Here is a 423,791-nt window from a genome sequence, read left to right on the forward strand (position 1 = left end):
CAGGACCTTGCAAAACTTCGTTTTTCATAATCCGACCAAGTTGATTTTCGGTAAAGATACACTCCCAGCCTTGAAAGAACAGGTGCCCCAATATGGAACCAAGGTGTTGTTGGTTTACGGCGGAGGTAGCATCAAGCGAAATGGCATTTATGACAAGACGATCAGCCTTTTGAAGGAAATCAATGCGGAAGTGTTTGAGCTACCAGGTGTCGAGCCAAATCCTCGATTGTCCACGGTGCACAAAGGGGTAGAAATCTGCAAAAAAGAACAGATTGATTTCTTGTTGGCAGTCGGGGGTGGAAGTGTCATTGATGCCACCAAGGCCATCGCCGTTGGAGCGAAATATGACGGGGACGTTTGGGAAATCATCACCAAACAAGCAGTGCCGTCGGCGGCGTTGCCATTTGGAACGGTGCTCACGTTGGCGGCGACTGGTTCGGAAATGAACAGTGGATCGGTGATCACCAATTGGGAAACGAAAGAAAAGTTGGGTTGGGGTTCTCCGCTGGTGTTCCCGCGTTTCTCTATCTTGGACCCCACCCACACATTTTCGGTACCGCGCGACCAAACGGTCTATGGGATTGTGGATATGATGTCACACGCGTTGGAGCATTATTTCAGCCTGGCGCCCAACGTTCCATATAATGAACGCATGGTTGAGTCGCTGTTAATCACCGTAATGGAAGAAGGAAGCAAGCTGGTAGAGGACTTGGAGAATTACGAGCTACGCGAAACCATCCTCTTTTGCGGCACCATGGCCTTAAATGGCGTATTGTCGCAAGGAATGCCCGGCGACTGGGGTACGCATGGAATTGAGCATGCGGTGTCGGCGGTTTATGACATCCCGCATGGTGGCGGGTTGGCCATTATTTTCCCCAACTGGATTCGTTATAACTTAGATAAGGCATTGCCCAAAATGAAACAGTTGGCGATCCGCGTTTTCCAAGTGAACCCAACGGGCAAAACGGATCGCGAGATTGCGGAGGAGGGTATCAACCGCCTGCGGTCTTACTGGAACAGCATCGGGGCTCCCAGCCGATTGGCGGATTATAACATCGATGACAGCCAATTGGAATTGATGGCTGAAAAAGCGGCTGGGGACGGCACCGTCGGTCTCACCTACCCAGTGGGGAAAACGGACGTGTTGGAAATTTTGAAAATGAGCCTCTGACCGCACAAGGGGATCATCCTCCGGCCATGCCGGGGGGTGATCTTTTTGCTTGCTTAGGGTAAATGGGATGATGAAGGTGAGTTTAGTTCATACCTTTCCAAAGAAAAACCTCCCTGAATCAATCAGAGGAGGTCGATTGTCAATAATCAATTTCTTAATACCATTTTAATCCCAGGTGGTTTATCGCTTCGCCAATATATCGGAAGCACTCTGGATCACCGCAAGTTTGAGTGGCCATCTCTGGATTTTGATATTGTTTTTGAAGCGATTGGAAAATTTTTTTATTCCCACCTGTGAACATTTGGACTAACTCATGCCAACGTTTCGCCAGCGCCAGAACAGTTGGATCAGTTGGAGGAGTTCCTTTGTCCATCTCTGCGCGCACTTTGGCAATCAACTCTGGCCATTCCTTCTCAACGGACTGGATTGTTTCTTCGCCAAACATTTCTCTTCTTTTTTTCAGATATTCCATTTGCTCCTCATTAAAGTGCTTTTCCGTCATCTTCATCGCCTCCAATAATTGGATAAGTTGTTCTACACTTAGCTCTTGTCGACTCGTAAGGGCACGTTCCAAATTGGCCAGTTGTTGATAAAGCTCCTGTTGCCTCCGAATTTGCTCTTCCACTCGTTCTCGATGCATACGAACCAGCTTTAGTGGAATAAGCTTTCCGCTTTCAAGGATTTGTTTGATTTCCTCCAATGAAAAGCCTAGTTGCCGTAGCGATAAAATTTGTTGCAACCGGAGTAAATCTTGATAAGTGTAAAGACGGTGTCCTGTTTCGGTGTATTCAGTGGGCTTCAACAATCCTAACTGATCATAGTACCGCAACGTGCGCACGGTGATGCCTGTTTGTTTGGCCAACTCTCCCACTTTCCAAACTTGTTTTGCCACTTGGGTACGCTCCTTTCGAGTGACTGATTTGAATGTACAACATGACGTAACGTAAGGTTCAAGAGGATTTTGTAAAATGGGCTAAGAAGAGGCAGTAGCTTGTAGAAGAAACTTAGTTGATGTATAGTGCATGTTTTAAATTGTATAATGACACTTTTTTATGGCGTTTATATAAAATTCTTTGGTATAATGCAGTAATAACGCATTTTATCTGCACATTAGATATTGTGGGAAAATTGATTAAAGCATATGAAAAAGGAATATTTGAGTAGAATTAGTTGGTGAAAAATATGCCTATACACGACAAGGTATCACGTATCGTAAAACAAATCCCGCCGTCAGGCATCAGGCGTTTTTTTGACATCGCCAGCCAAAATTCCTCCGTGATCTCGCTGGGGGTGGGAGAGCCTGATTTCAGTACGCCGCCGTCCATAAACAAAGCGGGGATTGAAGCGTTGGAGCAGGGGATGACCCATTATACATCTAACCGGGGATTGCCCGAGTTGATTGCAGAAATTGCTTCTTATTTGTCCAAACGGTTTGCTTTGGATTATCGGCATGATGAGATACTGGTGACCAACGGCTCTAGTGAAGGCATTGACTTGGCGTTGCGGATGCTAATCAATCCAGGGGATGAAGTGCTGGTTGTCGAACCGAGCTATGTGCCTTACGGTCCGATTGTGCGACTGTGCGGAGGGGTGCCCGTGCAAGTGCCAACATCGCTTGAGCATGAATTTAAGCTGACGGTGGAAGATCTGGAGCGAGTAATTACACCTCAGACCAAAGCCTTGATTTTTTGCTACCCCAATAACCCGACGGGCGCCATCATGGATAGGGAAGATTGGGAGCCCATTGCTCGTTTCATTGAAGAGCGTGATCTCATTGTGATTTCCGATGAGATCTATGCCGAATTAACCTATGAGAAAGAACATGTGTCTATCGCTTCTTTTGCCTGCGTCAAAGACCGGGTTATCTTGGTTAGCGGCCTGTCTAAAGCATTTGCGATGACCGGTTGGCGGGTTGGATACGTGGCAGCTTCTGAACCGCTGTTGTCAGAAATGTTGAAGATCCACCAATATACAGCCTTGTGCGCTCCGACGATCAGTCAGATTGCAGCTGTCGAAGCGTTGCAAAACGGCGGGGGGCCATGCCAAGCGATGGTACGGCAATATGACGAGCGAAGGCGGCTAGCGGTGTCCGCGTTTGCGGAAATGGGCCTACCTTGCAATGTGCCTGCCGGAGCCTTTTATGTTTTTCCACGCGTCACTGATTTGGGAATGGATGGACAAGCATTTGCCGAGGCATTGTTGACCGAAGAAGAAGTGGCCGTTGTACCCGGTTGCGCTTTTGGGGAGACGGGGAAGGGGCATATTCGTTGTTCTTATGCCACATCGATTGAGGAGTTAAGGGAAGCTTTTCGACGGATGGCGCGATTTGTGGAGCGGAAGAAACAGGCGTTGCAACCGATGCGCTGAAGCGACGCTCACTGCTTATGACATCGATTGCGGCCAAGCAAGGGGGACGGCTCCCTTGCTTAAACCGCTTGCGATCAGAAGAGGTGGAATGTTTCCGATGATTGAAATTCCACCATTTCCCGCAGCTCTTTTGTGATCGATTCGGTGCCAAGTTCTTTCCGGAACTCATCCATCAGCGGTTCGTAATAGTATAGCAGGAACTGCTCGTATTTCTCATCGATTTCCTCTTCCGTCTCTTCGTCGCGGTTGGGCATGGTATGCGCCATATCATTTAGATAATCCAACACGTCGTTGGAGATGAACAACAAGTATTGGGGAACCACTTCCCCGATCACTTGTGCAAACAGGGAGCGAATTCTTTCCGCGTATTTCGCTTCGCCTGAAAAATCATATGCGAAATACGCCATGTTGAGATTGTGTAGCAGTTGGGCAATTTTTGTGTAGGCCTCCATCTTTTTGTCATAGACACGGCTGTGCACAAAAGAGCGTTGCCCTTGCATATGGGACCGGCGATTGGAGTAGACTGTGATCGCCACGGTGACAAGCGCCACAATGCCGGTGATGATAGCGGCGTTTTCCTCGGCCTGCAAGCCTTTGGTGTTCATCCATACTTTGACTCCAACATAGGCGAGGCAGACCAAAGCGGCGATGCTGAGCAAGACGGCGACGATTTTCCATCCGTCTTTGCGAAGGCGAGTCAAAAATCGGTTCCACAGGTTGCCCATCCGCTTATGGCGTTTCAGCTGCTTGACCAATTTCGCCTTGATGCGTTGCTGTTTGGCGGGGTCCAGCTCATTGTATTTTTCACTTAGCTGTTTATAGCGGATATGTAATAGGCTCACAATTTCACCCCCAGACAAAACCTTATTTTAATCCATGAAAGATAACCTTTCATCTATGTTTTTTGAATTTATACTTATATCATTATGGCGAAAATGTGAAAAACAAATCAATCGTTGCGCTGAATAAATATTCATTTACAGATATAATAATGTTAATATGAATAATAATTATTAGATTCAATTTGATAAATTTTCTTCTGGTCGCTTTGTCCAGGCGATAGGTGGCGTGTTTCATCCTTAAGTTTTTTGAAGTGATCCGCCTAACGGATCACCGCTGAGTGTAGAATAAAAGAAAGGGGGCGTCGGGGAGCGGTTTGGTTCCGATGCCTGCCAGAAGTGTTTCACATCCTATAAAGGAGGCGTTTGTTCATGAGCGTGGTAAAACCTTTCAAAAAAGTGTTGGTGGCCAATCGGGGAGAGATAGCCATCCGCATTTTTCGCGCGTGTACGGAGTTGGGGATTCGCACGGTCGCTGTCTACACTGAACAGGACAAAGTGTCGCTCCACCGTTTCAAAGCGGATGAGGCCTACCTGATTGGGGAAGGCAAGGGGCCGATCGAGGCTTATCTCGATATTGAAGGGATCTTAGAAGTGGCCAAACGCCATCATGTGGATGCGATTCATCCTGGATACGGATTTTTAGCCGAAAATGCTGACTTTTCAAAGAGGTGTGCCGAGGAAGGCATTGTGTTTATCGGGCCGTCGCCTGAACACATCCAAATGTTCGGGGATAAGGTGGATGCCCGGGCGATGGCTATTCAAGCAGGCATCCCCGTCATTCCGGGTACGCCCGAACCCATTCAATCATTGGATGAAGCACGCGAGTTTGCGGAACAGCACGGATTTCCAATCATCCTGAAGGCCGCGGCGGGTGGCGGCGGGCGCGGTATGCGCGTCGTTCGCACCGGTGAAGAACTGGAAGAAGCTTTTGCGCGAGCGCGGTCTGAAGCGAAGTCTGCTTTTGGCAACATGGATGTCTACATTGAAAAATACTTGGAGCAGCCTAAACATGTTGAAGTGCAAATCCTGGCTGACCGATACGGAAACGCCGTTCATCTGTTTGAGCGGGATTGCTCGATTCAACGTCGCCATCAAAAGGTGGTGGAAGTCGCCCCTAGTGTTTCCCTGCCGCCAGAGCTAAGAAACGAGATTTGTGAAGTGGCTTTGCGGCTCATGCGAACGGCTGGTTACTGCAATGCAGGAACGGTTGAATTCCTTGTCACCCCCGATCACCGTTTTTATTTCATCGAAGTGAATCCCCGCGTGCAGGTGGAGCATACGATCACTGAGATGATCACAGGTGTCGACATTGTGCAATCGCAAATTCGGATTGCCGAAGGGTATGCATTGAGCGATCCTGAGATCGGTATACAGGGGCAAGATTCCATCACCACCCGCGGCTTTGCCATCCAATGCCGTGTCACAACGGAAGACCCGTCGAGAAACTTTCTTCCGGAAGCAGGACGGTTGCTTGCCTATCGGTCAGGTGGGGGATTCGGAATTCGATTGGATTCGGGCAACGCTTATCCCGGCGCGGTAATCACTCCGCATTACGATTCGTTGTTGGTGAAGGTGTCCTCTTGGGCGATGACTTATGAGCAAGCGGCGAAGAAAATGCTGAGAACCCTGAAGGAGTTTAGAATCCGGGGTGTGAAAACGAATATTCCGTTTTTGGAAAATGTGGTTCAGCATCCGAACTTCTTAAGCGGCGAATACAATACGTCTTTTATTGATAACACACCAGAATTGTTCGTATTTCCCAAACGGAAAGACCGTGGCACCAAGTTGTTGACTTATATCGGCCAGACGATCGTCAATGGTCATCCTGGGTTGCCGAACGGGAAAAAGCCGACCTTTGCCGCACCACGCATTCCGGCGACATCTGTCGATCAGCCATACCCTGCGGGAACGAAGCAGATTTTGCAGGAAAAAGGCGTGGACGGGCTGCTGGAATGGGTGAAGTCCAGCAAACGGTTGTTGGTGACGGATACGACTTTCCGGGACGCGCATCAATCTTTGTTTGCCACACGCGTGCGAACCCATGATTTGTTGGCCATCGCCGAAGCCACCGGGAAGTTGGGGGCAGATTTGTTTTCGCTGGAAATGTGGGGCGGAGCCACCTTTGACACCAGCATGAGGTTTCTAAATGAAGATCCTTGGGAAAGATTGCACATGTTGCGTGAGCGGATTCCCAACATCCTGTTCCAAATGCTGTTCCGTGGAGCCAACGCGGTGGGTTATACGAATTACCCCGACAATGTCATCCAAGAATTTGTCAAAGTAGCCGCCAAGTCTGGGATCGATGTGTTCCGTATCTTTGACAGCCTCAACTGGTTGGAAGGGATGCGGGTGGCTATTGATGCTGTGCGTGACGCTGGCAAAATCGCCGAGGCGACGATCTGTTACACAGGGGATATCTTAGATCCGAACCGCGACAAATATTCGCTGACGTATTATGTGAATTTGGCTAAGGAGCTGGAGAAAGCTGGTGCCCACATGATCGCCATCAAGGACATGGCCGGGTTGCTGAAGCCTTTCGCGGCGTACAAATTGATTACGGCATTGAAAGAAGAAGTGGGTCTGCCCATTCATCTTCATACCCATGATACGAGCGGCAACCAAATGGCCACCTTGATTAAAGCATATGAAGCGGGTGTCGATATTGTTGACGCTGCACTTAGCTCCATGGCGGGGCTTACTTCCCAGCCCAGTCTGAACGGATTGGTGGCTTCGCTTACGGGGCAGGAGCGGGAAACTGGTTTGGACCTGGCCAGCTTGCAGAAGCTGTCTGATTACTGGGAAGATGTGCGCCCGTATTATGCTGGCTTTGAAAGTGGGATCAAGGCTCCCAGCTCAGAGGTGTACGAGCATGAAATGCCTGGCGGGCAATACTCCAATTTGCATCAGCAGGCGATTGCCGTCGGGTTGGGCGACCGCTGGGAGGAAGTAAAACAAACCTATGCGACGGTCAACCGGATGTTCGGCGATATCGTGAAGGTGACTCCTTCCTCCAAAGTTGTGGGAGATATGGCTTTGTTCATGGTGCAAAACCACTTGACGGAACAAGATGTGTATGAAAAAGGGGAGCGGTTGGACTTTCCAGAGTCGGTGGTCCAATTTTTCCAAGGGTATCTCGGACAGCCGCCGGGGGGATTCCCAAAGACTTTGCAAAAGCTGATCTTGAAAGGTCGGGAACATTTCACTTGCCGTGCGGGGGAACGACTGGAACCAGTGGACTTCGCCAAGGTGCGTACGGAACTTGAAGAAAAGATCGGACGGCCGGTTACAGAATATGATCTGCTGAGCTACATCATGTATCCGAAAGTATTCCTCGATCGGGAGAAGAAAGTGAGTGAATTTGGCGACCTCTCGGTTTTGGACACGCCCACTTTCTTCTACGGCCTGCGTTTGGGTGAGGAAATCAAGGTGGACATTGAACAGGGCAAAACCTTGATTGTAAAACTGATCAATGTAGGTTCGTTGCATTCCGATGGAACGCGAACCATCTACTACGAATTGAACGGCCAACCGCGGGAAGTGACTGTGCGTGACTTGTCAGTACAAGAAGACGCCCAGGCCCACCGCAAAGCTGATCCTGATGTGCCAGGGGAAATCGGCGCGACCATGCCTGGCAAAGTGTTGAAAGTGTTGGTGGAGCCGGGAGATAAAGTGAAAAAAGGAGAATATCTCGTCGTCACGGAAGCGATGAAGATGGAGACGACGGTGCAAGCTCCGTTTGACGGTGAAGTGAAAGCCATTCATGTGAAGGATGGACAAACCATTGAAGCGGGAGATCTGTTGTTAGAATTGGGTTGAGAGATCAAGCGATAAGAACGACTGACGAGACGGTTTTGCCTCAGGTGAGCTGGGGTGAAATCGTCTCGTCTTTTTTGTGGTGCCTAATGGTTACGGATGGGCAAGATTGGACAGGAACAAGTCGTATTCGATCGCCCGTTTTATTCTGCCTTGGTTGCCGATCGTGGTGGTCGCTTTGCACAGTGAATTCCAAATCGCTTCTTCCACCGCTTCCACGGTCATTTCAAACAAACGGGAAATGGCTTCCCCATCCTCAACAAGGTAAGCACACGGCCGGGTCAACCGGTCTGGATAATGGGGGATGCGATGGGCGGTAGAGAAAGCGATGACAATGTCTCCGCTTCCATGAGCGGCGTAAGATCCGGTGCGTGCCAAGCCGAAGGTGGCTCTTTTGGCCATGCGGTACAGTTGCCGCTCATTGACGGGCGCATCGGTGGCGATAACGATCATGATGGACCCGTCGGGTGTTTGGGTGGGAGGGGGTGTGTGATCTGCCACTGCCGTCCGGCCACGCCCGGGCAGTAGCAGATCGCGTTCTTCGCCGAAATTGCTGACAATCAAAGCACCGACCGTATAGATATGTTCAGCGAATGGGGCCACCCTAGAGCTGGTGCCGATCCCGCCTTTGTAGCCCATACAGGACATGCCTGTTCCGGCGCCCACGCAACCCTCCGCCACTGCTCCTGCCGTAGCTGATTGAATCGCTCGATAAGCGTGCTCTGGTCTGACGTGCAATCCTCGAATATCGTTTAGGTACCCGTCATTGCATTCACCCACTAGCACATTGACGGTTCCGGTCGATTCACCGATGTCGCTGTTTTGGTCGAGTAGGTAGCGGAGGGTTCCTTCGGCTACGGCGGGAACGGACAAGGTGTTAGTCAACATGATGGGACTTTCGATGGTACCTAGTTCTTGGAGTTGGATGGAACCAACTGTTTTTCCGAAGCCGTTGATCACGTGCACACTTCCCAGCACTTTTTCTTGAAACAGATTGCCGCCATGCGGCAAGATCGCCGTCACTCCCGTTCTTACTGTTTTTCCCGCTTCCAAATCATATGACAAGGTGTGGTGGCCGACTTTTACCCCGGGCACGTCGGTCAAGCCGTTTAATTCACCAGTGTCAAATCGGCCGATCTTCATGCCCAATTCGCGCAATCTGAGGCGATTTTCCATGAGTTGTACTCCCCCTGTTTCAAAAGATCCCTTGTTTATACCATAACTCATTTTCAATGGAAATTAATTTTCCATCTTGTCTGTTTCGGAAAGACTCGTTCGCGGGAAAGAAGGAGGTGGTGCCGGACGATCTCGCCTACTGGGACAGAATAGTCATTTTGCTTGCATGCGTGAAGCAGGTAAGCGTTGAAGTACGAAGAAAGGGATTATGACATGAAAAAAGCTTGGTCCAAGAGCTGTCCAAGTTGGCGCAGAAAATCGAGGGTTTGCAACAGTGAACAAAAGCTCTTTCACCCACCTCTGGGAGGGGAAAGGGCATTTTGCTTTGTCAAAAGCAGGGATGTTCTTTTCTTTATCAATCTCTGGGTTGCTGTGAGCATCAATTGGCCGGACGATGCATGGTTGACGTAAGGTTGTCCCCAGGGAACACAGTGTGAGGAACGGAGAGAAACTGGGCACGTTGCCGACAGCATGATGCAAGTGAATGGGACTAATGAAGGGGGGCTACATGAGCGGGAGGGATATCCCGCTCATGTATTGCCAGGAAAGCATTGAGGATAAAGGGGGAATGAGATACCCCAAGCCATGGGGTATCTCTTCAAGAATTGGGAAAAGATAGGTCGATGTTGCCGAATGGGCTGTAGCGCATGACCGTAGAGGCATGTTCCCCAGCCCATTCGGTGAACTTAATTATTGTACATAAAAAAGTTGTAGAAAGTATGACGTATAAATGCGAAATTGTTACAAAAGTTATAAATTCGCTTCAAAATGGGCAATGATGGTGGAAACATATAATTCCAACGCGGTTCGAATGATTTCCAATGTGTGCTTATAAACGGCTATGTGTAGTGTGTTTTTGGTTGGCACCCCTTTTGCATGTTTGATGGTAAAGACAGCAGAAAGGGGATAGGGAAATGAGCCATTCACAACCAAAAAGAGATTTCGGGTTTGCTACCAAGGCGATTCATGATACCGCCCATCAAAGATTCACCGGAGGGCCTCTCGTTCCACCGATCTATCAAACATCGACCTTTGTGTTTCCTACGGCGGAGGAGGGGGCGGAACGATTTGCTGGTGAAGCGTCGGGATACATTTACTCCCGGTTGGGGAATCCGACGGTTTCCGCTTTGGAAGAGAAGATCGCATCCTTGGAAAAGGCGGAGATGGCCTTGGCGTTTTCATCGGGCATGGCGGCGGTGTCAGCGGTGTTGATGGCTTTGGTGAAAACAGGTGATCATATATTGTGCTCCAAAGGGATGTATGGATGTACATTTAGTTTGTTGAATTGGTTGCAAAACCGGTTTGGCGTCGAGCATTCCCTTTCCACCATGAGCGATGAAGAAATGTTGCGTCAAGCGATTAAGCCTAACACCAAGCTGATTTATGTAGAAACGCCAGTCAATCCTACAATGGAGTTGATTGATCTGGAGATGGTCGGGCGAGTGGGCAAGGAGTTAGGTATTATCACCATTGTGGACAACACCTTCATGTCCCCTTATTTGCAAAGGCCGATCGAATGGGGTTGTGATCTGGTTATCCATAGTGCGACCAAATATATCGGCGGCCATGGGGATGTGATCGCTGGATTGGTCGCGGGTCCGCGTTCGTTGCTGGAGGAGGTGCTAAAGACCACGCAAAAGGATTTTGGCGGAGTTCTCGGGCCGATGGATGCGTTTTTGCTCCTTCGCGGATTGAAGACGCTGGCGGTGAGAATGGAAGCACACACGAAAAACGCACAGGCGGTGGCAAAGTTTTTAACGTCGCACCCCCAGGTGGAGCGCGTTCGCTATCCCGGATTGCCTGAATTTCCTCAGCATGCGTTGGCCCAAAAGCAGATGGACGGCTTCGGCGGAGTGGTCAGTTTTGAATTAAAGGGCGGGCATGAAGCTGCGACGCGAATGCTTAATCATGTGTCGCTGTGCCGATTGGCGGTTAGTTTAGGGGATGTCGACTCACTGATCCAACATCCGGCTTCCATGACGCACGCCATTGTCCCACGGGAAGAGCGTCTTAACATGGGGATTACGGATGGCCTCATTCGGTTGTCAGTCGGTATTGAGGAGGTGCAGGATATCATCTGCGATCTTGAGAATGCGCTTTCATTTGTGTGATATGGACGCGGAGACTCTGTTAAGATAAAAGAAAACACCGAAAAAGGGTGGCTGACATGGAAACGACGACGTTTGAGATCGAGACGGAAAACCGGGTCGGAATCACTCATGATGTAATCGGGTGTTTTCTTTGTTCTAACATCAATATCATGCGAATGGAAGTGAAGCCGCATTACATCTATATCAAAATCAAATCGTTAGAGCAAAGGTTGCACAGTCGGCTCATCTCTTCTATTGGGGAGATCTCCGGTGTGCGGCGCATCGACGTGATTCCTTTCTTGCCTTCAGAAGGCAGGGAAGATCAGATGAACACGATCCTGGGAACAGTTTCTGAAGGGATGATCCTGTTGGATCAAGCGTTGCGCGTTCAAGCTGTCAATCGGGCGGCGCGCGGCATGTTGCCGATTCCATGGGATCAGTTGAAAGGCAGGCCACTCGCAGATCTGTGGGGGAGGCATATTGCCGATTGTAGCCAGTGCTTGGAAAGCGGGATCGAGGTATTGAACAAGGCAGTGACGATTCGAAGGAAGACTGGGGAAACGGCGCACATGGTGGCCAGCTACTACCCGATCCGCTCGGAAACGGCTAATCGCAACCAGGGGATCGTGATTGTGATCAGGGACATGAAACAGATCAGCGATTTGATTCAATCAGTCAAAAGTACTGGCATGGTTCAATTTGCAGACATTGTACATCGTAGTGAAGAAATGGCCCGTTGCATTGCCCTCGCTAAACGCGTCGCCCGGTGCGACGCAACCATTTTCTTGTACGGGGAGAGCGGGACGGGCAAAGAGTTGTTTGCGCGGGCCATTCATTACGAGAGTTTGCATGCCGACGGGCCATTCGTTCCTGTCAATTGCGCGGCTATTCCCGAGGCGCTGTTGGAAAGCGAATTATTCGGTTATGAAGCGGGTGCTTTCACTGGTGCGGCCAAAGGCGGAAAAAAGGGCTTGTTTGAAATGGCCCAAGGGGGAACCCTGTTTTTGGATGAAGTGGCCGAATTGCCCCTCCATTTGCAGGCGAAATTGTTGCATGCGGTGGAAGAGAGGGCAGTGCGGCGGGTAGGCGGCGATAAGCGCATCCCGATTGATCTCCGCATCATTGCAGCAACCAACCGGGATTTGTCAGCGATGGTCGCGCAAGGCCGGTTTCGGGGTGATTTGTATTACCGCTTGCATGTGATACCGATCCAGCTTCCCCCCTTGCGGGAACGAAAAAGCGACATTCCGTTGCTGGCGTCCCATTTTGTGGGAAAATTCCGTCGATTAGCTGGCCGCCCGCCGTTGTCTTTGTCTTCCCAAGCCATGCATATGTTGCTGACCCATGATTGGCCCGGCAATGTCCGCGAATTGCGCAATGTGATCGAGCGAAGTGTCTATCTCTGCCTTGAAGAGGAAAAGGAGCTAAAAAAGGTTCATATTGAAAATAAAGCAACCAGCAAAGGGACGACAAATGCCGTTGGTCTAAAGGAACGGATGGAAGCATATGAGAGGGAAATCGTGGCCGAGGCGCTCAAACGATGCCAGAGCGTCCGTCAAGCCGCTCGTGAATTGGGGATCAGCCACACCGCGCTGTTGAGAAAGGTGAGGAAGTATGGTCAAAGCTGAACTGGATCAAGGGTGCAATCATTGTTTCTGCCACAAGAAAAATTTGCGTCTTTGGGATGATTGAGCGTACAATGCACCTGATGTCTATTCAGTGGAGGGGTCGCCATGGATGTTTCAAAACAGGACTTATATGATCTCATTGACCGACTTGATCCGCGGGAATGGAAAGCGGCGCATGCTTTCCTTTTGAATTTGGTGCAAACAGCGAGTCAGGATGCGTCTCAATCACAGAAAAGGCGATTTTATGCCGAGATTGAAAAGAAAGAAGCGGTGGTTCGTCCCATTTCTGAAAGGGAAATGGAACAAATGAGCGGTTTGTTGGAACAGTTGACGCTAAGCGAGTTGCAAGCCGAATTGGCTGTTCCCGTAACTTGGAATGGGCCGATCGACTGCCACGTGATGATCAGCGCCGCGATCGTACCTTTTTTGCGGGAGCAATCCCCTTCGGAACAGCGCACCATCATGGAAACGATGGCAGAGCTCCAGTGCTTCCCACCGCGGTTGGAGATGCGGCGCTTATTTGAGTTGGAAGGGAATCTTCAGTTAAACATGGGCTTGTATCGATCGATTTGTTACATTGATCATGAAAATGATGCCATTGTGGTGTTCACACTTGATTATGATGGATAGACTGATCGCTGTCACCAAGTTATTCGCAGTGGCTGTGATTAGCCGCTACGAACGGATGGGGGTAGCCCCGCACCTTCTGCCTGAATTGAAATAAATAGGACGGTATTGTAGTATTTGATTGGAGGTGGATCGCATGAGAAGGATTTTATCCGTTGTGATGGCCGGTTCTGTGGCGATGTTTGTAGCTGCCTGTTCGAATGGCAAGACGGTGGCTGATCAACAAGCTCAGAAAGAAGAAAAATCCTTGTCCAACCAGTCAGAAGCACCGTATGTGGCACCTGATCCGGATGATTTATATAAGGTGGCGCCTGCCGAAGATTTGTACCAGCCACCGAAAATGTACATACCGGCACCACCCTATACGCCACCTAAGATGGCACCAGCCAATTTCAAATATGTTCCGCCGGAAATGATCCATCCTGACATGGAGATCAAAACGACCGACAAGCATGTGGTGATTGAACTGCCAGAACACATTTTGTTTGATACCGACTCTGCCGTCTTGCGCAAAGAGGCTTATCCGGCGCTGGCTCAAATCGCCAAATCCCTTTCCAAAACGGAAAATGCTCACTTCCAGATTCATGGGCATACCGATCACCGGGGCTCCCATGAGCATAATCTGCAATTGTCGCAAGAGCGGGCCGACGCGGTGAAAAAGGCGTTGGTGGAAAAGTTCAGCGTAAACGAAGCGCTGCTGTCAACGAAAGGGTGGGGAGAAACCAAACCACTTGTGGCTAACGATTCTCCCGAAAACATGCAGAAAAATCGCCGGGTAGAAGTAATCGTGGTTCCCAGTGGCTGATATCGCATGCACGGTCTGAAACAGATCGTGCATTTATACTGACAAGATATTGTATGACAAAGGGATATCATCGAGGGTTTTAACATGCTTTGCTGGAATGCCGGCTATATCTATACCATTGCCGATAGGTTTATCAAATTGCAGGGATGCCCGTCAAAACGCCTTAAAGCGTCGTACAGAAGGGCATAGTGAAAAAGAAGATTTCTGCCGGCCATCCGTTAGCAAACGGTTGGCTTTTCTTGTAGTTCAATCATTTCAAGCCGGCTAAGGGGACGTCAGCGCCTGGGTTTTGCTCAGGCCATGCAAGCTTGTCCAATGTGTGTTAAATTGGTTAAGTAAGCCGGATTCGGCATACAGATTATTCCAATTAGAAAGGGAGAATCATGAAGAAAAAAATTGCCAATGTGTTTTTCATTTCCATCGTATTGTCTGTTCTGTTTATTGCGTGGGGTGTTATAGCACCCAAAAGTCTTGCCAGTGTTACCTCTATGATCCAAACGTTTCTCCAAGACCGTTTTGGATGGTTTTACCTCTTTTCCGCCACCGGATTCCTCATTTTTTCCCTCTATTTGATTTTTAGCCCGTATGGCAAAATCAAGCTGGGCAAAGACGATGATAAGCCTGAGTACAGTCGAATCAGCTGGTTTGCCATGCTGTTTAGCGCCGGTATGGGAATTGGGCTTGTGTTTTGGGGAGTGGCTGAACCGCTTTCCCATTACCACGTACCGCTTGTAGGTGAAGGACAAACGCCAGATGCCGCACGTATGGCCATGCGTTACTCTTTCTTCCATTGGGGCCTTCACCCTTGGGGAACTTATAGTGTGTTGGCCTTGGCGTTGGCTTACTTTAATTTCCGAAAAAAAACCCCCGGACTTATCAGTCACATTTTTTATCCTTTGTTGAAAGAAAAAGTGAACGGCCCGATCGGCAAAATGATCGATGTGATTGCCGTTTTTGCCACCGTGTTTGGCGTCGCGACGTCATTGGGCTTTGGCGCCGCCCAAATCGGTGGGGGGATTTCATATATCACTTCCATTGACAACAATTTCACCACCCAACTGATTATCATCGTCGTGGTGACGTGTTTGTTTTTGTTGTCCGCGGTTTCAGGTTTGAGCAAAGGCATTCAATATTTGAGCAATCTCAATATCTTGTTGGCATTGTTGCTGCTTTTGTTCCTTTTATTCGCAGGGCCTACAAAGTTTCTTATGAATTTGTTGATCAGCACCATTGGCGGGTATCTGCAGAACCTTCCCACGATGAGCTTCTACATGGCTCCGTTCCAACCCGAAGCGAATGATTGGGTTCAGAATTGGACCGTTTTTTATTGGGCGTGGTGGATCGCTTGGGCTCCGTTTGTCGGCACGTTTATCGCCCGTGTTTCCAAAGGGAGAACGGTGAGGGAGTTCATTATCGGCGTTCTTCTGGTACCGACCACTTTTTGCGCTATTTGGTTCGCCGTATTTGGCGGAGCGGGCTTACATCTGGACATTAACCAAGGGCTTCCCTTATTTGAGACGATGAATGACAAAGGCACGGAAGTGGTGTTGTTTAACGTGTTACAACAATATCCGCTTGGACAAGTGATGACAGTGTTGGCCGTCTTGTTGATCGCCACCTTTTTCATCACTTCGGCGGATTCAGCCACGTTTGTGTTAGGAATGCAGACAACAAACGGGTCTTTAAATCCACCGAATCGCGTTAAGTATATCTGGGGCTTTATCATTTCCGCGTCGGCCGCGGTGTTGCTTTATTCAGGTGGATTGGAGGCGTTGCAGACAACTTCCATCATTGCCTCCTTCCCTTTCATCTTCATTTTGTTCGGAGTGATTGTTTCACTGATGAAGTCATTCCAGCAAGAACGTTCTGCCGTTGTGAAAGTTAAATATACGGATCAACTGGAGGCGTCCGCCAAAAACGCCCAATCGTGAACGGCGGATGTATGAAGCGGATGTTTTCGGTGCATAGTAATACTGAAAAGATCAAATCTGGATTTTTAGGAGGAGCCTGTCACCGATGGGCTCCTTTTGTCTTTTCCAGTCCCACGGTCATAAGCCAAAGGCAAGAAAGGGGTAGGGAAGATGCAAACAAGTAATCAGCCGGCGATCCAGAAAATGATTTGTGATGCGTACAGTGAAGGACAACGTCGGTTATTTGGAGCCGTGCGCACGGATGTGGAAGCTGTATTGCACCAAGATAAGATTTTCATTCTTGCTGGGAATGCTGCAACCATGAAGGATGCTTACCCGCGCATGTCCATTCGTGGGAGACGGATCGATTCGGTCTTGCAGGAAATGAAACAGAGGGAATATCATAACGATATGCGTTCCATGCTTGCCGAGATCACCGGCCATGCCGTCTTATCTGGACAGTCGAATATTTTTATCGACAATGGACTGACATTGGATATTTATTGCATGGATAAAACGGTGCATGATATTCCATAAAATTGGGGTGTACCACGGGCGTTATCGCTATTTTTCATTGCGCTCGTCAATTTCTTTACAATTCTTGAGTGTTTTTATATAATGGTATACAAATGAATATGCGGAACATGATTTAGGAGGAGACTGCCACTTGGCGGTCTCCTTTTGTCATGTTCGCTTTTTTGCTATAAAGTGATAAAGTACCGCGAATTGCAGTTGTTTATATACACATTTCATGTGGATATAAATAAATAAAAATTGAGGAGGTACGATATGGAACAACAAGCTATTTTAGCCATAGGCATTTTTTTGGTGATTTATGCCTTAATTATTTCTGAAAAAATTCATCGCACCATTGTCGCCATGATTGGCGGAGGACTGATGGTGGCGTTAGGGATCATCGATCAAGAAACTGCCATCCATCACATCGATTTTAATACGCTAGGGTTGCTCATCGGCATGATGATCATTGTCAGCGTCACCGCTGAGACGGGATTGTTCAAGTATATTTCAGTGGTGGCGGCTAAGCGGGCTAAAGGAGAACCCGTTCGGATATTAATTTCGTTGGCACTGATCACGGCCCTGGGGTCGGCCTTTTTGGATAATGTTACGACCGTTCTCCTCATGGTGCCTGTCACGTTTAGTATCACCCGTCAATTACGGGTTTCCCCTGTGCCGTTTTTGATCACCCAGATCATCTCTTCCAATGTGGGGGGAACGGCGACGCTGATCGGTGATCCGCCCAACATTATGATCGGTAGCGCGGTGAAAGAGTTGACGTTTATGGCCTTTATCGAGAACTTAACTCCGATCACCATTATCATCATGGCCGTTTATGTACCGATTTTTGTGTTAATATATCGGAAGCAGATTCAAACCACGCCCGAACTGAAAGAAAGCATTATGAAACTGGATGAAAAAGAAGTTATTACCGATCATAAGCTACTCCGCAAATGTTTGATTGTTTTGGGGCTGACGATCCTGGGCTTTTTCATGCACCAGTTGTTACATCTGGAGTCAGCCACCGTCGCTCTCGGCGGCGCGTTCCTGTTGCTGTTGTTGACGGGTGAGCACACAATGGAAGAAGCGTTCACAAAAGTGGAATGGATGACGATTTTCTTTTTCATCGGTTTGTTTGTCCTCGTGTCGGGCTTGATTGAAACAGGAGTCATCGCCCAATTGGCGGAGTACGCGATTGAACTGACGAAGGGCGATGTGGTGGTGACATCGATGTTGATCCTGTGGCTCAGCGCGTTCGCGTCCGCTTTTCTTGACAACATTCCGTTTGTGGCCACGATGATTCCTATGATTCAAGAGATGGGGCAAATGGGGGTTAGTAATTTGGAGCCGTTGTGGTGGAGTTTGGCGCTGGGTGCCTGCCTCGGCGGCAATGGTACTTTGATTGGGGCGAGTGCGAATCTGATTGTTGCCGGCATGTCAGGCAAAGAAGGATATCCGATCACTTTCATCAAGTACTTGAAGGTTGGCTTTCCCCTGATGTTGTTGTCCATGGTCTTGGCCAGCGTCTATGTCTATTTCCGTTATTTGGTGTAAAGGAGAGAGATCATGCTGCGATACGAATATGACAACCAGAAATTGAACATGCAGGAGAAAGCGAATGGTAACGATGTTGAATTTGACATCCGTTGCTTGGATGGGGCGCTCGTAGAAGCGATCAAGCGGGTGCAAGAGCTGTTTGAGGATAATGATGTGCATACGGATGTGCTGTTTTACGCATACCCCAACCATGAATATCGGGTAATTGTGCGCCAAGATTATTATGTGGACTTTATCTTGGCCCTGATGAAACACCGGGTGTTGCAACGCGTGGAATGGACGACATAGGCTAAAGGCTAACCACCTGCAGCCGGAATAAAACAAGAAGCCTCCTTTTGTAAGCTGAAAGGAGGCTTCTTTCTATATATGGTTATGCTACTTGCTCTTCTTTGTCTTTTTCTCCTTTGGCGACAACGATTGCTACGCACACATCTCCAGTGATGTTGGTTGCCGTCCTGCTCATATCGAGCAAGCGGTCTACCCCCAACACAATCGCGATACCCTCCACCGGCAGGCCAACCGATTGCAATACCATGGTCAGCATGATCAAACCGGCTCCGGGGACGGCGGCTGTGCCGATGGAAGCCAATGTGGCCGTCAGGATGATGACCAATTGCTCTTCCAATCCCAGCGGGATGCCATACAGTTGCGCGATGAACAGCGCAGCCACCCCTTGCATGATGGCGGTGCCGTCCATATTGATGGTGGCCCCCAGAGGCAAGACGAAACTGCTGATTGATTTGGGGATGTGAAAGTCTTTTTCAGCTACGTCCATGGTGACTGGCAAAGTGGCCGCACTGCTGCTGGTGGTGAAAGCTACCTCTATTGCCCGCCCCATTTTCTTGAAAAACTGTATCGGGTTGTATTTGGCGAACAAGCTTAGCAACGCACTGTAAGTGATTCCCATGTGAACGATCAATGCCAGGATCAAGGTGATCATGTACCACGCCATCGAGCCGATCAAGTCAATGCCAGCTTGCCCAATCGCCCGCGCCATTAACGCGAAAGCGGCATACGGCGCACAAGCCATGATGATGGTCACCAATCTCAGCATGATCTCATTGCCTTGATCGATAAACTGCCGCACTTGATCCACTTTGTTTCCCAACAAAGCCATGCCGATACCAAACAGCAACGCGAAGAAAATAATTTGCAACATGTCTGCATTGGCCATCGCCGACACCGGATTTTCGGGAATGATGTTCAACAGGGTGTCTTTCATGCTTGGAGCCGTTTCAATCTTCGGCTTTTCAGCCGGTTTCTCAATACTCGTACCCACACCGGGCTCGATGAGGTTAGCCAATATCAAGGCGAAGGTAATCGCAATCGCGGTAGTGAGAATATAAAGGACGATGGTCTTTATGCCGATCCGTCCCAATTTCTTGGGATCGGCAATGCCCGCGGCCCCTGCTACCAAGGAGAAGAAAACCAAGGGGACTACAACCATTTTGATCGCTTTAATAAACAAGACACTGATTGGGTCAAATAAATAATTGTTCAATAGTTTGAATAGTTCAGGTAAAAATAAGTTTAGGATGACACCGACGATAAGGCCAAGAATGATGCCGATTAATATTTTGGTTGTCAGTGAGAGTTTTTTCATAAATCCACACCTTTCATCTTTGCTTTACGTTTTGTGTTGGGAAAATGGCATAATTCATTATATTGTAAATATCAAGTTTATTATAACATTTCAATATGGCGATGTGCATAATGGTATTTGACGGGTGATGGGCGGCATATGCAAAATTTCAGTGCGTATGATACGATTGTTGTGAAACTTTGGCGGGGCGTAATCGATAGAGTGGAAGGGTGGTATTTCTAGCAGAAATGCCACCTTCTTTTTTGAAAATGTATGCTGAAGTGGCAGAGGGGGGAGCCCATTGGAGAACATACGCGTGCTGATCGCCGATGATGATAAAGAGATCAGGGACTTGTTGAAAAAATATTTGCAGCGGGAGTTGTATGAAGTCGACACCGCTATCAATGGAGAGGAGGTGCTTCGCTTGTTTTCGCACAAGAAGTACAACCTCATCATTTTGGATCTGATGATGCCGAAGGTGGATGGGATGGAAGTGTGTAGAAAATTGAGGGACAAAAGTAATGTGCCGATTCTGATGCTGACGGCCAAAGATGATGAAGTAGATAAGATCGTCGGCTTGAGCATTGGGGCAGACGATTATATCACCAAACCATTCAGCATTAATGAAGTCGTCGCTAGGGTCAAGGCGCTCTTAAGAAGATTTTTGGTGCTTGGCAGTGAGGATCGTTCTTGTGTAAACGAAGTGCTTAAATACAGAGGGCTCACAGTGGACTTAAAAACGTACACCGTCACCCGTGATGGGTGTGAAGTAGCGTTGACCGCAAAAGAGTTTCAATTGCTCAAGTTTTTCGTTACCCATCCGGGCCAGGTGTTCACCAAAACGCAATTGTTTCGCAATGTTTGGGACAACAACTACATGGAAGATGATAATACGGTGATGGTGCATATCAGAAAGCTGAGAAAGAAAATTGAAGCAGATCCTTCCAATCCGCAGTTCATTCAGACGGTATGGGGCATTGGCTATAAGTTTGTGGGTGAAAAAGATGAATCATAATAAGGGCGTTTGGTTGGTCGCCTTGCAATTTATGGCTATTACTGGGCTTGTATTTGCAGATGTGTCCGCCTATGCCCCAGATCAGGTTAGGTGGATCTCATATCTCGTTTTATTCTTCGTCGCGGTGCTTCTGCTACGCGAACGATTCCGTTATGCCGCCCGATTGCAAGCAATGGTCGCGACGCTTAGGATGGCTCTTGATGGCAACTTAAAAAGCAGGTTGTTCACGAATGGGGATCGCCTGATGGATGAATTCGTTTTCACGGCGAATGAAATGATTGAGCGATTAGAGCAAGTGCACATCCAGGCGATCCGGTCACAGATGGCTCGAAAAAGCCTTTTGTCCAGCATTTCCCACGATATCCGTACTCCCCTCACATCCATTATCGGCTATGTGGACGCGCTAAAGGACGGAATCGCGGTCTCGGAGGAAGAAAAACAAGCATATACACAGATTGTTTCCGACAAGGCGAAGAAACTGAAAGACATGATCGACGAAATATTCACGATGGCCAAGTTGGACGCCGATGAGATGCCGATGAAGCCAGAGCGGTTTGATTTGGCCGAACTGATCAGAGAAACGTTGATTGGTTTTTTGCCCATTTTCAAACAGCAGGACATAACGATTCAAGTGGATATCCCGGATCGGCAATGCATGATTTTGGCGGATCGGCTCAGTGTGGTGCGGATCATAACTAATATCATAAAGAATACTGTCAATTACGGAGCAGAAGGAAAAGTGTTGGGAGTGGAATTGTCAGAAACGGATGGTGAGTTTCAGGCGCTCATTTGGGACAGAGGCCCAGGCATCGCCGAAGAAGAGATGCAGAATGTGTTTGAACGGATGTACCGTGGTGACCAGTCCCGAAATCCTCTGCGCGGAGGAAGCGGGCTGGGGTTGGCCATCGCCAAATCGTTAGTTGAAAAAAACCACGGGAACATTTGGGTACAAAGCGTTCCGTGGGAACGGACCGTATTTGGCATTTCGTTTCCTAAACACATAGTTAAGAATGATTTAAGAAACAGATAAGACACAATTAAATCCTTGATTCCATAATAGGGACGGTACGTTGATGGAAAGAAGGTGTCAAATTGAGTGCAGTGATTAGAACGAGGAATCTTACGAAAATGTATGGCAACCAAAAATCCGTCGTCAACTTGAACATGACCGTCAATCAAGGAGAGATTTATGGATTTCTGGGGCGAAACGGCGCGGGTAAAACAACGACGATTCGCATGTTGTTGGGATTGATCAAACCGACCTATGGCGAGGTTGAAATATTCGGCGAAAATCTGTGGGATAATCAGGTGGCCATTTTGCGTAGAATCGGGTCGATTGTGGAAGTGCCGGGCTTTTATGAGAACCTCACGGCAAGAGAGAATTTGCTCATTAACGCCAAAATCATCGGCATACACAAGAAGCAAGCCATTGATGAGGTGTTGGAGCTTGTGGGGTTGCATAAAGAAGCGAAAAAGTTGGTGGGAAAATATTCGCTGGGTATGAAGCAACGCCTGGGAATCGCCAGAGCTTTGCTCCATTATCCGGAACTTTTGATTTTGGATGAGCCGACTAATGGGCTAGATCCGATCGGTATCAAGGAGATGCGCAGGCTCATCAACAGTTTGGCGAGAGAACGAAATATCACCATTCTCATCTCCAGCCACATTTTATCGGAGATCGAGCAGTTGGTGGACCGCATGGGCTTTATTCATGAAGGAAAGTTGTTGGAAGAAGTGACGATTGCCCAGCTTCGGAAAAGAAACCGCAAATACATGGAATTTCAGGTGTCTAATGATAATAAAGCGGCCATGTTGTTGGAGAAGCACTTTGAAGGAATCGATTATGAGGTTTATGAGGATGGGATCATCCGCGTTTATTCCCATCTTGGGCAACAGAGTCGAATGAATCGTTTGTTTGTGCTCAACGACATGGATGTGATCAAGATGGTGGAGAGTGAAGACCGATTGGAAGATTACTTCACGAAGTTGGTAGGGGGTGGGGCAATTGGCTAATCTTTTGTACACCGAGTTTTTGAAGCTCAAGCGCTCCAAGATGTTCATACTTAGCGTGATCGGCTCGGCCGTTGCTCCGCTCATGGTGGCGGCGGCGATGTACATTCAGATGAAAACGGAGTTGCCCACGATCATTGCGGAGTTTGATGTGCTGTTCCTCAATACGAGCATCTACGCGATCTTGTTGATCAGTCCTCCGTTGAATGGAGTGATCACCGCCTATCTTTACAGTCGGGAATACACCGAAGATACCTTGAAAAATCTGTTGACTATTCCGGTTTCGCGTGTAGGTTTGCTGCTTAGCAAATGGGTGCTTCTGTTTTTCTGGATCATGCTGTTGACCCTGGAAACTTGGGTTCTTGCCTTGTTGTTCGGCTCATTGGGGCAGTTTACGGGGTTGAGTGAAGCGATGGTCAGTCAAACTTTCAGCCAATTTGCAGTGGCAGGGATGCTATCGTTCTTGCTGACCACCCCGATTGTGTTGATCACGCTGGTGTTCAAGAATTTCGTGCCCTCCATCATTGTTACCATCGCCATCACCTTGGTCAATGTCATGCTGGCAACTTCCGAGCATCGGGGATTGTTCCCATGGGTAGCCGCACTAGATATCGCTAATGGAACGCTCGACCCCAAATATCCGCCAGAGGTTTCCTATATCGGCATCGCAGTCACTTGCTTGTTGGGTTGGATCGCCTCCATCGCTTACTTCAATAAAGCAGACGTTCATTAAAACGCCCAGACCAATCATGGTCTGGGCGTTGTTTACTACCCCGATCAATGTGAGGCCAAAAATTGTTTTCCATATTCGCCATGATCATGGATGGCGGGATGTTCCGCTTGAATCGTCAAATGTTCGATGCCGTACGTCTCCTTGAGGAGATGGTTGATGGTCCGGATGGTACGCAGGGGATCTGCATCTTCACGAACAAACACATGCGCCGACAGCGAGTAGTGGTCAGTGGATATCGCCCATAAGTGCATTTCATGGACATCGACCACTCCCGGCGCCGACTGGATGTCGTTGCGGATCGCCTCAAGGTCGAATGTGGTGGGAACCGACTCCATCAGGATCAGATAAGATTCTCGAATAATCTTTGCTCCGCCATAGAAGATGATGCCACCGATCATCATGCTAACCAACGGATCAAACAGGGTGTATCCAGTTATGAAGATAAGCAGAGAGGAAACAATGATGCCGACTGAGCTGAGCAAGTCGCCGAAAAAATGCCATAAGGCGCTTTTAATATTCAAATTTTCTTCTTTCTTGGATTGGCGCATCAAAACAACGGTCAACACCAAATTCACCAGTAAGCCCACGATAGCGACCCCCAACATCAGTCGCAGGTTGATTGCTTGCGGCCGGATCAAGCGAAGGATGCCTTCGATGAAAATGCCGACCGATATGGCGGCGAGTGCTAATCCATTCAAGAAAGAAGCGATGATTTCAAAGCGAAGGAAGCCAAAAGTGTATTTGTGATCTGGTTTGCGTGCAGCCAGGTAGACAGCGGTCAAACTTAATCCCAAAGCGATCACATCCGAAACCATATGCGCTGAATCCGACAAGAGAGCGAGAGAGTTTGACAGCAATCCGCCGAGGATTTCTACAATGGTGAAAAACAATGTCAAACACAGGGTGATCCATAAGGCGGTTTTAGAAGTCGGCTGCTGTTTGACGTGATTGAGATGATGATAATCATGGGATTTAATGATGTTCGCCCTCCTTTTTTTATAATGATTATCATTAGATAATTATTATAATTATATGCCAGCTGGTTATGAATAGCAATCTCCCTCAAGAATTTCTTCTGGGGCTTAGAGAAAGCAGAGTATTTGGAAGCTTCACCTGCGGCCATTGTTTAAGGTGTCGTTCCCTTTTTTTATTTTTAGTTTTTTGATCAGTTATTGCCCTTGAATACTGGGAAGCATTTCACTCCCTCGTAGAGTGTGAATAATAAAATATATTATAAAAATTCTATAAAAATGAGCCGGATTGGTTTATAATGACTGTTGTAATTCCAGTGAGAGAGGTTATTGTATTGGTTAAGAAATGCCAAACACCCTACATTTAGTAGGGTGTTTGGCTTACAGCTCTATTTAATAGTCTTAGCGACGTCTTTTTTTTCTTTTCTTTTTCTTGGCACCAATTTTGATATTAATGGTGTTCTTGTTAATATTTTTGTTCCAGTTTGAATTCCAGTTTGTGTTTTTCCAAACCCACTTTTTAACGCGTCTAGTCATCAAAATCCCCTCCTTTACAGGCGGATTTGAAAGTGATTTTTTCTATCAACTTTCCATATATTCATATGCATGTTGATAGAGAAGAGCTTGGACGAATAATAGGGTATGAATTCACTATTTTAGAGTGATTGTAATAAGGAGGTGTGGGAACAGACGCAACGAAATGTTTAGCGTCTGTTCTTCCGGCATGCACATCGAGATGAAGAAGTTAACGAACGAAGATCTGCACCGGCCTGTAGCTATTGACGGCCGATTTTTAGTTGACTCGGTATTGCGCTTGCACACAACGGACAGTTCAATCAACTACTCAGTAATCAAGATTCCGGCATATGAAAAACAATATGGAGAGATGGATGATCTGATGGATTGGGCCGATTATGTCAGCCATCCGGATCGCACCATGTATGTGGCCCTTGCAGGCAACCACATTGTTGGCTTTGTTGCTGCCAAGCGAAATTGGAATCAGATGGCCTATGTGGAAGATATACAAGTTGACAAAAGATACAGGGGGTACGGGCTCGGCCAGCAACTGATGAATAAGATCAAGGAGTGGGCAGTTGATCAAGGAATGATGGGGATGATGCTGGAAACTCAAAATAAAAATGTACGCGCTTGTAAATTCTATGAACGCTATGGATTTGTCTTGGGTGGTTTTGATCAATATGTTTATCGGGGGATAAAGGAAGTTGCTAACGAAATTGCGCTCTACTGGTATTTTATTTTTGATAACCAGAAAGGGAATTAGGCTACACTACCTTCAAGACGTTTGTGATTTGAAAAAGAGCGGAGATCATCCGCTCTTTTTTTCAGGAATCAATGATATTTCGTTGATGGTTAGGGTTAAATTGACATTGATAATCGTTATCAATAATGGTATAATGATGGCAACGATAACCAGTCGCGGTGAGGAAGTAAAGATGTCTCCAGTTTAGTCAACTTCCTGCGGCTGCCCGGCAAATAATGAGGTGAAAGAAATGGGTATGAGAGATGGGAACGTGTTGTCTGATGAGGATATGATGTATGGTTGGCTCTGTTGTGACAGATGCGGCAATGTGATGCCTCCCGAATGGATGCGGGCTGTTCAAAACACAGTAAACCAAGTGATTCAGGCCTATTACCGCTTGCCCGTTGAAAGGCGTTCGGGCATCCGCATTCTTGAATTGATTGGCCGATATTGGAGAGTTGACGCCAAATTGTTTGAATCGGAGTATCATTACCATGAAGTGTTGTTGAAAACGACTGATCATTTGATGCAATATTTGCTCAACGATCATCGTGCGGACCCGCCTGTGTTTTTATTTGAAGAGTTGCATGCGTTCATCAAAGAGTTGGATCTGAGTTTGCAATTGAACTTGCATGTGGTTCATTGGTCCCCTGATTCGCTGAACATAAAAAAATATGTTGTTTCAGACAATCCGTATGTTTTGGACGCATTTAAGCATATCATTTCTGTCTTTTGCCATCGGGGAATGTTATCTTTCCCTGAAAAAATTGCGGTGATCAATCTTTTAAATGGAAGTCAAAAGACAGTGGAAATCGAACAAGACCTGCAAAAATCCCTAGATTATCTGCGATTGACCAAAACATCATTGCAGGAGAATGGATTTTTTTTGCCGGGTTAAAGGACGATCTCTGGCGCACTGGAACGGAACACAAGCTTTCAGCCCTGCGAGCAACTTAAATGTTCGGAGGGTTTACTGTTCGTCAGCATTTCGTTGACACCGCCTTGACCATCTAATTCTTCTGTATATGAACCACTCCCGCAAGGAGTAGAGAATGTAGAAGACGCCTGGCGTCTTTTTTTATTGCTCTGCGATGGATGAATTTTGTAATGTGGCTTGATTTGATCTTTTTATCCAAAAATATTCATCTTATTTCATACATATTGTATCAAGTTTTACGAAGATAATACCTTTATGATCAAAGGATGAAATAGTTAAGGTTTTTTGTGAAATTGACTTACAATTGTGATGTTTTCGCTGGTGTAGGAGGTTGGTTTATGGATTTGTTTAGAAAGAAAAGTATTTCTGCCATGATGCAACAAGCCCAGACAGGCACAGCATTAAAAAGAACCTTGGGTACATGGGATCTGACATTGCTGGGGTTGGGAGCCATCATCGGCACGGGGATTTTTGTGCTTACGGGCACAGGGGCGGTGACGGCCGGTCCTGGAATCATGATTTCATTCCTCATTTCGGGTTTAGCATGTGCTTTAACAGCCCTGTGCTATGCTGAGTTTGCCACCTTGGTGCCCGTCTCGGGGTCTGTGTATACATTTGCTTATGCGACATTGGGAGAATTGATCGCTTGGATTATCGGATGGGATTTGATTCTGGAATATCTTCTTGCAGTCAGTCTCGTTTCTGCGGGATGGTCGGGATATTTGCAGAGTTTATTGCAAGGCTTAGGCATCTCCTTGCCAACGGCATTGACTGCGGCTCACGGAGCCGTGCCTGGGGTGGAGACATGGTTTAACTTGCCCGCTTTCGCCGTTGTCATCGTGATCACTTTTTTTGTAGCCAGAGGAGTAAAAGAGTCAGCGCGTGTGAATAATATCATGGTGCTGATCAAAACTGCTGTCGTGATCTTATTTGTGATTGTGGGCATCGGTTATGTCAAACCTGACAATTGGCATAATTTTATGCCTTTTGGTTTGGAGGGAGTTTTCTCTGCTGCCGCAATCACGTTTACCGCATTTTTGGGGTTTGACGCTGTTGTTGCCGCTGCGGAGGAAACCAAAAATCCGGCGAAAGATTTGCCGCGGGGGATTATGTATTCGCTCTTCATCTGCATTCTTTTGTATATCGTTGTTTCCGCGATCATGACGGGGATTGTTCCTTTTGCTGAGTTCGAAGGGGTTGCTCATCCGGTTTCACTCGCGTTGCAGTATGCGGGGCAGGACTGGGTTGCTGGTTTTATCGATTTGGGAGCCATTGTGGGAATGCTTACCGTTATGTTGGTCATGCTGTTTGGACAAACCCGGATCGCTTTTGCTATGTCAAGGGACGGCCTATTGCCCTCCGTTTTCTCCAAGGTTCATCCAAAATTTCAAACGCCGTATCGGGCTACGTGGATCATTGGTAGTGTTGCCGCTTTACTAGGGGGCATCGTGCCACTGGATCGTTTGGCGGAGATGATTAATATTGGGACATTGACTGCTTTTGTCCTGATCTCGCTTGGGGTGATTGTTCTTCGCAAAACGCAACCTGAATTGCCGCGCAAGTTTCGCACACCTGCTGTCCCTTTTGTTCCGCTGATGTCGATGGCAGTTTGTATTTTTTTGATGACGAATCTATCTGCAAGCACTTGGTACGCGTTTCTCATCTGGTTGACCATTGGATTGTCGATTTATTTCTTGTATTCCAGAAAAAGATCTCATTTGAATGGGTGATAACGAAAAACAGCCGGGAAGACAAAGTTTCCCGGCTGTTTTTTTGTTTTTTTAGTTGGTGGGAATGCCTCGTGCGGCCCAGATCGCATCGATTTGGGCGGCGTGCGCACCATTGTAGAGCATGACGTCTGCTTGCTTAATTGCCTTGGCGCCATCGGCAAAGGTTGCGTTCGGTGTCAGGGACCAATGGGATTGAAGGATTAGTTTTGTAGCCACATCCCGTCCGAATGCTTTCGCCATTTCATACTCGCCTTGGGACCAGATTTCGCCGTCATCATGCACTTCACCAGCCCAATCGCGCGGATACACTTTGTTTGTGTCTAAGCGGCGCAAGCAAGGCGGGTTGGTGGAGGAATATGAGACAGCATCCCATTCACCAATGCAAGCTTTCCCGTATGAGTCATTGCCAGTCATGGCGTCTTCATAAGTGGCTCCCAGGAAATCGCCGAACCCTTCGCCCATCGCTCCACCTTCAGCCGATTGGCCCCAGTCAGGCACTTGATTGTCTTGGATTGAATGACCATACTCATGCGCGATGATTCCGGCATCTTCTGCATCATCCACACCGCCGGTGCCAAAAGTTAATGATTTGGTGGCCGGAGAATAGTAAGAGTTATCTGCCGTTGTGCCGTTTACATTGACTTTGATCGCACGGTTGTTGATGTTATTGAAGCCGAGACTTTGAATGTAGCGTTGCAAACTGTCGATATGATAATAGGCCATGACATCCTCAAAGCTGTCATTCGCGCGAGTATAGTTGAACGTATTTGTTGCGGAGTATGTTTTCGCTTTTGACGAAATGGTGACATACTGTCCTCTGAGATAACCCGAGCCGTCCAGCCCCTGTAGGATGACCGATTTCAGCTGGCTTGTCAGTGCTGCAGAGTCCTTGTCCTGATTGTCGCTCAAACCAGAGGTCGTTCCTTTGGATTCGACCGGATTGGGGTTAAAGACGGTACCGGTACCAGTGACGTGTTGCACTCGGTTTTTCTTCTTGAGCAATTTCCCGCTACCGGCGTGAATGTACGTATCCCATTCGTCCTTAGGCGTTTTTGTTCTCACGACAACATGGTAAGACGGGATGGCTTTGCCGTTTTCAATCACATAGCCAAATTGGCGCGATGCCGGTGTCCATTTGCTAGTGTCGTTTCCACCGATATAGCTGAGCGCTTTTGCTTCTGCTTCAGAATGGGAGATTTTCTTTTTCATTTGTTCAATAGAACTGTACGGGACATAGTCCGAGACAGCGAGCAGGGGAGTGCCTGTGCGGTCGATAGTGACTGTCACCTGTTTGGTGAAGACGGGTGCACCTTGGATCTCTTGTTGATAGCGAACATAGGAGCCTGCAGGGGTATCAATGGTCGTCACGTATTTAAGGCCAGAAAGATCTGATGGCAATTGGTATTTATCGGCGTTCTGCTTCAGGTACTGATCCGCTATGGATTTGGCATCAAGCGTCTTCACTTGTGATTGGTCAGAGCTAGTTCCCGGTTCGGCAAATGCGATCGGGATGGACAGCGTCAAGGCGATCGCTGTCGTTGTTGCGATAAAGAAGTTCCGTTTGGCCATGGGCAGCACGCTCCTTCAGTGAATGGATCTTTTATAAACACATTATATTATTTACTTTTAAAAAAGAATAACAATTTTAACTAAATAAATATAAAAAAATATCTGATTGAACCTTGACAGTGGCATATTTGAAAAATGTGGCTACACAGGAAGATGGGCAAAAGAAAAAAACACCCCTCTAGGGGGATGCCTAGGCCACTTGGCATATGGCGGTGCTGGCGCGTTGTGAGGTGATTTCATTCGGCAGAGGTGTCTTGATATCCAAACGAGCCGATAGTTCCCTGTCGTAGAAACCATCGGCTCGTTTACACTAAGGCCATTATTCAGTTTCGTTTCTCTTCGAGGGTGTCCCTGGGAGCGAGTTCGCCAAATTTGGTGGGTTCATCTTGAGTAAGGGCGTTTTCTCGGGCGGAAGAGGACAGTTGGGTGTCGATTGAGCCAGATTGTGTCCTTTTTCCGTCGGAGACGATTTCAGGATCTATATCAGGTTTCATCAATGGTGATCTCCTAGAGGAAATATTCACGACAATCGGCCTGTTGTGTTATCTGCCGGTATATTGATGAGCTTCGTGATCAGGTTGTGTTGTGCGCGATATGATTTGTTGAGACATTTGCTCTTGCACTGATGCGGGCTGATGGAATGACTGGGTTTGGCTTAGGCGATCCATAGATTGTTGCAGTTGGGCCAGTTGCTCTTTCAATGCGTTCACTTCATTGGAAAATTGGTTTCGCAGTTGGTTTAATTCGTTTTGCACATCTTTGATGTTCATGAAAATCACTCCTTGTCGTTAAGAGGAATCATCTGAAGTAGTTTGATCAAATAAGCGGAAGTTCATACTTCCAACGTGCTTGGACAGAGATGTGCAGAGGAGGGAGTGATAGAGGGGTGTTCCTACGTCTGCCGCAGGGCGCGAGGCGCGGGTAGCGGGTATCATTTGCTAAGTCACAAAGTTTCACATAAAAAAGAGCCCTTTGATCTGCATCATCAGGGCTCTTTCGATATGTACTAGATGAATGTAATATTTCTTTTCTCCTTGAACAAGAACAAGGGAGTGAAATGGAGTATGTCTCTCCCCTTTCAATTATAAAGGATAAATGGGATAAGATATAGGCTGTTTATTCTTAGAGCTAAGTTCTAGAATTTATACATAAATATTGTAATCAGCGCTATAGAGCATTGCCAAAAGAGATAAGATGAGATGGTTATTTTTTTAATGTGGCGATAAGCAGTGTTTAAAAAAGGGGGAGAGTTGAAATGAGTGCTTATGTTGTCAGATTGCAGGAGATTGATCATACGCAGCTTTTGCGCGTCGGGGGCAAAGGATTGAATTTAGGGGAATTATCGAAGATTAATGGAATACACGTGCCAGAAGGATTTTGTGTTACGACAGAAGCTTATCATAAGGCTCTCAAACACAATGAAGCCTTCCGTGCATTGTTGAATCAACTAACAAGGCTAAACGTAGATGACCGAGATCAAATCGGTGATATCTGCAAGAAGATTCGAAAAGTGATAATGGAAGTGGAGATTCCTTCCGATGTTGTGAAAGATGTTGATCATGTTCTCACTCAGCTTGGCGATGAACATGCCTATGCAGTGCGTTCCAGTGCAACTGCTGAAGATTTACCACATGCCTCTTTTGCCGGTCAGCAAGACACCTATTTAAATATCATTGGCAAAGATGCAATATTGCAACACATTAGTAAATGTTGGGCTTCCCTCTTTACTGATCGCGCCGTGATTTACCGCATGCAAAACGGATTTGATCACAAGCACGTTCATCTATCTGTAATTATTCAACGGATGGTGTTCCCACAGGCTTCAGGCGTTTTATTCACTGCCGATCCCATTCATTCAAACCGAAAGGTGGTATCTATTGATGCCAGTTTTGGCTTGGGCGAGGCTATCGTCTCGGGCTTGGTCACAGCGGATTGCTATAAAGTGCAAGAAGATAACATTGTCGATAAGATGATAGCAACCAAAAAATGGGCTATTTATGGACGAAAAGAAGGTGGAACCGAGACGCAGCCCATCGATCCTGATCAGCAAAAATCGCAAACCCTTATGGACCAACAAATCTTACAACTGGCACGCATAGGAAAACAGATTGAGACGTACTTTGGTTGCCCACAAGATATCGAGTGGTGTTTGGTTGATGACACATTTTATATTGTCCAGAGCCGGCCAATCACGACTTTATACCCCATCCCTGAAGCGGATGATCAAGAAAATCGCGTCTATGTATCGGTCGGCCATCAACAGATGATGACGGACCCCATGAAACCATTGGGCCTGTCGATATTTCAGTTAACATCGTTTCAGCCCATGAAAAAAGCGGGAGGAAGGTTGTTTGTCGATGTTACGCATTTGCTAGCTTCACCTGACAGCAGAGAGATGTTATTAAATGCCATCGAACAATCTGATCCGCTCATCAAAAATGCGCTCATCACCATCGTGGAGCGAGAAGGCTTTATTAAATCGCGACCCAATGGTGAAGGAGTACAACATATCAGTAAAATCAATGAAGGGATGTCTTGGGAATTTTTAGAGAAAAACCTCCATAAAGACCCGACAATTGTTCGTGATTTGATTAAGCAGAGTGAGGTATCGTTAGCAGAGTTAAAACAAAACATCCAAACAAAATCAGGGTTGGATTTGTTTGATTTTATTCTGGAAGATTGCGAACGATTAAAGAAGATGTTATCTGATTCACAAAGCTTAGATGTGATTATGGTTGCTATGAACGCTTCCTTTTGGATCAATAAAAAAATGCAGGAATGGTTGGGTGAGAAAAACGCGGCAGATACGCTGACTTTATCGGTACCCAATAACATTACTTCGGAGATGGGGTTGGCGCTACTGGATGTCGCCGATGTGATTCGCCCTTATCCGGAAGTGATTCATTATTTGCAACATACAAAAGATGAAAATTTTTTGGATGAACTGACGAAGTTTGACGGCGGTCAGGAAGCGAAGGAGGCGATCCTTGCTTATCTTGACAAATACGGCATGCGCTGTACAGGGGAAATCGATATTACCAAACCTCGTTGGAGTGAAAAACCAACGGCACTCATCCCGATGATTCTCAGTAACATCAAAAATTTTGCGCCCAATGCCAGTGCGCGAAAATTTGAGCAAGGGCGGCAGGAAGCGTTGAATAAGGAACGAGAGTTATTAGAGCGGTTGAAGCAACTGCCAGATGGTGAGCATAAAGCTAAACAAACAAAACAAGTGATCAGACTGATTCGGGATTTCATCGGTTATCGAGAATATCCAAAATACAGTATGATCAATCGCTTTTTCGTTTACAAGCAAGCGTTGATGAAGGAAGCCGAACAGCTTGTACAAGTCAACGTCATTCGAGAAAAAGAAGATATCTTCTATCTCACGTTTGAAGAACTTCGCGAAGTTGTCGCGACAAACACACTAGATGATCAGATCATCAACAAGCGAAAAGAAGAGCACAAACGATTTGAAAAACTTACTCCCCCGCGCGTTATTACGTCTGACGGTGAGATCGTTGCAGGTAAATACCAACGAGAAAACCTTCCTGCGCATGCGATTGTCGGCTTGCCGGTTTCTTCCGGAGTGATAGAGGGCAGGGCACGGGTCATTTTAAAGATGGAAGAGGCAGATCTGGAAGATGGAGATATCTTGATCACAGCATACACCGACCCTAGCTGGACACCATTGTTTGTAAACATCAAAGGATTAGTTACTGAAGTGGGGGGATTGATGACTCATGGAGCTGTCATCGCGCGCGAATATGGCTTGCCAGCCGTTGTGGGTGTTGAAAATGCCACCAAACGGATAAAAGATGGGCAACGTATTCGAGTGCATGGAACGGAAGGGTATATTGAAATATTGTGATTAAATTCTTTAATGAAAAGCACCGCTCTAGTGATTACCAGAGCGGTGCTTTTTCATCGTTATCTGGTGAACGGGTGACTCATCATTTCCGGTTAATTGTAAACTAGTTTGCTACACATACCCATCTTGCCTGATTCCCATTATTCACAAAGTGCTTAGCAGGCGTTCTGCCTAGCGTGCATTTTTGGCTTTTTTCAATTTGTTATATCCTTGGTCTCCATACGGTTGCAACTTTTGCAACCATTTTTCTTCCATCTCTTTCAATTCAGTTTGATATTTGTCCAATTCATCGGGATGGGTGATGATTTCTTCACGGGGTTTGATTCGTTCCAGTATGTCAAAAGTGAAAGCATCCTTTCCGTATTGGTTCCAATCCTCTTGCAATTCATGGTTTATATGGCTGTTCATCGACAACATAAACGTTTCCCGATTGAAGGTTGCGTCCAGATTCATGCTGCTGCCGATCAACATTTTTCCGTTGATTTGGTTTTTGAGTTGATAAATCCCCATGGGACGATGAGTTTGCTTATAGTTTTGAATGAGTTGTTTGCGCTGTTGCTTATCCATCCCTATCACTCCTTTTCTTCAAAGAATCCAATATTGACTACCATCTGGCGTTCTGTCCATAAAACCATACTCAATCAGATAGCGCCGCAATGTGACGTAATCTGGATAGATGCGTTCCAAAATGCGGTTCACTTCCAGTTCGCTGTATTTGCGGTTTGCTTGAAACTTGGTGATGAGATGTTTGAGGATGGCCACTTTGCGCTTTTCTTTCTTGGGAAATTCGGCCAACGGCCCCTCTAGGCCCTCAGGGAAATATTTCTCCAAGATTTGGCGCTGTTCCGCTTCGGTGATATCAAAACGCTGATCAAGCATTTTGGCTTGGCGCGGGGGATTGATCCACTTGGTTGGTTTGGCGGCATGTTCTTCCGTCAGTTCCATCAGAGCGAGGAATACCTTGGCCTGCTTCATTTTTTCGCGTAAGGTGAAGCGGTGGTGCCGGATGGTGGAGGTGCTACCGCCGCCAAGTTCTTGAACGATGTCTTTGTCGGTCAAGCCCTGGAAAAAATAGTCCAGCATTTTTTTTTGCAGGTCGGTCAGTCCCGTCAATTTCTTGTCTAAGCCCAACAAATAATTAAACATGGAGCCGTGTTGTTTATGGATGTGATGCTGGGTGTACCGTTCGGCTTCAAAGAAAGTATCGCCGTCAAAATAAATGATGCCTTTTTCAAAAGATTGGCCGCAGATTAAGCAGCGATAGATGCCAGCGTCCTGATCGTGCACATAGCCTTGTTTTAATTCGGCGACGGACGCGTCCCAGAACAAGTCGGATATATCTTTCATTTATAAACAAAACCCCTTGTTGTTTGTTTTATACATAAACATAATATAATAACGTCCGTTATTTTGCAACGGCGGGCCGAATCTGATTAATGGGGGATGTTTTACAGATATAACAAAAAATTCGGGTCCGTTTCGCTATCACTTATTTTTCACTAGTGAGTGTAGTAGAATGAGCATGTAAGCAAGCTCGGTATCAAGACATGCAACCGAAGAGAAACAAAAAAGGAGGCTGCTGATATGGAGCGTCAAGGAGTTATATCAATTGACGGGTTTGGACTGGCATACCAAATCGAGGGAGAAGGGATGCCGGTGTTGGTTGTCGGTAGCAAGATTTATTATCCGCGGCTGTTTTCAAAAAAGATAAAGCAAGCGTTGAAATTCATATTTATTGACCACAGGGGATTTGCAAAGTCGACTTCACAATCTCTCCAACCGGAGGATTATAGATTGGAGCGCATTTTGGATGATATAGAGAAGATGAGAGAAACACTTCAGATTGAAGACGTTGTCATCCTTGGCCATTCAGGGCATGCCTTTCTCGCTTTGGAATACGCCAAAAAATATCCTGCCAATGTGCAGAAGGTGGTTTTGCTCAACTCAGCTCCTACCAATAGCCCTAAACGGCAAGCGCAAAGCATGGCTTTCTTTGATGAAACGGCAAGTCCGGATAGAAAAAGAAAGTTTGAAAAAGATTTCGCATTATTAGCGGGCGATATTGAAAAAGAGCCGGAGAGACGGTTCGCTCACATGTGCATTCGCATGGGCGCCCACAGTTTTTTTGATTACACCATTGACGCAGCTCCCATGTGGGAAGGGGTGCGCACAAACATGCCGATCATCGACTATTTATGGGGGGAAGCTTTTGCGCGGCTGAATATGATTGATATGTTGGCCGCATTTGACAAGCCTGTGTTTGTCGGTCTGGGTAGATTTGATTATCTAGTGGGTCCTGTCTCGTTGTGGGATCCTGTTGACGAAGGGTTTGCGAATGTGAAGAAAGTCGTTTTCGAACAAAGCGGGCACTACCCCATGTTTGAAGAGCCCACTACTTTTGACGCTACATTAGTTAACTGGATTTATAATGGGGCTTGAACCAAATTCATCGATAAAGGAATGATGTGTGTTGAAGCCACGTATCACAGTAATTACCTTAGGCGTGGATGATTTGGAAAAGTCATTGGCATTTTATCGTGATGGGTTGGGATTTTCCACAGAAGGCATCATCGGGTCAGAATATGAGCACGGCGCAGTGGCTTTTTTTGACTTGCAATCAGGGTTGAAGCTTGCCATTTGGCAACGCAAAGATATTGCTCATGATGCAAACGTTCCACTGACCGCGTCCAGCCCTGTTGAATTTACCCTTGGACATAATGTGGGAAGCAAAGAAGAAGTGGATCAAATAATTGATCAGGCAAAACAAGCGGGTGCGACCATTACAACCCCAGCGCATGACACCTTTTGGGGCGGGTACGCAGGTTATTTTCAAGACCCCGATGGGCATCTGTGGGAAGTGGTCTGGAATCCGCAGTGGGAGATTTGAGACTAAGGACGTATTTACTACTTGAAGGAGAGTGTAGATGGTGCGCAAAACCTGTGTTCCGACTGGAGTGGAGCCGACAGATACGGGCTTTGGATATACATTGTCCTTAATCGGCGGCAAATACAAAATGATTATTTTATATTGGCTGTCTGAGAATAAGGTTATGCGTCACAATGAGCTGAAGCGGAGTATTGGCAACATTTCCTTTAAGACGTTAAGTGTGATGTTAAAAGAGTTGGAGGCAGACGGCCTGATCATTCGCAAAGAATTTCCCCAAATCCCCCCAAGAGTTGAATATTCCTTGTCTGAACGAGGCCGTTCGCTGATTCCCTTGTTAAATATGATGTGTGAGTGGGGAGAAAAAAACAGATTGCCAAAGGTCGAAACCAGAGAACGGTAGGTATAGCGAGTTGTTTAAATGAAAAGAAGTATCCCCATAACCAGGTGATACTTCCTTTTTGCGTGTTAGATCTGGTCGATAAAATTCACATATTCCTGGGCGCTTTTTGATACTTCGCTTGCAGATGGCTTGTGTTCTTCGCCATAAAACGCAAAAAACGAGCGGTAATCTGCATTGCAATACTTAAAAGTCATTTCAAATGGAACCAACACTTCATCAAGTGTATACTGATATCGTCCATTTTTGCTGTAATCCTCTTTTTTAATTCCTGCCGTCACGCCTAAAGCAACTTTACGATTCTTGAATTTATCTCCATGTGAACCATAGGCCCATCCATAAGTTAAAACATCGTCTAACCACTTTTTCAGGAGAGGAGGGCAATTAAACCAATAGATTGGGAATTGTAAAATAAGATTGCCATGTGACTCAACCAACTTTTGTTCTTTTTGCACGTCGATGTTCCCATCAGGGTAAACCTTGGCCAAGTCGTGAATTGTATATTTTTCTGGATATTTACTTAGCTCTTCTACCCACCGCTTATTAATGACCGATGTTTCTATGTTTGGGTGAGAGACAATAACCAGTGTTTTCATCAGCGGTTCCTCCTTCAAGGATATTTTAATTTGAGTATAAGATGATGACTATAGATATGTAAGTATGCACTTTTATTACAGGTACTTACCAAAAGGTGAGTGTTGTATCTTAAGTTGACTCTTCAATTGAAAGAGAAAGATGAGAACTAACCATGAATAATAATCAAACAAGTTTGTAGCACAAACATATGCCAACCAGTAAATGTTTATGGTAGGATATCAAAATAGTATTTCTTATTGGATAAGTCAGATCTATTTATTTGTCCTGTGCCATGCAAACGGACAGAAGGGAGAGAGGGAAATGATAAATTTGTCAATGTTAGAGAAGAAGCTTGATGAACTGTTTCAACTAGACCGCTTTGGTAGTGATCCTGCGTTTAGTCGATTTATTCCCATGGTTTATGATCCGATTGGATTTGATTGGAGAAATGTATTTCATTATAAATTCACACAACAATTTAATGGCTTGATGCTAAAAGGTGCTGAAGAAGTTAGCAATGTATTTTTGGCCGTGTTTCCAACCGATGATGTTTTAACCAAGTTCCTGGATCAATCTCAAGAAGGGGATTTGCTGTTTATGCATCATCCACTGTTTATGGAATGTGGAGATCCAAGGGGGGCATGGGGAAAAGGATTTGTTCCTATTAAGGAGCATTTTATCGACGCTGTTCGTGAAAAGAAATTATCCATTTATACTTGTCATATGCCCATGGATGTTAATAAAAAGGTAGGAACAAGTATATCAATCGCAGAAGCCTTCCATGCAACGGTGGTTGATTCATTTTTCGAAGAATGTGGCTTGATTTGTGAAATACCCGAGACAAACACAGAGGCACTCATTCGCAAGTCATTACAGATCTTCGATATTCCTTATGTGGATTTTGAGGGAAGGCACTTGAGTAAAATCAATCGGATTGCTATTGTGGCTGGATGTGGAGATAAAGTCAGTGCTATGAAAGAAGCAGAGGAAAAAGGAGCCCAAGCATATATCACCGGAGAAGTTCATTGTCATATCGATAATGATTATGGTCGGCAGAGATATCAACAGATGATGGAGTACGTTAATCAAACTTCGATGTCGTTGATCGGTGTCTCCCACGCGGCATCTGAGTTTTTAGTCAAGAAAACACAGATGAAAAACTGGTTAGAGAAGCACTTTGATATACATTGTATTCTGTTACCACAGGATAAATGGTGGAGATAAGCAATTATGACACTCAGCAGGGAAACAATGAAAAAGACTATCTCCTTTTGCGAGATAGTCTTTTTTTATTCTTTAATTATCTAATCCTTGTTGTTCCTTGTTTTTTCTTATGACGACCAACAGTTGTCCCAGTAAGGTGACTAGTACAAGGTAACCGGCGGCATATGGAAGGTGAGAAGGTGCCAATCCGGCTAGCATCATCATTCCCCCAAGTGCGGAACCAATCGCACTGCCTAAATAATTAGCGGAACTGTTTGAAGCAACAGTAGCTGCACTATGATCAGGTTGCAAGTGAAGTAATACATGTTGTTGCGGGGCTTGTGAGGCCCAGCCCATTCCTCCCCAAAGAACAAAGGGCAGGAAGCCGAGAATAGGAAATTTGAGTCCCAAGGGCAAGCTGAACATGGCAAAAGCCATGATGGCTAGAATACCGACCATGAGCCAGCCTGGTCGGCCCGTTCGATCGATCAGGCTACCAATGGAAAAGCTCCCGATTACCCCACCAATCCCCCATGCCCATAGGTATGGCGTAATGTGATGAATGTCTGCCAGGCTATGCAAGATGGATGCGATATACGTATAGAGACCTAAGCTCGCAATGCTAGTCAGAAGAGTAACTCCAATGGTTGCTGCAACCCGTTTATTGGTCAGCATTGCAATACGTTGACTTAGAGACGGTGGCGCCGAAGCCGGAAAGTTGGGAAACCAGATCGCAATACCCATCATGGCGATTAGACCAAGCACAGTGATGAACCAGAGAGTCCCGTGCCAACCTAGATATTCAGCAACGATCATTCCTAGAGGAACACCTACGACTCCATGCTCATGCCACCTAGCACCATACCAAGAGCACGGCCTCGTTTTTCTTTGGAAACGAGGGATGCGGCAGCTGTAGCAGCCAGTGGAGAAAAAAGCCCAGCTCCCATCCCTGCAACAGCACGAGACATAAGTAGCCAGAAGAAACTCGGGGCTAAAGCACTAGCTCCATTACCTACTGAAAATACGGCGAGTGCCAATAATAAAATCCGGCGCATGGGTTTTCCAGCCAACAATGTAGCAAAAACTGGAGCAGCCAGTGCATAACAAAGAGTGAACACGCTAACGACTTGTCCCGATTCAGAAGCACTGATTTTGAATGTTTCTCCGATATCGGGGAGTAGACCAGCCACCACATAAGCATCAAATCCAAGAGCGAACATGCCGATCGTGAGGAGAAGAACTTTTCGCATCATAGCCCCCCTTATTTTTTGCACCATATGTATCATGGTTGGATACATAACTAAATTTGAGGCCAACCCTGATAAGGATTTCTACATAAAACGATATGTTATAATGAAACGAGCCTTTACACCCGAAAGAATACCAAACTATTAAGGCGAGCAGAACAATTGATATTTTCGAGGGCTATAACGATTGGTTATATCAATTGGAGTGAAACAGATGAATATAGAGTGGTTCCAAAGTTTTGTTGAAGCAGCTAAGCAACAAAGTTTGTCTAAAGCCGCCAAAGCACTTAATCTTTCTCAACCGGCATTAAGTAAACATATCCGTAATCTAGAACATGAGCTTGATATTGTATTATTTCATAGAACATCTACCGGTATTGAACTGACAGAAGCCGGCGAACGTTTTTACAATCGAATTGTGCCTGTCCTCGCTGAATTAACCGCGATTCGTCAAGAGTTAAGACAATTTCGCCGAACTACCCCTATTGCCATCGGGAGTCTACCTAGTCTGGCAACTTATTATTTACCTCCAAGGATCAAGGAACCTCGCCTCTTGGATCGACCAATGACATTAATGATTCAAAACACTTCGTGGGAACTGATACAATCATTACAGGAAGGTAGGCTTGATGCAGTCTTTGTTGATACATCAGATGTTGGGGATTCTTTGTGGAGTTGCGAATTGTTTACAGAGTCTTACTATGTGGTGTTTCCTTTACATCATCGTTTCCGTTCGCGAAAAACGGTTGAGTTTGCCGAGCTCTGCGATGAACCACTAATCGTACACCAAGCCCCTTGTGATACAAGAAAGCATATCATCGAACAAATGGCGTTGCTGGGCCATAAGCCTAATATCATTAGCGAGGTAGCGTTTGGAGACTTTATTCTTGGGGTTGTAGCAGCAGGGATGGGTATCACCATTCTCCCCGAATTGATGGCTAAAAATATCGGCCATCTTCAGCTGTTCGCTCTGCCTATTACTAATTTCGGAAGAAAAAGATCGATTTCTATAGCTACTCGTAGTCGGAAGCTTGGATTGCAATTATATAAAGTCATCTCAACAACAGTTGAATCTCCATCTACTTAGTAGTGATGCAGGTAGCATTCTGCGTCACTTTTGGTTTTGACGATAAAGTGGCTATCGTACATGTGTTTACGGTAAACATTTGAAAATCAAGCTTGTAAAAGGGGGAGAGTGAACATGATCTCCTTACCCTTTTAGGTATCAGCACAAAGAATCATGAAACGACAATCTCGATTAATATATAAACAAGTTTGTAATACAAACAAAAAGCGCACTTAGACACAACTAAAATGTATAACAGGCCCAATACCGCGTTCGTGCAACCAGTGGTAAAGGAGATAAAATAAAGATACATTAAGAAAACCAGCTTACTTTACTTTGGTTTAATTTATTAGGCATTTGTTTCCAACTCCTGTTTTGTCAAATTTCTGTATTTAGGGGGAGGCTAATAAAACATGAAGAAAATCGTGGGGCAATTGGAAGAATATTCGAATGCCTTAGATCAAAATGGATATTTTAGTGGATCGATTTTAGTCGGTTATAAGGGTGAAGTTTTAATATGTCAGGGATATGGCTTAGCAAATGTGGAAAATAATGTCCCTAATACTCCGCAAACAAAATATCGAATCGGCTCAATCACTAAAGGGTTTACAGCAACTGCCATTTTGCAATTGCAAGAACAGTGCGCTGGTGCATGGGTAGGAAATCAATGAGAACCGTATCTAGACGGAACGCGTGTAAAGTTTATCATTCAATAATATAAGGTAGAATAAGACCGCGCTATGCGGTCTGCCGTGACCCGTGTTTCAGGAGTTTAACCTTAAGGAACCCTCAAGATAAGAACAAAGGGGAAGAGAAGAAATGTTCTCCTCATCCCCTTTATTTTATTTAATCAATCCCAGAAATCTACTGTTGCGGTTCCACCGACGTCCTTTTCGACATAAAATTCAGCCTTTTTGTTGTCTCCATCCACATAACCGCCAATACCTCGGAAAACCCCACATTGACCGGCACTTAAGTATACATATCCCACATATTCATCTGCGTTGTCTGGATCGTATTCATATAAATAATATGTGGTGGATGGGCCAGATACGAGGCAAACCATAAAGTCCCCTCCACCAGAAGACGCGTATGCGCTGGAATAGGTGAAGGTGGAAGAACCTACATAATCCCATTCCCCAGGCCCATAAATGGATGCCCCGTTTCCACTCGACACAGTTGATTTGGGAACGACCCAACCCTTTTGGCCCACTTCGCTGGCAGAGGCGGTTGTGAATGGAATGATTAAAGCGCAAGCCAATGCCAAAAGACAAAGACTAACTCGTTTTAAATTCATCCTCAGGTCTCCTTTTTCATAAATTTAATTATATTATGAATATATCATAAATAATAATGAAATAAAATAGAAATTATATAAATAATTACTATTTTTATGTCATTTTTAACTCTTTCACTTCCCTTCTAAACCTTAATCTAAGTGGTATCATGAATTTAGGGTGATGAAAATGTTGTATGACGACGACCACCTTGATTTTGAAGTCAAGCAAAAGCGATATATCCACTTAGAGGTGTCTCAAGATAGCGGAGGCATACTAAGACCAACTCGACCACATCATCGATCCAATATTGAATGATATGGCCGAGCTCTGACACTACTTCCGCCGAGCACAAGGCCAGATCATTCAAACGGTGCAATTGGTGGGTGAGCGAATGGTGCAGTATGTCTGGAAAGGAGAATGAGGGTGGAGTGCGGGGAGATTCTCAAAGAATAGTTGATGTGGTTCTTTTGCCAATTTGATTTATTTAGGGGGAGGCTAATAAAACATGAAGAAAATTGTGGGCAAATTGGAAGAATATTTGAATGCCTTAGATCAAAATGGATATTTTAGTGGATCGATTTTAGTCGGTTATAAGGGTGAAGTTTTAATATGCAAAGGATATAGCTTAGCAAATGTGGAAAATAATGTCCCTAATACTCCGCGAACAAAATATCGAATCGGCTCAATCACTAAAGGGTTTACAGCAACTGCTATTTTGCAATTGCAAGAACAGGGAGTTCTTTCCGTACAGGATACTATAGATCGCTACCTTCCTGACTTCCTCAATGGTAAACAAATTACCATTCATCATTTATTAACTCATACTTCTGGTATTCCTGATTTCACTAGTTTTCCAGATTATTGGACACGTATTATGCGATTACCATCTACATTGGATCAAACCATAGCGTTGTTTAAGGAGCTTTCACTAGAATTTACACCAGGAGAGCGTTTTTCGTATTGTTCTTCATCCTATCTACTTTTGACAAAGATTATTGAACAACTATCAGGTCAATCCTATGAAGAGTATCTGAGACAATTTATTTTTCAACCCCTTCATATGAATAATTCAGGTGTAGACAATGGTCGTACCATTTTGAAACATATGGCTTCTGGATATACCATATGGAAGGAGAAGATTCATTCTGAATTTATAGACATGTCCATACCGCTTGGAGGCTACGGACTATATTCTACAGTAGAGGATTTATACCTATGGGACCAAGCTTTATATACCAATCAACTTATTTCAGACGAGTCTCTTTGCTCTATGTTTTATCCTTATCAGCAAAATTATGGTTACGGATGGGCCATTCAACAGATTGAGATCGGTGGTAAAAAGCGGACTTGTATAAGTCATTATGGAGATATTAATGGCTTCTGCGGTGACATTCTTCGATTTGTAGATGATAACTTAACAGTAATTGTACTAAGTAATCTTAGTTTTACTCCAGTGACTTGGATAGGTAAAAATATAGCCAAAGTGTTTTTCGGCGTTCCTATCAAGATTCCAGAGGCAATTCGATCCGTAGATTTAAATGAAGCAACGATTCATCATTTGCTTGGAACCTATCAAACAGAGAACTCAAATCGAGAGTTACAGATTACCTACGAAAAAGGGCAGCTATATCTTACGACAACCAAAGTACATGGCGCTCCTTGTCAATATCCTATTCATCCTATATTTATAACTGAGAAACAAATAGAATTTGTTACAGAGTACATGGATGAAAGCTTAATTTTTGAACTAATAACAACTACTCCACGATTATGGTATAGAGAAATGGATAATCTAACCCTCTATCTGATCAAATAGGGGTAAATCCGAGATACGTGTAAAATATACAGTTACAAATGGAGAAAAATAGAAAAAGCCGATTCCTAGTAAAGGAACGGCTATTTATAGATATCACATGCTCTCGTACTCTTTGACCACCTTATAAAATGAGTTCTTTTTCAACCCAAGTAACCGCATGAATTCAACGCCTGTAATCTCTCTGTCTTTCCATCTCGGATAGTGAGAGACTAATAACTGGCGTTGCTCATGGGACAGCGTCTGTAAATTGATCTTGGGTCTTCCTAAATGTTTACCTTGGGCTTTTGCAAGCGCTATGCCTTCGGCTTGGCGCTGTTTGATTTTCTTCCGTTCTTGTTCGGCAACATAGGAGAGGAGACTCAAAAACTGGTCCTCCATGAGTTTGCCGATATCCCCCATCTCTCGATATTTGCGGCTATCAAACAATGTTTCGTTTTCCAGTACCACAATATCTGCTTGAATTTCCCTCGTGATCTGTTTCCATTCTTGGATGATTCCATCATAATTCCTGCCAAGACGGTCGAGAGCGTCCAGATAAAGAAGATCCCCTTTGCGAAGGATACGCTTCATTATCTGGTAACTGGGCCGCTCAAAATCCTTCCCACTTTGCTTATCAATGAAGATCATCCGTTCCTCGATTCCTAACTCCAACATTTTTTTGATTTGGCGTTCCTCATTTTGATCTGCAGATGAAACACGAACATAACCGATTTTCACCATGAATCCACTCCATAAAATGGATTTTATCCCTTTTATTGTATCTAATTACGTTTCCAAAGGTATATGTATTTTCATAAACGTTTAAAAAGTGATTTTCATACATTTTTAAACGCATGAAACTGCATGGATTTCATAGTTTTTAAAGGTCTACTTTTAGGGGTAGAGGTAGCATCCGTCGATTTTGGGGTCATTTGCCCAACAAATGGAAAATGACTTGAAAAGCCGTTTGGCCTCAAGGGGTACCGCCAGCAATTTAAAAAAATCCTACGCTAAGCAACCGGAATAAGACAAACAACCTCGTTATTCCACTCTAAGGAAAAGCCCTATTACTTCCAAAACCGGCGTGGTATAATTCTACCCGTTCTATTCATGTAAGATTGATACTCTTCTCCAAACTGATTGAGCATCATTTGTTCTTCGCGCGGCACACGTAAGAAATAAAGCAGGCTGAACGACAACAAATGGGACCACCCTGCTATCCAGTTATGCAATAACAAAACTTGAGCAACTCCCCACATCCAAATGGCTGCATACATGGGATGCCTGATATATTCGTATACTCCACTGGTAATAAGTTGATGTCCTTTCCTCAATTCAAGGGTATAAGACCAGTTTCGTCCCAGATCAGCGTGAGAGCACCAGAATAGCCAGAAGGCTACAACGAGGACCATAACTCCAGCCCATCCCATCCAAGATGGCAGCTGATAATCGGCAATTACTCCGCCACCTATAAAAAAGGCGAAAAATGAACATTATTATCAAGCCCGTAAAATAGATGATTTTGAACATACGTTGTCCTCCCTCAGCATTTTATGATGGGAGGAACCCGACCTTGTGAAAAGAAAGTCGGGTTCCTAAAGAGCGGGTGGACTTATTCTTTTACCTTTAGCAGTCGAAGTCCATTCAAGGTTACAATCAACGTCGCTCCCATATCTGCAAAGATGGCCATCCAGAGAGTAAGCCATCCCGGAACAATCAACAGTAAAGCAATGGCTTTAATCGCCAAGGAAAAGGTAATGTTTTGCTTGATAATTCTCAGGGCTTGACGACTTAGCCGGATGGTAAACGGCAATTTTTTCAAATCGTCTGCCATGAGTGCAATATCCGCCGTTTCAAGTGCTGTATCCGTTCCAGCTCCGCCCATGGCAATCCCAACGGTCGAGGTCGCCAGAGCAGGCGCATCGTTAACCCCGTCACCGACCATTGCTACTTTGGAACCGTCTGACCGGAGTTGTTTGATAAACTCCAATTTATCTTGAGGCAACAATTCGGCTTGAACTTCTCCAATCCCTAACTTTTTGCCGATGGCTTCAGCAGTGGCCGGGTTATCCCCTGTCAACATAACTGTCTTCTTAATACCAAGCTCGTGTAAGCGTTGAATTACTTCTCGGCTGTTTTCCCGTACTTCATCCGCTACGGCGATGAGAGCCAGCATTTCGATTTTTGTTCCAAGTACCATCACGGTTTTACCTTGTTTTTGAAGGTCGACGATGGTCTTCTTCGTTTCTTCCGGTATACCAGCTGGTAAAAGTTCTTCAAACAATCCCGGACTACCAATGTAGTAAAGGACTCCGTTTACCTTCGCTTGTACGCCTTTACCTGTCAGAGAGGAGAAATCTTCTACCTCTTGGATCGGAATGGATTCTTCCTCTGCTTTCCGCAGGATCGCCGAAGCTAATGGATGTTGGGAGTTTTTCTCAATAGATACCGCAATACCCAAGAGTTCTCTTTCTTTGTTTGGTATGAGCGAGATAAAGTCTGTCACTACAGGAACTCCGCGTGTTAAAGTCCCTGTTTTGTCAAAGGCAATGATCGAAAGGGCTCCGGCTTCTTCCAAATGAATTCCGCCTTTGATGAGAACCCCGTTTCGTGCGGCATTTCCGATGGCCGTCACAATGGATACTGGTGTTGAAACAACCAATGCGCACGGACAACCAACGACCAAGAGAGCCAATCCGCGATAGATCCAATCGCTCCAATCCGCTTGGAACAAGAGAGGCGGAACCAAAGCAACCAGGAACCCAGCAATCAAAATTGCGGGGGTATAAATCTTAGCAAAACGATCGACAAAGGCTTGAGAAGGTGCTCGTTCCGCTTGAGCTTCTTCGACCAAATGGATGATCTTTGCAATGGTCGTATCTTCCACCCGTTTGGTTACTTTAACTTCAAGCAATCCTTCTTCGTTTAAAGTACCTGCATACACTTCATCGCCGACGTTTTTTGCCGCAGGGATGGATTCCCCGGTAATCGGAGCTTGGTTAATCGAGGAACTTCCTTTGACTACCACTCCATCCATGGCCAGTTTTTGCCCTGGCTTAACGATCATAATGTCCCCGATCTGGATCTCATCGACTGGAACCATGATCTCTTTATCTCCACGGCGAATCAGGGCCTGTTTGGGTGCAATATCCATGAGAGTACGAATCGATTGACGGGCTTTATCCATAGAGTAAGTCTCCAATGCCTCACTTATGGCAAAGAGAATGACTACGGTTGCACCTTCTCCCCATTCACCTATGGCCGCTGCACCCAAGATCGCAATCGTCATCAGGGTGTACATATCAAATTGTAGTCGTGTTAGATTAAGTAATCCTTTCCGGAATAATGCGTATCCGCCAATCAGCATGGAGAGCAGGTAAGAAACGACAGAAGGGATACTTTTCTCTCCATAAGACTCACCCATCAACCAACCAACTATGAGAAATACCAGAGAAACACCAACTTGAATGGTTTCTCTCCGCTTCCAAAACGGTTCTCTCTCCATGCGTACTTCCTGGTTTTCGGGATAGATCTTTAGGTTTTCAAATGCACCAGCCTTCTCTAGATCTTGTATGGAAGGATTCCCATAAACGGTGATTTTAGAGGCTCCAAAGTTCACCTTGGCATCCTTTACACCTGGGAGTTTTTTTACATTCTCTTCAAACTGCGCTGCACAACTGGCACAGGTAAAACCTTGGACGCGATACACTTTTTTATCTTGCACTTGTTCCATTTGTGGTCAACTCCTTACTATGATCAAACGCCAATTGCACAAGTTGTTTCACATGATCATCGTCTAGAGAATAAAAAACGAGCTTCCCTTCTTTCCGGTACTTTGCCAAGCCCATGTTACGAAGTAAACGCAAATGATGAGAAGCCGTAGCCAAGGTAGAATCAATAATATTAGCTACGTCACAGACACAAAGTTCATCCTCTTGCACTAAGGCATAAGCAATTTTTAAACGAGTTGGATCTGCAAGTGCTTTAAACAGTTGGGCTGTATCCATCGGTTTCACTTTTTCTAATGAAGTTTGAACTCGCTTGACCTTTTCTTCGTCGTAACAATATATTTCACAGCGATCTTCACTCAATGATTTGCACCTCACTTTAATAATCAAATTATTATTTGATTGAAGTATAAAACGGAATCACTACACAGTCAAATGGTCATTTGATTATGACATTATTATGGGAGAATCACCGTGAAAATATACATATCTGTTTCATCGTAGAAACTCCATTCTGCGATATAATCGAGGGAGGTTCCGTCAGAGAACGCCGATCAGTGGATTTTCAGCGCTGCCAAATCAGAGTGAACGAAGGCAAAGGCAAGAAAGACCGGATCGTGCCGTTCCCAACTACCTTCAAAGAGCTGTTGGCCATGCATGCCGATAGCGCGGAGAAAAAGGGTGCCGTCTACCTGTTTGAATCGTCTTGGAAGAAAAAATACACGGACCGCGGCATTCGGAAAATCCTCAAGAAGTATTCCGATCAGGCCGGCATGGTCCAATCCATTTCGCCGCATAAATTGCGTCACTTCCTGTTAACGTGGCTCAAGAAACAAGGCATTGACGATGCACTCATTCAGCCTTATTCTGGACATGCAAGCCGCAAGTCGCTTGAAGTGTATTCTAAGTTGGCCATTACTGATGCTCAGGATGAATATGAACGTGTCATCCCTGAGTTTCCTATATAAACACGAAATGACTTGAGTTCCCATGTGGTTCTCAAGTCATTTTCCATTTGTTGGGTAATGACCCCAAAATCGACGGATGCTACCTCTACCCCTTTTAAGGACGTTGCGATAAATAAAACATCAACTTTTTTTGATTTATGCATTGACGAATCAAAATAAATTGATGTATATTCAAATCAAGAAAAGTTGATATGAAGTTACAGGAGAGTGAAAACGATGATATTAAAACCCCATGTAGCGATTAACGTGAAGGACTTGAACAAATCTGTTGTTTTCTATACGCAATTGTTTGGAGTTGAGCCGGTGAAAGTTCGTCCTGGGTATGCTAAGTTTGATCTGGAACAACCAGCTTTGAACTTCACTTTGAATGAAGGCGGAGAAGTAAGTGGCGGTCTGAATCATTTGGGGATTCAAGTGAAATCCACGGAAGATGTGTTGGCTACCAAAGAACGTCTTCAAAAAGAAGGCCTTGCTACTTTTGACGAGATGAATACGACTTGCTGCTATGCGCGCCAGGATAAAATTTGGGTCACCAGCCCGGATGGGCACCGTTGGGAAGTGTTTACCGTATTAGCCGATGCCGAAGAAAAATCCAATAAATCGGCCGCTGAACCGAAACAATCAGAAACCGATTGTTGCTCTTAATCAATAAGAAGTAAGGAGGGGAGCGCGATGTCCCTATCGACAGAAAAATTTGCTCAAATCGCCAAGGCTCTTGGCGATCCGATTCGCATCAAAATCCTTGATCTCATTCAAGCAGGATATGATCAACTTGGCACTTCACCTCCTGTTGCATGTTGTTCCGGTGGTGTCTGTGTTTGTGATATTCAGAAGCAAATGAATATGGGACAATCCAAAGTCTCTTATCATCTGCGAGAATTAAAAGACGCAGGCCTCCTTCATGAAACGAAAGTAGGTAAATGGAATTTCTATGCAATCAACCATAAAATATTGGAGTTGTTTCGAGAAGAATTTCAATATCGATATCGGGAGGCAGAAACTATTGGAACCAAACTGGATCATTCGAAAAGCGTCCGAGCAGGATCTCACTAGTGAACGAAAAAGAACATTTGTTGATGTTATGCCGATGGAAAAATATTATAATCTTAATCAATTTTGATTAATATAATAATAGCCACATCCCACAAAGAGACGTGGCTATTATTTATTTTCCTTCTTTAGCAAATTGTTGAATCCTTGCTTCGATTTGATCTCGAACGCGGCGGAAGACTTCCCATACTTCTTCTTCCGTCCCTTTTGCTTTAGCTGGATCATCAAATCCCCAATGGTCACGATGTACATGGGAGGGAGTAAGCGGGCACTTATCATTGGCATCTCCGCAAAGAGTGATGACATAATCCGCACGGTTTAATAGTTCAGGATCAATCACATCAGAAGTCTGATTGGAGATATCAATTCCTTTTTCAGCCATTACTTTCACTGCTTTCGGATTCAATCCATGTGCTTCAATCCCTGCACTGTACACATCGAAGCGATCGCCTAAGTATTTCTTTCCAAACCCTTCTGCCATTTGGCTTCGACAAGAGTTGCCTGTGCATAAGAAGTAAATGATTTTTTTATTAGACATCGTTGTTCCCTCCTTTTTAAAATAAAGATTTTAGTTTGATTCGGACAGTTTTTGTGCAAAGTATTTACGCCGGAACCAATATGCGACGTTTACGAGTCCAATCAATACCGGTACTTCTACAAGCGGACCAATTACAGCGGCAAAGGCTGCCCCTGAGTTGATGCCGAAGACACCAATTGCAACTGCGATGGCCAACTCAAAGTTATTGCTGGCGGCAGTAAAGGAGAGGGAAACTGCTTTTGAATAATCTGCTCCAACCTTTTTGCCCATATAAAATGAAATGAGAAACATCACAACAAAGTAAATTAAAAGAGGAATGGCGATTCGAACTACATCCAGCGGGAGTTGAAGAACCAAGTCACCTTTTAATGAAAACATGACAATAATCGTAAACAGCAATGAAATTAATGTAATTGGGCTGATTACTGGTATGAATTTTGTCTCGTACCATTCACGCCCTTTAGCTTTCACCAATGCAAAGCGAGTGATCATGCCGGCAAAGAAAGGAATTCCCAAGTAGATCAAAACACTTTCGGCGATCTGACCCATGGTAATATTGACGACAGTTCCTTCTAACCCCAACCATTTCGGTGCAACCGTGATGAAAATGTACGCGTAAACGGAATAGAAGAGAATTTGAAAAATCGAGTTGAAGGCAACTAACCCAGCGGCATATTCTCTATTCCCATTCGCCAGGTCGTTCCACACGATTACCATCGCAATACATCGAGCAAGACCGATCAGAATAAGACCAACCATGTATTGCGGTTGATCTCTTAAGAAAAGGATGGCTAATACGAACATCAATATAGGGCCAATCACCCAGTTTTGTATCAGGGATAAACTAAGAATCCGGAGGTTCCGAAATACTTGCCCCAGTTCCTCATAACGAACTTTGGCCAGTGGAGGATGCATCATCAAAATCAATCCAATGGCAATCGGAATGGATGTAGTCCCTACCTGCAATTCTGTTAAGACGTTCACCATGCTTGGAAAAAGATAACCAGATCCGATACCTATGACCATGGCAAGAAAAATCCATAACGTCAGATACCGATCCAGAAAGGAGAGTCTTCTCATGACTCCACTCATTGCATCACGCCCTTTCATATTAAGTTTTTTGGATGAGGCCGGAGCTTTAGTCGCAGACGACTTTTCGCCCACTTTTCTTTAACTCCTCGATTTCACTTCTCATCTTTGGAAGTGTCTCTAATACAGATTGAAAGAAAGGATAGATGGAACCATCCAATGAATAGAAAACCCATTGACCATTCCGACGTTCTTTCACCAACTTCGCGTTCTTCAGTTTCCGCATATGTTGAGAAACGGCCGGCTGCGTCATATTCAAAATTTCTACCAGCTCACATACGCATAATTCCTCCACTTTTAGTAAAGCGAGAATACGCAAGCGAGTTTTATCTGCCAAGGCTTTATGACACTCCGCGATCTGCTCCCAATCCATCATATTCATCACCTCATTATTATATAAGCATGTACTTATATTTTTGTCAAAGATGAAAATAAATATACTACTGGTCAGGTCCATCAGTCTCGACACACCATGATTTATGTGAAAATAAACTTGACCACAGCATGAGGGGAAATTGACTTTGGCATCCATTGAGCGTACTGCATATCCCCGGCTCAAGCGTTCATACACTGAAAAAGAGTTGGAACGGGTAAACCTTCGAACGAAGAAGTTCGGTTTGTATACGAATTAGCACGGGGCCCAAAATCTTTGCTAAGTGCCATGATTTTGTTGAAGACTTCGCAGCGGTTGGGCTATTTTCCTAAACTCGAAGAAGTGCCTGCTCAGATTGTCAATTATATTCGCGATCGAATGAAACTACCTGTAGAAACGGTTCCAGGATACGATAAACCGCGAACTAGGTATCAACACCAGACAGCTATCCGGAAATTCCGAGGCATCCAATCCTATGGGAAAGAAGCCCAACGGATTGCCCTAGAGACAGTGCAAAAGGCCGCCCAAGTCATGGATCATCCGGCAGACTTGATCAATGTGGCCATTGCCGAACTGGTTCGGCAAAACTATGAACTTCCCGCTTTCAGTACGCTGGATCGTTTGGCGCGCCATATCCGGAAATCCGTCAATGACGGATTTTTTGAAATGGTGTTTCAACGTCTGGGCATTCAGGAAATTAAACGGTTGGATGAATTACTGGAACGGGGAGAATCGCACTATAGCGAATATAATCGTTTGAAAAACCTACCTAAAAAGTCCAGGTTGTCGGAGATCCGGGAGCGGTTGGATCATTTGGCCTGGTTAACCACTTTCGGAGATGCAAAACCGTACTTGGAGGGAATCCCGCCAGCCAAAGTAAGCCATTTTGCGGCTCAAGCCAAAGCACTGGACGCACGGGAGATGAAAGATTTTTCACAGGACAAACGAGCCACACTTCTTCTCTGTCTGATCTATCGCGCCCAAACGAAAACCCGTGATCATTTTGGAACCTTGTTTATTAAGCGGATGGCCAGTCTCCATAAAGCAGCCAAAGAAGAATTGGAGCGAATCAGGGAGCAACACCGGGAGAAAACAGGGTCCTTGGTTTTGGCTTTCACAGAAGTGTTACAAGCCTTACAGGATCATCCTGAAGATGCGGAAGCGGGACGATTGGTCAAAGAGGTTTTAGCTTCCCGAGGGAGCATTCCGGATCTTCTGGTTGATTGTGAAGCCGTCGCTTCCTGCCAGGGAAACAACTACCTCCCCTTGATTCTGAAGTTTTTTCGGCACAATCATCGCCCTGTCCTGTTCCGGCTGATTAATGCCCTTCGACTTGATTCCACTTCAGAGGACGGCCGTCTGATTCGGGCCCTCGAATTTGTGAAAGAACACCAAAATAGCCGGCGGGAGTGGCTCCCCGATGAGGTCGATTTGTCGTTTGCTTCCGACGCCTGGCGGCGGACCATCCGGGTCAAACAGCGTGTTGGGGGCTATCAAATTGCTCGCCGCCATTTAGAGGTGTGTGTCTTTTCCTATATGGCAACGGAACTGAAAACAGGAGATATCTGTATTCAAGATTCTGACGACTTTGCCGATTATCGCGAGCAACTGCTATCTTGGGAAGAATGCCAGCCTCTTTTATCTGAATACCTTGATGAAATGGATTTTCCTAAACAAGGGAAAGAGTTTGTCCAACAGTTACAGGAATGGATGAACCACACTTGCCGAACTGTCGATCACAAATATCCTGACTCTGATGCTGTTGTCATCAACGAAAAAGGGGAGCCGGAATTAAAGAAAATCCGGACAAAAGAACGGACAGTGGATCAAAAGCATTTGGAGAAATTAGTCCTCGAAAGGATGCCGGAACGGAGCATCCTTGATATCTTATGTAACGTAGAACATTGGATTGGATGGACACGTCATTTTGGGCCGCTATCCGGCTCCGACCCGAAACTGGAAATGCCAACGGAACGATATATCCTCAATACCTTTACGTACGGCTGCAATCTTGGACCCGCCCAAGCTGCTCGCCATATGCGGGGACAGGTTACTCCGAAGATGCTCTCATTCGTGAACCAACGCCACGTGACGGCACAAAAACTGGATCAGGCAATTAAAGATACTATCAACGAGTATTACCGGTTCGATCTTCCACAACTTTGGGGCAGTGGTAAAACGGCCGCTGCGGACGGAACCAAATACGATATCTATGAGGAGAATCTGTTAGCCGAATACCATATCCGGTACGGAGGATACGGTGGTATCGCTTACCACCATGTATCGGATAACTACATAGCGTTATTCAGTCATTTCATTCCCTGCGGAGTGTGGGAAGCTGTTTACATTCTTGATGGGTTACTGAAAAACAAATCCGACATTCAGCCTGATACCGTGCATGCGGATACCCAAGGGCAATCCACACCCGTGTTTGCTTTGGCCCACCTATTGGGAATTAAGCTGATGCCCCGGATTCGGAACCTGAAAGACCTGATGTTTTTCCGTCCCTTTGAAAGCGTTCGATATAAGCACATTGACATCCTATTTACTGAAACGATCAATTGGAAACTCATTGAAACTCATTGGAAAGATTTGCTCCAGGTCGTTCTTTCGATCAAGGCCGGAAAAATCTCCTCGGCTACATTGCTTCGCAAATTGGGGAATGACAGCCGTAAGAACCGGCTATACAAAGCGTTTCGAGAGTTGGGACGGGTAGTGCGAACAGTATTTTTACTGGAATACATTTCAAACTTGGAGTTTCGCCAGCAAATCACAGCTACAACAAACAAGGCTGAAGCCTATAATGGCTTTTCTAAATGGCTCTTTTTCGGCGGCGAAAGCATTATTGCTGATAACGATCCGGAAGAGCAAGAAAAGGTGATTAAGTACAATGACCTTGTTGCAAACGCCGTTATTCTTCAGAATGTAGTAGACTTAACAGCTGTGTTACGGGAGTTGACCAGAGAAGGATACGGGATTGAAAGTGAAGCCGTGGCTGCTTTGAGTCCTTACATGACCAGTCACATTAAGCGTTTTGGTGACTATGTAATTGACATGGACAATGCACCTGAGCCCCCAGAACCACAATTAATTCTGCCACTGGGATTGTGACATAGCGAGCCATAAACTAACCGGCTCCCTTAACGTGAAACACACAAGGGAGCCGGTGTTATTTCGATTTGGAACAAATTTCTATTTATAACTGTATATTTTACACGTATCTCGGACTTAACCCAAATAGGACAATGTTTTATTAAGTCCTAAAGTATTCAACACCCATGATGCTTCATGTTTAGCAAATGGGTGTTTTTAAAAAAGATGACAGCTTTGTCTGAGGGGAAATCTTGTTAAGGTTTGCGATAACGATCTGTATACACAACCCAATTCTTAAGGGGGTATGCAGGTAAGGAGAGACTTCCACCGCGGGGGAGGGAGCGTAACATCCAACTGCTAGGCAATGCGTGTTTGAGTTGAATCAGGGTATTAGACAGCCGAGGGGTGTTTAGACCTTCGATACAGGTTCGTTATCAGGGGCTTTAACGGAATAAAAAAGCGCTCATTCTTCATCAATGTAAACAAGTTTGCTACACAAACAAAACAAACCCAAAAATAAAGCCTAATCAGCATCAAGTAATCCATTCCCTATATAACAATCAACTTTTTACTTTTTAGACTTGACCCTCACGCATGCGTGATACCCCATAATCTTGTTGTGTTCAGCACAGGTGAATTGGCGACAAGCAAACATTAGCAAACGTACGCTTCATTATTACGATAGATTGGATTATTGAAGCCAACGCGGGTGGATGACAAGAATTACCGCTATTATGATCAAAGTGCGTTATTGAAGTTGCAAGAGATACGGCTGTTAAAGTCGATATCGGCTTCGCATTGCGACAAATCAAACAAATGATGGACCTATCGACATTGCTACGGACAAAGAGTTGTGGATTCAATCATTGCAGAAACAAATTAGGCTGGTTCAAAAAGAAAAACTTATGCGGAAGCAATATTATTTGCAATCAACTGATACCGCGGTACATGAATACACAGATGGGATGGTTGGTATCTTAACTCAAATATATTCTTGAATCTTTTGGTTTTGGTCACATCACCTTCACATTTTACAAAAGGGCGAAACCGGTCAATATATGGTATGATGGCATTGAATATGATTGGGACGGAGGTTTTGTTCCATGTCAAGTCAAGAGTTCTTTCAGGTGTATGGGTATTGGAGTAACTGGGATTACAAATTGAACCTTGTATTCCTGGCGATCGGAATGCTGTACGTTTGGTTAACGGGCCCGTTTAGAAAGCGTTTCAAAGATGCGGAGCCGGTGCCCGGATGGAAGAAGTTCTGTTTTCTCAGCGGATTGATTATTTATTTCTTTGCGTTGGGAAGTCCGCTTAATCTGATGGCGCATGAACTGTTCAGCATGCACATGATGCAAATGTCGTTTTTATATTTTGCTGTGCCGCCTTTGTTGCTGTTGGGCATGCCTGCTTACTTATTGCGGCCTGTCGTTAATCTGAAAGTCGTGCGCGGCATCATCCGTTTCTTCACCAAACCATTATTCTCTGTGTTTTTCTTTAACGGGTTGATATCTTTTTATCACGTGCCTGTGGTTTTTGACAAGATCATGAAAGAACACCTATTGCACGACCTATCGCACGGTATCTTGTTGTTTGCAGCATTATGCATGTGGTGGCCGATCATCGGACCAATTCCGGAATGGGATCGCATCAAACCGATCCCCAAATTGGGGTTAATCTTCGCTAACGGCATTTTGCTCACCCCGGCTTGTGCGATGATTACTTTCACTGATGTTGTCTTGTTCCAATCTTACATGGATATGTCACAAGTATTTCCGGTGATGAGTCCTATTCACGATCAACAGCTGGGTGGCGTCATCATGAAGATCATGCAGGAGATCGTTTATATCACAGCAATCGGCTTGGTGTTCCTGAAATGGCTTAGACAAGAAAGAGCCAAAGATGAAGCCGAATTGCGTGAGTGGCAACAACAGAATCAGATGAAGCTTAGAGAATCTTGATAGTGGTGGTGTAACGCATGCACAAGGTTGGAAGCGCCTCTCTGGCGTGCTTGTTTTTGCTTCTCGCCACTACGGCTTGCCAAAACGCAGAGGCCCCAGGCCAAGGGACGTCGTCGACGACTGAAACGGCAGGTCCGCAAGACATTTATCAGCGGCACTGCGCCAACTGCCATGGCGGGAACTTGCAAGGCGGATTTGGCCCAGCATTGAAAAAAGTGGGGGCCAAATACGACAAAGATGAGATTCTCCAGATCATTCAAAAGGGAAAAGGCAATATGCCGTCACAAGACTATGTGAGCAAACAAGATCAAGCGACCCTGGCCCAATGGCTATCCGAACAGAAGTAAAAGCAAGGCATCCATTTTGCGGATGCCTTGCTTTTTTGCTTCGTGACCGATTCATGCCATAGAGAATATAGTAAAGTTAAAAATGAATATGGAGTTCGCTTATGACACATCAACAACAACTTGTTTGCCAACACAGTTTGTCTTCATTGTTGCCTGAACCGTGTTGTGCGCGATTTCCGGAACTGCCCGAACAAAGGGGGGGACGCACGTTTCTGCTCAATCCGTCTGTTGAAGAGTTGCGTTCCTTGCCTGAACACCATAAACCGATCATTGCTTATGACATATTGCCATCCCCAGACGCATATCCGTTCTTGCGTGAACGCACCGTGTGGGTTCCTTCCCATGCTTTTCGGCATCATTTCCAATTACGACAAATCTCGGCCGATGTGAGGTATCCTGTTCCCCGCGCCGTTCCATTTTTGATTCAACGTAAAAAAAAGATGAAACAGCATTTGGGTGCATTAGGACAAAAGTTGTTATGGATAGATGATCGCTTAATACCGCATGCAGAGAAAACAGCTCTTTTGGATACATTGCGGCTGATATGCCGTTTGTCCCCCCAGTTGAAGGTCATGTGGGTCACTGATCGGAAAGAAACCAAACACCAGCACATCCGGTTTGTTCCTCCTAGCAAAGCGGATCATCTTGCGTTGTGGCAGGGAGCAGATCTCACATTGACAATGGGTTCAGCCGAGTGTTCATTTGCAGCCTTTCATGTGCAATGTCTCCATGCAGGTATTGTCGTGTTAACGGATAACCAGGGAGACCATGGGGAGTGGATTCGCCACCAATATACCGGTTTGGTGCTCAATCCCAAATTCCTCAACAAAGAACTGCGTCATTATTTGCCGATGTTGGTGAACAATCCCGATTGGCTGTTCGGTCTTAAAAAAAACGGGCAATCTTTGGTGCATAAGACCTTGAAAACAAGCGAGGCGACCGACAATGAGTGAGCCTTGTGTAGTTAGCGTGATTATGCCCACCAGGAACCGTTGGGAAAGTGCATGGCGGTGCATTCATAACCTAAGCCGCTATACCGAAGAGCGTTATGAGATCATATTGGTTGATAATGCCTCTGATTTCATCCCGGATTATATCTTAAAACGAGATGACCTTTATTTTATTCGCAATGGATGGGACAGGGGAGAAGTGGCAGCCATCAACCAAGGGATGAAAAAAGCATCGGGTGAATACATCGTCTGGTTGAAGCAGAGGGCAGTGCCTTCACATCGTTGGTTGACCCAGATGATCAGAGTGCTTAAAGAGACACCCGCGGCCGGCATGGTCGGACCGATGACCAATCGGGGATTGGAAGAGCAACGTTTGCCTGTTCCATTTCAAGCGTTAAGCAAAATCCATCGCTTTAGCAACCAGTACAACCACAGTGACCCGCGTCACTGGAAAGAAGTGTCCCGTCTCCAATCTTTTTGTTGTGTCCTGCCGCGGGCTGTCGTGGAAGAAGTGGGTGAATTGGATGAGTGGTTTGGCATGGGAAGCCATGAAGTGGACGATTATGGCGTTCGGCTCAAACAAGCTGGGTATCGGTTGGTGGTAGCCGGGGATACGTATGTTCATCAGTTCCGCGATACAGAAAGAAACAAAGTGGACTTGCGTGAAAGAAAAAAGAGGGAATCGCAAAACCGACGGTACTTCATACACAAGTGGGGAAGTGATGTGTTTGAAGCGGCTGACGCGAGAAGGTGAAGAGGAAACATCCGTCGGATAAAAGTAGTAGTGTGCGGCAAAGAAACGATCTCAATTCAAATGCGGACGCTGGATTCTTCCAGCATTTTTTTTATGGTGTGATACGCAGAGGATAAAGCGGGGAGATCGCCGTAACGGATGATCAGATGGCATGGTTTTTGTTGCCCACGTATTTTATAGCAGACATTGGTGTTGAACTTATGCGCCTTTGTCGGGACATGTTGCCAAAGCCATAGGATGTCTTCCTGCATATAGTCAAGCGAAGTGACAAAACCAATTCCGCAGTATTCCAAATACACTTTGCACTCATCCACTCCCTCATGATGCATGACCGACACGTAATATTCTACCGCTCGGGGCGGAAACCCCAGCGCCAATCCCACTTCCCGATGGTAAGCAGGGGAGTCGGGAAGGAGGAGGTGTGTTTGTTCCAAAAAACGGTGTTTGTTGGCCTCCGTTTGAAAATATAAGAGCTGGTCCATCTGATGCAGGCGGACGCCGACACTTGGATAAGAAGCCAACTTCAATGATTCAACTGCATGATACGATTGGTAGTGCGGATTGGTGAGCAAGGCTGGTTTGAAACCGCGCAAAAAAGATTCAATATCTTTCATGCCACGTTCTCCTTTCGCTGTGTGAAAAGATTCAACCTCAAATATTTATACCCTCATCCCGAAATTCCTTTTCATCATTTTCAATTTTTGTAATTAACAGGAGTTGAATATCAGTGTTGTAAAAAGCCTTAGCCGCAAGGGGACTAAGGCTTTTCGACTTAAGCTGCATGATCGTCTGTAGCTTTTTTTCGCTTGGACAGGGGTAAGTTGGAGAAGAAGAGGACACTGACCAAGATGAGGAGCATCCCAATGACGGTACCTGTTGTCATCGGCTCATCCAGAAACATCATGCCCCAGATCACACCAAAGGCTGGCACCAGCATAGTCACATAATTGGTTTGTGTTGGCCCGACATCCCGGAGCAACCTGAAATACAGCAAGTAGGCGAACGCAGTGGACAAGATCGCCAATGCCAAGATAGAGAGAGTGACTGGAAGGGATGGGAGTTTAGCAGGGACATCCATGGTTGCAAAAGGCAGGATGCATGCTGTGGCTCCCAATAACTGCCCGATTGACAGGGATAAGGGCGATACGTCAAACGTTTTTTTGGCGTAGGTTGAGCCCAAGCCGTAAAAAAGCGCTGCGAGAAGTGAAGCGGAAATAGCCAAGACAGTGGCCAAGTTTAATTCCATGGGTGACCAACCGACAAGAACACAGACACCGATGAAGCCAATCAGAAGTCCCAAAACCTTCTGAACCGTGAACATTTCCTTTAACCACACCCGCGCGACCACCGCAGTGAACAGGGGAGTCGTTGCGTTTAATATCGCGGCGAAAGAGGATGTGATATGGACTTCAGCGTAAGAAATCAAGACAAAGGGAAGGACTGTGTTTATGAGACCAAGCAAATAATACTTCGCATGATCTTTTTTTATGGAAAAGGGAATCTTCAACAAAAAAGCATAAGCAAGTAGGGTCAATAAGGCGATCCCCACACGCAACCAAACCAAAAAGACAGGTCCCACCTCCGAGACCGCCACACGGATGTAAAGAAAAGAAGCCCCCCACAATGCGGCTAGCGCCAATAGGATCCCTAAGTTTTTTAAGCTCATCTCAGTCTAACCTTTCTGTACACGAAATGTCTTTCTTTTATAGTTTAATCAAAACCGTCGCCTCTTTACAGGGGGAAAATAAAAAAACCGGGACCAAGCCCGGTAGGTCAAAACTCATATTAAAAAGCGCCCCAAAGGATGGGCGTCATGGTGAAAATCGGAACCGCCCGTGACGAAGAGATGATGCTTCTCAGCGAGACGAATCAGTTTGTTGACATCCCGCAGACGGTGTTCACGGTGCCAGACTTCCAGTCCATCCAACCCCAATGCGATCATCTCCTCAATATGGGTCGGGTTTTTAAAGCAATAAGGATGGGCGAGAACGGCGACTCCACCGGCGTCATGAATCATCTGGATGCCCTCTTCTAACGAAAGTCCTGTCAAATCAACGCAAGCGGGTCGGCCGTCACCTAAGTAATGCCGAAAAACATCACGCACACTGTAGAGATAGCCTTTGGCAACGATTGCTTTTGCAATATGGGGGCGGGTGATAACACTGTTGCCGCTGTATTGGCGAACATCTTCCATGGTGATCGGCATGTTGAACTGGCGGAATTTATCGATAATGCGTCTGGCCCGCTCGTTCCGTTCTTCATGGAGAATGCGCAACTGCTGTTGCATTTGGTGTAAATCCCGCAAGTTATAACCCAATACATCCACATTATATTTTCGCCAACGCGTACGGATCTCCACACCAGGAATCACTGTCAGCGAGGTGGATTGGCTGGCGGCCATCGCTTCAGCAACACCGGCCACTGTATCGTGATCGGTGATGGCGATGGTTTGCAAGCCGATCGCGGATGCTTTTTCCACCACTTCAGCGGGCGTAAACACGCCATCTGAAGCACAAGTGTGAATATGCAGATCAAATGTTCCAGGTTCGAGATCGTTGATGATGTTCATTATGGCCTCCTTTGGCATCTCATCAATCAGTGACTTTCGCCCTGAATCTCTTCTTGTTTTCATGTCACATTCCTTCTGGGATGTTGCTACGAAGAAGATTGGATTTTTTTACAAAAATAGCAGGAATGGATAAGAGGGTGATTGTATATTACTCTCAATAAAACAATGATCGGTGTGATGTTGCCATATGAAAACAAGAGAGATGCTCCCAGGACATTTACTTTACGATATTTTCGACTCTGACCTGTCCGTCGACTATCTGATTGAATCGTATGAGGAGTGGCGGAAAAATTGGCGCCAGGTGCCGCATTTTGTGTCCGATTCTTTGGAATGGATCGCCGCCAAACACGGGTTTGATCAACACAGGATGAAAGATGAGAGAGAAACGGTACTTGAGTTGATCAAGGAGGAATATCCCGAAGCGTGGGCATATCTCCATCCCGATGGCTCATTTAGCAAGTATCATTATGACTATGCCTGTTCAGCTTACTGGTGTCGCTACCGATTTCGTCAACTGGGCTTGTCAGAGGAGATACCTGACGAAACCGGCGTAGACGAATCCGAAAAGTGAGAGCACCGGCAATGTTGGTACCACCCGCCCATTTCTTTGAAAAATGACTTGAGAAACCTTTTTGGGTGACTCAAGTCATTTCATATTGTCTTTATTTGCTTTGAAGAATCTTTTCTGTTTCGGCGACTAGATCCCGGAGCATGTCGGCAGCTTGTCTCGTCTGATTTTCATCTTTGGAGAGCAGTGTAAAAATCTGATCCACTCTTTTTTTATAGTCAACAGGCTTGATTGCAAACTGATCAACCATCATGACCGCTTTCTTCTCATTGATGCAATATTGTTTGTTCTTGGCAAATAAAACTTGATTCAAACTAGAAATCGCGCGAAAGCAATGTCCGGCAACATAAGAAAGGTCATCCTGATGTACAGCTTTATCCACAAACATCAGGGAAAAAGATGCTTCAAAAAGAAACCATTTCATGATGGCTTCTTGCAGAGTTTCTGGGTAAGGCTGGGTTTTCGCCTTTAATGCAGCAAGTTGATTTGTCGGGTCGGCAAGAATTTTACAAATGGACACTTCCCCCATATACATGACATTAAGATACGCGTGAGGATGGCCTGTTTGATAATGAGCTGTAACGGAACCCTTCAGACAATCATCAATGACTTGAGAGACTCTGTTTGTATCACGCAAAATAAAGTCAACATGATACCCTTGGATGATGAGCCACCCTCCTGCATTGACCCATGGCCCCCAGCCTCCTAAAGGCGTAACGCAATTTCGTTCAACCGAGCCACGTCAAATCCTGCTGATTCATCATAATAAATGCCGATGTCTATATCAGAATCCGGCCGATGAGTGCCGCGCGCTCTTGATCCTCCCAACACCACTCCGACGATCCCAGGAACCCCTTCTAATTTTCTCGTCACATTATCAATAATTTTTTGAGCAGTCATCTTTGTTTCAACTTCCTTTCTAAACCTAATGGCGGATGCTGGTCTAACATCGGAGATCAGCACAGGCGATCGAGCCACCCGCCACGAAAAACTTTGTTTTGACATCTTTTTGTCAGATTTTGCCGGCAGGATTCTGTCACGTAAATGTTAAAAAATAACAAAAACAGGCGAGTAGAAAGGGAAGGGTTATGAGTATAGATATTAGTCTCCAAACATTTAAGCGGGTCGAAGAAAACGCCCTGGCGGCACTCAGGCAAGGGATGACGCCCAAAGATGGCTTGCGCCGAGCCCATGCGGCCATCATGGCGGAGGGATTGAGCCAGCGGGAAGTGGACTTCTTGTTCAACTGGATCGTCAATTGCATTCTTACTGCGGATGCACGTAGATTGATTATGAATGAAGGGCATCGTCCGGAAATTAAAGAGAAATTTCGTCGCGAGTTGGGAATCGCTTGGCAAGATATGCCGATCGGGCAGGATTTATCCATCAACAAACAGTCATTGCCCCGTCTCAAACGCTATTATTTGGCGGATGAATTTCCTTATTCTTTCTGATGCCATTCGCGCACCGTTTCGCGAATGCGGTCCAATTGCTCCCAATATCTAGCAATAGCCGTTTTGCCATCATGGGTGATACGGATGGTCGTGTGGGGGATCTTTTTGCGGACGAATTGTTTGCTGATATCCACGTAACCGGCCCGTTCCAATTTGGACAAATGGGATGAAAGATTGCCTTTGGTTAGTCCGGTCAGCTCTTGCAAAAACAGAAATTCCGCCATGGTGCAAGCCTCCAGTGCACTCATGATCGCCAACCGGGCGGGCTCGTGAATCAATTTATCCAATCGGGTCATTTCTTTAAACGGCATCATCGGAACCAACTCCAATTTCACAAATTGATTTATATATGTAACTAGTTTGTATTATAAACACAAATGCGTCCAATGCAAAGCCCCGCCCGCAAAAGTACGGCAGAACACATTCTTTTGGACAATCCCTTTGCTTTTTTTATGTACTCTATCTGCTTGGCAAGAGTGTGGATTCATTTCCTTTTGAACAACGGAAACACAAAAAGGACTCGCTGTCTATGTGGCCATTGAGTCCTTTTTTATTATTGCAGGTTCTGACATTTTTCATGGAAGGGTACACAGAGCTGCTTGGCCTCAATTCATCTGTATGGGTTCACCGTTGTTTCCAAATACTAATACGCCTAAAAATCCAACCAAAACATATAAAAAAGCTGTCAAAAGAACATCGCTTTGAAAGCTTGCTTTTCTCCAAGTAGTAATCAAAAGAACACCAAAGACAGGAACAAACACTCCATACGCATACAACAATTTAAATGGAAGCATTTCACCCTCACAGATCGACGAAGGGGTCGGTAAGACTTCCTTTCTTCATTTACAATTGGAACCTGAAATACAAACATCCGTCGAAACATGATCTTCCCGTTTAAAATTCGACCCAAAAGCGAACAGTAAGAGATGGGTGAAGAAAGTGAAAACATGGCTAAACTCGCCAATGGTAGCGGCTGCGATCGGTTTGGTAAGCAATGTTGTGCTGACGGTTTTGAAGTTTGGGGTCGGTTTTGTGTTTCGAAGTCCATCGTTGATCGCCGACGGTGCTCATAATGCGGCCGATGTGATTGCGTCGGCAGCGACATTAGGTTCGATGCGGGTGTCCAAGCAACCGGCAGATGAAGAACACCCCTATGGGCATGGGAAGGCGGAGGTTATCGCATCTGGCGTTGTTGCGGTTATTTTGTTTATTATCGGGCTTTATATGATTTATCACTCCATCGTATCGTTGTTTGAGCCCGCTGTGGAAGCGCATTGGTTATCCTTTGCGGCTGCGGTGCTGTCATTGGTTTGGAAACAGGTACTTTACATTTACACCATTCGCATCGGACGCAGGGAGAACAGCAAAGCTTTGATCGCCACGGCCTATGACCATTTGTCCGATGTGTACGCTTCCCTCGCCGCGGTGATCGGGATTGGCGCGGCCATCGCTGGCCAACTATATAGCCTCCCTTTTGCGCAATACGGGGATCCGCTAGCCAGCATTGTTGTCTCTTTGTTGATCATCAAAATCGCAATTGATATGGGTCGGGAGTCCATGGGGATTTTGATGGAGAGAAATCTGCCGGAAGAAAAAATCAAAGAATACTCTCAGATTATTTTAAACGTCCCCCATGTCAAACGGATTGACCGCATCCGGGCTAGAGAACACGGGCACTATACGATTGTCGATGTGCGGGTGGGTCTTCCTGGTGAGTTGTCGATCCAGGAAGGGCATGATACCGCACGGAAAATCAAACAGGCGTTGATGGCGCATGATGAGGAAATACAAGAAGTTCTCATCCACCTGAACCCCTGGTATGACACGGATGCATAGAGTCTGGAAACCCCAGGCTCTTTTTGCGTTGAAGGCAAAAAAAGCAGAGGGTTCCAGTCACTCTGCTTTCCTCTGCCGCGCTGACTTAACCATTTGTTCGTCAACGTGACATGAGATATAATTGAATCGTTTACCAAATTATTGTTGATCTTCGACAAAACGAATGTTGGATAATTGTTGTTTTACTTGTCCGCGGATGGCTCCCAAGTAGATTTTATATAACTTCTGTTGTTCTTTTCGCTCTAATTCCGTAAGCCCGACGGTTTTCTTTTTACGAGCCAATTCATTGATTCTATTAATTAATTGTTGATCGATCATTCATATCACTCCTTCTAACCCACTTTACCTAAATCGATGTGGATTTGCAAGATTGAGAGAGGATGGTAGCGAGAAGTAAAGATGAAAGCGATCATTTATGCGCGTGTCAGTACGAAGAAGGAAGAGCAGGAAACGAGTTTGGAGCGGCAAGTCCTCGATCTGAAGCAATGGGCTGAAGAGTTGTCTGTTGAAGTCGTGCGGGTCATTTCTGAACAATACAGTGGGTTTGATCTTAACCGGCCCGGTTTGCACGAGCTATTTGACACGTTGAAACAAGAAAAAGTCGAGGCCGTCCTTATTCAAGACGATACGCGACTAGGACGGGGAGAAGCAAAATTGGCCATTATCCATCAGCTCCATCGGTCTGGTTGCACGATTTACTCCCTGCAACAGCGTGGGGAGTTGGAGTTGGACGCCGGTGAATCGACAGTATTGTCGATCATAGCCAAAGTGGAAGAATTGCAACGGAAAATGATGAATCAGAAGATCAGTTGGGGCATGCGGCGCGCAGTGAGAGAAAAGGGATTCAATCCTGCAAAGAATCTGAAGAACCAAGGATTGGGCGGACGCGAAAAGAAAGAAGTCCCATTGGAGCAAATCGTGGCATTAAAGGAGAAAAAGCTCACCTATGAGGAGATCGCGGCCACGTTAAAAGGGTTTGGATATGATGTTTCACGGGCGACCGTACATCGGAGATATCGGGAATGGAAACAATCTCAAGAAGAAAAATTGCAAAATTCACTTGAAATGGAGGAGTCCCGATGAGCACCATCAACTGGGAACGATACGAGGTTTTGACACAAACGCCGGGTGCTCCCGGTTTTGAACAAGCTATGCGGAAAGTGATGCGCACATACATATCCGAAGTGACCGAAGAGATTGTGCAGGATCGGCTAGGGGGCATCTATGGCGTGAAACGCGGTACGGAAGAAGGGCCCAAAATCCTGTTTGCTGGACACATGGATGAAGTCGCTTTCATGATCACCCGCATCACTGCCGATGGCTTTTTGAAGTTCCAACCCTTAGGAGGCTGGTGGTCCCAAGTGCTGCTTGCGCAACGAGTCGATGTGATCACTCGGGATGGCAAGCGGATTCCAGGGGTGATCGGTTCTGTGCCTCCACACTTGCTGAGTGACGAGCGGCGCAATAAAGTCGTGGACGTCAATCAAATGTTTATCGATATCGGCGCAACCAGTGAAGAGGACGTGAAAGAGTGGGGGATCCGCCTAGGGGATGTCGTCGTGCCCCACTGTCCGTTTGTAGAAATGGAAGGCGGCAAAAGGGTAATGAGCAAGGCGTGGGATAACCGCTTTGGTTGTGGTTTGGTATTGGAAGTACTAGAAGAGTTGGCTCGGACGGATCATCCCAACACGGTGTACGCCGGGGCGACGGTTCAGGAAGAAGTCGGTTTGCGCGGGGCAGGAGTAGCTGCGGAAATGATCCAGCCTGATGTGTTCTTAGCTGTTGATTCCGGACCGGCGGGTGATACCCCGGGAGTGAGCGACGGATTTGGCAAGATTGGGGGCGGAGTGGTCATCCGCATTTACGACCGGTCCATGATCACTTCACCGGGTATGCGGGACTTTTTGTTGGACACCGCAGAGTCTGAGCAAATCCCTTATCAATTCTTTGTGTCCCAAGGAGGCACCGATGCCGGACGGGTGCATCAATCAGGGATTGGCATTCCCTCCGCGGCGATTGGCATTTGTGCGCGCTACATTCATTCCCATGCGTCGATTGTTGATAAAGAAGATGTTGAAGCGGCTAAAGCGTTTGCCTTGGCATTGATCAAACGGCTCGATCAGACGACATTTAAAACGATTTTGGATCGGTGAAAAGCAAAAAAGCAGATGGGTTATGCCCATCTGCTTTTTTAGTTCGGGACAAGCGGGATTGGTTTGGTCTTGGTTCCGTCCGGCATGATGCTCGGTACTTCGCCCACCACCAACTCTCGAATAATAGGGTAATCGAACTTGACAGTGAAGTGTTCTTTGGCAAATGGCAATAAGGTGGAGATTTCGATTTCTGCATGAATCAAGATGTTTACCAACGTCGTATTAATCCCCGATTGCTCCACTTTGGTCGTCAGCGTGACATGGGGAGACCCTTCAATCCAGATATCCAAAGGGATATTCGGCCCGAAATCGGATAAAATGCTACTTTCGGCGATTTTCCCCAACGAGATGTGAACCTCGCGGTCTTGGGATTCTTTCAATTCATGCAAGATGCGGTCGGTCAGGATTTGGTAGATCTTGCCTTCCGCGTGGCTGTCAAAACTGATGCCGGCGATCCGGCCTTGCTGGTCTTTATGCATGAAAGCGACTTGTTTTTTTTCTTTGCTTAGTGCATCCTGAACATCTGCGACACCTTTTAAGAACGCTTCCTCAACTATCTTCTTTGCTTCCGTCTTGGCAATCGTCGATAATGTCGTATCATATTGAACTTCAATGAACCATAATGGAAAGATGATGATGGCCGCACAAATCAGAAGAAGGAAAATCAGCTTCATCTTCGGACCACGCCGAATCATGCGGTAGGGAAGGCCTGCGTTCGACGGTGGGGAAGGAACCCGGTGAGAGGCGAACCCCGATGCCCGACGCAAGCGGATCGGTTGTGTGAAGCGCTTGATCCATTGTGCCATAGACAACGGCCAGGGTCGTTTATTGACCAACCGACGCCGTTTTAACATAGCAGTCCCCCCCTCGGCATTGAAGATGAATACTTTATATGTATTATGAACCTTCCAGAAAAAGAAGACGTGAAGCTGGCGATTTCATCCAAGAATCGGCCGCTTCGCCGACATTATCGGGAACAATGGCTTCCTTGGGAAGACTGCGTGCTTCTAATTCTTGAATACTGCCGGGAGTTGGGTTTCCCTGGAAATGAAGTAGACTTCGTAAAAGGGTTGAAATCATGGATGATCGAAGTCTCAAGAAACGTCGTAGATTCGACCGCTGTCGGCAGTTAAGACGAGAAGGATATTACGTAGATCCCAATGATCTAAGTGCGCTTAGTCCATATCTTACGGAACATATCAAGCGATTTGGCGATTACATCATTGATTTAGAGGATTAGATGTTAAGTTAGAATAAGATGGATATTTCCGATTATTTTTTATGGTATAAATTGATGAAATAATGATGTTTACTCCTGCATAAACTCAATTTAAAATGAAAGTATTAACGAACAAGGAGGCAATTCACATGAAAACCATGACAAATCAAACCGTACAAACATATAAGGGTGGAACATCTTCTTATTTGTAAATGGTGTACCCCTTATATGTGTTTATTTAAATAACACAAAAAAGGGGTAAATCATGCGTTTTCCAGTAAAAAAATTTTTCTCATATTACAAACCGTATTTAATGTTGTTTCTTTCGGCATTGGCCTGCGCCTTTATCGTATCTGCTGTGACTTTGGTGTTTCCATTACTCGTTCGGTATATTACGAAAGATGTTCTGGAAGGAGACTTATCCACTGCGCTAGGCGAAGTGTACTGGATTGGTGGGCTAATGCTTGTTTTAGTCGTGATCCAGAATATTGGGAACTACTTTGTAGACTACAAAGGTCATGAGGTCGGTGCTCGTATGGAAAGGGATATGCGTAGCGAGTTGTTCGCGCATATGCAGAAGCTTTCCTTAAGCTTTTACGATAAGGAAAAGACAGGTCAGCTCATGTCTCGAATAACGAACGACCTGCTACTGCTTTCCGAGCTCTACCATCACGGTCCAGAAGACTACGTCAAATATCTCGCCCGTTTTATTGGAGCATTTGTCATTCTGTTCTTTATTAACGCCCCCTTAACAATCGCTGTGTTCTGTTTTTTACCATTCTTAGGTGCCTTTACATTATATTTTAATAAGAAGTTGAACAAGGCATTAAGAAGAAACAAAGAGCGAATCGGGGACGTAAACGCACAGGTAGAAGATAGTCTATCGGGAATCCGCGTGGTAAAATCGTTTGCCAACGAGCACGTAGAGATTGAAAAGTTTAACCGAGAAAACAATCGTTTCCTCGATAGCCGAAAGAAAACGTACAAGGCGGAAGCGTATTTTTTCAATGGTGTTGAAGCGTTTATCCAACTGATTACGATTACGGTGATTATCTTAGGTAGTGCTAGCATTGTGAATAACACTTTAGAGTTAGCTGATTTGATTACTTTCTTACTGTATATCAACTTTATGATTGAGCCAATTCAACGACTGACTCATATGAGCACGCAGTTTCAAGAAGGAATCACTGGCTTCCAGCGCTTTATGGAAATCATGAATCTGAAGCCAGCAGTCGAAAACAAACCGAATGCCATAACCTTGCCAGAGGTACATGGCGAGATTGAGTTCAAGCAAGTTTCCTTCCGTTATGAAGACCATTTGGACAATGTCTTAGTAAACCTGTCACTTCGTATACAACCGGGAGAGTACGTTGCGTTAGTTGGTCCGTCTGGTGTGGGAAAAACTACATTATGCTCGCTCATCCCTCGCTTTTATGATGTGACAGATGGGGAGGTGTTACTAGACGGGATCAACGTTCGCGATATCGACCTGCAGTCATTAAGAAATAACATCGGTATTGTACAGCAAGATGTTTACCTTTTTGCGGGAACGGTGATGGAAAATATCCGCTACGGAAATCCAGCGGCGAGCGATGAAGAAATTATCACGGCAGCCAAGCACGCCAATGCCCATGACTTTATTATGAGCTTGCCAAACGGCTACCACTCCGAGATCGGACAAAGAGGTGTCAAATTGTCTGGTGGTCAAAAGCAGCGACTAAGTATCGCTCGCGTATTCTTAAAAAATCCACCCGTTCTTTAGATGAGGCAACGAGCGCGCTAGATAACGAGAGTGAAAGCATCGTCAAGAAATCACTAGAATCGTTAGCTAAAGGACGTACGACCCTCGTTATTGCCCATCGCCTTTCCACTATCCGCAATGCCCAACGAATTATTGTACTAACGGAGGACGGTATTGTGGAACAAGGTACGCACGATGCGTTACTTGCACGCGATGGGGTGTATACACACCTGTATTCCAAGCAGTTTGATTAGAGTTGGAAACCACTTAAGAAAAGGGGTTTTGCGCCTTTTTTACATTTTTTTCTATCTATCATGCTGCTTTTGGACTTATCTCGAATTAACCTCACGAACGCCTTTATTTGATGACTGACTTGGAAGGATATTGCGAAAAATGCGGTTGCACGCACATAACAACAGCGTCAGGAGTGGGGCAGAGAGAGATCAAAGCGTAAAAAGCTGACCACGCAACATAAGCCCACCCATTCTCCGGGTGGGCTTATGTTGCGCAATTTTATCAGACGCTCATATTTTTGAGTGCTTGGTTGAGATGGGCCACTTCCTGTAAAGCGACTTTGTCATTTAACACTTCACCAGGCTTGGTACCCCGCCCGATGACAAAGCCGGCAAATTTCATATTCATAAATTCAAATATGTACTGGAATTGCTGAACCAGAGGCAGCCCTTTGATCCTGGCCGACTCCCCGCCGGAGATAATCACATAAGCGGGCTTGTCCTTCATCGCTCCTTTAAAATCGTATGCCGGATTGCGTAGGCTTTGCGACCAGCGATCCACAAAATTTTTCATGTGGCCAGACATGCCATACCAGTATAGCGGCGTGCTGAAGACGAGGATATCGCTGTTCATCACTTGTCGAATCACTTCTTCATAATCATCACCGACCGGCTCAAATCCATGTTCTGTATGGCGTTGGTCACGGATCGGACGTATGTCTTTGTCTCGCAAGGTGATCCATTCCACATCAAGCCCCTCACACAAACGCCGCGCAAGCGTCTCTGCATTCCCATTGTCACGAGAGCTGCCTAAGATGACGGATATTTTCATCACAATCCCCCTTTTCCCAGATTCGACGAATGTTCTCGGTTAGTATATCATATATGAAGTTGGAGCAGAAACTGGCCAGTGGCACCGAACCACATTTCCATTTGTATCCGATTTCGATGTTCCACACCCCTTTAAGGTTGAAATGAAACTGTGTGTTTGGTACGATTTCTTTACAGGATACCTATTTATCAAAATCAATATATAATAGCATTTATTCACTCAATTTGAATACAATTGGAGGCTCGCATGAAATATTCCACAGGGAAAGAAACGAAAAGAAAAATTATTGAAACCGCATTCCAGCTGATGTCCGATAAAGGATTTGATGCACTAAGCATTGATGAGATCATGAAACATATCGGCAGAACCAAAGGCTCTTTCTATGTTCATTTCAAAAGCAAGGAAGAAATGTTGTATGAATTGATGCGAACCCGTTTGGACCGCGGGTATGGGCATATGGCGGCTGAGATTAAAGAGGAATTGTCCCTCGACAATTGTGATGTGCGGGCCATCTTGGAAAAAGTGACCGCCAAAATATACGCCAGCCTTGGTGACGATCCATTGACATGGACGGCCACCTTTTATCAGTTGGTCATATATTCCCGCAAAGACGAAACTGTTCGGGAATGGCTAGAACTGAACTTCAACCAATGGTCGGAATTCCTCCATATGATCGTTGAAAGAGGCCAGGAGCTGGGGCAAATCCGTTCTGACATGGATACCCAAACCATCACCAACCTGTTGATGGGAATCGTGTTGGGGTACGAAATCCTTTACATGCTTAAACCCCAGGTCGATATGACCGAGGTTATCAAGATTCACGACTGGTTGTTTATCAGCAAGCCATCCGCTGAATAAAACGGCAACTTAGTTGTGCAAAGAAAACCTAGCAAAAATCGGTTGCTAGGTTTTCTTTATCTCAACCGTTGTTAGACCGAGCAGTCAATAAACAGTACTTCTTTAAATAAATAAAGCAACTTTCTTCATGCTTACTCTTTTTTCTGTTGTTTCGCTAATTGATATTCTTTTTTTCGTTTTTTAGATTTTTCCTCTTCTTCTTTAAGGCGTTTTGCTATTTCTTCTCTATGTTTTTGAATTTCTTCTTCACTCTCTTCAAAAGTATACAACTCATCGGTGGAAACACCCAAAATTTTTGCCATTCTGTACAGTGTATCCATTCTGGGATAAGCAGTATTGCTTGTCCACATGGTTACTTGTTGTTTCACTACGCCCAAGGCGATGGCTAAATTCGTTTTGGTGGGCTTCACCTTGTTTCCATTTAAATCAAGCATAAATCCTTCGTATTTCTTTTTAGCTAAGATTAAATCTAGATTACATTTTAACACGCTTTTTCACCTCTATTATATTGTGTCTTCGTTTCATATTATAAACTTACGGTCATTATTTGTAAAATATTAAATTAACATAATGTGCCTAATTCGATACACGATTGCGCACATTGTCGCTACAATAATTGATAAATATAAAAATCATATATATATTTTACGATTAGAGATAAGATACAATGGGAACTCTCATTTTGAATCTTCTTGATATTTTCAATGCTATGGTAGTCCGACGGCGACGTAAAAATTTCCCCCTGGCACCATTGTTTCCATTGATGGTATGATCTATAAGTTGCTTGGATTCATTCGTTATGATAATAACTGATATAAGCAAGACAACCCGATATGGGCAAGTTAGCTTAGAGGTGAACAAGATGGTGGGGAGTGACGAACTAGTGATCGTAGTCGGCGGAATGATTGGGCTGGGGAAAACCAGTGTCGCGACATTGTTGGGCGAGGCCTTGAACAGTAAAGTGTTTTATGAATCGGTTGATGACAATCCGTTGCTTCCTTTGTTGTATACCGCATCAGAGGAAGAAAGCGAGCGCATGCGCTATCCGTTTTTGTTACAATTGCATTTTTTGGATACGCGTTTTAAGGCCATCAAGCGGGCCTTGACCGACAAGAAAAACGTTTTGGATCGTAGCATTTATGAGGATTGGTACTTTGCGAAAACCCTGAACGAGTTGGGCCGTATCAATGATTTGGAATTCCATGCGTATGAGCGTTTGCTGGACAATATGTTGGAGGAGATCGAAGGGATGCCCAAAAAGGCACCCGACCTGATGGTCTACCTGAGCGCATCTTTTGAAACGGTACTGACTCGGATTGGCATGCGCGGACGTGAATTTGAACAGGATCCCAGCTTGGTGGACTATTACCACACACTGTGGTCCGGTTATGATGACTGGGTTCATCACCATTACAAAGCTTCAGAGGTGTTGGTGGTGAACATGGACGAAATCGATGTGGTGAACAACGAACAGGATGCTGAATTTGTCGTTACTGAAGTAAAGAAGAGATTGAACAAAATGGGTATCATCGTTTAATTTAGTTAGTCATGCAAACGGCCAAGGCTCCTGCAATCGCTATCCCTTGCAGGAGCCCTGGCCGTTGTATGATTTGTTGATTAACCCTTTACCGCGGAAGGTTGTAGTTGTAATCGCCTCGGATGGTCTAGATTTGTTTGAAAAAAACAGATTTGCCCACTGTTACGAAAGTCGTCCTTTCTTATATAATGATAAGTACCAAAAAAAACGGAGGAGAGAAGAATGGGCATCGACGAGAGGATTTCACAATATTTGAACAAAACTAGCCGCAAACATGCTGTCCCTTATGAAGAAGGTGAAATGGTACCCGTCCGCGTCACGAAGTTGGTTGATTATGGGGCATTTGTGGTGACCAAGGATCAACATCTTTTGCCAGGCCTGATCCATATATCGCAAATCCCCCCCGGTTTTAATCTGGAAGTGAACGACTTGTTAGAGGCCCAAGTGAAACAGATCAAGGAAGACAACAAACTGGAATTGTCATTGATCCATTTGGCGGAAAGAGAGGAGACTCCCTTCGCCGTGCTTAAAGAGATGAAAGACAAATTGCCCGAAAAAGAGCTGCCTAAAGAGGAGATCGATGACATCATCGAATTTTTCTCCAAAGAATTCGGATTAGTGTCAGATAATTCTAAGAAGAAAATTCAGGAATTGGTTAAACGAATGGGCGTTTTCCACTTTACCATAACCATGATGAAAGCGCTTCCAGATTTTAAACGAGACTTGGTGTACCATTTTTTAAAAGAAGTAGAGCAGGCAGGTGATTGCCTTTAACCAACGTTTCTTTCATTTTTCGCGCCATCTGCGTGAACGCTTGGAAGAGAGGTTGGGGAAAAATTTAACAGGCCAGGAGATCGAACGATTGATACACGAAAGCATTGTGTTATTGCAGACGGATCGGCACTTGTACCTTTATCACCCTGATGAGGACATTCGTTTTCCATGCGTCAAAGATGGAGAGCGTTGGGTTATCAAATCGGTCTTGGTGAAAGGCATGTGGATGGAAGCAAAAGATTAGGTCGGGAGGTATGTAATAGATGGTCTGAATCACTAGATCATCCATAATGAGCTATAAATTGATGTGAATACTTTCAATCAAGCTGTAGTCAAGAGGTGATGATACCTTACTTACCATTGGTGCTGATGCAGGACTCGATGCGCCGTTTATTGCATGAGCGGCGCATCGTTTTGTGTTGGAGGGGTTAATCGGATTCAAGACATGCCTCATATACCAAACGGGCCAATTGTTTCATTTGTTGTTGCGCTTGCTCGTATTCACACTCCTCACTCAGCGCAACCATCACCACCGCCCGCGACTTGGTAAACAAAATGCCAGCATCATGCAGCGTCCGGGTGACCATCCCTGTCTTGTGGGCCAACTCCCATTCCGGTAACCAGCCGATAATATCCCCGTGCTGGCTTGGTAGTCCCGTCGGCAAACAGTCTCGAAGCTGCTGTTTTTTTAAGATTTCGACCATTTGTCTGCTTGCGTGTTGCGATACAACCTTACCCTGCGCGATGTGGCGGAAGCATCGGGCAACATCTGCTGCGGTAATCATGTTCAGGCCTGCTGGCGCCGCTGGTACGATCATCAACTTGTTGTGAAAGGTACTTTGTCGCATACCAAGTTCATCCATGGTTTCACGGATCGTTTCCGTCCCCAACAGATCAATAAGGATATTGGTGGCGGTGTTGTCGCTTTGGATTATCATCAGTGTGGTCAAGTCTTGCACCGAGAAGCGCAGCCCTGGTGATAGATGTTGCAGAACGCCCGTTCCTCCCACTTGGTCTTCGGCCGTCAAGATGATCTCATCGGCCAATGCCAAACGGCCTAGAAACGCCTGCTTATAAACGGCGACCATGATGGGAACTTTTATGATGCTTGCCGCGTAAAATGATTTGGTTTCATTCCATGCCCAAGTGGTCGCGCTGGTTAAATCTTCGATCCAAACTCCCCAATTTCCAACGGCTCTGCTTTTCCAATGCTCCAAATTCTGGATTAAACGATTTACAGTCATTCCATTTTCACCTCTGCCACCTATTATCCCATAAATAAAGGAAAATTTTTATTGTTGAAAAAATAAAATATTCGATATAATTGTTATAGGTCATCATTTGGATTGTAGTTTGATGCCATATGTTAAGGGGAGATAATATGGCGGAAGATTTAATCAAATTATTGGAGATATTGAATGACAGTTCGGGATGGTTTCTCAGTTTCCTCACATATATTGTTGCTGCTGGATTGGTCGTCATGATTATCATCCATCTTTATCGCTATGCCACCGGAAAAAATGATTGGATGGGACGCAACTTGGAAGAAACAGATCAAGGGGGGCAAGTGACGTTAATCCAATTGGAACGGTGCCAGGAGGAAAATGATGAGCTTGAAAAGAAAGTTATTTTACTGGAGCAAGAACGGAAAGAATTGCTTGAGCTGATCAAAGAAAAAGAGCTGGAGATAACCAAAGGAAAAAAACAGGTGAACAAACTGACCCAAGAAATCAATACGCTACGGCAACTGTATGAAGAATTGGATAACCGGTACGACGATGAGACTTACACGATGTCACAAATCATGTACACTGCGGATGAAATCGCTACTGCAATCGTGGAAGAAGAACATTTCCGCCAAAACCGCGACGACATTTTCATGAATCTTCTGGATTATCTTGTCAATACGTTTAAGGGTTTCCGCGAGAAAAATCCGCGTTGTATCATCCATGTCAAACATCCCGAAGAAGACTGCTTGATCCATTATGCCCATTCCAGTGGACATTCGCACCGGGTCAAATTTTACCGCCCGCCGATTATCGGAAGTTCGGCAGGGAAGGCGTATCGCACGAATGAACTGTATTATGTCCCAGATGTGGAGAATTTGGAGTATGAATACGACCGCAAAGAGTTATCTCGCAAGGTGTATCGCACTATTTTGTGCGTCCCCATCAAGGCTGGTTCGCTGGATGGAAAAACGATTGGGGTATTATCAGTCACGGGAACGCCCGTTGACGCGTATGAGAAAATAGAAATCGAAAGAGCGATTCTTTTTGCGAGCCTGATTTATCCGCTGATCCACATTGATTTGAACAAACGGAAGGAGACAGGTGATGAACCAGATTCAGAAGCTTCCGGTTGAAGAGCGCAGACGGTTAAACCGCCTTTATCGAAAAGGTTCCATTACAAGAAAACAATTTATGCAATTGATGAAAAATGGATTGTTTGATCATGAACGGCTCGAGATGAAGCGAAAATATCTGGAGTTCATCAAGCTGCATCGGGATGAATGGAATTAATCATGACAGATAAAAAGATGGGTAGCTAACCACCCATCTTTTTATCCTTCACGAGAGTGGCTTTCCTTTAAGCGCTTGTCCAACACAAATGTGCCAAATGGAATGACCGAAGCGATCAGCGCGCCGATGATTTGTTTCACAGACCAGCGGTTCACAATGGCAACATGGCCTACAGCAACTATGAAGAGGACGAACAGCAATCCGTGCAATCCGCCGGTGATTGTGACGGCCATGGCATAGTCAGCCAAATATTTCATGGGCATGGCGATAAATAATAAAATGAGATATGACATTCCTTCAAGAAAGCCAATGACACGCAATCGACCCAAAGGTTGTTTGAGCATACTATCACCCCAGCATTAAGTTAACCATAAAAGGTGCCTGCCTTGAATGTGAAAATCTTAACAATCTGTGTCCCTTTTAGCAAATCTAACTGAGTGGTCAAAATTCGATTGACACACAATCTGAATTTTATTTATGATGGTAATACGTATATTATTCAAAAAAATTAAAAATCGATTCGATCCCGTTTAAACCGAACGCGGATGGGTCAATCCGTTTCTCATCTTACCAAACAAGGAGCATCTGTCTATATTTTGGTGGAGATATTTTAAAAAGAAAGGATGCGCGATATGGAAGCAAATCATGTGCTTGATTGCAAAGGCTTGCAATGTCCCATCCCCTTGATCCAAACCAAGCGAACGGTCGAGCGACTGTCCGTGAATGAAATTTTGGAGTTGCACACGACCGATCCCGGGGCGTTACAAGACATACCGGTCTGGGCCCGAGCAAATGGGCATACGATCGTTAAGCAACAAACCGATGGCTCAACGTATCGCTTTTGGATCAAAAAAGGACGAAGAGAGGATTGACCCATGAACGGCCAAAAAACGACGATGGTTGTGTTTAGCGGTGATTTGGACAAGGCTTTGGCTGCCTTTATCATAGCCACCGGGTCGGCGGCTATGGGAAATCAAGTGTCAATGTTTTTTACGTTTTGGGGTCTTAATATCATGCGAAAAGACCAAGTGGTCAATGTGAAAAAATCCTGGATGGACAAGACATTTGGCTGGCTTTTGCCTCGCGGCCCCGAGAAGTTGGGATTGTCCAAGCTTCACTTCGCTGGCTTGGGGCCGATGATGATGCGAAGGGTTATGCAAAAGAAAAATGTTGCTACGTTGAACGAGTTGATTCAGATAACATTGGAATTGGATATAAAGCTGATTGCTTGCACCATGTCGATGGAAGTGCTCGGTATACAAAAGGAAGAGTTGATAGACGGTATGGAATTTGCCGGGGTGGCTACCTATATATCTGAGGCCAATGATGGGAACATCAATCTTTTCATCTGAGATGCAAGGTGTTGTCGGTAGGCAGATCAATTGATGCAGTCAAGGCAAAAATCCCATTCCTCAGCAGAACACCGTATATGCACTAAAGAACGGTCGGGGACGGAGATGGTATTGCTTTCCGACTGTTCCGAAATCCGCTCCAGCCGTGCGCCATTCACATGCCGGAGAATGCGGATCGTTTCGTGCGGGCGGATGAGAATATCGATTCGAAACAAAAAGGGTGAAGTGCCACAAGAGAGCGTCGCTTGTTCACCAGGTAGCAAACTGAATGAATGGTTCATCGTGCCGCCTCCTCAATCTAAAATTAAAACCCCATTTAGCTTATCCTTACGCTGAATGGGGGTTGTTTATGTTCTGCGGCAGAAATTATCCGGTTTTGATCGCCCCAGTTATTCTGGTACTGGAAACAAACGAAAGAAGCCATGAAAAAAGCATTACAAGGGTTGCTCAGCTTGTCGACCTGCAATAACAGACTTTGTCGACAAGCTGAATACCAGTAACTTACTGGTATATTAACTATCTACATTGCAGTCTTGGCGTACGGTAGTAGTAATATTATGAGCCATTTTACGCATAAGGCGTAATAACAGAGTTCTTTCCTCATCTGACATGCCACGAAATAATTCCTCTTGAACTTCTGCTACAATTTTTTTTAATTGAGGCATAACAGACCAGCCTTTGGATGTTAGATAAACATGATAGTAACGTTTATCCTCCTGATTGACTCGACGTTCAACAAAACCTAACTCCTCTAGTTTATTTATTGCTTTGACTGTTGCTGATTTATTAACCAATAGCAATTCGCTGAGCTTTTGCTGGCTTTGACCATCATTTTCATATAGAGCAAACAAGTAGTTATATTGTCCTGAACCGATTCCAAATGATTCCAAACGCTGAGCCAAGTATAACTGAACATGGCGCCAAATGATCGATGTATATTTACCTACATTATTTTCAAATAGATTATCCATATGATTTTACTCTCCTTCACTTTCCAATAATGATACTAAAGTTTAGTTCATGATGCCAAGCGACTATTTTTATAAATGAATCCCTCTAAAACAAGATTGTTTACCATTAAATAGAAAAAAGATAGTGGTTTACTAGTGAACTATTGAATGGTAAACTATTATAGGTGAAAGGGATGGATACCCAAATAATTTTACACCGTTTAGGAAATACAAACATGAAAACAAGTGAGGAATGATGAGTAAATGGCAAGAGTGTTATATATCACAGCAAATCCTAAAACAGAAATGGAGTCTTTTAGTTTGTCTATCGCTAAAGAATTTTTAGGCGCGTATCAACAAGTAAAACCAAATGATGAAATCATGCATCTTGATCTGTATAAAATGGATATCCCTTATATTGATGCAGATGTGTTAAATAGCTGGAGTAAACTTCGCCAAGGAATACCATTTGAGGAGTTATCTAATAATGAGCAAACAAAAGTAAGTCGCATTAATGAGTTAACCGATCAGTTTGCTAACACGGACAAGTATGTGTTTGTGACTCCTATGTGGAACCTTAGTGTTCCTCCCAAAATGAAAGCATATATTGATGTCATTTGTATTGCAGGAAAAACCTTTAAATATACAGAACAAGGGTCTGTTGGATTGTTAACAAATAAAAAAGCTGTTCATATTCAAGCACGAGGTGGGATTTACTCAGAAAGTCCTATGAAAGAACTTGAATTTGGAGATCGTTTTGTGAAAGCTATTTGCAACTTTATGGGGATTACCGATATTGAATCAATTATTGCCGAAGGAATGGCACAAATGCCACAAGAAGCAGGAAATATTAAAACCAAGGCAATTGATTATGCAAAAGAAGTTGCTATCCGATTTGCTCAATAGTTCATTGTTGTGAATTACCTAATATAGAATTAGAAACGGAGGTTTCTCGTGGCTAACATCGTTAAAATTAGAGGGAGTGTATTTGCGCCGTATGCTTGGTTGGAACCTATTAAAGATCCTGCAACAGGAAGGATATTCGAATATACTGGTGATGCACGTGAATTTACACCAAACGCTGTAAACACTATGCGGTCAAGATTAGAGCAAGAAGTGATTATTGATTTTTATAAAAAAGAAATTTTCACATATGCAAATGCTTGCATCGTAACTGTAAAAATTACAAATCCAGATGGCTCTATTGATTATAAAAAAGGAAAAGCAGGTACAGAAAACATTGTATGTACTAATGTTGTGTGGGGCTCTGATGAAGTTTCTTTTGAAATGAGGGCAAGTGCCAGTAATCCTTTAAATACAGTAGCACCTGCAGCTGACTATTTATTAACTATACGTGTTAACGAAAGTGGTGTTGCACATATTGAAGGTTCCCATGATGGATTCCCCTGCTTTGAATTTTATAAACAAATTGATTTTGGTCCATTTGAACAAATTTATACTCATGATTTCAGAGAAACTGGTGATACACCTGAAGCTCTAGCTGGAGAAATGGAATATAGTTTTAAAATGACAATCTAGAAGTTAAATTACGCCCAAGAGAGGCTCATTGAAATAGATGACCCTGATCGAAAGCTTGCATGATGTGAAGCAGAGTGACTGGGCGCTTTTAATCAAGCGAAGGAACCAGACTCAGAAAGAGCGGGAACCCCCTAGCACTTTTGAAAATAGATATAAATTAGAAGAGTACCTTGATTATGAGAAAGAAATTGCCTGTTTTGCTCAATGGGTTAATATTATGTATTACCCAAAATAAAATTTGAATTACAGAGGTGTTTTTCATGACTAATATCATTAAAATTAGAGCGAGTGTATTTATTCCAATGGCTTGGACTGAACCTAAGAAAGATATTAAAACAGGAAATGTAATCCAATTCGGAGGTGACGCACGTGAATTTACACCTTATGCTGTAAACACTATGCGTTCCAGAATTGAACAAGAAGTAGTTATAGATTTTTATAAAAAAGAAATTTTCACATATGCGAATACTGGCATAACAACAGAAAGAGTCACAGCACCAGATGGCTCCGTTTATAAAAGAACAGGAAAAGCTAGTACAAAAGGTATTTTGTGTACGAATATTGTATGGAGTTCTGATGACGTCAAGTTTCAAATGAGTGCTAGTGCTAGCAATCCATTAAATTTATATGCACCTCCCGTCGACTATCTATTAAATGTACATGCCAAAAAAGACGGTATTGTCAAGATTCAAGGTGCACATGATGGATTCCCATGTTTTGAATTTTATAAGCAAGTAAATTTTGGTCCGTTTGAACAAATTTATACTCATGATTTCAGGAAAACTGGTGACACTCCAGAAGCGCTAGCTGGAGAGATGGAATACAGTTTTGAAAAAATATTATAAGGAGTAAACCCGTTGTAGAAAAAACAGTCACTGATTGCTCTATGTTACAAGCTCCTTGGAGTTTATATCAAGATAAAAACCGGTTCTACATAGGACCGGTTTCTTAGCGTGCTGTTTATATAGTGTTTTGTGCTTCTGGTACTCTTCTATCAATCTACGCCCTCTTCCCATTCTCTCCATCTATCATGTCGCTTTTGTACGTATCTCGTTGCGCCTAAAGATGCCTTATCATCTCCGCTCCATAAATGGAACCTCACTGAAGTGACGTGAGTAACAGCGCCTAACCTTCATCTGAAAGGACTGGGTGGGACGATAGCATGGTGTGAAAAGGCACAAGGGCAAGAAGTGTCAATCGACTGGCGATTTCGGGTAGAAGGCGAAGAGATTCTGGAGCAAGCATTGGAAAGAGGCAGAGGAGCGATTCTGCTCACTCCACACTTGGGTAATTTTTTCTATTATTACTGGTACTTGTCGATGAAGTATCCATGCTTGACAGTCGTAACTGCCCAAAGCGAAGACATTCGTCCTTTCTATCTGTTATTTCAACGGTTGGGGTGCGATGGGCTAGATTACGAAAACGCTTAAGGCGCATCTGAAGAAAAACGGCGTAGTATTCTTGCTTGGCGATTTTTACCGTCCGCAATTTCTTGAATCTATCTTTTTCGGGAGATAAACACGGACTCCCGGAGGGGCGGCGGTCTTGTCGCTGGAACAAAACATACCGGTCATTCCCTTTATGGGGTTTCGAGAACAAGGGTTTTGCCACCAGCTTACGTTTCGAGAGCCCATTCATCGTACGAAATGTTTGATCGCAAAGAGCGGGGGGGAGCGATCAATTTTTTGAACCGAGAGATGGAGGAGATGGTGAAAGACGCTCCAGGGCAGTGGTTTTATTGGTTTAATGCAGAGGAACGATGGGAAAAAGAAGAAGCCGCATCTGAAGCGAGTTGACATAAAGGGGCGATACGGTTTGACGGAAGCGTTAATTCTGGGTTGGGTGGCTTGCTACGGCTATCCGATATTGTTCATTATCTTGCTGCTCGGGATCATCGGGTTTCCAATTCCGGACGAAGTCGTGCTATTTTATGCCGGGACACTGATCGCTAAAGGTGTTTTCTCTTTGTTGCCTACCTTTCTTTTATCAGTTGTTGCCGTGTTGTTCGGTTCACTGATCAACTATTTCCTGGCAGCTTTCGGCAAGCAGAAATTGTTTGCGGCCTTTCCCAAATGGCGCTTTTTGATCGGGAAATCAGAACGTTCGCTTGAATTTGTGCGCAAATATGGATTTTGGGGGATTCCTGTGTCATACTTCATTCCCGGTGTCCGGATAGGGGTCTCGTACGGTGCGGGTGTGTTAAAATTGAACCGTTCTCAATATTTGATCGGGGCCTTGTGTGGCTCCGTCGCATGGGTCGGCGTGTACTTGTTAACTGGATATGGTATCAGCTAATGTTAGTCAGGAGCCGCAAGGCTCCTTTTTTTATGAACGGGGAGAGAGTGGTTGATACAACAATGATCTGCTTAATTAGTTGTCTTGCAAACATTCGATACAAAGCAGGCGGATAGACGACAAATATACAGCGTACGGGCGACTGGACCTGCCACGGAAGATCAGTGAGAGTGCACAATATGCTCTGAAAGACTTTTTTCATTTCATTTCTCAATACTATAGTTAACTTTTTCTAGTGAGATCGAAAGGGTTAATTGAGAAATATGCAGGATAAAACCATCGAATTTAAATAAATCATTACACAACGTTACAAAATATTTGTTTTGTAACGTTTTGTAGGGGTGTTTTTGACGAAAACAGGCCATATATTCGGTGTCTAGCCCCCTTTTATTTGGTAAATTTACTCTGTTTACCAGCGATTTTCTGTATGCTGAGTCGTACACTCTTCGTAATCCAAATCAACGATGCCATAAAAAATGACAAAGCGGGAAAATTTCTGCCCACTTTGTCATTTGCATTCATCTTTATATAGCTTTCTCAGCGCCATTTGCGGTTGCCATCAAATATTGATCGCATGCGCGGGCCGCTTCCCGTCCTTCGTGGATGGCCCATACGATCAGGCTTTGCCCCCGCCGCATATCACCGGCGACAAAAACCCCTTCTAGATTGGTGCGGTAATCGCCATAAGCGGAGTTGACTTTGAAATTGGTGTGCGCAAGCCCTGCGTGAGAGAGAAGTTTTTCTTCCGTTCCAGCGAAACCGATGGCGATCAATACGAGCTGGGCCGGCCAGATCCGCTCACTGCCAGGTATCTCTCTAAATGTATAGCTGCCATCCGGTGCATAAATTTTCTCCATATCTACGGTGTGCAATGCTTTCACACGGCCTTGTGCATCGCTGACAATTTTACGTGTTGCAATCGAGTATCGGCGCGGGTCGCGGCCAAATTTTGCTTCCGCTTCCTTATAAGCATAATCCAGTGTGAAAACATGAGGATACTCTGGCCAGGGATTATCCGGACGGCGTTTATCAGGCAGTCGGGGATGCTTGCCGAATTGTACAACGCTCCGGCATCGTTGGCGCAAGGCGGTCGCCACGCAGTCGGCACCTGTGTCCCCACCGCCGATGACGATCACATCTTTGCCTTCCGCTGATAAGTTTGATTCACCGGTTTGCGGATTGAGCAATTGCTTGGTGGCCGCAGTCAAATAATCCATCGCATACTCTACTCCTGCGGACTCTCTCCCCTCTATCACCAGGTCACGCTGTTGTTGCGCTCCAGCGCATAGGATCACCGCATCATACTCTGATCGCAATTGATCCATCGTTATATCTTTGCCGACTTCGGTGTTGGTGACAAAGGTGATCCCTTCCTGCTCCATGAGCCGCACCCGGCGCTCAACTACCCGCTTCTCCAACTTCATGTTGGGAATGCCGTACATCAACAAGCCGCCAATGCGGTCGGCCCGTTCAAACACGGTGACCGAATGACCCGCTTTATTCAATTGATCGGCGCTGGCCAATCCCGCGGGGCCAGACCCGACCACGGCCACTTTTTTTCCCGTTCGCAATCGGGGGGGCCGAGGAACGATCCACCCCTCGGCAAACCCTTTTTCAATAATGGCCAGTTCGATGTTTTTGATGGTCACGGCAGGGTCATGAATGGCCACCGTACAAGCCCCTTCGCAGGGAGCCGGGCACACGCGTCCAGTGAATTCGGGGAAGTTATTGGTTTTTAACAGGCGGTCTAGCGCTTCTTTCCAACGCCCGCGGTAGACGAGATCGTTCCATTCTGGAATGAGGTTGTGCACAGGACAACCCGATGCTGAACCGTTTAACTCAAATCCGGCGTGGCAGAACGGCGTGCCGCAATCCATGCAACGAGCGCCTTGGACTTGCAATTTTTCTTCAGGAAAAGGAAGTTGATATTCCTCCCAGTCGTTCAAACGCGCAAGCGGATTCCGCTCTTGTGGCTCTTCCCTTTTGTATTCAATGAATCCCGTTGGTTTGCCCATAATCTCCCTCCTATCCTGTCGTGACCAGCACATGGTTTTTCGCTTGTTGATCGCGCTGTTTCTTCAGCTGGTTAAACGCTGTCACCTTCGCTTCGGACAAAGATAAACCGGTTTGTTTCAATGTTTCGATGGCTTCCTTCATCGCCTTGTAATCGCGGGGGATCACTTTGATAAACTTCGGCACATGCTTTTCCCACTCCGCCAGTACAGATTGACCGCGGCGGCTATGAGTGTAACGCACATGCTTGGCGATCATTTCCCGCACTTGCTCGATTTCTTCCTTGTCAACCAAACGTTCCAACAAGACCATTTCTTGGTTGCAATGGGCGTAGAACCGTTCCATCTCTTCGGCGAGGACATAAGCGATTCCGCCAGACATGCCCGCGGCGAAGTTTTTCCCGACTGATCCCAAAACAACGACCCGGCCTCCGGTCATGTATTCGCAACCATGATCTCCGATGCCTTCGACAACAGCATGCACCCCACTGTTGCGTACGCAGAAACGTTCGCCCGCCATCCCATTGATATATGCTTCACCAGAGGAGGCGCCGTAGAAAGCGACGTTACCAATGATGATGTTCTCATGCGCGTTGAATGGAGATGAGGATGGTGTTTTCACGATGATTTTGCCACCAGACAACCCTTTGCCGACATAATCGTTGGCATCGCCTTGAATATTTAGAGTGATCCCTTTGGGGATAAACGCGCCAAAGCTCTGTCCTGCCGACCCCTTGAATGACAGGTGGATCGTGTCTTCAGGCAACCCTTGTTCACCATAACGCTTAGTCACTTCACTGCCCAAAATGGTTCCTATTACCCGGTGATTGTTGTTAACCGTAAATTCTCCCTTCACTGGCGTCCTATGTTCCAAAGCCGGTTGACACAAGGGAAGCAGTTGTTGGCAATCAAGTGTTTTTTCCAAATGATGATCTTGTACGGCTGGGGTCGATCCTTCCGCGCTGCTCTCCATTACGGGTTGTGGTTGATAGAAGATTGGCGACAAATCCAAGTGTTTGGCTTTCCAATGTGATTTGGCCCGGTCGCTCACCGTCAACACATCTGTGCGCCCAACCATTTCTTCCACTGTGCGGAAACCCAACTCCGCCATGATCTCTCTCACTTCTTGCGCGACAAAGCGCAGGTAGTTTACCACATGCTCAGGATCACCCATGAATTTCCGGCGCAGCTCCGGATTCTGTGTCGCAACCCCCACCGGACAGGTATCTAAGTGGCATACCCTCATCATCACGCAACCGAGTACCACGAGAGGAGCTGTAGCAAAACCGTATTCTTCGGCTCCCAAAAGGGCAGCCATCACCACATCTCGGCCTGTCAGCATCTTTCCGTCCGTTTCCAGCACAACACGATCACGCAGTTGGTTCAATTGCAACGTTTGGTGTGCTTCCGCCAAGCCCAACTCCCATGGCATCCCCGCGTGTTTGATGCTGGTGCGGGGAGAAGCTCCGGTTCCTCCGTCATGCCCACTGATCACAATCACGTCTGCCAGTCCTTTGGCCACCCCTGCGGCGATGGTACCTACCCCTGCTTTGGAAACCAATTTGACGCTGATCCGCGCTTGGGGGTTGGCGTTTTTGAGATCATGGATCAATTGCGCCAGGTCCTCGATAGAGTAAATGTCATGATGTGGTGGGGGTGAAATCAGCCCTACTCCTACAGTGGAACCGCGCACTTCCGCGATCCATGGGTACACCTTGTTGCCTGGCAATTGTCCGCCTTCGCCTGGTTTGGCCCCTTGCGCCATCTTGATTTGTATCTCATCTGCGTTGACCAAATAATGGCTATTCACTCCAAAACGCCCTGAGGCCACTTGTTTGATCGCGCTGCGCCGTGAATCGCCATTGGCATCCACTTGATACCGGCGAGGGTCTTCGCCTCCCTCTCCGCTGTTGCTTTTGCCTCCGAGACGATTCATCGCGATAGCCAACGCCTCATGCGCCTCTTGGCTCAAGGCACCGTATGACATGGCTCCGGTCTTGAAGCGACGCACAATCGATTCGACTGGTTCTACTTCTTCAATCGGAATAGATGGCCGGTTTGGTTTGAATGCAAATAAACTCCGTAGGAAGAGTAAATGTTCATCGTTGGCCATTTTCGTGAATTTCTTAAACAAAGCATAGTCATTGCGGCGGCACGCTTGTTGTAGGGTGTGGATCGTCAGCGGATTGTAGGCATGGGGTTCCCCATTGCGGCGCCATTGTAATTCGCTTCCCGCTTCCAACGATGTTTCACCATGCGGATCGAATGCTTGAGCGTGGCGCATGACGGTTTCTTGCGCGATCACATCTAGTTGAATCCCGCCGATTTGTGAAGAAGTACGGGTGAAGTAAGTGTCAATCACCTCTTTGCCAATGCCGATCGCCTCAAAAATCTGTGCCCCGCGATAACTTTGGATGGTGGAAATACCCATTTTGGACATCACTTTCACGATGCCTTCCGTCGCTGTCGTAATATAGCGACGCACTGCTTCCGCATGGGTGATTCCAGGCAACGCGCCATCCTGGATCATCTGATTGTAAGTGGCAATGGCGAGGTACGGGTTGATCGCGTCCGCTCCATATCCGAGCAGCATAGCCAACTGATGCACATCGCGCGGTTCTGCCGATTCAACAAGCAAGCTTACTTTGGTTCTCGTTCCTCTGCGCACCAAATGATGATGCAAACCGCTGACGGCCAGCAATGCCGGAATGGCCGCATATTCTTCATTCACTCCACGATCTGTCAGGATTAGCAAGGTAGCCCCTTCATCGATCGCTGCATCCGCATGGTTAAATAATTCATCCAATACATCCGCCAACTCATGCTGTCTGGATACGGGAAACAACATCGACAGGGAGGCTGTTTTAAATGCCGGATGAGTGTTGCCGGCCACCCTACCCAATTCTTCATCGGCAAGGATGGGGGTAGACAGTCGGATACGGCGACAATGAGTCGGTGCAGGTTTCAGCAGGTTACCTTCCGCCCCAAGTAGCGTTGTCGTGGATGTAACGCATTGTTCACGAATGGCGTCAATGGGCGGATTGGTGACCTGGGCGAAAGATTGTTTAAAATAGTTGTACAATAGTTGCGGCCGATCAGACAGGACCGCAAGCGGAGTATCGCTCCCCATCGCGCCAACGGGGTCTTTTCCTTCCGTCACCATGGGCGCCAAATTTTTAGTTATCTCCTCATAGGTATAACCAAAAGCTTTTTGCAACCGCACAAGTTCTTCTGTAGCAAGCTCTTTGACTTCCGATTGCCCCGGCAGGTCGTTCAACTCGATCATATGCTGACGCAACCACTCACCATATGGTGCTTCCGCAGCGATTTGCTCTTTCAATTCTTCATCATCAATGATGCGCCCCTCATCTAAACTCACCAACAACATGCGCCCTGGTTGCAAACGGGCTTTGCGCACCACTTTCTCTTCAGGCACGTCCACTACGCCGACTTCAGAAGAGAAGATCACCAGATCATCCGAAGTGACGTAATATCTCGCCGGACGGAGTCCGTTGCGATCCAATAGGGCGCCGATGTGGGTACCATCCGTGAAAGCGATGGCGGTGGGTCCGTCCCACGGCTCCATCAGGCAACTGTGGTAAGCGTAAAATGAACGCCGCGCTTCGCTCATTTGCCCATCATGTTCCCAAGGTTCGGGGATCATCATCATTGCGGTGTGGGCCAAAGACCGCCCGGATAAGGTCATGAATTCAAAGCAATTGTCCAAAATCGACGAATCAGTACCCTCCATGTCCAATACGGGGAAAATCTTGTCCAAATCCTGCCCGAAGACATCCGATTGAAACATCTTTTCCCTGGCGAGCATCCAATTCACATTCCCGCGCAAGGTATTGATTTCACCATTGTGCAACAAGTAGCGGTTGGGGTGTGCCCGTTTCCAACTCGGAAATGTGTTGGTGCTAAAGCGGTTGTGCACCATCGAAAAGGCGGATGCAAATAGAGGGTCCTGCAAATCGGGGTAAAATTCACCCAACTGCGAAGGGGTCAACAACCCTTTATATACGAGGGTGCGGCTGGACAGCGTAGCTGCATAAAAATCTTCTCCCGCTTCCCGCTCCATTCGCTTGCGAATCACATAAAGTTTCCGTTCAAAAGCCAATGGGTCCAATCCTTGGCTGTTTGCGATAAAGACTTGACGTATCACCGGTTGTGTTTTTCGAGCCGTTTCTCCAATGTTCTGATGATTTACCGGTACCGTTCTCCATCCTAGCAAGGTTTGCCCTTCCGCCATCGCGATTCGCTCTAATTTCTCTTCATACGCGGCGCGAAGTGACGGATCATGGGGCAAAAACAACATGCCGACTCCATATTGCCCTGCCTCTGGTAACGAGATGCCGATCTTAGCGCATTGGTTCTTTAAGAATTGGTGCGGGATTTGCACCATGATTCCCGATCCGTCTCCCGTTGCGTGATTTTCCCCGCCGCGGTGGGTCAGCTGGCATAGGATGTGCAATCCTTTTTTAACAATATCATGGGAGGCTTTCGCTTTCAGATTGGCCACAAATCCGATGCCGCAAGCGTCATGTTCGAATGCGGGGTCATAAAGCCCTTGTTTTCTTGGCAACACTGTATGATTATGACTCATCATTCTTCACTCCCTTGTGAAGATTTGTTTTTGACGCGCTTGTTAGGAAATATCACGTTAAGATGTATTGTCATTTTATATTTGTATAATTATATTAACAATATATATTTCCGATTAAATTGATCGCATATTGAGATGGATAAAAAAGGGGAGGGGCTGGGATGGAATTAAGACAAATTCAATATTTCATTGAAGTCGCCAAACGCGAGCATGTGACTGAGGCCGCACATGCCCTTCATGTGGCGCAGTCAGCGGTCAGCCGGCAAATCGCCAATCTGGAGTCGGAATTGGGGGTTGCCCTTTTCACTCGGGAAGGGCGAAACGTGAGATTGACGCCTTTGGGTAAGATTTTCCTCACCCACGCGCAAAAGGCTTTGCGAGAGATAGATAAAGCCAAACAAGAAATCGAAGAATATCTAGATCCGGCCAAAGGTTCTATCCGCCTGGGGTTTCCGAGTAGTTTGGCTGCCTATATCCTGCCTACGGTCATCTCCGCGTTTCGGGCTAAATATCCCAACATCGGGTTTCAACTCAAGCAAGGCGCGTATCATCATCTCATCGACTCCGTTATCAACGGTGAAGTAGATATCGCCTTTATCGCCCCAGTGCCCACGGATGTAAAAGAAGTAGAAGGCCATATATTTTTTTCTGACAAGATTGTTGCGTTGTTGCCATCCCGCCATCCGCTTGCCGACAATCCTGCTCTGCGACTGAGCCAGCTCAAAGATGAGTCGTTCGTCTTGTTTCCCAAAGGTTTTGTGTTGTACCAATTGGTGGCCAACGCTTGCCATCAAATGGGGTTTCAGCCCAAAGTGGCCTTCGAGGGGGAAGACATTGATGCCATCAAAGGATTGGTCGCAACCGGTCTCGGAGTGACGCTGTTGCCGGAAGTAACTTTGATCGACAGCACTCCGCGCGACACTGTCAAAATCCCTATCAGCGAACCGGAATTAGCCCGGACTGTGGGCGTAATCATTCCCAAAAAGCGCAAATTGCCTCCTTCCGAACAATTGTTTTATGACTTTATCGGTGAGTTCTTCAGCATGTTAAACCAGTTTAGTCTCTAGCTGGACCCGCATTCTCCGCTCAGCTTTTCGGCAAGCGGAGAATGCGGGTGTTTCATTTTTGGATACGGAATGTTCAGTAGATATTCATTGAATCCACCAACCGGGTCATATAATCTAATCGTGTAGGGCAACGGTATTTATTGGCTTTTTGGTGTCAAATCCCACTGATAAGAAGGTGTGTCGGATGAAAGTTCTTTTTTTAATCCAACCTGCCCATGGGCATATGAATCCCAGTCTGGCCATAGCCAAAGAGTTGGTGCGTCGCGGTGAGCGCACGATTTTTTTTACAACGCCCGATTTCCGGAATGCCGTGGAAGCCATTGGCGCGGGATATCAACCGATTCCTGAAAAATTTAGTCTGGCGCATATTGTCAAGGAACATGGCATTTTCATGATTAAAGACCCGGACAAGTTTATGAAGCTGTCCTTGCAAATTCTTCAATCACAAAAAGAGCAGGCACATGAACTGCTTGAGCCTCTCGTCAGAGAAGAAGCAGACCTGATCGTGTATGATCATATGTGCGTTTGGGCCAAAGAACTGCTGAAAAACCTCCAAACTCCCTCGGTCGCCTATTTCAGTAGCTTTGCGATGACAGAAGAGTCGGTGATCATGAAGCAGAGAGCCCGCATCATAAACGATGAGGTGGTCATGGCAAAATTGCACGAGATTTTTTGTGCCAATGATGGTCTCAATCTTGTCATGATTCCTAAAGTGTTCCAACCAGATCACGAAACGCTCGGTAGTAACTTCGCATTTGTTGGTCCACAGATCACCGAGCGACCAAACCAACCCGGCTTAGACACCACTTTGGATCCTGATCGCCCCATCATGTACATCTCTTTAGGCTCCATTCTTTCCAATACCTCATTTTATCTCACATGCATGGAAGCATTTGCTGATACCGAATGGCAAGTGATCATGAACGTCGGTCCGGGAACGAACATTGATTCATTGGAACCAACGCCAGATAACTTCATCATCCGTAACTTTGTCCCGCAATTGGAGGTACTAAAACAGTCCCAAGTGTTTATCACGCACGGTGGCATGAACTCCACCATGGAGTCATTATGGTATGAGGTACCTCCTATTGTGATTCCGCAAAGCTCCGATCAACCTTTGGTAGCCGAACGCATCAAAAAACTGGGACTGGGTACAACACTCTCACCTTCTGACGTGTCAGTGGAAACATTGCGGGAAGCTGTTGCTTTCGCGCACACTGAACCTTCTATCAAACAAAACCTAGCCCAAATGAAAAAAGAATTATTGGCGGCGGGAGGGACAGCCCGGGCGGCCACTCTCCTGCAAGAGTACGTCAAATCCTATAAATAAACACAACCCCCATGGCCCTAAAGTCATGGGGGTTGTGTTTAGGAAAGTTATGGTATATTGATACATAGGCTCTTTTCAAATACTATGCATAGGAGGTGTTTTCCCGTGGACAAACGTTATCATTTGGATCTGTCCATTCAGGACTTGAAGCAAGCCAATCAGATCCTCCACCGCGCAGCTGATCGGTTGGATGCCATGAATCATGATAAATCATACACCTTGAGCAACCTCATCGCCGATTTTGAAGAGCTGATTGAAGAACTGGAGAATCCGGATGAATAATCCGGATTCTTTGCTGAGTGACGATGGCTCCCCGAGATAACCATAAGGCTCAATCATTTCCACTAAAACGATTTCCACATGTCAGGCGGATTCAATTCGTAAATGCCATTTTCCCGATACATGAAATGATTGATGATCAATTCACCCCGAATCGTCGCATAATCGTCGTGAAACTTTTTAATGTATTCATTCAGTTCGTTTTCTGGATATTTCACACCGACTTTCAAGTCTTTGATGAGATATTCCAATACGATCAGTTTCTTCTTATGTTTTGCTGGAAGCTGTGTCAGCTTTCCATCGGCAGTGAAGAAATTCCGAATGACTTCCCATCGGTTTTGCTCCAATTCCCCTCTCTCCTTTTTGTCGAATGTGTTCACCCACTTGGTAATCGCCTGCGACTTTTGCTGCAATGCTTTGGCATCCAAATGTAAATACAGTGTGTTTTTGTTCCTTCTTTCAAATACCAATCCAACTTCGCGCAATTTTTGTACATGATGGGTAATCGTCGACGGGGTTAACCCCAATTTCCCAGCCAGCGCTTGCCCATGAAGAGGGCCTTGGGCCAATAAAGATAGAATGCGAATCCGGGTGGGATCAGCTAATGTCTTGTGAAATTGAACCAAGCGGTCAAGTTGCAAATGTTTTCATCTCCATCTAATTTAATAAATATCTAATTAGATGTTAATCGAATTAGATTACTCTTGCAAGTCGCCGTTTGCAAATAAAAACAGGCCAGCGAATCCGCAGGCCTGTTTTTATTCGGTTCAGGTCTCATCCGAACGGGACATATAATCGCGAGCGTAAGGGTCACCCGGTTGTGTATGATTTTTAAACTGGCTCAACCGGCCATTGCGCCCTTCGCCACCGCTCACTTTTACTTTCCGTTGCCCATTATTGTCTTTCGCTTGCTTTTTGGACATGGTTGCCTTCCCTCCTTTTTGGAGGTAGGATGCCCGGTGTGTTTTCGCTATATCCGCGGGTACTGCTTCTTCACTTCACCACAGGCAGAATGAGTTGGCTTTTTGCAGGGTCAATCGTGATCTTCGTCCCGCCCGTGGGCCGAATGGTAAAGTCATAATCGCTTGACACTAACACGATGCCGATGCGGTGGCCTTTTTTGAACACATAGTCGTCAGCTTGCAAATCCCACTCAAAGGTGTATTCTTTTCCGGGGATTACCGGTTTTGCTTTGCTGTCAGAGATGCGGTTCTGCGGATCTAACCAGCCGCGGGTTACAATTTCAAATGAAGAGACATGGGTCTGATGTTGATATAGGTAGGCGCATCCATCATCTCCCGGAACTCCTTGACCGTAGCAGATGCGCTGATCTGTCCGCACTAATCCTTTTTGGTAGTCTACCCGGGTGTCCGTCCCATAATCCACCAACAATGCGGTAAGATTGGCGACAGGCCGATCGATGCTGGCGCGAATTCGGATTTTGGGTGTTCCGCTGATACGGATGTCTTTTTGTAATGGAGCTCCCAAATAAGCTAAGCGGTTGGGGGATGGCGATTCCGGATTGGAGACCAGTTGTTCGGCTGTACGTTTGGGATCGTCGATCAGGGTTTCCAAGCGCTTGGGTTGGCCGTGGCTTTGCTTCCCTAATTTTCCGCCCGCCCCAAGCGGCATCCGCACCTTTTCGGCTTTTTTGTCAGGCCAAGTGGCATGTTGTTCCCAACTGCCCGGAGCGCGTTCGATCCTGGCCATCGGCTCCTTCATGATCCCATTGGGAATCTCATACAACCAATAATCAAACCAACGGTGCAAGGTAGATAACCACGCTTGTTGTTGAAAACTGAACGGATTGAGATGCCCGCCTTGATGCAACCAAATTTTTCGCGGAACCTTGTGCTGGGCCAAAGCGTCCCACCATCTGGCAAATTGTTTGGTTTTTACGTTCCAGTCGTTCAAGCCATGCACCACAAATACACTGGCCTTCACTCTACTGGCATGTTTAACATAATCCCGTTCATGCCAAAAAGTATTCATATCACCGGTCACCCGATCTTGCAATCGCTCCAAAGATGAAATGATTTCCTGGCAGACGGCGGGGTTTTTCCTGGTCAAGACGGCTTTTGCCAACACATCGGCGTCTTCACCTTGATAACCGCCTGGTGCTACCACGGCGCCGTTGGCCCGATAATAATCATACCAACTGCTGATGGCAGCGATGGGAACGATCGTTTTTAGCCCTTTCACATCGGTGGTGGCAACGGCATTGGGCAAGGTTCCATTATATGAAACGCCAATCATTCCGACATTGCCGGTGGTCCAGTCAGCGACCATCGGTTTTCCACTTTCGTCAAACGCTTTGGCTCGCCCATTTAGCCAATCGATCACCGCTTTGGCGCCGATGGTCTCGTTGCGAGCACCCGATGTCGGACAGCCTCCCGACAGACCCGTTCCGGCACTTTCCGCTAAAATGACAGCATAACCGCGCGGAACGAAATAGTTATCATAATAACCAGAAAACGGCTGCGTTTGGTTCAGCTCAGCCATGGGCTTGCCTTTTGCAGGGCGCAATTCAACATCTACATTGTGGTTGGGAACATCATTAAGTCCCGACCGATAGGGACTGATTTCATAAATGACGGGTACTTTTTTGTCCGTGTTAGGCCGCATGATTTGGATTGCTATGCGGTCAGGCTCGCTGTCGTGATCGCTGTCCATCGGAGCCTCCACATACCCTTTTTCGCGGATGGCGTTCTCATAGGAATAAATGGGCTGGGTCGCTCCATCGCGAACCAGCATTTCAGATTCTGACGCGTGAGTGGGAACAGAGCTGGAAAAGACAGTGCAGACTACGATGCAACTTGCGAGTGCAATGATTCGACCTGTTTTTAATGACATAACAATCTCCCTTTACAAATAAACTTATTTCATCATAAATAGTTCTGCATAGACAAACACCCATCCTTGTCATTATAGGCAATCAACATTGCGCAAATGGTTGGGGTGTTGAATATCATGAACTAGGTTCACGGATAAAAGGAGTGAGTCCCAACGATGTACTATGATGATTATGATCCGTATTACTCGGAAGCCGATGATGAATTCGTCTATGCTGACGATGATGGGTATGTGAAACAATTCCCACCCCGCTCCCCCTTTCGAGTCGCCCCGGAAACATTGCGCATGTATGTTGGTCAAATTGTGAATGTTGTTATTCGTGGAGTGTCGGTCACTCCCCTCCGCGTCTATGTTGCTGATGTGAATCCTTATGGGGATGCTACGTTGATTTCCTGTCGCGGCAATGCGCCCCAGCGCATGGTCGTCTCCGCGCGCGATGTGACGATTGTGGGTTGATGGTTCACTAACTGGAAAGCGAGCGCAAACATTTGTTGTGCGCTCGCTTTTTATTTTTTATTCTTAATATTTGAAAATATATAACGAAAAGAGGGTTTTATAAATATTGATAGAATACAGTTAATAAAAAATAAAAGGTGATATTGAATGAAAATAAAAACATTCAAAGTAGGGATGTCCCTCTTGCTTTCCTCTGTGGTTGTATTTGGGACTGCTTTCACCCTTCCACAAGCTTCTGTTCCTGCCAAGGCTAAACAACAAAACATATCTGGAGATCGCATATATCGCGACATCGCGTGGATGTCCAACCGTGACAATGCCCGCGTCGCCGGAACGGAAGGGGAACATCGAACTGCGGCAGCAATTGCCAAACGTTTTCGCGAATTGGGATTAGATGTAAAAATACAAAAATTCCCGTTCAAAACGTTTATTAGCCATGGGCAAGAATTGACCTTGCTTTCCCCTGAAAATAAAACCATCGAAGCCAAAACTTTCACTTACTCCCCGAGTACGCCTGAACAAGGTCTTAGCGCTGAAGTAGCTTACGCTGGTTTAGGCAAGCCGGAAGATTTTGCCGGAGTTGATGTCAAAGGGAAAATCGCTTTGATTCAACGCGGAGACTTAACCTTCTACGAGAAAGTACAAAATGCTGCAAAAGCCGGAGCGATTGGCGCAATCTTGTATAACAATGTATCTGGTGCTTTAAACGGTACACTCGGTCAAGAAACAGATATTCCCGCTATCGGACTGTCAGATGTGGACGGAAAACAATTGCAAGAGTTGATCGCTGCCGGGAAGCGTGTGTCTGTCACCATGAAAGTGAAAACAGAAATCTTGGATACCTACTCACAAAATGTGATCGGCACGCTGAAAGCCTCCAAAAAGGCTTCCACCAAAAAAACATTGATTCTGGGCGCCCATTATGACGGGGTAGACACTCCAGCCGCAAACGATAACGCCTCCGGCACCAGCACCATGTTGGAAGTGGCCCGTGCTCTTTCTCATAAAAAGCTTAACATGAATGTGAAATTCATTGCGTTTGGTGCGGAAGAAGCCGGGTTGGTTGGTTCGGAGTATTATGTTCAATCTCTGCAAGACAAAGACAAAGCAAACATTGTCGGCATGGTCAACATGGATATGGTTGGCGTTGGAGACACCTTTAACATTCTCACGGCTTCCCCTGATGCCAAGTCCTTTGTAGCTGATCACGCTGCAAAACTGGCGGATGAACTCAACTTGCCGTATGAACGCGGATATTCAACCAGAAGTGACCATGCTCCTTTTGAAGATGCCGGCATTCCCGTCGCTTTCGTTCATGTATCTGAAGATCCCTATTATCACAGCGATGAGGATACATTGGACAAAATCCAAAAAGATATGCTGAAGAAATCTGGCACGCTCGTGGTCAATCTCATCAAAGAGATCGCTGGCAAACCAAAACAACCGGTAGGCAAGCCGGCCCATGGTATGAAGGAAATTCGTGGATTGAAACATGAATTTCCCGCAACGAAGTGATGAAAAGGCTTCTGTCCTCCAATTGGACAGAAGCCTTTTTTGCGTTCTTCAATGAGCATGAATACGATCATTGATCCCCTTTCTTCATGATAGGAACCCAAAGCTCATTGCGATGTGCCTCTCTTGGAAGATAGCATTCGATTGCCGGCAAATGAGCCAGTTCATATGCTGAAGTCGGAACCCATTCGGTGTACAAACGCTTCCAGATTTCTTGCAATCTTTCCGGTGGCCCGTCCATGTCAAAGACAGCCCACATGGTTGGCGGATAATTCAAGGAGGTCATCCCTTTCGGCGGAGTTTGATCGGAGACGACAGCCATAATATAGTCAAACTCTTCATTCTCGCCAAAGTCACCATCAGCGCAAACGCCCAATATCCCTTGCAATGCATGATCGTTCATACGCATTTCCCACAGTTTTGTCAAAAGACCTTGCTCTGTTGCACCAGCCCATATCTGAGGCACAGTGTGAAAAGCGTCTTGGGTACGGATGCGTTCGCGAATTCCTACGATTGAAAATCCGCTTAGCGTTTCGATCCTGTAATTCAACTCAGTCACTCCTTTGATGGTCAGTTGGAAGGAAATACGGGGGTATGCTTTCAATTTCGTTCCGGCTTTTCTCGCCTCAGTTGGAGTTAGGCCATGTAGGGCATGAAATGCGCGGGTAAACGCTTCCGGCGAATCATAGTTGTATTTAAGCGCCAAATCGATCACTTTGATGCGACTGTTCTGCAATTCAAATGCTGCCAAGGTCAAGCGTCGGCGACGTATGTACTCTGACAGGGGCACATCCGTGATGTATGAAAACATGCGTTGGAAGTGATAAGTGGAACAACAGGCAACTCTGGCTACTTCTGAGTAAGAAATATCTTCTGTGATGTGATCTTCAATATAAGTAATCGCATCGTTCATCTTATTAACCCAATCCATTTTTATCCCCCTTTGAAAGCAAGTATAAGCGTACAACAAATCAAAAGCCGTGCATTCATTGCACGAGAATGCACGGCTTTTGATTGCTTTGATCATTTATTTTGCTTCCATCCACATTCCATGGATCATGACGGATTTGATTACCCACTGGTCGCCGTCTTTGATGCACGGAAAACGGATGTTCTCGCCCGGATGATAAAGGTACAGATGGTCTGCTGTCTGCAATATGACCTGGCTCTCTCGAATCAATTGGTGGATGTCATGGCCAGAAAGCTTTTTCCTCAATCTTTCCTCTACCCGTTCCCGCAGATGGCGGGTGAAGTGAAAACGAACCGGGTCAAAGATGATTCCCCCTTTGTTCCATCTCCTTAAGAAAATGATGCACCAGGTCCCGCTTAAATGTGGGCAAGGCCTTCATCATGGCCATGGTAAAATGAAACACGCCCATCTTCCGCACCATCGCTTCCACTTTTTGTTTGGACTCTTCCGACACTAAACCGAATTCTTTGGAAAGATACTGGATGATTTCCTGAATCTCATCCGCAGGTGGTTGTTGCTTGGGTAAGGGAGCTTTGATGCTGTCCAATACTTGAAAGGGGTTTTCCTTTTTGTCATGATGCGCCAGACTGAGCTCCAGCTTATTATCTTCTTTGACTTGGCGAATTTCGGCTTCAATTATTTGCTGGGTATGTAATTCTAAGTGTTCAGGAATTTGTGAGATGTGAATCAAGCCAGAGGCCAGGTGCTCGTCTTTTGTCACTGCGAACGCGCCGTAATCAACCAACTTAGTGATGCGGACCTGCACTCTGTCCCCGGGTTGATACGGGAGTTCTTTTTTTTGAGACTTATACAGATGATTCAAGATGTTCTGATCAATACTCATGAATATTGTTCACTCCGATAGTAGTTATTTAATCGATTATATCATGTTGTTTAATCTGTATCAGTCTAATAGAAAATATTACATATGACATTTTCTGTTTGAATATGAATAAAAGAGTGATGTTTCGGAAATTGGCAGTTCCGAGACTTTTCTACCATTCGATTGTTTTAAAAAAGATCAAGGCGTGCCTTGATCTTTTGTGTTTGCATTTTATCCTGCATAGCTTCATTTGTCAACGGTGAAAAGGCGTTTAAGCAAATCGGCCTCTTCCTTACTGTAAGACCGTTCAATCCGCTTGATCACCTTCTCATTGAGCGGAGTTCGTACAACGACTGGGATCTCAGATTGGAGGACTTTTTCGTGAATCATGTTGATTTTCGCGGCATCGAACTCCTCGCTCAACAGATCGATAGACGATCCATCTTTGAAGGTGAGGGTGTATTCAAAATACAGGTTTCTCGCGGAGGCTTTGCCGGTCCAATCCACAGTCACCAACTTGATGTCGGACCATGCGTAATCTTGGTCGTTCACAGTGATTTTTTGGTGGTCCACCCGTGTGCCATAATCGAAATTTTGATAATACTTGAAGCCCGCAAACAACAATATGGGGATGCCGACGATCAGCCAAAACATCCGTGTACGCCGGTTCCAATAGAGGGAAAATAACAGTGCCACGCTGGCTAGCGCAAATAAAAAGATATAGCCGATTACGTCTCCAGAGAAATACAAAGCCCCCTTTTTATATTGCCTTATTTCCTGCCATTGGTGCATCCCAAAAAACAATCCTGCAAAGAGAAGTATGTGCAGCGGAATGTGCCAAACCCTGAATTTTAATATCAACTGTCCAACCTCCTGATCAAGAGAACTGCCTCTCTATCGTAAGCGATGATTGCGATTTCGACAATCTGTGTCATAATCATGCTGAAAGGAGAATGAGTGTATGTATCATAGACGTTTACAACCGAAAGAGCTGGATGAATTATTGACGAAGATCGATAAAGAAAGTAATCTGCTATACTTCACTTATCTCACGGTCAGACGGCAACAAACAGTCCATTACGGCCAATTCTCATCAGATGGCCGCTTACTGGGCGTGCTGGCCTATCTGTATGGATTGCCGTTTCATGCTTTTTCGTATGTGTTATTTTCGGAAGAGGTTTGTATCCGCTCCCTGCTGACTTATCTCAAGGAAGAACTAAATCTTCCCGATGGAGACGTCGGGAGTACCTTCGTTCCAGAAAAAGATGCGCCCATCTTCTCATCGCAGCTTGGTTCCGACTCGCCCCTGTGGATCACAGGGGCGTGCGTATAGAACCCCACCATTTTGGTTTGGTTAAATCAAGGATGAAAGAAATTGACGCCATGGCATTTACTGAAGATGAGTTAAACAACCTTCCTTTTTATGGCGTGTTTGATGACAATGTCCCCGCCATTCGCCTGTATGAATCTTTGGGGTACCGATTGGTTTCCAAATTGCAACGGATGGAATTCTCTCTCTGATCTACAAAATATTGACAAACGATTCGTTTTATATATTTATTGTGAATTCAACAAGAAAACCAATGATCTTCTGCTTCGATTTTACTATAATAGTAGTTGGTTAACGAAAGAATCGTTTCGTTAACCTATATGACGGAAAAATGGCTTCTTTAACCATCTGCCAGGGTTACTAACCCTGTTGTGGCATCGTCATTGCAAGTCGTTTTCCCTTGCACAGTGAAAAATCGGATTACATCCACCTTGCCTTTGTCGCTATCGCAAGGTCGATCACTTGACAAGAAGAATAAAGGAGTGATGTTTTTCATGAGGTTTTTTTCGCTTCCCTTCGTCACGCCCCAAAACCACACGAAAAATTAATCAGAGGGAAGCAGAAAACCCAAGAATGCCAAGGCTTTCAGTGGTTCGTTCAATTTTGTAAACCAACAGCGATCAAAAAGGCCTTTTATTTTTCGTCTGAATCCCATGGGTCTCCCTGATTTTTCATTTTTGACTTCTTTTCCAAATATACTAACCTATTTTTTATCATAATTCATACCGGAGTGAAGCAACGATGAAATACTTATCACGCAAATTACCAGAAAATATCAATCGCTTAGCCATGGAACTTCCTGAAGACGTCCAAGAGTACATATTGGAAATGATCAGCGCCGACCGCTCCATCGAAACAGTCGCGGCGTATGTATATGACTTTAAACTGTTTTTTGATTATTTGGAAGAACATGGGCACGAGCTTGAAGATGTGACCGGTCGTACGATCAAGCGCTTCTTTCGTTATATCGAACATGGGTATGAGCGCAAAGTAACCAGGAAGATCAATGGGAGACTTGTAGAAACGGTACAGGTGCGGGAGAATTCGCATGCGGGCAAAAATCGCAAACGGGCTTCGCTCCAATCCCTGTTTCGGTATTTGGTTAAATGCGGAGCACTAGATCGCAACCCCATGACTGAGTTTGAGGATGTGACATTACGCGCCCGCAACAAACAGCGCGTTCCTGTTTTTTTAACGCATGATGAAGCCATGCGTTTGGTTCACAGCGTCCATGACTTCTTCGATATGAGAAACTACAAGCGCTTGAGCTGGTTACGGTATCGGGATCTGGCCATCCTCCTCATTTTTCTTAATACTGGGTTGCGCGTATCTGAATTAGTGCGCCTCGATACAACCAGCATTCAAGAACAGAAAGGGACCGTTCGCATCGTTGTTTTGGGTAAGGGGAACAAAGAGCGAATGCTAAAACTGAACAACACCGCCACCACCGCCCTCAAGGATTACATGGCAGTACGGCCTACCCCGGCACCAGGATATGAATCGGCATTGTTTTTAAATCGGAACGGCGGTCGAATCAGTCGCGTCTCTATCAATAAAATCATCAACAAATATGTGAAAGAAGCGGATTTGCCTCCCAAAGCGAAAAACATTTCGCCACATAAATTGCGTCACACACTGGCTACCCTCTTGCTCTCCAACGGCGCCAATATCCGCGTGGTGCAAGAAATTTTGGGCCATTCCTCCATCAACACAACGCAGATTTACACACACGTTGTCAATGATCAAAAGGATGAAGAATTGGATCGCCTGGATGAATTGATGTAAATAAGGATGTCTCTTTACAGAGACATCTCATTCCAATTTATTCCTGTTTATATCGCAAACCGATCTGAGGTAGATTGCAGTTTGTTATTTTTGTTTATTTAATTTGTTTATTCCTTGTAGTTTTAACATTTTAATTATACTGTCTGTTTCCTGGGTTAATCGTTTTACCAGTTCCTGGGCACTCTGTTGTCTTGCCAATCGGATGCCTTGCCCCGCCCACATCGACATCCACTCTGGCCGTAATTGCTCTGCTGCTGCTTTGCGGATGTGTTGTGTCAAAACATGCTGTAATGGATACGGCAACGTCTCAGGCAACTGTTCGGTTAAATCCATTAGCTTGTTACGCAAGCCGCGCACTGCTTTCCCAGTAATTGATGTAGTCACAGCAACGCGATCTTCCGACGACGCGATAAGCGCTTGTTTATATAATGGATGGGCCCCGCTCTCTTCGCATGGGATAAACGCCGTTCCCATCTGTACGGCAGAAGCCCCCAAAGCAAAGCTGGCAGCGATTCCTCTGGCATCCATAATCCCACCAGCGGCAATAACTGGCACCCTGACGTGATCGGCCACCTGTGGAACCAATGCCATGGTGCCAATCATGGCCTCGTGATAAGCGTGGGCAAATGTACCTCGGTGCCCACCGGCTTCACTCCCCTGTGCCACAACGGCGTTGACGCCGAGCCGTTCCAATTGCATAGCTTCATGTACCGTAGTAGCAGTGCCCATGACAAAGATGCCTGCTTTTTTGCATTGTTCCATCTTTTCGGAAGGCAATAGGCCAAAAGTGAAACTGAAGACAGGAACCCGCTCTTCCACGACGACGGCAAATTGCTCGTCAAATTGGTCCTGATAATCGATCGTCAGTTGTTCCGCATCTATCCCCAATTCATCACAAATCGGCTTGAGCTGGCCGACGAGTTCCGTTAAGCTTTTTTCATCTACACGCGTTGGCTGTTCGGGGATAAAGAGGTTGACGGCGAAGGGTTTCGATGTCAGCCTGCGGATCTGCTTAATCTCCGCGCGCAGTTTCGATGGGGACAAATATCCGACGCCTAATGACCCGAGCCCACCGGCATTTGACACGGCTGCCACCAATTCGGGGGTCGTCACTCCTCCGGCCATTGGTGCTTGGATAATCGGATGCTGAATGGAGATAGCAGACAACAGCGTTGTGCATTGATGCATGATCATGCCCCTTTCTTTGCCTCATTCTAACCATATTGTAACAGACCATCGCTATGTTGATTTTTCTATTCCACCCAGCCATGCTCTGCTGTTACAGTGAATATGCATTAAAAGGATTGTAAAGAATCAGTTTTCCCCTTCACACCGTCGCCATAGCATGCTATACTAAGACACATTAAATGACAACAGCATAAAACAAAACCTCATCATGGCTTTGATGAGGTAGAGGTTGCGACTTTTATTAGTACATGACCTGAGATCCAGAGAAGATCAGTGACGGCCATGGAAAGGAAAAGTCGCCGAAGTTTCCCTGCATTCTCTGGGCAGGGATGCTGGGTCTGTACCCGAACAGGGGCAGAACTGTCACGCATATTCATTTAATATGCGTGGTGTGCTATCTTCAGGAGATATGGTTATGGTGCGGTTTTGATAAGGGATGCCGTCTATAGTCAGATGGTATTTTTTAATTGCCCGACTATACTCTCCTAATATCAATTGCTGATTAGGAGGTTTTTTTATGCGCTTAACCGGCACGAGTCACATTGGCAGTCAAGGCCATCTCACCATTGGCGGATGCGATACGGTGGAATTGGCTAAAACCTTTGGAACGCCACTCTATGTTTATGACGAAGCATTGATCAGGGAAAACAGCCGCCGTTTTGTCAAATCATTCGAACAAAGCGGATTTGCTTTTCAAGTCGCTTACGCCAGCAAAGCGTTCAGTTGCATCGCGATGGCTCAACTGGCAGCCGAAGAGAATCTCTCTTTGGATGTTGTTTCAAGCGGAGAATTGTACACCGCTCTCCAAGCTGGATTTCCCGCCGAGCGCATACATTTTCACGGCAACAACAAATCGGAAGAAGAATTGCGGATGGCGCTTGAAGCAGGCGTAGGCTGTTATGTTGTGGACAACTTTTATGAGATGGCTTTACTCCATGATTTGGCTTCCGCATCCGGCATACAAGTCAATGTGATGCTTCGCCTCACGCCAGGGATTGAAGTGCACACCCATGAATACATCTCCACCGGCCAAGAAGATTCGAAATTCGGGTTTGGTGTCGCTGACGGGCAGGCGATGCTTGCGATCCGGCAGGCATTAGCGAAAACGCATTTCAATCTATTGGGTATTCATGTCCACATCGGATCGCAAATTTTTGATACCACTGGATTTGTTGAAGCGATCAAGGTCATCCGGGAATTTTTGGACAGCGTGCGGAAAGAAACCGGTTATGAAGTGAAGGTGCTTAATTTGGGTGGGGGTTTTGGCATTCGGTATACCGATGAAGATGATCCGGTGGAAATCGAAACCTTCGTGGAAACGATCACGCAAGAGGTGGCAGCTGCTTGGTCCAAACGCAACTTGCCAAACCCCGAAATTTGGATTGAACCGGGGCGCGGTATTGTGGGGAATGCTGGCACAACCCTTTACTCCGTAGGCTCAATCAAGCAGATTCCGGGGATTCGCACATATGTGGCGGTGGACGGAGGCATGACCGATAACATCCGGCCCGCCCTTTACCAAGCGAAGTACGAAGCGCTACTAGCCAATAAAGCGTCGATGGTGGCAACTGAAACCGTCTCGATTGCGGGCAAATGTTGCGAAAGCGGAGATATGCTTATTTGGGATATCGATCTGCCGCAAGTAACAAGCGGAGATATCCTTGCGGTTCTCTCCACCGGAGCCTATGGCTATTCCATGGCCAGCAACTATAATCGCCTCCGCCGCCCTGCCGTCGTCTTTGTTCGGGATGGTATCGCCGACTTGGTGGTGGAACGGGAAACATATGAAGACCTGGTCCGCCATGATCGCAAAAGATCGGTCTTGTCCAACATCGTCTAACGTCTTTGTTCCCATAAAGCATCTCTTCCATAAAGAAAGAACCCGTTCATCATCGGGTTCTATTTTTTTGGGTAACTCCACGCAATGATTAATAAATTTTTTTATATATTAAGTTTGATAAATGTTATGAAGGGGAATGGATTTACTAAGCAAGATCCTTCAATCCTTCAAGGAGGGTGTTACGCATGATACTCGAAGCGTTGAGACGTGAATTGCTCAGCTGGGAAGGTGTAACCGAACATGACCACCGGTTTGGAGGCGTAGAATTTCGTTATCAGAACAAAGAGTTGGGTCATCTGCACGGTGAAAAACACGCTGATTTCCTGTTTCCCAAATCGATTCGCAACGAGCTCGTTGCTTCCGGGGTGGCTGAACCGCATCCTGTCGTTCCTGATTCGGGTGTGAGTTTTTGGATTAAAGGAGAACAAGATCTCCCTCAACTTATCAAACTGTTCAGAATGCAATATGACCGATTGGCCCAGAAGAACAACAAAAACTGAATCATCCGAGGGAAGGCAACCATTCATCACAGGTTGCCTTCTCTTTCATCTGTTTTTCTTAAAATGAACTTAATGCATTGCCTAAGTATTTTCCAGTGATCGACTGTTCCGCATGAATTATCTGCGAAGGGGTGCCCTCAAACACCACCTGTCCCCCCTTGCTGCCTCCGTCTGGTCCCATATCGATAATCCAGTCCGCTTGGCTGATTACATCGAGGTTGTGTTCGATAACAATCACCGTATTACCGGCATCCACGAGACGGTTCATAATCCCCAACAGATGACCGATATCTGACATGTGCAGGCCGGTTGTCGGTTCGTCCATCACGTAGATGTTGCCCTTTTTATGCAATTCGCTTGCCAGCTTGATGCGCTGGCATTCCCCACCCGAGAGCGTGCTGAGTGGTTGTCCAAGTGTAATATAGTTCAGCCCTACATCGCTTAGCGTCTGAAGTTTACGCACTACCTCTTTGAGTTGAAAGAATTCCAATGCCTGCTCTACAGTCATCTCTAGCACTTCAGCGATGGATTTGCCGTTGAACTTGTATGCGAGTACCTCATCCTTAAAGCGTTTGCCTCCGCATTTTTCGCATGGCAACTTCACGCTATCGAGGAATGCAAGGTCGGTATACACAACTCCCAACCCTTTGCAGTTCTCACAAGCTCCCTTAGAGTTAAAGCTGAACAAGCCTGGACTGACCTTGTTCACAGAAGCAAACGCCTTGCGCACATCATCCATAATGCCTGTGTAGGTCGCAGGGTTTGAGCGTGTCGATACGCCTACCGCCGATTGGTCGATGACGATCGCATCCGGATGCTTGCTGAGAAATACCTTGTTAATCAGTGTACTCTTGCCTGATCCGGCGACTCCTGTAACTACTGTCAGCACTCCGGCCGGAATATCTACGCTCACCTTCCGCAGGTTGTGCAGTGTGGCATCCTTGATGGTCAGCTTACCGGATGGCTGCCTGCAATCATGCTTCAGCTGGAATGGCCGCTTCATATAGGTTCCTGTCAGTGTACCGGACTCCAGCAGACCTTGGAAACTCCCTTCATACACGATGGTGCCACCGCGACTACCGGCATGAGGCCCGACGTCGACGATATGATCCGCTACCTTAATCACATCGGGATCGTGCTCAACGACAATCACCGTATTGCCCTTGTCGCGCAACTTCTGAAGTAACCCATTTAATCGGTGCACATCACGGGGGTGCAAACCGACGCTGGGTTCATCGAAGATGTAAGTGACATCCACCAGACTGCCGCTTAAGTGCTTCACCATCTTCACGCGTTGCGACTCACCGCCGGACAATGTATCCGTCTCACGGTCCAGCGTCAAGTAGTCAAGGCCGATATCCACCAGATGTTGCAACCGTTCCATCAGCGACTTGATAATTGGCGCGGCAACAGGATCGTCGATTTCTCGGATGGTATGGATGAGCTGTCCGACTTCCATGGAGGACAAATCCGCAATGTTGAGTCCATTGATCTTGCAACTGAGTGCGGCTTGACTGAGTCTCGCGCCATGGCAACTCGGACAGGTGCCCTCAGAAATAAAAGGCGCCACAGCTTTTTGTGTGCGCTCGGACTTGGTTTTCACATCCTGCTTAATGTATTTGTTGGTGAACTTTTCAATGACGCCTTCCACTGTAATATTGGTTGCCTTGCCTGCGAAATCCATCTTTACTTTTCTTGCTTTGGCGTATAGCAAGCGCTCCAATTCTTCATCCGAATAATCGCTCAGCTTCTTGTCGAGATCAAATTCCCCCGTCTGTGCGATGATATTCCACTCCCAGCCGTTCACCGAATAGTCCGGTAGCAAAATCGCCCCTTCATTCAATGATTTTGACATGTCCAGCGCTTTACTCAAATCAACGCTCAGTTTGCGACCGATCCCATTGCACTCGGGACACATACCTTGTGGATCGTTAAACGAGAACATGTGCGGTTGCCCAATATAAGGCTGACCCACTCGGGAGAAAAGCAGACGGAGAATGGGAGAAATATCCGTAATCGTACCAACGGTGGAATGAGAACCGCCACCCAGCCGCTTCTGATCCACAATCACAGCCATACTCAGATTTTCGATTGCGTCCGCATCCGGTTGCGGAACACGTGGCAGAAAGGTGCGGACGAACATGCTGAAGTTTTCGTTCAGCAGGCGCTGGGATTCAGCGGCGATGGTATCAAAAACAATGGACGATTTGCCAGAACCGGACACACCGGTAAAAATGGTGATTTTTCGCTTAGGAATGCGCAAGGATACGTTTTTGAGATTGTTTTCCCTGGCACCTGAGATCACGATATACTCCTGATGAGATTCGCTCATGCTTAACATCCTTTCGATCATGTTAAAAGCGAGACCGGGTTCGATAAATTTTGTTGCTTCTGATCTTATAGTGCAAGTAAGATTTTATCAAAAAACACAATGCGCCGTTTAGGATTTCTCTATCCTCTATACTTCCTCAATTCCCGCATGAAAATGAGGCGATGCTTGACAGACAGCGCTTTATTTTTATCGTTGATTTTCTTGCTTTTTATCCTTGCCGCTTGTTCAAAGGAAGCGCCTCCTAAGAAGCCTAGCGCGAATTTTCCTATGTGGTCGCTTAGAACTCATCTATCACAATACCTACTCTTCCATTTACAACAAAAACATTTGCAATAATGATTCTGTATAGTAAATATCGATAAAGGAGGAAGATCCCCATGCACATACCCATCCGTTTTCTAGAAGGAAAGCAAGTCTATCTGCGTCCGGTCAGTGTTGAAGATGCCGAGTTGTACCATCGCTTTTTGTTTGATCCAGAAACAAGGCGGCTCACCGGTACGCAAAAAAGCTTCACCTTGGAACAGATACGACAATATATCGAAGCCAAGAATCAAGACTCATCCGGGGTGCTTCTATTGATTGCTCTGACTGAAAATGATGAAGTGATTGGAGACATCCAGTTGTTGGAGATCTGTCCGATTAACCGTAGCTGTTATATCCGCATTGCCATCCAAAACCAAACACATCAAGGAAAAGGGTATGGCACGGAAGCAATGAAACTTATGCTGGATTATGCTTTCGGCGTCTTGAATTTGCATCGGATCGAATTAAATGTTTTTGCGTTTAATGCACGAGCCATTCACTTGTATGAGAAATTGGGATTCAAAAAAGAAGGAGTGCAGCGCGAGGCGTTATTTTACAATCATCAGTATCACGATTCTATCATCATGAGCATACTGGAACATGAATACCGTGAACGCTATATCAACCAATAAAGCGGGCCAAAAATTCGGCTCGCTTTATTGGTTATCTTCGTCTCTTTCGGTTGAGGTGTTGCTACCCTACACCACGACCCAAGTCGAACATAGCAAGAATGATCAAACACGTATTAGCGCCGTCTAGTATAGTGAAATCAGCGGGAAGGAGGATGGACTTGGATCAAGACAAATCCTTGGCAGACACGATCGAGAATACCTTGCGCTACATTGATCAACATCTCGATTCCAATTTGAATCTGTCTACATTGGCCGAACAATCGGCTTATTCCCCTTACCACTTTCACCGCGTTTTTCATCGCATGGTGGGCAAAACGGCTACCAATTACATTCGCGAACGGCGGCTGTCCAAAGCGGCGGAAGAACTTGTCAGCAGTGATAAGCGCATATTGGAAATTGCGGTGGCGTTTGGCTTTTCCAGCCAAGAATCTTTTACGCGGATTTTTAAAAAGCACTATTATCTCACTCCACAAAGATACCGGAGATCAGTACGAAACATCATTCAAAAGCGAGGGAACAAACACATGAACACCAATGCAACGCATTTACCGACGGGATGGATGAAGGCGGGACACTCTGTAAGTAGTTATGAGATAGGAATTGATCAAAACACGCGTTTCAAAGACAAACCATCTGGGTGTATCAAGACTACCAAATCGACACCAGGCAGTTTCGGTACCATGATGCAAATGTTCTCATCTAGCAAATACAATGGGAAACGATTGAAACTGTCCGCTTATGTTAAATCACATGAGGTGAGCGGTTGGGCTGGAATATGGATGAGAGTGGATGGCAAAGATAACGAGATTCTTTCTTTTGACAACATGGAACAACGTCCGATTGTCGGAACCACCGACTGGCAACAGGTTGAAGTTGTCTTGGATGTGCCTTATGACAGTGAAGCAATCGCTTTTGGCATCTTGCTCACAGGAAACGGAACCGTGTGGGGGAACCAGTTCCACTTCGAAGTCGTTGATCGGACAGTTCCCACCACCAACATGACTGAAGATGTTCAGCTCCCGCCTGATCCAGTCAATCTCGATTTCGCTGTAGTTTGATGCGGTTTAATGCATCTCGTTAAGAATGTTCATACACCGTGTTAAGATAACATAGACAAGGTTCCTAGGGTCTATCATCTTCGGAGGTAGTTATGAACATGTATGCAATCCATTCTTTCGATTTGTCACTGGATGAGATGAAGGCCATTCAGCAATCGCTCCGGCAGCAGATTCGGCTCACTCCCTATCCGGGGCAACCCAAAGATGTGGCTGGCGTCGACTTAGCTTACTTTCCAGATGACCGCCGAGCTGTCGCCGTCATTGTTATCATGGATTATGCCACTCAGCACATAAAAGAAGCCGTCTACCATATTGATGAAGTGGTCCAAGAGTATGTGCCCGGATTCTTGGCGTTCCGTGAACTCCCCCTCTTTCTCAAGGCTTGGGAAAAGCTTCATTACGAGCCGGATCTGGTTTTCTTTGATGGGAATGGCATGTTGCATCCCGAACGCGTTGGCTTGGCAACCCATGCTTCTTTCTTCATTGACAAACCGACCATCGGCATTGCCAAAACGCACTTCATTGGAGAATATCCCGAACCTCAAAAATCTCAAGGAAGTGTGGAGTGGATCAAGGATCAGGGAGATGTAGTGGGAGCAGTGCTCCGAACCCAAGATGGCGTCAAACCCATCTATGTGTCTGTGGGCAATTACATTGATTTGCCTTCAGCGCTCAGACTGACTCAGCACTTTGTCGGTAAGGAAAGCCGCATTCCCGAAATCGTGAGGCAAGCCGATTTGTTATCGAAACAACTTCGTAAACAAGCTTTGGCTGAAGAAGCTTGAAGAAACTATATAGCTGCCCAACTAGGGCGGCTTTATTGCATTATGATTAATCGGGACCAAAGTGCAAATCCCTTGCAAGTAAAATCGTGATCACGCCGGATATGAATATGGCGATGCTCTAAAAGGGCGCTAAGCTAAATAGCGTCTTTTTTTCGAAAAAAGAAACCCGGGAAGAAGAATAAACCGATTGATAACGTTAGCGAATTCCCCATAGATCATGCAACCCATGTGAATATTGCCCATGATAAAAAAATCCTCTGATCAGTCAGAGGATTTTTTCTTAATTCCAAAATGGATTCAATATCAGGGCGTTCACCAAAACCATTGAATACCAAGGCGATTTCACTATTTTGCGAACACCTCGCAAAATAGTGTCCACAATCTCCAATTCAACTTATTTAACAACTATACCACAAATCAGCAAATCCTTATATGGCAAGAGATTTCGTCTTTCTTACAAATAGATGCCATCTCTATAAATCTTGTCAACTAAAGTACCTAAGCCTATTATTGCCTCCCACTCTCCAATTGTTTCAACCGCCGTTTAAGCGCTGCAACAAGTCTTTTCTCTTCCGTTGTCAACGCACCGTTTTGGTAGCGCATCAAATCACTTTTGATGATCGCAATTTTTCGTTCCGTATCATTTTGTTGCGACATGCACAGCGCCTCCTGTTGAACACGCCCTTGTTATTACTAAATTCTCTATAAATTGGAAACCTCCTCTGTCTTTATGTCATCTTTTTCGATAACTTTATAGATTGGAAGGGCCTAAGACGAAAGCCAATCTGCCAAATCCAATTGGGTTACAGGAAAATCTTGTTCAATGTCCCAGCGAGTGCGATGGATCACATCAACCCGCTCCTCTGACAACTGCGCAAAGTCCAGCGCTTGATGATAAAAAACATAGATAGCGACTCGACGCAGTTTCATGAAAACAGGTAACTGCAACCACCAAAAGGCATCTAGCTGATGTTCGGTCTCATATCCGCGTTTAAAGTGCGTCAAGAAATGGGTGGCAAATGCCTTTTCTCCATCCCACCGGCCCGGCGGTTTGCCGAACCTTGCCAACGCATGATAGAGAATGACTGCAATATCATTGATGAACCAATGATAACAACAATCGTCAAAATCAAATACCATGATACGGTTATCATCAATGAAAAAATTGCGCATATGCAGATCATTATGAATCAAACCGTAACTATTGGAGTCTTTGGTGAACGAATGCAATTGATCCATCAGCTCTCTCGCTCTTTGCAACACCTGCGTTTCAGATCGTGGTATGCTTTCTTCAATCTTTAGCAAGTCATCCTCCCACCACTGGCGCCTGCGAGCTGGAACCGCCGGAGTATATGCGCACGATTGCGCGTGCAACCAGCCTGTCAACTTCCCCCACATATAATAGAACTGTTCATTCCAATCTTCTTGCCTTGGTAAACGCCCTTGGGCTTTCGCAAACAAAACGGCGTGCCAGCCCTGTTCTGTGCCCACTACCAGATTGCCGTCACTGGTTGGAATGACATCGGCGACATGCCCTCCCTTCTGGGCGAGATAATGTACAAAATCAGCTTCGGCCAGAATTTCTTCCAATGTTCGGCGCTGCACAGGAGTTAACCGAAGAATGGTGGGATGTTCCGGGTTCACGTGTTCATATACCTTATTCACATTGCCAGCGAGCATTGTCAATCGGGCGGGGTTAAGCTTGTATTTCTTGGCGATATGAGATAAGGTTTGATCTGATACATCAGGAATCTGTTGATTCATGTTGTATTCTCCTTATCATGTGTTATACTTTCTGGTTGTTTTTGGAAGTTTTGTTGTTTGCTTTACAAACTTGTTTGGATTTAAATTGGGTTTGTAATACCAGTATTCTCGATTCTTCACAAGCATACCGTTTAACCGCATCTTAATACGGCCTGGATACATTCCTTTGGCGAGAATCTTCAGTGCCAGCTGTGCGCGTACCCCCTCAGCGGCTGCGGAAAGAGGCATTACGATAAACCGTTTGTTCTTGAGGGCGGGCAGATCTTCTAGCTCTTTCTCGGATAGTAGTAGCTCTTGTTTTTGCGCGGCTGACTTCTCGCCATAATCAATAATAACGATCACATCCGAGTTCCGATGCACAACCTCTTCTCTTCCCAACTTACTTCAGCCCATCCTTTTTTACATCATCGAATATGTTTTTGCCTACGGCCAGTGATCGATATCTTCTTTCACAATCTCTCCGCTTTTTCTTCCACACGGAAGATGCGGCCAATATTTTGAGTATCCCTGTAAACATTCCCATTAAAAGAGTTAAAATTCAATTCCCATAAGCTCCAATATGCTGATAATTAGCCTCCAATTTATATCTGCATTCCATTTTTTCGTTGCGGCAATTCACTTTCTGCCCGATTCTTATATCACACACTTTATGCGCCCTTCAAACGCCAAGTACGCTTCCATAAACTTAGGAACCAAGCCAGTGGCAGAATCCTCACTTGAAAAAGGGGTGAATTCATACAGATCCCCGTCGGAGTGATAAAGGTCATAAGTAAGGGAATCTTGCACTCGACGATCTGAATCATATGAATACAATGTTGCCCTATCTCTTTCCTCAATAAAAATAAGTGATCGGTACGGCTCTTTACTTATCACAATCTCCTGTGGACATCCTGATTTGAAAGTTTCCAATGACCATCTGCCATAAAAACCTGGTACCCTGCATGTTGTTAATAGCACGCCCATCAAAAAAAGCATAGCATGATGCATATTTTTTTCTTCATAAGCGATGGCGGACAGCTGACTATTCTAGTTGGTTGACCCGCTATGGATAGCCTGTCCGGCATTTATCACTTCCATTTTTACCAGATTTCATTGCTAGTTGAAGAATTGGATGGCAACAAAAGCCCCGTGTTTCACTGCTGCGAATTCCAGCCAAACTTATTCTAGCAATGCGACTTATTGAACGCGCGGTGCTACTTGCTCATCTGACTGATGCCCTTTCCTTGATCCCATCACTGATAAAGAATGCGCTGATCAAAGCGATGATGCTTCCAGTTAAGCCATACAGAAACATGTGGTGAATGCCGCTCATAAAATCTTTTGCTTCTGTCAAAAACATCCCCATGATGGCCACGCCCACCGCAGTGCCGATATTGCGGGTAAACATTAGAAAAGATGTAGAAGCCCCTTTTGATGCGCTTAAACCAGCTGTTGAGCTCCAATCACACCGGTTGTAGACAACAATCCGAAAGCAAATCCTTGTATGACCATCACAAAGAATGCATACCAAAATCCATTATCCGCTTGCAACAATACCAGAAGCACGCCCGACACTGTAAACGACAAACTCCCAACAATAAATAAGGGTCTGTAGCCGTATTTCAATATCCACTTCCCTGCCGGAACCGCTGCGCTCATCCAACCAACCGCAGACCCAATCAACGCGACTCCGCTCATCAATATAGATAGATGTGCCATTTTCTGCAGGAATAATGGAATTAAGCTGGCTGTTCCAAAGAATGCGGCCCAGCCGGAAAAGCCATGGATATTCATCCAGCGAATATTTTTATCGTCAAACATGGAAAAGGGAACGAGCGGCGATGCTTGTTTTGTCTCGAACAAATAAAAGCCCAAGATAAATAATGCGCCGAATCGATATTCATCCACCACCGTGACCATGAGCAATAATGTCACCCCTCGCTAAATAACAACGCGCCACATAATCCACACGCGCTGGCTTTGCGGTGTACTTCTCCTGATAAGGTAACAAAGTCAACAATGCAAGATACAAATGGGGATATTAATAAAGAAAATCCATCGCCAGGTCAAATACTCAACTAAAAATGAACCCAACATGAGAGGCATGGTTGTATTCATAATGGTCGAATCCATGGCAACAACCAACAAAGACAACACCATGCTCACCAATACTCCCAACCTGCTGTTTCAAAAAACCGCCTCCTCTTTGAAAATTCCTCTATCATTTTAAACTTTGTCAAATACGCTGTCATAAAGAATGACCCGGAAGGGGAGATGGTTTATCACCTTTGCATGATGAATTGCCAGAATTAACCGACGATTAAACCCGCAGAAGTTCCTAGCCCTGTTGGACTGGAACTTCTGGTGAACTTCATTACAACTGGCAGTTCAAATCCCAATTCACCCTATAACGATCTATTAGCTTCCCGTACTTGGCTCCCCAGAATGTGTCCTGGAGAGGCATTAATACTTCCCCACCCTCAGATAATGCCTGAAACACCCTTTCAATCTCTTCCACTTGCGTAAACTTCAAAGCAAGGCTCACCTGATTCCCATAGATATGATGTTCAATCATATCTGAGAAAAAGATCTCTTGTTCCCCAAACGTAAGGTGGGCATGCAAGATTTTATTCTTGTGCTCCTCACTGACGGAAATGTCAGGCACATCGCTAAAGCGTTGCAACCGCTCGATTTTCCCATTGAACACGTTTTTGTAAAAATTCAGCGCCTCTTCACTATTTCCAGGTAGATATAAGTAAGGGCTTATTTTCACATTGCTCATTTCTCCTGCATCCTTTCTGGGTCATCCATTTCTATTGTTTTTCCGCCTCCCTATGTTGCTCACTTTCACGCAGATTCATCCCGAAGCCTTTCATCCTTCACATCTGGGAAGGACTCAGTTACACTATCTTCGAACAAAGCGTGAACAAAAGAGAAAACAGCATTCCCCCAGAAAAGGAGCATCAATCCATGGTTCCAGTTACAACCAATGAACAATGGGCACAGTTGATTAAGCACATCGACCCTCATGGCAAATGGGTACGTGCATGGGAACTGAAAGGAGGCGTTTCAGCACAGGTGACGGCGCTTGAGATGGTTGGTGCTGATGGTCAAAAGCGGAAAATCGTCGTCCGCCGTCACGGCGAGGCCGATCTAGCCCAAAATCCCCATGCGGCGCGAGATGAATTTCATCTCTTACAAGTACTCCACGCCCTGGGACTGCCCGTGCCGACCCCCTTGCACATCGAGGAATCCAGCGGGATTTTCCCCACCCCCTGCATTGCGATTGAATACATTGAAGGGCGAACCGAGCTTTCCCCCGCTGATTTAACGGATTACCTCAATCAATTTACGGCCGCTCTCGCTCAAATCCATCGCGTTGATTACGTTCGGCAAGACATCACATTTCTTCCTGATCAATCAGCGATATATCGGCAAACACTTCGCCGCCAACCATCCTGTCTCGATGAATCTAAAGTTGAACGGTGTATCTGGGATACACTGACATCTATTTGGCCTTTACCCCAGCATAATGAGCCTGTCCTATTGCATGGAGATTTCTGGCCGGGCAATATATTGTGGCACGAACAACGCCTAGTGGCCATCATCGACTGGGAAGATGCGGCGGTGGGAGATCCTTTGGCCGATGTTGCCAACAGCCGGCTTGAATTGCTTTGGGCATTCGGGCACGATGCGATGAACCACTTCACACACCAATACCGAGCAATGATGCCTGCTGTCGACTTTACCAATCTTCCTTACTGGGATCTTTGCGCGGCATTGCGTCCGGCACACAGCATGGCCCATTGGGGATTGGATGCAAGGACGGAAAAATCCATGCGGTCCAAACTAAACGAATTCGTCAAACTTGCTTTTGACCAACTAGATGAAACCATAGGCGGAAGTAAATGATTTATCGCATCCAGCGAACCCAACGGGCATGCCCATCCGTTTCAGCAATCATCACCGTGCGCCACTCACCATCGATGAAGCGATCCAAGTGCAGATAGCGATCCTGCAAATTGTTGTATAAGTGAAACACCTCCCTTGACTCGGCCAATGCAGTGACGTGATGAATCAATTTCTGTTTGTCGCTTTCCGACAATTGATTCGCCACATGTGTGTGAAAAATACAGATCACCGTTTCTTCTGGAACCTTTGACGCTATTTCTGGCAACAGGGCAACCCCATCCCCTTCGATCAGCTCAACTGACTCATTGAGGAAATATTCAGCTGCTTTCTCAAAGAGTTGAACCCGATCCGTGTGTTCCGGCCAGATTAATGCTCTCATCCACAGTACATTTTCGCTGTCAGTCAACTCACTCACATGCAAGTCGACTCCGCACCGGGTGGCGACGGGAGGGCTGGTCGGCAACAAAAACGGCCGGTTCTCTCCCCTTATCTCTGTGTTGATAAGAACCGATGATGAGGCTTCCCCATAAATTTGTCCATCACCGTATGAATACGCGTACTTATCCCATAACAGCTGTAAACCCGCACTGGCTCCTATTTCAATCAAGGACAAAGGTTTTTCGGTCAAGCGATGGATCATACAGAAACTAGGATACAAATAGGCACATCGCCTCACTTCATTCGTCTGAACCCGTTTTTCTTTGAGTATTGCGATGATTTCATCCTTGAACGTGAAGCAAAAGTCCCGAAAATGAGCAAATGCCTGTCTGGGGTCTTTGGGCTCTGCCACCACACTGGGATAATATCGCGCCAATGGATGTTTCTTTCCTTGCAATAACAGAAAATGCACCGCTCCCAGAAACAGATTGGGCACAGGCTGTCCTGGCCGTGCATGTGATGCGAGATCGAGCAGTTCGCCATCTTCCGCTGTCCCTAAGGCCAAATGCTCGTATAAATAGCTCGACCCTCTGCATTCCCGATTTGCGAAATTTGCAAAAATCGCGGATAGGTTTTCCCTTCCCATTCCGTTGCCACCTCTTGCTTCATTTTTAGATATCCCCACTCCCCCTGTACCCTAAATGAATCTGACTGAAACACACAAGAAGGTCAAAGCATAACCGCTCAATCCCTGCAAACAATAATGAAAAATGTTGATATGGAAGCGTTCACTCCCTATCAACACAGACTGGAGTGCATGTTGATGAAAGAGAATTCTTCAAATCAATTGCCAGATATCCGGCACAATTTGGTGTTGAAGGCACCGATTCTGAAAGTGTGGGAAGCAGTCGCTACTTCGGAAGGCCTCGCCGCTTGGTTTATGCCCAACGATTTTCAACCGAAGCAAGGACATGCCTTCCACTTGAACGCCGGCGGCTTTGGCTTGTCTCCCTGCACAGTGACTGAAATCAACCCTCCTCATCACCTTTCTTTCCGATGGGGCAAAGATTGGACTATCACATTTGAATTACAAGAGTTAGATGGCGCCACTGCGTTTACTTTGATCCATTCCGGCTGGAAAACCGATGAAACCACCGAGTTCGGTGAAAGCCATGAAGTGGTGCGCAATCGCATGGATCGAGGTTGGGCGGGGTTGCTTCAATCACTCGCATCGCATGTTGAAAAATAAAACATGCCGCTCGGCGGTCTCCGCATTTCATGCTACAATCAATACAGACTTTTGTTAAAACCAGACACCAAAGGAGACTGAGTTCACAATGGCATATTACGCCGCAATCCTGCATATGGCAGACGCGGAAAAAAATCTGACTTTCCGCCCGCATCAACTAGCTTATTTAGAAGAATTGGAACAACAAGGGAAAATTTTCGCCAAAGGCCCCTTCGCTGACGGCTCCGGCGGTATGGTGATATACATGGCCGATTCGTTGGAGGAAGCGGGAGAATTGGCCGAACAAGACCCTTATGTCAAAGAAGGGGTTCGCCTCTTAGAATTGCATGAGTGGAAAATGGCGCGCGTGTAAAAGATGAAAAAAGACCTTGGCCCAATCAGCCAAGGTCTTTTCCTTTATGTCATTATTGATGCGCTTCCGTAGAGGATGACCCTTCAAGCGTTTGATTTCCCGGCATCCGATACATGGGAAGGATGATCAGTGCTCCCAAGAACATCACAAACGCCGAGATTTCAAACATCCACACAACTGATAGCAGGTTTTTAAACGAACCGGCAACACTCATGGTTACCACCATGGCTCCCGTGAATAGTGGGCTTAAAATTCCGTTCACCCGGCCCACAAACTCCGTTTCCGTATGTTGCAAAATCAGCGTATTAATCCCGATATGGATCATTGGCAATACCAGACCCGCCAGGAACTCGATCAAAAGTGTCAGCCATAAGACAGTAGACAAGCCGCAAAGGGCAATCCCAACCGCATTGAAGAAAACACCCATCATCAGCAGCCTTTGCGGTGGAACGTTCTTGGAGAAGGCCATGGCGATGCCGCCACCCAAAATCATCCCCAACCCGTTGGCCATCATCAGCCATTGCAATTGTTCTTTCGCCAGACCCAGGTGTTCCGTCACCAGAAAAATCCCCAACGGCTGAATCAACCCCAGTGCCAATCCTACTGTCAAAAAACATCCACCCAACAGGGTCAGCACTCGCTTGGACATGACATAGCGAATGCCGTCCTTCATTTCCTGCCACACGGACGACGGCGCCTTATCTTCTTCCAACACCCGATCTTCGGGCAAAAACAACAGCACCAAGGCCGACAGCAAAAAGGCGATACCCATTATACCAATAGCCATTTCGATCCCGAAATGCTGATAGACGAACGTCCCGAGCACAGGCCCCAAAATCATGAACACGGCGAATATCGTTTGGTAAATCGACATCCCCATCTGAATTAACGCTTCCGGCACGTGCAACTTAAACAGCTTCATGCCCGAAGGCTGGGAAAACTGGGACAAGATTGCCGAAACCAATGTGGCCAAAAAGACAGCTTTCCAGGAGCCGAACATGAGTGTCAACAGAACAGCGAAAATGGATAAAGCGCTCAAAAAATCACACCAGATCATCGTCCGTTTGGGACGCCATCGGTCGGCAAAGGTTCCACCGATAAATGAAAAAATGAAAATCGGAGCGAATTCGGCGACTGAAATCATGGATATGGCGAACGCATCTCCATTCGTTTTCTCCATGACAAACAACAATATTGCAAAATTGCGTACCCAAATACCGATCTGCAAAAATAATTCCGATAGGAGGATGATTTGAACAAACCGATTTTTAAGCAAAGCGGATATCGTGGGGGTAGCATTCTTCTTCTCTTGCACTTGCATTTCTTTCCCCTGCCTTTCTATCAAAATGAATCATACCTCCTGCCAACACACTGAAATTCCTGCAATGTCTCTAAATGCAAAAAGCCGTGAATGCAGTCTGCACCCACGGTCATAATCAGATCTATTACCGAATTGAGAAAGGCAGATCTGACTTGTTGATTAACCTCTAATATGGGCACACTTTAACAAAGTATGGGAAAATGAACGATCCTTCGTCACCTTCCATACTTCGCCTGCTTGATGCACGGCAAGCAGGGTCTGCATTCAATTCATCTCTTTGCATTAAGAGAACTTAGAATACAAACAAAGTGCCCATGTTTGAGATTAATACCACCTTTCTCCAATTGATTACTCTTGGATCATAACATGGGGATGATCCTGCTGTCAAACCATAATTTTATTGTTTTTTTCATTTTGCAAAATATGATCATGGGGGCAGGTATCAATTTATTCATCTGATGGATAATTTATCTATATTCATTGGTTTTCAATTCGAAGCTGGGGTAACAATTCGTCAAAGTCAAGGGAGGTTGTAGTATCAAAATGTATTATAAAAAGTGAAAAATAAATGAGTAGTTTTATTGGAGTCTAATTGAGTGTTATCATACTACCAATATTTATTCTGAAGGCAAAAGTATTGTTAACTATTGAAAGGCGCTTGCTGAAAAGTGATGTCACCGTAGAGAAAAAATGCTCTCCCCTCTTAAACCTATGGGATCGGGTTCAAGGGAGAGCATGATATTGACTTCAGTTGACAGTATATCTTTTAATAAAGCTTATCCTGTTCTTCGTTTGCTTTGTTCAATACCTCTTTTTGTATCTTATTGGCTTCCTCCAGAACCACTTTCTGAAGTTTATTCGCTATATATAAGTTGTAGTCATGGATGTGGTTAGCGCGCTCTCGAAACTTTTGGTCAACATGATCATAGAGAAGTCGGAATTCAAACCCGCGTTCTTTCTCTAAATACTCTTCCATATGATAGAAACGAATTGTTTCTCTCTCTGTTATTTTATACATCTCGACAGACTTCTTTTCTAGCTCTTTGTATTTTTTGTTTGATACATCTGACGCCTTGTCATAATGCTCTCCAGCCCAGCGAGACCATGCATCATAAAGTCGACCCCGCTCTTTTGCAAAATAGTCTTCCAGATCCACTTTAGAATTTACCGAGCTATACTTGCCACCACCAGCCTGAGCTGCCGCTTCAAGCGCTTTTTGTCCAGCATCATCAATATCAAAGCCGATGATATTTACTACAGCTTTAATATTGGATGTGTGGAGATCCTTTGCCACTCGAACAGGATCACCGCCGCAGGTTTCTACTCCATCGCTCACTACATAAATAATATTTTCGGCTTTGCTCTGGTTGGCCAGCTGTTGCTTGGCTAGTTTCATAGCGCCTGCCAACGGAGTATAACCAGTTGGTTGAAATTTGTTTAAGGCATAATTGAATTTACTTTCATCGTAGGCTCCAAGCGGGTAAACCTCTTCAATACTATTGCAGGAAACTGCCTTATCTTTCTCGTTATTGCTACCTTTGTGGCCGTAGACAGTCAGTGAAACATTGGCTCCGTCGGGCATTTGTTTGGCGAATGATTTAACTGCTTGTTTCGCTAAATCCATCTTTTGACCACCGGATACTTTTGCCGCCATGGAGCCGCTTGAATCAACCAAAATCACAATGTTCACTGGTTTTTCTTCTGGTAGTTTCAAGCTTTTCATCCCGCCGGGGCCTTTGTCAACTTTGATGATAGATGTATCAAATTCTTGGAAATACTTAAAGTAAGGTGTGTAATCCTCCGCTGCCAACTCATAAAACTTGTTAAGAATCGTTTTTCCGTCAGCGTTCTTCGGGATTTTATCTAGTTCTTGTTTAACTTTGGCCCAATTGTATTTCTCACCTGAATATTTACCGGCCGGAGGTAATGGAACTCCCTTTAATTCTTCGGGAACCTTCACATTTTCTTTGTCTTTGGATTCATTGTTCACTTGTTTTTTTTCAGTAGGTTGTGTGCTACTTGAATGGGAACAACCGCTTATAAGAAGGCCCACAATTAGCAAGCAGAGAAGTAGCTTATTTCTCATAGTTCCCTCCAATTTTAAAGACTTCTCCTAGGGTTCTTATTTAATATCCACTTTTTGACCATCCATGTCTTCAACAATGAACTTCTTTCCATCTAGTGCGCCAGTTTCAACCGTGACATAATCCCGTGGTGGCAATTCTCTACCAATATCCTTCTCCCAAGCAACAATAATTTTAACGACATCATTCTCAATAACCTGAAGCTTTTTAATTGTAATCTGTTGATGTTTGTATTTTTTGCTTGCTTGGACATAAAGCATATCTTCATGATCCCAATCTTGGTTGTCCAAACTGGAGGGATGCTTATCTTTGTTGTAGACCCAAATTCCTGCAGTGGGTTCAGGATCCGGAGCACCCATGATCCAGTTGATACCTTTGAACTCAATTTCTTTATGAGCTTGATTGGGTTCTACAGCATCTACTGTACTTGCTGTCCCTTCCGATTTTTGCTCTTCCTTTACTTTACTAGTTTCCGAATTGTTCTCATTCTCTTTACTTCCGCATCCAGCCAATAATGAAACAGTAAGTACAAGTATTAGTGTGAGAAAACGTTTCAAAAACAAAACCTCCTATTCAATGAATATGTAATTTTATAAACATATTCAATTTTAATCAATATTCATCAGTACGTCCACAAATTCCCTATTAAACTCACAATTTCTTCATTATTCCTATAATACGTAGCCAAATCAGGCCCCTTTAATTACATTCAATAAACCTTCTATATTGATATCAGAGTAAAGAACAGATGCTTTTGACAATCATCCACACGCTTGTTCTCTTAAAGTGTTAAGTAAAAATAACGCATTTTAGTATTCACGGCTTACTTCCCGTTATACTGTCAAACGAAACAAAAACATCCCATAGTATTTTGGATGTCGTAGTACCTAAGTAGCTTCATCCCAAAAGACAACTCTGTGTGAGAAACATAAATACTAAAATAATGAAACCAACATTATTTTTACGTTATATTTAGTATAATTAAAATAAAAAATAAATTTATCACTATAGAACAATGGAATCAATAGTCTACTTAAAAAATAAAGTTAAGGCGATATTTTGCTCAACTAAACTGCCTTGGGAGGAATGACCGTGAATCACTCCAACATGCGCATCAGCTTTGCTTATCTTTATATTGCGGTCGTTTTACTGGTTTCATGGGCGATCGGGGGCGTGTCTTATTACACTGGTGGGTACCAAAGCACCGTGGAAAATATGATTTACGTGATGATCACCCCTGCGGTTATCGCCCTCTGCTTTCAAATGTGGGCGTATAAAAAATCACTGTGGGGCGAGATGTTGTCCATCGTTAAAAATTGCAATGCCAAAGCGGTCTTCTTCGCGATTTATTATCCCTTACTCTTTATTGGCGCTTTGTCCGTTTTTTCCTTATTTTGCGGAAATGGATCGGCGAATCCGACCTCACTTTCATCATTTATCCAATCCCTTCATATGTTCCCACTTTATTTTTTGTTGGATTTCCCTATTTTCTGGGGAGAGGAATATGGTTGGAGAGGCTTCTTGTTAATGCATTTCACCTCATCTTGGGGAAAATTTAAAGCGACGATTCTTGCAGGGCTTGTATGGGCGCTTTATCACATTCCCCTGGTGTTCCTGCTCGCCAAATCCACCGGGATCGGCAATCCGGTGGCGGTGAGCCTAGTGCAAGCTCTCACCGCGTTCTTCTTTTCATTCGCATTTTCACATGCTTATTACCTATCTGGGGCCTTGCTCCCGGTCGTGTTACTACATTGGGTTTGGAATATGTTTAATCCAGCGTTCCTCGGCAACATTTATACCAATAAGCAAGGCATTATTACTGGGGATATCTTTTTCCAAAATGGAGAAGGAATCATGGGACTGGTCTTGTCATTGCTCATGGCTTTTGCCATTGGCTGGCGCTTCATAAAGTCCGATAAAAACTGCAGGGCATACCGCGACGCTTAATTTTTCCCTATCTTCGCCGAACAAAAACCCGGCGCATTGAGACGCCAGGTTTTTGTTCATATATTTCAATATGTCAGGTACAAGCGAACATCCCGATCACACCCCTTATGTACCGGACATCCCTCCAGCGATTGTTCGTCTGCCCAATCACCCAATCTTTCCAATATTTATTTCCTATCCACAAAAACTGAACGATATGCTATTATATAGACTATATTATTCGGAAATAGTCAATGGAGGTTCCTCATGGGTAAATTAAATGGATGGAAGATTTCCTTTCTTGGATTTCAACACGTCTTAGCTATGTATGCTGGGGCGGTGGTTGTGCCCTTGATTGTCGGCGGGGCGCTGAAGATGAATCCCGAACAATTGGCTTATTTGATTTCGATTGATTTATTCACCTGCGGCATCGCCTCACTCTTGCAAGTGATCGGCGGCCGTTATTTCGGCGTCAAACTTCCCGTCATCTTGGGCTGCACCTTTACCGCCGTGCCACCAATGATCACCATCGGGCAATTGGAAGGCTTGCCCGCCATTTATGGATCCATCATCGCTTCTGGCTTGATCGTTACCCTGATCGCGCAATTTTTTAATCATATTATGCGTTTGTTTCCTCCTGTGGTGATCGGATCGGTCATTACCACGATCGGTGTGTCCCTGATTCCTGTCGCCATGAACAATATGGCCGGAGGGCAAGGCTCCCCCACTTTCGGGCAGTGGGAAAACCTGTTCCTGGGACTGCTAACGCTTCTCACCGTCATCTTGCTCAATCGGTTTGGCAAAGGATTCATTCAATCCATTTCCGTTCTGCTCGCCATGGTCATCGGTACGATTACCGCTTGGTTCATGGGTTTGGTGGACTTGAGCCATGTTGCGGACGCGAGCTGGTTCCGAATCGTGCAACCTTTTTATTTCGGTGTGCCCGAATTCCATGTGTCTTCTATTATCACCATGTCTTTGGTCGCGATCGTCAGCATGATTGAATCGACTGGGGTTTTCATGGCGCTGGCCGACATATGCGACGAAAAATTGGAAGGAGAACGCGTTAAAAAAGGACTGCGCGCTGAAGGCATGGCCATCATGATCGGCGGACTATTCAACTCGTTCCCTTATACCAGTTTCTCGCAAAACGTGGGGCTGGTAGCACTGAGCAAAGTGAAATCGCGCGCCGTGGTCATCGCGGCCGGCATCATCCTCATCGTATTGGGGTTATTGCCGAAAGTGGCAGCGGTAACCACCATCATCCCTAACGCTGTTCTCGGCGGAGCTATGATCCCCATGTTTGGTATGGTCATCGTTTCCGGCATTCGGGCCCTGGCTACCATCGACTTTAAACAAACCCAAAATTTGCTGATCGTGGCGTGTTCGGTGGGAATGGGATTGGGAACTTCCGTCGTTCCAGCCATCTTCAAAGAACTACCTGACATGATCCGCGTTGTCGTCGAAAATGGCATTGTCTTGGGTAGCTTAACCGCCATCGTGTTGAACATCATCTTCAACAAACAGGCGAAACCCTCAGCCGCCGAAGCGGTGTAAAATGCCAACTCGCTAATAAAACGAAGCCTCTGTCTTGTGTCACGAAACCACAGGGCAGAGGCTTTTTTTCCACGCGCCAAATGCGAACAGCTCACCACGATAGGCGTCTTCATCAGGAAGAAATGAGCACGCTCGTTGCGATGGTATAAATGAACACCTCACTTATTGGCAAGATTCTCTTCGTAGAAAGATGAGGCGTAATTTTTCTTCTGTTAAAGATATGCATTGCAAACCAGTTTATAATGAAAGGTGACCAGATCATTTAATCTTGATCGGGGCTGTTGGGATGTTTCCATTCAAAATCGGCTCTAGCAATTCCCCCAGCCGTTTTGGAAACACCAATTCCTCTGTCTGCTTCAATTCGTCAACACTCCACCAATGATGAGTCAAGTAACCCAATTGCTCCTCCGCAGTCAAGTGATCCAGTCGAATATTCACTCCTTTTGCGTAAGCGAGACGATAATGCTCAACAAATCGAGTGGGCACGCCTTTGAACTCTAAGTCCACTTCCCTGATCCAGATAAACGGCCCCCAGTCCACATTTACCAACCCAGTTTCTTCCCACAATTCCCGTTTTGCGGCGGCGGCAAATGTCTCACCTTCCTCCAATCCACCACCTGCGGTAAACCAAACCGGTCTGCCATCCGGATTCTCTTCACTTTTGATAAGTCGGTCTTCCATTTTGAAAAGCAACAAGCGATTCTGCTCATTCAACAACACAATTCTGGCCGCCTCGCGTATGATCATGCGATTTTCACCTCTCCTACCAAATCTCTCCATAACAAACTTGTATATGCCTCCACTAGAATCAAGGTGGCATCGTTAAAAATACAGCACAAACAACCCTCCGCCCCATGGATACTCCCACATGACGAAACAAAAAAGCGGAACTGCAATCCGTCTTTCCTATGGGCGAGGTATTCCACACATCATCGAAATCCCATCTTTTATAACAATTACATTTAAAAATATGTAAATATTTAAAACCAAATCATAGACTTTAACTACCAATCTTCTATATTATTAATAATATACGCTTTCTCAAGACTACATGGAAGGGAGTAACGACCATGAATAAATTTTGGGGCATTCTCCTTGCGATTTGTACAGGCTTAACCACTGCCGCGCTATATAGTTCAAACGTATTCGCATTTTCGGTGACCGGCAAAAAGCAATGCACCAACCCCGTCTATTTCCGGTGGGGCGGCTCCATCTCTTACAATCATCAAACGGGTGCCACCCAAGCGATGAAAAACTGGGCCGCCGCCCAATCTTACCGGAACTTTGTCGGCAACAACACCGCTAGCGGCGTGATCGATTCTTACCGGGAGGCTGATGGCTGGAATGGCTACACCGGCTATTCAGCAGGTGAAGACAGCTGCATCGATTATTGGGTAACTAAGTTGAACCATGAATATACAACTACATACGAAAAGTCAGTCAAGATCGCTGGCCATGAGTTGGGACATGTATTGGGTCTGGACGACAACAACTATACCACCACACTGATGTACAAATACACGCCCAACGTTTCCGTCCCGCAAGCAGACGATATCAAAGGCATCAACTATATCTACTGATGGAGGGGAGACCATGCATAAAACCTGGCTGAATATAGCCGCATTCATATCCATCGCTGTTGCCGCTTTCTTCATCGGCATCCAATTCTTTGACACCGATCCCCAAGTGATCCGCGTCCATGGCTCACTACATGCAGCCTATAACCTTGAAGAAATGAAGAACCAATCCGAGGTCATCGTGGTGGGGAAATTTGTGAAAATGGAGCGCAAGATCAATTCTGCTCGCGATCTCAACAATCCCGGCTTAGCATCCAACACGGTCTATCATGAAGGGGAATTATATCAATTCAAAGCCGATCAAATCATCAAAGGAGCCATTAGCCAAGAGTCCATCATCCGTGTCAACATTCCCAAAACCAAGGAACTGGCCAATCTGGACTCCCAAGATAAGTTGTCAGTGACCGACCCTAACTATATCAAGCCAGAATTCGGGAAATCATACATGTTATTTTTGACACCGATTAAAAACACTGACTACTATGGGATCCCATTTTTCCCATACATCCTGGAGATCCACAACAACCAAACGGTCTCCCTCGTCAAGCCGCATCCCTCTCTGCTGAGCCAACGTAGCATGATTCAGGACGCAGTGGAAGGAAAACGCGAAGAAGTCTTGGTTCATTTCGAAAACTTCGCCACATCCTATCCCGATCAAATCAGCGGCCGGAAGCTATCCGAGGTGCTCAGTGCACTGGGTGGATCACCAACAGAATAAATAAAAAAGCAAAGGGCTTCCATGAGCCCTTTGCTTTTTTTGTCCATTTCACTTTGAAACACCAATCCCGAACCCCGCCGGGATTTCTTCATTTGGTGAATATCTTTACTTCTTTGGGGCCAAGTGTGGCAGTGATCGAACCGTTGTTCACTGTCACTTTGTCCGTCCCCATCCGATTGTACAGGGTTTCGCCATTGGCGACTCGGTCGATATTGGGCACCGTGCGCGTCTGGCTGTTCCAAGAATTGTTGATCATTACCACAACTTCATCGCCGTTATGCGAACGCTGAAAAGCGTAAAAAGTGTCATCCACCCACTTTTCAGCCTGTGTTCCTTTGCGCAAAGCGACATGGGTGTTACGGATGTAATTTAGCTTGGCGATATATCCGTAGAGTTCATGCTTGTCGTTAAACACCATATCTTCCCGGTTGTAAGGATCAGCGCCCCCGCTGAACCCCTGCTCTGTACCTTGATACAGAATCGGGATCCCACGGGTAGTAAACATGAAGCCCAATGCCGCTTTTAATTGCGGCCACTTGTCCCAGGAAGCGCCAGGCTTGCCTGAAGCTTCATTCAAAAAGCGCGGCACGTCATGGTTGTCTATAAACAAGCCGTTAGTCATCGGATTTTTATATCGATAGTCTTGGGCGTAACGATCCGCAATCTGTCTCATCGACTGGTCTTGACCAAACACATTTTTGATGGTGTAGTACATCGGGAAATCGAGCACCGCATCCAAATAGTTGGTGTAATCGCCCACATATGCGGGGTCCCCATGAAACACTTCGCCAAGGGTAAAGGTATTGGCTGCCCCGTCAAATTCGCGCCAGAACCACTTTGGAACGTGTTTCACCGTATCAACGCGCAACCCGTCCACTCCGGTCGTTTGCACAAGCCATGCGATCCAATTCTTCAATTCCGCTGCCACTGCTGGATTATCTTGGTTTAAATCATCCAAGCCGGCAATATCTCCATTCTCCACCCACCATTGATCGTTCCAATCTTGGGTGTCGCCATAATGATGGTACCAATCTGCCTTGTCAAATGGAGCTTTGGCGAAGCTCGAGGGTTGGAAATCTCCCGTATGATTGGCGACCACATCCAGCATCACCGATATCCCTTTTGCATGCGCCGCCCGCACCAATTCTTGTAACTTAGCCATGGAACCCAGATGCCCATCTACACTATAAAAATCATAGGTCCAATAACCATGATACGCATTGGCGCTCTTTTGCATCGTGACTGGAGTGATCCAAATGGCCGTGAATCCCATATTCTTGATGTAGTCCAAGCGATTGATAATCCCTTGAAAATCCCCACCGTGATACTTGCGCGGATCGCTTTTGTCAGCGTTAAAACCGCCATAATTGTCATTGCTGGGGTCGCCATTATCAAACCGGTCGGTCATAATGAAATAGATGCTTTTCTCTTGCCAATCCGCAGGAGAAAGCGCCACGGCCGTGGGTACGGTAGAAGCAAACATCAGCACAGTCGCCAATAAACACACCAACCCACTGAGCAAAGCTCCCTTTTTCATGCATCCTCTCCCCTTCATTTCTAATTGCGCAAACGCTTTCAAAAAAATACATAAAAATAGCCGCTTATCCCTCTATATACCTTGTGAAATCGTTTGCACTATTTACTATCAGTTTACCCCTCACCACAATCTAATTCAACAGTCGGTTAGATTTATTAAATTAATGAATAATCGCAGGGAAGAACTCCCTGCGACTTTACCCATCACACAACACCCTCATCCCTGTTGGAGACCCCATATAAAAGAGATACTAAGCCCATCTGCCTCTTTGGCGCTCAATGTTGCGCACCGGCCGGAGAAAGGATCAGCAAATCCATGCTCTCCCGGAAATAGTCTAACTTGCACACCGTCCATTGCACTCAGTTCATCCCGTAGCCGGGTCACATCAAATGAAGCTTCTTTTTCAGGAAAAAACAGCATGGCCGGGCAACGGGGAGGCACATCGACATAATCCCGAATGCGCGATCCATAGTATCCGACCAAACCATCCATTCCCCCCTGCTTAGCAACAATCCACCCGATAGTCGCCCCGATACTGTAACCGACGACAAACACTTGGGTGTGGGTTGTCCGTAATTCATCCAGCAACACTCGCACATCCCCTGCCGCCTTGGCAAATCCCACTCCTTCCATGAAGGCTCGATATGCTTCGCTTTCTTGTTCATATGCATACACGCGGCCCGCCAACAAATCGGGAGCCACTACATCGTACCCCAACCGCGACCAATTGAGACAAACTTCTTCCACATGTCGGTTTAACCCATAAATTTCATGCAACACGACAACTGCAACAGCGGAACCATTGTTATGACGTATCATTCATCTATCCCCCGATCAGCCATGCACGACGCAAACGAAAAAGCCCGGAAGGGTTCAAACCCTCCCGGGCGATTAAGCTCATGCTTCTGTCAATGCCAAAAACTCATCCACGTCAGCCATCAACAAATCCATCGCATCCTGCCAAAAGTCCGGCTGCGTCAAGTCAACCCCGAGATGCCGTTTGCCCAGCTCCTCCACCGTCATGCTGGCCGTGTCACGAAGCAAATCGACATATTTGGTCGCAAACCCAGCCCCTTCCTGCAACGCGCGGGCGTAAATACCGGCACTGAACAAATACCCAAAGGTGTATGGGAAATTGTAGAAAGGCATATCCGTTGCATAAAAGTGAAGTTTTGAAGCCCAGAAATGTGGGTGGTATTCAGCCAACATGTCGGCGAAACCCTCTTTCTGCGCTTCCACCATCAATCCACACAACTCGTCGCGCGTGAGCGGGCCTTGTTTGCGCGCTTCATAAAAACGCGTTTCAAAGAGGAAGCGTGAATGGATATCCATCAAAAACGCAATCGTGGATTGGATTTTATCAGCTAAAAGTGCCATCTTCTCCTCTTTGGAAGTCGCTTGTTTGATCGCGGCATCAATCACGATCACTTCGGCAAACGTGGAGGCGGTTTCCGCGACATTCATGGCGTATTGTTGCGCCAAGAAAGGCAGGTCTTTCATCACATACGTGTGGTAAGCGTGTCCCAACTCATGGGCCAATGTGGACACGCAACTCGGCGTTCCGCTAAATGTCATGAAAATGCGAGATTCGCCGCTTATGGGGAAATCCGTCATAAACCCGCCGGGTCGTTTTCCTGGGCGATCCTCGGCTTCAATCCATCTTTTTTCGAACGCCATTTGCGCAAACGAGGCCATATCGGGGCTGAATCGCTTAAATTGCTCAATGATGAACTTCGCCGCTTCATCATATGAAAGCGTTTGCTTATTTCCTGGCAACGGCGCTTGCACATCGTGCCAACTGAGCTGATCCACTCCCAGCATTTCCGCCTTGCGCTTCATGTATGGAAGCAAACGATGTTTGTTTTTGGCAACCACATCCCACATCGTTTGGAGAGTCTGCCCCTCCATCCGGTTGAGGTCAAGTGGCTCTTTCAGCACATTCTCCCATTGACGGCGTTTATACAGTTGCAAACGATAACCGGCCAGATGGTTGATGGTGACGGCACAAAGGTCCGCTTCGTTCCGCCAAGCCTCTTCCCACTTCTCAAACACCCGCTGGCGCACCTCCCGGTCGGGACTGGCCATTTTGTTTGCCAGCTGTCCAACGGATAATAGCTTGGTCTCGCCGCCTTCTTCAAATGGCACTTGCATGCGACCCACAATGGTGCTATACATTTCTGACCAAGCATGATACCCGTCCACGCTCAAATCACCGGCCAACTCTTCCTGTGCTGGCGGCAGTTTTTCCAACGAGCGTTTGCGCATTTCGTTCAGCGAGAAAGACACTTGATTTAGCTCAGGAGATTTCATCAGTTGTTGCCAATCGGATTCCGGCACTTGAGCGACTTTGCTTTCCAGGGCGGTGATCACCGCTTCGTAGGTTGCGCCGATTTGCGTCAATTTGCCCGACAAAACCTTGGCTTTTTCATCTTTGACATTTTGCGACTCGAGACAGTCAAGAAACGACCGTGCTTCCACAAGGCCACTGCCCAACTTCTGCAACGGTTGAATAGCATCAACCCACGAAGCCAAAGAGGCTGTTGGCTCCAGCGTCTCTATGTATTTCTTTAACAAAGGGAGTTCATGCTCAAGCTTTTCTAGATGTTGTACCAAAGTGGATGACTCGCTTCCGCCGCTGAAAATGTTTTCCAAATCCCATGTCTGCGAATAGGTTGCTGACAATTGCATTCACCCTTGTTTTCAATATTTCCCCTTTGGGGATGACTTCAAATAAATTGTATGCTGGAATGTTCAAGCACTTCAAGCAAAATCACCTGGAATGCGTCCATAATTTTTCATCATTTTGTTTGTGTGGCAAACTTGTTTAATAATTCATATTTGTTTATAATCCATTAGTAAGAATAGAATAATATTCACTCTATTTTGATTTGTTTGTATTACTATGGATTTGCCATTCACTCTTTCTTCCGGCTTTAGGGCGTGTCTGATGAATAGGCCAGCGGCCCCAAAACCATTTTCTCATTTTCTTCACTTGTGCCTCGGCGCTCCTCGAGAATAGGTTTTTCGGCCACTTCTTCCCCACCAACTTGATTTGCCAGACACACCCTAGTCGGGCGGTGATGTGCGAATCAACCTACCGGTATTGCTTCCATCAACTTATTTTTACAAATCCAACCAATTTTGCGGTTAAACACAGCTTTATACCGTTACAAAAGTTTTCTTTTGTAACGTTGAATGAATTCACCCTCGTTTCCGGCCTGAAATACCCAATAACTAGAAATGATCCAGCGGCTATAGACTACTTGTTAGCACCTATTTCTTTCATCATCCACACCTGTTCAATAGCCGTCCTCATTCCCAAGCGGTTGAAGATCTCCACCCCCATGCACTTAGCTGACGGCCAGTTTGCAACGATGCGTTCACATATATCCGTCGCGGGACCCCATGCCGCTTCCAACAGAGACAGGAAAAATGCCTGCTCATCGATCCGACCGGGAGCGATCTCTACTTGATAAAGCACAGCTCTGCGTAACCGCCCTCGCTCATCAAATTCCCGCCGGCCCAGCGCGTACCCCAAGACATCTCCCCGGCTGTCAGCAACCACCCATGCTTCTCCGTCCCGCAAACAAAACCACTGTTCCTGCCATGGCACCTCAGCAGAATAAAATGGTAACGATGCCACCTGCGCTGGCACAACTCGATCAATGCGATACACAGATGGTTCTGCCTCAATCAATCGCAATGGCTCGGTCGACTGGTAATAAGACAGGCGATCGACAATCCGATAGCCCAACCGTTCATAAAGGCGAATGGCCGCCTGATTTGCAGCGATCGCTTCAAGGGTGGCAAGCTCAACTCCTTCGCGCTCATACAAAGCAAGGGTTTCTTCCATCAGCTTCCGCCCCACCCCTTTGCCACGCCAAGCGGGGACGACCGCCGTTCCCCCGTTCCAGGCCATTTTCTTGCCATTCACTGTACGGATACCAGAACATACCAATCCGACCAATTTCCCATCAGCAACCGCCACCAGAGAATGGTCGGGTGAGAGCGATTCACGCGACCATTTTCCCACAAACGCCTCCATCGTCATCGACACATCCACAAAATAACCAGAAAACGCTTCGTTCCACAAAGCTAGCGACTCTTCCCATGTACACCGGCTGAGTGGTTGAATTTGTATCATCTGTTTTCTCTCCTTTTCTTTGCGCTTATCTCTATCATACGACAACCAAGCCTTTTACGCGGGATGGTATGGTTCGGCCATGTAAAAAAAAGCCGACGGTTGCGAAGAGGCTAACGCCGCCTCCTTTACAACCATCGGCTTTCCTGTACGCCCGCACAAAGCGAGCCGTCAATCAACAATTAATCCAATTTTTTTACCCAGATATTCATATCTTCAAAACGGCCGGCAATGTGGCTGTTTTGAATAAGGCGCCCCTTATACTCAAACCCATGACGCGATATCACAATATTCATCCCCACGGACACCGCACGTGTAAGAGAAAACAGGTTGGGCACGCCCCGCGCCCGCATTTGCTTTTCCAAATCAAAAATGATTGCGCTGAGTAACCCTTGCCCCCGATAGGCGGGATCGGTTGCGCAATCAGTGATTTCCGCGCAATTGTAACGGGTGAACACATCAGCCGAAGCAGCACTTACAATCTTGCCATGATCGGTAACGACGGAGAAATAGACATCGTTGCGCATGCATTTTCTAATGAAGTTGGGATCATGCACAGGCGTCGGATAGGTTTCAAACACTTTGGCGTATAGCGCCGCCAGCTCCTCCGCATCCGCTTCTGTCGCCCGGCGCAGTCTGAAGGATGGCCCCAATTCCGGGGGTTCTGTGATCGTTTCTGTCTTCTCGGCCAGCTCGACGATCTCATCCTTCTTTTCTGCATCTTTTTCCACCGAGCGCCGGTCATCAATAAACCGCGATAAAATCACAGCCGGCTCCCCGTTGAAAAAGACACTAATTTCGCCTTCCTTCTCAAAACCCATCTCTTCAAACGCCTTAGTATCGTCGGGATCAGCATAAATCAACACTTTTCCGATATCTTTCTCCTTCGCCAAGGCTTCGATATCTTCGGATCTGTAGTGCAATAATTTCATCCGGCTGTTGCGTTCATCCATTTCAAGTACCGTACTCTTGCGCGAATAATCAACCATTGTCAAAAGAAAAAACCTCCCCTTGGATACTCATCAATTAACGTACCCTAAACGAAAAAAAAATAACATGTTTTTGTTCGCATATGAAAATAGGGACCTATCAGCCTCCCTAATCCGATAGCTCAGCATGGTCAAATGCGATCAATTCCTCCCCGCGCCAGTGCAGTTGAAACAAATGTTGCTTCTCATCCGCCAACAAAAATGGCAAACACTTCACCACATTCACAGACATCCCCTTATTCTCAGGGTGCAAAATCCATGTGATCGGTTTCCAATCCAAGATCCCTTCATCCGTCTTCGCTGGGGTAGGGCATGTCCGGTCAGCGGGAAGTTCCGCCCAGTACAAATGCATCCCACCTCGCTTACCATCTTCCAATATCCAGATCAGCCGTCCGCGGCAGTCCATCTTTTCCAGGTGCAAGCCTGCTTCTTCCTTCACTTCTCGCAACGCGCTTTCAAGCGGCGTTTCGCCGGGTTCAATTTTCCCACCCAACCCATTCCACCGGCCCATCCATGCCGATTTTTCACGATTCAATAATAAAATTTCATCATTTTTCTTAATGAAGCACATCGTATATCGGCATTCCACGTCCAACACTCCACATCCCTCCATAAATAAATGATTTTAACCATCACAGAAACTTCTACACTTCAAAGCATTTCCCTCTTACCGCAATCATTTGTTTCATAATTAAAAATATAAAAAGAACCTTTATTTCATATTTATAATTATCTATATGACTATAAATATGATAATATAAAAATTGAAAACTTTCATGAAAGGAGGGTGGATGATGAGGTTGATCCCCCGAATTAATAGTATATTAAGTAAACGACGTGAGGAAGGCTACAAAATCTATGGGCAAGTTCCCAATCAAACCTCTCTCGCGCGGGCGCTGGGCGCCAGAAAACAACAGGTCTCCTTGTGGGCCAGAGGCGCGGCGATCCCACGGCCCGAAGCCATTTTCCACATGGCTCACCTCCTGAATGTGCGCCCTGAAGAATTGTATGAATTCGTCCCTCCCACGGAAGAAGAGCAACTCGCTCTCATTGACGAATTTGAAACCAAAGAGCGCGAAGACACGATTCGCCGCAAAGAGAAGAAGATCAACGAGTTGCGCGAAAAAGGCTTGAGTGAAGACGCCATCCAAGTCAAAATCAAAATGCTGGGCTTGACCAAATACGACGATGCAGAGTAGGCAGATACATAAATTGCACCGCTATATGTATGGTATAATGATGCACAAGTTCACAGTGACAGGAAGGAGGATTCACTTTGGCATTAACTGAATCCAATATGTTTCCGCTGGGGGCGACAGCGCCATCATTCACTTTGCCCGATGTCGTTTCTAATCAAGAGGTGTCTCTCGAAGCGCTGAAATCCGATGTGGCCACCGTGATCATGTTCATCTGCAACCATTGTCCATATGTTAAGCATGTTCAAAAACAATTGGTGCAATTGGCCAACGATTATTTGCCCAAAGGAGTCGCCTTTATCGCGATCAGCTCGAATGACGCCGTACAATATCCTGAAGACGGGCCAGACAACATGAAGAAGGTGGCAGAGGAGTTTCAATACCCCTTCCCCTATCTTTACGACGAATCACAAAAAGTGGCCAAAGATTATCAAGCCGCTTGCACACCAGACTTCTACATTTTCGACGGGAAACTATCATGTGTATATCGCGGGCAACTGGATGATTCCCGGCCGGGAAATGGTTTGCCGGTTACCGGTTCCTATATCCGCGCTGCGTTGGACAGCATCTTGAACAACGAACCGATCCAGGTGCAACAAAAACCCAGCATTGGTTGCAACATCAAATGGAAATGATCTTCACAACAAAAGAGGTCACCTCGGTGGGGTGACTTCTTTTACATTACTCAAACTATATAAATCAAACACCGCGCAACCCTTTTTCAGTCAGCTTATCTTGCCAGCGAACCAACACTTCCCTTCCATCATACAACCGCACGCCATCCACTTGGCCGATCACAGCCACACACCCTTCTGTATGTTCATCCAGTGCAAGCGGATAGCAAGTGATTTTCCCCACCATTTCCGGTCGATCCTGCCAAGACAACAACTTGGGCGCTTGATCGGCCGGACTCACTTGCACCTGTTTCAAAGAGACAGTCAAGCCATCGCCGGTCGCTTTGACAATGGCCTCTTTTCGCGTCCAATAGCGGTAAAACCCACGTATCCGCTGGTCGGGGGACAATGTGGCCCACGCGGCCTGTTCGCCTTCGGACAGAGACATTCTCGCCATGCCGTCAAGATCCGAGTCCCGATCTATCCTTTCAATATCTACACCAAAGGGGTGCAGAAGCGAGATACCAAGTACCACCCATTTCCCTGAATGGGAGACACTCAGCTCAATCGGCTGCTCGTCTGGACGTACCACCCTGGGCTTGCCGTGTTCCTCCCCGCAACTTGGACAGGCCCGCGTCACCGGTACATCTGAGGGGTTGGTGCCCAACAGCTCCGCCAACAACAACCGCAGCAACCCATAGGAAAAAAGCGCGCGAGTCCGATCCTCCTGCTTGCGAAACGACCGATATCTATTTACTTCCCGTTCGCTCATGACCTTTTCCAGGAACAACGGAGCTTCTGTGATTGGCACTTTCCACAGGTGAATAAAACGGGAATCTAGTTCGAAATAGCTCATTTGCGATATTTTGCCACCTTTGCTAATTTTACTTCATATTGTAAAGCATTCTTATTAAAAAGTAGCCCTCCGATTTTGCATTTCAACCAATTTCATTTTGAATTATAATATAAAAATATGAACATTTCACCATTCTGTCCTGCTCTATCAGGGGCAATGATTGACATATCTTCTCCATATGGCGATAAGCCGAGGTGACAACAATATGAAAACACGCAACCGTTATCAACGGGTCAAAGGTTACGGCTTGGTTTTGATCGCCGCCAGCTTGTGGGGTATCTCAGGTGCCGTGGCGCAAGATTTGTTCGAGTCGGCCCGCGTCTCTCCTGAGTGGTTGGTAGTGATCCGCCTACTGATCTCGGGTGTTTTACTTCTTTCTTTGCTGGCGATCAATAAGCCAGAGGTTCGCATTTGGTCAATCTGGAAACAGCGCCATGATCGCCTGCGGTTGCTTTTGTTTGGCCTTGCCGGCTTATTGGGCGTACAATACACCTATTTTGCGGCTATTCATGCCTCCAACGCCGCTACCGCCACTGTGCTTCAATACTTGGCTCCCACCCTTGTGGTTCTTTTTCTTGCGGTGCGAAGCAAAAAACGGCCCGGCTTCGCGGAATTTATTGCGGTGATCCTCTCTTTCACAGGCACGCTACTTTTGATCACGGGCGGCGATCTCGGACAACTTTCCATTTCGCAAGCCGCACTGTTTTGGGGAGTTGGTTCTGCCATCGCGTTGGCCTTTTACACGATCCAACCGGCATCTTTGCTCGCCCAGTGGGGAACTCCCCTCATCATTGGCTGGGGTATGGTGATCGGCGGCGTGGGCTTTTCCTTCGTCCACGCACCGTGGGACATCGAGGGGCAGATCACTGTTCCGGCTCTTCTCTCCATCGCGTTCATCATCATTTTCGGTACATTGATCGCTTTCACTTGTTATTTGGAAAGCTTAAAATACATTCGGCCAGCTGAAACGAGCATTCTCGCCAGTGCGGAACCGCTGACGGCCGTCGTGTTGGCAGTCATTTGGCTTCATGTCCCGTTTGGCTGGGTTGAATGGCTGGGAACCTGTTGCATCGTGGCAACGGTATTTATCCTCTCATTTGAAAAAAGAAACATCGGGGAACATCCCTGATGTTTCTTTTTGTGAAATAGTCTACAAAGCAAACTAGTCTATGTTTTTAATGTGACTTGCAACCTTTTTATTCTTCACTTCCGTTCTACTCCATCCCATACTCCCGCTCCACTTTGGCCACGCGAACAGTGTAGTTCGCATACCACTCGGCCTTGCCTCGCTCTTGTGCAATCTGATGCGCTGCATGACCTTTCCATGATTCGATTCCCAATAAGACACCGTAATTCCAAATCCGTTAGCATCCCGGACGCTTTCAACCCCTAGAAATCCTGGTTGTTGTTTGGCGAGTTCCACCATTTGTTCGGCCATTTTCCCATAACCCTGATCTTCTCCTTCCGTGCGGACTGAGGTGAAGATCACAGCATAATATGGCGGGGTTGGTCGATTTGACGAGTGAGTCATCCTGCTAATTCCTTTCTCCATGGTGTATGATGAACCATGAATATTCTTATTCAAGCTTTACACATGCTCAGCCACCAGTACTACGATTTGAGCGTTTTCAACTCTTTTCTAAACTGAGGGTCTGTCATCACCCTCAAATCAAATTCATTCAAATGAGCTTGCAATTGGCTGTTCTCCTCTGGAGTCAAGTTGTTGAAAAAGATCGCTAGCGCTGTTTTGTTTCCTTGTTTATCAGTGGCGTAAAAAGCCTGTGTCAAGATGTACAAAGTGGACCCGCCTTTTAATCCAGCGTGTGAGAGCCATTCATTGTTTCCTGGGATTTCCATTATCTGCTCCATCACCGGAATCAAATACTTGTATGTTTTCTTCGAATAATATGAGCGGTTGTTAAGCTTTTTCATCACCGAAACATATTCACTTGTAGTAGATGAAATAAATCGGTCTGAAAACATACGGTCCAACTCGATATCATACCAAGAAGCGATATCCGCTTCTTTTATATACCTTTGATCCCGATCATGCATAAGTTGGGCAAAGACCTTCTCAGCCCAACGACGATGCTCTTGCAATGACATGCTACGCATCTTCTTTTTGATTTTAGGCATTGCTTCTTGGATGGACTGATCTGAAAAATACGTTTTCCAAATTTCATACGGAATCAAAAGAGATAGATAGAACGGATAGATGGGTTGATGCTTGTTTAATCCCAACTCTCTAAACGTTTGGTTAATTTGATCAATCGACAGCCGCTCCATCAGATATTCGGTATTGGCATTCGAGCTGAAACCAATCATGCCTTTGGCCACTTCTTCCAGCGAAACCGTTCCGTTGATGATTAAGTTGTTATCTTTCAAATGTTGCAACCATTGTGCTTGAGCGCCGCCATCCAAATCCGGGATCGCGTATTTGTCCAATTCAGTTAAAGGAATCCGCTCATTGGGATTGATTTTGCCTTTTGCAGCTTGTTTAGCATAAGTAACAGCAACAATGATTTTGACGGTGCTGGCCAAAGGCATCAGCTTGGATGAACGGTGCTTGACCACATTCTTCCCATTATATGACACTACCAACGAAGATTTGTGAGGATTTTTTTTGATGAATTGCAAAATTTGACGAGCGCCGTCGTCCTCTTCCTTGATCGCGGGGCTCGCCGCTTCAGCTATGTTTGCAAACGCCACGGTGACAAGCAAAGAAGCGGTTAAACACAGATGCCAAACCTTTCTCAACATTGTTTCACTCCATTCGCAATATATCGTAATTTTATCTCGCAGAGAAAAGGGGGAAAAGCTCCCCCTCTGGTGACTAGGCAACCTCAGATGCCGCTACTGCTACCGCCACAGCTGCTGCTACTGCAACTACTGCTGCTACTGCAACTACTGCTGCTACTACTGCAACTACTGCTACTACAACTGTTGCTACTGCAATTACTCCCACCATCGCTGTAATCACTGCCGGAATGGCCATCATGGTGGTGATCGTTTTTGTCATCCTGATCATCAGTATCAAACAGGAAAAAAGGCGTCGGACTAGATGAAGAAGAGTAATAGGCGCGGCCACCATGCTGTCTTTTCCGCTTTTTCTTTTTGTTCTTCTTCACATTCATCCAAATAATCAATCCGATGATACCAAACCATATCCAAAAAAAGGAGTTAAACATAATTTCTATGAGTTCCATTGCACTATGCCCCCCCCTTTTAAGGTATCCCTTCCCGCAAGCCTACCACGCTGCAATAGACTCTAACAAACTGAGCATAGTACTATTTTCCTTTTTAACGACAAGCACAAACCTATATGTGCGCTTGCCTGGCAAGTTTGGCGATCTTGACATTCTGTTGTATACTATTAGGCAGGTTGTTTTCTCAGGAATCATGGAAAGGAAGCAGGTGGATCAAACATGACCACACCACAAAACGATTATCGCATTCTCTTATATTATAAATATGTTGAAATCAAGGATCCCATCGCTTTCGCAGATGAACATCGGGCCTTTTGCCAAGAGTTAGGAGTAAAAGGACGCATCCTTATCGCATCAGAAGGGATCAACGGCACACTGTCCGGCACCGTCGAGCAAACGAAACGGTACATGGAGTATATGCACGCCCATCCACTGTTCCATGACATGCCGTTTAAAGTGGACGAATATCATAAACATGCCTTTAAAAAGCTGTTTGTGCGCCCGAAGAAAGAATTGGTGACCTGGCGGCTGAAAAAAGACGTGAAACCTTACCAAAAAACAGGCAAACGCTTGACACCGAAAGAATTTTACAACATGTTGCAGCGTGACGATGTGATTGTCATAGATGGGCGCAATAATTATGAATACGACTTGGGCCACTTCCGCGGCGCCATCCGCCCTGACGTGAACACCACCCGTGAATTCCCAGAATGGATTCGCAACAACTTAAAAGATTACAAAGACAAAACCATCCTCACTTACTGCACGGGCGGCATTCGCTGTGAAAAATTGACAGCCTTCATGCTGGAAGAAGGCTTCAAAGATGTCTACCAATTGGATGGGGGCATTGTCACCTACGGCAAAGACCCCGAAGTCAAAGGGCAACTGTGGGATGGCAAGTGCTATGTCTTTGACGAACGGATTTCGGTGCCGATCAACCAAGTGGAGGAAACCGTCGTCGGGAAATGCTATCACTGCGGCAATCCGACAGACCGTTACATCAACTGCGAATACGACATGTGCCACAAACAACACCTTTGTTGTGATGCATGTGAAGAAATTCATCAAGGATACTGCTCCAAAGAATGCGTGGAACAAGACATGGTCAAATACGAAGCGTAAACTAGTACACCAAAACTGCCTCTTCTCAATATGGGAAGAGGCCGTTTATATATGCGCGCTCATCCTTCGCTCAGCGCTCGCATAAATTGGTTACCGGCTTGATCTAAGTCGCCATCTAGCGGGAAATTCAACACGCGAACCTGAATGCCGCTCACTCCCACCGCCAGCTTGGCCGTCCGCGCCCTGCCCGGATAGACGAGCACCGCTTCTTTGCATCCTTTGGCAGCGGCATAGGCCGTCAATTGAAACAAGTCGGCATTCTTTGGTTCACGATCCCGCTTGTACTTAAGATCAACCAACCAATGGGCAGTCCACGGTTCGCGTCGATAAATAAGCGCATCCATCACCCATGTCCGCTTGGAAGAAATGGATGCCGCCTCTTGCGCGACCAATTGAAACTGCTCAGGTAGATTCCGTTTCAACCACTCCGTCACAAACCGTTCGTATAAACGGGGCATGTTAAGGGCAAACGGAGTAAAAATGCGATCACCACGCACATGCGAAGGGCCTGATGTATCCAACAAAAACTGGCATAATGTATGCATCGGCGCGTAATCACGATTCAGCCGGTGATAATTTCGATTCGCGCAATCCGCTGCCGTATACCGCCTCAAAGAAACGCCTGCCTCCATAGCTTGATACGCTTTGCGCACAGCGGATAATACCTCAGGCCGTTGACAATAGCCACTCTTCATCACGTGATGCAACGTCCACAGAATGATTTGATTCTCCTCGTTGTCTACAACCATTTCTTCAAACGCACATGCGAACCCCGGCCTAGCTGGATGGCGCGGTAAATCCCCCGCTCGCCAACGTCCCCTGATGTATGGCAAAACTTCTTCTCTAGCCACATATGCCTGATAAAATCCCTGTCGCGCCCGCCGCAACACTCGGACAGCCAGCGACTCCACCACCCGCTCATAAAAGCCTGGCAAAGAAGCTACCTCGGCTCGTCCTTCAAAGAGGCGCAAGCTTTTCAGATCATAGGCCACCTCCAGCATCTGAAACAAATTGGTTACCGGAACCTTGGGCCGCACATATATGCCCCGTCCCCCCGCAAGCGGCATATAACCGACCCATCCTTTCGCTCGGATTCGCCAGCGATCGTTTGTTTTAGGCGACGGAAATTCGACATCCAACCACCGGGAGTACCGTCGGCAAATCTCCTCCCCCACTTCCGGCGGCAACTCCTCATGTCCAAATTCACAAACGGTTTCCTCCTCCAGCTCCAGCCACTGCACGACGCTCATGGAAGAAGGCGCCCTTTCACCCGTTCCCAGCAGTACGAGGCGGCTGTGTCCGGTTGATCAAACAACACGTCCTCCAAGTAAGGTTCAACTTCCCATTTCCATATCTCTTCCAATTCTTCGGCTAAATTCTCCACCATAAAATAAGAAATGCCAAGCGCGAAAGAAGGATCGCTCACACGCTCATTGATTTCCTGTAACAATTGGATCAGCCCTTCAACGTCATTATCCCGGAGGCGGTGGAATCGGCGCAGCTGTTCATACTGTGGCGACAATCGAATAAAAGCGAACCGCCGGCGCAAGGCCACATCCAACAGCGCGATGGAACGGTCAGCCGTATTCATCGTGCCGATCAGCCGCACACCTTCCGGGATGGAAAATCGGTTTCCACCAGCCAACGGGATTTCGGTTTCCCTATATTCCAAAGTGAGCATAAGCTCCCCTAGCACGCGGGCCAGATGAGCACGATTAATTTCATCAATGACCATCACACATGTACCACCACAACGCCGGGCCCGCTCACAAAATTCCAAGAAGCGCCCCGGAACCAGCTCAACCTTTTGCTTGCCCTCCTCCGTCACCACCGGGCGAATCCCTTGGATGAAATCTTCATATGCATAGTTGGGATGAAACTGCACCATCTCATAAAAGCCATTCCCCTCGCTCGTAAGCAAACGGGCCAAGCGCTCAGCGACATATGTTTTGCCTGTGCCCGGAGGCCCTCCAAAAATTACTTGGCCTTTGCGCTGGATAGCACGAAGCCAACGATTTACTTCTTGTTCAGCATAGCCAGTGTCCGCACAAAAATCGGCCAAGCTGTAACGAGGGGCGGCCTTTGCCATCATCCCTCTCCGCTCAGACAAGGCCAGCCGCAAGAGTTGTTGGTATTGTGCAGGGGTCGCCTGAAAGTTAGTCCCTTGCATGCCCACGTTCAACCCCGCCAATTCCGGATCTGCTTCCGTCGTCTTCCGCAAAATGGGCGTTGCGGTCAAATCTAAGTCAATCTCTATTTCACATCGGTCCCACGCTTCCGGCAAGTCATCCGCATGAAAATAGTCCGCTTCCACCATCTCCCCCCATCCTTTGAACACCTCTGTCCGCACCGTTGCCAGGGCGTAACATCCCGCTTCACTCCCCGTCATCCACATGATCACCTTGTCGCCCTTTTTGATGCGTTGCTTATGCGCCGTCACTTTCCACGTCTTCAAATGATTTCGCCGTACCGCTTGTTTCAAATCATACAAGCGGGGATTGCATTGAAACACCCAATGGCGGGGGCGCGCAAATAGCATGCTCACTTCCGGTTGCAGGGTGCGAATTCTGTACAAAACATCAGCGGGGATGAAATACGTGCGGCCAGGCGGCGGATTGGTGCATTCCGCACAAGCGGCGATCAATGCATCCAACAACACGGGTGGATGCTCTTCAAACTGTTTTATGTACACTGTCACCGGATGGCCGCTTTGGGGGGCCTCGTCTACCACCAACAACACTTCCTTGATTTGATGCTTTGTGCCGCGGGTGTGGCACAAGAGCAAGTCACCAGATTGTATCTGTTGGATTATCGGGTCGAAGCCAGGCTTCGCAATTGACAAGCGGCTGATTTTTCTTTCAACGGGCTCCTCTACAAAAGTGGACGACTCCACCAACCACACCTGCCTCCACTCTTCTGGCGGAGACGGATAGATTCGCAACTCGCACTCCGCTTCCACGTTCCGTCCACGATGCTGTGCGCTCATCCTGCCTCAACTCTCCCATCCGTTTCTCAATGATCTCATATGAGTTAGCAAGAACATTTTAAATTAAAACAACTCCTTGCTCAAATAAAGAACCACCCGTCTTTGAAACATATGGCGGGGTATACCATGTCAACGGATACAATGATCCTTGCCATAACAAATTAAAGCTGATACGATCAAACTGAACGGTCAGTGGAATATAAACCATTTGACAACCAGGCATGAAACATCTTGTCACAGGAGGCTTGTCATGTCGTTCATTCATCTTTCCCTCGATCTGACCACTATTGATGCTACCACAATCTCTCCAAAACCGCTTGAACCGCCATACCATCTCTTCACGCTCGCGCAGGCGGGAGACAACGAAATGACCAGACGCGCCCTCTATCCCTTAGTGCGTGAAGGGGTGTTGGATGACCCCGGATGTCGTAGCGGAGAGTTTGAGAGTTATGAAGACTTTGTCACACGCATTTATCCAACCTCTTACTGGCCACACAGGGAAACGACTTTGCTCATCTCACATGGCCAAAAGTGGATCGCGCTAAGCACGCTGGCCATTGATGGAACGTGCGCCCGCACTGGGCTGACGGTCGTGTCCAAAGCATACCGGGGCACCGGAATGGCTACGATCTTAAAACAACATTTGCTTCACATCTGCTTGGCCAAAGGCGTGCAACGGGTGGAAACCCGAGTCGCCCATATAAACAAGCCCATGCTCGCAATCAACACCAAATTGGGCTTTGTGGCTATCCAAGATCATTCCGACTCCAGTTAAGGCTGTTTGTCTGCTGGTTTTTGACAAAGGCTCTTACCTAAAAGTAAGAGCCTTGCTCATCTATCCTATTTGATTCGTTTGGCCTCGCTCTTGACGTTGTCCGGCACGTCTACTTGGTTCGAACTCGCTTTTTTCCATGACATCTTCATGGCGATTTTATTCTCGGGATAATAAGTTTCCATCCAAATTTCTTTCACTTGATATGTCTTCTTGTCTATTGTCAACTTTTGGCGCATCTCCATCAATTCGATATCGGTTGGAGCCGGATTTTCCTCATTGGGAAATAGACTGTACGCCTCCAGTTTCCGCAAGCGCTCTTGCAAGGCTAGCCGTTCAGGTTCCGGTGCCTTCCACTCCAAGCGGAAGACGTTCCCATCATCCGTCAATTCAATATCGCCTGAATATTTTTTGGTATAAGCCAAGTATCGGGGCAGATGCGGAAGATAACCGGGAAGTGGATAGATTTGCACGATGTAAGGCAAGTCCATGGCCGCATAAGAATACCATTTCGCTTCCGATGTCACCATCAATTTCTCAAAGACATCATTCCCGCTGACATACCCTTCCAAGGGAATTTGCATGCCTTCATCTAAACCGGAAATATGCATCTTGTTTTGAGAGAAATCAGCCGCCACTGTCGCATAAAACCCTTTTCCCTCCAAGCGGTATGTATTCTGCGGATTTTCTTGCAAAGCCCGCTCCGCTTTTTCCACAATCCCGACAATCTGTTTCGTCGCTTGTCCCGGAGCAGTTGTCGTTCCGTCCCCAAACGAAAACGAACTGCAACCGGTCAATCCCACTACCGCCAATGACAATAACAACGCCCATCGTTTTATGAGCAAGAAAGGCACCCCTTTCACAAGGATTGCTGACATCTTGCATCATAACATGAACAGGGAGAAAAACCCACCCTTTGTCCCTCCCACTGATGAAAAACATGGTAAAATGGGAATGGTTGATCGCCCTTTCACGCCATATTCGGCTTGCGGACTTGTTGTTTCCGTCATGCTGGCCTGATCGCCAACATATGTACTTGCCAGGGGGTGAACCACCATGATTGTGTCGCGCAAACTACCAGAAAGCATTAATCGAATCGTAGGCCAGTTTCCAGAAGAGGTGCAAGATTTCTTCCTGGAAATGATCAGCGCCGACCGATCTAAACAAACGATAGCCAATTATGCTTATGACTTTGCTCTTTTTTTTGATTTTTTAACCACGCGCGGCAAAACCATTCACCAAGTCGACGCCATGACCCTTAAACGTTTTTTCCGTCATATTGAAAACGGGTATGAGCGCACCGTACATATTAAAATGAAGAAAAAAGATCCCATTACGGGAGAAATGAAAGAAGTCTGGGTAGAACGCACGCATTTCCGCGAAAACTCGCGTAGCGGCAAACAGCGCAAACGCGCATCCCTCCGCTCGCTGTTCCGGTTTCTGGTGAAATCCCATGTTCTCGACCGCGACCCGATGGAAGAATATGAAGATGCGACGCTCAAATCACGCGCCCGCTCCAAAGTGCCAGTATTTCTGACCAAGGAGGAAGCACTCAGGCTCATCCAAGCAGTCCATCACTACCACCAAAAGAAAAACACCAAAAGCCCCAATTGGATTGAAACGCGGGATCTCGCCATCATCCTGATGTTTTTAAACACAGGCATGCGCGTTTCCGAGTTGATTAACCTGAATCTGAATAGTATTCAAACGGATGGGCAGGTGTACCGCATCATCATCATCGGCAAAGGCGGCAAAGAGCGCATGTTGAAATTAAACGGCAACGCTATGGACGCCCTCAAAGCCTACTTGGAACGGCGGCCCAAAGACCCGGTACCGCCAGAACATCAATACGCCTTGTTCCTCAATAAAAATTACCAACGGATCAGCCGCAAAGGCATTTCTGAAATCATCAAGAAATACGTACGCGAAGCCAATCTTCCACCCAAAGCCGCCAATATCTCTCCTCACAAATTGCGCCATACGCTAGCTACTTTGCTCCTCTCCAACGGCGAAAATTTGCGTGTGGTGCAGGAGATTTTGGGCCATTCCAGCATCCAGACCACCCAAATCTATACCCACGTCATCAACACCGAAAAAGATGACGCGCTGGATCGATTGGACCGAATGCTGTGATCAGTGGTTTCGTGCGTTTTTACACCAATTCAAGAACAAACATTCTACCAAATGTTTGTTCTTTTTTCTTTCTTCATGTATACTAAGAATAAGATAAAAAGGCTCGTGAACGCTTACAATCAGGGGAGATGAAAAACATGAGCAAACTTTCTCCACGCCAGCAGGCCATTCTTAACTACATACAAAAAAACGTTCTCGAAAAAGGATATCCGCCTTCAGTGCGAGAAATTGGCGAAGCAGTTGGCCTCGCTTCCAGCTCCACCGTCCATGGTCATCTGGCGCGGTTAGAAAAAAAAGGCTATATCCGGCGCGATCCGACAAAACCACGCGCTATCGAATTGCTTAAACGGGCTGAGCTGCCTACTAAAGCCCAAGTGGACACCGTTTTTGTCCCTATCGTCGGCAAAGTAACCGCGGGTGAACCGATCACCGCGATTGAAAATATTGAAGACTATTATCCCTTGCCACGCCGCCTCGTCGGTGATGAACAGACCGTTTTCCTGTTATCTGTGCGGGGCGAAAGCATGATTAACGCCGGCATCCTTGATGGAGACCACGTGGTCGTGCGCCAGCAACCGACGGCCAACAACGGCGACATCGTTGTCGCCATGACCCCAGACGGGGAAGCGACCGTCAAGCGCTTCTTCCGGGAACCAGATCACATTCGCCTGCAACCGGAAAACGACCAGCTTGAACCTATTCGCTTGCCAGAAGTCACCATCTTGGGCAAAGTCATCAGCTTGATCCGCGAAGTGATGTAAACCCGGACTATAAGAAAAGCACTGGTGATCGATTCATCACCAGTGCTTTTTTTGCTTTACGCCTGATCTTTTACAAACTTTTCGATGCGGTCAAGCGCTTGCTCCAACTGCTCCATGGAAGTCGCATAGGAGATCCGGATATGATCGTTAGAGCCGAAACCAGAGCCTGGAACCACGGCAACCAATGCTTTTTCCAACAATGCAGCAGACCATTCGTCAGGGTTTGCATACTTGCCGGAATGGTTTAATGCCTCGCGGATGTTGATAAAAGCGTAAAACGCCCCCGCCGGCATTTGGCAATGGAATCCGGAGATCGCATTCACGCGACGCACCACATAATCGCGGCGCTCTTTGAATGCCCGCTTCATTTCCGCCACCGGTTCATGCGTACCTTGGAGTGCGGCAATAGCTGCATATTGCGCGATGGATGTCGGGTTGGAGGTGCTATGATCAGACAGGCCCGACATCGCTTTGATCAGCTCTGCCGGTCCCGCCGCATAGCCAATCCGCCAGCCGGTCATCGAATACGTTTTTGACACCCCGTTGATGATCACGGTTCGTCGATACAGCTCATCGCTCAAACTAGCTATGCTCACATGCTTTTCATCGCCGTAAATCAAATGCTCATAAATTTCGTCCGACACCACGAGGATATCATGTTTTACGCACACTTCCCCGATCGCGCGCAATTCCTCTGCGGTGTACAACATGCCGGTTGGATTGGACGGGCTGTTAAGCAACAATGCCTTGGTTCGGTCAGTGACAGCCGCTTCCAATTGAGCCGGAGTGATTTTGAACTGATTTTCTTCTTTGCCTTCTACAACCACCGGCACCCCTCCGGCCAGCTTCACCTGTTCAAGGTAGCTCACCCAGTATGGGGCAGGAACGATCACTTCATCCCCTTCATCCAACAAAGCTTGGAACAAGTTGTACAAGGCATGCTTCGCACCGACCGTCACAATGATTTGATTCGGCTCATAGGTCAGACCATTATCTCGTTTAAATTTCTCGATAATCGCCTGCTTCAGCTCAACCACACCACTGGAAGGCGTGTATTTCGTCAAACCTTTGTGCATCGCTTCCTCGGCCGCTTGCAGGATATGTACGGGTGTGTTGAAGTCAGGCTCACCCGCACCCAAGCCGATCACATCATGGCCAGCTTGTTTCAATGCTTTGGCTTTGGCAGTGATAGCGAGTGTTGGGGATGGGGCCAATTGTTGGACGCGTTTGGATAATTTCAACGTGAGAACCTCCCTCTTCAAAAACAAGATCCCATCCACATCATCTTATCATGGTTAAACAGGCTTAGACCAGTTCTTTTGTCTCGCGGGCGATCATCAGTTCTTCGTTGGTCGGGATCACCAACACTTCCACTTTGGAAGCCGGAGTGCTGATGCGGCGTTCCTCTTTTTTGCGGATCGCGTTTTCTTCTTTGTCGATCTCAATGCCGAAGAAGCTCAGCCCTTCACATACCCGTTCGCGAATCAATGAGGCGTTTTCTCCTACACCTGCGGTGAAAAGCAACACATCCAGCCCATCCATCGCAGCCACATAAGAGCCGATCACTTTTTTGATCTTGTAGATGTACATATCAATCGCCAGCTTGGCTTGGCTGTTGCCATCAAACATCGCTTCCGTCACTTCGCGCATGTCCGAAGAGATGCCTGACACGCCCAACAGGCCGCTGTGCTTGTTCATCATCGAGCTCACTTCACCGATGGTCAATTCTTCTTTAGCGATCACAAACGGTACAATGGCTGGGTCGATATCCCCCGAGCGCGTGCCCATCATCAAGCCTTCAAGCGGGGTCATGCCCATGCTGGTATCCACTGATTTCCCGCCCTGAACGGCAGTGATGCTCGCACCGTTACCGATGTGGCAAGAAATGATTTTAAGATCGGCCAGCGGCTTGCCAAGGAATTCCGCCGCCCGTTGCGACACGTATTTGTGCGAAGTGCCATGGAAACCGTACCGACGCACTTTGTATTTTTGATATAGAATCCGAGGCAAAGCATACATATAGGCATAATCAGGCATCGTCTGATGGAATGCCGTATCAAATACCGCCACATGGGTAGCGTGAGGCAGTTGCGCTTGAGCCGCGTCGATTCCCAATAAGTTGGGGGGATTGTGGAGTGGAGCCAGATCAATCGTCTGGCGGATCGCTTGCCGCACTTGGCTGTCGATTACGACGGAACGGGAAAAGAACTCCCCACCGTGCACGACGCGATGGCCCACGGCTGCCACTTCATCCGCACTTTGAATGACGCCTTCTTCTTTGTCCATCAACAAGTCCAACACTTTTTTCATGCCCACGCGATGGTCGAGGATCTCGCTGATTAGCACCTTTTCTTCCGCACCAGGAACTTCATGTTTGATCATCGCTGATTCAGTACCAATCTTCTCAACCAATCCCGTCGCCAATACGGACTCATCAGTCATATCAAACAATTGGTATTTAATCGAGGAACTTCCGCAGTTGATCACCAATATCTTCATGCCTGGCCCTCCTTCATGATCCGTTCGCCGTCTTCGCTGTATTGGAAGAATCCTTCACCTGTTTTCACGCCCAAATGGCCAGCGCGTACCATTTTTTTCAACAGCGGAGCCGGGCGATATTTGGTGTCGCCAAATTCACGGTATAGGCGTTCCAGCGCCGCCAGCACAGAATCCAATCCGAAGCGATCCACCATCTCCAACGGGCCGTACTGGAATTGGTACGCTTTCATCGCCCGGTCGATATCGTAGGCGCTAGCCACCCCTTCCATCAATGTGTACACTGCCTCATTGATCAACAGACAGATCAAGCGGGTCGTCACAAAACCGGGTGATTCATACACCTCGATCCCGGTCATTTCCATTTGCGCCAACAAGTCGACCACCGTTTGTACCGTCTCTTGCGAAGTTTTCAATCCCCGCACAACTTCCACCAACGGGGTCTTTGGCACGGGATGCACAAAATGCAGACCGATCACTTTATCTGGCCGTTCCGTCGCAGCAGCGATCTCGGTCAAACTAAGAGTCGACGTGTTGCTGGCCAGGATCACTTCTGGTCGACACAACCGGTCGCACAGAGCAAACAATTCCAATTTGGCGTCGAGGTCTTCCACCACCGATTCAATTACGAAATCAACTTGTTTGAGGGCCTCCGTATCTGCCGTTACGTGAATCCGGGACAGCGTCATCTTTTTCTCGGCTGGTGTAATGCCCCATTTTGCCAATTTTTTATCCAAACTCATTTCAATATGATGATAAGCGTCTTTCGCCAGTTCATCATTTCTCTCAATCACCGTTGTTTCAATTCCCTTGGATGCCAAGAGCTCGGCGATGCCTTGTCCCATGGTTCCGCCGCCGATCACGGCGATGTGCTGAATATTTGCCACGAGTTCTTGCTCCTTTCGCTTAAATAACCTTGTCTATTGTAGCAGGTTCTCGCCGTCATAACGTTAACAATTTCCGAAAAACTATCTTAAAAGAGTACTTTTTCCTGTTATATGTATATAATTACATCCCTTCTCTCTATCTCTCCCTCTAGGTTGCTCCATCCTTATCCAAAATATATGCCCCTGCGGAAAGGATTCATGGACAATGCAAAAAAGCCTTGATAACGATTTATCAAGACACCTCGTAAACAAAGGTATGCGCCGGCCGCCTGTGATCGCTCCGCTGGGGGTGTGTTTGATCAGCCCTGAATTTTTCAGGCACACTAAAATGTGATAGGATACTGCAATGGACATGATTATAGCAGAAACGGGGTAAGGAAGCAAAGATGAATCCATACAAACAAACAATCGACGGGATCGGCACCACTTACTGGGCCGGAGTTGTTCTCCTGTCCATCCTGTATGTCGTGCTCTCCATGTTATCCAATCTCAGTTCACTTCGAATCATCAAGGTGTTCACGTTATCGATGGATGCTGGCTCACTATTCTATCCTTTGACTTTTGTACTGCGGGACATGCTCCATCAAAAAACAAATCTCACGCTGACCAACCGCGTGGTAGTGTATGCCGGATTAAGCAACTTTCTGATGTTCAGCATCATCTATGTCGTGTCAGTGTTGCCCGCTGATCCTGCTGTGGGTCCGCAAACGGCATTTGGCCAAGTATTGCTCCCCTCCATCCGGATCATCTTGGGGTCGGTCATCGCCGGGGTCACCGCCGAATTGTTGGATGGATTGATCTATCAAGCGGTGCAACGGCGGTTTGGAGAAAAACGGCGGTACTTGCGCGTCGTGCTCTCCAATGCCGTCTCTATTCCATTTGACACGGCCATCATGAGCACCATCGCATTTTATGGACTCATCGACAACGCGACACTCATCAGCGTCACATGGTCCAACATTTTGCTCAAATATGCCTTTTCGTTCATCCTATTGCCTCTCTTTTACCTGCGCATCGCGAAACGCCAGCTGGACGGATCGCACTAAAAAAGCGTCCGCTTGACTCATGCGGACGCTTTTTCACGTAACAACTGTCTAAATTCATCCCCGTTCAACACTTCTTCGCGCATCAGAATCGCGGTGCACTCCTCAATCAACGGCAGGTATGAAGCCAATTGTTGTTCCGTACGGGTTTGCAATTCATTCAAAATCTTGGTGGTCGTCTCATGCAACTCACTTTTTGCAATCAATTCAGCATCGATAATGCCGCGCTCAGATAGGCCACTTTGCACCAATCCCCGAGCATACCGATTCGCCTGCTCATAATCGTTTTGCGCTCCGGTACTCTTCGAGCCGAGCACCAATTGTTCTGCGGCGGCACCCGCCAGACAAACCCTAATCCGGCCTTCCAGCTCTTCTTTGGTATAAAGATAGCGATCCTGCCCCGGATGCTGCCGCACATAGCCGAGCGCCTGCCCGCGCGGAGACAGGGCAACAGAGGAGACAGAGCCCGGTTGCACTAGCTCTGCCATGATCGCATGGCCCAACTCGTGAATCGCCACCCGCAATTTTTCGTCGTGGGCGGCTTCTCGATCCGTCTTCTCCCCCATCATCACTTTATCGATAGCCGCCTGAAAATGCGCCGGCTCCAGCTGCTCACTTCCTTGGCGTAGCGCGTAAATGGCCGCTTCATTGGTCAAGCTTTCCAACTGCGCGCCGGAAAAACCAAAGGTGTCCTGTGCCACTTTGTCCAACGAGACATCCGGTGACAATGGTTTGTTTCGCGCATGTAGGGTAAGGATTTGCAAGCGAGCTTGTTTGTCCGGCAAATCCACGAGAATATGGCGGTCAAACCGGCCCGGGCGGAGCAAAGCGGGATCAAGCATTTCCTTGCGGTTGGTCGCGGCCATGACGAGCATGCGCACATCCCCATCCACATGAATGCCGTCCATCTCTGTCAACAATTGGTTCAAAGTCTGGTCATATTCACGTTGTTGGCCACCTTCCCGCTTACCGCCGATCACATCGATTTCGTCAATGAAGACAATGGCGCTTTTCTTGCGATTTTTTTTAGCCGCTTTACGGGCATCCTGAAACAAGCGGCGAATCCGCTGCGCCCCGACGCCAACATACTTCTCCACGAACTCACTGCCTGACGCGCTGACGAACACCGAATCCGTGTAATGCGCTGCTGCTTTGGCCATCAGCGTTTTCCCCGTTCCGGGCGGCCCAGCCAACAAAATTCCCTTGATCGGCCTGATGCCGTATGCCTCCATCCGCTCATGATACAACAAGAAATCAAGGGCTTCTTTCAGTTCCGTTTTGGCGTGTTCCTGACCGCCGATTTCCTCAAAGCGGGTAGTGGGAATCGTGGAACTTCCCTTGTTGTTAGCCGCTTTCTTTGCACCAAACGAGCCCTGCGATATCCGCCCGCCCTGCAAGGACGTCACCAGCCAAACCATGGCTAACAACACCACAAGTGGAAACGGATTTACCCCTAGAAAAATGAGAAAAAGGGCCACTGCCAAGCCAACACCTGTCATCAGATACAGGAACATCCCGATTCACCTCCCCTTTCTTTACGATGGCAACACTTCCGCCCGATCGGTTTGCAACGGCACCACTTGCCTCCAAGCTCGATTAGACTGTTGCAACTCCACATAGACAAAGCGTTCATCGATCCGCACTTCATAAGTCAACCTATGCTGCTGCGCCACCTGCTTGACGGCGTCCGGAATTAAGGTGTAGCGCTTGGTCGCCACTGCTTCGAGTAAGGCGAATTGCAAGTCGGACCACGCTTGTTCCAATTCCGGATGGCGTGGATTGTCCAACACCACGGTCAGCTTACGATGACCTGCTGTCTGTTCCAATTTGTCCAACAAACGTGGATAACGTTGAATAAAGTCATACGTAGAATCTATATGCAAATGAAGCCGGACTTCCGTCGGCATCACGTTGATCTTTGCCGGATGCAGGCCTGATTGCTGGTCGAAAGTCTGGTGAATGGGTTTTGTTACAAACCACCATTGACTGGCGAGAAAACCACCTATCAAGACCACCAGCGTGACCAACAAGCTGCCTACCAGCACTTTGGCTTGTCTCATCGGCCCGCCCCCTATACTATTTGTATAATAATTCTTCCCTGAAAAGTATATCATGATCTGATATATCGAACCGAGCGCCAAAGGTTGGAAATAAAAAAACAGCGCTTCCCAGCACTGCTTACATCAATTGATATGTTAGCTGTTGCACTTGTCCTCGGTCGGGTTCACGAATAATCAAGGTGACCCTCGTCAATTGTCGGGCGTCTTGAACAGCTAGTTTGTAGGTAACAGCCATATTTACCGGCAACCGGACTGTCTCATTGCTAAATAAGGCCTGCTTCAATTTGTCCAACAGCTTCCCATTGTCAATATCCACCTCGATTACGTCAACACGTCGGCCATTCACCCATTCGGCAGGGCCTTGCCGAAATTTCCCGGCCACGCTCAAGACGAAGGATAGATGGTCGCGGGGTGACACCAGACCTGCTTGTTTGACAGTCATCATTTCCGTCCCGCTGTCATGGTAAGCGTAAATATGCTCACCGTTGCGTCGCATCACTAATTTCTGTGATGCTGCATCCTTCAAGCTCCAGTTATCCGCCACTTGCTTCCCAGTAAAGCAACGTTTACCAGACATGAGTTCCAGCTGAAACGAATATTCTTTTTTCTTCAACCACCCTTGAATCACCTGTCTCGCCGTCTGCGCCAGCTTCTCCTGCGCCAACACCTTCTTTTCGTTAACTGTGGGCTGATCGGCGACGAAGTCCGTTTGACAACCCATCAGCATCAAGGCGCAAACCAGACATCCGGCCATTTTTCTCATTTTGCCCTCCCCCTTCTCTTCTAATACCTACGAAAAAACCTGTGCATTTAGACTACGCGCGTTGGCCAAACCTTGGATGTGAACACGCATGAGAAAAGCGCTTCATCAGCTTAACGCTGACAAAGCGCTTTTCGTGCCTGGTTCGCTTATACGTTGGAAGCAGAGCCAACATCTTGGTCGAAGGGGCAAAATGTGTTAGTCATATTGCCTTCCGCTACGGTGATACTAACATCAACAAGGGAGGTGATTCCTTTGCCGCATCCTTCCCTTTATCCCGAGTGGATGCCCGAGTTGTTACAAACCCACTTGTCCCAAGAAGAACTGGAGAAAATCTCATCTTTTCTCCACACTGAAACCTGGATATCCCCTTCAGCGCACCGACGCTTATGGAATGACCCCGTTCCTGATATCCCTCTTCGTTTTCATCTAGATATTGACATTAAAGAATAGCCTGTTGTTAGTATGACATAGACCTTCCTGCCTATACCTTCCGCCTCATTCTATTCACTGCCAATTAATGGCAGTTCTTTTTTTATTGCAACAATGCTTGGAATGCACGTGTTGCTTCATGACGGATTTTCTCTTCATCCAGTGTCAGCAATTCGCGGTTGACCATCAGCGGCTGACCATTTACATACATGTCCACCACATCACCGCGAGATGCAGAATATACGACGTGGGACACCACATCATGCAACGGTTGCATATGGGCTCCGGTCAAGTCCAAAGTGATGAAGTCGGCTTTTTTGCCTACTTCCAACGTGCCGATTTCGTGATCGAGGAATAAGCATTCCGCCCCATAGATGGTCCCCATTTTTAACGCCGTTAACGCCGGCACCGCTTCTGGATCAAGTTGGGCACCCTTGTGGATTAGCGCGGCAAGCTGGATTTCCTCGATGAGATCCAAATTGTTGTTGCTGGCAGCCCCGTCAGTAGCCAATCCTGGGCGCATGCCTTTTCGCAACATGCTCGTCACCGGGGCAATTCCGCTACCCAATTTGAGATTGCTGCCCGGGTTGTGTGCCACCTTCACGTCATGTTCCGCCAATATGTCGATTTCTTCCTCTGTCACATGCACCGCATGGGCAACCAGCGCAGGCAGATCAAAGAAGCCGAGCTGACGCAAATGCTCAACGGGCCGAACCCCATAATCCCGCACATTTTGCTCCACTTCTTTCACCGTTTCAGACATATGCGTATGAAGGGGCAACTTCAATTCCCCCGCTTTTTCCACAAACCGCTTGATATACTCCGGTGGGCACGTGTAGGGCGCATGAGGTGCCAACATGGTAGTAATCCGGCCATCGGCTTGACCATGCCATTCAGTGGCGAAACGAACCGCCTCTTCAAACTTTTTATTTTGCATTTCCTCACTGCACAATCCAATCACGCCGCGAGTCAAGCGGGCGCGCATGCCGGATTCTTCCACCACGTGGGCGACAGCGTCCATATGATCGTACATATCCATGAAACAGGTGGTTCCGGATCGGATCATTTCCACCGCCGCCAACGCTGTTCCAGCCTGCACTTGGACATGGGTAAATTTCGCTTCCAATGGCCACATGTGCTCTTCCAACCACGTTTGCAACGGCAAATCATCGGCATACCCACGCAACAAAGTCATGGCCGCATGACCGTGTGTGTTGACCAAGCCAGGCAGGATGGCCTTGCCGCTACAATCGATGATCTCATCAAACTGTTCTTGTACTTGCGGCTCCGGGACTTCCCCTACATATGTAATCTTGTCATCCTCCACGCCCAAAGCGCCCTGCTTCAGCACTTCGGCACCATCTTTCATGGTCGCGACGGTCGCGTTGATAAATAACCGCTTCACTAACATCCCCTCGCTTTGCATAGATTTGTCTTTCTTACTGTACACGAAGAGAAAAGAATTTCATAGCCTGTGCCGATCAATAAATTGCAGGATGTCATCCAACCGTACCTTTTTCCGCAAAGCCTCCGCAAACAGATCCCCTTTCTGTTCCAGCCGGTCAAATATGTTGGCGCAAGTGAATTGCTTAGGGGATAACGCGGGTGTCAATTCATCCCATGACAGTGGCGTGGAGACGGTCGCTTCCGGCACTGCCCGGATTGAATATGGTGCGATTAAGGTTTTATTGCGCCAATGCTGGAGATAGTCAAAGTAGATTTTATTCCCGCGCTTGTTGACCGAGCGCTCCACGGTGATCAAAGCGGGTTGCCGCTCGGCGAAATAATGGGCGATGAATTTTCCGACTTTGCGTGTCTCATCATATGTGTATCGCGTCTCTAACGGCAGGTAGATCTGCAATCCGCTGGCCCCTGATGTCTTTACAATTCCGTCCAATCCCAATTGCAGAAGCAACTCCCGGATCAACAGCGCCGCTTCCACCACGCGTGGAAAACCGGGGACGCTAGGGTCCAAATCAAACACCAGCTCCGTCGGTCTCATTGGGTCAAGAACCGTATTAAACGACACATGTAATTCCACGCACGCCAAATTGGCCAACCAAACCAAGGTGGGTGCATTATTGAGCATAACATATTCGATATCCCCGTCGCTGACCGTTTCGATCCAATCCGGCCGATGGAGAGGGGCGTTTTTCTGATAAAATGACTTCCCCTCCACCCCATCTGGAAAACGGATCGTGGTTAACGCCCTGTTCCGGCAATAAGGGAGTAAATACGGAGCCAGCCGATAATACGCCAGAATGAATTCCCACTTGCTCAACTGAGGAAATAATCGTTTATCGGGATTAGATATCTTCAATTCCTTTCCGTCCACATGAACCAACCGATGCTCCACCCTTCTCCCTCCTCTGTGCCGGACCGGGGCGTGTCTGGCAAATCAAGCATCACCTACCAGATAACGGAAAACCGCGGCATGAAAGCGGATCAGCATCGACGACCCCCTGAATGCTCGGCTGTCGCAAAGAATGCCCATTCACCCATTCCAGATAATGGACTTTAACCGTGAGCAATGGGGTGACCCAAATCGCGTCGCCGATTCGCTCCGGCCGATTGTAAAAAGGCATCTCAGTTTGAACCAACGGGGTGACACATTCAGTGATATCTCGCCAATCCGCCTGAGTCAATTTCCCCGTGCCGGCATGTCCGATGTAGTGAAGACGATCCCAATCATCGTACAACCCCAGTAAAAGCGAGTTGACCATCTTCCCTCTGAACGTCACCCCTCCTACTACGGCGATCAGGTCATGTGTCACTTTTCGTTTGCGCCAGCGCCCATCTTTTCCACCAATAACATAAGCACTGGTCAAATCTTTCACGACAATGCCTTCCAACCCTTGCTGGCGCACAGCCTCATACAGGCCATCAACATCGGTGAAGTTGGGCACCAACCGCACATGGTCCACCGGCTGGATGATTTGGTTTAACTGCGCTTGTCGTTCTGCCAATGGACGCTCGGTCATCCATTCGCCATCCAGATAAAGCAAATCAAAAACCATGTAGGTGATCGGCACCCGCTTCATCGCTTGCGGCACTTTGTTCATTTGGCGTAAGCCATCCCGTTTCATCACCTCGTAAAACGAGGGCTTCCCTTCCCGCCAAGCGATGACCTCCCCATCCAAAATGACAGACGAAGCCGTGCAATAGTCGCTGACCTTCGCCAATTCAGGATAGTGATGGGTTCGCTCATTCTTTTTCCGATTGAACAATTTCACCTGACCGTTTTCAACATACGTCAACACCCGCACCCCGTCCCATTTGACTTGAGCAATCCAGCGCTCTCCTGAAGGTGGCGCATCTGTCACGACGGGTTCAAAAGGGATGATTGGTTTCAATTCCACGAAACTCGTTCCTTTTCTCGCAATATATCTCTTAGGATGAAGAAGAAACGATGCGGCTATACATAGAAGATCTCCCGTTCATTATGACGAATCAGACTTGACATGGCAAAGCCATCGTAGTAGTATTTAACCATACTAGTGTTATTTAAAAACACTACTATTATCCACCGACATCACTGAAGAAAGGAGGAATTCATCTGATTCAGCGATTGAAAGAGCTTGGCCTGTCTGAACTTGAAGCGCGTTGTTACCTCACACTCCATGAGGAGCCTCATTTATCCGGGTATGAAGTGGCCAAACGCGTTTCCACCTCGCGCACCAATGTTTATGCTGCTTTACGTTCACTCACTGACAAAGGCATTTGCCGAATCATCGAGGGCGATCCGGTTCATTATGACGTTGTACCCATCGATCAGTTGATTCGCTATATGCGGGTCAAGTTTGAACAAACTGCAAAAGGACTGGTGAATGAACTGAAATCCCCTCCTCGTTCCAAACCCTCTTTTTATAATTGGCAAGGAAACAAACATTTAGACACCGCGATACGCAGAATGATCGCCAATGCTAAAAAGAACATCCTTGTCGACATTTGGGCAGAAGATGTGCATTGGGTGGAAGAAGCATTGCTTGACGCTGAAGAGAGGGGCATTACCATTGTCCTGATTGTTCTGGGAGAATGCCAAATTTCCCTTAAAAATGTGTTCATCCATAAAGCCGATGACTTGGAACAGGCTTGGCCAAAAATGGGAACAAGGAAATTTTCTATCCTAATCGACGGACAAGCCGCCTTGTTGGGTGGATTTGGCGGAGATGTAAAGTTGACCGCATTGGAAACGGACCATCCGGCTATCACGGAATTACTTAAAAACGCATTCTACCACGATGTCGTCATGATGCGAATCGAGGAAGATTTCGGCGCCGAGCTGGCAAGCCGATATGGCGAAAATTACGAGAAAATCATTAACTATTACATTCGGGAAAAGGGATGGGATTTTTAGGGTCGTCGAAGTTGGGAGTTCAGTCATATATTTAAATCCAAAGGGATTAGGAGGCTTTCAACATGCGTGATTTAACATACATCCGAGAGCTGTTTGCCAAGGAAGATGAAGTACTTAAGTCGATTCCGAACGGATTGGCGGAACGGGGAATGCCACAGATATCCATCCCTCCCGAAGTGGGCCGGACATTGTATCTTCTGGCTAAAATCAGCGGGGCCACTAGAATTTTAGAACTGGGAACCCTAGGCGGATACAGTACCATTTATTTAGCACGGGCGTTGCCATCCACCGGGAAGTGCTTCACCATTGAATTAAACGCTGATCACGCCCGCTTTGCCAAGGAAAATATCTCCCGCGCCAACTTGAACGAGCAAGTGACGGTCATCGTGGGCGATGCTTCAGAACAGTTGGAAATTCTAGCTCAGTCGGGGGAACGCTTTGATTTCTTCTTTATCGATGCAGACAAGCCCAACTTCGACCATTATCTGGAGAAAGCCATTTCCTTGGCTGCGCCAAATGCGGTAATTGCCATGGATAACTTGCTTTATTTCGGCGACAGCGTCTTGGATGAAACCAATGATAACCCCATATTGGCCAAGCTTCGTCAAGTTAATCAAACCTTGGCACAAGATCCTCGCATCGAGTCCATGCTGTTGCCGATCGGCGACGGATTGGGGATTGCCAAAGTGAAAAGTGCCTGACGTAAGTTAAGAATCACTCTTTTTGTGCGCCAAAAGAGCCTTCTCTCAATGAGTAGGCTCTTTTTAGCATGACAACACTCTCGCCCCCACCCCCTAAATCTTGGGATATTAAAAATATAATTAAATTTATTAAAAAACCACAAATAAATCCCACGCCAATCACACCAATGAATTCCAACAATAAACCAGAAACAATGATAACAAGATAACAAAAAAAATGATAAAAAATTATAAATCTAAACATATAATTGAAGGATTTATTTTCATGTTATATAATTCAAAACGAATCAAATGAGATTCTTTTCTTACCATTCCAAACCATTTCACAGGGGGTGGTCTTTTGACCAAAAAGCTTCGCATATTGCCTATCATCATGCTCGTTGTCCTGTTATTCGGTAGTATGGGCACCGTTTAGGCCGACGGAACCAGCCCTGCCAAGGAAACGTCATGGATTGACCATATCTTAGGTTGGTTTGATTCAAAACCTGTATCGCAACCAGAAAAAGTGGTATCCCTTGGTAGTAAGGTAAAGATCGTATCTGACCCACTACCAAAAAACACTTCCAAAGCAACCAATGAACCGACTGTCATCGAACAGGACACCACTGCCAAAGTGATTAACGAGAAAGGAAAAGTGGTGGGGCAAAAATACATTGCTAAAACACCAAAAGCAACTGTAAAATCCAAAAACCGGGTGGTCACCGCGGTCATCGCGGCGGATGAAGAATACCGCAGAGCTTACCCTGATTGGCAAAACAGAACGAAAGAGATTGTCGAAAAAGCGGACAATGCGTTTATCCGCGATCACCAAGTCGATTTTAAGATTTCAGGATATCTCGAGTGGAAATCAGATGGGTACAACGGGGAGCAAATTCTGCAAGATTTGGACCGAGACAAAAACAGAGGGGTTTATGATTTTGTCATCGGATTTACCAAAGACGCTTACTTCAATTATGGTGGAATCGCTTATATGCAACCCACGGGGGGCCCAGGTGGAAGTGCCGTCAGTGTAACGGCAGACATGCATCCCAATGCCATTTGGCATGTTGTTCAACACGAACTGTCCCATAACTTCGGTGTGCCACATGACTTACACGGCCCACAATATGAAAGATGCATCATGAACTATTATTACACGACACAGGTGGACATTTGGGACCAAAAACATAACCAAATCATCGAGCGAAACAAATACTGGTACGGCAATAGACAAAACAACCAAAATGATAAAAATGATCAAAATAATAACAATAAACCAAATAAACCAGACGTACCAACCTCAAATCCTTCCTCCTTTGAAACACAAGTCGTTCAATTAGTAAACCAAGAACGGACACGGAGAGGATATAAACCTTTGCAGATGGATGCCAAATTGTCTCAAGTTGCCAGATTGAAATCAGAAGATATGAGAGACAACAACTATTTCTCTCACCAATCGCCCACTTATGGCTCTCCATTTGACATGATGAGAAAGTTTGGTATCCAATACACCTATGCGGGTGAAAACATCGCCGCTGGACAACAAACCCCGCAAGATGTGATGAATTCTTGGATGAACAGCCCCGGACACCGTAGCAACATCTTGAATCCCAATTACACGACCATCGGTGTTGGTTTTGCCAAAGGCGGTTCTTATGGAACTTACTGGACACAACAATTCATCAGAAGATAGACTAAACACATCTTGTTAAATCAGGCCCATTCTGTTTAGAATGGGCCTGGTTTTATAGCTGAGAGCTATTTCACCGGCTTAAACGCTTATCTTGTTCATCAAAATCTGTCTGATGATTGCAGTGTTTTTTTCCAGATGCGGTGACACCAACATATCCATATGACTTCCCGCCGGGGTATGAACCTTCCTGCTGTGCACGGATGAACTGATCCATATAGATTTGCACCGGGTTGACATTATGAATAAAGTCCAGACCATAAACCGTATGCGTCTCTAAATGCTAGGTCATAGTTGAAAAGATCGCCCCATACCCTGCGATTGGCGGAAAACTCAAAAAACAGCCAGCACTCAGTCTGGCTGTTTTCATTGCGATTTACTCTTCCAACAGCGAAACGATGTGATCAGTCAATTCGCTCGGTTTGGTGTTGGGCGCGTACCGTCCAACCACCTCGCCCCGGCGATTGACGAGAAACTTGGTGAAATTCCATTTGACCGCTTTACTACCCATGAGACCCGGCGCTTCTTTGCAAAGATACTTGAACAGTGGATGTGCCTGTTCCCCGTTCACATCCACTTTGGAAAACACGGGAAACGTCACTCCATAATTAAGGGAACAAAACTCGGCAATTTCTTCATCCGTCCCTGGCTCTTGTTCCATGAACTGATTGCAGGGGAAGGCCAAAATCTCCAGACCCGCGTCTTTGTATCGCTCGTACAGTTCTTGCAATTCTTTGTACTGTGGTGTAAAGCCGCATTTGCTCGCAGTGTTGACGATCAATAATACTTTCCCTTTGTATGCGTCCAACTGTTTCACTTCGCCGTTGGCTAACTTCGCTTCAAATTGATATACCGTCACAAGTCTGCCTCCTTTAATATACCCACAGATAGATTCACCCCATTCATCATACCACCTTTGACGACATTTACCCACTCACTTTGCTACTTTGTGCTTGGGAGTTGATCAGGCGGTGCAATTTGGGAATAAGCATCAAGCACAAGATATAAAAGACGGTTGTGATCCAATATACATAACGCACCCCCAACACATCTGTGACATACCCCATCAGCAAGACCGAAACGGCATATAAAATGTTCAACATCGTATAGTGGGCAGACGCAATTTCAGGATATGTTTCGTTGGTTGTGTTGCGTTGCAAGATGGTTTGCTGGGCGACACGCCGAATTTGAAACATTGGCCCTAATAGCGTAATAAGTGTAAGCGCTAACCATGGCAAAGTTGTAAACGAAAAACTAAAGGTGAACAAAACCATTCCCGTCAAGCCAATGGCCATGCTGGCGACAATATGCTTCGACACCCACTTCGATATGGAGAGAATCACAAAGCCAGCGACCATCGTTCCAGCAAAGTATCCACTGTTGATGATCCCCCACCAGAATGCCCCTTTGTGAAGAACTTGGTTGACAAAGACCAAGATGACCGCACCCGTCCAGATACCCGCCCCCAACACGATCAGCAAGTCAATCGCGGTAACAATTCTAACAGCAGGACTATTCCAAATATTTACCCACCCGCATTTGATCTGATTCCAGCGTCCGCTTGAACGTTTGGACTCAACTTTGGAGCGATCCTTGATGAACAACGTGGAGATAGTAGAGACTGCAAACAAAATCCAAGTTAATGACAACAACTCCGCCTCGCTCATCACCGATAGAATCCCACCACCTACCGACCACCCTGTCAAAAGGGCGATCTGATCCATCGTGCTGAGCAAACTGTTTGCTTCCACCAACTCCCCGTCCTCCACCAATCTGGGCACCAGCGCATTTCGCGTCGGGGTCGTCCAGCCATCCAAAAAAGAGATGACAAACGTTAGCACCAACAAAAGAGGAATCATGCCTTCAATCTTGCCGTGCAAAAAAACAAGGATGACTACCACCGCCAACAACACCGTCTGGGAGGCTTGAGACATGAACAAGATGCGCTGCAAATGAAACCGTCCAAACAATAGCGGCGCGACCGTGCCGCTCATCGAAACAGCGATCACCCTGAAAAGCGGGAATAAAGCGGCGACCAACGTCAAACCTGTCATTTGATAAATCAACGTTACCATCGCTAAAATAAAAAATGAGTCCCCCAAGTTGGCCATGGTCTGACCAACCCAAAGGCAATGAAAAGAGCGATTTCGTTTCATGATTTTTCACCACTTTCTGCATTCCGAATCAAGATACAAACATACACTTTCATTATGTAAAAGGTTTAAAATTACAAATGTTCACTCATATTTTAACATAAACATTCAACCTAATGAAATAAATACTTTGACATCATCCCATAAAAAAAGAAGAGTGATCAGTTCGATCACCCTTCTTTCCCATCATTATGGTTGCAGGAAAATCTCATACTTATAACGGTCAGTCCGATAAATACACCGCGTGTACTCCATCACTTGGTCTTGCCCCATGTACGTTGTGCGCTGAAACAAAATCGCCAACGAGTGGTTTGGTAGCCCCAGTAGCTGGCTCTCATATTCATCTGTTAGCACAGGTTCAATCGTCTGCCTAGCGTACATAGGTTGATACTGATAATGATCCCTCAACACCGTATACAATGATTGCCCTTCTAACATCTCTTGGCTCAATCCAGGCACTTTTTGTTCATCAAGCCACACCGTTTCCAACGCCAAAGGCTCTCCGTCAACGATTCTCAATCGCTTCACTTCCACGACCTGCTCATGATGCGGAGGCATCCGCAAATTCCGTTTCAAATTGAGCGTCGCATCCATGACGGAAAAGTTAAGCATCCGCGTTTCTACCGACAAGCCCTGTTCTTCCATCTCTTCGGTAAAACCTTTCAGACGCGTGATCAAATGTTTCGGCTTTGGCTCGGCCACAAAGGTACCTTTTCCCTGCTCCCTGTACAACACCCCTTCGTTGACCAAGGCGATAATGGCTTTGCGAGCCGTCATGCGGCTGATTTGATGGATTTCGCACAATTCCCGTTCAGGGGGAATTGCGTCGCCCGGCTTCAGCTGATCATTATCTATCATTTCCTGAATGATTTCCTTCAGCTGGTAATACAAAGGCACCGGACTGTTTTTCAACACCTTGCGCATCCTCTGATTCTTCACCATTCTTCCTTCCTTCTTTATCATGGTCGGGCCAACCGCACCGGCACGCCCCCCATGCATGCAACTTCCCCCAAGAGCTGACGAACCAATGTGGCCAGCTGTTGCTTGGTTGCGGCGTAAGTGGCCAAGGTCGTCACATCATGCGGTATCAACTCACTATCATAAGGGTCACGCAACATGATTGCAATAAGGGGACGCATCTTCGCAAGTTCTTTCATCACTGCGATTTGCTCGGGGAAGCGGTAAGCATTGACCGTCCCTTGCAAGATGACATCAGCCTCGGCCGCTTGGAGCCTAAATTCAGCCAACGCCTGTTCCGCTTCATCCGGCGCCAATTCTACACAGACGGTGTGTGGAAAAGCCTGCTTGACATAAGCGGCCAACTTCAATTCCTGCTGGCTAGATGTATCCGCTTCCGACAAATCGCTTAACCGGGGGGAGATTACCAACAGCTTCGTGTCAGGAGACAGGGGCAGGAGGCGGCGCGGGTCGCGCACAAGCGTGATAGACCGCTCCGCGATCTGGCGAACCAGCTCCTCGCCGCTGATCGACGGCAGCTTTCTGCTCTGTTGGTAGGCGGCAATTTTTTGCTTGAATCGCAAAATCCGTTTCAAGGAGGTATCAATGCGCTCTTCCGTCAATTCGCCTTGCTCAACCGCTTGCACCAACCGGTAAAAAGCTTCCTCGACCGAGTCGCGGCTGTCATGAATGAAAGCGATATCTCCGCCCGCCAAAATAAAACGCAAAACAGCCTCACCCGCAGAATACAGATTGCGCACCGCACCCATGGACAAGTCGTCGGAGATAACCAATCCGTCATAGCCCATCTCTTGGCGTAGCAATCCACTAATCACTTCTTCAGACAGGCTGGCCGGCAAGGAGCTACAAGCAGAACAAACCACATGCGACACCATCACGGAATCGATTCCACCGTCAACCAACTTCTTAAATGGCACGTATTCTGTTTGTCTCAACACCTCTTCAGTGGCGTGGTTGACCGCCAATCCAACGTGCGTATCGGCCGCCGTGTTGCCATGTCCCGGAAAATGCTTAGCGCAAACCGCCACTCCACCGCGGTTGGCACCGAGGCTAAAATGAAAGCAATGGCTGGCAACCTGTGCGGGATCATCCCCAAACGCCCGCACCCCTATGACTGGATTGGTTTTCTCCAGATTGAGGTCGGCAACTGGCGCCAACAAGTGATTTATTCCCATTTCCGCCAACTCCCAACCGACTTGTTGGGCCTGAAGTTCAGTCAGTTCTATCGAGCCAGTCGCGCCCAAAGCCATGCTCCCGGGAAATTCGGTGACACAATCGCCAAACACACTCAAAACGCCACCTTCTTGGTCGCATGCAAAGATCACAGGCAAATCCAATCCAGAGGCTGTATAAGCTTGCTGAATGTCACTCGTCAACTTCTTCACCTGAGCCGGATGTTCAATATTCGGCCCGTTGATGCGATAACCCGCGAGTGGAACCCTCTCAATGAAACGGCGGAAGGACTCGCTCAAGGCGGTCCCCTCCGCTTGCCCGACCAGCAACTGGCCGATTTTTTGTTCCAAACTCAGCGATGTCAATCGCTCTTCCATTTGGCTGAGCATGCAAACTCCCCCTTATCCTTTCACAGCGCCCGAGGTCAAACCTTTAATTACATATTTCTGGGCTACGCTGTACAGGACGATGACCGGAATCAATGTCAACGTCACCGCCGCTGCCAACAAACCGTAATCGGTCCCATATTGTGAGCTGACTGTCGTCAAGAGCACGTTGATGGGACGCACATCTTCCTGCGGGACGAAAATCAGAGCCGAAAACAAATCATTATACGACCACAGGAACACAAAAATGCTCGCCGTGATGAACGCCGGTCGTGACACAGGTAGCATGATGCGCCAAAAAATAGCAAAACGGCTGCATCCATCCATGATAGCCGCTTCTTCCAAATCCTTCGGGATCGTTGCCATATATGAAGACAAAACCAAAATAGTAAATGGCAAAAATCCGGCAGTATGCGGGATGATCAAGGCCCAATACGTATTGAGCAACTGCAAGTCTTTCAACATCCCAAACACCGGCACCACAGTGGCGAACGCTGGAATCAGCAAACTAGCCACCAACACGGTTTGCAGCAGTCCCCGCAAACGGAAGCGGAAGCGAGCCAAAACATAGGCCGCCAATCCGCCGACCAACAGCGTCAAAAGCACCGTCCCCCCGGACATAATAAAACTGTTCAGATAACTTCGACCAATATCCACCTGTTCAAATGCATTTAAGTAATTGGCAAGGGTAGGATTCGTAGCGACGGAAAACGAGTCATTGATCACTTGGTGCGAGGGTTTCAAAGAGTTGTTGACTACCCAGAACAGCGGATAAATCGTGGTCAATGACCAAAGCCCCAAACAAATGAACGTTACCATCCTGGCGATTTTTCCCCGGAACAAAGCCAGCGTCATTTTTTCATATATGGTAAGTTGTTTCAACTTTCCCACCTCATTTCCTTCCCGTACTCAATAAGTGATCTCCTCTTTCTTGAGCAGGCGATTAGCGATAACGGAGAACAAAAGACCCAAAATCACAATCCAGACAGCAATCGTCGCTCCATAACCAAAAGCTTGGCCCGTGAATGTTTTTTGGTACATATAGGTGCCTAACACCTCAGAGGAATTCGCGGGACCGCCGGAACTGATGACATACACCAGTTCAAACACTTTCAACGCTCCCGTGATTGCGAGCAAGATGGATGTTTTTACATCACCCCAGATCAGGGGGAGAGTGATGTAAATCGTCTTTTGGAACCCGTTGATCCCCTCCAACTGCGCAGCCTCATAAAAGTCATCAGGAATCTTGGAGATCGCCGTCAGTATAATGACAAAATAAAACCCGACATACTGCCAGATGACGGGCACAGCTACCGCCAACAAAGAAGTTTCTTCGGTCATCCAGACCACCTTTTCAAAACCGAAGCGAACAAGCAATTGATTCAACATACCATTGTCATAATTATAGAAAAGGGTGAACATCAATCCGATCGCTGTTGCCGAGATGGCGACAGGAAAAAAGAAGACCGACCGAAAAAAATTCTTGCCAAATCGAATGGAGTCTACCAAAAGGGCCAGCACAATCCCTAGCCCCACCTGGAAAATCACCGCGTACAACATAATTTCCAATGTGTTGAGGGTGGCGATCTTCACGACTTCATCCTGTGTCAAGCGGATATAGTTTTCAATGCCCACAAAACGGTTGATAAACATGCCATCAGAATAATAAAAACTCTTAATGATGCTGTGAATGAACGGATAGTACAAAAACACGCCCGTCAACAAGACAGCGGGAAGAAGGAAGAAAAAGATGACGCCACGATCACCCTTTTGCATGGGACAACTCCTTTCTTTGGCAAAAGCGGCAGCCTTGCGTCATGCAAAACAGCCGCTTTCGCTCCGTGGATATTACTTTGCCATTTTTTCTTGCTCGATTTTTTGAGCGGCCTGCAACACTTCCTGAGCCGTTTTCTTTCCTTGCACGATGTGGGGAATGCCTTTTCTTATTTCGTTAAACGCTTCAGCTGAGATTTGCGCGTCGATGGGAAGTGAGAGGGAATTGGCTTCCTGCACCATCTGGTGGCCTTGTTGGTAAACAGTCGGCAAGCCCTCCACTTTGGTGTCTACCGCCGGCACACCCCCATTAGCCTCAGCGAATTTCTTCACCATCTCTTTGGAAGTGAGATACTTGATCAATTCCAACGCCAATCCTTTTTTGTCTTTGTCTTCATAGGACTTCTTGCTCAGATAAAAGCCTGACGTGTATCCTGCCACCAAGTCTTGCGGATTCGCTTTGCCCCCCGGCATCACTGGGAACGGGATCACCTCAACATCTTCCTTATCCGTCAATCCCCCCAAAATCCAAGACCCATTGACGATCATGGCCGCTTGCTTGTTCTTGAACAGCTCTTGCGCTTGCGCATCTTTGATAGTCAGCGCATCTTTGGGGAAACCGCCCATCTCATACACTTCTTTAATTTTTTCCAACCCTTGTGCCCAAGAGGGATGGATGCCGTTGTCAAATTTGCTGTTGTGACCCGCCGGACCACCTGCGGAGAGAATGAAATGTTCAATCAAGTAATAAGACTCTTCCAATGAACCAGCGATTGGAATAATTCCGTTTTTAGAGAATGTTTCGATGGATTTGGTAAATTTCTCCCAATCCGTCGGCAACTCCAGTCCGTATCGCTTAAATAAGCTTTTATTGACAAATAACCCTTCATAAAAACCAGTAATCGGAACAGCGTAGATTTTGCCGTCTTTCGCTTTCACTTGTTGTTTAACATTGTCGGACAAGGCATCGCTCCACGCCTTATCTTTGGCGAAAATCTCCTCGTACGGCACCACCGCGCCGGATTGGATGATCGGCTCGGCTTCCGCTCCGGTGAAGAAGAACGTCACATCAGGTTCATTGCCTGAAGCGAAATCGGTTTTCACTTTCGTTCGAAAATCATCTCCTGTGGCCGTCATCGATTCATCGACAATTTCGACATCTGGATGCGCTTTCATAAAATCTTTTAATGCTTGCTCATATGCTTTCTTAGCCGGATCTGTGCCGCCGAACATCGTCACGACCCGCAGTTTAATCTTGCCGTTGTCAGCACTTTGCGAACAACCAGTCAACGCAGCCACCAAAATCAGGACAACAGCCAACAAGCTTGGCCACCATTTGCGCATGCCATTCACCAACCTCATGATGATTTGTAATATTGACTATACCAATTTTATTTAATTCACAAAAATATGTCAATAAAAAATATATTTATTCTTATTGCTCCAAGTACGTATCAATACTATAGACAAGCTCCCGTGCCAATCTTAAAACGTATGGGGAAGCGGCATTGCGCTACAACCGCTGCCACTCCCCCATCCGGTGGACATCATGATTCATTTTAGCGTGGGTATTTTGGAAGCGTATTTCTCCACGAGCGCTTTGTTGTAATCATCAGCTCCCGGAATATTGCCACTGCGGAACACAGGCACTTCCACACCTGCATCCGCCATCAGCCCGACCGCCTCCACCAGCACCGATTGCAAAATGAGAGAGCCCAAGATGGTCGAACTCGGGCCGAACTTGGCCGGCACCCGCTCATGCGAAAGCAGAGCGTCTCCCTTGTCAACATGATTGTTCAACACCAAATCAACCACTTCTGACAAATGCCTGCCCGAATGGTGCCGCGACGGAACCCCACCGGCATAAGCGAGCGACGTCAAACCGATCACCTTCGCCCCTTTTTCCTTAGCCAACAGCGCCACTTCGATCGGCACCGGATTGATGCCGGAAGTAGAGATCACAATCACCACATCCCCTGACTGAATCGCTTGCTCCTCCATGAACGTCTCAGCCAGCCCATGTTGCCGCTCCAATTCCGAAGAGCGCGCCGCCCCTTCGTGCAACATCAACTTTTCAATCAAAATCGGATGAATGGGAGCCAAGCCCCCCGCACGATAAAACACATCTTCTGCCAACAAGTGGGAATGCCCACATCCAAACAGATGGACCACCCCATCCTGTGCAACAGCCTCTGCGATCCAACGGCCCGCTTTTTGCATATGGGCCAATTCTTCCCGCTTGATCTCTCCCAATTTTCGCTCGATCGACTCCATGAACGCTAAAATCATCAGGATGTCCCCTCTCTACTGATCCCAAGCGTCCGCATCCGCAATCACGGTGACATGGGAATGTTGTTTCAAGATGGATGCTGGCAAATCCTCCGATACGGGTTCATTTAACAAACGGTGTAAAATGGGCGCCTTATGTTTGCCGGACACCAACAAAACAATGCGTTTGCTTCGCATGATCGTCGCCAAACCCATGGTGATCGCGTGTGAAGGCATGGTCTCCCCTTCATCGAAATACCGGCGATTCGCCTGTTTCGTCGACTCTGTCAACGTCACCACATGCGTAACCGAATGAAAAGGGGTGCCGGGTTCATTAAACCCGATATGCCCATTCATACCAATCCCTAGAATCTGCATATCAATGCCTCCGGCTGCCAGAATGGCCTCTTCATATTGGCGACATTCCTGTTCTAAATCAGTCGCTACGCCAGAGGGAATATGCGTCTGTGCCAATGGGAGATCGATCCGGTCAAACAACTGCTTCCGCATATAATAGGCAAAACTGCTGGGATGTTCCGGCGGTAAGCCTACATACTCATCCAAGTTAAATGTGCGCACGCCAGCGTACGATGTTCCCCGCTCTTGGTGGTCGGCGACCATTTTCTGATAAATCCCGGTCGGTGTCGCCCCCGTCGCCAAACCCAACACCGCATTCGGCTTCTGCTGGACTTGGGAGATGAGCAATGCCGCCGCTTTTTCGCATAGGTCGTCATAATTTGTTGCTCTGATGATCTCCATTACTACTACTCCTTTGCTTGATAAGCGATTGCCCCACGGCAAATCGTCATGAATACATCCATTTTTTCATCCAGGATCACAAGATCTGCGTCTTTTCCCACCGCAATGCTTCCTTTGCGATCATATAAGTTCAATTCTTTGGCAGCGTTAGTCGCCGTCATTTGAATCAATTGTTCCATAGTGCAGTCAACAAATTGATGCATGTTCTTCAGCGCATCTTTCATTTTCAAAATACTGCCCGCCAGGGTCCCATCAGCCAACCGGGCATCACGATCCGATACCGTGACCTCTTGCCCGCCGAGATCATATGTCCCGCTCTTGAGGCATTTGGCCCGCATAGAATCGGTAATAAGGATGATCCGTTCTGGAGTGATGGCCTTATACGCTACATTGACACTATTTGGTTCGATGTGAATACCGTCAACAATCATTTCCACCATCAATTCGTCGCGCACCATCGCCGCACCAGCGACACCCGGTTCACGATGGTGAAACCCTCTCATGCCGTTAAACAGATGGGTAACGTGGCTTAAGCCTGCGTCGATAGCCTCGCTAATCTGGTGGTAACAGGCGTCTGAATGACCCACGGACGCAATGACCCCTGTTTCCTTGAGATAACGGGTCAATTCCAGCCCGCCCGGTTCTTCCGGAGCCAAAGTGACCAATCGAATGTGCCCTCGAGCCATGGACTGCCATTTGGCGAATTGTTCCCGGTCGGGATGGACAATATACTCTAGGGGTTGCGCGCCGGCGCGCTTCTTGTTTATGAACGGCCCTTCCAAGTGAATCCCTGCGCATTCCGCTTTCCCCGGCACCTGATGCCGTTCAATGAAGTCAGCCGCATTGATCAGAGCGGCCTCGATATTCTCGTGCGTTTGTGTAATCGTCGTCGCCAGAAAACAGGTTGTGCCCTCTTTCGGCAAGTGCGAGGCCATCGTGTCAAGCGCTTCCACTGTCGCATCCATGGTATCGGCACCAGCGGCTCCGTGGATGTGGACATCAATCATGCCAGGAAGAACTTGGTGTTCCGTCGATAATTGGATCACTTGCGCGTCTGTGAAATCTGGCATGTGATCCATCAGTCCGAAATTTTTGATTTTGCCATTGACTAGTTCAATATATCCAGGTGTGATTTTTCCATTCTCCGTAAAAATCGTTACATTGCATATGATAAGTGGGGAAACCGGATTCATATGATTATCTCCTTTTTCCTTTCGTTACAATTTAAGTGTATCACCATCATGTATAGTTGTCTATACCACTTGTCCCCTTTCGCCAGAACACCTGTCCGCGACACCGAGAACAAATGGTTATGACTAGGGCGTGTCTGATGAATAGGCCAGCGGCTCCAATACCATTTTCTCATTCGCTTCACTTGTGCATCGGCGCTCACCAACTTGATTTGCCAGACACACCCTAGACCCATCCGTATCAAATTTTCCACCATACTATCCCCTACCTGTAAATTCCCTATGCAAAAACGGCCGAGGTGTTCCCGGCCGCTTAAGATCATTTGCTCTTCTATTGTTCCTGCTTATCATCGCATCCTGATTGTTGTCGCGCGATCTCCATGCTTAGCAATGGTTCGGGACCTTGCCATGTCGGAGGCTTGATCACTTTCCCATCTGACTCCCGGTAGCGTGGCTTGCCATCCTCCCACAATTTAGACATGTTGGCTTCGTGCACGATGCGGAAGAGTTCCTCCGGCCGCACACCCATTTCGACGAGCGTCCCCAGCGCCAGATAAATGACATCAATCATAGCATCCGCTTGCTCAGTTAGCGTTTTTGCCTCCAGAAACTCTCGGATCTCCTCCATCATCCAATCAGCCCGCTTGCGCACGCGCTCCTGCTCCAATTTACACGGCTTTTCTTGTACAGGGACATTAAACGCTTCATGAAACGCCTTCACATCTTTCCATGCTTTATTCATAAAAATGGCCTCCATTCATTTGCATAGTCCTAGCCCACATTGAATAATTTCGTTACCAGGAGGTGAGGATTTGATGTGGTTGCTCTTATTTCAAATCGCTCTAGTATTTATCACCATTCATTCCATCTTGAACGCCTATCAGCTGTTCCGAGTGCAGAATTGGTTCGATTTCGTTTATCGGCTCTCCTTGTGTGCTGCCGCGCTTACCTTGTTGTTCAATCCGATCCCCATATGAAAGCACCTCCCCGGCGGGGAGGTGCTTTCATGTTCACAAATCGCCGAAATCAAGTGAACTTGCCTTAGAATAGTTGGTCACTTTCTGTTCGAAGAAGTCCGTTTTGGTCGCATTCAAGTTGGAGAAGCTTTCCACCCATTTCATAGGATGAGAGGTGATTTCCGGATACAGGATATCAAAGCCCAACCGGCTTAACCGCTCATTCGCCAAGTACTTAATGTACCGTTCCAACACGTCATTGGTGAGCCCCTGAATTTCATTGTTGGTGATGTATTGGCCCCAAGCGATCTCATGCTCCACCGCCGTCCGTGTCATCTCACGCAACTCTTCAACAAACTCCGGAGTGATCAAGTCCGGATTTTCGCTACGCAACTCTTTGATCATGTTTTGGAACAAAACGACATGGGTGAGTTCGTCCCGTTGGATATACTTGATGATCGTCGCCGTAGCGGTCATCTTCCCTTGCCGCGCTAACGCATAGAAAAAGGAAAATCCGCTGTAGAAGTACAAAGACTCCAACAAGAAGTTAGCCATACATGTGCGAACAAAATTTTTGTCGTTTGTGTCGTCGACGAACTGCTGGTACAAATCGGCGATAAACCGATTCCGGCGCAAAAGGTGTTCGTCGTTACGCCACTCGTCATAAATGTTTTCGCGCGTCTCCGGCGAACAGACGCTATCCAAGATATAGCTGTAAGATTGGGCGTGAATCTCCTCTTGAAACGCTTGAATGTTCAACAGGGAGCTTACTTCTGGCGCCGTCACATACTCATTGATGTTGGGCAAATTCTCCCCTTGAATCGAATCCAGGAAGTTCAAAAAGGAGATCGTCTTATCAAATGCGCGTCTTTCCGCCGGCGACAATTCCATGAATTGTTTCGCGTCACTCGCCAGCGGGATCTCTTCGGGAATCCAGAAATTGTTCAGCATCGCCCGATACAGCTTGTGTGCCCAATCGTATTTGATCCGGTTCCACTCGCGCAGATTGGTGGTGTTGCCGTTGATCATGCGTTGGGTTCCCCGTTGCCCATGTTCGTTGAATATCTTTTTGCGTTCTAATTTCATGCCCTATCACCTTTCTACTGCTTCTGTTATGAAGAACAGCTCACACAATCTTCCACTTCCAATGATTGGTTACGTACATAATAGATCGTTTTCAAGCCGTTGCTCCACGCATCCATGTACAGATCCAAGAATTCACGCGCGGTGGTGTTCGGCGTGATATACAGGTTGAAGGATTGCGATTGATCTATATGACGTTGCCGTCTTCCAGCCGCCCGAATGCTCCAATGCTGGTCGATCGCATGCGCTTCTTTGTAATACCATGTCGTTTCAGGGCTCAGGTTGGGAGCCGTTTGCGGAATGACCGCACCGCGTTTTTCTTCAACGAAATACTTGGCGTACACTGGATCAATGCCCGCAGTTGAGCCTGCGATCAGCGATGTGGACCCGGTTGGAGCTACGGCGAAAACCCACGCATTGCGCATGCCATGCTTGGCCACTTCTGCTTGTAGTTTCTGCCAACGCTCATCGGTATAACCGCGCTGTTTAAAATACTCTCCGGTCTGCCACTCGCTTCCCTCGAACAACGGATAATGCCCTTTCTCTTTAGCGATTTCCATTGAGCTGCGAATCGCATGGTACGCCAACTCTTCAAACAGCTCATCCGCCTCGTTCACATGCTCTTCCGATTCCCACATGATTTTCCGTTGCGCCAAGTATTGATGGTAGCCGCTGGTGCCCAATCCCACTGCCCGGTACTTCTTATTGGTCAATTCCGCTTGCTTTACGGGATAGATGTTGAGATCGATCACATTGTCCAACATCCGCATCTGCACGGATACGATACGAGCAATGTCATCTTTGCTTTTCACCCGGCCCAAGTTGATCGAAGACAGGTTGCACACGACGAAGTCACCTGGCTTTTGTTTGGTGACGATCACGCCGTCTTCCAGTTCTTCAGAGATAAATTCAGTCGGCGACATGTTTTGGCAGATTTCGGTGCAGAGGTTGGAAGAATAAATAACTCCTTTGTGCTTGTTGGGATTGGCTCGGTTCACCGTATCACGGAAGAAGATAAACGGCGTTCCGGTCTCAAATGCGCTCACCATAATCCGCTTCATGATCTCGATGGCCGGAATCTCGGTCTTGTGCAGGTTCGGGTTGGCTATGCATTCTTCATAGCGGCGAGTGAATTCCTCTCCCCAATAATCCTCGATGGAATAGCCCATCACTTCGCGCACTTCATGAGGATCAAACAAGTACCAGTTCTCCCGCGCTTTCACCCGCTCCATAAACACATCGGGAATGCATACGCCAGGGAAAATGTCATGGGCTTTGAGGCGATCATCCCCGTTGTTGGTCTTCAAATTGAGGAAGTCGAGGATGTCAGCATGCCACACATCCAAGTAAATGGCGAAAGCCCCTCGGCGCACACCGAGCTGATCCACAGCTACGGCCGTGTTATTGTAGTTGCGGATCCATGGGATCACACCGCCGGAAGCCCCTTTGTGGCCGCGGATTTTTGATCCTTTGGAACGCACTTTGCCCAAGTAAATCCCCACTCCACCGCCGTGTTTGGACACTTGCGCCGTCGCGGAGTTGGTGTTGTAAATCGACCACAGGGAATCATCCACGGTGTCGATAAAGCATGAAGACAGCTGGTGTAGTGGTTTACCTGCATTGCTGAGCGTCGGGGTGGCCACTGTCATCTCCAGCTTGGACAGCACATCATAAAACTGCTTGGCCCAACCGACACGGTCGACTTCGTTTTGCGCCAGATGCATGGCGATGACCATGAAGCGCTCTTGAGGCAGTTCCATCACTTTCCCATCATAGTCACGCACGATATACCGGTCCGCCAGCACTTTCAATCCGATATAATTGAATAGATAGTCCCGCTCAGGCTTAATGTACTTCTCCAGCTCATCCAGCTCTGCTTTCGTGTAACGCTCCAGCAAATATTTTCCGTACAAGCCCTTTTCCGTCAAGGTATGTACCAGAGCATGCAGATTGCCGTATTTATCCTGCGCTTTATACCCCCGGTTTTGGGCCGCTTCCTCATACAAGCCATGGGCGAGCAGATGGGCAGCGACAAATTGCCAGTCAGGCTCTTCGACGCTTGTTTTTTCAACAGCGGCTTGGATGACGATTTGCAACACCTCTTTGTCGCTCATGTTGTCTCGCAACTGCATCGCCGCATCTTCAATCAATTGTTCTTTGTTTAAATGAGTAAAACGCGCACACGCATCATCGATTAAGCCACGATAGCGCGTCAGCTTATCAACAGAAATATCGATCATGGATCATCACGTCCGTTCTACTATATATAGTCGCTTTAGTAGTATAGCTAATACAAGATATTGTGCCAAATCGAAAAAAAGGAGGAAAAAAGAAATACGAGGAACCATTAAGACATTACCATCTGTTTTTGTCTTTTTTCTCTTTTAAGCTCCTCTCTCTCAGGTTTGACTAACACTTGAAATATATTAATAAAACCATATCAACACGTTTCATTATCAAAAGATAGTAAGACTCAACAAAGCAACATAATAACATACTTTGGCGTAGTTTAATCTCCAAAAAATTTTTTGACTTTTAGGAGGCGATTCACTTGCTTCACAGTCAACGCTCCTTCATGTTAGCCACCATTATGGCATTGTGCTTGACCGCATGTGCACCATTGGAGCTCTCCTCTCCATCCTCGTCCAATCGAGCGTCAACCATCTCTTTACGGGCAACCGCGCCGCAACCCATGCTCAAACGGAAACTCACCCCTTTTGAACAAACCCTCATGCGCAAACCCGGCGACCTGCATGGCTCGCAGTTTACAGAAAATAAACTCCAGGCGCGGTTGGCCACCATGAAGCGAACCCAATCGGCAGACGCCACTTTCCGCCAATTGCTACAATGGCTCCATGAAGACTATCGGCGCTTGGTCATGGAAACCGCCAATTTTTCTACGGACATCAACCCCACAACACAACAACCAGCAAACACCATCATCCTTGAGAAGCCAACACACTTCGCAATCCTGCTTGATGCCAGTGGAAGCATGGCTGAAAAAGTAAATGCTAGCACAAAAATGCAAAGCGCCAAAAAAGCGATTTCTACGTTTGTCAGCAATTTGCCCCCAGCGGCCACCATTTCCCTTCGGGTGTACGGCCACAAGGGCACAAGCCAAGCTACGGACAAAGCGCTCTCATGCCGAAGCACGGAAGCCATCGTTCCCGCATCCACATACAACGCTACCCGATTTTCCCAAGCACTCGACGCCATAAAACCTAGCGGCTGGACGCCCATCGCCGCTAGCCTGGCCGCGGTAGAAAAAGATGTTCCACCTCAAGCTGAAGAAGTCCATCTATACCTGATCAGCGACGGGGAGGAAACGTGCGGCGGAAATCCGGTTCAACTCATGTCTCAACTTCGCCAAAGCACGATGCGCCCTCACGTCCATGTGATCGGATTTCGCATCGACGATGCAGGGCAAAAAGCTTTAAAACAGATGGCCGAAGCCGGTATGGGCACCTTCACTTATGTAGACAGCGGTGAAGAGTTGGATCGTTTTTTGCGTGCTGAACACCAGCGGCTCATGCGTGAATGGTTGCATTGGGGCCAGAAAAACGGAAGCGAGGCGCTCCGGATGCGCCAGCAAAAAATGAGCGAGTTGGATCGTTTGTTGATGCGTTGGAAATCTACCGCGGACCGAGAAATGAACCGGATGAAATTGGCATTGCGCTATTTAGAACAAACCGGCTATCCCCCCACACAGCGGGAAAAATTGAAACAGCTCATCCAGGAGCGAAGCGACCAATTCGACGCCTATCTCACGGAAACCCGGCGCTCTTTGCAAGCCGCTATCCAAAAGAGCGGTTGGGAGGCATGGAGCGACATTTGGGATGAAGGCGCGCACCAAATGAGAAAGGCAATGGAAAACTGACGTCACGACGCTGAATGTTTATGTTCTATTCTAAAATTCCCATTTGCTTTAAATGTAATTTATTGTATAATTAGAATATATATCCAAGTTTTTTTGCTCGTTCGTCTCCATTCGTATGCATCTCCAATTTGGGGTGGGATAATGAAATCCGTGTTATTGCTCTTGATCGCAATCATCAGCGAAGTTATCGCAACCTGTGCGCTCAAAGAGTCTGCCGGCTTCACCCGATTGCTCCCCAGCTTGATCCTGATCATCGGCTACGGAATCGCTTTTTATCTATTCACCATCAGTTTAGAACAAATTCCCTTGGGGATCGCCTATGCCGTCTGGTCCGGATTGGGAACGGTCGGTACCATTCTTGTTGCCAATTTACTGTGGGACGAGAAATAGCAACTGGCCCAGATGGCCGGCATCGTACTGATCATTGTCGGCAGTGTGATGGTGAATCTCTTTAACCAACCTTCCGCTTGAAATCAAATGAGCAGGCCAACCATAAGTATTGGCCTGCTCATTTGATTGATTATTCACGGTAAGGTATTTCGCCGTTTTGAGACGATATAGAAGCCTCTATCCCCCATCCAGTGTCGCTGGCTGGCATAATCATGCATTTGGTTTGCTATGCAAACTTGTCTATCATATAGATGAGAAGAAAACAGGGCGATGGTCGGATGCATCGCCCTGTTCATGACCGCCGACGACAGATTATAAGGACTTGCTCCAGTCATGCACAGCATCACCTTCAAGGAAGCGTTCGCAATCCAACGCCGCCATACACCCTGAGCCAGCAGCAGTGATCGCTTGCCGGTACACATGATCCTGCACGTCACCGCAGGCAAATACGCCTGGCACGTTGGTTTTGGTTGTTCCCGGCTCCACTTTGAGGTAACCCGCCTCATCCATCTCTAATTGGCCTTCCAAGAAATCGGTGTTGGGTTTGTGTCCGATGGCCACAAAAATGCCGTCGGTGTGAATGATCTCCTCTTCACCGGTTTCGTTGTTTTTCACTTTCAATCCAGTCACGCCTTGCTCGCCGCGGATAACTTCCACTGGCGTGCGGTTCAGGCTCCACTTGATCTTTTCGTTTTTACGAGCCCGATCTTGCATGATTTTAGACGCGCGAAGCTCATTGCGGCGATGTACCAACGTCACTTCTGTGGCGAAACGGGTGAGGAAATTAGCTTCTTCCATCGCGGAATCACCGCCGCCGACCACGATGATTTTCTTGCCTCTGAAGAAGAACCCATCACATGTGGCGCACGTGCTTACCCCTTGCCCGATGTTTTCCTTCTCACCCGGAATGCCGAGCAATTTTGCCGATGCCCCGGTGGAAATGATCAAGGCTTCCGTCTCAATGCGTTCTTCCCCCATGTACAACGTGAACGGGCGTTTCGACAAATCGACTTTTTGCACCCATCCCCGCTTAAACCGGGCACCGAAACGTTCGGCTTGTTTACGCATGTTATCCATCAGCTCCGGCCCCATGATGCCGTCAGGAAAGCCTGGGAAATTCTCCACTTCGGTTGTCGTTGTCAATTGCCCACCCGGTTCTGGCCCCTCAATCACCAACGGCTCCATGTTGGCGCGTGCCAAATAAATGGCCGCCGTCAAACCAGCTGGCCCCGTGCCTAGAACAATCACTTTATTCATATTTTCCGCCTCCTACTGCCTGGTTGATGCGATATGTATCTCGTAAATGAATCAACCAACATTTATTTTAACCCAGCCCCGGCATCCAGCAAGATGTTTTTCATCCAAGGCTGAGCCATATGACATCCGAGATTCATATCCCTGTGGGCATGCCTTATATTTCCCTACATCCGCAGGTACCAAACTGCTTTTTTTAGAATCATTCTAATCTACTTTTTTCGCTTCAGCAAATGCTTTCAAAAAGTTGGCTGGCGAATGGGCTCCGGACAAAGCCAGCTTCTCGCCAATGATAACAAAAGGAACCCCTTGAATCCCGATTTGCCGCGCCAGTGCCAAATCCACTTCAATCTCCGCTCGTTTCGCATCCTCCGTCAACGCCGTCCGCACCTCATCCAAATCCAATCCCACACGGGCAGCCAGCTCCAGCAAGACCTCCAACGACCCCACATCTTTGCCTTCCTCAAACTCAGCCACATGCAAGGCATCCAGCATCCCATCCACTAGCGCTGGCGGGGTACACTTAAGCAAAGTGTGTGCCAACCATGTATTGGGCATCCGCTCGACTTTCGTGAAATCAAAGTGGAGACCGACGTCTGCTCCAGCCCGGGTCACTTGCGCAAATACTTGCATCATCCGCTCCCGGCCGCCCATTTTCTCCGCCATATGCTCTTGGAATGGGCGTCCTACTTTAGGCATATTCGGTTCCAGCAAATAGGATCGGTAACGGATAGTCACTTCTTCATCATGCTCGCGCTTCCACTCAGCCAATGCCGTGAATAGGTTTTTCTTGCCGATCCGGCACCACGGACAGACAATGTCATGAAAAATGTCGATAATCATTCCTATGCTCCTTACTTTTTTAAAGTTGATATTTTTCTATTATACTCATCCTGAGGGCTGACTGACTATCCTTAATTTGCGATCACATGGATAAAACCCCTATCATTTCTTCCACAATATGCTATGATGGCAATTGATCCGCGTTTTTTTCACCATACTTACATTTTTACACACACATCTTAATTGCAGGAGGGGGCGCATGGTGGCCACAAGAAAAAGTCAACGTTTAGATAAAGTGTTAGTGCACATGGGCGTTGGCACGCGCAAAGAAATTAGAAAACTAACCAAAGCAGGCCGAATCAAAGTGAACGGCTCCGCGGTGAATGACCCGAGTGTGCACGTCATGCCCGAAACGGACGATATCACCGTCGACGGCATTACCATCGAATACCGCGAGCATATCTATTTGATGATGAACAAACCGCAAGGCGTCATATCAGCAACCGAAGACCGTAATGAAGAAGTCGTCACTGACCTGTTGGAACAAGAACACCGCGTATTTGAACCGTTTCCCGTCGGACGGTTAGACAAGGATACCGAAGGGCTGCTGTTGCTCACTAGCGACGGAAAATTGTCGCACCAGTTGCTTTCTCCCAAAAAACACGTGCCCAAAACCTATTACGCTGAGGTGGATGGCGTGGTTACGGAAGAAGATGCGCTCGCCTTTAAAAACGGGGTGACCTTGGATGACGGCTACGTAACTATGCCTGGCGAACTTACCATTCTCTCGTCCGGCCCTCGATCCGAAGTCGAGTTAACCATCTACGAAGGCAAATACCATCAGGTCAAACGCATGTTTGAAGCCGTCGGCAAAAAAGTGGTGTTTCTCAAGCGGATCGCTATGGGGCCGCTTACATTGGACCCCGACTTGGAACCAGGCGAATACAGGGAATTGACACCGGAAGAACTCGCCTTGCTCAAAGGGGAAAACAACGGCAACTAGTATCCCCCCTCATCTTAGAACCATTCGCAGGGGGGCCCCTGCAACAAACCTGGCTTGAACGGATTTTTATTCTAAGTTAAAATCATGATGCAATTTCTTCCCCAATGGTAAAAATAACAATGCACCAAAAAAAATGAAATCAAGGGGGCAGTCTATGAACAAGCAAACGCAGAATGAGTCATTGGCAAGAGGATTAAGCGACCGGCATATCCAGCTGATCGCGATTGGGGGCGCAATCGGCGTCGGATTATTTTTAGGTTCAGCTTCCGCCATCCAAGCAGCGGGGCCCGCACTGGTGCTCTCTTACGCCATCGGCGGGATCATCATCTTTTTTATCATGCGTGCATTAGGAGAGCTGATCCTCTACAAACCTGTCTCCGGTTCCTTCAGTACATACGCGACTGAAATGATCGGGCCATGGGCGGGATTCATCACCGGCTGGACGTATTGGTTTATGTGGGTCGTCACAGGGATGGCCGAAATCACGGCTGTGGGCATCTATGTGAACACATGGTTTCCGAACATACCACAGTGGATTCCCGCACTTATCGCCCTCGTTGCGGTGTATTTGGTCAACCTCATCGCCGTAAAGGCATTTGGTGAGGTGGAGTTCTGGTTTGCCCTGATCAAAGTGGCCACCATCTTGGTATTGATCGTAGTCGGTCTCGTCATGATCACAACCGGCTGGGGCAACAACGGAGAAGCTGTCGGATTCTCCAACCTGTGGGAGCATGGCGGCTTCATGCCCAAAGGAATTACGGGCGTATTGTTTGCTTTGCAGATGGTCATGTTCGCTTTCTTGGGCGTTGAGATGGTGGGGATTGCCGCCGGGGAAGCCCAAAATCCGGAGAAAACAATCCCTTCGGCAGTGAATAAAATCATCTGGCGCATTCTCATTTTTTACATCGGAGCGTTGATTGTAATCCTCTCGCTCTATCCATGGAACCAACTGGACGGCAAAACGAGTCCATTTGTATTGACCTTTGCCAAGATCGGCATTCCCGCCGCGGCCAGCATCATTAATTTCGTCATCCTGACTGCCGCCTTGTCTTCCTGTAACAGCGGCATCTTCAGCACCGGTCGCATGCTGTACACACTGGCGGGACAAAATCATGCACCACAAGCACTTCACTATGTGAGCAGACGCCAAGTTCCATCCCGAGGAATCACGGTGTCCGCCATTGTCTTGTTGTTTGGCGTGGTGCTTAATTATTTCATTCCTGAGAAAGCGTTTACTTACATCACCAGCGTAGCAACTTTTGGTGCATTGTGGGTCTGGGGCATTATCTTGTACGCCCATATCAAGTTCAGAAAAAAACACCAGCCCACTTCGTTTAAAATGCCGGGCACACCTTGGACCAACTGGATTGGCATCATCTTTTTGATCGGCGTGGGGGCGCTGCTGTCTTTGGAAGAAAGCACCCGCATCGCCCTGTATGTGGCGCCCATTTGGTTCGGCATTCTCGCCTTGAGCTACCAATTGGTACGCAGATACAATAAAAACGACGCATAATATCATATCCGTCTCCCCGATTCTTGGGGAGACCTTTTCTTATCTAATACAAACACATCATCGTTCAAAGGGAGGCGCTCACCAAGTGTATGTCGGCACCCTGCAAATGGATATCATTCCGAAACAGAAAGAAGCCAACCTGAACTTTATTGATTCAACCCTTGCACAAACAGCCCAACGCGTCGATCTTTTAGTATTGCCTAAATTTTTCACCACCGACATTTTCTTCACCACCAAGGAAGAGTTCGTAGCGTTGGCCGAACCGATTCCTCACAGTCCCACCTGCCACCGATTGGCGCCCCGGCTTGCACGTAATTTCCTTTGATGCAACCCGTTTTCTTCACAAAGCAAATGAAGATTGTAGCAACCTGATGGATGAGATGCGAAAATACAAATCCTTCTATGAAACACTCTAAGCATGGAGATGGGAAGGAGGCTTCTCGCAACCCTTCCCATCTTACTTGACACGATGGCAAGAACACGATATCATTTGTATGTACAAACAAAGAAATGGGTGCTATTTACAATGATCGAAGAACAAATGAGCCGTTGTCTTTTCGTTGCCGTTAACCGCTTTTCACGAACTATCACCAAAATGGCCGAAGAAGAGTTTGCCTCTATCCATTTGTCTCCCACTTACGCTTTCCTGCTGATGATCATAGCGGAAAAGCCGGGCCTTTCACTCAAGGAGTGTTGCGAAAAATTACATATCGCCCCCTCGACTGGCACCCGGTTTATTGACAAATTGATCGCCAAAGGATTGGTGGAGAGAAAAGCAGTGGGCAAACTTGCTTTGATGTACCCCACCGAGAAGGGATTCGCTTTGGTCGAACCCATCCGCGAATGCTGGAAGAACTTGTACACACGCTATTCAACCTTGCTCGGGGTAGATGAAGGTTGCCAATTGGCGGAACGGCTAATGATCGCCAATGCTAAACTGGAACAAGAACACAACTAAACTTTTGATCCATCATTTGTTTTGTACACACATTTTACGAGCTCACCATGCAGGAGGTCGACACACATGAAAACACTGGTGATTGTGGCCCACCCTAATCTGGATCAATCCCGCATCAACAAACGTTGGGTGGCCAAATTACGCGAATATCCTGAACAAGTGACTGTTCATGACTTATATGCAACTTATCCCGACGGAAACATCGACGTGGCGAAAGAACAAGCGCTGGTGATGGAACATGACAGAATCGTCTTCCAGTTCCCCTTTTATTGGTACAGCACCCCGGCGCTGTTGAAACAATGGCAGGATGACGTGTTGACTTATGGCTGGGCCTACGGCAAAGAAGGAACCAAACTCCATGGCAAAGAGTTTGTGGCAGCCGTATCCATCGGAGGTCCCCAGGAAAACTACAAAGCGATGGGCTATTCAGTCGACCTGCTCACGCTCCCTCTCAAAGCCATGAACCATTTCACCGGTATGACTTATCTCGAACCCTTCCACTTCTATGGAACCAACACCGCCACCGACGAACAAATCGAAGCCGGCGCCGAACAATACGTTGCCCATATTCTCAATCCTGCACTGACAATCGCGAAGGGCTAAGAGGGGGAATTTCCCCCTCTGTTTTATATAGAATCAGACAAACCATGGATAAAGCAGGGTGGTTTATTTGATTAGAGCGGCATGCATCACCATATTCGCTTCGATTATGCTCTTCCTGGTGTCTTGTCAGAATGACCAACCGGCGAAAGAACCGCTAACCAACGAAAAGGTTAAACAGGTTCTCCACACCATCCCCGATCATTTCAAAAAAAAGATGCGCCTGCCCACGCACCTTCCGTTTAAACCCACCAACATGGAGGCCCATTATTCATCATTGCACAAACATAGCTACCAACAAGATTATGTGCAAAATACAGACCATGTGGTTTATTTCACTATCACGGTGGGAACGTCCACTTTCAACAACTTGGAAAAAATAAAGCTATCCAGTGAAATCGACGCATTTTATGAGAAAAAAGGCATCTTATACTGGAATGATAAGAAAAACGGTGTTCATTTCCTTCTGTCAACGGTAGACCACTCCAAGCAAAAACAATACAAACTTACCAAAGAACAGCTAGTAAAAATCGCGGCCAGTGCCGTTTCCCTCGAGTGATTCGGCTGGCCGCGAGGGAGAACCCTCTTTGAGGAAGAACAAGCCTTTGATTTTGTGCGTATGCGTCAAATCAAAGGCTTGACCAATTTTTACGCGGTCACGTACATTCAAGACTTTATCATCTGTCCACGTGTATACCCATGATCCTTTCGATTCGCTCCACATCCACATGCTGGCGCAACCACTCTGCCAAATCGGCATACACTTGTTGGCGGTCGACGGCGGGGCCTGAGGCGAGCGTCAACCCCTTCGCCTCTCCAATAAACTGCAACCACTTTTGCACAAACCGTTCATTGTCAAATAACCCGTGCAGATACGTCCCCATGACCCGCCCATCGGCAGATATCGCTCCATCCTCTCTCCCATCGACCCAACGCAACAGCGGCATGACGCCGTTTCCTCTGGTGGTGCGACCCAGATGTATCTCATAACCGGACACTTCCACTTGATTAGCCCACCCCGCTAGCAGGCGGCCTGTTTGTTGCCTTGTTTCTTTGACTGGCACAAAATCGGTCTCCACCGCAAGCAAACCTAATCCAGACTCCACCCCGCCAGCACCCTCGACCTGCCCTTCATCCCTTAGCACGCTACCCAATATCTGATATCCACCGCAAATGCCAACGACAAACGCCCCGTGTTCATAAGCTTGTTGGATCGCTTCCATCCAGCCATTCGCTTTCAGCCACTGCAAATCATGTATGGTGTTTTTGGTGCCAGGAAGGATGACCACATCCGGCGCACCCAACTGATCCACAAACTGCACATAACGGACGGTGCATGCCGACTGGTGCGACAACGGCGAAAAATCGGTGAAGTTGGAAATATAGGGTAGCCAAACAATTGCCACATCCAGCTTATCCCCTTCCACTTGTTGATCGCCAGTCATGTTTTGCAAAGCGAGGGAATCTTCTGGATCTACTTCCATCCGGATGGTCGGCAGAACACCCAGAACCGGGACACCGGTCCTCTCTTCCAGCCAAGCTAGGCCGGATTCCAGCAATTCTTTGCTTCCACGAAACTTATTGACGATCCATCCCTTAACCCGTTTCCGCTCCTCTTCAGTCAATAGTTCATATGTTCCCACACAAGACGCGAACATCCCACCCCGCTCGATATCCGCCACCAACAAGACGGGAGCATCCACCAGCTCGGCGACTCGCATATTGGCAATATCGCGATCTTTCAAATTAATTTCAGCCGGGCTTCCCGCCCCTTCAATCACCAATACCTCCACTTGTTCTGCCAAACGCGCAAGCGATGCCCGCACCGGTTCCAACATCTCCTCCAACGTCCGAGCGCGGTATGCCATTGCCGGCATATCCGCCCATCGCTTCCCGTGCACGATCACTTCCGACACCATCTCCCCTTTCGGTTTGAGGAGAATGGGATTCATGTCGTATGTCGCTTCAATCCCTGCCGCCTCCGCCTGTACTCCTTGCGCCCGACCAATTTCATGACCCGAGCGCGTCACATAAGAGTTTAAAGACATATTTTGCGATTTAAAAGGCGCCACACGATAGCCCCGTTCATAAAAATGCCGACACAGAGCCGTACAAATCACACTTTTTCCCACATCGGATGCCGTGCCTTGGATCATGATCGTCTTCAATATATCCTCCCCTTTGGATATCAAGTGGAATCATCAGCAAGACCTTCGCTACATCTCGCTTATCTTAGCCCAGAAGACTATCATACGCAAGCGCTGGCTAGCCTTTTGTTCGGACTCGAGAAACCGAGTTGCCTCACTGAACAATTCAATAATAAAGGATTTTATTTATAAATGTAGAAATATTAGACTATTCAACACACAAGGAGGAAAGCATCATGTGGACAACTTGGAAAAGCATCTTCGCCAGCACCCTAGCATTGGGAACCATGCTCGCACCTGGTGTCAGCTTCGCGCAAACGCCTGTCGACGCACCCGCGGGAGCCTATATTCCCCCACAAGCCGAGCATGCAATCACAGAGGTAAAAGTGCCTAAGCTGCTCAACAAACAAATGAAAAACCAGCGTGTCACACGCGGCCCGATTCATCCAAATTATAAAATGCATGTCACCTATGATAGCCAAAACCATATCATTAACGGCAAACTATCTGTCACCTTCACCAACAACACCGGGGTTCGCTTGAACGACGTATACTTCAACCTCTGGGGCAACGCCGCCAATTTCCGTACAAACGGGGGTGGCATGGATGTGAAAAACGTGAAAGTGAATGGGAAAGCAGCCAACCATCACCTTCAAGAAACCGCCTTGCACATTGACGCCACCTTGCCCAAAAACCGCAAGTCCACCGTTTCCATGGATTTCACCGTCCATGTCCCAAAAGGGCAAGACCGATTCGGCTGGGATGGTGACACTGTTTCCTTGGGCAATTGGTTCCCCATTTTGGCCGTCTATGATGACGAAGGCTGGAACGTCGACCCTTATTTCCCATACGGTGAAAGCTTCTACTCCCTGACCAGCAACTTCGACGTCACCGTCACCACCGACAAAAAGCAAGTCATCGCTGCCACCGGAACCGAAATCGGGAAGCCCAAGCTTAAAGGAAACCTCGCCACCCATCGTTATATCGCCAAACAGGTACGTGACTTCGCCATGGAGATGAACCCCAACTACAAAATCATCTCCACCACCGTCAACAAGGTGAAAGTAAATGTCTACTACGCGGAAGAGCACGCCAAGTTCTCCCAAGACCTCCTGCAAAGCGGTGTGGATAGCATTAAGCTCTTTAGTGAGAAATTCGGCGCTTATCCCTGGCCAGAACTGGACGTAGTCAGCATGAAAGGCTGGTTTGGTGGCATGGAATACCCGCAGCTGGTCATGATCTCCCTCCGCGACAACGCTACCCCGGCCTGGGTGCGCAGCGTCAATGCCCATGAAATCGGACACCAATGGTTCTACGGCATCATCGGCAACAACGAATATGACGAGGCTTGGTTAGATGAATCCTTCGCCACTTTCGCCGCCGCTCTCTATGACAACGAACTCGACCAACTCACCGCCGAACCGGTTCCCGGATTCCATCTCTCCCATCCGATCTCCTATTTCACCGCCTACGGTCAAGAAGGCATCAGCGCCTACTACGACACAGTCTACGATTACGGCGCCCGCACCTTGAACGACCTGCGCAAGCTATTGGGTGACAAGCAATTTTACGCCTCGATGCAGGCCTACTACAAACAAAAGAAATTCGGTATCACTACCACCAAAGACTTTATCCGCATCATGGAACAAACCAGCGGGCGAGATTTGGACAAGTTCTTTGCCGAGCACTATGTGTTTGTATCTGATCAGGAATAAAGAAATAAAACCGGCTGGAGGAAGATCTCTCCAGCCGGTTTTTATATATGCTTATGGATTCCCTGCCGTTTGCATTCTCTTGATGAGATGGGTTTCATTGATAAAGTTCAAGATCATGAAAGATGGCGTCTGGTATGGAACCCTGTTTCAATTCTCTTCATGAGATGTAATCCATTGATACGGTTTAAACTGGTCTTTGGAGTAGAAGACCCCGCAGTTTCAATTCTCTTATTGAGATGTATTCCATTGATACAAATCAGTTGCTTCTTGTTCCGTTTTTTCATCAATCAGTTTCAATTCTCTTATCGAGATGTATTCCATTGATACACGCCATTTGCCCCGCCGTGTCGTCCTTGTCGTATAAGTTTCAATTCTCTTATCGAGATGTATTCCATTGATACTTGGGAGTAATCCGCGCCATCCCGTTTGAACCAATAATGGTTTCAATTCTCTTATCGAGATGTATTCCATTGATACTCCCCCTTGTTTGAATTCGATAAATCTTCTATCACCGTTTCAATTCTCTTATCGAGATGTATTCCATTGATACGGTACGTGCGGGAAGCGATCGCGCGGGGTGAACAGTAGTTTCAATTCTCTTATCGAGATGTATTCCATTGATACTATGTCATCGGGTTGATTGAAAAAAGCGAAGAGTATTCGGTGTTTCAATTCTCTTATCGAGATGTATTCCATTGATACCGACATCTCAGCATGGAAGCCGATTGTCCGCTTTAGCGGGTTTCAATTCTCTTATCGAGATGTATTCCATTGATACGGGGGATTTTCGCCACCGGGTGTCAACCGGTCTGCGGTTTCAATTCTCTTATCGAGATGTATTCCATTGATACTAAAACGTATTGAGTTCACGACGATGGGATCAAAGTTTCAATTCTCTTATCGAGATGTATTCCATTGATACTTTGAAGGAAAGAAAGTGAAGAAAGTCGAGGATGTCTCGGTTTCAATTCTCTTATCGAGATGTATTCCATTGATACCTCAAAGGAGAACCGGTCCATTCAATCAAAAAACAATGAAGTTTCAATTCTCTTATCGAGATGTATTCCATTGATACGGCGTTCGCGGAAACCTGTAAAAACCAACGTCTAGCTATCCCTTTTCCGAACACCCCTCCAAAAATTAAGTTTCATCACCAGAAAACGGTTCTATCATACTAGCACCAAATGGCAAACCCCTTGATTCATAAGGCATTGAGCATTTCCGACGACCCCCTGGCTTTTTCCCGAAGCAATGGGTGTTCGCATTTCAAGCTACGCCATTAAGTTTACTACCTACACCCTCCACTCATTATATCTAAATAATTTAGAAAATAAAACCATCAAGCCCATCACACTTTCAGGGTACCATGTTTCAACCTCAGTCATCCCATTTACTTATCAAACCACATACCCAGTTTAATGCATGAATACGTTCATACGTAATCAGCATATCATACTCAAGCGTTTCATCATGATTAAAAGCTTCCACCAGTTGATTATAAATTTCCAAATGTTTGCCTAGCATATGTACAATCTCTTTAATCGGACGACATTCCGCTTTAGCGATAAATGATTCAAGTGACTCACCCAGCCCTGGCAACACTTCACGAATAATACCGCCATCGCACCGTTCAATTGGTAAATCAAGCTCTTCAACTAAATTCAAGCTCCATAATAAAGCAAGCAAGCCTTCGATTCGCCAAGTGAGTAGGTTCGATTGCATCGCTCGCTGATTCCAACTTTTCTCTGCCGGGCTGAGATCAGAGATCGGTACAGAAAATACATTTTGCTCTTGCGGGCTCAGCGAATCCCATAGTCCTTCTTCCCTTGCCCACTCTACCACTTTCTCCGGCTCATGATAAAATATAACCCCTAATAGTAAATGAAGAGCCAAAGCACGCTTTGCTATATCTTCTGCTGAACGTAAGTGGACTTCATTTGTTTCGGGGTACACTGGGAAGTTATACAGCATAAGAACTCGTCCAGTATCCGGATCTAATGTGATTTGTTTACTCGTATCGGAATGAGTCATGATACATACACTTTCCTTTCTATTTGGATTAATGATTTTATCAAATCTACTTACAAGCATTTTGTTTCGATGGATTGAGCGGAGGAACATCATCAGGATAATATTCACGCTCATTCCTATACAAGGATTCTTCATACTGTTGAACCGTACCAACAAAGAACTGTTGCATAGTCGGATATTCTCCTTTTTCATCCATAAGAGGTAACAGGAAAACACGATCTTCTTATCAGATGAAGATAGTGTTTACTATTTTATACACTTTCGCAGCTCCCATCTATTTTGCACTTGGGTACGCAACGTACGGACATGATTGGTTCTACAGCATCTATATCATTTAATCTCAAAATACCACCGAGATCAAGGTTTATAGGGGTTATCTGGTCTTAAAGGGCCAATTTCCATATATTTTAGCACGATCTTTTCTTCTTGCTTCTCTGCCTGGTTTAACTCTTTACTATCTTTAACCACTTGGACAGGCGGTTCTTTATCGTCTTTATATATAGGGATCAATTCAAATTCGGGTTTAAAGGTTTTCTTTTTGATGTTAACTGGTGCAGTGATATAGTAGTCTTTGTATGTATCAAGAACGACCTTTATTTCCTTGTGATCATCAATAATATAAAATCGTTCTTGATTTCTTGCTACAATTAAGCCGTTTGACATAGAAGATACACAGGCGAATACAAGGACAATGATGATAAATAAAGCAATACTAACAGGGCTCTCCTGAAGCTCTTCGGCTTTTTTATCATACCTTCCCAACCTATTTGCACGACGGATCAATATAGTAGCAAGACAAAGAAGGACGATAAATAAAAACAACGTACTTTTTCCAGTTATATCAAAATTAGTTATTACCGCAAAAAAAGGAAATGCAATCCAAAAGACATACTTCATCAAGCGATCTTTAGTGAAAAACCATACAAACAATATAATCAGATAAAACAATACAATTAACAAATTCAAACCTGGTTTTAATAGCGTAAGCAACGAAAAATCCATATAATACAGCGGAATAACCAAATAATTCTTGAAACCTACTTGATAACAAAAAGTAATCACATACCAAGAGATAATAAACCCACCAATTAATAACTCCACCCCGATCAACTGCTGCCACCATGTCCAACCTAGAAACCCGTTTCCATTCTCTTGCTGATTCATTTGCTGGCTCCCGAATCTCCCTGCATTCCTTGCAGCTTGTGCCATTTGTCGTTGCCTCATTCTTCTTTTTCTCGCCGCTGGATAAAACATACCCTTCTCCCTTTCATTTTTATATCAGAATACTATGAAATTAATAATAAGAAAGCAACCCACACCCTCGCCCTCAACCCTCTTTTCTGGTCAGCTGGTATCTAGGGTGTGTCTGGCAAATCAAGTTGGTGGGGAAAAGCGACGGAAAAACCTTTTCTTGAGGAGCGCCTCGCCACGCGTGAAGCGAATGAGAAAATGGTTTTGCAGTCGCTGGCCTATTCATCAGACACACCCAAATCAGGATACCTTGCTTCTCGTGAGAACTCCAAATAGGATGAACAATCACCTCTCTCCTACTGTTTCCCCTTCCTCATTGTGCAATATTGACATCAAAAAAATTGAATGTTATAAAAATAGATGCTTAGCACTCGTCACCCTCAAGTGCTAACAAATCTTTCTCACCTGCTAATTTTCTAGATTCAAAGGAGAGAATGGGCATGGAAAAGAAGCAGTTTCAAGCAGAATCAAAAAGACTGCTGGAAATGATGATCAGTTCGATTTATTCGCAGAAAGAAATCTTCTTAAGGGAGTTAATCTCCAATGCCAGCGATGCCATCGATAAGATTTATTACAAAGCGTTAACCGACCCTAAGTTGGTCTTTAATAAAGAGGATTATTATATTAAGGTGATTGCCGATAAAGAGAACCGTACACTGACCATTCGCGACACTGGGATTGGCATGACCGAGGACGAGCTGGAGAACAACCTTGGTACCATCGCGAAGAGTGGTTCTTTGGCATTTAAGAAAGAGCACAAATCCCAAGATGGACATGAATTAATCGGCCAGTTTGGCGTTGGATTCTATTCTGCTTTTATGGTGGCAGACAAGGTGACTGTGATCAGCCGGGCTCTTGGCAGCGATCATGCCTTTAAGTGGGAATCTACGGGGACAGATGGATACACAATTACGCCCTGTGAAAAAACTGAGGTCGGCACAGATATTATTCTCAAGATAAAGGAAAATACCGAAGAAGAGAACTATGATGCATTCTTAGAGACGTACCGATTACAAGAAATCATCAAAAAGTACTCTGATTTCATCCGTTACCCCATCAAAATGGACGTTACTGTCAAAAAACTCAAGGAAGGCAGCGAAAACGAATTAGTAGATGTTCAGGAAGAACAGACCATCAATAGTATGGTACCGATTTGGCGTAAGAATAAAAACGAGCTGACTCCTAAGGATTATGAGCAGTTTTATAAGGAGAAGCATTACGGTTTTGATAAACCCATCAAGTATGTACATCTCAACGTCGAGGGTACGGTGACATATCAGGCAATCTTGTTTATCCCTGAAACCATCCCCTTTAACTATTATACAAAGGAATACGAAAAAGGGCTGGAACTGTATTCCAACGGTGTATTAATCATGAATAAATGCGCTGACCTGCTTCCTGACCACTTCAGCTTTGTCAAAGGGATGGTCGATTCCGACAGCTTATCGCTGAACATTTCTCGTGAGATGCTACAGCATGACAGGCAATTAAAGCTGATCGCCAAAAATATTGCGCGTAAAATCAAGAGTCAATTGCAAAGCATGCTAAAGGATGAAAGGGAAAAGTATGAGCAGTTTTATAAATCCTTTGGCAGACAATTGAAATACGGCGTTTATAGCGATTTTGGTGCCAACAAAGAAACGCTGCAGGATTTGTTGCTGTTCTACTCCTCTAAAGAAAAGAAACTCGTCACGCTGGACGAATATGTATCGAGAATGCCAGAAGATCAGAAATACATTTATTACGCCACCGGTGAATCCATCGAACGAATTGAAAAGCTTCCGCAAACCGAAATCGTCGCTGACAAAGGCTACGAAATCCTATACTTTACCGATGATATCGACGAGTTTGCTATTAAAATGATGATGAGTTACAAGGACAAGCCCTTCAAGAATGTATCGAGTGGCGATCTGGGAATCGAAGCTGAAGAACAAGAGACTGATCAAGAAAAGCAGGAAAACCAGGAGCTATTTGATTACATGAAAAACCAATTATCGGGTAAAGTGACGAATGTAAAAGCTTCTAAGCGCCTTAAAAACCACCCCGTCTGTCTGTCTTCAGAAGGTGAAATTACCATCGAGATGGAGAAAATATTAAACGCCCAGCCTAACAACCCGAATGTAAAAGCAAATAAGGTCTTGGAGATTAACATCCACCACGAGGTTTTCCAAACGCTAAAGCATGCGTTTGAAAAGGATAAGGATAAGCTAAACCTGTATACCAACCTGCTTTACAATCAAGCGCTCCTAATCGAAGGATTGCCGATTGAAGACCCTGTCCAATTTACAAACGACATATGCAAAATCATGGTTTAATAAACTGATTTTGTAGCACATAAAGCTCCCCATCTGATAACGGGGAGCTTCCTTCATCATGCTCTCACAGGTTTCTACCCATTCTTACTTTCCGCATTGCTTAAATCTCCATCCGTGAAGTCAGCCGGAATGCATTCACGCCGTCACCTTTTTTCTCCCCAAACGATTCGCCCCGATCACTCCGGCGATGATCAGTGCCGAACCGATGAGATGGTGCACCGTGATTTCTTCTCCCAGAAATATGGCTCCAGCGATAATGGAGACGACGGTCCCTAGATTGGCGAAAACACTCATTCTTGAAGCTTCTATTTTTGACAAGGCGTAGTTTGCAGTCAGCGCTGTGACAAGTGAGGACAATACACCCAAGTAGAGAATGGAAACAACAAAGGAACCACTGGTAAGCGGGGCTAAAAGGAGGTCAAGCGTGCCGGCGGCCACATGAGTGGTGATTGAAACCGCCGAAAAAGAGACGAATCCGATTCCCAGCATCACATAACTGATTTCTGTCGGGCTGTAAACCCGCAAAAGCGACCGGACTAATACGCTGTAACCGGCAAAAGCCAAGCTCGACATGACCAATAAGAAAATCCCGGTGAAATTCGAGAAATCGAAGTCTGTTCCCTTCATAACGAAGATTAACACAACGCCAGATACCGACAGGAAGATCGATACCTTCTGAAAGAGTGTTGTCACTTCCTTCAAAAAAACGGAGGCCAGTACCATGGTCACGATCGGTGTAAAGGCGTACAAAATACCTCCTTCGGCTGACGAAGCGTGTTGCAATCCAAACGCTTGAAAGAGAAAGAATCCAACTGGGTACATGGTTGCCAGCAACAACAATGCTAAAAGCTTGCCGCGGAACTTAAATTTCACCCAGCCGAAAGCAACAGGAATTGACATCACCACAAACGAAACAGCAAACCGGTGCGTCAACGTGTCAACCGGGTTGGCGTGTTCAAGCGCCACTTTGGTGAACAAAAACGAAAAACCGATAATCACCGCATTCAACACGGCACATAAGTAAGCGAGTTTCAATCCGCTTTCGCTTTTCATCGTAGCTTCTCCCTTCTATAGGTCGGCGGAATCATTTAGTAAATGAATCATCCGTTATATAAAAAGTATGGTAAATGGCCATTCCAAACAATGTCATATTGGCAAAACTGTATCGATACAGTTGATTCGGTCAAGATATAATAATCAGTGAAAAGCAGGATCTGCCAACTCCGGAGGGAGCATCGTGAAAAAATATTTGTCTATTCTTTCCGATATAGAACAAAAAATCATGGAAGGAGAATACCGTCCGGGCCAAAAGCTACCTTCCGTCCGCAAGGCGGCGAAGTCGTACGGATGTAGCATCAGTACAGTCACCCGGGCATACGCAGAACTAGAAAAACGGCACGCGATTTATTCCATCGCGCAAAGCGGTTACTATGTAGTCGGACAGTCAGATGTTTCAAGCGACACCGCGAGCGACCTGATCGATTTCGCTTCGGCGTCACCTGATTTCACTGTGTTTCCGTATCTCGATTTCCAGCATTGTTTAAATAAAGCGATCGATATTTACAAATACCACCTGTTTACATACGGCAATTCAAAAGGGCTGGAAAAGCTACGCCATACGCTTGTCTCCCATTTGGCAGACAGCCAAGTGTTCACTCATGTAGAAAATATCTCCGTCACTACGGGCATCCAGCAGGCGTTGGAAATTTTGGCGAAGATGCCGTTTCCTAACGGGAATTCGGTCATCTTGGTCGAACAGCCAAGTTACAATCTGTATCTGCATTTCCTAGAGGCAGAGGGCATACCCGTTTGCGGAATACGACGCACTGCGACAGGGATAGATTTGCGGGAATTAGAGGAGAAATTCAAAAGCGGCAACATCAAATTTTTCTACACCATGTCGAGATTTCATAATCCACTAGGTACCTCATTTAGCACGGAGGAAAGAAAAACCATCGCCAGTTTGGCTGACAAATACAACGTATTCGTTGTCGAGGACGATTACATGGCTGACTTGGGCCAAGAACGGAGCTTCGACCCAATCTACGCGTACAGCCGAACGTCGCGCGTCATTTATTTGAAAAGCTTTTCAAAAATCATTTTCCCAGGTTTACGACTGGGAGCGGCTGTGATCCCAGAGCAATTGTTAGATATGTTCTACACTTACAAAAATTACACCGATACCTCGCTTTTGTCCCAGGCGGCGCTAGAAGTATACATCAAAAGCGGCATGTACGAGCGACATAAGCACAAAATTTCCAAGCAATATGCGACGCGAATACAGTTGCTGAATGAAGCGGTACGGCGGCACAATGATGCGGGATTGATTGAAGTGTCGGACGTCAGATATGGGGTCTATGTGCAATTTAAACTACCGATCACGGTTAATCTCGAACGTCTGACACAACGGCTTGCGGCACGGAAGATCAAAGTGGTATCCAGCAAAGGATTTTATTTGTCGGATTACTTGGAGCGAGAAAAGTTTTTGCGGATCAGCATTTCTCGGGTACAACCGGAGAAAATCGATGAGGGGGTCAAAGCGATCATTGAGGCAGTAAAGCGGGAAAGCTGGTAAAACCTCTGCACCACTCAGGACGCTTAAGTAGATTAAAGAGCAAGGAGTCATTGCCCCTTGCTCTTGTGATTTTTACTTCATGTATTTACTTCGATCTGCCCTTAATGCATTTAACATCTTTACTTTTTCCATGATTAATGAAAACAATGGAGAGTCCGATCCAATGCCTGTATAAAGAGCAATGGTTTCAGCCAGCCCTTTTTCTTTGATGTCTTTCTGAATTTGGACGGCTTCCTCATCGTATTCGTAATTAAACTGGAATGCCGCAGCAATGCCAATGCACAAATGCTCAGGAGTTACACCCAAGTTTAACAATTGAACAGCAGGGCCGACTAAACGGTCGTTGGGTCCCAGCTTTCTTATCGGTGACCGGCCGATTCTCGTCACCACATCAGAAAGATAGGGATTAGAAAAGCGGTTCATAATCTTTTCAATATATCTTTCTTGTTGTTCTGAGCTAAAGTGATATTTGGTTGTTAGCAGGTGGCTGGTTTCCATAAGCGCTTGCTTGGTTGTGTTTTGGATAAATTCATCTCGCAGGGCCGCAGCAATCGCCTTATACCCAAAATAATATCCAAGATAAGCAGCCGTTGCATGACCGGTGTTTACCGTGTATAGTTTGCGCTCGATATATGGCTCTAGGTTTGGGACATAGTCAACTCCCTCAATCGGAGGGACTTCTCCTACCATGTTGGCCCGTTCAACCACCCATTCAAAGAAAGGCTCAACAGCAACACGAAGTTTGTCTTCATGCTTTTGCAATGGAACGATTCGGTCTACGGCCGCATTCGGAAAACCAACAAGTTCATCCACTTTTCTTTGATCTGCTTCGCTTAAATGCTGATAGACGTATTCTTTTAGCATAGAACTTCCGCCTATCGCATTTTCGCAAGCGATGATGTTAAGCGGTTGTACATTTTTATTGACTCGTTCTGCCAGTCCTTTTGCGATGGTTGGCGCAATCAATTTTAACACATTGGGACCGACCGCCGTTGTCACCAGATTTGCGTCCAGCATTTCTGCTACTACGGCGTTTGCATCTTGCCCGTTGATGGCTCTAACTCCACTCACATGAATTTGTTCATTCCCGGCATCAGCAATTTCTACTGTATATTCTTGTCTCCGATTGATTTCATCCACCAACTCCGAAACCACATCAACAAAGCAAACTTCATATCCGGCACGGCTCAATAAGGCGCCGATAAATCCTCTGCCGATATTTCCTGCCCCGAAATGTAATGCCTTCACCTTACATTCCTCCTTCCAAAAGGGCAATCAATTCTTCGGCAGATTTGGCTTGAATTAATTTCTTCACGTTTTCTTCGTCAGCGCAGATGATAGCGAGATTGGATAGTATCTCCAGATGCTCATCACCCACCGCAGCGATGCCGATCACCAGATAAGCTGTATTGCCATTTCCGAAATCGACTCCGTCGGGAATTTGCACAATCGAGATGCCAGTGGAGCGAATCCATTGTTTGGCATCGTTTGTCCCATGAGGAATGGCTACCCCATTTCCAATATAGGTTGTCAGGTCTTCTTCCCGCTCAATCATTTTGCCGATATATTCTTCAGAGACATGATTTTCTTTAACCAACAGTTTTCCAGCTAACTCAATCGCTTCTCGTTTCGTCTCCACTTTTTGGTTTAAAATGATTTTATCTTTAGATAAGATCCCCATTAAACTCACTCCTTGATGTTCATTTTTTCTGAGCAAAATCGATACAGGTGTTGCACAAAATATTGCCTGATTTGAGACTCATCATGGGATTCAAGAACCCGGTTGGTTTCCGCTTCAATTAACAATGCGCTGATTTCACTTAAAACGGCTATCACCTCATTCGGGATCGACACCGGACTCAACAATAGAAGAATCTTATCGATCTCAATCGTTCCTTCATCCATCGATTTGATTGGAATCGGCTCACTCAGGACATGCATGGTAAAAGAGGGTTGGGTCACCTGATCACTTCGACAGTGAAACAGCCCCAGTTTGGCGTCAGGGACCCCAAGACCCCCTTGTTTCTCTCTTTCAAGCAGCTGGTGAACAACTGGTTCACTTTGAATAATGACACCTTTGCTCACCAGTGTTTCACATGCTTTAGAAAGAATTTCTTTTTTGCTCAGGCTTTGATTCTCTATTTGTAATAAACAAAAGTTCTTCATCAAATCAATGGCATGGCCAAGTAAAGAGTGTAATGATTCAAGTTGTTGCAAGCTATTTGGCTGGGATGTTTGCTGGGTTTTCCCGCTCGTTACAGGTTCATACTCCCTTAAAAACGAATAGATCTTTTCAATCTCTTTATCTGTCAGCATCGGGCTCACTCTGATATATTCCTCAGGTTTTTTGGATGGAATGGGAATCGTGGATACGATAAAGTCGTATTCACTCTCATCGATGTTGTTCAGCTCAAACACCGATACATTCCGTCGCACTTGAATCTCGGGAATGGAGTTTGCCAGACGGCTGGCCAACATTTTCGAAGAACCAATCCCACTTGCACATACGATCAGTACACGAAAACGCTTTTTGACCCGCGATGCTCTTTCCAAAGAGGAGCCGATATGCATAACCAAATATCCGATTTCTTCATCTGGCACCTGCAATCGAGGGAAAATTTCTTTCGCTGCTTGCTTAACGATTTGGAATAAATCAGGGTAATCCTTTTTGATGATATCGAGCATCGGATTACGAATCTTCATATTTCTCTTCATTCTGTGAATTGCCGGTTCCAGGTGGGTGATGAGATCATGAAGCAATGAACGATCTTCACTTAGATTTACTCCCACCTTTTCTTCACAAAAATGAATGAGATTCTTGGCAATCGCAATTAATTCGGCGTTGGCATCTTCCGGCGATCCGATTTGCGAAAGCCTTAGTTTGGCCCCTCTTAAATGCATGGTGACAAAGCCGATTTCATCCACTGGAATGGGAAGGCCAAAAGAAGATTCTAGTTGCGCCACAATCTGTTTAGCAACTTGATATTCAGGTGTGCCTTCAAGTTCTTTCAAATAATCGGGATCGATTTTGATTTTCTCTCCTTTGGTTATCCGTTCAATCACCAAAGAAAGATGGATGACAAGTCCAATAAAGGCGCTGTCTGCCAAGGGATACGAAAGAAGTTCGCTTATGTTGCGCAATGTGTTTTCGATAGCGATCAGCTTTTCTTTGGGAATCAGGTTGAGCAATCTTTCTGATGCAGTATCCGTTGTTGTAACGGGCTTATTTTGAATGTTTTCTTTCAATAGCTCCATGAGTTGCGACTCGTTTAGATTCTCAAAGATCAACGCGCTGATCGCTTTTCTTTTCGATGCTTCAGCACCAGTGATTTCAATCCCATATCCCCGCCTTCTGACCAATTCAAGATTGAACTGCTTGATCCAATCGTTGAGATGATCGAGATCATGGCTGATTGTGGCGGGCGTCACTTTTAAATCATAAGCCAACGATATGATTTTCACCGGCTCTTTGGCTTCTAATAGGGTGCATAAAATGACGGTTTTTCTTTCTGCTGGCGTGTATTCAATGGGAGTGATCTCGGACAATGCTTGCTTCAGTTCATTCAACTTCTCTTTATTCCCTTGAATGATCAGCCCTGTTCCGGCCTTTTTCTTCAGTTTTAATCCATGACTTGTTATCAGCTTCTCCAGCTCATCCAGTTCCCGGTGAACCGTACGGGAACTGACTTGCACTTCTTCCGCGATTTTCCCGATCGTCACACCATCAAGCTCTCTTAGCAAGATTTCAAGAATATGGCGCTGTCTAGAGGAAATATTCATAATCCCTTACCCCGATTTATACAAAGAGATAAATTACTGGCATGATGCAAGTGTTTTATCCTTTATTTTGCTCACTAAGCCGTTTGGTCAATTCATCATACTTCGGGTTATTTAAGAAATTATCGACCGAGATGTGCTCAGCATGTGGAGCTTTGGCTTTGGCGCGATCGGTTAACGTCATTTGCGTTACCACAATATCTGCATCTTCCGGAATATCATTAATAGCAGTATTCGTCACTTCCACAGAGACATTGGCGTCCTTGAATTTTTTTCGCAGAATAGAAGCTCCCATCGCACTCGAGCCCATTCCCGCATCACAAGCAAACACAACTTTTTTAACTGAAGCACTTTCTTTCTGTTGCACAGCATTCTGTTCCACAACTTCACTTTTCTTGCCTTTCAGTTCTTGCATCTTTTCAGCGGCTTTAGCAAAATCCTCTTCATCGGCGCCCGACTTGGATTTCAGGAACACAGCGGCAACAAGGAAGGAAACAACCGTGCTCACAGCAATACCAGCCAATACCGCAAGGAGACCACCTTTAGGAGCCAGCGCGATCAAGGCAAAGATACTTCCGGGAGATGGTACAGCAACCAGGCCCGCATCCAACAGTTGGAAAATGAACACACCACTCATACCACCGGCGATTACCGACAGGATTAAGCGAGGGTTCATCAGGATATACGGAAAATAAATCTCGTGAATACCACCCAAGAAGTGAATGATGGCAGCTCCTGGAGCTGATTGTTTCACAGAGCCTTTACCGAATAACCAGTAGGCCAGCAAAATCCCCAAACCAGGTCCTGGATTCGGTTCAAGCAAGAAAAAGATGGACTTGCCAATTTCTGATGCCTCTTTTAGCCCCAAAGGACTCAGTACGCCATGGTTAATCGCGTTATTGAGGAACAATACTTTTGCTGGTTCGATAAAAATACTGGCCAAAGGCAGCAACCCAGCATGGACGATCCATTCCACACCAGCCCCCAGCAATTGGGTTGAAGTAGCCACTACAGGCCCGATAGCAACATAACCCAGAATGGTTAATATCGCACCGATAATTCCCGCCACGAAGTTATTAACCAGCATTTCAAAACCTGCGGGAATTTTCCCTTTGAACAACCCATCAACCAGCTTGATCACGACGCCACCCAGCGGGCCCATGATCATTGCGCCCAAAAACATCGGAATATCCGTACCGATGATAATCCCCATCGTAGCTAGGGCCCCCATTACACCGCCACGAACGTCGTAAACCATTTTTCCGCCCGTGTAACCGATGAGCAGCGGCAACAAATATTTGATGGTCGGCCCAACCAGCTCGGCCAATTTTTCATTGGGAATCCATCCCGTTGGAATAAATAACGCAGTAATCAGTCCCCATGCGATAAATGCCCCAATGTTAGGCATTACCATTCCGCTTAAAAACCTACCAAATTTTTGTATGCTGACACGAATGTTTGTGTTGTTTTCAGCCTGTTTTACAGATTCACCCATAACCTATCTCCTTTCTAACTTTAAATAATGTAATCATTATTCCCTTGTCCATATAGTAAAGCGGTTCCATGCCTACTTCAACAAAATGAAAACATAACTTCGTCATCCTCATTGTTGACAAAAATAAAATGACGCTCATTTTTAATCCATTTCTTCCAATGTCGAATGCTTGAATCAAGAGTTAGGAAGTGCGATGAAATACTCCACTGACCACTTGTATCAACAGGCATATGTTACCCAAAAGTGCCAATTACATTTCCAAAAGCAACACCCTCGGCTCTTGAATTACCGAGGGTGCTAATTTGCGTTATGTAATTATTTAGGCCTATTGTTGTGTGAAAAGGGATGTCGGACGGTGTTGCAAAGGAGCGAGATTGTTAAAAGCTGGTAACCGTATAAGTGCAGAACTTTGCATCACCCAAAACCAAAATCTCTTTATCAAAATAATATATGATTTACCTTATAAGCCGTTAAATATAAACTTTCAATCTAGATTACGATGCAATAAATTCAAATCTACCATAAGTATAACCTTTAATTTCCACATACTCATCCATTGAGTTCAAAACTTCATCAATGATCATATGTCCCTTCTACCCGAATTGATTGCCCGGGATACAATATTTTACATGCGCCGCTCCTTTATCATAAAAAATTACTTCAACTAAATGGCCTAAGAAATTAGGCCAACACCCTACATGATTAACTTCAACGAGGATTAACTATAATTTATTAATATTAAAACTAATTTCCACGAATCTCTTTCTATAGACAATTGAAAATCCGGTTTACCTCGTTCTATTACAATCATTTACCTACAGCACTTTGTATAGCCCTAAGCCATTCTTGTTCCCACCATGGCCCTGTGGCATCCATTACATAAATAGTTTTCTCTACAATTAATGAAAACAGCCATCGCATTCTAGACGATGACCGCCTATTTTCATCCATTTGGGAGCCTGTACCCAGATCAGGCCCTTCCTTTCTTTTAGATGCGCATTCTGCACACTCTTGTCATCTGTGTAAAAATGAGTAAATAACGTATTATATTTATCTCGTTTTTCCGCTTCCCACTCAAATATGACATCCTTTTCCTCAGATAACAATTTATTGTTAAACCCCTTTGTTTCTGAGCCAAGAAGTTGCTTGACTAATTGGTAAATAGATGCTTGTGAAGTAAAAAGCTATCCCACATCGGGCAGTTTTGTATTACATATATGTAAGATAGAGGTATCAATAAAACATTTGATGTCATCTGCATTATCTAACATAATATGCACACGTGGCTGTGTCCCACTCTGGAATCATAACTACCAAATAACCGTTTTTCAGGCGAGATGCGATTAATTATGTGGTTTTTGAATCCAGTGCGCGATACCAATATCGGAGAAGCCCTTTTAAAGTTGTCGCCCGCATCTCTACCTTCGTTTGATCCGTTCCAGTCAAAAACGTTGGCGTAATTATACGAAATGTACTTTCACATGCGGAATTTCCAACAAGGGAATAACGCTCTCCTTTTGTAATTCATGTTATTAAAAGTAATTATCTTATTTATTCTTCAACTGTTTCAATACCCGTCTTTCATTATGCGCTTTTGTACAAACTATTCTGCTTACCTTAAAAAAGAATCTCTCGAAAAAAGAGGTTCTCCTCGTTTCGGCCAAGGGTCTAATCACAAAATGAATTCAATGTAATATCAAAACAATCTCTACGATGACAACATATCATCTATCACTCTTTTAGTTACGACATCTAATCAATTGCTCTATGGTTTCGACTAAACCCACTCAGTTAATAGCATTTTCATTCTTCTTCGGCTTAATATTGAAATTATTTTTCTTTTGTGATATTAGCTGAGCCTTAGTATGAAGACAAGACTTCTCAATGAATATAAAATACTAATTGAATATTAATCAGGAGGTTGATTTGATTTTGAAACAACTATTAAAAACACTTGTTGTTGTTCTAGTCTTGGGCTTAGTGTTAACGCCAAGTACTACATTTGGAAGTTCTAGTGAATTAAATGAAAAAATCGAGTTGGCTACATTTATAAAAAACAACGAAAAAAAAATTAGAGAGCGAATGGATCATCTTAAAATTAAAAAAAATATCCAAAACAAATTAATTGATAAGATGAAGAGCGGTGAATTGCCAGACTCAGAAAAGCCTCATGACATAGAAATAGATATAAAACCTAATGAAATAAAATCAATTACCTATCCAGATGGTTCAGTAGAAACATTTTCTTTTATCGATGTTAATGAGGGCGCTTTAGAAAAATGCGGATCAGGATATTGCACCTATGATAGAACAGTTGCAAGAGAGGGTCTACTGACTAGTGGAAAATTTAAATGTAGATATACAAATGTTCAAAAGGCTTATGATAAAATAGATAGTGTGTGGGACCCTTATGTAAGCGGAAAAGGCGGCGTTGCCACGCGGACAGATTTTGGCATTAAGAAAAAAAGAGAGGATAGCTCTAGTTGGGCAAGAGCTATACTTGAATGGAAGTTTGATGCAGTCGGTGGTACAGGTAGCATTACACATCTTTTAAGGATATTTGTAGGTGGAGATACCTATAAGATTTCTTACCAAAATGGTTAATGAGTCTTTTGAAGTGAGTTGAACTTAATGACACTAAATGAATTGACTTTAATGTTGTTTGTAATCGGTTTTTTTACAGTTATCTATTTGGTTTATAGAAAAACAAAGAATAAATAATGACTGTTTGAGGAATCCTATTAAGATTCCTCTTTTTTCATTATAATCGTCGCAACAAGTCTATCTCTTTAACCATTATATATTCAACATTCCATCCATCCTAACCCAGCCTTTATCTGGTGAATTAGGTGAACCAAATGAGCAACTCGAAAATTGAAGAGACCGTAATAATCATCCATAGACTGATCATAGAAGGGAAATATGTAACCAGGCTGCGATTGCTAGCTTAACGCGTATTTTCCGAAGAATTCGGAATAAGGCCCTACAATTCAAACAGCGCTCATTCACCTTCAATTAGACAATCTCATTGATTATTGTGCATCGCAGCGAAATTTTTGTCCGCACCCTTGCACCCAAGAGGTAGCAGAACCGTAAAAACAATGGACTTGATTTGCATCAAGTCGGTTCTTTCATCCATTCCATGCGTGCGTCTGGTCGAGATGTCCTCATTCACTATCTGGAACCTTCCTCTATCTGCCCTGCTGACGAAGAAATTGGGGCAAAGCTCAACATACCGAAAAAGCAGCGATCACGACAAAATAAATCATGTTTGAATACTACCACATTATCGCCAGCGCTTTATTACATGGCAATAATCGTATGAAAGTGATAATCAACGTAATGACCCAGAAGGTAAGAAAGGGAAATTGAGTTTTAGCTGTTTGTGATACATTTCAGTGAACCGTTTGCGCTCTGGTACATCATCTCTTCCTTACACTCGGTAAAGTTATTTGGAATCCTATCCATCGCCATATCGGTAACATTCCTTGCCATTCATAGTTTCCTACAGCAAAACGCGATAAGCAAATGATTTCTTAGCCAAAGTAGACAAAAAACATGAGAAAGTGAGCATGTCTACTTGAGCCATTTGTGACGCATTGAAGTAAATACACATTTGTCTTCTTATTACTTCCCTCTTAGGAAGTTTCTTTAATGCCATCAAATCGAATGAACACCTTTTTAAAACACACAAAATAGAAATCATATCCCTTTGGTAATCTAAATGTGAAATAAGGTATGATGAATGCAAGTTTGTTAAAGCAGTAATGGAAATACATGGTTGTTAGGTCTCGTTTTGATTGTCTGGTTGATGGTTAGAATGACCCTCATTCTTAAATGGCTAATCAATGGACCTTGGAGTGAATTCTAGCGAAATCAGAAAACGAGTCCCTAAGTCGATGCTTTGTTTGCGAATGCAATCATTGGGTTCATGACGGTAAAGCATTAGCAACCTACATGATCAACCGGCAGAAGATCATGGTGATGGCCAAAATGATAATGATGAGACGCAGAAGCTAATGATGAAGCAGTTGGAAATTCAGGAGCAGCAAGCGAGGAGTACACTGAGAGATCATGTGTATTAGTAGAGGGTAAAGTTTTACATGTATAGGTTAGATAATATGGACAAAGTTTTATATGATTTTGCATATTGTATGGAATTATAAAAAATATGTTACTTATGATGAACAAACATAAGAACTAAGAAAACACCTCATATCATTTATAAAACCATGATAAAGAAATATCCTATTGCTTCAAAGCGAGTACAAGACATATTATTTTTTTCATATACGACTGTAAAAATGCCAGTATAGCTTTATCTCAATATCTGGATAAAGATACTCAATACATCGATCATATTGAACAGATCCATGATTACAAATTAACATTGAAAGAAGACGAAGAAATCATCCGAGATATGAATTAAATCTACAACAATAAAAAATTATTACTTGACGAAAACATTAACAGGGAGGCTAGAAAGCCCATCAAATTTTCTCATCTTTGCCAGTGATCAACACTCTCTCCTCCAATGCTTTGGGGTACTTTATTATGGTTTCTTTCGTTCAGGGATAACCAATAAACAGAACAATGCCCTATCTGGTGAGAAAAAGATAATTTTATTGTTATTTATTCCCACTCCTGATCTTCAGTAAGTTTTCCTGTTTCAAAAAAGTGTTTCACTGCTTTAATCATATCCTTATACTCAACAAGATATCGTTTGGGTATATCCGTGCCTACCTTTTGCACAGTAATGTTTATGTACTCTTCATCCATCTCTGGAAGAATTAACCAGTTCTTCACTGTAACCATCATCATAATAGGATAAATAATATAGTCTCACTCCGTTGTATTCGTCTCCCCCTGCAACCATCAAATCTCCAGCCTGATCGGATAATAAAGAAGTATTATCAAGGTTGTATCCATCCAATTGATCCAAGATGGAATGAACCTGATCCCAACTTGGATTTGACATAACTTCTTTTTCTCCTGGCTTTAAAATGCAAAGCTTCCATTGATTCATATTTACACCCCTTTATTACTGAAGATTACGATCATTTTACATACTGATCCCCTCTACCTTTTAAATAATGAGCAACCATGTTTTAACTGACTTCCAGTCATCATCGTCATCATCCAGATGCTGTATGGGAATATGCATTCTTCTTCGTTCCAATGGTATTAGCTACCATCGATTCATTGACTTTACGGTAAAAGAAACAAATGGAGGTGGCTCGTTTCCCTCCGTAAAAAAGAACCATTTGGCAAATTGCATAAATATGGTCTTTAACACTAAACCGTGCATACAAATCAATCATTTACAACATTATGAGAGTTAGATGATCGCTATCCTACCTAAATAAATTTTAAAAGGGCTTATGGTCTGATACCAAGAGCCCTTTTTTGTGTTGATGCCCTATTTTCGAATCCTTTCTCAGCTAATTGATCATGTTGACCACTTAACTCTTTCCTCTCCCTTTGTATGGTTTGCTTCAAAACATCAATTATTTACCCTTCAGCCGTCGCCACAGATAGCGCCATTGCACTTGTGGAAGATGAGATGTATTTCTTTGATTCGAGCTGGAACGAATCAAGCTAGAAATGAAACGCAAGGGTTTCAATTCTCTCGATGAGATGTATTTCTTTGATTCCAAGGCTTTTATATCCAGGGATGGCCATGTTTTATCCCTCCCGTTTCAATTCTCTCGATGAGATGTATTTCTTTGATTCGCAATGGGTGATCATTAGCGAGGAAGGGAGCTGGGTTTCAATTCTCTCGATGAGATGTATTTCTTTGATTCCGAAATTGCCGCCCTCAATGTAGAAGATATTGAATTCGTTTCAATTCTCTCGATGAGATGTATTTCTTTGATTCTTGTTGGGTGAAGACTACCTCATCAACCGCAAGACCGTTTCAATTCTCTCGATGAGATGTATTTCTTTGATTCTGAAACGCTATCAAGTGAAAGCGGAGTTTTACCACCGTTTCAATTCTCTCGATGAGATGTATTTCTTTGATTCGAAGGTTAAAAGCGTAAAGGTGCCGGTATAAAGCGAAGTTTCAATTCTCTCGATGAGATGTATTTCTTTGATTCTACGCGGGCCACGCTCCGTCATTGATGAGATTGCTGTTTCAATTCTCTCGATGAGATGTATTTCTTTGATTCGGCGTACGTCGAAATGCTTGTCTTCAAACATTTATCACCCCCTTTTGCGAACACCTCCCTAAAAAAGGATAGAATTGCCCAATCACCTGTCGTATAAATACGACTCTAAATCCCCAAAGCCCTTTATTCATAAGGCATTAAGGATTTCCGACGACCCCCTGGCTTTTTTCCGAAGCATTGGGTGTTCGCAAAATGGCTTTATCATGCGGAATTAATTTGACTTGCCCCATCCCCCAGGCTGTTTTATAGCCAAACCCCATTATCGAACCATAGAATGCTAACTTCCAAAGCCACTTCTGATCCTCAAGAGGCAATTTATTTGTATTTAAAGTCATTTTCCCCAAAAACCCGATAGCTTGAAATTTTTCAAAGTCGACGACCACGGTTTTGAAAGAAGCATAATTAATTTTGATGGTCCGAATCATGGAGTATGGAAAGTCAATGTTGCCTGTATGCGTAATTTTTAAAGCGCTCAAAAACAAAAGGGTAGGATCTGGCAAAGGGTAGTAATTGCCGGATTGATAAAAAGTGGTTGGAGAAATAAAATGCAACGTAAATTTCGTCGCAAACCTTTGCATGATTTCTTCATCCGAATAACTGATCAACTGAACCTCCTGAACCACGCCTTTCCAATCGATCAAATCAATCTGTTCTTGAACCAAAAAATGCTGTTGCATACATTGAATAAATGCTTTACTTGGGCTTTGAATATGCAATTCATCATTCTCAATCAATAGATGAGCAGAAAATATTTGACGTTCCTTCCGATCATGAATCATCTGGGAAAGCACCGGATCGGTGTTTTGAATCGCTTTTAAAATATAGCCATGCAATCTTCGACCCAAAACACCTCGGTCCAATTTCTTCCCATATGGCTTCAAAAAGATGCGCAACCGATACATGCCCTATCTCCTTACAAAATATGATCACTTTCCTTGACACCTTCTCCAGAGGATTCACCTTTGTAACATGTTTTCCCCTGGCAAGAATGACACAAATGATATATACATAGAGAATCTTCTTCTTTGTCCAACAAAGCAAACAATCGATGCTCGAGTTCAATCCAACGCTTTTCATCGCACTCTATCTCAAACAACGAATACTGAACCCATCTGCCATAATCTTTCAATATCTTAAATATCTTATTACGTCGTCTATCATTCATGATATCATAACTAATTACTCGTTTCATGATATTCCCCCTATTTAGCCAAGAACGGGTAGTATTCCTCCAGCTCTCCCTTTACACACTTAGCCAGTAGAACGGCTTGTTTATGTAATATTTCACGATAGGTATATTTTTTCTCTAAAAACGAATGATACACGCTATCTTTTCTTCGTTTATCAAACTCTTGTAAAAATCTTTTACGGGCGGCTTTTTTCAAGCGCGGTTCACCTTGATCAAGTTGAAAATCATTCACCTGAATGATTCCTTGGTTTATCAGTTTCACAACCAAATTATCTACAAGCATGCACCGAAATTCCTCCATCATGTCTAATGCCAACGACTCTCGGCCATACCGCTCCCGATGCAAAAAACCAATATAAGGATCTAATCCCGCCGCGCGGAGGGCTCCACTTATTTCGGCTCTTAAAAGCGCATAACCATAATTAAGCATCGCATTGATAGGATCCTTGGCCGGTCGACGGCTTCTACCGTGAAACGGAAAGTCCTCTTTCTGAATAAGAAGAGGAAAAGCCTCAAAATACTGCCGAGCAGCCATGCCTTCAATTCCACGGAGATGATTTAAATCGCTTGCTGTTAAGCATTGTTTCATAGCTATTTTTAGGCTTTGGATCGGTTGGTCCAAATGAAGCTTTCGTCGTCTGGCATAGCGTTGCAAGCTTGTCCGCGTATTTTTTAGCTTAGCCATCACCATATTTCTTGCGATGTGCAAGCTTCTTTCTTCTGAAAGATGCATTTCTACCTGTGCAACTCGCAAGCGAACATTTTTATTGTCTGGGCCAATAAATCTCCCCGCCACGTCATATCCATCAAAATAAACAACATCAATCCCCTTCTCAGCCAACATCATTAACGCATCTGTAGTCAATGTGGACGAAGAATGGATGAAAAACCGTGTAAAATCTTGCACCCTTAATTCTTTTAGAAGCACCTGATTTTTAAAGACTTTCAGACGCTCGGATTCTTTTCGTACAAAGCAATATGGCTCTGTTAAATAAAACGTTCCCACCGAATTTTCCCCCTTAATTGCCTCCGTTCACGAGGTAAGCAATAATCGACTAAGCTACATTTGCAACATTTTTTCCAATCGTCTATACCAGCAGGAGGATTGTCAGATAAGTATAATTCTCGGATGATTCCAATAACCTCTATGGTACGTCTTCTGATCTCCTCATCGAAAATCACTTTCTTGCGTTGATTTGACCCATAAAAGAAGAGATAACCAACATCAACCGGCTTTCGCAAATACTCCTCTAAGGCTAATGCTTGAGCACAAACTTGAAGCACATTGTTCTCCCAGCCGGCAGCTTTTCCCCTTTTATACTCCACCGGATAAATTTGCCCCTGTTCTTCTTCTATGAGATCGCACCGAATAGACAATCCATATTTCTCAGAATAGAGGAAAACGGACCGATAACATTCCCGTTCTCCCCTTGTTTCCCTGCCGACTTGATCCACATATTCATGCAACAACTTTCCATGCATTGTATAAACATTATGGTAAAAGGTCTTCTCAACATATTCGTAATAACACCGCCGTGGACAAAATACATATGCGTTGATCGCATGCCCTTCTACCGTCGGATTTTCCATCACAGCACCTCACTTCGCACACGTTCCATGATACTCCATAGCTGAAACGCCTCCGAATTAAAAGCGATACTCCAATCTGCACTTTGTTTCTTTGCAGGATATATACGAAACATCGGTGGTAAACGAAGTAGATCACTTAATTCCCATATAGAAAGATTCACCATATATGCAACCCAAGACTTTTTTTCTGCGAAATGGAACAATTGCTTTAAATCTTGATTTAACCAAGGATCTTCTGGTGCTTCCAAACTCAATCGATCAATCCGAACCACCTGGCCTTTATGCTTGGATACAGATGATCGCAATTTCCAATGTAATCTTGCAGGTTTTTCCCGGATGCCCATCGCGACCGCATATCCTAAAACGTAATCATTTTGAAGAGTTGCCAGATGATCCTCTCTCTCGACTCCCCTAAATCGCTCTTTTACTTTCGCAATCATTTCCTCTTTGGTAATAAAGCGAACCACTCGTCTTCGGAGTACAAACCAAAAATCATATTTCTTTAATGGGGCTTCAGGTATTGATTCATCCCAAAACCATACGTCTGGATAAAATGTTTCAAGATGCTCTGGATCTATACGCCGGCTTTTCAACCTGAACAAATGACTCTCCAATGTATTTTGCCCACGGAAACTTATGACCGGTTCCAAAATTTTTTCTTGTTTCAACTGTTCATAACGATTGCATTGGCTTTCAAATCCTTCTCCATAAAGTAGTTCAATGGTTTGCTTTATATTAGCCAATATTGGATTCTCATTCTTTTCAAGCTGGTGCTTAGCTATTAGATGATAGTGGTGCACTAAGTTCATGCCGCCCACTTTATGGATATAAGGTAGAAAATCTTGATAATATTGATACGATTGCATGATTAAATCTTTTAACTCACTATGGGTTACCTGTGCGGAAATTTGGTTGTTTATCCTTTCAGCGACATATGGGGGAACATAAGCCCAAACATGCAATGGCGGATTGGGTTTAGAACAACTACCGCGACCAATTCTTCCTAACCGTTGCATAAAGCTCCCCGCACTCCTCGATTCAAAAATAAGAAAATCCTTATGCATGTCTCCTTGGAAATCAACCCCTACCTCTACCGTGGCTGTAGCCACTGTGATTTGTTTACCTAATTCAATCTCGCTCTTTTGGCGGTCAGACAATCCGTGAACCTCTCCTACCTCATATCCTTTCTCCCTCAATTGACTTGCCAGCATTTGTGCTTCATGAATTGAATCAAGAATCACAAGGCCCTTGGCCTTTGGGTATTGGAATAAATATTCTTCTACTTCGCCCCAATTCTCCAATATCTTCTCAGCCGTTTGCCATTGGCGAAGATTACTTGACTTCACTTGCAATTGCAACGGCTCCAAATACGTTCTTTTAGAGAAAAGAGGGGGCTTGGTTGCGTCCAACCATTCCTTTACTTTATCCTGTACCCTCCAAATCTCGATTCCCAAATTTCTCGCTAAAGCAAAAAACTCATTTCGCGGTGTCGCCGAGGAGAGCAAAAAGGCAAAGGGTTTATATGGAGCAACAGAAACTAGCAGAGCCATCCATTGCAACAAAAAATTCATCTGAGCCACATGATACAGATGAAACTCATCAAAAATTTGCAATTGAAACTCAAGTAATTGATAAAAAAGAGCTGGTTGCTCCCCTTTTTAACCTCTTTTGCCTTTACCTTGTTTGCTATTGGAGAACGGATCAATACCTTTTTCACCTCTAATAATCGATCCAAACGATAATGTTTGATTCTCTGCTTTTTAATCTCCTCTCCAGAAGGTGTCGTTGCTTTTCCAATAATATAAAAATTATTTTTGCAATAATATACCATATACGGATCAAAGTATCTTATCGCTTTTTTATAACGAAATCGTATAATTTGATTGTACAAAATCGCATCAAAAACCTCATTTAATGCTTGATAAAAATGAATTCGCTCCTTTGGGTAACCAAATTGTTTAATTCGATAAAACTTAGACCAACTTTTCATCCTCTCAATATCCTGCTTAGGCAACACAGAACAGGCATGTTGAAACAGCAACTTATACGCTTCTTGTCCTTCATTCAACAACAATGGTTCAACCTGCTTGAGTGCTAAGAAAAGATATAACCTAACCTTCGGACTCAGGTTCACAATGCCTCTTGAAAAGTTACCCTCGTATTTCCCGTGATATCTGGAGATATACTCCCTTTGATTTGGTGTATTTAGCTTTTCTCTCAAATAATCGATATCGTTGCGGACTTGTTTATCACTGACTCCATAACGCAATGCCGTCTCCTTAATTTTATATGGTCCAGGATCAAGTAATAATTCTGCAAGCATAGCAAATAGCCGCTCTCGATATTTAACATGCTTTTTCAATTGATCATTCACCTCAACTAAAACAAAAAATCTCTCTTATGAGAGATCAAGTTACGTTTCCATTCTCTCGATGAGATGTATTTCATTGATTCGGAAGACACTAGCGGTTCTGCAATGTCTCTCCGGGTTTCAATTCTCTTGATGAGATGTATTTCTTTGATTCCGGATCGTCAGAGTCGAGGGGCCGGACTACAGATTGTTTCAATTCTCTTGATGAGATGTATTTCTTTGATTCGTTTGGATATTGCGATACCGAGAGGCTGGAAGTGGTTTCAATTCTCTTGATGAGATGTATTTCTTTGATTCCACTGTTCCGTCGTAACGAGTCACCAGCTCTTTGATCTGTTTCAATTCTCTTGATGAGATGTATTTCTTTGATTCTATGCGATATTGCTTAGTGCATTGTAAGCGCAACTGTTTCAATTCTCTTGATGAGATGATTCGGCCCTGATCCGTCCGGGGTAAATGGGCTTAAATTCGTTTCAATTCTCTTGATGAGATGTATTTCTTTGATTCCCTGAGTGAGTGGGAGGAGCAGGAACGAACGAAGGCTGTTTCAATTCTCTTGATGAGATGTATTTCTTTGATTCACCTCCCAAGTTTCTTGGAACATATCACATACAAAGTTTCAATTCTCTTGATGAGATGTATTTCTTTGATTCAGGCGAGGGGCTACCCCTTAGATGTATGTGTAGATGGTTTCAATTCTCTTGATGAGATGTATTTCTTTGATTCCGGTGCGCTTCATAACCGGTGATCCGTTCCAATGTGATGTTTCAATTCTCTTGATGAGATGTATTTCTTTGATTCTCGAAGGGGCGGATTGTCCGGGTTGAAGGGCCTGATGTTTCAATTCTCTTGATGAGATGTATTTCTTTGATTCCCTGTCAGGAACAAGAACGGCTGATGAAGCGATTCGTTTCAATTCTCTTGATGAGATGTATTTCTTTGATTCATCCTAAAGCAGATCCTCGGAAAGCTGAATGACATGGGTTTCAATTCTCTTGATGAGATGTATTTCTTTGATTCAATTCAAATCCGACCGCGCTCGGGAATTTCGCTAAAGTTTCAATTCTCTTGATGAGATGTATTTCTTTGATTCACTGTGATGTCTGTGTTCGCGGGTTTTGTTTCTATCGTTTCAATTCTCTTGATGAGATGTATTTCTTTGATTCGGTCTTTGACTTCGCTGATCCGCAGGCCCGCTTTTGTTTCAATTCTCTTGATGAGATGTATTTCTTTGATTCGGCGTTTGCCGAAGCGCTTGTCCTTCAGCCATGATTATTCCCTTTTGCGAACACCTCCCTAAAAAAGAATATAAATGCTCCTAACATGTCCGATAAAATACGTCTCAAAATCCCCAAACCCCTTTATTCATAAAGTATTAAGGATTTCCGACGACCCCCTGGCTTTTTTCCGAAGCATGGGGTGTTCGCAAAATTTGGTCGCGCCATCTATTATTTATAATAGCATAATTAATCGCTTGTTTCATGATATTGACCTTATTCGGTGAAATTACATTCTAAAATAATAAAACGCTAGATTTGTACTAGGGCTTGTCTGATGAATAAGCCAGCGACACACCCTAATCAAAATGAACAAGGTTGGAGCTTAAATGTATGAAGACAACATTACAATAAATCCCCTTATCTGGTTAATTTGTAGAATAACTTAGCTTATGCGCTAGATGTCTAAGTTCTCAATATAATGGAGGAAAATATAAGTGATAAGGTGTTGAAGAGGGCAAAAAACGCCCTCTTTCAAATATCTGACAACAACTCTTCCATTTCGGACGCCCCCCTAATACCGCTCTTCTTAAAATGAGGAATAGCACTAGAAAGATCACGTGGTAAGCACACCTCTTTTATTTCAGGAGGGCATGATATAGCAAAAAAGCATTATTATTGCGCGAATGGGAAATTAGTTATGAAGTAGACAGGTATCTTGCCTTTGCTACTACGCTACGGGGCGTAATGGGAGGCTTGAGGGGCGCAGATCAATACGAGCTGGGGGCACGTTCACCATTTGACGTTTTGAATGGTTTCTGAAGTTTCTCACGGATGAAGAATGCATGGAGCTTAAAGTAACACATTTACTATCACATCTATTAATTAACTAATACGTATCGATATCAATGTATATTACACTCTGTCAGATTCTTCACGATGGGTATCACTCCGGACAACATGCTTTGGTAGAATACATGATCTATCTCACACCAAAAATATCAAAACTTCTTCCAGCAATGATCTTTTTCCCATCGTCAAGCTCCAGTTCAAGCACATCCCACATAGGAATGACGATTTCCTTACCATTGGTTGCCAACAAGGATACCCTTTGTATATTGGTCTCTGGAAAAAGACGCACATAGCATGTCACTTCAACATCTTTCCTCCCGTACATCCCCTTCCACTGTTTTTCATGGCAATCGACTTCTATTTCGGGACGTTGTTGTAATTTATTAATAAACGACGTAACTTGATTTGCCTGCCCTTTAATTTGAACTTTTAGCAAAATCTCCACCACCCTTTATCTAAATTACTTGACTATTTGGACAAGAAGATTTAATATGCACGATGAACCTAGTAATAGTATGATTTAGATTTCGGAATATTAGAACAAACTGAATAGTTGTATTTTATCGTGGTACTCACACTAACTGGTTTGAATGAGAGGGTTGTAAGATGATGAAATACCATTACGGATTAACGATTCGTGAAGGTAGAGAGAAATTAAAAATGACACAGACACAGCTGGCTGAAAAATGGCCGCAAGCTGGTGGGGGAACTGGTGTGAGTGTAAATTATGTATCTGATGTGGAGCGAGGTATAAAGCATATCTCCGATCCCCAAACACTTCGCCGATTATGTCGTATATTGCAAATCCCACTTTGGAAAATGGGGCTTTCTGATTACGATCCATTCAATCCGAGTACAAAACATCCTAATAGTAATCAGGAGAACGCTAATCATAATGAAAACAACGGCATAGTTAAACTTACGGACTCGCCGTTTGACCGTATATTGGACTATAAAAATTGTCTTGTTGAAGCAAAAGGAGATTGCTTTATCTCAGGAACTTCGATGATCCACTTAACCGATGATTCAAGTGATATCTTGCAAGCGAAACTGGCGACCGGCAATATATACTTGCTAATCCTGAATCCCGATTGGATCGAAAGAAATGCTTCTATCCTCACTTTCATAGAAGATGATGAATACAGACAAGAATTCCACCACGAAATCCGCAATTCCATTCGCAAACTCAATCAACTTCGCAAATCTTTACCCCTGGATCTCATTTCTCGCTTAAAGATTAAAACCTATAGTACCGTTTTCCCATACATTGTCACAGGATTCGACGATGGCGAAACCGGAAAACTGGTATTTGAGATAACCGATTATATTCCTGAAAAAAAACGACCCCGTTTTACACTGCACAAACTTAAAGGCAAGCACACATTATTCGAACAGGTAAAGAATAAATTTTTTTCCATTTGGAATAACCAATCTATTAGCAAGGAGATTTAAGCAATGAACAAAGAGCTTTACTTTAAGTATCAGTGGAGATATAAAAAAGAGGACTTAAAATTTTGTCCTCGATGTGGCAACCGCTTTTCCTTGGAAGACCTACACATTCCCAACCAACCTCAACTCCTTTGCCATCATTGTCAATTCGTCTTTTATTTAGATCCAAAGCTAGTTGTGGTGGCAGTGGTTTTAAACAAAGAAAGAAATAAAGTATTGCTTCTTCAAAGAAATGAAGAACCGGGTAAAGGCTTATGGGCATTTCCTGGAGGGCATGTTGAGCGAGGACAAGATCTGTTTGAAGCAATAGGAAATGAGGTAAAAGAAGAAACGGGCCTTACTGTAAAAATTGATGGAATCATCAACACCTGTTCTTCTGCCGAAGAAGGTCTTGTCCAATTAACCTACGAAGCGATTGCCTATCATGAAGAAGTGATTGTGAACATCGAAAGCAAAAAAGGTTATTTTTTCCGCTTTGATGAAATTCCTTGGAATCAGCTCGCTTTTCCCTCTACCGAAAAGCTTTTGCGCTTGTATACAGAAAAGTACGGGTAATTCGACTAGAAGCTTATTATCTCACCTTCAAAAATGTTAAAAGGGCCTTCAGTTTGATACCGAAAGCCCTTTTCGATGAATCTACAATGCGGTAATTCGTTCCGGGAGAACCACTATACCTACACCCATGAATCAAGCACCTTTTTGTGTAATTGATTGACTTTCACTCTGGAAACGCTTCCTGCCTTTGATGCTCCCCCTATTAAAACACACTACGTACTAATCCTCCATCTATTCGCAATGCAGACCCATTAATAGCTGAGGAAAGAGGACTGCTTAAAAAGGTGACGAAATGTGCAATTTCTTCTGGTCGAATAAGCCTTTGAATCAGGGAAGTTGGTCGATTCTCTTTCATAAATCGCTTTTCCGCTTCCTCCATCGTCAAGTTCTCATCAGGATAAAGGGTATTTAACATCGTTTCTACCCCTTCTGTTAACGTGGAACCCGGCATCACCGTATTAACCGTCACATTTGTTCCTTTCGTCAGCTCAGCCAAGCTGCGGGAGAGCGAGAGCTGCATCGTTTTGGTCGCACTATAGTGAGCCATTTCTTGAGAAGGCATGATCGCTGCTTCGCTAGCGATAAAAATGACTCTGCCTTCTTTTTTTTGAATCATTTGTTTTAGGTACCAGCGAGAGAGTCGAACCCCGCTCATGATGTTGACTTCAAACAGCTTAAACCAATCTTCATCTGGGATATCAAAATATTCTACAGGCTCAAAGATTCCCAGGTTGTTAATTAGAATATCTACTTCTGAGTACTTTTCAATCACCTGTTGGCATCCTTGTTCGGTTCCAAGATCCGCGACTACAGACCGAAGGGTGGCGTCAGGATACTTTGCTTGAATTTCTTTAATTGTTTGGTCCACTTTTTCTTCACGTCGTCCATTAATTAACACAGTGGCGCCTTCTGCTGCCAACGACATGGCGATTGCCTTTCCAATGCCTGCAGTAGACCCAGTAACCAGTGCCGTTTTTCCTTCCAAATACAGATGCATGCAGAGCCCCCTCCCGATTTCAAGTTTTAGGCCATTAACTTATGTAGTGACGTTGATATTGTTATGAACATGAACCACTCTTCTTTAAACAGAAGGTAAGAGGAGTGATTCACATCGCAAAAGGATATAGACGAAACAGACGCCTATATCCTTTTGCAACTTATTAAAAGTCGAAGTTATCCGGATCTGGACCCACTCGTTTATTCTGATTCAAGCCATCAATTCGCTCCATCTCTTCTTTCGTTAACGCAAAATCAAACACCTGGGCGTTTTCAGCAATTCGATGTGCTTTCGTCGATTTGGGAATGGTCACGACGCCGTTTTGCAAGTCCCAACGCAAAATGACTTGCGCAGGTGACTTACCATATTTATTTCCGATTTCTTTTAAAACCTGATGATCTAGCAATTGGCCTTGCATCAATGGAGACCAAGCTTCCAGCTGAATCCCGTATTCACGACAAAACGCCTTCAGGTCTTTTTGAGTCAAGCGCGGATGATATTCCACTTGGTTCACCATCGGTTTGATTTCTGCATCTTCCATCAAGTCTTCGAGGTGATGGATGTGAAAATTGCTTACCCCAATCGCTTTGACTCGCCCTTCTTTGTAAAGCGTCTCCAACGCTCTCCATGCCTCTTTATATTTGCCTTCTACAGGCCAATGAATGAGGTATAAATCTAGATACTCTAAGCCAAGTTTATTTAAGCTCGCTCCATAAGCTTTTATGGTGGATTCATACCCTAAATCGGAATTCCAAACTTTTGATGTCACAAACAACTCTTCTCTAGAAATGCCAGTTTCTTTGATCCCTTCACGAATTCCTTGTCCGACTCCGGCTTCGTTTTCGTAAATGGCTGCTGTATCAATACTGCGATAACCATATTGAATCGCTGTTTTTACGGCATGAACCAATTCAGGGCCTTCTTCCACTTTAAATACCCCGATGCCAAACCAGGGCATTTTCACACCGTTATGCAAAGTGGTGGTATCTTGTAAGTTTTTCGCTGTCATATATTTTCCTCCCGTTGGTAAATTGATTGGTTCTATCTTAAATGTCAACGCAGTGTCCATCACCTCCTTTCATATCACTCGTGGATACAGGGTAGCAATTCTCCTTTTTTATTCGGAAAAAACCTGTCTACCTACCCTGGCTTGATCTTTTTGCTCCAACGCGCGACTCCACCCTGTCAGGATCACAGCACCTAGAACCATCAATGCCCCGATCCAGGCCGTATGAATCAGTCCAACAGAATCTGTGATGATGCCACCCAAGTATGAGCCTATGGCAATTCCGGCGTTAAATGCGGCAATATTGATAGCAGAAGCCACATCTACCGCACTTGGTACAAAGCGCTCAGCTAGCATCACGACATACACTTGCAGTCCTGGCACATTCATAAAAGCAAAAATCCCCATCAAGATGATCGTGATCAATCCAGCAACCTTATATGGCGCAGTAAAGGTTAAGATGAAAAGCACAATTGCTTGCATAGTAAACATATAGAATAACGCGGTAATTGGCTTGCGATTGGCCACTTTCCCGCCAATGATGTTGCCGATGGCAATGGCAACGCCATACATAAGCAGAATGGCGGCAACGGTTCCCTCTTCGAATCCTGTAATATCTTGGAGCAATGGAGATAAATAGGTAAATACTACAAACGTCCCTCCATACCCTAAAGCAGTAATGACAAATGAGAGTAATAAGCGACCATTTGTAACCAGTTTGAACTGATCACGGAATGTTGTGCGCGCGCCTTTTGGCAAGTCAGATGGAACAAGGGTACTGTTGGCTATAAAGGCAATCACACCAACTGCCACAATCGCTATAAAGGCAAACCTCCAGCCAAATTGCTGTCCAATAAATGTACCAAAAGGTACGCCGGTAACGGTTGCCACAGTAAGTCCAGTAAACATAATGGAAATCGCACTAGCTCTACGATCTTCTGGCACTAAATTAGCTGCGATCGTCGAGCCGATGGACATAAATACACCATGTGAAAACGCAGATAGGACACGCGCAACAAGTAATATGCCAATACTTGTCGCACTAGCAGCAATTGTATTACCAACAATAAAAACAGCCATAATAGAAAGCAATAACGATTTGCGCGACATGCTCGATGTCACCGATGTTAGAATGGGCGCTCCAAATGTGACCCCTAATGCATATAAAGAAACGGTTAACCCGGCAGTTGTTACAGAAATTTGCAAATCTTGAGCGATAAGCGGTAATAATCCCACACTGATGAATTCTGTGGTCCCAATCGCAAATGCACTGACTGCCAATGCCAGCAGTGCCAATGTACTTCGTTTTTTATCTAAAGTCATTTTTTCTCCTCCTGACAATGGACTGATTGCATGGTTCATCTGCTAGCAGACGATATAAATGAAAAGCATGGTTAATATCAGCCGGCGAATGTTATTATGAGATATATGAATCATAATGAGAAGTACGCACTTATAAGTTCGATAGATACCTAGAAGTTTCGTAGGCACTTTTTTGTTCCTATGAATGAGGAGGAAGCATATGCAGAAAAAGAAATACAATATCTCGGTTGAAGCAACATTGGAAGTAATAGGGGGAAAATGGAAATGCGTTATCCTTTGCCATCTGACTCGCGGCAAAAAACGTACAAGTGAATTAAAACGTCTGATCCCCAACATCACTCAAAAAATGTTAACCCAACAGTTACGCGAATTAGAGAAAGATGGGGTTATTAATCGCATTGTTCATAATCAAGTACCACCCAAAGTGGAATATGAGCTGAGCGAATATGGATGGAGTTTGAAAGGAATTTTAGACGCTTTGTGTGAGTGGGGGGAAAAACATATCACCAGAGTATACGGTGATAAATTTGCTGTATTAGAGGAGAACGTATTAAATGAAAAATTGAAGTAACATACAATAAACAGATTGAAGTATTTCATAAAACCCCTGTGTCCCCAGACAAAGGATAAAAACATTTATTTTTGTTTTTTTTACAGCAACTTTTGAAACGATGCTTAATTACGCCCAATCACTCCCAGCCAGGGGCAAAAGAAATAAACAGAAAATTGGGCGCCGGCAATATGGGCCGCTTTACACAAAAAAGCATGTGTTACACCGGTACACACATGCTTTTTTTGCACTTATCATCTATCTCTAATCCGATAAGCCTTATTCCATTTTTTTGTTTACTTTTCTACAAGCCCAATGAACAAAAAACTTTTTTCACTCCGCTAGTAAGCAATCGAGTATTAGATTACATCGTATTATCGGTTTTCATTATCTAGTTTTTATCAGGAGATTCATGGCTTCCTTCAGCAATTTTGTCGTATCTGCATTTTGACCTTTTTCCAATTCCTTGCGAAGGCACTGTTCCAAGTTATTAGTGAGAATATACGCAATCGATCGATCCACAGCTGAACGAATCGCGGATAATTGCGATACAACATCCTTACAATCTTTATCCTCATCCATCATGCGCAATACTCCTCGCACCTGTCCTTCAATCCGGCGTAAACGTACTTTCACATCGTCATCATATGTCATTAGTCTATCCCCCTTCTTTTCAGAACATGATTTCACCTTGGAGATGAATCACTTGCTAGCCCCTGAGTTTGCACAATTGTTTAATCCCGCGCATATGCCCTCATTGCATTTGTCTTTAACATCATACCCCGATTCATGAGGAAAAATAAAGAATCCTCTCCAATAATACGATATTGCCAATGAAAAACCTATTCATGATCATTCCCCCACATAGAAAAATCCCCCGAACGCTTGGGGGAATTAAAAGAGATCCAACCAAATTTTAATAGATGTCGTTACAATTAACACAGCCAAAATCACTTGTAACATTTTGGTGTTTACTTTTTTCCCAACCATTGCCCCGATTGGAGAAGCGATCACGCTAGCAACTACCATAATGATAGACGGCAAGAAAAGAACCTGACCTGTCAAGATTTTGCCCACAGTTGAACCAATGGAAGAAATGAATGTAATGGCGAGCGAGGTAGCTATGGTCATCCGAGTTGGGATTTTCAAAACGACAAGCATAATCGGAACCAAAATAAAGGCACCTGCTGCCCCTACGATCCCAGAAGCACCCCCTACGATAAAAGCTGCGACGGCAGCTAGTGCGGGATTAAAGGTTACTTGATTGAGTGGAATATCATCCAGTCCTTTATTGGGCACAAACATCAGGAGCGCGGCAATCGTAGCCAGTATCGCATAAACAAGGTTGATTATCTCTTCACTGAGCAACTTGGAACCATATCCACCGATAAAACTACCAATCAAAATACTAATTCCCATATATATAATGAGAGACCTGTTTAGATAGCCGCCTTTACGATAAGCGAAAACGCCACTAATCGTTGCGAAAAATACCTGTATGGCGCTAATCCCAGACACTTCATGGGTAGTAAAAGCAACAAACCCCCACAAAGGAGGGATGTATAGGAGCAACGGATATTTAATGATAGAGCCCCCAATCCCTACCATCCCCGATATGAAAGAACCAATAAAACCAATCATAAAAAGGAGCAAGATAAACTCTATATTCATATCTGAACACTACTTTCTTAGATAAACAAGTTAATGTTCGCCTCATTTGCCTCCGCAAGATATGACGCTACTCCGGCATACTCGAGTCCGTCAATCAACTCTTCTTTCTTAATTCCCAATACGTCCATGGACATGGTGCATGCGACCATTTTTATATCCAACTCTTTTGCCATTTCAATGAGCTCTTTTAAAGTCGTGATATTTTTCTTCTTCATGGTGTATTTCATCATTTTCGCGCCCAAGCCACCGAAGTTCATTTTAGAAATCCCAAGCTTTTCTGGACCTCGGGGAAGCATTTTAGCAAACATTTTGTCCATGAATGATTTTTGTAAAGGGACATACTGCTCTTTACGAAGAATGTTTAATCCCCAAAAGGTAAAAAACATGGTTACTTGGTTTCCCATCGCAGCAGATCCCGTTGCAATGATAAAACTGGCAATTGCCTTATCCAAATCGCCACTAAACACAACCAACGTCGATTTATTATTTTCCATATTCATCTCTCTCCCATTTCGATGATATGAATCGTGATGATCTCCTCCAATCTTTTCTTCATGAATATAATGAAGGAGATCATCTTTGAATCACTTATCCTTTTTGAATCCAGAATTTATAAACACCGTTCTCCTCGCTTTGTTCCTTTACTAGATGCCCAGCTGTTTTAGCCCATGCAGGAATATCATTTGTAGCTCCTGAATCGGTCGTATGAAGTTCCAGAACTTGTCCTGATTTTAATTCATCCATCGCCTTTTTGGCACGAACAACGGGCATCGGGCAAGAAAGCCCTTTTGCATCTAATACTTTATCTCCATTCATTGATAAATCACCTCCTTGGTAATCAACCGTGATGAACAGCACAACGGTTTGGACCAATTTCTAATTCTGTTGCTTTATCTGAAGTTACCTTAATCACACCTCGATTAATATCTACAATCTCCTCATAATTCGGTGGTGTTGCACCTACAGTCCCTGCCACTTTTTCAGTAAATTGTTCGCGATTTTCCGTACGCATGATTTCGTTACTTCTTCTGATCTCTCCTAAAGTAGCCCCCACAAAACCCTTCTCATTGATCTCTTGAATGTCGGCATAATGAGCGGGTAATACAATGATATCTTCTGGAAGGAGAGCAATTTTCTTAAAGACGGTCTCGTACAGGGATTGCGCCCACTCTTTCGCTTTTCCTCCAAGATCTGGTCTTCCCAACCCCCCCACAAAAAGGGTATCCCCCGAAAGCAAATACTTATCGTTAATCAGAAAAGACACGCTTCCTGGCGTATGGCCAGGGGTTGGGATAGTTAAAATTTTGACCCGTACAGCCCCAAAGCGAATTTCAGTATGCTCTTCCAAGGGCTCAAACGACATATCCGCACCTTGCATTTCACTCGAAGAAATGTAGTAACGGGCACCTGTTTGATTTGCCAATGCTTGACCGCCTGATATATGGTCTGCATGTAAATGGGTATCCATGATATGCACAATATTGGCGTTTTCCTTTTCCGCAAGACTTGTGTATTCTTCAATATGCCGGTTCGGATCTACAATCATTGCTTCACCTTCGGAAACAACCATATAAGATAGGCAACCTTTTGCCAAACGGTTGATTTGAAACAATTTCATATCTCCATCATCAGCGACCGTAACTGGATGATAAAATTGGCTCCACTCCAACATCCCTTTTTCCAAATAGCTCGCTTTGTACCCTTTCTCATCCAGAAGCTCAGCGACTATCAAAGCAGAGCCACCTTTCGCACATATGACGATGATCTCAGCATCCTTCGGAAGATCTTTGTAGGTGGTCTCATTTTCATCAAGAAATTCAAAGTAAGGGATATTGACAGATTGAATATTTTTCCCTTCGATTTTCCAATCGTTGTAATCGTCCTGGTTTCGAACATCAAGAAGCAATACGGGTTGTCCACTGTCAATTTTGTCATGTAACTGTTTGGCGTTCATTTTAGTAACAGCCATCGTTCAAAATCCCCTTTCTTTTTTATTAGAATCTGAGAGTAACATCAGCGTCTTGGGCAAAGTGCAGGTTCTACTCATCAGACAGTCTCACTCATTTTTCATGATCAACTGGCCCTGACCATTTAGACATGCCAGGAACGACATTGACCACATTTGTAAATCCATGTTTGGTCAATTGTTGGGCAGCCATGTCGCTTCGTGTGCCAGAGCGACAAATCACATAAATTAATTGATCTTTTGGAATTTCATTCATACGCTCTTCTAACTGGCCAAATGGAATCGAATAAGCGCCTGGAATATGTCCGAATGCGTATTCTGCTGGTTCACGAACATCTAGTAAAAAAAATCCTTCGTTGCAATCCAGCTTTTTTAAAAACTCCTCGTTTTGAATTACATGCGGAAACTTCCGCTCTTCTTGCAATTCGGATTCACTTGCTTTTCGCAAATAATGCTTTAATACCTCTCCTTCTTGTTTCGTACCCAAGTACTGATGCCCTGTGCTTTTGGCCCAACCTTGAATATCTGCCAAAGATCCTGGGTCAGTAGCTTGTACCTCTATGACCTGACCCGGTTCCAGTTGATCCATCATTTTTTTGGTACGAACAATGGGCATCGGGCAGGAAAGTCGTTTACAATCAAGTTGAACGTCGACTTTGATGGACATCTTACATTCCTCCTTCGAAATGGATGTTTTAAAGCGTTATATACATATACCACTATGGGTATATAATAAGGGTAAAAAAGCATACCTGAGCATTAAAGATCTACTCCTACATACCAATACCCCTATGGGTATGATGATAATTGATGCTGCACTTTTTGTCAACATCAATGGGTTCTTCTTTTTTCAGCGAAGAATCGGTTTAAACAAAATGAAAGCTCACTTCTTATCTCCGCTTTCTCATGAACTGAGGCAACGATTTTCTTGCCATAAGGGTTCAAATACAAAAAGGCTGGGTGTTTTCCCCAGCCTTTTTGCTTTATTAATTTCGAATGAGGTAATCAAAGGCACCCAAGCCAGCTGTAGCGCCTGATCCCATCGAAATAATAATCTGCTTATAAGCACTGTCGGTGCAATCCCCAGCTGCAAATACGCCAGGGACGCTCGTGGCACCATGCTTATCCACGATGATCTCTCCGAAGCGATTGCATTCGACTGTATCCCGCAACCAGTCGGTATTTGGCACCAGGCCGATCTGAACAAATACGCCCTGCAATTCAATGTGGTGCTCTTCCTCAGTCGCCCGATCGATGTAAGTAATCCCGTTTACTTTGTCAGTGCCGGTGATTTCTTTCGTTTGCACGTTCTTTAGAACGGTTACGTTAGGGAGACTGTAAAGACGCTCCTGCAAAACGGCATCAGCTTTCAACTCAGGCATAAATTCAAGCACCGTGACGTGCTTCACAATGCCTGCCAGATCGATCGCCGCCTCAACCCCTGAATTGCCGCCGCCGATCACCGCTACATGCTTCCCTTCAAACAAAGGGCCGTCACAATGGGGGCAGTAGGCTACGCCTTTGTTTTTAAACTCAGCTTCACCTGGCACACCCAGGTTGCGCCAGCGCGCCCCTGTTGAAATGATCACGGCTTTGCTCTTTAATACGGCGCCATTTTCAAGTTCAACCTCGATCAGGTCTTTCTTTTCTAGGCGCTTAGCGCGCTGCGGGGTCATCACATCAATGCCGTACTCTTTGACATGTTCTTCAAGGCTAGCCACGAGTTTGGGACCTTCCGTGTATTTCACACTGATAAAGTTCTCAATCCCCAACGTGTCCATCACTTGACCGCCAAAGCGTTCAGCAACGATGCCTGTGCGGATGCCTTTGCGCGCCGCATAGATTGCCGCACTCGCTCCAGACGGACCGCCACCGACAACAAGCACATCAAATGGGTCTTTATTAGAAAGCTCCGATGCATCTGGGCCGCTCCCCAGCTTGGCGAGGATTTCCTCAAGAGTCATGCGGCCGCTACCAAAAAACTCACCGTTTAGGAAAACGGTTGGCACGGCCATGATTTCTTTGCTTTCAACCTCATCCTTAAAAGCCGCGCCGTCAATCATGGTGTGAGAGATACCAGGATTGAGAACACTCATCACATTCAGAGCTTGCACGACATCCGGACAGTTGTGGCAACTCAAGCTAATGTAGGATTCAAAGTGGTATTCGCCCTTGATGTTTTTAATTTGATCGATGACCTGCTGATCAACCTTCGGAGCTCTTCCGCTTACTTGCAACAAAGCCAATACCAATGAGGTAAATTCGTGCCCCAGAGGAATGCCGGCAAAAGTAACTCCAGTGTCTTCGCCAATTCGGTTCACACTAAAGCTCGGCGTTCTCTCTAATGATGTCTTCTCCACTTTAATATGGGATGACATGGCAGCCAATTCATCCACTAAAGCAAGCATGTCGCGGGATACGTCATCCGATCCCGCGCTTACTTTCAGAAGCACATCGCCTTCCATCAATTGAAGATATTGGGCAAGTTGTGCTTTAATATCTGCATCCAGCATCATTGGTCATACCTCTTAAATTTTGCCTACAAGATCAAGGCTTGGTTTGAGTGTTTTGGCACCTTCTTGCCATTTAGCTGGGCACACTTCACCTGGGTTGTTGCGAACATATTGAGCCGCTTTGATCTTGTTAACAACGGTGTTTGCATCACGGCCGATGCCGCCTGCATTGATTTCAACCGCTTGCACGACGCCATCTGGATCGATGATGAACGTACCGCGATCAGCCAAGCCTTCTTCTTCGTTCAGCACGTCGAAGTTACGCGAGAGCTGTTGAGAAGGATCGCCGATCATAATGTATTCAATCTTGCTGATTGCTTCAGAGTGGTCATGCCATGCCTTATGTGTAAAATGCGTATCGGTCGAAACCGAGTACACTTCAACACCCAGCTCTTTCAGAGTGGCGTATTGGTTTTGCAGGTCTTCCAATTCCGTTGGGCAGACGAAGGTGAAGTCTGCTGGATAGAAGCAAACCACGCTCCACTTGCCTTTCAGGTCAGCCTCGGTCACCTCGATAAACTTGTTGTTTTTTGGGTCGTAAGCTTGTGCTTTGAATGGTTTTACTTCTTTACCGATTAAAGACATGTCAAAATCCTCCTTGTTAGTAGTTAGCAGTTTATAACCTTTATCTAACTACAATAATTATAATCTAGGTATAATTATTACTTAGGAAACATTCCTTTGTCAATAGTAAATGGCAAATTCGCAGAGATTAATTATCATTTTCAATGTATGCATTGCTAGCATAGCAGACATCTATGGCCACCAGCACACCCTTGAAACACAGGCGTCATCAAATCCCGCATTTCTCCAGTATGGTTCACCCACACCTTTAATAAACCAATCGATACACTCTCGCTTCATATGGTCTTAACACCATGTTTTCGAGGTCACCCGACCCATCGCCTTCATAATTGGCTACAATCAACTCACATTTTTCATATGACCGCAGGTGGGTAGGCAACTCAAAACAAGGGGTACCATTAAAAAAGTTGCAAATGACCACCAACTTCTCATCGCCTAACGTTCGCGTATATGCATAAATTTGCTCATGATTTTCCAATATCAAATCATACGTTCCATAAACGATGATCTCATGCTGTCTCCGTAATTGGATCAACTTCTTGTAATAATGGTAGACGGAGTTTGGATTTAATAAGGCCTGCTTGACATTCACTTCTTTGTAATTTGGATTGACGGAGATCCAGGGTGTTCCCGTAGTAAACCCTGCATGCTTGGTATCATCCCATTGAACAGGCGTGCGTGCGTTATCCCTGCCTTTCATATGGATGGCGCGCATCACTTTTTGCATGTCCTCTCCGTTTTCCACCGCTTTCTCTCGCACCATGTTTAAGGTTTCGATGTCTTTGTAATCTTCGATGGAAGCGAAGCGGACATTGGTCATGCCGATCTCTTCCCCCTGATAAATGAAGGGGGTTCCCTGCATCAGATGGAGAAAGGTGGCCAACATTTTCGCCGACTCTTCCCGATATTTAGTATCGTCACCAAAGCGAGAAACCATTCGGGGCTGATCGTGATTGTTCAAATATAAGCTGTTCCAACCCTTGTTCTCCAATGCCTTTTGCCATTTTGTCATGACAGCTTTCAGATCTTTGAGTTGCCAAGGCTTCACATCCCATTTTCCGCCAGGGCCGGAGTCCAGCTCCATATGCTCAAACTGGAACACCATATTTAACTCACCGCGGTCTTCAGCAGTGTACAAGATGGCTTCTTCGGGTGTGACACCCGGCATCTCGCCAACGGTCATGACATCGTACTTTGAGAGAACCTCTTTGTGCATCTCTTGCAGAAATTCATGAATGCGGGGTCCGTTCATGAAATATTGACCGCCAAAAACATATCTTTTCCCTTCTGGATTAGGCACGTCCGGCAAATCGGGGTCCTTGGAAATAAAATTGATAACATCCATTCGAAACCCGTCAATCCCCTTGTCCAACCACCAAGTCATCATGTCATACACTGCCCGGCGGAGTTTCGGGTTTTCCCAGTTCAAATCGGGTTGTTTTTTTGAAAATAAGTGAAGATAATATTCACCCGTCGCCTCATCGTACTCCCATGCTGATCCGCTGAAACACGATTCCCAGTTATTCGGTTCTGCGCCGTCCTTCCCTGGGCGCCAAAAATAAAAATCGCGATAAGGGTTATCCTTCGACCGGCGCGCTTCCACAAACCACGGATGTTCATCAGAGCTGTGGTTAACAACCAAGTCCATGATTAATTTCATTCCTCGCTGATGAACTTCTGCGAGCAATTCTTCCCAATCTTGCATCGTGCCGAATTCATCCATGATCGCTTGATAATCACTGATGTCATACCCATTGTCGTCATTGGGCGACCGATAAACGGGAGAAAGCCAAATCACATCAACCCCCAGCTCTTTTAAGTAATCCAATTTTGAGATAATCCCGCGCAAGTCGCCGATCCCATCTCCATTGCTGTCCATGAAACTGCGGGGATAGATTTGGTACACAACGCTTTCCTTCCACCATTTTCTCGCCATCATATCCGACTCCTTCGAAATCTCATCACTGTTGCAGTAGGGTGTGTCTGGCGCCTCAAATCCTACATGACTAAATTTTTCGTATACTTATTACTATATCACAAGATGCATACATCTTCCGCTTTTACCCAAGTGGGAAGCCCGTTTTTTGTTTTTTCAAGCTGGAAAAGAGGTCATGATTACAAAGAACGTTTGGACACAGGACAAAAGCCATTTATAATGCGAAGAAAAAGAAGCTGAAACATACATATGCCATGTATATCTCAGCTTGCATCGATCAAGATTTTTTGTCACTTTTTATGCTTGCCAGTTTGTATGAAAGACGCCTTCTAAGTCATTCCGTTCATAGGTATGCGCGCCAAAATAATCACGTTGTGCTTGTAGCAAGTTGGCATTGGATGTTCCAGTCCGATAACTGTCGTAGTATGTAAGCGATGCACTTAAACATGGGAAAGAGATCCCTGATTGAATTCCCTCGCAAACGACTTTTCGCAATCCAGTTTGATAGACTTTCACCTTTTCCGCAAAATATGGAGAGATTAATAAGTTTGCCAGATTGGGTTGCTCTTGATAAGCTTCGCTGATGACATTTAAAAAGTTTGCGCGAATGATGCAACCACCCCGGAAGATCAGTGCAATATCTTTTAACGGCAACTTCCAGTCATACAGCTCGGACGTCATTTTATATTGTGTAAACCCTTGGGCGTAGGCACAAACTTTGCCCATGTACAATGCTTGTCTGACATACTCAACCCATGCTTGTTTATCTAAGCTCTGCTGAGCTTCATCAGGCCCTGCCAAGATGGTTTCTGCCGCCATCCGCTCTTCTTTTAATGAAGAAATATACCGAGCGAACAAAGCCTCTGTGATGATGGATGTCGGGATTCCATTATCGATGGCTTGTATACTTGTCCATTTGCCTGTTCCTTTTTGTCCTGCTTTGTCCAGAATCACGTCGATCAGCGGCAATCCGGTGATGTCATCTCGTTTCCTTAAAATCTCTGCCGTGATTTCAATTAAATAACTTTTCAACTCTCCTTGATTCCACTCGTCAAAGATGTCCGCAATTTCATCGACCGACAATCCCAGCTTTATTCTTAAAAACGTATAGGCTTCTGCAATTAATTGCATATCTGCATATTCAATCCCGTTATGCACCATCTTCACAAAGTGACCAGCGCCTTTGGGGCCAATGTAAACACAGCAGGGGTCGCCTTCAACTTGCGCCGCAATTTTGGTAAGAATGGGAGCAACGCGTTCATAGACATCCGGGTCCCCGCCAGGCATGATAGAAGGCCCTGTTAAAGCACCGATTTCACCGCCTGAGATACCAATCCCCAAGTAACCGATTCCTTTCGCTTTCAGTTCATCGTATCTGCGTTCCGTATCTTTATAATGGGAATTGCCGCCATCCATGAGCAGATCCCCTTCCTCAAGCAAAGGAAGCAAAGAGTGAATGACGGAATCAATGGCTTTGCCTGCTGTAACCATAATAAAGATTTTTCTCGGCTTGGCTAAGGATTGAACAAAAGCTTCCAGATCGTAGTACGGTGTAATTGTTTGCCCTTCCAGTCTTTGTACCAGTTTATCTGTCAAATCTCGTGTGTAATTATATACAGCAACTCGCTCGCCTTTGCTGGCCATGTTTAACGCGATATTGCTACCCATCACTCCCAAACCATAAACACCGATTGTATTTAACATATTGTCTGCCCCTTTCTTGACTAAATGGCAGTAAGCCCTCACCGAAGCGGGGCTTTACTGCTTGGAATGGATTATACAAATAAGCTGAGCAATAAAATGAATCCTAACCCAAACACAGAAATCAATGTTTCGAGTAAGGTCCATGTGGCAAAGGTTTCTTTCATGCTTAATCCAAAGTATTCTTTGAACATCCAGAAACCCGCATCGTTCACATGGGAGGCAATTAAGCTACCTGCACCTGTTGCCAGTACCACTAATGCCAGATTCACGTCGGTTTGCCCTAACATCGGCATAACTAACCCCGTCGTTGTCAAAGCGGCCACCGTTGCTGACCCCAATGAGATGCGCAAGATGGCGGCAATGATCCAGGCTAGCAAGATAGGCGATAAGGTGGTTCCTTTGAACATGGCGGCTACATAGTCGCCAACACCGCCATCAATCAACACTTGTTTGAAGGCACCGCCTCCACCAATAATCAACAGCATCATGCCAATATGTGAAATAGCTGTGGAGCAAGATTCCATTACGTCCTTGATTGGAATTTTTCTAGCCAATCCCATTGTATAGACGGCAACCAACAAGGAGATCAACATCGAAGTGCCGGCATCGCCGATAAAACGGATTGCGGCTAGCAAATGGTTGTCTGCAACTCCCATGGTTTTTTGTAGCAAAGAAATGATGGTAGCAATAGACATTAAAATGACAGGTAATAATGCCGTAAACACGCTAATTCCAAAACTGGGAGTCTCTTCGAGTTTAAACGTTTTTTGTTCGCCTAAAGAGGCAATGCTGCCGGTTTTTGTAAATGATTCAGGCACGATCTTTTTAGCGATTTTCGCAAATACTGGCCCAGCCAAAATAACGGTTGGAATCGCGATGATGAAACCGTAAAGCAATACTTCGCCAATGTTTGCGCCCAACTCACCTGCGATCACTGTAGGCCCTGGATGAGGTGGCAGGAAGCCGTGCGTTACAGACAGCGCAGCGGTCATCGGAATGCCGAGATGCAGAATCGACACCTTTAATTCTCTGGAAATAGCAAATACGATGGGAATGAGCAACACCAGGCCTACTTCAAAAAATAATGCCACACCAATAATAAATGATGCCACAACAACAGCCCATTGAATATTCTTTTCACCAAATTTATTGACCAACGTCATCGCAATGCGCTGGGCGCCGCCAGCATCAGCGATTAACTTACCTAGCATGGCACCCAGCCCAAATATTAACGCCAAGTGTCCAAGTGTACCGCCCAACCCGGTCTCAATGGTTTTGACAATATCACCGACTGGGATGCCAAGCAAGAGAGCAACGCAGAATGAAACAATGATCAATGAAACAAATGTGTTTAATTTAAAGCCCATGATTAAAATCAATAAGGCTATGATCCCAATTCCAACAATAACCAATGGCACCCTCGTTTCCCCCTCATTTACGGTTGATTAAGCTTTGTTGGTATTTTGCTATCGATACATATTCTTCTTCTAATTTTCGGGATATATCAATGAAGATCGGTAATAATTTTCTATATTCTTGGACAGCCTCTGCTTTTGGTGTGTGCTTATAGGTATCGCCCACCATTTCAGACACGACCTCAAACGTATCGATCTTTCCAGTAGCATACAATCCTAAAATACACGCACCGAGGCATGAGCTCTCATGATTTTCCGGTACCACCACTTCCGATTCAAAGATGTCGGCCATCATTTGCCGCCAAATCTCAGACCTTGCGAAACCTCCTGTGGCTTGAATGCGGGTCACCGGGCCTTCCATACATTCGATTAAGGCCAAGAACACGGTGTACAAATTATAAATAACCCCTTCCAATGCAGCGCGAATCATATGTTCCTTTTTATGTGACATCGTTAAGCCAAAAAATGAACCACGCACATCTGGATTCCAGAGTGGAGCGCGTTCACCCGCCAAGTAGGGATGAAACAGCAAACCATCAGCCCCAGGTCTTACACGCTCTGCAATTTTTGTCAAAACATCATAAGGGTCGATTCCCAATCTTTTGGCTGTCTCGATCTCCGACGAGGCAAACTCATCCCGAATCCATCGCAAGACCATCCCGCCATTATTTACCGGACCACCAATCACCCAATGTTTATCCGTCAAGGCATAACAAAAGATTCTTCCTTTGCTATCTGTGTGCGGCTTATCGATAATGGTGCGAATGGCACCGCTTGTCCCAATAGTAACGGCAATCTCGCCTTGCCTGATCGCATTTACGCCTAGATTTGACAGCACGCCATCACTGGCACCGATGATAAAAGGCGTCTGTGGATCAATTCCAATTTGTTTTGCCAATTGAGGATGGCAATCGCGAAAAATCTTGGTTGTGGGCACGATCTCTGATAGTTGCGAGCGGGTGATGCCAGCAATGGCTAATGCTTCCTCGTCCCAGTCCAAAGCGTGAAGATTCATCATCCCCATACATGAAGCCAGTGAATAGTCGACGACATAGCAGTCAAAGAATTTTTTAAAGACATATTCTTTGATTCCAATATATTTTTTTGTTTTGGTAGCGATTTCAGGATGTTCATGCACAAGCCACGCGATTTTGCTCAATGGCGACATAGGGTGAATCGGTGTTCCCGTTCGCTTATACACTTCATGCCCGTTCAGCTCATTTTTGATTTTTTGCGCCCATGCTTCACTGCGATTGTCTGCCCATGTGATTAAAGGCGTAAGCGTTTGGTCATGTTCATCCATAGCAATCACGCTGTGCATGGCGCTACTGAATGATACAAACGACAGTTTCTTGTCAGAATGCGGTTTCAAAACATTCGTCATGGCTTGCACCACAGCCTGAAAAATCTGGTCTGGATCTTGTTCAGCCGTAAAAATATCAGGCGTGTACAGCGGATACCCGATATTTTCCTGCATGATCACTTCGCCTTGTTCACTGAATAACACGGCTTTTGTACTGGTGGTGCCAATGTCAACCCCTAACATATAGCTACTCATTCTGTTGCCCTACTCCTTTAGCTAACATTTGTTGCGACCTCCATAAGTCTTCTACGCCTCCTTGAACATCATCAAAATTTAGGTGCAAAGACTTAAGCATGAGGTTTCTATCTTTTGTTTTTATAGCCTCAACATACAGCTCATGATTGTTAATAATCCGTGCAAAGTCTTCGTATTTTTCCTGGAAGCGCAACCGCATCGACAGCAGAATAAAACTCTCCATCACGGGCTTTAAATTGTTCCAGATCATCAAGACGTAAGAATGTCCGATGGACCGAATAATGGTCTCGTGGAACAAGACATCTTGATAAGAGAATTCATCCGCATCGCGATATTTAACCGCAACTTTCATCATTTCTAGTATTTTGCTAAGTTCCATCACTAATGCATCTGTGTCCATTTTCACGAGACGCTCAAACACAAATGATTCAATCAATAGACGGACATCATAGATCTCTTCTATTTCTTTTTCTGTTAAACCAACGACAACAGCTCCCATCCGTTCTAAGCGAATGATATTTTCAGCTGATAGCGTTCTGAGCGCTTCGCGAATGGGTGATCGGCTCACAGCAAAATCTGCGGCCAATTTATTTTCCGACAGAACCGTGCCCCTTTTGATCATGCCCGAGATAATGCGCATTCTAAGTTCGCAGGCTACACGGTCTCCAGTTGAAGCCTTGGAAAGCCATTTTTCTGGATAGAGAAGCCCATTAGGCATGTGCATGAAATCACCCTCTCAAAGGATACAAGTGTACTTGTATACAAGTATTATAAACGAAATGACTGTCTATGCAAGCGCTTTAATTTGAATTAGACAGAAATTAATTCGTATATTTTCCATTATTTGTTTGATCGAACAAGAAGACGCCGCCAAAAATCAGGCGAAACGTGATCGATCCATGCCCATGAAAACAGCGGTGAGATCCTATCACCGCTGTAGGTCAAAAGATATATTTTGGTATAATATGGAAAATCTCAGAAATCCTCACCGGGTTCTTTTTTAGCCTCTTGGTGGATCACCAGCTCCATGACGTTTTACTAAGAAATGACCCGAATAACATGATCAAGCCAAAATAAAGCATCTATTTCTCGATTCACACCATTTGTTTTTCTGCTATACTTGATCGCTTGCTGTAGCTCTCGTTCAGCCCTGTTCCTTCACTTTCTTATATCGTATAATTTTCTGATTTACGTGTAAGCTTATGCTCATCATAAAAAACCCCTTGGTTGCCTTTTCTGGACCAAAGGGGAAAACGACTTTCGGGATGTTTGTGTAGCAAACAAGTTTACCTAATTGGCTTTTCTTACATGATATGGTGTTAGTCTAAATCCACCAATGCCGCAAGATCAAGGAATTTCTCCATTTCAGCCTGGCAGAGCTGGCGTCTTCTATTTGCTGGAGGGGATAATGATTCTTTATGAATGGTCTTAACAAAAGTATAAATGTCCATGAAACTTCGCGAATGACATACGACTCACACGTCTCAATAAAAATGAGACCGCGTGCCTGATGCTTCCCTCCTTCCCCATGGCATTCGGGGAAAGAGGGAAAGGATAAGCTGATACGGCCATTCTATTTTTCATTGGATATTGATGAACGGTTGCGGCGGATGAGGAAGAAATAGCAGAGAACGGAACCGATGTCCGCGACCGCGATAACCACCCCCATCGGGATAGCAGAATCGCCCCCGCCGAGGCCGACCAGAGGAGCCACGAGACCGCCAGAGATGAACGACAACACCCCAAGCAATGCTGAGGCACTTCCCGCTGCTTGCCCTTGGTTTTGCATGGCGAGGGCAAATCCGGTGGTAGTGACAATCCCTACGCTGGATACGACGATAAACAAGGGCGGCAAAATGGCGTACAGTCCGGCTTTCATCAAAATCATGAGCAACAGGGTGATCCCGCCCATCGCGGCGAGGATGAGACCACTGACAAATAGTTTGACTTCAGCAATCCGCCCCGCCAATCTGCCGGTAACCTGGCTAGCGATAATGATCCCCAGACCATTGATGGCGAAAAATAAACTAAACATTTGCGGAGAAACGCCGTAAATGCCTTGTAGAACAAAAGGCGAACCGGAAATATAAGCGAACATGGCCGCAACCACCAGCCCTTGGGCCAACGCATATCCAAAAAACGACCGGTCTTTGATGAGATGGTGAAAAGTGGACAGGGTGTTTCGGATACCTCCTTTGGAACGACGCTCGGTTGGTAGCGTTTCAGGTAGCCCGGCCAAGACGGCGACAAACATGATCGCCCCGATCAAACTGAGGGCGATGAACACTCCCGGCCACGAGGTCACCCGCATCAGCTGACCACCAAAAATGGGAGCCATGATCGGGGCCACCCCATTGACCAGCATCAAAAGGGAGTAAAACTTAGTCAATGCTGATCCCGAGTACAGATCCTTGACGATAGCTCGGGAGATAACAATACCGAAAGAGCCCGCCAATCCTTGAACAAAGCGCAATAGGATGAGTGCTTCTATGGTGGGGGCTACTGCACACAACAACGATGAGATCGCATAGGTAATTAATCCGGCAAGGAGGGGCAATCGGCGGCCTCGTATATCACTGAGCGGCCCTGCCAACAACTGGCCTAACGAAAGCCCAAGGAGGCAAGCTGTCAGACTAAGTTGGCCCATCGACGCACTGGTGTGCAAGTCAGTAGACAATGCAGGCAATGCCGGCAGATACATGTCTAACGACAAGGGACCAAACGCGGACAGCGAGCCCAATATGAGGGCCATCCATAATATGCGCGACCGTTCTTGTCGCTGTGGCGTAGAATCTAATCTATGGCTGAGATTGTTCATTACCGCTTCCATCCTTTCTTCAAAGTGAATCGACCTTCGGATGAGCATGGATGTGGACAATCACCCGCCCATTCGATAAGTCGGCTAAGTATTTTCGCGCTTGAACGCTTGCAAGTTCTCATGCATTTGCCACAACAATCGCCGGAACAACAATTTCTCTTCCAAACTGAAATTCTCCAAGCATTTGCACTCGATTTGTTGGAGCGCCTCTTTCACCGCATCGACCGCCTGGCGTCCCTTAGCGGTGAGAAAAACCCGGGACACCCTTTGATCGACAGGATCAGGCTTTCGTATCACCAACCCCGTTCGTTGCATTCGGTTAACCATCACCGTCAGCGTCGCCGGCGTCACTTGCAATTTGTGCGCTAGCTCCTTTTGCGACTGCCCATCCTGTTCCGCTAGCCTCAACAAAAGTGGAGGTTGGCCAGGATACACATCATGTTCTTGGATCAGCAGATCGACGCTTTGTCGGTGAAGCTTTATCACATGCCCCATCAAATGGGTCAAAGTGTCGGAGTAATTGAAGTCCATTGTGTAGCCTCCTATTAGTTAGACGACTAATTATTAGCGATTCTATGATATGTGCCAATCGGTGTCAATCATCCATTCCTTTGATAAATACAACTCCCAATACACAGTGCATGTTGGCTACCTTCGCGCATAACCATTTGGTATACTAATATTAATTTTCTAACAAGAGAGGAGACAAGCCATGAAACGAATTGGAATATTAGGAGGACTTACTGCTGAATCGACTACATTATTTTACAATTCGTTAACTAGGCTATACATTGAGCAACACGGCGATAACGGGTATCCCGAGATTGTCATATTTAGCGTAAGATTTCAGCATTTCTTCAACGCCTTCAAACAAGGGGATTGGGAATATTGCGCTCAATATCTCGCCTCCGGAATCAACCAATTGGAAAAAGCCGGGGCGGATTTTGCCGTGATTTCGGCAAACATGCCGCATGTCTTATTTGATGATATCGTCAAAAGAGTCTCCTTGCCTCTAATTCACATCGCGGATACGGTTGCGGAAGTAGCGCAAGCAAAAGGATATAAGAAAGTTTCTTTGCTTGGAACAATGGCAACGATGAACGCAAGCTTTTACCCGGACCGTCTGTCTAAATATCAGATTGAATGTATTGTTCCTGATGAGCCTCAAAAAGAAATGGTTCATCAGGTGTTGGAGAATGAACTGTTTAATGGAGTCATAAAGGAAGAATCCAAAACAGCCTATCTGAAACTAATCCATGAACTTAAAGAAAGTGGCGCCGAAGCCGTCATTTTGGGTTGCACAGAAATTCCCATGCTCATCAACTCAGAAAACAGCCCCCTCCCCTTGTTGGATTCCTCTCTCATTCTTGCGCAAACAGCTTTAGATAAAGCGTTAAATTAGAATCACAACCAACTTTTGCCAAGAGAGTTGGTTGTTCACGTTGTTTCATATGCACTCATGTACAAACAGGGCGCCTGTCATTTAGCGACAGCCGCCCTTGTAACCTCATTCTCAACCTTGTTCTTCCAGCTTTTTGTGGATACTAAAAATGTGAAAGAAGGAATAATGGTGATTTCATTTACTCCGCTTGACTCGTCTCGATCCATTGCAGCACTCAAACAACAATACCTTAACTCTCTTGTAGCTCCCATGGATGGGATGTGGGAAAGCGCAATTATCGGCAATGCCAACAACTGGGCAATCCACTATGAAGGAAAGGTTGTTGGTTATTTTTGCACAGATGAAGAATCACGTCTCTTGCAATTTTATATCATGCCTCCCTATCAATCCCACTATCGAACGATCTTTGTTCAATTAATTGAACAAATAGGCATTTCTTCTGCGTTTGCAAGCACGATTGAACCCCTGTATCTTTCCCTTTGCCTTGACTTTCATAATAAAGTTCATGTCAAAAGCTATTTATTCACTGACCTGCACGCTGTGCAACTCCCGCCGTTTGCCCTGCAACCTGTCATTTTTCGACTCGCCTCTCATGATGAGTTAACCCACTTGGAACGTTTTTATAAGGAATATATAGAAGGAGATGGGAGCTGGATTCACGATTTTCTACAAGAGAGAATTTCCCAAATGCAATTGTACGCCCTTTATCATGATGATACCTTGCTTGGAACTGGAGAATGCATTGAAAGCAAGACACAGCCCCCCTACGCCGACATAGGCATAGTCGTCAATAAGCAATTTCGAAACAGGGGCATCGGCACCTACATTCTAAACCGTTTAAAACATCAGTGTTATAAGTCCTCGCTGAAACCGATCTGCTCTTGTACCGCAGAAAACATCGCATCCAGAAAAGCCATTGAAAAAGCCGGATTCGTTAGTTACCACCGCATCTTGGAAATCTTCTTTTAATCCCTTTAATGGAATAGAAGCGCCTTCGTGCCGCTTCTATTCCACTTTTTTTGTATTTCATCCCTTGGAAGACAAATGGATCTGTTGAAAAGCAAGTGAAGTAATCAAAGCACTCATCTGATGATCAAAATCAAGGCAAATGGTAGCATGTATATCCCTTTTCCGATGCCTTTAAAGATGGATAGACAATCTTCGCGATATAAGCCACAAGAAAACCGGAAGCTACGTAGCTCCCGGTTGTTGTGTCAATCTTCTTGTTCTGTCGCCGGCAATGACAACGGTTCCTTCTTCTTCACGAGAATGCGCGAAATTCTCAACTCATCCATTTCAAGCACGGTGAACTCCCAGTCTCCAAATGTCACTTGATCGCCGATCTGTGGCACTTTTTGCAATTGGGAAAAAAGCCAGCCACCGATGGTATCGTTATCTTCGTCATCGATGTCCAAAGCGAAATGATCATTGACATCTTCAATCAACAATCCCGAGTCAATCGATGTCCCCTCGGCCTCTTCTTGGATCGCTGGTTTCTCGTCGTCAAACTCATCTTGAATTTCCCCGAAAATCTCTTCAATGATGTCTTCGGTGGTCACCAAACCAGACGTTCCGCCGAATTCATCGACGACAATCGCCATCTCCATTTTTCCTTTTTGCAGGTTTTTCAGGATATCTTTCACTTCCATCGATTCCGGCACGACAATGAAGGGTCTGACCATGCTCGCCAAATCAGGCGTGCCCCCTTCAGTCATCACTTGGTAGACGTCCCGGATGTGGATGATCCCTTTGATGTCATCCTTATCACGTCCACACAGCGGGAACCGGGTGTGATTGGTGTTTTTGATGATGTGGAAATTCTCTTCAAACGGCCGATCTTCATACAGACAAGTCATTTTTACCCGGGGCACCATCACTTCCCGCGCTACCCGCTCGGTAAAATCAAACACATTGTCGAACAGAGTCAATTCCACTTGATCGATCATGCCGCTCTTATGGCTTTGGGCGATGAGCATACGGATCTCTTCCTCTGTGTGGGCCTGATGCGATTCATTCAATTCCACCCCGAAAAGCTTCAAAGTGAGATTAGCCGCACCATTTAGCACATAAATAAACGGCCGAAACAAGACATAAAACCAGTTGAGGGGCGCGGCGGTCCATAGAGTCGTTTCTTCCGCCTTCCGAATGGCCAACGATTTAGGAGCCATCTCCCCCATGACGATGTGCAAAAAGGTGATCACTGAAAAGCCAATGGCAAATGCGATGGTATGGATCGCCCACTGGGGCAAACCGAAATAAGCGAGCGCCGGTTCAATCATTTTGGCAATAGCCGGCTCCCCTACCCAACCCAGTCCAAGTGATGCCAAGGTGATTCCCAATTGTGTCGCTGACAAGTAAGCATCCAGCTCCCCCAGCACCTTGCGGGCGGCTTTCCCTCTGCGCCCTTCAATCTGTGCGATCCGTGTCGCCCTTACTTTCACAATTGCAAATTCCGCGGCGACAAAAAAACCGTTCAATAAGACCAAAAAGATCACAAGCAAAATGTTAAAGGCATGACCTATGACGCCTTCCAACACAGATTCCCCCTGTTAACTCAAATTAGGTTATTTCAATATATCAAAAAACGGAAAAACCTTTCATCTCACAGGAAACGCCTCTCTCCTAGCAAAGATGACTTTCTTTACTTTATCAAATAAAAGTCGGCGTCTCAAAGAGCAAAAATCATAAATAATCATTCAAAATAGGGATATAACCATGTGTTTACTTACGCTAGAACTTCATATCATTCATTTTTGTTTACCGAATATGGTTGCTTCACCTACCCGTTTTCAAAAAGAAATGATGCCACTTTTACAATTTGGACATATTTGCCATCCGTTTTAAATTTATAATAGAAAGGAGCAGTACATGATGTTTAAGGAGGCTTTTTTAGTCACATGGTATTTAAAAAGTTTATGGCTAAGTTGGGCAAAGGTTCAGCCCAAGTCGATCTAATCCTTGATCAACACCAGTACAAACTGGGAGAGCAAATCAATGGACAATTAGTCATTACAGGCGGCACCATCGAACAGGAAATCAACAAAATCGATATTGATTTCATGATGAGTGTGCGCTTGGGAGAACACATACAAACCGTGTTAATCAACCGGTTTCCGTTCCCTGAATCGTTTAAAATCCAGCCATCAGAGAAAAAATCCTACTCTTTCTCTTATAAATTGCCGCAAAATCTACTGCTGTCCTGCAATTCGGTATCTTATTATTTCATCACGCATTTAGACATCGCGGCCGGGGTGGATTCGACTGATCGCGATCCGATTGACATCTTGCCTCCTGACCGCTTCCAAAACATCCTGTATGCGTTCGATCGCCTTGGTTTCCGCGAAAAACACGATTCCCGTTCGTTTGATGGGCACTTGCAGGAGTTTGAGCTGGCTCCCACCTCGATGCTCCGAAACGAAGTAGAAGAAGTGGAATTTGTGGCAGCGATGGAAGAGACGGGCATTCATCTGTTCTTAGAGGTGGACTTGCGCACGTTCGCTGGAGAAAAAGAAGTTAAACGAGAACTCTGGTTGGACAATCAACTGCTCGATGATCAAAACGCCCTGATTGACTATCTGCAACAAGTTCTGTTTGAAATGGTGAACAATCCGAATCTATACCACGCTGATAAAGCCCAATTCCACCACAAGATCGCGGGCTTGCCGGGTGCGATCGGCGCCTTCGCGATTGGGCTTATCGCCATGGAATTATTGGAAGATGTCGTAGAGGATATCGTTGAGGAAATCTTTGAAGATGATGATGATGACGATGATGACGACGATGATGAAGAGGACAGCTTATTTGATTTCTTTGACGATGAAGAAGAGGATTGAGCGAACAAGAAGGCTTGAGCGTCGCATCGGCACCCAAGCCTTTATTCATAAACCGAGCCTTGCCGGATGACCCCATCGCTTGAAAGCGGAAAAGTTATCCATCCTTCTCGTCAAGATAATCTGGGATATGCACTTTATCAATGAACAAAATGCCATCATACTGGGAACGGGGAATGAGTCGTTCTTCCCAAGTCCCCCAATCCAATGCTTGACGTTCCGTGAACATCCAAGAAGTTGCTCTCTCGCACTTTTGGCCAGACAGATCAACAAATATGTTCGCCGCTCCCACTTTGCCCAAGATCCATTCCATACTGCCTTCTGGGTGCGGATAGCGCACCGGAGCAGGTTGATGATCAACAAACGCGGATACACCGCGATTCATATATAGGCCGATAACATAACTTTCTTGCTTTAAGGAGCTAGGCAATAACCCGCCCATTGTCGGCAATGGCGAACGCGCATTTTTAACGGCCTCATTCTCTTTCCGTATATGATAATTATGCGACCAAACGATGATTTTTTTATTGGGATACAATGTTTCAGCAACCCATACAAGATCTACTGCCATTCTCTGATCGCGCATGGCGGTAATTTCATCATAGTATTTTTTGGCCAGATCATGGTTGTTTTCCGCAGCGTATTTATTGCCGAGCACTGCTTTTTCCAAAAAATGCTCAACGGTTTGCATGCGTCCATTTAACACATACAGCGTAACAGAAATCAGATTTGGATCTTCTGGATATATGCAAGCTAGTGCCGACCGATTCGCTTCTACAAACTGAATCAAGGCTTCATATCCGGTACGCATTTGGACTTTCTCTTTCTGGTATGCTTCGATATCCTTTAGGTAGAAGCTTGCGGCAAATTGCTGTTCCAACTGCTCCGCTTGTTCCGCTACGCTTGGGTTCACCTGCTCAAACCAACGCCGTATGAAATGGTGATAACTCCCCGTAGGTTGCATGTCCATGCCAGACAATCTTAGCGGAGCCTTGTTCTGTTTTGAATGCCGTACAAATTCAAACAAGGGAATCATTTCTTGCGTATGCCACACACTGATCACAGCACTTCTCATGGTATCTTCAGGAAGGCGCTCACTGGCTTGAAGGTCGGCGACATGGGTTTCTCCCAAGCCCGATTCAAAGGCGATTACTTCATAGCCGAGTTCTTCATACAAATATTGAACCAGTCTCACTCTGGAAGAAATAAATTCACTGGCACCATGCGAACTTTCTCCCAGCATGACAATCCGTTTCCCTTTTAAAACATCTTTCAAAAAGGTGAGATCCGAATAATCGTCTTCGTGCCTAGGCTCTAATTGTGTTATAGAGTGTGCATGGGCTCTCAGCCACGTTTCCCAATGCTCGTACAAGCTTTGTTCATTCTTCATCGCCACAACTCCTTTGGCTGTTTGCAACTTTGACACAAACGACCGAGAAGGGGTCGACAGAATTTTATATCAACTGCGATTATTTTTATTTTATATGAGTTGCCATGCCCATGAAAAGAATGCGACAACATGGTTTCACTTAAACATAAAAGGATATAAAAGAAATAACAGACGGAATTAAAGGGAGAGGATCATTATGTTTGATTTGATTGCCGAAATGTGGGATGTTATTGTATCCACCTTTTCTTCCAAACAAGCAGAAAAGTATAAAAAAGAAGCTGAGGAGTGTAAAAAGAAAATATCTACTATGAGCGATTAAAAAAGGACAAAAAGTGATGTTTCAAGAACAAAATAAAAATCTACAAAAACACTTAGGAATCCTCAATAAAAATAAGCCAAACCAAAGGGATCTGCGCCATGCGTTCCCGTTTTTTTATTGAACCGATGATTATTTAACTCCCTGAAAACCTAATATTTCTACTGGATTATTGTCCCTCTTTTCATATTTAAACAAATAGACTTGGCCTACATTGATTTGTTCCCAGTCTTCTTTATACATATGAAACCTCTCTTTTTTCCCTTCCCCTCTGATCCTAAAAACGGTTTTTCCTTCATAAACCTCTTTCTTTTTATCAATTACTTTCATTGTCACAGTACAGCTTTCCGTTTTAAATGCAAAGGTTTAATTATTTCACTGCCTCCCCATCCTCATCTACTTGATATGTTCCGCCACCAAACATCCACCCATTTGCCTCAACAAAGTCAATAAACTTATCTAAAAATTCATCATGATCAATGTCAACATGTTCATCCACAGCATAAATACTGCCCTCAATATGTATGCCAAGCCGTTTTTTCTTCCCCATGTTCTACCTCCAATGTAGGGTTTAGGCGCAGAAAACTTGTCTGACTTTTGTTCTGAATCTCCTCTGATCAATTGCTGTTTATCTACACTCATTTACATGAATATCGTGATCAACAGACAAATTTATTTTCGTTTTGAGTTTTCCCATTTTGCATTATCATTTATTTTGCGAAGGCTTGGGCATCAAGTACCCAAACCTTCATTCAAACATCACACGGGCCTCTATTTTTCCACGCCCAGTGTTTGCTTAGCCATGGTTTCATACTCTACCAAACCGGATTTCATAGCGAATTCAGCAATGGCAACAGGATAGGCCGCCGCTTGCAGTTCGATAATATGCTCAACCATCGTTGGCCAAACCACTCCACCGGCACCTTGATACGCATCGATCAACTTTTGCAGCCCGCCCTCTCCGAAGAGAGCGAGGTGGACGACAAAATCATTGGCCGGATCGTCAACGCGAGCTTCCGTCCAATCGATGATTCCCGTAACGCGGGCTTCTCCGTCAACCAGGATGTGTCCAACATGCAAATCGCCATGGATCAATGCAGTCTGTTTCGGCCAAAGCGCATCATTGGCCAACCATTTCTGCCAACGGGCCCAAAGGGGTTGACTTACGCCGAAATGCGCCTTGACTTTCTCCATCCTCTTTCGCATCGCCTCTCTCAGTTCCTCTGCCGCATGCACGGTCAAGCCAGCTTGTCTGGCCTGGTCATGGTTGATGCGGTGCAAGGCAGCCATGGCCTGGCCCAGGGTTTCATGAAAGATGTCTGGCACATTGTGCTCATCGATCTCCCACACATATGCTTTTGTTTCTGGATCAATCGTTGCGGCAGGCGCGCCTACGAGGCGCTTGTAAGCGATCAATTCATCAGAAAAAACCGTCCATTTTGGTGCTTGTACCGGGATCTTCCCATCCAAGAAATCGAGAATCGCCTTTTCTTTCTTGGCGGTCGGAACCACATCAGGGCGCCTAGGCAGACGCAAAACCCATTGCTCTCCTTGCTCGTCCATGGCAAACACGACGGAAAAATCAAGGCCGGACTCATTACGTGTCAATGAGTCTTCTCTCATCATCAGCCCATGCCGCCGGGCCACTTCCATCACTTGTTTATCGCTCAATGTCATCGTTTTTCCCTTCCTTTTCTTATACGTGGTCATATTTCCCGGTCGCATTGTACCGGGCCATGGTTGTCCCCGGTCAAAATAGAACAACAAAAAAACCACAGGTTATCTGCCTGTGGTTAGGTAATCGGAAAAATGGTAGATCCAAAGCGAAGGACTTCTCCATCCCTATCATGGTGGCCGTAACACATACCTTCCCCCACCAATCGGAGGTTGGCATGCGCAATATCGTTGTATGGTATAGCGGGTTACCTTACAAATAGGCGAACCAATTCCGATTCCCTGCGCACAAGCAGAACCTTTGAACACAATATCATTTGTGATTGCAAAGGGTAGAATCGGAATTGGAATGCCATAGATGACCCTCCGTTCAGTGTGAATTAAACACATACTAACACGAATAATTAAACAATGCAATTATTGTACTTTTTCATGATGATCAGAAATACGATCATCTAAAATGCTGCTTGACTATACCCTTGCCTTGATCCACTTCCACTTCGGCATAGGCGCCATTGATAAACGTGATTTGCGGCGGAACATGTCCACAATCAATATCGTAAATGACGGGTACCTGAAGCTCAGCCGCCAGTTCCTGATAAACATCTTCCACCGTATAACCTTGGACGGGTTGATTGGCGAGGCTACGGCCAAACAGGATGCCTGAACACCCTTCAAACCACCCGGCCAACTTCATTTGCACCAATGATCTGCGCAAATCAGTGGTCACCAGTTCGCAATTCTCGAAATACCAAAGTATGGGTTCCCCATCAATAAAAGCCTTTCTAAATTTCCTCACGTCACCATACGGCGTGCCAATCAAATGCCTGATCACATCGACGCATCCGCCGAGCAACCGCCCTTGTACCTTAGCTTTGCTATGGGATGCCACTTTCCAGTATGTCGGTTCTGTCAAATGAAAGAGACAAGGGGTTGGATTCTCATGTTGCCATTTTTCTTGATATTTGGCGGAGGAGTGCTGAAGGATGGAGGCACCCCGCTCTGTGGACAAGACATCGAGCCATGCGCCGGTAGTCTCATCCCAGTATTCCCCGCGCAGATCAACGAGATTAGGTCCATGAGCCGTAGCGATCCCCGTTGTCAAGGTAATGGCTAGCAACAGCACGCTGGTATCGGAGTAACCCAACACCCACTTGTTCTTCATTTTTTCAAAATCGACATGCTCCAAGATCTCGATGAGGAGTTCGCCACCCCAAGGGGGAATGATCGCCTGGATCTGATCATCGCCCATCATGCGATTGAATTCATCTGCGCGTTTCTTTGCTGATGCCGACTTCGCTTTTTCTTGCGTAAAGGCGGTTTCTCCACAAACAATATGAAAGCCCCTCTCCTCCAGTCGCCTAGTCGAGCTGTCCAGCAACGCATGCAGTTCTGTCGGCACCCCGGAGGAAGGGGCGGTGATTCCAATGGTCATACCTGTTTTAAAAGATGGATAGTTAATCATGCACAGCCTCCTAGTCTTTTCAAAAAAGTGCATCAAACCTCTATTATTTGAACAATCCTTTCCTTTTTATCTTCCCCTTGTTTGGCACAAGTCAGATCATCACTCAATGATATTGGTCAACCACCCGCCGCGCGGTCAGTCACAACTTGTCCAGGCAGAAAAAGGCCATTGGCATAGCCTATGGTCTTTTGTGCATGTCTTTTATTTAAAGGTTCCCCATGTGCGGCACATGAGGCGGTAAAAAACTTGGCAGATGGCAACTCTCATTCACCCAAGAAGTCATCCAACTCAAGCCAATGTTGCTGCAACCACTCTATCTCCACCAAGAACCTCCGCGGGTTCGCGCTTCGCTCCTCAATGTCCGCCGTGATCCACCAGCCTGATTCTTTCGTCCACAAAAGACGCAACGCCCGCGCCGCCCTCTCCGCCGAGTACCCGGGCACAACTTCCCGATATCCGCCGAGGAAGGCGGCCGCTTTCGCTCGCACCAATCCTCGCTGACCGTCCACACTACCTGACAACAAGGCTCTCGCTACATCAAGGTCAGGGTAGACATAACGCATGCGGTCAAAGTCCAAAATAGCGGCAACTCGCTTATTCTCAAACAAAAAGTTGTCAAAATGGCAATCCCAATGAGTCCATCCTAGGCGACATCGGTCAAATTGGGAAAAGTCCAGCCTGTCCAAAATTTGCTTTTGTCTGTGGAGCAACCGCATCACACGCTCAGACGGTTGCCGAACTTGCGCGAGAGCCATCTGTTTATTCCATTTTTGCAACAAGCGCGACCGATCCGGCTTCCAAGCGAGCTCAGCCGGCGGGATCTGTTTCAACGCCTTATGCAATTTCCCCATCTCCTGCCCAAGGGAATGCATCTGTTCCGTCGTCGCTTGTCCCGGAGCCACGACCTCCCCATCCATTTTCTCCTGTACTGCGAACACTTCCCCTTTGCTTGATGTCAGCAACCGCTTCCCGTCAAACGAATAAACCATTGGACATCGGATTCCTTGCTTCCGCACTGCTTCTTGGATAGACAACGCCATGTTGATAAAGGGAAGTTTTTTTCCATGCCGACGTTGGTTGTATTGCTTGACAAAGACGGACGCACCATCAGCAAAGTGCACAATCCATTTCAAATTGAGCAAACCACGGTGAATGGGTTCACTATTCACAATTCGCTTCGAAAAAAGCGCTTCTACCCGCTCAAAAATGTCCTTACAGATCACTTGGCTCATCACTTGCCCCCTCACTGGTCTTGCTCCCTTCGCCAGCCGGCACCACAGCGTATTTGTCCATGAGCCGGGAAAGGATTTCCTTCATACCATGCACCAATTCCAGCGGTTGCCGCACTGTCGCATCTTCTCCCAACCCCATAAAAAATTTAGCGAGAAAGGGAAGATCCCGCTTTGGAAAATGACCATCCACCCATCCTCCGCCATCCTCTTGGTGATGCAGATGGTTTGCCAGCCACCATTCGGCCTCACACTTGCGCACACCCTCTTCGTTCAATTCCACCCGCACATGGGCCATCTCCGGCTCCGCCTGAGTTATAGGTTGGACATTGCCGAGGTGAACATGTCGTAAGTCCCGTGGTTTCACATCTGAAGACGCCTGTGCAACCGCCTTGATCCGATCACATCGGAACACGCGATATCCACCGCGCAAAAAACAATAGGCGGGGCAATACCATATGCCGTCTCGCGCATAAATACCAATCGGTTGGATGTGCCGGCTAACTTTTCCTTCCTTCGCTTCATACTCAATCAAAAGCACTTGCTGGTGAACGGCTCCTTCGAGCAATCTCGATAAATGAGGGCTTTCCCCCCGCCTCGCCGGTGTGATGAAATCGACGCGATTCTTCATTTGCTCAATTCGCTCACGTATGTCACTAGTCATGTAAGAAGCGAATTTATTCAATGCGGATGAGATTTCAGCTTCAAAGGGAATGGACAGATAATGACGCAACGCATAAACGGAAAAAAAGATGGCGAATGCCTCTTCTTCCGTAAACGAGATGGGAGGGAGGCTTCTTTCATTCAACACGTGATAACCTCCGTGAGGTCCCACTTCAGAATACAAGGGCACCCCCAACTCACTTAACTCCCGCAAATCCCTCAATATGGTTCTCGTTGAGACACCGAATTCCTCCGCCAATTCCTTGACTGTAAACTTCCGTTTGCGGTTAACCGTCATCATCAATTCCAGCAACCGTTTCGCTTTGGGCATCACGATCCTCCATTCGATCGATTTATGACAATAGCTGTCACCATTATAAGCTACAATGGGCACCAAGCCGAAACCTGCTCGCTTCTTTATCAGAGGGCGGGCTCGGCATCAAACCATTAAACCCGAGGAGTTGGTATATATGACATTGCAATTAACCCCTTATGTTTTTTTTGAAGGAAATGCGCGAGAAGCGATACGCTTTTATGAAGAAGTGCTTGATGCGGAGATTCTTTTCTGCCAGACCCTGGGGGAAGGGCCGGATAATCCGGATCACCCTCTTCCTGCAGAGATGAAAGAAAAGATCGCACACGCTGTGTTAAAAGTGGGCGACACGGAGTTGATGATCGCCGACGCCTTTCCCGGGCAACCCCTGCACGAAGGAAATCAAGTTAATATCTGCATCACCGTCAACATGACAGAGAAAGCGCAACAGCTTTACGATGCGTTAAAGCAAAACGGTCATGTGGGCATCCCGTTAGAAGAAACGTACTTCAGTCCCGCATATGCCTTGGTGACAGACCGATTCGGCGTCACCTTTCAGATCTTCACCAGAAAAAAATAACGCCGCATTCTCAAGCCGATTAATTTTCTCCCTTTTTCGGCTGGCCCGCTTTTGCGTTATTGTGGGGAAGTCAAAAAAAATCATCGCTAAAGAGCGATGATTCATGCCGGGCCGATCTTGACTTCTGGTCAAGCGTCCCGGTTTTTCATATATTCCTCAGCTTCTATTCTAAACTCGCGCGCATCTCTAAATGCAGCGGACCGTTGCGACAGGGCAGCAACGATATCGGCCTGATCAGTTTCTGTCAAGGCGAAAACTTCTGGAGGACGGGGAACACGCAGTTGCGTATGATCATGATAAACTTTCGTAACAATGGTACCTAGCGCGACTCCATTCTCTTCTTCAATCACACTCCACACCCACCGCTCTTGGTCAGTGAAGTCATTGGTGTTTCCCCACTCGCGAGAAATATTCAAGTCACCAGGCAGACGAGGGAGCGGTTTCAGCCCGCTCTCTTTCAATTGCTCGTGAATCGGTAAAAACAAGAAGTTCAAATATGTTCCGTAAGCGGGGTCACCCACTTTCTTATACGCATCCATCAACTGCGAGTATTTTTCTTCAAATATCGCTTGCCAGTTTTTAGTGATGTGCTCATTGATATACTGGGCAATGACATCGATGCGATTCCCTTCGCTTTCGGCGAGGATTTGCGGAAGTGGCTTCATTGCGCTCATCTTTAGCCCCTTTCAAAATGCCGATTTCCAATAGCAACAAAACTGCCTTTTCCTATTTCATTATACAACATAGCAAATGAACAATAAAAACATTCCTTAATTTTTAAAACAATTCATCGCCAGCACATCTCATCCGCTTACTCCAAGCCGGAAAGCTCAACGCCCGCTCAACCACCCCAGCTTAATTGCCAAGAAACACCGTATCGATCGGCAACCCAAGCGAATTTTTTGCTAAACGGATACGAATCTAACGGCATGAGCACTCCTCCGCCTTGGGATAGTTTCACAAACAGCTCGTCAATTTCACTTTCTGTCTCACAGGTGACAAACAATGAAATCGCGGGCGTAAAGGTAAATTCATGTTTGATAGGACTGTCCATGCACATGAACCGTTGTCCATTGAGTGAGAAAACCGCTTGCGCCACTTTCCCACTCGCCTCGCTCCCATCGTCTTCATGACGGGACAAGGTGAGAATTTCTGCCTGCTTGAACAAAGAAACATAAAAATTCATCGCTTCTTCGGCCTTGCCTTCGAACATTAAAAAGGTCGTGATTTTCTGATTCGCATTCTCCATCATTGGCAATCAACCCCTTTGATCGGAAAGGATAAAACGCTCTTTCTTCCAGTGTCGACAAAAGCGCCCATTCCCATTCTCTTCCCATCCATAACATGGATCATCGAGATGACGGAATGATCAAAATTGGAATATAATAATCTATGAAAGCTATGTTTCCCTAGGGGGTGTCTGGCAAATCAAGTTGTTAGAGAAGATGGGGTGGAAAAACCTTTTCTCGAGGAGCGCTGATGCACAAGTGAAGCGAATGAGAAAAGGGTTTTGGAACCGCTGGCCTATTCATCAGACACGCTCTAGTCAGCAACATAGCTCATTTTTAACCCCTTTTCATTTCGAAAGAAAGGATCAGTCCAATGAAAAAACCCTTCGCCATTTTGTGTGCGGCGACTATCGCCGCGGCCGCACTGCTCCCGTTCACCGCAAACTCGGTTTTCGCAAGTGTTCCGCGATATGCTTTTGAAACGGAAGATGGAAAGTGGGACGGCCATGTCTATAATCCCGAGGTAGTGGGCGATGTGGAAATCGTCCTTGTCCACCCGCTGTACGCCAAATATACTAACGGCAAAACTGTGAAGCTTAAGGACACGTCCAAACTGTGGGTACGCCTTTGCGAAGCCAACACCCGTACCTGCACCGCCTATTACAACCTGGCTAGCGGCAAAGCGCAGTTTGACAATGTGCAAGTCGGACACTTTTATGTTGATGTGAAGGACGAACTCCCCAATGCACATGTGTCCGGGCAGTTAGATGTTGTGTTTAAATGATCTCCCTCAAAGTAACCCGGAGTGCTTTTCCCAAAAGCCAAGGCTATCAAGCCTTGGCTTCACATTTTAAACATTCCAAATATTATACCTGCCACTTCCCAAAATGAAAGGAAGATACCATTGAGTGTTCACCAAGAACTGATACAACTTATTCAAGCTGGCAAAGAAGGACTAGGAATAGACTTTAAACGAACCGAGTACACTCGGGAAAAACAAACAGATTTAATCAAAGATCTGATTTCTATGGCCAATGCTCCTTTTGATGGAAAGAGATACATCATCATTGGAGTTGACGTAGAAGGAGATTGCATTTCTATTTTTCCCCTTCAAAACATTACTGACGATGCTGAATATCAACAACTAGTTCGCGAATTTGTCGAGCCTACAATTCCTTTTACTTACTATGATTTTGAATATGAGGGAAAAACCCTTGCCGTATTTGAAATAAAAGGATGTGAAAACCCTCCTTACATGATAAAAAAAGATCTCCAACGAGGAAAGACTATCTTGAAAAAAGGAGATTCTTGGATTCGTACAGGAAGCCGTAACGACCGATTAAGTCGTAGGGACTTAGATGATCTGGTTCAATTCCGTAATCGAAATCAGGAAAAAACGATTCTCTCGATTGACGAGATTAAAAAAATGGTCTATTATTCACATCCAAATGATTGGACTTGGATAGAAGAAGATATTGCCATATTAAATGAAAATCCTATGATATCTCTTAATGTTGATAGGTCTAAAGATCGCGATTATTATGAAGAGTGGTTGGATAAATTTGTTGATAATAAAGGGCGCTACAAAGTTTACAGAATCCAATATTTCCAACAAACTATTAATACATTTGATGTTGTTGTGGTAGATGGCGGACGTAAAGAAATACCTGTACCAAAGCTCTATAAAGATCGTGTAGAGTCCTTTCAAATTGAACATAACCATAGAAAACTGTACGACAAAATGTATATTACATATGAACAATACAATTTAGGCCGCGTTGTTAACCGTTCGGTATTCCCAGGTGATTATGATCGTTACTTGCGCCAAGGAGGCATCGACTTCGTTAAAGATGATCTTATCTAAGTTCTATAAAACAATAAACAGTCTTTATTTATACAAAGCTTGAATATCTTTATAATTGTAATCAAAGACCAAAGAATGACACGCTTTTCTATTGGAGGCGGACATTTCAGACATGTTGGCGTTGCATCAAAGGTGAAAGAACGCACGGGATGATTGCCGTAATAGAATAAGACCGAAAATACTTATTTAGCGGAAAGAGCCGGCTGCGTAGCTGGCCTTTTCCGCTTTTTTTGCGCAATCAGACCAATCCGTATCCTTTACTTCGTAAGTTCAACGATCATCGGCTTATCAGTAATAACCACTTCCTTTTTCTTGCTTCCTAACTGTATGATATATTTTTTTCCTGGTACTAGCTGATCTTTTATCTCTCCATTTTCATTGGTTAATCCTGCTTTAGGTATTGCACCTACACTATCCCTTTCTTCTTCAGGAATAACCGCTTCAATGCCGACTGCTATTCTAGAAACGGGCTTCCCTTCTTGATCCAGAACGCGAATAGTAACAGGACTTAACTTAGGTTGCTTACTTTCTTCATGGGCACAACCCGCTAATATGAAGCAAGCAAGGATACCAGCTAAGATTCGCAATTTCGATCTCCTTTCTATAAAACACCTGTATTTTAATTTTATAAATATATATAATCTTACTATAGCATGCATTTCTTACATTTTTATGTTGATGCGACGGACAAACTCCCCAACGCATGTGTCTTTACTTTTGAAATCCGACTGTACGACGGACTTGAGAGAGGATGAACATAATGGGCGTGATCCGCGCCATTAAACAAAACGAAATCGACCGATTGATCACCTTGGTTACCAATGCTTATCCATCTTTTGACGCTACAAAGGAAGAAGTTGTGCAACCGTTCAGAGAGCAAGTTGCCGCCACCATCAAAGAGCCGGGAAACTCCCATTTTTACGGCTATTACCGCGATGAACAATTGTTGGGGATTATGCGTTTGTACGACTATACCGTTCATTGGCACGGTTCCAACCTATTGGCCGGAGGCGTAGGTAGCGTAGCGGTGGACTTGCTTCACAAAAAGGAGAAAATCGCCAAAGAATTGATCACTTACTTCCTGCGGCACTATCGCAATCAAGGCGCTCACATTGCCTTCCTCTATTCATTCCGCCCAGACTTTTACAAACGCATGGGCTTCGGCTTCGGCACCGAGTGGCACGAATACCGCGTAACCCCCAGCACCATCCCCAACGGTCAAGGCAAAGAGCGGCTCACTTTTCTGACAGAAGCAGACATTCCGGACATGTTGGCTTTGCATCGGCGGGTGACAGAACGAACGCATGGGATGATTGCCGCAACAGACCAAGATCTTAAGCGCTTATTCAGTATGAAACAAAACCGCATAGTCGGGTATGTCAACGGACATGGCCTTCAGGGATACATGGGGTTCCAGTACCGCAACAATCATTCCAAAAACGATTTTCATAACGACTTGCATGTCAACCAATGGATTGCGGAAGAGCCGGCTGCACATCAAGCTTTTTTCGCCTTTTTACGTAGCCAGGCCGACCAATTTCAGCGGATTGTGTTCTATGTGCAGGACCCTGAATTTCATCATTTGTTCGATGATCCACGTAATGACACAAACAATATGATCCCTCCGTTGTCGCACGAGGTTCGCACGACGGGAATCGGCCTCATGGTTCGTATCCTGGATGCCAAACGTGCCCTCTCGACATCGACCATCTATCCCTTTGGCAATGTGGACGCCACCTTCACCTTCGAGATCAGAGACACTTTTTTGGCGGAAAACGAACAGCGATTCACCATTACGTTCACAAATGGGAAGCCCGCGTTGCGCGACTTTGTCGACAAAGCACCCGTCGTTCGCATGGACATCAGCGATTTGTCTGCGCTTCTGTACGGAGCAGTCTCCCTCAACACCTTGCTCAACTACGGCAAAGCGACCATTTCAGATGCACAATGGACGCAAACATTGCGTGCCTTGTTTCCCAAAGCGGCTTTCCCTGTTTGCGACACCTTTTTTTAAAAAAACCCATCCCCCTCATTTTGCCGGGGGATGGGTTTTCGATCACATCGCAAATCAGCATCGAAGACAAGCCATCTGAATTCTGAAACTACTCATCTCGAACCGCTTGCACTTGGTTGAGCATATCCATCTGTTTGTCGGTTCGGTCATCAATACAAATGTTGGTGATGATCCGACTGGCTCCATTGGACATGGCGTTTTGGTGAATCTGCATGGCAAGCTCCATCAGCCGGGGCACATCTCCCTCGATCACCGTCGCTGTGGGCGTGACCTGATAATTAAATCCGTTTTTTTCAATCAGTTTGACAGCATCATCCACATAAGAGCTGAAGCTCGCTGTGCCGGTGCCAACAGGAACCACACTAATTTCAAGCAAAGCCATCATTACCCCTCCTCGGTCTAACAATTCACTACATAAGGTGCACAAACACCGGCTAGGCTATTCAGGCCATGGCTTTTGCCTTCTCCGCGGTGTTATCCTTGGTGATCCATCCCTTTTGCAACCCCTTATTGACCATATGGTCAAAGCGCGATAAGATGATATTGACCGTATGGTCAATACCCTGCGCGTTTAAGGAGTAGAGACATGGAAACCTATGTTATGCATTTCCATGAGATTGATCAGACGCATGTGAGCGAAGTCGGCGGCAAAGGGGCCAACCTCGGTGAGTTATGCAAGGCCGGATTTCCTGTACCCCCCGGTTTTTGCATCACGACATCTGCTTACCGTGATTTTGTCGGGTCCAGCGGCGAGTTTGATGAGTGGTTGAATGAGCTTGCGAAGTTAAAACCGGAACAGCTGGATCAGATTAGCTTTTGGGGACAACGGATTCGCAATCATCTGCTCTTCCTATCCCCTTCTGAGCAATTCACATCTGCCCTGTTCGACGCATGGAAAAAGGAAGGGACAGAACGGGCTTATGCTGTTCGCTCTAGCGCGACAGCCGAAGACTTACCTACCGCTTCCTTTGCCGGACAACAGGAAACTTATCTGAACGTAAAAGGGTTTGACCCTCTCTTAGAAGCCGTTAAAAAGTGTTGGGCTTCCCTGTTTACTGACCGCGCGATTGTCTATCGCATCAAAAATGGATTTGACCACCGTTCCGTCCGCTTATCCGTAGTCGTACAACAGATGGTAATCCCTGATGTCTCAGGGATCATGTTCACTGCCGACCCTATCACCGGGCACCGGAACACGGTATCCATCGATGCCGGATTCGGCTTGGGTGAAGCTTTTGTTTCCGGATTGGTCACCGCTGATCTGTACAAGGTGCGCGGCAACCGAATCAGCGACAAGCAAATCGCCACAAAACAAAAAGGCATCTTTGCCATGCCGCAAGGTGGCACGGAAACGAGAGACCTCCCTCCCGAACAACGACAAAAACAAGCATTGCCGGACGAGAAAATCTTGGAACTGGCCGAGCTTGGACGGCGCATAAAAAAGCATTATGGCACGGAGCAAGACATCGAGTGGTGTCTGGAAGGCGACCGGTTTTTCATTTTGCAAAGCCGGCCCATCACCTCCCTTTACCCACTCCCATCCGCAAAGGAGACATCGCTCCGAATATATCTTTCGTTCGGCCACAAACAGATGATGACCGACTATATGAAGCCGCTTGGGATTTCGGTTTTACGCACCCTCGTCCCAATCAACAAGCAGTCCGTCCATTCTGAAAGCAACAGTCTGGTTGAAGCTGGCGGCAGATTGTTCTTAGATTGCACGCCTGCCTTGCATCTCACATCCATACGAAACAAAATTTGCGCAAACGCCGAACTGGATGATGATCTCCTTGCTCTGTCCAAGGCTATCAGAATGGAAGAGTTTCAGCAAAGCCTTCCCCGCCGAGGGGTGAGACGTCAATTTTTCCGCACCTTCAAACGTATTTTTACTGTCTATGGCCGAGCCATCCCCCTGTGGATCAAGCTGTTCTATTTCGGTGACCCCCAGAAGGCAGCCAAACAGGCTCACATCACCTATCAACAAAATTTAGCTCGTTGCAGACAAAAGCTCTTAGGCCTGTCCGGCTCCGAACGGATGAAGGCGCTGCAGGACAGTGTGGCGCGAGACGTATTGAAGGCGTTGGCAGATTCATTAGCTTGCACCCTGGCGGGATTGATGGCAGGAGTCATCCTGGAACGGCGCGTGAAGAAATGGTTGGGAGAAGAAGTGCCTCCCGCCCTGCACAAATCTCCGCCAGGCAATGTCACGAGTGAAATGGGCTTGATGATCGGCGATTTGGCAGATGCGGCAAGAGACTGCCCTGCATTGCTCCAATATCTTGAAACAGCGCAAGACGAAACGTTTTATGAGGGATTGCGCAACATTGAAGGCGGCGAAGCCTTTCAAGCTAAACTTTCTGCATTTATGGAAAAGTACGGCATGCGCGCCCCCGGAGAGATTGATATTACGCGGGTTCGATACCGAGAGAAACCGACGTTGCTCGTTCCGTCCATTCTAAGCCATATCCGAAGCAATAAAGTGAATGAGCATCGCGAAAATTTCAATCGCGGGGAACAGGAAGCGCATGAAACGATTCAATCTTTGCTTTCCCGGATCAGAAAAACGCGGGGCGGAGCGAGAAAAGCCAAACGGTTGGCGCGGTTGATCTCCATTTACCGCCATAACGTAGGCATCCGCGAACTGCCCAAGTACATCATCATCCGGCATTTTGCCCTCTTCAGGGAAGCGATCTTGGAAGAAGCAGAGCAACTATGCCAGCAAGGTGTGTTAAAACAAAAAGAAGATATCTTTTATTTCACGTTGGATGAATTGGTCGCTTTGGTGGAACACCGCTTACCTGACGCCCAATCGCTGATCGACTCCCGTAAGCTGCAAGAAGCGCACTACAGCAAACTTTCACCCCCGCTCGTTATGACCAGCGACGGCGAAATATTTACAGCCGCCCGGCGCAACGAAAAAGCCCCTCCCGGTGCATTGATCGGCATTCCCGCATCGGCAGGGATTGTAGAAGGATATGTCAAAGTCGTCCGAAGCCTGGAGGAAGGACGACTGAACAAAGGGGATATTTTGGTCGCTCCCCACACGGATCCTGGGTGGACACCATTATTCCACTCAGCCAAAGCGCTCGTGACAGAGGTCGGCGGCTTGATGACCCACGGCTCTGTCGTAGCCAGAGAATACGGCATCCCTGCTGTGGTCGGCGTGGAAAAGGCCACCACGCGCTTGAAAGATGGTCAATACATCCGCGTGGACGGCACAAACGGCTATGTGGAAATTTTGGCAGACTCCGCCGATTAAACCAACGCAAAAAGGCAGGCACTGATCATGTGCCTGCCTTTCTTCTCTATTTCCTGCCGATTCTGGCTTTTGCGCATTAAACGAAAGAATCTAAAACGACACGCAACAACTTGCCTCTTAACAGCTTGTATGTCCGCTCAATCCAATTCATCTTCTCAGGATGATATCCGGAACGACCGACATACGTTTTATTGGACCAGATCCCCTTGCCCTTGGACTTGGCCATCTGTTCTGCCTCTTTCATCTTTCTGACCATGTCAGGATTGCGGTTTCTGGTATAGCTCACCCGGGCCAAGCCCTTTTTGGCCAACTCTTCCTGCAACAGCTTGCGGTCGACATAGACATAAGCTAGCAATCGACCATAATGATCTCTTTTTTCCGCATCATATCCCAGTTCAACAACACGGCTCTGATTAATCATATATCTGGTGAACAACTTGGCCTCTTCCCCATAAGGTTCAACTCCTTTGCGCGGATGACTCGTCTCGGGGGTGTCCACCAATAAAAATCTCACCCGTTCCTCTTTGTCGTTCTTAAACCGTACCCGAATGGTATCCCCGTCATACACTTTCACAACCTGTACAGCGTCAATCTCACCGGCACTGTACAAACTCTTCTTATTCGGCAATCGTTTTCGTTTCTTTCTAATAAACACTATGTCTTCTCCCTTGATGTAAATTATCTCTTTAAACAGAAACTTATAAGTTCTCATTGATTATTCTACTATTAATAACAAATAAAAATCTATAACCTAAAGAAAGGCGTTTCCATCACTCTGCCATGTGTTTCCATACCAATTATGATGGAACCTTGCTTCGCAAAGAAGACCGCCAGCCCCATCAAGGCAAGCGGTCCCGCTCCCACCGTGTACCACGGGGGAATGTTCCATGGTTAGCTACCTGTTTTGATCTTGGCGATGCTCGCCTTCACCCCTTCCAACACCTGCGGATCTTCCAAACCGGTCACATCCCCGGCCACTTCGCCATGAACCCACAATTCTTTTAATAGGCGACGCATAATTTTACCGCTAACGGTTTTTGGCATTTCATCGAGGAACACCACCTTGCCGGGCTTGGCGATCTCCCCAATTTTGTCAATGATCCGTTGGCTTATTTCCTGTCTCAATCGGTCTTCCTCCGCAGGGATGTCCTGGTTTGCTTTTGCAAACACGATCGGGATCTCCCCTTTGATTTTATCGGGTACGCCGATAACGGCTGCCTCGGAAACATCCGCGCAGGCCAATACTGCGCTCTCCATTTCCATGGTGCTGAGGCGGTGACCCGCGACGTTGAAGGCATCATCGGAGCGACCCACCACCCAGAAATGCCCGTCCTCATCTTTTAACGCGATGTCGCTGGCGAAATAACAGCCTTGTACTTGGCTGAAATAAGCCTCTTTGTACCGCTCAGGCTGTTTCCAAAGCGTCCGGCACAGCATAGGCATCGGCCGCCGCATAACTAAGTTACCTAGCACCCCTGCAGGCACCGGCTGGCCGTTGTCATCGACCACATCCATGGCCGCGCCCAAAAATTGAATTCCCGCCGAACCCGGCTTCATGGGAGTCAGCCAAGCAGCCCCAGCGATGGGGCATCCGGCCACTTCTGTCTGTCCCCATGTGTTATTGACATAAACGTTGTTTTTCCCCAAAACCTCGCGCGTCCAATGCCATGTCTCTGGATCGAACGGCTCCCCGACCAACGCAATGACATCGAGACACGACAAGTCATAAGGCGCCAACGCTTCGTTTCCAAGGCTTTTTAACATACGCAATGCAGTCGGCGCAGTGAACAGCTTGTTAATGCGATAGCGATCAATAATCTGATAAAAACGGTCCGCTTCGGGATAGTTTGGCGCCCCTTCATACACCACCGTTGTGACCCCATTGGCCAACGCGCCGACAATTCCCCAAATGTGCATCGTCAACCAGCCGATGTCCGCAGTGCACCAGAAGACATCATCTTGGCGATGATCCATATGATATTTGGCGTAAATGTAATTTTGCACTACAAAGGCCATACCAGCGTGAACCACCCCTTTGGGGTTTCCCGTCGTCCCGCTGGTGTAAAAGACAATGCCCGGCTCATTGGCTTCTACCCCTGTCGGTTCACATTGATTGCTTGCTCCTTTCACAAGCTCGTGCCACCAGTAATCCCGTCCTGCTTGCATGTGTACGGGTTGGTTCAACCGATTGACGACAATCACCGCCTGAACGCCGTTGACCGCTGGAACTACTTGATCCACCTTGTCTTTCAACGGAATGCGTTTTCCCCTGCGCAAAGAAGCATCAGCGGTAATGATCAACTTCGGTTCGAAATGGATGAGTCGGTCTTTGAGCGCCTCGGTAGAAAATCCGGAAAAAACGGCGTTATACACCGCCCCCAAACGGAAACAGGCTAACACAGCAATCACTGCTTCCGGCAGGTTAGGCAGATAAATGGCCACCGGATCCCCTTTTTTCACGCCAAACTCCTTCAACACATTGGCAAAACGGTTCACTTCAGCCAAAAGCATCTGATAAGTATAAAAACGGACCGGTCCGTCTTCCCCTTCCCAAATCAAGGCTGTCCTATTTCCGGCTCCCGCTTGGACATGCCTGTCCAATAAGTTGTAACAGGGGTTGCTGACCCCACCGGTAAAAAAACGAAAATCGGCAAAGTCTCCCGACATGGTGTCAGTCCACGGCTCAAACCAATGCAATTCACGTGCCACTTGATCCCAAAAAGCGGCGGGATTCTCCCATGAACTCTCCAACAGCTCGCGGAAAGCGTCCATACTTCCCAGCTGCGTCGCTCGTACTTTTTCCGGGTTGGGTTGAACTAAACGGCTATTTTGCACAACATCCCGCATGCCTTTGATGTCACGATTCACCATTCCATCCCTCCAATGAATGCATTGATTCTTTTTGGATTGCCGCCCCATCCGATGACCGGCGAAAACCTTCTTGAAAGCCCTTACATCAAAGTCCGTGCTTCCCAACCGTAGCCATCCGGTGCGAAGGAGGAATACAGCTAGAATAATAATTGATAGAACCTTCAGATTTCTATTGCCGAGTAACTCCCCGATCACCGAATGAGGATAGGGTACGCAGCAAGCCTCAAACTGACACCTTCCATGTCCAGTGGTCTTTTTGCCCAATTACAACAAGCTCACTCAAAACTAGTTGACTAACATCCAGGGAACCTAATCATTCATGATCGATTTAGGTTCCACAACCTTATTTTATTACAAATGGAACCCGAAGAGCCATCCTGACATCGTGCCTTACCTCCATCCAGGGCCACTTATTGCCGACGCAACAGTCGGCAAAAAAGAGGCCGGGTGCACAACAGGTGCCTCCGGCCGGATACTGAGAGAGGATTCAGATAAAACAATCTTATGGGAAAGCGTTGTTTCAGATTACATCACTTGTTGTTTTTATCGGCAACCAGTGCGGCAATCTTATCAAACGCTTTAGATTCGTTTGAGCTTGACACCATTTGAATACCCATCTCTTGAATCCGCTTATACGCTTCATCCAATTTCGCTTGCAAATTCAAAATGGTTTCATTTGCCGTATCAAGCTGCGCTTTTAAATTGTCACGCTCTGTTTCCAGAATGCGTCTGTCGGCTTCCACTTCCTTTTTGAGGACATTTTCGCGGATGGCCAGAACTTTTTTGATTTCGGCGTCGGCTTTTGCTGAAGCTTCTTTCTTGACCTCTGCGATTTTGTCGGGAATGGCAGCCACTTCAGCTTCAAGCTGATCCATCTTCTTCTCCCGTTTTTCGATTTCACTTTCGCGCTCTTCCAGCGATTTTTTATATGTACTCAACTCAGCGTTTTTCTGTTCGAGTTCCAAGTTAAATGCTTTGCGTTTGCTCGCCAACTCATCCTCAAGCTGGTCATACGCTTGTTTCTTATGTCTTTCAAAGTCGTATTTGAATTCTTCTTGTTCACGCTTCTGGCTTTGGGCCAGTTTCTCTTTTTGCTCTTTGATCAGCGCCTCATACTCTTCACGCGCCGACTTAATTTTGTTCGTGATCTCGTTCAATTCGGCCGTTGCTTTCTCTTTGGCCTCAACCAATTCTTTTTCTTGTTCCAGCTTCAACTCTTGATGGGCGTTGACCAGCCCTGCGAGGGTGTGAGCTTGCTTTTCAATTCCGAACAATTCCTTAAGCTCCGCCTCTTTGATGGCTATCGCTTCTTTGACGGTCTGGAGATTGGCCGTTTGCGTCTTGATGTCATCACTGATTTTGCCAAGCAAGCTAGTGACCGATTTTGACAGATCGGTGATTTTCTCTTCAATGTTCCCTTCCACGATGTTGTTGGCTTTGGCGATCGTTTCCGCCGTTTTTTTCGCCGTCGTTTCCGCAACCGGATCTAGCTTTCCTTTCTCCAACTCAGCAATTTTCTTCTCCGCTTCACGGAGAGCCTTCAGGATCGTCGCTTTGGTGTCTTTCTCGGTGACTTTACGCATCTGGATTCTCCTTTTGTTCAGAAGTGAAATTCATCCGCCGCAAGAGCTTTCATGTCTCGCGCTTATGTTTTTATTCTATCATGCGAACACATGTTTGTAAAGCATCTCATACAAATTGAATTGGCCTCCCGTCCATCACTAAAAACGACCTTGACTGGCCAATAATATACTATAAACCAGTTTTTCACCCCCAGGCAGAAAGGTGATCCATATGGACCTGTCCTATTTTTTTGATGCAACGCAAGTGCCGTCAGCCACGATCTATGCCTTCCTGCTAAACTTGGTGGGAATTCCCCTGTTCTTCATTGTGGCCGGGTGGCTCATTACCCGCATGAAATGAACAAGGTACGGCAATCAACTATGCGAACGCTTGGCATTGACTGTTAAAGGAGGTTGAATAGATGAAACGGACGAACAAGAAAGAACCGCTGACCGACAACAGGGAAACAGAGTTGCCAGACCCGCTTAAACGCTTGCCGGACAGCGCTCCTACACCTATAGAACCAATCCCTCCCAACCTGCTCACTCCACCAGAGGAACCGCCTCCGCTCGATCTACCTTGACAGACGCGCACATCCTTGCCCCAAACAAAACAAAGGCGAGCATAAACTCGCCTTTGTCACCGTTTTCAGTGGTGATTAAGGAATTAGCTTTGGCAGGTTGGGAATGGTTTGATTGCAGTCCCCTGCCAAGGGAAGGTTGCGGCAAACGTATTGGCCTGCGCTATTTTCGGTGGCCGCCCCGCTCGGCGCCGGTTGATGGACGCGTTGTTTCCAAAGCTGCCAGATCATAAAGCCGTCATTGGCTTTACCTTTATACTTAATATACTTGACCATCGTTTCGACGTTGTAGTATCGGGTAGCGATATTGTTCTGGCCTGTGAGCATTTCCGCATCGTAGACGGTACCAGGCGGTGCCTCCACTTCAAGTACTGCTCCGCCGGACCCTTCGGGGGCGATTTCCATGCCAATATTGATGGGACCGTCATAGATGGCCCGATAGGATTCGTACCCTTCACGCGGATCATAATAATCACCGGCATCATATGACATCAGGTTGATGAAGTCGATCTTGTCACCATGGTCCTTAACCACGCGATACATGGTTCCGCCAAACGGCGAACCCCACTGCACTTTCCCTTCTTCAAACGGCGTGCCCTTAACATAATAAGCTCCGGTCGACCAACCAGCGATCGAAATCTTCAGATCGGCACCACGTGCTTGGATTTCATTGTAGAGGCTGTTGATGATCCAGGCAATCTCACCATCCTTGGTACAGCTGAACCGCTCTGCTTCCAGCTTGTTGCAAAGACTGCCACTCGATTCCCAGTCAATGTCGACGCCTGACGCACCCAAATCCAGCGCCAGGTCAACCACACGCGATGCGCTGAAGTTGGCCCATTGGCTACCTTGGCTATACGCCCAGCCACCAACCGACACCCAAACCTCTGTGCCGCGCGCTTTTAAAGCCGCGATGTTGTCACGCAAGTCACGTGCCTGTTGGGGAGTGAATTTCTTCTGTCCGTTGTAAGTGGTCGCCCCTTCGACGAATTCAAAGCCGGCGACGGCCTGATCGAATTCATATGAACCTTTACGATAAGCGGTATCGGGTCTGGCAAAGGAAAGATTCACATTGGTGATGTAATTGGGGATATTAGCGGGCGTTAAATCATAAATGCTTGTGTTCCATGTGCTGGCATAAGCCACATACCTGCGGGCCGGCTCATTGGCGCTATCCTTCTTCAGCGGTGCCTTCACTTCATTACCGGATGCAGAGGCATGTAAGGGTGTAAACGTTGCCGGCGACAAACTGAAAATCATTGCCACGATGAGAAGAGTGATGACCGCGCCCCGTTTTCCCCTATTCTTGATGTTCATTTCCATCTCTCCTTTTTCAATCCACAAAAACAATCAAATATTCTGTATATTATTAGTTTAACGTATATTAGTATAGTTGTCTATACCATTATAGTTGCGCATTTGCCACTTACGAGAGAGAACCAAAGAGCAGATAACCTCGGGGATATTCAGTTTGCCTGACAACTTGGACACGTTTGAGGTTCTCAGCATTGAGAGCATTTCGATTCAGGATCAAGAAATGTTACGCAAGCGCCAGACAATCAAATGGAATTTCACAATAAAAAAACCCGTTCCTTTACGGAGCGAGCCTTCGTATTTACCAAAATACAAGTCATGTAACAACTTTATTTGTCTTTTCTAAAAATAAAATATGTCACAAGGTGTGTTATTCCCACTAAGATATTCAAAAATATGAATATGATTATACCACTTGGCGATGTAATGGGTTTTTCTACAAAAATATACTCAACCACAATAGTAGCAAAGTATGCAATCACCACCAACCATGCCTTTTTAACTTTACTTGCAAAATAGACCATGAATATGGTGATTAAAACCACCAACGCATAAGAAATGAATAGAAGTGACTTTGAAGATAGAATCATTTTGTCATCCTCTCATAATCCCCCCTCTTGGTTGAGGGGGGATTTTTATTTACCAGTTATAACCTGAAAATACAAGCATCCAATCCTGATCATGATCAACCCATTTTAGATATCGATCATATGAACTAGTCGGACGACTCGGATCAATTAACCATGCATATGAGCCATTAGTATTGTCATATCCAGACCCGACCAACCAATGCCATTCTTCATTAATTAATGGGCTGTAGATTTTACCTGATAAAACAGCCACAGGAGCATTCCCATCAATATGCGCTTTATAAGTACCGAAGTTTCCTTCCGCATCAGGTCTAGAAACAGTCCATTTTCCAGGTGTATTATGTTCTAAATGTCTATCAAATCCATTTGCAAAATCTCCAGCTGTAGTTCCTATTATCGTACTACCAAATTCGCTATATAAATGATTGATTAAAGATGCGTGAGTACCATAATAAGCGGTTCCCCTTACATTATAACCACGGCTATCATAGTAATTCGTAATCATCGCAGCAGCTGTAGGACCACATGAAGAATTAGGATACGAAACGCCACTAATATATTGACTAATTCTTGGAATATCCAATTTTTTTGCAGTAATAGCCAATGGCTTAATATTACTCTCATCTGCTAAAAGGCTATTCCATTCAACACTACTTTCTTTGTGACTCGTAGGTATTTTCTTAAATTTGTGTTCTCTTTCTATTTCCTCAACAACTTGGGAATTTCCTTTTATTTTCTGTTTAAACCTTTTTAAAATCTTATTTTTCTTTTCATTTGACTGTCTTTGTAAATCCTTTGCATCTATAGCACCCATGAATTGAAAAGGGCCAACATAATATACGTTTTTCCCTTCATCAAGCATTCTTTTGATATCCGTTGTATAAGAAGGATCATTCCCAAATTCAATAACTGGACCACGATCAGTAGAATCGGCTACAACCATATTACCTAATTCTTTCCCATTTTGTTCAACTACTATATAATAGGCTACACGATTTCCTTCAAAGTCGTATAAATCTGTTAAGATCTCCAATTTTGCCCCTTGCCATTCGTTTCGCATTTTTAAAAAGTTTTTACTAGCTTTCAGAGCATCTTTTCTACTGATTTCTTTTACAATATTTGTATCAGCATATCCTTGATTAATGAAAAAAGATTGAGCAACAATAAGAGATAATGCAAAAACAACAAACATTATTTTTTTCATAATCGACCCCTCCTTTATATATTTTTGAACACTTAATTATTATATTACAATATAATTACAATAATCAATAAAATACAGTAATATTAAATCATTAAGTCAATTTACTGAAGTAAGGTGGCTTCTTAAAAACCACTGCACTGTATTATTTCCATAATTGGTTTATTTAATCATCTAATCACTTATATATTACAAAAAAACAATGTCCTAGAAAGGAACGAATCCAGAATTGAAATTATTGGCCTTACATAACCGAAGAGCGATAGAATTGCAGTCATCTGGAAAGCGGGTTCTGGGAATACACACAGTGGTTTGGTCTTTGCGACCGCGGGGAAATCTTGGCGCTGGCTATGTTGATCATGAAATATGACCAGCCAGTCTTGCTGGCGAGTAGTTACCAGGAAGACGATGTCCATCAACTGTTGTTGCTTCAGCGGTTGCGCCCCTATTTGCCGCGGAACATCTACTGCCACTTGGACCGGAACGAGGCGGAAAAAGTATTTGGACAACATGCGAACATGCGAGTAACCCTTTTCTCAACATGAAATGGACCGGTTAGCAAGACTCTCTCAGTCACTATGATCCCGGCTCCATTCATCAACTGGGGATGGCGGACATGAAGGAGATCGTTTCATTCTTGGAAACAAGTCATCCAGGACACTTGATTGATGAAGATTTCATCCAGCGGGGCGGTTTCGTTGCGCTGAAAGAGAATAACACCATCATCAGCATGGCTGGTGTCGTTGCTCAGTCAGATCAATACCGTGTCGTTTCCATCGGCAACGTCGCGACCCATCCCGACCAACGACGAAAAAATTTGGCGAGCCAAACCATCTCGGCCCTGATCCACTTGTTATCCCCCACTTATCAGACGATCACATTAAATGTAAAAGCCGCAAATCACGCGGCCATTCGCTGTTACCAAAAGCTTGGATTTGAGGAAACAGGTGTGTTTGACGAAGTGATCTTCTCTTAAAAAACATCTAAACATCTTCACCATGGTATCAAAAATTTTTTATTGACAGACACAATCCTCTCTCATATAATTCTATCTAAATTAAAAATCAAAATAGCATTTCATTTTCACATGCAATGAAGAGGTTAAGTAGACAAAACAGCATCGTCAACAGAGAACGGCCCCATGGCTGAAAGGGCTGTACGATCGTTTTGTTGAAATTTCGCCTCGGAGCTTCGTGTTTGAACGGGGGCTTTCCCCCAGTAGAATGCGACGAATGGCCATCGTTATCAGGCTGAGTCTCTTCAGACTAGTTGAGTCCGCCTTCCGTGAGGTAGGCGGAGAAGCTGAGTGGTACCGCGAACCTATCGCCTCAGCGATCATAGGGAAATCCCTTCCCCTTGATCGTTGAGGCGTTTTTGCGTTTGGCGGTGCCGTGAGACGAGTGAGTCCATTTTCCGTGAGGAAGTGGAAGAGCTGAGTGGTACCGCGGTCCCCCCGCCTCAGCAATCAGACGTGTTACGCCTGGTTGCCGGGCGGGGGGTTTCCATTTTACATGAAAACGGGAGGGTTGAAATCGATGGACAGCCATAACAATCAATTGCGCAGAGGATTGGATGAGCGACACATGCATATGATCGCTTTGGGCGGAGCCATCGGCACAGGCTTGTTTTACGGTTCTGCCACCACCATCCAAATGACGGGCCCGGCGATTACCTTAGCCTATCTCATCGGCGGAGTCGTCATTTTCTTCATCATGCGCGCTTTGGGTGAAATGACTTTAGCAGAACCCGTCTCCGGCTCAATTAGCCATTACGCTGGACGATATATCGGACCGTTCGCTGGATTCTTAGCAGGATGGACTTATTGGTTTATGTGGATAATTGTCGGCATGGCCGAACTGACAGCGATCGGCACCTATTTCCAGTATTGGTTTCCCAGCGTGCCGCAATGGGTTCCCTCACTCGTTGCTCTGGTGCTAATGACGCTGGTCAACTTGTTACACGTGAAAGCATTTGGGGAGTTTGAATTTTGGTTCGCTTCCATCAAAGTGTTCGCCATTCTGGCCATGATGGGAGGAGGATTGCTCCTCATTTTCGGGCCAATCGATCATGGATCCACTTCAACCGGAGTAGACAATCTGTTTGCCCATGGCGGTTTCATGCCGCACGGCTGGAAAGGCTTCCTGCTATCCATGGTGTTGGTGTTCTTCTCGTTCGGCGGGGTAGAACTGGTGGGCATGACAGCCGGAGAAGCGAAAAACCCGCTCAAAAGCATTCCTGCCGCGGTGAATAAAGTAATCTGGCGCATCTTGATTTTTTACGTCGGCGCCCTAACAATCATGTTGATGCTCTATCCCTGGAATGAAATTGGCACCAAAGGCAGCCCGTTCGTCATGATTTTTGATCAAATCGGCATACCTGCCACTGCCACCATCCTCAACATCGTCGTCATCACCGCCGCCTTGTCGGCTTTCAATAGCGGTTTGTTTAGCACTAGTCGGATGTTATACCACTTAGGGTTGGAAGGCCAAGCCCCCCGCATATTCACCAAGTTGAACAAAGCCCATGCACCGCAACGGGGCATCCTGTTTTCTTCCCTACTTTTATCCGTTGCGGTGGTACTGAACTACCTTGTTCCGGAAAAAGTCTTTCTGTATATCTCATCCGTGGCGACGGTTGCTGTGATCACCAGCTGGGCATTGATCTTGCTCACCCACTTGCGCTTTCGCAAAGCGAACCGTACGACCGCATTCAACATGCCATTTTATCCTTATTCTTCTTATTTCGCTTTAGCTTTTCTGGGGATTGTGGTCATCCTAATGGCTTATGTCGATTCGACAGTGATCGCCCTCATCGTGGCCCCAGTTTGGTATCTATTGGTGTTTGTCAGCTACCACGTGCGACAACGAATCGCGACAAAGCGGGAAAAGCCAGCCGCAACCTCATAAAGGCACAAAAACCTCCGCTTGGCGATCTGCCATCTAGCGGAGGTTTTCACATGCCGATTTTTCACATTTCGCTATGCCCAGATGTACGGGCTACCCGGGTGTCCAACCAAGCGAGAATATCCCGGTACACTTCTTCTTTGTTCGTTTCGTTTAACATCTCATGCCGCCCGTCCGGATACAATTTCAGCACCACGTCTTTGATGCCGATCTGCTTGAATTGCTGATAGGTTTTGCGCACCCCTTTTCCGTTTTGGCCAACTGGGTCCTTGTCTCCTGACAGCAGAAAAATGGACAGTTCTTTGGGAATGCGTGCCAATCCCTCTGCTTCGTCCATTTGTTTGATCCCTGTCAGCAAATCGCAAAAGAAATTGGCGGTGGGAACCTCCCCGCACAGCGGATCTTGCACATACTTGTCCACTTCCTGCGGGTCGCGGCTCAACCAATCAAACGGTGTGCGAGCGGGTCGAAACGGCTTATTGAAATTGCCGAAAGAAAGCGTGTTCATCAGCACACTTCTAGCCCTCTTCCCCCTGAGCCGACATTCGATTTTGGCGATAAGAATGCCCAACGAACTCATCACCCTCCGACCTGCCCCCGTGCCGGACAAGATCAGCCCAGCCAGCTCCTCCCCATGCTGTTGGACGTAGGTTCGCGAAAGAAATGAGCCCATGCTGTGGCCAAATAAAAACAGAGGGAGATTGGGAACTTCGTCCTTGATTAACTTGGTTAAACGGTACATGTCGTCAACTGCAAGCTCCCAGCCATTCTCATCGGCAAAATGCCCCAAGACTTCGCAACTCCCCGCCGATTTCCCTAGACCACGGTGATCGTTGGCATAGACATGATATCCAGCCTCGGTCAATACCGCAGCAAAGTCGGCATATCGCCCTGAATGCTCCGCCATCCCATGGGCGATCTGGACAATTCCTTTCGCCTTGGGCCCACTCATCCATTTGTTCACATGGATCTTTACACCATCTGACGAAGGAAATGTAAATGAAACCGGCTTCATCTTCTCAGAACCTTTCTTTGCGGTTATTTCAAAAGCCATCTGCTAGAAAAAGATCAGGAAGGGAATTTTATGCCTATTTTATCGGCTCCCTATTCCATATCATATGGCTTTCACAATAACATGTAGTATTAGTTATTACTCTTTTAACATAGCAAGTATTAGAAAAGTTGTGTAGAACCTTTGCGAGAAACTCTGGAAATCTTCTTTCTTTGCGCACAAATTGGTCATATTCACTGCGGCATGCACCCTCTCCTTTTTCTTTTAAAAACATATCTATATATCAATGGTAGATTTGATCGAAACCAACCGATCAAATCTACTAAATACCATATTCAAAAGGAGAGATTCGCATGTTCGACGCTCACTTTTTCTGCTGGGAAGACCATCACCACAAAAAGAAGCATTTCCGCAAGAAGAATACCAATGTCAATGTGAACAAAAACAAAAACAAAAACTCCAACAAAAACAACATCTACATTGACATCGACATCGATCTCCACAAAAAAGGCAAGAAAAAACATCACCACAAAAAACATCACCACAAAAAACACGACCATCACAAAAAGCACCACTACTATCATCACTACGGCTATTAAGCCGGTTCCGTCAGACAGCCACCTCACTTTTCGAGTGAGGTGGCTTTTTCATCACACTCAAAGTTTCCTTGTGTACAAGCCGTTTGCCCATTGTTTCTAGCAAGACATTCATAATAAGCCGGACAATAACAAAGACTATGCTTCATAGGAACATTTCGCGCATGGCGGATAGAGGTGAATGAGGATGTTTTTTCGAGTCGGAAAAACAAAACAGCGCAGACAAAAACAGGATGATAAGTCAATTGAAACTTCTGTCTCCACCAAACTGGCTGAGAATGTGAAAGCCTTGAATCAGCGGTTTGCTTCTTCCCCCGACTTGATCATCAAGGAGTTGCAAAATAGCTCTGGACAGAAAGCAGCTCTTGTATACTTAGAAAATCTAGTCGACAAAACGGCCATCAATGACCAAATCTTGCGCCCCTTGATGATCGAAAATGCAGCATTTGACCCCGCCAGCATTCCTATTCACAAAACATCGACTACACGCGCCATGGACCTAATCGAATCATCCATCTTCATCGGGAAAAGCGTGTTGTTGGTGGATGGGCAACCGTGGGCGATCATATTCAACACGCAAGGATGGCCGCAACGGTCCATCAAAGAACCCCAAATAGAATCGACGCTCAAAGGCGGACACCAGGGCCTGGTGGAAACAGTGGGGCTAAATATCGCCTTGATCCGGCGTTACTTGCCCCACCGAGAGTTAATGTTGACAAAAACCCTTGTCGGGGAGCGGAGCCAAACATCCGTGTTCCTCCTCTATTTGCGGGACGTTTGCCAACCAGAACTGGTGAAGGAATTGGAAAACCGGATCGATCGCATTAAAATTGATGCGCTGATCAACGCCGGGGAACTGGAGGAGTATTTGGAGGACCATTGGTTTACCGTTTTTCCCCAGTTCATGCAGACAGAGCGGCCAGACACGATTGTCTCTCAGTTGCTACAAGGGCGCATCGTCCTCATCGTCGACCACTCCCCCGTGGCACTAGTGGGCCCGATGAACTTCACCTCTTTCTTCCAAAACGTGGACGATTACAGTTTGCGCTGGATTCTGGCTTCTTTCTTGCGTTTCATCCGTTTTTTCTCTTTCCTCATCGCTATCAGTTTACCGGCGTTTTATATCGCTACCATCTCTTTTAACTATGAAATCTTGCCAATCGACTTGATGATCTCCATCGGCATATCCAGGGAAAGGGTTCCCTTTCCTCCTTTGTTGGAAGCATTTATCATGGAAGTGACCATTGAAATGATCCGGGAGGCTGGTGTGCGACTTCCATCACCAATCGGGCAAACCATCGGGGTTGTCGGGGGGATCGTCATCGGGCAGGCGGCGGTCCAAGCCGGTATTGTGAGCAACGTCATGGTGATTGTCGTGGCATTGACAGCGATCTCTTCCTACATCATCCCTAACTATGACATGGCTTCGGCAATCCGCCTGATCCGCTTCCCACTGATGATCATCGCTTCGATGTTTGGAATGGTGGGTATTGCCATTGGGATGATGATTCTTTCCATCCACATCGTGACGACCACTTCGTTGGGATACCCTTATGGTAGCCCGATCGCTCCCATCCGTCTTCCCGATTGGAAAGATACTTGGTACAGATTACCCTTGTGGAAAATGGATAAACGCCCGATCTCGGCCGATCCCCGGCAAAGCATGAGACAAGGCCACAGCAGAAAGAGTGGGAAGAACTGATGCAGATGCCGGAAAAGGGACAATTGTCACTAAGCCAATTTACATTCACCATCTATAAAACGCAAGTTGGGATCGCCGTATTGTCGATTGCGCGCGAGGTGGGGCAATACGCAGGCAGGGACAGCTGGATTTCCATCCTTATCGGTTGGCTCATCACCATGGTATTCAGCCTGTTGATCATTCATATAATGAAAAAACATCCCGACAAAACCTTGTTTGACATCTTGCCCATCTATTTCGGGAAATGGTTGGGCGGCGCCTTCACCCTCGTTTGGGCGGCGTATGGCTTGTACGCTTCTTTCTCTACATTTTACGCCACCCTGTTCCTGATCCAGGTGTGGATTTTGCCAAACACCCCCACCTTTTCGTTGTATGTGCTTTTTCTGATCCCTGTGTACATGCTGTGCCGGCACGGTATCATCGCCATCGGCCACTACTCTGACTTTGTTTACTTGTTCTGCTCATGGATGCCGATGTTGCTCCTGTTTTCAGTTCATGATGCGCACTGGCTCAATCTCTTGCCCATTGCCGCAGAAGGATGGCTTCCGATTATCACCGCCGTCCAATCGACGATTACCCCCTTTCTCGGATTTGAGATGGCTTTCATCCTGTATCCTTACTTGCAGGACAAAAAACAAGCCACGAAAGGCGTTTTGATCGCCAACACCTTGTCGATGATGGTGTACTTGCTTGTGATCATCTTGGCAAATATTATCTTCAGCGACAAAGAAATACAAACGTGGATATGGCCAACTCTGGCCTTGCTCAAACCGATCCAGTTCGCCTTTTTGGAGAGATTGGAAATCCTATTCCTCTCTTTTTACACGATCATTCAGTTGATGACCGTCATTCCTTATCTATATTTGGCATTGCGTGGATTGACGCAGTTGACGCGCAAGTCGGCATACCATCCTCTGTTACTCTTCATAGTGGCGGCCATCGCGGTTAGTTCCCTTTTTGTGGACATGACCAATGAAAGGATCGAACGATTTCTGGATTGGCTTTCCCATGCCGGATTGGTTATGGCATTCGGTTTTGTCGCGTTTTTGTGGACGGTCAGCCAACTGCGGCATCTGATCCAAAGGAGGAGAGCGATGTGAAGCATTGGTGCCACGCTATTCTCGTCTGCTTGTTACTGTTGACCCTTACAGGTTGCGGTGACCAGCTTTATTTGGAAAACGCTGATATTCCGCTCAGTGTCGGATTGGATATGGATGACGAGGGGAAGATTATCGTTGTCAGTTCCGCACCCGTATTTAACGAAGAGGCGAATAAAAAAACGCATTTCGAGCAATCCACCGCCTTGTCGTTTCGGCAAAACAGAAAACTGCTCAATTCACAAAGCCAAGGAAACGTCATCGCCGGCAAAATCCAAAATCTGATCATCAGCAAGCAGATGTTGAAACGAATCAATGCCTTTCCTATTCTGGACGTGATTTTCCGCGATCCCAAAAGTGAAATCAACGCCAGAGCCCTCGTTGTGGACGGTTCACTTGAAGATCTGCAAAACATCTCGATGGAAGACAAGGGCCGCTTGGGCATCGCCATCCGCGACACAATCGATGCGGCCCATCAAGTCAGTTCGACCGTGCTCACTCGCGTGATTGATTTTCGCGGTCAAATGTTGGACAACCGGGTGACCCCTTATCTCACGGAAATGCGCATCCGGGGACAAGATTACGCAATCACGGGCACCGCTCTGCTGAACAAAGACGGGAAATACGCTACTTCCCTCGATCAAAACGAAAGCTCGCTTTTGCTCCTGCTTCAGCACCAAACGGAGTACCCCCTGCAACTACCGTTTACGGCTCCCCTGCAACTGCCGTTTACGACTCCGCCCAACATGGCGCCAAGCGACCCAACGATGTCCCAGATGAATGTGAGCCTGACAATCAACCGGTACAAAATCAGCTCCGATTATGCACAAGGAAGGTTTCATTTTGAGTTTCAAGTGGATTTAACCGCCAATCTCTCTGAGCGCACCTTCCCGTTTGACATGAAAACCGAGAGAAGAAAATTGGAACAGGTTATTGAAAAGCAATTGCAGCAAAAACTTGAGCGCTTGATAGCCAAAATCCAACATCACCGACTGGATCCGATGGGCTTGGGTCGGGTAGCGCAGGCATATCATTATCCCATATGGAAACAGGTACAAAACAATTGGCCGGAAACATTGGCCAAGGCCGATATCCGCGTAACTCCCCATGTCACGATCAAAAGCTATGGCATCACTTTTTAGCGGCCGCCGGGACGGGGTCCTCCTTCCTCTTCTTCCGGTTGATACAGCCTTCCACCATCCGGCAATAGCTGGATTTCTGGGAAATAGTATCTCAGTTTGATCAAGAAATAATCTGTTTCACTAAAATGATGCTCCAAAAACCTTAACGTGGTTTTATTCAACACTTGTCGTTTGCGGTATAGACGGGTAACCGTCTCCACATACCGGTAAAACCGCTTCACCACATCTGCCGTTTCATGGCCCAACAAAGCAAGGCGGGGGTAAATTTCAGACTCGGAATAAGGGAACATGACCATGGACTGGGCTTGCGACAAAAGGGATCTGAAAAGATTTCTGAATCGCTCGGATCGGGTGGCCACGATCGTTTCCAACGGATCGAGCATGTTGATCAACAGAATGGAATGCCCTAACTGATCGATCAACCACGTGTTTAACAGCGACAACAACGGCAAATGGGGAGGCTGCATCCCTTTCACATAGTACGAGAGCAAGCGAATGTATTCCTTCGCTTCTAGCAAGGTTCCGTTAAAATAACTGGGTGACAGCGAAAGCACCACCTCGTTGTTGATTCGCCTCTTTTGCAATCCTTCCTCAAACTGGCAATAACGGCAAGCCGTCGCATACGCCCGTTGGGCAAACCGCACATTCGTGGGCGCATTGACTGGGGCATGGGGATCCATCCCAGAAAGCTCCGACAGCAACTCGCAAAACTCATGCATAAAAGCGCATGCTTGGGTGACCGCTTCCGTTTCGCCCGGTGACAAATTCTCATACACAAACAGCGCGTGTTCGTATAGAATTTGTAACCAAAAACGATGCTCTTGCCACACGGTTAAGGACATATTGTTCCCCCACTCATAACCTTTTTAACTAACATATGGAAGCATGACCGCAAATATGAAAACATACCCGTCGCTTCCCCTGGCATCTACATAGGGGATCAGTCACATGCGTGGCTCTGGGGCATTCCTAAACAGCGGCCAAACCCTTTTTGGACATTAAAAACAGGATCGACTCACACCCGTGTCGATCCTGTTTTCTTTCATCACCTATATCGCCGGTTGGTTTGAAAGGGAGCACTATCTATTCAAGCCGTTTCGTCCCGTCGCACTCCGTCCTTTTTTTGCCAAGTGATAAAGAGGAAGAAGAGTAGGAAAACGGTGAACAAAGCGACACCAAGCCATTCTAACTCCAATTCCGCCTGCGGTTTAAAATAGATGAACAGCTCATAAAAACCGATGCCGTAAGCCAACAGCACAATTAACCAACCCATGGTAAGCGATACCCATTTACTGGTTTGGTCACTTCCTTTGAGGGAACGGTAGATGATGACGGAATCAAGCGTATCGGTGATCACCATACCGACCGTAAACGTCACGCCCAGCATGAGGGGCATCCACTCGGAACTATTTCCTGCGGCCAACGCCCAGACAGATGTTTGGCTCACCGTGTCGGCGGCGAGGGCCAACACCCCGCCGATCAGGACGATCAGAAAGGGGTTGCTGGTTTCGCGCAAGGAGCGGGGAATCCATTTCCCTTTCACTCCTTGCGGTTGAAACGGCTCCTGCTTATTGGTCCATTTCACCAGATTAAATATGTTGAGGGTGCCGATCGTTAACAAAGTGATAATGGACATCCAGGTAGCCACTTCATCAAAATAATTAGGGAAGGTGAACATCTGACTGACGACCCCGATGATCACAGCCACGCCAGTGACAACCAAGCCATGCCCCAATGAAAAAAAGGTGCCTACCCAACGGGCCATGGTATTCCGCTTATGCCAATTGTATCGCGTCAATCCGTCGATGCAGGCCAGATGGTCCGCATCCAACCCATGCTTCAACCCCAAGGCGAACACCAATGCAAACAACGACCATTCTCCCATCAATCAATCTCCCCCTCGCATGGTATTCAACTAGAATTCAATCCCCTTGACAGCGGACACACCAGCATCATAATAATGTTTCACCGGTTCGATCCGCGACACCAGATCAGCACGTTCCATCACTTCCGGCAAGGCGTTGCGCCCCGTCAGCACCAAATGCGTATGCTTCGGCCGCTGTTCGATTAAGGACAGCACTTCCGCCCGCGGCAAAACATCGTCGATGGGGAACGAAGTGATCGCCAATGCATTATTGATTTCATCGAGAATAGCAACATCATACTCTCCACTCATGACCCGCTCTTTCACCACCATCCAGGCCTCTGCCAATGCGGTGCGATGCTCTTCCGGTGTTTTGGTCCAAGTGAAGCCGACGCCCAATGGTCGCACCTCCACGCCCAGTTTTTTCAGTGCCAATTGTTCACCATAGGTGCGTTGCGGCGATTTGATGAATTGCCAAATCCCCACCCGTTGCCCCCGGCCTACCGCTCGCAAGGCGAGTCCCAGCGACGCCGTCGTTTTTCCTTTGCCGTCTCCGGTATAAACCAGTGTCAATCCTTGCCGGCCGGCTTTAGCTCGCTCAGGCATATTCCCCACTCCTTTGTTGCCGGGCTTTTGTGCAATGTTGCAAAAAGCGAGCGGCAATGCGTGAATTGGAAACGAAGTGAAGGTGTGTGTACCCGGCCAACACGTTGGCTTGGGCATACCCTTCCTTCATCTCCCCTCGCCGTCCCTCACTTGTGTAAGCAAACGGCCAGGTCGATCCGGCCTCAGGCTCCAGCGAAGAGTAATGGAATTCATGTCCACGGGCCGACTCGCCCTTGGCAAATAACAAGTTGTCATCCGTGGCCCGCACTTCCCGATATCCCAATGCACTTAAGCGGTGTTGCATCCGCACCCGACCAGGGATGAAGCCGACCATGGGATATACTTGCCCCGAAGTGGTTTCAATGGATCGCGCCAAATACATATATCCACCACACTCTGCAAACACGGGCTTCCCGCACTGGATGAAACGACGGATGGACTGTTTAGTCCGTTCATTGCGGGATAAGCGTTCCGCAAACTCCTCGGGGAAGCCTCCGCCGATCAACAGGCCATCCGCTTCTTCCGGCACGGCTTCGTCAGCCAACGGGCTAAAAAACACCAATTTCGCCCCCAGTCGCTCCAATAACTCCAGGTTTTCTGGATAATAAAAATGAAAAGCAGAATCTTTCGCCACCGCCACCACCGGCGCTCCTGGCAAAACAGGCACCGCATCCAGATATGAGGATGATGGCATCGATAGAGGAGGGGCATCTTGCGCAATCGCGAGCAAACGCTCCATATCCACACCTTGTTCGACCTTGTCAGCCAATTGGGCAAACAAATCCTCGCATTCCCCACGTTCAACCGCAGGCACCAGTCCCAAGTGGCGTTCCGGCAACCTCATCGACTCATCCCGGGCCAGCCAACCCAATACCGGGATACCGCATTCTTGCTCAATCGCCGCTTTCACCAACCGGTAATGCCCTTCGCTTCCCGCCCGGTTGGCAATCACTCCCCTGATCGCCACCTGGGGATTTAACCGCTGGTATCCTAGCACAACCGCCGCCGCACTGCGGGCCATGCTCTGTACATTCACCACGAGGATGACTGGACAGTCGAGCGCCATGGCAATCGAAGCGCTACTGCCTTGTTCGCTGAGCGGATCTTTGCCGTCGTACAACCCCATTACTCCTTCGACCACGGACAAATCAGCCCCGTCACTGCCGCGGATGAAACATTCGCGCATGTTCTCCTCGGTCAACATCCAGGTGTCCACATTGCGCGACACCCTACCTGTCACCGCCGTGTGGTAAGTAGGATCAATATAGTCAGGACCGCACTTAAACCCCTGCACTTTCAGTCCCCGGCGCCGGAAAGCCGCCATGACGCCCAAGGTGATCGTCGTCTTTCCTACGCCACTGCCTGTCCCGGCAATCAGCAATCTTGGCCGTTTCATCATCGTCTTATCACTTCCTTCACTGAGGGAAAAGGAACTTGGGCAATCGATATCGTCACATTGCCCGCCTTCTTTTTAGTGAGTAACCATTCTGTCGCTCCGGCCGACAAAAGCGCGGCAGGCTCACTGACACCGTAAGCGCCAGTGTAACGGTAAACGGTGGGGGAAGGGTCAGGCAAGGTGACCGTGTTGAGTTCATCCGGGGTGTACGTGTCCAAGCGCCAACCATATTTTTTGCAGACAGACAACAAACCCGGCTCTTCTTTTTTCAAGTCAATCGTCGCCACATTGCGGACACTACGCAGAGAAAAACGCTGTTCGTTCAGCGTTTGCACGATCACATGCTCAATCTCTTCCGCCGACGTCCCCTTGTTGCACCCGATGCCCAACACCAACACCTTGGGTCGGTAGAGCACCCCGTTATGCAAATAGCGCTGTTCTTCTTGTTCGTCCAAGAGGCGGTGCGTCACCACCAACGCCGCGTCAAATTTCGCTTGGTCGGCTTCTGCACATGAATCAACCACGCGAATATGATCAGGCAACGGGCGGTCATAATCCCACCAGTACGGTTCCCCCGATTCCTGGATCACTGCTACCCGCTCTTCATTCACCACCGCTGCGCTCACTGGAGTAGCCTTGGCGAAGCTTTCAATCTCCCAACCAAAGGAACGGCCAAACAAATCGACAGCGATCGTTTGCTGAACATCGGAAGCCGTAGTGATGACCGGCGTCGCCCCTACTTGAGCGGCCACGCGCTTCGCCAGTTCGTTGGCACCACCCAGATGACCCGACAACACACTGATGGCAAATTTCCCTTTGTCGTCCACCACCACAACGGCGGGGTCTGTCTTTTTGTCTTGCAAGATCGGGGCGATCATGCGCACTACCGCACCTAAAGAGATGAACAGGACAATGCCGTCATACCGGCGGAACAAATCCGGAAGAATATGTTTGACTGAGCCTTGAAACAGCACAATTGACCGCGCCGCCTCATCCCCGCGCGCAAACTTGTCCATATAATAGACATCGGCCTGTTCCAACTGTTCTTGCAACCGGCGCACCATATGCACTCCGTGTTTGGTGATGGCCACGAAAGCAAGGGGTCGCTTCATGCGCCATCCACCCCTTTTCGAAACCCATGTGTGAACGTCTTGTCGTACAGGCGAGAGCGAAACGCGCCCCCATCCGCCAACCGGGATGGGTCCAAAGCCCACCCGGCCAAAATCATGGCATGACTACGAATGCCTGCTCGGCGCATCTCCTCGTCTAAGTTACCGAGCGTGGTGCGGAGAATGCGTTGATCTGGCCAAGTAGCCCGTTGCACCACTGCGACAGGGGTTTCATCCGCCCAGCCGGCTTCCCGCAGTTCGCGCACCACTTTCTTAGTCAGGGTAGCGCTTAAAAACAGAGCCAGTGTGGCGTGATGGGCGGCAAGCGTTGATAGCTTCTCACGCTCCGGCACGGGTGTCCGCCCTTCTGCGCGGGTCAGGATGACCGTTTGCGTCAACTCGGGGATCGTCAATTCCGCCCCCAAAACGGCCGCTGCGGCAAACACGGAGCTAACACCTGGAATGATCTCCACTTCAACCCCATACTTCTTCAACTCCACCATCTGCTCAAAAATCGCACCGAATACGGCGGGGTCACCGGTATGTACCCGGGCCACACTACGCCCTTGACGCACATGAACCACCATGCAATCAACCAGTTGCCCCAACTCCATCCCTGAACTTGGCACAACGGTCGCTTCTGGTTTGGCTCTGGCGATCAAGGCTTCATTCACCAGTGAATCAGTGTACAACACCACATCGGCCGTCTCAATGATCCGCATGCCTTTCACCGTGATCAACTCAGGATCGCCAGGGCCCGCTCCCACGATATACACTTTAGCCGCCAACGCTGTCATTTCCTCACCACCATCAATGAAAGATATCCCAACTTCTTCCCTCTTAACTCCCGCACATCCCACCAGATCTGCTCTTCGGGCGAGCTCACTTTGCTCACCACCGCCGCCCGGTCAAGCAGATCCAGTTCGTCCAGAATGTCAAGCAACAAGTCGAGCACTTTGGCCACTTTTAAAAACACCACAGCGTCATGCGTTTGTAGCACCTGTCGCATCGCTTCCCGATCGGCCGTCGCCGGTGCGATAACCACTTGCTCATCCCCATCCGCCAAGGGAAGGTGCAAGCGGGACGCAGCTCCATTCACTGACGAAATGCCGGGGATGGACATGATTTCCACTTGCGGATGAAGCTTCCGCATCCGGCGCCCCAGATGAATAAAGGTGCTGTACAGCATGGGATCGCCCTCTGTCACGAAAGCGACATCTTTCCCCTGTGCCAGATGGGACCACACCGTCGCCACTGTTTGATCCCACTCTCGCGACAAAACGTCCGGATCGCGCGTCATCGGAAAAATCAAGCCAACCATCTCTTTTTCCTGGGCTTTTACATACTGCTCCACAATGGACAAGGCATAGCTTTTTTCACCCTTGCGTTTTTTGGGATAAGCGATGACGCGGGTTTCCTTCAACATGCGATAAGCCTTCACGGTAAGCAATTCGGGATCGCCTGGCCCTACTCCGATGCCAATCAGTTTGCCATAACGCGCTTCATTGCTCATGTACATCCCCCTCTTCCCCATCCGGCCGCCATGCAGCGATGACATATGTCGGATTGAGCGCGGCAAATCGGGTCATATTCAGAATCGGCTTGCTCCGCGACACTTGCATAAGCGTCACCCGCACCGCCATGCCCGCCGCTTCCAAGCCGGCCAAAGCAGTCGACAGTGTTTCAATCGTGGCGGCATTGATAACCAATCGACCACCCGTCCGCAATCGGGAACAACACACCGTAAGTAGCTCGGACAGCTCTCCACCACTCCCGCCGATGAATATCGCGTCAGGATCAGGCAACTTGTCCAACCCTTGGGGCGCTTTGGTGTGAACGGCGTGGATGTCGGCACGGAACTTGATGCAGTTCGCTTCGATGTTGGCGATGTCCGCCTCATTTTTCTCAATTGCATACACTTGGCCGTGCGTTGCGCACTTAGCAGCCTCGATCGCCACTGAACCGGAACCGGCTCCAATGTCCCAGACAACACTTTCTTTCTGCAAACGCATCTCTGTCAGGCTGAGCAGGCGAATCTCTTTTTTCGTAATCAGCCCTTTATCCGGCTTGCGCTGAATGAAGGCATCATCATCCATGCCCATGAACCAAGGCTGGCTTCGTGCCCCGTCCCGGCGTTTTAAGATCACGATGTTGAGTGGAGAAAACTCCGCTTGCGCCATTGGCTCCAACTCCCACCAGCCCGCCCGTTCATCCGCGCCGCCCAAATTCTCAGCCACAAACGCCTTGTATTCAGTCATGCCGAACCGCAACAAATAGTTGGCAATTGCCCCAGGCGTATTCTGGTCATCCGTCAGTAGCGCCACCATATCCTGCCCGTCGATGCGTTGGGCCAAGCCGAACAACGGGCGGCCATGGAGACTTTCTACCGGTACCCCTTGCCAACTTTCCCCCATGCGGGCGAACGCCAGCTGTAACGAACTCACATGGGGAAGAATCTCCACCCGCTCTCCGCCGAGACGCCGCACCAGCAAGCGACCAATTCCATAGAATAGGGGGTCGCCCGAAGCGAGCACAACCACGCGCCGCTCCGCCATCACTTCGGCAATCCGACCGATCATGCCCATGATGCCGCCTTTGAGTACCCACTTCTCTCCCCTATGCTCAGGAAAATAAGCCAAATGGCGCTCTCCGCCGATCAAAACATCCGCTTCTTCAATCCATTTCCGGCAATGCGGGGGGAGTCCATCTTTCCCGTCCGCACCGATCCCAATCAGTTTCACCATCTGTGCCACTCCATTCCGCCCTCCCCAACAGTTCACCCTTCATTTTCACCAACACCGTTTCAATCGTCAGGCCTCCATCCACATGCCGCAAGCCTTGACGGCAGACCAACTGGCTCAACCGCGTGAAAAACGACATCCGCCCGGCTTCTTCCATCAGCTGGCCCGCGTGGGTCGCGCTGTTAGCCTCACGTACCGCCTGCACCAAATCGGGGGGTGCCCCCACTTCCTCCGCCACCGCCGCCAAAAAACCAAAGTCGACCGCGGCGCTTTTGGAGTGAACCATCATCACACCTTGGGCTACCTTGGAAAACTTGCCCATCATCCCTACTAAACTCACTCGTTCCACTCCGGCCCGTTTGGCGTGTTTCAATGCAAAACCTACAAAATCGCCCATCTGGATAAAAGCTTCTTCCGGCAGATGAGGGAAACACTTCATCGCATGTTTTTCACTGCTACCACCCGTAGTCAACACGAGATGACGGCAACCATTGGCTTTGGCCACTTGGATCGCCTGCGCCACACTGGCCCGGTAAGCAGCAGTTGAGAACGGAACCACGATCCCCCGCGTACCCAAGATGGAAATGCCACCGATAATTCCTAAACGGGCGTTCAACGTTTTCTGGGCGATCACTTCCCCTTCTGGAACAGAGATTACCACTTTGACACCCCGGTTCACCCCATGTTCGGCTAGCACCGTCTCCACCGTCTCCCTGATCATCCGCCGGGGCACCGGGTTGATGGCCGCTTCCCCCTCCGGAATCGGCAAGCCCGGCTTAGTCACCCGACCCACACCGACACCACCGTCAATCTCGATTCCTTGTTCACGCAACCAGGTGACGGTGGACACAATCGTCGCTCCGTGCGTGGCATCGGGGTCATCCCCGCCGTCTTTGACCGTACTGGCTCGCGCATGGTTTCCATCCATCCGTACCTCATCCATGGCAAACACCGCCTTTTGGCCGATCGGCAAGCGGATCGTCACCTCTCGGACGGCTTCCCCGGTGATCAACGAGAGCAAAGCTGCTTTGGTCGCCGCCGTCGCGCAGGCTCCCGTAGTATATCCCGTACGGAGCGGCTTTTCTTCGCTTGCTGCCTGCGTTGACTTCATGTCACGCTTCCATCTCCCGTTCAGCCATCATGGCTAAGGCATTTACAATCGCCACCGCCGTCGGACTGCCTCCCTTGCGGCCCAAGTTGGTGATAAATGGTACATTTAGCTTCAACAGCTCCTCTTTCGACTCCGCCGCAGATACAAAACCTACAGGCACACCCACGATGAGCCCTGGTTTGGCCACCCCCTCCCGAACCAGGCGAATCAATTCCAAAAGCGCCGTGGGGGCGTTACCGATCGCGAAAATGCCGCCTTCGGCCTCGGCGACTGCTTTCCTCATCGCCACAATCGCTCTGGTCGTCCCCAACCGTTTGGCTTCTGCCATCACATCGCTGTCAGAGATATACACTCGCACATCGCTACCAAATTTCCCTAAACGCATTTTGTTGATCCCCACCTGCACCATCTGCACATCAGCCACGATTGGCTTGCCGGCTTGGATCGCTTGGATGCCCGCTCGCACTGCATCAGGATGAAACACAACACTTCGGCCCAACTCAAAGTCGGCGGTTGCATGAATTACCCTCTGCACAATGGGAAATTGCTCCGGCGCAAAATCATGTGCCCCCAATTCGTCGGCAATCATTTGAAAGCTTAAATTCTCAATCTCCTGAGGTTTAGTGGTGACGGGACGAAAAGACTCACTCATGGGACATTCCTCCTAATTCTGCTCGCACCTGATCTAGCACTTGATCGATCTTATCCAAGGCGCGGCCATATTCGATCCGCGGCCGGGAAATGAGCACCACATGTAACCCCAACTCCAAAGCGGCCTCCACCTTCTCATCGACCGAACCGATCTGCCCGCTCTCTTTGGTAATGACGGTGGTCACTTTATAATGTTGGTACAAGACCTTGTTCAATTCTTTGCCAAACGGCCCTTGCATGGCGATGATATTCTTCTGCTCCAAACCCAACCGTTCGCATTTTTCCATGTTATCCTTGTGTGGCAACATCCGAGCAACCAACCGCACGCCCGGTTCCGACAACAATCTATGGGCGAAGATGTCCAACGTTTTGCTCCCTGTCGTCAGCATGACCACCCCTTTTCGGCGCGCCGCCGCTTCCGCCGCCTCTTGATAAGAGGATACGGTCTCGATGAGGGGATGACGCTCGACCTTCCATTCCGGGCGTTCGTAGCGGAGATAGGGGATGCCTGCGCTATCAGCCGCCAGGATCGCATTTTTGGATGCTTCTTCGGCAAACGGGTGGCTGGCGTCCACCACCATGGCAGCACCTTGTTCCTTTAGAACGGCAACCATTTCATCCGCCGTCAATCGACCCACCCGCACAGAAACGCCTGCTTTCCGCAAGCTGTCGGCGGCACTTTCGGTCACAACCGAGGCCACGAGTGGATACCCTTCTTGTTGCAACAAACAAGCCAACTCACGGGCATCACTTGTTCCGGCCAACAGAAAAATCACTGCTGTTCCCCCTTCAATGGTCATGGTGGTGATGATGGTCATGATGATGGTGGTGTCCGGTAGCGACCGCCTGTTTGGCCAAGGTTTCCCAGTCCAACGCCTGCCCCTGCTCCAACTGGTCGACGCGGTGTTTCCAGATATCCACCAGCCCTTCGTCACACCCGAGGTAAGAAACCATCACCGCTTCTGCACCGACGTTGGTCTCATTAAACTCACGCACCATCCTCTCCATCCGCTTGATCAGCACGCCGGTAAATAAGAAATACGGCAACACCACCACCCGTTTGGCACCCAATCGAAGGCACCGGTTCAATCCTTCGTTAAGCCGTGGGTCCGTCACCCCGATGAAGCAAGCTTCCACCCACGGGACAGGCAAACGTTCCCACAACAGGCGGGTGATCTTATACAAGTCGCTGTTAGCGTTGGCATCACTCGATCCCCGCCCCACCAGCAACACGGCCGTCTCTTCCGTTTCCCCAACCCTAAGCACGCTCTGAAGCCGCGCTTCCAAGATGGGCAATACCAATGGCTCCACCTCAAGCGCCCGCGCGTATACAAACCGAACATCGGGATAGGCCGCTTGCGCCTCCTGTAAAAATAAAGGAATGTGCACTTTGGCATGCCCTGCCATGAACAGCATCAGCGGAATCACTTTGATCGAAGTAGCCCCCCTGTCAACAGCTCTCTTCACTCCAGCATGCATGTCCGGCTGGGCAAATTCTAAGAAACAAGTCTCCACAATCGGTTCCGTAAACTTGGTCGCCATCTGTGCGGTGAATTGCAACAATTCTTCATTCCCCTCAGCATCACGGCTTCCATGCCCCACAAACAATATCGCTTCCATCTCGCTCTCTCCCATCCGTTGAAATTGGACGCGACCTGTGCGCCACATGCTCTTCCGAGCCAGAACGATGAACTCATACTGCCTAATCGCCACAAGCAAGCGGTTCAATCGTGATCTGGCCTTCGGTGTATCGGAACCCGCCAATCTCTTCCACCCGTTTGAAGAATTTATGGAAGCGCTCATTGGGCTCAGCCTGTTCTTTGTAGGCGCGCACCGTTTGTTCAACCGCGGCGATCAACTCATCAGGGGTGAGCCCTTCCGCCACCCGTTTGGCCACTTGGGCGTTGCGCCCAATTTTCTTGCCTCCCAAAAACAAATCATACGTGCCACGGCGATGTACGATTGCAATATCCTCAGTCACCGCTCCGTAGCAAGCCATTGCACAACCGTTAAACCCAATCTTCAGTTCCTTAGGGACACCCAAGCCCCCAATCCGTTTCTGTAATTCCTCCAACTGCGGGATCGACTCCCCCTTGTCCCCATCACAAAAATCACAAGCCTTCAGTTGGACTACATTACCTACTGGCTCTAGAAGAAGTCCCGCCGCGCTCAACTGCTCCACCACGCGATCCGGGTTTTCCGTCGGCACTTTCAGCAACAACCGGTGATCGGGCGTATAATGGATCTCACCCTCTGCCCCAGCCACCTCTGCCAGACAGCGCATCTGCTCTGGTGTGATTTTTTTCTCTGCCAAGCCTGCTGACACCGCCACTTCAAAAATCGACGCGACGCCTGTCTCGCGCCTTTCCAACATCGACAGCGCTTCTTCAGCTAACTGCACGGGACTCATCTCGTCTGCCGCGTCCGGCGCACCCTCAGCTTCGAGGGCCCACGGCTCTGCCTCTGGACGCAGGCGCTCGTGCGGTTTCAAAGCCTGCACGGTCTGGTCCAACGTATATTTGCGCTGATATCCGCGCGGCGTAATCATCAATCCTTCATGCACAAACGTGCTCCCATTGCCGATCAGCACGGTGGTGAGCATACCAATCTCGTGATCCAGCATCCGGCCAAGGGTGGTCACCACCACCTGCTGCCGTTCGCGATACGCGCTCTTCACCAATCCCACCGGGGTATCAGGGGAACGGTATTTCAAAAGGATTTTTTGCGTTTCAATGATTTGCTTGGTTCTGCGCCCGCTACGGGGGTTGTACAAGGCAATGACAAAGTCGGCAGCAGCAGCGGCTTCAATCCGCTTTGAAATCACTTCCCATGGAGTCAGATGATCGCTCAAGCTGATGGTGCAAGCATCGTGCATCACCGGCGCTCCCAACAGCGAAGCGCATGAGTTGATCGCCGAAATTCCAGGGATCACCTCCACACCGATGCCGGTTTCCGGGTGCCACCCTTTTTCAATCAACACCTCGTAAACCAAACCGGCCATCCCGTACACACCAGCGTCACCGCTAGAAATCACCGCCACCTTTTTGCCAGCTTCCGCCAGCCTGACCGCCTCCTGCGCCCGGCTCACTTCTTCCGTCATTCCGGTGCGCACAATCTGTTGCGTCGTCAAAAGCGGACGGATAAGGTCTACATAGGTGTTGTACCCGACGATCACTTCACTCTCCATCAGCGCATAACGGGCACACGCCGTTATGTGCTCCGCATGTCCCGGCCCAAACCCGACCAACAAGATCTTGCCAACTGGACGGCCCATCCAATCACCCCATCTCAGGATATAATTGAATATTAATTCTATTAAAAATGTTCAACCATCAAACCGAATAAAATCTCCCTCTAACACACTTTGACCTGTCAGAAAATGAAAAAACACCTTCCGCTCACTCGGGCAGAAAGTGTTTATAGGCGCAGAATCGCAGACACCAAGCAGATACATCCCACATAGGCACATGAATCTCTTGCCGTCCCTATAAACACCTCCCCATCCGCGTAGGTCAAGCGGTGTTGTCAGAAAAGGCAGGTCTCCTGGCTCATGGATCATCGTCTTAGCTTGAATCTGGCCTTCCCATCATCGACACATGCAGTGGCCAAACTCAGACTCCCCATTCACAGTGGCGGGACCGCGTCGGATTCTCACCGATCTTCCCTCTTCGGGAGCGCAGATCTTGCGCTCCACCTTTCCCCACAAAGATATTCATTTTTTAACAAAATCATTATATTGAAATTGTAACTTACTAGCCTGCATATTTTCAATTTTTCCACCGGCATTATCGCAGAATAGACGCGCCCATTTAATCAGATGCTTTTAATTCCTTGATTATTCACAGTTGATTAATAGTTTAAATCAGGCCAACTTTCTGATAGAATACACACCCGTCCCCACGTCTTCTCCATGCCGCTATCCATTTTTCGTACAGGGGCTCATTTTTCAAACACATACAATCTGCCGTTTGCTGGTGTGCCCAAGCGCGGCCCCTTAAATCCTCTTTTCAGGAGTTCTTGCCGCATGGACACCATCAGTATCCCATGGCTGACAATCAGCGTGTCTTCCCCGTTGCGGGACATGATTTCATCTATGACGTCCGCCAAGCGCCTCTGTACATCCTGTTTGACCTCTATTTGCGAGCGGTGGTTGCAAAGCCAAGCTCCCCTCATAATCAAACCCCAGGCCCAAAGTGGCAATTTCACCTCATGGTTGCGAAAAAGCGGACAGATCGGGATTTCACGCAATGCTTTCGTCACTGTGATCGGCCCTTGATAAATTTTGCGCGCTGTTTTTTCCGCCCGCGGCAAATCGCTGGTGAAACAGCGTTTCCATGCGATATCTCCTAAATCCACTTCGCCTTCTTCTATATCAGCGACATCATACTCCTTAATCCATTGCGATAATTCCTGTTGTGTCAGCAAAAATTTTTTCGGAAAATCTTTCTTCACTTTAAAATGACGAACCAAACCGATTTTCATGCATTCCATCCTTTCTGCTTGAAACAGCCGCCAGCGACCAGCGGAACAAGTGAATGAAAAACAATGCGGAAATAACGAAGGGTTCGTATTCCAATCTCCTTTTCTCTCGCTTCATTCACTCATCGGGAAAAGGTTCTCCGTATGGCCATCACTTTTATCTTAGAAGTTACTCATTTTGCCCCATCAACAATCCAATTATATAATATTTTTTATAATCTAATAAATAAAATTGCAGGAAGGGGCAAATCTCAGGTCGTATCCATGCCCGCTCAGTGCCAATCTGCGAGCTCATTGCAAAGAGAGGTGTATCCCCATGGAAATCACATTTACACTGTGAACGAACCCTATGGCGTGAAGCGAATGAGAAAATGGTTTTGGAGCCGCTAGCCTATTCATCAGACACGCTCTAGCGAACACTATTTCCAAGCGCAAAAATTCGCCGGTACGCCCTATGCCAAACAGATTCGCACAGTGAAAAAACCGAAAGATGCTGCACAATTGGGGCGTAGCCGCAAACATCCCATCCGCCCTGATTGGGAAGAGGTGAAAGAACAGGTGATGCGCACTGCCGTTTACCACAAGTTCAAATTCATGCTGATCTACGAAGCCTGTTGCTGCCCACTGGTGACGAACTGATTATCGAAAACTCCCCCATTGCCTATTATTGGGGCTGTGGAGCGGATGGAAGCGGCTTAAACCGCTTGGGTGTGATCCTGATGGAAGTGCGGAGCCGCTTGCGGCAAGAAGGCTGATACATCCATTTGTCCCACGCGGGTTGTCGGCTTATTGGCAACATAGCCCCTAAGCAATGGTTGCGTCTTGTACACATGGTTGCAGGGCGCTACTTTCAAATACTTGGGGGTGTCTATCATGTGAATCTGCGCTACGAGACTTCCACGCCTATTTGACTTGAAAAAAAGCATTGAATTACCCTCTTAAATTTGCTAGCGTGGACGGAAGATGCGCATTGAATTCAATATAAGAGGAAGAGAACAATGAATCAAACACATTCCGTAAAACAAAAAACACACCAGTTTCTGATTATTTTATTACCTATTCTCGTGACCCAATTGACTCTGTTTTCAATGAACTTTTTCGATACGGTGATGTCAGGCCACGCCAGCGCCCGTGACTTAGCCGGGGTGGCGATCGGTTCTAGCATTTGGTCTCCCGTCTTCACTGGGTTGAACGGGATTTTGCTATCGTTGTCCCCGATTGTCTCCCAATTAGTCGGGGCCAAGCAGAACAACGAAGTGCCATTTAAAGTGATTCAAGGCATTTACTTGGCGGTGGCCATAGCATCCGCGGTCATCCTGTGCGGGACTTTTCTCCTTGATCCCATCCTGAACGGAATGAGCCTTGAAACACAGGTACGGCAGATCGCCCACGACTATTTAATCGCGCTGGCATTTGGCATTGTGCCACTATTTATCTATACCGTCTTGCGTTGTTTTATGGATGCGTTGGGTCAAACACGGGTCAGCATGTTCATCATCCTGCTGTCCTTGCCGATCAATGTCGGGTTGAATTATCTGCTGATCTTTGGCAAATGGGGCTTTCCCCGGTTGGGTGGGGTCGGAGCAGGTTATGCTACGGCGATTACGTATTGGTGCATCATGTTTATCAGCTTCGCAGTGATCGCTCGAGTCAAACCCTTTTCCGACTATCGCGTGTTCTCTCGATGGTTCCGACTGTCTTTGTCCGCATGGAAGGAACAATTGAAGATTGGCGTCCCCATCGGGTTTGCGATCTTCTTCGAAACCAGCATTTTCGCCGCCGTCACGCTACTGATGAGTGGTTATGATACGGCGACTATCGCCGCCCACCAAGCGGCGTTGAATTTCGCATCGTTCCTCTACATGGTGCCCATGAGCATCTCCATGACCTTGACCATCGCCGTCGGCTTTGAAGTGGGGGCGAAGAGGAGCAAAGACGCACGCCAATACAGCTTCCTAGGCATTGGGATCGCCCTCATGATGTCCGTGATTTGCGCCATCGCGCTAATTCTCTTCAATGAGCAGGTGGCCGGATTTTATACTACCGACCCTACCGTATTAGAACTGACTAAACAATTTTTAATCTATGCCATCTTTTTCCAATTATCAGATGCCATCGCCACCCCCATTCAAGGGGCGTTGCGCGGGTACAAGGACGTCAACTCCGCATTTCTGGTAGCCCTCATCTCTTACTGGATCTTGGGGTTGCCGATCGGTTATCTGTTGGCAAACTACCTGGCATTCGGCGCGTTCGGTTACTGGATTGGCTTGATCTCCGGCTTGGCCTTCGGCGCGATCTTCCTGATGGGCCGCCTGCTACGAATCCAGCGCCGCCACTCAGCACCGTCTCCCGCCAGACAGTTGCGATGACCAACAAGCCGGAATACAGCAGGCTGATATCGTCCATCACAAAAAAACAGCACTCCCCACCATTCGGATACGCACTGGGGAGTGCTGTTTTTTATGAAGGCATAGGTGTCGGCGTCGGCGCCGCATAGCCATCCTTGTACTTGCTGTCGATGATTTGCCGAATCTCTTTCAACGATTTCCCCTCTTGCTTCAGCATGGCCGACTCCGCCGCAATATCTAGGCAAGTGCCGCATTTGGTGCCATGCGAATCCCATACGACCTGGCCGTTCGGTTTCATCTCGTGGATGAAGCAATCCAGATTGCTCTTATGTCCAACACTTTCTCCGCAACCGCAATAGCAGGGCATCGATTTCAACACATCGGCGTTCGCCGCGGCAATTTGGTAGATCTGCCCTACCTTGGGATCTAACCCCTTCACAAATGAAGGCAACACTGTTACTCCCGCCGTCAATTCGCGAACATCGCCAGCTACATGCTGTTGTCCGCCATGGTTAGCATAGCTCGTAGAATCGTGGGATTGCGTTCCCTCCTGAACGCCGCAACCGGTCAAACCGCCGACGATCATCAACGCCCCCAGCGCGATCGCCCATTTTTTCTGTTGCACATGCATCCCCCTTTACCTCGAATTCGGAAAACCACATGAAAAATGATAACACACAATGTCACTAAGGTGTGTCTGGCAAATCAAGTTGGTGGGGAAGAAGCGTCGGAAAAACCTTTTCTTGAGGAGCGCCGATGCACAAGTGAAGCGAATGAGAAAAGGGTTTTGGAGCCGCTGGCCTATTCATCAGACACGCCCTAGCCGCCGGGAACTTTTTGCCGACACTTTACAGCCACAGAAGAGGGCAGGTGATCTGCATGCAGGCGCTTTTCACTTGCCTGATAGGATATGGTACCCTATCTTTATTAGGGCTTTCTTTCTTCCTTGTGGTTTTCGCTATGGCCTATCAAACCAACTTTGGAAGCTTTTGTTTAATTGACTTGGAGGTTTTTGCTCATGTTACATATGTTGATTGCCGATGATGACGTGAACATCAGAGAACTGGTACGCTTTCATTTTCAGAAAGAAGGATTTACCGTGTTTGAAGCGGCAGATGGGGAAGAGGCGATGCGAATTTTGGAAGAAGAGCAAATTCATTTGGCTGTGGTGGACATCATGATGCCGCGCAAAGACGGCTATGAGCTGTGCCAAGACATCCGCGATTTTTATGACATCCCCATTATCATGCTGACAGCCAAGGATCAGCTACTTGACAAAGAAAAAGGATTTCAGTCTGGAACCGATGATTATCTGGTCAAACCGTTTGAACCGAAAGAATTGCTGTTTCGGGCCAAAGCATTATTGCGGCGCTACCGCATGGTCAATGCAGATTGCATCCAACTCGGGCAGACAGTGATAGACCGCAAAAGCTATGAAGTGCGGTGCCGCGGGCAGACGATTATCCTTCCTTTGAAGGAGTTCGCATTGTTGTCCCAACTAGCCAGCTATCCCCATCGCGTTTTCACGCGGGAAGAGCTTATTCATTTGATCTGGGGGCCAGACTTCGAGGGGGACATGCGCACGGTTGATGTGCATGTGAAAAGGTTAAGAGAAAGATTTAAACATAAAACGCATGATTTCACCATCAAAACCGTGCGGGGAATCGGATACAAATTGGAGGCCGACACACAGTGAAAACACTATACTTGAGGTTTGTGGCCACGACCATTTTCATTATGTTACTAAGCGGATTGATCGCTTTTTTATTGAGCAATCTTTATTATCAAATCAAATTGAAACCGTACAATAACGAAAAAATCACCCGCATGGCCAAAAATGTCACGTCGTTTTACCAAGCACACTCCGAAGTCGACTTGCACCAGTATCTGAACAGCGTAGCCGATCTGGGTTACCAAATCGCTTTGACAGACGGGCACAAAAAACTGATGACATTCGGAAATCCGTTCAGCGGCACGACCTTGGCGCCGGCCGCCATCGACCGCGTCTTGCGCGGACAAACTTACTACGGCATCGCGCAATACCCCAAACAGATTTTTGTGACCGGTTTTTTCGATGACGAATTGAGCAACACCATCGGCGTTCCCATTGACATCAAAGGAAAGCGCCACGCTCTTTTCATCCGACCCGACATTGAATATTTGTTCGGAGAGATGCGGGTATTTTTCGCTGTATTGGTCGCACTCACCATCGGCTTGAGCGTGACCTTTGTGTTTGCAGGTACGCATTACATCGTCAAACCGATCAGAATCCTGACTCGCGCCACGAAAATCGTCGCCCGAGGTAAATACAACCTTTCGTTAAATGTGGACCGCGAAGATGAAATCGGACAACTAGCAAGGCATTTTACGCACATGGCCCAAAGCTTGCAACGCCTTGATGAGATGCGGCAGGAGTTTGTTTCCAACGTGTCCCACGAAATTCAATCCCCTCTGGCATCGATCCAAGGTTTTTCCAAAACATTGCAGTCCGAAGAGATTCCCCCTGCGCAACAAAAACATTATTTGTCTATCATCGAGAAAGAAAGCCATCGTTTGTCTTTGTTAAGCAAACAACTGCTGACGTTGGCCTCCTTGGATAAAGAAGCCGGGGCGCTGGAAAAGACAACCTTTGATTTGGCCGATCAGATCAAACAAGTGGTCTTCATGATGGAGTGGCAATGGCGAAAAAAAGACTTGGCCATTGAGATGGAGTTACCGGAAACCTTTATTCAAGCCGACCCCAAATTGCTACATCAAGTGTGGATCAATTTGCTCACTAACAGCATCAAATTCACTGAACGCGGGGGAACCATCACGATTAAGATCGATAAATCGCGTAAAAAAGAAATCGCCGTGATGGTTCAAGACACAGGTATCGGCATCCCTGAGCAGGATCTCCTGCGTATTTTCGACCGATTTTACAAAGTGGACAAAGCCAGGGAACGGAATGATCATGGTAGCGGACTGGGACTAGCGATCGTCTATAAAATCATCGAAGCGCACCAAGGAAGCATCGAAGTGGCAAGTCAAGAAAACAAAGGGACGACCTTCACCATTCGCCTGCCCCAGATGTAACTTTCCATTCATTTGCCGTTCATATTTGCTTTCTATAATAGGGCCAGAACCACAGAAAAGGAGTGAATAAACTTGTTTCTGGCCCTAAGAGAGCTGAAATTTGCCAAGTTGCGCTATTTCCTGATCGGGTTTATCATGATTCTCATTTCCTGGCTGGTCTTCATTATCTCCGGCCTGGCCAATGGACTGTCCGCCGACAATGCCGCCGCGTTATTAAACATGAAGGCGGATCATTTCGTGATCCAGCCCGACTCTGAAAACAAACTAAACCGATCGCAGATCCCTGAGGATAAATGGACGGAAATCAAACAAATAACAGCCGGGACAGGAGCAACCCCGTTAGGACAAAAAATGCTGTCCGTCACCAAGGCGGGCACCAAAAACAAAATGGATGTCACCTTTTTCGCTATCGACGCGAACCAATTTCTAAACCCCGTCATTACCGAAGGAAGCCACTTCAACAATACCGCCAAAAACCAAGTGGTGGTGGATGCATCCCTTAAGCAAGAAGGAATCGGATTGGGGGATTGGCTCCAAGATCCCGAAACAAATCAAAAATGGAAAGTTGTTGGATTTACGGAGGGTCACACCTTCAGCCATTCACCGGTAGTGTTTATGAATTTAAAAGATTGGGACGATCTAATCCGCGCTAATCCGCAACTGAAACAAAGGTATTACAGCGCAATTGCATTACAAATGACTCCCTCTCAAGCCGCCGAGCTGAAACGGGATGTGAGTGAGATCGATGTGATCACCAAAGAGGACGCGTTGCAGAATATTCCCGGATATAAAGAAGAGCAAGGATCACTCACCATGATGATTGTTTTCCTTTTCGTGATCGCTTCATTTGTACAAGCCGTGTTTTTCTATGTGATCACTCTGCAAAAAACCAATCAATTCGGCGTGTTAAAAGCGCTTGGCGCCAACACATCCGATCTGGCGCGTAGCCTGATGGGGCAAGTGATTTTGCTCACCGTCACAGCAATCTTAATTAGTGTCGGATTCACATACGGAGTAGAATCGATCCTACCGGAAAGCGTGCCTTTCAAATTGGACGTAGAAACATTTCTCCTCTTTTCCGGATTGCTGTTGGTTGTGTCTGTATTGGGGTCATTGTTATCTTTGCGCCGCATCGCCAACGTGGATGCGATTGAAGCGATCGGGAGGGCAGAATAAATGAAAACAAAACTGGCGTTTGAAGATGTAAGCAAACAGTATGGCACAGGAGACAACGCCGTTAAAGCGCTGGATCATGTCTCTTTTCATGTAAACGAAGGCGAATTTGTCGCTATCGTCGGCCCGTCTGGTTCAGGAAAAAGCACCCTGTTGTCGATCGCGGGGGTGTTGTTGTCCCCATCCTCAGGTCGCCTCATCCTGGACGGCCAAGATATCACGAACCTTTCCGCCAAGGAGATGACCAAGATCCGGTTGGACAAAATTGGATTTGTCTTTCAAACATCCAACCTCGTTCCTTTCTTGACAGTGCGCGACCAGCTGTTGTTAGTCGCTGAGATCGCCAAAAAACGCGACAAAGAAGCGGAACAAAAAGCCGATGAATTGTTGGCGCACTTAGGACTCGCCCATCGTCGCAACCATTATCCCGAGCATCTGTCGGGCGGTGAACGACAAAGGGTGGCCATCGCGCGCGCGTGGATGAACAGCCCGGAACTAATCCTAGCCGACGAGCCCACAGCCAGCCTTGACTCCAAACGGGGCAGGCAGGTGGTGGAGATGTTAGCTGATGAGGTTAAATCCAGGAGAAAAGCGGCGATCATGGTTACACATGATGAACGAGTGCTAGATCTGTGTGACCGGGTTTTGACTATCAAAGACGGCAAGCTGATTGCAACCGCCGGGATGAAAGCCGGCTCGCAACCGCTACAACACAGCCACCACTAAACCTACCGGTAACACAAAACCCGATTTCCCTGATACCGGAAATCGGGTGGCTCTGCCATGCAAACAGCACCGCTAAGAGGCCGATCAGCAGGAACGAGATGAATTCCTCCGTTTGCAGGTGGGCAATTGTTTGCCGACGAAAAAAAGGAGCGGGATAGATAAGGCAATCCCTGCCACGGTAAACGGTGCAAAGATCAGAAAGGTCATACCCGTGATCCATTGATCGTGGAAAGCGAGATACAACAGCAATGAATTGATCGGCAAATTGCAGGCCACTGCCGTCCAGACTCCAGGGCAAGGCTGGCGCAGGGCAATGGTTGCCGCCACGTGGGGGAGAAACACATTTAAGAGCATGGCCAATATATATCCGCAATTCAGATAAGACCACACACTTTCCGGTCCGTTTGACCAGCTTAGATAGGTTAATCCATAAGCAAGAACGGTCAAAACCAAAACGGCAAACCGGAATTCTCGCTTCCCCACTTTGGCATGCCACTTACCCGCTGTTTGCGACCATGCAGGCAACCAAATCGCTTCTTCCAAATTATGCAACGTGACAACAATGGGAAACAACCATTGAAAATATAGAAAAGACAGTTCAAACACGGGTGCATCTCTCCTTATGCCAGAACTGCGCAGTCAAGTGATCCCCGTTCGACCATGTTGTCTTAGGTTGCCGAACCGGTCATTGTCACCTTCGATCATACTCCTTCATCCAGCTGAGTACAAGGTCAAAATGCAGCTGTAAGGACTAACCCGTCTATCTTTCACATATACTGTGGTCGATGGGGAGGTGGAACCGTTGCAGGAAAAGAAACATCCATCATGGAGGCAAATCACCATCGGCACGTTGGCTGGCATCAATCTGATGATGCTTGCACTAATCGCCGGGAAGGAAAGCATCGCCATTGAAGAATCCGTCCCTTCACTAGCTAAAACCCCCGAACACACTGCGGAGCGGGTCGAGTACGGGATGGAATGGGTCAAAACGACTACGGTTCCAGCATATGATCCACCCGCTATGTCAAAAGGCGCGGGTCATTGGGTCGTGGAACAGTACCGCGAAATGGAATACCATTATGATATGAACGGCCGTCTGCTGTTTAAACGGCCCACCAACCAATCCTCCTATATGCGTTATTTCAAACCGCAATAACAAAGCCACTTCATCCGGCGATGAAGTGGCTTTTTCTTTATGTGACAATCTCACTCCAGCACGTGCGAGTGCTGTCAGGGCATCCTTTCATCAAGTGGCACACTCCTTCAAAGAAAAGCGGATCTTTCCAACCCTTGGCCAGCTGGCGCGCTTCTTTAAAATGGTGCATCGCTTCATCCACGCGTTTCTGCTCCAGCTGGATACGCCCCCGCTGATAATGGCCCAACGCCCTTAAAGCGGGAAGATCTTGCTGGATCAATCGTTCCGCCAACCGATTGGCCTCAAGGTAATTCCCCTGATGCGAAGAAAGATGTGAGCGCATGGCTAACCACATCGGCTGCTCGCTCTGTTCCAGGGGCAATCGCGCCAGCGTCCGTTCCGCTTTGGCGACCTGGCCGGTAGCCATTTCCATCCACACATACGCAAATAACAACGATTGATTATCCCGAAACAAAGTTAACCCTTTTTTGAGCCACAAGATCGCTTCTTCGGTCCGCCCCAACGCCCACAAATTCCAAGCCACACCGTGATAAGCTCCTGCATGCTTTGGGTCCACCCAAAGCATGCGCTGATACCACGCCAAAGCTTGTTCATGCTCTCCCATCTCTTCATAATCATGGGCGATCGATTCCAAAATGCGGGGATGATTGGTTTTTTCATATGAAGCCAGCCGCCAAAAAGAGACACTGCTCCATTCTTGACAGTGCCGATAGCAATGGGATAGATAATACATTGCTTCCCAATCGTCTTCATTGATGGACAAAGCGTGATAAAAATACGGAACCGCTTCATGATACTCTCCCAATCGATAATGGCACGCCCCCAGATTAAACCACGCATCCGCATGGTCGGGCAAGAGCGACGTAACCTTAGAAAACTGTTTGATCGCTTTGCGGTCATCCCCCCGCTTAACGGCGATGCAACCCAGCATTTGATGGGCGAAACCCACAAAAGAATCATGTGCTTCCGTATTGGCTACGATTTGAAAATGGCGTTCGGCTTCATGCCATTGCCCTTCGTGAAACAGGCTCAAACCCAGATAAATCCGTCCGAGCAGAAAGTCGGGCTCCTGCTCAACCACTTGCTGAAACAACTGGTTGGCTTCCTTAAACATCGTCAGCCCGTAGTAACCTTGCCCCTGCCGAAATGAACGCACCGCCGATTCGTGCAACCACACCTCTTCTTCGATCTCTTTATCTCCACCGTCCAAATCCGGATACTTCTCCATCAATTTGGTCACTTGTTCCATGACTGCAGCCCAGGACTCCAGCATCTGATCGCATGATTTTTTAATTTCACGAAACCGGTTGCGCCATTTGCTTTTTTCCGCAACCTGACTTTTGGGATACTGCTTCTCTATTTCATCCAACGCCTGTTCGACCAATTGTAGCCATTGCTGATGATACATCCCGCTTCCCCCTCGTTTGTCCGACATTGCATGTGGTAAGTATGCCCAAATGTAGGGGATGCCATGTACAACGACAACGCCCCCCATGATGACATGGAGGGGCGAAAAGTGCGTCACACCAGCACAGTACCGTGTACTTCTTCTCCCAGCATTTCTACGATATTATTTTCTTCATCTAGCACGGCGACAACCGGTTTATGCGACCGGGCCGCCTGATCTTCCATCATCGCATAGGAAATGATAATAACGCGGTCACCCGGTTGCACCAAGCGAGCGGCGGCTCCATTCAGGCAAATGACTTTGCTACCCCGTTCACCGGGAATCACATACGTTTCAAGCCGGGCACCATTGTTGTTGTTGACGATTTGCACTTTTTCATTCGGCAAGATGTCCACTTTGTCCAAAATGTCTTGATCAATGGTGATACTACCCACATAGTTCAAATTGGCTTCCGTTACCGTCGCGCGGTGGATTTTGGCCTTCATCATTGTTCGGAACATGACTTTTCCCCTCTCCCATCAAGCAGTACGTTGTCGATTAGACGCGTTTTCCCGAAGCGCACGGCGACAGCGACAATCAAACGTTGCTCTTTCCATGCGGCACCGGGCTTTTCCAACCGCGGATAGGTTAATACTTCCGCGTAGTCGATATCGGCCAACGGCGCTGTCTGAATCCGTTCACGCACAAACTGAGCCAACTCGTCGGCGCTAGTAAAATGCCCTTGCGTCCATTTCTGCTCCACTTCCCGCAAAGTCCGATTAATGACGAGCGCCTGCTCCCTTTCCTCTGGAGACAAATAAACATTGCGGGAACTGAGCGCCAGCCCATCTGGTTCACGCACCGTCGGACATGGGACAATCGTCACTGGGAAATGCAGATCATGCACCATCTGCTCGATCACCGCCACTTGTTGGGCGTCTTTCATGCCAAAATAGGCACGATCCGGAGCCACGATATGAAACAGCTTGGTCACAACTGTGGCCACGCCCGCAAAATGGCCTGGCCGGGAAGCGCCGCACAAGCGCTCCGTCACTTTCTCCACATGCACCTGGGTCAATGGTTCTGTGGGATACATCTCACTGACAGAAGGGTGAAACAGAAAGTCCACCCCGGCCGCCTCGGCAAGCGCCTGATCCCGCTTTAAATCGCGCGGGTAGCGATCCAAGTCCTCACCGGGGCCGAATTGCAATGGATTCACGAAAATGGACATCACCACGGTGTCACACTCTTGTTTGGCCCGTTCGACCAAGCTCAGATGCCCCTGATGGAGATAGCCCATCGTCGGCACAAAGCCAATGGTCCCTTGACAACGCGATTTCAACGCAGTTCTCAATGCGTGGATGGTTTCAATCGTTTTCATGCGGTTGCTCCTTCTTTCGCTCCATACAATTGCTCCGCTATTTCGCCAGCCAAGTGCGTCACATGCTCCTCTTGCGGGAACTGGCGATTTTTCACTTCTTGTACATACTCCGCAATCCCCTCAGTCATCATGCGGCCTGCTTGGCGATACACTTTGACAAATGAGGGATGCCACTCACCGCCGAGCGCAAGCACATCATGGTAAACCAATACTTGCCCATCGCAATGGCGTCCAGCGCCAATGCCAATCGTGGGCACCCGCAACTTCTCACTGATCAGGCGCGCCAACTCTTCGGGAACGCACTCCAGCACCAATGCGCAAATGCCGGCTTGTTCCAGATGTTGCGCTTCCTCAATCAGTCGCTCAGCCGCCGCCAACTCTTTCCCTTGGATGACGTAACCGCCAAATTGGTTAACTGACTGCGGAGTCAAACCAAGGTGCCCCACCACAGGGATGCCAGCTTGGGTCAAAGCCCGGACATTCTCTATAATCTCCCGACCACCTTCCAGCTTCACTCCGTAGGCCCCGCCCTCTTGCATGAGACGTGCAGCAGCTTTCAACACTTCATCACGCGACAGGTGCGCCACCATAAATGGCAAATCGGCAATCACCATCGCCCTGTTGGCACCGCGAGTAACCGCTTTCGTATGGTGCAACATGTCTTCCAGCGTTACCGGGATGGTGGAATCATAGCCCAGCACAACCATCCCCAGCGAATCGCCAACCAAAATCATGTCCGCTCCGGCCGCCTCAGCCATCTTTGCTGCTGGATAATCATAAGCCGTAATCATGGCGATCGGTTCATTTGCTTGTTTCATCTTGATTAGTGTTCGGGTTGTCACACGTTTTTTAGCTGTGCTCACAAGGAACCCTCCTTTTTCATAGGGCCCTTGGGTCAGAGAAAATAGAAAACGCCGCTATCAGCCACACAAAGGGACTAAAAGGGCGCCATGCATCCTTGACCGCTTGCTCTGTCTCCGTCCCAAAGGCTCGAAGCAGAAAATGGCTTCTTTGCTTAGTTTGTTCAAATCACTCAGGTTACACAGTGCAGCTCCAGTTTTTGTGGATGCCGCCTTTTCCCCAGCTATAGGTTAACCAAAATCAAAACACAATGCAATAAATTTCTTTACAATCCATTGCAATAAAGGATGACTTTCTACATCAAACAAAGATCATCGCTCCCATTACCAGCTTTCATCTCATTCCACCAACAGCCAACCAACCTTGGCTCCGCAACGCATGGGGTACGTCCCCGGGTGGATCGGGGTGAATTGGACAGTAGCCTTGCCGTCCGCCAACGGTGTTGAAATCTGGAATTCGTCGATTTGGAGCCCTTGTCCGCAATCCGCCCCTGACTTTGACACCACCTGCAATCGCAACGGGATGCCCGCTTTCGCTTGAATCATGCCTGACCATCCGGTCTCGTCAATGTGGGCTTGTACCACCTGCATCCCGGTAAGCTGCTCAGCTCGCACCGCTTTAGGATGGTGAGAGTGATGCGACGGTGCATCAGCCAATGGGAACAAACCGGCTTGTTGCCACCCTAGCGCAGCCACCATGAGCAGGGTTCCACCCCACATCACCCAATCCCCCACTCCCAAACCCGGTGCCACTTCAGCTTCCTCTCTGATCAGCTGAACAAGCAATTGCGTAACACAGAGAAACAAAACAGCCATTAACACGATTGTCAGATCAGGAGCTTCCCTCAGCACCATCACACCCAACATGGCTCCCATCATCCCGCCCATAATCCCAGCCACAATCCCATCCACTGCGGCTAACAAACCACTGGGCTTGCCCAGCCAATACCCCAGCGACAAGCTGAACAGCATGGCCAATTCCGTCGGCAAAAATAGGTTGCCCCCGAATAGGATTCCTAAAATGGTTCCCGAAAGCAGTCCTGCCATCGTCGCGCCAGCCATGGCCACCATCATACCGGTGTGCTTAGACAACCAGAACCGGTGGCGATGCACAAAAATAAGCAGACGGACGCAACCTACCCCCAACGCCATTCCCCCCAAGACCACTCCCATGCCAAAACCCCCTCCGCCAAGTCGATTTAATTCACAAATTTCCGCTAATTCATGCCGAGAAGGCCCCTTCAGCACCACCACAACCATTTTACCATATGTAGCACGTGACACGCATAGCGGCGCCACCGCAACCATCCTGTCATCCTCAAGCCTCTCATCTTCGCAATTTGTTACAAATTGTTGCACAAAAATTCCGCAGCCACTTTGCGTAAAACCAGCGCATTCCCTACCATTCATCCCTGAAAAATCTATTATTTTCATTAGAATAAAAGGATTGAAAGCCAATTACACAAAAAGCAGGTTGCCCATTCGGCATCATATTTTAAAAAATTTATCATTTTTCTGCGATTTAAGGAGGAATTAGCTTCAATTTGTTGAAAAACAAAAATGACCGAGAGGAGGTGACCATTCATGATTCGCAAATTGCACTCTGGCGAGCCGCCCCAAGCTTAATTCTTCGCCGCGAAACAAAAAAAGGCCGCAACAACAAGCAAGATGATTCATCCTCTTTAGTATTTTTCAAAAATAAAAATAATTAAAATCCTGCGGCTACTCACACGGCAAAGTGATGAATCTCATCAATCAAGCCCCTTCGATTCGTTTTGGTTGGGGGGCTTTTTTCTTGATGGCGCCAAAGAAAAAACGTCTAAAGAGATGCAAATCAGAGGAGGTACTTCATATCGAGGAGGGTGTCTGCACGATGGAGTTGGTTGAAAAGCAATTGTACAGGGTTTTTAGCCATTCCCAATCTTTGCTTGGACAAGAAGGGTTGTACTGCATGGCGTCCGATGCGGAAAGCGCACGTCACTATTTTATTGAGCAATCCATTACCGCCGAATTGAAACAAAATCGGAGTTACTATCTCACCCGCTTCAATGAGGCCGCCGATTTTGTATTCGCGGAGGTATTCGTGAAGCAAACTCCGAGCAAGGAAAATCAACCAACAACCACCTGTCAATTATGTGAAATGAAAGTGAAAGAATGGTTTCATCCGCATGAAGAATGGGCCCTGCTCTATCTGAAATACCAACGCGGCGAAGTCGTTTCTTTACCTGAAGAGATGATAAGGTTTATCGTGAAACGGGACATCTTACATGCGGATGCGGTATACATAGAAAAAGTGGATTTCGTCGAAATAGATTAACCATGAATTTATCGCGACCCGCTACCGGTCGCGGTCTTTGTCTGGAATCGTCAACTAGGTAAAAAACCTCTTAAACCAGCGAAGCCCCCTGTGAAGCGCGAATAAGAATACGGCCCTGTTTGGCAATGCCTTTTGCCCCCCTGATCCTTATTTCCGGCACGAAAATGCCTTTTCGATGTCGGTTAATTCCGCTTCCTGCTTTAAAAACGAGGCCGGCGTTTCCGGTCGAACTTGGGTGACCAAGGCGTCGGCATAGGCTTCGATCCGCGTCTGATCATAAAATTTCTCCTTCGGGATCCATGCATCCCCAAACCGCGCTCCCAAGACGGCACCCGCTATCGCCGCCACCGTGTCAGTATCAAATCCCTCCCGAATGATCGACAGTAGCACCTCGGTCGGTTCAAGATCATCGCGACAAGCCATGAGCAGGGCGTGTAACCCTCCGAGCAATACAAAACCTTGGTTGGGATGAGCTCTTGTAAACCCTTCTTTCAACTGGGGGCGGGCCCAATCGGACAAACGGCGCCGCATCGCTTCCACCGGCAAGTCGATCCAAGTGCATGCCTGAACCATTGCTTCGCGAATGGCTGAAGAGTTCACCTCATCCATTCGCCAACCTTGTTTGGACATCTCCTGCAATCGCTCTTCCCCTTGCCGGGCAAGCTCCGGTAAAGCGGCAAGCGTCTCACGCCCAGACCTGCCTTGCAACAACAGGGCAATGGCGTGCGCCAACAAAGCGGCAAACCCCGCAGCCCTCGCATCGCGGTGCGTAGCCAGGCTGGATTCGAGCGCGACTTGCCATAAGTGGTCAGCCTGTTCAGGCTGGCAATACAAAGCGCCCAACGGTCCGATGCGCATAGCGGCTCCCATTCCGGCAGATGGGCTACCCGCATGTTCCACCATCTCCCCTTTGCGCATGCGATGCAAAGCCTCCGTAAAAAATCGGCCAACTCCTCGCCATGCGCCCTGTTTCATTCCTTGAACCAATATACTTTTCCAAGCGTCCCGGTTCCAACCTCCTTCAGCCAGACAAGTCTGCACCAAGGCCATCGCTTGTTGTGTGTCATCTGAGTGCAAGCCGAGCGGACGCAAGCGGCGCCGTTTTTTTTCAGCGATCTTGTCGACGGGGTACGCTGCTGGTAACTCCCTATATTCACCATAAACTTCTTCTATCTCCCTCTTGCGCCATCCCTCGACAGGGCATCCTAGTACATCTCCCCAAGCCAATCCCAACATAACTCCGCGCTTCTTATTTTCCATTTCTTTTGTCTCCTTCTCATGCTGTCTTTGCGCTTTATCATATACAATCTGAATATAACAATTTTAATGAAGATGTTCATCGCCAATCATAAAATACGCCATGTGCCGGCACTCCCGTCACATGGTCCCATCTCGCTTTAACTTCATATAACCCTTCAACATCTCCCCGCACTCAACCCGCATAAACTCATTCAAATACTTCACCTGATAGCGATATCCCTTGTACTTATACTCTACCAACCGCTCACCCGCCAATTGCACCGTTTGGATGATTTCTCCCTGAGATTGCCGGAAATAATCCCGAATCTCCGCCATATCACGCAAACATTGATCCATGATCTGCTCCAGCTGGTATTGGTATATCTCCCCCATCTTGAGGTGACCCATTTGCTTCTTGTCCCGTTCCAACACACCCAGCAACACTTCCAAATGTGCGTACCGCTTCAATTCCACTTCAAACGCAAGTTGATCTTCATCATACAGCATCGGTATTTCCCCTTTGCATCTTGTCGGCCGGCCCCGCGTTATCGCCCCCTCGGCCATAAAACCCGCGACCATCCCCCTTTTATAAGCATATACTCCAATCCCAATCCTTACACAAACATGCAAAAAAAGCCCCTTATGAAAACGGGCTTCTCCATCTTGGGTCAACAGCATGGTTATGTAGGTTGAGCATTCCGCTGGGCCCTACCAAGGGAAATACCATAACCATAGACTATTATAAATAAATCGATAAGTCTATTCTTTTTTAAAGTAGCGTTCCGGCCCATCTCAACACAAAAAAGCCGACCCCTTTCTAAGGAGGTCGACTTTTTGCCGGCTGATTGTGCTATTGTTTTTTTCCAAACAGGATGGTGAGATCAACTGTCATCTCCCCAATTGTAAATATTACTCGAATCCATTTGTGTTCCCCGTTTGGGAAACGGGAGGCCACGCAAGAGATCAGATCATTTGATTGCAGATCGTGGCTTCAGCTATCTGTTTTGTCGGCGTCTTCTCCTCAAACGTGGTATTCCCCATACGATTCCCGAGCTCATTGATCAGGCTAAGCGCCGATCCCCCTTTAAATAACAAGTAAATGAAGCATGTAAATCTATTCGTGAAACTCTTCTGGGTAAGTCTCGCGAACAGTTTTCGTCGTTATAATCGCTTTTAGATTGTGGTATGATTTAATGTTAAATCTATCTGCAATAATCTTCAAATCGTCAAGCGTAACTTCCTCATCACGCCCAATCAAAGAGTGCGCCAGATATATCATGCCGCTACGTTGCAGATACTTTGGCTTCAAGTAATCTATATCCAATGTTTCTGCAAGGACAGTAAGTCGCCGATGTATCACAAATTTATCGACGGGGGCTAAGGGGTCACTGTTTTTTGTGGCAGACGCTCTAACAACATAGTCGTTTTGTATTAGATCAGTGTATTCTCGCACATTGTCTTTTTCTGGAATAGTCATGAAGCCATTTCTTTTTATATAACTCTTTTGTTCAATCGCACCTTTAATTAAATTTAGGGTACGATTATCAACGGGAATAAATCTTTCTGTTGATTTTTTAGGACGACCTCTATCATCAACTTGCAAACTGTTCACGAGTCTCAATTGCTTTCTATCCCAATCCACATCATTCACTTTAAGATTCGATATCTCACTATGCTGTTTCCCTCCCGCCCCTATGTATAGTAGGCGTAAAATAACAGCGTCTTGGTAGTTAGCGCACAGGTCTTCATATCTTCTTAATTGTTTTTCCGTTATATAGGTCTCTTTTGCTTTTATATATCTATCAAAGTCGTTAGACTTGATTTTTTCCAGTTGATTCTCTTGAGCAATACCTTTCTGAACACACCAATGTAAATAACTTGATATGACACGTCCATACGTTTCAACAGTATGTCTATTATTGGCCTCAAAGCCATAAAGGATTTTTTCTAATTCCTCAAATGAAAACTGAGAAATATCTTTATCTAACTCTTTTTCATACTCAGACACCTTTGAAAAGATTCGAATGTAGTTTTTGATTGTTCCTTGACTGAAATCGCCTTCTTCAAGAAAAGTACTTTTTAATTCCGGTCGAAATAAGTAATTATTTTTTTTATTTGTATTCGTCATCATTTCACTTCACTCCCAAACTTGTCTTCTATTGAACGCATAATGATCGAGATGAGTAGCATCGAACTTCACAATCAAAAGTTCCGAGGATAATATCATACTATTTAAATATAACAAAATTGATAAAACCCAAGTTTTTTTTGCGTGGGTGTCGAAAGAATATCAATCAACATTTTTTCACACCTCCTTCTATGCATTTTCATAATTAAGATGGTTTGTAGTTAATTTAGCGCCTTCTGTTATAATCCATAACAATTAGTAATATTATTATTTTTTATCAATTTAGATTCTATCATTATTATTTATTTTTGTCAATAGATTTTATTTTATCAACTAATGCGTTACCTTTATTAAACTTCTTATCATCGGCTTAAATGATCTCTGCCCCCTCTTTTATTAGTTCTTCACTAATATACACCTCTCTCAGCTACGAAATTTAATTACTTAATCGATGATATCCAGAACATTAGTAACATGCTTTAAATTAAAATCTATATTGTAAGGTGCCCTACAAGACTTCATCCTATTTTATTTAAAATTAGTGTTATATTGCTTCATTTGACTGGAACAGAGCGGACATCTTAGCATGCCTTCATGTTCCAAAAGTAGGCTCGCTTGCAACATTTTTTTAGATTTGGACATAAAAAAGCACCCTATTCATTCATAATCGGTGAATGAAAAAAGGCACAGACAAATAAGCCCAACCTCGTCATACATTAAAAGCGGTTGAGTTTCAGTGACTGTGCCTACATTACCGAAAACGAATGAAGTGGAGCATGATTGAACTACCTCGCTAATTTTCATGATAACAGCACTTGAATTGAAAGCGTTATCTTGCATTTCGCCGCTAGGGATTGTGTGCCTTGACTTCAGGATTGATCCAGACAGAACTGGCGAACTGATTACTCATAGGAACAAAGCTATTGCTGTTAGTTACGGTTGCTCCGGTAAACACCCGGCTTGACAATCGCCGCGCACAAAAAATCCACCGTTCTTTTCCGTCTTTGGTAGACATTTTTCGCGCTTTGAAATGACGCTTCAAATAGTCGAATGAAACATGGGGATAATCTCCTTTACGTCGATCATCCTTGCAGTAGACGATTTTCGTTTTGGTCGGATTGGGTTGCAAACGATAGCGTGACAGCCGCCGGGTTATGCTTGCCAATAGCCGATTGGCCTCGTTTTCACTTTTGCAATGACAAAGAATGTCATCAACAAAACGCCCGAAAGGAACATGTGGGTAGTTGGTCTGCATCCATTCGTCAAACGCATGATAGAGGTACAGGTCAGCCAACAGATGGCTTATGACCGCTCCCGGGGAGACTCCCGCACTTTTGAATAAAACACCCCGGTTGTTTTTTTGCGGATTCTTCAACCACCGGTCGATATAGAGCAGTACCCACTTTTGATCTGTGTATTTTTGAATCATTGGCAACAGTTTGGCATGATCAATCGAATAGAAAAAATCTTTGATGTCCAGGCACAATACCCAATCATGTTGCAGGCACCGTTTGCTGGCCGCTTCCACGGCATCAGCGGCGCTTTTTCCGTTTCTGTTAAACAGATTGTCATGGAAGATGGTCGACACTCTCGGCTCCAGATGATTAATGACCACATATTGAGCAATTTGGTCGGTCACAGTAGGAATACCCAATATTCTCCAACCACCGCCAGGCTTATGAATGAAGATTCTCCTTAAGGGGGCGGGGGCATAATCACCTGACGCAAGCCGTTTCCATAATCGGGTCAAATTCCCTTCCAGATCGGCTTCAAATTGCCGGATCGTTTGCTCGTCGATTCCGACCGATTTGGACTTGCGAGCTCTTTCGTACGCATGGCGAACTGCTTCTTTGGTGATCCGGAATTTGGTTTTTCCGCTTTGACTCAACGGGCGGCCTCCTTTCACCCAGCATCTCACATAACCGAAAAATTGAAATATACCACAATTTACGCCACAACACCCGCGTTTGCTTGTGCGGTCGGAAGAAATGGGCAAACTCTGTGGCAAAAGGCATAACAAAAACGCCAGCCGGCAAAATTCTCTTTCACCAACTAGCGTCTTTTTTCCTCACTTTTTTCGTTCACTGATTCACCCGCCACTCGATCTCGGCCGAATAGACGGGTACCACGCCTTGTTGTGTTCGCAACAGCAACGCCCCTTGTTCATTTAATTCTTGGGCGATGCCGGTCATCGTTCCTTGCGTGGTACGGGCAGTGATCTGTTTCCCCAGCATTCCTGCTCTTTCATGCCATGCTTTTCGAATCGGGCCGAATCCTTGGCGCAAATACATTTGGTACATGCGCTCCAACTCGTACAATATCCCCGCTGCCAAAGATGCGCGATGTATCGGGCGGGCGCACTCATGCATCAAAGATGTCCCCACATGCTTGAGCCAATCGGGCCAGTCGTCGGTTTTCACGTTGACGTTGATCCCCATCCCCATGATCACATAATGGATTTGATCTTGTTCACCGCGCAATTCCGTTAAAATACCGCACACTTTCTTGCCGTGGATGAGCAAATCGTTGGGCCACTTAATCTTCACAGGCAATCCCGTCGACTCCGCCAGCGCCGCCTGCACGGCAACAGAAGCAAGCAATGTCAAGTGTGGTGCATGGCTCAATGGAATGGGCGGGCGCAGGATCATGCTCATCCAAATCCCTGTGCCAGGAGGAGAGTGCCAAGCGCGACCCAATCTGCCGCGCCCCTGCAACTGCTCTTCGGCGATAACCACTGCCCCTTCCGGAGCGCCTTCCCTCGCCCATTGGTGCGCCACAATTTGCGTGGATTCCGTTTGCGCCAGATATTTTATTTCACGCCCAAACACGTCCGTCCGCAAATGCGGATATATTTCTTCTGGAGCCATCCGATCCGGCCGGTGCACCAGTCGGTAACCGTGGCGCGGACGCGCTTCAATCTCATAGCCTTCCTGTCTCAATTCTTCAATGTGTTTCCAAATCGCCGCCCGGCTTACTCCTACTTTTCGGCTGATCTCCTCACCCGACATAAAAACGGCGTCGTTTGCAATCAAGACGCGGATCAATTCATTGCGTATACTTTGCCCCAAATTGACACCCTTCCTTCAACAATGCTTCTCTTTCATTTGGAATCCGTTGTAACGCCGCTTGTTCTGCAAGGTAAGCCAACGTACGGCCCACCCACGGCCCCGCTTGGCGGCCTGTCTGGCGGATCAGATCCGTCCCGGAAACCGCCAATTCCCTCGTGTGTTTGACAGGCATCGCCTGCCACCAAGCTTCCAACTTCGTCTCATCTGGATCTTCCGGCCGCCTTAACTCCAGCAAGTGAGCCAGTTGCCCCGCTCGCTGAAGCGCATCGAGGCCAAAGCGATATAAACGGCGTTTCCATTCCTCATCCGTTTGCCGCTGCCAAGTCAATCCCAACTGCATGCAAACGCTGATCGCTTCTTTGTCCCGAGTGGCCAACTTCAGCTGATCCAATCTCGCCGCTAGGCCGTCCATGTCTGTTTTGCACAGTGACAGCAGGTAACTCCAGCGGACAATCCTATCCCGCACCCAGTCAAACCTTTCCAGCCCTTCTATGGCAAGCTGGCGCCCGTCTGCCCACTGGCAAAACGGGGGGAGATGGGCAAAGAGCCCAGTGTCAGCCAGAATCTCCAGCCCAGCGGACGGAGCCGTTGCCTTCCACATTTTTTCCATCTCAGACACCACTCGTTCGACAGACAAAAACCGGCATTCCTGTTTCAGATGCACAATCGCCTGCCTAGCGTCTGCATCGAGGGAAAACCCGAACTGCGCCACAAACCGGGCAGCCCGCAACATTCTGAGCGCATCTTCTTGAAACCGCTCCATGGGATCTCCGACGGCCCGTATCACTTTTGCTTCCAAATCAGCCATTCCCGAAAAATAATCGATCAACTCACCGTGCCGATCTTTGGCCATAGCATTGACCGTGAAATCGCGCCGAGCCAGATCGAGCTTCAAAGAAGATACGAAAGCGACTTGGCTTGGGCGCCGCCGATCCGCATACTCCCCTTCGATGCGAAACGTCGTCACTTCGATCGGCAAGTCGTTATGCACGACCGTAACGGTGCCGTGTTGCAGGCCGGTGGGCGCCGTTCGCGGAAAAATCGCTTGCACCTGCTCTGGCCGTGCCTCTGTCGCCACATCATAATCTTGCGGCTGGCGTCCCATCAGCTCATCCCTGACGCATCCACCCACAAGGTACGCGGCAAACCCCGCTTGCTCTAGCTTTTCCATTACCCACAACGCCGCTTGTTTGCGCTCATCCATCTCTTTTCCTCCGTCCAAAACCCCGCTGACGAATTAGCGGGACAACACCTTCGCATATAGCTGTTCATATTGGCCCGCAATTTTCAAGCCACAAAACTCCTGTTTAACCCTGTCCAGACCCGCTTGCGAAAAATTTTGGTGCAACGCATCGTCTCTGAGCAACATCAACGCGTATTGAGCCATCTCTTCAATCGCGCCGACTGGCGCCAAAAAGCCGTTTTGCCCATGCGTCACCACTTCGGGGATACCACCGGCGTTGGAGGCGATAGTAGGCACACCACAAGCCATTGCTTCCAGCGCGACCAAGCCGAAGCTCTCTTTTTCGGATGGCAAAAGCAACAAATCGGCCAATGAAATCAATTGGGCCACTTCATCCTGTTTGCCTAGGAAAACCACTTTATCATCTAGGCCTAGCTCCTGCACCCGCTGGATTACTTTGGGCATTTCCGGCCCTTCCCCTACAAGAAACAGCCGTGCGGGAATTTCACTTGCCACCCGGTGGAAGATTGAAATCACGTCCAGCGGGCGTTTCACTGCCCGGAAGTTGGATATATGTAATAACAGTTTTTCCGTTTTTTCACAGCAATGATCCCGCAAAGGCTCCACATCGCGAGGGTAATACACGCGGGTGTCAACGAAATTATAGATCCGTTCGATTTCCTTGTTCACACAAAACAAATCTTCTGTCTGTCTAACCAGATCGTCTGACACCGCCGTCACGGCGTCGCTGTTCTGAATCCCAAAACAAATCACATCGCGCAATGAAGGATCTTCTCCCAACACCGTGATGTCTGTACCGTGCAAAGTCGTCACCACTTTGAGATGGTCGCCCACCATCTGTTTCGCCAGCACAGCAGCAATCGCGTGTGGCACCGCATAGTGAACGTGCAAAAGATCCAACTGGTACTCTTTGGCCACTTGCGCCATACGGCTGGCTAGAGCCAAATCATACGGTGGATATTTGAAGACTGCGTAGCGGTGCGCTTCCACTCCGTGATAACGGATATTTTGATGAAACCGCCCCAAACGGAACGGCATGTCATAAGTGATGAAATGGATGTCATGGCCTCTTTCGGCCAACAATTTCCCCAATTCGGTGGCCACAACCCCCGATCCTCCATGTGAAGGATAACATGTAATCCCAATGCGCATTTGGCACCCTCCCGCTCTTTTCGCTTTATGCCTCAATCAATGATGTTGTTTTCAATGGCGTCGGGCTTTTTAACGCTTCCCCATAGAGCGAACCGATCTGGTGGCCCCATAACTGGTCACGGCCGCGCACCATTGCAAGATACGTTGGGCTGTTTAGCGGGGTGCCCACTTCTCCCTCTTTCGGGTTAAATTGACTCTGATAAGCCAAAATCGATTCCATTTTCTGTTCGTAAACATCACTGATGTCCACAATCACGTCAGCCGGATGGACATCATTGATGAAATAATAATACAACCGATTGACACGATGGGCTTCTGCGTCCCCAGGCGTCTTTTTTTTGCGAATCCCCGCGTCAAAAACAGCCTCTTTCACCATGCGGCTACATGCCACATGATCTGGATGCCGATCTTCAAAATATGGAGCCAAAACCACCTTAGGCTTATACTGGCGAATCACTTGCGTCATCTTGTCGATCTGCTCTCTTCCGCCCAAGCCGCGGTCGGGAAAAGCCAAATCGATCACTTGCCCGACCCCTAAGATGGCGGCGGCCCGCTTCGCTTCCATGCGTCGCCGTTCTACGGTCCCGTTTGAAGACAGCTCTGCTTCGGTCAGATTGCAAATGGCGACGCGGTAGCCCTGTTTCACATGTTTGGCCAAAATGCCACCCGCTCCGATTTCCACATCATCGGGATGCGCACCAAACGCCAAAATATCAACGGTATTCACCTTTGTTCCCTCTCTTCTCCCATTACCGGGTTGGATTGACCAGCTCGCGCCACGACAGCTCGCCTTCTTTGACGGCCCGAATCATGATTTCCGCCGCCGCAAGATTCGTAGCTACTGGAATGTTATGGACATCAGCCAATCTCAACAAAGCCAATATGTCCGGCTCATGCGGCTGCGCGGCCAGCGGATCGCGGAAAAAGACGATCAGATCCATGCGGTTTTCTGCCACCAGCGCTCCGATTTGTTGATCCCCACCCAACGGCCCAGATAAAAAGCGATGCACCTGAAGTGAAGTCGCCTCTGCAATGCGCTTGCCGGTTGTTCCGGTAGCAAAGAGGCGGTGGGGCTTGAGCAACTCTTCATAAGCGATAGCGAATTGCACCATTTGCTCTTTTTTTGCGTCATGCGCAATTAAAGCGATATTCATTGGCCTCCCCCTTTTTGATGGTGACGTCACATGCGCGCCAAGGATGATGCATGCGTAAACAAGGCAGGCGCGCCACCTGTATGCCAAAATAATACCCGTTTTGATTTGTCGGCGGTTTTCGCCAATTGGTCGAGCATTCCCGCCAGCGCCTTTCCAGTGTATATCGGATCGACCAAAATCCCTTCCGCGCGGGCCAACTTCCGAATCGCTTCATTTCCCGCCGGAGAGGGCGTGCCGTATTTGCGACCAATGTATTGATCGAACAGCGCGTCGGTCGGCGCCAATTCAGAAGCTGCCGGCTGGTTGATCTCCTTGCACAGCTGGCGCATGAAACGGTTCACCTCTTGCTCCGTCTGCTCCCGCTCTTGCCAGACACTGATACCGCGGAAACGGGTGGGGGTCTGGGTCAGGTTTCGCCCGACAGCAAGCCCGGCCAACGTTCCGCCCGTCCCCACCGCCACATAGATTTCATCAAACGGCGGCAATTCTTGCTGTTGCCGTTGCCGCTCAAGCTCGTACCAAGCGGTGACATAACCGTAATCTCCCCTTCCGGTAGAGCCTCCCACGGGAATGATAAACGGCTTCCTGCCCAAACGCTCCGCCGCAAACGCTTTTTCCCGCATCACCGCGAGCAAGCCATCTGAACCATACGCCCCAGTCGCAAACAATTTCGCGCCGAGCAATTGATCCAACAACAAATTCCCCTGCACGTCGCCTAAGCGTTCACCCGCAAAGCACAACCAAGTTTCCAAGCCAGCTTTGTTGGCGGCCGCCACTGTGAGGCGGGCGTGATTCGACTGGGGGCTTCCCCCCGTGATCACCAAATCGCATCCTTCATCTAGTGCTTGTCCCAACAAATACTCCAACTTGCGCAGTTTGTTGCCGCCAAATGCCAATTCCGTCACATCATCCCGTTTGATCCACAGGCTGGCTACCCCCAGTTCCGCCCCTAGATTGGCTAGCGGCATCAACGGGGTATCTCCGCTCAGCAACGGATACCTTGGAAACGCGTTTTTCATTTGATCCCCGCTCTCCTCTAAGCGAAATCAATCACATTTTCCAGACCGTACACGAGCCGGTCTTGTTCCATCACTTTTTCAACTGCTAATTTCACACCCGGCATAAAAGATTCGCGATTGAAAGAATCGTGGCGGATGGTCAACAGTTGCCCTTCGCCGCCAAACAGCACCTCTTGGTGCGCGATCAACCCTGGCAAACGCACGCTGTGAACGCGAAAGCCCTGAGTCAACCCTCCACGCGCACCGTGAAGCAGTTCTTTTTCTTCTGGGTGGCCCTGTTTGATCTCGGTTCGCGTCTCACTGATCATCTCGGCCGTCTTCATCGCCGTGCCTGAAGGAGCGTCCAATTTCTGATCATGATGGTATTCCACGATTTCGACATGGGGCAAGTATTTGGCCGCTTGCCGGGCAAACACCATCATCAAGACGGCACCCAGCGCAAAGTTAGGCGCGATGATCGCCCCCACGCCTTTTTCCGCACACAGCTCGGATAGCTCTTGTACTTCAGCTTCCGACAATCCGCTTGTGCCCACCACCGGCCGCACGCCTTTGCTGATCGCCAACACCATATGTTCTTTCACTGCGTGGGGAGTGGTGAAATCGACCCACACATCTGCTTCATGCTTTTCTAATGCTTCCTGCGCCGTCGCATAAAACGGGGCCCCAATCGGGTTGAAACCCAACGCTTCACCGACGTCTTGTCCAGCGTATGTGCGCGAAACGCCAGCAACTAACTCCAAATGATCGTATTGCCGCATCATTTTTATTACCTCTTGCCCCATGCGCCCACTGGCGCCGGCAACGATGACTCGAATACCCATGGTGTCATTTCTCCTCTTCTCTGTTGTCTCCATTATTTCCCTTCCTGATCAATCCGTGTCCAACGATTCGCATCACGCGTGCGATATTTTTCCATCACCCCATCAAAGGCCTTCTCCAAGTCGATGTTAAGCGAATTGGCAAAACAGGTGACGATAAACATAATGTCGCCCAGCTCACTTTCGAGGCTGTTTTCTTCTTCGCCGGGCTTTTTTGGTTTTTCCCCGTAGCGATGATTCACTTCGCGGGCTAATTCCCCCACTTCTTCCGTCATCCGCGCCAGCATAGACAACGGCTGAAAATAGCCCTCTTTAAACTGACTGATGTACACATCTACTTCTTGTTGCATCTCTTTCAATGTTTTTTCCGCCATGTTCTTAAACCTCCAACCACACTGGCAATTCCCTAGGCCGCTGAGTGATGGGCATTAGCCTTTGCCAGTGGCCAAAATCGCATTCACTTCGTTTGAACAGCCAACGGATGTTCGTTGCGAGCCATCTTCATGGTCAAGACCTTGCGGTGACCAGCCTGATCTCTCTAATCATTCCATAAATCGCTCACAGCCGCCACCCCAAAGCCAAACCATACCGGTACAAACCGATGGTTATCGATACCACTTATTTATTTATAGTAACCATGCCGTAGCCAATAAACAAGCAGTTAATCTAAAATCCCCATTCAGGGGAATAAAAAGCTTGTCCAAACATGGCCCAAAGCTGCGTTTGCGTCCGGCACTTCTTTACTGCTCTTCAGGAAGATACGCCGCCGCGCTAAAATCATAACACATTAGCGCTTTTCTTCATGTTTCCCTCATTGATGTCACAAAATAGGACATGTATAATATAGCGGGATTAAATGATAAACAAAGAGGCGGTTAAGATGAAATTTACGGGGATTGAACATGCTAGGAACATCTTTTTGATTTTTTTGGGAGCTTTCATTTTTTCTGTGGGGATCAATTATTTCGCCATTCCCAGCCAATTGGCCGAGGGGGGATTCACCGGGATTAGCTTGTTGCTGTACTACGCCTTCGGTTGGTCGCCTGGCTTGGTCATTCTGGTCTTAAATATTCCGCTTTTGTTCATCGGGTACCGCGTGCTTGGCAAGCGGACATTCTTTTATACGTTGGTCGGAATCGGCGCCTCATCCTTGATGTTGGAGCTGACCGTACCCATTGTCAAACTGTGGGGCGCACCTCCCAAAGACCTGCTCTTGTGCGCATTGTATACGGGCGTCTTGGTAGGAGCTGGACTGGGTATGATTTTTCGAATCGGCGGCACGACTGGTGGTGTAGACATCATTGCGCGGATCGTGCAAAAATATTTTGGCTGGAGCATCGGCCGGACCATGTTTTTGTTTGACTTTGCCGTCATAGCCAGCTCCGTTTTTTTGATCGGCTTGGATATGGCCATGTACACCTTGGTAACCGTCTTTATCGGCGCACAGGTGGTAGACTTTGTAGTAGAGGGCCTGAACGCTTCTAAAGCGGCCACCATCATCACCAACCATCCGCAAGAGCTCGCCCGTACCATCACGCAAAAAATGAACCGCGGCGTCACCATCTTAAACGGCAAAGGGGGATACACCGGCCACGAAAAAGAAGTCTTATATGTGGTTGTCGGCCCAAATGAACTGCCAAAGTTAAAAGACACGGTGACCCAACACGACCCTTATGCGTTTGTCGTTGTACACGACGCCAAGGATGTGTTGGGTGAAGGGTTCACATACGGAAAGTGACCTCTGGCTGGCAGAACCGTTTACGTTGGCGCTGGATTGGATTCGGCCCGATAACGGAGCCAAGCGACATAAGCTAAAACGGTGACGATCATCAGCGCCAGCCAATAGGTAAGCGAAATCGCTTCTCCTTCCTTCCACCGATGGACTGTCGCCATCACATCTCGCTCGGTGCCATAAAACAGCGGATAAAGCAACTGTTCCAACTGCCCCAGCGCAGCGGCCAATCGGTCCAGCCGCTTTTCCTTACGCATAAAAGCAATCAGGGAATCCATTTTATGCACAGCAAATGGACTCTTCGCCACGATCAGCGCGGGGCGGACGTGTTGCGCCTTTTGATGCAATGCTTCGATCGCTTGGCGGGCGCGTTGCCGGTCTTTGCGCCCAATAGCTTGCTTCGCTGCGACCACTTCCTCTTTCATCGGCAGATAAAAACGTTGCCACAACGGTTGATTGGGATGGGACAACGCATCAAAAGCCAAGTGCATCCGTTCCGCCGCCTGGGAAAGTTCCTTCTGATTCGGTCGAACTTGATTTAAGCCCCATTCTAATTCCATCAACACTTCACTCAAGTTGTGTACTGCTTCTAGCGACAGATTTTCCGCCAGCCAATCTGCTTGGGAAAAACGCCTTGCCAACACCCCTAAATCCTCACGTGCCGCCAGCCATTGTGCCGATTCCACTTCCCGTTCGATTTTCCCCGCCAACTGGGACCATTCTTCCCTTTCCCGCTCCACCCCTTCCGCCTGCGCGACGGCGGGATGGACGGTCAGCCACAGCAGGATCAACGCCAGACCCTTACCCATCCACCGCAAATGCACCTTGATGACACACTCCTCCCGTTCACTAGTCTTTGGTACAAGACTATTCCCTTCAGGCATCGGAATATGTCTGTAACCCGGGAAAAAAGAAAAACCGGGGCAAATTCCCGGTTTCTTGGTAAACGCTTAAGAAGATCGCGGCAGGGGTAAGTCTTGCGGGCGCCATTTGCTCGGCAACATCGCAAAAATCGAAAACAACAACAATGTGGTCACGCTAAGCAAGAGCGTGAACCAGCCCACCACATGGTCAAACGGCTCCAATGACAATGCCAGCCAAGGATGAATATCCACCCCATAGTCCAACCCGTCGTTGAGCAACGTCCATGCGGCGACGATGAGAATCTCCCGCCGGCCATAAGTGTAAAAAGGTGCGTATAGAATGGCTTGCGCGGCCATACCCAAATGGGAAAACACCAACATCCAATGTTGCCACGATAAGGAATCCATCATCGGGCGCACATCCAAGTAAGCCCCCCAGAATATCATTACCACAGCCCAAATGCCGTATTTAAACAAGGTGATAGAAGCAAAAGCCTCTAACAGCGGGCTACGGCGCGAGCACAGGTACAACAGCAACACCAAAGTAAAAAAAGCGCTCGCCGTCGGGCTATCGGGGACAAACAGGGTTAACACCTTGGGCTCAGTCAAAGCCAACTGCTCTTTGTACCAATAAAATCCATAAATGGACCCCAAAAAATTAATGATGAATAATATCCATAAGACGGTGCGTTTTCTGAGCAGGGACAGCACATAATGCATAGCATCAGACACAGACATGGATCCACCCACTTTTTTATTATGCAAAAGCCTGGTCACATAGATGTAACCAGGCTTTGTGCTAAATTATTGTTGTTTTTGCTTCATGAGCCATTCTACAAGAATTCGCTTCTCTTCTTCACTGCCTTGGAACATGCCCGCAGGCATCGCTGTTCCTTTACCTTCATCAATGTACTTGGTGATTTCCTCAGCGGTGTGACGGTTACCTGTACCGATCAGCGTAGGACCGTTTTTCCCTTCCAGGTTGTCACCGTGACATTTGATACATGCGTTTTTCGCGTAAATTTGATATCCTTGTTCGTCTTGGGCTATTACTTTAGTATTTTGTGGTGTTTTACCGATAGCTGATTCCAATTGCAATTCGTGCTCATATTCTGCCGCCCATGTCAGCGCGCAAATCGCGACAAGCGTAACCAACATGATGCCAACTGGCACCGGGCGTTTGATAGGGCGACGTTCTTTCGTACCATCCAGCCATGGAGCGAGCATCAAAGCCATAAACGCAATCCCTGGCAGGATAACAGTACCAATCACTACGAATTTACCAGCAGCCCATTTGTACTTCAACAACTGGTACAAGAACAGGAAGTACCAGTCTGGTACAGGCAAGAAACCGGTGTTCGTCGGATCCGCCAGTTCTCCCAATTCAGGTTCATGGGCCATGACCAGTGTCATAAAACCAACGAGGAAGACGGCTGCAACCATCCACTCTTTCAGAAGGAAGTCGGGAAAGAAAGCTTCCGTTCTACCAGGAAACTCTGAGTAGTCCTTGGGATACATCTTTGGACGGTCTGCACGAACGCGCGAGTCTCCCACATAGTGGACTTGTGTATGGTTTCCGTCTTGATTATGTGCCAAGTGGATCCCTCCTCACGCGTAGACCTTATAGCGGTCCAGAAATGCCCTGACGACGAATGAGAATAAAGTGTACGCCCAACAATGCGAGTAACGCAGCTGGGAGGAAGAACACATGTAACGCGAAGAAACGAGCAAGTGTTTGCGCACCTACAATGTCTCCGCCTTGCAGGAAGATAGCGATGTATGGCCCAATCACTGGTACGGATGCGGCAATCTCGACCCCTACCTTGGTAGCGAAGTATGCTTTGTTGTCCCATGGCAAGAGATATCCTGTAAATCCGAGACCCAGCATAACTGCAAAAATCAACATACCTACAACCCAGTTAAATTCACGCGGGTGCTTATAAGAACCGGTGAAAAAGACACGCAGGGTATGTAGGAACAGCATCACAATAGCGACACTCGCACCCCAATGGTGCATCCCCCGAACGATTGCGCCCATGGCGATTTCGTTCTGCAGGTAGTTTACACTTGCGTGAGCGTTTACAATGTCTGGAACATAATACATCGCCAAGAACATACCGGACAGTATTTGAATAACGACAACAAAAAATGTCAGTCCACCAAAGCAATAAATAAATGCTGAGAAATGGTGGGCAGGGTTAACGTGTTCCGGTACTTCATGGTCGGCGACATCGCGCCAGATCGGCGTAATATCCAGACGCTCGTCCACCCAATCATAGATGGCGCGCAGCATCCGCTACACCTCCGTTTCAAGAGCCATTAAGCTTTCTTTAGTGGTCCGATCAGCAACTTGCCGTTTTCGATCTTGGTTTCATACCGATCCAACGGTTTTGCTGGAGGAGTACCTGGAACATTTGTCCCGTCCTTCGTATATCGTCCAAAGTGGCAAGGACAGAAAAATTCATTTTTGAATTGTGGGTTGGTATTGTAGCTTACGGTACAACCCAAGTGTTTGCACACTGGAGAAAGGGCCAGGATTTCATTGCCCTCCTTCAATACCCATGCCGTCATAGTTTCCCCTTTTGGTGGTTCGTACCAACCATCTTTGCGGTGAATGACGAACTTCACGCTGATGGGGGTATCGGTGATCTCATCTACCTTGAGACCCACATCCAAAAAGTTTCCTGCTTCTCCTTTTTTCAGCATAGGATCCACAGCGAAACGCACCATCGGGAATAGCAGTCCCGAAGCGAGGAAACCGGCTGTCCCACCTAACGTATACGTTAAGAATTGGCGGCGGGAAACTTTCTTACTCACGACTTGTCCGACCTCCTTCTATACGGCTTCAACCGTCCACTCGGACCGGAATCTTTGTTTTGCTAGGACACTGACTATCTTTTACTAGGACATATACATGATAGCGAAAGGTGGGTGATAAAGTCAAGGAACCACTGTGACTTTGAGCGGACAAAATCGGGACGTTTTAATGACAATTTAAGCATGATTTTGCCACGCTTCCAGCACTTTTTGGTAAAGCTGGTCTTTGGCTTGTTCCAAATTGGCCTCGCGCCCCTCCTGTTCGCCCTGTTCAACCGTGTGTGTGATGATGACTAATCCCGTTTTTTCTGCAAACGCTTCCTGCAAATCTTCCAAGATGGCCGCATGAGCCCGGTCCGCAAGCAGAATGAGATAGGTGAAACCAGAGTTGGCCATCTCTTTTATTATTTCATTTATGTAAGGTTTAAACACCTCCGGATTTTGTCCAATGTATGAAATGGCGGGAAGCAACAAAAGCCTGCCCCTTAGTTTTTCCTCCAGATCGTTTGCTAATTCATCTATGAACAAACTTTCATCCACTTGCAACATCTTGCCTGTGAGCCGCACCGGGGAAATAGGTAACAAGAGCGTGTCCACATAAGCCGCCACGCTGCCCCATTGTTCCCGGTCGATTCCTTTTAAGATCATGTCCGTTCCTTCTTTCCAAAGAAAAATGCTCAGCTACATGCTGAGCATTATACAGCAAAACGTATCAGGACTCCAGTATCTTGACCCATTGTTCGCTGAGCCGTAAAAATGTTTCTTCGTCTCTTGCTTGGAGCGCATGGTCAATCCGCTTGTACAGTTCTTTGCGTTGGAATTCTTTTACCGCTTGGTCTAGGATGATCTCCGCGAACAGACTGAGCAAATGGTCTTGCACCAAGTCATGTTTTTCCATGGGGTTTCCCTCCAATATCGCGGCATATTCGGGACATGCGGCTCGGTCTTTAAAGTGAAGCCCAATATAAACCTCTTCGTTCGGATTCGTTCGGATATCATAAAACGCCGTCTCAACATCTGTACCTACGCGTTTGTTTTTAGTGAATCGAAAGGGAATCATTTTACTGCATTTCGCCGAGATGATCATCGTCTTCGGCAGATGACGGACATGATCAACGAAATGCACCCTTGAAAGCAACCGTTCATTGGAAGACAAGAATTCAAGCAACCACGCAGCTTCTTTTTTTTGCAGCTCATAACGATTCAAGAACCAACGGATAAACTCTTTTTTCTCTTGAATAGTAACGCTGCTCTCCATTCTTACCCCTCACTCAGAAATTATTAGAATATTTAGTCTATTGCCGGGTTATGTTACGCAGAAACATCGTGGTTAGTTTCTGGTAACAATATAATTCGACTGATTTCGCCTATTTTCCTGCTCGTCAGCCCAATTTCAAAAATTGATCTTCGATGACTTTTTCCCTAAACGCAGTGATCCCCCGCAACCATTTGGCACCCATCGGAGTCAGTGACAGATAATGCACTTCCCCATCCACCCCTTCTCGCAAAACCCCCAGGTGCACCAGCATGCGCACCACTTTGTCAAACAAGCTTTCTTTCGTCTCATAATAGTATGGGGCCAACCATGGATCAACCGCTTGGAAAACCACTTCCGTCATCATCCATCCAGGATGGCACAAAGAGCTGATCCAGCGAAGGATGATGGGAAGGTGCGGAATGGGTTTGCGGTACAATCGAATGAAAAACTTGACCATTTCTTTGCCTGCTTCTTCTTGTTTGTTTATTTTCCCGCTTTTTTCTACGTTCAAACGCAAATAGCCTTCTCGATCTTCAATAATATAACCTTGATAAAAAGCATAGTCGTACAAGAAGGAAAAACGGTCGGGATACTGATGGTACCTTCTGCCAAAGCCAAACCTGGGCCCCTTTGCAGTAATCGGCTTTTCTTCAATGGCCATCTTTTGTAAAATATACTTCTGCTGTTGTTTGTAGATGGACCCGTCCACTGTCAGCCGAATGTCCTCCTTGCCCAAAATATCGAGAAACAGCCGCAAATCATCCAACATTTGCCCCTGTTCATCCCGATAAAACGACGGCTTCGACATCAGCCGGAAATGGGGTTGCAAATAAGGCTCTAAAAAGATGTCACACATCTGTTTGCCCAAATCAGACGGCAAATGGTAGAGGTATTGCGTCCGATGCGAATACCCAGGAAACAGCCAACCCCGCTTTAAGGCACCGACAACCAATGACCGCGGCTCCCCATCCGTTCCGTCCAGAGCCGCTCTCCCTTTGGCCAGCAACTCCTCAAATGAGTATGCCGGGCTTTGGTCAAACACGAGCAGTTGCAAAAACCGTTGTTCAGCTTGCGACAATGTGCTGATTTGAGAGCTCAACTGGCTTTTCTTGCCGAAATGTTGCAACAATGAGCAGATCAAATCATTTTTGGAATGCTGATTATTCGTTTGACAACCGTAAAACCGGGTCAATTGTCTCAATTGTTCAATATCGGCATAGGTTAACCAATCTGCAATCCTCACCATCTTCCCATCCTCTCGCTTCGTCATCATTCCTATTTTTGACAAAACGAGAGCGAGATAGACTCAAGTGGTCGAAGAAGGCAACTTTTTTTCTTCCCTCTGCGCCTGCCCGAGGTGTCGGGGTTCATCCTCCCTCACATGAAATAAACGCCCGAGGATGAACATTCCTAGTAGCATGCCAAACAATTCAAAGGGGCTGAACATCCGTCCAGGAAGAAACAGCGCCAACATGTCATCCAACAAGCCTTGCCAATCTCGAATGATCTGATCGAGCCACTGGGGAAAAGGCAGGAAAAAAGTCCCGTGCAACAGCCCGAAGGTACCGATCATCTGGGCCGGGGTGAGGGCGTGCGCATGTTTGGCGGCGGAGCCCAATCCCATATAGAGCAGACACGTGCCCACTCCTATGATGATGGCCGTCCATTCCCCCATTTTTTCCGAAAGCAGGGGATTGGGATACCACATGGAAATCATCCAGGGAAAGAAGCCGTTTTTCAAAGCGATTAATATCCCCACCACTAGCAGGATCTCACAACCCAACCGGCTCATGTGCTTGACCATCGGAAACCACCTCACCCCACTTTTATGAAACTAATCCACAAAAAAGAACCGCTCTAAGTGAGAGCGGCTTTGCACAGGACGTACAATATTGGATAGGAGTGGAGAGAAACCATACTGTATATCCAATTATACGACTGGAGCAGGACAAGGTCAATCTTTTTTTGTAATTTTCTGATTGATATTTTCTATAACTGCGCAATCAGACCCGCAAAACCAGGGAAAGAAACATCCATTGCTTCCGTCCCTTCCACCACCACATCTCCAGACGCAGCAAACCCCGCAATCGCCATGGCCATGCCGATGCGATGGTCCCCGTGGCTGTGGCAATGTCCGCCGCTGAGCTGCGTTCCCCCTTCAATGATCAATCCATCTTCCGTCTCTTCTACGGACGCCCCCAGTTTTCTCAATTCCTTCGCGGTGGTTGCGATCCGGTTGGTCTCTTTGACTTTTAGCTCTTGCGCATCCTTAATCACCGTCGTGCCGTGGGCCTGCGTCGCAACCACTGCCAAAATGGGGATTTCATCAATCAAGCGCGGAATCAATGCTCCCCCGATCTCCACTCCATGCAGGTCATTACATGAGACCGTCACATTGCCGACCGGCTCATTGCACCAATGAGCGGTGATCTCTGTCCGCACCTCGGCACCCATCATCCGAAAAGCATCCAATATACCTGTTCGCGTTGGATTGAGTCCGACATGTTCCACTGTGACTTGGCTACCGGGTACCATCAATGCCGCTGCCAGGATGAAAGCGGCCGACGAAATATCACCAGGCACCCGCACCTTGGTTCCGGTCAGCGTTTGACCACCTTTGATCCTCACTTCCGTCCCGTTCGCCTCTAGTTCCACTCCAAACCCAGGCAACATGCGTTCCGTATGATCCCGTGATTGAGCTGGTTCACGCACAACCGTGTCCCCTTCGGCATTTAACCCCGCCAATAGCAAACAAGATTTCACCTGCGCGCTAGCCACGGGACTTTCATAAGTGATCCCCTGCAATGCGCCTCCCCTCACACCGATGGGGGTGAACCGGCCGTCTTCCCGGCCGTCGATGCGCGCGCCCATCTTTCTTAACGGATCCACAACCCGCTTCATGGGTCGCCTTGCGATGGACTCGTCACCGATCAGCGTGGAATAGATCGGCACTCCAGACAGGAGGCCCAACATCAATCGGATTGTCGTACCGGAGTTGCCCACATCTAGTGGGGACGCCGCTTCTTTCAACCCTTCAAAACCGCGCCCGCGTACACGGACCGCCGTTTCGGACAAGCGTTCAATCTCCACCCCCATCTGCTGAAAACAGCGAATGGTGCTCAAGCAATCCGCTCCGGGCAAAAAACCTTCAATCTCTGTCGTTCCGTTGGCCACCGCGCCAAACATGATGGAGCGGTGGGATATCGACTTGTCTCCCGGCACGGTGACAGTAGCGCGAAATGGTTTGCGCTGTGATGTGCGAATCATGGATGATACCTCCCTTTGTTTATCTGTCAACTCTGTTTTTTTGTGTTGCGGCGCGTCTCATGATGTCAACGGCGCACATCTAGGCTCGGTTAAAACATGCAGCCGGTTGCGCCTTTTACCGCTATCACGTTCTGTCAGCGTACACGGCGTATCCAGCCTCTTTAAGGCAAGCCACGGCCCGCTTGAAATCATGCTCTTTTTTATAAGTCAATTTCAACACGCCGGGCAACTCTTCGCGATTGTTCAACACTTCGATGTTGCTGATATTGACGCTCTGCTCACTTAGGATCGCGGTGACGCGTGCAATCTCCCCGGGCACGTCCGGAATGTCGAGCCAACATTCATACACAGGCGCAAGCAAGCCCTTTTTACGGTCAGGCAATTGCGCGCGCAACCGCCTCGATCTCGCGAAAAAAGCTTCAATCCGGTCCCCATCCCCCTCGTGGATGGCGTCGCGCATATTGTTTATCTGCAACACCCAATCATCGAGCAGGTTGATCAACTCTTCCCGGTTTGAGAGCAGGATGTCCCGCCACATGACTGGATGGCTGGCGCCGATCCGCGTCAAACTACGGAATCCGCCCGCCGCCAGCCGATGAAACCACTCGTTTTGCTCATTGTAATCGCCGACCATGTTGACAAGCCCCGCAGCGATGATGTGCGGCAAATGACTGATGGCTCCCACCACTCGGTCATGGTGAACCGGATCCATGATCACCAATTCCGCTTTGGTCGCCAAATGCAAGAGGCGACTCAGCTTTTGCACAGCCAGCAAAGACGTATCGGGATCCGGGGTCAACACATAATAGGCGTTTTCAAACAGAAGGGAATGAGCTGCTTTCATGCCCGAGCGATGCGAGCCGGCCATCGGATGCCCACCGATGAAGATGACGTCTTGCTGCTTTAGTTTTTGGGCGTGTGCGACGATTTCCGATTTGGTGCTTCCCACGTCGGTGACAATGCAAGCGGCTTTCAACGGTAAGCTGGTCAACCGGTTGATCGTCTCTTTGATCGCTCCAACCGGCAACGCGATAATAATGATATCCACATCGCAAACCGCTTCTGCCAAATCGGTTGTCGCTTCATCGACCGCCCCTAACGTCGCCGCTAAGGCCAAGTCCTCGTCAGAACGGTCATAACCGACCACCACGGCATCTGTTCGTTCCTTCAGTCCCAGCGCAATCGATCCGCCTATCAATCCGGTTCCCAATACGGCTATGCGATCTGGCATGCTGTGTCACTTCCCTCTCTTCTGTAAAAATGCGTGCAACTCTTCTAAGAAACGTTCATTCTGTTCTTTTTTCCCGACCGTTACGCGGATGTGTTCGGGGAAGCCCAAGTGCACTCCAGAGCGGACGATCACACCGCGGTGCAACAAATGCTGAAACACTTCGTCAGCGGGGTGCCCCGTATCGACCAAGATGAAGTTGCCGTGGGCCGGGAAATAAGAAAGGCCCCACTCATCAAACTTCTCAGTCATTTGTTTGATACCCATCCGGTTTTGGTTGCGGCAGTACAAGACAAATGCCTCATCCTCCACAGCCGCCGCCGCGGCTTTTTGCGCCAAGCGATTCACGTTGAACGGCTCACGCACCCGTTCGAGTTCAGCGATGACATCGGGATGGGCGATTCCATAACCGACCCGGAAGGCGGCAAGCCCGTATATTTTGGAAAACGTGCGCAAAATGATGATTTGCGGATTGTAATCCAACAGCGAAATAGAGTCGGGATAAGTCGAATCCGTCACATATTCATAGTAGGCTTCATCCAAGACCACCAACACATGCGGCGGAATCCGATCCAGAAAATCGCTCAGCGCATCCTGGCTGACAATCGTGCCTGTCGGATTGTTAGGATTGCAGATCCAGACGAGCCGCGTCTTCTCGGTAATCGCCGCGAGCATGCCCTCCAAATCGTGCACACCTTCTCGTAGCGGCACAACGACGGGAACCCCTCCTTCGATGCGTGTCACCGTGTCATAACGGGGAAAGGTGAAATCAGCCATCACCGACTCATCCCCCGGTTCAAGATACGTCCGGGCAAGCATTTGCACGATTTCATCAGAGCCGTTGCCAAAAATCAAGCGGCGCGGATCCACTTCCAAATGCTCCGCCAGCTTCTCCCGCAGTTCCGGAGCGGCTCCTTCGGGATAATATTGAAATTCCCCTTTGATTTCCTCCAAGGCTTTCCACACCCGCGGAGAGCATCCAAACGGATTTTCGTTGGAAGCGAGCTTGATCACATCTTCCAGCCCCAACTCCCGCTTGACCTCTTCTAGCGACTTGCCAGGCTTGTACAAGGGAAGGCCCCTCACCGATGCTTTTGGTTGCATAACTATGCTCCTCTCATCCCTTTTCCACTTATCTTACTCTGATTTTAACTGTCTGACAAATCGTGTGAGGGAGGCCAGCGCATGGTCGATTCGGTTCGGATCAAGCAAATCGGAACGGCATTCCTCTATTTTCCCCACCAGCGCGCTCCCCACCACGACGGCGTCAGCATGACGGCGAAAACGCCGCACATGCGCTCCGGTGGAGATACCAAACCCCACCGCCGTTGGTACGGGGCTCGCCGCTCGCACCGTATCCAAAAACGCTTCTACATCGTCGGCGAAATACTGCCTCATGCCGGTTGTACCCAAGGAAGACACGCAATACACAAAGCCCTTCGCATCAGCCACAATCTGCTTGATCCGCTCTTTTGACGTCGGTGTTACCAGCGGAATGATGGGGAAAGCGCATCGATTGCCAATCCGCCTGAGCGGTACGCTTTCTTCATGGGGCAGATCAGGCACGATCAATCCTGCGAATCCGCTTGCTTTCGCATCTTCCACCAATGCCTCCAACCCATAGTGCAACACGGGATTAAAGTAAGTGAACAGGATCAGGGGAGTGTGAAAGCCTTCTGCATGCAACTCTTCGCCCAATCGTAACACGTCTTGGAGCGTGACGCCGTTTTCAAGCGCTCGTTCGGACGCTGCTTGGATCACCGGCCCATCCGCCATCGGATCGGAAAACGGAACGCCCAGCTCGATCGCCGCCGCCCCTTCTTCCTGCAACAAACGAAGAATTCGCTTGGTCACCTCCAATGAAGGATCTCCCGCCATGATAAAAGGAATGAAATATTGCTCTGCTTGCCGCAATCTCACATCCAACGCCGTCATCCTTGCTCCACCTCCATCGCTTGGCGTATGGTTTCCACATCTTTATCGCCGCGTCCGGACAGGCATATCAACACAATTTCCCCTTTGCGCCGCATGTTGGCCAACTTGACCCCTTCCGAGATGGCATGGGCCGATTCCAGCGCCGGCAAAATCCCTTCCGTCCGACAGAGAAGCCGCACCGCTTCAATCGCTTCCGCGTCTGTCGCCGACGTATAACGCACCCGGCCACTGTTTTTCAGAAATGCATGCTCTGGCCCCACACCAGGGTAATCCAATCCGGCGGAAATGGAGTGAGCAGGCAAGATGCGCCCCGCTTCATCCTGCAAAAAATAACTGTACATGCCATGTAGCACTCCCGGTCGGCCTTTAGTCAGAGATGCCGCATGGTGATCAGTTCCAATGCCTTGACCGGCAGCCTCCACGCCATGTAATTTCACCTTCCACTCATCCAAGAAAGCGGCGAACATGCCAATCGCATTGCTACCGCCGCCCACGCACGCCACTACATCTTCCGGCAACTTTCCTTCCCGCTCTAACATTTGTTGCCTAGCCTCATCACCGATGACGCGCTGGAAGAACTTCACCATCGCCGGATAGGGGTGAGGCCCCACAGCAGAACCCAATAAGTAAAAGGTGCTGTCCACCTCCGCCACCCAACGGCGCAACGCTTCATTGGTGGCATCTTTGAGGGTGCGTGTGCCGGACGTGACTGGAATCACTTTCGCTCCCAACAGCTCCATGCGAAACACGTTCAGCTGTTGACGACGGACATCCTCCTCACCCATATACACTTCACACGCCAGTCCCAGCAGGGCGGCGGCAGTCGCTGTTGCCACGCCATGTTGGCCCGCGCCGGTTTCGGCGATCACTTTTCGTTTTCCCATCCGCTTGGCCAGCAAAGCTTGCCCTAAGGCATTATTGATTTTGTGAGCTCCCGTGTGGTTCAAATCTTCCCGTTTCAAGTAGATTTTGGCTCCGCCGATCTCCTCCGTCAGGCGAGAGGCGAACGTCAAGGCAGTTGGCCGCCCTGAATAATGTCGCAACAAGTTCTTGTATTCCATAATAAATCCCTCGTCACGCACCGCTTCTGCAAATCCTTGCTCAAGTTCCGCTAAGGCCATCATCGTTGTCTCCGGCACAAATCGCCCCCCGAACTCACCGTATCTCCAAGACGCCCTCCGTTCCTCCGCCGCGCTCTTCCTCATCACCACTCGCCATCACCCTTTCCACAAATCGGTTTATCAACAGGCCGTCTTTGCGGCCATCCGTCTCAATGCCGCTGGACACATCCACCCCATCTGGGCCGTATCTCCTGATCAAGGCACCTACATTGTCAGGATGTAATCCCCCAGCCACCCACACAGGGAGACCATACGCTTTTGCCGCTTTCTGCCACTGGGGAATTCCTGTCCAATTGAATGATTTTCCAGAGCCCCCTTGGGCCGAGTCTAGCAGGATGCAGTCAATCCATGGCGCATATTCCGACAGTCCTGCTTCTGATACCGGTCGCGCTGAGGCGTCAAACACCTTGCAGAGACTGACCCCTACCATCTTTTTCAATGTTTCGCAATAAGCAGGAGACTCGGTTCCATGCAACTGCAACACATCAAACGAATAACGGGTTTGCCATGCTACGGCATCTACCAGAGAGGCATCTTTTAACACAGCCACCTTTTTTATGCCTGCCGGCACGGCTGACAGCATTTCCGGCAAATGGTCGAGGGAAACCGTCCGCCGCCGGCCGGGGACCATGACGAATCCGATCGACTCGATAGGGAGCCTGGTTGCCATACGCACGTCTTCCACCGTTTGAAACCCGCACAACTTGATTCCCGTCATGCCGACCCCGCCCGCTTCAACCCTGAGAGCGCTCGCCCTGGATCGGCTTGACGCATCAGGTATTCACCCACCAAAATTCCTTTAACGCCCGCTTCGCGCATCCGTTTGGCATCTTTTGGCGCATGGATGCCGCTTTCGCCGATGACGGGAAGGTGGGTCGGCAAGAGCGGCCGCAATCGCTCTGTCACGGCCAAGTCCGTCTCAAAGGTCTCTAGATTGCGGTTATTGATGCCGATCACATCCGCTTGGCAAGCGAGTGCATCATCGATCTCCCGTTCATCGTGGATTTCTACCAACACTTCCATACCCAAGCGGTGAGCTGTATCACTAAGTAGCTGTAGCCGCTTCCTGTCAAGCGCGGCCACGATCAACAAGATGGCGTCGGCGCCGATCAACTTACTCTCCAAGACTTGGAGCGGATCAATGATAAAATCTTTGCGCAAGACAGGCAATGCAACTCGTTCTTTCACTTTCACCAAGTTGGCGGTAGAGCCTTTGAAAAAAACGGCGTCCGTCAACACGGAAATAGCGTTGGCTCCGCCTTCCTCATAAGCGGTGGCGATCGGAACCGGGTCCACCCGTTTACGAATAATTCCTTTGGACGGAGATGCCGGTTTGATCTCGGCGATCACCCCCAATTCCTTTTCGGCACACAAACGTTCCGCCAAAGAAACCCCCTTCGGCATTCGCTCCGCCCGTTCCCAACTCTCTTCCGTATAGCTCTGGGTCAACTGTGTCACTTCCAACCGCTTTTGGGTGAGAATCTTCTCAAGAAACATGGGCGACCTCCTTTGACAAGCGAATCACTTCTGCCAGCTTGCGGCAAGCTGCCCCAGAACGAATGATCCACAGCGCTTCTTTGACTCCCTCAGACAGTGTGGGGGCTTTGCCTGCCAAGTATAAGGCTGCTCCCGCGTTCAAGGCCACGATGTCGCGCGGCCCGCCTGTAATCCGCCCGTCAAAAATGCCTCGTATCAACGTCGCATTCTCGTCCGGCGTGCCCCCGCTTAAAGTTTCGCGCGCCACTCGCTCCAAGCCTAATGCTTCTGGTGAAACCTCATAAGTCGTCACGCGCCCATCCTTTAATTCGCTCACTTTCGTTTCCGCCGCATTGGTCAGTTCATCCATGCCATCCAATCCAGCCACAACCATGGCGCGCTTGATACCCAACCGTTGCAACACATAAGCGACTGGCTCCGTCAAATCCGCATCATACACGCCAACCAACTGCACCTTCACACTAGCCGGATTGCACAAAGGGCCTAAGAGATTAAAAAACGTACGAAATCCCAATTGCTTGCGAGTTGGCATCACATGTTTCATCGCCGGATGATACAATTGTGCGAACAAAAATGACAAGCCCGTCTGTTCTAGCAGTCGGTTGGCTTCCTCCGGTGCGAGTCGGATCTGCACCCCCAACGCTTCCAGTACATCGGCGCTCCCGCTCTGACTCGAGGCGGCTCGGTTTCCGTGTTTTACTACCGGAACCCCGCCTGCGGCCACGACAAAGGCCGCGGCCGTTGAAATATTGAAAGCCTTTCTGCCAGAGCCTCCTGTGCCGCAGGTATCCACCGCATCAGCAAACCGCAACGGCAGGGGCACCGCCAGGGAACGCATTGCTTGCGCAAATCCAAGAAGTTCGTCCTCCGTTTCTCCTTTCATCCGCAACGAGGTGAGCAAGCTGGCGATTTGAACCGGCGTTGCGTTTCCCTCCATCATACATTCCATCGCCTGTCTCGCTTCTGCCGCTGTCAAATGCTCCCCTGCAACGACTTTTTTCACCAAGTTCGCGATCATCTCAACCCCTCCATGGATTCGCTCTGTTTAGCCATGGCCAATGCCGTCAACATTCCCTTGGCTTTGTGCGATGTTTCCAAGTATTCGCCGACCGGGTTTGAATCGGCCACAATGCCCGCACCCGCTTGCACAGTGGCGCACTGATCCTGAAAATGAATGGTGCGGATAGCGATACACGAATCAAGATTGCCTGTGAAGCTCAAGTACAAAATCGCTCCGCCATAGATGCCGCGCGGTTCGGGCTCAAACTGGCGAATCAGCTCCATGGCCCTGATTTTGGGCGCCCCAGACAACGTTCCTGCGGGGAAGCAGGCTTGAAAAGCTTCCAGTGCGTGCACTCCTTCTTTCAGAGTCGCCTCCAGATGAGAAACCAGATGCATAACATGGGAATATTTCTCGATGACCATCCGCTCCCGGACGCGCACAGCACCATATTCCGCCACACGCCCCAAATCATTGCGACCCAAATCAAGCAACATTACATGTTCGGCGATTTCTTTTTCATCGTTGAGCAACTCGTCCATTAGCTCCTGATCCTCACGTTCGTGCCGGCCACGTGGACGTGTTCCAGCGATAGGGCAGATTTCCGCCAGTCGGTCGGTCACACGGATGATGCGTTCAGGGGAAGTCCCTACCACCTGTTCCTCCCCCAGCCGCAGATAGTACATATAGGGAGAGGGGTTGAGCACCCGCAGAATGCGGTAGACGCGGAACGGATCTGGCGCGTGGGGCTGGGTGAATTTTCGGGACAGCACCACTTGGAAAATGTCTCCCTCCCGGATGTACTCTTGTGCTTGCCTCACCAGCTCCATGTATTCTTCCTTGCCGATATTGGCATATTCTTCGCTAGATTGGGAATCAGGCGATAGGACATGCTTAAAAGATAACTCCCCGCCCGCATGCCCTTGCAACGTCTCTACACACCAAGTTTCCAACTCCTCGACCGCCCGCCGGTAACGCTCCGACAGCGGAACCTCTTCTAGCGCGCCGTCAGTCAGTGCCAGATGTTGCACAAAAGTGACGGTCTGCTTCAGGTGATCAAAAATGATCAACCGATCCGCAACCATAAGATGAAAATCATAATGTTGCGTCTCTGCGGTTGGATGAGTGATCGGGCGAGTTGGTTCAATAAACCGAACCGCTTCATATCCGACATAACCCACCGCGCCGCCGAGAAAAGGGGGAAGATGGGCATATTTCGGAGCTTGGAATTGACTGAACCACTCCTTTAAAAACTGCATCGGATGCGTGATGTCCAGGGTGCGGCGCCCTTGCTCATCTTCTATCGCTACTCGATTACCTTTACATTTCAACACACACATCGGCTCGGCCCCAATCATGGAGTAACGCGCCCACCGTTCGCCGCCTTCCACACTTTCCAATAGAAAAGCGTAAGGGTCATCTTTCACCCGTTCAAACAACCGGATCGGTGTTTCCGTATCAGCTACCACGGTCTTGCATATGGGAATAAAAGAATAAGAAGAAGAAAAAGATTGGCATTCTTCATACGTGGGGTAAATCATGGATGGCTCCCTCCTTCTCGATGATGAGAAGGGAGAAAAGGATATAGAGGGGGTGTAACACAAATAAAAAAGCCAAAGCATGCGAGCTCTGACTGAAGTCATCATATTCTTCATCATCTGGCTCAGCTCAACTACGCTATATCCTATTCTCCACTCAACTCTGCTCTCAACTAACTCATAAATCCACTCAAACTAACCTGATCTTATCAAGACTTTATCCGAGTTCCCACAGAATGTCAACCCACGTCGAAAAAAAGGACGGGCCTCTTTAATGAACGGCCGGTCCTTTTTTCATTTACTGCGTAGAAATCTCCTTCAATGTTTGAACGATTTCGGCTTCCTCGATTCCACGCACCATCTCTACCTGTCCCAACTTGCGCGACAAAACAAAAGTATACTGGCCACCGCGCGCTTTCTTATCCTTTTTCATCGCCTCTAACAGCGCAGGCAACGGCCAATTTTCCGCATACCGGATCGGCAAGCGCAAGCGGCGGAGCAACTGTTCCGTCCGATCGACCAATTCGCCCGGTGCGCCCAGCAAACGGACACTTAATCGCGACGCGCCAGCCATGCCGATCGCTACTGCTTCACCGTGAGTGTACACACGATACCCCGAAACCGCCTCCAACGCATGGCCGATGGTATGTCCATAATTGAGGATCGAACGGATGCCCAATTCTTTCTCATCCTGCGACACCACGGCGGATTTCACCTCGCAACCGCGAAAAATTGCTTCCGTCAGACGCTCGGGGGACAGCGCAAGCAATTCCTCGGCATGGGCTTCCAACCACTCCACAAAGGAGACATCCCAGATCAGTGCGTGCTTCGCCACTTCCGCCAGTCCGGAATGCACTTGGCGCGCTGGCAACGAGCGCAACACATCGACATCAAAAACGACCATCAGCGGTTGGTGAAATGCCCCGATATAATTCTTACCCAACGCATGATTGACACCTACTTTCCCTCCCACGCTACTGTCATGCGCCAACAAGGTGGTCGGCAACTGGATGAAAGGGATGCCCCGCATATAGGTGGCCGCAACAAACCCGGCCAAATCCCCCACCACACCGCCTCCCAAAGCCAGCACAACGCTACTGCGGTCAAGGCCGAACTGCAAGCAATCACCAATCACTCGCTCAACCACGCTTAAGTTTTTGCTCTCTTCGCCGGCGGGAAAAACCGTCATCCCCACCTGATACCCTTCCGCACGCAATGACGCTTGGAGCGATTGGCCATACAAGGGAGCGACAGAGCTATCGGTGATCACCATCAGCTTGCGGTCCTTTTCTACACCCACTTCCTTCATTAGGCGAGGCAACATCTGGTAAGTGCCACGGCCGATATGAATGGAGTAACACTGATTAGACGTGTTCACCGTCAAAGTGCGCATCAGAATCTCAACACCCTTTCACGGTAACGATTCAGTTGTTCTTTCAACTCATCCAATGTATCGGCTGGAAACTTCTCAAGTAGCGCACAGGCAATTTCCCACGCCACAACATTTTCCGCCACGACACACGCCGCGGGAACAGCACAGCTGTCCGACCGCTCAATGCTAGCGGCAAAAGGCTCTTTGCTATCGATATCCACACTATTCAGCGGCTTGTATAGGGTGGGAATGGGCTTCATCACCCCGCGAACGACAATTGGCTCTCCTGTGGTCATCCCGCCTTCAAAGCCGCCCAATCGATTGGTGCGGCGAGTGAAACCGGTCGCTTCCGACCATTCGATTTCGTCATGTACTTCGGAGCCTGGGCGGCGGGCCGCCTCAAAGCCAATACCGAACTCAACCCCCTTAAAGGCGTTGATACTCACAATCGCTTGCGCAATGCGCGCGTCCAATTTGCGATCCCAATGCACGTGGCTACCTAGCCCCACCGGGACACCTTCCACGATGACCTCCACGATGCCTCCAAGGGAATCGCCCTCTTTTTTGGCTTGGTCAATGAGTGCCATCATCTGTTGTTCAGCATCTGGATCCAAACAGCGCACGGGGGATTCCTCTGCACGCGCAGTCCACTCTTCCCACGGAAAATCCAAACGCTTCGCTTCGACGCTACCAATGCGTAGCACATGGCCGCCCACACGGATATCGCACGCTTCCAAGATCAACCGCGCCACGGCACCTGCAGCCACTCGCATCGTCGTCTCCCGCGCGCTGGAACGTTCTAGCACGTCACGCATATCACGGTGATCATATTTGATCGCACCGTTTAAATCGGCATGCCCGGGACGGGGCCGCGAGATTCGGCGTTTTTCTGCTTCTTCTGGAAGGGGGTCGATGCTCATCACTTTCTTCCAATGGGTCCAGTCTTTATTCTCAACCACCAACGCCACTGGGGCGCCTGTCGTCTCACCGAAACGAACGCCGGATAAAATTTGCACCTGGTCTTTCTCAATCTGCATCCGACGCCCGCGGCCATACCCTTTTTGGCGGCGCGCCAGTTGATGATCTATTTTCTTTTTGTCAAAAGGAACATGGCTTGGTAAGCCTTCCACAATCAATGTCAATTGAGGGCCGTGTGACTCTCCCGCCGTTAAATACCTCATCTCTCATCGTCCTCTCCTAATCTAAGCTCACACATTAAACAAACAATAAAAAATTTGTTAGTAATCATACCACAGTTTCGATCAGTTAAAAATAAGATTTAATAAAAATCACCCGGTTCCGCATGGAACTGGGTGATTGTAAGATCCCGACGAGCCTGTTTTCTCCACCATCACTCGCCGGGTGCCTTGTTGCGGCATGATGAGCACCTATTGCTTACTTGCCGCCCACGCTTTGCCGAACGGCATGCTCCCAACTTGGGTAATAATAAAGCGCGCTTTGCATCAAGTCGGGATCGGCTTGCTTCACCTTCTTTTTTCCGAGCGGCTGGCCGTTTTCTGTCATTTGCCTGATTTTGGCCGCCACTTCATCTACGCTGAATGGAATATCCATCTGAATTCCCCCTTTTCTAAGTTAACATCCAGTCTGGACAAAACCTTAGGGAAATAGACGGTATTTTCCATTATTTCAACCGCACCCACCGCATTTGAGAGAGATCGGCACACCGATGACAAACAAAAGCGCGGCCTATCGGCCGCGCCTCATGTCGAGGAACATTAGATCCAGCGATTGATCGTTTTTTCGTATTCGTTCACTTCTGCTTCATTGAACCACAGCGCGATTTCCCGCTCTGCGCTTGTGGGGGAATCGGAGCCATGCACGATGTTCATCGCAACATTCACGCCATAATCACCGCGAATGGTTCCCGGCAGAGCATCAGCAGGATTGGTTTTGCCCATCATTTGACGGGCAGTAGCAATCACGTTGTTCCCTTGCCACACCATCGCGAACACAGGGCCGGATGTGATAAAATCAACCAGTTCTCCAAAGAACGGTCTCTCTTTATGTTCAGCGTAATGCTCTTCAGCCAATTCACGGGAAACGGTCATCAATTTAGCACCGACTAACTGAAAACCTTTTTTCTCAAATCGAGCGACAATTTCACCAATTAGCCCACGTTGCACTCCGTCAGGCTTCACCATGATAAACGTTTTCTCCATACCCGTTGTTCCTCCACTTCATGCTATGTATCAGATCACACCGATTGGTGCATGAAAATTGTAACAGGAATGGGTTGTAAACGCAACCATCCCCATGCCTCAATAGGAACGGCGCAAAATGAATTCCGCAATCATTTGGAGAGATTCCCGTTCAGCCGTGGCGGGCAATTTTTCCAGACAGCTAAAAGCTTTGTCCATATACCTGCGCGACAAGTCCATGGTATATTCAATCCCACCACTGGTCCGAATCATATCGAGAATCTCTTTAAGCGATCCCGACTCCCCTTTGGAACGCAGGTAAGTGAAAATCGCCTGCCTGACTTCCTCAGAGCCCTGGTTCAGCGCATAGATGACCGGCAATGTCACATTGCCTTGCTCCAGATCGCTTCCGGCGGGCTTACCCAACGTTTTCTCATCCCCCATGAAATCTAGCACATCATCTGTCAACTGAAAAGCCATTCCCACGTAATAACCGTAAGCGGTAACGGCCCGTTCCAAAGCAGGGGGAACATCAGAGACCATCGCTCCCAGTTGGCAGCTGGTTGCCATAAGCAGAGCCGTCTTTCTTTTGATCCGGTGCAAATACTTTTTCAAACTCAACTCTTCGCTGAATAGATCCTCGATTTGCGCAATCTCTCCCAAGCACATGCGGACCATGGCAGTTGCCAATCTTTCCTGCACAGGATACTCCCCCAGAGCCGTCAGTTCCTTCAATGCACAGGCCAAAATGTAATCACCGGTATACATGGCAACCCGGTTGTCCCATTCTTCCTTGACCGTTTTACGGCCACGGCGGGTTTCCGCATTGTCGATCACATCGTCATGCACGAGGGTGGCCATGTGGATCAATTCCAATGCTACGGCCACTTTTTGCAACTGCTCAAATTCATAGGAACCAAACGAACCGGCCAGCAACACAAAGACGGGGCGCATCCGTTTCCCCCCCGCTTCCAACAGGTGGTTGGAGGTCTTGCGCAACATGTCGTGATCGGTGTGGATGGCACAGGCCAGCGCTCGCTCGATCTGTGCTAACTCCCTTTTTTTCTCTTCATATATTTCTTGTAGATTCATTATCCACTTCACCCTGATCAGCGCATGCCTAGACTCGCTGGTAAATCCAGCATGTGGATTTCCACATTGGATGGCAACAGTCCCAAGTCTGCAGCATAGCGGAAATAGGTTTGCAGTCCCCGCTTTTCCTTTTCGCCAAAATCGTAACAAAGGCCCTCAAAATATGCTTTCCAGAAAGCCGCATCGCCTCCCAATTGGCGCATGGCCTCCTCGATCGCGGGAGTTAAGTTCTTCCGCCCTTCCGCTTTGGCTTGCATGAAACGCAGGTAAATCTCTTCCAAATCGCTTCGGCGCGATTCAGCGATGGCACGCCTTACCGCCCAGACAGCGTAAGTCATGCTCAACCCTGTCTGCTTCATCCACTCTTCGCCTAAATCATATATCCGGTATGCTGAACCATTCCATTTGCCTTTCACCGCATCGTCGCCGATCAACAAAGCCGCATCGGCTACGTTCATCATTTCTTCCAACGATGGGGCCATGGTGACATAATTTGGACTGACCCCCGCAAATTTCTCCAGGACGATTTTCAAAAGCGCCACGGAAGAAGCCGACGTATTGGTTAATGCAATGGTTTTTCCGTCCAAGTCGTGAAGTTGATCTCCTTTGGTGAACAGAAAAATGGAGCCCACAGGGCCCATCGCACTAATCGACAAATCGGGCATCAAAACATACTCGTCAGCATGTTCGGCATAAGCAAATGCCGAGATAGGGCTCATGTCGATGTTTCCCGCCGCCATATCGCGGTTAAGCAAACTGGGCACCTGGCGGATCCACTCCACATCAAGCCCCTGATCATCAATATATTGATAGATCGGCAAGATATTGGTGAATGCGATCCTTCCGATTCGGATCGGTTTCATCGTCCACCCTCCCAACGTTGATACAATTGATGGTCAATCTTAAGCAGATCAAGCACTTTTCCGGCCACAAACCGCACCATTTCCTCGATGGAGGACGGCTGGTGATAAAATGCGGGCATCGCTGGCACGATTGAAACACCGCATCGTGATAGTTTGAGCATGTTTTCCAAATGGATTGAAGACAGTGGCGTCTCTCGCGGAACGATGATGAGCGGCTTGTTTTCCTTAATCATGACATCTGCGGCCCGCTCCAACAAATTGGTAGACAGGCCGTGAGCCAGCTTGGCCAATGACGCCATGGAACAAGGGGCGACAATCATGCCGTCTGTCTGGAAGGAACCGGAAGCGATCGTCGCGCCAATATCCTTCAATGGATGGTAGACAAGTGTGCCTGGCAGGTGTCCGTACCGTTTGGTAAAACAACGTTCCCGCTCCTGCACTTCCCATCCATGCTCTTCCATCAACACCCGCCATCCCGCTTCGGATACGACGAGATGCACAGTATGCCCCTGCCTTAAACATTCCTCTAAGATGCATAATCCATACGGGGCGCCGCTTGCTCCGGTCATCCCCAAAATCAGGCGTTTGTGACTCATAAAAACACATCCAACATCGTAAATACAAAAATCAACACGCTCAACACACCGTTCATGGTGAAGAAAGCGGTATTTAAGCGAGACAAATCATTCGGCTTCACAATGGCATGCTCATACACCAAAATGGCGATAGCAATCAACGCCCCCACCGTATACCACGCGCCGAGCGAAGTCATGTAGACGAGCGCTATCAAGCCCACAGCGGTGCACACGTGCATCAATCCCGAAATCCACAACGCAGGCGCGATGCCAAATCTAGCGGGAATGGAGAACAGCCGCTCCTCTCGGTCAAACTTCACATCTTGACAAGCGTAAATTACATCAAATCCACCAATCCACAACGCCACAGTGAGATATAGGACAATTGATGTCACATCGATTTGCGCTGTCGTCGCTACCCAGCCACCGATGGCCCCCAATGCGCTCGACAGGCCGCAGAAAAAGTGGCATGTCCAAGTGAAGCGCTTGGTGTATGAATAAAACATCAGAAAAAACACAGCCAACGGCAAACATTTGACCGCCAACATATTTAATTGGAATGCGGCCACAAACAACATAGCGAATGAAACGACGACAAACCCCCATACAAACGGGACAGAAACCAACCCTGCTGGAATGGCCCGATTTTTGGTGCGGGGGTTTTTCGCGTCGATATGTCGGTCAATCAAACGGTTCAAAGCCATTGCGGCACTGCGCGCGCCCACCATCGCCAATGTGATCCAACCAATTTCCGCCCAACTCGGAAGAACCCCGCGCACTTCCAAACTGCCGAGAACGGCTCCCATATAAGCGAAGGGCAGGGCAAAAATGGTATGTTCAAACTTAATCATCTCTAATACAACTTTCAACTTATGCACCAAGTTCATCCTACCATCTTCCTTCGTTTCATCTCTCATTGGCCGGCTTTCGCCCGACGTGCAACGCCGTGATGCCACCCGTGAGCGGGTACACCTCGACTTCGTCCAACCCGACTTCTTCCCTCATGATCCGCGCCAGCTCCTCATAGTCAGGAAAATGGATCAAGGATTCCGGCAACCAGCGGTATTGTTCATACCGATTGGCGAAGAGCTTGCCCAACCACGGCAAGATACGCTCAAAATAAAAGTAATACAACGCGCGAAACGGGGGCCATGTCGGTTTGGACAACTCCAGAGATACCACTTGTCCCCCCGGTTTGACAACCCGTTTCATCTCTTTGAGCACCTGCACCACATCTGGCACATTACGAAGGGCGAACCCGATGGTGGCGTGGTCAAAGCTGTTGTCCGGAAACGGCAATTGCATTGCATCTCCCCGCACTAATTCAACCTGTTGCCTCAGCCCTTTTTCAGACAATTTCCGCTCCGCCACTTGCAACATATTGTCGCTAAAATCCAGGCCGACCACCCGACCCGTTTGCGAAGCGTTCGCCAGCGATATCGTCCAATCCCCCGTGCCGCAGCAGACGTCGATCGCCGTGTCGCCCGGTTTCACAGCCATTTTTTTCATGGCAAACTTGCGCCAGCGCTTGTGCTGATAAAAGCTCAACAAGGTGTTCATGCGGTCATAATCTTTGGCGATGCTTTCAAATACCTGCAAAACAAATTTCGCTTTCTCTGACTTATCTCTCATGGTCTTGTCCACTCCCTTTCACCGCTCAATTGCTTCAAGTGAAAGGCATTGCCTCTCTAATAAGAATGTTGAGCTCATCTTTAACGAGATCATCCTCCAGCTTAGCGGTGGCCTCGTTAAGGCGTTGCGAAGCGCTTTGAACCCACGCGGCCTCGGCCTCCGTATCAAACAAGTAGCCGCTGTCCTTGATGTGGCGGAGCACCATCAATTCCTTCACGATGTCACGCCACGGCGTTGGCTCGGGCTGATCCGCATGAAAAAAATCGGCTAGCGCCACCAAAAGACCACCCGATATTTCCCGCATCTGCTCCCATTCTTCCACCTTTGAAGCGAACGTTTCTTGTGCCATGTGAAAAGTCATTTTCTTTTCGTTCATTCGGCCAATCGCTTCCAACAGAAAGGCTAGCCCCTCCGTCTCTTGATGTTTGGCCAGCTGTTGGTAAAAGATGCTGCTGAAATAATCTCCAGCCAGAACGTATAATTGCTGTTTGCGATGCGCGTCTGGTTCGGGCTGCGAATCGACCGTGACGCGATCATGCATCACTTGCCCCATATCAAGCAAGGTGACCGCAACTGCATAGATTCGCGCCCGTTCTTCAGGCACATGCAACGATTTTAACATCAATTGCAAAACGCGCACAAAAAAAACAGGGATCGTGGGTCTCCCAATGATTTGTTTCAGATACGAAGGCGTGGACAAACCGTCAATCGCATCGATGATCCAGTTCAATTCTTCTTTATGTATGGACGACATGCAAACGTTCCCCCAAAAACCATAGAGTTCAGGCACTGCGAATAGTATACCATACTTTTAATTGGGATAGATGCTTCCATTGTTTTCCCTATTCTCTAATTGTTTGCTGAACGTTGACTGTGGTCAACTTTTCCAGTCTCCTTTCGCACCAAAGCCCCGCCGGCGCCCAGCGGTGGCTTTGCTGACACGCGACCGTTTTTTTGCTTCGATCAGCGCTCCAAGTGAGGTTTTCGAAAGTGGACAAGCAACCGCAGTCGATGCACATTGTCGTCCTGGTTGAACCAACGATCGGGCGTGCGAAAACGCGAGTGGAGCACACCACCGACGCGGCCGACACGTGGAAGCGCCAACGTCCGCACAACATGCATACACGCTTCCTCCCTCCCTTTATCACCTTTGCAAAAGGAAGAGAAGAAACAAGCTCCCTAGGGTGTGTCTGGCAAATCAAGTTGGTAGGGAAGAAGCAGCGGAAAAAGCTTTTCTCGAGGAGCGCCTCGCCACGCGTGAAGCGAATGAAAAAATGGTTTTGGAGCCGCTAGCCTATTCATCAGACACGCTCTAGTCCGTATCCACGGAGCCAAAAGGCGTGATAATCGTCGCCTTGCCACGCACCTTCACCGCCGATGTATGTTCGGTGAATTGCGCGACCATGACTTCGCCTTTATCCAGTTTCTCTGAATGATGAAAACGAGTGTCCTTTCCCCGGGTAAGACCGATGACGTTGACACCGTTTTCTTTCGCTTTAATCAATATATAGTCAGCGGATCCATTCATCCTTTATCCCTCCTCGTCCTATTCTATCCGTCATGATAGTTTAACATGGAACTTTGCGCTTGATGCAATAAAAAAGACCCTTCCATGAGGAAGGGTCTTTATATGGTCGGGCTAGCCAGATTTGAACTGACGACCTCTTGCGCCCCATGCAAGCGCGCTACCAAGCTGCGCCATAGCCCGATAACTATGTGATTGCGCATCGACAAGTATTAGTATATTACACGCTTGCATATGTGTCAAGGATCTTTTTTTATTTTTTTATTTTAATCCAATCAAGCTGAGCGCCTCTGCTCTGGCCGCCGAATCTTCAGCAAACACGCCACGTACCGCCGATGTGATCGTTTTGGACCCCGGTTTTTTCACACCCCGCATAGTCATGCACATATGCTCCGCTTCCACAACGACGATCACCCCGTGCGGGTCCAATTTTTCCATGATTGAATCAGCTACCGTGGCTGTAATCCGCTCTTGCAATTGCGGGCGTCTGGCTACTGTTTCAAGCGCTCTCGCCAATTTGCTCAATCCTGTGACCCGTCCTCCACGCGGTATGTAGCCCACATGAGCCTTGCCGAAGAAAGGAACCAAATGGTGCTCACAAGTGGAGAAGAATGGGATGTCTTTGACAAGCACCAGCTCTTCATGATCTTCTCCAAACACCACTGAAAAATGCTCTTTGGGATCTTCGTTCAAACCCGAAAAAATTTCAGCATACATGCGTGCCACACGGGCCGGTGTATCTAATAAACCTTCGCGGTTTGGGTCTTCGCCGATCGCTTCCAAAATCATGCGCACCGCGTCCTCAATTTTGCGATGATCGATCATTGCTGTTCCTCCATCCAAATAACATCTGCTTAGTTATATTCTCAACAACTGTAAACAGCTATATTATATCACAATCCCCCAGCGAAAAAAGAAAAAGGAAAAAGGCCTCGATTTAGAGGCCTTTTTAGCAGGTCATCCTTATGTACTTCGTCCTGCTTATTTGTTCACTTCTTCTTTCAGCTGCTTACCTGGTTTGAAAACAGGTGCTTTGGTTGCAGGAATATCGATTTCTTCACCTGTTTGCGGGTTGCGACCTTTGCGAGCCGCACGCTCACGCACTTCGAAGTTACCGAAGCCGATGAGTTGCACTTTGTCACCCGTGCGCAGAGCTTCAGTGATCGCTTCAAATACAGCTTCCACAGATTTTGCAGCGTCTTTTTTCGTCATTTCAGTAGCTTCTGCCACTTTATTAATTAGTTCGGTCTTATTCATAACCGCACCTCCTAAAACATCCACAGCTATCGCATTAAGCGATCCGCGAAAGAAGATTCTTTGCGCGGGACAATCCTATACTAATATAGACTTATGGGAAGTTCAAGAGAATCTTTGCGATTTCTCTGTTTGGAAACAAAAAAAGCGCTTTTTCAGCGCTTGTGATCGAATATTTACAAGATTATGGCGATCAATCCGCCCGACCCTTCGTTGATGATTCGTTCCAACGTTTCTTGCAGTTTATACCGCGCATTCTCCGGCATCATCGCCAATTTAGCTTGGATGCTCTCCCGAACGACTTGGTTGAGTGAACGGCCGAAAATGTCTGTTTCCCAAATGCTGTGTGGATCTTGTTCAAAATCGCGCATCAGGTAGTTTAAGAGCTCCTCGCTCTGTCTTTCTGAACCAATGATAGGTGCAAACTCAGAATGCACATTGACGCGAATCATATGGATGGACGGTGCCGTCGCCTTGAGCCTTACGCCAAACCGGCTCCCCTGTTTGATCAGCTCCGGCTCATCCAGGGTCATCTCTTCCAAAGCTGGCGGCGCCACGCCATAGCCTGTTGTGCGCACCATCTTAATCGCATCCGACACTTTGTCGTATTCCCGCTTGGCGATGCTGAATTCTTGCATCAATTCTAACAAGTGATCTTTGCCGCGGATTTCAACGCCCACCACATCTTGCAACACCCGGTCATACAAAGCGTCTGGCGCGTACAAATCGATTTCGGCGATCCCTTGCCCCATGTCCATCCCGGACAAAGCTGCTTTCTCAATGAATTCGTAATCGTAAAATTGGCCGACTACCCGATCGACATCGCGCAAGCGTTTGATATCTTTCACCGTCTCCCGCACGGAATTTTCGAAGTCCCGCCGCAACCAATGCTCTTCATCTAACACCATGACCCAGCTTGGCAGATTGACGTTCACTTCGTGGACTGGGAATTCATACAACACTTCTCGCATGATGCTAAGTATGTCCTCTTCGCTCATCGTCGCCACACTGACGGGCAAAACAGGGATATCGTATTTCTCCACCAGTTCTGCCCGCAGCTGTTGCGCCTGTTCGCCGTAGGGACGGGTCGAGTTCAACAGCAAGATGAACGGTTTACCCACTTCTTTCAATTCATTGATCACGCGCTCTTCCACTTCTTGATAAGATTCGCGCGGTATATCGGTGATTGAGCCGTCCGTGGTGATGACGATCCCCACGGTGGAGTGTTCCTGGATCACTTTTCTAGTGCCGACTTCTGCCGCTTCCTGAAACGGAATCGGCTCTTCAAACCAAGGCGTGCTAATCATGCGCGGTCCGTTTTCATCTTCATAGCCTTTGGCGCCATCAATCGCGTAACCGACACAATCAACCAGCCGGATATTGACGTCCAACCCCTCATCGACGTGTATTTGAACCGCTTGGTTTGGCACGAATTTGGGTTCGATCGTTGTGATCGTTTTCCCCGCGCCGCTGTGAGGCAATTCATCTGTTGCCCGCGAACGGTCGGCTTCATTCTCAATGTTGGGAATCACTACCTGTTCCATAAACCGTTTGATAAATGTTGATTTACCGGTGCGCACCGCACCGACCACACCCAGGTAGATGTCTCCTCCTGTCCGTTCTGCAATATCTTTCAAGATATCTACTTTCTCCACGAAAGTCCCTCCTTCAAAATCGCCCTCTTTTCTGGATCTGTCGCCGGTGCGAAGGCTATCCCCCCTCCGGACCCTTCCTTTGACACTACTAATATATGAATGCCTTTTCCCAATATGAATCTTTGCCTAAAAAAATAGAGTCGCCGAGGGTAGTTATCCCGTTTTGGTTCTTTTTTTCACCTTCCCACGCACAGGAGAGGATTTGCCTTTCACTAACATCGTCCGCGTCCGGAAGCCCGCCACCTTGACTGATCCTGTAAGATGGCCCAACAAGAAAATGCCTGGTATGACAATGAGATGAAACCATAAACTCGTCATTGTTTGATTCCACCCCTTTAACAACACTTGTCATTCCATAAATATGTGGCTACAGGTCAGAAATTCATGAAAAGAAAAAATCGCCCTGGCTTCAAGGCGATTTTTTCTCTGTTCCTTCACTTGGAACAATCAATTCTGGCATGTTTTTATTCATTTTCATCATCGGTGAATATCCTGGTACAAAATAAGAGTCCTGCGCCAGCCACACGCGCAGATCTTCCTCCGCTGACGGCTTTTCTTTGGCTTGTTGCCATTTTTTCATAACTTCGCTACGGTAATCCACATAGACCCGCCCGTGTTCATCCATGATCAAGTCCAGCTGTGTGTCCGGAGAATACGGACTGGGCACTTGCACGCTATCTAGATTTAACTGCTCCAAGTCAACCTTGTAAAAACCAGGGCTCACAGCTTCACCTCGTGGATATTTACCCTCTTTCGCTTTAAACCCATTGACAGCCAATTGCACTTTGTCTACGGCATCGTGGGTACGCAGATCAAATAAGCGAACCAACGGTTTGGTGTCCACATTGGTCATCACATAAATGAAGTACCCGCCTTTCTCGAACGCAGAAGGCGGAATTTCCCCCAAATACCCTTGTATCTGCATAAAGTCCACCTGATAATGCGTCGAATATTTCACATCGTCTTGGCTGTATTTATACGGCAACATTTTTTGCTGCTTCAAATATGTATCCACCGCCGCCTGAACACGTGCAAGATGCTGATCCAGCTTGTCCCATTCTTGTCTTCGTTCTTGCGGATACAGGCACCCCGTCAACAGCGTGCAAAACAGCAAGAGGATCGCCAAGCCACTCCAGCGTCGCATTTCCATTCCTCCATCACATGAACATTCTCAGGATAAACAGCAGAGCCACAATCAATAAAATCAATGAGACAGACGACAGAAGCCATCTCACCCAAGCTCTTTTTTGCTGTCTGCCCAACGTCATCAATAAATTAATCAGAACCAATAAAAATAAACTCACACCCAATTCCATTTCATTTCCACCCCTTGTCTTCATCATTACAGTATAGCAAATCCACATCTGCCTACCAAGCAGTCGGGCAGGTGCCCTGCTTCACCGACGGGCACCTGCATACGATAAATAGACTCTAGCCTGAAATGGAGGATTTCCCTATGAGCGTCAAAAAGAAGAAGAAACCGCAAAGTCATAAAAAAGCTGTCAAAAAACAAACAAAACCAAACACCACCTTGGCTAAACCGCTTGAAGAAACCATGCCTCCCCTTGTCTTTCCCCAACTGAGTTCGTTAAGCATCGCCCGCATTTTGAGCGGATTCATGAAGTTCCGCTCCACCGTCAAAGATTTGAGCCAATCCATCCAGCGGGTAGAAAACGTAATGGATCATGCTTATCAAATGTTTGAAATCGCCACCAAAATGATGGCCCATACCAAACAACGCGGTGGGTTTCCAGCACTGCCTGGCGAAAAGCGTCCCCCATCCACCTTAGACCAAGATATTCCGGTTATCAATCTCCCCTTTGACGATGATCCGCCGAACGGGTTACCAGGGCAACAGCCCCCGTTCCAATTGGGCAACATCTTGAGCTTATTGCAATCGCCACTCATTCAACGCTTCATCGCAAGCCTTTTTCGCCCATCGCAACCGACCGCAGCCAGTTATAAAAATCGAGAGGGGTAATGCTGAATCAGCATTACCCCTCTCTTTCGTGACCAATCCCTTTCACCTGCACACATCCCTGACCCCGATTCTTGTGCTCAAGTTTATGGATATTGGTTGAAGCTATTACAGAGTATGAAGTAAGCAAAAACCTTGCAACAGGGAAAGCGCCCAAAATGGCTACCAGCCGCCGATAATTTCTTCCAGCTCCTGCGTGCGCCCCCGTCCCATCAGCTCTTTCACGGCTTGTTCCGGGTCTTTGTCAGCGAACAGCACAGAATACAACTGCTCTGCGATCGGCATTTCCACCTGATACCGCTCCTTGAGCACATACGCAGCTTTGGTGGTGCGGACGCCTTCAACGACCATGCCCATCGTAGCAAGCACCTCATCCAACTTTTTGCCTTGGCTGATCATGTGGCCGGCCCGCCAGTTACGACTGTGACTACTGGTGCAAGTAACCACCAAATCGCCCACGCCAGCCAGTCCGACAAAGGTGATCGGCTCAGCGCCCATCGCATGACCCAACCGGGCGATCTCTGCCAATCCCCGGGTCAGCAAAGCCGCTTTGGCGTTGTCGCCAAAGCCCAACCCGTCAACGAGTCCCGCGGACAGGGCGATGATATTTTTCAAGGCGCCCCCCACTTCTACCCCGATCACATCGGGATTGGTATACACTCGAAAATATGTGTTCATAAACAACATCTGCGCCTGTTCGGCCGCTTGCGCCGACTGTGAGGCGACGACGACAGTCGTGGGGCAACGGCGAATCACTTCTTCGGCATGGCTGGGTCCGGACAACACTGTAATGCGGTCAGCGTAGCTTGCACCCAACTCCTCTGCCAGTACTTCGGACATCCGTTTCAACGAGTCAATTTCAAATCCTTTGGCCGCATGGATGACGAGCGCGTCAGCCTCTATCCAACGCCGTGCTTCACGGGCAATTTCCCTCATGGAATGCGAAGGAACCGCAAATAGCACCGCCTCTTTGCCCTTCAGCGCTTCGGACAGCGAAGAGGTGGCCCGCAAGGTTTCCGGCAATTTCACATCCGGCAAATATTTGCGGTTGGTGTGCGCTTGATCGATTTCCTGCGCCTGCTCCTCACGCCTCGCCCACAATGTCACATCATGGCCGTTGTCAGCCAAGACCGCAGCGAGAACCGTACCCCAGCTCCCCGCTCCAAGTACAGCAACTCTACCTTTCATGTGATTTCTCCCTTGTATCAATCTAAATCTTGCGTTCGTTTCCCTTAAACAGATTGATTACATTTTGTTTATGTCTCCACAGCGCCATCACAGACACGATCAACATCAACCACACCACAGCCGTGGGATAATCCAACAGCCACATCATCACGGGAACGATGGAGGTGTACACCAACGATCCGACAGATACATAGCGTGTAAACAAAATAAACAAGATAGCACAGACCCCGGCGACGACGGCTGCGGTGAAGCCGATGAGACACGTCACTCCAACCGTCGTAGCGATGCCTTTTCCTCCGCGGAATCCCAAAAAGACTGGCCAGTTATGCCCAATGATGGCGGCAATCCCGCACACCATCATCACCAATTTCACATCCGGGCTGTTGCCAGCCATCCAGTAACCAAAGCCGACTGCGGCCATCCCTTTGAGCGCGTCCAGCAAAAACACTACCAAGGCTGGCCCTTTCCCCAGCACGCGCGACGTATTCGTAGCCCCCGCATTGCCGCTACCGTAGTCACGAATGTCGACGCCCTTGAGCCATTTGGTCAACAAATAACTAAAACTAATTGAACCCAACAAATAAGAAATGACAATCGGTATCCCCCATGTTTGTAGCATTGTCATTGCCCTCTCCCCGTCTCTCAGTTTCTTTAGCTTTTCTTTCGCAACAAGATTCTAAGTGGCGTCCCTTTAAACGGAAACGCTTGCCGCAATTGGTTTTCGAGATAGCGCAAGTAGCTGAAATGCGAAAGTTCCGGGTCATTGACAAACAAGATGAAGGTAGGTGGTTTCACCGTCGCCTGGGTCACATACCGAACCCGGAACCGACGACCCCGATCCGACGGAGGTGGTGTTGTCACCATGGCGTCCTGAATCACTTGGTTCAGCACCGACGTAGGCACGCGCATTGCGTGTTGTTCAGCCACTTCATTCACTTCGGGCAACACCGTATGAATGCGACGTTTCGTTTTGGCGGAAACAAACAGGATCGGTGCGTAGTGCATAAACTGGAATTCTTCGCGAATCCTCCGCTTGAAGCGATCCATGGTTTTTTCGTCTTTTTCGACCGCATCCCATTTGTTCACCACGAAGATGGCGGCTCTTCCCGCTTCATGCGCATATCCGGCAATTTTCTTATCCTGCTCCGCGATCCCCCGTTCGCCGTCGATCACGATTAAGCACACATCAGAGCGCTCGATAGCGCGCAATGCACGGACCACACTGTATTTCTCAATCGATTCGTACACTTTTCCCCGTTTGCGAATCCCGGCCGTATCGATGAGGACATATTTTTGTCCTTCATATTCAAACGAAGTGTCGATAGCATCCCGCGTGGTTCCCGCAACAGGGCTGACAATGACCCGCTCTTCTCCCAGCAACGCATTGACAAGTGAAGATTTTCCGACGTTGGGGCGGCCGATGAGGGACACTTTGATGGTGTCTTCTTCATACTCCTCTTCTTCCCTGTCAGGAAAATGTTCCACTACTGCATCCAGCATATCGCCTGTTCCGGTTCCATGCAAGGAAGACACCGGGATCACATGCTCAAAACCCAATTGGTAAAACTCAAACACATTCTCGGTGTATTTGATGTCATCCACTTTGTTTACCATCAGAATCACTGGTTTGTTGGTGCGGTGCAAAAACCTGGCCACCTCTTCATCCGTGGTAGTGACGCCATCGCGGGCATCGGCAACGAACAAAATCACATCTGCTTCGTCAAGGGCCAATTCCACCTGATTGCGAATATGATCCATAATCTCATCGGTGTCTCCAAACTCAATGCCGCCTGTATCAATTAAGTGAAACTCACGCCCATTCCATTCGCTACGAGAATAAATCCGATCTCTAGTAATGCCTGGCTGGTCTTCCACAATCGCGATGCGTTCCCCCGCCAAGCGGTTGAAAATCGTCGACTTTCCCACATTCGGTCGTCCAACTATCGCTACTACAGGTAAGCTCATACAACATCCTCACTTTTCGCATATTCCCATATATAAGTATAAGACATACCTAATCTTAACTGAACATTGATTCTTTAAGCAACAAGCATCTTAGTGTTTCACGATAACCTTCGTGTCCAGGTCAATCTCATGCACCATCGCATCCAAAATTTTTTCGAGCAGAAACGCTTTTTTCTCCAACTCTTCCAGGGAGTCAGCCGCAAAGATAGGAGCCCCTCCTGCCACTTTGTCGGGCTGCGTGGTGATCACCGCCAATATTTTCCCTTTGCTCATGTACTTTCCCACCTTTTTCTCAATTCCTTGGGCATTTTGCTCGGTTTGCGAATGGCGCTCTCTAAGACGGGCACATTTTTAACGATCTCAACCGCTCGTTCCACATCTTTCTCTTGCGGCAACAACAGGATACCCAGCCGCCCGTCTTTCAGGTCCCGTTTGGCCAACGGAGTCAGCGCCGGTTCTCCCGTGTCGCGGTACACGCCCAAAATGGTGGACACATCATGCAAAATCGCCTGCCTTTGTCCTATATTGCCAATCGTGACCCGTCCACTTGCCCGGCGCGGCGTGACCAGGATGCCGATCCCATTCTCCAAGATGCGTTTACGGTTGTCCTCCAACCCAATATTCATCAAATAGATGTCCTGCACATACAGGCTGGCTCCTTCAATCCGGATCGGTGCGACCTCCACCTCGGCGATGTCATGAATCACTTTACCCGACATAAGAAACCCGCTCAAAAAAAGAATCGCCAAACCGACCAGCGCCCCCACCCACCAATGATGGAAAATGACGACACTAAGCGAAGTAAGAAAAGCAGCGAAGATGACGATATAATTTCTTCCTTCAAAAACCATGGCAATGCCTTCGATATAATTTTTCCCCCGGGGCACCAATTCCAGTTCATCCAAATTGGTCAACATCTGCCGTTCCATGTTGCGAACATCACGAAATTGTTGCGCGGCTACCGTCAAAAATGTGATTGCCGTGTAATCCTTTTGCATCAGAGCCGGAACAGCCACCGCGCCAAGAGCGGCAGCAATCAGACCCAAAGCCAGATGAATCACATGGCCGTGCGGGTAGGTCGGATATTGGCGGTAGTCACTCTCCAACATCCGGATTCTTGTTACGAAACCAGCCGCCACCCCCCATACCACGGCCAAGGTGTAAAGAGATAAGTTCATTTCACTTCACTCTTCCTTTCGTAGAGGAATCCGCATCCATTTCTCATGAACGTTGGCGGCAAACGCTCTTAACCGGCGCCATCCCAACATCACCAGCAACGAAAGCCATACCGTATCCAAAAAATCACCTGACCCCCAGATCAGCGGCATCAACATCTCACGGTGAAAAGACGCAATCCACACATGCAACATCACACTTCCACAAAGGACACAAGCCAGATGCTCTTTGACACTTCGGGAAAACAAGCCGCCAACACCCACAAACACTGCAACGCAGAATAAGCGGAACAGAGGATCAGCCCAATCGGTGGCGATCCGGGCATATTCATGCCACAAGAAAAGCGCTGTTCCCGAAAACACCCCGAAACTGATCATTACCGTTGCCCTGGACAAGCAGAGACGGCCAAACGTAACGGCCATCCCTCCCAGCAACACGACAGACCCTGGGTGAATCCACCACGCCTCTTTCATGGCAAGAGGCGGACTAGAAGTCAGCCACCAAGCGGTCACGGCCAATCCATATGCCCATTTGCGGGGCCAATCCGTTTCCAGCCATCCCGCCCAATACAAGATGATCAAAATGAGCAAACACAATTGTGCCAAAATGCCGGGAGCCATTTTCCGATTTCCTCCAGACGCAGGGGGATTTTTTTTAGTGTCACTCCGCTAGCACTTTTTTAAGCAAAAAAAGAACCAGCCAAAATCTGGCTGGTTCTGACAAAAGCTGATTGTTATTTCAAATTGCGCAACTCGGGATACATGTCACCCAACGTTACGTTCAATCCGCTAGCCGGTTGTTCTTGTTGTTGTTGCTCCATTACTTCTTTTACTTCTTTGCGCTCCTCTTCCACCTCAACATCTTTGATGCTCAAGCTGATGCGCTTTTGTTCTGGAGCCATTTCAAGCACTTTCACTTGCACTTCTTGGCCTTCCTCCAACACTTCAGCTGGGGTAGCCACATGGCGGCGGGAAATTTGAGATACGTGAACAAGCCCTTCCACGCCCGGGAACACTTCTACGAATGCACCGAAGGAAACCAAGCGTTTTACGGTGCCTTTAACCACATCACCGGCGGAGAGTTCTTTGGCCACTTTTTCCCATGGACCTTCCTCGGTTTCTTTAATGCTCAAGCTGATGCGCTCTTGTTCGCGATTTACTTTGAGCACCTTCACCTTCACTTTGTCGCCTTCTTTTAACATATCTGCCGGATGTTCAACGCGATGCCAAGCCAATTCGGATACGTGAACCAAGCCATCCACTCCGCCGATGTCGACAAACGCCCCGAAATCGGTCAAGCGTTGAACAGTTCCTTCCAGTACTTGCCCTTCTTCCAAAGAAGCGAGCACAGCTTCTTTTTTGCGGTTCAATTCTTCTTCCAACACCGCTTTGTGAGACAAGATGCATTTGTTTTTCTCAGCGTCCAGCTCAATCACTTTCAATGAAAGCTCACGGCCTTTGTAATCGCTGAAATCTTCCACGAAATGCAACTCAACATGGGAAGCCGGAATGAAGCCGCGCACACCAACATCAACAACCAAGCCACCTTTGACAATATCAGCCACGGTCGCAGTAATCACTTCGCCGCTTTCAAATTTGCGTTGCAACTCTTCCCAGGACTTTTCAGCGTCGACGGCTTTTTTGGAAACGATCAATTTATCTTCGTCTTCCTTGATGCGAATCACTTTCACATCCAGCTCGTCGTCAACATTCAAGACGTCAGCTACTTTATCCACATGCAAACTAGATAATTCTGAAATCGGCAGGATTGCCTCCGATTTGTAACCAATGTCCACCAACGCTTGATTTTGTTCTACGCTAACAACTTTCCCTTTCACCACATCTCCTACTTGGAATGTAGCGACTTCAGTCAATTCAGATTTCATCTCTTCTGCCATGAACATGCCCTCCTCATTCTCCACACTGTCAAAAAAATATCTAAATCAAATTATATGAAGGAAAGATCTGGATGAAAAAGGTGATTTGCGCTCACCTTTTTCATACGATCTGATTACCTGTGTTGATCAATCATTTGCTTAATCCGCAACATGACCAGCTCGGTAAGTTCGTTCGCAGCATCGGTTCCGGCTTTGCCTTCCGTGTACGCCACCGTGTCGATCGGCTCCCCGATGATCACTTTGGTCTGGCGAAACAAACGGTATGGACCGATGATCGCCACAGGGATCATGGGCGCTTTGCCTTTCATAGCGATCAGCGCAGCTCCGACGTGGGCTTTTCCGAGTTCACCCGTTTTGGAGCGGGTTCCTTCGGGAAAAATCCCCAACACGTGTCCATTTCGAAGTAGCCGGATCGCATGCTTAACCGCTCCGCTGTCGCCTCCGCCCCGCTTCACCGGAAAAGCATTTAATTTCGGAAGAATTTTACCGATGATCGGGATACGAAACAACTCTTCTTTGGCCATGAAATGGATTTCGCGCGTGTCGATGAATCCGCCTACCACCGGCGGATCAAAATTACTAATATGATTGGCGCAGATGACGGCGGGCCCTTGTGACGGAACATGCTCCTTTCCAATCACTTTCACCCGGAACAACATGTGCAACAGGTGTTGTGCGATACTGCGGATCTTCGTATAGAACATATCTTACTCCCCACCGCCTAATTTGTGACGGCAAAGTTGCATAATGCTTTCAACAATTTCATCGATCGAAAGATGTGTCGTGTCGATAAGCACAGCATCTTTGGCCTGTTTAAGCGGAGCATACTTGCGCGTGCGGTCGTTTTCATCGCGGCGCCGGATCTCTTCCCTCAGCCCGTCCAAGTCCACGTCCGCCCCTCTGGCTTTCAACTCTTTGTACCGTCGGAGGGCACGTTCTTCAATGGTGGCGGTCAAAAACACTTTCACGTCTGCTTCCGGCAAAACATGTGTGCCAATATCCCGCCCATCCATTACTACGCTCTGACGTGCGGCAATATCCCGCTGCTTATTCACAAGGATGCGGCGCACCCCTGGCATTTTCGCGATGGCCGACGCCAAGCTCGAAATTTCTTGGGTTCGGATCTCTTCTTTCAACAATTGGCCGTTGACCATGACCCCTTGAGGATGAAGGGAAAAGTGAAGCTGTTCCGCCAACTGTGTGACCGCTTCTTCGTCAAACACATTTAAATTCTCCTGAAGCGCTTTCCAAGCGATGGCTCGGTACATGGCCCCGGTGTCGACATAAGACAACCCAAGGCGGCCTGCGACTCGGCGAGCCACCGTACTTTTGCCGGCTCCAGCCGGTCCATCAATCGCTACTTGCAACTGTTTCATCTACCTAACAAATCCTCCCTAAGTCGGGATGAAAAACAACCGAGCAGGGTGCGCCTGCTCGATTGGAGATACTTATTCGATTTAAATCGACGCCAAGTAAATCCCTATCGAAATCTTCGACCCCAACAGCCTATCTACTATGTATTTCTTTTTGACAAATCTATTAGGATCCCATAATTGGTGCCATGGTTCATAGAGTAAAGAAATCCTGTTTAAAGAATAACATAATTTTGTCACACATGCAATGAAAACAATTAAATGAGCCGATTGTATTATATCGGCCCATTTAAAATATTAAATTCGATTTCCATTTGCTTTCTCTATCCGGTCGACATATTCTTCTTCGCCTGTATCGGCATTGATAAACAACCGGTATTGTTCTCCGTTAATCGTCCCCAAAAATTCATGGCACAGGACTTGGCGACCGTTGCGATCGTAGATCACAGCCAGATTGTTCTTGGTCAGTTTCAGGTGGGGATTCACTTGCTTCCGCGCTTGGGTTGCGCTTAATTTCGGTTTGCGTTTGGACCAATCCATCTTATTGAAAACATATTCATCTGCTTGCAAACCCATGACTTCCCCATTGTCCAACGCCACTTTTACAGCCAGTGACTCGGGGTAGATGTACACGTCGCCCTCTTTATGGACAAAATTAAACGAGGCGATGTTGGATACTTCGTCATAAGAAATCGGGGTCATGTTTTTATAACCAATCCGATTGAGGAAGCGGGTCGCTCGGTTTAACGCTTGATCCAAAGTCAACCGTTTTTTCGTGACAGGCCGGTCAAACACCATCCATATGATATGACCGTCAATGGTCGTCAGATCTGTGTACACTTCCGTCTTGTTGCGCCCCTCATATCTGACGCTATAAGTGGGGTAATCCCCTTTTTTGTTTCGGGTCACATGCATCCCTTTGGTGGATTCGCGTCCAAATGCATAAGCGACTCGCTGTTTGGCTTGCTCCGGCGTGATCAGTTTCCCTTTCAACTGCTTCACCCGTTCCCGTTGGCGAATTTCCATGTTGTTGACGGACGGACCCCAATCCACTTCCGGAAATTCTTGCACCACTTGATTCACTTTCTTAAACCCGTCGATAATGGTGTTGTCCATTTTCTTGTCTTCTGACGCCACCGCCAATTCCACGTCCATCCAACGCAGGTTCCGGTTGATCACTTTGCTCTGCAACGCTGCCATATCATCACGGATATGTTTTGCTTGCTGGTATAGATCACTCAATGTCTTCCATTCTTTGTCGCTGAGCGGCTCCTTATCCAAATCCCGGATGCCTACTTCATAGGCGAAATTTCCAACGCGAGACAAAAATTTTTCCGCTGAATCAAACGGCATCAACGTCAATGGCAATTGGCCGATGTCGCTTTGCGCCGCATACGCCAGACGCCACACGTTGGTCATAGACGTGCTCAATTGGCGCCGCGAATTAAGGGCGATCGATTTCCCCAATTCTCCTTGTAAACGATCCATGCGGTCATTCAAATCATGGAACGCGCGTTGGTATTGGTTCTCCGCTTTGATCAACACGGAATTTTTGTCTTGATGCTCCATATAACCCCATGCGGCTGCGGCGATGAATGCGACAGCCACAATTGGCAATAAGATCGCTGCCATTCGTTTGTACATGACATCACGTCTCCTTTGTTGTCATGCGTTCTTCTAAGATTCTTTTGGTAGTCTGAACGATGCGCAAACGAAATATGCAATGCGTGCCACAAAAAACGGAAGCCTAGTTCAGACTTCCGCTTTCACAATTTTTCCCTCTCTATTTGAAAATCGTCGTCATTGTTGCACAGGCAGCGCTTAAAACCCGTTTCTAACTTGCCTTTTTTCATCCGTCCCTTTAAAATGAAACGTTCACCACATTGATTGCAATTGATGGTAACCACATATTTTTCATTTTCGCTCATATGTATCACCGCCTTCTTCCCTCCCTATTATTGACATGGGATGATGGGTTCCATACGATAGAAAATGGCAACCTAAAATAGAAAGGTGGAAAAGGATTGTCATCATGCCGACAGTCTGCCATATATGAATAATAAAGTGATTGTCATTACCACTGGTGGGACGATCGCCATGAGTGAGAGCATGGAGTCGCAAGGGGTCAAACCGCAGGATCCCCAAGCGTTGCAAAGCGCCCTGCCGTTATTGAACCAATACGCAAAAGTGGAAATGGATCATCTTTTCAACAAGCCGAGCCCCCACATCACCCCGGCGGATATGTTCCTGATTGCAGAACGCGTGAAAGAACATCTGGACCGGGGTGCCAAGGGGATCGTGATCACGCATGGAACCGACACGTTGGAAGAAACGGCTTATTTCCTGCATCTGGTTCTCGACACTGACAGACCCGTGATCGTTACTGGGGCCATGCGCAGCTCCAATGAACTGGGGGCGGATGGGCCTGTGAATATGGTCAACTCCGTCCGCGTGGCCGCACACGAACAATCCCCGGGGCGCGGCGTGATGGTCGTCTTCAATGACGAAATTCACACTGCCCGGGATGTCACCAAAACCCACACCAGCAATGTGGCCACCTTCCAATCACCCGGTTTGGGGCCGGTCGGCCTAGTAACCAAAAAGGAAATTCGCTTTTTCCGAGATTCGGTAAAAGAGCCCCGCTTCCCTCTTGCGATGCCTTCACACCAAGTCGCTTTGATCAAAGTGGCGGCTGGCATGGATGACAGCCTGATCGCATGGGCGGTAGAGCGCGGATTTGACGGCATCGTGTTGGAAGCGCTGGGACAGGGAAATTTGCCTCCCGCCATGTTGCCCGGGCTAAAACGCGCGCTCGCCAGCGAGATTCCCGTTGTGCTGGTGTCCCGTTGTTTCAATGGCTCGGTGCAGGACACGTATGAATATGAAGGAGGCGGGAAACAACTAAAAGAGCTTGGTTTGATCTTCTCCAACGGCATCAATGGCCAAAAAGCGCGGATCAAACTGATGCTCGCCTTGTCAAAAACAAAAGACGCAACCGAATTACAAAGCTATTTTCAGTATTGATTTGATTGTGCGCTCTATCAGAGCGTGGGTGGGCGAGGGAGCATTAGCAAAGAAGGAAGGAAATTGAAAGGATTACATTCGATTTTTCGATTAGAATCACACAACACATCTATTCGTACAGAATTTTTGGCCGGCTTAACTACATTTTTCACCATCAGTTACATCATCATCGTCAACAGCTCTATCATCTCCGAGACGGGGATCCCTTTTGAAGCAGCTCTTTTGGGAACCATCTTCACTTCATGCCTCAGTTGCCTGCTGATGGGATTATGGGCCAACGCCCCCATCATCATCGTACCAGGCATGGGTGTCAACGCGTTTTTCACATATACCATGGTGCATGAGATGGGCCTCTCCTGGCAAGAGGCGCTAACCGCAGTAACCCTCTCTGGCATCCTGTTTACAGTGATCACCTTTACTCCGCTGGCCACTTGGTTGAGCACAGCGGTACCAGCCGCCTTGAAAAAGGGGATGACCGTCGGCATTGGCTTACTCATCACCTTTATCGGGTTACAAAAAGGCGGATTAATCATCAGCAATGAACAAACGTTCGTCAGCATCGGCAGCCTCCATCAACCCAAGGTGTGGATCACGCTGTTCAGCCTTGCACTGTTGATCATTCTCTTTGTGCGCAAGGTACAAGGCGCGTTTTTGATCACGCTGGTGTTGGCGACGGTGATCGCGTTAATCGCCGACCCTTCATCCGTCCAGGGAGAGCCAGCTCCCCTTTCATTTGAACAGTATGTTCCATTGCTAGGCAACTTTGCCTTGGCAGGGTTGGGCAAACTCACTTTCTGGGTGGCGACATTCACGCTAACCATGATTCTCGTGTTTGAAAATATGGGATTGTTGCAAGGACTGTTAACTGACAAACAAAAGTTTCCCGCCGCTTTTCAAGCTAGTGCCCTATCCAATATCATGGCTGGGCTACTGGGAACGAGCGCAACCATATGCGCCTTGGAAAGCGCCACTGGCACCCAATCTGGGGGGAGAACGGGCTTGACCACCATTACGGCGGGCGGTCTCTTCTTGCTCTCGCTGATCCTCATTCCCTATCTGAAATGGATTCCAGAAAGTGCGGTGGCTGCCATCATGATTGTGGTTGGCGGATTGATGATGCAAGAGGTGCAAGCGATCCCGTTCGGTGATTTTACGGAGGGGTTGCCGGCTTTCATCACTTTTGCATTCATCCCGTTCACCTACAGCATTCCCACCGGCATCGCGTTTGGCTTCATCACCTACGCTATTTTGAAAATCGCGGCCAAACGGGCGAGGGAAGTGCCGATCTCATTTTTTATCATCGCCTTGTTATTCATGATTCAACTTGGTTTGCACGGATAAAGAAAAAAAGCGATTTCCGGCTCTCGGAATCGCTTTTTCGCTTATATGCGGGCCACCTTCCGTTTGTCCCGGATGTGGCGCGCGATGGAACGCCCATGGTAACGTCCATTTTCGATAAACACTTTGGTTGCATCATGCCCTGTGGCAATCACTCCGGCCAAGTACAATCCTGGCACCGTCGTTTCCATATCGTCGGACAGCACCGGTACGCCCGTCTCTTGATCGATTTGCCCTCCCAATCTCTCCACGAAAGTCAGGTTGGGCCTGTACCCCGTCATCGCAAACACCGCATCCGCCTTGATTTCCTTCCGTACGCCTTTTTCTTCAACCACCACAGCCTCTGGAGTGATTTCACGCACTTCCGTTTCCCAATGCATATGGATGCGTTCTTTTTCGATGGCCGCCTCGATCAAGGGTCTCACCCACGCCTTAACACTGTCGTGAAAGGCGCTTTTACGGTAAACCATATGAACGTGCGCTCCCACTTGATGCAAATCCAATGCCACATCAATCGCGGAGTTGCGTCCGCCGATCACCACCACCCGTTCCCGGGCATAAGGGTGGGCATCGTGAAAATAATGCTTTACATGGGGCAAATCTTCGCCCGGAATATTCAACATATGTGGATTGTCATAATACCCGGTGGCCAACACGACATTTTCCACCTCATATATGCCACGCCCATCCCGCTTGGACGTAATTACGCGAAATCCGTTTTCTATCCGCTCGATCTCCACCACTTTTTCGTATGTGTGCAGTTCCAAGTGGTGCTTCTTGACCACGGTCCGAAAGTATGCCAACGCTTCATGCCGGGTTGGTTTTTCATTTACTGTCGTGAATGGGATGCCCCCGATTTCCAAATTGTCAGCCGAGCTAAAAAAAGTCATCGACAGCGGATAATGATATATTGAATTCACCAAACAACCTTTCTCAATGATCAATGGATTCAAGCCCACTTTTTTTAACTCAATCGCGGCTGAAAGCCCACAAGGGCCCGCACCCACCACAATTACATCAAACATACTGTCACCTCCAACGATGCAAAAGAAGAACACCCCTTCATTCAAGGGTGTTCTCCTCACCACTCCCTTATTATACTATACCCAACCGCGGAAACGTGATGCTTCCGCCATTTTTCTCACACCCACCATATACGCGGCAAGACGCATGTCCACTTTGCGGGTTTGAGCGGTATTATAGACGTTTTCAAACGCACGCACCATAATGTCTTCCAATTTTTGCTCTACTTCTTCGTCAGACCAGTAATACCCTTGGTTATTTTGCACCCACTCAAAATATGAAACGGTCACGCCACCAGCGCTGGCCAATACGTCCGGCACCAACAAGATGTCACGCTCATGAAGGATTTTGGTCGCTTCCAACGTGGTCGGTCCATTAGCCGCTTCGACGACAATGTCTGCTTTGATTCGATCGGCGTTTTTAGCGGTGATCTGATTTTCAACCGCTGCTGGAACCAGGATGTCGCAATCGAGTTCCAACAACTCTTGGTTAGTGATGGTGTCTTTGAACAATTTGGTGACGGTTCCAAAAGAGTCTCGGCGATCAAGCAAGTAGTCGATGTCCAACCCATTCGGATCATGCAAGGCCCCGTAAGCGTCAGAAATACCGATCACTTTGGCTCCTGCATCATGCATGAACTTCGCCAAGAAGCTACCAGCATTGCCAAATCCTTGAATGACGACGCGTGCGCCTTCGATGCTGAGGCCGCGTTTTTTCGCTGCTTCGCGGATCATCAGGGTTACGCCTTTGGCCGTAGCCGTTTCGCGACCGCGGGAACCGCCCAACACCAATGGTTTACCGGTGATGAATCCCGGGGAGTCAAATTCGCGGATACGGCTGTATTCATCCATCATCCACGCCATGATTTGCGAGTTGGTGAACACGTCCGGAGCCGGGATGTCTTTCGTCGGCCCCACAATTTGGCTGATCGCACGCACATAGCCGCGAGACAAGCGTTCCAGCTCGCGGAAAGACATATTCCGCGGATCGCAGATGATGCCGCCTTTGCCTCCGCCGTAAGGGAGGTCGACAATGCCCGCTTTCAAACTCATCCAAATTGATAGCGCTTTCACTTCTGATTCAGTTACATCTGGATGAAAGCGCACTCCACCCTTAGTTGGACCTACGGCATCATTATGTTGAGCGCGATATCCCGTAAACACTTTTACAGTGCCGTCATCCATGCGGACGGGAATCCGAACGGTTAATACACGCATAGGTTCCTTTAACAATTCGTACACAGACTCTGGATAACCCAGCTTATCCAACGCTTTATGAATTACTGTTTGCGTGGATACCAAGACATCCATATTTTCACGCTGTTCCTCTTGACGACCTGCAGCAACAGACTGTTGTTCCATCCTGACCACCTCAGAATTAAATACTAACTGCTAAAAAGACCAGTATTCAGTATACAATAATACACTAAACAACCAAAGAATGTCTCTGTTTTTACGTATATTTAAAAACAGACGCACCAATAAGGTATAATAATGCAAGAAAACCCAACTGCTATGAAAGGATTTGACTCGAAAATGTACCAACAAGTTCTGTATTGTTTTGCCCATCCTGATGACGAAACATTTACTTGCGGCGGTACCATCGCCCGCTTCCATGCAGATGACGTCCGTCAAACGCTCTACTGCGCCACTCGTGGTGAAGCAGGGAAAACAGGACAACCACCACTTTGCACACAGGAAGAGTTAGGTGATGTCCGTGCGCAAGAACTGGCTCGGGCCTGTGATGTTCTTGGTATAGATGAGTGCATCCTGCGGGATTATGGAGACGGACAATTGAGCCAACTCCCTTTCCAACAACTCGTTGACGATTTGTTTAAGATCATGGAAAGCATCCGCCCAGATCTCATTATCACCTTCCCGCCGTCTGGCATTTCTGGCCACCTTGATCATCAGATCATTCAACAGGCTACCTTGGAAGCAGTAAAGAAAACTACATTCCCTACCAAACTTTACTATAACGTCATACCAGAATCAATCGCTCATTTGCATTCTGGAAAAATCCATACGACACCAGATGAATACGTATCCATGAAAATAGATGTGACCCCATTCCGCGCTAAAATCGCCCAAGCGCTACGCGAACATAAAACCCAACATCTTTCAATTGATCGCGTCTTTCCAGGTGTGCGTGATGGTGATATCAACCGCTTGCGTTCACATGAATATTATCAACTAGTTATACAAAAATAAAATTTTTTATACAACAAATTAATAACACACCCGGTTGTTACGGGTGTGTTTATTTATCTCATCCAAAATATTGACTGATTTGGTTGATCGCATCGTTTTCACACACAACTTTGCCATACTCGGTCAGCATTGCCTCTGTCACCGTGGACACTTCACCATACTCCGACAGCATGGCAATCAACGTATCCACCTGACCCTTGGACAAATTCTTCTCTCCACCAAACAGCAAATAATAGCGGTTTTGGTAGGCAAATAGCTGCCCTCCTTGCATAGCATGGGCTTTCATGCGCACAGCCGCTTGGACTACGTCTTCGAAGTCGTTAAAACGGAAAATGATGTCGTCCGACTCTTCCATCGTCACTTCTAACTCGTACATTTCTTCCGTTTGTTCAAACTCATCGACTTCTGATTTCGGAGTCCGGCCACGGGTAACCACAACCACCATCCCTTGTGCGGGAAGGGCGAAAACTTCGACAGCTACTGGCCCAACCACTTCAAAACCCAATTCCTGATATGCGTGTTCCATCATGTCATTAAAGAGTTCATGCACTTTCGGAATATCTCTCCACATGTCCTCTTTTTGAATCCCACGATCAGCCAAATCGTCGAGAGTCAAGAAAAAGCGCACCTTATCCCCGTCTAAACGCTCGACACGCATGGCCTACCCTCCCTCGCCGGAGACTCCCACATTCAGAATATGAGGGACTGAATCTCACTGTTACGCGGTCAAGTCTCCTATTTTTCTTTATATCAATCATACACAAAAATGGCTTTCCTTGCATAGTGTATTCGCATTTTTTTCAGGGCATTGCCAACCCTAGGGCCACATACTCATCCCTTCGCTCCATACCGCAAGTAACATCCCATCACGAAATCGACAACCGCATGGGCGATCACTGCTGGGGCAAGATGACCCGTCCATTCGACCATCAGGCCAAAGACTGTTCCGACTCCGGTGACAAATACGACCAGTACCCATTTTTTTAAGTATCTGGTGTGTACAAGCGCAAACAAGAGTGCCGTTCCCCACACCCCGATCCAAGCCTGCACCAGACCGCGGAACAACAGCTCTTCCCCGATGGCTGCCATCACGGCGATCAACATGATATGCCACCAAGGACGACGCGCAAACAATAATTGGTTTAATCCCCCGTCATCAAAATGGTGTTCAGGCAACAAACGGATCAGCACAAACTCCATGGCCACGATGAATCCACCGACGCCGACACCCACCAGCCACATGTGGATCTCGGTAAACGGAGCCAATTCAACATAAAGTCGATTTTTCCACCATAAATATGGAACACTCAATAAAATAAACAGCAGTTGCGTAAAATAAAAACTAATCAAGATTAATCGCTCCTGCTGGCTCCGCTGATCACAGGTGATGCCGTTCAGGTCTTCGCTCATATCGCCCCTCCTTTTTCTTGATTTACTGATTGCTCCTTGAAATCGGACACAATTCCGTCTACAATGAGGGGTGGAAGTGGACTTAACTCATTATTGGGATATATACACGGGAGGAGATTTTCACTATGCGCACATGGGTAGATAAAGATACTTGTATCGCATGTGGAGCTTGTGGCGCAACCGCTCCGGATGTTTACGATTACGATGAGGATGGCATCGCATATGTGATCCTCGATGACAACACCGGAACGGCAGACGTACCAGAAGAACTTCATGATGACGTTCGCGATGCACAAGAAGGATGCCCGACCGACTCCATTAAAGTAGAAGAGTAATTCGTCAAAACCATGTTGTTCACACGGTGCATGTAAGCAAGCGGTTTGGCTTCACTCACGCACCACGTGCTGTCAACAAGCGGTCAACCCAGATCGCTCACATACCAGAACAACGATGAGCCACCTCTTGCCAGGTGGCTTGTTCTTTTTCGCACATACGCCGTTCAAGTACGACCTTTAAACATGCCCACCTTATAATGATAATGACTATCATTATCTTCGTCAACTCAGTTATTCATTCCCCTACGTTCACCCTCAACCCTATCTATGACCTTCAAAATCTCCATAAAAAAACCTTAGCCCAGAACAATACCGAGCTAAGGTTGTTAAAGTATAATTGGAGCCGCTGGCTATTTTGCATCAGACTCGCTCTAAAACCCAGAAGCTAAGTCATCTGAAGTCTTACCACCGGGCTTCTCAGCAGTTTCTATGATTCGTCAACGGTTACTTTAGCAACTCTTTCATCTTGGCGATCACATCGGTGGAAGCAAGCTGCTTGCCAGCGGGCATGTTTAATATTTGAGCGGCGCCTTGGCTCAGATAAACGTGTTCACCCTTGCTGGTTTTAGCGACGAAGATGCCTTGTCCCACAAATTCAAAGTAACGGATTTGGTTCTCTTTTTTCACTGCTTTTTTCGCAGCTTTGTACATGTTCATCAAATCTTTGCTGCGGTTTTTCCCACCCATTTTGATTGGTTGGACATCATCGGCGACAACTATGCCTTCGGGTTGCTCGCCTTTCATCATAAACCAGAGTTTCTCTTTGGTCGGTTGCAACATACCAATCAGGCTGGTTCCTTCATATGATTTGATTACGTTGGCATCGGGTGTGCGGAAAATCGGAATAGAGAAAGAAGAGAGTTGGAGTCCTTCCACAGAAGTTGCATTTTGAGGCATTAATGATTTGCCCTGTTTCGGGGATTTTTGCGAAACTGCTGTTAGGTAATCTTGAAAAGCTGTCTTTTCAGGTTGGTCCGAAGCGAAACCGTTGCCGATAAATCCGACCAAGCCGACGGTGGCGACAATGGCCACTGCGGGAATGATGATTTTTAAGCTTTTAAGCATGTGAAATCTCCTCCTCGATTGTTGTCATCAGTAACCAATGTCATAAATGAGCTCTCGCCAATAAAAATTGTTGTTATTTTTGAAGGCTTGATAAGTCATGTAATAATGGTCTCCATACCAAGGGTCCATATATTCGACATAGTTGTTATTATTTGAGGTGAAGTAGCCATCCAAGACAACAAAATGTCCGATGGTAGCTCCATTTGTCCACCAGATCAGGGGAATCATCGGTCTGCCGTTGTTGATTTGCGATTGGATAAATGAATAGTTGGGGTAGTACCAATTGCCATAGTAGTTGGTCCATCTGGATCTCAAGCCGTAGGTGGACAACCCTTTTTGAATCTCACTGCTAGTGGCCGGGTTATTGTAGTACCCACCTTTGACCGCATATGCGAAATTGTATTGCGAAACATTCTTGCCTTTATATTGCGAAACTGCGGCACCGCTTGCCGCCCAACACCAGTTGCTGTAATCTTGCTTGATTTCGGGTACATAAGCGCCGTACGCCTTTGCTTGATCCGGTGCCGTCAACTGGAGGCCCACCGCAGACAGCAAAGCGAAAAGAGCTGTCATCACAAAAAGTCGAATCTTATTCACTGATGCACTTCCTCTCTATGGTGATGATAGTACTGAAAAATTTAAATTCGCTTTCCAAACAAAAACCCCTCCTTCAAAAATAAAAATTGAAGAAGAGGCAACATAAATTGTCAATCATTATTAAAAACTTATTATTATATAAGAATTTATTTATTATATTTTCAGAAGGAACTTTGTCTGTTCTATGCCGCTGTCATTCTTCTTCCTGCTCCAAATAAAGCAACACTTCCGCTAAACCGCCGTCCACATTTACCACATCCGCGTAACCTTGCTGCAATAAAAAATTGGCAGCGTGTAAACTGCGAACCCCATGCGCGCACAAGAGGTAAATCGTTTTGCTCGGATCGATCTCCGTTAACCGCTCCGGCAACGAGCCAAGTGGCATGTGTTTGCAATGCTCCAAATGAACCATTTCCCATTCTGCGGGTTCGCGCACGTCGATCACTTCAATGTGGTGCGCCCCCAACTCTCCGTTCAAGTATTTCTGTGCAAACGCGCTAGGTGAGATGTGATACTTGCTTTGATCGTTTTTCATAACTGCGCTCCTTTATTGATTTATTGTTTCACAGTGTCTTTTCATTTGCTTCTTGATTCAAAACCGACTAAAATGAGGGTTGAGTGATTTTACAGCTTCATTGTACATAAAGAGGAGGAAAGCTCATGTCTAACCAATTGATTGTGGATGCTTTTATTGAGATCCCTACTGGAAGCCAAAACAAATATGAATTTGACAAAGAGAAAGGCGTATTCCGTCTTGACCGGGTGCTGTACTCCCCCATGCATTATCCAACCGAATACGGTTACCTCGAAAACACCTTGGCTGAAGATGGAGATCCATTGGACATTCTTGTCCTGACCAGCTTCCCAACCTTCCCTGGTTGCGTGATCTCCAGCCGGGTTATCGGCGTGCTGCTCATGTCCGACGACAAAGGTCCAGACGAAAAAGTATTGGCCGTGCCTGTGGATGACCCACGCTTCAATGGCGTAAACAGCTTGGATGATGTGGCTCCGCACGTCCTGAAAGAAATCGAACACTTCTTCCGCGTCTACAAAGACTTGGAAAACAAAGAAACCAACATCATCGGCTGGAAAGACGCTGCATTTGCCGCTGAACTCTACCAACAATGCCTCGACCGTTACAAACAAAATAAATAATGATCCAACCCCTTGCTTTGTGGTTTTCGTGAAGCAAGGGGTTTTTGTTCATTCCGGGCTGGACAACAGGCCCAATTGCCGTGACAGCTCATAGTGGAGGGATTGCGTTTGGCCGGGGAACCGTACCAGGATCTTTCGTCCCGGCGCCACTCCGGCAAGCGGCGTCACTTCCACAATGCTGCCCACACCGAAACGAATGTGGTTGACCGACATCCCCGGAGCCACTTCTTCACTGGCAAAGCGGAGTTGGGGCTGGGCTTTGCTCGTTGCGCGGGCAGACGTAAACACCCGGGCCGTTCGCTCCAACTCTCGCTTGCGTTCAAGCGGGGCACTCGTGGAGAAGCGCGCTCCCCCATGCCCCAATTCCTTAGCAAACGGGGACGGCGCCACTCTTTTGCCTTGTCTGGTTTGGCTGACAGAAAGCCAGCATTCCGTTTTAGCCCGAGTCATCCCCACGTACAAAAGGCGCCGCTCCTCTTCCCACGCGGCCGCTTTCCGTTGTTCCGATACCTGTAGGCTTCGGTGGTGTGGAAGTACCATCGCATGTAACCCGATGATATAGACACGGTCAAATTCCAATCCTTTTGAACGGTGAAGGGTCATCAGTTTGACAGGAGCGGTCGCATCAGAATGGCGCAATTGCCGCTCAACTTCTTGCGCATGGGCCAGGAGCCCTTGTCCATTCGCAAAATGGCGGGCCGCCAAGGCCAATTCATCCAAAGGTTCAAACAGGCTGGATTGATCACTCCCCGTTTCCTTAGCAAACGCTTCCAGATAACGGTCATAACCGATGCGTTCGCGAATATAAGCCACAGCTTCCTCGGCGTTCATCTCCGTCAAGCGCGGGACTTGATCCCGCAACTCACTCAAATACCGGACTTGGTAAGGTTCCAATCCATCTAAGCTGGGCAACGCCGCCAACAATGATCCCCCTTGTTTCTTCGCCCTTGCCCAACAAGCGTCAATCCAATCCTCATTGTAAAGATAGCGTTTAGGCTTATTGATAATCCGCACCAGCGCGTCCAGATCCTGTGGATTCCAAGCCAATTTTAAATAGGCGAACACGTCTTGAACTTGCCACCGCCGATAAAACGAACTCTCCCCCGACGCGACCATAAAGGGAATCCCTTTGCGCACCAAGGCATCAACCACCGCGCGTGCCTGAGTCGACGTTCGGTAGAGAATGGCCGTGTTCATCCCGTCAGTCAGGTGGGTTAAAATCTGTTCTGCTTCCTCTTCCTCATCAAGCGGTTCCATCCACTTCACATCCGGCCCCCTCACCCCGGTTCCCGCCCGCGGTTTCCGCTGCCGGCGGCGGTTGTGACGAATCAATTGTTCACTCGCCTGAATCAATTCTTCAGTGGAGCGGTAATTGACAGACAGAATGATCCGCGCTAGCTCGGGAAAATATTTGTTTAGTTCAAGCATAAATTTGGGGTCGCTTCCGCGGAATCCGTAGATGGATTGATCATCATCCCCCATCACAAACAAATGGCGGTGCTTCGCCGCCAATTTCACCAAGATCTCGTACTGCACCTGGTTGATATCCTGAAACTCGTCCACTAGTATATGTTGGAACTTCGTTTGCCAGTGGGAGAGCCATTCCGATTGTCGACAACATGCATGCACAGCTAAAAGAATGTCATCATAATCCCACATTCCGCGTTCCGATTTCATGCTTTCATATGCTGTATACAAATCCCGAAAGAGAATATTCTTCTGTTTTTCGACTCGCAACCGTGCCGGCAAAATCCCATTGTTTTTGCACAGCCCGATTTGGTTTAGATAAGTGGACACCGTCTCTTCATCGGTCGGTAATTCCCGCTCCGCTAACAATTCCCGCATTACAGCGGTCTGTTCGGCTTGTCCCATAAGAGGAGGAACGTTGCAACCGCTCTCGCGCAACATCTGCAAAAACAACGAATGAAAAGTGCCAACAGCCAACTCCCGGGTGCGAGCAGGCATCACTTGTTCCAATCGCTCCCGCATCTCCCGCGCGGCGGCCCGGGTAAATGTGACCAACATCAATTCGTTCGCCGGGATACCCTGCTCCAACAAATACAAAACGCGCCGAGTCAGCACAGTCGTCTTCCCACTACCCGGACCGGCAAACACCGCCGTGGGGCCGATCGGCGCGGTCACCGCCTTCCGCTGGTCGTCATTCAACCCACTTAACAACATCTCCATTCCCGACACTTGCAGCAACTCGCGTCCTCCTTTCCTTAATGTTCACGCTCATTTCGATTAGGTTATATCTTATCACAAATCAGCCGACACACTTAACCCAGAAAAAAATTTTTTTACTCTTCACAGTTGACACTACTGATTCAACATGCTAAATTAGGTATCAAATTTAGATTAGCAACGCGATGAAGGAGCCAAGCATCAATGGTGAACTCTCAGAGAGCCGATGGTTGCTGTGAATCGGCAGTTTGCCTGATGTGGAGCACTCCCGAGTGGCTGATTGAACCGCTATGAAGTAGATCAGCACGGTTGACCCGTTATCCACTAGAGTCGATATGGCAGATCATGCCCATCGACTCGCCAAGGCTGTCAGCGTGAGCCGACAGTGAATGAGGGTGGCACCACGTACCCCACGTCCCTCTGCCCAAACGAATTGGGTGGAGTAGGCGTGGGGTTTTTTATATATGACGAAGGAGGAAATACAAAGATGAATTGGCAAGATAAAGCCCATTTGCGAATTCCCGGACCGACCCCGATCCCACTTCGGATCCAGCAAGCGATGTCCAAGCCGATGATCGGACACCGCGGACAGGCGGCCTCCCGATTGTTGCAAGAATGCGCGACATCGTTGCGCGCTCTGTTTGGCACAACCCATACCCCGCTCATTTTGACAGGGAGCGGCACCTCCGCTTTGGAAGCAGCCGTAACCAATGCGGTACAACCGGGGGATGAAGCGATTGTTGTGGTGACAGGGGCATTCGGAGATCGTTTCGCCAAAATAGTGGAACGATACGGAATTGCCTTGCATCGATTGGATGTCCCGTGGGGAACCTCTTGTTCACCTGAGCAGTTGGCTACCTTCGTGCAAAACCATCCTCGGGCCAAGGCGGTATTCCTCACTTATTGCGAGACTTCTACCGCCGTGCTCAATCCCATTGCCGAGCTGGCAAAGGCGGTCCACGATCATTCAGACGCGTTGGTCATCGTCGACGGTGTCAGCTGTCTGGGCGCAGTACCCTGCCACATGGATGACTGGCAGGTGGATATCATGGTGACCGGTTCCCAAAAAGTGTTGATGCTTCCACCCGGCCTCGCTATGGTCGCAGTGAGCGAACGAGCATGGAAACGCATTGAACAGCAAACACAGCCCCGTTTTTATCTCGACCTTACTGCATACAAGCGAAGCATGGAACAACATTCCGCTCCATACACCCCGGCCGTATCTCTGTTGTACGGCTTGAAGGAAGCATTGCTCATGCTGGAAGAAGAAGGATGGGAAAACGTCTTTGCACGTCATCAACGCTTAATGCGCATGACCCGCGCGGGGCTTAGGGCACTAGGATTGCCGTTACTCACTTCCGACGATGACGCTTCCCCGACGGTCACCGCCATCGACGGACGGCAAACGGCATGGGATACAGAGTCCTTGCGCAAACACATGAGCGAAATGAACGTCACCATCGCTGGCGGCCAACAACATCTGAAAGGCCAAATTGCCAGAATCGGCCACATGGGTTACTGCGATGAGCTAGACGTGCTTACAGTCTTGGGCGTGTTGGAGATGGCATGTTTTAAAATGGGCGTACCTGTAGAGTTGGGAACTGGCGTAAAAGCAGCACAAGAGGTGATATTGCATGTATAAAGTATTGATTACCGATCCGTTGAGCGATCAGGGCATTGACAAACTGTTGCGGGCCGAAGACGTCGAAGTCGTGCGAAAAATCGGTTTGACAGGCGAGGCATTGTTGTCAGAAATCGCCACTGCCGATGCTCTATTGGTACGAAGTCAGACCAAAGTGACTGAAGAAGTGATCAATCAAGGAAGCCGGTTGAAAGTGATCGCCCGCGCCGGCGTTGGTGTTGACAACATTGATATCCCCGCAGCCACTAGAAAAGGGGTGATCGTCGTCAACGCCCCCGATGGCAACACGATCTCCACCGCGGAACACACTTTTGCCATGCTCATATCCTTGGCTCGCAACATTCCTCAGGCTCACCGTACCGTGATAAACGGGGAATGGAACCGAAAAGCTTTTGTCGGGGTGGAGTTGAACCAAAAAACGTTGAGCATCATCGGCTTTGGGCGGATCGGTTCGGAATTGGCCAAGCGTGCCAAAGCATTCCGCATGAACGTGATCGCCTTCGACCCTTATCTAACTGAAGAGCGGGCGCAAAAATTTGGCGTACAAAAAGCATCTTTCAACGAAGCAATTGCCGCTGGCGACTTTATCACCGTGCACACCCCGCTTACCAAAGAAACACGCCATATGATCAACCATGAGGTGTTCGACAAAATGAAAGACGGCGTCCGCATCCTCAACTGCGCCCGTGGTGGCATCATCGACGAAACCGCTCTTTATGACGCCATTGTTTCCGGCAAAGTCGCCGGGGCCGCTCTCGATGTGTTTGAGGTTGAACCGCCAGGCAATCACCCGTTGTTTACTTTGCCACAGGTGATATGTACACCGCATTTGGGCGCTTCCACCATTGAAGCGCAGGAAAATGTGGCGGTAGATGTGTCCGAAGAAGTGCTTCATATCCTGCGTGGCGAGCCGTTTAAAAATGCGGTCAACCTCCCTTCCATCCCGGCGGAATTGCAACAAAAACTGGCTCCTTACCATGAGTTGGTCGAAAAGCTGGGGCATTTCGTGGGTCAAATGACCACCGAGGCGATCAAAGAAATCACCATCACGTACGCTGGGGAACTGGCTGAAGGGGACGTGGCTCCCCTTACGCGGATGATGCTAAAAGCAGTCCTTTCGCATCATTTAGCAGATATCAACTTTGTGAACGCCCCCCACTTGGCCAAACAGCGCGGCATACATGTGCTGGAACAGAAATCAGGACACAGCCACGGTTTCACTCAATGGCTGAATATTGAAGTCAAAACGGACAAAAACCAGCATCAAGTCAGTGGCACCTTGCTCAACGGTTTTGGACCGCGCATCATCAAAATCGACCAATTCCCGGTTGATGTTTCCCCCAAGGGACATCTGCTGTTCATCCAGCATCGGGATCAACCGGGCGCCATCGGCCGAGTTGGCACATTGCTAGGTAGCCGGGATATCAACATCGCCACCATGCAGGTCGGTCGAAAGCAAGCAGGAGGACAGGCAATCATGATCCTCCGCATTGACAAAGCGATCCCTTACGACTTGATGAACGCTTTAAAACAAATGGATGAGATCCAATCCGTGATGGAAATCGACCTGTGAGCCTCCCTTGTCCGGCGCTAGTGAATGGGATAAACTAGCAATAGTTTGTTCATACGTGACTGGATGCGATCCGTCACGGCATCAAGGAGGACTGCCAACCATGGAACTGAACGGAAAAGTTGTCATTGTCACCGGAGCCAGCAAAGGATTGGGAAAAGCCATCACCAAACGGTTGGCCTTGGGCGGGGCGACAGTCATCGCCAGCGCCCGAAGCCAAGCCAAGCTGGAAGCAGTGGCAGAAGCCAATCCTGAGCGGATTCACCCATTTGCCTGTGACGTCACGAACAGTCAACAAGTGCAAGACTTAGTGCAATTCGCGATCCAACGTTTTGGTCGGTTGGATGTGCTGATCAACAATGCCGGCCTCGGCCACTTCGCCCCCGTTGACGAACTCACCGAGTCGCAATGGGATGAAATGATGAATGTTAATCTCAAAGGAGCCTTCCTCACTTGCAAATATGCAATTCCCCACCTCAAGGCGACGGAGGGACATATCGTCAATATCTCCAGTGTAGCTGGGACGGAAGCTTTTGCTCGCGGCGGCGGGTACTGCGCATCCAAGTTTGGATTGATGGCGTTGACCGACGCGTTGACCCAAGAATTGAAGCCGCACCATGTGAAAGTCTCCGCCTTGTGCCCCGGCTCTATCAAGACCGAATTCGGACGGCAAAAAGACTACGCGATGGAAGCGGAGCAGGTCGCTGAAGCGGTCTGGACTATCGTGTCCGCGCCCAAGGGAGTCATCTACAATACCATTATCATGCGCCCGCTGGTTCCCGCCAAGTAAAGGGGCTACAACCCAATCAGGAAAGTACGCGCAGCGGGCAATAAAAAAAGACCGTTATCCCTCTTAGGGTAACGGTCTTTTTCTTTTTATGCGTACAACACCTCATCAGCCACACGCACAGGCAACTCTACGATAAAGACAGTGCCTACGCCCAGTTGGCTCTTCACCGACACGTTACCTCCGTGGGCGGTGACCAGATGTTTCACAATGGACAGGCCCAAGCCTGTTCCACCGGACTTTCCTCTGGTTCGTGCCTTGTCCGCCTTATAAAAGCGTTCAAAGACGAAGGGCACATCTTCTTCGGGAATACCCGAGCCCGTGTCTTCCACTTCCAGAAAGATGCGTTCTCCTTTCTGGTGCACATGGACTGTCACAGAACCGCCCGTCGGTGTATGACGGATCGCATTGTCCACTAGGTTGGTCAACACTTGCTCAATCTTGTCTTCATCCCAAAACACTGTCGGCAAATGTTCGGCCAAATCCGCTTCCAAACGGACTTCTTGTTCTCGCGCAAGGTTTTGGAATTTGCGAATGACCCGTTGCACGAATTTGTCCAACGGCTTCTCGGCCGGCTCCACTTGAATGTGACCTGCCTCCATTCGGGCCAGATCCAGCAATTCGCGCACCAAGCGCCCCATCCGTTGCGATTCCTCGTTGATCACTTGCGCAATCTCTCTCCGCTCTTCCGGCGTTTCCGCTATATCGTCGAGCAAAGCTTCGCTGTAGCCTTGCAACATCGCCAGAGGCGTTCTCAATTCATGCGACACATTGGCAACGAAATCCTTGCGCAGCTTGTCCAAGCGCCGTTCTTCCGTCACATCCCGCAACACAGCCACCACTCCACGCACTTGATCGCCCGCATACAGTGGCGACATCATGACAACCCACGTGCGCCCATGTTCTGAGATGTCCCCTGTATGTTCTTGCGTATCCTCGATCACCTTGTTGAAGAGAGCTTGCAAAGAAGGGGGCAGAGCATTTTTCTTCACTTCTCCTCTCCACAACGACAAAAAGCCCTCGCCGATGGGATTAGTCATGATGATTTTGCCAAACTTGTTGATGGTCAACACACCATCGGACATGCTTCGCAAAATGCTTGCCAACTGCTCCTTCTCCTGTGACAACTGGTGAATCGTGTCTTCCAACTGTGAGGCCAAGCGGTTGAAAGTCATAGCCAACTCGGCGATTTCATCCCGTTCATGGTAGCGCACCGGCACCCGTGTCGAAAATTCCCCACGAGCCATTTTCTCCACTGCTCGCTTCATCTGGATCAAAGGCTGCGAAATGCGCGAAGACAGGAAGAAGGCGAAAATCGTCGTCAAGACGATGCCGATCAAGAACGTGTAGAAAATCCACCGTTTGATGTCGGCTTCGCTCAGATGATCCTGCACTTGATACAACACGATAGCCCCAGACGGCTTTTTATCCTTGATATAAGGCACCGCCACCAGCAAAATGTCGTTCTTCAATAATGGATTTCCCGGGCGGGGGTTGGTTTGCAGGCGAACCTTCCCCCGCATGGTAATCGACTGACCCTTCAAGACCTTCTTTAACTCTTCATCCGTCAATATCTCCCGCCACTGCACGTTGGGCACGTGCGGCGAAACCCCGATGGGGCTAACAGAGCCGCTCGCATCCAACACCACCAAGTATGTACCGAATTCGGACGCCCCCATCAGCACATTGTTGAGATATTGGGTCTGGTTGGGGCCGGCCTCTTTCAATTGGGTCTGAATACGCGTCGCCAACTTCTCAAGACTTTGTCTTTGTCCTTCGACATAGCTATTCTCGATCTGTTCGCTTAAAAACAGGCTCAACAACACCAAGATCAATGTGACGAGAATGATGATAGTCAACCATAATTTACCGACAACACTTCTTAAGATCACTCTTTCGGCACCTCTAACTTATAACCGACTCCCCAAACAGTGGTGATCATCTTCGCGGCTCTGGAGGAAGCACGGTTGAGTTTCTCGCGCAAACGTTTCACATGCGTGTCAACCGTTCTCAAATCCCCAAAAAATTCATAATGCCACACATCGCGGAGCAATTGTTCCCGTGTGAACACTTTGTCTGGGGATTTGGCCAAGTAGTACAGCAACTCGTATTCTTTGGGCGTAAGTTGAATTTTTTTGCCCCCCGCTTTCACCTCATGCGCATCGTGGTCAATGGTCAACTCGGGAAATACGAGTACATTGTGCGTCTCCGTATCCGTAGTGAGGAAAGCGGTGGCCGAAGCCCGTCTGAGCACCGCCTTCACCCGATGAACCAACTCGCGCGGGCTGAATGGCTTCACCACATAATCGTCGGTTCCCGCCTCAAATCCTTCCACACGATTGGCCTCTTCTCCTCTCGCAGTCAGCATAATAATGGGGGTTGCCTTCTTTTTGCGAATCTCGCCGCACACATCCAACCCATCCATCCCCGGTAACATCAAGTCGAGCAAAATCAAATCATAATCTGTAGAAAACGCCATTTCCAAAGCGATTTCGCCGTTTTCTGCCTCATCGATCAAATAACCTTCCCGCTCCAGATACATGCGGAGCAGACGGCGGATGCGATCCTCATCATCAACTACAAGAATGTGATATTGTTTTTCCATTGCACTTTCACCCCGGCTGTTAAACTTAAGCGTAAGAATGTAAACCTGAGATGACCAAATTAATCACAATTAGGTTAATCATGATTATGACAAAACCGCCAACTGCTAGCCAAGCCGACTTTACGCCATGCCATCCGCGCGACAGGCGGAGATGGAGATAAGCGCTGTAGAACAACCAGGTAATGAGCGCCCACACTTCTTTCGGATCCCATCCCCAAAAACGGCCCCAAGCCTCATGCGCCCAAATCATAGCAAAAATCAGTGCACCCAGCGTGAAGATCGGAAAGCCGATAGCAATAGCGCGATAGCTGATCTCCTCCACCAAATCGGGATTCACCCGGCTTACCATGGGGTGGAGAATTCCTCGAAGCGGCTTCTTGGCAATAAGCCGGATCAACCCGTACAGAATCGCTCCGCTGATGACGCCCCACAAGACCGAGTTGAGTTGTGATGCGGCATCTTTTCCTTTCATCCAACTCGGCGCTTCCATTAACGGTTGGCCCAAGCCCGCAAAGCGATCGATGCTGATCACTTCACTGTCATGCGGCGCAACCAAAGGCGGCAAGGAGTACTCCTGCACGGCCGGCTGCCCGTCGACGATATGTGAAAATTTCGCTTCATAGTTCATGGTTTTAAATGCCATATTCACCGCACTAAAGCCCACAAACATCAAAACGATCACCAGAGTAATTTCTAACCATCTGGCATTTTTTCCTTCTTTCTCTCTACCAAACTGAAACACCAAATAGATCAGGCCGGCCACAAAGCCAACCCCAAACGCCCCTTGACCAAGCGCAGCAGTCGATACGTGCACCGGCAGCCAGATGCTCTGCAACGCGGGAATCAGCGGCTGAACCTCATGCGGGAACACCGAAGCATACGCCAGCAAGACCACCGCAAGCGGCATCACAAAAGCCCCCAATACCGCCGAGCGGTACATGAAATAAAGAATGATAAACGCGATGACGATCGTGAAGCACAAAAACGCCGTAAACTCAAACATATTACTCGTCGGCCAGTGCCCGCCGATCAGCACCCGGGTGATAATAAACATCAATTGAAATACCACGCCGACAATGCTCATCCCGATACCGATATTTCCCCACAAACGGCTCTTAGGCCTTTCGCCCTTCTCCGATCCTTTGTTGGTCCCCATCACAAAGGCGACAGTGGATAATAGGTAAAGGAAAAAGGTACACAAAAGGAGATTTTCCATCAACTGTTCCATCGTTTCCTATCCTCCCATTCTCAGTTGCGTTTCACTTGGAGTGCGTCAAATTCACCTGTCAGTTTGAGTTCGCGCTCCAAACTGTACCAGTTTTTGTTCGTGTGCGCACCGATATAGAGTCGCCCATCATCCACAAGCGCCCACACTCGGCGATGATGCCAATAGAAGCCCATCACCAAGCCGATCATGCTGATGACCCCGCCAAACAGGATCACATTCAGACTTTTGTCGACACGAACCATCAGACCAGTAGAATCGACCATCTTCATGCCCGCCAAGTCTATCGCATACCGATTTTCTTTTGTCAACTCATCGAGGTTTTGGCCGGAAATCACCCAGGAACGCTCCCCTTTAGCTTGTCCTTTTTCTCTCACTTCAAAGACAAACGCCGGTTTGTTCGGATCGGGAGACTTGGTTATCGGCCGGTTGTTCTCCAACGCGAAGTCAGGATAGTAATCGAGCAGAACCACTTCTTTGTCTTTCACCCGGAAAACTTGATTTGGCTTCAAATCATATAGATCAACAGTGAATTTTCCCAACGCCTTCCCGCTTTCTTTGTCCACCAACTTCAAGTCGAGCGCATCCAGCAATCCGATGCGAAAGTCGGCTTGCACCAGTCGGAGATCTTTATAGGCGAGCGGATGGTTAACGAGAATCGAACCCTTGGCCACTGGCTTCAGCTTGCCAGTATCCCAATCTTTCTCATACAGCACGGCTCGGGTTTCATATTTTTGGGCGATTGGCCCCGCATCTTGCTTCGACTTGGGCACGTTTTTTTGATCATAGAAGGTGATATCAAAACCCTCATTTTTAACATAATAAGGCAATTCAGGGACTTTTTTCACTTCCCCTTCGCGCACCCACATCGTTTCATCCAAGTACCAACCCGGCACATAACGCAACAAAACACCGAATAAGAAAATGATCAAGCCAATGTGATTGATGTAAGGTCCCCACCGGCTAATGCGTCCTTTTTCCGCAAGCAAAGCGTTTCCTTCTCGTTGCACCTGGTATCGCTTCGACTGTAACGCTTGCTCCAGCTGCGCCAACTTCTCATCTGCTTCTGCTGCTGGAAGAGCGGTTTCCGCAGTGATCCGTTGCCGCTTCAAAAAATCGACACTCTTTCTCACCTGTTGGTTTTTCAAAGCTTTGTATAATGGAATCACGCGGTCAAGGCTGCATACCACCAGCGAAATCCCGATCAAGGAGACCATGGTGAAAAACCACCATGAATTGTACATGTCGGAAAAGCCCAAGATGTGGAACCATTTGCCCCACAACCCGTATTGCTTCTCATAATAAGCCGCGGGATCGCTCGATGGAACAAACTTCTCTTGTGGGAAGATCGTCCCGATGCTAGCCGCGATTAATGTGATGATGATGAGAATGATGGCCACTTTAACCGAAGAGAAAAAGTTCCATACCATATCAAAAGGAGAGGATTGAAAGGTTTGCGAACGCCGCGCTTTCCCTTCATATCGCATCTCCTGAACAATTGTCTCTTTCCCTTTGGTCTCTTCATCAAGCGGTTTCCCGCAACTCTCGCATAATATGGTGCCGACGGGGTTATTGTGACCGCATTCACATTTGGAATTCTCAATCAAGGCTATCTCTCCCCCCGTTTTTCAACCCCTTGCTTTGTCTAACTCTACAATCTTCCAACTTACATTATAACGCCTGTCTTTTTAACCACGGTACTGCAATTTGAAGATTATATGAAAACCCTTTTATGTGAGTAGCCGCCGCAATCTATCCAGTTCTTGGCGGGTTAACTCGCGGTATTCTCCCCGCTTCAATCCCTGAAGCGTAAGAAACGCCAACTTTGTCCGGATCAAATGGGTAATCGGAAGGCCAACTGCTTCGCACATCCGCCGCACTTGGCGATTGCGCCCTTCCCTGATGGTGAGTTGCAATTTGGTATGGATATCGTCTTGAGACAAGATCCGGACTTTGGCGGGGGCAGTCCAACCATCCTCCAACTTCACCCCTTTGCGCAACTTTTCCAAATCGGCCGGGCTCGGCCGCCCTTTCACGGTGGCAACATATGTCTTGTCCACTTCATATCGCGGATGAATCAAGCGGTTGGCAAGTTCCCCGTCATTGGTCAACAACAACAACCCTTCCGTATCATAATCCAGCCTCCCCACCGGATAGACGCGTTCGGGTACGGAGCGGAAATAATCCGCGACCACCCGTCGCCCTTGCGGATCGAACATGCTCGTGATGACACGCAAAGGTTTATAAAATAAAAACACTCGTTTTTGTTCCTGTTGTACCAACGCCCCATTCACTTCAATTCGGTCCCGCGCCGGGTCGACTTTGACTCCCAATTCGGTGACGACTTTCCCGTTCACCTTCACTTTTCCGGCTTTAATCAGCTCCTCGGAGTGGCGCCTTGACGCAACACCGGCATGAGCCAACACCTTTTGCAGACGTTCAATCACTATGATTCACCTCTATGTCATCTTAACCGTTTCAGCTGGGGGACACAAGTGTGCGCACCGGAACAAAAAAAGACCTGATTCCAGGCCAATAGAAGAAATTATAAATATAGGATGGAACAAATCCCCAAGGATGCGAGAAAGCCGATCAAGTCCGCCCACAATCCGACCTTCAGCGCATACAGGGAGTTGCGAATACCGACCGCCCCGAAATACACGGTCAAAACGTATAGAGTCGTGTCGGTGCTGCCTTGGATGGTGGATGCCAATTTGCCCAAAAAAGTGTCGGGGCCGTGCGTGCGGAGGATGCTCTCGACAAAGGCCAATGAACCCGTACCCGAGATCGGGCGCAGAATGCCAATCGGCACCACTTCCTCGGGAATGTGAAAAAACGATAATACCGGAGTGAGGAACTGCAAATAAAACTGCATTGCGCCGGTATCCCGGAAGATGGCGACCGCCACCATCATTCCCACAAGATGAGGAATAATGGAAACAGCGGTGGGAAACCCTTCTTTGGCTCCTTCAATGAAGCTTTCATAGATCGGCACGCGTTGGAACAAAGCGTACAGGGGGATGAACACCAGCAAGGCCGGCAACATGATTTTGGATATGAGCGAAACCGCTTCAAACATCTAACACTCCCCCTTTCCCCGGTCATTTCCAATGCGGCTTCAACAAGCCTGAACGGTCAAACGTGCGGTGTTGGTAGTACCGATCCAGCAACACGGCCATTGATGTGGCTATAAATGTGGCAACCAACGTCGGGCCGATGATCTCCGTTGGCTCCACCGACCCATACTTGAGTCGGATACCAATAATCGTTGTCGGAATCAGCGTCAAACCGGAAGTGTTCAACGCCAACAACGTACACATGGCCGGTGTCGCCGTCTTGGGATCGGGATTCAGCTTCTGCAACTCCTCCATGGCTTTCAATCCCATCGGGGTTGCGGCGTTTCCCAAGCCAAACAAGTTGGCGCTCATGTTGGACAAGATGTAACCCATCGCCGGATGTTCCGGTGGCACAGTAGGAAATAGAAACCGCGCGACCGGCCTCATCAGCCGGGCCAATTTCTCCAACAGCCCAGCATCTTGCGCAATCCGCATCATACCTAACCAAAACACAAGAATGCTGATCAGACCGATACATACAGCCACCGCATCCTTCGCCCCGTTCAACGCCGCATTGGTCACCAGGTCGAACCGGCCTTGGACCGCGGCGGCAACCACTCCGCTTAAGATCATGAAAAACCAAATCCAGTTGATCATCGCTCCGCCCCCTGCCACACCATCAATCCGATCCATTCTTTCATTTCATGGAAGATGGATGGTTCCGGACGTAGCTTCACCACCAATGGTATAGCGCCGATCTGCTCTTCCCTAAGGAAAATCCGGGCACTTCCCACCTGCTGATGGTTATGTTTCACCATCTTGAGCGGAAAACTGATGACCGGTTCAACCACCACTTGTCCCTTTTCCTGATCTGTCAGCGGATAGGAAAACGACGCCCCTGCGATGATATCAAAACGCTTTTCCTCCGCCGTCAAGTGTGCTTCTTTGGAAATGACTTGTCCTTTCCGCAAGATCGGCACCAAATCATAATGCTGAAAACCATATTCCAGCATGCTCATGGAATCGCGCCAGTCATCGCCGTCATTCAAAGTTACCGTCACCAACTGGTGCCCGTCTTTTGTGGCTGAGGAGACCAACGTACGGCGGGCTTTTTTGGTGAATCCCGTTTTTACACCATCAGCCCATTTGTATAAGCGCAACATTTTATTCTTGTTATAAAATTTACGATGCCATTTTTCTCCGGGCCATGGGACGGTTTTCACTTCCGTCTTCACGATTTCTTGAAAGACAGAGTTCTGCAAAGCATACGAGGTCAACACAGCCAAATCTCGCGCCGACGAATAATGACCTTCGGCATCCAGCCCGTGGGGGTTGACGAAATGGGTGTGCGATAACCCCAAATATTCAGCCTTTTCATTCATCATATAAACAAAGCCTTCAATTGAACCGCCCACGTGTTCCGCAATGGCAACTGCCGCGTCATTGCCCGAGCGGAGCATTAATCCATACAACAACGTTCGCAATGGGATCTTTTCCCCCAGCTTGAGATAAATGGACGATCCCTCCACTCCGACCGCCCGCGGCCCAACCGTCACCAACTCATCCAACTTTCCATTTTCAATCGCCACAATCGCCGTCATGATTTTCGTGAGGCTGGCAATCAACATTTCTCGGTCGGCGTTCTTTTCAAATAAAACCCGGCCTGATGCGGCATCGACACAGATTGCAGCTTGTGCGCTGGGAGCGATATCGATGGGCTCCTGTGCCGCCACCGGTTGCCCTCCCGCCATCCATCCCCATACCGCAACGACCAGAACCGCTCCCCATCGTTTTAGCTTCACCATTCATTCACCCCATTGCTCCGTCTGGGTTTGTACCAATATATGCAAAGGGGACAAGAATATGTGAAAACAACGACACGGCACTCCCGCCATATCGTTGTTTTCCATAAACACGTATCACCACTAGAAAAACCTTCTCCCGCAAATCCCAGCACCCTCCGGAGCGGGATCTTTAAGAACCTCGGTCAAACAGGCCCTCGTCCTATTCGCATCCTCCATTTGATTTCTTTTTGCCCCAATTTTTCAGCTGCTCAACCAATCCCGGCGCCATGTCCAACACCCGGTCGATCAAATGCGTGTTTCCGTCCATGTTCAACAAGCGGATGCCTTTGTCGCCGACAACAATGAATCCGACAGGTGTGATAGAAATTCCCCCACCGCTTCCACCGCCGAAAGGAAACTTTCCGCCTTCTTGCTCTTTCCCTTTCCCTTCTTGATCTTTTTTCTTGTCTTCCTCCCCCGAGCGGCTTCGTTTCTCTTCTTCCGCAACGCCCTTGAACTCACTTCCTCCTGCCGCAAATCCAAAACCCACTTTGGATACTGGGATAATGATTGTTCCAAAGGTAATTTGCAAACGAGCCAATAGCCAGCAAGGCACGATAGCCGTTCTACATACTAGACCCCTATAGAAAATTTATCGTTACCTTCGGCTTTTCGTCGATTTGATCGCGTTCCCAGATAATGTTGTGAATGATCGATTTGTATGCGCGGTTTAATGCTTTGGCATCTTTTTCATGATCTAACACATGAATAACATCCTTTACCGTCGCCAACATATCTTCGTTTCTGGCTTGTTCCGTATGATCGATTTGCTTCTCAATCACTCGGTAATCTTCTTCACATTGGCGCAATTTCGATTCATATTCCGCTTTCTTCAGCACGTACTCCTCTTTGCTGATCTCCCCATCCGCTCTCATGTCGGTCAAATTGCTGAGGCGGTTTTCAATCTTCTTGATCTCTGCCAATTTCTTTTCCAACAAATCATACAGCACGCGCCGATCTTCAAGATCAATCCCTTTGCGAATCGCTTCTTCCAACTCTTCTTTTTTCTGCTCTATCGCAGCGCGAACAGCCGACTCGATCTGCGACATGTTTCCGCCCACATTGGTGCAACGCGTTCCAAAATGATCTCGGTAGGTGCAGGATTTCAAGTTATCATACGGCCTGTCAGATCTCTTCTGAATTTGCAACGTATGTCCGCATTTTCCACACTTGATGATCCCAGAAAAAGCATGTTTCCCTGCCCTGCTAGCGTGTGGAGTTACTTTTTCCCGTTGAAACAAAAATTGCAGCTTATTGTGTTCGATTTCCGTCTTTACGGGCTGATGGCAGTTCTTGTATACCACCCATTCCGTCTTGGGTTTGGTAATGATCGCACCCGTCGTGACAATCTTCTTCTTTTTCCCTACAACAATATGTCCCAAATGAACCTCATCTAACAGTAAGCGACGAACAACCTGCGGGCTCCATAATCCTCCACGAGGAGAAGGAATCGTCAGCTTGTTCAGCTCCCACGCAATATCCGTTGAAGACCAACCGCTAAGCGCCCAATCTACCATCATGCGATAAATCTCCAACTTTTTGGGATCAGGAACCGCCTTCTTCGATTCTCTATCATATATATAAGGAAACGGCGGTTTTCCATTGCACCAGTTCCCCATTTTTGTGGCTCGCGCTTTCCCTTGGCGCAACCGTCTGGCAATCGATTTATACTCCTGCCGTGCAATCATCCCCTGGAAATCAGCCAACATCATGTCTGACTCATCATTCAGATTGTAGACTTTCTGCGGCGTGATAATCAGCGTATCCGAAATCGCAAACGTTTTTTCAATCGTCGCTTGATCTACCTTGTCACCACGGCCCAACCGGTCATAGTGAACAACCAGCACAGCATCATACATCTCCAGCTCAACATCTTGCAAAAGCTCTTGCATCTTGGGTCGAGCTTCGATGCTGTCCCCTGTACCGATCTCCGCGTATTCAACATAGGACCAACCATTCTTTTCGCACATTGACACCAGTTCATCCCTGTGCTTGTCAAGGTCCACATCTTCATCGCCACGTGATTTACGCAGATAAATGGCAACATTGTGCACATCGTAAATGCTTTGGCTCATTTGCGAACTCCTCTCGGTGCATTGTTATGTACATATCATATAACAAAAAAATCGGGATGCAAAGCGCACCCCGACCGTATAGTGAAACCCCTTAATTTCTGTTCTTTTGAGCTACTTTCATCTGTTGGACCAGCTTTACAAAGTCCTTGCAGGCTTCCGGTGTAGGACTGCCATTTATGACTAATATAACCTCTTCCAGCTCGATCACTTTCTGCTCTGGATGTTGTTCCCTCATTGACTGTCCACCCCTTATGGGTGCATTGTTGCCAAAAAGGAGAGGGAACTTACATCTATTTAGTACATTTATGCCGTTTGGTTATTTCCACTATGGTTACAACTAAACTTGATGTTCTTAGTCAACTGATGATAGAACATCTGAATTTCAATACCATTATGGTTACAACTAAACGTGGGTTCCCCAGCCGGCAATATCTAGGTTTGACCGTATTTCAATACCACTATGGTTACAACTAAAACTTGTTTAGGCCGAGCGATTACGGTAGCGGCACCGCCTATTTCAATACCACTATGGATTCAACTAAAACAGGCGGCTTTGTTGTCGTCTCTGATGGGTTGGACACATTTCAATACCACTATGGATTCAACTAAAACAGGCGGCTTTGTTGTCGTCTCTGATGGGTTGGACACATTTCAATACCACTATGGATTCAACTAAAACTTCTTCCCGCGATCCCGAAGAGAAAGCGACATATAGATTTCAATACCACTATGGATTCAACTAAAACTTCTTCCCGCGATCCCGAAGAGAAAGCGACATATAGATTTCAATACCACTATGGATTCAACTAAAACTTCTTCCCGCGATCCCGAAGAGAAAGCGACATATAGATTTCAATACCACTATGGATTCAACTAAAACTTCTTCCCGCGATCCCGAAGAGAAAGCGACATATAGATTTCAATACCACTATGGATTCAACTAAAACGGACCGTGATGTATTTTTACTTTACACAAATAACATATTTCAATACCACTATGGATTCAACTAAAACAACAACTATGGGTTGGGAAAGACCCACTTGCAAATATTTCAATACCACTATGGATTCAACTAAAACCCGTATGTGAACATCAGTCATTTCAAGCTTTTTCATTATATCAAAAACCAAAATAATCTGTGAACCGTTAATGAGGCGTAAATCCTGGGAGGTTCACAGACTTTTTTTACCACACTTAAGTATATTGTACTCGTCTGATATAGTTTACGAATAACTATATCTTTAAACTATCCATAAAGCCCACTAATGACCTCCCCCACTTGTTGCCACAAACTTTTTCTTGGTCCATCAGTTACTTCATGAACCTTTCCCACGCACCAATTCAACCGGTTCTTAATTTGATCAATATTAAATCGATTCACCTTAAGTTTGTAATGTTTCTTCAATACATATTCCTTTTTACGATCCCGCTCTTTTTGTGCTGGTGTGCTGTGATATGCCTTCCCATACAAATCCACTTCCAAGTCCCCAAAGAGGATATGGTTTTTTACACGCAGCCAGCACTCGTCAGGGCCAAATATAATCTCTTCTCAAGATAAAAGTAACGATCACTGGCCTTCACCAGTTGCCAATCTGGCCAACGCTTTTCCTTCAATACAATCCGAACAAATCGAATACACGCCTTAACGAAATTTCTTACCCGAGTACCCGTATCTTTAACGGCGGCATGCTTATCCCCTCTCTTTTCGTATCCTTCCCTTTTCGTTTTATCTGAATCTATGCAAAATATCAGACAAAAAAGCCTTGTCTTAGAACAAGGCTACTTGGACATGGCTTGGATATATTTATCGATTGCGGTCAAATCGAGTTCTCGCTCAATCAGCTTTGTAAGTTCCCAACTGTGCTGTGAAAAAAGTTCATGACCTGCGTCCAAAAAGGGGGCTTCTTTTTCATACGAGCAAAGGTCAATCAAACATGAGCTGCAACTGGTCACGGGTCGGCTTGGATATGTATACGCGGCGGGATAGGCTCAATTTTACCAGAATGCAATAATTAACCCAAAAGCCAAATAAGCTACAACACCAAGTATTGTAAGAGAAACAGCGACAATAGCAATGCTGATAATTGTTTTTATAATAACCTGTTTCATACCATACCCCTTTATATTTTATTTATATAAGTATAGATTATATACATTTAATTCAAAATATTAAAAAACCTTATTAAATAGGGGGTTATATCATAAACCAAAAAGCCCCCCCTTTCTCTAGTTGTTGCTTTACCATTATGGTTACAACTAAACAGAAACACAAACTGTTATTGAGACCGGATATAGGAGGTTTCAATACCATTATGGTTACAACTAAACGTGAAGCGCTGGGCGCGTCAGTTTAGATTAGAAAAAGTTTCAATACCAATATGGTTACAACTAAACTGGCGGCCCACATGGGCGTGGATGCGAAAGTATTGGTTTCAATACCAATATGGTTACAACTAAACCCTGATCTTCGACGAAGCCCAGGAGTTTCGTTGCGAGTTTCAATACCATTATGGTTACAACTAAACCAAAAAGCGCCGTAAATGTATCAGGTTTTCATATGGAGTTTCAATACCATTATGGTTACAACTAAACCCCGTATGTGAACATCAATCATTTCAAGCATTTTCATTATATCAAAAACCAAAATAATCTGTGAACCGTTAATGATGCAAAAACCCCGGGAGGTTCACAGACTTTATAGCTCACTAAAGGATAATGCAGTCCTCCGATACAATCTACCCCTCACTTCTTTTTTAGATTTCTTATTAGTTGACTTCAACTCAGTAGCCAAACCCTCCGAAGTCCCAATTATTCATACAGTAACCGCGATACGTTGCAGGAGCGAAGCTTGTACATTTTTTAGCTCTTCCATATTTCGATACGAAACATAAATGAATTCTCCTTCTACCATCAAGCGCAGCTCTTCATCCAATTGGTATGTATCCCACAACCAGATGGTATTCTCAATCAACTCCCGAACATCACATACACAACGAACACCAGAATAACCCAGCCCAATGCTGACCTCAGCTAATGAACGATCTGTACACTTCCTAACATAGAAATCAACCGCTTTTGGTGGATAACCTAGGAGCAGACCAAGCATCTTATGGTATTCAGGGGAATTTATATCAATTTGCCGGAGGTTATCTACATAATCCTGTTTCTTCTCCTTTGATTGAAAAAAAAGGAAACGACCTGTATGATCTTTAAGATGCGGATATTCTTTTAGTATTGGAAACAACTCCTGCAAGCCTTGATTGTCGGCTCGATACAAGGCTTGTTTTATTCCTTTAAGAAAAGCCTCATGATCTACCATCATTTTTTTGACCATTGCTATTCCCACCTTTGAAAACAGGGACCACCTTAATAGGTAATCCCATTGTACCACCACTAATGTTTATAGGGATTGCCGTTTTTATCAAATGTCTCCCCGAACTCCTTGAAACCATAGTTACCTGAGTGTGTTTCTTCGATGTTTTCCTTTTCTCCACATGCAGGACATCTTGGCATATGATCCCCCCTACTATCAAGAAATGATGTAGTTACACCCTAATTATATGCAGAATATTATTAATATTTAATCCGAAACACCAACCTTCCTTTCAAAATATAACTTGGCACTTCACCGCGACCGTCCGTAACATCAGCTATTTTGATTCTGATAATCAACATCAGGCAAGTCATCTTTTGAACGGTTTCCTCATCCATACACCCATTCTAATACCACTATAGATTCAACTAAAACCGGTCAAAATATCGGAAAAAGTATCCGATGATCCCGTAATTTCAATACCATTATGGATTCAACTAAAACACGTTATGTGAAACTCATTGCGGAAACAGAAAAAGAGTTTCAATACCACTATGGATTCAACTAACCCTGGCGACTGGAGTGCCGGTTGCAATGATCCGATATTCGTTTCAATACCACTATGGATTCAACTAACCCCTGACTTTATCTTTTCTAAAAACTCTCTAATATTGTTTCAATAACACTATGGATTCAACTAACCCCCGTATGTGAACATCAATCATTTCAAGCATTTTCATTATATCAAAAACCAAAATAATCTGTGAACCGTTAATAATGCAAAAACCCCGGGAGGTTCACAGACTTTTTAGTACACTAAAGGAAACTCAAATTACGGCAAATTCTCACAGGCTACGTTATCTCCTTCGCGATCTAAAATTGAAGAAGGCTTACTCTTCCTTTTGCCCTTTTAAAAATCATACAGAGATACTGGGGATTCATCCTTTCAATACCACAATGGATTCAACTAAAACTTCGTCGCTTCCTTTTCTTCACACTATCCCTAAAAAGAACAATCTCTTAATGACGAGTTTAACCCTTATGTATTTAATAGCTTTAATTTATATCGTGCACTCCTACTTCACTATTAATATAAATAGAGTCGTCGATCTCCAGAGAGTTTTTCTCATTGGAGATCGACGACATCGGAAAAGTGCTAACCTTGTTTGCTATCAGATGCAAATCGCCCATAGCCCCATGCTGTTTTAGCACCAGCTCCAATCCAATCAAGCGCTTGAGGTAACCACTCGGTTACCATTTGAACAGCTTTTTGATCTCCTTCGTTACCAGAGCAGCGTGGAGCAACTCCAAAAACAAAAGTTTGCCCTTCTGCCACTGTCAAGAAAGGGATCGGATTGGGAGATTCCCAATCTACTGGCTTACCCTTTTTCGGGTCTTTATAATACTCCGGGTGATGTGGGGTCATAATATCAATTTCCAACTGTACTGGCGCCACAGGTAATGCATCAAAGAAGACCACACTCCCCACCGAACTATTAGATTTCTCAGGAATTGGCCCAAAAATATCATTAATTTGTGTGCTTGTAACCATGGTGTCATATGATGTTGCCCAACTGCGCAATATTCCTTTGACCGAAGAACCGGGCAGATAAGGAACTCCCAAAGTATGATGCCAAGTTAGGCCGTTATCCACAGGATTAGAACGTCCCATGCCTGGTACAAATCGGGATATCGTTTTCATATAATACAGCTTGCCTGAGCGAAACTGGATTAGCTTCTCCATCCTCTTCACAGCACAATTTAGTTGATGTGCATCACCGATCTTCGAATTTGAAACAGATTGCATCCATGCTTGCTTCTTTTTCTCCAACGTCCAATAAGCATATTTCTCATGAATTTCCCATTGATTGCAAAATTTTTCAAACCATAATCCCTTATTGCTGTCTTTAGCGTTGAGAACAGTGCTGGCTTCAACATATAAAGGCATCATCATCAATCGTCACCCTCTGCCTTCTTCAGTTCAGCGACTGCAATTTTGCGATGCCATTCCAACCAAGCCAATGTCTCAACCAACGCCCACCGATATCTATGTTGGTCATGTTTAGTAATCGCATGCAGCAAATCCTCCTCGCCAGCGTACAGAGAATAAGGATGCCTCTTACATAACCATTCTTGTACATGTTCATACAGCCAATAATGGGGATCTTCCTTTTTTTTATCCTTTGCTGCCGCTTGAAGTTGGGCCAATGATTGTCCCAATCCATTGATTAAAATATCCCCAGCAAGCTTTACCACATATCCCGCATATTCATCCCCTTTCTCTTCTGACTCTATTTGTCTCTTCACTCGCTCCACTACATCCAATGAAAAAGCAGCTCGTTGTTGATCCAGCGTTTGGTCCATTGATTTCCTCTCCCCCCTAGAAGATTTCGGTAACAAACCAACCCTGTCCGATGGTTTCATTCCCTCCGACCTGCAGGTAGCGCGATTGGCTCAAAAAACTTACAAGCTCCTTCAACTCTCGCTCTTTCCCAAAACGTCCCATGAGTAACGTATAAAAAACCGTATCTGGGGGAATAGTCTCTTCTTGCCACAATCCTATACTTTTCTTTGTTTCCTCATCCAGTCGATTACGTGATTGGATGGGCAATCCATACTGCGCAAAATAAGAAAAATCCTCATCACGAATAATAACTAGCCGATGCTTTAGTTCATTTCGTACACTCTCATGATGAATCAAGAAGGAAATATTGTTTGCCACCTGCTCGATGAGCTCTGGATCAGGCTTTGTCTTGAACGAATACTCTTCCAGAAACAAAACTTCCTCTTGGTCTCGAACAGATGCTACCACTGCCTCATGCGAAGATGGAGCTTTGTCAATAGTAATCCCTGTTTTGTTGATCAGTTGGCAATCGCGATAAAATCGATTTATCAAATAAGGACAAGTCACCCATCGAAAATGCCCTGTCAAAGAACGGATAGGCAATAACAACAATCTTGCATCAGCTACACTTACTGCACCTGCGGAATCTTCGATACCAAAAATCTTATTAACCTCCAACTTCTCCTGTCTTGCTTTATCTCTCAGAGCCCCTTTTAAGCTTGATCCAGGAATCGTTGGATAACTAGTTGTTGCCTCTCTGGCTACGGGTAAATCGATCACACTATAAACTTGTCCTGCACCAGGATGAATAGATGTCTCTGCCAACATCCCCATGATATAGCCATTCATGTTTTTAACCCTCCTCATTCTTGCCAAGTTCCAATCACTACCTGACCAAAGCCATATGATTTAAGCTCCCCTGTTAGAGCTCCATGCAACAAATTCAATTTTGGTAAATCTTCTATCTTTCCTTCAAAAAACCATGTTCCTCCAGCTGGAAGGACCGGAAACAAATCTCTCGGCCAATTCTTCACCATATTGCGTCCACCAATTTGGTTTGCTTTTCCTAAACTGGCCGAAATACATTGTGCCGACAGGCATATTTCTTTGACTTCAGGCGGCCCGTTTCGCACAGCTTGGTCCATATCAATATAAGTTCCTGGAGTAAGTAATGAAACGGTAAAACGAATAATCCCCTCTTTTGTTGTAGCTACCTCTGGCATCCGAGGCAATTCAGGTGTTAATTCTTCTGTTACCGTCACCTTGGCAAATCGGCCTTCTCCACCCAACGGAACGATTTGCGTTCCCATGGGATGCCACGACTCGTCCAACCCTTCCACTCGCACAATCACCTCCAATTCTGGTCTTGGGCGAGTCAGTGCAATCGAGTACAAATGTCCTTCTACTGCCGTTCGGGTAAGATCGCTCCTTTTTATCCCGACTCTGTGCTCTAACTTCCATCCATCAGACGGATTAAACATATGTTCGGGTGAGGGAACATCCCCACTTAGCACCGCTTCCATTCCTGCTGAAGTGAGCCACACTTCAAGTGCTTCGCCTTTATCAATAGCATTTTCTGCCAATGGAAATCGAATGCCGCTTCCCAAATCACTGGCTTCTACAACCTTTCCCAATGTAAAACGGGCGTATACCCAATTCTCATCTTCCTTACGCTTTCTATACAATATTCTAGGTGATGGGTAAAGTCTTTCTCCTTTCCACATCAGATATGGACCAAATAAACGCAAATCTCCCAGATGATCCGGTTTCCCCCAATCCTTCAACTCACTTTCCCCAGCATCTCCCAATTCCTTGGGCCATGGTATGGAATTGTTTGGGGTCCATCCAAGGCGATAATAAGCCATTGCCGTGCGTATAGCACCTTGCAATGTCATCATAGAGGGAGGAAACACACTCTTGAGCATCGCTACCGGTTCATTCATATTAAAAGGCGTACCGTCGCGGAAAAATAACGTATCCAGTGCTTGAAACGACCAAATCCTACTCAACCACACCTTCTCCTTCCTGTGCAAGAAACTGAGCAACCAATGCCCCCGCCACTCGAAACTCTCCTGTCAACTCCACGTTATCGTCCTTGCGCTTGGCAACAAAACATACCTTCATCAAATTTTCTATTCGTTGATTGATTTCGTCTTCATTACATTTTTCAGAATCCATAATACGAACATAATCGGCAGTAATTAGACGCTTCAATTTTTGCCTATGCTCTTCTGGGTCATCTGTAAGCATAGGAGCTTGCTCGTAAAGTGTTTTCAACTTATATAGAAACTGATTAGAGAAAATAGTTTGGTCTCCATTGCGGGTATACTCTTTAAACCCATCAAATATAGTTTGTGCTTGATCTGGATTCCCATCGCATACAACCTTCCACGGAGCTGACCATGTCAAGGCTACACCAGAGCTTTTCCATATCCCAATCGCTAAGCTATCGCGACCAGTTTGATCTTTGGCCACTTGATCAAGCAAGTGATGTCCTTCTTGCAACACACTTTTAAGCGGCGTTTTGCAATGAGCATACAGAATCGCCGCAGAACTGGTAGCTTGTAAAGTTGGCTCCCCGCCTTCTCTAAAAGCTTGCCGATATTTTTGTTGCAATTTCACAGCAACAGGCAATGCTTCTGGTACAGGTAACATCGCCAGCACATCGTCTCCACCTGCGTAAATAACCACCCCATTATGGTTTCGTACCAAATCGTTTAGCTCCTTACAAAACTGGGACAAAGCTTTACTCACTTTTTGTTCATTCTTTTGTAACTGTTTCCCCAGCTGATCTCCATCCATCAACAGTATTGCATAATAGGGGGAAGGTTCTTTACTCAAACCAAGGTATAAGGGTTTCAACTGAGCAAATGTTTCAGCATCAACGTCCTTTTCCGCCCATCTTGGAAAAAAAACATTGCCATCCAGTTGAATAAATTTTTTAAGAAGAACATCTTTTTCCGCTTTTCTTTGCAACAACGGAAAATGATCAGCCAGTGCTACTGTTTGAGTATTCTTCGACGATTTCAAAGCGATCGAAGCAAATTTTTTCGCCTGCTCAGGAGACTTCTCTAGCATGCGTAAAATGGTTGGAAAAGCCGCCAAATAAGTAGTCGGAGGAAATTTTACAGCAACAGAAGGAAGTTCCCACCCAATCGCTTTTTTGGCATAGAGAGGATAAAAACGTTTGATGAGAGCAATAGCACTTAACCGTTCACGTTCACGCAAATCTAAGGCATTTCGTTGATTCTCGTGAAAGGAATGCCAAAATATATCCTGTTGCTGGCGATGACGAGATCTAACATATCCAGATAGTTCCTGTAACTGTGGCATCAAAGTGCATTTATCACCAGGTTCGATAGTTGGTATATAACTGCGCCAATTTTTCCGCAGATTCAGCAAGGTGGGATCATCTCCAATTACCCAAGCCATTTCCCACCAACCATGTACTTGTCGTTCCCAAATTTCCCTGGTCCCATTACCAAGTACCGCTATATCGCTTACTGTCTCAGTCCAAACAGTATCTGCAATCTTAATCCAAGCCCGTTGCACAGCCTCCTCCACTTTTTGGGGCTGAAACCCTTCCAGAATTGACGCTTTAAATCGATTGGGCAATGATCCAATCCAAGGCTTCTCAAACAATTCCTTTCCCTGAAGCGTTTGATTAATCGCCTGTAGCAATGGATTATGAATTTGCTTATATTGATCATGTACATCAGGAAATACGATGCTACCACCTTGATCCATCACCGCAGCCATCGCATGACCAGAAAGGTAAGAAAGCAGAAATGAGCTGGCCAACAGGTCGCGTGTTCGACGGGATTGAGCAACAAATCCTTGAACAGGTCCTATGGTAAAATGAAAATATTTACCGCTCATCAACGCACCTCCCAAAATGGTTGATTTTTGATATACCCCTTAAACATTTGTAGTGCCTTGTGATAACAGAAAGGGTGATTTTTTTGTTTATTTCCCACTTTCTTGATTAATTTATCTGGAAAAGGGGCCGATAAAATAGCAAAAAAAGGATAATATTGTTGGCCAATTTGAATTACTCTTAGCCATACTGGCGATGGAACCCGTTGATATCGTTTTGGAAGAATCTGATATCTCTGTCCATTTTTTTTGGATGAGACCATCAAGGGTAGACCAAGAAAGAGACGATGTTCTTTATGCTCTGATCGAAATCCTTTGATTACTTGCATTCCCGCTACCATCGCCTTAAGTTCTGTGTCGCTTCCTTCATTGGCTAAAAAGAATGTAGTTCGCTGATCTACAATGGTATGATTACAATGATCCCATGGCGAAAACCAAAATTGGATTTGCTGTAACCCGCATTGAAACCTTTTAATCCATTCTTCTATGGTTGATGCTTCATGTGCAATAGGCAGCTGATCCATCCATTGCTGAATTTCTGGATCATCCGCTTGCCATTCCTGTAAGGCGATGGTACCAAATCCCCTACGACTTCTGGCTCCGAGACCACCAATATGTCCCAACATCCATAGGCTGGACACCAGCCCTTTCCAATCAGGTGCTACTTTATTGGCATTACGGTGGGGGCGTAACAACAATTGAATCGTGAAGCGGCCAGAAAGTTTATCGGCATAGTTTGAAACCGGGGAAATGTAAGAACACCTCCGCCTTAGGAAAAAGCTGAAGTAGTCCAAATCTCGAGGCAATGAACTCATTCTCATTATTTTTAGATTTTCATTTTTTTTGCGCATAAAAAAAGCTGACTGCCCAGCTCCTCCCCCTGTTCCTCCAAATAAAATCTCCTCCCATGTCGCTTTTCCACCCTCTGGTACCTTCTGAAAGTGAGGATTGATTGCCCGATACCAATAACGCAACGCCCCTTTTACAGAGGGCAGTCGAAGTTCTGCTGTCATCGCATCTGCTCCCGCCAAAAACAAAGGGGTAACTACCCGAAAAGTAGCTGTGATTACTTTCACTTTATCACCAACCTTCCAATGTTCTTTAAAAAGGCATAGGTAATTGATAGGTTTCAAACAAAGTCCGAGGGACTAGGAGGTGGTTGATACTTTCAAAAACTATTCTCAACCTCAAATATAAACTTCCTTAAAAATACAGAAAATCGACGACAATTGTATTTTATTCTGCATTTGTTTTGTTTTTCCTTTTTGATCTTCTATATTTTTTCATTTTCCCATAATTTTAAACCAAGTCATGTATACGATAAATAAGTAACCATGTAGTAGCACTTTAAGTATTAAATGGTGATAGAAGATTTTTATTCGCCATAGACACACAGAAAAAACAGAGGTGTTACCCTCTGCTCTTTAGAACGTCAAGATCTATTCCTGTTTTGCTTGTTAAATGCATATGCAAGTGCAAAAATATTACCGATCAACGTTAATCGGAAGTTAGATATACTAAGGTATCGGTATTTATTAAGTGTATTCAACGTTTCTTTCTTTATTTTTTCTTCTCCATACACAATGAAAGGAATTTCATCATTTTTTTCCATAAGCATTTTTGCAATGGTAATTAAATCTTGGTCGCTGGATCCATCAGCCGACATAATATATCGGTAAATTAGGATATCAAATTCATTATTTTCCAATGCTTGTTGCAGTTGATCGCGATCAAACAATTTGACTTGAACATGTTGAATGCCACGTCGACGAATCAAGTCCACTTCTTCTGTTTCCATTTTTTTGATCTCTGCTTCAGGCCCCATCACCCAAATGCGTGAAGAAGTAAATGTTTTTTCATTTTCAATATTCTTTTTCAGTGCAACATAATCTTGTTCTGTTTCACGAGCAACCTGTTCTAACGTATCCTTATACTGTTTCTCCATTTGCAATCGAACCTGCTGCAACTGATTGTGGTAATCTTGAATGGCTAAATCAATCATTTGCTTTTCTGCTCTTAATTGTTGTTGAAACTCTTTATTTAACTCTTTTTTGGTTTGGTCTAACTCTAACTCCATTTGTTTTCTTAAATCCATTTTCGTTTGACCGATATAATAAAAAACAATATAGCCTCCAATAGCTAGCAAAACCGTTTGCGCCCCTACAAGAAACTGAAACATTGTGAAAAATGAATCGCGTTCACTTTGCATAGTCTCCTGAAAACGAGTCATTTCTGCTTGAATATGATCTCGGTAATTTTTAACCTCTTCCCCAAGATCTTTTAGCAACTCCCGATGGCCTTCCAAATCTTCAATGCGACTGTTTAATCCTTCTAGTGTTGGTGCCTTTTCCACTTGTTTGGCATCTTCTGCGTAAGCTAGAGAAGGGAGACTCAGCAGGATATACAAACAAATATATATGAATAGCCAACATCGCCCTTTCATATGATTCCTCCTCATGTCTCTACCGGGTTAAATAAACTGCACTTTCACTACATACTATCAATTTTAGTGAAGAGCAATGGAATTGAAAAGAATTAAAATTTCCTTCAGCTTTAGTTTTATTTAAATGGTCTATCAATACTTCTTAACTCCAACCATAGGAATCGAACCATTCCGGTAGGGATTGAACATACTTAGAAGCAGGGGTAATGATACCCTGCTTTTTTCATTTGACGTGGAGGACAAGGGATAGTCTAGTCCTCTAGGATCACCTCAACAACAAAAAGAGGCTACTCAGAGCCTCTCTGAAAATTCGCCCCCGCTCATCGAGTATATAATCCCGATCAAGCTCGTGTTAGGTTAAAACAACCTCCTTATCATTAAGCAAAGCGTATTCAATAGCAACTGATGCCATGGCCTTACCCCTCCTGGCCATTCTGTGTTAACTATATTGTTTTATTAGATATTGAAAATAACATCCCCTCTTTTCTGATTATCCGTGATCATTCAATATCAGGTCATGAGAACAGAGCCGCACTGCTGTTGTTAAATAAAAAAAGCCAGCTTCCATCATGCGATAGGGCTGGCTTTTATTGTTCGTTGGCGCGTTTCTCTTTTTCCAAGCGACTTACCCGCTTGTCAGTGTAGTTCTGCCGCTCTTCCAACAAACAGATGCGCTGATCAAGAAGGTCACTTTTCTCTGAAAACTCAATTTGATTCTCTAGAGTATCCTGCGCTGACATGCGCACAACGCGCTTCACGTCCTCTAGCTCCGTTTCAATACGGTCGAAGCGCTTGTCAACCTCATCAAAGCGTTTATCAACTTCGTTGAAACGTTGCTCAAAACGTTGTTCCATATTGTCCAATTTGGAAAGAATTTTCTTTAATAACTCCTCCATCGTCCGACCTCCTTTCTCTCAGTATAGCAACAATTTCCAATAACATAAAGCTCATCTCCCTCGGAAAAATAGCATCCAGAACCTGCCGCCCACGACCAGCGCTATCCCCAACACATCGATCCACCAAGGAAGAAGTTGACCATCCGTGAAGGCATATAAAAATACACCCCACACCAGCGGATATGTAAATGTCCTGGCGGTGTACATGAAAAGGAAAATCAGCAATGTTGTTAGCAACGCGACTGAGCCGAAGTCGGTTAGGGGCAACGAGTACATCTCCATGATGCCAAACCACAATACGAACGGCTCTACATATGTCAAAATGGCCAACCAAAATGCATTCTCTCTTGCTTGTGATGGGTCTTGAAAGGTTATATTGATTCTCACAGTCTCACCTCCGTGCCTATCATATCAATTTTTCATACAGTTTTGAATACTAACACCTCAGAAGCAAAAACCTAGACTGCAATATATCATATTTTTCTGAAATAAACTTTTCAAATGCTTTGCCGACCAAGGGTAAGACAATTAGGATCAAGATGATGTACCAGAAGATGAGGAGTTTCCCTAAGACATAGGCAGCCCCCATGCTGATCCAAAACAACTTGTGGTGTTGGAACCGGAACTGTTCCCTTGGGTCATACACCCATTCTAATACCACTATGGTAACAACTTAACGCAGAAGGCCGGGAGGAAGGTTGAACGTCTTTCACTATTTCAATACCACTATGGATTCAACTAAAACGCCTCGTCAATGACCATGAAATGGACACCCTCACCAATTTCAATACCACTATGGATTCAACTAAAACGGAAAGCTGGAAGAATGCATCGAGGCGGCGGTTAAATTTCAATACCACTATGGATTCAACTAAAACTATTGAGTGGTGGGATTTTCCCACCCTTTTTATTGATTTCAATACCACTATGGATTCAACTAAAACACGTCCAACTCAAAGTAGTTTAAGTCTTGATTCCCCATTTCAATACCACTATGGATTCAACTAAAACTGGTGCCGGGTTCGCCATCGGGATCGGCGACATGATCCATTTCAATACCACTATGGATTCAACTAAAACGCAAGACCAAGCCGCATAAGATCCGAGCGAAGAAATTTCAATACCACTATGGATTCAACTAAAACCCATATGGGCGAGAAATCGGAGAGTGGATCCAAAAATTTCAATACCACTATGGATTCAACTAAAACAGAAAGCGGTCATCCTCCACCACTCCATCCAACACCCATTTCAATACCACTATGGATTCAACTAAAACCCGTATGTGAACATCAGTCATTTCAAGCATTTTCATTATATCAAAAACCAAAATAATCTGTGAACCGTTAATGATGCAAAAACCCCGGGAGGTTCACAGACTTTTTATCACACGGAAAGGATAGCTCCAATTACGACAAACTCTCACAAGCTACGCATCTCCATCTCGATCTAAGCCGTGAGGTCATTAGGCGCGAATTGATCGAAGAAGGCTTGCACTTCCTTTTGCGTTTTAAAATCGCTATAGTCACGATCAGGGATACTGAGATTAGGTTCTCCTTTGGCAATCCCAGGCGTAGGACTCTTAGTTGGCAGATTGGATGTTGCACCACTTTTCCTTGTGGTATCCCTTGTCATGCTTTCAATACCACTTTGGATTCAACTAAAACTTCGTCAATTCCTTTTCTTCACACTATCCCTGAAAAGGCACCGGTGCTACTGGTCGGCCTTTTTCTGCAAGCAAAAAACCGCCTCATTGGGCGGCGATTTTCTTCAACTCATCAAAAAGAGCTTCTTCTTTTTTAATCAGCGGACGCAATTTGTTATCACTTTTAAGCAGTTCGCCCATTAAAACACAGCCGGGGTCGGAACGACATTTCAATACCACTATGGATTCAACTAAACCCGCCCCCGTATGGGTGATCTGTTGCTCGCGGTGCTCATGGATGGCGTATTGAAGATATTGGAGTGCTGCGGATGGGATTTGTTTATAGATTTTAGCCATTATCTTTTCTCCTTTGACGGGTGATCACCTCATGATAACAATATTGTCAAGTGGGAACTAGTAAAAGATGCTCACATGAGATGGTGTAATCGTGCAACAATAACGAACGTTCATGATACACATTTGATACCACTATGAATTCAACTAAAACAAAAACAAGCCAGCTTGCCAAATCGGATTCCTGAAAATTTCAATACCACCATGGATACAACTAAACGATAGTTTCCCATGCGATAAGCGCCTGCTCTTTCATATTTCAATACCACTATGGTTACAACTAAACCCAACGCAGACTTCTATGCCAAGATCATAGAAGAAAAATTTCAATACCACTATGGTTACAACTAAACAATAGTAGCTTGATAATCAGCTAGCTTATCAAGCGAATTTCAATACCACTATGGTTACAACTAAACGGGAATTTCTTGTACAAGTTGAGCCAAGCGAATGAATTTCAATACCACTATGGTTACAACTAAACACCAAGGCGGACAAATTCATGGGTGCAGGCATGGGATTTCAATACCACTATGGTTACAACTAAACGTGGGTTTCCGCTTGGCTTTTACCTGCGTCAAAACATTTCAATACCACTATGGTTACAACTAAACCCGGTCAACAAAGGGCGAAGTGGAATATTGATTTATATTTCAATACCACTATGGTTACAACTAAACTGAGCTGTAGGGAAGCGTCAGAACCCACTTTCCCAGATTTCAATACCACTATGGTTACAACTAAACGCGGGCTTTGATGCCATTGGCGATCTCTTGAACTTTATTTCAATACCACTATGGTTACAACTAAACTCGAATAAAAGGAGAGATGGATAAATGAAAATGGTATTTCAATACCACTATGGTTACAACTAAACCCGTATGTGAACATCAGTCATTTCAAGCATTTTCATTATATCAAAAACCAAAATAATCTGTGAACCGTTAATGATGCAAAAACCCCGGGAGGTTCACAGACTTTTTAGCTCACTAAAGGATATGGTAGATGTCCAATATCCACTTCGTCCTCATTCTTTTTAGCATATCTTTGCTGCCAACATCAACTGAACATACAAGCCCGTCTCTTGCCATTCTCATCTCGTTTCGGTAGGCAATACAAGTGAAGAAAATCATTTGCAACGTATAGTAACATTCTTTTGAGATACTTTCATCTGGTTTACCATCCTGATAAAGTTTTCACAGGCAGTCGGTGTGGGACTACCATTGATAATCAAAATAACATCTTCCAGCTCAATCACTTCTTGTTTTACACGTTGTTTACTCATCCCATCCGTCAACTCCTTGAGATTTGGTACACACTCCCGTAACACTTAGACAAGCCTGAAAATGATGTAGCGAAAAACTAAATAAACAATGAACAACACAAAGATCACTGGCAAAAACAAAAACAAGCCTCCCAATCCATACCCGATGCCAACTGCAAGCCAAAACGCCTTATGATTTTTTCTCAAGGGTGGTTTATTCACACCCTCTTGCCCCATAGGCATGAATCTGGCTTTCATATCTGCTACCATTTGCTTACCTTGGCCAGTCAAAATCCGCTCCATCAGTGATGTGATTTGCAAGAGCAAATAGAGGAACACCACGCTGGTCGTTCCCACCAAAAGCATGATTGAGACAATAGATGTGTGCGCAACGAACTCATCAAACAACACCATCGCCCTTTCTTTTGCAAAATAAAAAAGGTGTTCCTGATCCCTTCAGTTCGGTATCAAGCCACCTCACCACTGTTCACTCACTTTATCCCGCCTCGCCAAGTGACAGCAATCATTCGATTCAAACGAAAACAAAAGAAATAGGTATCATTAGTCGGCATTAAAAATCACACATCATCCCTTTTCTCATCGGTGCCAGCACATTTGTGTGATAGGTACACATTCTCGCCGCACCACTTCCAACCAGCTTTTCATCAACTCCACCCGGCTTCGTGATGTGGTCACCCAGACAACGGGCTTACGCGAGCTGGATCGGGTAGCCAACTGATTAAAGGCTCGGTAGTAACGTCGGTATTTGGCCTTGATTTTGGTTGGGCTTTCGTTGGCTGTGTCGTATTCAATCCAGAAAGAGCTATCATCGATCTCCAAGCAAAGATCAGGGCGGGGCAATTCCTTTTCTTCCTCCTGCCTTAGCTTCATATCTTGCCACTCTTGCCATTTCACCACTTCCCACGGATAACGAAACATCTCCGTGGCCTCATAAGTGTTGTAAAAACGGAGCCGATCCAGCGCTTCATCTCTACCCATCGCGTGCATAAGCCGGATCAAGATCTCCGTCATTCCGCGATAATGCCGTTTCTGCGACTCGCTTCGCTCATAATAACGGCGGTCTTCCTCCAGCCAGCCCATCACCCATTTCCAACCAGCAGGCCCCAATTGGTACATGCGCGGCCCTTTATTAAATGGGGCAGTGCATGACTGGATATGCTTTTCCTCTTTGCTTTTTTTGTTTAACCGTTTGATGGTTTGATCTACAGTATGAACGGATCTTGCCAACAGCTTGGCGAGTTGGTAACGATCGGCCATGCCCAAGTAAAACAGGAGCAACATCATTTTCTCCTGTGTCTCCAGTTCATCATTGCGCAAAACATCGATCACCATCGCACCAACCCCTTAAAAATCAATCTCGACCGTTTTGGCAGCCTTCTTTTCCTTTTTCGCCGGCCATTGATACATCTGTTTCAACTCTTTATAAATGCGCTTTTGAACCAACTCACCTGGTCGCCCAAGCTGATTAGGCATTTTCCGTATCTCTCCCAATCGCATCTTCCGGTACTTTGGTAACCGCATTTCTGCTGGCTCCAGTAACCTCGCCTGGAACACATGGCCCCGCTTATTTACAGCAACGCGGAAGATGCCGCAATACGGCATTCCCATCAAGGCATGAAAATCTGCAACCGTGTAAGGATGCAACATCCCGGCAAGGGATTTGAAAAACTCGTCGCCTCCTTTAAGCAAAAACAGATTGCAACCAGCTTCTTTCATCGCTTTAATGATCGCTTCTTTCTTCCGTCCTGCCTCTTCCAACGAGGACCAGCCATGAAACGTAAAGACAAAGCGTACCCGGTATTTGCGAGGCTCTTTGAAGATGTCGCCAAACATCGCCTGCACTGCTCTTTGCCCCAAGACTTGATGGATCTCATCCACGATAACCAACGTCTCCGACCTTTTCTCCGGGTCTAACATCTCCCGCGCCAACATCATCCGCCATATTTTGATGAAATAGTGGGTGAACAGAAAGTTACGGCACGCTTCTGAGATTGTGTCATTGCTTTTGGGCAGGTAGATCAACACGAGATATGCCCCCTGTTCATCCCCGTTCATCCATCTCCAGAAGTTGATGCTGTCTAATGGTTCTTGGGCGATTACTTCCATCAAGGATGGATCCGTCCGATAAGCGGAAATGCGGTTCTCAATCGTCTTCAAGGTGTTGCGATCATCTGCAAACTCCTGCTCCATCTGCAAAAGCTCTACATACAGATACCCATGCTCCGCTCCAACTCTTGAAGCATTTCCTTGCGGTAACCGGTGTCGATCAATATGCGCATCGCATCCAAGATATTCCCTGACCTGCGGCGTAACTGGCTTTCAGCGCGTTTTTAAAATAGCGTTCAATGGCGATCGTCTTGGTATCATCTTTTAAGCAATCAAGCAAAATCCGCGTCTCCAATTCAGCGATCTGCGTCGGGTTTCCCGTCAGCTGCAAAATATCATGGAAGTTGACCGGAATCGGATGCTGGGTGTCGGCATGATTAAGGATCACTACACGGTCCAGCAACCAGTCAGGGATATGTTGCAATGTTTCGGCAATAACTGCGCCATCAGCCACATCAAAACTGATCACCGAGCAAGCATGTTGGCGCCACTCTTCCCTGCTAGCCGCCCTCACATGAAATGTTTCCAAGATCATGTTTACCAGCGCCGTCGTCTTCCCTCCGCCTTGCTCCCCAACCAGCAAAGTGGCCTTCACCCGATCATCCAGATCCTGTTTGCTTTTGGGTGCCGGCAAGGAAATGAGCTGATTGGTGTTCAAACATCTTGCAAACGGCACCGCACCCGGTTTCTTGGTCAGCATAGCGGCTGGAATCTCCGTCTTTTGTTTGCGTTCAACATAAAAATCCCCATCCATGTGAGCCGATCTTGGCAGATGGAGAAACTGGACTAGTTCCTTCTGATACAAACAAAGGAGGGGGTGCCGATAATCGATGTACCCCTTCTCTACCTTGGTCAAATCGGGCTGAATCTTCACCACTTCCAAGCGATTTTCCCCTTGCATATCAGTCATCAGCCGTTGCAACTTCTTTTGAAACGAAGCTGCCCGTCCTTCTTGCTCTGTCCAAAATAGAAAGATTGCCTCTGTGTACATGTATCGGTTGGCATCCGATCGAATTTTCCGTTGTGAAAAAGGAGCCCGTTCCGCCTTGTCATGCCCATAACCTGTCAGCCTGTTAAGCAAGGACTTCATCTTGCCTTTCGTTTCTTCTTCAAGCCAAAACTGGATAAGCTGGATCAGTCCTATCTTGGCATGATGCCATAAGACCGATCTCCAATCATCGGGATTCATGCCTGCAAGACGTTTGGCAAACTCTCTTCGCAACGCACCATGGTCTTCTGCCTCTTTCAAGGTGAGGCTGTAAAGCAACCGCTCTCCTTTGTCCACCGACCGAAAAAGTTGCATAATCCGTTCAGCAAAATCGCCTTCCAGATCAACGGCTAAATGAGGACTTCCCTTGATGGCAAAGGCGTGCAGATGTTGATCATCCAGCGTCAGCTTGGCAGGGACAAACCGACAACCTCCCACATCCAAAAACAAAGCTTCTTGTATTTTCTGCTTTAACTCCTCAGCTCGCGGAATCGATACGTATGAATACACCTGCCCATCCTGCTTGTATAATTTGTAGCTGACATGCGGCACATCAAAATAAACGGTGGTTTGCGTTTCCTGATCCTTATGCGTTTCGCCAGCTCCTTTCTCTAGAAAGGGAGCATTCATGCGACATAAATGATTGATGATCTTCTTCACATCGGTGGCTTCAACTGGATCGCCATCCTGCACAACGGGAATCAGTTGAAAACAATCGGAAGCGATAGATAAGGTCTGATCTGCTTGTTTCTTTCTCATCATCCTCTTTCCTCCCCATCAAAAAAGACCAACTTAGCCTGTTGGTCCCGATCATAATGAAGCTGATCCAGCTTGTTTTGTTGTTTCTTTTTGATCGACAACTTGCGTTCAACATGTTTGCAGCACCCCAGCACCCACCAGGCTGATCACCATCGTCATCATGATTACTATTCCTCCTTGTCGGCCAGCGATTTTTCAAACGCTTTGATATCCTCTGGATAAATCAGCTCAAGCAAACCCAATGGCATGCCCACAACTAAAGCTATGGCAATTAAAAAGGCAGTCCCCTTTACAATGACTTGGTTCCACTCGCGGTAAACCATGAAATGAGCAAGGATCCTCCCCAGAAAGAGGAAGGGTAACAGCCATTTAACATATTGCAAACTCATAAACACAATCCCAGCGAATAACTTCATCCCCCATCCCTCCTATTGTTTTAAAGGTTCTACGATTGAATCAACCAAACCCGTAATAATGGCTTTGATGGGGGCGACAAGATATTCTCCGACAAAAACGGACAGATCGACCAGTCCGGCTGCGGCTCCGATGAAGATACAAGCTCCCACAAACTTTTTCACCATGGACTTGATGGGTTGATCTCGAATATATGCGATGGTGACTTTATAAAAAGCCACCAGCAGAATAACTCCCAGCGCGATCTGGCCGAAGGTATTGATGGGCTCCTTCAATCCCGCAAAAACTTGCATGTTCATTCCCTCCCGTTTTTACGTTTGAAAAGTAAGCAAACGAGAAAAAGCCACCAACATCTCAACTCTTTTTGGTGACTTCCGCATAAACGCGCACATATTGACTGTTCCGATTTTTATATGGCTGAGACACCTGCAATACGTGAAAATGCGTGGGCAGCTCTCGCACAAAATCCTTTACTTCATCTGGCCGGCCCGTAATACGAAGTTTCGCATTGATGAGTTTGCTTGCAGACCGTGCGCTTTTCCCCTCCAAATAATGCGTTTTAGACCTTTCAAGCAATTCAATCCGATGTTCAATCAATCGTTGCTTTGCCATCAATTTGTCCACCATCTGTTTTCACCACCGAAAATATTTGTTCTTCATTTGTTTCAGCTCTTCCGCATGCAAAGGCAATGGGATATGTAGCCGTTTCATCTTTTGCGTCTCATATTGAAAGCGCGCTTGCGTGTCATGCACGGGATAAAGCCGCTTTGCCAAATACAGCAAACTTTGTTGCACCCGGTACCAACTGGCCACACAACAGTAGAGCGTGCGATTGTCCTTCGTTCGTTGATACAAAGCGATCCGCTTTTCCAACCTTTCCAATTCCAGCGAAACACCTAAATGCAATGTGCTTAATACAGAGGAATCTTCTTCGATCATCAACACCCAATCCCTTCGCTCAACGAACCCCAATATGAGGCAAAATGAAAGAGACGTGTTCTGTAGACCATTTGACATCCCAGTGACACGTCTCACCACTCATCATCCCAATATGATTTTTTCTCCCCTTGCTTTTGCTCCGGATACATAGCCGCTTGTAGCCAATGACGCGCATCCATTGTTTTGATAACCATTTCTTGCACGCTATCCGATTTTCCACGAAAACAATAGCATGGCAAACATGCACTTCACCACCCACTCCGATTTTCGTCGCATTCTGGCACTTCGCCGATATAAGCCGAATGCTTCTCTTCAAATTCCTCTCTGACGACCCTTTCTTTCTTTTTCTTGTTCTTCTTCTTTTTCTTGTTCTTCCCCATAGTTTACTGATACGGTATCCATGGGGTATCCAAACTGTTTGCAAAGTCTATAGAAACGGTCGACAAACGGCTGGTGCTTCACCTTTTTCAGTTCTTTGACGATGCATTGCTTCACTTTGGGGCTGTTGATCTTGTTGTACTTGATCCAATTGAAAATCATGAGTTCTTTCGTATCATTGTTGTACTCCACCTTGCCATAATCAGAGAAACGGTCTAGCAGCTTTTCCACCGTCTCCCGGTTATAGCCTGTTTCCGTTTCAATGATCCGCTTAGGCAGTTCATAAATGCCGCATTGCGTGGTTTTGCTGTTCGTCATCAAATAAAGAAAGAAGTATTTTTCTTCCGGTGTTAAGTCCAAGACAAAACCATCCTGCCAAAAATCCACATGCACTTGTCTGTATATAGCCACGAGCCCTTCCTCCCCATCTCTTTCATCCCCATGTTTGAGGGAGTGAATGTAGATGAAGCGAGCCATCCGGAGCAGCCGGCTTTCTAATGAGCAATGGATCGATCTCTTGAACGGTAATACGATTCAATATCTTCAACTTTCCATCCACCCTTACCCATAATTTCGCTCTGCCGTTATCCATAAATCCCGTAATGCGTTCCACCCGCATGAACATCCTCTCCTTTGGCTTGTGTCATCACTCTTATAGAAACAATCCGTTTCTATCAACACAAAAAGGAAACATTTTGTTTCCTTTTTGGAATGGACACAAAATGTTGCTTATAATGAACTCAAGGTAATTTTATTGGGGAGATCACTATGTTCAATGAACGCTTGATTGCATTGAGAAAAGCGAAAAAATTAAGCCAGTACGAACTGGCTGAGCAGCTCAACTTCACCCGTGGACAAATCGCCAATTACGAGCAAGGTAAACGAAAACCCGACATTGATACATTGAAAAAAATCGCTAACTTTTTCAATGTATCATTGGACTACTTGACCGGGGAAGACCACATTCCCACGCCCACGCATGAGAACAATCCGGATCTCAAAACCATCCTGGCCAATGAAACAGCCCATTGGAACGGAAAGCCTTTAACCCCCAAGCAACGGGAATTGGCTTTGGAATTGCTGACAACGGTGTTGGAACGGGTGGAGTCAGACGACACAACTGCGGAGGAAAAATGAGACAGACTACCAAGTTTCATACGGAATCCTTCAAATTAATGGGCATTTCACCTGTCTATTCACCTCACCGTTTGCAGTTGATCACGGAAAAGGAAGCAGAGATTAACCGCACACTTCCACTAGCATTAAAAGAACTTTATGCCGTGGAGGGAGTGGAAGAATGGTTTGAAGACGGAAACGGGGACCAATTGGTCCCCCTTCAACGCATCGAATTGGAAACGCGCGAATATTGGGAGCTGGAATTGGGGTTAAAGTTCCTGAACCTTCCCGACAACATAAAGGCCAATGAAGGCATTTATTTCTTTATTGAGTGCCAAGGATGTTGGTCATGGTGGGTTTTGTTAAATGGGACCGAAGACCCACCCGTGATCGTAGAATCTCTTTATGATGAGGCACAAATCCTTGCATGCGAGAAACTAAGTGACTTCATCTTTGCTAATGCCTGGGATGTATCGTTGATGGATAGTCCGTCATTTCAAACCGGGGAATTTTCATGTGAAGAAGCATTTCTGCAAATCTTACGCGCTCAGTGTGTGGAAAAGCCAACCACCCGCCTTGCTTTCACTGTTCACCGGTATCGCTTTGGTTATAAGGGTTGCCGCCTCTTACTTTTTGAAGAAACAGGCCAACTCTTCATGTCAGCGGATCATGAAGAAGCAAAGAGTGAACTGATGGAGTTGATCAATCCTTTTGTACAATGGGAGAGGGTTTGACAGAATAGATCTCAAAGACTTGAGATAGATCAGAATCAAAAAATGAGAACCGTAGCATGACATGACTACCATTCTCTTATCCATTCATTCGCTTTATTTGTGTTGTACTCATCATTTCTATTTCTTTCCTCTGTACCAATCCTTTGCGACGTAAGACCATCATCAGCTCAGCCAAATTATATTCCACCGGAATTTGAAGCTTGTCGCACAATCGCACGAGCAGCCCTTCCACCGTTTCTTCAGAACCTTTACTGTGGCACGAAAAGATTACTATCATCAACCAAACGCCCCCCAATCCAACTCCATTGTTCCGGCTGCCTCGGCAGTGGTCACGGATTCAAACGGAAAAATCTTGCTCTATAAGCGCAGAGACAATGCACTATGGTCTTTGCCAGGTGGAGCGTTGGAACTTGGCGAATCCATCGAACAAGCGATCATCCGGGAAGTGAAAGAAGAAACGGGGTTTGAGGTGGAGGTTTTAAAATGTATCGGGATTTACACTGATCCTGAGCACATCATCGCCTACTCAGATGGGGAAGTGCGCCAACAGTTTTCCATCTGTTTTGAATGCCGAATTATTGGTGGTGAATTATCCATTAGTTCGGAGTCGTATGAAGTCCAATTTTTCACCGTAGAAGAAACGAAACAGCTTGCGATGCATCCCGCCCAACGCGTTCGCATCCAAGACTATCTGCAACATCAGGAAAAAGCCTTTATCCGGTGAATGAGGTGAACCAGATGAGCAACTCCAAAATAGACGAGGTCGTAAAAATCATCCATAAACGGATCATAGAAGGGAAATATGTGGCCGGGCAGCGGTTGCCAGCGGAACGCGTATTAGCCGATGAATTGGGGGTTAGCCGCCCCACCATCCGGACAGCGCTCCTTCGCCTTCAATCAGACAATCTCATCGATATTGTGCCTCGCGGTGGCATTTTTGTCCGTTCCCATGCGCCAAAAGTAAAAATGGGTGGCGGAACTCCCAAAAACAAAGGCCCTGAATTGCAGCAAGTCGGTTCTTTCATCCATTCCATGCGTGCGTCTGGTCGGGATATACTCATCCGCTATCTGGAACCATCCTCCATCCGCCCCGCCGGCGAAGAGATTGGCGCTAAGCTCAACATACCGGAGCATGAGAACATATTGCGTCGCTATCGTGTGCAACTAGTCGACCGCGTTCATTACCGGATCTTGGACACCATCTGCTCGCCTCCGTAGCCGGCGAATTGGTTGGGCAAGAAGATCACCAACTTCCGTTGTTCAAATGGCTCCGTGAGCATAAACAACTGCTGCCCATCCGCACGCATGAACAACTCACCTGTCGCATGCCATCAGCCGATGAGGCCACCCTCCTCCATATCGGAAGAAACCAACCAATCGTGGAAATGGACCGCTGGATCTGGGCCAAACCTGAAAACGGCGATCACGATGAAGAAATCTTGTTTGAATACAGCCGCATTATCGCCAATGCTTCATTACATGAATTTGCTTATACCTATGAGATTGCTAAGGATGCGAGCAAATAGCCATCACCCACTTGCGTTTTTACTGCAAGTGGGTATTCGTTATGAAGGGGTGATTGAGATTTATGGATGTTTCAACCCATAAACAAAATCTCGAAAACTATCAGAAATTTTAAAAGTGTTTGCATCTTCATCTGACTGTGCAAAATGGAATGCGTAATCCCAATAGTAAACTCCTTCATTGACAAGATCAGTAACTAATACAATTTTCCCTGATCCAGGACAATCGCCGATGATTATGCTGTTAGGCAACAAATCATCTCTATACTCATGATGCCACATGACCAAATCAAAAGAACGTTCCACTCCCAGTCCATACATTACATCCAGCGGAATGGTCTCATTTAGTTCTTTTACATAAAAAGTACTGTACCTTACTAAGGCTGTGCCTCCATTATACTTTCGCAAAAAGTGTTTATAATCTTCCGGAAGCGAAAACCCAATTTGTTGCTCAAGACTTTGTATCATTTCTTTTGTTGCTTTACCAAAACCCTTTATGTTCATAGGAAACAAACCTCACTTTATTTTTTCTTTCTGGCATGAAAGATCATAGTCATCAGCGAGATACATCTGCCTATATGCCCCCATCACGTGGTAAAAGTCATCATAATCCCCCATTAACAGTATAAGGGATCAATATGTCAAAACAGCGCAAAATTAAAAAAGCGCCATATTGGCGCTATAAAAAGTTAGTAATCGGTTCTTTCATATAAAGAAATAATGAACTCTGTAAAAGAAGATCCGACTACCCGAACACGATCTAAATTAAATCCCGTGCTATCAAAAATCTCCGAAAGAGCATCATCAGAGGAAAACCAGATGATCACTGGATTTTCTTTGTTTTTATCATAAAAAAAACAATAGCGATTTAAGGCTGAATCAAATCCAAAGGGAACAATCAGTCCTTTTTCTTTAAATTCTTCTTCACCAAAATACAGGGCCTCAACTTCATCGAAGATCTCTTCCGGATCATAAAACTCATCAAAATGATAATGCTCCTCATTGATAGAATGTGTCCATGGCCGCTTTCTGGTCGTCTATATTGTTGAACCCAATTTACATAATCTTGTGGAAATTGCACTTCTAGTCTTGCTTCAACTTCATCAAATTGTTCAACAGGCATTTTTTCTTCTCGCTTTATCCAAGTAATCATGTAACAAATCCCCTCCCCCCTGCTCCTGCTTTAAAGCAAAGTTGAAACAAGTCTAAGTAGATGGATAGTACAAGCTATTCACTAATTCGCTAAACGATCCTTTTATTTTAGTAACGACATAATCTGGATCATCCTCATAATGAGCCTCCCAATTAATTAGCACGATTGAGGGAGATTCAGTTGATCCTCGATAATCGAAACAATACCATTTGTTCTGTCCATCCAATGCAAAGGGAACAAACCCTGTAGGAAGGGAAGGGTCAGAGTCATCAGTGAGATACATCTGTCTATATTCCCCAATCACATGGCAAAAGCCATCATCATCCCCTACTTCTTCTGAAATAGATAACCACCGATCGAAAGAATAGGGTTCACCATCTACATCAATGTAACATCCGGGATTGCTTCCATGATAAACCTTCGCCCATTTTACATAAGCACTAGGCAAACGCTGACCAACAAACTCCTCAATCCGCTGAATATCTTCATCTGTAGCCAGCTGCTTTACTGCTTCCCATTTAGTCATTGTTCCCCCTCCTGATTGAGCCACACAGGTAGGCTCTATTTTAGCTAATCTCTCGGCTCATAAAGCATATCTAGAAACTGAGAAAAGGAGTCGGCAATCTTTTTAATATTGTCTTCATCACGCTCATGATAGAAGAAAACAACAATCGGCTCCCCAGCTACAAGTGTACGATAATCAAAACAAATGAAGTTTCCTGCCGGATCATCAGCGAAAGGAACAAGTTCTATTGAGCCTTGTGTTCTCCAATCAATACTTCATGTGCCTCCAAGATTGAAAAATGATCTTCGTCCTCGTTGAAGTTAAACAGATTTCCAAAGACTTTCTCTTTCTCATTCCCCAAATCAAATAAAATTTTTGTTTTGGGACGTCCCGCATTATTTTTTAATACACAATCAAAAAAAGACTTTGGAAAATGAACTCCTAATTCCATTTCAACTTCCCGAATCCGCTTTTCATCAATGGGCTTTTTATACTCCCATTCCATTGTAAAGTTGCTTATAAATACCCATTAGGGCACCTCAAACAAAATTCCTCTTAGAGATAGTGACTTCTGATAAGCGTTTTAACAACACTTTGTATATGTTATAATATCTCTAATAAACTTGAGACATTATCATCAAAATTGATCTTCAATAGGCTCCCTTATTTTTTAAGATTTGGTGGTGGGAATGAAATGAAAAAGGATTTCCAAGGGTTTTGGCTACCATTAGATGAATATACTAGTCCCATTCCAGTAACAGATGAAATGATAGCTCAAGCTGAACAAAAGCTAAATTTCAAACTTCCTAGTTCTTACATAGAGCTAATCAAAACACAAAATGGCGGAATTCCTGCCAACTCTTGCTTTCCAACAACCGTTCGAACCTCTTGGGCAGAGAATCATATTGCGATTGAAAATATTCGTGGCATTGGAGGAACTGACGGTATTGACTCTGAAGAACTCCGAAGTATTGATGAAGATTGGGGTTATCCTATTCATCTAGGATTTGTAATATGTGATTGTCCATCAGCAGGTCACGATGCAGTGATGTTAGATTATAGCCAATGTGGAAAAAATGGTGAGCCCCGAGTTATTCATGTTGATGTTGGAAATCCCGATGAACCTACGATCACTGTCCTTGCAAAGGATTTTAAAACCTTTATAAATGGGTTGGTTAATTGTAAAGAATATGAAGAATGAAAAAAGCGCCTAATGGCGCTTTTAACCATATTGATAGGTCTCACTTTTTCATTTCAGATATTCCACCTACATGAGTAAACTGTCTATGAATAGAATATTCTACAAGCATCATTGTCGTTCCATCTTGATGATGATGCCAAGTATATCCTTTTGGTGGTCTATGACTTGCTGGAACAGGTGGATCAGAATTTTTATCTAAACCCGCTTTTGCGTTGGCTTCTCTGAAATCTTTTTGGCGATCCTCAGGATTTGAAAACTTAATTTTAACCGGTTTAACTTTCGGATGAATATATTTTGAAAAATCAGGATATCCATCAGGGTAGCTTACTGATTTACCTTCACTATTTGTATAAGTCCAAACCCCCTTGTCATCTATAGTGATACTTCCACCTTTATTTAACCACTTTTCAGGGTTAGGTGAATTCTTCGGCTTTGTTGCAAGTATTTCCTTGGTAAATTTCTCTTCACCATTTTTGGTAAATTGCTTAACTCGTTTATTATTAACTTTATCTTTTTTTGGATTTTTCATGGCACAATGACAACTGTCAGGTACCAGCGTATCCTTAGCTATCCGACCGACTTTAACCAACTTAACAGGTGTCGGTAGGCTCTCGACCATGTTCCATAGGCGATTTGGAAGCGGAATAGACTTTCCATTCTTGTCCTTCCCATTCCACGCTTCCATGAACATTTCTTTATCGAAAATAAGTTTCTCTGGATTCTCAATAATGTCGTTTACACTAGCCTTCAAATTATCCCATGAATCCTTGGCATAGCCTAAAGGATCAGAAGTTAACTTATCCCAAGCAGCCTTATAGTCCTCAAATCCAAATACTTCAGAAAAATAAGCTCCTGGCTCATTGATAGCACGTTTAATATCCTCATTTAAAATCTGATCCTTCTGTTTACCTAACCAATTGATGCCTTGATCAATTTTATTTCCCGCCCAATCAATACCATCCAAAGTCTTCTGTTTTAACCGGTCAAGAAGGCTTGGTTCTTTTTCGCCTGGAGACTTCATTGGCTGCACATCAGAAAGACTGGGGGGCTTGGAATGATCACTCGTTACAATCTGGGGTGATGTTGGTTCGGTTGGCTTATTTACGTCCTGGTTGGGTGTGTCACTTAGTACCTCTTCCACTTTCTCTTGCAGAGATTGTTGGATTTCTGAACTATTTACTGCAGTCAAAAGCAACCCAGCTAAAAGAGCACCAGCTACAATGATGATGATATACTCTACCGTTGAAGCCCCTCGCTTTGAATGTAAATGCTGTTTAACTCTTTTAAGCCAATGCTTCATCATTCCTTCCCCTTCCTTAGTTACTGTGACAAAGCCAGAAGAAATAGAAGTAAAATAAGTACTAGAGGAACAAGAATGATCGAAGCAAAACCTTTCCAAGAGCCTATCTCATGAATTTCTCCAATGATTTTGGAATGGACAATGATGTAATAAATCGTCATGACAAAGTTTGCTGTCAGGCAAAGAAAAAACAATAAGGCAAGGAACATGGAAGAATCAATATCAGGAGTGTTAGAAGTAAAGTTCTCTTGCCGAAAGATCAGCAACATGGGTATGAACAAGGCCATCTTTGTCGTATATGCCACCGTCGCCCATGCACTGGCTTCACTCGTCTCCCTGAATGTTGCTACACCTCCGAATAACCTGGCCACACCGAATGTACAAAGACTTCCTAAAAACCAGGCGACCGCTCCCAGTATGGGACCTATCACCATGGATAAAAGCAGAATCACTGGTATAGAGGTGGTATCCCCTGCGTCTCGATTCATTGCTTGTTCCAGACACAAGGTAATCCCAAACAGTGAAATTAACACAAATAACAACTTCGTTGACGTTTCCTCCATTGCTTGTCGAATGGTGTTTTTTGGTTGCTTTATGAGCTGAACCCAATACACTCGCAAAACATCTAACACAAGCATTACACCCTTTCTACTTCACAACTACTCCAATGATATCGTCTTTCTTAATGGCACCAAACTGGCGGCTATCATAGCTCGTTAAACGATTATCTCCGAGAACAAAGAAATGATCGGCTGGCACCACCACGGTTTCTTGATTAATCCTTTTGTCCGAGCGTGGACCATACGGTTCCATAAAGATTTGCCCGTTGATATATAGCTGGCCTTCCTTTATCTCGACTGTCTCATTTCCAAAAGCAACAACTCGTTTCGTATGCACCTGTTTGACTCCTGGAGCTCGAAAAACGATTATATCCCCTCGCTTAATGGTATCGGGATTCTTTTTAACCAGATACACTTCCCCTTCCATTAAGGCTGGCTCCATGCTTTTACCAACTCCTTGATAAAATCCGAAGAGTGAGTTCCAGAAAACAATCAACAAAAAAAAGAGACCTAATAGGCTCCCTATCCCACTTTTGGTCTTAAACCAAGCCACATAGCTCCTCCTTTCTACTAACAATTTTCCGTTAAATTTATATATTTATCCCTTTTGATTATAGCCAATTAAAAGATTTTTATCTACAAAACCAAGTTTGAACTAAACCAAAAAGCAATAAACCTTCGCAAACGCTGACCAACAAACTCCTCAATCCGCTGGATGTCTTCATCTGTAGCCGGCTACTTTACTGCTTCCCACTTAGCCATTTTAAATCCCTCCTGTTTGTTCAATTACAAAATAAAAGAGAGCCCGCTCAAGTAGGCTCTTCTTAAAAAATATTTTCTTTGCTAGTCTCTCGGCTCATATAGCATATCTAGAAACAGAGAGAAGGAATCGGCAATCTTTTTAATATTGTCTTCATCACGCTCATGATAGTAAAAAACAACAATCGGCTCCCCGGCTACAAGTGTACGATAATCAAAACAAATGAAGTTTCCTGCCGGATCATCAGCGAAAGGAACAAGTTCTATTGGAGCCTTGTGTTCTCCAATCAATACTTCATGTGCCTCCAAGAATGAAAAATGATCTTCATCCTCGTTGAAGTTAAACAGATTTCCAAAGACTTTCTCTTTCTCATTCCCCAAATCAAATAAAATTTTTGTTTTGGGACGTCCCGCATTATTTTTTAATACACAATCAAAAAAAGACTTTGGAAAATGAACTCCTAATTCCATTTCAACTTCCCGAATCCGCTTTTCATCAATGGGCTTTTTATACTCCCATTCCATTGTAAAACTACCTCCAATACCAACTTTTCACCTAAATGCCATTACCGCACCAAACATCTCTTCCGCCTGTATAACCTGTTATACCTGATGGAATATAAATACCCCTGTATATACATCGCCATCTGTATTGAAATGACAGATAACTTATAAGATAAATACTTTTTCACTTTTAAGCCTCAATTAACCCTTTGGTATCCAAAGGGTTTGGTGACCTCCCTAAAATTGAATCCAATTTCGAATTAGAATAGCAACATACCCGTACAAGTATTACATTCTATTTGACCATATTGAGCCCACTTTGGAATTAAGCAACAAAAATCCTCTGATTCAGTCAGAGGATTTTTGTTATGGATAATATTCGGATTGAGTTCCGAGAAACGCACTATTGGCACCGCTACGTTATGTGTTTATATCCAAACTCACCTTAATTTCTCTTAACAGTTTGCAAACCTCTTCCTCATGCTCTGGATATTTTTTGATATATTCTTTACTGTGATCGATAAGGCAATTATAAAAATCCTTAAAACTCAAATAGCCCATTGTATCTTCTTCCGCCGCAGGATAATCTTTAATTAAAGATACTTCATCTTCTTTACAACGATATTCCTCCCATTCATCAAAATCATCACGAAATAGAATGCCAACACATTCTATTCCGAAACCTGATTTATCTTTAAAATTATTTAATGCATCAATGAAATAACCATCTCCAATATGCCAAAAATAATATTTCATAAAATCCTTTTTCTCTTTATCATCATAAAAGATTTTATATGTTTGCTCCTTATGATTGTACATACATTAAAACCTCCCTATTTCCCGATAACCAAGTTATTATTTAAACGTAGGGAAAAAATTTGTAATTTCCCCTTGATCATTTATATATCCTCTAAATTTCATCCCATTGGAACTATAGCCCTCTACTTCTCTCCCAGTAATCCTTTTCGCTTTGATACCTTCTTCCATCGCCTCTTTTCCCCATTGAATCATTTGAGCATCTGTATAAACATTAGGGTTATATACAGTTTTAGGAAATCGTATTGTCTTAAATTGACCAGAGGGAATTAGTTTTCCATCCGGACCATAAGTTAAGGATGGAATCTTGTATCGTACTTCATACAAGCCGGGAAAAGTAGGATGTTGCTGTTTACTAATTATTAAATCGCTCGGATCCATACCTGTTGTTTCCAATGTTTTATAGAAGTCATGCATATTATGTCCCCCGACAATCCCTTTTTTCCCTTTCCCTATTCCTTCTCCAACGGTAAAGTGAGTATCAAATCCACTTTTGAATTTTACTGTATTATTGTTACCATTCGAAGCAAACTTCTGTAACCAAACACCAAACGGTGTATCCCCAACAGTCTTTGGAAAAGCCCTCCCGTCCTTAAAAACAGAAACGGACGTTAATGGAATATCATTAATTTTGGACACAATGGTAGGAGCAACGAGTTTGCCTCCATATTGAGCAACCCCCATACAAGCAAAACCGATCGCGACACCTAATAACCCAACAAGCCCTGCTTTTTTCCAATCCACCTTTCCATCACGCATATAATCAAAAGAGGCACTGTCCGCCACTCCTGCTACACCACCTGAGCCAACGGACGGAAGCCATTTTCCTAGCCAAGGAGGAGCCAGTGTTGCAATTCTCCCCCCGATCAATCGAAATGCGAGCGCTCCGGCCCCCAATCCGACCAAACCAGCTAATGCACCAATTATCGCCTCTTGCGCAATACCGGGAACATCCTTATCAGCCATCCAAGCTCCAAATCCGCCAACCGCCATTCCCATCACGATCGAAATACCCACAAGGGGGTTGGTACTTAGAAAAAACAGACCCAGTCCCATACATAACAGCGCCAAAATCAAGGATAACTGCTGTTGTAGCCATTTTAGCAACTGATCAATAAAGCCGGTCGATTCTTGCACCGGGGCTTTGGGAATCTCCGCCTTCGGTACCTCAATCTTATTTTCCGGTATCTTCACTTTCGGTATCTCTATCGGGTCATTACTCGGAATCGTTGGTATTTCAATGCCTTCTGCAAGCAATATCTTCTCTGTTTTTGTGTCCAACCATGTATGAGGCTGCGCTAATGCTAGATGGGGGATATTTATATGTATGATTAATAGTATTAATAGAATAGTAGGTATCTTCCACTTTCCCATAGTCAATAATATTCCTCCTTCATCTTAAACAACCTTCACTTCTGGAAAAACTATTATAGGTTCAACAAGATGACACAAGCCAATCCACAGGCAATTACAATGATATATACCCTCATTATTGAACCTCATCTACTATATCCTCCTGTTTTAAAAATGCAAAGCTACTTCCATTGACTCATATATCCCCCCTCTATTACTGAAGATTACAATCATTTTACATGCTAATCCCCTCATCCTTATAAACAATGGGCAACGATGTCTAACTGACTTCATCAGTCATCATCATCATCCAGATGCTGCATGGCAAGATGCATGTATTCATTGGTTAAAAGCCATTGCTCTTCGTCCATCTGTTTCTCTTCCGTGACAACGGACGTATTCTTCGAATCAACGGGATGAACTGCCATCGATTCTGTCGCCTTCACCGTAGCAGAAACAAATGGCGGCGGCTCATTGCCCTCCGTAAAAAAGAACCATTTGGCAAATTGCATGAACTTGACCTTCAACACTTCGTTGGTTTCCAATTCGCGAATCTGCTCCTTAGACAATGGGGCATAGGGAATAAATAACCCGTATTGCTCCCGATTGAGCTCCACTTCGATTCCCAGCTGAATCAAACGCATCAAATCGGCACTTTTCGGCTGATGCTTCTCCAAATAGTCAAACACGTATTGCGGCGTTTTTTTATTTAATCGGGTGTTGGGTAATTGCGTACCCGGACCGTATTTCTTCTCAACCAATGGACTTCTCCCTCCCTACAACAAAAGACCCCTTCAGAGGTCTCTATTATAACCCGTTATATCATTCCTTTTCACTATGGCGCTTGAGGAGGAATAAGCACAATCTTGCGTTTTTTCCCGTGTTCACGATGGTAAACACCAATTTTGTGATACGCCTCCGCCAGGATCCAGAACGACTGATTGGGATCAAGAAAATAGATCACGTATTCGCCAGCCATCCCTTCCCCTCGGTTCAACTCCGACAAATACGGTCGGATCAGGTTGCTCGCACCCCCGATAAAGTATGCGGACTGGCAGTTGGAAACCTCACTCCACTTCCGCTTCATGTACTCATAAATGGTCTGCGCATACCTGCGCAAATGGCCATCGACAATATCTTGAATCTGCTTTGGTTTCCCTTGCACCAGAATATCTTTAACTTGGGTTGATAGCGGCGAACCTTTCCTTGAAGCCAGGATATGATCAGCCAACTGCTTTCTCGATTCAAAGGTGACATTGTATTTGGCATATATGCTGTCCAGAATAGAATCCAGCGTCTTGTTAATGCCCAGTTTCTGTTCCCCTTTGGACCGTTCGTTGTCCGTCTTCCCACCAGCCAAAATCACCGCACAATCCAGGGTGCCTCCTCCATTGTCCAAAATCATGTAGTTCCCTTCCGTCCCCGGTAGCGGTTTGTAGCCGCCAAAGGCATCCGTCGTCAGCTCCAGATTAGCTGCCTGCCCCTCCGAGCTTAACTTCACATCAAACACCTCAAGATGCACTTCAACGTGGCGATAGGGGGAAGCCGTTTCTAAAAACGTCACCTTATGCACACCACTTGTCATCTTCTGTTTAAATTGCTTGCGCAGCTCCTTGTTCTTAAACTCACTGATCGGCAATCCACCACTTAAGCAATATGTAGCTAAGCAAACGCCATTTTTCACCGCAAAATGCTTCACCGCATCGACTGCCAATGCCGTTAGAAACACGATGAATGACTGATCTTCGTTGGCTTTAATAGAGCCGGGGGAGATTTCTCTACGTTCATCCTGTTGCCTCGCGGCTAACTGGCCAACGGCGAGAGTTCCCCATTTCCTGTTCAGGGCCGGTGAATCAATTTTTACGCGCAGACCTTCTAGAATGTCATTCTCTTGCTCCAGCACATCATCGAATGGCATTTCGGCAATAACATTGGGAAAGACAAAGCGGGACTTTTCGCTACCAAAGATGCAGTTGACTTCGGTGTTCCCAATATCAATGGCAGCCGATCGGCCACGAAGGGTGATGACCGGACGACCATCTTGGCCGATAAACTGCTTTTCTATGGCTGGATGGCTTTGTGTCAAATGTTGTGCAGTTTCCAATGCACATGCTCCTTTCTGTTTTTTCTGACACCCATATTGTATTACTAAAAGTATTACTTTTCAATCATTTTGTATGACTTTTTGTATTACGCTTCGATTTTTTGTGTGAAATAAGAACAGGCTTGAAGTGGAAGCAACCCACCTCAAGCCTTCTCTTCTTGTTGATTCAATTTCACAATTGGCAGCAAATCATTCAGCGTGCACTCCAGTTCTATGCACAGTTTCAGGGCATGTCCTAACGGCAATTCTTCTATTTTCCCATTTGCCATCTTATTGATGAAGGGATGGTTCACATCAATGATGCGTGCGATTTGGCGTTGGCTGTATCCTTTTTTCTCTAACAGATCAGCCAGACGAAAAAGAAAAGAGTGATCTTTGTATGGCTCAGGATAAATTTTTCCCGCAACTTCTTTAGTGTATCGATATTCCATTGTCTAGCTCCTCTTCATAACATGTCATTCTTAAATTAACACATAAAAGGGAGCCAATGCCAGGATTGTGACCCTTTTCTGAAAATGATGTTGTATATCTTTAATTAACATGGTAATATAAAGTTATCATAGTGAATGGAGGTGATTACATGCGCTTTATCGCCGATCCACCTTGGAGCTAAACAAATAGCGCCTTACCGGGTTTGGTAAGGCGTCCAACATCAGGGCTACAACCTTATGCTCTTGTATCGTTGGGCGGATACATGCTCAATTTGCGCCCATGATAGTCAATTTTTACTTCTGATGGAGAGATAGGCACTTGGGACCATAACCATGCAGCAATCGCTTTTGCGTCATTGTATCGCCCAAAGAAATACCGCCCTGCATATTCAAACATGGCCCCTTGGACTTCAAGGCTGTTATCTTCGCAAAAATCACAAAAAAATTCGACCGCAATGGGAGGAAAGCCGGAGACTAGACCAAGCTGGTAATGATACTCACGTGAGGGAATATCAACACCATTGATCTTAGCAGAAAACTCTCTGCACATCGCGATCGAACGAAAAAAAACGATGGCTTTTGGGAGTTCTACGTGAGGGTACCGCTTTAGCCAAAAGATTTCCGGATGTGTTTTGGTAACAATTAATGCCGGTTTCAAGCCTGCTATAAAGGCATCGATGTCCGTCACATGATCACAACCATTCATTTTTTAATTGGAGGGAGTTACATGTTTAAACCATGGCTACATCGCCGTTTCGTACTTAATCCATTCTCGGTGGTTGCGTTGAATGGTGGTTTGGGTGAAAGCGTTTCATTCTTCTGGGGATCAAGCAATGACGACCAAGATGAAGACGGCGGTCGAGTCATCTACCGCTGGAAGTGCAGATTTTGCTGGGAAGAATACAAAGACACGAACAACGACGGCCACGCTCCCGATTGCGAAGTGTGCCATAACAAGATGAAATTTTATGAGAAGATGTATACCTAATCATCTTCAACGGCAAACGAAAAGACCCCTTCCTGGTTGAAGGGAAGGAGCTTCAATTAGTCATGATTAAGGCGGGACGAGTGAAGTCGTCCTTTTTTATTTTCTCTAAAGGTTACCCACTGATTTTCAATCCATTATGGATTCAGCTAAAAACTGTATGTGAACTTCAGCCATTTTAAGTATTTTCATTAAAACAAAAAAAACAAAACGATCTGTGAACCGTAATGGTGCAAAAATGCCAGGAGGTTCACGGACCATTAATATAAAAAAGCCCAGCAAATTGCTAGGCTATCAACTTTGATTAATCTTCCCACAAAAAAGTACACTAATTTTTATTTATAAACATTGCATTCAACTCATCAATTAAAAAATATACAATCGCAATTATTGTAGTGAAAATATAAAATTGTTCCAGATCATTTTGACCAATTGAAATAATAGCACTTCCAATCAAACCAGAAATAACATAGAGAATAAACTTAACAATATACCTTGTAACACCTTTTATTTTTTTAGTTATAAAATCAAAAAATATTGATACCATTAATCCATAACCAAAAATACCAATAAAAGAAAAAAAACTTGCAATGGCTAAAAAAAACATAAATTCACTCGTCGTAGATTCAATAATTACATAAGAATAACCTAATAAAAACAAAATCCAAGTGAACAATGCACTTAATAACTTTCGGTATATTTTATTATTTGTTAATGATAACTTCATTTTAACCCGCTCTTTTCTTATAAAGCCTGGCTATGCCAGGCTGAGAATGTTGACAAACCCTGCGAATCAACTTTGTTGATCGCAGGGTTTTTGTATATAAAAGGGATATAAACAATTAATGGATGAATATCAACCCATATAAACTTAAAACCACCTCCCTTACCTGCTCTCGAAAGCAGCATAGCCAACTTTTTTATGTTTTGAGCCACAGCAGTTAGGAGGCATTGCTCTTGAATTTTTGCAAGCCCCCTGTAGCGTGCGTATCGA

The 423,791-nt window shown here is 46.7% G+C and carries 427 protein-coding genes, 1 tRNA gene, 9 pseudogenes, 8 CRISPR repeat arrays, 2 riboswitches and 2 other annotated features; of the genes and pseudogenes, 146 read left to right on the forward strand and 291 right to left on the reverse strand.

Annotated features, from left to right (window positions below):
- The first annotated feature begins 7 nt into the window (after positions 1–7).
- On the forward strand, positions 8–1,171 hold the full coding sequence (locus QQZ12_RS07285) for an iron-containing alcohol dehydrogenase (RefSeq protein ID WP_284724186.1): 1,164 nt from the start codon (positions 8–10) through the stop codon (positions 1,169–1,171).
- Between the two features lie 154 nt (positions 1,172–1,325).
- On the opposite strand, the gene QQZ12_RS07290 is transcribed toward QQZ12_RS07285, so the two are convergent.
- Positions 1,326–2,063 (reverse strand): MerR family transcriptional regulator, encoded by a 738-nt coding sequence (locus QQZ12_RS07290; RefSeq protein ID WP_284724187.1) that lies wholly within the window; start codon positions 2,061–2,063, stop codon positions 1,326–1,328.
- A 290-nt stretch (positions 2,064–2,353) separates the two neighbouring features.
- On the opposite strand from QQZ12_RS07290, the gene QQZ12_RS07295 reads away from it, so the two are divergent.
- The gene (locus QQZ12_RS07295) at positions 2,354–3,538 is read left to right on the forward strand and encodes an aminotransferase class I/II-fold pyridoxal phosphate-dependent enzyme (protein ID WP_106342109.1); all 1,185 of its coding nucleotides are present in this window, start codon (positions 2,354–2,356) and stop codon (positions 3,536–3,538) included.
- A gap of 74 nt (positions 3,539–3,612) precedes the next feature.
- Here the strand turns inward: QQZ12_RS07295 and QQZ12_RS07300 are convergent, their stop codons facing one another.
- Positions 3,613–4,380, reverse strand: coding sequence for a hypothetical protein (locus tag QQZ12_RS07300; RefSeq protein ID WP_284724188.1), 768 nt, complete (start codon positions 4,378–4,380; stop codon positions 3,613–3,615).
- Positions 4,381–4,749: 369 nt separating this feature from the next.
- On the opposite strand from QQZ12_RS07300, the gene pyc reads away from it, so the two are divergent.
- The gene (gene pyc / locus QQZ12_RS07305; RefSeq protein ID WP_284724189.1) at positions 4,750–8,196 is read left to right on the forward strand and encodes a pyruvate carboxylase; all 3,447 of its coding nucleotides are present in this window, start codon (positions 4,750–4,752) and stop codon (positions 8,194–8,196) included.
- A 90-nt stretch (positions 8,197–8,286) separates the two neighbouring features.
- Here the strand turns inward: pyc and QQZ12_RS07310 are convergent, their stop codons facing one another.
- The gene (locus tag QQZ12_RS07310; RefSeq protein ID WP_284724190.1) at positions 8,287–9,369 is read right to left on the reverse strand and encodes a P1 family peptidase; all 1,083 of its coding nucleotides are present in this window, start codon (positions 9,367–9,369) and stop codon (positions 8,287–8,289) included.
- 914 nt (positions 9,370–10,283) lie between these two features.
- Here QQZ12_RS07310 and megL point away from each other — a divergent pair.
- From megL to QQZ12_RS07350, 8 genes are all read left to right on the forward strand, one after another.
- Positions 10,284–11,480, forward strand: coding sequence for a methionine gamma-lyase (megL, locus tag QQZ12_RS07315; protein WP_284724191.1), 1,197 nt, complete (start codon positions 10,284–10,286; stop codon positions 11,478–11,480).
- A gap of 56 nt (positions 11,481–11,536) precedes the next feature.
- Positions 11,537–13,087 carry a sigma 54-interacting transcriptional regulator gene (locus QQZ12_RS07320; RefSeq protein WP_284724192.1) on the forward strand — a complete coding sequence of 517 codons (1,551 nt, stop codon included), beginning with the start codon at positions 11,537–11,539 and terminating at the stop codon, positions 13,085–13,087.
- A 105-nt stretch (positions 13,088–13,192) separates the two neighbouring features.
- A complete protein-coding gene (locus tag QQZ12_RS07325; protein WP_284724193.1) occupies positions 13,193–13,717 on the forward strand; it encodes a hypothetical protein in 525 nt (174 codons plus the stop codon).
- Positions 13,718–13,850: 133 nt separating this feature from the next.
- The gene (locus QQZ12_RS07330; protein WP_284724194.1) at positions 13,851–14,519 is read left to right on the forward strand and encodes an OmpA family protein; all 669 of its coding nucleotides are present in this window, start codon (positions 13,851–13,853) and stop codon (positions 14,517–14,519) included.
- Between the two features lie 383 nt (positions 14,520–14,902).
- The gene (locus QQZ12_RS07335) at positions 14,903–16,450 is read left to right on the forward strand and encodes a glycine betaine uptake BCCT transporter (RefSeq protein ID WP_284724195.1); all 1,548 of its coding nucleotides are present in this window, start codon (positions 14,903–14,905) and stop codon (positions 16,448–16,450) included.
- 150 nt (positions 16,451–16,600) lie between these two features.
- Complete coding sequence (locus tag QQZ12_RS07340) at positions 16,601–16,966, forward strand: hypothetical protein (RefSeq protein ID WP_284724196.1); 366 nt, start codon at positions 16,601–16,603, stop codon at positions 16,964–16,966.
- Positions 16,967–17,218: 252 nt separating this feature from the next.
- The gene (locus QQZ12_RS07345) at positions 17,219–18,499 is read left to right on the forward strand and encodes an ArsB/NhaD family transporter (RefSeq protein WP_102992525.1); all 1,281 of its coding nucleotides are present in this window, start codon (positions 17,219–17,221) and stop codon (positions 18,497–18,499) included.
- Between the two features lie 12 nt (positions 18,500–18,511).
- Positions 18,512–18,790 carry a hypothetical protein gene (locus tag QQZ12_RS07350; protein WP_102992524.1) on the forward strand — a complete coding sequence of 93 codons (279 nt, stop codon included), beginning with the start codon at positions 18,512–18,514 and terminating at the stop codon, positions 18,788–18,790.
- A gap of 82 nt (positions 18,791–18,872) precedes the next feature.
- Here the strand turns inward: QQZ12_RS07350 and QQZ12_RS07355 are convergent, their stop codons facing one another.
- Complete coding sequence (locus tag QQZ12_RS07355; RefSeq protein ID WP_102992523.1) at positions 18,873–20,105, reverse strand: dicarboxylate/amino acid:cation symporter; 1,233 nt, start codon at positions 20,103–20,105, stop codon at positions 18,873–18,875.
- A 280-nt stretch (positions 20,106–20,385) separates the two neighbouring features.
- On the opposite strand from QQZ12_RS07355, the gene QQZ12_RS07360 reads away from it, so the two are divergent.
- The 4 genes from QQZ12_RS07360 (at position 20,386) to QQZ12_RS07375 (ending at position 23,842) form a co-directional block, all read left to right on the forward strand.
- On the forward strand, positions 20,386–21,099 hold the full coding sequence (locus tag QQZ12_RS07360; protein WP_102992522.1) for a response regulator transcription factor: 714 nt from the start codon (positions 20,386–20,388) through the stop codon (positions 21,097–21,099).
- Complete coding sequence (locus tag QQZ12_RS07365) at positions 21,089–22,129, forward strand: sensor histidine kinase (protein ID WP_102992521.1); 1,041 nt, start codon at positions 21,089–21,091, stop codon at positions 22,127–22,129. The genes QQZ12_RS07360 and QQZ12_RS07365 overlap by 11 nt, the downstream gene beginning before the upstream one ends.
- Positions 22,130–22,227: 98 nt before the next feature.
- Positions 22,228–23,112 (forward strand): ABC transporter ATP-binding protein, encoded by an 885-nt coding sequence (locus QQZ12_RS07370; protein WP_102992520.1) that lies wholly within the window; start codon positions 22,228–22,230, stop codon positions 23,110–23,112.
- Entirely contained in the window at positions 23,105–23,842 is a 738-nt protein-coding gene (locus QQZ12_RS07375; protein WP_102992519.1) for an ABC transporter permease, read from the forward strand. The genes QQZ12_RS07370 and QQZ12_RS07375 overlap by 8 nt, the downstream gene beginning before the upstream one ends.
- A 44-nt stretch (positions 23,843–23,886) precedes the next feature.
- Here the strand turns inward: QQZ12_RS07375 and QQZ12_RS07380 are convergent, their stop codons facing one another.
- On the reverse strand, positions 23,887–24,819 hold the full coding sequence (locus QQZ12_RS07380; RefSeq protein ID WP_102992518.1) for a cation diffusion facilitator family transporter: 933 nt from the start codon (positions 24,817–24,819) through the stop codon (positions 23,887–23,889).
- A 396-nt stretch (positions 24,820–25,215) separates the two neighbouring features.
- The gene (locus tag QQZ12_RS07385) at positions 25,216–25,350 is read right to left on the reverse strand and encodes a hypothetical protein (RefSeq protein WP_262983026.1); all 135 of its coding nucleotides are present in this window, start codon (positions 25,348–25,350) and stop codon (positions 25,216–25,218) included.
- Between the two features lie 199 nt (positions 25,351–25,549).
- Between QQZ12_RS07385 and QQZ12_RS07390 the strand changes: the two genes are divergently transcribed.
- The 3 genes from QQZ12_RS07390 (at position 25,550) to bcaP (ending at position 28,741) form a co-directional block, all read left to right on the forward strand.
- On the forward strand, positions 25,550–26,095 hold the full coding sequence (locus QQZ12_RS07390; RefSeq protein ID WP_223247940.1) for a GNAT family N-acetyltransferase: 546 nt from the start codon (positions 25,550–25,552) through the stop codon (positions 26,093–26,095).
- Positions 26,096–26,324: 229 nt separating this feature from the next.
- Complete coding sequence (locus tag QQZ12_RS07395; protein WP_284724197.1) at positions 26,325–26,972, forward strand: hypothetical protein; 648 nt, start codon at positions 26,325–26,327, stop codon at positions 26,970–26,972.
- 377 nt (positions 26,973–27,349) lie between these two features.
- Positions 27,350–28,741: a branched-chain amino acid transporter BcaP gene (gene bcaP, locus QQZ12_RS07400; protein ID WP_284724198.1), complete on the forward strand. Its 1,392-nt coding sequence runs from the start codon at positions 27,350–27,352 to the stop codon at positions 28,739–28,741.
- 51 nt (positions 28,742–28,792) lie between these two features.
- Here bcaP and QQZ12_RS07405 read toward each other — a convergent pair whose 3' ends face one another.
- The 3 genes from QQZ12_RS07405 to QQZ12_RS07415 form a co-directional block, all read right to left on the reverse strand.
- Positions 28,793–30,310, reverse strand: coding sequence for a M36 family metallopeptidase (locus tag QQZ12_RS07405; RefSeq protein WP_284724199.1), 1,518 nt, complete (start codon positions 30,308–30,310; stop codon positions 28,793–28,795).
- A 323-nt stretch (positions 30,311–30,633) separates the two neighbouring features.
- Positions 30,634–30,807, reverse strand: coding sequence for a hypothetical protein (locus QQZ12_RS07410; RefSeq protein ID WP_189318822.1), 174 nt, complete (start codon positions 30,805–30,807; stop codon positions 30,634–30,636).
- Positions 30,808–30,852: 45 nt separating this feature from the next.
- On the reverse strand, positions 30,853–31,080 hold the full coding sequence (locus QQZ12_RS07415) for a hypothetical protein (RefSeq protein ID WP_102992514.1): 228 nt from the start codon (positions 31,078–31,080) through the stop codon (positions 30,853–30,855).
- 485 nt (positions 31,081–31,565) lie between these two features.
- Here QQZ12_RS07415 and ppsA point away from each other — a divergent pair, with 485 nt between their 5' ends.
- On the forward strand, positions 31,566–34,181 hold the full coding sequence (gene ppsA, locus QQZ12_RS07420) for a phosphoenolpyruvate synthase (protein WP_284724200.1): 2,616 nt from the start codon (positions 31,566–31,568) through the stop codon (positions 34,179–34,181).
- 171 nt (positions 34,182–34,352) lie between these two features.
- On the opposite strand, the gene QQZ12_RS07425 is transcribed toward ppsA, so the two are convergent.
- Both QQZ12_RS07425 and QQZ12_RS07430 read right to left on the reverse strand, forming a co-directional pair.
- The gene (locus QQZ12_RS07425) at positions 34,353–34,748 is read right to left on the reverse strand and encodes a GIY-YIG nuclease family protein (RefSeq protein WP_106342090.1); all 396 of its coding nucleotides are present in this window, start codon (positions 34,746–34,748) and stop codon (positions 34,353–34,355) included.
- 18 nt (positions 34,749–34,766) lie between these two features.
- Positions 34,767–35,528, reverse strand: a complete 762-nt coding sequence (locus tag QQZ12_RS07430) for a DUF2087 domain-containing protein (RefSeq protein ID WP_284724201.1) — start codon at positions 35,526–35,528, stop codon at positions 34,767–34,769.
- Between the two features lie 237 nt (positions 35,529–35,765).
- On the opposite strand from QQZ12_RS07430, the gene QQZ12_RS07435 reads away from it, so the two are divergent.
- From QQZ12_RS07435 to QQZ12_RS07445, 3 genes are read left to right on the forward strand one after another with little or no spacing between them, the layout of a single operon-like run.
- Positions 35,766–36,620 (forward strand): alpha/beta fold hydrolase, encoded by an 855-nt coding sequence (locus QQZ12_RS07435; RefSeq protein ID WP_106342089.1) that lies wholly within the window; start codon positions 35,766–35,768, stop codon positions 36,618–36,620.
- 31 nt (positions 36,621–36,651) lie between these two features.
- Positions 36,652–37,068, forward strand: coding sequence for a VOC family protein (locus QQZ12_RS07440; RefSeq protein WP_106342214.1), 417 nt, complete (start codon positions 36,652–36,654; stop codon positions 37,066–37,068).
- A 37-nt stretch (positions 37,069–37,105) separates the two neighbouring features.
- A complete protein-coding gene (locus tag QQZ12_RS07445; protein ID WP_189318821.1) occupies positions 37,106–37,468 on the forward strand; it encodes a winged helix-turn-helix transcriptional regulator in 363 nt (120 codons plus the stop codon).
- A 65-nt stretch (positions 37,469–37,533) separates the two neighbouring features.
- Here the strand turns inward: QQZ12_RS07445 and QQZ12_RS07450 are convergent, their stop codons facing one another.
- Positions 37,534–38,061, reverse strand: coding sequence for an NAD(P)H-dependent oxidoreductase (locus QQZ12_RS07450; RefSeq protein ID WP_102992509.1), 528 nt, complete (start codon positions 38,059–38,061; stop codon positions 37,534–37,536).
- Between the two features lie 301 nt (positions 38,062–38,362).
- Between QQZ12_RS07450 and QQZ12_RS07455 the strand changes: the two genes are divergently transcribed.
- The gene (locus QQZ12_RS07455; RefSeq protein ID WP_102992508.1) at positions 38,363–39,265 is read left to right on the forward strand and encodes a Nif3-like dinuclear metal center hexameric protein; all 903 of its coding nucleotides are present in this window, start codon (positions 38,363–38,365) and stop codon (positions 39,263–39,265) included.
- A 72-nt stretch (positions 39,266–39,337) separates the two neighbouring features.
- Here QQZ12_RS07455 and QQZ12_RS07460 read toward each other — a convergent pair whose 3' ends face one another.
- Together QQZ12_RS07460 and QQZ12_RS07465 are read right to left on the reverse strand one after the other, a co-directional pair.
- Entirely contained in the window at positions 39,338–40,060 is a 723-nt protein-coding gene (locus QQZ12_RS07460; RefSeq protein ID WP_262983025.1) for an MFS transporter, read from the reverse strand.
- A 14-nt stretch (positions 40,061–40,074) separates the two neighbouring features.
- Positions 40,075–40,494, reverse strand: a complete 420-nt coding sequence (locus tag QQZ12_RS07465) for an MFS transporter (RefSeq protein ID WP_262983024.1) — start codon at positions 40,492–40,494, stop codon at positions 40,075–40,077.
- 211 nt (positions 40,495–40,705) lie between these two features.
- Between QQZ12_RS07465 and QQZ12_RS07470 the strand changes: the two genes are divergently transcribed.
- Positions 40,706–41,578: a LysR family transcriptional regulator gene (locus QQZ12_RS07470; RefSeq protein ID WP_102992507.1), complete on the forward strand. Its 873-nt coding sequence runs from the start codon at positions 40,706–40,708 to the stop codon at positions 41,576–41,578.
- Positions 41,579–41,970: 392 nt separating this feature from the next.
- Positions 41,971–42,228 carry a serine hydrolase gene (locus QQZ12_RS07475; RefSeq protein ID WP_102992506.1) on the forward strand — a complete coding sequence of 86 codons (258 nt, stop codon included), beginning with the start codon at positions 41,971–41,973 and terminating at the stop codon, positions 42,226–42,228.
- 179 nt (positions 42,229–42,407) lie between these two features.
- On the opposite strand, the gene QQZ12_RS07480 is transcribed toward QQZ12_RS07475, so the two are convergent.
- Positions 42,408–42,854, reverse strand: coding sequence for a hypothetical protein (locus QQZ12_RS07480; protein WP_102992505.1), 447 nt, complete (start codon positions 42,852–42,854; stop codon positions 42,408–42,410).
- Positions 42,855–43,342: 488 nt separating this feature from the next.
- Between QQZ12_RS07480 and QQZ12_RS07485 the strand changes: the two genes are divergently transcribed.
- Positions 43,343–44,653, forward strand: coding sequence for a serine hydrolase domain-containing protein (locus QQZ12_RS07485; RefSeq protein ID WP_284724202.1), 1,311 nt, complete (start codon positions 43,343–43,345; stop codon positions 44,651–44,653).
- A 93-nt stretch (positions 44,654–44,746) separates the two neighbouring features.
- Here the strand turns inward: QQZ12_RS07485 and QQZ12_RS07490 are convergent, their stop codons facing one another.
- From QQZ12_RS07490 to QQZ12_RS07500, 4 genes are all read right to left on the reverse strand, one after another.
- Positions 44,747–45,373, reverse strand: a complete 627-nt coding sequence (locus QQZ12_RS07490; RefSeq protein ID WP_189318820.1) for a recombinase family protein — start codon at positions 45,371–45,373, stop codon at positions 44,747–44,749.
- Positions 45,374–45,699: 326 nt separating this feature from the next.
- Positions 45,700–46,104, reverse strand: a complete 405-nt coding sequence (locus QQZ12_RS17075) for a protein-S-isoprenylcysteine O-methyltransferase (RefSeq protein ID WP_431606303.1) — start codon at positions 46,102–46,104, stop codon at positions 45,700–45,702.
- Positions 46,105–46,244: 140 nt separating this feature from the next.
- The gene (locus tag QQZ12_RS07495) at positions 46,245–48,365 is read right to left on the reverse strand and encodes a heavy metal translocating P-type ATPase (protein ID WP_102992502.1); all 2,121 of its coding nucleotides are present in this window, start codon (positions 48,363–48,365) and stop codon (positions 46,245–46,247) included.
- Positions 48,346–48,723, reverse strand: coding sequence for an ArsR/SmtB family transcription factor (locus QQZ12_RS07500; protein WP_223247939.1), 378 nt, complete (start codon positions 48,721–48,723; stop codon positions 48,346–48,348). The genes QQZ12_RS07495 and QQZ12_RS07500 overlap by 20 nt, the downstream gene beginning before the upstream one ends.
- A gap of 194 nt (positions 48,724–48,917) precedes the next feature.
- Here QQZ12_RS07500 and QQZ12_RS07505 point away from each other — a divergent pair, with 194 nt between their 5' ends.
- From QQZ12_RS07505 to QQZ12_RS07515, 3 genes are all read left to right on the forward strand, one after another.
- The gene (locus QQZ12_RS07505; protein ID WP_102992501.1) at positions 48,918–49,328 is read left to right on the forward strand and encodes a tyrosine-type recombinase/integrase; all 411 of its coding nucleotides are present in this window, start codon (positions 48,918–48,920) and stop codon (positions 49,326–49,328) included.
- A 216-nt stretch (positions 49,329–49,544) separates the two neighbouring features.
- Complete coding sequence (locus QQZ12_RS07510) at positions 49,545–49,973, forward strand: ArsI/CadI family heavy metal resistance metalloenzyme (RefSeq protein WP_102992500.1); 429 nt, start codon at positions 49,545–49,547, stop codon at positions 49,971–49,973.
- A gap of 27 nt (positions 49,974–50,000) precedes the next feature.
- A complete protein-coding gene (locus QQZ12_RS07515; RefSeq protein WP_102992499.1) occupies positions 50,001–50,381 on the forward strand; it encodes an ArsR/SmtB family transcription factor in 381 nt (126 codons plus the stop codon).
- A gap of 112 nt (positions 50,382–50,493) precedes the next feature.
- Here QQZ12_RS07515 and arsC read toward each other — a convergent pair whose 3' ends face one another.
- Genes arsC through QQZ12_RS07530 form a run of 3 tightly spaced genes read right to left on the reverse strand, consistent with a single transcriptional unit; the run spans position 50,494 to position 52,378 of the window.
- Positions 50,494–50,916: an arsenate reductase (thioredoxin) gene (arsC, locus tag QQZ12_RS07520; protein WP_102992498.1), complete on the reverse strand. Its 423-nt coding sequence runs from the start codon at positions 50,914–50,916 to the stop codon at positions 50,494–50,496.
- Between the two features lie 30 nt (positions 50,917–50,946).
- The gene (gene arsB, locus QQZ12_RS07525; RefSeq protein WP_102993835.1) at positions 50,947–51,996 is read right to left on the reverse strand and encodes an ACR3 family arsenite efflux transporter; all 1,050 of its coding nucleotides are present in this window, start codon (positions 51,994–51,996) and stop codon (positions 50,947–50,949) included.
- Positions 51,997–52,054: 58 nt separating this feature from the next.
- A complete protein-coding gene (locus tag QQZ12_RS07530; protein WP_102993834.1) occupies positions 52,055–52,378 on the reverse strand; it encodes an ArsR/SmtB family transcription factor in 324 nt (107 codons plus the stop codon).
- 148 nt (positions 52,379–52,526) lie between these two features.
- Here QQZ12_RS07530 and QQZ12_RS07535 point away from each other — a divergent pair.
- From QQZ12_RS07535 to QQZ12_RS07555, 6 genes and pseudogenes are all read left to right on the forward strand, one after another.
- Positions 52,527–55,489, forward strand: a pseudogene (locus tag QQZ12_RS07535) (Tn3 family transposase).
- A 676-nt stretch (positions 55,490–56,165) separates the two neighbouring features.
- Entirely contained in the window at positions 56,166–56,291 is a 126-nt protein-coding gene (locus QQZ12_RS16985; protein WP_189318819.1) for a MerR family transcriptional regulator, read from the forward strand.
- Positions 56,292–56,574: 283 nt separating this feature from the next.
- A complete protein-coding gene (locus QQZ12_RS07540) occupies positions 56,575–57,432 on the forward strand; it encodes a cytochrome c oxidase assembly protein (RefSeq protein WP_284724203.1) in 858 nt (285 codons plus the stop codon).
- A 17-nt stretch (positions 57,433–57,449) separates the two neighbouring features.
- Positions 57,450–57,779: a c-type cytochrome gene (locus tag QQZ12_RS07545; protein ID WP_102992495.1), complete on the forward strand. Its 330-nt coding sequence runs from the start codon at positions 57,450–57,452 to the stop codon at positions 57,777–57,779.
- Between the two features lie 101 nt (positions 57,780–57,880).
- Complete coding sequence (locus QQZ12_RS07550) at positions 57,881–58,732, forward strand: hypothetical protein (RefSeq protein ID WP_102992494.1); 852 nt, start codon at positions 57,881–57,883, stop codon at positions 58,730–58,732.
- Positions 58,725–59,483: a glycosyltransferase family 2 protein gene (locus QQZ12_RS07555; RefSeq protein ID WP_102992493.1), complete on the forward strand. Its 759-nt coding sequence runs from the start codon at positions 58,725–58,727 to the stop codon at positions 59,481–59,483. Before QQZ12_RS07550 ends, QQZ12_RS07555 begins: the two co-directional genes overlap by 8 nt.
- A gap of 56 nt (positions 59,484–59,539) precedes the next feature.
- On the opposite strand, the gene QQZ12_RS07560 is transcribed toward QQZ12_RS07555, so the two are convergent.
- The 3 genes from QQZ12_RS07560 to QQZ12_RS07570 form a co-directional block, all read right to left on the reverse strand.
- Positions 59,540–60,097, reverse strand: coding sequence for a hypothetical protein (locus QQZ12_RS07560; RefSeq protein ID WP_102992492.1), 558 nt, complete (start codon positions 60,095–60,097; stop codon positions 59,540–59,542).
- Between the two features lie 158 nt (positions 60,098–60,255).
- On the reverse strand, positions 60,256–61,149 hold the full coding sequence (locus QQZ12_RS07565) for a DMT family transporter (RefSeq protein WP_102992491.1): 894 nt from the start codon (positions 61,147–61,149) through the stop codon (positions 60,256–60,258).
- A 114-nt stretch (positions 61,150–61,263) separates the two neighbouring features.
- Positions 61,264–62,052 (reverse strand): PHP domain-containing protein, encoded by a 789-nt coding sequence (locus tag QQZ12_RS07570; RefSeq protein ID WP_284724204.1) that lies wholly within the window; start codon positions 62,050–62,052, stop codon positions 61,264–61,266.
- A gap of 187 nt (positions 62,053–62,239) precedes the next feature.
- Here QQZ12_RS07570 and QQZ12_RS07575 point away from each other — a divergent pair, with 187 nt between their 5' ends.
- Positions 62,240–62,623 carry a hypothetical protein gene (locus QQZ12_RS07575; RefSeq protein WP_123827445.1) on the forward strand — a complete coding sequence of 128 codons (384 nt, stop codon included), beginning with the start codon at positions 62,240–62,242 and terminating at the stop codon, positions 62,621–62,623.
- 91 nt (positions 62,624–62,714) lie between these two features.
- On the opposite strand, the gene QQZ12_RS07580 is transcribed toward QQZ12_RS07575, so the two are convergent.
- Positions 62,715–63,257 carry a DUF4037 domain-containing protein gene (locus QQZ12_RS07580; RefSeq protein WP_431606298.1) on the reverse strand — a complete coding sequence of 181 codons (543 nt, stop codon included), beginning with the start codon at positions 63,255–63,257 and terminating at the stop codon, positions 62,715–62,717.
- 68 nt (positions 63,258–63,325) lie between these two features.
- Positions 63,326–63,520 (reverse strand): nucleotidyltransferase domain-containing protein, encoded by a 195-nt coding sequence (locus tag QQZ12_RS17080; protein WP_425436566.1) that lies wholly within the window; start codon positions 63,518–63,520, stop codon positions 63,326–63,328.
- A 188-nt stretch (positions 63,521–63,708) separates the two neighbouring features.
- On the opposite strand from QQZ12_RS17080, the gene QQZ12_RS07585 reads away from it, so the two are divergent.
- Positions 63,709–64,074 (forward strand): hypothetical protein, encoded by a 366-nt coding sequence (locus QQZ12_RS07585; protein WP_102992487.1) that lies wholly within the window; start codon positions 63,709–63,711, stop codon positions 64,072–64,074.
- Here QQZ12_RS07585 and QQZ12_RS07590 read toward each other — a convergent pair.
- Positions 64,062–64,388: a transcriptional regulator gene (locus tag QQZ12_RS07590; protein WP_022738198.1), complete on the reverse strand. Its 327-nt coding sequence runs from the start codon at positions 64,386–64,388 to the stop codon at positions 64,062–64,064. The two genes, QQZ12_RS07585 and QQZ12_RS07590, sit on opposite strands and share 13 nt — an antisense overlap.
- 649 nt (positions 64,389–65,037) lie before the next feature.
- On the opposite strand from QQZ12_RS07590, the gene QQZ12_RS07595 reads away from it, so the two are divergent.
- On the forward strand, positions 65,038–65,910 hold the full coding sequence (locus tag QQZ12_RS07595) for a cation diffusion facilitator family transporter (protein WP_102992486.1): 873 nt from the start codon (positions 65,038–65,040) through the stop codon (positions 65,908–65,910).
- Positions 65,911–66,048: 138 nt separating this feature from the next.
- Here QQZ12_RS07595 and QQZ12_RS07600 read toward each other — a convergent pair whose 3' ends face one another.
- Entirely contained in the window at positions 66,049–66,228 is a 180-nt protein-coding gene (locus QQZ12_RS07600) for a DUF896 domain-containing protein (protein WP_022738201.1), read from the reverse strand.
- Between the two features lie 81 nt (positions 66,229–66,309).
- Here QQZ12_RS07600 and QQZ12_RS07605 point away from each other — a divergent pair, with 81 nt between their 5' ends.
- Positions 66,310–66,993: a YneB family resolvase-like protein gene (locus QQZ12_RS07605; protein ID WP_022738202.1), complete on the forward strand. Its 684-nt coding sequence runs from the start codon at positions 66,310–66,312 to the stop codon at positions 66,991–66,993.
- On the forward strand, positions 66,990–68,063 hold the full coding sequence (locus QQZ12_RS07610; protein ID WP_284724205.1) for a M42 family metallopeptidase: 1,074 nt from the start codon (positions 66,990–66,992) through the stop codon (positions 68,061–68,063). The genes QQZ12_RS07605 and QQZ12_RS07610 overlap by 4 nt, the downstream gene beginning before the upstream one ends.
- 38 nt (positions 68,064–68,101) lie before the next feature.
- On the opposite strand, the gene yunB is transcribed toward QQZ12_RS07610, so the two are convergent.
- Positions 68,102–68,917: a sporulation protein YunB gene (gene yunB, locus QQZ12_RS07615; protein WP_102992484.1), complete on the reverse strand. Its 816-nt coding sequence runs from the start codon at positions 68,915–68,917 to the stop codon at positions 68,102–68,104.
- Positions 68,918–69,189: 272 nt separating this feature from the next.
- On the opposite strand from yunB, the pseudogene QQZ12_RS17085 reads away from it, so the two are divergent.
- Positions 69,190–69,303: pseudogene (locus QQZ12_RS17085) on the forward strand (Tn3 family transposase); the annotation flags it as partial.
- A gap of 244 nt (positions 69,304–69,547) precedes the next feature.
- Positions 69,548–71,277, forward strand: a pseudogene (locus tag QQZ12_RS07620) (ABC transporter ATP-binding protein).
- 262 nt (positions 71,278–71,539) lie between these two features.
- Here QQZ12_RS07620 and QQZ12_RS07625 read toward each other — a convergent pair.
- Entirely contained in the window at positions 71,540–72,088 is a 549-nt protein-coding gene (locus tag QQZ12_RS07625) for a flavodoxin family protein (protein WP_102992483.1), read from the reverse strand.
- A gap of 246 nt (positions 72,089–72,334) precedes the next feature.
- Here QQZ12_RS07625 and QQZ12_RS07630 point away from each other — a divergent pair, with 246 nt between their 5' ends.
- Positions 72,335–72,946: a TetR/AcrR family transcriptional regulator gene (locus tag QQZ12_RS07630; RefSeq protein ID WP_102992482.1), complete on the forward strand. Its 612-nt coding sequence runs from the start codon at positions 72,335–72,337 to the stop codon at positions 72,944–72,946.
- Between the two features lie 131 nt (positions 72,947–73,077).
- On the opposite strand, the gene QQZ12_RS07635 is transcribed toward QQZ12_RS07630, so the two are convergent.
- A complete protein-coding gene (locus tag QQZ12_RS07635; protein ID WP_123827443.1) occupies positions 73,078–73,434 on the reverse strand; it encodes a helix-turn-helix domain-containing protein in 357 nt (118 codons plus the stop codon).
- 374 nt (positions 73,435–73,808) lie between these two features.
- Here QQZ12_RS07635 and QQZ12_RS07640 point away from each other — a divergent pair, with 374 nt between their 5' ends.
- The 3 genes from QQZ12_RS07640 to QQZ12_RS07650 all read left to right on the forward strand — a co-directional run bounded on the left by QQZ12_RS07640 (position 73,809) and on the right by QQZ12_RS07650 (position 75,501).
- Entirely contained in the window at positions 73,809–74,483 is a 675-nt protein-coding gene (locus QQZ12_RS07640; protein WP_102992480.1) for a deoxynucleoside kinase, read from the forward strand.
- Between the two features lie 222 nt (positions 74,484–74,705).
- Positions 74,706–75,257 (forward strand): S1 RNA-binding domain-containing protein, encoded by a 552-nt coding sequence (locus tag QQZ12_RS07645; protein WP_284724206.1) that lies wholly within the window; start codon positions 74,706–74,708, stop codon positions 75,255–75,257.
- Positions 75,244–75,501: a hypothetical protein gene (locus tag QQZ12_RS07650; RefSeq protein ID WP_022738214.1), complete on the forward strand. Its 258-nt coding sequence runs from the start codon at positions 75,244–75,246 to the stop codon at positions 75,499–75,501. The genes QQZ12_RS07645 and QQZ12_RS07650 overlap by 14 nt, the downstream gene beginning before the upstream one ends.
- A gap of 184 nt (positions 75,502–75,685) precedes the next feature.
- On the opposite strand, the gene QQZ12_RS07655 is transcribed toward QQZ12_RS07650, so the two are convergent.
- Positions 75,686–76,501: a serine hydrolase gene (locus tag QQZ12_RS07655; RefSeq protein ID WP_102992477.1), complete on the reverse strand. Its 816-nt coding sequence runs from the start codon at positions 76,499–76,501 to the stop codon at positions 75,686–75,688.
- A 137-nt stretch (positions 76,502–76,638) separates the two neighbouring features.
- Here QQZ12_RS07655 and QQZ12_RS07660 point away from each other — a divergent pair, with 137 nt between their 5' ends.
- Both QQZ12_RS07660 and QQZ12_RS07665 read left to right on the forward strand, forming a co-directional pair.
- A complete protein-coding gene (locus QQZ12_RS07660; protein ID WP_102992476.1) occupies positions 76,639–77,619 on the forward strand; it encodes a GAF domain-containing protein in 981 nt (326 codons plus the stop codon).
- A complete protein-coding gene (locus QQZ12_RS07665; protein WP_102992475.1) occupies positions 77,591–77,776 on the forward strand; it encodes a hypothetical protein in 186 nt (61 codons plus the stop codon). Before QQZ12_RS07660 ends, QQZ12_RS07665 begins: the two co-directional genes overlap by 29 nt.
- Positions 77,777–77,817: 41 nt before the next feature.
- Here the strand turns inward: QQZ12_RS07665 and QQZ12_RS07670 are convergent, their stop codons facing one another.
- Positions 77,818–78,120: a DUF3817 domain-containing protein gene (locus tag QQZ12_RS07670; RefSeq protein WP_102992474.1), complete on the reverse strand. Its 303-nt coding sequence runs from the start codon at positions 78,118–78,120 to the stop codon at positions 77,818–77,820.
- A gap of 288 nt (positions 78,121–78,408) precedes the next feature.
- Between QQZ12_RS07670 and QQZ12_RS07675 the strand changes: the two genes are divergently transcribed.
- Both QQZ12_RS07675 and QQZ12_RS07680 read left to right on the forward strand, forming a co-directional pair.
- Complete coding sequence (locus tag QQZ12_RS07675) at positions 78,409–78,648, forward strand: sulfurtransferase TusA family protein (protein WP_102992473.1); 240 nt, start codon at positions 78,409–78,411, stop codon at positions 78,646–78,648.
- 3 nt (positions 78,649–78,651) lie between these two features.
- On the forward strand, positions 78,652–79,128 hold the full coding sequence (locus QQZ12_RS07680) for a DsrE/DsrF/DrsH-like family protein (protein WP_284724207.1): 477 nt from the start codon (positions 78,652–78,654) through the stop codon (positions 79,126–79,128).
- A gap of 26 nt (positions 79,129–79,154) precedes the next feature.
- Here the strand turns inward: QQZ12_RS07680 and QQZ12_RS07685 are convergent, their stop codons facing one another.
- The gene (locus QQZ12_RS07685; RefSeq protein WP_154986671.1) at positions 79,155–79,409 is read right to left on the reverse strand and encodes a hypothetical protein; all 255 of its coding nucleotides are present in this window, start codon (positions 79,407–79,409) and stop codon (positions 79,155–79,157) included.
- A gap of 231 nt (positions 79,410–79,640) precedes the next feature.
- Complete coding sequence (locus tag QQZ12_RS07690; RefSeq protein WP_102992470.1) at positions 79,641–80,099, reverse strand: MarR family winged helix-turn-helix transcriptional regulator; 459 nt, start codon at positions 80,097–80,099, stop codon at positions 79,641–79,643.
- Positions 80,100–80,342: 243 nt separating this feature from the next.
- On the opposite strand from QQZ12_RS07690, the gene QQZ12_RS07695 reads away from it, so the two are divergent.
- From QQZ12_RS07695 to QQZ12_RS07720, 6 genes are all read left to right on the forward strand, one after another.
- Positions 80,343–80,984 (forward strand): FMN-dependent NADH-azoreductase, encoded by a 642-nt coding sequence (locus tag QQZ12_RS07695; protein WP_106342057.1) that lies wholly within the window; start codon positions 80,343–80,345, stop codon positions 80,982–80,984.
- Between the two features lie 48 nt (positions 80,985–81,032).
- Positions 81,033–81,617, forward strand: a complete 585-nt coding sequence (locus QQZ12_RS07700) for a DUF3238 domain-containing protein (RefSeq protein ID WP_102992468.1) — start codon at positions 81,033–81,035, stop codon at positions 81,615–81,617.
- Between the two features lie 37 nt (positions 81,618–81,654).
- Positions 81,655–81,852, forward strand: coding sequence for a hypothetical protein (locus QQZ12_RS07705; RefSeq protein WP_102992467.1), 198 nt, complete (start codon positions 81,655–81,657; stop codon positions 81,850–81,852).
- A gap of 25 nt (positions 81,853–81,877) precedes the next feature.
- A complete protein-coding gene (locus tag QQZ12_RS07710; protein WP_284724208.1) occupies positions 81,878–82,462 on the forward strand; it encodes a DUF3238 domain-containing protein in 585 nt (194 codons plus the stop codon).
- 345 nt (positions 82,463–82,807) lie between these two features.
- Complete coding sequence (locus tag QQZ12_RS07715) at positions 82,808–83,047, forward strand: LpxL/LpxP family acyltransferase (RefSeq protein ID WP_181352848.1); 240 nt, start codon at positions 82,808–82,810, stop codon at positions 83,045–83,047.
- Between the two features lie 385 nt (positions 83,048–83,432).
- Complete coding sequence (locus QQZ12_RS07720) at positions 83,433–83,912, forward strand: DedA family protein (RefSeq protein ID WP_181352847.1); 480 nt, start codon at positions 83,433–83,435, stop codon at positions 83,910–83,912.
- Between the two features lie 524 nt (positions 83,913–84,436).
- Here the strand turns inward: QQZ12_RS07720 and QQZ12_RS07725 are convergent.
- Complete coding sequence (locus QQZ12_RS07725; RefSeq protein ID WP_284724209.1) at positions 84,437–85,927, reverse strand: glutamate synthase subunit beta; 1,491 nt, start codon at positions 85,925–85,927, stop codon at positions 84,437–84,439.
- Positions 85,928–85,937: 10 nt separating this feature from the next.
- Positions 85,938–90,530 (reverse strand): glutamate synthase large subunit, encoded by a 4,593-nt coding sequence (gltB, locus tag QQZ12_RS07730; RefSeq protein WP_284724210.1) that lies wholly within the window; start codon positions 90,528–90,530, stop codon positions 85,938–85,940.
- Between the two features lie 161 nt (positions 90,531–90,691).
- Here gltB and gltC point away from each other — a divergent pair, with 161 nt between their 5' ends.
- From gltC to QQZ12_RS07745, 3 genes are all read left to right on the forward strand, one after another.
- Complete coding sequence (gene gltC, locus QQZ12_RS07735; RefSeq protein WP_284724211.1) at positions 90,692–91,597, forward strand: glutamate biosynthesis transcriptional regulator GltC; 906 nt, start codon at positions 90,692–90,694, stop codon at positions 91,595–91,597.
- 184 nt (positions 91,598–91,781) lie between these two features.
- Positions 91,782–92,927, forward strand: coding sequence for a nucleotide disphospho-sugar-binding domain-containing protein (locus tag QQZ12_RS07740; protein WP_284724212.1), 1,146 nt, complete (start codon positions 91,782–91,784; stop codon positions 92,925–92,927).
- Between the two features lie 105 nt (positions 92,928–93,032).
- Entirely contained in the window at positions 93,033–93,209 is a 177-nt protein-coding gene (locus QQZ12_RS07745) for a hypothetical protein (protein WP_022738237.1), read from the forward strand.
- Positions 93,210–93,271: 62 nt separating this feature from the next.
- On the opposite strand, the gene QQZ12_RS07750 is transcribed toward QQZ12_RS07745, so the two are convergent.
- From QQZ12_RS07750 to QQZ12_RS07760, 3 genes are all read right to left on the reverse strand, one after another.
- Positions 93,272–93,847 (reverse strand): DUF2087 domain-containing protein, encoded by a 576-nt coding sequence (locus QQZ12_RS07750; protein ID WP_284724213.1) that lies wholly within the window; start codon positions 93,845–93,847, stop codon positions 93,272–93,274.
- A gap of 126 nt (positions 93,848–93,973) precedes the next feature.
- On the reverse strand, positions 93,974–94,129 hold the full coding sequence (locus QQZ12_RS07755; protein ID WP_170176049.1) for a hypothetical protein: 156 nt from the start codon (positions 94,127–94,129) through the stop codon (positions 93,974–93,976).
- 70 nt (positions 94,130–94,199) lie between these two features.
- Positions 94,200–96,059: a Xaa-Pro dipeptidyl-peptidase gene (locus tag QQZ12_RS07760; protein WP_284724214.1), complete on the reverse strand. Its 1,860-nt coding sequence runs from the start codon at positions 96,057–96,059 to the stop codon at positions 94,200–94,202.
- A 156-nt stretch (positions 96,060–96,215) separates the two neighbouring features.
- On the opposite strand from QQZ12_RS07760, the gene QQZ12_RS07765 reads away from it, so the two are divergent.
- Positions 96,216–96,515 (forward strand): hypothetical protein, encoded by a 300-nt coding sequence (locus QQZ12_RS07765; RefSeq protein WP_284724215.1) that lies wholly within the window; start codon positions 96,216–96,218, stop codon positions 96,513–96,515.
- 147 nt (positions 96,516–96,662) lie between these two features.
- Positions 96,663–98,030: a M28 family peptidase gene (locus tag QQZ12_RS07770; RefSeq protein WP_284724216.1), complete on the forward strand. Its 1,368-nt coding sequence runs from the start codon at positions 96,663–96,665 to the stop codon at positions 98,028–98,030.
- Positions 98,031–98,097: 67 nt separating this feature from the next.
- Here the strand turns inward: QQZ12_RS07770 and QQZ12_RS07775 are convergent, their stop codons facing one another.
- From QQZ12_RS07775 to QQZ12_RS07790, 4 genes are all read right to left on the reverse strand, one after another.
- Positions 98,098–98,958, reverse strand: a complete 861-nt coding sequence (locus tag QQZ12_RS07775; RefSeq protein ID WP_284724217.1) for an AraC family transcriptional regulator — start codon at positions 98,956–98,958, stop codon at positions 98,098–98,100.
- Between the two features lie 96 nt (positions 98,959–99,054).
- Positions 99,055–99,243, reverse strand: coding sequence for a hypothetical protein (locus QQZ12_RS07780; protein ID WP_022738269.1), 189 nt, complete (start codon positions 99,241–99,243; stop codon positions 99,055–99,057).
- Between the two features lie 52 nt (positions 99,244–99,295).
- The gene (locus tag QQZ12_RS07785) at positions 99,296–99,841 is read right to left on the reverse strand and encodes a S1 RNA-binding domain-containing protein (RefSeq protein WP_284724218.1); all 546 of its coding nucleotides are present in this window, start codon (positions 99,839–99,841) and stop codon (positions 99,296–99,298) included.
- Between the two features lie 225 nt (positions 99,842–100,066).
- Positions 100,067–100,612, reverse strand: coding sequence for a hypothetical protein (locus tag QQZ12_RS07790; RefSeq protein ID WP_284724219.1), 546 nt, complete (start codon positions 100,610–100,612; stop codon positions 100,067–100,069).
- Positions 100,613–100,781: 169 nt separating this feature from the next.
- On the opposite strand from QQZ12_RS07790, the gene QQZ12_RS07795 reads away from it, so the two are divergent.
- The 3 genes from QQZ12_RS07795 to QQZ12_RS07805 all read left to right on the forward strand — a co-directional run bounded on the left by QQZ12_RS07795 (position 100,782) and on the right by QQZ12_RS07805 (position 102,935).
- The gene (locus QQZ12_RS07795) at positions 100,782–101,153 is read left to right on the forward strand and encodes a hypothetical protein (protein ID WP_284724220.1); all 372 of its coding nucleotides are present in this window, start codon (positions 100,782–100,784) and stop codon (positions 101,151–101,153) included.
- A 32-nt stretch (positions 101,154–101,185) separates the two neighbouring features.
- Entirely contained in the window at positions 101,186–101,341 is a 156-nt protein-coding gene (locus QQZ12_RS07800) for a GNAT family N-acetyltransferase (protein ID WP_284724221.1), read from the forward strand.
- A gap of 550 nt (positions 101,342–101,891) precedes the next feature.
- Positions 101,892–102,935 carry a tyrosine-type recombinase/integrase gene (locus QQZ12_RS07805; protein WP_102992454.1) on the forward strand — a complete coding sequence of 348 codons (1,044 nt, stop codon included), beginning with the start codon at positions 101,892–101,894 and terminating at the stop codon, positions 102,933–102,935.
- Between the two features lie 84 nt (positions 102,936–103,019).
- Here QQZ12_RS07805 and QQZ12_RS07810 read toward each other — a convergent pair whose 3' ends face one another.
- On the reverse strand, positions 103,020–104,123 hold the full coding sequence (locus tag QQZ12_RS07810; protein ID WP_284724222.1) for an NAD(P)H-dependent flavin oxidoreductase: 1,104 nt from the start codon (positions 104,121–104,123) through the stop codon (positions 103,020–103,022).
- Between the two features lie 215 nt (positions 104,124–104,338).
- A riboswitch (Lysine riboswitch) is annotated at positions 104,339–104,528 on the forward strand.
- Between the two features lie 112 nt (positions 104,529–104,640).
- Between QQZ12_RS07810 and lysA the strand changes: the two genes are divergently transcribed.
- Complete coding sequence (gene lysA / locus QQZ12_RS07815) at positions 104,641–105,963, forward strand: diaminopimelate decarboxylase (protein WP_102992452.1); 1,323 nt, start codon at positions 104,641–104,643, stop codon at positions 105,961–105,963.
- Between the two features lie 185 nt (positions 105,964–106,148).
- Positions 106,149–106,463: a luciferase domain-containing protein gene (locus QQZ12_RS07820; protein WP_102992451.1), complete on the forward strand. Its 315-nt coding sequence runs from the start codon at positions 106,149–106,151 to the stop codon at positions 106,461–106,463.
- Positions 106,464–106,521: 58 nt separating this feature from the next.
- Here QQZ12_RS07820 and QQZ12_RS07825 read toward each other — a convergent pair whose 3' ends face one another.
- A complete protein-coding gene (locus QQZ12_RS07825; RefSeq protein ID WP_102992450.1) occupies positions 106,522–108,795 on the reverse strand; it encodes an ATP-binding cassette domain-containing protein in 2,274 nt (757 codons plus the stop codon).
- Between the two features lie 377 nt (positions 108,796–109,172).
- On the opposite strand from QQZ12_RS07825, the gene QQZ12_RS07830 reads away from it, so the two are divergent.
- The 3 genes from QQZ12_RS07830 (at position 109,173) to QQZ12_RS07840 (ending at position 111,573) form a co-directional block, all read left to right on the forward strand.
- Positions 109,173–109,730, forward strand: a complete 558-nt coding sequence (locus tag QQZ12_RS07830; RefSeq protein ID WP_102992449.1) for a GNAT family N-acetyltransferase — start codon at positions 109,173–109,175, stop codon at positions 109,728–109,730.
- A gap of 158 nt (positions 109,731–109,888) precedes the next feature.
- On the forward strand, positions 109,889–110,788 hold the full coding sequence (locus tag QQZ12_RS07835) for a helix-turn-helix domain-containing protein (protein ID WP_284724223.1): 900 nt from the start codon (positions 109,889–109,891) through the stop codon (positions 110,786–110,788).
- A gap of 92 nt (positions 110,789–110,880) precedes the next feature.
- Positions 110,881–111,573, forward strand: coding sequence for an endonuclease V (locus QQZ12_RS07840; RefSeq protein WP_284724224.1), 693 nt, complete (start codon positions 110,881–110,883; stop codon positions 111,571–111,573).
- 507 nt (positions 111,574–112,080) lie between these two features.
- Here QQZ12_RS07840 and QQZ12_RS07845 read toward each other — a convergent pair.
- The 6 genes and pseudogenes from QQZ12_RS07845 to QQZ12_RS07870 form a co-directional block, all read right to left on the reverse strand.
- Complete coding sequence (locus tag QQZ12_RS07845) at positions 112,081–112,230, reverse strand: hypothetical protein (protein ID WP_181353036.1); 150 nt, start codon at positions 112,228–112,230, stop codon at positions 112,081–112,083.
- A 111-nt stretch (positions 112,231–112,341) separates the two neighbouring features.
- Positions 112,342–113,337: a phosphotransferase enzyme family protein gene (locus QQZ12_RS07850; protein ID WP_284724225.1), complete on the reverse strand. Its 996-nt coding sequence runs from the start codon at positions 113,335–113,337 to the stop codon at positions 112,342–112,344.
- A gap of 141 nt (positions 113,338–113,478) precedes the next feature.
- Positions 113,479–113,761, reverse strand: a pseudogene (locus QQZ12_RS07855) (ABC transporter substrate-binding protein); the annotation flags it as partial.
- A 777-nt stretch (positions 113,762–114,538) separates the two neighbouring features.
- On the reverse strand, positions 114,539–114,682 hold the full coding sequence (locus QQZ12_RS07860) for a hypothetical protein (RefSeq protein WP_245888365.1): 144 nt from the start codon (positions 114,680–114,682) through the stop codon (positions 114,539–114,541).
- A gap of 74 nt (positions 114,683–114,756) precedes the next feature.
- Positions 114,757–115,236 carry an MFS transporter gene (locus tag QQZ12_RS07865; protein ID WP_284724226.1) on the reverse strand — a complete coding sequence of 160 codons (480 nt, stop codon included), beginning with the start codon at positions 115,234–115,236 and terminating at the stop codon, positions 114,757–114,759.
- A gap of 454 nt (positions 115,237–115,690) precedes the next feature.
- Complete coding sequence (locus QQZ12_RS07870; RefSeq protein ID WP_102992444.1) at positions 115,691–116,098, reverse strand: VOC family protein; 408 nt, start codon at positions 116,096–116,098, stop codon at positions 115,691–115,693.
- Positions 116,099–116,286: 188 nt separating this feature from the next.
- Between QQZ12_RS07870 and QQZ12_RS07875 the strand changes: the two genes are divergently transcribed.
- Complete coding sequence (locus tag QQZ12_RS07875; protein ID WP_284724227.1) at positions 116,287–117,228, forward strand: phosphotransferase family protein; 942 nt, start codon at positions 116,287–116,289, stop codon at positions 117,226–117,228.
- Between the two features lies 1 nt (position 117,229).
- Here the strand turns inward: QQZ12_RS07875 and QQZ12_RS07880 are convergent, their stop codons facing one another.
- Positions 117,230–118,252 carry a DUF2332 domain-containing protein gene (locus QQZ12_RS07880; RefSeq protein ID WP_284724228.1) on the reverse strand — a complete coding sequence of 341 codons (1,023 nt, stop codon included), beginning with the start codon at positions 118,250–118,252 and terminating at the stop codon, positions 117,230–117,232.
- Positions 118,253–118,429: 177 nt separating this feature from the next.
- On the opposite strand from QQZ12_RS07880, the gene QQZ12_RS07885 reads away from it, so the two are divergent.
- Together QQZ12_RS07885 and QQZ12_RS07890 are read left to right on the forward strand one after the other, a co-directional pair.
- Positions 118,430–118,855: an SRPBCC family protein gene (locus QQZ12_RS07885; RefSeq protein WP_102993831.1), complete on the forward strand. Its 426-nt coding sequence runs from the start codon at positions 118,430–118,432 to the stop codon at positions 118,853–118,855.
- Positions 118,856–118,943: 88 nt separating this feature from the next.
- Positions 118,944–119,207 (forward strand): YciI family protein, encoded by a 264-nt coding sequence (locus tag QQZ12_RS07890; RefSeq protein WP_102992441.1) that lies wholly within the window; start codon positions 118,944–118,946, stop codon positions 119,205–119,207.
- Between the two features lie 52 nt (positions 119,208–119,259).
- On the opposite strand, the gene QQZ12_RS07895 is transcribed toward QQZ12_RS07890, so the two are convergent.
- The 3 genes from QQZ12_RS07895 to QQZ12_RS07905 all read right to left on the reverse strand — a co-directional run bounded on the left by QQZ12_RS07895 (position 119,260) and on the right by QQZ12_RS07905 (position 123,169).
- The gene (locus QQZ12_RS07895; protein ID WP_102992440.1) at positions 119,260–120,528 is read right to left on the reverse strand and encodes an MFS transporter; all 1,269 of its coding nucleotides are present in this window, start codon (positions 120,526–120,528) and stop codon (positions 119,260–119,262) included.
- Between the two features lie 766 nt (positions 120,529–121,294).
- The gene (locus QQZ12_RS07900) at positions 121,295–122,614 is read right to left on the reverse strand and encodes a VWA domain-containing protein (RefSeq protein WP_102992439.1); all 1,320 of its coding nucleotides are present in this window, start codon (positions 122,612–122,614) and stop codon (positions 121,295–121,297) included.
- 36 nt (positions 122,615–122,650) lie between these two features.
- Positions 122,651–123,169: a hypothetical protein gene (locus QQZ12_RS07905; RefSeq protein WP_102992438.1), complete on the reverse strand. Its 519-nt coding sequence runs from the start codon at positions 123,167–123,169 to the stop codon at positions 122,651–122,653.
- A gap of 550 nt (positions 123,170–123,719) precedes the next feature.
- Between QQZ12_RS07905 and QQZ12_RS07910 the strand changes: the two genes are divergently transcribed.
- Positions 123,720–124,559: a CPBP family intramembrane glutamic endopeptidase gene (locus QQZ12_RS07910; RefSeq protein WP_189319042.1), complete on the forward strand. Its 840-nt coding sequence runs from the start codon at positions 123,720–123,722 to the stop codon at positions 124,557–124,559.
- 246 nt (positions 124,560–124,805) lie between these two features.
- Complete coding sequence (locus QQZ12_RS07915; RefSeq protein ID WP_102992436.1) at positions 124,806–126,095, forward strand: nucleobase:cation symporter-2 family protein; 1,290 nt, start codon at positions 124,806–124,808, stop codon at positions 126,093–126,095.
- A gap of 258 nt (positions 126,096–126,353) precedes the next feature.
- On the opposite strand, the gene QQZ12_RS07920 is transcribed toward QQZ12_RS07915, so the two are convergent.
- Positions 126,354–126,842 (reverse strand): NUDIX hydrolase, encoded by a 489-nt coding sequence (locus QQZ12_RS07920; protein ID WP_189319041.1) that lies wholly within the window; start codon positions 126,840–126,842, stop codon positions 126,354–126,356.
- 323 nt (positions 126,843–127,165) lie between these two features.
- On the opposite strand from QQZ12_RS07920, the gene QQZ12_RS07925 reads away from it, so the two are divergent.
- Both QQZ12_RS07925 and QQZ12_RS07930 read left to right on the forward strand, forming a co-directional pair.
- The gene (locus tag QQZ12_RS07925) at positions 127,166–127,675 is read left to right on the forward strand and encodes a matrixin family metalloprotease (protein ID WP_102992434.1); all 510 of its coding nucleotides are present in this window, start codon (positions 127,166–127,168) and stop codon (positions 127,673–127,675) included.
- Positions 127,676–127,688: 13 nt separating this feature from the next.
- The gene (locus QQZ12_RS07930; RefSeq protein WP_284724229.1) at positions 127,689–128,390 is read left to right on the forward strand and encodes a hypothetical protein; all 702 of its coding nucleotides are present in this window, start codon (positions 127,689–127,691) and stop codon (positions 128,388–128,390) included.
- A gap of 88 nt (positions 128,391–128,478) precedes the next feature.
- On the opposite strand, the pseudogene QQZ12_RS07935 reads toward QQZ12_RS07930, so the two are convergent.
- From QQZ12_RS07935 to QQZ12_RS07960, 6 genes and pseudogenes are all read right to left on the reverse strand, one after another.
- Positions 128,479–129,840: pseudogene (locus tag QQZ12_RS07935) on the reverse strand (alpha-amylase family glycosyl hydrolase); the annotation flags it as partial.
- 303 nt (positions 129,841–130,143) lie between these two features.
- Positions 130,144–130,746 (reverse strand): dienelactone hydrolase family protein, encoded by a 603-nt coding sequence (locus tag QQZ12_RS07940; RefSeq protein WP_284724230.1) that lies wholly within the window; start codon positions 130,744–130,746, stop codon positions 130,144–130,146.
- 78 nt (positions 130,747–130,824) lie between these two features.
- A complete protein-coding gene (locus tag QQZ12_RS07945; protein ID WP_284724231.1) occupies positions 130,825–132,615 on the reverse strand; it encodes a M3 family oligoendopeptidase in 1,791 nt (596 codons plus the stop codon).
- A gap of 571 nt (positions 132,616–133,186) precedes the next feature.
- On the reverse strand, positions 133,187–134,071 hold the full coding sequence (locus tag QQZ12_RS07950) for a GNAT family N-acetyltransferase (protein ID WP_102992430.1): 885 nt from the start codon (positions 134,069–134,071) through the stop codon (positions 133,187–133,189).
- A gap of 179 nt (positions 134,072–134,250) precedes the next feature.
- Positions 134,251–135,057 (reverse strand): putative beta-lysine N-acetyltransferase, encoded by an 807-nt coding sequence (ablB, locus tag QQZ12_RS07955; protein ID WP_284724313.1) that lies wholly within the window; start codon positions 135,055–135,057, stop codon positions 134,251–134,253.
- A 109-nt stretch (positions 135,058–135,166) separates the two neighbouring features.
- A complete protein-coding gene (locus QQZ12_RS07960) occupies positions 135,167–135,655 on the reverse strand; it encodes an NUDIX hydrolase (RefSeq protein ID WP_181353032.1) in 489 nt (162 codons plus the stop codon).
- Positions 135,656–135,851: 196 nt separating this feature from the next.
- Here QQZ12_RS07960 and QQZ12_RS07965 point away from each other — a divergent pair, with 196 nt between their 5' ends.
- Both QQZ12_RS07965 and QQZ12_RS07970 read left to right on the forward strand, forming a co-directional pair.
- Positions 135,852–136,256, forward strand: a complete 405-nt coding sequence (locus QQZ12_RS07965; RefSeq protein WP_102992427.1) for a helix-turn-helix domain-containing protein — start codon at positions 135,852–135,854, stop codon at positions 136,254–136,256.
- A 77-nt stretch (positions 136,257–136,333) separates the two neighbouring features.
- Positions 136,334–136,888: a thioredoxin family protein gene (locus QQZ12_RS07970; protein ID WP_102992426.1), complete on the forward strand. Its 555-nt coding sequence runs from the start codon at positions 136,334–136,336 to the stop codon at positions 136,886–136,888.
- 64 nt (positions 136,889–136,952) lie between these two features.
- Here QQZ12_RS07970 and QQZ12_RS07975 read toward each other — a convergent pair whose 3' ends face one another.
- Positions 136,953–137,723 (reverse strand): 4'-phosphopantetheinyl transferase family protein, encoded by a 771-nt coding sequence (locus tag QQZ12_RS07975; protein WP_102992425.1) that lies wholly within the window; start codon positions 137,721–137,723, stop codon positions 136,953–136,955.
- 205 nt (positions 137,724–137,928) lie between these two features.
- Between QQZ12_RS07975 and QQZ12_RS07980 the strand changes: the two genes are divergently transcribed.
- Positions 137,929–138,852, forward strand: coding sequence for a DMT family transporter (locus tag QQZ12_RS07980; protein ID WP_102992424.1), 924 nt, complete (start codon positions 137,929–137,931; stop codon positions 138,850–138,852).
- A gap of 85 nt (positions 138,853–138,937) precedes the next feature.
- Here QQZ12_RS07980 and QQZ12_RS07985 read toward each other — a convergent pair.
- From QQZ12_RS07985 to QQZ12_RS07995, 3 genes and pseudogenes are all read right to left on the reverse strand, one after another.
- A pseudogene (locus tag QQZ12_RS07985) lies at positions 138,938–139,254 on the reverse strand (antibiotic biosynthesis monooxygenase family protein).
- A gap of 80 nt (positions 139,255–139,334) precedes the next feature.
- Entirely contained in the window at positions 139,335–140,483 is a 1,149-nt protein-coding gene (locus QQZ12_RS07990; RefSeq protein WP_284724232.1) for a serine hydrolase, read from the reverse strand.
- 73 nt (positions 140,484–140,556) lie between these two features.
- Complete coding sequence (locus tag QQZ12_RS07995) at positions 140,557–140,742, reverse strand: hypothetical protein (protein ID WP_284724233.1); 186 nt, start codon at positions 140,740–140,742, stop codon at positions 140,557–140,559.
- Positions 140,743–141,148: 406 nt separating this feature from the next.
- Between QQZ12_RS07995 and trhO the strand changes: the two genes are divergently transcribed.
- Entirely contained in the window at positions 141,149–142,051 is a 903-nt protein-coding gene (trhO, locus tag QQZ12_RS08000; RefSeq protein ID WP_102992421.1) for an oxygen-dependent tRNA uridine(34) hydroxylase TrhO, read from the forward strand.
- A gap of 59 nt (positions 142,052–142,110) precedes the next feature.
- Here trhO and QQZ12_RS08005 read toward each other — a convergent pair whose 3' ends face one another.
- Complete coding sequence (locus tag QQZ12_RS08005; protein WP_102992420.1) at positions 142,111–143,301, reverse strand: McrC family protein; 1,191 nt, start codon at positions 143,299–143,301, stop codon at positions 142,111–142,113.
- Positions 143,298–145,037, reverse strand: coding sequence for an AAA family ATPase (locus QQZ12_RS08010; RefSeq protein ID WP_284724234.1), 1,740 nt, complete (start codon positions 145,035–145,037; stop codon positions 143,298–143,300). The genes QQZ12_RS08005 and QQZ12_RS08010 overlap by 4 nt, the downstream gene beginning before the upstream one ends.
- A 250-nt stretch (positions 145,038–145,287) precedes the next feature.
- Between QQZ12_RS08010 and QQZ12_RS08015 the strand changes: the two genes are divergently transcribed.
- The gene (locus QQZ12_RS08015) at positions 145,288–145,812 is read left to right on the forward strand and encodes a GNAT family N-acetyltransferase (protein ID WP_102992418.1); all 525 of its coding nucleotides are present in this window, start codon (positions 145,288–145,290) and stop codon (positions 145,810–145,812) included.
- A gap of 65 nt (positions 145,813–145,877) precedes the next feature.
- Here the strand turns inward: QQZ12_RS08015 and QQZ12_RS08020 are convergent, their stop codons facing one another.
- Complete coding sequence (locus QQZ12_RS08020) at positions 145,878–146,654, reverse strand: hypothetical protein (protein ID WP_123827438.1); 777 nt, start codon at positions 146,652–146,654, stop codon at positions 145,878–145,880.
- Between the two features lie 211 nt (positions 146,655–146,865).
- Between QQZ12_RS08020 and QQZ12_RS08025 the strand changes: the two genes are divergently transcribed.
- Together QQZ12_RS08025 and lexA are read left to right on the forward strand one after the other, a co-directional pair.
- Complete coding sequence (locus QQZ12_RS08025; protein ID WP_102992416.1) at positions 146,866–147,942, forward strand: tyrosine-type recombinase/integrase; 1,077 nt, start codon at positions 146,866–146,868, stop codon at positions 147,940–147,942.
- A 137-nt stretch (positions 147,943–148,079) separates the two neighbouring features.
- Positions 148,080–148,703 carry a transcriptional repressor LexA gene (lexA, locus tag QQZ12_RS08030; RefSeq protein WP_102992415.1) on the forward strand — a complete coding sequence of 208 codons (624 nt, stop codon included), beginning with the start codon at positions 148,080–148,082 and terminating at the stop codon, positions 148,701–148,703.
- A 56-nt stretch (positions 148,704–148,759) separates the two neighbouring features.
- Here the strand turns inward: lexA and QQZ12_RS08035 are convergent, their stop codons facing one another.
- The 3 genes and pseudogenes from QQZ12_RS08035 to QQZ12_RS08045 all read right to left on the reverse strand — a co-directional run.
- A complete protein-coding gene (locus QQZ12_RS08035; RefSeq protein ID WP_102992414.1) occupies positions 148,760–149,944 on the reverse strand; it encodes a pyridoxal phosphate-dependent aminotransferase in 1,185 nt (394 codons plus the stop codon).
- 64 nt (positions 149,945–150,008) lie between these two features.
- A complete protein-coding gene (locus tag QQZ12_RS08040) occupies positions 150,009–151,202 on the reverse strand; it encodes an acetate/propionate family kinase (RefSeq protein WP_102992413.1) in 1,194 nt (397 codons plus the stop codon).
- Positions 151,199–152,092: pseudogene (locus tag QQZ12_RS08045) on the reverse strand (3-hydroxyacyl-CoA dehydrogenase family protein); the annotation flags it as partial. The pseudogene QQZ12_RS08045 and the gene QQZ12_RS08040, both read right to left, overlap by 4 nt.
- Positions 152,093–152,472: 380 nt before the next feature.
- Between QQZ12_RS08045 and QQZ12_RS08050 the strand changes: the two are divergent.
- Entirely contained in the window at positions 152,473–153,132 is a 660-nt protein-coding gene (locus QQZ12_RS08050) for a queuosine precursor transporter (protein ID WP_106342932.1), read from the forward strand.
- Between the two features lie 17 nt (positions 153,133–153,149).
- Here the strand turns inward: QQZ12_RS08050 and QQZ12_RS08055 are convergent, their stop codons facing one another.
- The 6 genes from QQZ12_RS08055 to QQZ12_RS08080 form a co-directional block, all read right to left on the reverse strand.
- A complete protein-coding gene (locus tag QQZ12_RS08055; protein WP_102992411.1) occupies positions 153,150–154,643 on the reverse strand; it encodes an AAA family ATPase in 1,494 nt (497 codons plus the stop codon).
- A gap of 21 nt (positions 154,644–154,664) precedes the next feature.
- Complete coding sequence (locus QQZ12_RS08060) at positions 154,665–155,189, reverse strand: hypothetical protein (protein WP_284724236.1); 525 nt, start codon at positions 155,187–155,189, stop codon at positions 154,665–154,667.
- Positions 155,190–155,307: 118 nt separating this feature from the next.
- The gene (locus tag QQZ12_RS08065; protein WP_102992409.1) at positions 155,308–155,952 is read right to left on the reverse strand and encodes a hypothetical protein; all 645 of its coding nucleotides are present in this window, start codon (positions 155,950–155,952) and stop codon (positions 155,308–155,310) included.
- A gap of 532 nt (positions 155,953–156,484) precedes the next feature.
- On the reverse strand, positions 156,485–157,792 hold the full coding sequence (locus QQZ12_RS08070) for an amidohydrolase family protein (protein ID WP_102993828.1): 1,308 nt from the start codon (positions 157,790–157,792) through the stop codon (positions 156,485–156,487).
- A gap of 54 nt (positions 157,793–157,846) precedes the next feature.
- Positions 157,847–158,737, reverse strand: a complete 891-nt coding sequence (ligD, locus tag QQZ12_RS08075; protein ID WP_102992408.1) for a non-homologous end-joining DNA ligase — start codon at positions 158,735–158,737, stop codon at positions 157,847–157,849.
- A 49-nt stretch (positions 158,738–158,786) separates the two neighbouring features.
- Complete coding sequence (locus QQZ12_RS08080) at positions 158,787–159,740, reverse strand: ATP-dependent DNA ligase (protein WP_102992407.1); 954 nt, start codon at positions 159,738–159,740, stop codon at positions 158,787–158,789.
- A 197-nt stretch (positions 159,741–159,937) separates the two neighbouring features.
- Here QQZ12_RS08080 and QQZ12_RS08085 point away from each other — a divergent pair, with 197 nt between their 5' ends.
- From QQZ12_RS08085 to QQZ12_RS08095, 3 genes are all read left to right on the forward strand, one after another.
- Entirely contained in the window at positions 159,938–160,738 is an 801-nt protein-coding gene (locus QQZ12_RS08085; protein ID WP_102992406.1) for a TrmB family transcriptional regulator, read from the forward strand.
- Between the two features lie 62 nt (positions 160,739–160,800).
- The gene (locus QQZ12_RS08090; protein WP_102992405.1) at positions 160,801–161,439 is read left to right on the forward strand and encodes an O-methyltransferase; all 639 of its coding nucleotides are present in this window, start codon (positions 160,801–160,803) and stop codon (positions 161,437–161,439) included.
- 613 nt (positions 161,440–162,052) lie between these two features.
- Positions 162,053–163,111: a CAP domain-containing protein gene (locus QQZ12_RS08095; RefSeq protein ID WP_284724237.1), complete on the forward strand. Its 1,059-nt coding sequence runs from the start codon at positions 162,053–162,055 to the stop codon at positions 163,109–163,111.
- A gap of 373 nt (positions 163,112–163,484) precedes the next feature.
- On the opposite strand, the gene QQZ12_RS08100 is transcribed toward QQZ12_RS08095, so the two are convergent.
- The 11 genes from QQZ12_RS08100 to QQZ12_RS08150 all read right to left on the reverse strand — a co-directional run bounded on the left by QQZ12_RS08100 (position 163,485) and on the right by QQZ12_RS08150 (position 174,530).
- Positions 163,485–163,967 (reverse strand): glutathione peroxidase, encoded by a 483-nt coding sequence (locus QQZ12_RS08100; RefSeq protein WP_102992404.1) that lies wholly within the window; start codon positions 163,965–163,967, stop codon positions 163,485–163,487.
- Between the two features lie 67 nt (positions 163,968–164,034).
- Positions 164,035–165,264, reverse strand: coding sequence for an MFS transporter (locus QQZ12_RS08105; RefSeq protein ID WP_102992403.1), 1,230 nt, complete (start codon positions 165,262–165,264; stop codon positions 164,035–164,037).
- A gap of 186 nt (positions 165,265–165,450) precedes the next feature.
- Positions 165,451–166,260, reverse strand: coding sequence for a GntR family transcriptional regulator (locus QQZ12_RS08110; RefSeq protein WP_022739050.1), 810 nt, complete (start codon positions 166,258–166,260; stop codon positions 165,451–165,453).
- On the reverse strand, positions 166,221–167,801 hold the full coding sequence (locus QQZ12_RS08115; protein ID WP_284724238.1) for a glycoside hydrolase family 3 protein: 1,581 nt from the start codon (positions 167,799–167,801) through the stop codon (positions 166,221–166,223). The genes QQZ12_RS08110 and QQZ12_RS08115 overlap by 40 nt, the downstream gene beginning before the upstream one ends.
- Before the next feature lie 12 nt (positions 167,802–167,813).
- Positions 167,814–168,680, reverse strand: a complete 867-nt coding sequence (locus QQZ12_RS08120) for a carbohydrate ABC transporter permease (protein ID WP_431606299.1) — start codon at positions 168,678–168,680, stop codon at positions 167,814–167,816.
- Between the two features lie 27 nt (positions 168,681–168,707).
- Positions 168,708–169,574, reverse strand: a complete 867-nt coding sequence (locus QQZ12_RS08125; RefSeq protein ID WP_284724240.1) for a carbohydrate ABC transporter permease — start codon at positions 169,572–169,574, stop codon at positions 168,708–168,710.
- Positions 169,575–169,646: 72 nt separating this feature from the next.
- Positions 169,647–170,915 carry an ABC transporter substrate-binding protein gene (locus tag QQZ12_RS08130; protein WP_284724241.1) on the reverse strand — a complete coding sequence of 423 codons (1,269 nt, stop codon included), beginning with the start codon at positions 170,913–170,915 and terminating at the stop codon, positions 169,647–169,649.
- Positions 170,916–171,125: 210 nt separating this feature from the next.
- Positions 171,126–171,860: an SIS domain-containing protein gene (locus tag QQZ12_RS08135; RefSeq protein WP_154986795.1), complete on the reverse strand. Its 735-nt coding sequence runs from the start codon at positions 171,858–171,860 to the stop codon at positions 171,126–171,128.
- Positions 171,861–171,875: 15 nt separating this feature from the next.
- Positions 171,876–172,598 carry a glucosamine-6-phosphate deaminase gene (gene nagB / locus QQZ12_RS08140; RefSeq protein WP_284724242.1) on the reverse strand — a complete coding sequence of 241 codons (723 nt, stop codon included), beginning with the start codon at positions 172,596–172,598 and terminating at the stop codon, positions 171,876–171,878.
- Positions 172,599–172,603: 5 nt separating this feature from the next.
- Positions 172,604–173,791 carry an N-acetylglucosamine-6-phosphate deacetylase gene (gene nagA, locus QQZ12_RS08145; protein ID WP_102992397.1) on the reverse strand — a complete coding sequence of 396 codons (1,188 nt, stop codon included), beginning with the start codon at positions 173,789–173,791 and terminating at the stop codon, positions 172,604–172,606.
- Positions 173,792–174,119: 328 nt separating this feature from the next.
- Positions 174,120–174,530, reverse strand: coding sequence for a pyrophosphohydrolase domain-containing protein (locus tag QQZ12_RS08150; RefSeq protein WP_284724243.1), 411 nt, complete (start codon positions 174,528–174,530; stop codon positions 174,120–174,122).
- Positions 174,531–174,600: 70 nt separating this feature from the next.
- On the opposite strand from QQZ12_RS08150, the gene QQZ12_RS08155 reads away from it, so the two are divergent.
- Complete coding sequence (locus tag QQZ12_RS08155) at positions 174,601–174,765, forward strand: hypothetical protein (RefSeq protein WP_154986790.1); 165 nt, start codon at positions 174,601–174,603, stop codon at positions 174,763–174,765.
- Positions 174,766–174,798: 33 nt separating this feature from the next.
- Here the strand turns inward: QQZ12_RS08155 and QQZ12_RS08160 are convergent, their stop codons facing one another.
- Together QQZ12_RS08160 and QQZ12_RS08165 are read right to left on the reverse strand one after the other, a co-directional pair.
- On the reverse strand, positions 174,799–175,830 hold the full coding sequence (locus tag QQZ12_RS08160; protein WP_284724244.1) for a ribonucleotide-diphosphate reductase subunit beta: 1,032 nt from the start codon (positions 175,828–175,830) through the stop codon (positions 174,799–174,801).
- A gap of 26 nt (positions 175,831–175,856) precedes the next feature.
- Positions 175,857–178,067: a ribonucleoside-diphosphate reductase subunit alpha gene (locus QQZ12_RS08165; RefSeq protein ID WP_284724245.1), complete on the reverse strand. Its 2,211-nt coding sequence runs from the start codon at positions 178,065–178,067 to the stop codon at positions 175,857–175,859.
- Between the two features lie 311 nt (positions 178,068–178,378).
- Between QQZ12_RS08165 and QQZ12_RS08170 the strand changes: the two genes are divergently transcribed.
- Positions 178,379–179,704, forward strand: a complete 1,326-nt coding sequence (locus tag QQZ12_RS08170) for a VWA domain-containing protein (protein ID WP_123827436.1) — start codon at positions 178,379–178,381, stop codon at positions 179,702–179,704.
- Positions 179,705–179,845: 141 nt separating this feature from the next.
- Positions 179,846–180,094, forward strand: a complete 249-nt coding sequence (locus tag QQZ12_RS08175; protein ID WP_284724246.1) for a DMT family transporter — start codon at positions 179,846–179,848, stop codon at positions 180,092–180,094.
- A gap of 312 nt (positions 180,095–180,406) precedes the next feature.
- Here the strand turns inward: QQZ12_RS08175 and trxB are convergent, their stop codons facing one another.
- The gene (trxB, locus tag QQZ12_RS08180) at positions 180,407–181,351 is read right to left on the reverse strand and encodes a thioredoxin-disulfide reductase (RefSeq protein ID WP_022739031.1); all 945 of its coding nucleotides are present in this window, start codon (positions 181,349–181,351) and stop codon (positions 180,407–180,409) included.
- Positions 181,352–181,555: 204 nt separating this feature from the next.
- Positions 181,556–182,191, reverse strand: a complete 636-nt coding sequence (locus QQZ12_RS08185; RefSeq protein ID WP_284724247.1) for a DsbA family oxidoreductase — start codon at positions 182,189–182,191, stop codon at positions 181,556–181,558.
- 199 nt (positions 182,192–182,390) lie between these two features.
- Here QQZ12_RS08185 and QQZ12_RS08190 point away from each other — a divergent pair, with 199 nt between their 5' ends.
- From QQZ12_RS08190 to QQZ12_RS08215, 6 genes are all read left to right on the forward strand, one after another.
- The gene (locus QQZ12_RS08190; protein ID WP_189319038.1) at positions 182,391–183,134 is read left to right on the forward strand and encodes a pseudouridine synthase; all 744 of its coding nucleotides are present in this window, start codon (positions 182,391–182,393) and stop codon (positions 183,132–183,134) included.
- Positions 183,135–183,288: 154 nt separating this feature from the next.
- Positions 183,289–184,647 carry an amino acid permease gene (locus tag QQZ12_RS08195; protein ID WP_102992390.1) on the forward strand — a complete coding sequence of 453 codons (1,359 nt, stop codon included), beginning with the start codon at positions 183,289–183,291 and terminating at the stop codon, positions 184,645–184,647.
- Positions 184,648–184,732: 85 nt separating this feature from the next.
- Positions 184,733–184,972 (forward strand): hypothetical protein, encoded by a 240-nt coding sequence (locus QQZ12_RS08200; protein WP_102992389.1) that lies wholly within the window; start codon positions 184,733–184,735, stop codon positions 184,970–184,972.
- A 201-nt stretch (positions 184,973–185,173) separates the two neighbouring features.
- The gene (locus QQZ12_RS08205) at positions 185,174–185,605 is read left to right on the forward strand and encodes a MarR family winged helix-turn-helix transcriptional regulator (protein ID WP_102993822.1); all 432 of its coding nucleotides are present in this window, start codon (positions 185,174–185,176) and stop codon (positions 185,603–185,605) included.
- Between the two features lie 66 nt (positions 185,606–185,671).
- Positions 185,672–186,208, forward strand: coding sequence for an NAD(P)H-dependent oxidoreductase (locus QQZ12_RS08210; protein ID WP_102992388.1), 537 nt, complete (start codon positions 185,672–185,674; stop codon positions 186,206–186,208).
- Positions 186,209–186,275: 67 nt separating this feature from the next.
- Complete coding sequence (locus QQZ12_RS08215) at positions 186,276–186,764, forward strand: hypothetical protein (RefSeq protein WP_123827435.1); 489 nt, start codon at positions 186,276–186,278, stop codon at positions 186,762–186,764.
- A 118-nt stretch (positions 186,765–186,882) separates the two neighbouring features.
- Here QQZ12_RS08215 and QQZ12_RS08220 read toward each other — a convergent pair whose 3' ends face one another.
- Positions 186,883–188,373: a cobyric acid synthase gene (locus tag QQZ12_RS08220; protein ID WP_348651543.1), complete on the reverse strand. Its 1,491-nt coding sequence runs from the start codon at positions 188,371–188,373 to the stop codon at positions 186,883–186,885.
- A gap of 215 nt (positions 188,374–188,588) precedes the next feature.
- Here QQZ12_RS08220 and QQZ12_RS08225 point away from each other — a divergent pair, with 215 nt between their 5' ends.
- The gene (locus QQZ12_RS08225) at positions 188,589–190,067 is read left to right on the forward strand and encodes a M1 family metallopeptidase (protein WP_102992386.1); all 1,479 of its coding nucleotides are present in this window, start codon (positions 188,589–188,591) and stop codon (positions 190,065–190,067) included.
- A 144-nt stretch (positions 190,068–190,211) separates the two neighbouring features.
- Positions 190,212–191,142: direct repeats of the CRISPR family, unit length 37 nt; unit sequence GTTTCAATTCTCTTATCGAGATGTATTCCATTGATAC.
- Positions 191,143–191,444: 302 nt separating this feature from the next.
- On the opposite strand, the gene QQZ12_RS08230 is transcribed toward QQZ12_RS08225, so the two are convergent.
- Together QQZ12_RS08230 and QQZ12_RS08235 are read right to left on the reverse strand one after the other, a co-directional pair.
- Complete coding sequence (locus QQZ12_RS08230; RefSeq protein ID WP_189319037.1) at positions 191,445–192,206, reverse strand: DUF4272 domain-containing protein; 762 nt, start codon at positions 192,204–192,206, stop codon at positions 191,445–191,447.
- Positions 192,207–192,455: 249 nt separating this feature from the next.
- Positions 192,456–193,352 (reverse strand): hypothetical protein, encoded by an 897-nt coding sequence (locus tag QQZ12_RS08235; RefSeq protein ID WP_102992384.1) that lies wholly within the window; start codon positions 193,350–193,352, stop codon positions 192,456–192,458.
- 437 nt (positions 193,353–193,789) lie between these two features.
- Between QQZ12_RS08235 and htpG the strand changes: the two genes are divergently transcribed.
- Positions 193,790–195,664, forward strand: coding sequence for a molecular chaperone HtpG (gene htpG, locus QQZ12_RS08240; RefSeq protein ID WP_102992383.1), 1,875 nt, complete (start codon positions 193,790–193,792; stop codon positions 195,662–195,664).
- 135 nt (positions 195,665–195,799) lie between these two features.
- Here htpG and QQZ12_RS08245 read toward each other — a convergent pair whose 3' ends face one another.
- Positions 195,800–196,717: a DMT family transporter gene (locus QQZ12_RS08245; RefSeq protein WP_284724248.1), complete on the reverse strand. Its 918-nt coding sequence runs from the start codon at positions 196,715–196,717 to the stop codon at positions 195,800–195,802.
- A 184-nt stretch (positions 196,718–196,901) separates the two neighbouring features.
- Here QQZ12_RS08245 and QQZ12_RS08250 point away from each other — a divergent pair, with 184 nt between their 5' ends.
- Entirely contained in the window at positions 196,902–198,239 is a 1,338-nt protein-coding gene (locus tag QQZ12_RS08250) for an aminotransferase-like domain-containing protein (protein ID WP_284724249.1), read from the forward strand.
- A gap of 72 nt (positions 198,240–198,311) precedes the next feature.
- Here the strand turns inward: QQZ12_RS08250 and QQZ12_RS08255 are convergent, their stop codons facing one another.
- The 5 genes from QQZ12_RS08255 to cmr1 (QQZ12_RS17090) form a co-directional block, all read right to left on the reverse strand.
- Positions 198,312–199,487 (reverse strand): mannitol-1-phosphate 5-dehydrogenase, encoded by a 1,176-nt coding sequence (locus QQZ12_RS08255; RefSeq protein WP_284724250.1) that lies wholly within the window; start codon positions 199,485–199,487, stop codon positions 198,312–198,314.
- Position 199,488: 1 nt separating this feature from the next.
- Entirely contained in the window at positions 199,489–199,920 is a 432-nt protein-coding gene (locus tag QQZ12_RS08260; RefSeq protein WP_022739006.1) for a PTS mannitol transporter subunit IIA, read from the reverse strand.
- Between the two features lie 5 nt (positions 199,921–199,925).
- The gene (locus tag QQZ12_RS08265; protein WP_102992378.1) at positions 199,926–202,019 is read right to left on the reverse strand and encodes a BglG family transcription antiterminator; all 2,094 of its coding nucleotides are present in this window, start codon (positions 202,017–202,019) and stop codon (positions 199,926–199,928) included.
- A gap of 55 nt (positions 202,020–202,074) precedes the next feature.
- Entirely contained in the window at positions 202,075–203,511 is a 1,437-nt protein-coding gene (locus QQZ12_RS08270) for a PTS mannitol transporter subunit IIBC (RefSeq protein WP_102992377.1), read from the reverse strand.
- Positions 203,512–204,858: 1,347 nt separating this feature from the next.
- Complete coding sequence (cmr1, locus tag QQZ12_RS17090) at positions 204,859–205,035, reverse strand: type III-B CRISPR module RAMP protein Cmr1 (RefSeq protein ID WP_431606304.1); 177 nt, start codon at positions 205,033–205,035, stop codon at positions 204,859–204,861.
- A 402-nt stretch (positions 205,036–205,437) separates the two neighbouring features.
- On the opposite strand from cmr1 (QQZ12_RS17090), the gene QQZ12_RS08275 reads away from it, so the two are divergent.
- Positions 205,438–206,115, forward strand: coding sequence for a hypothetical protein (locus QQZ12_RS08275; protein ID WP_284724251.1), 678 nt, complete (start codon positions 205,438–205,440; stop codon positions 206,113–206,115).
- 2,167 nt (positions 206,116–208,282) lie between these two features.
- Here the strand turns inward: QQZ12_RS08275 and QQZ12_RS08280 are convergent.
- From QQZ12_RS08280 to QQZ12_RS08315, 8 genes are all read right to left on the reverse strand, one after another.
- Positions 208,283–208,537: a hypothetical protein gene (locus QQZ12_RS08280; protein WP_284724252.1), complete on the reverse strand. Its 255-nt coding sequence runs from the start codon at positions 208,535–208,537 to the stop codon at positions 208,283–208,285.
- 591 nt (positions 208,538–209,128) lie between these two features.
- Positions 209,129–209,681: direct repeats of the CRISPR family, unit length 37 nt; unit sequence GTTTCAATTCTCTCGATGAGATGTATTTCTTTGATTC.
- 137 nt (positions 209,682–209,818) lie between these two features.
- A complete protein-coding gene (gene cas6, locus QQZ12_RS08285; RefSeq protein WP_284724253.1) occupies positions 209,819–210,574 on the reverse strand; it encodes a CRISPR system precrRNA processing endoribonuclease RAMP protein Cas6 in 756 nt (251 codons plus the stop codon).
- Between the two features lie 20 nt (positions 210,575–210,594).
- Positions 210,595–210,873, reverse strand: coding sequence for a CRISPR-associated endonuclease Cas2 (gene cas2, locus QQZ12_RS08290; RefSeq protein WP_284724254.1), 279 nt, complete (start codon positions 210,871–210,873; stop codon positions 210,595–210,597).
- 10 nt (positions 210,874–210,883) lie between these two features.
- The gene (gene cas1 / locus QQZ12_RS08295; protein WP_284724255.1) at positions 210,884–211,876 is read right to left on the reverse strand and encodes a CRISPR-associated endonuclease Cas1; all 993 of its coding nucleotides are present in this window, start codon (positions 211,874–211,876) and stop codon (positions 210,884–210,886) included.
- Complete coding sequence (gene cas4, locus QQZ12_RS08300; RefSeq protein WP_102992371.1) at positions 211,858–212,460, reverse strand: CRISPR-associated protein Cas4; 603 nt, start codon at positions 212,458–212,460, stop codon at positions 211,858–211,860. The genes cas1 and cas4 overlap by 19 nt, the downstream gene beginning before the upstream one ends.
- Entirely contained in the window at positions 212,460–214,073 is a 1,614-nt protein-coding gene (gene cas3 / locus QQZ12_RS08305; RefSeq protein WP_284724256.1) for a type I-D CRISPR-associated helicase Cas3', read from the reverse strand. Before cas3 ends, cas4 begins: the two co-directional genes overlap by 1 nt.
- Positions 214,028–214,822, reverse strand: coding sequence for a helix-turn-helix transcriptional regulator (locus QQZ12_RS08310; protein ID WP_284724257.1), 795 nt, complete (start codon positions 214,820–214,822; stop codon positions 214,028–214,030). Before QQZ12_RS08310 ends, cas3 begins: the two co-directional genes overlap by 46 nt.
- Before the next feature lie 55 nt (positions 214,823–214,877).
- A CRISPR array of direct repeats spans positions 214,878–215,204; the repeat unit is 37 nt; unit sequence GTTTCAATTCTCTTGATGAGATGTATTTCTTTGATTC.
- 97 nt (positions 215,205–215,301) lie between these two features.
- Positions 215,302–216,069: a CRISPR direct-repeat array (repeat unit 37 nt; unit sequence GTTTCAATTCTCTTGATGAGATGTATTTCTTTGATTC).
- Positions 216,070–217,030: 961 nt separating this feature from the next.
- Positions 217,031–217,336 (reverse strand): hypothetical protein, encoded by a 306-nt coding sequence (locus tag QQZ12_RS08315; protein ID WP_102992366.1) that lies wholly within the window; start codon positions 217,334–217,336, stop codon positions 217,031–217,033.
- 170 nt (positions 217,337–217,506) lie between these two features.
- Here QQZ12_RS08315 and QQZ12_RS08320 point away from each other — a divergent pair, with 170 nt between their 5' ends.
- On the forward strand, positions 217,507–218,352 hold the full coding sequence (locus tag QQZ12_RS08320) for a helix-turn-helix domain-containing protein (protein ID WP_106342376.1): 846 nt from the start codon (positions 217,507–217,509) through the stop codon (positions 218,350–218,352).
- 3 nt (positions 218,353–218,355) lie between these two features.
- Entirely contained in the window at positions 218,356–218,904 is a 549-nt protein-coding gene (locus QQZ12_RS08325) for an NUDIX hydrolase (protein WP_022738929.1), read from the forward strand.
- 202 nt (positions 218,905–219,106) lie between these two features.
- Here QQZ12_RS08325 and QQZ12_RS08330 read toward each other — a convergent pair whose 3' ends face one another.
- The 3 genes from QQZ12_RS08330 to QQZ12_RS08340 all read right to left on the reverse strand — a co-directional run bounded on the left by QQZ12_RS08330 (position 219,107) and on the right by QQZ12_RS08340 (position 222,230).
- Entirely contained in the window at positions 219,107–219,901 is a 795-nt protein-coding gene (locus QQZ12_RS08330; protein ID WP_102992364.1) for an SDR family NAD(P)-dependent oxidoreductase, read from the reverse strand.
- A gap of 163 nt (positions 219,902–220,064) precedes the next feature.
- Complete coding sequence (locus QQZ12_RS08335; RefSeq protein ID WP_284724258.1) at positions 220,065–220,910, reverse strand: aldo/keto reductase; 846 nt, start codon at positions 220,908–220,910, stop codon at positions 220,065–220,067.
- Positions 220,911–221,018: 108 nt separating this feature from the next.
- A complete protein-coding gene (locus QQZ12_RS08340; protein ID WP_102992362.1) occupies positions 221,019–222,230 on the reverse strand; it encodes an MFS transporter in 1,212 nt (403 codons plus the stop codon).
- Between the two features lie 199 nt (positions 222,231–222,429).
- On the opposite strand from QQZ12_RS08340, the gene QQZ12_RS08345 reads away from it, so the two are divergent.
- Complete coding sequence (locus tag QQZ12_RS08345) at positions 222,430–222,801, forward strand: winged helix-turn-helix transcriptional regulator (RefSeq protein ID WP_022738045.1); 372 nt, start codon at positions 222,430–222,432, stop codon at positions 222,799–222,801.
- A gap of 366 nt (positions 222,802–223,167) precedes the next feature.
- Here QQZ12_RS08345 and QQZ12_RS08350 read toward each other — a convergent pair whose 3' ends face one another.
- The 15 genes from QQZ12_RS08350 to QQZ12_RS08420 form a co-directional block, all read right to left on the reverse strand.
- Entirely contained in the window at positions 223,168–223,434 is a 267-nt protein-coding gene (locus QQZ12_RS08350) for a metal-sensitive transcriptional regulator (protein WP_029072062.1), read from the reverse strand.
- Between the two features lie 240 nt (positions 223,435–223,674).
- Entirely contained in the window at positions 223,675–224,451 is a 777-nt protein-coding gene (locus QQZ12_RS08355; protein WP_284724259.1) for a sulfite exporter TauE/SafE family protein, read from the reverse strand.
- 17 nt (positions 224,452–224,468) lie between these two features.
- Entirely contained in the window at positions 224,469–224,945 is a 477-nt protein-coding gene (locus tag QQZ12_RS08360) for a DsrE/DsrF/DrsH-like family protein (RefSeq protein ID WP_022738049.1), read from the reverse strand.
- A 94-nt stretch (positions 224,946–225,039) separates the two neighbouring features.
- Positions 225,040–225,267: a sulfurtransferase TusA family protein gene (locus QQZ12_RS08365; protein ID WP_022738050.1), complete on the reverse strand. Its 228-nt coding sequence runs from the start codon at positions 225,265–225,267 to the stop codon at positions 225,040–225,042.
- 22 nt (positions 225,268–225,289) lie between these two features.
- Positions 225,290–226,420, reverse strand: a complete 1,131-nt coding sequence (locus QQZ12_RS08370) for an MBL fold metallo-hydrolase (protein ID WP_284724260.1) — start codon at positions 226,418–226,420, stop codon at positions 225,290–225,292.
- A gap of 91 nt (positions 226,421–226,511) precedes the next feature.
- Positions 226,512–227,084 (reverse strand): sulfurtransferase TusA family protein, encoded by a 573-nt coding sequence (locus QQZ12_RS08375; protein ID WP_284724261.1) that lies wholly within the window; start codon positions 227,082–227,084, stop codon positions 226,512–226,514.
- 319 nt (positions 227,085–227,403) lie between these two features.
- Complete coding sequence (gene ahpF / locus QQZ12_RS08380; RefSeq protein ID WP_022738054.1) at positions 227,404–228,933, reverse strand: alkyl hydroperoxide reductase subunit F; 1,530 nt, start codon at positions 228,931–228,933, stop codon at positions 227,404–227,406.
- Positions 228,934–228,945: 12 nt separating this feature from the next.
- Positions 228,946–229,515: an alkyl hydroperoxide reductase subunit C gene (gene ahpC / locus QQZ12_RS08385; protein ID WP_022738055.1), complete on the reverse strand. Its 570-nt coding sequence runs from the start codon at positions 229,513–229,515 to the stop codon at positions 228,946–228,948.
- A 247-nt stretch (positions 229,516–229,762) separates the two neighbouring features.
- Positions 229,763–231,451: a glycoside hydrolase family 13 protein gene (locus QQZ12_RS08390; RefSeq protein ID WP_102992361.1), complete on the reverse strand. Its 1,689-nt coding sequence runs from the start codon at positions 231,449–231,451 to the stop codon at positions 229,763–229,765.
- 297 nt (positions 231,452–231,748) lie between these two features.
- Positions 231,749–233,155 carry a decarboxylating NADP(+)-dependent phosphogluconate dehydrogenase gene (gene gnd, locus QQZ12_RS08395; protein ID WP_284724262.1) on the reverse strand — a complete coding sequence of 469 codons (1,407 nt, stop codon included), beginning with the start codon at positions 233,153–233,155 and terminating at the stop codon, positions 231,749–231,751.
- Positions 233,156–233,226: 71 nt separating this feature from the next.
- Positions 233,227–234,573, reverse strand: a complete 1,347-nt coding sequence (locus QQZ12_RS08400) for a GntP family permease (RefSeq protein ID WP_102992359.1) — start codon at positions 234,571–234,573, stop codon at positions 233,227–233,229.
- A 13-nt stretch (positions 234,574–234,586) separates the two neighbouring features.
- Complete coding sequence (gene gntK, locus QQZ12_RS08405) at positions 234,587–236,128, reverse strand: gluconokinase (RefSeq protein WP_284724263.1); 1,542 nt, start codon at positions 236,126–236,128, stop codon at positions 234,587–234,589.
- Positions 236,121–236,852 carry a GntR family transcriptional regulator gene (locus QQZ12_RS08410; RefSeq protein WP_102992357.1) on the reverse strand — a complete coding sequence of 244 codons (732 nt, stop codon included), beginning with the start codon at positions 236,850–236,852 and terminating at the stop codon, positions 236,121–236,123. Before QQZ12_RS08410 ends, gntK begins: the two co-directional genes overlap by 8 nt.
- A gap of 849 nt (positions 236,853–237,701) precedes the next feature.
- The gene (locus QQZ12_RS08415; protein ID WP_102992356.1) at positions 237,702–238,946 is read right to left on the reverse strand and encodes a multidrug effflux MFS transporter; all 1,245 of its coding nucleotides are present in this window, start codon (positions 238,944–238,946) and stop codon (positions 237,702–237,704) included.
- Between the two features lie 84 nt (positions 238,947–239,030).
- On the reverse strand, positions 239,031–239,477 hold the full coding sequence (locus QQZ12_RS08420; RefSeq protein WP_284724264.1) for a MarR family winged helix-turn-helix transcriptional regulator: 447 nt from the start codon (positions 239,475–239,477) through the stop codon (positions 239,031–239,033).
- A 181-nt stretch (positions 239,478–239,658) separates the two neighbouring features.
- Here QQZ12_RS08420 and QQZ12_RS08425 point away from each other — a divergent pair, with 181 nt between their 5' ends.
- Both QQZ12_RS08425 and QQZ12_RS08430 read left to right on the forward strand, forming a co-directional pair.
- A complete protein-coding gene (locus tag QQZ12_RS08425) occupies positions 239,659–240,348 on the forward strand; it encodes an aspartate/glutamate racemase family protein (protein ID WP_102992354.1) in 690 nt (229 codons plus the stop codon).
- Between the two features lie 27 nt (positions 240,349–240,375).
- Positions 240,376–241,317, forward strand: coding sequence for a GNAT family N-acetyltransferase (locus QQZ12_RS08430; protein WP_284724265.1), 942 nt, complete (start codon positions 240,376–240,378; stop codon positions 241,315–241,317).
- A gap of 245 nt (positions 241,318–241,562) precedes the next feature.
- On the opposite strand, the gene QQZ12_RS08435 is transcribed toward QQZ12_RS08430, so the two are convergent.
- Positions 241,563–242,885 (reverse strand): hemolysin family protein, encoded by a 1,323-nt coding sequence (locus QQZ12_RS08435; RefSeq protein ID WP_431606300.1) that lies wholly within the window; start codon positions 242,883–242,885, stop codon positions 241,563–241,565.
- A 360-nt stretch (positions 242,886–243,245) separates the two neighbouring features.
- Between QQZ12_RS08435 and QQZ12_RS08440 the strand changes: the two genes are divergently transcribed.
- Complete coding sequence (locus QQZ12_RS08440) at positions 243,246–244,181, forward strand: sporulation protein (RefSeq protein ID WP_102992352.1); 936 nt, start codon at positions 243,246–243,248, stop codon at positions 244,179–244,181.
- Positions 244,182–244,275: 94 nt separating this feature from the next.
- On the opposite strand, the gene QQZ12_RS08445 is transcribed toward QQZ12_RS08440, so the two are convergent.
- Entirely contained in the window at positions 244,276–245,568 is a 1,293-nt protein-coding gene (locus QQZ12_RS08445; RefSeq protein ID WP_284724266.1) for an erythromycin esterase family protein, read from the reverse strand.
- A 196-nt stretch (positions 245,569–245,764) separates the two neighbouring features.
- Between QQZ12_RS08445 and QQZ12_RS08450 the strand changes: the two genes are divergently transcribed.
- On the forward strand, positions 245,765–245,887 hold the full coding sequence (locus QQZ12_RS08450) for a hypothetical protein (RefSeq protein WP_262983054.1): 123 nt from the start codon (positions 245,765–245,767) through the stop codon (positions 245,885–245,887).
- 129 nt (positions 245,888–246,016) lie between these two features.
- Here QQZ12_RS08450 and QQZ12_RS08455 read toward each other — a convergent pair whose 3' ends face one another.
- The 6 genes from QQZ12_RS08455 to QQZ12_RS08480 form a co-directional block, all read right to left on the reverse strand.
- Positions 246,017–246,214, reverse strand: a complete 198-nt coding sequence (locus tag QQZ12_RS08455) for a hypothetical protein (protein WP_123827433.1) — start codon at positions 246,212–246,214, stop codon at positions 246,017–246,019.
- Between the two features lie 40 nt (positions 246,215–246,254).
- On the reverse strand, positions 246,255–246,434 hold the full coding sequence (locus tag QQZ12_RS08460) for a YggL 50S ribosome-binding family protein (protein ID WP_102992349.1): 180 nt from the start codon (positions 246,432–246,434) through the stop codon (positions 246,255–246,257).
- A 221-nt stretch (positions 246,435–246,655) separates the two neighbouring features.
- Complete coding sequence (locus tag QQZ12_RS08465; RefSeq protein ID WP_284724267.1) at positions 246,656–247,561, reverse strand: macrolide 2'-phosphotransferase; 906 nt, start codon at positions 247,559–247,561, stop codon at positions 246,656–246,658.
- Between the two features lie 448 nt (positions 247,562–248,009).
- The gene (locus QQZ12_RS08470; protein ID WP_284724268.1) at positions 248,010–249,023 is read right to left on the reverse strand and encodes a S66 family peptidase; all 1,014 of its coding nucleotides are present in this window, start codon (positions 249,021–249,023) and stop codon (positions 248,010–248,012) included.
- Between the two features lie 263 nt (positions 249,024–249,286).
- Positions 249,287–250,255 carry a phosphotransferase gene (locus QQZ12_RS08475; protein ID WP_284724269.1) on the reverse strand — a complete coding sequence of 323 codons (969 nt, stop codon included), beginning with the start codon at positions 250,253–250,255 and terminating at the stop codon, positions 249,287–249,289.
- Positions 250,236–251,246, reverse strand: coding sequence for a helix-turn-helix transcriptional regulator (locus QQZ12_RS08480; RefSeq protein WP_284724270.1), 1,011 nt, complete (start codon positions 251,244–251,246; stop codon positions 250,236–250,238). Before QQZ12_RS08480 ends, QQZ12_RS08475 begins: the two co-directional genes overlap by 20 nt.
- 139 nt (positions 251,247–251,385) lie before the next feature.
- Between QQZ12_RS08480 and QQZ12_RS08485 the strand changes: the two genes are divergently transcribed.
- Positions 251,386–251,808 (forward strand): VOC family protein, encoded by a 423-nt coding sequence (locus tag QQZ12_RS08485; protein WP_102992346.1) that lies wholly within the window; start codon positions 251,386–251,388, stop codon positions 251,806–251,808.
- A gap of 128 nt (positions 251,809–251,936) precedes the next feature.
- On the opposite strand, the gene QQZ12_RS08490 is transcribed toward QQZ12_RS08485, so the two are convergent.
- Together QQZ12_RS08490 and QQZ12_RS08495 are read right to left on the reverse strand one after the other, a co-directional pair.
- Positions 251,937–252,482 carry a DUF6022 family protein gene (locus QQZ12_RS08490; RefSeq protein ID WP_284724271.1) on the reverse strand — a complete coding sequence of 182 codons (546 nt, stop codon included), beginning with the start codon at positions 252,480–252,482 and terminating at the stop codon, positions 251,937–251,939.
- A 167-nt stretch (positions 252,483–252,649) separates the two neighbouring features.
- Complete coding sequence (locus QQZ12_RS08495) at positions 252,650–253,057, reverse strand: VOC family protein (protein WP_102993818.1); 408 nt, start codon at positions 253,055–253,057, stop codon at positions 252,650–252,652.
- A gap of 353 nt (positions 253,058–253,410) precedes the next feature.
- Here QQZ12_RS08495 and QQZ12_RS08500 point away from each other — a divergent pair, with 353 nt between their 5' ends.
- On the forward strand, positions 253,411–253,821 hold the full coding sequence (locus tag QQZ12_RS08500; RefSeq protein WP_102992344.1) for a hypothetical protein: 411 nt from the start codon (positions 253,411–253,413) through the stop codon (positions 253,819–253,821).
- Positions 253,822–253,941: 120 nt separating this feature from the next.
- Positions 253,942–254,901 carry an AlbA family DNA-binding domain-containing protein gene (locus tag QQZ12_RS08505; protein WP_189319032.1) on the forward strand — a complete coding sequence of 320 codons (960 nt, stop codon included), beginning with the start codon at positions 253,942–253,944 and terminating at the stop codon, positions 254,899–254,901.
- 257 nt (positions 254,902–255,158) lie between these two features.
- Here the strand turns inward: QQZ12_RS08505 and QQZ12_RS08510 are convergent, their stop codons facing one another.
- On the reverse strand, positions 255,159–255,560 hold the full coding sequence (locus QQZ12_RS08510) for a DUF2606 family protein (protein ID WP_102992342.1): 402 nt from the start codon (positions 255,558–255,560) through the stop codon (positions 255,159–255,161).
- A 101-nt stretch (positions 255,561–255,661) separates the two neighbouring features.
- Between QQZ12_RS08510 and QQZ12_RS08515 the strand changes: the two genes are divergently transcribed.
- Positions 255,662–256,915 (forward strand): GNAT family N-acetyltransferase, encoded by a 1,254-nt coding sequence (locus QQZ12_RS08515; protein WP_189319030.1) that lies wholly within the window; start codon positions 255,662–255,664, stop codon positions 256,913–256,915.
- 88 nt (positions 256,916–257,003) lie between these two features.
- Here QQZ12_RS08515 and QQZ12_RS08520 read toward each other — a convergent pair whose 3' ends face one another.
- On the reverse strand, positions 257,004–257,297 hold the full coding sequence (locus QQZ12_RS08520) for an MTH1187 family thiamine-binding protein (RefSeq protein ID WP_102992340.1): 294 nt from the start codon (positions 257,295–257,297) through the stop codon (positions 257,004–257,006).
- 204 nt (positions 257,298–257,501) lie between these two features.
- Here QQZ12_RS08520 and QQZ12_RS08525 point away from each other — a divergent pair, with 204 nt between their 5' ends.
- Positions 257,502–260,174 (forward strand): phosphoenolpyruvate synthase, encoded by a 2,673-nt coding sequence (locus tag QQZ12_RS08525; protein ID WP_102992339.1) that lies wholly within the window; start codon positions 257,502–257,504, stop codon positions 260,172–260,174.
- A 76-nt stretch (positions 260,175–260,250) separates the two neighbouring features.
- Here QQZ12_RS08525 and QQZ12_RS08530 read toward each other — a convergent pair whose 3' ends face one another.
- The 3 genes from QQZ12_RS08530 to QQZ12_RS08540 all read right to left on the reverse strand — a co-directional run bounded on the left by QQZ12_RS08530 (position 260,251) and on the right by QQZ12_RS08540 (position 264,628).
- On the reverse strand, positions 260,251–260,829 hold the full coding sequence (locus QQZ12_RS08530; protein ID WP_189319029.1) for a thermonuclease family protein: 579 nt from the start codon (positions 260,827–260,829) through the stop codon (positions 260,251–260,253).
- 236 nt (positions 260,830–261,065) lie between these two features.
- Positions 261,066–263,045, reverse strand: coding sequence for an acetate--CoA ligase (locus tag QQZ12_RS08535; RefSeq protein ID WP_102992337.1), 1,980 nt, complete (start codon positions 263,043–263,045; stop codon positions 261,066–261,068).
- 530 nt (positions 263,046–263,575) lie between these two features.
- Positions 263,576–264,628: a coiled-coil domain-containing protein gene (locus tag QQZ12_RS08540; RefSeq protein ID WP_102992336.1), complete on the reverse strand. Its 1,053-nt coding sequence runs from the start codon at positions 264,626–264,628 to the stop codon at positions 263,576–263,578.
- 211 nt (positions 264,629–264,839) lie between these two features.
- Here QQZ12_RS08540 and QQZ12_RS08545 point away from each other — a divergent pair, with 211 nt between their 5' ends.
- Both QQZ12_RS08545 and QQZ12_RS08550 read left to right on the forward strand, forming a co-directional pair.
- Positions 264,840–264,968: a hypothetical protein gene (locus QQZ12_RS08545; RefSeq protein WP_022738097.1), complete on the forward strand. Its 129-nt coding sequence runs from the start codon at positions 264,840–264,842 to the stop codon at positions 264,966–264,968.
- A gap of 61 nt (positions 264,969–265,029) precedes the next feature.
- Positions 265,030–265,191: a hypothetical protein gene (locus QQZ12_RS08550; protein ID WP_189319028.1), complete on the forward strand. Its 162-nt coding sequence runs from the start codon at positions 265,030–265,032 to the stop codon at positions 265,189–265,191.
- A gap of 75 nt (positions 265,192–265,266) precedes the next feature.
- Here the strand turns inward: QQZ12_RS08550 and QQZ12_RS08555 are convergent, their stop codons facing one another.
- Together QQZ12_RS08555 and QQZ12_RS08560 are read right to left on the reverse strand one after the other, a co-directional pair.
- Entirely contained in the window at positions 265,267–266,505 is a 1,239-nt protein-coding gene (locus QQZ12_RS08555) for a glycosyl hydrolase family 18 protein (RefSeq protein WP_223248075.1), read from the reverse strand.
- 636 nt (positions 266,506–267,141) lie between these two features.
- Positions 267,142–268,296 carry a C39 family peptidase gene (locus QQZ12_RS08560; protein ID WP_102992334.1) on the reverse strand — a complete coding sequence of 385 codons (1,155 nt, stop codon included), beginning with the start codon at positions 268,294–268,296 and terminating at the stop codon, positions 267,142–267,144.
- A 347-nt stretch (positions 268,297–268,643) separates the two neighbouring features.
- Between QQZ12_RS08560 and QQZ12_RS08565 the strand changes: the two genes are divergently transcribed.
- From QQZ12_RS08565 to QQZ12_RS08575, 3 genes are all read left to right on the forward strand, one after another.
- Positions 268,644–268,838, forward strand: coding sequence for a hypothetical protein (locus QQZ12_RS08565; protein WP_145958364.1), 195 nt, complete (start codon positions 268,644–268,646; stop codon positions 268,836–268,838).
- Between the two features lie 71 nt (positions 268,839–268,909).
- The gene (locus QQZ12_RS08570; RefSeq protein ID WP_189319027.1) at positions 268,910–269,269 is read left to right on the forward strand and encodes a GNAT family N-acetyltransferase; all 360 of its coding nucleotides are present in this window, start codon (positions 268,910–268,912) and stop codon (positions 269,267–269,269) included.
- A gap of 107 nt (positions 269,270–269,376) precedes the next feature.
- Positions 269,377–269,627 (forward strand) — a binding site (T-box leader).
- Positions 269,628–269,828: 201 nt separating this feature from the next.
- The gene (locus QQZ12_RS08575; protein WP_102993817.1) at positions 269,829–271,199 is read left to right on the forward strand and encodes an amino acid permease; all 1,371 of its coding nucleotides are present in this window, start codon (positions 269,829–269,831) and stop codon (positions 271,197–271,199) included.
- 61 nt (positions 271,200–271,260) lie between these two features.
- Here the strand turns inward: QQZ12_RS08575 and QQZ12_RS08580 are convergent, their stop codons facing one another.
- The gene (locus QQZ12_RS08580; RefSeq protein ID WP_223248074.1) at positions 271,261–272,148 is read right to left on the reverse strand and encodes an alpha/beta hydrolase; all 888 of its coding nucleotides are present in this window, start codon (positions 272,146–272,148) and stop codon (positions 271,261–271,263) included.
- Between the two features lie 395 nt (positions 272,149–272,543).
- The gene (locus QQZ12_RS08585) at positions 272,544–272,768 is read right to left on the reverse strand and encodes a hypothetical protein (protein ID WP_123827432.1); all 225 of its coding nucleotides are present in this window, start codon (positions 272,766–272,768) and stop codon (positions 272,544–272,546) included.
- A 223-nt stretch (positions 272,769–272,991) separates the two neighbouring features.
- Between QQZ12_RS08585 and QQZ12_RS08590 the strand changes: the two genes are divergently transcribed.
- From QQZ12_RS08590 to QQZ12_RS08600, 3 genes are read left to right on the forward strand one after another with little or no spacing between them, the layout of a single operon-like run.
- Positions 272,992–274,506, forward strand: coding sequence for a spore germination protein (locus QQZ12_RS08590; protein ID WP_223248073.1), 1,515 nt, complete (start codon positions 272,992–272,994; stop codon positions 274,504–274,506).
- Positions 274,506–275,606 carry a GerAB/ArcD/ProY family transporter gene (locus QQZ12_RS08595; protein WP_102992329.1) on the forward strand — a complete coding sequence of 367 codons (1,101 nt, stop codon included), beginning with the start codon at positions 274,506–274,508 and terminating at the stop codon, positions 275,604–275,606. Before QQZ12_RS08590 ends, QQZ12_RS08595 begins: the two co-directional genes overlap by 1 nt.
- Positions 275,603–276,745, forward strand: a complete 1,143-nt coding sequence (locus QQZ12_RS08600; RefSeq protein ID WP_284724273.1) for a Ger(x)C family spore germination protein — start codon at positions 275,603–275,605, stop codon at positions 276,743–276,745. The genes QQZ12_RS08595 and QQZ12_RS08600 overlap by 4 nt, the downstream gene beginning before the upstream one ends.
- On the opposite strand, the gene QQZ12_RS08605 is transcribed toward QQZ12_RS08600, so the two are convergent.
- From QQZ12_RS08605 to QQZ12_RS08670, 14 genes are all read right to left on the reverse strand, one after another.
- The gene (locus QQZ12_RS08605) at positions 276,742–277,587 is read right to left on the reverse strand and encodes a DUF2935 domain-containing protein (protein WP_102992327.1); all 846 of its coding nucleotides are present in this window, start codon (positions 277,585–277,587) and stop codon (positions 276,742–276,744) included. The two genes, QQZ12_RS08600 and QQZ12_RS08605, sit on opposite strands and share 4 nt — an antisense overlap.
- A gap of 245 nt (positions 277,588–277,832) precedes the next feature.
- The gene (locus QQZ12_RS08610) at positions 277,833–278,630 is read right to left on the reverse strand and encodes a HoxN/HupN/NixA family nickel/cobalt transporter (protein ID WP_284724274.1); all 798 of its coding nucleotides are present in this window, start codon (positions 278,628–278,630) and stop codon (positions 277,833–277,835) included.
- 30 nt (positions 278,631–278,660) lie between these two features.
- A complete protein-coding gene (gene cobO, locus QQZ12_RS08615; RefSeq protein WP_102992325.1) occupies positions 278,661–279,215 on the reverse strand; it encodes a cob(I)yrinic acid a,c-diamide adenosyltransferase in 555 nt (184 codons plus the stop codon).
- The gene (locus QQZ12_RS08620; protein ID WP_102992324.1) at positions 279,208–280,614 is read right to left on the reverse strand and encodes a cobyrinic acid a,c-diamide synthase CobB; all 1,407 of its coding nucleotides are present in this window, start codon (positions 280,612–280,614) and stop codon (positions 279,208–279,210) included. The genes cobO and QQZ12_RS08620 overlap by 8 nt, the downstream gene beginning before the upstream one ends.
- Positions 280,611–281,723, reverse strand: coding sequence for a cobalt-precorrin 5A hydrolase (locus QQZ12_RS08625; RefSeq protein ID WP_102992323.1), 1,113 nt, complete (start codon positions 281,721–281,723; stop codon positions 280,611–280,613). The genes QQZ12_RS08620 and QQZ12_RS08625 overlap by 4 nt, the downstream gene beginning before the upstream one ends.
- A complete protein-coding gene (gene cobM, locus QQZ12_RS08630) occupies positions 281,720–282,517 on the reverse strand; it encodes a precorrin-4 C(11)-methyltransferase (protein WP_054096549.1) in 798 nt (265 codons plus the stop codon). The genes QQZ12_RS08625 and cobM overlap by 4 nt, the downstream gene beginning before the upstream one ends.
- Positions 282,514–283,233 (reverse strand): precorrin-2 C(20)-methyltransferase, encoded by a 720-nt coding sequence (cobI, locus tag QQZ12_RS08635; protein ID WP_106342414.1) that lies wholly within the window; start codon positions 283,231–283,233, stop codon positions 282,514–282,516. The genes cobM and cobI overlap by 4 nt, the downstream gene beginning before the upstream one ends.
- Positions 283,223–284,473 (reverse strand): precorrin-6y C5,15-methyltransferase (decarboxylating) subunit CbiE, encoded by a 1,251-nt coding sequence (cbiE, locus tag QQZ12_RS08640; RefSeq protein ID WP_284724275.1) that lies wholly within the window; start codon positions 284,471–284,473, stop codon positions 283,223–283,225. The genes cobI and cbiE overlap by 11 nt, the downstream gene beginning before the upstream one ends.
- On the reverse strand, positions 284,394–285,572 hold the full coding sequence (locus tag QQZ12_RS08645; protein WP_106342416.1) for a cobalt-precorrin-5B (C(1))-methyltransferase: 1,179 nt from the start codon (positions 285,570–285,572) through the stop codon (positions 284,394–284,396). The genes cbiE and QQZ12_RS08645 overlap by 80 nt, the downstream gene beginning before the upstream one ends.
- A gap of 1 nt (position 285,573) precedes the next feature.
- Positions 285,574–286,224: a precorrin-8X methylmutase gene (locus QQZ12_RS08650; protein WP_284724276.1), complete on the reverse strand. Its 651-nt coding sequence runs from the start codon at positions 286,222–286,224 to the stop codon at positions 285,574–285,576.
- A complete protein-coding gene (cobK, locus tag QQZ12_RS08655) occupies positions 286,217–286,999 on the reverse strand; it encodes a precorrin-6A reductase (protein ID WP_284724277.1) in 783 nt (260 codons plus the stop codon). The genes QQZ12_RS08650 and cobK overlap by 8 nt, the downstream gene beginning before the upstream one ends.
- A gap of 13 nt (positions 287,000–287,012) precedes the next feature.
- A complete protein-coding gene (locus QQZ12_RS08660) occupies positions 287,013–287,987 on the reverse strand; it encodes a sirohydrochlorin chelatase (protein ID WP_284724278.1) in 975 nt (324 codons plus the stop codon).
- Positions 287,926–289,497: a precorrin-3B C(17)-methyltransferase gene (cobJ, locus tag QQZ12_RS08665; protein ID WP_022738128.1), complete on the reverse strand. Its 1,572-nt coding sequence runs from the start codon at positions 289,495–289,497 to the stop codon at positions 287,926–287,928. The genes QQZ12_RS08660 and cobJ overlap by 62 nt, the downstream gene beginning before the upstream one ends.
- A 242-nt stretch (positions 289,498–289,739) precedes the next feature.
- A riboswitch (cobalamin riboswitch) is annotated at positions 289,740–289,936 on the reverse strand.
- 226 nt (positions 289,937–290,162) lie between these two features.
- The gene (locus QQZ12_RS08670) at positions 290,163–290,705 is read right to left on the reverse strand and encodes a histidine phosphatase family protein (RefSeq protein ID WP_022738129.1); all 543 of its coding nucleotides are present in this window, start codon (positions 290,703–290,705) and stop codon (positions 290,163–290,165) included.
- A 462-nt stretch (positions 290,706–291,167) separates the two neighbouring features.
- On the opposite strand from QQZ12_RS08670, the pseudogene ybiA reads away from it, so the two are divergent.
- A pseudogene (ybiA, locus tag QQZ12_RS16990) lies at positions 291,168–291,457 on the forward strand (riboflavin biosynthesis intermediates N-glycosidase).
- Here the strand turns inward: ybiA and QQZ12_RS08680 are convergent.
- Entirely contained in the window at positions 291,398–291,628 is a 231-nt protein-coding gene (locus QQZ12_RS08680; protein ID WP_022738132.1) for a hypothetical protein, read from the reverse strand. The pseudogene ybiA and the gene QQZ12_RS08680 sit on opposite strands and share 60 nt — an antisense overlap.
- A gap of 72 nt (positions 291,629–291,700) precedes the next feature.
- Here QQZ12_RS08680 and QQZ12_RS08685 point away from each other — a divergent pair, with 72 nt between their 5' ends.
- Positions 291,701–293,071 (forward strand): MATE family efflux transporter, encoded by a 1,371-nt coding sequence (locus tag QQZ12_RS08685; protein ID WP_054096542.1) that lies wholly within the window; start codon positions 291,701–291,703, stop codon positions 293,069–293,071.
- Positions 293,072–293,162: 91 nt separating this feature from the next.
- Here QQZ12_RS08685 and QQZ12_RS08690 read toward each other — a convergent pair whose 3' ends face one another.
- Entirely contained in the window at positions 293,163–293,681 is a 519-nt protein-coding gene (locus QQZ12_RS08690; protein WP_431606301.1) for a PCYCGC motif-containing (lipo)protein, read from the reverse strand.
- Positions 293,682–294,062: 381 nt separating this feature from the next.
- Here QQZ12_RS08690 and QQZ12_RS08695 point away from each other — a divergent pair, with 381 nt between their 5' ends.
- The 4 genes from QQZ12_RS08695 to QQZ12_RS08710 all read left to right on the forward strand — a co-directional run bounded on the left by QQZ12_RS08695 (position 294,063) and on the right by QQZ12_RS08710 (position 298,024).
- Positions 294,063–294,746, forward strand: coding sequence for a response regulator transcription factor (locus QQZ12_RS08695; protein WP_194830595.1), 684 nt, complete (start codon positions 294,063–294,065; stop codon positions 294,744–294,746).
- Positions 294,743–296,125 carry a sensor histidine kinase gene (locus QQZ12_RS08700; protein ID WP_284724279.1) on the forward strand — a complete coding sequence of 461 codons (1,383 nt, stop codon included), beginning with the start codon at positions 294,743–294,745 and terminating at the stop codon, positions 296,123–296,125. The genes QQZ12_RS08695 and QQZ12_RS08700 overlap by 4 nt, the downstream gene beginning before the upstream one ends.
- 72 nt (positions 296,126–296,197) lie before the next feature.
- Positions 296,198–297,301, forward strand: a complete 1,104-nt coding sequence (locus QQZ12_RS08705; RefSeq protein ID WP_284724280.1) for an ABC transporter permease — start codon at positions 296,198–296,200, stop codon at positions 297,299–297,301.
- Entirely contained in the window at positions 297,302–298,024 is a 723-nt protein-coding gene (locus QQZ12_RS08710) for an ABC transporter ATP-binding protein (RefSeq protein WP_102992313.1), read from the forward strand.
- A gap of 84 nt (positions 298,025–298,108) precedes the next feature.
- Here the strand turns inward: QQZ12_RS08710 and QQZ12_RS08715 are convergent, their stop codons facing one another.
- Positions 298,109–298,630: an HXXEE domain-containing protein gene (locus QQZ12_RS08715; RefSeq protein ID WP_284724281.1), complete on the reverse strand. Its 522-nt coding sequence runs from the start codon at positions 298,628–298,630 to the stop codon at positions 298,109–298,111.
- 196 nt (positions 298,631–298,826) lie between these two features.
- Here QQZ12_RS08715 and QQZ12_RS08720 point away from each other — a divergent pair, with 196 nt between their 5' ends.
- On the forward strand, positions 298,827–299,180 hold the full coding sequence (locus QQZ12_RS08720; RefSeq protein ID WP_102992311.1) for a hypothetical protein: 354 nt from the start codon (positions 298,827–298,829) through the stop codon (positions 299,178–299,180).
- A gap of 37 nt (positions 299,181–299,217) precedes the next feature.
- On the opposite strand, the gene QQZ12_RS08725 is transcribed toward QQZ12_RS08720, so the two are convergent.
- The 5 genes from QQZ12_RS08725 to QQZ12_RS08745 form a co-directional block, all read right to left on the reverse strand.
- On the reverse strand, positions 299,218–300,588 hold the full coding sequence (locus tag QQZ12_RS08725) for a tetratricopeptide repeat protein (RefSeq protein ID WP_189319024.1): 1,371 nt from the start codon (positions 300,586–300,588) through the stop codon (positions 299,218–299,220).
- Positions 300,589–300,701: 113 nt separating this feature from the next.
- Positions 300,702–301,088, reverse strand: a complete 387-nt coding sequence (gene panD / locus QQZ12_RS08730; RefSeq protein WP_102992309.1) for an aspartate 1-decarboxylase — start codon at positions 301,086–301,088, stop codon at positions 300,702–300,704.
- On the reverse strand, positions 301,073–301,948 hold the full coding sequence (gene panC, locus QQZ12_RS08735) for a pantoate--beta-alanine ligase (RefSeq protein WP_102992308.1): 876 nt from the start codon (positions 301,946–301,948) through the stop codon (positions 301,073–301,075). Before panC ends, panD begins: the two co-directional genes overlap by 16 nt.
- On the reverse strand, positions 301,945–302,811 hold the full coding sequence (gene panB / locus QQZ12_RS08740) for a 3-methyl-2-oxobutanoate hydroxymethyltransferase (RefSeq protein WP_284724282.1): 867 nt from the start codon (positions 302,809–302,811) through the stop codon (positions 301,945–301,947). Before panB ends, panC begins: the two co-directional genes overlap by 4 nt.
- Positions 302,812–303,147: 336 nt before the next feature.
- Complete coding sequence (locus QQZ12_RS08745; RefSeq protein WP_102992306.1) at positions 303,148–304,116, reverse strand: cupredoxin domain-containing protein; 969 nt, start codon at positions 304,114–304,116, stop codon at positions 303,148–303,150.
- A 236-nt stretch (positions 304,117–304,352) separates the two neighbouring features.
- Between QQZ12_RS08745 and QQZ12_RS08750 the strand changes: the two genes are divergently transcribed.
- Positions 304,353–304,520, forward strand: a complete 168-nt coding sequence (locus tag QQZ12_RS08750) for a hypothetical protein (protein ID WP_189319023.1) — start codon at positions 304,353–304,355, stop codon at positions 304,518–304,520.
- A gap of 161 nt (positions 304,521–304,681) precedes the next feature.
- A complete protein-coding gene (locus QQZ12_RS08755; protein WP_102992305.1) occupies positions 304,682–305,125 on the forward strand; it encodes a hypothetical protein in 444 nt (147 codons plus the stop codon).
- A gap of 147 nt (positions 305,126–305,272) precedes the next feature.
- On the opposite strand, the gene QQZ12_RS08760 is transcribed toward QQZ12_RS08755, so the two are convergent.
- The 12 genes from QQZ12_RS08760 to QQZ12_RS08815 all read right to left on the reverse strand — a co-directional run bounded on the left by QQZ12_RS08760 (position 305,273) and on the right by QQZ12_RS08815 (position 317,281).
- Positions 305,273–306,385 carry an ADP-ribosylglycohydrolase family protein gene (locus QQZ12_RS08760; RefSeq protein ID WP_102992304.1) on the reverse strand — a complete coding sequence of 371 codons (1,113 nt, stop codon included), beginning with the start codon at positions 306,383–306,385 and terminating at the stop codon, positions 305,273–305,275.
- A gap of 117 nt (positions 306,386–306,502) precedes the next feature.
- Positions 306,503–306,871, reverse strand: a complete 369-nt coding sequence (locus tag QQZ12_RS08765) for a YhjD family protein (RefSeq protein WP_102992303.1) — start codon at positions 306,869–306,871, stop codon at positions 306,503–306,505.
- Between the two features lie 607 nt (positions 306,872–307,478).
- Positions 307,479–308,495, reverse strand: a complete 1,017-nt coding sequence (locus tag QQZ12_RS08770; protein ID WP_102992302.1) for a site-specific integrase — start codon at positions 308,493–308,495, stop codon at positions 307,479–307,481.
- Between the two features lie 844 nt (positions 308,496–309,339).
- Complete coding sequence (locus QQZ12_RS08775) at positions 309,340–310,380, reverse strand: reverse transcriptase domain-containing protein (protein ID WP_284724283.1); 1,041 nt, start codon at positions 310,378–310,380, stop codon at positions 309,340–309,342.
- Positions 310,381–310,573: 193 nt separating this feature from the next.
- Positions 310,574–311,500 carry a biotin--[acetyl-CoA-carboxylase] ligase gene (locus tag QQZ12_RS08780; RefSeq protein WP_416332423.1) on the reverse strand — a complete coding sequence of 309 codons (927 nt, stop codon included), beginning with the start codon at positions 311,498–311,500 and terminating at the stop codon, positions 310,574–310,576.
- Between the two features lie 37 nt (positions 311,501–311,537).
- Positions 311,538–312,764, reverse strand: a complete 1,227-nt coding sequence (locus QQZ12_RS08785; RefSeq protein WP_102992299.1) for a CCA tRNA nucleotidyltransferase — start codon at positions 312,762–312,764, stop codon at positions 311,538–311,540.
- Positions 312,765–312,797: 33 nt separating this feature from the next.
- Positions 312,798–313,916 carry an N-acetyl-alpha-D-glucosaminyl L-malate synthase BshA gene (gene bshA, locus QQZ12_RS08790; RefSeq protein ID WP_102992298.1) on the reverse strand — a complete coding sequence of 373 codons (1,119 nt, stop codon included), beginning with the start codon at positions 313,914–313,916 and terminating at the stop codon, positions 312,798–312,800.
- Positions 313,917–313,941: 25 nt separating this feature from the next.
- Positions 313,942–314,643, reverse strand: coding sequence for a bacillithiol biosynthesis deacetylase BshB1 (gene bshB1, locus QQZ12_RS08795; protein ID WP_102992297.1), 702 nt, complete (start codon positions 314,641–314,643; stop codon positions 313,942–313,944).
- 22 nt (positions 314,644–314,665) lie between these two features.
- Positions 314,666–315,070: a methylglyoxal synthase gene (locus QQZ12_RS08800; protein ID WP_022738506.1), complete on the reverse strand. Its 405-nt coding sequence runs from the start codon at positions 315,068–315,070 to the stop codon at positions 314,666–314,668.
- Between the two features lie 26 nt (positions 315,071–315,096).
- Positions 315,097–316,089 (reverse strand): 1-aminocyclopropane-1-carboxylate deaminase/D-cysteine desulfhydrase, encoded by a 993-nt coding sequence (locus QQZ12_RS08805; protein ID WP_102992296.1) that lies wholly within the window; start codon positions 316,087–316,089, stop codon positions 315,097–315,099.
- Positions 316,090–316,106: 17 nt separating this feature from the next.
- A complete protein-coding gene (dapB, locus tag QQZ12_RS08810) occupies positions 316,107–316,910 on the reverse strand; it encodes a 4-hydroxy-tetrahydrodipicolinate reductase (protein ID WP_054096530.1) in 804 nt (267 codons plus the stop codon).
- 32 nt (positions 316,911–316,942) lie between these two features.
- Positions 316,943–317,281 (reverse strand): nucleotide pyrophosphohydrolase, encoded by a 339-nt coding sequence (locus QQZ12_RS08815; protein ID WP_102992295.1) that lies wholly within the window; start codon positions 317,279–317,281, stop codon positions 316,943–316,945.
- A gap of 506 nt (positions 317,282–317,787) precedes the next feature.
- Between QQZ12_RS08815 and QQZ12_RS08820 the strand changes: the two genes are divergently transcribed.
- Positions 317,788–318,645, forward strand: coding sequence for a YitT family protein (locus QQZ12_RS08820; protein WP_106342440.1), 858 nt, complete (start codon positions 317,788–317,790; stop codon positions 318,643–318,645).
- Between the two features lie 20 nt (positions 318,646–318,665).
- On the opposite strand, the gene QQZ12_RS08825 is transcribed toward QQZ12_RS08820, so the two are convergent.
- The 36 genes from QQZ12_RS08825 to QQZ12_RS09000 form a co-directional block, all read right to left on the reverse strand.
- Entirely contained in the window at positions 318,666–319,463 is a 798-nt protein-coding gene (locus QQZ12_RS08825; RefSeq protein WP_284724284.1) for a sporulation protein YpjB, read from the reverse strand.
- 126 nt (positions 319,464–319,589) lie between these two features.
- Entirely contained in the window at positions 319,590–320,240 is a 651-nt protein-coding gene (locus tag QQZ12_RS08830; protein ID WP_223248071.1) for a DUF1405 domain-containing protein, read from the reverse strand.
- A 66-nt stretch (positions 320,241–320,306) separates the two neighbouring features.
- Positions 320,307–321,098, reverse strand: coding sequence for a menaquinol-cytochrome c reductase cytochrome b/c subunit (locus QQZ12_RS08835; RefSeq protein WP_022738495.1), 792 nt, complete (start codon positions 321,096–321,098; stop codon positions 320,307–320,309).
- Positions 321,099–321,123: 25 nt separating this feature from the next.
- Positions 321,124–321,795, reverse strand: a complete 672-nt coding sequence (gene qcrB / locus QQZ12_RS08840) for a menaquinol-cytochrome c reductase cytochrome b subunit (RefSeq protein ID WP_022738493.1) — start codon at positions 321,793–321,795, stop codon at positions 321,124–321,126.
- A gap of 26 nt (positions 321,796–321,821) precedes the next feature.
- Positions 321,822–322,319, reverse strand: coding sequence for a Rieske (2Fe-2S) protein (locus QQZ12_RS08845; RefSeq protein ID WP_022738492.1), 498 nt, complete (start codon positions 322,317–322,319; stop codon positions 321,822–321,824).
- 177 nt (positions 322,320–322,496) lie between these two features.
- Complete coding sequence (locus QQZ12_RS08850) at positions 322,497–322,967, reverse strand: DUF2487 family protein (protein WP_102992292.1); 471 nt, start codon at positions 322,965–322,967, stop codon at positions 322,497–322,499.
- Between the two features lie 64 nt (positions 322,968–323,031).
- On the reverse strand, positions 323,032–323,577 hold the full coding sequence (locus tag QQZ12_RS08855; protein WP_022738489.1) for a ReoY family proteolytic degradation factor: 546 nt from the start codon (positions 323,575–323,577) through the stop codon (positions 323,032–323,034).
- Positions 323,578–323,701: 124 nt separating this feature from the next.
- The gene (locus QQZ12_RS08860; RefSeq protein WP_102992291.1) at positions 323,702–324,823 is read right to left on the reverse strand and encodes a hypothetical protein; all 1,122 of its coding nucleotides are present in this window, start codon (positions 324,821–324,823) and stop codon (positions 323,702–323,704) included.
- A gap of 60 nt (positions 324,824–324,883) precedes the next feature.
- A complete protein-coding gene (locus QQZ12_RS08865) occupies positions 324,884–325,381 on the reverse strand; it encodes a hypothetical protein (protein ID WP_102992290.1) in 498 nt (165 codons plus the stop codon).
- Positions 325,382–325,566: 185 nt separating this feature from the next.
- Positions 325,567–326,844, reverse strand: a complete 1,278-nt coding sequence (gene aroA, locus QQZ12_RS08870) for a 3-phosphoshikimate 1-carboxyvinyltransferase (protein ID WP_284724285.1) — start codon at positions 326,842–326,844, stop codon at positions 325,567–325,569.
- Between the two features lie 124 nt (positions 326,845–326,968).
- On the reverse strand, positions 326,969–328,075 hold the full coding sequence (locus QQZ12_RS08875; RefSeq protein WP_102992288.1) for a prephenate dehydrogenase: 1,107 nt from the start codon (positions 328,073–328,075) through the stop codon (positions 326,969–326,971).
- A gap of 6 nt (positions 328,076–328,081) precedes the next feature.
- Complete coding sequence (hisC, locus tag QQZ12_RS08880) at positions 328,082–329,176, reverse strand: histidinol-phosphate transaminase (protein ID WP_102992287.1); 1,095 nt, start codon at positions 329,174–329,176, stop codon at positions 328,082–328,084.
- 33 nt (positions 329,177–329,209) lie between these two features.
- A complete protein-coding gene (trpA, locus tag QQZ12_RS08885) occupies positions 329,210–330,007 on the reverse strand; it encodes a tryptophan synthase subunit alpha (protein WP_102992286.1) in 798 nt (265 codons plus the stop codon).
- Positions 330,004–331,212, reverse strand: coding sequence for a tryptophan synthase subunit beta (trpB, locus tag QQZ12_RS08890; protein WP_102993814.1), 1,209 nt, complete (start codon positions 331,210–331,212; stop codon positions 330,004–330,006). Before trpB ends, trpA begins: the two co-directional genes overlap by 4 nt.
- Positions 331,163–331,846 carry a phosphoribosylanthranilate isomerase gene (locus QQZ12_RS08895; RefSeq protein WP_102992285.1) on the reverse strand — a complete coding sequence of 228 codons (684 nt, stop codon included), beginning with the start codon at positions 331,844–331,846 and terminating at the stop codon, positions 331,163–331,165. The genes trpB and QQZ12_RS08895 overlap by 50 nt, the downstream gene beginning before the upstream one ends.
- The gene (gene trpC / locus QQZ12_RS08900; RefSeq protein ID WP_102992284.1) at positions 331,843–332,625 is read right to left on the reverse strand and encodes an indole-3-glycerol phosphate synthase TrpC; all 783 of its coding nucleotides are present in this window, start codon (positions 332,623–332,625) and stop codon (positions 331,843–331,845) included. Before trpC ends, QQZ12_RS08895 begins: the two co-directional genes overlap by 4 nt.
- Positions 332,615–333,643 carry an anthranilate phosphoribosyltransferase gene (trpD, locus tag QQZ12_RS08905; protein WP_284724286.1) on the reverse strand — a complete coding sequence of 343 codons (1,029 nt, stop codon included), beginning with the start codon at positions 333,641–333,643 and terminating at the stop codon, positions 332,615–332,617. Before trpD ends, trpC begins: the two co-directional genes overlap by 11 nt.
- Entirely contained in the window at positions 333,640–335,166 is a 1,527-nt protein-coding gene (gene trpE, locus QQZ12_RS08910) for an anthranilate synthase component I (protein ID WP_194830557.1), read from the reverse strand. The genes trpD and trpE overlap by 4 nt, the downstream gene beginning before the upstream one ends.
- Positions 335,167–335,461: 295 nt before the next feature.
- Complete coding sequence (aroB, locus tag QQZ12_RS08915; RefSeq protein WP_284724287.1) at positions 335,462–336,556, reverse strand: 3-dehydroquinate synthase; 1,095 nt, start codon at positions 336,554–336,556, stop codon at positions 335,462–335,464.
- Complete coding sequence (aroC, locus tag QQZ12_RS08920; RefSeq protein WP_102992280.1) at positions 336,556–337,716, reverse strand: chorismate synthase; 1,161 nt, start codon at positions 337,714–337,716, stop codon at positions 336,556–336,558. The genes aroB and aroC overlap by 1 nt, the downstream gene beginning before the upstream one ends.
- Before the next feature lie 214 nt (positions 337,717–337,930).
- Positions 337,931–338,107, reverse strand: coding sequence for a hypothetical protein (locus tag QQZ12_RS08925; protein WP_194830558.1), 177 nt, complete (start codon positions 338,105–338,107; stop codon positions 337,931–337,933).
- A gap of 164 nt (positions 338,108–338,271) precedes the next feature.
- Positions 338,272–338,715, reverse strand: coding sequence for a nucleoside-diphosphate kinase (gene ndk / locus QQZ12_RS08930; RefSeq protein WP_102992279.1), 444 nt, complete (start codon positions 338,713–338,715; stop codon positions 338,272–338,274).
- A 99-nt stretch (positions 338,716–338,814) separates the two neighbouring features.
- The gene (locus QQZ12_RS08935) at positions 338,815–339,786 is read right to left on the reverse strand and encodes a polyprenyl synthetase family protein (protein ID WP_102992278.1); all 972 of its coding nucleotides are present in this window, start codon (positions 339,784–339,786) and stop codon (positions 338,815–338,817) included.
- A gap of 17 nt (positions 339,787–339,803) precedes the next feature.
- Positions 339,804–340,649 carry a menaquinone biosynthetic enzyme MqnA/MqnD family protein gene (locus QQZ12_RS08940; RefSeq protein ID WP_102992277.1) on the reverse strand — a complete coding sequence of 282 codons (846 nt, stop codon included), beginning with the start codon at positions 340,647–340,649 and terminating at the stop codon, positions 339,804–339,806.
- Positions 340,646–341,245 carry a UbiX family flavin prenyltransferase gene (locus QQZ12_RS08945; protein WP_022738464.1) on the reverse strand — a complete coding sequence of 200 codons (600 nt, stop codon included), beginning with the start codon at positions 341,243–341,245 and terminating at the stop codon, positions 340,646–340,648. The genes QQZ12_RS08940 and QQZ12_RS08945 overlap by 4 nt, the downstream gene beginning before the upstream one ends.
- Positions 341,242–342,111 carry a UbiA-like polyprenyltransferase gene (locus QQZ12_RS08950; protein WP_022738463.1) on the reverse strand — a complete coding sequence of 290 codons (870 nt, stop codon included), beginning with the start codon at positions 342,109–342,111 and terminating at the stop codon, positions 341,242–341,244. The genes QQZ12_RS08945 and QQZ12_RS08950 overlap by 4 nt, the downstream gene beginning before the upstream one ends.
- Positions 342,112–342,130: 19 nt before the next feature.
- Complete coding sequence (locus tag QQZ12_RS08955) at positions 342,131–342,856, reverse strand: demethylmenaquinone methyltransferase (protein ID WP_102992276.1); 726 nt, start codon at positions 342,854–342,856, stop codon at positions 342,131–342,133.
- 34 nt (positions 342,857–342,890) lie between these two features.
- Positions 342,891–343,610: a heptaprenyl diphosphate synthase component 1 gene (locus QQZ12_RS08960; RefSeq protein WP_022738460.1), complete on the reverse strand. Its 720-nt coding sequence runs from the start codon at positions 343,608–343,610 to the stop codon at positions 342,891–342,893.
- Between the two features lie 209 nt (positions 343,611–343,819).
- The gene (locus QQZ12_RS08965) at positions 343,820–343,978 is read right to left on the reverse strand and encodes a hypothetical protein (RefSeq protein WP_022738459.1); all 159 of its coding nucleotides are present in this window, start codon (positions 343,976–343,978) and stop codon (positions 343,820–343,822) included.
- A 190-nt stretch (positions 343,979–344,168) separates the two neighbouring features.
- Positions 344,169–344,384: a trp RNA-binding attenuation protein MtrB gene (gene mtrB / locus QQZ12_RS08970; RefSeq protein ID WP_022738457.1), complete on the reverse strand. Its 216-nt coding sequence runs from the start codon at positions 344,382–344,384 to the stop codon at positions 344,169–344,171.
- Positions 344,385–344,487: 103 nt separating this feature from the next.
- A tRNA-Pro gene (locus QQZ12_RS08975) sits at positions 344,488–344,564 on the reverse strand.
- Positions 344,565–344,642: 78 nt separating this feature from the next.
- Positions 344,643–345,206 (reverse strand): GTP cyclohydrolase I FolE, encoded by a 564-nt coding sequence (gene folE / locus QQZ12_RS08980; protein ID WP_022738456.1) that lies wholly within the window; start codon positions 345,204–345,206, stop codon positions 344,643–344,645.
- Positions 345,207–345,362: 156 nt separating this feature from the next.
- A complete protein-coding gene (locus tag QQZ12_RS08985) occupies positions 345,363–345,638 on the reverse strand; it encodes an HU family DNA-binding protein (RefSeq protein ID WP_022738455.1) in 276 nt (91 codons plus the stop codon).
- A 173-nt stretch (positions 345,639–345,811) separates the two neighbouring features.
- Positions 345,812–347,290 carry a stage IV sporulation protein A gene (spoIVA, locus tag QQZ12_RS08990; RefSeq protein WP_102992273.1) on the reverse strand — a complete coding sequence of 493 codons (1,479 nt, stop codon included), beginning with the start codon at positions 347,288–347,290 and terminating at the stop codon, positions 345,812–345,814.
- Between the two features lie 153 nt (positions 347,291–347,443).
- On the reverse strand, positions 347,444–347,608 hold the full coding sequence (locus QQZ12_RS08995) for a hypothetical protein (protein ID WP_189319017.1): 165 nt from the start codon (positions 347,606–347,608) through the stop codon (positions 347,444–347,446).
- A 91-nt stretch (positions 347,609–347,699) separates the two neighbouring features.
- Complete coding sequence (locus QQZ12_RS09000) at positions 347,700–348,434, reverse strand: DUF3939 domain-containing protein (protein WP_102992272.1); 735 nt, start codon at positions 348,432–348,434, stop codon at positions 347,700–347,702.
- Between the two features lie 312 nt (positions 348,435–348,746).
- Here QQZ12_RS09000 and QQZ12_RS09005 point away from each other — a divergent pair, with 312 nt between their 5' ends.
- Positions 348,747–349,271, forward strand: a complete 525-nt coding sequence (locus QQZ12_RS09005) for a hypothetical protein (RefSeq protein WP_102992271.1) — start codon at positions 348,747–348,749, stop codon at positions 349,269–349,271.
- 159 nt (positions 349,272–349,430) lie between these two features.
- Here QQZ12_RS09005 and QQZ12_RS09010 read toward each other — a convergent pair whose 3' ends face one another.
- The 11 genes from QQZ12_RS09010 to QQZ12_RS09060 all read right to left on the reverse strand — a co-directional run bounded on the left by QQZ12_RS09010 (position 349,431) and on the right by QQZ12_RS09060 (position 358,795).
- Positions 349,431–350,456 (reverse strand): NAD(P)H-dependent glycerol-3-phosphate dehydrogenase, encoded by a 1,026-nt coding sequence (locus QQZ12_RS09010; RefSeq protein WP_102992270.1) that lies wholly within the window; start codon positions 350,454–350,456, stop codon positions 349,431–349,433.
- Between the two features lie 22 nt (positions 350,457–350,478).
- Positions 350,479–351,081, reverse strand: coding sequence for a glycerol-3-phosphate 1-O-acyltransferase PlsY (plsY, locus tag QQZ12_RS09015; RefSeq protein ID WP_416332408.1), 603 nt, complete (start codon positions 351,079–351,081; stop codon positions 350,479–350,481).
- A gap of 26 nt (positions 351,082–351,107) precedes the next feature.
- Complete coding sequence (gene der, locus QQZ12_RS09020) at positions 351,108–352,421, reverse strand: ribosome biogenesis GTPase Der (protein ID WP_284724288.1); 1,314 nt, start codon at positions 352,419–352,421, stop codon at positions 351,108–351,110.
- 90 nt (positions 352,422–352,511) lie between these two features.
- Positions 352,512–352,694 carry a capping complex subunit for YIEGIA gene (locus QQZ12_RS09025; RefSeq protein WP_284724289.1) on the reverse strand — a complete coding sequence of 61 codons (183 nt, stop codon included), beginning with the start codon at positions 352,692–352,694 and terminating at the stop codon, positions 352,512–352,514.
- Entirely contained in the window at positions 352,691–353,599 is a 909-nt protein-coding gene (locus QQZ12_RS09030) for a YIEGIA family protein (RefSeq protein ID WP_284724290.1), read from the reverse strand. Before QQZ12_RS09030 ends, QQZ12_RS09025 begins: the two co-directional genes overlap by 4 nt.
- 6 nt (positions 353,600–353,605) lie before the next feature.
- Positions 353,606–354,217 carry a hypothetical protein gene (locus QQZ12_RS09035; protein ID WP_102992265.1) on the reverse strand — a complete coding sequence of 204 codons (612 nt, stop codon included), beginning with the start codon at positions 354,215–354,217 and terminating at the stop codon, positions 353,606–353,608.
- Between the two features lie 113 nt (positions 354,218–354,330).
- Positions 354,331–355,494 carry a 30S ribosomal protein S1 gene (rpsA, locus tag QQZ12_RS09040; RefSeq protein WP_022738438.1) on the reverse strand — a complete coding sequence of 388 codons (1,164 nt, stop codon included), beginning with the start codon at positions 355,492–355,494 and terminating at the stop codon, positions 354,331–354,333.
- 113 nt (positions 355,495–355,607) lie between these two features.
- Complete coding sequence (locus tag QQZ12_RS09045) at positions 355,608–356,198, reverse strand: lysophospholipid acyltransferase family protein (RefSeq protein ID WP_102992264.1); 591 nt, start codon at positions 356,196–356,198, stop codon at positions 355,608–355,610.
- A gap of 3 nt (positions 356,199–356,201) precedes the next feature.
- Positions 356,202–356,870 carry a (d)CMP kinase gene (cmk, locus tag QQZ12_RS09050; protein WP_102992263.1) on the reverse strand — a complete coding sequence of 223 codons (669 nt, stop codon included), beginning with the start codon at positions 356,868–356,870 and terminating at the stop codon, positions 356,202–356,204.
- Between the two features lie 294 nt (positions 356,871–357,164).
- On the reverse strand, positions 357,165–358,511 hold the full coding sequence (ypeB, locus tag QQZ12_RS09055) for a germination protein YpeB (protein ID WP_102992262.1): 1,347 nt from the start codon (positions 358,509–358,511) through the stop codon (positions 357,165–357,167).
- Positions 358,512–358,633: 122 nt separating this feature from the next.
- Positions 358,634–358,795 carry a hypothetical protein gene (locus QQZ12_RS09060; protein ID WP_181352947.1) on the reverse strand — a complete coding sequence of 54 codons (162 nt, stop codon included), beginning with the start codon at positions 358,793–358,795 and terminating at the stop codon, positions 358,634–358,636.
- Positions 358,796–358,919: 124 nt separating this feature from the next.
- Between QQZ12_RS09060 and QQZ12_RS09065 the strand changes: the two genes are divergently transcribed.
- Together QQZ12_RS09065 and QQZ12_RS09070 are read left to right on the forward strand one after the other, a co-directional pair.
- Positions 358,920–359,891 carry an asparaginase gene (locus tag QQZ12_RS09065; protein WP_102992261.1) on the forward strand — a complete coding sequence of 324 codons (972 nt, stop codon included), beginning with the start codon at positions 358,920–358,922 and terminating at the stop codon, positions 359,889–359,891.
- A gap of 63 nt (positions 359,892–359,954) precedes the next feature.
- Positions 359,955–361,232, forward strand: coding sequence for an NCS2 family permease (locus tag QQZ12_RS09070; RefSeq protein ID WP_102992260.1), 1,278 nt, complete (start codon positions 359,955–359,957; stop codon positions 361,230–361,232).
- A gap of 41 nt (positions 361,233–361,273) precedes the next feature.
- On the opposite strand, the gene QQZ12_RS09075 is transcribed toward QQZ12_RS09070, so the two are convergent.
- Both QQZ12_RS09075 and QQZ12_RS09080 read right to left on the reverse strand, forming a co-directional pair.
- Positions 361,274–362,254, reverse strand: a complete 981-nt coding sequence (locus QQZ12_RS09075) for a YpdA family putative bacillithiol disulfide reductase (protein ID WP_102993813.1) — start codon at positions 362,252–362,254, stop codon at positions 361,274–361,276.
- A gap of 75 nt (positions 362,255–362,329) precedes the next feature.
- On the reverse strand, positions 362,330–363,613 hold the full coding sequence (locus QQZ12_RS09080) for a Glu/Leu/Phe/Val family dehydrogenase (protein ID WP_102992259.1): 1,284 nt from the start codon (positions 363,611–363,613) through the stop codon (positions 362,330–362,332).
- A gap of 132 nt (positions 363,614–363,745) precedes the next feature.
- On the opposite strand from QQZ12_RS09080, the gene QQZ12_RS09085 reads away from it, so the two are divergent.
- Entirely contained in the window at positions 363,746–364,462 is a 717-nt protein-coding gene (locus QQZ12_RS09085; RefSeq protein WP_102992258.1) for a PIG-L deacetylase family protein, read from the forward strand.
- A gap of 58 nt (positions 364,463–364,520) precedes the next feature.
- On the opposite strand, the gene QQZ12_RS09090 is transcribed toward QQZ12_RS09085, so the two are convergent.
- Together QQZ12_RS09090 and QQZ12_RS09095 are read right to left on the reverse strand one after the other, a co-directional pair.
- Positions 364,521–365,120, reverse strand: coding sequence for a genetic competence negative regulator (locus tag QQZ12_RS09090; protein ID WP_102992257.1), 600 nt, complete (start codon positions 365,118–365,120; stop codon positions 364,521–364,523).
- Between the two features lie 173 nt (positions 365,121–365,293).
- On the reverse strand, positions 365,294–365,872 hold the full coding sequence (locus tag QQZ12_RS09095; protein ID WP_102992256.1) for a CPBP family intramembrane glutamic endopeptidase: 579 nt from the start codon (positions 365,870–365,872) through the stop codon (positions 365,294–365,296).
- A gap of 125 nt (positions 365,873–365,997) precedes the next feature.
- Here QQZ12_RS09095 and QQZ12_RS09100 point away from each other — a divergent pair, with 125 nt between their 5' ends.
- Positions 365,998–366,207 (forward strand): ferredoxin, encoded by a 210-nt coding sequence (locus QQZ12_RS09100; protein WP_022738423.1) that lies wholly within the window; start codon positions 365,998–366,000, stop codon positions 366,205–366,207.
- Positions 366,208–366,651: 444 nt separating this feature from the next.
- Here the strand turns inward: QQZ12_RS09100 and QQZ12_RS09105 are convergent, their stop codons facing one another.
- The 3 genes from QQZ12_RS09105 to QQZ12_RS09115 form a co-directional block, all read right to left on the reverse strand.
- Positions 366,652–367,272 (reverse strand): hypothetical protein, encoded by a 621-nt coding sequence (locus tag QQZ12_RS09105; protein WP_102992255.1) that lies wholly within the window; start codon positions 367,270–367,272, stop codon positions 366,652–366,654.
- 27 nt (positions 367,273–367,299) lie between these two features.
- Positions 367,300–367,869, reverse strand: coding sequence for a C39 family peptidase (locus tag QQZ12_RS09110; RefSeq protein WP_102992254.1), 570 nt, complete (start codon positions 367,867–367,869; stop codon positions 367,300–367,302).
- A 193-nt stretch (positions 367,870–368,062) separates the two neighbouring features.
- Entirely contained in the window at positions 368,063–368,404 is a 342-nt protein-coding gene (locus QQZ12_RS09115) for a rhodanese-like domain-containing protein (protein WP_102992253.1), read from the reverse strand.
- A gap of 125 nt (positions 368,405–368,529) precedes the next feature.
- Between QQZ12_RS09115 and QQZ12_RS09120 the strand changes: the two genes are divergently transcribed.
- Positions 368,530–369,024, forward strand: a complete 495-nt coding sequence (locus tag QQZ12_RS09120) for an inorganic diphosphatase (RefSeq protein ID WP_102992252.1) — start codon at positions 368,530–368,532, stop codon at positions 369,022–369,024.
- A gap of 48 nt (positions 369,025–369,072) precedes the next feature.
- On the opposite strand, the gene QQZ12_RS09125 is transcribed toward QQZ12_RS09120, so the two are convergent.
- Positions 369,073–371,220 (reverse strand): ATP-dependent helicase, encoded by a 2,148-nt coding sequence (locus QQZ12_RS09125; RefSeq protein WP_284724316.1) that lies wholly within the window; start codon positions 371,218–371,220, stop codon positions 369,073–369,075.
- A 164-nt stretch (positions 371,221–371,384) separates the two neighbouring features.
- Positions 371,385–371,631 (forward strand) — a binding site (T-box leader).
- 64 nt (positions 371,632–371,695) lie between these two features.
- On the opposite strand from QQZ12_RS09125, the gene QQZ12_RS09130 reads away from it, so the two are divergent.
- The 3 genes from QQZ12_RS09130 to QQZ12_RS09140 all read left to right on the forward strand — a co-directional run bounded on the left by QQZ12_RS09130 (position 371,696) and on the right by QQZ12_RS09140 (position 375,210).
- A complete protein-coding gene (locus QQZ12_RS09130; RefSeq protein WP_284724291.1) occupies positions 371,696–372,850 on the forward strand; it encodes a pyridoxal-phosphate-dependent aminotransferase family protein in 1,155 nt (384 codons plus the stop codon).
- Entirely contained in the window at positions 372,843–374,423 is a 1,581-nt protein-coding gene (gene serA / locus QQZ12_RS09135) for a phosphoglycerate dehydrogenase (protein ID WP_102992249.1), read from the forward strand. The genes QQZ12_RS09130 and serA overlap by 8 nt, the downstream gene beginning before the upstream one ends.
- 100 nt (positions 374,424–374,523) lie before the next feature.
- Positions 374,524–375,210 (forward strand): SDR family oxidoreductase, encoded by a 687-nt coding sequence (locus tag QQZ12_RS09140; protein WP_102992248.1) that lies wholly within the window; start codon positions 374,524–374,526, stop codon positions 375,208–375,210.
- Positions 375,211–375,296: 86 nt separating this feature from the next.
- Here QQZ12_RS09140 and QQZ12_RS09145 read toward each other — a convergent pair whose 3' ends face one another.
- From QQZ12_RS09145 to QQZ12_RS09310, 34 genes are all read right to left on the reverse strand, one after another.
- Positions 375,297–377,099 carry an ATP-binding protein gene (locus QQZ12_RS09145; protein WP_102992247.1) on the reverse strand — a complete coding sequence of 601 codons (1,803 nt, stop codon included), beginning with the start codon at positions 377,097–377,099 and terminating at the stop codon, positions 375,297–375,299.
- Positions 377,096–377,812, reverse strand: coding sequence for a response regulator transcription factor (locus tag QQZ12_RS09150; protein ID WP_022738409.1), 717 nt, complete (start codon positions 377,810–377,812; stop codon positions 377,096–377,098). The genes QQZ12_RS09145 and QQZ12_RS09150 overlap by 4 nt, the downstream gene beginning before the upstream one ends.
- 25 nt (positions 377,813–377,837) lie before the next feature.
- Entirely contained in the window at positions 377,838–379,040 is a 1,203-nt protein-coding gene (gene ccsA, locus QQZ12_RS09155) for a cytochrome c biogenesis protein CcsA (protein ID WP_284724292.1), read from the reverse strand.
- Positions 379,041–379,060: 20 nt separating this feature from the next.
- On the reverse strand, positions 379,061–380,644 hold the full coding sequence (gene resB / locus QQZ12_RS09160) for a cytochrome c biogenesis protein ResB (RefSeq protein ID WP_102992245.1): 1,584 nt from the start codon (positions 380,642–380,644) through the stop codon (positions 379,061–379,063).
- Positions 380,645–380,767: 123 nt separating this feature from the next.
- The gene (locus tag QQZ12_RS09165) at positions 380,768–381,481 is read right to left on the reverse strand and encodes a pseudouridine synthase (protein WP_029072101.1); all 714 of its coding nucleotides are present in this window, start codon (positions 381,479–381,481) and stop codon (positions 380,768–380,770) included.
- Between the two features lie 101 nt (positions 381,482–381,582).
- The gene (locus tag QQZ12_RS09170) at positions 381,583–382,116 is read right to left on the reverse strand and encodes a spore maturation protein (protein WP_022738403.1); all 534 of its coding nucleotides are present in this window, start codon (positions 382,114–382,116) and stop codon (positions 381,583–381,585) included.
- A gap of 22 nt (positions 382,117–382,138) precedes the next feature.
- Positions 382,139–382,750 (reverse strand): nucleoside recognition domain-containing protein, encoded by a 612-nt coding sequence (locus QQZ12_RS09175; protein ID WP_102992244.1) that lies wholly within the window; start codon positions 382,748–382,750, stop codon positions 382,139–382,141.
- Complete coding sequence (locus QQZ12_RS09180) at positions 382,747–383,898, reverse strand: D-alanyl-D-alanine carboxypeptidase family protein (protein ID WP_431606302.1); 1,152 nt, start codon at positions 383,896–383,898, stop codon at positions 382,747–382,749. The genes QQZ12_RS09175 and QQZ12_RS09180 overlap by 4 nt, the downstream gene beginning before the upstream one ends.
- Positions 383,899–384,097: 199 nt before the next feature.
- Positions 384,098–384,493, reverse strand: a complete 396-nt coding sequence (locus QQZ12_RS09185; protein ID WP_022738399.1) for a spore germination protein GerW family protein — start codon at positions 384,491–384,493, stop codon at positions 384,098–384,100.
- A 25-nt stretch (positions 384,494–384,518) separates the two neighbouring features.
- Positions 384,519–386,012 carry a recombinase family protein gene (locus QQZ12_RS09190; RefSeq protein WP_284724293.1) on the reverse strand — a complete coding sequence of 498 codons (1,494 nt, stop codon included), beginning with the start codon at positions 386,010–386,012 and terminating at the stop codon, positions 384,519–384,521.
- 91 nt (positions 386,013–386,103) lie between these two features.
- Positions 386,104–386,247, reverse strand: coding sequence for a hypothetical protein (locus QQZ12_RS09195; RefSeq protein WP_022738397.1), 144 nt, complete (start codon positions 386,245–386,247; stop codon positions 386,104–386,106).
- 211 nt (positions 386,248–386,458) lie between these two features.
- Positions 386,459–387,093: a CRISPR direct-repeat array (repeat unit 31 nt; unit sequence ATTTCAATACCACTATGGATTCAACTAAAAC).
- Between the two features lie 166 nt (positions 387,094–387,259).
- Positions 387,260–387,490: a hypothetical protein gene (locus QQZ12_RS09200; RefSeq protein WP_284724294.1), complete on the reverse strand. Its 231-nt coding sequence runs from the start codon at positions 387,488–387,490 to the stop codon at positions 387,260–387,262.
- 821 nt (positions 387,491–388,311) lie between these two features.
- Positions 388,312–388,607: a CRISPR direct-repeat array (repeat unit 31 nt).
- 218 nt (positions 388,608–388,825) lie between these two features.
- Complete coding sequence (locus QQZ12_RS09205; protein WP_284724295.1) at positions 388,826–389,347, reverse strand: hypothetical protein; 522 nt, start codon at positions 389,345–389,347, stop codon at positions 388,826–388,828.
- Positions 389,348–390,482: 1,135 nt separating this feature from the next.
- Positions 390,483–391,280: a type III-B CRISPR module RAMP protein Cmr6 gene (gene cmr6, locus QQZ12_RS09210; RefSeq protein WP_284724296.1), complete on the reverse strand. Its 798-nt coding sequence runs from the start codon at positions 391,278–391,280 to the stop codon at positions 390,483–390,485.
- Positions 391,280–391,690 carry a type III-B CRISPR module-associated protein Cmr5 gene (cmr5, locus tag QQZ12_RS09215; protein ID WP_284724297.1) on the reverse strand — a complete coding sequence of 137 codons (411 nt, stop codon included), beginning with the start codon at positions 391,688–391,690 and terminating at the stop codon, positions 391,280–391,282. The genes cmr6 and cmr5 overlap by 1 nt, the downstream gene beginning before the upstream one ends.
- Before the next feature lie 16 nt (positions 391,691–391,706).
- Complete coding sequence (gene cmr4, locus QQZ12_RS09220; protein WP_284724298.1) at positions 391,707–392,519, reverse strand: type III-B CRISPR module RAMP protein Cmr4; 813 nt, start codon at positions 392,517–392,519, stop codon at positions 391,707–391,709.
- A 14-nt stretch (positions 392,520–392,533) separates the two neighbouring features.
- Complete coding sequence (locus QQZ12_RS09225; RefSeq protein WP_189319016.1) at positions 392,534–393,679, reverse strand: type III-B CRISPR module-associated Cmr3 family protein; 1,146 nt, start codon at positions 393,677–393,679, stop codon at positions 392,534–392,536.
- Positions 393,672–395,549: a type III-B CRISPR-associated protein Cas10/Cmr2 gene (gene cas10 / locus QQZ12_RS09230; protein ID WP_284724299.1), complete on the reverse strand. Its 1,878-nt coding sequence runs from the start codon at positions 395,547–395,549 to the stop codon at positions 393,672–393,674. The genes QQZ12_RS09225 and cas10 overlap by 8 nt, the downstream gene beginning before the upstream one ends.
- Positions 395,549–396,622, reverse strand: coding sequence for a type III-B CRISPR module RAMP protein Cmr1 (gene cmr1, locus QQZ12_RS09235; RefSeq protein ID WP_102992233.1), 1,074 nt, complete (start codon positions 396,620–396,622; stop codon positions 395,549–395,551). The genes cas10 and cmr1 (QQZ12_RS09235) overlap by 1 nt, the downstream gene beginning before the upstream one ends.
- A gap of 356 nt (positions 396,623–396,978) precedes the next feature.
- Positions 396,979–397,989, reverse strand: a complete 1,011-nt coding sequence (locus QQZ12_RS09240) for a hypothetical protein (RefSeq protein WP_284724300.1) — start codon at positions 397,987–397,989, stop codon at positions 396,979–396,981.
- A 587-nt stretch (positions 397,990–398,576) separates the two neighbouring features.
- Entirely contained in the window at positions 398,577–398,885 is a 309-nt protein-coding gene (locus tag QQZ12_RS09245; protein WP_284724301.1) for a hypothetical protein, read from the reverse strand.
- Between the two features lie 51 nt (positions 398,886–398,936).
- Positions 398,937–399,272 carry a hypothetical protein gene (locus QQZ12_RS09250; RefSeq protein ID WP_284724302.1) on the reverse strand — a complete coding sequence of 112 codons (336 nt, stop codon included), beginning with the start codon at positions 399,270–399,272 and terminating at the stop codon, positions 398,937–398,939.
- Between the two features lie 261 nt (positions 399,273–399,533).
- A CRISPR array of direct repeats spans positions 399,534–400,164; the repeat unit is 30 nt.
- A gap of 471 nt (positions 400,165–400,635) precedes the next feature.
- Complete coding sequence (locus QQZ12_RS09255; RefSeq protein ID WP_102992227.1) at positions 400,636–400,887, reverse strand: hypothetical protein; 252 nt, start codon at positions 400,885–400,887, stop codon at positions 400,636–400,638.
- Between the two features lie 187 nt (positions 400,888–401,074).
- A CRISPR array of direct repeats spans positions 401,075–401,761; the repeat unit is 30 nt; unit sequence ATTTCAATACCACTATGGTTACAACTAAAC.
- Between the two features lie 252 nt (positions 401,762–402,013).
- Positions 402,014–402,169 (reverse strand): hypothetical protein, encoded by a 156-nt coding sequence (locus tag QQZ12_RS09260; protein ID WP_189319015.1) that lies wholly within the window; start codon positions 402,167–402,169, stop codon positions 402,014–402,016.
- A 45-nt stretch (positions 402,170–402,214) separates the two neighbouring features.
- Positions 402,215–402,562, reverse strand: coding sequence for a hypothetical protein (locus QQZ12_RS09265; protein WP_102992226.1), 348 nt, complete (start codon positions 402,560–402,562; stop codon positions 402,215–402,217).
- Between the two features lie 183 nt (positions 402,563–402,745).
- The gene (locus QQZ12_RS09270; RefSeq protein ID WP_102992225.1) at positions 402,746–403,501 is read right to left on the reverse strand and encodes a replication-relaxation family protein; all 756 of its coding nucleotides are present in this window, start codon (positions 403,499–403,501) and stop codon (positions 402,746–402,748) included.
- Between the two features lie 12 nt (positions 403,502–403,513).
- The gene (locus QQZ12_RS09275; protein WP_284724303.1) at positions 403,514–404,359 is read right to left on the reverse strand and encodes a hypothetical protein; all 846 of its coding nucleotides are present in this window, start codon (positions 404,357–404,359) and stop codon (positions 403,514–403,516) included.
- Between the two features lie 76 nt (positions 404,360–404,435).
- Positions 404,436–406,025, reverse strand: coding sequence for a hypothetical protein (locus QQZ12_RS09280; protein WP_284724304.1), 1,590 nt, complete (start codon positions 406,023–406,025; stop codon positions 404,436–404,438).
- A 164-nt stretch (positions 406,026–406,189) separates the two neighbouring features.
- Positions 406,190–406,438 carry a hypothetical protein gene (locus QQZ12_RS09285; RefSeq protein WP_284724305.1) on the reverse strand — a complete coding sequence of 83 codons (249 nt, stop codon included), beginning with the start codon at positions 406,436–406,438 and terminating at the stop codon, positions 406,190–406,192.
- Between the two features lie 12 nt (positions 406,439–406,450).
- Positions 406,451–406,729, reverse strand: a complete 279-nt coding sequence (locus QQZ12_RS09290) for a hypothetical protein (RefSeq protein WP_102992221.1) — start codon at positions 406,727–406,729, stop codon at positions 406,451–406,453.
- A gap of 61 nt (positions 406,730–406,790) precedes the next feature.
- Complete coding sequence (locus tag QQZ12_RS09295) at positions 406,791–407,048, reverse strand: DUF3970 family protein (protein ID WP_284724306.1); 258 nt, start codon at positions 407,046–407,048, stop codon at positions 406,791–406,793.
- Between the two features lie 21 nt (positions 407,049–407,069).
- Complete coding sequence (locus QQZ12_RS09300) at positions 407,070–407,375, reverse strand: hypothetical protein (RefSeq protein WP_284724307.1); 306 nt, start codon at positions 407,373–407,375, stop codon at positions 407,070–407,072.
- Between the two features lie 312 nt (positions 407,376–407,687).
- The gene (locus tag QQZ12_RS09305) at positions 407,688–408,164 is read right to left on the reverse strand and encodes a hypothetical protein (RefSeq protein ID WP_102992218.1); all 477 of its coding nucleotides are present in this window, start codon (positions 408,162–408,164) and stop codon (positions 407,688–407,690) included.
- 22 nt (positions 408,165–408,186) lie between these two features.
- A complete protein-coding gene (locus QQZ12_RS09310; protein WP_102992217.1) occupies positions 408,187–408,372 on the reverse strand; it encodes a hypothetical protein in 186 nt (61 codons plus the stop codon).
- Between the two features lie 149 nt (positions 408,373–408,521).
- Here QQZ12_RS09310 and QQZ12_RS09315 point away from each other — a divergent pair, with 149 nt between their 5' ends.
- On the forward strand, positions 408,522–408,890 hold the full coding sequence (locus tag QQZ12_RS09315; RefSeq protein ID WP_102992215.1) for a helix-turn-helix domain-containing protein: 369 nt from the start codon (positions 408,522–408,524) through the stop codon (positions 408,888–408,890).
- The gene (locus tag QQZ12_RS09320; protein ID WP_154987181.1) at positions 408,887–409,603 is read left to right on the forward strand and encodes an SMI1/KNR4 family protein; all 717 of its coding nucleotides are present in this window, start codon (positions 408,887–408,889) and stop codon (positions 409,601–409,603) included. The genes QQZ12_RS09315 and QQZ12_RS09320 overlap by 4 nt, the downstream gene beginning before the upstream one ends.
- Before the next feature lie 76 nt (positions 409,604–409,679).
- Here QQZ12_RS09320 and QQZ12_RS09325 read toward each other — a convergent pair whose 3' ends face one another.
- Complete coding sequence (locus tag QQZ12_RS09325; RefSeq protein ID WP_189319061.1) at positions 409,680–409,883, reverse strand: hypothetical protein; 204 nt, start codon at positions 409,881–409,883, stop codon at positions 409,680–409,682.
- Between QQZ12_RS09325 and QQZ12_RS09330 the strand changes: the two genes are divergently transcribed.
- Together QQZ12_RS09330 and QQZ12_RS09335 are read left to right on the forward strand one after the other, a co-directional pair.
- On the forward strand, positions 409,857–410,327 hold the full coding sequence (locus QQZ12_RS09330) for an NUDIX domain-containing protein (RefSeq protein ID WP_102992212.1): 471 nt from the start codon (positions 409,857–409,859) through the stop codon (positions 410,325–410,327). The two genes, QQZ12_RS09325 and QQZ12_RS09330, sit on opposite strands and share 27 nt — an antisense overlap.
- Positions 410,328–410,341: 14 nt before the next feature.
- The gene (locus QQZ12_RS09335) at positions 410,342–410,821 is read left to right on the forward strand and encodes a GntR family transcriptional regulator (protein WP_154987179.1); all 480 of its coding nucleotides are present in this window, start codon (positions 410,342–410,344) and stop codon (positions 410,819–410,821) included.
- Here QQZ12_RS09335 and QQZ12_RS09340 read toward each other — a convergent pair.
- Positions 410,785–410,910 (reverse strand): hypothetical protein, encoded by a 126-nt coding sequence (locus QQZ12_RS09340; protein WP_259436577.1) that lies wholly within the window; start codon positions 410,908–410,910, stop codon positions 410,785–410,787. The two genes, QQZ12_RS09335 and QQZ12_RS09340, sit on opposite strands and share 37 nt — an antisense overlap.
- On the opposite strand from QQZ12_RS09340, the gene QQZ12_RS17095 reads away from it, so the two are divergent.
- Positions 410,860–411,129 (forward strand): UTRA domain-containing protein, encoded by a 270-nt coding sequence (locus QQZ12_RS17095; RefSeq protein ID WP_262983053.1) that lies wholly within the window; start codon positions 410,860–410,862, stop codon positions 411,127–411,129. The genes QQZ12_RS09340 and QQZ12_RS17095 overlap by 51 nt on opposite strands.
- Before the next feature lie 60 nt (positions 411,130–411,189).
- Here the strand turns inward: QQZ12_RS17095 and QQZ12_RS09350 are convergent, their stop codons facing one another.
- The 5 genes from QQZ12_RS09350 to QQZ12_RS09365 form a co-directional block, all read right to left on the reverse strand.
- Positions 411,190–411,630, reverse strand: coding sequence for an SMI1/KNR4 family protein (locus QQZ12_RS09350; protein ID WP_102992209.1), 441 nt, complete (start codon positions 411,628–411,630; stop codon positions 411,190–411,192).
- A 394-nt stretch (positions 411,631–412,024) separates the two neighbouring features.
- A complete protein-coding gene (locus tag QQZ12_RS09355) occupies positions 412,025–412,279 on the reverse strand; it encodes an SMI1/KNR4 family protein (RefSeq protein WP_102992208.1) in 255 nt (84 codons plus the stop codon).
- A 52-nt stretch (positions 412,280–412,331) separates the two neighbouring features.
- A complete protein-coding gene (locus tag QQZ12_RS09360) occupies positions 412,332–412,805 on the reverse strand; it encodes an SMI1/KNR4 family protein (protein ID WP_102992207.1) in 474 nt (157 codons plus the stop codon).
- 44 nt (positions 412,806–412,849) lie between these two features.
- The gene (locus QQZ12_RS17100) at positions 412,850–413,056 is read right to left on the reverse strand and encodes an SMI1/KNR4 family protein (protein WP_102993811.1); all 207 of its coding nucleotides are present in this window, start codon (positions 413,054–413,056) and stop codon (positions 412,850–412,852) included.
- Positions 413,029–413,289 carry an SMI1/KNR4 family protein gene (locus tag QQZ12_RS09365; RefSeq protein ID WP_102992206.1) on the reverse strand — a complete coding sequence of 87 codons (261 nt, stop codon included), beginning with the start codon at positions 413,287–413,289 and terminating at the stop codon, positions 413,029–413,031. Before QQZ12_RS09365 ends, QQZ12_RS17100 begins: the two co-directional genes overlap by 28 nt.
- A gap of 189 nt (positions 413,290–413,478) precedes the next feature.
- Here QQZ12_RS09365 and QQZ12_RS09370 point away from each other — a divergent pair, with 189 nt between their 5' ends.
- Complete coding sequence (locus QQZ12_RS09370; protein ID WP_102992205.1) at positions 413,479–413,985, forward strand: SMI1/KNR4 family protein; 507 nt, start codon at positions 413,479–413,481, stop codon at positions 413,983–413,985.
- Positions 413,986–414,025: 40 nt separating this feature from the next.
- Here the strand turns inward: QQZ12_RS09370 and QQZ12_RS09375 are convergent, their stop codons facing one another.
- From QQZ12_RS09375 to QQZ12_RS09420, 10 genes are all read right to left on the reverse strand, one after another.
- A complete protein-coding gene (locus tag QQZ12_RS09375) occupies positions 414,026–415,285 on the reverse strand; it encodes a DUF4244 domain-containing protein (RefSeq protein ID WP_181352957.1) in 1,260 nt (419 codons plus the stop codon).
- A 20-nt stretch (positions 415,286–415,305) separates the two neighbouring features.
- On the reverse strand, positions 415,306–415,917 hold the full coding sequence (locus QQZ12_RS09380) for a YIP1 family protein (protein ID WP_194830617.1): 612 nt from the start codon (positions 415,915–415,917) through the stop codon (positions 415,306–415,308).
- Positions 415,918–415,933: 16 nt separating this feature from the next.
- Positions 415,934–416,398 carry a signal peptidase I gene (lepB, locus tag QQZ12_RS09385; protein WP_259436573.1) on the reverse strand — a complete coding sequence of 155 codons (465 nt, stop codon included), beginning with the start codon at positions 416,396–416,398 and terminating at the stop codon, positions 415,934–415,936.
- 290 nt (positions 416,399–416,688) lie between these two features.
- Complete coding sequence (locus tag QQZ12_RS09390) at positions 416,689–417,129, reverse strand: SMI1/KNR4 family protein (protein WP_102992201.1); 441 nt, start codon at positions 417,127–417,129, stop codon at positions 416,689–416,691.
- Positions 417,130–417,528: 399 nt separating this feature from the next.
- Positions 417,529–417,927, reverse strand: coding sequence for a ribonuclease toxin immunity protein CdiI (gene cdiI, locus QQZ12_RS09395; RefSeq protein ID WP_102992200.1), 399 nt, complete (start codon positions 417,925–417,927; stop codon positions 417,529–417,531).
- A gap of 36 nt (positions 417,928–417,963) precedes the next feature.
- A complete protein-coding gene (locus QQZ12_RS09400) occupies positions 417,964–419,298 on the reverse strand; it encodes a CdiA family toxin C-terminal domain-containing protein (protein WP_284724308.1) in 1,335 nt (444 codons plus the stop codon).
- A gap of 272 nt (positions 419,299–419,570) precedes the next feature.
- The gene (locus tag QQZ12_RS09405; protein ID WP_284724309.1) at positions 419,571–420,038 is read right to left on the reverse strand and encodes a hypothetical protein; all 468 of its coding nucleotides are present in this window, start codon (positions 420,036–420,038) and stop codon (positions 419,571–419,573) included.
- Between the two features lie 74 nt (positions 420,039–420,112).
- A complete protein-coding gene (locus QQZ12_RS09410) occupies positions 420,113–421,381 on the reverse strand; it encodes a ParM/StbA family protein (RefSeq protein WP_284724310.1) in 1,269 nt (422 codons plus the stop codon).
- A 143-nt stretch (positions 421,382–421,524) separates the two neighbouring features.
- Positions 421,525–421,812: a helix-turn-helix domain-containing protein gene (locus QQZ12_RS09415; protein ID WP_022736252.1), complete on the reverse strand. Its 288-nt coding sequence runs from the start codon at positions 421,810–421,812 to the stop codon at positions 421,525–421,527.
- Positions 421,813–422,047: 235 nt separating this feature from the next.
- On the reverse strand, positions 422,048–422,500 hold the full coding sequence (locus QQZ12_RS09420) for a hypothetical protein (protein ID WP_284724311.1): 453 nt from the start codon (positions 422,498–422,500) through the stop codon (positions 422,048–422,050).
- 39 nt (positions 422,501–422,539) lie between these two features.
- Here QQZ12_RS09420 and QQZ12_RS09425 point away from each other — a divergent pair, with 39 nt between their 5' ends.
- Positions 422,540–422,800, forward strand: coding sequence for a hypothetical protein (locus QQZ12_RS09425; protein WP_102992195.1), 261 nt, complete (start codon positions 422,540–422,542; stop codon positions 422,798–422,800).
- 325 nt (positions 422,801–423,125) lie between these two features.
- Here the strand turns inward: QQZ12_RS09425 and QQZ12_RS09430 are convergent, their stop codons facing one another.
- Together QQZ12_RS09430 and QQZ12_RS17105 are read right to left on the reverse strand one after the other, a co-directional pair.
- Positions 423,126–423,524, reverse strand: a complete 399-nt coding sequence (locus QQZ12_RS09430; protein ID WP_022736249.1) for a hypothetical protein — start codon at positions 423,522–423,524, stop codon at positions 423,126–423,128.
- A gap of 167 nt (positions 423,525–423,691) precedes the next feature.
- Positions 423,692–423,791, reverse strand: a pseudogene (locus tag QQZ12_RS17105) (transposase); the annotation flags it as partial.

It is taken from the genome of Laceyella tengchongensis, assembly GCF_900182735.1.
Lineage (GTDB): Bacteria > Bacillota > Bacilli > Thermoactinomycetales > Thermoactinomycetaceae > Laceyella > Laceyella tengchongensis.

Excerpts from the sequence above, each read along its gene's own strand:
- rpsA (WP_022738438.1), bottom strand. The coding sequence starts at position 355,494 with ATGGCAGAAGAGATGAAATCTGAATTGACTGAAGTCGCTACATTCCAA.
- QQZ12_RS08115 (WP_284724238.1), bottom strand. The coding sequence starts at position 167,801 with ATGCTCAGCCAAATGGAAGAGCGATTGACATCGCTGAGTTTGGAACAA.
- QQZ12_RS09090 (WP_102992257.1), bottom strand. The coding sequence starts at position 365,120 with ATGCGTGTCGAGCGTTTAGACGGGGATAAGGTGCGCTTTTTCTTGACT.
- QQZ12_RS09355 (WP_102992208.1), bottom strand. The coding sequence starts at position 412,279 with ATGATTACTTGGATAAAGCGAGAAGAAAAAATGCCTGTTGAACAATTT.
- QQZ12_RS07865 (WP_284724226.1), bottom strand. The coding sequence starts at position 115,236 with ATGGTCACGGTGGTGGATGAATATCGATTCGGCGCATTATTTATCTTG.
- QQZ12_RS09045 (WP_102992264.1), bottom strand. The coding sequence starts at position 356,198 with ATGTTCTATACGAAGATCCGCAGTATCGCACAACACCTGTTGCACATG.
- QQZ12_RS08265 (WP_102992378.1), bottom strand. The coding sequence starts at position 202,019 with ATGAATATTTCCTCTAGACAGCGCCATATTCTTGAAATCTTGCTAAGA.
- QQZ12_RS09000 (WP_102992272.1), bottom strand. The coding sequence starts at position 348,434 with ATGCGACGCTGGAGTGGCTTGGCGATCCTCTTGCTGTTTTGCACGCTG.
- QQZ12_RS07590 (WP_022738198.1), bottom strand. The coding sequence starts at position 64,388 with ATGATGCCGTTTAAAGAAATGACCCGATTGGATAAATTGATTCACGAG.
- QQZ12_RS09035 (WP_102992265.1), bottom strand. The coding sequence starts at position 354,217 with ATGGCTCCCGGCATTTTGGCACAATTGTGTTTGCTCATTTTGATCATC.
- QQZ12_RS07425 (WP_106342090.1), bottom strand. The coding sequence starts at position 34,748 with ATGGATAAGCAACAGCGCAAACAACTCATTCAAAACTATAAGCAAACT.
- nagB (WP_284724242.1), bottom strand. The coding sequence starts at position 172,598 with ATGGAGATCATCAGAGCAACAAATTATGACGACCTATGCGAAAAAGCG.
- QQZ12_RS08800 (WP_022738506.1), bottom strand. The coding sequence starts at position 315,070 with ATGAATATCGCTTTAATTGCGCATGACGCAAAAAAAGAGCAAATGGTG.
- QQZ12_RS07685 (WP_154986671.1), bottom strand. The coding sequence starts at position 79,409 with ATGAACCATTCATTCAGTTTGCTACCTGGTGAACAAGCGACGCTCTCT.
- QQZ12_RS08685 (WP_054096542.1), top strand. The coding sequence starts at position 291,701 with ATGAATCAAACACATTCCGTAAAACAAAAAACACACCAGTTTCTGATT.
- QQZ12_RS08165 (WP_284724245.1), bottom strand. The coding sequence starts at position 178,067 with ATGATCGATATTTCTGTTGATAAGCTGACGCGCTATCGTGGCTTAATC.
- QQZ12_RS07325 (WP_284724193.1), top strand. The coding sequence starts at position 13,193 with ATGGATGTTTCAAAACAGGACTTATATGATCTCATTGACCGACTTGAT.
- QQZ12_RS07875 (WP_284724227.1), top strand. The coding sequence starts at position 116,287 with ATGGTTCCAGTTACAACCAATGAACAATGGGCACAGTTGATTAAGCAC.
- QQZ12_RS08125 (WP_284724240.1), bottom strand. The coding sequence starts at position 169,574 with ATGCAAAAGGGTGATCGTGGCGTCATCTTTTTCTTCCTTCTTCCCGCT.
- QQZ12_RS08225 (WP_102992386.1), top strand. The coding sequence starts at position 188,589 with ATGTGGACAACTTGGAAAAGCATCTTCGCCAGCACCCTAGCATTGGGA.
- QQZ12_RS08860 (WP_102992291.1), bottom strand. The coding sequence starts at position 324,823 with ATGGTGAGGATTGCAGATTGGTTAACCTATGCCGATATTGAACAATTG.
- QQZ12_RS08950 (WP_022738463.1), bottom strand. The coding sequence starts at position 342,111 with ATGAACTTGGTGCATAAGTTGAAAGTTGTATTAGAGATGATTAAGTTT.
- QQZ12_RS07785 (WP_284724218.1), bottom strand. The coding sequence starts at position 99,841 with ATGAGTATTGATCAGAACATCTTGAATCATCTGTATAAGTCTCAAAAA.
- QQZ12_RS07845 (WP_181353036.1), bottom strand. The coding sequence starts at position 112,230 with ATGTCGCAACAAAATGATACGGAACGAAAAATTGCGATCATCAAAAGT.
- QQZ12_RS07810 (WP_284724222.1), bottom strand. The coding sequence starts at position 104,123 with ATGCATCAATGCACAACGCTGTTGTCTGCTATCTCCATTCAGCATCCG.
- QQZ12_RS07390 (WP_223247940.1), top strand. The coding sequence starts at position 25,550 with ATGAAGAAGTTAACGAACGAAGATCTGCACCGGCCTGTAGCTATTGAC.
- QQZ12_RS07670 (WP_102992474.1), bottom strand. The coding sequence starts at position 78,120 with ATGCTCAAACAACCTTTGGGTCGATTGCGTGTCATTGGCTTTCTTGAA.
- cmr6 (WP_284724296.1), bottom strand. The coding sequence starts at position 391,280 with ATGATGATGCCTTTATATGTTGAAGCCAGCACTGTTCTCAACGCTAAA.
- QQZ12_RS07540 (WP_284724203.1), top strand. The coding sequence starts at position 56,575 with ATGTCAAGTCAAGAGTTCTTTCAGGTGTATGGGTATTGGAGTAACTGG.
- QQZ12_RS09175 (WP_102992244.1), bottom strand. The coding sequence starts at position 382,750 with ATGATCAACTGGATTTGGTTTTTCATGATCTTAAGCGGAGTGGTTGCC.
- QQZ12_RS09300 (WP_284724307.1), bottom strand. The coding sequence starts at position 407,375 with ATGATCGAAGAAGATTCCTCTGTATTAAGCACATTGCATTTAGGTGTT.
- QQZ12_RS08670 (WP_022738129.1), bottom strand. The coding sequence starts at position 290,705 with ATGAAAATCGGTTTGGTTCGTCATTTTAAAGTGAAGAAAGATTTTCCG.
- QQZ12_RS08185 (WP_284724247.1), bottom strand. The coding sequence starts at position 182,191 with ATGATTATCGACATTTTTCATGACATTGTCTGTCCGTGGTGCCGGATC.
- QQZ12_RS08410 (WP_102992357.1), bottom strand. The coding sequence starts at position 236,852 with ATGCACATGCCTAATGGGCTTCTCTATCCAGAAAAATGGCTTTCCAAG.
- QQZ12_RS09205 (WP_284724295.1), bottom strand. The coding sequence starts at position 389,347 with ATGGTCAAAAAAATGATGGTAGATCATGAGGCTTTTCTTAAAGGAATA.
- QQZ12_RS08465 (WP_284724267.1), bottom strand. The coding sequence starts at position 247,561 with ATGACATTGAGCGATAAACAAGTGATGGAAGTGGCCCGGCGGCATGGG.
- QQZ12_RS08550 (WP_189319028.1), top strand. The coding sequence starts at position 265,030 with ATGAAACGGACGAACAAGAAAGAACCGCTGACCGACAACAGGGAAACA.
- cdiI (WP_102992200.1), bottom strand. The coding sequence starts at position 417,927 with ATGTACAATCATAAGGAGCAAACATATAAAATCTTTTATGATGATAAA.
- QQZ12_RS08560 (WP_102992334.1), bottom strand. The coding sequence starts at position 268,296 with ATGAAAAAAATAATGTTTGTTGTTTTTGCATTATCTCTTATTGTTGCT.
- mtrB (WP_022738457.1), bottom strand. The coding sequence starts at position 344,384 with ATGAATGGATCCGCTGACTATATATTGATTAAAGCGAAAGAAAACGGT.
- megL (WP_284724191.1), top strand. The coding sequence starts at position 10,284 with ATGAGCCATTCACAACCAAAAAGAGATTTCGGGTTTGCTACCAAGGCG.
- QQZ12_RS07890 (WP_102992441.1), top strand. The coding sequence starts at position 118,944 with ATGGCATATTACGCCGCAATCCTGCATATGGCAGACGCGGAAAAAAAT.
- cobI (WP_106342414.1), bottom strand. The coding sequence starts at position 283,233 with ATGAGCAATGAAGCGCGTTATGGCAAACTGATTGGCATCGGAGTAGGG.
- QQZ12_RS07765 (WP_284724215.1), top strand. The coding sequence starts at position 96,216 with ATGTACTATGATGATTATGATCCGTATTACTCGGAAGCCGATGATGAA.
- der (WP_284724288.1), bottom strand. The coding sequence starts at position 352,421 with ATGAGCTTACCTGTAGTAGCGATAGTTGGACGACCGAATGTGGGAAAG.
- QQZ12_RS07605 (WP_022738202.1), top strand. The coding sequence starts at position 66,310 with ATGAAAGCGATCATTTATGCGCGTGTCAGTACGAAGAAGGAAGAGCAG.
- QQZ12_RS08110 (WP_022739050.1), bottom strand. The coding sequence starts at position 166,260 with ATGCATGGGGGGCGTGCCGGTGCGGTTGGCCCGACCATGATAAAGAAG.
- QQZ12_RS07495 (WP_102992502.1), bottom strand. The coding sequence starts at position 48,365 with ATGGAACAAGTGCAAGATAAAAAAGTGTATCGCGTCCAAGGTTTTACC.
- QQZ12_RS07450 (WP_102992509.1), bottom strand. The coding sequence starts at position 38,061 with ATGAAAACACTGGTTATTGTCTCTCACCCAAACATAGAAACATCGGTC.
- QQZ12_RS07860 (WP_245888365.1), bottom strand. The coding sequence starts at position 114,682 with ATGGGGATGTTTTTGACAGAAGCAAAAGATTTTATGAGCGGCATTCAC.
- QQZ12_RS08805 (WP_102992296.1), bottom strand. The coding sequence starts at position 316,089 with ATGAAAAACGCGTTTCCAAGGTATCCGTTGCTGAGCGGAGATACCCCG.
- QQZ12_RS07515 (WP_102992499.1), top strand. The coding sequence starts at position 50,001 with ATGTCCCTATCGACAGAAAAATTTGCTCAAATCGCCAAGGCTCTTGGC.
- QQZ12_RS08040 (WP_102992413.1), bottom strand. The coding sequence starts at position 151,202 with ATGAAGATATTGGTGATCAACTGCGGAAGTTCCTCGATTAAATACCAA.
- QQZ12_RS07445 (WP_189318821.1), top strand. The coding sequence starts at position 37,106 with ATGGTGCGCAAAACCTGTGTTCCGACTGGAGTGGAGCCGACAGATACG.
- QQZ12_RS08055 (WP_102992411.1), bottom strand. The coding sequence starts at position 154,643 with ATGTTCCTGTATCTGATGACAGGTGTTGGCTTGGCAGTGGCCCTTTTT.
- cmr5 (WP_284724297.1), bottom strand. The coding sequence starts at position 391,690 with ATGGACCAAACGCTGGATCAACAACGAGCTGCTTTTTCATTGGATGTA.
- QQZ12_RS07460 (WP_262983025.1), bottom strand. The coding sequence starts at position 40,060 with ATGATCGTTGCTGAATATCTAGGTTGGCACGGGACTCTCTGGTTCATC.
- QQZ12_RS08335 (WP_284724258.1), bottom strand. The coding sequence starts at position 220,910 with ATGACAGCGAAAAACTTACAAGATACCACCACTTTGCATAACGGTGTG.
- QQZ12_RS08355 (WP_284724259.1), bottom strand. The coding sequence starts at position 224,451 with ATGAATATAGAGTTTATCTTGCTCCTTTTTATGATTGGTTTTATTGGT.
- QQZ12_RS08470 (WP_284724268.1), bottom strand. The coding sequence starts at position 249,023 with ATGATTAACTATCCATCTTTTAAAACAGGTATGACCATTGGAATCACC.
- QQZ12_RS07900 (WP_102992439.1), bottom strand. The coding sequence starts at position 122,614 with ATGAGAAATAAGCTACTTCTCTGCTTGCTAATTGTGGGCCTTCTTATA.
- QQZ12_RS09190 (WP_284724293.1), bottom strand. The coding sequence starts at position 386,012 with ATGAGCCAAAGCATTTACGATGTGCACAATGTTGCCATTTATCTGCGT.
- QQZ12_RS08195 (WP_102992390.1), top strand. The coding sequence starts at position 183,289 with ATGAACAAGCAAACGCAGAATGAGTCATTGGCAAGAGGATTAAGCGAC.
- QQZ12_RS07560 (WP_102992492.1), bottom strand. The coding sequence starts at position 60,097 with ATGAAAGATATTGAATCTTTTTTGCGCGGTTTCAAACCAGCCTTGCTC.
- ahpF (WP_022738054.1), bottom strand. The coding sequence starts at position 228,933 with ATGATGCTGGATGCAGATATTAAAGCACAACTTGCCCAATATCTTCAA.
- QQZ12_RS07480 (WP_102992505.1), bottom strand. The coding sequence starts at position 42,854 with ATGAATTTAAAACGAGTTAGTCTTTGTCTTTTGGCATTGGCTTGCGCT.
- QQZ12_RS09240 (WP_284724300.1), bottom strand. The coding sequence starts at position 397,989 with ATGAAAGGGCGATGTTGGCTATTCATATATATTTGTTTGTATATCCTG.
- cobJ (WP_022738128.1), bottom strand. The coding sequence starts at position 289,497 with ATGGGCCGTCCAGTTGGCAAGATCTTGTTGGTCGGGTTTGGGCCGGGA.
- gntK (WP_284724263.1), bottom strand. The coding sequence starts at position 236,128 with ATGAGTAGCTATATGTTAGGGGTTGACATTGGCACCACCAGTACAAAA.
- QQZ12_RS08350 (WP_029072062.1), bottom strand. The coding sequence starts at position 223,434 with ATGACATATGATGACGATGTGAAAGTACGTTTACGCCGGATTGAAGGA.
- QQZ12_RS07895 (WP_102992440.1), bottom strand. The coding sequence starts at position 120,528 with ATGCAAGTGCAAGAGAAGAAGAATGCTACCCCCACGATATCCGCTTTG.
- arsB (WP_102993835.1), bottom strand. The coding sequence starts at position 51,996 with ATGAGAAGACTCTCCTTTCTGGATCGGTATCTGACGTTATGGATTTTT.
- QQZ12_RS07880 (WP_284724228.1), bottom strand. The coding sequence starts at position 118,252 with ATGGGAAGGGAAAACCTATCCGCGATTTTTGCAAATTTCGCAAATCGG.
- QQZ12_RS07725 (WP_284724209.1), bottom strand. The coding sequence starts at position 85,927 with ATGGGCAAACCAACGGGATTCATTGAATACAAAAGGGAAGAGCCACAA.
- QQZ12_RS08595 (WP_102992329.1), top strand. The coding sequence starts at position 274,506 with ATGCAGATGCCGGAAAAGGGACAATTGTCACTAAGCCAATTTACATTC.
- QQZ12_RS07455 (WP_102992508.1), top strand. The coding sequence starts at position 38,363 with ATGATAAATTTGTCAATGTTAGAGAAGAAGCTTGATGAACTGTTTCAA.
- QQZ12_RS07595 (WP_102992486.1), top strand. The coding sequence starts at position 65,038 with ATGGTAGCGGCTGCGATCGGTTTGGTAAGCAATGTTGTGCTGACGGTT.
- QQZ12_RS07885 (WP_102993831.1), top strand. The coding sequence starts at position 118,430 with ATGAAAGAGAATTCTTCAAATCAATTGCCAGATATCCGGCACAATTTG.
- QQZ12_RS09170 (WP_022738403.1), bottom strand. The coding sequence starts at position 382,116 with ATGTTTGAAGCGGTTTCGCTCATATCCAAAATCATGTTGCCGGCCTTG.
- ccsA (WP_284724292.1), bottom strand. The coding sequence starts at position 379,040 with ATGGAACAGTTGATGGAAAATCTCCTTTTGTGTACCTTTTTCCTTTAC.
- gltB (WP_284724210.1), bottom strand. The coding sequence starts at position 90,530 with ATGAGTCATAATCATACAGTGTTGCCAAGAAAACAAGGGCTTTATGAC.
- arsC (WP_102992498.1), bottom strand. The coding sequence starts at position 50,916 with ATGTCTAATAAAAAAATCATTTACTTCTTATGCACAGGCAACTCTTGT.
- QQZ12_RS07565 (WP_102992491.1), bottom strand. The coding sequence starts at position 61,149 with ATGAGCTTAAAAAACTTAGGGATCCTATTGGCGCTAGCCGCATTGTGG.
- QQZ12_RS07335 (WP_284724195.1), top strand. The coding sequence starts at position 14,903 with ATGAAGAAAAAAATTGCCAATGTGTTTTTCATTTCCATCGTATTGTCT.
- QQZ12_RS07600 (WP_022738201.1), bottom strand. The coding sequence starts at position 66,228 with ATGATCGATCAACAATTAATTAATAGAATCAATGAATTGGCTCGTAAA.
- QQZ12_RS08985 (WP_022738455.1), bottom strand. The coding sequence starts at position 345,638 with ATGAATAAGACCGAACTAATTAATAAAGTGGCAGAAGCTACTGAAATG.
- trpB (WP_102993814.1), bottom strand. The coding sequence starts at position 331,212 with ATGAGGAAGAGCGCGGCGGAGGAACGGAGGGCGTCTTGGAGATACGGT.
- QQZ12_RS07330 (WP_284724194.1), top strand. The coding sequence starts at position 13,851 with ATGAGAAGGATTTTATCCGTTGTGATGGCCGGTTCTGTGGCGATGTTT.
- QQZ12_RS09115 (WP_102992253.1), bottom strand. The coding sequence starts at position 368,404 with ATGAAAAACGATCAAAGCAAGTATCACATCTCACCTAGCGCGTTTGCA.
- QQZ12_RS08865 (WP_102992290.1), bottom strand. The coding sequence starts at position 325,381 with ATGGTCAAGCACATGAGCCGGTTGGGTTGTGAGATCCTGCTAGTGGTG.
- QQZ12_RS07575 (WP_123827445.1), top strand. The coding sequence starts at position 62,240 with ATGAAAACAAGAGAGATGCTCCCAGGACATTTACTTTACGATATTTTC.
- QQZ12_RS07415 (WP_102992514.1), bottom strand. The coding sequence starts at position 31,080 with ATGAACATCAAAGATGTGCAAAACGAATTAAACCAACTGCGAAACCAA.
- QQZ12_RS07490 (WP_189318820.1), bottom strand. The coding sequence starts at position 45,373 with ATGGTGAAAATCGGTTATGTTCGTGTTTCATCTGCAGATCAAAATGAG.
- QQZ12_RS09350 (WP_102992209.1), bottom strand. The coding sequence starts at position 411,630 with ATGAACATAAAGGGTTTTGGTAAAGCAACAAAAGAAATGATACAAAGT.
- QQZ12_RS08620 (WP_102992324.1), bottom strand. The coding sequence starts at position 280,614 with ATGATGAAACGGCCAAGATTGCTGATTGCCGGGACAGGCAGTGGCGTA.
- QQZ12_RS09080 (WP_102992259.1), bottom strand. The coding sequence starts at position 363,613 with ATGGAACAACAGTCTGTTGCTGCAGGTCGTCAAGAGGAACAGCGTGAA.
- trpC (WP_102992284.1), bottom strand. The coding sequence starts at position 332,625 with ATGTTTCTTGAGAAGATTCTCACCCAAAAGCGGTTGGAAGTGACACAG.
- aroB (WP_284724287.1), bottom strand. The coding sequence starts at position 336,556 with ATGCGCACTTTGACGGTGAACACGTCTAATCAGTGTTACTCCATTCAT.
- QQZ12_RS08150 (WP_284724243.1), bottom strand. The coding sequence starts at position 174,530 with ATGAATAAAGCATGGAAAGATGTGAAGGCGTTTCATGAAGCGTTTAAT.
- QQZ12_RS07660 (WP_102992476.1), top strand. The coding sequence starts at position 76,639 with ATGGCGGAAGATTTAATCAAATTATTGGAGATATTGAATGACAGTTCG.
- QQZ12_RS08535 (WP_102992337.1), bottom strand. The coding sequence starts at position 263,045 with ATGGTGAATCGTGACATCAAAGGCATGCGGGATGTTGTGCAAAATAGC.
- QQZ12_RS08445 (WP_284724266.1), bottom strand. The coding sequence starts at position 245,568 with ATGAAGAATGAACAAAGCTTGTACGAGCATTGGGAAACGTGGCTGAGA.
- QQZ12_RS07645 (WP_284724206.1), top strand. The coding sequence starts at position 74,706 with ATGGGCATCGACGAGAGGATTTCACAATATTTGAACAAAACTAGCCGC.
- QQZ12_RS09400 (WP_284724308.1), bottom strand. The coding sequence starts at position 419,298 with ATGGGAAAGTGGAAGATACCTACTATTCTATTAATACTATTAATCATA.
- QQZ12_RS08495 (WP_102993818.1), bottom strand. The coding sequence starts at position 253,057 with ATGGAGAATGCGAATCAGAAAATCACGACCTTTTTAATGTTCGAAGGC.
- QQZ12_RS07975 (WP_102992425.1), bottom strand. The coding sequence starts at position 137,723 with ATGAGCTATTTCGAACTAGATTCCCGTTTTATTCACCTGTGGAAAGTG.
- QQZ12_RS08480 (WP_284724270.1), bottom strand. The coding sequence starts at position 251,246 with ATGCCCAAAGCGAAACGGTTGCTGGAATTGATGATGACGGTTAACCGC.
- hisC (WP_102992287.1), bottom strand. The coding sequence starts at position 329,176 with ATGCAACCAAAAGCATCGGTGAGGGGCCTTCCCTTGTACAAGCCTGGC.
- QQZ12_RS08135 (WP_154986795.1), bottom strand. The coding sequence starts at position 171,860 with ATGATTTTAGCGTTCATGGAGTCGATCGAGCGAAAATTGGGAGAGATC.
- QQZ12_RS08690 (WP_431606301.1), bottom strand. The coding sequence starts at position 293,681 with ATGCATGTGCAACAGAAAAAATGGGCGATCGCGCTGGGGGCGTTGATG.
- QQZ12_RS09130 (WP_284724291.1), top strand. The coding sequence starts at position 371,696 with ATGAATTGGCAAGATAAAGCCCATTTGCGAATTCCCGGACCGACCCCG.
- aroC (WP_102992280.1), bottom strand. The coding sequence starts at position 337,716 with ATGAGGTATTTAACGGCGGGAGAGTCACACGGCCCTCAATTGACATTG.
- QQZ12_RS07760 (WP_284724214.1), bottom strand. The coding sequence starts at position 96,059 with ATGTCATTAAAAACAGGTCGAATCATTGCACTCGCAAGTTGCATCGTA.
- QQZ12_RS08645 (WP_106342416.1), bottom strand. The coding sequence starts at position 285,572 with ATGAAGTCAACGCAGGCAGCAAGCGAAGAAAAGCCGCTCCGTACGGGA.
- QQZ12_RS08755 (WP_102992305.1), top strand. The coding sequence starts at position 304,682 with ATGGAGTTGGTTGAAAAGCAATTGTACAGGGTTTTTAGCCATTCCCAA.
- QQZ12_RS08190 (WP_189319038.1), top strand. The coding sequence starts at position 182,391 with ATGGTGGCCACAAGAAAAAGTCAACGTTTAGATAAAGTGTTAGTGCAC.
- QQZ12_RS08500 (WP_102992344.1), top strand. The coding sequence starts at position 253,411 with ATGAAAAAACCCTTCGCCATTTTGTGTGCGGCGACTATCGCCGCGGCC.
- QQZ12_RS09060 (WP_181352947.1), bottom strand. The coding sequence starts at position 358,795 with ATGAGCGAAAATGAAAAATATGTGGTTACCATCAATTGCAATCAATGT.
- nagA (WP_102992397.1), bottom strand. The coding sequence starts at position 173,791 with ATGAATCCGGTTTCCCCACTTATCATATGCAATGTAACGATTTTTACG.
- QQZ12_RS07555 (WP_102992493.1), top strand. The coding sequence starts at position 58,725 with ATGAGTGAGCCTTGTGTAGTTAGCGTGATTATGCCCACCAGGAACCGT.
- QQZ12_RS07345 (WP_102992525.1), top strand. The coding sequence starts at position 17,219 with ATGGAACAACAAGCTATTTTAGCCATAGGCATTTTTTTGGTGATTTAT.
- QQZ12_RS07995 (WP_284724233.1), bottom strand. The coding sequence starts at position 140,742 with ATGACAAAAACGATCACCACCATGATGGCCATTCCGGCAGTGATTACA.
- QQZ12_RS09150 (WP_022738409.1), bottom strand. The coding sequence starts at position 377,812 with ATGGAAAAACAATATCACATTCTTGTAGTTGATGATGAGGATCGCATC.
- QQZ12_RS09065 (WP_102992261.1), top strand. The coding sequence starts at position 358,920 with ATGAATAATAAAGTGATTGTCATTACCACTGGTGGGACGATCGCCATG.
- QQZ12_RS08370 (WP_284724260.1), bottom strand. The coding sequence starts at position 226,420 with ATGGCTGTTACTAAAATGAACGCCAAACAGTTACATGACAAAATTGAC.
- QQZ12_RS09360 (WP_102992207.1), bottom strand. The coding sequence starts at position 412,805 with ATGACTAAATGGGAAGCAGTAAAGCAGCTGGCTACAGATGAAGATATT.
- QQZ12_RS09195 (WP_022738397.1), bottom strand. The coding sequence starts at position 386,247 with ATGAGGGAACAACATCCAGAGCAGAAAGTGATCGAGCTGGAAGAGGTT.
- QQZ12_RS09340 (WP_259436577.1), bottom strand. The coding sequence starts at position 410,910 with ATGCGTGCGGATGGGCAGCAGTTGTTTATGCTCACGGAGCCATTTGAA.
- QQZ12_RS09100 (WP_022738423.1), top strand. The coding sequence starts at position 365,998 with ATGCGCACATGGGTAGATAAAGATACTTGTATCGCATGTGGAGCTTGT.
- panD (WP_102992309.1), bottom strand. The coding sequence starts at position 301,088 with ATGTTCCGAACAATGATGAAGGCCAAAATCCACCGCGCGACGGTAACG.
- QQZ12_RS08090 (WP_102992405.1), top strand. The coding sequence starts at position 160,801 with ATGCGTGATTTAACATACATCCGAGAGCTGTTTGCCAAGGAAGATGAA.
- QQZ12_RS08450 (WP_262983054.1), top strand. The coding sequence starts at position 245,765 with ATGTTTGATTTGATTGCCGAAATGTGGGATGTTATTGTATCCACCTTT.
- cas2 (WP_284724254.1), bottom strand. The coding sequence starts at position 210,873 with ATGAAACGAGTAATTAGTTATGATATCATGAATGATAGACGACGTAAT.
- bcaP (WP_284724198.1), top strand. The coding sequence starts at position 27,350 with ATGGATTTGTTTAGAAAGAAAAGTATTTCTGCCATGATGCAACAAGCC.
- gltC (WP_284724211.1), top strand. The coding sequence starts at position 90,692 with ATGGAATTAAGACAAATTCAATATTTCATTGAAGTCGCCAAACGCGAG.
- QQZ12_RS08365 (WP_022738050.1), bottom strand. The coding sequence starts at position 225,267 with ATGAATGGAGATAAAGTATTAGATGCAAAAGGGCTTTCTTGCCCGATG.
- QQZ12_RS08245 (WP_284724248.1), bottom strand. The coding sequence starts at position 196,717 with ATGAAAAGCGAAAGCGGATTGAAACTCGCTTACTTATGTGCCGTGTTG.
- QQZ12_RS09025 (WP_284724289.1), bottom strand. The coding sequence starts at position 352,694 with ATGAGCAAAGGGAAAATATTGGCGGTGATCACCACGCAGCCCGACAAA.
- QQZ12_RS07950 (WP_102992430.1), bottom strand. The coding sequence starts at position 134,071 with ATGATACAAATTCAACCACTCAGCCGGTGTACATGGGAAGAGTCGCTA.
- QQZ12_RS09415 (WP_022736252.1), bottom strand. The coding sequence starts at position 421,812 with ATGGAATATCGATACACTAAAGAAGTTGCGGGAAAAATTTATCCTGAG.
- QQZ12_RS08770 (WP_102992302.1), bottom strand. The coding sequence starts at position 308,495 with ATGATGACGAATACAAATAAAAAAAATAATTACTTATTTCGACCGGAA.
- QQZ12_RS07980 (WP_102992424.1), top strand. The coding sequence starts at position 137,929 with ATGAAAACACGCAACCGTTATCAACGGGTCAAAGGTTACGGCTTGGTT.
- QQZ12_RS07465 (WP_262983024.1), bottom strand. The coding sequence starts at position 40,494 with ATGCGAAAAGTTCTTCTCCTCACGATCGGCATGTTCGCTCTTGGATTT.
- ablB (WP_284724313.1), bottom strand. The coding sequence starts at position 135,057 with ATGGTTGATTATTCGCGCAAGAGTACGGTACTTGAAATGGATGAACGC.
- QQZ12_RS07570 (WP_284724204.1), bottom strand. The coding sequence starts at position 62,052 with ATGAACATCATCAACGATCTCGAACCTGGAACATTTGATCTGCATATT.
- cmr4 (WP_284724298.1), bottom strand. The coding sequence starts at position 392,519 with ATGAATGGCTATATCATGGGGATGTTGGCAGAGACATCTATTCATCCT.
- QQZ12_RS08320 (WP_106342376.1), top strand. The coding sequence starts at position 217,507 with ATGATGAAATACCATTACGGATTAACGATTCGTGAAGGTAGAGAGAAA.
- QQZ12_RS07820 (WP_102992451.1), top strand. The coding sequence starts at position 106,149 with ATGATACTCGAAGCGTTGAGACGTGAATTGCTCAGCTGGGAAGGTGTA.
- QQZ12_RS07405 (WP_284724199.1), bottom strand. The coding sequence starts at position 30,310 with ATGGCCAAACGGAACTTCTTTATCGCAACAACGACAGCGATCGCCTTG.
- trpD (WP_284724286.1), bottom strand. The coding sequence starts at position 333,643 with ATGATCGCGAACTTGGTGAAAAAAGTCGTTGCAGGGGAGCATTTGACA.
- QQZ12_RS08390 (WP_102992361.1), bottom strand. The coding sequence starts at position 231,451 with ATGGCGAGAAAATGGTGGAAGGAAAGCGTTGTGTACCAAATCTATCCC.
- QQZ12_RS07705 (WP_102992467.1), top strand. The coding sequence starts at position 81,655 with ATGACCCTGATCGAAAGCTTGCATGATGTGAAGCAGAGTGACTGGGCG.
- QQZ12_RS07910 (WP_189319042.1), top strand. The coding sequence starts at position 123,720 with ATGCGCATCAGCTTTGCTTATCTTTATATTGCGGTCGTTTTACTGGTT.
- QQZ12_RS08280 (WP_284724252.1), bottom strand. The coding sequence starts at position 208,537 with ATGAATCAATGGAAGCTTTGCATTTTAAAGCCAGGAGAAAAAGAAGTT.
- QQZ12_RS08820 (WP_106342440.1), top strand. The coding sequence starts at position 317,788 with ATGAAATTTACGGGGATTGAACATGCTAGGAACATCTTTTTGATTTTT.
- dapB (WP_054096530.1), bottom strand. The coding sequence starts at position 316,910 with ATGGGTATTCGAGTCATCGTTGCCGGCGCCAGTGGGCGCATGGGGCAA.
- QQZ12_RS07680 (WP_284724207.1), top strand. The coding sequence starts at position 78,652 with ATGAACGGCCAAAAAACGACGATGGTTGTGTTTAGCGGTGATTTGGAC.
- QQZ12_RS08855 (WP_022738489.1), bottom strand. The coding sequence starts at position 323,577 with ATGGAGAGCAGCGTTACTATTCAAGAGAAAAAAGAGTTTATCCGTTGG.
- cobO (WP_102992325.1), bottom strand. The coding sequence starts at position 279,215 with ATGCCTGAGCGAGCTAAAGCCGGCCGGCAAGGATTGACACTGGTTTAT.
- QQZ12_RS09260 (WP_189319015.1), bottom strand. The coding sequence starts at position 402,169 with ATGAGTAAACAACGTGTAAAACAAGAAGTGATTGAGCTGGAAGATGTT.
- gnd (WP_284724262.1), bottom strand. The coding sequence starts at position 233,155 with ATGTTAAATACAATCGGTGTTTATGGTTTGGGAGTGATGGGTAGCAAT.
- QQZ12_RS08555 (WP_223248075.1), bottom strand. The coding sequence starts at position 266,505 with ATGAACATCAAGAATAGGGGAAAACGGGGCGCGGTCATCACTCTTCTC.
- QQZ12_RS08205 (WP_102993822.1), top strand. The coding sequence starts at position 185,174 with ATGATCGAAGAACAAATGAGCCGTTGTCTTTTCGTTGCCGTTAACCGC.
- ahpC (WP_022738055.1), bottom strand. The coding sequence starts at position 229,515 with ATGTCTTTAATCGGTAAAGAAGTAAAACCATTCAAAGCACAAGCTTAC.
- cas4 (WP_102992371.1), bottom strand. The coding sequence starts at position 212,460 with ATGGAAAATCCGACGGTAGAAGGGCATGCGATCAACGCATATGTATTT.
- QQZ12_RS07920 (WP_189319041.1), bottom strand. The coding sequence starts at position 126,842 with ATGATCATACGCGAGGCGGCCAGAATTGTGTTGTTGAATGAGCAGAAT.
- pyc (WP_284724189.1), top strand. The coding sequence starts at position 4,750 with ATGAGCGTGGTAAAACCTTTCAAAAAAGTGTTGGTGGCCAATCGGGGA.
- QQZ12_RS08475 (WP_284724269.1), bottom strand. The coding sequence starts at position 250,255 with ATGAGCCAAGTGATCTGTAAGGACATTTTTGAGCGGGTAGAAGCGCTT.
- QQZ12_RS08065 (WP_102992409.1), bottom strand. The coding sequence starts at position 155,952 with ATGAGAAAAATGGCCGGATGTCTGGTTTGCGCCTTGATGCTGATGGGT.
- aroA (WP_284724285.1), bottom strand. The coding sequence starts at position 326,844 with ATGATTCGCACATCACAGCGCAAACCATTTCGCGCTACTGTCACCGTG.
- QQZ12_RS08455 (WP_123827433.1), bottom strand. The coding sequence starts at position 246,214 with ATGAAAGTAATTGATAAAAAGAAAGAGGTTTATGAAGGAAAAACCGTT.
- QQZ12_RS08460 (WP_102992349.1), bottom strand. The coding sequence starts at position 246,434 with ATGGGGAAGAAAAAACGGCTTGGCATACATATTGAGGGCAGTATTTAT.
- QQZ12_RS07610 (WP_284724205.1), top strand. The coding sequence starts at position 66,990 with ATGAGCACCATCAACTGGGAACGATACGAGGTTTTGACACAAACGCCG.
- QQZ12_RS07655 (WP_102992477.1), bottom strand. The coding sequence starts at position 76,501 with ATGACTGTAAATCGTTTAATCCAGAATTTGGAGCATTGGAAAAGCAGA.
- QQZ12_RS09280 (WP_284724304.1), bottom strand. The coding sequence starts at position 406,025 with ATGATGAGAAAGAAACAAGCAGATCAGACCTTATCTATCGCTTCCGAT.
- QQZ12_RS07485 (WP_284724202.1), top strand. The coding sequence starts at position 43,343 with ATGAAGAAAATTGTGGGCAAATTGGAAGAATATTTGAATGCCTTAGAT.
- QQZ12_RS08050 (WP_106342932.1), top strand. The coding sequence starts at position 152,473 with ATGAATCCATACAAACAAACAATCGACGGGATCGGCACCACTTACTGG.
- QQZ12_RS09270 (WP_102992225.1), bottom strand. The coding sequence starts at position 403,501 with ATGGTGATCGATGTTTTGCGCAATGATGAACTGGAGACACAGGAGAAA.
- plsY (WP_416332408.1), bottom strand. The coding sequence starts at position 351,081 with ATGACAATGCTACAAACATGGGGGATACCGATTGTCATTTCTTATTTG.
- QQZ12_RS09320 (WP_154987181.1), top strand. The coding sequence starts at position 408,887 with ATGAGACAGACTACCAAGTTTCATACGGAATCCTTCAAATTAATGGGC.
- QQZ12_RS09390 (WP_102992201.1), bottom strand. The coding sequence starts at position 417,129 with ATGGAATGGGAGTATAAAAAGCCCATTGATGAAAAGCGGATTCGGGAA.
- cas10 (WP_284724299.1), bottom strand. The coding sequence starts at position 395,549 with ATGAGCGGTAAATATTTTCATTTTACCATAGGACCTGTTCAAGGATTT.
- QQZ12_RS08525 (WP_102992339.1), top strand. The coding sequence starts at position 257,502 with ATGGAAACCTATGTTATGCATTTCCATGAGATTGATCAGACGCATGTG.
- QQZ12_RS09085 (WP_102992258.1), top strand. The coding sequence starts at position 363,746 with ATGCAAGAAAACCCAACTGCTATGAAAGGATTTGACTCGAAAATGTAC.
- QQZ12_RS08650 (WP_284724276.1), bottom strand. The coding sequence starts at position 286,224 with ATGAGTGAGTCTTTTCGTCCCGTCACCACTAAACCTCAGGAGATTGAG.
- QQZ12_RS08510 (WP_102992342.1), bottom strand. The coding sequence starts at position 255,560 with ATGCATGCTATAGTAAGATTATATATATTTATAAAATTAAAATACAGG.
- QQZ12_RS07795 (WP_284724220.1), top strand. The coding sequence starts at position 100,782 with ATGTATCATAGACGTTTACAACCGAAAGAGCTGGATGAATTATTGACG.
- QQZ12_RS08610 (WP_284724274.1), bottom strand. The coding sequence starts at position 278,630 with ATGGGAGAATGGTCGTTGTTTGCATTGGTGTTCGCCTTGGGGTTGAAG.
- QQZ12_RS07585 (WP_102992487.1), top strand. The coding sequence starts at position 63,709 with ATGAGTATAGATATTAGTCTCCAAACATTTAAGCGGGTCGAAGAAAAC.
- QQZ12_RS07930 (WP_284724229.1), top strand. The coding sequence starts at position 127,689 with ATGCATAAAACCTGGCTGAATATAGCCGCATTCATATCCATCGCTGTT.
- QQZ12_RS08545 (WP_022738097.1), top strand. The coding sequence starts at position 264,840 with ATGGACCTGTCCTATTTTTTTGATGCAACGCAAGTGCCGTCAGCCACG.
- QQZ12_RS07630 (WP_102992482.1), top strand. The coding sequence starts at position 72,335 with ATGAAATATTCCACAGGGAAAGAAACGAAAAGAAAAATTATTGAAACC.
- QQZ12_RS09255 (WP_102992227.1), bottom strand. The coding sequence starts at position 400,887 with ATGGCTAAAATCTATAAACAAATCCCATCCGCAGCACTCCAATATCTT.
- QQZ12_RS09290 (WP_102992221.1), bottom strand. The coding sequence starts at position 406,729 with ATGCAAGTTTTTGCGGGATTGAAGGAGCCCATCAATACCTTCGGCCAG.
- QQZ12_RS08580 (WP_223248074.1), bottom strand. The coding sequence starts at position 272,148 with ATGAGTGGGCCCAAGGCGAAAGGAATTGTCCAGATCGCCCATGGGATG.
- cobM (WP_054096549.1), bottom strand. The coding sequence starts at position 282,517 with ATGACAGCGTTGGCGGCTAAAGTGTATATCGTGGGAGCGGGCCCTGGC.
- QQZ12_RS08520 (WP_102992340.1), bottom strand. The coding sequence starts at position 257,297 with ATGGCTTTGCTTGAAATTAGTGTGGTTCCTGTTGGCACCGGCACAGCG.
- QQZ12_RS07625 (WP_102992483.1), bottom strand. The coding sequence starts at position 72,088 with ATGAAAATATCCGTCATCTTAGGCAGCTCTCGTGACAATGGGAATGCA.
- QQZ12_RS07640 (WP_102992480.1), top strand. The coding sequence starts at position 73,809 with ATGGTGGGGAGTGACGAACTAGTGATCGTAGTCGGCGGAATGATTGGG.
- QQZ12_RS08960 (WP_022738460.1), bottom strand. The coding sequence starts at position 343,610 with ATGTCGTCCATACATAAAGAAGAATTGAACTGGATCATCGATGCGATT.
- QQZ12_RS09285 (WP_284724305.1), bottom strand. The coding sequence starts at position 406,438 with ATGAAGTTATTCGCTGGGATTGTGTTTATGAGTTTGCAATATGTTAAA.
- QQZ12_RS08830 (WP_223248071.1), bottom strand. The coding sequence starts at position 320,240 with ATGTCTGTGTCTGATGCTATGCATTATGTGCTGTCCCTGCTCAGAAAA.
- QQZ12_RS08710 (WP_102992313.1), top strand. The coding sequence starts at position 297,302 with ATGAAAACAAAACTGGCGTTTGAAGATGTAAGCAAACAGTATGGCACA.
- QQZ12_RS08850 (WP_102992292.1), bottom strand. The coding sequence starts at position 322,967 with ATGATCTTAAAAGGAATCGACCGGGAACAATGGGGCAGCGTGGCGGCT.
- QQZ12_RS07990 (WP_284724232.1), bottom strand. The coding sequence starts at position 140,483 with ATGTTGAGAAAGGTTTGGCATCTGTGTTTAACCGCTTCTTTGCTTGTC.
- QQZ12_RS07470 (WP_102992507.1), top strand. The coding sequence starts at position 40,706 with ATGAATATAGAGTGGTTCCAAAGTTTTGTTGAAGCAGCTAAGCAACAA.
- QQZ12_RS07710 (WP_284724208.1), top strand. The coding sequence starts at position 81,878 with ATGACTAATATCATTAAAATTAGAGCGAGTGTATTTATTCCAATGGCT.
- QQZ12_RS07310 (WP_284724190.1), bottom strand. The coding sequence starts at position 9,369 with ATGGAAAATCGCCTCAGATTGCGCGAATTGGGCATGAAGATCGGCCGA.
- QQZ12_RS07320 (WP_284724192.1), top strand. The coding sequence starts at position 11,537 with ATGGAAACGACGACGTTTGAGATCGAGACGGAAAACCGGGTCGGAATC.
- QQZ12_RS08680 (WP_022738132.1), bottom strand. The coding sequence starts at position 291,628 with ATGCTTTTTTTCAAGTCAAATAGGCGTGGAAGTCTCGTAGCGCAGATT.
- QQZ12_RS08745 (WP_102992306.1), bottom strand. The coding sequence starts at position 304,116 with ATGGTTGCGGTGGCGCCGCTATGCGTGTCACGTGCTACATATGGTAAA.
- QQZ12_RS08605 (WP_102992327.1), bottom strand. The coding sequence starts at position 277,587 with ATGTCCTTAACCGTGTGGCAAGAGCATCGTTTTTGGTTACAAATTCTA.
- QQZ12_RS07295 (WP_106342109.1), top strand. The coding sequence starts at position 2,354 with ATGCCTATACACGACAAGGTATCACGTATCGTAAAACAAATCCCGCCG.
- QQZ12_RS09310 (WP_102992217.1), bottom strand. The coding sequence starts at position 408,372 with ATGCGGGTGGAACGCATTACGGGATTTATGGATAACGGCAGAGCGAAA.
- QQZ12_RS09245 (WP_284724301.1), bottom strand. The coding sequence starts at position 398,885 with ATGGAGGAGTTATTAAAGAAAATTCTTTCCAAATTGGACAATATGGAA.
- QQZ12_RS08005 (WP_102992420.1), bottom strand. The coding sequence starts at position 143,301 with ATGAGCGTCGTGCAGTGGCTGGAGCTGGAGGAGGAAACCGTTTGTGAA.
- QQZ12_RS07545 (WP_102992495.1), top strand. The coding sequence starts at position 57,450 with ATGCACAAGGTTGGAAGCGCCTCTCTGGCGTGCTTGTTTTTGCTTCTC.
- QQZ12_RS08955 (WP_102992276.1), bottom strand. The coding sequence starts at position 342,856 with ATGAGAGATAAGTCAGAGAAAGCGAAATTTGTTTTGCAGGTATTTGAA.
- QQZ12_RS08785 (WP_102992299.1), bottom strand. The coding sequence starts at position 312,764 with ATGGATGAGCGCAAACAAGCGGCGTTGTGGGTAATGGAAAAGCTAGAG.
- QQZ12_RS09105 (WP_102992255.1), bottom strand. The coding sequence starts at position 367,272 with ATGCTTAAAAGCTTAAAAATCATCATTCCCGCAGTGGCCATTGTCGCC.
- QQZ12_RS09120 (WP_102992252.1), top strand. The coding sequence starts at position 368,530 with ATGTCTAACCAATTGATTGTGGATGCTTTTATTGAGATCCCTACTGGA.
- QQZ12_RS07675 (WP_102992473.1), top strand. The coding sequence starts at position 78,409 with ATGGAAGCAAATCATGTGCTTGATTGCAAAGGCTTGCAATGTCCCATC.
- bshA (WP_102992298.1), bottom strand. The coding sequence starts at position 313,916 with ATGCGCATTGGGATTACATGTTATCCTTCACATGGAGGATCGGGGGTT.
- QQZ12_RS08360 (WP_022738049.1), bottom strand. The coding sequence starts at position 224,945 with ATGGAAAATAATAAATCGACGTTGGTTGTGTTTAGTGGCGATTTGGAT.
- QQZ12_RS08875 (WP_102992288.1), bottom strand. The coding sequence starts at position 328,075 with ATGCCAGATCGCATAGCCGTATTGGGAACCGGATTGATAGGCGGATCG.
- QQZ12_RS08995 (WP_189319017.1), bottom strand. The coding sequence starts at position 347,608 with ATGACGAGTTTATGGTTTCATCTCATTGTCATACCAGGCATTTTCTTG.
- QQZ12_RS07385 (WP_262983026.1), bottom strand. The coding sequence starts at position 25,350 with ATGACTAGACGCGTTAAAAAGTGGGTTTGGAAAAACACAAACTGGAAT.
- QQZ12_RS08585 (WP_123827432.1), bottom strand. The coding sequence starts at position 272,768 with ATGGTCGTGTTTTTTGTGGTGATGTTTTTTGTGGTGATGTTTTTTCTT.
- QQZ12_RS09005 (WP_102992271.1), top strand. The coding sequence starts at position 348,747 with ATGAGCGTCAAAAAGAAGAAGAAACCGCAAAGTCATAAAAAAGCTGTC.
- QQZ12_RS07805 (WP_102992454.1), top strand. The coding sequence starts at position 101,892 with ATGAAATACTTATCACGCAAATTACCAGAAAATATCAATCGCTTAGCC.
- QQZ12_RS09275 (WP_284724303.1), bottom strand. The coding sequence starts at position 404,359 with ATGGAGCAGGAGTTTGCAGATGATCGCAACACCTTGAAGACGATTGAG.
- QQZ12_RS08415 (WP_102992356.1), bottom strand. The coding sequence starts at position 238,946 with ATGAACAATCTCAGCCATAGATTAGATTCTACGCCACAGCGACAAGAA.
- QQZ12_RS08210 (WP_102992388.1), top strand. The coding sequence starts at position 185,672 with ATGAAAACACTGGTGATTGTGGCCCACCCTAATCTGGATCAATCCCGC.
- QQZ12_RS07830 (WP_102992449.1), top strand. The coding sequence starts at position 109,173 with ATGCACATACCCATCCGTTTTCTAGAAGGAAAGCAAGTCTATCTGCGT.
- QQZ12_RS08375 (WP_284724261.1), bottom strand. The coding sequence starts at position 227,084 with ATGTCCATCAAAGTCGACGTTCAACTTGATTGTAAACGACTTTCCTGC.
- QQZ12_RS09010 (WP_102992270.1), bottom strand. The coding sequence starts at position 350,456 with ATGAAAGGTAGAGTTGCTGTACTTGGAGCGGGGAGCTGGGGTACGGTT.
- panC (WP_102992308.1), bottom strand. The coding sequence starts at position 301,948 with ATGAAAACGATTGAAACCATCCACGCATTGAGAACTGCGTTGAAATCG.
- QQZ12_RS07350 (WP_102992524.1), top strand. The coding sequence starts at position 18,512 with ATGCTGCGATACGAATATGACAACCAGAAATTGAACATGCAGGAGAAA.
- QQZ12_RS07740 (WP_284724212.1), top strand. The coding sequence starts at position 91,782 with ATGAAAGTTCTTTTTTTAATCCAACCTGCCCATGGGCATATGAATCCC.
- QQZ12_RS07770 (WP_284724216.1), top strand. The coding sequence starts at position 96,663 with ATGAAAATAAAAACATTCAAAGTAGGGATGTCCCTCTTGCTTTCCTCT.
- QQZ12_RS08725 (WP_189319024.1), bottom strand. The coding sequence starts at position 300,588 with ATGTATCATCAGCAATGGCTACAATTGGTCGAACAGGCGTTGGATGAA.
- QQZ12_RS08565 (WP_145958364.1), top strand. The coding sequence starts at position 268,644 with ATGTTGATCATGAAATATGACCAGCCAGTCTTGCTGGCGAGTAGTTAC.
- htpG (WP_102992383.1), top strand. The coding sequence starts at position 193,790 with ATGGAAAAGAAGCAGTTTCAAGCAGAATCAAAAAGACTGCTGGAAATG.
- QQZ12_RS07340 (WP_284724196.1), top strand. The coding sequence starts at position 16,601 with ATGCAAACAAGTAATCAGCCGGCGATCCAGAAAATGATTTGTGATGCG.
- QQZ12_RS07430 (WP_284724201.1), bottom strand. The coding sequence starts at position 35,528 with ATGAAAGATATATCCGACTTGTTCTGGGACGCGTCCGTCGCCGAATTA.
- QQZ12_RS07940 (WP_284724230.1), bottom strand. The coding sequence starts at position 130,746 with ATGATACGTCATAACAATGGTTCCGCTGTTGCAGTTGTCGTGTTGCAT.
- QQZ12_RS07915 (WP_102992436.1), top strand. The coding sequence starts at position 124,806 with ATGGGTAAATTAAATGGATGGAAGATTTCCTTTCTTGGATTTCAACAC.
- trpA (WP_102992286.1), bottom strand. The coding sequence starts at position 330,007 with ATGACGGCGTTGGATGTGAGATTGCGGCAAGCAGAGCAATATTTCATT.
- QQZ12_RS07850 (WP_284724225.1), bottom strand. The coding sequence starts at position 113,337 with ATGAATCAACAGATTCCTGATGTATCAGATCAAACCTTATCTCATATC.
- QQZ12_RS08345 (WP_022738045.1), top strand. The coding sequence starts at position 222,430 with ATGCAGAAAAAGAAATACAATATCTCGGTTGAAGCAACATTGGAAGTA.
- QQZ12_RS08515 (WP_189319030.1), top strand. The coding sequence starts at position 255,662 with ATGGGCGTGATCCGCGCCATTAAACAAAACGAAATCGACCGATTGATC.
- QQZ12_RS08815 (WP_102992295.1), bottom strand. The coding sequence starts at position 317,281 with ATGGCGGAAAAAACATTGAAAGAGATGCAACAAGAAGTAGATGTGTAC.
- QQZ12_RS08485 (WP_102992346.1), top strand. The coding sequence starts at position 251,386 with ATGACATTGCAATTAACCCCTTATGTTTTTTTTGAAGGAAATGCGCGA.
- QQZ12_RS07435 (WP_106342089.1), top strand. The coding sequence starts at position 35,766 with ATGGAGCGTCAAGGAGTTATATCAATTGACGGGTTTGGACTGGCATAC.
- QQZ12_RS08010 (WP_284724234.1), bottom strand. The coding sequence starts at position 145,037 with ATGAGCGCACAGCATCGTGGACGGAACGTGGAAGCGGAGTGCGAGTTG.
- QQZ12_RS17080 (WP_425436566.1), bottom strand. The coding sequence starts at position 63,520 with ATGACTGCTCAAAAAATTATTGATAATGTGACGAGAAAATTAGAAGGG.
- QQZ12_RS08270 (WP_102992377.1), bottom strand. The coding sequence starts at position 203,511 with ATGGGTGAATCTGTAAAACAGGCTGAAAACAACACAAACATTCGTGTC.
- QQZ12_RS09095 (WP_102992256.1), bottom strand. The coding sequence starts at position 365,872 with ATGAGCGAAGACCTGAACGGCATCACCTGTGATCAGCGGAGCCAGCAG.
- QQZ12_RS07825 (WP_102992450.1), bottom strand. The coding sequence starts at position 108,795 with ATGAGCGAATCTCATCAGGAGTATATCGTGATCTCAGGTGCCAGGGAA.
- folE (WP_022738456.1), bottom strand. The coding sequence starts at position 345,206 with ATGATCGATCATCGCAAAATTGAGGACGCGGTGCGCATGATTTTGGAA.
- trhO (WP_102992421.1), top strand. The coding sequence starts at position 141,149 with ATGACCACACCACAAAACGATTATCGCATTCTCTTATATTATAAATAT.
- QQZ12_RS09315 (WP_102992215.1), top strand. The coding sequence starts at position 408,522 with ATGTTCAATGAACGCTTGATTGCATTGAGAAAAGCGAAAAAATTAAGC.
- qcrB (WP_022738493.1), bottom strand. The coding sequence starts at position 321,795 with ATGCTGCGCGCCATCTATGATTGGGTGGACGAGCGTCTGGATATTACG.
- QQZ12_RS08340 (WP_102992362.1), bottom strand. The coding sequence starts at position 222,230 with ATGACTTTAGATAAAAAACGAAGTACATTGGCACTGCTGGCATTGGCA.
- QQZ12_RS08570 (WP_189319027.1), top strand. The coding sequence starts at position 268,910 with ATGAAGGAGATCGTTTCATTCTTGGAAACAAGTCATCCAGGACACTTG.
- QQZ12_RS07550 (WP_102992494.1), top strand. The coding sequence starts at position 57,881 with ATGACACATCAACAACAACTTGTTTGCCAACACAGTTTGTCTTCATTG.
- QQZ12_RS09030 (WP_284724290.1), bottom strand. The coding sequence starts at position 353,599 with ATGAACTTATCTCTTTACACCTTGGCCGTGGTATGGGGGGTGGCGGCT.
- QQZ12_RS08325 (WP_022738929.1), top strand. The coding sequence starts at position 218,356 with ATGAACAAAGAGCTTTACTTTAAGTATCAGTGGAGATATAAAAAAGAG.
- serA (WP_102992249.1), top strand. The coding sequence starts at position 372,843 with ATGTATAAAGTATTGATTACCGATCCGTTGAGCGATCAGGGCATTGAC.
- QQZ12_RS08330 (WP_102992364.1), bottom strand. The coding sequence starts at position 219,901 with ATGCATCTGTATTTGGAAGGAAAAACGGCACTGGTTACTGGGTCTACT.
- QQZ12_RS08260 (WP_022739006.1), bottom strand. The coding sequence starts at position 199,920 with ATGGGGATCTTATCTAAAGATAAAATCATTTTAAACCAAAAAGTGGAG.
- QQZ12_RS07665 (WP_102992475.1), top strand. The coding sequence starts at position 77,591 with ATGAACCAGATTCAGAAGCTTCCGGTTGAAGAGCGCAGACGGTTAAAC.
- QQZ12_RS09375 (WP_181352957.1), bottom strand. The coding sequence starts at position 415,285 with ATGAAGCATTGGCTTAAAAGAGTTAAACAGCATTTACATTCAAAGCGA.
- QQZ12_RS08940 (WP_102992277.1), bottom strand. The coding sequence starts at position 340,649 with ATGAAACCGATCCGAATCGGAAGGATCGCATTCACCAATATCTTGCCG.
- ypeB (WP_102992262.1), bottom strand. The coding sequence starts at position 358,511 with ATGTACAAACGAATGGCAGCGATCTTATTGCCAATTGTGGCTGTCGCA.
- QQZ12_RS08130 (WP_284724241.1), bottom strand. The coding sequence starts at position 170,915 with ATGCGCAAATGGTGGCCAAGCTTGTTGGCTGTTGTCCTGATTTTGGTG.
- QQZ12_RS08625 (WP_102992323.1), bottom strand. The coding sequence starts at position 281,723 with ATGAAGCGACCCCTTGCTTTCGTGGCCATCACCAAACACGGAGTGCAT.
- QQZ12_RS09180 (WP_431606302.1), bottom strand. The coding sequence starts at position 383,898 with ATGGTGAAGCTAAAACGATGGGGAGCGGTTCTGGTCGTTGCGGTATGG.
- QQZ12_RS08780 (WP_416332423.1), bottom strand. The coding sequence starts at position 311,500 with ATGTCGGGTGAGGAGATCAGCCGAAAAGTAGGAGTAAGCCGGGCGGCG.
- QQZ12_RS08015 (WP_102992418.1), top strand. The coding sequence starts at position 145,288 with ATGTCGTTCATTCATCTTTCCCTCGATCTGACCACTATTGATGCTACC.
- QQZ12_RS08965 (WP_022738459.1), bottom strand. The coding sequence starts at position 343,978 with ATGCATGTTGTGCGGACGTTGGCGCTTCCACGTGTCGGCCGCGTCGGT.
- QQZ12_RS09425 (WP_102992195.1), top strand. The coding sequence starts at position 422,540 with ATGTTTAAACCATGGCTACATCGCCGTTTCGTACTTAATCCATTCTCG.
- QQZ12_RS08425 (WP_102992354.1), top strand. The coding sequence starts at position 239,659 with ATGAAACGAATTGGAATATTAGGAGGACTTACTGCTGAATCGACTACA.
- QQZ12_RS08060 (WP_284724236.1), bottom strand. The coding sequence starts at position 155,189 with ATGAGACAAGCCAAAGTGCTGGTAGGCAGCTTGTTGGTCACGCTGGTG.
- QQZ12_RS08590 (WP_223248073.1), top strand. The coding sequence starts at position 272,992 with ATGTTTTTTCGAGTCGGAAAAACAAAACAGCGCAGACAAAAACAGGAT.
- QQZ12_RS09140 (WP_102992248.1), top strand. The coding sequence starts at position 374,524 with ATGGAACTGAACGGAAAAGTTGTCATTGTCACCGGAGCCAGCAAAGGA.
- ndk (WP_102992279.1), bottom strand. The coding sequence starts at position 338,715 with ATGGAGAAAACGTTTATCATGGTGAAGCCTGACGGAGTGCAACGTGGG.
- QQZ12_RS07925 (WP_102992434.1), top strand. The coding sequence starts at position 127,166 with ATGAATAAATTTTGGGGCATTCTCCTTGCGATTTGTACAGGCTTAACC.
- QQZ12_RS08070 (WP_102993828.1), bottom strand. The coding sequence starts at position 157,792 with ATGTTAGTGAAGCGGTTATTTATCAACGCGACCGTCGCGACCATGAAA.
- QQZ12_RS07510 (WP_102992500.1), top strand. The coding sequence starts at position 49,545 with ATGATATTAAAACCCCATGTAGCGATTAACGTGAAGGACTTGAACAAA.
- QQZ12_RS08895 (WP_102992285.1), bottom strand. The coding sequence starts at position 331,846 with ATGACGGGAATCAAGTTGTGCGGGTTTCAAACGGTGGAAGACGTGCGT.
- QQZ12_RS08490 (WP_284724271.1), bottom strand. The coding sequence starts at position 252,482 with ATGAGCGCAATGAAGCCACTTCCGCAAATCCTCGCCGAAAGCGAAGGG.
- QQZ12_RS08765 (WP_102992303.1), bottom strand. The coding sequence starts at position 306,871 with ATGCTGTATGATGAAGATCAACTTGCGTTTGAAGTGGAATTGAAGCGG.
- QQZ12_RS07370 (WP_102992520.1), top strand. The coding sequence starts at position 22,228 with ATGTATGGCAACCAAAAATCCGTCGTCAACTTGAACATGACCGTCAAT.
- QQZ12_RS08105 (WP_102992403.1), bottom strand. The coding sequence starts at position 165,264 with ATGAAACGAAATCGCTCTTTTCATTGCCTTTGGGTTGGTCAGACCATG.
- QQZ12_RS09075 (WP_102993813.1), bottom strand. The coding sequence starts at position 362,254 with ATGTTTGATGTAATTGTGGTGGGTGCGGGCCCTTGTGGGCTTTCAGCC.
- QQZ12_RS07840 (WP_284724224.1), top strand. The coding sequence starts at position 110,881 with ATGAACATGTATGCAATCCATTCTTTCGATTTGTCACTGGATGAGATG.
- QQZ12_RS07695 (WP_106342057.1), top strand. The coding sequence starts at position 80,343 with ATGGCAAGAGTGTTATATATCACAGCAAATCCTAAAACAGAAATGGAG.
- lysA (WP_102992452.1), top strand. The coding sequence starts at position 104,641 with ATGCGCTTAACCGGCACGAGTCACATTGGCAGTCAAGGCCATCTCACC.
- QQZ12_RS08760 (WP_102992304.1), bottom strand. The coding sequence starts at position 306,385 with ATGGAAAATAAGAAGCGCGGAGTTATGTTGGGATTGGCTTGGGGAGAT.
- QQZ12_RS09295 (WP_284724306.1), bottom strand. The coding sequence starts at position 407,048 with ATGGCAAAGCAACGATTGATTGAACATCGGATTGAATTGCTTGAAAGG.
- QQZ12_RS08025 (WP_102992416.1), top strand. The coding sequence starts at position 146,866 with ATGATTGTGTCGCGCAAACTACCAGAAAGCATTAATCGAATCGTAGGC.
- QQZ12_RS07870 (WP_102992444.1), bottom strand. The coding sequence starts at position 116,098 with ATGAGCAATGTGAAAATAAGCCCTTACTTATATCTACCTGGAAATAGT.
- QQZ12_RS08935 (WP_102992278.1), bottom strand. The coding sequence starts at position 339,786 with ATGAATCTACAAGAAATATATGAAGAGAAAAAAAGGGAGTTAGCACAG.
- QQZ12_RS08540 (WP_102992336.1), bottom strand. The coding sequence starts at position 264,628 with ATGCGTAAAGTCACCGAGAAAGACACCAAAGCGACGATCCTGAAGGCT.
- QQZ12_RS08945 (WP_022738464.1), bottom strand. The coding sequence starts at position 341,245 with ATGAGTCACAAACGCCTGATTTTGGGGATGACCGGAGCAAGCGGCGCC.
- QQZ12_RS09335 (WP_154987179.1), top strand. The coding sequence starts at position 410,342 with ATGAGCAACTCCAAAATAGACGAGGTCGTAAAAATCATCCATAAACGG.
- yunB (WP_102992484.1), bottom strand. The coding sequence starts at position 68,917 with ATGTTAAAACGGCGTCGGTTGGTCAATAAACGACCCTGGCCGTTGTCT.
- trpE (WP_194830557.1), bottom strand. The coding sequence starts at position 335,166 with ATGATTTACCCCACGTATGAAGAATGCCAATCTTTTTCTTCTTCTTAT.
- QQZ12_RS08175 (WP_284724246.1), top strand. The coding sequence starts at position 179,846 with ATGAAATCCGTGTTATTGCTCTTGATCGCAATCATCAGCGAAGTTATC.
- lexA (WP_102992415.1), top strand. The coding sequence starts at position 148,080 with ATGAGCAAACTTTCTCCACGCCAGCAGGCCATTCTTAACTACATACAA.
- QQZ12_RS07690 (WP_102992470.1), bottom strand. The coding sequence starts at position 80,099 with ATGGATAATCTATTTGAAAATAATGTAGGTAAATATACATCGATCATT.
- QQZ12_RS09430 (WP_022736249.1), bottom strand. The coding sequence starts at position 423,524 with ATGAAGTTATCATTAACAAATAATAAAATATACCGAAAGTTATTAAGT.
- QQZ12_RS09365 (WP_102992206.1), bottom strand. The coding sequence starts at position 413,289 with ATGGAATGGGAGTATAAAAAGCCCATTGATGAAAAGCGGATTCGGGAA.
- QQZ12_RS07755 (WP_170176049.1), bottom strand. The coding sequence starts at position 94,129 with ATGTCCAAAAAGCAAGCGAAAGACAATAATGGGCAACGGAAAGTAAAA.
- QQZ12_RS08160 (WP_284724244.1), bottom strand. The coding sequence starts at position 175,830 with ATGAAATTAGAACGCAAAAAGATATTCAACGAACATGGGCAACGGGGA.
- QQZ12_RS08925 (WP_194830558.1), bottom strand. The coding sequence starts at position 338,107 with ATGGATATTCCATTCAGCGTAGATGAAGTGGCGGCCAAAATCAGGCAA.
- QQZ12_RS09265 (WP_102992226.1), bottom strand. The coding sequence starts at position 402,562 with ATGGTGTTGTTTGATGAGTTCGTTGCGCACACATCTATTGTCTCAATC.
- ppsA (WP_284724200.1), top strand. The coding sequence starts at position 31,566 with ATGAGTGCTTATGTTGTCAGATTGCAGGAGATTGATCATACGCAGCTT.
- QQZ12_RS07945 (WP_284724231.1), bottom strand. The coding sequence starts at position 132,615 with ATGCAATTGTCAGCAACCTATTCGCAGACATGGGATTTGGAAAACATT.
- QQZ12_RS08235 (WP_102992384.1), bottom strand. The coding sequence starts at position 193,352 with ATGTTTTATCCAGCGGCGAGAAAAAGAAGAATGAGGCAACGACAAATG.
- QQZ12_RS07355 (WP_102992523.1), bottom strand. The coding sequence starts at position 20,105 with ATGAAAAAACTCTCACTGACAACCAAAATATTAATCGGCATCATTCTT.
- QQZ12_RS07790 (WP_284724219.1), bottom strand. The coding sequence starts at position 100,612 with ATGCACCAATGGCAGGAAATAAGGCAATATAAAAAGGGGGCTTTGTAT.
- cmk (WP_102992263.1), bottom strand. The coding sequence starts at position 356,870 with ATGAAACAGTTGCAAGTAGCGATTGATGGACCGGCTGGAGCCGGCAAA.
- QQZ12_RS07965 (WP_102992427.1), top strand. The coding sequence starts at position 135,852 with ATGAGGTTGATCCCCCGAATTAATAGTATATTAAGTAAACGACGTGAG.
- QQZ12_RS07800 (WP_284724221.1), top strand. The coding sequence starts at position 101,186 with ATGAAAGAAATTGACGCCATGGCATTTACTGAAGATGAGTTAAACAAC.
- QQZ12_RS09370 (WP_102992205.1), top strand. The coding sequence starts at position 413,479 with ATGAAAAAGGATTTCCAAGGGTTTTGGCTACCATTAGATGAATATACT.
- trxB (WP_022739031.1), bottom strand. The coding sequence starts at position 181,351 with ATGAATAAAGTGATTGTTCTAGGCACGGGGCCAGCTGGTTTGACGGCG.
- QQZ12_RS07475 (WP_102992506.1), top strand. The coding sequence starts at position 41,971 with ATGAAGAAAATCGTGGGGCAATTGGAAGAATATTCGAATGCCTTAGAT.
- QQZ12_RS08440 (WP_102992352.1), top strand. The coding sequence starts at position 243,246 with ATGGTATTTAAAAAGTTTATGGCTAAGTTGGGCAAAGGTTCAGCCCAA.
- QQZ12_RS07395 (WP_284724197.1), top strand. The coding sequence starts at position 26,325 with ATGGGTATGAGAGATGGGAACGTGTTGTCTGATGAGGATATGATGTAT.
- QQZ12_RS07775 (WP_284724217.1), bottom strand. The coding sequence starts at position 98,958 with ATGGATTGGGTTAATAAGATGAACGATGCGATTACTTATATTGAAGAT.
- QQZ12_RS07530 (WP_102993834.1), bottom strand. The coding sequence starts at position 52,378 with ATGGATTGGGAGCAGATCGCGGAGTGTCATAAAGCCTTGGCAGATAAA.
- QQZ12_RS08575 (WP_102993817.1), top strand. The coding sequence starts at position 269,829 with ATGGACAGCCATAACAATCAATTGCGCAGAGGATTGGATGAGCGACAC.
- QQZ12_RS07365 (WP_102992521.1), top strand. The coding sequence starts at position 21,089 with ATGAATCATAATAAGGGCGTTTGGTTGGTCGCCTTGCAATTTATGGCT.
- QQZ12_RS08420 (WP_284724264.1), bottom strand. The coding sequence starts at position 239,477 with ATGGACTTCAATTACTCCGACACTTTGACCCATTTGATGGGGCATGTG.